Origin of the sequence: Acidiplasma sp. MBA-1, assembly GCF_000949015.1 — an archaeon.
Classification (GTDB): domain Archaea; phylum Thermoplasmatota; class Thermoplasmata; order Thermoplasmatales; family Thermoplasmataceae; genus Acidiplasma; species Acidiplasma aeolicum.
The window spans coordinates 1-461373 of the sequence record NZ_JYHS01000001.1 but is presented as its reverse complement, the minus strand read 5'-3'; the positions used below and the strand labels follow the sequence as shown (position 1 = coordinate 461373).

Here is a 461373-nt window from a genome sequence, read left to right as displayed (position 1 = left end):
TTATCTTGAAAAAGGAAACATAAGAACCGCCATAGCGGATGCTGTTGAGGGTGCATATAAAAAATCTGAGGATTTTTCAAAAAATTATAAATAAAAATAAATTTAATAAAAATTTTTAAATAAAAATTTTTTTGGGTTATAAATCCTCCTCACCAAAGGCAAGTATTAGGAGTATAAAGCCCACAAAGGTAAAGAAGAAGGATACCCAGCTGCCAATCTGATGAGGGCCATCATTGGCATTGATTCTTGGGAACATGTCATAGTCCAGAAATGTCGGAATTGAAATTATAAGAAATACTATCCCAGTGTACATCAGGTATTTTGATCTCTTTTTCATCTTTTTAAACCATTCCATTGGTGATTCCGTCATAATATTGCACCCCCTAAAGCCGCAAAGGTAAATATGTAAAGCAGTATCGGCGTTATAATTGTCCTTCTTGATATCTTTCCATTGGTTGATTTATTATGGGCTATGGATATACCCAGAAGTATAATGGATATGAAGATGAATACCAGGGCTATTACCAGAAGTCCCTCCTCATATACACCGAAATTGCCAAATACGGGCGATATCATGGTGTAAGGCTGTTCATGGTAAAGTTTTCCCACAGGCTTTATCAGTATAGCATAAAGCACAAATGGCACACTTCCAATCCAGTAGGCAATCATCGCATAATAATATAAATATAATGATTTTTTATCCATTTTACACCCTCTCCTTTATGGTTCTCTGCATTATCATAAATATTATGGCAGCGAACAAAAATAAATTTATTACCAGCGTTATGGCCCAGTACCTCTCATATGCGTATGGCTTCACCTGCGTGAAATACCACATTAGAGGATCAACGACCACAAGCTGGATTACACCAATTAAATAAATTATGTTCTTAGTTTGCATTTGCATCACCGTCCTTCTTTGCAAATCTCATGGCGTATACTGGCAGGAATGAAATCAATGTTAGTGACCACCACAGGTATTCTGTTAGAAGCCTTGTCTGGGTAAGACCTGGCTGTGAGTATCCCCATATTGTCATAACTGCAAGTCCTAAAACTAAATAGACACCGAATGCTGTTATCCATGGCCTTTCAAGGACACCTTTTTTATGGTACCTGTCTATGAATGGTATTATCAGTATGAATATTAGTATGCCAATAATTAATGGTACACCACCGGTGCTTAGCCCGTAACCTGCGACATCCATTAGCTTATATACAGGTGTAATGTACCAGTCAGGCACAGGGAAGGTGCCGTATGCCAGTGAACCATATCCAAGCGTTAGTTTCTGCGGGAATGCAGCTGCGAATATTATGATTACACCTATGATTATTATTGCAGAGAATACTGCATATAAAAGATTTGTTGGGTACCATGGTATCATTTTTCCCTTTTCTGTTTTATCGTCATTTGCAAGGCCGGACCTTTCAAAGAGCATGAAATGCACCGCGAATATTGCAAGCATTAGCGTGGAAAAAACTGCAACGTGTAATGCCAATAGATGTGAGAATGTGGCTGTGGTTGTATAATTACCAACAAGTATTCCCTCAAGCCAGTTTATAAATGCACCAGGGAGTATTCTGCCAAGAACACTTCTCTGCATGAACAGCAATCCTATATGCAGGGCTGCCATTGCTATTGCAGTGTTTGCCAGCATATAACCGAGTATGGCAGTAAGTATTGTGAGCAAAAATAAAACGACACCGAGAATCCACTGAAGCCATCTCCATTTTCCACGGTATGACCCGACAAGCCACTGCCTCATCATATGGAAATACACAAGGCCGATCATTGCATATGCCATGTACAGATGTGATGTTAATATAATATGGCCAAACGGAACATCATCTATTATGTATTCTGTTGCCCTGTAGGGGTCAACCTGGCTGTAATAAAAGAATATAATAATTCCTGTTACTATCTGATATATTAAAGCCGTTGCAACCCATGCACCAGTCCACTCATCTATTCTGTAACCTTTGGTTGTAACTGACCTGAATCCTATTTTATATGTACCTTCCGGCAGATCTTTTTCTTCTTCCATTATTTTCGTTAAATCATACTCATTTTTTTCATATTCAGCTTTTTCCATTTTTTACTCACCCTTTATGGAAGCCTGTGGAAATTACCCTTCCATGGTCCGGAATTGCTTACAACCACTGTTTTATATAAAACCACAGAGCCATTTACCTGATTTACATCAAAGCTGCTTGGAGCACCGGTCTCAATATTTGAAGGTGTATCCTTGTATGTATAAATTGTGCTGGGAATTGATTGTGTTGACGTTGGTATTGCGGTTCCGCCTGTTAGGTTTTCCTTTTTAACCTGCGGGCCATAGGTCTGGCCTCCGGGATACTGCAGGTGTGTCCTTATCACAGCATTTTTGGAATTTATACCGTAGGCAAAAATATAACTACCGGTAAATGTAGAAGGGTCGTCAAGAGAAGAATCAGGGCTGTTATTTGTGGCAAGCATTATCTGCGGTAATGAGTGGTTTGCCGGACTTGGTGCTGCTCCATTGTTATATAAATTGCTGCCACCCCATACAGGGTTGTACTGGCTTCCATGGCATTTGCAATATATAAGGCCATTGGTTGGCCACTCAAAAACACCAGTGCCGTTGGTCTTATATCCAACAAGCTGGGCCTCAAATGGTATGCTTTTCCCTGGATGATAATCAAGAAATGGTGGCACACACCCAAGGTGCTGGCATATCCCACTTAATGCTATTATAGATATATCATTAAAAGGATCATAAATAACCCCTGTCATTGGAGCCTTTGAGGATGGGGACACTGGGGCAAAACCGCTTGTGGGCACTATGCTATCCTCAGGTGTTGTTATTTTAACACCCTTAATGGCTATCAGAAATGTCGGCTCATCCTGAAGTGGATAATTAAAAACCAAAATATTTGCACTGGTTGCCGTGGAAGACACGGCGTACTGTTCAACATCCGCAACCGTAATTGGATTTCCCTGCGGGTCCTCGAGTATGGCAAGTGGATAATTATCCATCACAGGAATTCCACGGTCCTTTGGAACAACATATCTCTCAAAGGAAAGCCCACCAACAAGAAGCGCGGCCACTGAGAGACCGGCACCTTTAAGAAAGGCCCTTCTTTCAGGCTCTGGAACTGCATTATTACCTTTGTTCATAATCAGTTTAATTATTGTTTATATAAATATTTTGTCATTAAAAAAATCAAATTATCAATATATAAAATAAAAATTACGTTTTTCATCTTATTATATTTATTTCCTTCTTATTATTACCTGTATTTGCTCTTAACTTTTACTTTTTCTATATAATTTTAATATCATTATATAATTTTTATATGTAGTACATCACAGAATTTTCATCATGTTTTTCACGGTATTTTAAATAAAAATGAATAAAAAATATTTTTGAAAATCAATAAAATCAGGCATTTTTAATGGTTTTGGCGTTTAGAAATATTTAAATATTATCCATTAAATACAGTATTAGTGATCATTAATGTTTGATGCACCAATGGATTGGTTGATAATTATAGTTGTTGCCCTTATCATTTTCGGCGGCACAAAAAAGATACCTGAAATGGCCAGAAATCTTGGAAAGGCCACAGGGGAATATAAAAGAGGACAGATGGAGATAGAAAACGAATTAAAAAATAGCATGAATTCCTCTGCACCAAAGCCCGAGGGCCAGGTTGACTACATGAAAATTGCACAGGACCTTAACATAGACACAAACAATAAGACAATAGACCAGATAATAAAAGAGATAAATGAGAAATTAAACAGAACACCCGAAACAAAGACAAATTAATATGGACAACGAGTTAATTCAGTATTTCTTAAAATATTCCGATGAGATAAGATATAGGTTAATAAGAATCCTTGCTGTTTTTGGCGTATTTTTTGTAATTTTTGTGGTATTTCAGGTAAAATATATAATTTTTTTGGGCCACAGATTCCTTTTCATATATCCTGATCCGTATGACAATATTGGTGCACAGGCCCTATTACTGTTACGTGACCATATACTTCCAAGCGGTACAAAGCTGCTTATAATAAAGCCGGTGGATGGTGTGATGGCTGATTTTTACACATGTATTGCACTTGCAGTTATGATATCAATGCCGGTCATTATTTATCATGTGGCTAAATTTGTAACCCCCGCATTAAAGGAAAGCGAGGTTGCCCTTTTAAAATCCATAATAATTCCTGCATCATTATTATTTTTCGCAGGTGCATTTGTTGGTGTGTATTTCATTGCACCTGAACTCTTCAGAATATTTACCGCATTTGATGTTGGCCTTGGTGCATCGCCAACAGTAAGTGTTTCAAGCTTTACATCATTTTTATTCATGTACATAATTGCCTTTGGATTATCCTTTGAGATACCTGTTTTTATGACAGGTTTAAGCAGGTTTGGAATAGTTACAGCAAAAACCTGGAGGGAAAACTGGAGATATGCTGTCATAGGAGCTTTGGTTTATGGTATGATATTTTCTCCAGGGGTAACAGGATTTACAATGGTAATCATAGCAATACCAATGATTGCACTATATTTTGGTGGAATATACTTCGCAGAAAAGGCTGAAAAGAAATTTGAGAGCTCGGAAAATCCATCAGGCAGTGCCGACCAGTGAAAGACCCCTAATTACAATTTTTCCAGATATTCCATCCTTTATAACAACTCTGTCCCTTTCATGACTTATTGAGTTATAAATATCCTTAGGAATCTCTATTTTTATATCCTTATCTATTTTAAACGAATCCTTGTACTTAAAATCACTATTTATTTCATATGATGGTTTTTTTATAAGCTGGCACATATTGTCAGTGCATGGTCCCTGTTCAAGTGTAATTTTTAATAATAACACATTATTCTGTAAAATTTTTTTAATACCCTCACTTACCATTATTTTGCCGTTTCCTGCATCATACTCAAACATATATTAGCATATTTTTACATTATAAATACATTTTTATTTATATTGAAGTGTTGTACCAAATATTTTAATGCATTGTGCACAATATAGGGCAAAAATATATACATTATAATTAATTATATGTCATGGAATCAAAAAATCTTACAATAAATGAGTCGAGAATTCTCAGGGAGTTGATTAAAAATTCAAGACAGAATATTTCAGAAATATCAAGGAATTTAAATTTAAGCAGAAATACTGTTGCATTAATAATAAAAAAACTGGAAAATAGTGTGATAGAAAACTACACTGTAAATATAAAACAGAATACAGAAAGCAATTATATTATTGCCATTGTGAAAAGCCTTGACGGCATAAAAAAGGAATTATTAACAGAATATTTTGAGCTAACCAATGGAAAATATATGGTCATTTCATCGGATTCAAATTTTTTAAATAACCTGAATTATGATGAAATACATATTGCCAGGCATAGAGAGAGGGGGTCTGAAAATTTTAATATTGATCTTTACTGCGATTTCTGCGGTGGCAAAATAGTATCCATTCCAAAAACGTATGAGATAAACAGAAAAAAATATTACTTTTGCTGTGATACATGCAAGTCAACATTTATTAAAAGACAAAATGCACTGGAAAAATATTAAATTTTAGCATTATGCAATATAAATCGATTTATACTCTATATATATAATTAGATTATGGCAAATATAGATCCTGTATGCGGAATGAAGGTTGATAAAAAGATAGAGGCAGAATATAATGGGAAATCTTATTACTTTTGCTGTGAACACTGCAAGGATGAATTCCTTAAGAATCCAGTAAAGTATACAAGGTAATTTTAATGGCAATAGACCCTGTTTGTGGGATGTACGTTTCAGAGGATACTGATCTCTATCTTGATAAGGATGGAACAAGATATTACTTCTGCTCAACTGGCTGTCTTGAAAAATTTAGGGAGCCAGAAAGGGAGGAAAAATCGTTAAAAATTAGGTTAATTGTAGCCTGGTCATTTTCAATTCCCATATTAATACTAAATTATGCTCTAGTATCACCGTACAGGAATTACATACTGCTTTTGCTGGCACTGCCAGTACAGTTTTATTCCGGACTTGGCTTCTATCATGGTGCGTATGGGGCCATTAAAAATAGATCAGGAAACATGGATTTGCTGATAACTCTCGGAACATTAACGGCATTTATTTTTTCATTATTCATTACATTTGATGGTAATGTTTTTCCAGTTAAATACACATATTATGATGCATCAGTTTTTATTATCACATTGATACTAACAGGTGGTTATATAGAAAGCCTGACAAAGAGGGCAGCAAACTCATCTGCCCACAGGCTTTTGGAATTAATACCAGAAAGTGTCCATATGTATAGCAATGGTAATGTACATGATGTGGCCTATGAAAATATTAAAACAGGGGATGCCATTCTAATAAGACCCGGAGAGAATATTGCAGTGGACGGAACAATAATAAAGGGTACAACAGAGGTGGACGAATCAATGATAACCGGTGAACAGATGCCGGTACTAAAGCACGAAAATGACAATGTTTATTCAGGCACAAAAAATATAAATGGTAGCATAATTGTAAAAGTTAACGCGGTGGGCCCAAATTCAACTGTTAATAAACTGTATTCATTAATACAGATGGCAGCAATGGGAAGGGCAAAAATTCAGCGCATTGCCGATGTATTTTCATCGTATTTTGTTCCGGTTGTTATATCAGCAGCACTTGGCTCTTCAATATTCTGGTTTATTTATTTAAATCATGAGGGGGACCCCATATCCTTAATAATATCTGTCCTTGTTTTTGTTTCAGTTATAGTTATAGCGTGTCCATGTGCCATAGGACTTGCTGCACCAATTACGTTGCTAATATCATCAAATGAATCACTTGAAAATGGAATAATAATTAAAAATTCAAGTTCCATGGATCGTTTATCGCACATAAACATGGTAATCTTTGATAAAACTGGAACCCTAACAAATAACAGCCCAAATGTGTCATACATGAGGTATTATGGCGATAAGATGCTTGTCAACTCCATGTTAATTTCTATAGAACAGGCATCGAATCATCCGGCTGCACGTGCAATTGTTAATTACATTAAGGAACTCCCACATGACACCTATACAATTAATGATATAAAGGAGATACCGGGATTTGGCATTAAGGGTGCTTTTAATGGCCGTGAAATCTCTGTTACCAGGGATGGCAATTTTACCGTGCTAAATTACAATAACGAAAAACTTGCCGAAATAAAAATAGAATATAAATTAAGGGATAGTGCAAAAATCGCTGTTAAAAAGCTTATTAAAAATGGAATTGATGTTGCAATTGTAACCGGCGACAGCAAGGAGAATACAGTAAACATTGCACATGATCTTGATATCAATAAATATTATTATAATATCAAACCAGACCAGAAGGCAGAAATAGTAAAGAAGATGCAGAGGGATGGAAAATATGTAATGTTCGTTGGCGATGGCATAAATGATACAATTGCAATGGAGGCTGCCGACGTTGGTGTATCAATGTCCTCAGGTTCTGACATAACAAAAGAAAATGGTGATATTATACTATTAAAGGATGACCTAAAAAACGTTTATAATATGATTATCATTGGAAGAAAAACAATTAAAAAGGTAAGGCAGAACATAGGATGGGCAATTGGATATAACTCGGCACTTATACCTGTTGCGGCCGGCATACTTGTTCCACTGTTCGGGCTTTCTATATACTTTGTGCTTCCAATACTTGCAGCACTTGCAATGGGTATGAGTTCCACAACGGTTGTTTTAAATTCCCTAAGAATAAAGAAATCAATTAGAAGGTCAATAAGTTTATAAAAACAAAATAATTAACTTATACATGAAGATAGGCATAAATGCATTTGAAAATGGTAAAAGGATACCGGTAAGGTTTACGTGTGATGGCGATGACATATCCCCGGAAATACATGTTTCAGGTATACCGGAGGGGAAGCATTATATGATTATTATGAATGACCCTGATGCTCCTGTGGGACTATTTACCCACTGGATAATATACAATATACCGGCATCTGTGAATATACTGCATGAGGATATTGATAAAAATTCAATAACCGAGGATGGGTTTTATCAGGGTAAAAACGATTTTGGAAAAACTGGTTATGGAGGACCATGCCCACCAAAGGGCAATGGCCCGCACAGATATTTTTTCAACCTTTATGTGCAGGATAAAAGAATAGACAGGGACAAAATCTCTGTGGCTGAGGCATATAATACTGTAAAAAATAAGGAGAAGACAACATATATGGGTGTATATGAAAGATTATAATTTTTCAATATTTTCAAGAATCTCCTTTAATTTATCAAATGCCTCAGGGAAATCTGGTCTTGTAATGCATACCCTTAGATATGTTCCAGTAACTCCAAATAATCTTGCGGGAACAGCACTAACCCCATTTTTCGCAAGGATATCGCTTAATTTATCTGAATCCATTTTTGTATATTCTGAATAATCAACGAAGGATACTGGAACATTTAGTGGCTTTATATTTTTATAGAATTTTAATTTCCCCATGTTATTAATTAATATCCTGTGATTTGAACTTACAATACCCCTGACAAATGATGCAATTTTATCATGATCCCTCAAGATCTTAACGCCTGCAGACACATTTATATATGAAACATTCTCCACCACAAGGCCCTTATAACCATATATGTCAAGTGCTGATTGCCTATCAGGGGCAATAATGTAACCAAGCTTAAGGTCATCCCCGGCATAAAACTTTGTAAATGTATTTATTAAATATCCTGAGTCATGCCTAAATTTATTCAGGTCAGAATAAAATTCATAAAATGTTTCATCTATAACGGCAGTTTTATAACCGCCTTTTAATTCAGGCATGGTACCTGTTGGATTGTTTGGAAGGCTTAATGCATATATCCCATCTTCACCCTTTTTATAACCATAAATTTCAGGTGTTTTATATATTAATTCATATTCTGGAACATTTACATTACAGGTTTTAAAACCCTTTCTCATTAAATCAAGCATTATTAATCCAAAGGCCTCTGTTGCACCATGCGTAATAACTATTCTATCAGGGTCAACATCATGCAAGCTGGCTATTTCATTTATAAAATCCTTTTCCGTATAATGGTCATTGATGTTAAAATATTTCTTTATGTCAAGAACACCGGACATGCCGCTGTTGCTTAAATTATACCCTGCATGATGTGAATCCAGCCATAAACCTGTATCAAACGCCATTATCTGATATTACCAATGGCATATATATTTTTATTGAAGATGATTTTAAATTTTTATGCATAATATGTTTAAGCAATGATGCAATTATATCTAAAAATGGGAGTTAGAAATTACCTGCTATTTGGTTTGGTTTCAGGATTCATAGCCGCAATTTTCGAGGCCTCTGCATTTTATATTTTTGATGCATTATCTGGAATTAGTATCGGAATACAGTTTACCGATATAGGAATTAAACTCTTCCATTTTTATGGTATCACAGCCCAGGTATCTGGATTATTAATGCATTTTCTAGTTGGCACAGTTGTTGGGTTTTTTGCAGCGTTAATATCGTTTTATATTAAACCATTTAATATTTTTAACAGTCGCAAAGGATTTTTAATAGGTTTGCTGGCCGGATTTTTAATACTTATTCTTTTCAGCCTTCCGGTAAATATATTTTTATTGCATCTATATGTTTATGAAAATTATCATAAGGCATCCACACTGTTTTATTATTCCATGCATATATTTTTTGGCATGGTCTGGGGAATATTTCTGGGATTAATAAATAAAAAATATTTTCACAAATAAGCGATATAAATTATAATTATAATCGAATGGATATATTTTTATTTGAGTTTGTCATTAAATAAGCATGGATATAGTTGAAAAAATTGCCGGTGAGATTACAATTTCCGACAATCCTGGAATAACAATAAGAAAATGGCGTGAGGAATTTAACATATCACAGATGGAGCTATCAAGGTTTATGAATGTTTCCCCATCAGTTATCAGCGATTATGAATCAGGCAGAAGAAAATCACCAGGTGCATCATCAATAAAAAAAATTGTAAACGCCATGATAAGCATAGAGGAAAAGCGCGGTGGGCACATACTAAGAAGGTATAACAGCGGAATACCATCAGATGCCCTTCTCGATATAAAGGACTATGACCATGATATTTCATTAGAATATATTCTTCCGAAGATAAGGGGCAAATCATGCTCAAAGGCGGATTTAAAAAGAAATATAAGGGGTTATACAATGATTGACGGCATAAAGGCCATACTTCAGTTCTCATATGCTGAGTATACCAAACTTTATGGGTGGTCAAGCCAGAGAATAATCTTTATAACCGATGTTTCAATAGGAAGAAGCCCAATGATAGCCATAAGGGCTCACCCACTCAAACCGGCGGCAGTGGTTTATATAAAACCGGAAAATGTTGATGAGCTCGCAATTAAATTATCTGAAATAGAAAATATACCATTAATTAAAACTGATATGGATTATAAATCTATATCCGGGGTAATGAATTTGTTAAGATGAGAAAATTTTATTTATATACCAGTCAGGGTCAAATGGCATAATATCATCCATATTCTGGCCTGTGCCAACGAATAATATTGGTTTTTTTATTTCTGTAGATACGCTAATTACAGCGCCACCCTTTGCATCAGTGTCCAGTTTTGTAAGTATAATACCATCAAAGTTAATTTCTCTGGCAAATGTATTTGCCTGTTCTATAACGTCCTGGCCGATCATTGCATCAAGCACAAGAAGGGTTAAATCCGGCTTTGAAACCCTCTTTATCTTCTTCATTTCATCAAGGAGATTTTTATTGGTCTGCATTCTACCTGCAGAGTCTATTAAAACATAATCAAGCGGCCTTGCCCTTGCGTGCTCTATGGCATCAAATGCAACAGATGCGGGGTCACTCTTAAAATCATGTTTTATTACCTCCACACCTATATTCTTACCCAGTATTGAGATCTGCTCTATGGCACCTGCCCTGAATGTATCGGATGCCGAGATAACAACCTTTTTTCCATTATTTTTCAGGTAATATGCAAGCTTTGCTATGGTTGTTGTCTTTCCGGTTCCATTTATACCAAGAAACAAAATTATATATGGTTTTTTACCCGGGTTAAGTATATCGAATCTATTTTGATTTTCAGATATTATTTCCTTAATAACATTCTTTAACTCATCCTCAACCGAATAAAAGTCAACCCTTCTTTTTAATTTCCCCATACGTTCCTTTAATTTTTCAGTAATCAGATCCGCGGAATCCAGGGAAACATCTGATTCAAGCAGGATTTCCATTATTTGATTATCAATTTCAGATCTTTTAATAACCCTCTGGTTACCTTCCTTTCCAGTATTTTCTTCATTTACCTGTTTTTCTGATGAAACATCGTTTTCAACAACTGAATTATTATCATTCTGTTTCGAAAATATTTCAGAAAACTTTTTCTTTAACTTGTCAAACATTAATTGCTTCCCCTTGCATTTTGTATTGCATATACAAGTGCATCATAATTGTTTTGAACCTTCTCCTTCTGTTCTATCAGGCTATTATAGGAATCATTTAGATTTTTTATATTTGCCTTCAAATCCTCAAGTGCATCCGCCCTATCCTTTTCTATATAAACATTTGATCCAACAGGAACAAGAATTTTATCTGTATTTAGTGTTGCCCTTGCAAAGAGGCCTGACCCTATTGATATTTTAACATCCTCTGACTTTTGATACTCATTATTTTCCAGTAAGGAGGCGGTTTCAGAGGTTTCCTGAAGTGTCTTTGCAATTATTTCAATCCTGCCATTTATATTTTCGATGAGATTTTTTAAATACTCAAGCTGGTCCAAAACATTTTCCTGATCTGCCATTTTTAATCACCAAACATTTTTTTATTCTCTATTAATGCATCTATAACTGGGATTGAATCACCGGATAAATAATTTATCAATGCACCACCACCTGTTGATACATAATCCATATATTTTCTAAATCCAAATCTATTTACTGCACTAATGGTATGTCCCCCACCCACTATTTTCATTGCACTGCTGTTTGAAATCTCATCAAGGATTTCCCTTGTTCCTATGGAATATTCATTTATTTCATACATTCCCATTGGCCCATTTATAAATATATTTTTGGCCCTTTTAATATAATCCTTAAACTTTTCAATGCTGTTAAAACCTATATCTGCCAGAAGCTCATTATCAGGTACATTATCTTTCAATGTGATATTTTTTTGAGATGGATTTAGTATAAAATCATCAGGTAATATTATTTTTTCAGGATATTTTTCAATTAAATTTCTAGCCATGTCTATTAATTCCAAATAATTTTTGTTATTATTTTTTATAAAGTCAATATTCCGTTTGCCTATGTTTTTTCCTGATGCAAGCAAAAATAAATTGGCTGCCACACCACCGTAAAGAATGTAATCAACTATGCCCTTTTCAAAAAATGACCTTGAAACCTTAACAGCATCTGATACCTTTGAACCGCCAAGAATTGCAATTTTTGGCCTTTGATTTGAATACTTAAACTTATCAAGCATTGATATTTCTCTTTCCATTAATCTTCCCGCAATCATTGGGCCGGATTTTTTAAAACCTATAAGGCTTGTATGTGGCCTGTGAACTGCACCAAATGCATCTATTATATAATAATCAAAGAGTTTTGAAAGATTTTTTACAATATGCGTATTCTCTATTATGTTAAAATTGTTGAAATTTATTGAAACCTCCTCACTGTAAAATCTTGTATTTTCAAGCATTATTATATCGCCCTTCTTCATTCTTGAAACTGCATAATCAACAGAGCTTCCAAAGAGTGAGTCTATGAAAAGTATTTCCCTGCCCATTAATTTTGATAGATACCTGCTATGATATTTTAATGAGGTAAAATCATCATCCCCGGGTCTTCCCTGGTGTGCGGTTATGACGAGTTTTGAATCTGATAATTCATTTATCGTTTCAGAATATGAGTTGAGCCGTGAATCGTCCATAATTTCCTGCGTAATTGGGTTTATGGGTGAATTAATATCAATCCTTAGGTACACGCATTTATTATCAAAATCAAAGTCGTCCATGGTAAAGAATGGGTAATTATTCATGAATCGTAATTCCCATGTTGTAATAAAATTTTTTTATTTAATAAACCTATTTATGAAGCTATTATCCAGATAGATTTCTTTTTTATAATATATGTTTTTAAGATCTGTATCAAAAACCAAAAATCTCATTTTTACCCCACTCTTTAAAGCATCGATAAATTTATTCGAGAATTTTATATCACGATCAAAATTTGGTGCGAAGGATTTGGCATTGTTATTAAATATCAAAAATAAAACATATGCATCATATCCTTTATTAATAAGATTTATTAGTAAATCCAGATGATGTGATGCCCTCTCACTTACCGCATCAGGAAACATTGCAACACCATAATTCACAAGGGTGCATGATTTAACCTCTATGTATGCATTATTATATTTAAAGTCAATACGGCGATTTCCAACAACAACCTCTGAAATGTATCCCGGCCTTATAAAATTGGATGCGATTTTATTATGGAATCTTGAATCATTAAATGTGTATACATCACCATTTTTTATAAAAGTTACCGAGTAATCTGTTTTTTTCCCGTGGGCCTCACGGATAAAAATTTCATTTCCGGGATATAATAACTCCTCAAGCCTTCCTGGATCATGCAGGTGGGCAAGAATATTAGTATTATTCATATTTAATTCCATTAGAAATCTATTTATTCTTTTTACAAATATTGCTTTATAAATCTTCTCAAAACTCATAATGAAAGTATTTTCATGAATGCCGATAAATGGGCCTGTGCCATCCATAATATGACAATAATTAAAAGCATTTTAATTATTTTATTTTATACATATATAAATAAGCAAATTTATATACAAACTTGTGATATATATAATTGATATGATTAATAGAACCAGGAAATTAATTATTGCAATCATTGCGATAATAATAGCAGCCATATTTGTGGAAATGGCATTTAATCCAGCTGTAAATAATAATTCAAATTATATAAACGAAAAGGCAGTGGGGTCCAATAATGGTTATCTCATTAACGGTACAATTCAAAATGGTACGGTTAGCCATGCATATATAAAAAACTATTCTATAAATTCCTCAAAAATAAACCATGCATATATAACAAATGCATCCTTAAATAATACATATGTTAGCAATGCAATGATAAAGTATTCATATATAAATAACTCAAGGTTAAATAATGTTACAATTATGAATGATGGTATTAACAATACAGTAATTTATAATGCAACGTTAATAGATGTTTCACTTAATAATGTAACCATATACAATGTTAGCATTATAGATGCCAGTGCTGTAAATTCTTATATAAGAAATGCAACTATTAATCATGCAAGTCTGATTGCCTCGGTTCTTTTAAACTCCACCTTTAATAATGGTACAGCATCATATAGCATTCTTGTTAGTGTAAATCTAACAAATGCAACAGTGAATTTAACTAATTTTACCTTTGTAATTAATCTTAATAACTTTTTTAATCAGGCTTACTTACTTGGAAATTCCAGCTTTAATAATTTGTCATACCATTTGGGGCTTTCAAATAGTACCTTACTTGCCAATATAAATAATCAGGTTAATAATCAGCCGTCAACACCTGTTACATCACCCACAGGCCCGGTTAAGATAGGTAATGGTCCTCAACCAGTAGTACCATTACCTCCCATAAATCCCACAAATCCCCCAAATAATCCTCCAGCACATCCATTACTATAATTTGTGTTTTATTTTTTCTTTACATTATTTAACAAAAGCTGTCAATAAGGTTTTTAATTTTATTTTGTATACAAAATTAGTTCTTTGAAGTGTTTATACCTCCTTGTATATTTTAGAAAAATTAAATTATCAAATATTAAAAGACTCTTTATTCTTTAATATTCATCCTTATTTCTTATAGAACATTTACTATAATTATCATTATTAGTTTTTATTCAATGCTTTAATAGTCTTTATGAATCCAATATATTTATTATGGTTAATTACAGGCCTTATGGCTGTGGCAATGGCCTATGCAATCAACCTATCCAGAAGGGCAGATAACATCATGAATAAATTTTTTGTTTATTTAATTCTGGGTATGATGAACAGCATGCTCATTGCTCCAGTATTTTATTTTATATTTATATTATCGCTGTTAAAGACAATTGAGTTTTCAGTAATAATAATGATGCTGGAGGTGCTTCCATTTTTATTTAAATTTTTATCAGATCTTATGCAGAATTCAGGTTCTGTAAAAAAATCGTTTTTATTTTATTATACAATATTTTTTGTTATATTTGATGAATTAATTATGAGTATAGATTTTAATCTGATTACTGCTAACAGTTACCTGCATTTTTTATTTTTACAACCTTTAAATGCAGTATTTCAGGCCGTATCAACGTACTGGTTTGTATTCCCAATGGCATTTGAGATGCTCATAACGTCTTTAATTTTAAAAAATTCTCTGAAAAAATTAGTATTTATTATTTTTGCAATGCAGTCTCTGGTAATGCTATTAATGCCAACTGCGATAAATAATTCTTTATATGCCGGGGTTGCAGTTTATCTTTCCGGTGCCATAATGACCGGCTTTTTTATTTACATTTTTGAATATCTTTATAGAAAGCAATCCCTTCATAAAACAGAGGGAAAATACATTCTACAGCTTTTGGCAGCATATACATTAATGATGGCGGGGGTATTTATATGGCAGTACAGTAAAAACGTTTACCTGATTTCAGCCTCAATGATTATTGATATGATTGTTTATCTTAATGGTCTTTTAAGATACAATTTTGACGATAAACAATTTTTCTGGATTACAGCCAGAAGATGGTCAGTTTTGTATATGACCATGGTTTTTACATCAGAATTTTTCATGGGATTAACATTTGATGCCCAGTACTATGGTGCCGGCACGTATCTAATCTCAATGGGACTTGCCTCAATAGGCGGAAGCATCATAAACATTATCAGTGCCTCACTTTATGATTTTATCGTCTTTTTCGCTGATGTTGCACTTTCTCCATGGTTTTTAATAATGATGGGAATAGAAATGGGGTCACTTGTGGTATTTAAAATAAGGACAACAAAACAGATTGAAAATAAAATCAGGTTAATTCTGATGCTTCTTGCCTATGCACTTTACACTGTAATTGTTCCATCATTTTTAATTCCAAACAATTCAATGATTCCATTTATTGGTTGGACCATGGGAATAGGTTCTGGTGGTCCAGTTGCTCCATTATTAATCATACCAATGGTTTTAACATATGTTATAAGTGGCATATTATCATTATTGTTTGGGTCAAGACAGCTATGTTCGGTATTTTGTTCCGCACCTGTTATGTATCAGGGTACATTTTATGATTCAATGAAAAAATTCAACAGGCAGACAAAAACAAGCAGGGCAATTACACTAAATAATAAATCGGGCCAGAGACTTTATAAAACTGTTTCCTTGATTGTTTATGCCTCAATTGGAATTACAGCGGTTTTATCATTTCTGGATTCAATACACATAACATCATTTTATTTCTATGGTACGGATCCGGAATACATGCTTTACCTGTTTTATTTCGGTGTTGTCTGGTATATAGTTTTTATAACCATGCCCCTTCTTGGATCCTATGCGTGCATAAACACAGGATACTGTCACTGGGGTAACTTTAACAGGTTTGTTTCCAGATTCGGATTTTTTAAGTTAAAGGTCAGGGATTCAGATACCTGCCTTACATGTAAAACAAGGGATTGTGCAACAGCATGCCCTGTTGGAAATTCCTCCATGCCCGGCAGTTTTATAAAAACTGGTGCGTACAAGGATTCAAGGTGTGTAGGAATAGGCGACTGCATAGAGGCATGCCCACATGATAATATATTTGTATACGATGTTAGAAATTATTTAAGGGAAAGGCTTGGCGGTGAAAAAAAGAAAGATACCTCTGGTTCTAAAAAGGATAAACTAATTTAAAATATCTTTAAGATATACGGTGATTTATGTATAATTTAATTTATATTATTTTAACCGAAATAATAATGACACCGCTTATTATATGGATAGTTGATTATATTACCAAAAAATCATCAGAATTTACGGTAACCGCGTATGTAATTTCATTAATATTTTTGGTAATGATGGCCAGCATGCTGGATGCCCTATTTTATTATGATATTAGCAGCAGGTCGTTTCTTAGTGTTATTATTGCGGTAAACATTGTAATGGATCCATCCACTATTGTTCTTCTGTATGCATTTATAAAAATAGCAAGGTCAAAATCTGTTAATTTTTCTAAAAAAACAATTGTAAATACAACAACACTGATTACATGGTCAGAGGTTTCAATGGCGATTTTTTTAAAATCCCTGGCAATTAATGGAGAGTTTATTTTTTCTGGAATTATAGACTATTTCTCATATTTTGGGGCATCTGTTACTTACATACTTTTCCTGATACCAATGGTTTCTGAGATGATTTTCTTTGTTTTTTATAATTTATCCGGCATAAAAAGATTAATAGGGTCCCTCTTACTTTTAATGCAGGTTGCAGACCCTGCAATGTTTAATGGTTATCTTGAAATACCGTTATTAATTGCTTATTCAATTATCATGTTTGCTGTGCTTTACCTTCTTGTAAGTTATGTATATAAGCACAGGCAATCCCTAAATTTAAATGCCCATAAAATGATTAAATATACAATAATTTTAATATCAATATCCGTTGCCGGAATAATAGAACCGTTCATTATTACAGAACCTTTTGGGCTCTCATGGTTATTGCTTGCTGTGAGCATGGTTATTTCCATGTTTTTATACTTTCAAATAGTTCTAGGATACTTCGATTGAATATAATTTTATTAAACAAAATTTTTAATATTATCGAAATATAATTTATTCATGAAAATATCATACAATAATAGTTATGCAGCATTAAACAATTCTGGTGCCTATCTTCATGATTTGTATTTAAATGGCACACCAATATTAATGCCATCCACAGATAATATTGATACCCATGGAGGTTCTGCAGTATTATTTCCATTTGGAAACAGAATAAGGGATGGGAAATATGAATATAAAAATCAATTGTATAAATTGCCTAAAAACGATGGCAATAATAGCATTCATGGATTGATAAGAGATTTCAATTTTGAATATGAGGGAGATAATAAAAATGAAATAACCTTTTCAGGAATATTTCAGCATCCGGGTTACCCCGGGAGGGCTCAAATAAAAATAAATTATGTAATATCACAGAATAAATTCATAACAAATTTTTATGTAAAATCCCTTGACCTTCAGATACCTGTTGAGGTTGGCTTTCATCCCTATTTTTTGGTTTCTGGCAGGTACACTTTAAATTATAATGGAAAATTAAAAATGATGAATTACATGGATACATACTTTCCTGATGGGACATACACGGATTTTGATCTTAATGATCACGATTTATCATCTTACAGTCTGGATAATGCCTTTAAGTTACATGGTGATATAAAGTTAATTTATGATGACCATGAGATTAGAATTCATAGAAAAAATATGGATTACATTGTTTTATACAATGGAAGGTATGCATCAGGAAAATCTATTGCCATAGAACCAATGACGGGCGCTCCAGATGTTTACCATAATAAAATTGGATTAATAAATCTTAAAAAGGATGAAATTTTTGAATGCGGATATGAAATAGAATTATTGAAATAATTTTATTAAATTTATGATATCATATTATTGTATATTCTTTTGACGGCAATTAAATCCCTTAATTCCATTTCAGGTTTAAATGGTACCTCCTCATTATTCTTTACAGCGTCTATAAATTCACTTATTTCCCTTGTATAAACATCATATTTTTTAATATTCATTTTTCTGCCATTGAGGTATAAATCTCCGTAAACTGTCCTTATTTTTGTATCTATATCCCAGTCTGTTCTTGATTTTGGATCCTCATAAAGTGATCCCTCAGATCCAATTACCTCAAATGCAGGTACCTGTGGTGATTCCATGTATGCCCATGAATAATACAGTAATCCCATGGCACCTGAAGAGAATAGAAATAGCGCAGATGTTGTATCCTCACCATTCAGGCTTGATCCCCCATGCATACTTTTTCCTATTATATTGTTATAATTACCACCAAATTCAAGCATTGTATTAATATAATGTATTCCACCATCTATCAATGATCCACCACCTATATATTCTGGCTGCTGCCTCCAGCCGGTTTTAGAATAAAATCTCTGGTCCCTAACTATTATGCTGTGAATCCTGCCGAGTTTTCCGCTTTTTATTATGTTTTTTGCCTCAACAACTGAAGGATCGAAAAAATACTGGTCTAGTACCATAAATTTAGTCCCATTCTTTTTTGCCTCCCTTATGATTTTAAGACCATCAGATGGATTTGTTGATATTGGTTTCTCCATTAGAAGATTTGCACCGGTTTTTAATGCCTTGATACCGAATTCAAGATGAAGGTTATGTGGAATAATTAAATCTATTATATCATATTTATTTTTCAATGCAGAATCATAATTTGAATAAACATTATTTATATTATATTTGGATTTTACAAAATTTATAACATCATTATCCCTTTCAACTATATCAATTTCAAGATTATTCAACCTATTAAGAGCGGATAGATGCATTTTTCCGAATCCCTTTACGCCCACCACAAGTATTTTCATAATTATAAAATTATAATAAAGATTATTAATTTTTTTATACATTGAAATATCTCATGCCAGCACAATGAGACTTACCATTTGAAATACACCAGAAATTCATTCAAATCATAATTCACCGGCCTTCCACAGAATAACCTGTAATTATATTATTACTGATATTAATTGCATTATAATTAATGCCCAATTAAAATATTTATATAAAATTTTAAAATGTGTATTCATGCAGCCACAAATCGAAATAGAAAAGCTAAAAAATTATGTCATGGAAAACCCATCATTCAGGATATATATAAATGGAAACAGCGTTGAACTGCATTTTATTCCGAATACACCTGAAGCCTCAATGCACTTTCCTGACGGAGTTCAGGTTGAACATATTATGTATGGGAATATTGAAGATGGTAATGTTGTTTTCTATAAATTTGTTACTATTAGCAGCAGGGGAAAAACAGAAACCGAAATACTTGATGATGATCCTGTCATGGAATGGATGAAATATATATAAAAAAATAGTATATTTTTTAAAATTACGCATAGCAATCAACTTTTAATGATATATATAATTTCATACTTATAATTCGATGGAAATCTTTTTAAGTGTATAATCCCTTTATTAAGGGATAAGCATGCACGAAATAGATATAAATCTGCTTGTTGGCGGTCCCCAGGGAGGGGGTATAGACAGCTCAGCAAATATGATTAATATGGCATTTTCCCTGGCAGGATATTATATTTTTGGTGTTAGGGAATATCACTCAAATATAAAGGGAAGGCACAGTTATATTCATTTGAGAATTATGAGAAGGCGGCCCGGATCATTAAAATACCCGGTTGATATCATGGTGGCCCTAGACCCTGATACATTGTTTGAGCATATGCATGATGTTTCAAAAAACTCTAAGGTTATATATGATTCAGCATTTGAAAAATTTGATTTATCACAGGCAAGAATGATTTTACCAGATACCCTTGCAAGAATAAAGGAGGAATTATCAAAAAATAATCTTCCGTTAAATGCTGCTGGGGTTCTCGAATATTATCATTCGCATGGAATAAAAACCATTTCAATACCATTTGATAAGGTAATAAATGAAAATGTTCCGGAAGGGCCATCCACAAGGTATTATAATACACTTGGTGCAGGTGTCACCCTTGCACTTCTTGGCCTTGACATGGATCATGCAATCGCCGGAATAAAATACGCATTCAGGAAAAAGCCTGCAGTTATAGAACCCAATGTGAAAATTTTAAATGCTGCATATGACTTTGTGGATAAACTGGGAGAGAATATTGCCAATTTAGAAACGTATGAGGCAAAACCACGGATGCTGTTAAATGGTAATGATTCTGTTGCAATAGGTAAGCTCATGGGAGGTTTAAGATTCCAGACATACTATCCAATCACACCTGCAAGTGATGAAAGCAATCTGCTGGAAAACCATGAGGAAATAGAGTATTTATCAGAGGAGGCTGAAAATCTTAGAAAGGGAGGCCTTGTTGTTGTCCAGACCGAGGATGAGCTTGCCGCTGTAAATATGGCAAATGGCGCGGCACTCACCGGTGCAAGAAGTGCCACTGCAACCTCGGGCCCTGGATTCTCCCTAATGGCAGAGGGTATATCATTTGCTGGCATGACAGAAATTCCAGTGGTTATAACATTTTATCAGCGTGGTGGCCCATCAACAGGCCTCCCAACAAGAAATGGTCAGGCAGATCTGGATTTTGCCCTCAACACCGGCCATGGAGAATTTCCGAAAATAGTGTTATCATCAGGAGATATGGAGGAATGCATATATGATGCAATGAAGGCATTAAATTATGCCCAGAAATACCAGTTACCAGTAATACATTTAATTGATAAAACCCTCGCAAATACCATGGATCTTGTTCCTGAAATAGATGTTAAAAAGGTAAAAATTGAGATTCCAGAGTATAATAATGATGAAAATAACTATAAAAGGTACTCTCTTAATACCAGTAATGGTGTATCACCATACGGTATATTTGGCAGGGATGTTTTCTGGATGACCGGCGATGAACATGATGAACTTGGCCATGTTACAGAGGATCCTGAGATCAGGGATAAAATGATGGAGAAGAGGATGAAAAAGCTTGAGACTGCTGCAATGGAAATACCATTGGAGGATAAGGCAGTGCTCTACGGTAATAAGGAAGCAGATTTAACTTTTGTTACATGGGGGAGCCAGAAAACATTGATTATGGATTTAATAGATGAATTAAAGAAGGAGAATATTAATGCAAACATGCTTTACTTAAAAATGTTTGAGCCGTTCCCATCAGAATTTGTTGAGAGCATACTGGGTAAATCAAAAACTGTTATAGATGTTGAGAGCAACATGACAGCACAGGCGGCAAAGGCAATAAGGTTAAATACCGGTATAAAAATAGATAATTATATTTTAAAGTATAATGGCAGGCACATGACCATAGATGAGGTATTAACTGCCACAAAGAATATAATTGATGGAAAATCAAAAATGGAGATCCTGAAAAACGGATCATAAAGGTGGTAAAAATGCAGAAAACAGTATATAATAAGGGAAGTTATAATTTTAGGAATAATGTAACGATAGACTGGTGCCCGGGATGCGGTGATTTCGCAATAGTTACCGCAGTAACACAGGCACTTAGCAAAATGGATATGGATCCAACAAAGGTTGTTGCCATATCCGGTATAGGATGTTCCGGAAAAACACCGCATTATCTTAATATAGCAGGTGCCCACACACTGCATGGAAGGGCGATACCGTATGCAGTTGGCGTTAAGCTTGCAAATCCAGATCTTAATGTACTGGTAATGGGCGGTGATGGTGATATGCTTGGAATAGGGGCAGGCCATTTCGTTGCCGAGGGGAGAAGAAACTCAGGAATAGTTGTGCTCCTGTACAACAATGCTGTTTACGGTCTAACAAAGGGCCAGGCCGCACCAACCATGCCTCTTGGAGAAAAGGTAAAGAGCATACCAAGGCCAAGCATACTTGGTAAAATAAATCCTTCCGCGCTTGCACTGGCATCTGGATATACCTTTGTGGCACGTGCCTTCTCATCTGAAATAGCCCAGCTTTCAGATATAATAATAAAGGCCCTTAACCATAAGGGTTCATCGATGATAGAGGTACTGCAGCCATGCCCAACATACAATGATGTTAACACACTTGACTGGTACAGGAAGAGGGTTTACAAGCTTGAAAATGATAAGTCGTGGGACCCAGAGGTTAATTCCGCTGAGGAGGATGAGGAAAAATTCAGCAGGGCCTATGAAACTGCAATGACATGGGGAGATAAAATACCAATAGGAATATTATATAAGAATAATATAATACCGCCATTCACGGAGAGGCTAACATCAATAGTTCCGGATTATTTCAAATATCCACCTGCAAATCAGGACATATGCGATAAAAATGGCTATACACTGGTTGATCCATTTAAAACATTTAACGAGAAGGTTATTGACTAACCTTCTTCTCCTTTAATTCATTTAAATATTTTTCTATATACTCAAGATCAATGTTTAATGTATTTTCTGTTTCCTTAAGCCATAAAAGACCGCCGGCAGAGTCAACCACCTGACCTGCAAACTTCATATTGCCAACGAGGTTTTTCCAGTTAAATGGTATTTTGGATATTATAGATAAATACATTTTGCCGTCGGATTTTCTTACATGCAGCTTTCCATTAAATAGGTCTCCTTTTTTATAAAATATTTCGGTGGCAAATGGCTTTTCTCCTGGTTTTCTTGAAACGTCCTTAACATCTGTTACCTCAACACCCTTCATGAGATTTTTTAGATCATCCATTTAAAATCCCCTCGACCTCAGGTAATTTGTGGCTATTTTGCCAAGACCCAGCTGTTCTGGCGTGTACCCAAATGAAAGGCCTATAAGCTGTGTTATATACAGTGTTGGCATTGTCCATTTCTGATTGAATCTGTCCATTATTTTAAGCTGCGTGGCATCAAGCTGCAGATGGCACAGTGAGCAGGGGTGTACCAGCATTTCAGCTCCGTTACCCTTTGCATTTGTGAATATATTATTTGCCATTTTTAATCCAACATCTGGATTGCTTCCCATGAGTGGAAATCCACAGCATGCAGCCTTCATTGGAAATGCCACAGGTGTTGCTCCTGTTGCGGCAACAAGATCCATTACACTGTGCGGGTTGTGTGCCGGCTCAAAACCCATCACACTGCTGGGTCTCAGAAGCTGGCATCCGTAGTATGTTCCAACCTTAATGCCCGTGAGCGGTTTCTTTACATGGCTTTTTATGTTATCTATGCCAACATCCTGAATAAGAACCCATATAAAATGTTCGGAATCCACCCCACCTTCATATTTTATGTTGGCCCGGCCAAGGCGTTCATCAACATTTTCCCTTAATTCTGGATCCTTTTCATACTTATCAGCTGCTATTCTGTGGCTGTTAAGGCATACACTGCATGGTGTTGCCATTTTATCATATCCCATATTTTTTACCTTGTTAAGATTCCTGAGATTAAGTGCGGTATGTATTTCCTCACTTTTATCATCCATAAACCCTCCACCACAGCAGTTCCAGTCCTCCACCTCAACTAGCTCAAGGTTTAAATCCTTTGCAATAAGCTGGGTTGCAATATCAACATCCTTTGCTATTCCATGGGATGCACATCCCGGATAGTATGCCACCTTCATTTTTTATCACCCATTATCTTTTTTATTTCATCTATATTTTTTACATCATTATCCTTTGCAAGTGCGTATTTTAATTTTCCCTCCTTTCTCATATAATTTATATCCTTAATTGCCTCTCCAAAACCAAAAGTTTTTAGGTATAATGTTGATTCCTTTATTTTTCCCGTATTGTTAATAAGATCAAATACTGTGTCATCATGCTTTCTCGCCATCTCTGTAACCTCTGTATTGCCCTTATATTCATTGAGGTATGATTTTGTTTTTTTAATTGCAATTACGGGCTGCACGTCCTGTGGGCACACCTCATAGCACATATAGCATGATGTGCACCTCCATGCACTGTCCATAAGTATATTTATCCTCTCCTCCGTCTTTGTATCCCTGCCATCAGCAATAAACCTGTAACCCTTTGCATGTGCGGCAGGTCCCAGAAATTTTTCATCCATTCTTACGGAGGGACAGGCGGAAACACACAGGCCGCACCATATGCATTCCTGGAACTTCCACACCTCTTTCTGCTCTGAGGGGGTCATCCTCTGCTCATTTTCACCTGCTATTACAGATTCATCTGCATAAAGTCTTGGCATTACCTTATACATTCTATCATAAAATGTGTCAATGTCCGGTATTAAATCCCTAATACCTTTATAATAATCCATTGCCTCAAGATTAATTTCATTATTTTCGTCCATCACATCAAATGCCATGGTTCTGCATGCAAGTCTTGGAAAACCATTAATCTTCATGGCACAGCTCCCACACACTGCCATATGGCACGAGGCCCTGTATGCAAGTGCAGGATCCTGCTCAGTTTTTATACGCCTCAACACCTCAGTCATCTGTGTATATCTATCGGCCCTTACCTTGTATGTCTTCCAGTAAGGATCATTTTTACCGTCGTATTTTTTAATATTTACGGTTATTTCCTTTTCCTCCACCATATCAATACACCCTCGGTTCCGGTTTCCATTTGGTTACTATAACCGGCTTATACTTTATTTCTATATCATTATCTGCAAGATATGCCAATGTGTGCTTCATCCAGTTCGTATCATCCCTTTCTGGGAAATCATCCCTGAAATGTGCACCCCGGGTTTCTGTCCTGTTAAGAGCTGCAGACGCTATGGCCAGAGATACATCTATCATATTTCTTGTTTCAAGTGCATTGAAGACCTCTGTATTGTAATTTGTTGTTTTATCAGTTACGTACATATTCAATGACCTTTCCTTTAATTTTTTAATGCTCCTCACAGCATCCTCAAGCTTATTTTTATCCCTGAATATGCCAACGTTTTCCCACATAATGTCCCTAAGCTCGTTCAGGAGCGTGCCAAAATGCTCTCCATTTTCCCTCTTAATGTATTTATATGCATTATCAAGTATTTTATCTGTACCATCTGATGCCTCGACATTTTTATGATTCTTCAGGAATTCAACCATTGTATTGCCTGTTTCCCTGCCATATACAAGAGTTTCAAGAAGTGAGTTGGAACCAAGCCTGTTTGCACCGTGAACAGATACACATGCAGCCTCGCCTGCAGCAAAAAGTCCATTGAGGTCTGAATTTGCCCCTGTTATATCAACGTCAATACCTCCCATAAAGTAATGCTGTGCAGGTCTGACAGGTATCATTTCCTCGGTTGCGTCAACCCCTGCAAACGTTTTTGCAGCATCATATGCAAGGCTTAACCTGTCCATAATATATTCCTTGCCAAGGTGTGTTAAATCCAGCCCGAGATAGCCACCCTCAAAACCCCTGCCCTCACGCATCTCAATGGTCATAGACCTTGATACAATATCCCTGGGTGCGAGGTCAAATTTATGGGGTGCATATTTGGCCATAAACCTCTCACCCTTATTATTCTTTAATATTCCACCCTCGGCCCTTGCGGCCTCACTTATTAATATATCAGAGGGATACAGCCCAGTGGGATGAAACTGCACGAATTCTGGGTCCTTTAACGGGACACCTGACCTCAGTGCAATGCCGTATCCATCACCGGTATTTATATAACTGTTTGTTGTATGCTTATATATCATGCCAAGACCACCAGAGGCTATTAAAAGTGCCCTTGCCTTAAGGTATATTGGATCCATATTTTTCATCTGCATTGCAACAAGTCCGTTTACATTATTACCATTTTTTACAATATCTAAAACATAATACTCCGGATAAAAATCTATATTATTAAATCCAGATGCATGTTCAAAGAGAGTATGCAATAATGCCATTCCCGTTTTATCAGCAACAAATCTGGTTCTTGGATATGTCTGCCCACCAAAATACCTCAGGGCTATTCTGCCATCAGGCTGCCTGTTGAATGGTGCACCCCATAGATCAAGAAGATTGATTATTTCCCCAGATTTCTGTGAAAGTAATTCTGCAGCATTTTGATCCACAAGATAATCACCACCCTTAACCTCATCATAGGACATAAAATCAGGGTCATCATTTGGGTCTGAATTGCCCTTTATGTACGCAGCTATTCCACCCTCTGCAGCTGCGGAATGAGACCTTGTCGGAAAAACTTTAGAAACCACGGCAACGGTAAACCCATGTTCGGCCACCGTGTTTGCCGCCATAAGGCCAGCCAAACCGCCTCCTAGAATTACAGCATCATATTCTTTTTTTTCCATTAAATAATCACCTATATATAGTTTATACTATGGTATAATTACATAAAATATAAGATTTTGTTTTTAAACCTTAGAAAAAACAATTTTAGGATTTAAAGCATAAAATTATGAAGAAAAACGTTTCAACGTAACCGTATTGAATATAAATGTTTAGGACAATGAAAGAAAAATATAAAAAACCAAAATTTTTATGCAGGGTGTTTTATTATAAAATAATTGTTAATATCATACTTTTATAAATTTATATTATTATATAACAAATTTTAAATCTAAATTCAAGAACAAACTGCTTGAATATTCAATAAATGTTATAATTTATAACAACTTATGAAACTTAATATTAACCTTTGAATAATTATTATTGTTGTGCTCCATAAAATTATATTTATATAATTTACATTATAATGTTCATTATTTTTATAAATAATGAGGTCATTGCTAATACACAGCCTCTGTTAGATTATAATCAACAACAGGCACTCCAAAACTGGATAAACTTTTAAATTTAAACATCTCATCATATTTTTCTTGCGGTGTCATTGGCTTATCTTTAAGCGCACTCAGGAAGCGTTCATTTTCTGAAAGTTCAGATAAATAAATCATATCACCATGTGTAAAATTAATTTTTTTAAGATAATTAACAGTATTATTTATATGACCCTGAGAATGTTTTTTACCTCCGGCGCCTATTAAAATTATAATTCCAATATTTATCCCGGCATCTTTAACAGTGTTTATAAAATTTATGGATTCATTTATGTCTATTTTTTTATTTAAAATGTTCAGTACATCAGGGTCCCCACTTTCAAGACCCACATAAACTCTTTTCATACCAAGTTCCCTCATTCTGACAAAATCCTCAAATTTTTTGGTCTTAAGTGTTGTGAATACATCCATAAAAGAGTAAATCCCAAGATTAAAATTACTATGAATTAAATCTAAATATTCGAAAAGCCTGTCTGACCCTATATTTATGGCATTTGCATCACCAAGGAATATTGATCTTCTGGACGTTATGGAACTGCCAAAATATTCCTTTAATGCATTTATCTCGGATTCTATGTCTTTTAGGTATAAAACATTATATTTATCATTTTGGTAAAGATCACAGAACGTACATTTATTCCATGGGCATCCAGATGTTATCTTTAAATAAATCGATAAATACTGGTCAGGTGGCACTATTGGTATAAAATTGCCATATATTTTAATTAATTTCTCTGCGTCATCCTGTAAAAATTCATAATTTACATGTTCCGGTATATATGTATAATTTCTCGCATAGGAATAAAACTCATTGACTATTTTTTTTGCCTCATTAATTCCAAGCCGCTCCACCATTCTTCTTCCGTTTATAATATAATTCTTAATGAATATATTCTGCAGGCTCCTTCTAACGGTAAATCCATTATATGAATAAAACATTATTCTGTAATTATTATCCATTACCATTATTCTGGAATTTTCTGCTATTTTTATTGAACCATCTGCCTGAATATATGTCATGTTTATGCCTAACTATTGTTAAATATATCATCTATTAATTCCTTATGCTTGCTTTTATACTCATCTTTATCAAAATGCCTGTAAAGGTATATTAAAAATGCTATTAAAAATACACCTGGAATCCACATATAAAATGAGCTGTATGGATTTTTTGTTCTTAATAAAACTATTTCCGATGTTTCAATAAGCCCGGCAATGGCAAGTTCTATAACCACAAATATGTACATGTACAGTATTTTTATATAGCTTTTTAATGGATAACCTTTTATTAGATAATATAAAAGGTAAATCCCGGAGCTTAATGCAACAGAATATGCTGGGAGCTCAAGCCAGAAATGCGGAAGCATCATTAATGAAATGGCAATAACAAGACCTGAGGTGTGATCGTGCACACCCTCAACTGCAACAACCAGCGCAGTTGAATATATTGATGTGGCAAAGAAGAATATTCCTATTATGGGTATAAATTCAATGGTTGCAATTAGGAGATTATGTGGAAATATTGAAAGCCACATCGGTATGAAGGCCTGGGATGTAATGCTTCTATCCTCAGATGCAAATGAATTATATAATGCAGAATTATGGATTGGCAGGGAGGAAATGAAAAGAAATGCCGCAAGATCCAGAATGAACACCAGCAGGAATAATCTTCTTAGTTTTATCATATAATTTTATAAGTAAATTTTATTATAAAACTTTAATTGTTTTCAATTCTTGTAATCTGATTAATATCCTCATTATATTTTTGCAGCAGGTTCTTTAATGTAATAATTCCCAGAAATTTTCCATTATCAGTGACTGCACACCATGTTGTTCTATTCTTCATCATTATCTCCCATGCACTCTCTGCACTGTTTTCAAGTTTTACATATGATGTTCCGGGCCGGTAATATTCATTTACATAACCATAAAGCTTATTTTCAATATCATACATATAAATGCTTCCAAGAAGCTGATCGTTATGAACAACCGGAAGTGCCAGCATGCTGTTTTCCCTCATTATCTCTGCAGCCCTGTGAATGCTGTAATATAAATCTGCGTATATATTTGTGATAAGCGGTACATCAGAAACCTTAATATCAAGTAATAACGGTGTATGGTATTCTCCCATGTTGGCAGGAGAATCCTTTCTTGTCATAACCTGTGATTCGTATATGCTGTATTTTGTTCCGGATACGATATATGCAATTGTTACAGCTATCATTGCACCGGGAAGCAGCTGAAGGCTTCCTGTCATTTCAACAACCATTATAATTACAGACAATGGGGCCTTACCCGCAGAGCCAAAGAATGAAAGCATGCCTATTATTACAAAGGGTGCCACTGAGGTTACTATTGCAGGAACAATCATATGAAATAGAAAACCGATAAGGGCTCCAAGAGATGCCCCTATAAATATGCCGGGAGCAAATACACCCCCACTGCCACCTGAGGATACAGTAAATGATGTGGCAATAATTTTAACAAATGGAAGCAAAATTAAAAAAACAATTAATGGAAGGCCAAAGGTTATAAGGTCATTAAACTGGCCGCTTTCCAAAAGCTGAACCCACCCATAGCCTGTGCCCAGAATTTCAGGAAAGGCAAGTGCTATGAGGCCTGTTACAGCACCGCCAACCATTGGCTTAATATGATTGGGGACCTTCCATTTTTTAAAAATATCTCTTACACCGTAAAATGTCCTGACATATACTATTGACATTAAGCCGGCTATTATACCAAGAAGTGCGTAAAATGGCATCCTCAGTGGGTTAAACGCCTCAAGGTAATAACCAAATATTGGCTCGAATCCAACTATTGATGCAAAAATGGAGTACCCTATTGCAGATGCCACTAGTGATGGGAATATAACCTCTGATTCAAAATCACGGCGGTAAAGTATTTCTGCACCCAGTATGGCACCACCTATTGGTGCCTTAAATATTGTTCCTATACCTGATCCTATTCCAACCGCAACGGCTATTCTGCGATCCTTGGGACTTAAACCAAGAAAATCAGCAATCATGGATCCTATGCCTGCGGCTATTAATGCTGTTGGCCCCTCCCTGCCGGCGCTGCCTCCAGATCCTATGGTAATTGCAGATGCCAGTGTTTTAATAAATGGGATTCTATGCCTTATTTTCCCCTGCTTGTAATGAAATGCCCTTATTGCGGCATCGGTACCATGACCCTCTGCCTCCGGTGCAGTTGTATATATTATTATTCCTGATATTAGTCCACCAAGTGCAACAATAAGTGGTATAAGATAGAAGTGTGTTGCATGGAATGTATATATTAAGGAACCCCCCTCACCAAGTGGCCTGGGTATATTCATGCCTATTATATGAATTAAAAAAATATTCTCAAAAAATCTTATTGCAAAATAAAATATTGTTGCACCAAATCCTGCCACAACGCCTATCAATCCACCTATTAAGAGCCACCTCTCAAAATAGGGTAGAGCGGATATCTTTAAATTCGTTTTTATACCCCGACATTAATTTACAGGTTGATTATATATGTATATATAATATTTGGTATACAGATTTAATTGATTTTACAGGTAATTTAACAGATTAACATTCAATATTAACATTATAAAATATTTTATCAATTCAATACCGTTATATATTGTAATGAATTATCATACAGACTATTAACCATGATTAACGAGAAGCCATTTAAGGTTAAACAACAGTTACCATTCCTTGATGATATCATAGCAGAATGGTTCGATTCAAAATATGATGATTTAAGTGAACCACAGAAAAAGGCAATACCACTAATACATAATGGAAAAAATGTGCTGGTATCATCACCAACCGGAACAGGAAAAACACTTACAGGATTTCTTTCAATTTTAAATGAGCTATTTATAAATGCAAGGAATAATTCCCTTGAGGATAAAATATACTGTGTATATATCTCACCATTAAAGGCACTGGCTAATGATATTGATAAAAATCTTAAGGAGCCTTTAAAGGAAATCTATGATCTGGCCAGATCAAAGGGAGAAAATATACCTGATATAAGAATTGGTGTTAGATCTGGCGATACTGGCCAGAGCGAGAGGGGAAAAATGCTGAGGAAACCTCCCCATATTTTAATAACAACCCCGGAATCATTATCACTGGCACTTACCGCAACAAAATTTAGGGAAAAATTTGCAGACGTCCAGTACGTTATAGTTGATGAAATTCATGAGATTTCAGCAACAAAACGTGGATCACTATTATCATTAAATCTGGAAAGATTGTATAATATAGCAGGTGAATACACAAGAATAGGGCTTTCAGCAACCCAGGCACCACTGGATCTAATTGCCTCATACCTTTGTGGTTATGCAGGCAATAAAAAAAGGGAGTGTGAAATTATTGAGGTAAACACAAACAAGTACCTTGATTTAAAGATTATAACTCCGGTAAAGGACCTAACAATGGTAAGCTTCGAGGTTGCCAATGAAAAAATGTATGACATAATGGTCGATTTAATAAATTCTCACAAAACCACATTAATTTTTACAAACACGAGAAGCTCAACAGAGCATGTTGCCATAAGACTTAAGGCAAGAGGAATTGAAAATATTGAGGCACATCATTCATCGCTTGGAAAGGAAACAAGGATAGATGTTGAAAATAAGCTTAAGAATGGCGAATTAAAATGTGTTATTACATCAACATCACTTGAACTTGGAATTGACATAGGTTTTATTGATCTTGTTATTCAGATAGGCAGCCCAAAATCGGTTTCAAGGGCACTTCAGAGGATAGGGCGGTCTGGACATGGCGTCAGGGATCTCTCAAAGGGAAGATTTATAGTATTTGATCTTGATGACCTGATGGAATGCGCCGTAATGACAAAGGCTGCCTATGATCACGAAATTGACAAGGTAAGCATACCATTAAATCCACTTGATGTTTTATCCCAGGGAATAATAGGCATGGCCCTCGAAAAGGTATGGAATATAGATGACGCATATAATTTAATAAAAAATTCTTTTTCTTTCCACACCTTGGATTATAATGATTATATTGCCACATTAAATTATCTCGCAGGAAAAATAGAGGGAAATACTTTATTTTCAAAAATATGGCTTGATGAGGAACAAAAAACATTTGGAAAGAAGAAAAGCACCAGAATGATATATTTTATGAATGTTGGAACCATACCAGAGGAGGCAAATTATAATGTTGTAAATGAACAGGGTAGAATAATAGGCCAGTTAAGCGATAAATTCGTGGAAAGATTAAAAAAGGGAGATATATTCGTTTTGGGTGCAAAAACATATATTTTTCTAAGAACGTCAAGAAATAATATTACAGTCAGGGAGGCAAAGGGAATGAAGCCAACAGTGCCATCATGGACAGGTGAGCTGCTTCCCCGAAGCTATGATCTCGGTGTGCTAATAGGAAAGTTTAGGGAAACACTTTATAAAAAAATAAAGGCTGGCGAGGATCCCCGGCAGTGGTTAATCGATAACTACCGGGTTGATGAATACGGTGCCATGAGCCTTATATCATATGTAAAATCCCAGGGTTCATTTTACATTCCAACACACGACAGGTTATTTATTGAGGGCTATATTGACAAGGATTTGTATGATATAATATTTCATATTCCGCTTGGAAGGCGTATTAACGATGCCATATCAAGGGCATATGCGCTTGCAATATCAAATAAATATGGAATATCCACAAGGCTAAGCGTTAACGACAACGGTTTTATGATTACAATAGGAAGACGCCTGAGAATCGATGATATTATTCATCTTATTAATGCCGGCAATTTTGAGGATTTATTAGACAGGTCAATAGTAAACACAGAAATGTTTAAGCAGCGTTTCAGGTACTGTGCCACAAGATCTTTAATGGTTTTAAGGAAGTATAAGCAAACGGATATATCTGTGGCAAGGCAGCAGCTTCGCAGTGACAGGCTTTTAAGGGTTCTTGAATCCATGAATAATTTTCCTGTAATAAAGGAAACTTTTAATGAGATAAAAAATGATCTCATGGATGTTAATAATGCAAAAAAATATATTAACGATGTAATAGATTCCGGGCATTACAAAATAAGGGATTACAGTGACGAAAGCAGTCCATTTTCATATAATTTAATACTTTCTGGTGTTTCAGATATAGTTTTAATGGAGGACAGATCCAAGTTATTAAGGGAATTGCAGAACAAGCTTCTCGATAAAATTTACGGTACAAACGGAATAGATTTTCTTATTAAGGATTCAAAGATGGCTGAGGACTACTTTAAAAATAAAATTCCAAGGGTTATCGATGAAAATTCATATATGGATTTTATTAAGCATTTTCTTTACATAGATCCGTTTAAAAAAAGGTATAATTCGCCACTGGATTATACTGACATGGATATAGAAAAAATAACCTATGAACTTATAGACCGGGATATTTTGGTTTATGCCTTTATGAGGTCTGACCAGTGGGTGTACCGCGGGTATTATGATATTATGTACTCATTATTTAAAAAAGAAGTCGAACTTAATAATACAGATAAAGAGGTTTTAAATAATGTAAATCTTAAATCATATTCAGAACTTAAAAAGCTCGGCATAAATGAGGATGCATTAAAGGATTCATTAATGAAGCTGGAGGAGAACTATTTAATCAGGAAAAAGTTGTCAGGCCATAATTCGGTTTACATAAAAAATGATATAAAAGTTAAAACATCTGGTAATGAATTAAAGGATGCTGTTAAACTTATTCTATCATCCTTTGGGCCATTATCAATGGATGAGCTTCAGATAAGGCTTCCCGTGGATTCTGACATGCTGGAACAGTCGATGGAGGAACTAATAAAAACTGGAGAGGTTATATATGATTACATTACACCAATATTTGTTAAGCAGTACATACTAAAAAACGATCTGGATGCAATTCTCAATAAAACCGATGAAAATATACTGACAAAAAGAATAATAAATTTTATACAGGAGGTTGATGACGTCAGTGAATATTTTGAAAAATATGGTTTTGCATTTGATGTCTATGATATTTTGATTAGAACCAAACATTATAATCAGATGGATTTAAACAAAATGCTTAAAAACCAGGATGTATATTATTTAAAGGCCATAAAAAATAAATATGTGTATATATCTAAATGGCTGGTTGATGCACTGTATTATCTAAGATATGAAAAAAATACAGAGAATGAGGAAAATATATTAAGATACATAGCCGAGGGGTATAACACAGAGGAGGAACTGTTAAATATCTCAGGTCTGGATAAATCAATTATTAAGGTGATATTAAAATCCCTTACATTCAAATTCCAGATAATGGATAATAATGGAATTTTTACCATTTATTATCCGGTTGATAATAACAGTAATATAATAATAGAAAAATATGGTCCGGCCACAGCCTATGAACTCTCTAGATTTTTCTGGTTTAATCCTGCAAGAATAGATTATTCTGGATTAAAGCCATATTATTACAAAAATGACGTTTATTATGGCTTTATTAAAAACAGTAATGTGCAAAACAGGGGAATAATAGTAAATATTAATGATCCTGTGAGCATATACCTTGGAAAGTATATACAGAATGACGATTACAATGCAAGATTTATTTACAACGGTGCCGAGGAGGCAATATTCCATATGGAAATGCGCACCCCCGGTATATGGATAGATAATTTATATTTTGAGCATCCAAAAGTTGACGAATTTATTGAGGCCTTATTAAATACGTGCAATAAAACTAATATTAATTCAATTATAATTAAGGTTGGGGATGGTATTTCCTTTGATAACTTTGAAAAATATGGGTTTAAAAAACAGAATGATGTAATATACCGCGGAAACTTCGAAATTATGGATATAACCAATGATGACCTGATTGAACTTGCAGTTAAAAAATCGATGAACCAGAACATACCAATAAATTACAGTGTACTAAATAAAATGCTTTTTGGATTTAGAAATGATATAGAATCATCATATTTTGGGGTAAGGAGCCTTGAATTAAATAACTATTATAACTCTGTACTTCTGTATAATTTTAATGGCCCCTTTGGAATAAATGCCCTTGCAACAAAAAACGTTATAAGCATATACAGGTCTGCAAAGAAGAACGATCTAAATTCTCAGGAGGAAAAAATTCTTAAGATGCTTATATCAGAATCAATGTCGGAGAATGAATTAATTAAAACGGCAAACATAAATTCTATTGTAATAAAAAATTCTATAAAAAATCTTTATAAAATTAATGCCATAGCAAGGGATAAAAACAGAAAATATATAGTAATTAATTCAGAGTATAATGAGCAGGAAGCCATAGAAAATATACTTTCATATATAATTGAAACAATTGGCTTCTTCGATGATGCCATATATGAAAGGTTTATGGAGACAAAAATCAGCAGGGCTTATTTAAGTGCAGTAAAATCTTTAATTTCAGCCAGGGTTATACACGAGGTTTTAATACCATCCGAAAAAAAGATAATATATGTATCAACTGCTATTGATATGGCCAAAATTAAAAAAATGAATGTAATAAGGTTAATAACCCCGAAGGATATAATATCATTATTCTTTACTGACTATATAAAATCGAGATATAAAACGGTAAATTCATATTTATTATTTTATAACAACTCCATAAAGGCTAATTTTACCGTCAAAAAGAGTGGAAAATACCTGTCAATCAAATCATTTAATGGAGATAATTCATTAAAAGGAATTATAAAAAAAGAGTTCAACAATGCAGGATATATATTATCTATATGAAATAATTTTATCTGTTTATCCATTAAAATGATAATTTTGAAAAAATTTAAAAATTTGGCATGTATTTTGAAATTTTCTGAATAACATCATCGGGTGCCGCTGCAAGTGCCTTTTCCATCATTTTTAGATCCCTATCCCTTATCATTTCCGGCAGATCCATGTTTGCCTTCACCCTTAAATTTAGATAATCCCTAATTTTATCCCCATCCATTTCTGAAATAACCTTAAAAACGGTGATGCAGAAATTTACATAATTTTCATCTGTGGCCTTTCTCATCTCAATAATCATGTCCCTCATAATTTTTTCAATCTCATTCTGGTTCATCTGCAAAAGTTCATTTATATATAATGCTGTTTCAGATTTTCGTGTTTTTTCATCCATTTCTGAAATTTCCAGTGTACTTTTCATCTGTATCTATTGATAATTTTGGCTTTTTTAAAATATTTTTTGGTATGAATAAAATAATTGGCGGGCCTGCCGGGATTTGAACCCGGATCCTCGGCTTCGAAGGCCGTAAGGATGTCCTAGTTACCCCACAGGCCCGTTCAGTGTATTATTTTATGGAATAAAAATAATGGGTTTGGCATAAATCATATTATATGTTCATTAAGCCATGAAGATATTAAATTCATGGTTTGGACTCCTTTTTATATAATCCTGTTTCGTTCCAGTATGTTTTATTGTTCCTGTGCCTTATTATATTTATGAAGCCGAAAATGAGACCTGATAGGGCAACAGTGGAAGTAAATATCAAATAATACCTTATTGACCCCTTAATAGCAGAATCTTTTACCATATCGTATATATTTATTATATGCCCGGAATGACCAAAAATAAACATAAATACAGGAAGCATGGATATTGATATAATCATGCCCATGTTTCTTAAAATAAATAATGAGTTATTTGCCTCTGTTCTGTATGAATAACCTCTTGCATCCGTTATCATGGTCGTGGATGGGGACCAAAACAGTGATCCACCAAGGCCGGCAAGAAAAAGGAGCTCGGGTATGTAGCTTAAATACAGTCCAATAAACATTATGCTAACACCCTCAAGCAGTATTCCCGCATTCATTATCACCTCACCATGCCCATAACGATCATAGAGATATCCCCCAAGTGGGCTTGATATTATTGATGCAAGTGGGTATGGAAATATAAGTATGCCTGCATCAAGGGATGATATTCCAAGGTATGATTCATAGTAGATGCTCATGGCGTAAAGCACAGAAAAAAATGCAAATGATTCAAGAAAGGATGCAATGGATATCAATGAAAACTGCCTGCTTTTTAATAGATTCCTTGATATAACGGGACGCCTGTACTGGGCATAAAAAAAGAATGGAAATATAATTGCTGATATTATTAGATAATATATATTTATAAATGAAATGCCAATGATAAGGGGTACCAAAAATACAAGCATGGCAATGGACGATGTAAAATTAATTTTTTCATTCAATTTTTTGCTTTTCTTTATGAATTTAAATGCAAAAAATATGGCCAGAATGCCAACAGGAACATTAATTAAAAAAATATATCTCCAGTTAAAAAGTACCAAAAACCCTCCCAGCAGGGGCCCCATAAGTGTACCAACTGACCAGGATATTGAATTTATACCAACTGCCCGTCCACGTTCCTCTTGCGGAAATGCATTTAAAATTATGGGTATATCTGTTGCCGTCATAATCCCGGCACCGATGCCCTCGAAAAATCTGGAAATGATCATAAAGTTTATTCCAGGGGATAATGCGACAAAAAGTGACGATGCTGTAAATAATGAGAATCCGGTTATATAGAATTCACGATTGCCAAATTTTTTAATTATTTCTATGGCCGGTGCAAGCATAACTGTTGATGAGATGATGTATATTACTATTACGAGTGTGAGATTTGACACATTTGTTTGAAAGTTTTCTCCTATTTCAGGCAGTGCAAGATAAACAATGGTGGAATCCACGGCTGCCATGAGTGTGCTTAGGGTGGTCACAAGGAGAACATAGTACCTATTCATCTCATGCTAATGTTATATTAATATAAATAAATAACAAATAAAAATTAATGTATATTTTTGTTAACTCTCTTAATATTGAAGTATGAGGCTATTATAAGATATATTATGACCGGCACAAGAATTATAAACATGTTCCTAAAGCCTATCAGATTGTTTATAAAACCCCCCACAGATGGGGTGATTATACCTATAAGCATCATTACTGAAAAGAAATAGCTATTTGCCACATTTCTGCTCGACATATCAAATGTTCTGCTTATTGATACTATAGATAATGGATATGTTACACCGTGGGGTATTCCAAGCATTAGATATGCTATTATATATATGATTGCAAATTTACTGAAGAATATTGCTATTATTCCTGTGAGTGTGACCAGCATTGCAATGGCTATATAATGCCAAAGGTTTTCAGGAGTTTTTATTGAATAAAAAAGCCTTGATGAGAAAGAAATAATAAAAAATCCGGTAAATAGTAATGTTACCTGCGAGTAGGAAAATCCTAAAACGGATTTTGCATATATTCCACCAAAGGTAATAAGAAGTGCGAATACAATATTGTATGCTAAAATTGCATAAACCGCAACCTTAAACCCTGGCTCGCCAAACACATTTATTTTTTTATGGTTCTTCTCGATATTTTCATCCGGAAATTTAATAAAAAAGGAAAAAACCGAGGCCACAATGCCGAATGGAACAAAATACAGGAATATATACCTTAGGGGTTCAAAATTTAATATGTATGATTCATAGGCAGGACCTGCTATAAGGCTCACACTTAGTGCGAGTGTGTAAATTCCCAGAATTCTTTCCCTAACCTTCTTATCACCAGATGAACCGGCGGATGTGATTATATTTGGCATTATTGCACCAAAGGCAAATCCTGCAACAAATATAAATATCCATACAGATATATTATTGGAAAATTCCATTACAGCCAGAATTATGGTAAATGTAATATTTGATGCAATGAAAAGTACCCTCCTGGGAAAAGCACTTAAATGTGTGTTAATTATTGCAGTGGTAATAAATGTTGCCAGTGCCATTACCGATTCTGTTAGGCCAACCTCAACCTGATTAAAATACAGGTCATATTTTGCAAATAATGATATGGTGGTCATCATCATATTATTTGAGGCCCTTACGGCAAGTGTAAGCAAAACAATTATAAATATTGAATAAATTAAATAGGCCTGAGATGAATATTTTAATTTATTTTCCATTTTAATATCATCATATACAATAAGTCAATTATCTATAAATAATTTATCTGTTAAATGAATACATAAATATGAGAAATGAGCTAATATTAAAGGGAACCATAAACCTCCTAATTTTAACCCAGATATCAAAAAAACCAATGTATGGATATGCAATAGAAAAGGAGATAAATTCAATGATAAACACACCACTTCCAACTGGAACAATATATACACTTCTGCATAATTTAGAAAATAGAAATTTTATTAAATTTACAGTTAAAAAAAATAATAATGGACGTATATCAAAAATTTATGAGATAACACCCGATGGGAAAAAGTTTTTAAAATTCCATCTTGAACCATTAAATACGGTATCCATGATTATAAAATATCTGATAAGTGAGATACCCAAAATCACATAAATATTAAAAAATTTATAAAAATTAGAATAATATTTTTTCAATATTATTTTTTATTTTTTCCAGTCTGAGCTTTTCATCCGATGTCAGCCTATCCCTGTTATCAGCAAGGTACTGTATATTATTTTCAATTTTGTCCAAAACCACTGAGTTTTCATTGCCCTTTAAGCTAAATTCAACCTGTTTTTTCCATGGAAACCAGGAATTATTTAAAAATTCCCTTCCGGAATCTGTAATATAATAATATTTCTTTCCGTCTCTTTCTTCCATTTCAAGATATTTAAGGTCATAAAGATTTTTAAGCATTGGGTATATTATTCCGGGAGATGGCACCCATCTTCCATCGGTTATTTTTGCTATTTTTTCTGTTATTTCTGATCCTGTAACCTTACTTTCTGATGCTATTGTTAATATCCAGTATTTAAGTCCAAATCCTCTTCTGCTCTCCATGCCGTGCATGTGGCCACATCCATTATTCATCCCGTGCATATTTTCATTATTTCCCATTCCGTGTCTGTATCTATTATACATTTTTACCCTCCAGATATCTTTTAGTGATATCTAATATAGATATCTATAACAGATATATAAAGTTATGCATTAATTACATAAAGGCAAATGGGGTCTTAAAAAATTTATAAAAATCTGAATTAAATACGATTTTAAGCATACATCAAATGAGTGCCAGTGGCTTATAATTATAACTGGAAAAATTATGCGGTTATTATTTTATTATAATATTATTAATTAATTGTTTTATTTTATACATTAACTTGACCCGGATTTTGGCATTTTAACCACCCAGAGTGCCATGGTAAATGCAAACATGAATCCAAGTATTATTGCTATTATATCAAAAAATAGGGCATTTTTTAAATAGTATTTAAAATTTAAAAGTACATATGTAACGTATACAACGGTGATTACACCAATGCCAATATTTAAACCGATTATTTTTTTTACATTATTTACTGACATTATACAGTGATTTCATTATGATTAATATTTTTTATTTAAATTTTAATCATTTTTTTAATAAATCCTCAGCAGATTTCTTTAATATCATTGCTCCATATTTTAAAGACCTTTCATCCACATTAAAAGTGGGACTATGGTTTGGGGAATATATGCCCTTTTCCCTATTTCCTCCACCAAGGAAATAGTATGCACCCGGAACCTTCTGAAGGTAATATGCAAAATCCTCCCCTCCCATATCTGGTTTTGGATGAACAATATTTTCCTGACCAAGAACCTCTGCTGCATTTTTTTCTATTATTCTGGAAACCTCCTCGTTGTTGATAAGCACCGGATAACCTTTTATATAGTCATACTCATAGTCTATCCTGTATGTTAGCTTTAACCCCTCCAGTATTTCTTTTATTCTCCTTTCTATCTTTGCCTGTGTATCGTTATTAAATGTCCTGACAGTGCCTGTAAGCTCTGCATGGGATGCTATAACATTAAACCTGAATCCTGCATTTATGGTTCCAATGGTAATTACTGCAGCCTCCTGCGGGTCTATTTCTCTGGAAACAATATTATGGATCATTTCAATGAGATGCCCTGATATATAAATTACATCTATTGCATCCTGTGGTGCTGAGCCATGGCCACCCTTTCCTGTTAATTTTATAACAAACCGGTCTGCATTGGCCATCATTTCATGGTAGTATATATATGCCTTTCCCATGTCCTTGTTTCCCCATATGTGCTGGCCTATTATGTAATCAACGCCATCAAGGGCACCATTTTTTATCATTTCAACAGCTCCGCCGGGGGGGTTCTCCTCAGCTGGCTGAAATATAAGCCTTATGGTCCCCGGTATATTATTTTGTTCTGTGAACATTTTTGCCACGCCAAGAAGCATGGCCATATGTGTGTCATGCCCGCATGCATGCATTACACCGGGATTTTTTGATTTGTAATCAATGTTATTTTCCTCCTGTACAGGCAGTGCGTCCATGTCTGCCCTTATTGCCACAGTTTTACTTCCATTGCCCCTAATATCACAGATTATCCCGGTTTCTGTAATTCTTTTTGGTGATAATCCCATTTTTTTTAATTCTTCTTCTATTTTGTCTGCAGTTTTGTATTCCTTAAAGCTAAGCTCGGGATATTCATGAAAATACCTTCTCATGGATATTATATAATCCTCAACTTCCATAGGGGATTAATTTTAAAACATATATAAATATAATTAAAGAAAAATTATTTTATTATCTGTTTCTCTTTTTGATTTCAATAAATATGGCAAGAATTAATATCAAAAGGATTATTAAATCGAAGATTGTAATATTTGCAAATATTGATTCTGCCAGAATGTTAATGCCCAGAATTTTAAAAAATGATCCAAGCGCAGAGTTATAAACAGTTATTAATTTTTCATTTGGGCTTTTAATAAGGTATTCCTGTGAATGAAGATTAAATGATTTGTTATCCATATTATATGATATATTGGCATAGGGAATTACAAATTCTCCAGGCCCATTTAATTTAATCTTATATGTAAAATTATAGTATTCACCAGGTTTTAGTGTAATATTATGTATATCAGAATTTCCAGAAATTAATGATAATGATCCGGTTTTTTCATAATTTTCAATAAAGTAATCCTCGGATATATTAAGATAATATAATGTCGAGTTATCCCGGTTTTGAACCTCATTAATTACTGTGGCCACATGATTATTCTCACTGATTTTAACGTTAAAATACAGGTATGCAGGAAAGGTATAATTGAAGGAAATATTACTCTGGTCAGGATTAAAATTTTGCGTATTATAATATGTTGTATTTGTACTTTCATTGAGAATAGAAACAAAATTTTTATTATTTGAATAAAAAATTGAGTTTATTGATGTTTTACTATTACTGGAATCTGGATAAATTACACCAATGGCAGATACAGTCCCATTAAAATTAATTGTGGAATTATAACCAATTATATCTGACATATTTATTTTATGATATTTACCGGAGGAATGGAATACACTGGGATTTTCAAATAGTCCGGCCAAAAACCTTTCATTATCACTGGTTTTATTCCCACCCAAAAGTAGGGAATAATTGCCATAACCATATATCAAGGCTGATGACCTGAAATTTTCTGAATCATATTTTTTTATTATATTATACATTGATAAATTAGAATTGTAGTTATTAATAACATTTTTAATATATTTTGATTCATTGATATCCTGACCATAAACATATAATTTATATTTTGAATAATTGTATGCAAGCAGTAACTGCGGATTGATAATTCCAGAGTTTTTTAGGATCCCTGAGGTTCCATCAGAGCCTAAAGTATAATTATTTTTGGAAACAACAACAAAAAGCCCTGATGGTACCATTGATAATAATTTTTTAAGGTTCCCTGATATTGGCAGATGTACTATAGAATTTGAGATGTATGTAAGATTATTGCTTAATATGGATGCTGCAAGAATAATATTTGAATTAATATTAGTACTGTTCTGGGCAAGAATCACCGTGTTTATTAATGATCCATTCTCTGTAATAATGTTAATAGATGCCTGAATACCCACATTATTTAGATTATTAGCCGAATTTGCCTCTGTATTTGCATGGTTTATACCGGCAGGAATTACAAAAAATGATGAGATAACAATTAATGTTATAATTACAACAATTATGGCCTCAGCCCTGGCCATCCCTTTATGCCTTTTTTTAAACAGTGAGGCGATAACACCTGAAACCAGAATAACAATTGCCAGGTTCTCTATAATATTAATTATAATAGGATATACAAGTGAGTAGTTAAAAATGCCTGAGGAACCATAAATGCTTGTTTCTGGATTTAAAGCCACAGCATTATTTTTTCCTATTGCTGCAATAATTATGCTGTAAATTGTTGAAATTAGTGGTTCATTCTTTATATCTATTAAATTAACATTGTATGGAATCATATTTGGTAATATGGATAATATTCTCTCCACCCTGCCTGTTATATCAGGAATTGCAGAGGTATATGATGTTATGTCAAGAACTGATATAAGCACAAGGATCATAAAGGAAAATGTTAAAGAATACAATAAAATGGATGTGCCCATGGCCCTGAGCCCTTTTCTTGTGCTGATTCCAACAATAATGCCTATTATAATCCAGCTTATCATTATTGCATAATAATGTATGGGATTTCCTGCGAGGAGACCAATGATGCCCAATAATAGTGGGAGACCATATCCAAGATATGGACCAAGAAGGTTTATCAGTGGTGAGTAAAGCGGTGATACCATATAATATGAAAGCATGACCACACCGATACCACCGGCGATTAAGCCCAAAAGTTTTCCCATAAATATAAAACTTATATCTTTATATAAATATTTGTTTTAAAAATTATAATAATTTCTGTAAATATTAAAAAAATAATGAACATGGACATAATAATAGTTTTTATATATTGTTGAAATTGACCGGTATGTCCAGCAAAACTGGGAAATGGTTTCTTTACGCATTGGTTGGATCCTCTTTCTGGGGATTCTCGGGCACGGCCTCATCTGCATTATTCATAAGGTATCATTTCAGCGCCATATTATTGTCATCTCTACGCATGTTAATAGGTGGCATTTTTATTATAATAATATTCAGGGCAGGGATACCAAGGAAGGATGTAAAAAATTTTCTGGTATTTACCTTCGCCGGTCTTATGCCCGTACAGATTTCATATATTGAAACAATAAAATATACAAATGCAGCAACAGCAACGCTTATACAGTACCTTTTTCTGCCAATTATTTTCATTTATGAAATTTTTAAAAAAATTATTCGGGTTGATAGATATATAATTATTTCGACGGCCTTTGCAATATTTGGTTTAATTGAACTTATTTCTGGTTTTCCATTTAGCGATAAAAATATTTTAATTAATATTTACGGTATTATTTTTGGAATGATCTCAGCTGTAACTGCTGCAGCATACATAATAATGTCCGGTAATGTAATCTCAAAAAATGGTAGCAGCTCATCAATAGGCTATGCACTTTTAATTGGTGGAATAGTGACGCTTCCATTTTCATTAAATAAAATGTATTTGTTCGATTCGTATATAAAAGCGGAATTTATTGGTGTTATTTCACTTATTCTCTTTATTGGGATTATTGGCACTGCACTTTCTTTCTGGCTGGTAATTTCATCCAGAGAAAAAATAAGCTCCACAAAAACATCCATCGCTGCGACGATGGAGCCATTTATGGCCGCCATTACATCATCAGCGTTTTTAGATATTTTTTTAAAACCTGTTCAGTACATTGGCTTTGCATTAATCATAATATCAGTAATAATTTCAACAAAGAACTGATTTAAATAAAATTTAAAAATATATTACGAAAATACTTTAAATTTGAAGACAATTAGGTCGCATGGATACAAAATATGTTGAGGCAAGGGCATATCCAACAATAGGCATAATACTTCTGGGTGGCGTTTCAGATGAAATAAACAGACTGCCATTGCATACTACAGCCGGAATAGCCTATACCGGACTAAATAATGAAATATATGTTAAAACTGATTTATATATATCAAAAAATAAAAAGGGAATCGTAAATGGCAAGGATATTGATGTGAATTCTGAAAGATCACCATTTAGGGTAATAGATAAGTACAAACATGAGATTTTAATGCGTGCCGGTGAGGATGATGATATGAATATATCATTTATATCAGAGAATGTTAATGTTCTGAGTGGGAGTTCGGATGCCGGCGCTGCGGCCATAGGTATATGCATAGAATCCATTTTTGAATACAATATAAACATATTTACATTCGAAAATGATCTGCAAAAAATATCAGAAAGTGCAGGCAGAAGCCTATATGGAGGACTAACAATTAATCATGCAAATGGAAAGGAATCACTCACAGACCATATTCTGGATGCAGATGCATTTGATGATTATGTTATTGTGGGATGCCACTTCAGTGATAATAGGCAACCGTCGGATGTTATACATAAAAATATAATTAAACATCCAGAATACCCGGAGAGGGTAAAAAATTCTGAAAAAAAGGCAAAGGAACTTGAGAAATTGGCTCAGGAAAGGGATATAAAAAAGATCTTTGAACTGGCAGAGAATGATACTAATGATTACCACAGACTTTTAAACGATGTTGGTGTCCATATTATAACAGGAGAAATGAAAAATTTCATTGAACGTGTAAAGGAGCTGAAGAATAACTTCTGGAACGCATATATAGTAACCGGTGGTACCAATGTATTTGTGGCTGTTGAAAAGAAAAATATGAATAAGGTGGCTGATGAGGCGAAAAACTTTAATGCAAACCCCGTGTTTCTAAAAGTTGCAGGTCCACCCGAGGTAATTTCAAGGAATTTTTGAAACACTAAAAATTAAATTAGAAAAATTTAAATCCCATCAATTACTTATAAAACTATGGCTAAGGATAACCAGAATGAAAATTTTCAGTCTGGGGCAGGTTTAATACGTTACTTTAATGAGGAGGAGATTAAGGGTCCAGCTCTTGATCCAAAGCTTATAATATACATAGCAATTGCCATGGCAGTTATAGTTGAGCTTGCAAGGGTATTCTGGCCCGTTTAAATTTGAATATTTTAAGCATTTAAATAGATAATATTAATAGCAATGCAAAACTATTTTATATTTATAAATATTAACCCTTAGATGCCATATTCTATATTAAAATGCCCTGTTTGCGGCAGTGAGTATCAAATTGATAGAAATAGCTATATTTGTGATAAATGTGGTAATATTCTAGATGTTATCCAGAGAGATATTACAAATTTTAAAATAACGTCCATGAAAGGTGTCTGGAAATATAAAGAAATTGTTCACCCCGGGCTTAATAACAATCAAATTATTACAAAAATGGAGGGCGATACAAATATCTATCACCATCTGAAATTATCCGAATACTCGGGAATTAAAAATATTTATATGAAACATGAGGGTGAAAATCCAACAGGTTCATTTAAGGACCGTGGTATGACAGTTGCAGTTTCTGAGGCAATAAGGCAGGGCTTTAAAAAAACATTATGCGCCTCAACAGGCAATACATCCGCATCTGCAGCAAGCTACAGCGCATATGCCGGAATAGACAGCTATGTGTTTATACCAAGCAAAAAGATATCAAAAAATAAACTGCTTCAGGCATATTCTTATGGTGCAAACATAGTAAACATAGATGGTGATTTTGATACTGCCATGTCCAACCTCCGGGAAACACTAAAAAAAAGATCTGATTTTTATGTTTTGAACTCCCTTAATCCATGGAGAATTGAGGGCCAGAAGACAATCATATATGAAATAATGGAAAAAATGAGGCCTGATTTTATATCATTTCCTGCAGGAAATCTTGGGAACACATCAGCATTTGGGAAGGCACTCATAGAAATGAGGGAAATGGATATGATAGATTATGTTCCAAGGCTTATAGCGGTGCAGGCCGAGGGGGCAAGCCCGTTCTACAATTACATAAACAACCATGAGGAAACACTTCACCCCGTAAGGGCGGAAACGGTTGCAAGTGCCATAAAAATAGGAAATCCGGTGAATTATATTAAGGCAAAAAGGTCCATAGAATTCTCACATGGCATTGTTGAAAGGGTAAGCGATGCTGAAATACTTGAGGCAAAGAAAATTATAGACCGTGCGGGTATTGGCTGCGAATCAGCATCGGCAACATCACTTGCAGGTGTTAAAAAACTTCGGGAAAAGGGGTTTCTTGACGCATCAGATACTGTTGTGGGCATACTTACAGGGAATCTGCTTAAAGAATTAAATACGGACGTTCAAATTAACATGCTTACAATAGATCAGGTAATGTCCTGATCTTATTACCTTTTATGATATTTATGGCACGATGATACAAATCTTTCAGGAATTTTTTTATTTGACGGGAAGTAAAGGTGTGAATATCCTGCCAGAATATTTTCGGTATAAAAGCCATCCGGACCTGAACTGGTATTATAGGCATAATTATTTTCCACATTGTATTTTATTTTTGAATAGTGGAATTCATGACCCCGTATTTTATAACCCTTTTTAAAGAGTATGTTGTCCGATAATGATTCAACAGTGCGGTATCCAAGAACAAGTTTATCCATATAAATATCAGAGTCTATTATGCCGGCCATGAAATGCCTCTGATTATTATATTCTATTGACTTTGATAAATACATGTAGCCTCCACATTCTGCAAAAATTGGCATGCCATCATTACCAAGCTTTTTAATTTCCTTTAATACAGTTTTATTTTTTTCCAGATCGCTGGCATAAACCTCAGGGAATCCGCCGCCTATGTAAATACCATCCACGTCTGGGATATTTTCTGACTCCATGGGGCTAAAATATTTTATTTCTGCACCATAATGCTCAAGCAGTTTTAGATTTTCATCATAATAAAAATTAAACGCGCGGTCATATGCCACGCCTATGGAGACTTTAATATTTCTGTTCTTTCTTTCTTTTACATTATAATTACCTGAATGAGATTTTTTAGATATTGAAAGAACAGAATTTAAATCCACAGATTTTATAATTTCATTGCCAAGTGATTCCAGATAATCCTTATTCCTGTAACCCTCTATATATGGAATAAGCCCCAGATGCCTTGAACTTAAACTTAAATCATTATTTTTTTTAATACATCCAAGAACCTTTACATTTGATAATGACTCTATTGCCTTTTTAACAATTAAGCAGTGATAATCACTTCCCGCCCTGTTTAAGATTACCCCGGCTATCCTGAAACCCCTGGCCTGGGATTTAAGTCCGTTTATGATTGACGCTGCAGTTCTGGCCATTGATGATATATCTATAACAATAATAACAGGAATTTTTAGTATTGAAGCTATTTCGGCTGTGCTGCCACGTATTGAATTATAATCCTTGCCATCATAGAGCCCCATGACGCCCTCTATTATGGAAATATCATAACCCTGTGATTTCCTGAAAAAAATGTCCCTTACAATGGATCTTGATCCCATCCATGAATCCAGATTATCTGATGGATTTCCTGAAACAAATGACTGGTATCCGGAATCAATATAATCCGGGCCAATTTTAAATGCCTTTACGCTGTATCCCAGTTTTTTAAGTGCGTATATTAATCCCATTGAAACGGTTGTTTTACCAGACCCACTGGATGGTGCAGCCACAATAATGCTATTTATTTTCATATTCAAACACCGATATTACAGCATCCTTAAACTTTTCTGCACGTATAATCTCATTGCCATTATTTGATGCCGCCCTTGCGGCGGCATTGGCAACAGAATAGGCACCGGTATACTTATAAACTGTTTCAGACCTGTAGGAAGAATATTTATTTAATGTATTATTATCAAAGAAGAAAATTCTGGCATTAAGCCATTTTGCAATTTTTTTAATATCATCGTTATCTGACTTTATATCTATTGTTGCAATGGCATAAACCGATGAAATATAAAATCCTTTTTGCTTAAAAACAAATTTAATATGGTCCTTAAGTGAATTAAAATTTGCATACGTTGAGAAGCCTATTCCTATTACAAGAACTTTTGGAACCATAACGACAAAATTTGTGCTTTTCTCCTTAATATATGTGATTATAATCCCGTAATTTTTCCCCCCAGACCCAGAAATGTTTATATGGATGCCTGTTCTGTTTATTAGCCTAAAACCGCCATTATTTATTATTTCAGAGGTTACATATTTAATTCTTGATTTATTCATTATTTTCATTCCGTATTTATATGCAATAACCTCCGGAGACATTACACCGGAAATCTCTGATGCTGTTGTAATTACTGCCTCACCTCCAAGCAGGCCGGAAACATATAATGCAAGGTCATTTGCGCCGCGATGTCCGGATATCATGCTGATTGAAAATTTTCCATTATCATCCACAGATATGATTCTTGGATCGTTAAACTTACTCCTTAAAAATGGCGCAATAATTCTTATGGCAGCACCAAGTGCCATAACCATAATAATGCAATCATAATTATTGAATATGGATTTTATTTCCTTTTTAATATCATCATAACAATGAAAATCCCCAGGATATTTTAACCTGCATGGAACATAAACGTTAGCATGCATGTGATTATTAATTATATCTGCAACCCTAATACCGCTTATTGATGCACATACAATAGCCGTTTTACTGCAATCCACATGCGATTATTAATATCTGGTTAATATGCATTTTTATTGACCTGATAAAAAAATATATAAGTAACTCTTGCTATAAATATTCATGTATAACAACATAGATTTGGTATCAGGCGATGTTTCCATAATTTATTTTAAACGTGAGGAAAAGCTTAATACCCTTACCTTGGACATGGTCAATGATATAAAAAATGCCATGGAGGAGGTAAAGGATACCGCAAGGTGTGTTATAATTGAGGGTAAAAGGAATTTTTCAGCTGGTGCAGATATAAAACAGTTCAGGGATTTAAACCCAATTGATGCATATTCCTTCCATAGAAAATTAAACGAACTTGCATTTTATTTTAGAGATTATAATGTTCCTGTTATATCTGTTTTAAATGGCTATGTGCTTGGTGGCGGCCTTGAACTTTCATTATCCACTGATATAAGGGTGTGCAGTAAAAATGCCCAGCTGGGCCAGCCTGAAATAAACATCGGTGTAAACGCAGGTGCCGGTGGCAATGTAATACTTCCCCATGTCATAGGCAGAAACCGGGCACTTTACATGATACTGACCGGAGAGAAAATAGATGCACAGACAGCTTATAATTTTGGCCTTGTTGACATTATATCAGATGATGCACACAATGAGGCGTTAAGGATTGCCAGCATGATTGCCAAAAAACCTATAGAAACTGTTATATTTGCAAAAAGGGCTGTAAATAAATCATTTATGAATTCAATTAACATTGACATGGATTACGAGGCATCATTATTTGGCCTCCTATTTTCGTCTGGAGAGACAAGAAAAAAAATTAATGAATTTTTCAATAAAAAATAATTACAATTTTAAAATCCCTGAATTAAGGGGTATGGCATAATTAATTAATATTGGAAACATTTATATATTATATATATATTTATTTTTTACCGGGGAGCCATTAAATTGGCTGAGAGGATTGGGATCGACCCGTGGAACCTGATCCGGTCAGAACCGGCGGAGGGAGATGGCTATGGTTGTGTATTTTAAAAAATGGTGGAATTTATGTTAACCCAGAAGCAGAAATACATGCTTCTTTCCAGCTCGTCTGGGTTAACATTTTGGGGGATTGTCGGCACATTAGGACCACTGGCAGCCTCAGGGTCAATCATTGGTGTTCTTCCAAAATCGCTTAAGGTATTCGTGCTTTTGATTGGGCCAATATTTGTTCCATTCGGCAACTTCTTAATGGGGATTCTGTCGGACATACTTGGAAGGAAAAAAATATTCATAATAACAATGGTACTATACAGTGCTGGAATAGTAATAATTTCATTAAGCTATACATTTATTCCACTTGCCATAGGTTTAATGATAGCCGAGTTTGGAGTTGGTGGTGAGGAAATACCTTCATTATCCCTTATATCTGAGGATTCCCCTGTATCACAACGTGCCAAATGGCTTACAATAATAGCTGATTTTGACAATATTGGAAGCGCATTAATTGCGGGTATGTTCCTGATAACCTCAAATACTTTATATGACAGGATTATTTTATTAAGCTCCGCAGCAGTCTTAATAATAATAATGGTTTTCGCAAGAATAAGGCTTCCAGAATCATATAAATGGCTTGAATCCCGTGGCATGGAAAGGGAATCCGAAATGCAGAAATCGGAGCTTTATATAGATACTGAAGGGATAAAACAGAAAAAACCATCCTACAGGTTAAGCTTTTTTGTTCTATTATCCATTGCAATATCCCAATATACCACATTTGGACTTATGGCGTATATTATTGGCCCATATGAATTCCCGGGGGCATACACCGATAACATGATTATTTTTGTTGCACTTGTTGGTGCCTCTGCAGCCGGATTTATAGCAGCACCACTGATTTCATCTGGAAGGAAATTTTTTACACTTTACTCATATTCTATTGGCTTTGCAAGCACAGTTTTAATATACATCCTTGTGCCATATCTTAGGAATTTATATGTATTCTTTCCGTTACTGTTCATAAATATGATGATGAGCGAGTTTGGATGGGCTTCCAGAACCACCCTTGAACCTGAATTATTTCCAACAAAAATGCGCGGAACCTTTATAGGCACGGTAAGGCTTGGCCCAATGATTGTTTATCCAATTCTTGTTTATGCCACAAGTTCCTTCAGCCTTTCACAGTTTATACTCCTGAATGTATTCCTCTGGGGTCTTGGTGCTGTAGGTGCGGCAACGTGGTATGTGCATGGCATAGAAACAAAGAATGTTGATATAAATTATTAACATAAATATTTTTTATTTACCATTTTTATAATAACAGGATTAAAACTGCACAAAAACAATATATAATCATAAATTATAACAGGTAAAATGGAAAACAAAAAAGAGAATTTCAGTGAATGGTACAATGAAATTATTGAGCTCGCCGGGCTTACCGATAAAAGGTATGAAATTAAGGGAATGAATATATGGATGCCCTATGGGCTAAAAATAATGCATTTAATTGATGATATCATTAGAAAATATTCAGATGAAAAAAAATTCCAGGAGGTAAGCTTTCCAGTACTTATATCCAGAAAGCAGCTTGAGGTTGAATTCGAGCATGTTAAGGGATTTGAAAATGAAATTTACTGGGTTACAAAGGGTGGTAAGGACACACTTGATGTGGATCTGGCCCTGAGACCAACCAGTGAATCCGCAATGTATACAATGTTTCCTTTATGGATAAGGTCACATACTGATTTGCCATTTAAAATTTATCAGATAGTTAGTGTTTACAGGTATGAAACAAAGCACACAAGGGCATTTATACGTGTCAGGGAAATACATTTTTATGAGGCACATACCGCGCATAAAGATTATAATGATGCTGAAAAACAGATGAATGAATATCTTGATATATGGAAAAAAATTGCATCAGAACTATGCCTTGAATATTCACTGGATGTAAGGCCTGAATGGGATAAATTTCCCGGTGCAAAATATTCAATAGCCTTTGATACGCCAATGCCGGGATACAGGTCCCTGCAGGTTGGCACAATTCACGAGTATGGCGAAAACTTTGCCAGAAATTACAATATTAAATATCTTGATGAGAATGGCGATCTTAAATATGTTTCACAGACAACATTCGGTCTCAGTGAAAGATTGCTTGCAGCAGTTATTGGAATTCACGGTGACGATAAGGGTTTAATACTTCCATACAGGATTGCACCTGTTCAGATAATTATAGTGCCAATTCCCGGTGAAATATATGATAAAATTCTTGAATACTCCAGAACAATAATGGATGACCTGAAGAATATGGGTTACAGGGTTGATATTGATGAACGCGATTATACACCTGGATACAAGTATAATGATTGGGAAATGAAGGGCGTTCCACTAAGAATTGAGATTGGCAGCAGGGAATATAATGAAAATATGATAACATTATCACTTAGAACACAGAAGAAGAAGATTAAGATATCAAGACAGAACCTTAGGGATGTTGAAAATTATCTTAAAACAGTAAATGATGATATTAAGAGTCATTCATTAAAATTTTTTAATGATAACATCCACATGGCAAAATCCATTGATGACATGAAAAATGAGTATATGGTTAGGGCCTACTGGTGCGGATCAAAAGAATGCTCTGATAAGATAGAGGCGCTTACAGAAAAGGCTGCACTTGGCAATATTTACAATGATAAAACATCAGGAAAATGCATAGTATGCGGAAGGGATGGAAAATTATCAATGTTTTCAAGGACATATTAGTATGAAAACAAAAATGGTATTTTTTGATATGGATGGTGTGATTACAAGGGAGAAGAGCAGCTGGCATTATGTGCATTCCAGGCTTGGTGTTGACAATTCCCAGAATTATAAAATGTACATGGATGGAAAAATTTCATATGATGAGTTCTTCGAGCTGGATATTAAAATGTGGATGGCAAAGTTTGGTAAAATTAAAAAATCGACCATAATAAACATACTTGATGAGATAAAAATAAGGAATTGCTTTGACAATGTAATGTCATCCTTAAGGAAGATGTCTGTAAAAACAGCAATAGTGTCCGGTGGAATTTCATGGCTTGCTGAAAAAATAGGGGCAAAATATGGAATTAATTATGTATATGCAAATGAAATACTAACTGATGATAATGGATATATAATCCCTGCCGGAAGGATTAGTGTAATCCCGGACAGAAAGGATATAGTTATAAATAAAATTATAAGGGCCAGTGGAATAGATAAAAAGGAAACTTTGTCAGTTGGTGATTCTGCCGGTGATTACTCAATGCTTGTCTCCACTGATAGATTTCTTTCAATTAATTCTGATGATAAAATATTAAATGAAAATGCCTTTGCTGTGATAAATAACCTTGGGGAATTATTAAATTATTTATAAAATTTTATTAAATTTTACGCAACACCCATTTCATTCATTGTTTCAAGTGTGAGCACCGTTATACCTGCTGCACCCCTGACAAGATTATCACCGAGTATTACCATGCGCAGGTTTTTATTTTTATATTCCAGCCTGCCAACATGTATTTCCATACCATTGCTTAGATCCATCTTATGCTGCGGCCTGTTTTCCTCATCATGTATAATAACAGGGTTTTTGGGTGCAGTGTAGAGATTTTTAAATTTTTTTAGTGGTGTGAAATTCCTTAATGAATTTTTAAAGTTTTCAATATCAATATCATCGTTAAATTCAATATTCATTATGCCCATATGCCCAACCTTAACAGGCACCCTAACAGATGTTACATACATGTTAAGTTCCCTGTTTATTATTTTATTATTGCTTACAAAGCCAAACATTTTTGATATTTCTGCAGGTATTTTTTCCTCCTCCCCATGTATATACGGTATTATATTATCATCTATGGACATATATGAAAGTCCTGTGAATCCGGCACCGCTGACTGCCTGAAGTGTCGACAGTGTAATTTTTTTGTAATCATGCCTTAAAACCTCAACCATGGGCATGGACATTATAGTGGATGTGCAGTTTGGGTTTTTCACAAATTTTGTATCCATTTTTTCAAGCAGTTCCAGATGCTGATAATTTAATTCAGGATTAATTAATGGTATGTTCTCTGCCATTCTAAATGGAGACGCATTTGATATTACATTAATTCCGTTTTTTATCAATTTTATCTCTATATCCTCTGCAACCTCAGGCGGGAGTGCTGATAAAACATAATCCACATTTTTATGGTCCTCCGGGTCTGTTGAAACCATTTTCATATCCCTGAACCTTTCTGGTATATCCCCGGGTTCAACCCATGCCACTGATTCTGAATATTTTTTTCCGATCTTTGATCTTGATGCCGAGAGGTTAACAACATCTATGTATGGGTGATTTTCAAGTATTCTTAACATTTTCTGACCAACAACACCGGTTGATCCAAGTATTGATACTTTTATTTTGTCCATAATGGAACCTCTGAAAGATATCTTTTATTTTTCTCAAGATCCTCATCCATTATTACTGATAATGATGTGTCGTCAAGGTGATATAAATGGGTTTTACCTATGGCATTTAATATCTGCGAGCTTGTGTCAACCTCAGAAAGGCCATGGCCTATGAATACCAGCATATTTTTATTCCCGTATGTACCTGTTAATGCTATGCATTTTATTGTTTTTATTTCATTATGTGTTATTACTGTTTTACCCTCCTCATAAAGGCTTTCTATTGTTATCTCTATATCTGAATCTATTGCAGGACTGAATGTTTTATAATTAAAATTTTTAACCCCCACATAGGACATTTTTATGGCCTCTTTAATTGACACCTCTGGCAATGTTCTTGCGTCGGGAAAGACCTTGGGGTCATATGTCATTATGCCTGGAACATCAGTTATTAATCTGACACTGCAATGTAGAAATCTGCCAAGCAATACAGCAGTGTAATCACTGCCACCCCGACCAAGGGTTGTAACCTTTCCTGAAAGGGTTTTTCCGGTAAATCCAGGTACTATAGTTATTTTATGTTTAAACTCCATGTTTTTTAAATTTTCCTCCGTATATTTATAAAGACATGAGGCATCACCAAAATTATCATCTGTTACTATAAATGGCTCTATATAATAATCAACATCAAGGCCGTGGTGCTTTAGATATGAATATAATACCATAACGGCCATTTTTTCTCCGTATGACAGGATTAAATCACGGTTTTCAGGCGTATCAGGGCGCAAGAGATTGTTAAGCACATCATTCTTAAACGCTAATAAATTGAAATATGAATCTTTATCATAGAAGTTATTCATAAGCTCCATATGCCTTGTAAAAATTGTGTCAATAATACCTGTGTTCCTTGTATTAATAGCTTCTATTAGATTATTCGTCACGTTCCGCATGGCGGAAGTGACAATAATGCATTTTTCACAGGCCTCTATTTTGTTTCTTATAAGGGCTAGATCATCACTGCCCTTAAGTATTGAGCCACCAACTTTTACAACGTGCATATTATCACTTTCATAACTGTATATGCATGTAATATTTAATATTTAGGAAATACCTTTATATTCAAATGATTGTGAGTAATTATTTATTTAAAATTGTTAATTTTTAATCCAATAAAATGGCCTCCCAGGGGATGGTTTTAAAAAATTATTGCCCCCCATTTAAATCCCTGTTTGAATTTAAAAATTCCCGGTACCTGCTGTACAATGTTAATGATTCGCCTATTATAAGTCCAAGTGTAAATGCCAGTATTAAATCGATAATAAATCCTGCAAGGATATTTAATGGATATAACAGGAAAAGAAATATTCTGGCAATAAATGATGCAAGCCAGAATGCCATTATTGCCTGCGACCTTTTATAATACAATCTGTTATTTCTATAAAAAAATTCAATGTTATCTCCAAGCCTCAGGCCAAATAGTATTCCTGGAAATATTAGGACAAGAACAAGAATTGTGTAATCTAAATTTGAATAAATTCCCTCAAGTGAGAATAGAAGCAAAATTGCATAAATTAATGGTAGGGAAAAAATCCTTGATGCCCTGAATTTTCTGCCATTTAAACCGGAATACATTCTTCTTATGGCTATAAATAAGACGAATATTATAATTATTAAATATGATAGATTCATTTAAACACTTTAGAATATATTTTTATAAAAATATTATGATTTAAATATTGAATTAAAAAAAATATTAAAATTCTATTCTGCCATTATAAAATAATGGAAAGATGCTGGAAGGCTGTATATACATATCTAATTTTCGGCATTATTATGCTTTTAATATACGAGTATTCCCATATTTATGAACTTGCAATTATATATGAAATCGTTTTTATATTTATATATATTTACCATTCATTAAATTATCTTGGTTCAAAAAACACAATTAAATTTATTTTTTTGGGTTACTTTACATCATTATTAATAGAAATAATAGGAGTTAATTCGGGTTATCCCTTTGGAAGATACTATTATACATCATTGCTTGGGCCCAGGATATATGGAGTTCCATATGCAATACCTCTTTTTTGGGTTTCAATTATTTATTTTGCAGGAATTGCAGGTAATTTTAGACTGTATTCGGTACCATTTTTAATGGTTATATTGGACCTATCATTCGATCCACGGTTTTCACTGCATTTATGGCACTGGATAAAACCCGGCATATATTTTGGCGTTCCCTTATCAAATTTTGCCGGATGGTTTGCTGCCTCATTAATAATTATGGCGGTTATTGGAATTTTCATAAAATTTAATAAATACAGGATAAGCATCAATGGCATGTTATTTTATGTATTATTTGGATATTTTCAGGCTCTTGAGGATGCAGTATCTGGGCTTTTAAAGCTGGCAGTAGTATCAACAATTATGTTCACCATAATTTTAATAATATTCTTAATTATACAGTTCTCTATAAATAAAAAAATATTGATGTCTCAAAAGATGTAATTTTTATATCGTATCTTTCAAGTAAATAATTTAAAGTTTTTGTTCGAATAATATAAGGTTTATTTATTATATTAATATATTTATAAATATTTTTATACAAACAACTTGAAAATACACATTGTAAAGTAATATTTAAATATAGATTGTATATAAAGATTTTTATGAAAAATTTGCTACATGATTTAGATAAAGAGAATCCAGAACTAAAAAGTTTCTATTTAAGCCTTGTGCTAATGGCAACCCTTGGTGGTTTTCTGTATGGCTATGATCAATCAGATATAGGATCTGTATTAATTTATATACCCTATTATAATCCACACGCCTCTGCCTTTGTTGTTGGATACATAGCCTCGGGGGCGCTGCTTGGCGCTGCCATAGGTGCAATTACCGCAGCATTTCTTACAGACAGGTATGGCAGGAAGTTTTTCTTAATTGCAGATATAGCTGTTTATGCTCTTGGTATATTTTTATCAATTATCACCATAAACGTTGTTATGCTCATGATTGCCAGAACCGTCGTTGGTTTTGCCATAGGTGCTGATTCTGCCGTTGCAACAGCTTACATAAGTGAATTCACACCAAAATCTAGGAGGGGCAGGTCAGGTGCCATGCAGCAGTATATGATAATACTCGGGATATTTCTGTCCTTTCTGGTTGCAATGATTATATTTCTGGAAATACCAGCATTGGCCCATACTGTTGACTGGAGAATTATACTGGGACTTGCCATTATACCCGCGATAATTGCACTAATAATCAGGGTGAAAATGCCGGAATCACCCAGATGGTTAATTCTGAACAGGAAATTTGACAAGGCTGGAGAAACCTTAAAGAAATTTGGTATTGACGTCAATGATCAGGATCTTAATTATACATTTGAGAGACTTCAGGCACAGGAAAAAAGATCAAGAAAGGTAGACTCTGGGGCGAAGAGAGCACTTTTAATTTCAGGTCTATTTATGATATTTTATATAGCCAACGGTGTTAATATACCATTAATTTACGGGCCTTACATAATATCCGGGCTTCCCATATTCCCATCCGTAACAAATAAGGTTATATCGGATGCATATTCAATTGGCGCAACAGCCATACTTGTGGCAATAATGCTGGTGGCAACATATTATGGCATGGCTGCAATAGACAGGGTTGGCAGGCGCAAACTTGCATTAATAGGATTTATAGGCATGGGTGCAAGTGATTTCATTGGTGGTATATTATACTTAATGCATGTTGATATAGGCTTATTATTCGGCCTTGCAGGTTATTTAATATTCTTTGGAATAGGTGGTGGAGTTGTTGCATGGCTGATTCAGGGGGAATATTTTCCAACTGCATCAAGAGGGTTTTTTGCCGCCATTGTTGCATTAATAGACTGGACCACAAGTTTTGTTGTTGATGAGATATTTCCTTACATGAAATCCGTACTCGGCCTTGGCTATTCTGTTATAATTTTTGCTTTTGTTTCTGTAATTGCAGTTGTAACTTTATTTTACATTATGCCTGAGACCAAAAACCTCTCAGTTGAGGAAATATCATCAATGTTCAGGCACACAAATCTATTTGAATTAAGGCACTATAAACCTGAAATAAAAAAGGAGGATGAAAATGTCCCTGAACCAGCCGCTGGGCAAAAATAAATTTTTATTATTTTATTGTAAGTTTAAAATATTTTAAAAATGATCTTAAAACAAGTAGGGGTCTAACAGAATAAAACCCAAAAAATAAAAGGTAAATCCAGTATATAAACTCCGGTGGGGTCTTATCGAAACCTCTGGAAAATATAGTAAATCGGGTTATTACATATATCCTCTTTAAATGCTTTTTAGGTCTTCTGGAATCAAAAATATTTTGAAAATACACAATATTATTGAGATATAATTTTAACCATGAACAGTAATTATTTCTTGAGGTATTTTTCTGATGCTCCCTGTAATATGTGAGCACGGTACTGGTGTTCAAAATATTGCACGAATTATCTAATGCACATAAATAAATAAAAGTGTCCTGTGCAGCTGAAACTTTTTTTATTTGTTCAAGATATCTCATTAATATGTTCTTATTTACAGAAATTGATGACATATTAAAATCTGGTTTTCTTCCCAGCTGCCTGTAAGATGCATTTTTAATGTTACCGGAAAAAAACAATGAATTATTGTGGATATACCCAATATTTTTGCTGGAAAATTCATTATAAATAAATTCAAGCTTTTCAGGAAGGAATATGTCATCATCGTCCATGAAAACAATAATATCCGAACCTGCATTTTTAATTCCCAGGTAAATGTAATTTCCAATTATTCCATCTGTAATAATTTGTCTGACATTTAAATTAGTATAATTGCTTAAATCAAAACTAAAGTTTGATATTAAAATAACCTCAAAATCTTTAAATTTTTGTGATGCAAGAGAATTAAGTGAATCTTTTAAAAAATCCTTTCTATTATATGCAAAAAGCAGTACTGAAATGGATGGCATAAGATAATAAGTATAATTTAATTATAACTTTTTCTTTTTTCCTTATTAATAAATAAAAATTAATTATTGTTTAATTTTTTAATTGTTTTGTCTGTTTTTTTGTTTACATAATTCTTGATAATTTTTATAATACCATTTTTCTGGAATTTATTGGATTTTATAAGCAATAATTCACCACCTATGTTTATGATATTCCCGGATGCTGTATATTTAAACTCCAGATCATTTCCCATGGCATTTTTCATGGAAATCTCACCAGATTTTCTGGCCATAAACGCTGTCAGTGGTACGTTTAAATTCATTATTTTCATTGAATCCCCGCAGGCATAAACATCATCATATTCAACAGACCTTAGTTTATTATTAACAATAATTCTTGAATTTTCCTGTTTTATATCAAAAGTTTTTATGATTTTATTTCCGGTTATTCCACCAGCATAAATAACAGTGTCTGCCAAAATTTCAGAATTATTAGTAATAACCCTATCTCTGGTAACATGCATCACCCTTTCATTCATAATAATGTTTACACCCATATTTTCAAGTTTGCTTTTTATATAATTGGAGGCATTTATGTTAATACCATTGAGAAGATGTTTTCCGGAATTTATCAGGTTTATTTTTTTACCCTTGATGATGCCAGCAAGTTCAACGCCAAGATAACCACCACCTATTATTACAACGTTATTACTATTTTCAAGTCTATTTTTTAATAAATCTGCATCCTTGGAGGATTCAAGTTTAATCATGTTCTCATATCCATCAATATTTTCATAGGCCTGTGAGTGCCCAAGTGCAATTATTAATTTGTCATACGTGTATGTTTTATTTAATCCCTTAATTTCCCTGTTTTTAAAATCAACATTTTTTATATCATCCAGTATATCAACCCGCCTTTCTTTTCGTGCATAATCATTTTCATATCCATTTAAAATATATATGTACCTTGTTGGTATATCAATAAACCTACTTTTATCAATAGAAATGGCTGATTTATTTGCCATTTTCGCATAAATTCCGGAAAGGCCCATGCCAAGAATGTAAATTCCATTGCCCATGTTATTGCATAAAAAAATTATATATTATATTATTGCAAAGGTCAATGCATATTTTTCTTAAATTTAAAAAGTTTATTATCGGATAAAAATATGTGACCCTATGGAAGCGCTGATAATGGCTGGTGGTATGGGAAAAAGAATTGGTAATCCTAAAAAAATGCTTCTTATGATCAATGGAGAGGCCATTATCATTAGATTATTAAAAATTATTAAATCCCTTGGTCTAAATATAAATGTATGTACCGGGCCGGAAACGGTTTTTTTAAATGAAATTGGGGATATAAATATAATAAATGGAACCGGTGATTATGCCATGGATCTTAAAACCTCAATAAATTCATTAAAACTGCCCGTCATTGTTCTTCCTGCAGATATTTTAATAGATAAGGAACTTTTGAAATCCTTTATTGAAAAATCAAAAAATTATAAGACCGGAATATTGAATATGCTAATAAATAATGAGCTTTCAGGCATTTCCATTTTTTATGAATATTTAAATGATGCAGAGCTGGCATATGAGAATATAAATTTTAATTCCAACTCATTTTTTAATATTAATACAGAATATGATTATAAAATGGCCAAAGAATATTATAAAAATATGCATTGAAATAGCATAAATTTTTTTAACATGATATAATTATCTTATCGCTGGACTTGACCGGGGAGCCAGGCACTCCCTGTGACCCGTGCCTAAATGCGGGGGCGACTGCCCGGTGAGGGCAACCAGGCCTTTGGCAGTCTCCATGGAATCGTTGAATCTCTGTCCTTTTGGATCGGGGGTTTATACATGCATACTCAAAGGAGAATGCATGTATAATTTGCTGAAAAAACCCGCCAGGCCCGGAAGGGAGCAACGGTATTTCAGACCGCCGATGCTGAGAGGGTGCGGGGAGGAGAGGAAGTGGAGGGCACTACCAAAACACCTGGTCTGATCCGGGTGTGTCCAGCATTGATGATAAAATGTATAAAATAATTCAGGATCCTTTAAACGGGCCGGTGAAGGTAAGCGGGATTTTTCTTGACATTATAAATTCAATATATTTTCAAAGATTAAGATATATAAAGCAGCTCGGGCTCTGCAACCTGGTTTTTCCAGGGGCAAACCATACAAGATTTGAACATTCCATAGGGACAATGTTTCTTGCCAGTGAGATCAAAAATTATATAGGGATTAATGATGAAAGACTTGAAATTGCTGCATTGCTGCACGATATTGGGCATACACCATTCAGCCATTCCATAGAGGATAAATTTTTTGAAAATTTTGGATTAATCCATGAGGATTTAACATCTGACATTATTACAGGTAAGGGGATATATGGAGATAGCGTTATCCCTGAAATACTAAATAAATATGGATATAACCCTGAGGAAATAGCTGACCTTGCCACAGGAAGAAATAAAAAAACGGTTTTATCTAAAATAATAAGTGGGTCACTTGATGTTGATGAGCTTGATTATTTAAGGAGGGATTCATTTTACTGTGGTGTTAATCTTGGAAATATCGATTATAAAAGGATATTTAATACCATAAAAATATCTGAAAATGACATAGTTGGTGAGGAAAAGTCAATACCGACAATAGAATCGGCAATAATAGGCAGGGTTTTAATGTATAGCTCTGTTTATTTTCATAAAACATGCAGGATAGCACAGAAAATGCTGGGCATTGCCTATGAACTTTATAATGGAAAGGATAAAAATGATCTAAGAATGAACGATTACGAGTTTATTTATGCCCTGGAAAATGATAAAAAATCCTCTGAAATTATAAAAAAGATTAAATCCAGAAATTTGTATAAAATAATATACAGGAGTAGTTACAGTGAGGATGCCTTAAATAATATAAGGGAAAAAATGTCCGTGTTTGATAGTGATTTATATATAATAGATGTAAACCCACCACTTTATTTTAATGAAAAGTCCAGGTTAAAAACGGATTTTACAGTATATTATAAGGATAAAAAATATGAAATTAATAAGATATCATATATAGTAAACGCGCTCAATGAAAACATAAAACGCAGGGATATTATAGTCTCTGCTGATGAGAGCATTCTTACCAAGGCAGCTTCCATTATAAAGACTTAACCATTCTGAATGCATTTTTGCTTCCCTTATATGGTATGCAGTAATAATTTTTTAAAAACTCTGATTTTACATAACCGTGCTTTAAATAAAAATTAATGGCAACATAATTTTTTTCCCGTACCTCAAGCACTGATTTTTTATATCCTTTTTTCTTTATTATCTCCTCTATGGAATCAAGTAATGAATCCCCAAGATGCCTCCCCTGATACTTCGGGATAACCGCTATACTTTCAATATCAACCTCATATTCATTTAATGGAACTGCGGTAACGTATCCTATATATTCATCAGAATCTGTTGCAACAAGGGTAAATGCATCCTTTGAAAAAACCATTTCAATTATTTCATCTATATTATATGGACCAACATCAAATGCACTGTGCTCAATTTCATAGATGCCTTTAAGATCATCCGAAACAAAAGATCTTATATTCACAGGATATTATTTAATACTAATATTTTATATATTTTATTCTAAAAAAATTTAATTAAATTTACTGTAAATTAACTAACATTCCCCCATCTGCTAGGAGCTCTGCACCATTAACATAAGTATTTTCGTCTGATAAAAGGAATAATGCTGGACCAACCATATCCTCTGGAGTACCCAACCTGCCAAGTGGTATCCTTTTTTCCATGTATCTTCTTTTCTCAGGATCTGAAAGATCATCTGCATTAATATCGGTTAAAATAGTTCCAGGTTCAAGTGAATTTACCAAAATTCCATACTTACCAAGGATTATTGCAAGTGAATGCATCATTCCATTAATACCCGACTTTGTCGTTGTATAGTGAGCTTGGTATTCTCCACCAACTATTGCACTTATTGAACTTATAAATAATATTCTACCCTTGATATGATTTTGTATCATTAACTGAGATATTTTTTGTGTTATGAAAAAATGACTTTCCACATTTAAAGTCCAGACATCATTAAAAAGGCCTACATCTATATCAAAATAATTTTTAAATGGGCATATACCTGCATTGTTAACAAGTATGTCAACATGGTCAAAAGTTTTCTTAACAAAATTTATAAATGCTGGAATTTCATTAATTTTTCTCTGATCTATTTTATAACCATATGCTTTAACGCCAAGATTTTTCATATATCCTTCAGCTTCTACTGCGGCGTTTACATCATGTGCATATGTAAATATAATATTCGCCCCTTCCCTTGCAAGACCTTTGGCTATTGCATTTCCTATTCCTTTATTTCCACCAGTAATAACGGCATTTTTATTATCAAAACGCATTGAAATCACCTATCTTTTGAGTATAATATAGGTATATTACTATTAATCCAGTTATGTATAATTTTTTCTGTTCCCTTCCTTATATATTCCTCTAGTGCTGATTTTGAGATGCCTGTCATTTTTTCAAGATCTTTAAGATAGAGCCTTCTAGGCATACTATAATAACCATTCATAAATGCTGTATATATTATGGTTCTTTCCTGTTCAGTAAGTTCAAAAAAATCACTGTAGTATTCATGGTAATTAATTTCAGAAAGCGTAAATTTTTTAATTTCCCCAATTTTTGAAAGTTCACTTTTTAAATCCTTTGCAGACTGATTTCTAATTAAGGCATTAACAGTCTCAACATTGTTCTCAATGTAATCATTTTGATATATTACACCATTCTCATAAAGTATTGAACTTATCATCCCATCATACTTTTCCTTAAAGAATATCTGGTATATTTTTTTATTAACATTTATAGGTAAAATATTGTATATTTCCTTAATTGCATTTGAATTTTTAAATTTGTGTAAAAATTCATGTATAATATTAGCTGTGGGTGCTTTTACCTCAATAGAGCCAAAAATATATCCTCTATCACGGTACACATTATGTGCTAGAGTATGTACCTTTACAGGCATATTTTCAGTTATATTGGTCCAGCAATTTTCATGATTCATTTTAAAATTTACCCTTATAATGTTTTCTTCCGATAATGAATGGGTATTCATAATTTATTTAATTGTTATTTATATATAAGTTTTTCTTATACTTGTTATATAAATCAATGCTGATATTATTATAAAATACTACTGACTATAAAAATTATTCCGATTTTGGAATATTCCGGATATGTGTTTATCTTGAATTAAATACGATATACAGAGTTTATTAGCAACTTCGGAAATTTCCGGATAATATTTTAATAAAAACCCAGATATTTATAGAATATGAAAATAGAATCATTGAGAGTTATAAATATAATGGAAGTTAAGCAACCTCTGTTCCCATATGTAAAACCTACAGATTATTACATAGATTTCATTGGTGATGAATCCCCGACAGATGCTGCTATGATAAATAAAATATATACACTTGAAATGAAATCTGGAGATATAATTTCATATTACAATACTACAGAGATCGTTGCAGATTTCATTAAGGCGATAGAATCCAAAATTATTGGGCTTGATCTTGAGGATATTTCCATGGCATGGGATTACATGTACAGATACACACTGCCGGTTGGACGCGGAGGTATTGCAATGCATGCAATAAGTGCAATTAACTTGTTAATGTACGATATATATGCAAAATCTCTTGGCATTCCTGTGTACAGACTTATTGGCGGAAAGACAAGAAAAAAAATTGTGGCATACGCCAGCCATCTTCATCCAACAGATGTAAAAAATCTGCAGGATGAGGCCATATCTTATGTAAATGAGGGGTATAAAACCATGAAAATGAGGTTTCTGTATGGCCCATCCAAAATAGATGGTGTTGAAAAAAATATTGAGTTAGTTAAAATTATTAGAGATGCTGTTGGCTATAATGTTTCATTAGCTTGTGATTCCTGGATGTCGTGGAATTATAATTTTGCATTAAAAATGGCACAATCTCTAGAAAAATATGAAATAGCGTGGATGGAGGAACCGTTTCTCCCAGATGATTTTGAATCAATGAAATTATTATCAAAGAAAACTGATATACCAATATCAGAAGGAGAACATCATTATTATATATATGATGTAAAACACCTTCTAGATGCGGGTATAAGGATTATACAATGCGATACTGTTTGGGCAGGTGGAATTACTGCAATGAAAAAAATCGCTGCATTGGCAGAGGCATATGGTGCAGTAGTTATACCCCATACAGGAAATGTTTACAATCTTCACTTTATTGCTTCTGAACCTGAAAGCATCACACCTATGGCGGAATTTCTCACAAAATACAGGGAATGGATGGAACAGAACATTTCCGGGATTCCTTTTCCAAAAAATGGTTACTTTGAGCTAAACGAAAAGGCGGGATTTGGTATTGAATACTTACCAAAAAATCAAGTTAAATATGGAAAAAGTAAAGAAAATAAAAGTTGATAAATATCATATTTTATATTTTAAATTCATTTTTTAATAAATTATTTCGATTAGTTAAAAAATTAATAAAAATCACTTTTATATTAAACACATTGGAAATGTCAGGAATTAATTTTAATTTCTATAATTAAATATAAGTTATAAATATGAATGATGTATTTAATGTAATTATATTGAAAATTGGAGAATCTGAAGTTCCTGGGCCAGAAGTTTACAGGATGACTGAATGGAGGAAATGGGAAAGGCTTACTTTTCACATGGTTATTGCTTATAATGATGAAACAAATGTACTTATAAATACAGGAATGCCACTGGACTTAACCGAAAGGAACCATGAAATGGAAAAATTTGCGGGAGAAAGAGCATTATTTAAATCATACGATTCAATAAAAATTTTGGATTCAAGTAAATTCAAAACTGAAGATATTAAAAATATAGCATTTACACCCATGCAGGATTATACAACTGGAAGACTAGATGAATTTAAGAATGCTAGATATTTCATTTCTAGAAAGGGTTGGATTGAAGATATAATAACTCCTGGATATCACAATATAAAAAGGAATTTATTTATACCAGAAAAACAACTTAAATATCTTATATTTGATGCTTATTCTAGGATTCAATTTTATGAATCTGACATACCAGTAGAATTAATTCCAGGAATAACAGCAGTTTGGGTAGGCTGCCATCATAGATCATCCCAAGCGTTTATAATTAATACTAAAAAAGGTAAAATAGTATTTACAGATGCATCATTTAAGCCAAGAAATGTAAATGAAAATCTGCCAATAGGTATAGCAGAAAACATATTTGAATGCCATAAAGCATATAATTATTTAAGGAGATATAAAAACGTATTATCAGCTTATGACCCAGGAATAAGCGATAAAAAATTTTAATAAATTTATTTGTTTGTATTTAATTCATTTAGATAAATACCGTAAATTCCGTTTAATCATATTTTCTATATAATTACATTATAAGAAAAACCATTAATTTAAATAATATCATATATTATTTTTTATAGTATATGGAAAAGTTGGGAAATGAATATTTATATATATTGGAAATAAAACTTTAGTGAGTGTATGCCAGATATAAAAGATTTTGATAATGCAAGTTTAACTTCAACGCATAAACAGTGGACATTAATTGCATCTCTAGGTGATTTTCTTGATGCAGGAATGTTTGCGGGAACAGGAATTACGCTTGCAGCTATAGCAACATTGTTACATTTTAACACTATAGAAGAAGGACTGCCTGCATTTATAACATTAATAGCATGTGCTTTAGGAGCCTTATTTTTTGGGAGACTCGGTGATAAGTTTGGTAGAAAATATATTTATCAGGTGGACATGATAATATATGGTGTCTCATCAATACTTTTGTCTCTTACTGGTGTATTTCCGTCAAATTCCTTTAATATTATATGGGCCATGATTTTTTATGCTCTTGTAGGTCTAGCTGTAGGTGCTGATGTCCCAACGTCCTGGTCATTAATCTCAGAATTTTCTCCAAAAAATTACAGAGGCAGACTTATGAGTGTAACTACCGTAATGTGGTACGTCGGTGTTCTTGTTGAATTAGGATTTGCAATTGCACTTGTAAATTCTGGTATGATTCTATTTAGAACCATCTGGATAATGCTTGGACTTGTAGCCTTTCTTGCGTGGGCACTAAGAAGGCGTTTAACCGAATCTCCTAGGTTCGATATTTTAAAAGGAAGAACTGCAGATATAAATGAATCTGCAAAAAAATTAAATGTTAAAAGTAGATCTGATACAAAGGAAGAATACTCATCAAGAAAATATGCAGAATTATTCAAAAAATATGGTCCCTTTTTACTATTTTCCTGGTTTTTATATTTAATTTGGGGAATTCCAGCATCCACATACGGGGAATTCTTTCCGTATATATTTGATTCACTTCATCTTGTTAGTGCTAGGGTAACATTTGCATTTGAGGCCATATACTTTGCCAGTGCTATAGTCCCTGGCGTGCTAATATTTTATTATTTATCAGATAAACTCGGACGTGTACCATTATATCTTATAAGTGCTATTATGTCATCTATATCATTCTTTATGCTTGTCTATCCGCCATTTCTGAAAAATGTAGGGGTCCTCCTTTTGTCTTTTTTGTTATTTGGTATTGGTCAAGGGCTTGGAGTTTGGCCAACAACAAGATTACTTTCAATAGAACATTTCCCAACAAGCTTAAGAAATTCAGGACAGGGGTTTGTATGGTTTACAATGAGATTTGAAGCAGGAATTTTCGGCCTCTTTACACCTTTAATAGTTGGTACCTCTGGAATTCATGTAGATTATATTGGATATATAGGGGGTATTTTCTTCCTATTAGCCTTCATAATAGTTCTAATTCTTTATAGATTCCATCCTGAATATGTAAAAACAGAAAGAAAATCCTTGGATGAAACATCATATGATAATCCCATTGAGATTTAAATTTATTATATTTTTTTAAAAACAAAAATTTTTAACCATCTTCATATTCATATTTATTATGAAACCTGCAATATTCCTTGATAGGGACGGTACTATTAACTACGATGCAGGGTATACATATAAATTAGAAGATCTTAAAATATATGATGACATAATTCCAATACTTAAAAAGTATTATGATAGTGGCTATATAATAATTGTTATTTCAAATCAATCCGGTATTAACCGGGGATATTTCACAGTGAATGATATGAAAAAATTTAATGATGGAATAAAAAGAATTTTTATGGAGCATGGAATTGTTATATCGGATTTCTATTTTTGCCCCCACAAACCAGAAGAAAACTGTGAATGCAGAAAACCTAAAACAGGAATGGTGGAACAGGCTGTAAAAAAATACGGTATAGATCTTAAAAATTCTATTGTTATAGGTGATAGGGATGATATTGATGGTGAGCTTGCAAGGAATCTTGGAATAAAGTTTATAAAGGTTCATGGGTACAGTGCACCCTGATTTAATATATAATTTTAATGTAAAAATAATTTTGGTTTATTATATACTATATAGTATTTAATTAATATTATTATAATATTTAAAAATAATCTATGCTTAAATATTTTGGCTTACTATGGATTTTATGCCAAAACATTCTGATAATACAGTGGTTGAGGATGGTTTTGAGGTAATAGGTGTAAATCCCATACCAAAAAATGAGAGAAATATGTCACCGTGGAAATTTTTTATATTTTGGGCAATGGCAAGTGGTGCCGCACTTGTTCCAATTGCCGGTAAGGAATTATATAATATGGGCCTTATTTATGCAATTATTGCAATTGTTATTGCCCTTCTTATAGGACTCATACCTGCGGGTTTGATCTCAGATATGGGCCGGCAGATACCGGTACCATCTCTTGTTGTTGCAAGAAAGACCTATGGGTATATGACCTCTGGAGCATATTCACTAATATTCACATTTTTAAATCTTGGTTATTTTGGCCTTAATGATAGTGTTGGTGCCGTAATATTAAGCAGCCTTACACATTCTCCAATTTTATACTGGTACATTATTATGGGGGCAATACAGATATTACTCGTACTTCTTGGTGCAAAATGGCTTGAATATTTCTTTAGGTACACAGCACCGCTTCTTGTAATTAGCTTTGGTATTTTAACATATTTTCTATTCACAACGTATACAATCAATGTTTCTAATCTTTTAAATCCTATCGGTAAGTATACATGGGGAGGTGCGCTGGATTTTCTACTGGGATTTTCAATACTTGCATGGACATATAAGATATCGACACAATCAAGATTTGGCAGGCCATTTTCTGGTAGAGAAAACAAAAAAACAAGGGCTGGATATTTTGTGGCGAGCCCCCTGGGAATTATGCTACCTGTTTTGCTGATGGGCATTGTTGGATTTTTTGGCAATAGTTTAAATCCTGGAAGTGGATGGAATATTGCAGTACTATCTTTTCCCGGTGTATCCGGAACAGACAGAATTATAATAATCATCGCGGCCATTCTTCTGGCATTATCATTGATACACCCAAATGCAATGAATCTTTATCCCGCAACTGCTGATTTATTAACATCAATACAGCCATTATTTGGTAAGAGTGTGCATGAAAAATGGGCACAGCCTGTTGCAACACTGCTCCTTGGCATTGGTGGTATAATACTGGCCATAGAGGGCATCCTCGCCCGTATATCCGGATTCATAGACATTCTCGAGGCAATTATATTTCCATTTACATTCATACTCATTTTTGACTGGTTCAAAAATTTAAGGCATACAACAAGAATAGGTGACTATTATAAAATACCAAGAAATATAAAAAATAATATTAAATTTGCGTCCCTTATACCAGCATTTATAGGCACTGTGATAGCCATATTTGGAATAGGCCCCTATGATTACATATTTGCCTATTTCCCAAAGGCACTCTTTGGATCGTTTATTGGACTTTTATTGTATATTGTCATATATTACATTAGACCAGAGAGGGTTCAATTGTCTGAAAAACAGAATGACTATGATAGATTTAATATGGAGGCTGAGGATTCACAGTAATTTTTAAAAATAAATAAAAATAATCTTTTGATTTTTTTAATTAATAATTTTTTATTTAACCTCTGCAACCTTTTCAATTTTCTGGGATGAAAATTTTTTAAGTATTATTATTAATATAAGGCCAATTAAAATCCATACACCAACCATATATGCAGGAAGGTTTAATGGAAATGCAGGAACAGGATATACAGTGCTGAATATTGCAAATCCAATAAATATTATTGCTATTGCCGGAATAATTAAATCAGCAAATATATGGAATTCCTTCTCCCTTTTGGTGTATACAGGAAGGCTCAATGTTGCTATTGCATGCTGTAACATGAATGCTATTGATGCCGCACCCTCTATGACCAGTGCACCTATAAATGGTCCAAATATTAATCCGGAAATAAGTGCAATAATAAATGAAAAAACTGCAGTTGTAAGTATTGCCTTATAAGGCGTACCATATTTTTTATGCGTTTCACTTAGATATGATGGTAATATATTGCTATCCCTGGATAAATAATAGAGCATCCTTGTTAAAGAATTATTAATGGCTATGCCAAAATCAAGAAAACTGTTTAATACTATTGCGGCAAAGAGCCATCCACCAAAGGGCCCCAGAAATGTAAAATATTCTATAAGGCCTGGATCAGGCGATGACCCAAAGGATGATATATTATTTAATCCCCACCCAACAGTTAGTGCATATGCATTAAGCGCCAGTGGGATAACAACAATTAGCCATCCATATAGAATTGCCTTTTTAATCAATCTTTTAGGCTCCCTGGATTCCTCACCAAGGGCAATAACAGACCCGCTGCCACCGTATGAATAAAGACCAAATAATAATCCAAGACCTATAATAGAAAAATCATTTCCCACAGGTTTTGCTGTGAACACGGTTAATGTGTTTCCAGTACCAACCTTTATTATTATAATTATTGCACCTATGGTCAAAACAAGTGTCTCAATAATTCCCGTGTACACAGCATAATTTAATGATACCCTCACACCACGATAAACAAATACAGTTGTAAATATTAGGGGTATTAGCATAATTGGTATCCATATATATGTAATTGACGAAATTTTTGGGGATATTAGAAAAATAAATGCAGCAAATGATAAAAGAGCAAATCCGGTATATGTCAAGAACTCATTAAAGAAGAACAACCATCCAGTTAAATCTCCGGCCGTTTTGCCAAGACCTGCCCTGGAAAATGCAGAATATCCGCCGGAGCTGGAGATTTTACCAGAAAACTGATAATTTGTGTTTAACCATAAGAGCACTATTAATGGTGCGAGCAAAAAAACCAGCGGTGTGCTGCCCTCTGCAACCAGTGCGGTTCCTGTTATAAGTATTGCAACCTCTGCGGCCGGGGCAACATGGCTGAAACTCTGGAAAATATCGTGCCACAATCCCACCTGATCCGGTTTTAAACTTCTGTCAGAATTCATGGCAGAATAAATATTTTGGTATAATAAACCTTTCCAGCTGTTTATATTACAAAATTTGACTTTTTATAAACATAATATTTTATTTTGTCGTAAAATAATTAAAATTTTACACAAAAATTCAGGGATATTTGGTTTGATTCCAGATTTATGATAATTATTTATAAAAAATATTTTAGGCAGGCCTTATTTTAGGCATTTTTTATTGCCATATGATCTCTAAAATTTATCGTCAATTGCTTAATTTTCATTTTTTTCCAGGCACTTAATTTTATATATGATTAAAAATTACGTTTAATATATAATTAAGGGCTTTTTTGTACTTTAAATCCTCGTATGGATTTAAAAATTTGGAGGTGTGAGAATGGCTTTTGATGCAATCGACAATTCGAGGATTAATAAGAATGGAATTAAATTATTTGCCCTGGCATCCACAGGTCTGTTTCTTGACGGTTATGACCTGTCCATAATTACCATGGCTGCCCTTGTTTTACCGGCACAGCTTCATCTCAGTGAACTTGAGTACATACTAATAGACATATCATCCTTTGCCGGAATGCTGGCTGGTGCACCGCTGCTAGGCATTTTATCAGACCGTATTGGAAGAAAAAAGATATTTGGCATAGACCTTATATTCTTTGTATTATTTGCAATTACAGCGGGGCTCTCAACAAATTTTATTGAGTTGTTTTTATCAAGGCTTCTTATGGGATTCGGCATTGGGGGTGATTATCCAATAAGCTCCACAATGATGTCTGAATTTTCACCAAAAAAAACCAGGGGAAAGCTTCTAATAACAATGGTTGGAATGTACTGGGTTGGGGCATTTGTTTCAGCAGCCGCCAATTACTTCTTCGTAATTTACTACGATTTCTGGAGATATACATTTATTCTGGGTGGATTAATGGCAGTGCCAATAATACTATTAAGGCTAAGTGTACCTGAATCACCAAGGTGGCTGGCATCTCACGGAAAAATAGAGGATGCGGAATATTCTGAGATTGAAATAGCCGGCAGATCGGATAATCTTAAAAATTCGGAATATAAAATAAAAACAAAATACGGCAAAACCTTTATTTTTGTAATACTTGCATGGTTTATATTTGATGTTGCTGCATATGGCATAGGATTTTATTATCCAGTAATATTCAGCACACTGGGATTTAAGCATCAGTTTAGATCAATAGCAGAGGCAAGCATGCTGATATCAATTGGTGGCATACTGGGATATATAATAGCAATGCCACTTGCAGACCGGCTTGGAAGAAGATTCCTTACAATTTCAGGTTTTTTCATAATGTCATTGCTTTTAATTCTTGGGAGCATCATTAAAATTTCAGGCCTTTATACAGTACCCTTCTTTTTCATATTTGTACTATTTGAGCAGTGGGTTGGGGCTGTAACATTATTTTATCCCACAGAATTATTTGATACTACTGTTAGGTCAACCATACAGGGCATTGCAACAGCAGTGTCAAGAGTTGGTGCCATAATGGGTATTGTCCTATTTCCATTATTTCCTGTATTCCATTCATTGTCAATATTTGCCGGATTTTCAGTTTTTGGGCTGATAATAGCAATCATTATGGCACCAGAAACAAATAAGAATTCCCTTGAAAAAAACGTTGAAACCTATACCGCTGCAAATATAAATAAATAACTATATTTTTTTAGTATTACAGAATTTTAAAATAATAATCATTTATTTATGTTCATGCTCTATATCTATGGAACTGTATTTAATAATGCATCCATTGTTGAAAGTTCCTTAAAATCTCTTGATAAAATTAAATGCAGGAAAAAATTTTTGATAGTTGATAATTTTTCAACAGATAATACTTATGAAATACTTATAAGACTTAAAAATATTTATGATATTGAAATTAGGAGGGTCAAATGCTCCAGGGGGATGGGAAGACAGCTTGCCATGGAAATGGCATATAATGAATCAGATGATATGGATATTTTTATGCAAGTTGACCTGGATACAATTTACAATGATAAATTTATAAGTCTTTTTAACAGTTTCCTTATAAATATTGATGATAATTCTGTTGCATTTAATTTTATTTGCAGAAAACGGGTTAATTTCAGCGTTCCATGGAGAGACCTTAATTACGGTGAGGATTTTGAAAGGATGGCAAGGTTCTTAAAAAATGGATACATTGTTTATAAGGTTCCAGAATATAATAAAATAGCAAATAACCAGCACGCAATTAAACGGGAAAGACGCTATGCTTCAGGATTAAAATATTTAAAAAGAATTCTTCATAATAATATTGATCTAATTAGAGGCTATGGTGTATCAAATTATAAACTCTTTAAGAAATTTTTTAAATCGGCAGGGTTTAAAAAAAGATCTTATATTTTTGTGTTCCTAATTTATTTATTTGTAAAAATCAGTGGACTTAAAATATATAATTATGGAGATTTCCTAAATAATGAGTATGTTAACAGCAACTCCCTGAATATATGCTCATATTTTAATTTTAAATTATAATTATAATGTTTTAAAAAAATTTATAATTTAATATAATATATCATTTTCAATGGAGAACAATGAGGTTTCACGTTACATATTAACCCATGATAATATAAAAAGCCTTTATATGGTCTTTATAGTTTCTGCAAGTGTTTTCCTTGATGTATGGGATCTCACCGCATTTTCATTTGTTTTAACCTTTTTTAAGGATACATTCCTGCCGTCCGGCATACTTCTTGGGCTTTCCGTCGCCGGAGCAAATATTGGGGCAATAATAGGTGCCATATTTGGTGGGTATTTAACTGATTATCTGGGCAGAAAAAAAATGCTTATTTATAATATGCTGGTTTTTATTATTTTTGCCATTCTTATAGCCGTTTCCACCAACTTGGTTGAGTTTATAGCATTCAGGATTATTATGGGATTCTCCATAGGGGCTGATGTGGCCACAGGCTTTTCATACATTTATGAATATATAAGCATGAAACAGAGAAATAAATTTTATTCGCTTTGGGCATATGCATTTTCAGTCGTTGCCCTTGTTGCGGTACTAACAGTATACCTGCTCTATACATATATAAACTCCAATATTATATGGAGATATATTTTCATAATGGGTGGTGTATTCGCCGCAATTATTTTGGTATTAAGAACATATTTAATGGAAACACCCTTATGGCTTTATTACAGCGGTAAAAATACCGATGCTGAAAAGGTTATTAAAAATGTTTATGGTGATGATATAAAGATAAAATCAACAGAAAAATTGCACAGGTCACTTAAGGATATAATCAAATTTTACAGGTCAGGAATCAACAGGGAAATAATATTCACATATTCCCTAAACTGCATAGTTGGTTTTATAGGCTGGGGGTTTTCATTTTATGTAACATACATGCTTGTAATATTGAGGATATACACATTTACATATATACTTGGCATTGATGGATTAATATATGCTGCCGGCTTTGCAGGCGCATTAATCTCACCATTTGTATCATCAAGATTTGGCATATATAAAAGCAGTGTCATACCATCATCGTTTGCAGGATTGTTACTGTTTATGCTTTTCATTGTTTTTTCTGGAAGGCTATACAATATTCTTATAGTACCGTTTACCATGGGCATTATATTCCTTGATTACATGGGGCCAATGGCATATAATGCGGTGTTAAATTCATTTGTACCCTCAAAGATAAGGGGGATTGCCAATGGCCAGAATTACATGGTAAATAAAATAGTTGAGGCTGTAAGTGGATTTACATCAGGAATTCTTCTTGTGTATCTGGGATTAGGATACAATACACTGGTACTGGCATTGATTGTAACAGTTCTTATTGTTATAGCCATAATAACTGGAAAAACAGGTCATTTCATGGATAAAAATGCGGGATATAATTAAGATTTTATATTTTATAATTATCTCAGATAATGGAAGATTACAGCATTGAGAGACTTTTAAAATACAGGTTTATTTCAAATGTCAGAATATCCCCAAATTGGGATGAAATTGCATGTATTGCAACAAAAAGTTACAGGGAATATAAAAAAAAGAACCCTGAATCCACATTATTTATTTTTAAAAAAAATATGGAAATTAAAAGAAAAATAGATGGGCATGGCATTAAATCCTTTGAATATGCCAGTTCAGGCAGATCACTTTATGTTTGCGGGAATAATATTATTGTTCTGGATAACAATGGAATGGATATAAGTCTGAATTTTCCCGGGGAGATAGATACTGCAAAATGGTATGACGATTCCAGAATTATATTTACTGCAAAGGAAAAAAAGGTGAATGGTGAGGATGATGCATATTTCTTTGAAGACTCGGATTCATTTAATTCACTATATATTATTGACATGAATTCGGGAATAAAAAAAATAACAGAAAAACTAAACATCTGGGAATTTTCAGTTGACGGGAAAAATATCTATGCTATTGCCTCTGAATGCCCGCAGGAGAGCTGCTGGTATGCATCCAAGGTATATAAAATAGGTATTGATAGGGATATAAAAATTATTTATGATCCAGAATACAGACAGATAGGTAAAATTAGGGCATTCAATGACAATGTTGCATTTCTTGAATCTGTAATGAGTGACAGGGGTGTTGTATCAGGCGATATTATATTAATATCAGGAAATAAAACAAAAAATCTGACTGAAGATAGCGATTCAAGCTACTCACATATAGAATTTTTCAATAACAATATTTATGCCATGGAAAATCACATGTCAGAATTCAGGATAAAAAATATCGATACTGGAAGTATTTTATGGAGGGGCACCGGCATAGTTTATCCTGTTGTCTCACCGGAATTTTCAATATCATTAAATAAAATTGCACTGGTTTTTTCAGATACTGAAAATCCAGGAGAACTTTTATTTATCAATGGAGATGAAATCATTAAGTCTGAAATAAATAAAGAATTAAGGAATTCACCAAAATACGCAAATGAGCTTATTGAATGGGATTCAAATGGCATGAGGATATATGGATTTTTAAGATCACTCGGACCTGAAAAACCCTTAATAGTTTATATACATGGGGGTCCCACATCATTTTCATATCCTGCAATGATCGACCGCACAACAATGTACCTTGACAATGGATACTCTGTTTTCCTTCCAAATTACCGCGGAAGCATAGGCCTTGGAAGAAAGTATGCTGAGTCAAATCTTGGAGACCTTGGCGGGAATGATTTTGAGGACATAATAAATGGAATAAATTTCCTAAAATCCACCGGAAAAATTAAAACTGACAGAATATATATAACAGGAGGGTCATATGGAGGTTACATGTCTGCACTTGCCGTTGCAAAATCAAATATTTTTAGGGCATCTGTATCCCTGTATGGAATATCTGACTGGGTAAGCTTCCACGGAACATCAAACCTGCATCTATGGGATCAGATACACATGCATGAAGACCCTTATAAGTTCAATAAATACGATAAGTTCTCGGTTATAAGAATGAACAGTGATATAAAAACACCCATACTTTTAATGCATGGCATTGAGGATCCATATGTACCATATGGCCAGTACCTTGAATTTTACAGGTATTTAAAGGATAAAAACAAAAAAGTAAGGCTGCTGCTGTTTCCAAGGGAGGGCCATGGCTTCGGTGAAAAAATGCACATGATTCAGCAGTACAGGGAAACTTTAAAATTCTTTGATGAAAATATATAATTTAATTTTTAATGAATCTTTTATCTATATCCTCTAAAACCATCTTATTTGTTTCTGCCTTCCTGCCAAGCCAGAAAACAATAACAATAATTGCCAGAAAGCATATAACGGCGTATCCTATTAAAATTCCGGCTATTTTATAATATGTTAACAGAAGTGAACCACCAAATGTACCTATGATGCCAGCAAGCCTTATTCCGGCAATACTTATACCCTGGCCCAGGCCCCTAATCTTTGTTGGATATAACTCCGTGGAGAGTGAGTAAATTACTGGAATATAAAACGATTGCAGTATTCCACCAGAGGCCATTGCAGCTAGCATTAAATCGACATTGAAATAATATGATGAAAATACATACATGGCTATTAATGCAATCCCAAGACCTAGGGAACCTATTATAAGCATTTTTATCCTACCAAGCAAATCCATTAATTTAAATGCTATAATATTTCCTATTACAACTGGTGTGACCCAGGCAAATGAGGTAAATAACAGTGAATCACTTTTTGATATTTTTAAAGTACTTAACATAAGTGGCGTTAATTCCAGCATTCCACTTGGGGGTATATTTAAAAGCATGATTAGAAACAGCGGTATCGTTATTCCTAAAATATATGGTTTAAATAATTTTTCATCGCTTAAATTATACTTTTCATAATTATTTACATTATCCTCACTTAAACCTATTTCTTTTAGGGAGTTTTTGGCATCCTCTATTTTTCCCTTAATGGCAAAAAACCTTGGTGTTTCTGGAATTCTCGATCTTATCAATAATCCCAATAAAGGCGGTATTATCCCTATTATAAATAAAATTCTCCACTGAAGATCGCCAAGTGGAACCAGTAGGAATGCAACAAGATAGGATGCAAGAGCACCCAGATTTGCCAGTATCCAGAAAAAATCAAATGAAGACCCTCTTTTCCCGGGTTCCACAAACTCAGAGAGCAGAGTTATGGCCGGAACATAATCAGCACCAATTGCAAAGCCCACAACAAAACGGAATACCAAAAGATATATATAATTAGGTGCCAGACCTGATAAAAATTCAAAAACTATGAAAAGTATTAATGTTATTATAAATGTTTTTTTCCTTCCAAAGGCATCAGATAGGTATCCAAAAGATAGTGCACCAAAGAGACCACCAATAAATGTCATTGAACCGAGGAACCCAAATTCGGGTTTTGTTATATTCAGTGATGTGATTATGCTTGCAGATGTGCCACCGACGACACTAGTATCAAAAATATCTGTAAACGCCCCAATTGCTGTTGCAACATATAAAAGCCTTAAAAATTTTGAGAATTTTTCACTATCAATGATTTTATCCATGATAGTGTATATCAATTATATATAATACTAATTTAAGTATAAATATGATTTAATTTCATGAATATTTAAATATTATTTAAAAAAAATAAATAAGTTTATTAATAAATATTATACCATTTAATAATTACTCATGGTAACAAAACCATATTTAAATTCTATTAAAAAATACAGTATTAAAAACATAAATATTATTATAAGAGTGATAACAAAGACCCTCAGGTAATCCAGGAGCAAAAAATTATAGTTAATAAAATTCTGATTTTAAGTATATATGGATAAAATGTTGTTTTCCAAATTTTTCTTTCATATCATTTCTCTTAAAATTTATTAATGTAAAATAAAATAATATATTCACATTATAATGCTGGGATAGGATTCTCGAAATTACAGCAGAATAATTTATTAATTTTTAATAAATATTATGAAATGATTTTATACTAATAAAATTATTTGCTAATAAATTAAGTAAATATTTACATGTAAATTTTATATTTTATATACTTATGTATATTTAAACATTATGCAAGCACACAATGGTGAGATAAATCCGGTAATTGAGCAATTAAATAGACCTAGCCATCTGAACAAGTTTTATTGGACACTTGTTTTAATGGCCACTATAGGAGGGTTTTTATATGGGTATGATCAATCTGATATAGGTTCTGTTCTAATATTTATTCCATATTATATTCATGCATCTCCTTTCGTTGTTGGTTATATTGCCTCTGGGGCATTATTAGGTGCCGCATTTGGAGCATTAATAGCATCCTTCATTACAGATAAACTTGGTAGAAAATTTCTGCTATTAACTGATATAGTAATTTATATAGTTGGTGCTCTTCTATCAGCACTAACAATAAACGTTATAATGCTTATGGTTGCAAGAACATTCATCGGTATTGCTATCGGTGCCGATTCTGCAGTTGCAACTGCATATATAGCTGAATTTGCTCCAAGAAAACATCGTGGTAAGCTTGGAATCATGCAACAATATATGATAGTCATAGGAATTTTTGCATCGTTTATTGTTGCAATGCTCATGTTTCTATACCTACCAAAATTAGCTTATAATGTGGATTGGAGAATTATACTCAGCCTTGCTATAATTCCGGCATTAATAGCCTTAATTTTCAGATTTAAAATACCGGAATCACCAAGATGGCTAATATTAAAGAAAAAATATGAAAAGGTAAAGAAAGATCTTTTAAAATTTGGGATACAGGCAACAGATTCGGATTTAAACGAGGCATATAATTACCTGTATAGTTTAACGAAAAATAGAAATAAGGAAACAAAAGGCGTCAAGAGAGCCTTTTTTGTTAGTGCATTGATGGGATTATTTATTATAGCCAATGGTGTGAATATACCATTAATTTATGGTCCTTACATAATTTCAAGCCTTCACATATTCCCGTCAGTAAGCAATAAAGCTATAGCAAATGCCTATGCTATAGGGGCAACTGCGATACTGAGTGCAGTTATGGTTGCCTCAACATTTCTTGGTTTTAAATTTATAGATATTGCTGGAAGAAGATTTTTAGCATTATTAGGATTTGCAGGTATGGCTGTATCTGATATAGTTGGTGGAATATTATACATAGAAAATTATCCAATAGGTCTATTAATGGGGCTTGCATTTTATCTCATATTTTTTGGCATAGGCGGTGGTGGAATAGCGTTTTTAATACAGGGAGAATATTTCCCAACACATAAGAGGGTCAAATTTGCAGCGCTGGCTGTTTTTGTGGAATGGATGACCAGTTTTACAGTTGATGAAATTTTTCCATATATGGACTCAGTTTTACATCTGGGGTATTCCGTTATAGTCTTTGGAATAATATCTATTATTGCCTATACAATATTTTATTTCACTATGCCAGAAACTAAAAATATAACAGTTGAAAAAATAGTAGAAATATTTGAAAATAATACATTAATAAATCTGGGAAAAATTAGAAGTTACAATAAACACGGCGAGGAACTTAAAGATAATGAAAGCATGGAGGTGGAAGAATAAAAAAGAGTTATATGTCTTTAAATTTTTATCTTATTGTAAATATAATATTTTATATATAATATTGTAAACAACACTAAAATTGTATTAATGGATATCAACACTTAAATATTTAAAAATATAAAAGTTAGGTGGATATATTTAATACCTAAATATTTAGAAGATTAAAAACAATGTAAGATATTTAATAAAAATAGCTTAATTTCATTCATTATATTTTTAACTGCAAATATTTATCTAACGATTTTTATCAGATATATATTGTTTAAAGAAATTATTAAATAGAAATTAAATGTTTTATTTATATAAAAAGGTTTAAAAATATTTTGATGCCATTAATAATTTTATTTAATATTGGATTCACATAAATCGACTATTTTAATTAAAGTTACCAATTTTGAAATAAATAAGTCTTTTAGATGAAAAATAATATATGTGTTTTGCATTATTTTAGTTATGGCAGATGAAGATAATATGGCACGGCTTGAATCTGAGGCTGCATTGATCTATTCATCACTATTTTTAGTTGTGCTTATCCTGATGCTTTATGGCATATTTGTGGGTACACTATTTAAAACCATATTTATGTCTTCCATGGGACATGTATTTATAATTATAATGCTGATTATGACGTTAATAACTGCACTTGAAATAATACATATTTATAGAATATATAAATGCATAAGATGTTATGATATACAAAGGGCCAAAAAATTGAATTCAACAATTTTCGCCATTACTGGGATGATATTTTCAGGTTTAATTACCGGTATTATATTGATACTGCTTAATGATTCACTAAAGTTAAATAATTAAAATTTATGTGTTATAAGTCTATCTTTATTTTCCCATCCTCTATTTTAACGTTATAAGATTTAAGGTCAGAGGCTTCCTTTCTTGTCATGGTTCTCACAAACCCCCCGACATTTTTTACAACCTTACCGGTTTTTAAATCAAACTGTGCATGATGCTTTGGGCATATGACAATGCCATTTTCTTTTTTACCTTTAGAAAGGTCACCGCCCATGTGCGTGCATATTGAATCTATTGAATAAATATTTCCATCCACATTTGATATTAATATTTTCTTTCCATTTACCTCAAATGCCTTTGATTCCCCAGCCTTCAATTCACTTTCATCTGCAACTTCAGTCCATGCCATTTTAATCATAACTATAAATAAATTTATATTTATAAAATTTTTTATAATATTTATTCATCGGTTGCACCATTAGCAGCCTGGTAGTCCTTTAGTTTTTGGGTATGATATCCTGTATTTGTTGCAACAAAATATATGGCAAGGCTTAATATTGCAAATATTATATAGTCATAAGGATATATTATATAATTTATGCCAAGTGAACCATAGTATGACATTATCCCAAGTATTATATTATATGATACAACCCATATTGATGCTTTTAATGCGCGATGTGCAGTTTTACCTGAAATTATGTAGAGACTAAGTGGTGTTAATATTGTAACAATTGCATAAATTGAAAAGTACATATAGAATGGTAACAGTGAAAGCGCATAAATGACTCCTATGAAGATAAAAATTATCCAGTATATAATAGAGTAAACAATTGCAGTTTTAAGTGATACACTGAATGTCCGTCTACCATATGGGCTTAAAAGGAATAATGGTAATCCCCCGCTAACTATTAAAAGCAGCAAGCTTACTATGCTCCATCCTGAAAAATAAACAAGGAGTGAGGCTATGACAAATCCTATTGGTGCCATAATGCCCAGGAAAGGTGTTTTGAATTCTCTGTGTATCTCTGGTGCAGTCTTTCTTAGGGATGTGTTTGTTATGCCTGCAGCAAGATAGGCATAAACCGTAAATGAAGAATTTATTCCAACAAGTGCATACCAGCTCGGGAACGGCAGCAAAAATAATGCACCGATAATAAATGTTATAAGTAATGATACCCAAGGTGTTCTAAATTTTGGATGCAATCTTCCGAAGATATTTGGAAAATAATCAATTTTATTCATACCGTATAATGACCTTGCGGATGAACCAACATAAACTCCAAGTGTGGACGCAGATGATATTACTGCCACTATAATTAGGAATATTGAGAATCCAACAAGGAAATAAACACCTGTTGAATTAAATGCATAATAGAATGGATTTGCAGACCATGTTGATGTCAGCAGCTGGCTCCAGTCACCAGGTGGTACTCCTGCGGCTGACCAGTTTATGGATGCAATAAAAACAATCTGAAGTAATATATATGTGGCCATTGCGGCAAGCATTGCAGAAATCATGCCAATTGGCACGGATTTCCTAGGATTCTTTGTTTCCCCAGCGTAATCAAGACCCTGCCTGAAACCCTCATATGAAAATATTACGCCTGCAGGAACCATTGCAGCAAATATGGATGAACTGCCATATGGCAAAAATCCATGTGGCATATTAAAGAAGTTTTTTGGGTGGAATATAAATGCCGCAATCATTATTATTGTTAATATAATAGCTGCCATTTTAAACCATGTCATTACAGCATTGGATTTACCAAAAACATTTACACCTATATACTGTATTAATATAAATATGCCAAGTAACGCCAGTGCAAAAATAACACCAAGCGGGGTTAACAGGGAAATAGATGAATTATAAAGATCCGGAACATAACTGCTGATAAAACTTGTTAGTGCGGCGGCCTCAACAGGAGGCGTGGCTATGGCTCCAATTGTATAGGCCCAGCCAAGGTAAAAATTGCTTACAGGGCCATGGGAAAATTCATTGAATCTTACAAGCGAGCCGGTATATGGAAACATTGTACCAAGCTCACTGAATACCAGGGCAAGGACAATAAAAAAGAGTCCTGCAACAACCCATGTTATTATGGATGCAGGACCCGCGTATGCTGGGCCGGCCAGTACTCCAAGCAACCAGCCTGATCCAACCATGCCAGTGAAACTTATTAAAAATATATCAACTGATGATAGCGATTTTCGTAATTTGGGTGCATTTTTCATATTAGAATTCATTATTGGTTAACTCTCCATGATATTTATATTTTTTTTGAAGCGTGCTATGGATAAAAAGTTTTTAGCATATCATCAACCGACTCTCTTTTTTTAATAAGCCTTAAATTTCCATCTAAAATAATGGCCTCGGCAGGTCTGGCCAGAAGATTATAGTTGGATGCCATGGACATTATATATGCACCTGCATTGGAAATTATAACAATATTCCCATCATTTACACTGGGAATTTTTATGTTCCTTGCAATATAATCAGTGTTTTCACATGCCTGCCCAACAATATCTGCACTGATTAATTTGCCGTCGCTGCATTTTCCGGCAATGTATATTTTATGGTATGCACCATATAAGGGTATTCTTATAAGTGTATTCATGCTTGCATCAGTGCCTATTATTGTATGCCCATAATTTTTTATTGATGTTATTCTTGAAATTAATATAGCGGAATCCGCAATTATATAGCGGCCGGGCTCTATAATAAGGTCTGAATTATTAAATATACAATTAAAATTCTCAAAATTTTCCAAAATATATCCAGCAGCTGCTTTTATATCAAAATCTGGATCATTATCACGGTATGGCACACCAAAACCACCGCCAAGGTCAAGATAATCAAATGAAATATCAAGTTTTTTTGAAATATTCGCTGCAATATTAAAAAAAATTCTACTGGATTCCTTAAAAAATTTGGCTGAGAGAACGTTGGAACCGGTCATCATATGTATGCCAAATCTTTTTGCCCCGTGATCCCGGGCATATTTATATGATTTTAATGCCTCATCGTATGATATGCCAAATTTTACATTTTCACCGGCGGTTGTTATCTCCTTAAATTCTCCCATCCCAATCCCCGGATTGATTCTAAATGAGACAAATTCCGGATTTAAATCCTGCACAAGTTTATACTGGCCAAGATGGTCATAATTTATTTTAATGCCATTATTTATTAAAAAGGCCAGACCTTCCCTATCAAGATTATTTGGGGTTGACACAACATCATTATTATTAAATCCCAGTTTTAATGCAAGCATGGCCTCATTTTGATTTGCTGCATCGATGCCACAGCCAAGGCTTTTTAACAAATTTAAAATGTATGGATTATAATTAGCCTTCATGGCAAAATGTATTGAAATATTATATGGCATAAAAGCATTTATTATTCTTTTAACATTTTCTCTTATTCTTTTTTCTGAATAAAGTATTAACGGTGTTCCAAAATCATTAACAGCATTATAAATATTAATACCGGAAAACTCTGTGCAGTTTTTTTCCAAACTAAAATCTGAATAAAGCATTATAACCAGTATTTTATCTCTTTAATTATTTTTTTGCATATAATTATGTTTTTAATATCATTTTTTCTGATACATTTAATAGTAAATATAATTTATGATAAAATTATACATTAAAACTGGTGATTTTTATGACATACATGTTTGATAATATTAAGGCCTTTGACGATGCATATGAAATAATCAAAAATAATATAAGAAAAATAAATGATTTTGAGTACGTATCTATATATGATGCCTTTGGAAGGATATGCCATGATGACATATACAGTGTAAATAATCTACCATTATTTACAAGGTCACAGGTTGATGGTTATGCAGTAATAACATCTGACCTACAGAATGCAGACCGGGAGCACCCAGTAACACTTGAGCTTGCAGGTCAAACATATATCGGCAACCCGCCTGTAAATCATCCCGGAAATGGTAAATGCATGAAGGTCCCAACCGGAGCGGCAATACCAGTGGGCGCTGATGCCATGGTTCCCTTTGAGGATGCAGCAATAAATGGTAATATGGTAACTTTTAATGCACCCGTGGATAAATTTAATGAGATTTCCAATGCGGGACTGGATGTTATGAGGGGTGAGAGGCTTGCAGAAAAATTTAAGATGCTTGATGAACGGGATATTTCTGTAATAGCTGCAACAGGCCAGAATGTTATAAAGGTGTTCCGAAAAATAAACATAGGGATAATACCAACTGGAGATGAACTTATTAGACCTGGAGAAAATTATGTTGAGGGGAAAATTTTTGAATCCAATTCAATTGCAATTTATCAGGCATTAAAAAAATATAATTCATTTAACGTTAAAATTTATGATATTGTCAGGGATTCATATGAAGAACTTAAAAAGGTAATTAATGCATCAGTTACAGAAAATGATGTAACCATTACCATTGGAAGCACATCTGCAGGTGAAATGGACTATGTTTATAAAATTATAGGTGAATACAAGCCCGGAATTTTATTTCATGGCGTTAGGGTAAAGCCAGGAAAACCGGTTTTATTTGCCAAGGCAGGTGAAAGGGATATTTTTGGTCTGCCGGGATTTCCCGTCTCGTCCATAATGCTTCTTTATACAATGGTGCTGCCAAACATATTTTCAATGGTTAATTATAATTTTAAAAATTATAGCGTTAATGCCATTGCAGGAGAACCATTTGATCTTCATAGGGGAAATACAGATATATTACTTTTAAAACTGGTGAGACATAAGGGCTCATATTTTGCATACCAGGTCAGGGGCAATTCAGGGTCAATATCAAGAATAATGAGGGCAAATGGTTTTTCCACACATAATTCGGTTACCGGCACATTGCAGAAGGGAGATGGGATAAATGTAAATTTATTTGACCCGCACATACCTGAAATACTTATTGCAGGGCAGTATCTTCCAGATATGGAATTTATGCCATATGACTTAAAAATAAATTCAATCTTTGCTGAATTTACATACAATGATATAAGGGAATCAATGCTGAATAATGAGGCGGATGTGTATATTTCAAATTATAATGAGGACCTTTATAATGAAAATTATGATAAAATTACATTTTTAAAGAATTACGGTCTTTATTTTAATAAAAAGGATTATAAATATCTGGCTGTGCTTTATAAGGACTCTGGATTGTTTAATATATGCCATGATTACATTGAGGGCTCAAATATTATATTACTGGATAGGCCAGGGATGATACCGGACTATGTTTTTAATAAGAGATGCGATGCCGGAATTTCATACTCAGATTACTCTGAGATGTACAAAATACCATTTGAACCGCTGGGCAGGATAAGGTTTAATGTATATATAAATAAGACAGGCAACTATTATAAAATTCTTTTTGATTTTTTTAATTCAATTAAGGATAAAAATTAAATTTTTTATTTCATTTTAAAATATATTTACCCAGATTTGTGCTGACAAATGGAAATATCAGAAAAAGAAAAATATTTTGCTCATCTCCATCAGGCAGTTCTCCAAGTATTTCTGTTATTTTTTCTGCCAGGATTTTGGCATTTTCATTTGAAAGGGACCCAAAGGTTGTTAGTATACTGTCAAAATTATTTTTAATATTTGTTATATCTTCATCAGTATAGGAATCTATTTCCTCGGCAAGCACATTTAATAAAAGCGCCTGGGCCATAAAAAATGACTTTAGCATATCCTTAATTTCTTTATTTCCTAGCCTTAAAAGTTCTTCCACCATAATTTTTTGTGATACATTAAAAGCTTCTGTGTTTAATCTGTAATATTTTTCAACATAATTTTTTTTTACAATTACCTCCGGTGGCAGAACAAGATTTTCCTTTAGCATTTCTGAAATATTCTGATATAAATTTGACCTTGTTGTATTAATGTATCTGGCCATTTGTGTTACTGTCATTTTTTGATATTTAATAAGCAGCGTGATAATTTTTGTTTTAATTTCGCTCCTGAATGTATTTAATAGTTTATTGTACATAAACATAAATTTATATATAAGATATAAATTTACGTATAAGGATAATTTATATGTTACAAAATGATTTTTATCAAATTAATTATAAAAATTACATAAAATACCTAATTTCAAGAAATATTTCAAGATATTCAAATTTAGCCTATTATATATATTTCATGTGGGAAATAGTTGATGAATATAAATCTATTTTTCTTGTTAGCCTTATACCTGCCTTCTCCTTTCTTGGATATATTATAATATCACTTCCAGAGGGGCACATAATTGATAAATATGACAGAAAAAAAATTTTTATAATATCCAACATTTTAATGGTCTTTGTTTATTTATTGCTTTTAATCAATAAATCATTATTTTTTATATACGCTGTAGATTTCCTTTCATCGCTCTTAATGTGGGTAATATCCGATGATTTTCGCGGTATCACAAAGGAGATAATTCCAGAAAATAGCATGGTAAAGGCGCAATCTCTTGATCAAACATCCTCAGGGCTGTTTACACTTGCCGGAACACTGTCCGGTGGTTTTTTCATATTTTTAGAAAGGCGCTATTTTTATTTATTCCTCATTGTTATTTCAGTTGTGGCTGTAATCATGATTTTGAGAAATCACCCTGCAAAAATATACAGTAATATTTCCATAAGTAATGGTTTTAATTACACCTTTAAGATCATTAAAAGTATTATTCCATTTCTATTATTTACAATGCTTTTAAATGGACTATTTGTTTCACTTGATGTATTTTCCTCAGCACTAATATATATAATATTGAGGGCACCACCCATATATTATACTTTTTTCATAGCCGGCTTTCCCATGGGAATGCTTATTGGCGGAATAATTGCAATGAAAAAATTTACTGAAAAATCCGGTTTGCTTAAATTATTTGTTTTTGGCATAGGAGCAATATTTATTTTTATTGCATTAAACAGAATAGCAATACTTGACTCTGTTTTGGCAGTATTTCTTGGTATTATAATAGCATTTTTAAACGTCTATATTGAAACATTAATAATAAACAGTGTTCCAAATAGCATAACAGGAAAATTTAATTCCATAACAACTGTATTTTCCGGTGGTTCATCACCGGTAATGGCCGTTATTTTTGGTATTTTATCCGAATTTATTTTCTTTCCCTATATTATAATAATAACAGGTTTAATAATGATGGCATCCTCGTTCATGGTTAACAGAATATTCAACGGTTTTAAGGATAGAATGGATGGTATGAAAATCATTTATCCGGAATTGTTCAGGAATTAAAAAATATTTAACAAAATAATAAATGCAAAACCATAATTTATTAACATGTTTTTTATAATATGGTTAATGGCAGAGGACTTAATAGAGATCATATTAACGGCTGAAAAACCATCATGTGGTGTTTTAAAAAAACTTTCAACTGTTAATTTAAATGCAAGAATATTTCAGATAAATCCGGGAATAGAATGTACAAACCACCTAATGGGCATTGACCAGTATTCCAAAAATATGGAAAAACTTAGGGACGATAACATAACTGTTTATAAAAATCAAAAGGATAAAACATGGATGGAAACGCGAAGCTGCGAAATCTGCAGGTCATCTGCAGTTTCTGGTGCAATAATAATATCCGTAAGAATTTTTGAAAATCAGAAGGTGCAGTATAAAATATTATTAAAAAATAAGAATGCATTAAAAAAACTTTTGGAGAACGTAACTGGAATAAAATATGACTATTATATTACTGACAAACATTTGCCCGGTGAATTAACATTACGGCAGAAGGAGATATTATACACCGCGTATTCAAAGGGATATTTTGATTTTAACAGAAAGATAGACCTTAATGGTATAGCCCAGGAATTGGGGGTAAGCAAAAAATCAGTGCAGTCCACATTAAGAAGGGGAATGAGAAAAATTATTGAGGAATATATCTTCAATAATTTGTAATTTAGTATCACATATGATATGCACGCTTTTAATATAATAAAATAATAAATTAATTGATATAAATGGGATACGAATTTAAATGCAAGGATATAGGAATGGATTGCGGATTTGACGTAAAGGCAGATTCCATAGAGGAATTAATACCTGTAATACAGGCACATGCTAAAAATGCACATGGAATAAATGAAATAACCCCGGAACTTTTCAACAAGGTCAAATCTGCAATAAAAGAATATTAAAAATTTTAAAATTTTTTTATTTTTATTATTTTAATAATATTTTAATATATCATGCCATTTAAACATCTTAAAAGGCTGGTACATTATTTTCAATTTATTCTCTTGTTTTTAATTAACACATGCAAATTATAAAATAAAATTAAATATTAATTAATAATATTTATTCATGTGTATATTCTGTGATATAGTTTCCAATCGTGCACGGTCTTATAAGGTATATGAGGATGATAACACACTTGCGTTTTTAGACATATATCCAATATCGAGGGGGCACATACTTGTTATTCCTAAAAGGCATTATGAGAACATATTTGATATGGACAATGAAACATTATTAAATGTTTTTAGAACTGTTAAGATAGTTACAGATCTTATTAAGAGAAAATGGGGAATTAATAATGTTAACATTATGAATTCAAATGGTAAACTTGCAAATCAGACGGTATTCCATTATCATGTTCATATTATACCAAGAATTGAGAATGATAATTTGAATTTCATCGATGAATGGTGGGTTAAAAAAATAATGGATGTAAATGATGAATACCTAGAAAGGATAAAAAGAGAGCTCACTGAATAATTATTTTAATTCTGCCGGGTCGCCATGTGATGGAAATATATAAACTGGCCTCATTTTTTCTATTTTACTTAATGATTCCTCCGCCAGTTTTTCACTTTTCACGAACATTGGGTCAAAATACAATTTCCCTTTTTTCACATATGCAGCATCACCTGTAAACAATGCATTTTTATCATGATAGTATATGGAAACATTTCCGTCTGTATATCCAGGAGTATCTATTTTTTCAAAACCATCAAGATCCAGGCGTGCATATGAATTAAAGGCCTTAACAGTGGCGAATTCAAGGCCCTTTCCCTCCATCTCCTCTATTCCCCTCAGCTGCAGTCCATTCTTCAGCGTATCCATTTCATACTTGCTAACATATATGTTTGGTTTATACTTTTCATAAATTTCCTTTAATGCACCAACATGAAGGTAATCAACTGCGGTAATAAGTATGTAATCAGGCTCATATTTTTTGGAATCATAAAAATTTATTATCTTTTTAGCGTCCTGTTCAATGCCACAATCTATCTGCACAATATTTTTTCCAGTATTTATGACATATACATGGGATTTCATTTTTTCTATGCTAAAGATATTTTCAATAAAAATCATATATTTAAATGGCTTTAATATGTATTAATATTTTCATTCCTTGGTAAGCTCATGGTATGTATGATTCACTATCCTTGAAATAATTTCATACGCCACCGGCTGTGCATTCTCTGATCCGGGAATTGAAAAAATAATCTTTTTCCTGTATGTAAACATTGAGGCATCGGAGATATATGGAAAATATCCACCGGATTTTGCCCTAAAAAGCTCCCCAAATCCAGAAAATTCCTTATCAGCAATTTTCCTTAATGCAATGCTTGTCTGATCAAGTCTTGATGCGCCGGTACCACCAATGTAAATAAAAATATCAAATTTATTATAATTACAGAATAATTCACCAAGAATTTCTACTTCATCATCCTTAACAATGGATCTTTCATAATTTTTTCCTATTAATTCTGCCATTTTATTACCTGATATATCGTTTTCAATGGTTCTTGATGATGATACGGTTATTATTCTATACCTTAAATTATATTCAATATCATCACTGTGCATTTATCTCAGCCTTTTTCTTATAATCAACCTTTATTCCAGAGATTAAAGTTTCGGGATAGTTCCCTGTTTCATCCTTTTCAAGGTATTTTACCATATCCCATACAGTTAATAATGCTGTTAGCACACCATTAATGGCCTCCATTTCAACCCCGGTTCTGTAAATGGCCTTAACGGTGCATGAGCATTTTATCTGATTATCCAGAATTTCAAAGTCAAAATCTATTGACGAAACAGGAACTGGATGGCAGTATGGTATTGTTCCAGAAGTATTTTTAACGGCCATTGTACCTGCTATTCTGGCAGTTTCAATGACATCTCCCTTTTTTACATTTTTGTTTAAAATTTGTCTTACAGTGCCGGATTTAAGCCTTATGCATCCTGAGGCCCTTGCCTCCCTTAAAACTATTTCTTTTGAAGATATGTCTATCATAAATTATTAATAGCATATTATTATTAAAAATTAATTAAAAATAATCTGAATTTTATTATTCAATAATTTTATTAATTATAAGGTATCTTAAAAAAAATTTAAATAGTTTTTATAATTAATTATAGTAATGTATCCGGATAAATTCGAATATTTTGCGCCAGAAGATATTGAAAGTTTGGAAAAGTTGCTGGATAAATTCCAGGATGATGCCAAGATACTTGCAGGGGGTCAGAGCCTAATACCTCTTTTAAAGCTCAGGTTCACATCCATTCCAAATATTATAGATATAGCCAACATAAAGGAACTAAATTTTATAGATGGTTCTGATGGATTAAAGATAGGCCCAATGGTAAGAACTGCAGAGGTTGCAAGAAATAGGCTTATAAAACAGAAGTGCAATCTTTTATCTGATGCGGCCTCAAAAATAGCTGATCCGCAGGTTAGAAACATGGGGACAATAGGTGGTGATATCTGTGAGGCAGACCCAAGGAATGATATGCCAGCTGTTATGCTTGCACTAAATGCTGAGTTTGAAATAACCGGCTCTTCAGGTATTAGAACTGTTAAGGCCACAGATTTCTTTAAAGATGCATACACGACCGATGTCAGGCCAAATGAAATTTTAACAAAAATTATTATAGGTGACTATTCAAAATATTATGGCAAATACTTCAAGTTTACAACACTTTCAAGCGATTTTCCGGTATTCGCCATAGCAGTGAATATGTCAGTTGGGAATGACAAAACAATCAATGATGTGGGCATAGGACTTACAAATTTAAATACAACTGCTGTTAAAGCTGTTGACGTTGAGGAATTTTTAAAGGGAAAAAAGCCAGATGATAACACACTTGAATCTGCATTTAAAAAACTGGAATCATATATTGATATAGAGGATGATGTTAACGGCACTAAGGATCATAAAATGGAGATTTTAAATGAAATGTTTAAAAATGGAATAAAAGAGGTATATGGTGTTTTAAATGATGGTAAACATTAAGGTAAATGGGAAGGAATATAAAAAGGATGTCGAGCCACGCATGCTGCTTGTAAGTTTTTTGAGGGACGAACTTGGTTTAACCGGAACACATATAGGATGCGATACAACCAACTGCGGTGCCTGTACAGTTTTAATGGATGGAAAAACAGTTAAATCATGCACCGTTCTGGCAGTTCAGGCAAACAACCATGAAATAACAACAATAGAAAGCAATGACCCTGATCTAAATGCTGTTAAGGATTCATACGTTGAGGAAGAGGGACTGCAGTGCGGTTTCTGTACCCCCGGCATGATTATGCAATCATATTACTTAATAAAAAATTCGGAAGGGGACATAGACGAGGACTACATAAAAAAGAATCTTAGAGGTAATCTGTGCAGGTGCACAGGATACAGAACCATTATCGATTCTGTTAAAAAGGCAGAGGAAAAATTAAGGCAGAAGGAGGAGATAAATGTATCTAAATAGATTTGTTAACGGCCAGGGAAAATATATAGATGACATTAAAATGGATAATATGCTTTACATGGCCATTGCCAGAAGCCCATATGCACATGCAAGAATAAAAAATATAAAAGGCGGGTTAAATTCATCCGAATTAAAGGCATATTACACCCTTGATGATCATGCCATGAGGGAGCCGGTGCTTGCAATTGATGAGGTAAATTATGTTGGCCAGTGCGTTGCCGCCTTTTTTTCCGAGAACAGATATGAGGCAGAGGATCTGGTAAATACACTTGAGGTCGATTACGAGCCCCTTGACGCAGTTGCATCAATTGATGAGGCATTAAAACACCCGCCTGTGAGGCATGGAATGAAGGACAATATTATGGAAACTGAAGAAATTGGAAAAAAATTCAGTGAAAAGGATATTGACTTTGATTTAAAGGTTAGCGACTCAATATTCATGGATCGTGTTCTTGCGAATCCAATGGAAACAAGGGGGATAGTTGCAGATTACCGCGATGGTGTGCTTAATGTATACATTTCAAGCCAGTCGGTTCACAGGATGAAGGCTGGCATAATGAAGGCACTTAACCTCCCTGAGGATAAGGTTAATGTTTATCATGTTGATACCGGTGGGGCATTTGGGTTGAAGGCATTGCTATTTCCAGAGTATATAATAGCCTGTTACGCATCAATGAAGTATAAAAGGCCCGTTAAGTGGATAGAAACAAGAACAGAGCATCTGCAATCCGCCCATGCTGGAAGGGGCATAAGGGCAGACATTACCCTTTACGCCAAAAAGGATGGCAAGATTACAGGCCTTGATGGTACAGTTTATCTGGATTCTGGTGCATACTATGCTGATGCTGATAAGGTCGATATGGGAAATGTTGTTCACGAGGTTACTGGCCCCTATTTTATTGAAAATGCGCATTTAACTGCAAAGTATGTGCTTACAAACAAATCTTTGAATGGTTACTACCGTGGTGCTGGTAAACCAGAGGCATCAATCATCATGGAAAGAATGATTGATCTGCTTGCAGACAGGCTTAACATGGATATTGCTGATATAAGGTTGAAAAATGCAACAGAAAAACCATTTAAATCCCCACTTGGCCTTGACATGAATTACCCAACAAAACCATTCCTGGAGGCTGCATTAAAACATTTCGATTACTATAACCTATCAAAGAAGGAAAAGCTTGGCATATCACTTTTCATCCTTGATGAGGACACTGCGCCCGGTGAATCATGCAGAATACATGTAAAGGATGGAAGGGTGCATGTTTATTTTGGTGGTGATGTTTCCGGCCAGGGTCATGAACTATTCACACAGGAAATACTTAGTAATGAATTTGGCATAGATAAAAATTTAATTTCACTGGAATATGATGATACGGTGACATTAAAGGACGGCACTGGTACATGGGGATCTAGATCAGGAATTACACATACGTCAGTTTTAATGAAAACTGCTGAAATAATAAAGAATGATGTGATCAAAAAATTCGGTAAATATGATAGCAAACTTTTACTGGAAAACGAATTTAATGAGTATTATTATTACAAAATAGATTACAACGCAAATTCTGTAAACTTTAACATGGTTTCATGTGATATCAATGATATTAACTCCATAAAGGTCTATGCATATTATGATCTTGGCAAGGTAATAAACCGTAAGAATGTCCTTGGTTCAATCCACGGTGGAAGTCTTCAGGCCATCAGCGAGACATTATGTGAAACGATGAGGTATTCAGATGATGGGCAGCTGATAACAAACAATATTGCAGATGCCGGGCTTTTAACAGCAGATAGGATTCCAGAATTTAATATAGAACTTGTTGAAAATCCATCGGAATTTCCATCAAAGGCAAAGGGCATTGGAGAATCACCCATGATAGGAATACCAAGTGCACTTGCAAGGTCAATAGAACTGCAGACAAAAAAGAGGGTTACAAAATTCCCGATTGATGATTTAAAATTATTTAATAAATGCATGGATTAATAAAAATATTAATTCATTGATAATCATTTTTTGGACATTTACATTTTTAGATTATATTTATTTTTAATATACTAATATTATATAAATTTTGCTAAATACTCATTATTAAAAATATAAAATAATAAAATTTTAATAGTTAATAATATTTTTTATTAATTTTGTTCATAGTTACACTTAAAATTCGAATATAATTAACAAAAAATTTTAATATAATATTCAACTATTAAATTAATTATTGGTGTTTATAATGTCTGTGCAAAAAACAGAATTAAAAAGAAATTCAATAGGGCTGCTGCAGGGAACGTTTCAATCCCTCGGCCAGGTTGCCCCTGCAGCAGATATTGCCATACTGCTGGTTGCATCCTTTTCAATATCTGGTGCGCAAACAGTGCTATCAGTAATAATTGGATGGATAATTTACGCACTCTGGATGGTCACACCATTTGAGCTATCAAAGTTCAAATCAAATGCCGGAAGCTACTATGCATATGCAGCAGGGGCCACAGAGGATGGTGCCATGGGACCCATTACAGCGCTTAGCTTTATGTACTATGATGTCACAGGTGCAGCCTTTGGAATACTTGGTCTTTCAAGTTTCATATTTTTAATGTATCCAGCAATAACATCAATTCCTTATATATGGATACTCTTTGCAGGCCTTTTCACAGCCTTTATTGTCACAGTAACATATCTTGGAATAAGGCCGTCCCTTAATTACACTGCAATAGCCGGTTTAATGGAGATATTATTCCTTTTAATTGGATCAATTATAATAATTATAAGGGTTGGGTCCGGGAATTCGCTTATACCATTTGAGGTTACCGGAAAATATTCACTTGGTTTTTCATCCATTATGTTTGCATCCGTGTTCTCAATACTGGATTTTACGGGATCCGGAGTTGTTACAACAGTTTCCGAGGAGATAGAAAAACCAAAAAAGAATATAGGTAAATCCATAGTTTTTGCCATGATACTTACGGCCATTGCACTCATACCATCTGCATATGCCCTTACCGTTGGATGGGGAATTTCAAATATCGGAAGCTTTGCAAGCCATCCTGATGCAGGTCTAACTGTATTTTACAGGTACCTGGGACCTGTTGGACTTATACTTCTAATAGTTTTTACTTTAAACAGTTATTTATCAAATGGGGTTTCAAAGGCAACTGCAGTTAGCAGATGGTGGTATTCTGCTGCAAGGGATAACATTGTTTTTCCCTCCAAGCTCGGAGAAATAAATAAAAAATATCACTCACCGGCAAATGCGGTAATTACCTGGGCAGTATTTTCATTTATACTTGATGTCATAGTTGGCCTTATTTTTGGGCCATTGAATGCTGCGTTTGTTCTGGAGGCTGGAACCGGAATTTCAATTATAATAGTACATATACTCGCCAACACATCATTAACATTTTATACAAGAAGGATAAATAAATTTAGCATATTAAAACATGGAATTGCCCCAACGGCTGCCACCATAATAGGTGCCATTGTCATATATTTCACTGCATACAATATTATACATAAATATGTGCTTAATCCAACAGGAATAAATACAGCATATTTTGCATCGTTTATATTCACCATAATCTGGGTGCTTGGTGGAGAAATTTCAATAACGTTGCATTATATAAAGAAAAAACCAGAGGTATTAAGAGAGGCCGGGGAGTTTAATCTCCGCTAATAATTAATATTATAGTCATTTTTTAATTTTTCAATTAAAGTTTTTAGATTTTTAATATCCTTGTTCTTAATAAGATCTGTAAGTTTTATTATGTCCTGGCTTATATTATAATAGGATATTTTTCCAGAGGCGGACTGAAAATTTGCAATTTTTTTTAGCCTGTAAAGCATTTCATTCGCATTATTCATTAATTCTGCTATGTTTTTAATCTGCATATCTGAATCATAATATTTTTTAACCTCACTTTTTATCCTTTCAATTTTCTCAGGGTCCATGTTTATGGGTTTTTTAATAATTATATGATTCTCTGATCCTGTTGATGAATCCCTGGCACTTACCCTTAAAATACCATTCCGGTCTATTACATATGTTACATCTATTGTTACCTCTCCCCTTGGCGCCGGCTTTAGGTCTGTTAATCTTAACTCGCCAATCAATTCATTGTAGCTTCCTATTGGTCTTTCACCCTGAACAATCTTTATGACTATTTCCTTCTGATAGTCCCTAACGGTCGTAAAGGGTTTTGTTACAGAACATGGTATTCTGGTATTTGCTGGGATCATTGGCACGACTATATCATTAATTATTACATTGCCAAGTGTTAAGGGTGTAACATCCTTAAATATTATTCCAGTTTTTATGGCCTCCCTTATTTCAGCTTTTGATGCGGCTATAATTGATGCACCTATGGCAACAGTGTACATTGGGTCTATTCCTGAAAGTGCCTTTATGCCAAGATATTTTTCAACCGTATTCTGTAAGAACGGTATTTTAGTTGGACCACCTATAAAAATTAAATGATTTACATTGTTTTTTGTTATGCCTGATTTATAAAAGGCCTCATCTATTGCCCTAAATGACCTTTCAATTATTGGTTCTATAATTGAATTAAACTCATCCCTTGTTATTTCAATATTAATGTTTCCACGGCCTGTAAAATCACCGGATAGCACACTGGAGGGTGAAAAGCTGATGGTATAATTATAGGTAAGCCATATCTTTGCATATTCTGCAAACTCTTTAAGATAAAATATTTTCTCAGAGGAATCAATATTTATGTTATTTTTAATAAAAACTGACCTAAGATGGTTATATAATGCATTGGTCATTTCTATTCCACCGAGCATTGTATCCCCGGATGTTGATAGTACACTAAATGTTCTTTTCCTTATATTTAATATTGTCACATCCAGCGTTCCGGCACCCATATCATATACAATTACATTTTCATTTAGCTCCCTTTCATCCAGAAACTGGTTAAAACCGTAGGCAATTGCCGCAGCAGTGGGCTCATTTATCAGCCTTTTAACCTTAATTCCGGCAAGATCTGCTGCAACCTTGGTTGCATTCCTCTGATTGTCATTAAAATAGGCAGGAACTGTTATAACGGCATCCCTTATTTTATCCTTAAGATATATCTCGGCATCCATTTTTATTTTTGTAAGTAAAATTGCTGTTAACTCCTGTGGTGTATGGAATTCATTACCGGTTTTAAAGAGATAATCAGTACCAATTTTCCTCTTAAAATTTTTAATTGTCCCGTCAGGATAAATTTTTTCCATTTTTTTGGCCGGCATGCCCGTATATATGTTTTTCCCTGCAAATGTTATATAACTTGAGGTCGTTTTTCCATCAGGAGTGCCTTCACCTGATGGTATTATAACACTTTTCATTGACCCATTAATAATGGTGGTTATGGCCGCTGCAGAGTTTTCAGTTCCTATATCTATGCCTATGGAATACATTTATGAACAATAATGTGTTTGCAATTATAATAGTTTTTATATCCTGCCCTAAAATTATATAAATCAAATTTACTGAATGACGCTGCATGACAAAATTTAAGTATATCCAATAATTATAATAATTAAGGTCTTTAAATGTCTCAGGAGGGCAAGTGGTTTGAGGTTATAAATGGTATAAAGGACGATGATTATAATCAAAGGTTATTTAGCACGCTTGGAAACCGTTTTGGTGTTTTTTATTATAAGAAGTCTGATGATGTTCATGTTTATATATACACAAACAGCAGGCCATCATTTGTTAAGGAGGCAATAGACATAGACCCCATAGACTCACTGCCCAAGGCAGGAAATTCATATATATCTGTAAGGTTAAATGATCCATATTATTATTCAGACCATGATGAAACCGGAATAGAATTAAAGGGATTAAAAGCATTTCTCTCAAGCCTTGATAAAAATCAGGGAATTTTAATCTGGTTTTATGAATATAATAAAAAATCAGAGGATTTTGAATATTCAATTAAGGAGGACAAATTCAGGGTAAGAATTATTTTGATAGAAAAGGAAAAACATGTAAGAAAAAATCAGAAAATCATACACGAATTTGCTGATAGCAGGACCCAGAACCAGGATATATTGAAAAAATTCAGGGAATATATAGACATTGATTTTACATGGAAGAATATAAAAAAACCTACATATAAAATCTTTGACCCGGAAGTTAAGTTTTCAATAAAAGAAATGATGAATACAAAAAAAAGGACTATATATACTTACAGGGCTGAGATAACCAAAATGATGATTATGGATTACAGCCAGAGGATAGAGCTGAGATTGGATAACAAGGGCCGTGGACCCGAAGCCAGTGAGATCGCCCATAAATATCTGGAATCAAAAAATTTTGGAGGGACGGAAACAGATATAAACTTTGATTCCAGAATGGCCCAGTTAAAGGAAATTGCCTCGAGCGATTATAAAATTTTAATGTACGGTAAAAATGGTGATGGAAAATTAGAGGTTGCCAGAAAATTAATGGGGGAAATTCTAAAATCTAACAGAAAAATTTTCATATTGCAGACAGCCATGTTTGACCCTTTCAAAAATATAGTTTCGGATGACGAGGCATACAAGGTTGTTAAAATTTCATTAAGTGCGGATTATGCTGGCAGGCTTATTGTAAGGGATGGCGATGATGCAACTCTGCTTGCAGAGAAGTTATGGGCCGAAATAACAACAAAAAGCTCAAGCGAAAAGGATCCAGCACTTTTTATATACAATGTGGGGGATGTGATTCCAAGGAATGATTCTGGTGTTCCGGTATATGAAAGTGAGTTCTGGAGTTCATTCTTTAATCTTGCAATGAAAAAACCATCACTTATAGGTTTAATTTATGATGGCGATGGGCAAACGAAACTGCCACTTTATACAGATAAGGTTATCAAAACATACATGGAGGGAAATGAAACATCCTTCTCTATTGAGGAAACAAAGTAAATATTATTTATTATTAAAATTTTTATTTAAAGTATAATTTTATTAACTATTTTATTCACTGCCCTTCTTATTTCCACATTTATGGCCATCTTGCTTATGTTTAATCTCTGTGCAAGCTCTTTATTTGATGCACCCCTTGGTATGTTAAAAAATTTACTGTCAATTGCCTCCTTTAATACAAATTTTTCTTTATCTGTAAGGAATATATCCAGTATGTAACTGCTTATTTCTGGAACAACCTCCTCTGCCTTTAGCTCCCTTATATTTTTTATATAAACATCATTTCCTGCTATTTTTAGAATGTCATTTATCCTGTATTTTTCTGTCATAAATATATAATTCTCAGTATTATTATGAACACTGGATTTTAAAGGATATATAGCTTTTTTTATTAATTTGTCTATAAATGCATTTTCATAGGAAACATCCATGTATAAAATGGAAGAGGATGAATCAATGTTATATATATTTACATTTTTTACCGATTTATCCTTTTTAATGGAAATCTTAATTTCACGTATATCACTTTTATTATAAAATTTAGAAAAACGTATTGCCCTTAATGAATTTTCATTATATGTATACCCTAAGAGAACATCCCTGTAATTTTCTGGAACGTAATTTGTCCAGCAATTCTCATGGCGTATTTTCAGGCTAAAAAAAGATGTATCATTCATATTATTGTGCATATATATTTATATATCTAATTTATATTTAAATGTTTATAAACTCTAAAATGTAATAAAATGATACATCATAAAAAAATAAATTATGGTAAGAATTACATAATATTAATTAAATATATTTTTTATAAAAGATTTTCGATAACTATTAATATTATATGAATAAAAATTCGTTAAAAAATATCATATTATATTAGAATCATAAATGTTTTTATGCAATTTTATTGTTTTATTGTTTATTTATAATCCCGGTTTTCAATATAGCCCTCTGGAAATTTATCAGGTGCTTTAATTCACGGTCAGGCATAACAGCCATATATTCCTTTGAAAATTTAACCTCTGTATCCCATTCAGAATGAAAGCCAACAACAATAAATGTTATTTCCTTAATATTCTCATTTTTTGGTGGATCGGTATAATACCCTATCATTCCATTTGAATTAACCGTTGAATAGCTTGAAAATGTTGCGATGTAAATCTTATCATTGGAACTGTATTCAACAGTCCTCTGAATTGACGAATTTTTAACCAGTATTGTAATTATTGATGGATCCAAAATTTTGATGCTCCCCCTTGGTAAATCTAACTCAAGATTCCCATAGCTATCTTTTACGGCCTTTTCAAAATTTTTTAAATTAGGAGACATGATACAATATGGCTTCTAAAATATAAATCTATTCTTATTTTATTAAAACAAAAATTGTTTTAGGCGTGGATTCACCTTCCATGAATTTTTTAAATAATAAATTTTTATTTATACCATGTATTGACATGTAAATACCTGCATTAATATTAATATAGTGCATAATGATTTAATTATGTATCAACATATAAAAATAATATACCCAATAATAGATTATAAAAGAGGTGTGTAGGTGCAAAAAAGAATTATTGTAACAGGGTCCAACAGGGGCATAGGTTTTGCAATTGCAGAGAGGCTGGCCATGGATAAATTTTCTGTCATAATGGTTGATTATGATGCCAATGTTATTGAGACAGCTGAAAATTTAAATAAAATCTATGGCAATGTAACAGGGATACAGTGTGATGTCTCAGATTATAAATCATGTGAGTCAGCATTAAGCACCATTGAAAAAAACATTTATGGAATAGTTAATAATGCAGGTATTAATAGGGACGTATTATTTAAAAACATGACATATGATCAGTGGGACAGTGTTATAAAAACTGATCTATACAGCGTTTACAATATTACCAAGCTGTTCATTGAAACAATGATTTCAAATAAGGAGGGGAGAATTGTAAATATATCATCGGCAAGCTGGCAGGGAAATATAGGACAGGCAAACTATGCTGCTGCCAAGGCCGGGATCATAGGCTTTACAAAGACCCTTGCCAGGGAGCTGGGCAGGTACAATATCACTGTCAATGCAGTTATACCGGGATTCATAAAGACACCAATGACAGACAAGCTTCCGGATAAAATTAGGGATAAATTTATTGAAAAAATACCGCTGGGAAGAATCGGCCTTCCAGAAGACGTCGCAAATGCGGTTGCCTTTTTGATGGATGATAGGAGCAGTTATATTAGTGGAACAATGATTGAGGTTGGGGGAGGTCTTGTACTATGAAAACAATGCTGGATTTCATAAAATATTATGACAATGACATATTTATTAAATATTTTGACTCATCAATTACATATGGTGATTTTTATAAATATGTAAATGGCATTGCAGCGCAGCTGGCATCTTATGGTGATGAAGGCAGTATAATAGCCATGATATCAGAAAATATACCACAGTTTATTATGGTACAGTATGCATGCTGGAAGAATGGCATGATATTCACTCCACTAAGCCCACTTGATTCCTATGAAGAACTTTCAAGGAAGGTTAAATTTTTAAACCCGGCTGTTGTAATAATTAGTTCAGAATTCAGAGATTCTTTTGGTGCATTAAATGGTATTGTAGACGGAAAAATAATTTATACTGATCCTGAGACATTTGGGAAGATCCCTGAAGGCCTGAAAAATAAATTTATAAAATCTCAGGGAGTTGAGGAGTTAAATTTAAGAAAAAAACCTTATTTTGATATATACAGTCCGGACCCCGAGGATACCGCCATGCTGGTATTTACATCCGGCACATCTGGCAAGCAGAAGGCTGCAGAAATAAGGCATAAAAATATATACTCAGCATCGTTCATATATAAAAACTGGTTTGATGTTGGTAAAAAGGATGTAAATCTTGGAATAGCCCCATTCTTCCACATAACCGGACTTATTTTTGGCATATCATTATCTGTCATAAGCCATTCAAAAATAGTCCTAAATTATAGATTCACGCCTGAACAGACGCTTAACGACATAATAAAAAATAAAACCACCATAACAATGTTTGTTGCCACCGCCTACAGGTCAATGCTTAATTCATGGTCAGGCATTGACGATATAAAAAATAAACTTTCATCAATGAGGGTTTGGTCCGCAGGTGGCATGCCCATGCCTGTAAAAACTGAGATAGAATGGAAGAAGATGACGGGAAAGTATATTTATATGGCATACGGGTTAACAGAGAGCACCTCACCGCTGACATTATGGGATTACCCATATAATGGGGAATTAAAAATATATAAGGATATAGTAAGCTCTGGCAGGCCTGTTTATTACACAACAATAAAAAGGAGCAGGGGTGGTGAATTAATAGCAAGGGGACCACAGGTGGTTTCCGGATATTACCATAATGCTGAGGATACAAAATTAACATTTTCAAGAAATGGAATGAAAACAGGTGATATATGCCACATTGATTCAAATAACTGGGTTTATATAATAGACAGAAAGAAGGATTTAATTGATATATCAGGATATAAGGTATGGCCGGTTGAGATTGAAAATGCCATCAGATCAAGCCAGTTTGTGGAGGATGTCGTTGTTGTTCCGGAAAAGGATGAATATAAGGGTGAGGTACCTGTTGCCTATGTTAAATTAAAGGATAATATAAACCCATCTGATGAAATTAAAAATGAAATAAATAATATATGCAGGGAAAAACTTGCCAAATTTAAAATACCAAAAAATATAGTTTTCATTAACCGCATGCCAGTAAATGCCTCTGGAAAAATTAAAAGGTCAGATATACATAAGATACTGGGTGATGCACAATGATTAAGGGATTTGCAGAGGCAGTATATAAAAAATATGATGGTACAGCTTATGACCTCATGAATGAGGCACTTGAGAAGGCACTCAACATGGCAGGAATTCAGCGCAGTGATATACAGGGATTTATAACAACCTTTCTGCCCGGTATTTTTGATGGTAATATTTTTCTGCATTTCTTTCCGGACCAGTTATGCGGCTACCTTGGAATAAATCCAAAATATATTGACTCACTGGATTATGGTGGACCATCGGTTCTGGCCGGATTGTACCGTGCTGAAAAACTTATAAAATACGAGGGACTTGATAATATTCTTCTTCTATTTGGTGGCAAGGGTTCACTGGTAAGACAGACCAGAGAAACTGTGGATTCATATGAAAATCTGTATGACGGTGTTACAAACACACCATATAAACAGTTATTATCAGGCTACTCGTATAAAAATCCGCTGTCAGATTATGCACTTGTTGCACAGAGGCATAAAAAAATTTATGGAACTGCTGATGAGGACCGTGCCAGACTTATGGTAAAGCAGAGAAAAAATGGTAACGATTCGGGCTATTCCATGTTTACCGGTGATATTTCCGTTGATGACGTTCTTTCATCACCAGTTATCTCATCACCACTGCACCTTTTGGAAATAGTATATCCTGTTGATGGATTTCATGCATTCATTGTTTCCAAATCCCCGGGAAAATTAAGACCTGTTAAAATAAAAAAATATGGTGAGGCTCACTGGACAAAATTACCACCAGAGCTGGAAGAAATTATGATAACGCCTGCATCAGAAAGTTCACGTAATTTCAGGGATGAGATTAAACACTGCGATGCCTATGAGCTCTATGATTCCTTTAGCATTACTGTTATACTCCAGCTTGAGGATACAGGAATAATAAAAAAAGGTGAATTTGGCAAATTTATAGAAAAAACAGATATATCAAGCTCAGGTGATATGCCGCTTAATACAGGTGGAGGCAGTATTAACAGGGGCCAGCCTGCATATATGAGCGGTAGTGTTTTATTATATGAAAGTCTTTTACAGTTAAATGGAATGGCTAAAAATCAGGTTAGGGACATAAACAGTGTTTTTATTAATGGAATTGGTGGATGGTCAAGGAACCATTCCGTTTCAATGATTCTGGGTGATTAAAAATGAATGAAATGGAAATATACAGTATTTATAAGGATTATTTTGCGAACTCCATGCTACCATACATTAAATGCAAAAACTGTGATTATTCTTTTTATTATCCGAGAAATAGGTGTCCGCAGTGCGGATCAGACAAAATAGAGATTAAAAAATCTTCCGGCACTGGTGAGATATATTCCTATACTGTTTTTAACAACAGTATATGGGCAATAGTTTCATTTCCAGAAGGTTTTAGGCTTTATATGAACATTGATTCAGCTGGAGAACCAGACATTGGGAAAAAAATTAAAATTAAATTTATAGATGGAAGACCCTATGGGAGCTGTTAGATTATGATTTCTATGAAATATATTAACACCTTTTGATGCTCTAAAGCTCCCAATACTTATTCTTTTTCCGTGGTAATTATTATGCATCTAAATGCTTTCATTCTTTATTATGCCAGTAAAACATGCATAATAAGATATATATAGCATTTTTTAATAAGGTTTTTAGTTTGAAGTGAACAAGATGAATTCTTACAGCTTAATTAGAGATGAATGGAAATCGCTTAAAAAATCAGATATATACTTAATGCACAAGCAAAGAATGATATCATGGAGAAAGGGAAATTCAGTTGAAAGGCTCGAATACCCAACAAGGATAGACCGTGCAAGATCTGCAGGATACAAGGCAAAGGAAGGATATATAATAGTCAGATCAAGGGTTAGAAGGGGCGGACAGAATAAACCCAAAATTATGGGAGGCAGAAGGCCAAGAAGGCTTGCATATACAAAAATGACACTTAAAAAAAGCATACAGCTTATAGCCGAGGAGAGGGCTGCAGATAAATACCCCAACATGGAGGTATTAAACTCATATTATGTTGGAGAGGACGGCCTTTATAAGTACTATGAGGTAATACTTGTGGACAGGACAAACCCCAATATATATAACGATAGGCATATATCATGGATATCAGAACCACAGAATAAGGGCAGGGTTTACCGCGGATTAACATCAGCAGGATATAAAAACCGTGGCCTCGGACACGGAAGGCTTAACAGCTCAAAAAGCAGACCCTCCATAAGAGCTAATGGAAGGTTAAGGAGATAATAACAAAAATCTCCTTTAATTTGTTATGCCATGGTGGCCCAGTGGTACGGCGCCAGCCTTGAGAGCTGGTTCCCTTGTGGATCGGGAGTTCGAATCTCTCCCATGGCGCTATTATTTTTTTATTTTTATTAATTATACCATTAAATTGACTTGATAAAAAATGTTAGATGCATGGTAATTATAAAATTTAAAGCCTTTTATTATTATAAGTGCTTATTATTGTAATTCTGTTTCATAAAATCAGTTTAATTAAAAATCCTTAAATTAAATTTTTGTGATTATATCAGTGCAAATATTGTTATCTTTTATTGTGGTTATTAATAACATTATCATAGACTTTTTTGTATTTTTCCACCCAGTTATCATATTGAGATATCTGTTCAACCAATCCCTGTTTTTTTGGTCTGTATATCATTTCTAGGAATTCATCTTTATTGTGATAATAATAAGGCTTATCTCCAAGGAAATATCTATGCGCCGGAATATCATTTATTACAGGTTGTGTTCCAAGTCTCATGGCCTCCATCGTGGGTATACCCTGTCCCTCGCAGAGAGTTTTAAAAACGAATTTATTCGCATACTGAAGATAATTAAATTTTTCCTGCTCAGATACAGTACCAAGTTGGTGAATATTATATGAATAATTTTTGTATTTTTCATCTGTTATAATGCCGATATGATACAGTTCAACATCTTTTAAATTTTTAATCCAATCGTATAATTCATATATCTGTTTCCTGTTTTCCCCGTTTCCATATATTTCGCCCATTGTTACTAGATGAAGTTTTCCATTGTCTGGATAAGGATTTTGAGTCGCAGGCTTAACAAATACCTTTGTCGGAATAATATCTATGGGCACATCTGGTATATACTCTCTTACCTGTTCAGCAATATGCTCACCCTGAACAACTACATTTATCCTCCTTCTCTCTATAGTTTTGAGAGTTTTTATATGAAAATCCCTGATCATTTGCGATTTATATTTATTATTTATAATAGAGAAAAGATCATGGATGGTAACAACATTGGTATGTGGTGTTAATTCCATGTAAGATGTTGAATGAACAATATCTGCATTTCCAACCAAAAATGATAGAAGTCTCTGGGATGTCCATCCACCAATTTTTTTGCCCCGTATAGAAAACTCTACCTTCGGAAGCCGTTTTAATTCTGCTGCAATTCCATTTTTTAAGAGGTCTTTAAATAAATTTGTGGAATACGTTTTTATCCCATTGAATGTTTTCGAATTGGGCTGCACAATTTTTATTTTCATATATTACCACCATGAACCGTATTCATTCCAAAGTGTATTATAATATTTCATGATTATAATATATTAATTAATAATTTGCATATGATAACCTTTAACAAATTTATTAAATTATTTATAAGGATAATGTCAAAAATTTCAATTAGAAGACAATAATTAAAGAATAAAAGCATTCATAAATTTGTATTGTATAGTTTTAAATTAGAAAAATATAATATAATTTATCTTAAATGTTTAAGATGAGGATTTTTGACTTTGTATATTAAAATGTTTAATAAATATTAATGTAATGACAACAGCGTAAATCCATGCAATAATAAGTATTACCATTGCTATTATTCCAGTGTAAAAAGTTATGTTATACGGATAAATATAATTATTAGACTTAAAAACGAAACTCAGTTTAAGTGAGGATATAGAAAAAACTGCCAATGGAAATGTGTATGCCCATATTGATATACCAGGCTTTGCATGAAAAACCTTCCTTATGCTAACAAGCATGGCCACAATAAAATTCCAGAGTTCAAATGACCATAATGAAACTGAGGCGAATAATGCTACAGTTAATGGAATTTTGAAAATACCTGGAAGCTGTGAAAGTGTAATTATATTTATTACCAGAATGCTGGAAACTCCCACAGGCAAAACAAGCACTGGTGAAGATTCACTTGACTTTATATCCCTTATGTGTGAGGTAAACGCCATAATTCCTATAAAAAGAAATAGAAAAAGTGCTATTCCAAATCCCATCAGGATCAGAAAATAAACCAGATCTGCATTTATTCCAACAAGTGGAATGATCCTTTTTCCCAAGAAAACTGTGGAAGATAAGGCAACAGGTGGTATTAATTCTGCATATGTTAATTCCCCCTTTTCTATATTCTTTGTATACATTTTATACCCAAGATAAAAACTTAGAAGCAAAATAGCAATGAAATCAAAAATATAATTATAATATGATAAATACCTTAATGATATAATTTTTGACGGATAATATGAAATGTATGATACATTCATTATCATCATGGATAATGGAACAACGGTTGAAAAGCTAATTCTGTTAAGATTGTTCCAGTCCTCCAGAATAACATTTGGAAATACAAATGTCCTTGCAGTCCATAATGCAAATAAAATCAAAAAAAGAACCATGCCCAAAAAGAGAAAAAATATGCCAGTGTTATAAAGGGCATTGGAATGGAAAAAATCAGCCATTCTGTTTAAAAGCACTGATAAGGCCAGGGTACCAAGGGCTATTGCAAACCATTCTGATCCTGTGATATATAATGTTTTTTTAAATGTCATATAATGGATTAGTACAATCTTCTATATATAATTGACTGAATGGTCAATTAAATAATTATAAAAATTTATTATATTATTATTTATTTATATAAAATTCACTGGTTTTATTTCACGGTGATTAAATACCATGGGTTGTTTTTAAAAATATTAATAAATAATTTATTTATTATGATGCAAATGAGCGTTTCATTGAGGGAATTAAATGAATTAAAGAGAGCGGCCATCGATTTCGTTTTTAATATAGACATAATAAGAGACAATACATATATACATAATTCTGAGTATGGTTCTGGAGGCCTTGAGTATGAGGACCTTGAATACAGCGATCCATCAATAACATTTACAACCACTGATTATACTGTTTATTCCCCTGATAATGAAATAATTACAGGTGGTTTTCTTTTTATAAATTTTATTACTCCCATGGAATATTCCATGGATGATAAAAATTACTTTGAAGAACGTTTTAATGATCTAATTTCCTACTGCAAATCAAAAAATTTGAATTTAAATTTTGTAGATTTTTTCCCATTATCTCCAGAAAATAGGGAAACATTTAATGCAATGTTTAAAAGAACGGAACTTAACGGGATTGTGACAATGGACTTTTTAATGAATAATATATTTGAGATGTATATTAAAAAAATAATAGAATTATTGAAACCGGATAAAATTATAGCTGATGACCAGGATATTAAAAATTTTTTACAAAAAAAGAATGTGGATTTTATAGATTATAATGAAATAATGAAATAAAAGTTAATTTTTTAGTTGTGCTGACCTTATTATTTTGGTTTTTATTTTGTATGGTTTAAGCACATAAAGTAGAAAGATAAACATAAGAAGCAGTGAAAGCATGCTTATTAAAACCTCATCTAGAGTATTGCCGTACAATACGTTAAGGTAAAATGAGCTTAAAAATGGACTTGCACCTATAACGAAACCAAAGAGGGTTCCGGCAGCACAGGCAGGACAAACCCCAACTGTTCCCAGTATTGACGCAACAGACTTTTTTCTTGACCTTATTCCTTTAAATGATATCCCCATTATTGCAGCACCGGTAAGGCTAACAGCAACTAGTGACAGCAGCTGAAGAGGATACATGTATAATCCTATTATTCTTGAATAATAAATCATAAAATTTGGAACAAACATCGGAAGACCATATGTAAAAGAAACATAATGCGGATAATGAAATCCGGATGGAGCTATGTGTATCATTCCACCTATTATTGCTATTATTATACCATAAATTAAAGAAATAAGCCAGTAATGGTTAATTTTTGGAATTACATAGTTTTCACGAATAATCTTATAAATTCCTAAGGATATTAGAATGGCGCCAATTATAATTAAAACTGTTGTAAAAACTGTAAACACAATGGCGGTTTTTGCTGATGCTGGGTAATTGATGGAACCTGGATAATACATATATGAATATTTGGAGTACAATAATATTGAATCCATGATTAGAATAAAACCCAATAAAATCATAACCAGCGTTTTAATCTTCACGTGTATGAATTTTATTTTTTTATTTAAACCTTAATGTAGATTATATCAACCAATTTGCATGTAATCTTTAGGAGAACTTACAAACCAGATTTTAAATATATTATAACGCCTATTAGTCATTTAGACATTTTATCACATTCTTAATTTCTACCCATAAATTTGAAACAGTTATAGTGATCACAAAGTACACATTTTGCCTTACCACGTAGAGAGCTGTTCACCATCATCAGACATATGATAATGAGATGTCTTGTGGCATGCCGGGCACCTGACAGCAAATCGATGCTTTCCCTCACGGATTATTATTCCAAGATCTGGATCAGGAAAGCTGACCCATGGATCATAATTTATATTGAATTCATGTCCGCACTTTGGGCATTTTAAATGATATTTTTGAATCATATATTACACCAATAAACATATTTTAAAAATATATATATTTCTGGTGATATGGAAATAAACAATTCCTCAAATAGATTCAAATAGAAATTAACTGTATAAGCATGTATCTATGAGTTTCTGATTTTTTATCCATTAATAATTGCTATTAACTTATACTAAATTCTTAAAATTCCGATATAAATGCATTGTCTTGGCTATTAATAAACACAAAGGGATAAAAATTAATCTGAAAAACTTCTAACATCAAGCATGCAAAGATTATGCAAAATTTTAACGTTTACATATTTTAAGATAAATTAAACATGTCATGAACCCTCAGATTTTTCTCAAATCCTGCTTATTAATATACTAAGATTAATATAATTTTAATATAATTATTTAATAATTTAAAGTTTTTTGGTTTTTTCCATATTTCTTTATTCTGTATTTGCCCGACTGGATTTGATTAAAGTTTTAAGCGAATACTGTAATTTTAATCTTTAGATAGCAAAATTTTTAACTTACCGTGTTATGTTATCAGTGAGGTTATTGAAATGACAAAGAAAATCAAATGCCCAAAGTGCGGAGAAATTTTCAATAAACCTACTTGGGGCTTGAAACCGATTGAGTACAAGGCCGGGATAAAAATGCCGGGCGGTCTTGTCTCTCTAGGTGCGATTATAACATGTCCCAAATGCGGTTTCGAAGGACCACTGAAGGAATTTGAACCTGTTGACGGGGAATGATTGTGAGTGGTGACTGACTTTGAATTGACCGTAATTGGCATAGTGATAGGCGGCATTTGAACGATTCTTGCTATTATTGGAATACTCATCCAACTTCCCCCTGATAAGCTTGAACTCTGCCTTATCGATGGAACCTTCGGAGATGTAGATCTAGTTAACGGCCAGCCCTTGCCATCTAGATTTTTCCATGTAGCAGTTAAAAATAATCATAATAAAATGATCGCAAGGAATTGTTATGCTTATCTGATTAGCCTCAGAAACTCGCAGACCGGGGAAGAATTTGTCAAACAATCATCGGAATTAAAATGGAGAGGGTACCAAATACCTTTTGCGGATATTCTGCCCAAGACATATAGAAAATTTGATGCTTTTTGGGTGGTAAAAAATAAACCTGACACCTTAATGTTGAACGCGTCTTGGATTCCACTCAACTTATCCCTCGTATCCAAGGACAAATCAGTCTAATCGCAGAATATTGGGTCGTGTCTGAGAACTTCAAAACAGTGAAAGGCTCGTTTCAGATAAATTTAGATAAGGATTTGAACAAGGTTTCAATCAGTCAAGTTTGAATCCCGCACTAAGCGAAGCGGTATTGTGTGTTCTTTGATATTTTCTTTAGCTCGTTATCGAGAATGTATTCCCTGCCGATTTTGCCGTTGAGCTCTACTTCCGCGCCTGCGAGGTCTATTGTGCTTGGAACTATGTCTAGGTTGTCTTTTCTTACGATTGTGCCTTCAAGCCCTCCATTTATCATGACATCGTATATTGTTGATTTACGCGAGGATTTGTCTATGCAAAAATAGGTTGTGAGTTGCCCTAAGGATCCATGATAAACTGCCTCCAGGAATGCGATATTAGCCCTTTGATTCCGCTATGTCAAGTGCTGTTGAGAAATAAGCCCTCAAAACGTATGGTCTCATCTTTAATCCTGCGAGTTCTATTGCTTGTCTTATATCCCTTGTAACCAATGTTGTCCTTAAAAAATCATTTTTCCTGATGCCTCTGGAATCAAATTGTAATAGTGGTGAATCATAGGTTAATTCCTCTCCGTTCTTCTTTCTTTCATCCAAATATTCCTTTATGTATGTTGCTCCTTCCCTGCCTATGAATGTAAAATACTGATGTCTTGCCTTGCTTAATTTTTGTTTAACAACAACCATAGCCAGTATCCTATCAAATGTTATATCATCTGATATGTGAAGTTCCTTTATATCTCCCAGCCTCAATCCATCTATGCCCTCGTACCTGCCTAAGCTTTCAGGCCTCAACCCTGAAAATGCCATTAGGGATATTGATACCTTTGCCCTTGATGTTGCCTTTCTCAATATCCTTGATAGTTCTTCTTTATTAGGCACTCTTTCGTTAACGATTGTTGGTGTCTCGTTTTCCCCTGATATGTTAACGGTTAACTGCAAGCCGATACCATTAAACTTCAGCCATGATAGGATTACCTTCTTGAATCTCGCTATGTATGATCCTGCCTTGCCCTCTTTTTCCAGCCTTCTTATAAAATCTATGAAGTTATCCTTGAATTCCTTTTCATTGCTCTTTGCATTTGCTAGAATTTCCTTTAGGTTTGTATTGTTAAGATAGCAATAATATCCTAATCCCCGAAAGTAAACTGTTGCAGTTATAACAGACCTAGCCCTTAAGTTCTCAAACCATCTTCTTACATCATCATCCAGAAGCAGTTCATTATACTTCGGTTGCATAGTCATAGATAAACATTGCTTCCATGCATAAAAGGTATTAGATTAATAAATTAAGTGGGCCCGACCGGATTTGAACCGGTGACCACCGCCTTGTAAGGGCGGTATCATAACCACTAGACTACGAGCCCTGCATACCTTAATCAGTTTTCCATATAAAATTTTAACGTTGTATTGATAAATATATCATATTATTTTATAAAATAATTTATAACATAAAGATATAAATACTGGTGGCAGGTAAAATAAAGTTAAGAGGAATAATTATGCTGGATGGCAATGTTCTCCCAGATGCAAGAATATACATACACATTAAGGGCTATTCAAGGGCCCATGTTACACATGTTGATATTGAATCCCCAGAATTAAAAAAAATAATATTACCGCATCATAGTGACTATCCTGAAATTTCATGGGACTCAGAAAGGGTGGACATACCGGTTAAGGGCCATTTAATAACAATAATAGATAAAACCCTTGGTAATTTAATAAAGCTTAATGGAAATATATATGTTGGCGGAAAGGGCAAGGGAATATTTTTAGGATTTCATAAGGAACAGATAAAAAAACTGGAGGAATATGGTGCATCAATAGGAATTAAATCAAAAAAATTAAAAAAATTAGAATAAACCTTTTTTATACTTCTGGTCAACCTCAAATGCATCTATTTCCCATGTTGGTTTAAAAGATTTTGCTGTTTCCATTAAATGATCCAGTGAATCAACTGTCCATCTGCAAACTGCCTCGTTTTTCTTTTCAGCAAGGTACAATTCATTTAGTTTTAAACCTGCGGGGAGTTTTTTATCTTTTGCCATTTCCATAACCTTTGAGGCAAAACCCATTACATCATCCTTCTGCTCATCCTTCCATTTATGTATAACTACTACTTCTACCATAATTAAATATGTCACAGGCATATATAAAGTTTAATTAAAATTTTTTTAAATATATTTACCATAAGATAAACTAATTATATGATAATTAATTTGCATTTCATGGCCAGGGTGCTTAGCATTAAAGAACTTGAAAATGAATATAAAAATAATGACCTTGATGGAATCTATCTAATAAAAATAAACAATATGACATATACCGGACTTATAAGAAACATATCAAACGGAACAATATTTATGGATCTCCCATTAAAATTTTCAAGAAATGATAATCCCATGTATACCCCCACTGTTATAGAGCCTGAAGAATTTAGGGAGTGCAAGGAGGTGCCGCTGGAGGGGCATATAAGAGCAGTTACAAAAAAGGATGGGATAATTGAGGGTGATATAATGGAGGTTTATAATAATAGAATCATTATAAAGGCCGATGAAATTAAAACTGTTTATTATCAGGATTTATACGATGTTGAGTGATTATTTTTTTCATAATCTCCAGATTTTTTTAATTTTTTTTCATATTCTATTGCCGCCTCATATGTTTTGCTGGCGTTTTTCCAGTCCTTTTTAAAGATTTTTTTTACATCAGAAACCATAAAAAATTTTCTTGCCAGAATTCCAACCTCCCTGTTATGATTTAGGCTGGCCTTCGTAAAATTTTCCGAGCCTATAAAAAATTCATTTCTGCCTATTATTAACTTGGCATGCATGTATAATTTTGATACAGGCATGTACCTGACCCTCACACCAGATTTTGAGAGCTTTTCAAGATTTTTAAGGTCTGTACTTGACACAGATGATGGTACTATAATGCTCAATTTTTTACCCTTCTCCCTGAACTCACTGAGAATGGCATCATCATCGCCCACCTCCTCACTTTCGATTAATATACGCCTCTCCCTTTTTAAGAAATTCAATATGGATTCCTGGGACCCGGGTGATATTATTAAATTCCTGCTTTTTATTCCTGCATCTGTGTTTTTCCAATCAGCCAGAAATAATTTTTTAAGGTCCCTGCTAATTTTTTTATTCTTTATTATGAGACCGTACTCACGGTTTTTTGTGAATGCTGCCTCGGTTAAATTTAACGTCCCTATGTTGCATTTCCCCCTTGTCACCATGTACTTTGCATGATCGAAAACATTGGGCCTTTCAAACCTTGGCGGTGCTATTTTAACCTTTGCCCCGGTATCCTTCAGTATCTTTATTTCATCGTGTGTTCCATCATCACCATTTATTCCATATGGACGGCCATCAACAATTATTCTTACATCAACACTCCGGGAGACTGCATTTTTTATCTCGTTTATTATGATTTGATCATCAACAAGATAATAATTAATGTAAAGATATTTGGAACTTTTTTTAATGAAATCAAGTATTTTAATGTATTTATCCTCAGGCTCCACATATAATTTGTAGGACATAATAGGACAACAAAAAATTGTTATATTAATTTTTCTAATTTTTTATTTTACTTTTTATATTATTATATATATTTATTGTCCATGGAATAACCTCTGTAAAAAATGACGGGCCATGATGTGCATAAAAATCCAGCCTTCCTGGAGTTATAAACACATTTCCATTTTTGACTGCACTGATATTATTCCAATTTCTTTTTAAAATAAGCCTTTCCATATCACTGTAATCAAATTCACGGTACATTTTATGCTCGTATATTATGACATCGGGATCAGCCCTGGCAACAAAATCAAAATCTGGAGTTATCCATTCCCTATCAAAATTGGCATAAATTGTGTCAAATCCCATAACATACAATGCATCCGTTATATAACTCATGGAACCGAAGGTCACCGGTCCACCAAGGTCCATTTCGAAATATGTTTTAAAAAATATATCAGTATTAATGTTTTTATACTGTTTTATAAGTTTTAAGTCCAGATTCCTTGCCTCGACCTTTTTATTTACAACTATGCCAACCTTCGATATTAAATCCAGCAAGCCGGAAAGCGATGATGGAAGCTCAAATATATAAACCGGCAAATCGTCCTTAAGATTATTATAAAGAATCTCCTGATATCCGCCAATGGTAAGTATTATATCTGGATTAAGCTCTTTTAAAATATCCTTTCGGGTTGTTGAGTAACTTGCCAGCTTTCTTTTATATCTTGCACCCTCTGGTCTTGAGCAGAAGGCTGAGTCAGCAACAATTTTATCGCCAAGCCCAAGATCAAAGAGTATCTCTGTTACTGCCGGACTGAATGATACTATTCTTTCGAGCTTGTCTGGAACTGAAACTTCATTGCCGTTGAACATTTTTAAAATTCTCATGCAATGAAATAACATGCTTATCCATTTATAAAATTTTGGAAATTGCATATAATTTTAAAATTTTTTATTAAACAAAATATGTCATTAAATAACATGATAAAAACGTCAACTTTTTTGGTCTTATCTATATCCCAATCTTAAAAATGGGGCTGACCGGATTTGAACCGGTGACCTCCCGGTTATCAGCCGGGTGCTCCAACCAAGCTAAGCTACAACCCCGATACACCCTAATCAGTCGAAATTTAATAAATATTTCTATGGTTTTGCCTCCAATTCTCTTAATGATTCAATATCACGGCATACCTCACATAGCTCTCCTGTGGTTGGTGATCCGCATTTTATGCATTTATTTAACTTCACCTCTGACATTTTAAAATAGTCTCTTAAAGGCTCCCGGGTTTCATCAAAAAATTTAATAATTGCATATTTGCTTCCGGGCGTTTCATTCTCAAGATCGTCTATTAATTTCCTGAAAATGTTTCTCTGCGCCATGGCATAGTATGGGCACCAGCTTGAGTCAAAGTCTATGCCTGCGAGAACCGCATAGAGCACGACCTCCTTCTCAGGTATTTTCCTCAGTGGCAGGATTCTTGGAACAAGGCCATCGCGCACATACTCATGCGGTGCCATTCTAACATATCTCTGAACATCACCCTTGACAACATTCATTATTATTGACTGTGCATAGTCGTCCTGATTTATACCTAGTGCCACATAATCCGAATTATTATACATTGATATTTTATTCATTAAATTTCTTCTCATTGGGCCGCAGTGTGAGCACGATATTGTTTTTGGATCAATTTTCATTATCTCGTCCATTGTGTATCCAAAATTCTCCTTAAAGGATATTATTTCATGCTCTATGCCAAGTTCTTCTGAAAGCTTTTTTGCCTTTTCAAGGCCTGTGCTTCTGTATCCATTTATTCCCTCATCAACAGTAAACGCCTTTATATTCACATCCCTTCTATTTTTGTAAATCTTATTTAAAAGGTATAATGTAACAGATGAATCCTTTCCGCCTGAAATCCCCACCGAGATTGATATGTTCTTGTTTTTCCTTGCAGTCTGGGACCTGAGCTCCCTTTTAACACGTCTTTCAACAAAATCCATAAAATGTTTTTTGCATAAAAATGATCCGTTATATTTTACCTCGTAGACAGCCTTATTCCCGCAAATTGAGCACTGCATTTTATAATAATTATGATTTGTCTTAAAAATATATTTATTAAAAATTAATGTTATATATTTATATCCTTTTTTTATATCTTTTCATGGAATCAGTTATTACAGCCGCAGGAAAGGGCACAAGGGCTAACCTGCCCAGGAATATGAGGAAGGAAATGCTTCCTGTTTATTCTGTAAGGGATAATAAAATAGTTTTAAGGCCTGTTATAGATGTAATAATAAATAAACTCTCAAATGCAGGCATTGATAAATTTTTTGTTATAATAGACAAAAATGATAACGGGACAAGGGATTATTTATTATCACTGGATTATAAAATAGAGTTAATTTATCAGGACAAACCAAAAGGGTACGGATACGCTGTATCACTTGCATCAGATTATGTTAATTCAAATTTTATTCTTAATGCAGGGGATGGCTTCATACTAAAGGATGATTATATTATTAAAATGATTAATTATTTTAAAATAAGAAAAAAAAGTGTAATCTCATTAATGAGGGTAAAGGATCCGTCAAGGTATGGCATAGCAAGTATTGCCGGAAAAAAGGTATTGAGCGTTGTGGAAAAGCCCGAAAAACCTGAAACAAATTATGCACTTCCGGCTTTTTACATTTTTGAAAGGGGTATTTTTAATTACATGAAATACGATGAGTTAACACCAGCAATTAATGATTTTATAATGGCCGGCAACGATGTTTACTATTATTTGATAAGAAATTCTGACTGGGTGAGCATCGGTAGAAGTGAGAATTATTATAAAATACTAAGAAAAACATATAATTACTCTGAAAGGAATTTAAAAAAATAATTTTTATTTATTCCATTTTGTTTTTGGCATTATTGAATCCTTTAATTTGATAAGCCTTTTTTTATTATTTTCGAGATCAGAAAGTATTACAGGAATTTCATCATCCAGTGACCTCTGCCTTCTATAGCCGATCTTCTTAAGATTTTCATTAGCTGGATTGTAATAATGGTCCTGACTCTCAATCCGCGGGTCATCAATGTGTGATACTTCTATATCGGTACCTGTTAATGATTTATAATTTTTGGCAACTGCGCCGGCGATGTAATTAAGGGAATAATACTCATCAAACTGGTTATAAACGCGGTACTCATTATGAGGTGGGTTATTCAATATTAGGTTAAGGCATGTGATACTATCCTCCAGGGATAAAAACGCCCTTTTCTGATTTCCCTGACCATAAACTGTTAATGGAATCCCAAGAATTGCCTGGGATGCAAATCTGTTCAATACAGTGCCATAAATTTCGTCTATATCGAACCTTGTATTTAGATTATACTTATTAATTTCACCGGTTCTGGTACCATAAACAACGCCCTGCATAACATCGCTTATATTTAATCCCCAGATTTTGTTAGCAAGCATTAGATTGTATGAATCGTGCACCTTTGACATGTGATACCACGACTGCCCCATCCTTGGGAATGGTAAATAATCATACCTGCCGTGGTATTCAATATTAAAAAATCCTTCAGGTATATCTATATTTGGTGTTCCATACTCACCCATGGAACCAAGCTTAACTATGTGTATATCCTTTTTTATATCCTTAACAGCATATATTATATTCATTGTACTCTTTATATTTTTTATCAATGTCTCATTTGCTGTATCCAGGGAAATCATTGAATACGGTGCGGATCTCTGCTCTCCAAGATGGACAATGGCATCGGGCATGGTATTTTTAATAAGATCATAAATAAATTTTGGATTGCTCACATCACCATAATAAAATTTTATTTTATTCCCTGTTTTTTTTATTCTTTCATTCATTGAATCGATTTTTATGGCAGAATCGGCATTAACCTTTCTTGACCTTTTCCGGGTATAGAAATTATCAGCACCATAAACCTCATGCCCCTGATCAATGAGCCTTAATGCAAGCGGGAAACCAATGTAGCCATCTATGCCCAGTATTAAAACCTTCATTGTTGATTATGTTTCATATCCTTATAATATTTTTTAAATAAGATATATTTAATATTTGGTATGAAATAACGGTATATGTCCATCGCCATAGATTTTCTTAAAGTCTTCATGCCATTGCTTGTTGTTATTGACCCCTTTGGAAATCTTGTAATTTTTGTTTCATTAACGTCATCATTTAACCGTGAGACAAGAAAATCAATATCAAAGGATGCAATTGTTTATGGTGGGCTGATAATATTAATATTTGCCATATTTGGTGATCTTATAATAGAATTCTTTGGCATCTCCATTGAGGCCCTTGAAATAGCCGGTGGGTTAATCCTTCTTTTGATGGGAATTGAAATGGTGCGTGAGGGTGCAAAACCGGAATCATCAACAGGCGATGAAAAGAATATGGGCATTGTCCCCCTGGCAACACCATTACTTGCAGGGCCTGGAACCATTTCACTGGTAATTATACTTATGAAAGGCCCTTTTATCACAAAAGTATTAACAATTATATCTGTATTTCTGGTTCTTGCGCTTGTATATGTCTTTTTTGTTTATTCATCCAAAATTTTAAGCATACTTGGAGATAAGGTTATGACTGCAATCACAAGGATTTTTGGTCTGCTTTTATCCGGTTTTGCAATACAGTATTTCCTTGATGCCCTTATAGCATTAAATATAATAAAATAGATTAATATCCGGCATTCCCCTGTATAATTTCATGGGGCCTGTATTTGCTTTCTATTATTTTTACATCATCATCTGTTAATTTTATATCCAGTGCATTTATATCTGATTCGAGGTATTCTATTTTATTTGCACCTATAACAGGTATAAATCCCTTTTTTACTGTATATGCCAGGGCTATCTGTGCTGGTGTTGCCCCCCTTTCAGATGCTATTTCCATAACGCTATCAAGAACATTATAATCGCATTCCCTGAAATATCTCTGCTTCATTACCGGATATGTTTTTGTTCTAACTGTCTCAATGTTTTTGTTTTTTTGGTATTTTCCTGATAAAAATCCGGCTGCAATTGGGCTAAATGGAGAGTATGTAATATTTTTCTTCCTGCAGAATGGTATTACATCACGCTCATCCTCCCTGTAAACAGCATTGTAATGGTTCTGCACTATCTGAACACCAAAATTCTCTTTTAGGCCTGCAACGGTATTGAATTCTGCGAGCTGGTACCCAAGGGCATTGCTAAGGCCGCAATAATGGGCCAGGCCATTATGTATGAACTGCGATATTGTTTCAACAGTATCATTAACGTCCATTGTATCAAAGTATGCATGAAGAAAGTATATATCCACATAATCGGTATTGAGCCTTTTCAGGCTTTCCCTAATGGCCCGTGATAAATTTTTCCTGTTAAAGCCGTAATAAAAATCTGACATTTTTCCGGCACCTTTTGTGGATATAACAAGATCATCCCTGTATCCACTTATGGCCTCTCCAATTATTTTTTCTGATTCTCCATATGAATATATGTTCGCTGTATCTATAAAATTTATTCCATAATCTATAGCCTTTTTTATTATTTTTATGGATTCTTCCCTGCCAGCCATCCATTGGGAGGTTCCGAAGGACATGCCCCCAAGGCATAATTTTGATATTTTTAAATCCGTTGACCCGAGAGTTGTGTATTCCATAAATATAAAGTTAATAATCAATTATTAATTTTTGTCATCTCATTATTTACCTATCAGAATTTTTAATTGAATTATGGTATTTACATCCTGTTCTGAGAAAACATTCTGAACATTGTGGTGTGCTTTTGCAGTAAGTTTTTGACAGTTCAACAATCATTGCATGAAGATTTTTTAGCATTGATATATCCTTTTTAAGATCATTTAATGCATAATTTTGTATCATATCAAATGTAAAATTTTGATTATAGTACCTTTTCAGGAATCTTTTTGTGTAGGCATCAACAACAAAAACCGGATAGTTAAGGGCATAAAGCATTATTGAATCCAGTGTCTCCTGGCCAACGCCCTTTATATTCTTTAAAAAATTTGATATATTTTTTATATCCCTATTCTTCATATTATCCAGTGTGCCATATGAGTCAATAACTGCATCAGCAATATTTTTTAGATAAACCGCCTTCTGATTATAAAATCCTGAGGGCATTATGTATTTTTTTAATATTTCAGCATCCATATTTTTTATAGCATTTAAATTTAATAACCCATTATTTTTAAGATTAATAATGGATTTTTCCACATTTTTCCATGATGTATTCTGTGTTAATATGCATCCTATGACTGTTTCATCGTCTGAGGATGAGGGCCACCATTTTAAATCTCCATAATGATCGTAAAGAATTCTATAAAGTTCATTAAACATAAATAATAATTATAAATTTTTATTAAAATATTGGTTTTATACTTTATAGTATCATGTCCTCTATCTTTGTTGTTCTGTAATATCCATCGTATGTGTTTTCTATTTTTTCACCATTATATAATGTTGTATAGGCCTCATTTTTATATCTTGCTGCAACAATTCTGCCTATGGAATCTCCCTTCATTATTCCACCACCGGTTGTTCCGGAAACTATAACCATGTTAAGTGCATTAAATATATACGGCATGAAGTCTATTGTATTGTATGAATAATATCCGGCCCATGAGGCTGTAATTTTAGAATTTTGAAACGCCGGGAAATATGCATCGAAAATTGGCTTAATATTATAGGAATAAAATTCTGGTTCAGGTTCAGGATGCTCTGTAAATGAAAAATCACGGTTTATATCATCTGCGAGGCTTGTCCAGAAGGCACCTGCAGAGGGATATGGCCTGGCATAAACCCCTGTTGGGAAAATGGTAAATGGAAACACGCCAGAATCATTAAAGATGTTTTTGTTTATTATTTCCCTTATTCCTGGGCTTGTAACCTGAAATATCATTCTTTTCTTTGGCCTTAAATGGCTGTCAATGCCCACAGGGTCAAGAAGTGCGGTGGTCCATACATCCGTGCATAAAATAAAGAAGTCACCGTATATTTTTTCTCTGTCTGTTTCTATGTACTTTATGGATGATTTCTGCCAGTTAAACGGCTCCCCTGGATAATCAAGGCTTACATCAGGCTCAAGCCCAAGCCTTTTAACATGTGTGTTAAACCTCACATCAACGCCCATTGATGTAATCTGATCATAAAAATATTTAGACAGCAGATCCGGCTCTATAATTCCTGCATTAGAGTCAAGAATGGCCGTTTTTATTGAGTCTATATTCATAATTTTCCTTGTTTCAGAATCTATATTAACATTAAATATGCTGCTTAAATCCTCGGTAATTATTCTGGAATTTGGGTATTTTGATACAAATTTTTCATCCTTTTCATGATCAAATAAAAATAAATATCCGCAGAATTTCATGCCAATATCTATTCCCTGCTTGTCCTGAAGGTTTTTATAGAATGCTATTGAGGCCTGCGCCATAATCTGGTTTTCCCTGAGGGAGAAAAAATCCCTGAATGCTGCTGCACTCTTTGCCGTGTTTCCCTGTGAATATGTTCCGGCCTTATCAACAACCAGAATCTTCGCATCAGGATTTCTTTTTTTAAGATGGTATGCAGAGCTTAGCCCGGTAATACCGGCACCAATTACAATTATATCATAATTCATAGTGAGTACAAAATAAAACTTTATATAAATTTATCCAGAAGAAGTTTGAATTAAAAAGATAAGCAATGTCTATTTTTATAATAAAAATTAATCTTTAAAAAATAATTCCAGAAAAACTTAATACAAAAAAGGCATATATTAACGTCCGGTTAAAAAGTATGGATGATCATGATTCCATATGACGACGCTGGACATATAGAATGCCCTGCCTTTTAATGGGCCTCAGATCCAGCATAAGGCGTGTCACCCTGCAATTAAAATCTGATCAGGGGCGGGCGTAGAATTCCCTGTGGGTCAGGAAATTATGAAATGTGATTAATTTCCGTTAAAACAGGGAAAAGTTTTGTATTTTTTTAATCATTAATAAAATACCAATTTTTAAATTTAATTTCCAGCCTCAAGGGCCTGCTTATATGCATCAATAAGCTTATTAATATATTTCCCTGCTGCGCTTTTAATCATCCTGCCCCCCATGCTGGCTGCCGACCCAACAACATTGACATCGGCATTCCATTTTATGTGTGCCATTCCATCATTCTGCTTAAAATTAAAATCAACGGTAAAGTCAACAGATGCACCGGTTCCCTTTCCATGGCCCTCAAGCTTAAGATTCTCCTTTTTTTCATCATTTATTATTTTTAAATCCAGATCAAATTTTCCCTTTATAAATGATACACCCGCCTTTGCAGTTAACTTCATGTTATTCCCATCTATTTTTGTGTAGCTTATTAGATCTGGAACCAGCTTTGCTATGCGGTCCGGGTCTGAAACGTAGTTATATGCATCCTCTGACCTCGCATTCACATCGAACTCTCCATCAAAATTTAACATAATAATTTATATAAGCATGGTTTATAAAATTTTCATTTATTTTTCATAAATATATATGTTTAAAAACATCCAAATTTTCATGGGTATTATAAACTTTAAAAATAATTTATAATTTAATCCTGTCCAGAACCTTACCAACCGCATATGAGGATGATTCAACACTTTCCTTAAAGGGATAGAGTTCCCATTCATTCTCGCCATGTGCAAGAAGATTTCTTATGTTTAATGCAAGCCTGAATAACAGATCAGAATTCCTATCAGTAAATTTTTCAGACCAGTGGAGGAGTGAATTCTGTGAGCTTGGAAATGGCTGTCCATTGACAAGAACATCATAATGCCCAATTTTATTCAACCTTAAATATAATTTTATTTTCCTGTAATCCTGATCATATAATATTATTTTATCATATCCCGGCCTTTCAATAATGGCCTTTTTTCCAACCCATATGGAGTATGCACACCTTAAACCCATTTCAAGAAGAAGATACATGTCAAGTGTTGCAAGCTCATTAAATTTTCCCAGTGATATAAGTTCCAGTGTATCATTTTTTAATTTTGTTAATTTTGGTGTGAGGTCATTCCTTTCAGTTCTTCTGCCCTCAATAAGCACCGGAAGGTTTGCCAGAAAAAATCCCAAAATTTTATCCCTTCCTGCATTTCTACCTATTTTGAATCTGAGTTTATTAAAGGTGATATAATCATCATGATAATCCATTGAATTAAGGATTCCGGTTAATACCAGACGATCATATCTCTTTGAATACTGAAAAAAATCAAATATGTTCTTTAAAATATAGTTTTTTGTTTCCAAATCCATGTACAATAATTATAAAAAAATATAAAATATATTTGTATATCAGCCTATTTTTGTTTTGCCAACCTGATTGAATTTTATAATTTCCCCATCGCTGTTGAGTGATATATATACAGTATAATGATATCCCTCAAAATTGAATTCGGTGGAAACATCCCATGTATTTCCATTGTTGACTATGCTGTTTATTGTGAACTCCTGTATGTTTTCACCATAAATATCCTTAATATTCTGCAGGCAGACATTTTTTACATCCTTTAGGTTTTGAATATCCATAATCTTTTATTATATTTCTGTATTAAAAGTTTGCAAGGAAAAAATTAATTTTTTTGATAAAAAATTATTTATCCCCAGACCCTGTGGATTCCCTTGTGCCGGATGCGTTCTTTACATTTAATAGTGTATTGTTTTCAAACATTTCTGTGACCTCCTCAACAGATATGCCCTTTGTTTCAGGCATAATAAAGAAGAATATAATTACGGCTATTACAGAAAGAACCCCGAAGACTGCCATTGTATATCCAAGGCCTATATGCAGGTTCATTGCAGGGAATATTTCTATTATGGCAAAATTTGATATCCAGTCAACAACAGCTATTAGGGATGCATATAAACCCCTGTACTGTGTTGGGAAATATTCTCCCTGAAGCAGCCAGCCGGTACCTCCCACGGCAAAGGCAAAGAAAATTATAAATCCCGCAAATCCTATTAAAAGGCCAACAGCAATATGATCCAGATATAGTACCGTACCAATAAAATCGAACAGTGCCATTCCGGAATAACCTAGCAGTGCAAGGGACCTTCTGCCATATGAATCAATAAGCTTAAATCCTATAAGGGTGGCCAGTACATTTATTACTGCCAGAATTGATGATGCCTCTATTCCAAATACTGCCTTTGAAAGGTATGATCCACCTGCAGATCCAAAGATATTTAATTTTGCTATAACAGTTGGGCCGTAATAGAATGGAACATTTATTCCTGTTATTTGCTGGAACATCATGAACAGGCCAACGACCACGAATGCCCTTTTTATTCCTGGTGTTGCCCTCATTTTAGTTTCCATGCTCTGGAGAACGCCATGGGTCTTTGTTAGCTGATCCTCTGTTGCGTTTATATTAAACCTTTTAAGGGCCGAAATTGCCTTATCGTATTTTTCATGAAGTATTAACCATCTTGGTGATTCTGGCATGTAGAATCTAAAAATAAGGCCTATAATAGATGGTATGGCAGCAACACCTAAAAGAATTCTCCAGTCAACGGCGTATGCAAGGCCTGGTGCAATGAAAAATACACCCATACCAACAAGATAGGCACCAAGTATTCCCCATGTAATCATCCACTGCTGCATTAATGAGAGATGGCCCCTGCGGCGCTTTGGTGCATATTCAACTATATAGGCAGTTGCTATTGCCGAATCAGCACCAACTGCAAGCCCTATGAAGGTTCTTGAAATAAGCAGCATTGCAAGGTTAACAGCAGCCGCAGAAAGAAGTGCACCAATTGTATAAATGGCGGCATCCGTAATAAGCAGGAATTTCCTGCCATATTTGTCGGTAAGTGCTGCTGCTATTAATGCTCCAACGGCGGCACCAAGTGATGCGCCTGCTATTAAGTATCCGTAAACAAATGGTGCAGTTGTGGCAAGGTGTTTGGCAAATGGTATAAATCCCAGATCTGTCCCTATATTGGATGTATCATAACCAAACAGGAACCCACCTATTGTTGCCAGCACAGTAACTGCCCAGTAGAATTTTGTTGTGATCTTACTGTTCATTTCATTTAAGATCGGATCACTATCAGGCAAATTTTGAGTTTCCATATGCTTTTAATTTTTTTCCTTATTTAAACGTTTATTTTATTCCCATTCAAAAATAAAATATAGTATAAATATCAAATCTTAATAAATATCCATTTATATACTTGATACAGTGATAATATATATCACTAGAAAAAAAGTTTAAATAAAAGTTTTATAATTTCCCGGCGTAAATTGTTCATTCAAATAAGCTTTGAAATGCCCAGATAATCCTCAGCTTTAAGTTTTATATCCACAGCATTAATATTTTCCTGAAGGTGTTCAATATTAATGGATTTTGGTATTGCCATAACATTATTATGGTATAAAAGCCATGCAAGGGCAATCTGTGCAGGTGTTGCAGCATATTTAATGGAAATTTCCTCCAAAAATTTTAATGTTTTTCTATCATTAAATAATAATCCTTTATTTAGTGGGCTGTATGCTATTATTGAAATATCATGGCGCATGCAGTAATCATAGGTCCCATCAAATTCAATTTCCTTAGATAAAACATTATATTTAAGCTGGTTTGTTGATATTGCATACCTTTTCATTGCATATGATGCCTCCTGGCATTCAGTGGCGTTAAAATTGGAAACACCAATAAGATCAATTTTTCCATCATCCTTTAATTTTTCCATTGCCGACATTGTTTCTTCTATATCTATGCTATGGTTTGGCCAATGAAGCTGATATAAATCTATATGATCTGTTTTAAGTCTTGCAAGGCTTTCATTGCATGCATTTATTACATCGTTGTAATGGAAATGATCAGGCCATATCTTTGTGGCAATAAAAATATCATCACGGTTGTAATCTTTAATTGCCTCTGCAACAATATCTTCAGTTTCATACATCTCCGCAGTGTCTATAAAATTTATTCCATGGTCTATTGCATATTTTATGGCATTTACCGCATCCTTTCTGTGGCCCTTCATTTTCCATGTACCAATGCCCAGGACAGATACCTGCTTTTTATATCCTGATAATTTTCGATATATCACAAAAAAACATAGAATTATAAAACATTAATTTTTTTAAATGGATAAAAATAATATTTATCCATCATGTCTGAAATCTGGATAAATCAGCATTCCGCCATCAACAGTCAATGTTATGCCTGTAACATATGATGCCATATCGCTTGCCAGATATAAAACAGCATTGGCCACATCATCGGCACTTCCGGCATACCCCATTGCTATCTTACCATTAAGGTCCTTAAGTGTTTCAGGATTCTGCCATACTGATTTGTTTATATTTGTTTTAATGGCGCCGGGTGCAATAGAGACTATTCTAATTCCCTTATCAGCATTTTCCTGTGCGGCTGTTTTTGTTAGCATGTCAAGGCCAGCCTTTGAGCTGCAATAGGCACTGTAACCTGACCATGGTATTACAACATGGTCCGATGTTATGTTAATGATCACACCACCATTATTTTTTTGCATTCTTTTTAATGCCTGCCTCATGCAGTAATATGGTCCAAGCAGATTAATATTTATAACCTTCTGCCAGCTGTTAATATCGTCATCTCCTATATTCTGCCTTACACCGTCAATGCCAGCAGAATTAACAAGGATGTCAAGCCTTCCAAAGGTTGAATCAACATCATTGAATAGTTTCTCGACGCTTTCAGGGCTTGAAACATCGGCATTAAATTCTTTTGCATTGCCACCATTTGATTTTATGGCATTAACAACGTCCAGTGCATTTTGGAGATTGCTTGAATAATGTACAGCCACAGACGCACCGGCATCTGCAAGTGCCATGGCTATGGATCTTCCTATGCCACCACTTGCCCCGGTTATCAGTGCAACCTTATTTGTAAGATTTATATTTTTCATATAAATAAGATATAGATTATAAACATATAATAATTTTTTTAAAATCAAATATATTTAATGATTTTTTAAAATTATAGTTTTGTGAGTTCATTTGTTGCATTATTATTTATTGATTCTTCAGATTTTTTAACTCCTGTGGATGTGCGATGGCCGAGAACCTCATGTGCCATAAGGACTATGAAAGCTGATGCCAGAAATGACAGCGCACCTATTATAAAGGCAATGTGGTATGCAAATTTATCTGGGAATGAAAAAACTGTCAATCCTGTGGATGTTCTTATTGCAAAAGCAACAGTATAAAGTGATAATATTGTGCCAGCCACGGGTGCACCAATACTGCTGCCTATATATCTGAATGTGCTGTTCATTGATGTTGCGAGCCCCATATCCTTGGGATTAACAGACAGCACAAGTAGATTGATTATTGAGGCGTTCATTATTGACATTCCTGAGCCTATAATAAATTCATAAATTATTGTCATTATAAAATCAGGTGATGTTGATAATAAGTAAAATCCTAATGCTGTGATAAGAGAACCGGCAACAGCCAGGGGCTTTATTCCTGACTTTGATATAATCCTTCCAGTGATTACAGAAAATACGATCATGCCTATTGCAAATGATACCAGTGAAAGCCCTGTTCCAAGTATTGATAGCCCAAACCCAAAGGGCTTTGGTGTTTCAAATTTGTATGAAAGAGACTGCATGGATAAATACATGCCCATTCCTGAAACTGAGAGTGCAATATTTGCGGTAAGCACATTTCTTTCAGATAATAACTTCATGTCAAATATGGCCTCCCCACCCCTATTATAGTAATGTTTTTCGTATATAAACATGGGTATGAAAAGGATTACACCTGTTATAATCATGCTCAGAAACAGGGCAGAATTCCATCCCCATGATGAACCCTCTGACATTGAAAGAACTATCAGTGCAAGTGGGACACCGAGAAGTGCTGCACCGATATAATCAACCTTAACCTCTGGTCTTCTGTAATCTGATTCATGAACCTTATATATTGTCAGAATTGCCAGTGCAACGATGAATGGTATTGCAGTATGGTATGTCATCCTCCATCCAAAATAATTTGATATTAATGATCCAAGCGGCAGGCTTATCGCAAAACCGGCACCAAACATACCGCTTATTAATGCCTGGGCCTTGGGTACCAGTTCCCGTGGAAACTGCTCCCTCACCAGTGCCATGCCAAGTGGCATGATTGTTAGTCCAATACCCTGAACTGCCCTGGATATTACCATAAATGTAAAATTCGGGGAAAAACCTGTAACAGATACGGCACCTGCATATAAAATCATGACAACCGACATCATCTTTTTCTTACCCCAGAGATCGGCCAGTTTCCCAATAACAGGGCTTAGGGCCACACCCGTTAGGAGATATGTTGAAAGAACAAGGCTTACCTGATCCACAGATATATGAAATCCCTCTGCAATACTTGGCAGTGAAGGTGTAAGCATGCCCTCAACGTACATCACCGCCATGATAATCATTGCAAGTAAAATTAAAACGAAATTGGCATATTTTTTATTATAATTAACATTATTCATAGTCATCACACCAAATTTTTATTTAATACGCCAGATAGAGATACATGATTATCAAGGAGTATATAAATATTGTGTAATAAAATATTTACTAATAAACTATTTTTGATGCCCAATGGAAAAAATAAATAACCAATTTTATATTTTTAGACCATGACCTATGAACTGAATATAAATAATATTGAGGAAACTAAAAAATTAATTTCCAGTGCAATCGCAAAAATGGTCAATGCAGACGATATAAAGATCAATGAAATTTTTTATTATACAGGATTGAAAAAATGGAGTCTAAAAATTTCATATTCCAGTGCGGGAAAGACTTATTACGGTTCTATGGATATAAACTGTAATGGAACAATTTTAAGATATCAGGAAAGGGAGGTGTAATTTTTGGAATCCGATAAAAGGTTTCAGGAACTGATAAATCAAATAAATGGCAAATGGGACCTAATAATAGTAAATATGCTCAAGACAGGTGAATTTCATTTCAATGAACTATTAAAAAATATTAATGGCATAACCCCCAAGGCACTTTCCGATTCTTTAAAAAAACTACTGGCCCATGGGATAATACAAAAGGACATAAAAAACATTAATCCGGTAAATATTGTTTATAAACTGACGGAAAAGGGAAATGCCCTGATCAATCCTATTAACAGTCTGGTTAACTGGCAGATACAGTGTGATAAAAAAAGATGAGATTATATAATATAATTTACATTTACAGTTAATGTTAAAAAAATACCTTTATAACAGAAATTTTTACGATAATGAAACGATGAACAGGCTTATGTCGATGTCTAAATTCCTTATACTTATTTCAGTATTCTTGGTAATATTATCAGGTTTTATATATGCTATCTATTATATATTTGAACCTTACAATGCAATTTTTAAGGCAGGTATTCTGTTGATAATTCTGGGATATCTTTTTTATATAATAAATAACATTATGTTTTTTAGGCTAAATAAATTCGAAATAAGTGACAAGCTCATATTTTTTTCTGTCATTATGTTCTTTGTGTTTTTTATATCCCAGATATTTATGGATGCCTCATTAAAGATTGGCATTGCAGGCGGAATCACCGGCATAGTTGGAACCATCCTTGCAGTGTTATATTATTATTTTAAAAAGGATGAGATAATTTCAAGGGTTATAATAATAGTTGCAACAGTGCTAATATACATTTCCATAGAAACTTTTCCTCTTGGATTCTACTCCTCTATCATGCCACTTTATTTTAATTCATCTCTCTGGGCCCAGGCGTTTATAATTTTTGAGATATTTTACGTTCTTGCATTTCTTTTTAAGGATAACAGCCTCTTAAATGACTTTCTCAGAAGCACAGGTGTTGAGCTTGGAATTCTAATATTTGGTGTTGGCATGATAACTGGTGGCTCCTATTTAATCTCGGCATATACCATGATTATTCCACATGGTATATCCATACCGGTGGAGATTCTTATGATTCTCGCTGGAATTGCAATTATAATAGCTGGCATATTTGCTATCATTTTGGCTTTTATGGACTTTTATTATGAGGTTATAAGGCCGCGCAGATATTCATTTAGATTTTAATTTATATGGCTGAAAGTCCATTGTATAGTTATTAAAAATAATATATTTATATATTAATATTAGAATATTAATCATAGGAACAAATGAGGCAATTAATCTTTTAATTATATCAAAAAACATTATATGGATATGCAATGGATAAAAAATAGGACATACTGTAAAGCCAAATAAGAAGTATGGCTCGATGGTATTGGCTTATATCCAGGAAGTTTAAGCATCAAAGAGATAATAATTACCAAGGGTTTTTGTTAGAATGGTTAATAAAAATCATCATCTTAATCACTGGCATAAGGTTATATTTAATTTTAACATTATATATTTATGGTATTCAGTGATTTAAGGGATTATTTAAAATTCCAAGAGAAAAACAATGATCTGGTGCATGTAACAGATGAGGTTGACCCTGATCTTGAACTTACATACATATTAAGCGAGGAGGAAAGGATAGGAAAAAAGAGGACGATGCTTTTTGAGAACGTAAAAAATTCAGACATACCTGTGGCAGGTAATTTCTTTTCAACAGATCAAAAAATAGAAAATATACTTGGGGACAAACCATATAATGTTGGCCTTAGATTGAAGAATCTGGTTAGAATTCCGGATGATACCGAATCCATGATTTCAAGGGGCCTTCAGATGATGAAGGAACTGGGTGGAATCAGGCCAAAGGTTGAACAGAGAAAATCCTCTGAATTTAACGTTCTTGAAAAGGTTGACCTTGGAAGGTATCCAATTACAAAGAACTGGCCAATGGACGGGGGAAAATACATTACAATGCCGCTGGTTATTACCAAGGATCCGGTCACGGGACAGAGAAACGTGGGGACCTATAGAATGCAGGTTTTTGATAATGAAACAACAGGAATGCACTGGCATATACATAAGGGTGGAGCAGAACATTTTAGCGAGTATAAGAAGGAATCAAAAACAATGGATGTCGCTGTGGTCATTGGCACTGACCCACTTACATTCTTTTCATCAATTGCACCGCTGCCCAATGGCATTGATGAGTTTTCATTCAGGGGCTTACTGGCAAGAAAATCCCTTGAGCTAATAAAGGGAGAAACAGTTGATTTGGAATATCCTAGAAATTCCGAAATAGTTCTTGAGGGTTATATAGACCCGTCTGAGACCAGGGTCGAGGGCCCATTTGGTGATCACACCGGTTATTATTCTCTTGAGGAACAGTTTCCCGTTTTTCATATTAAGAAGATAATCGAAAAGAAAAATCCAATATATATGACAACCATTGTCGGCAAACTATGGCATGAGGATGTTAGAATAGGAAAGGCAATAGAGAGGATGTTTTTGCCTCTTGTTCAGATTCAGATTCCTGAAATAGTTGATATGAACATACCTGAGGAGACCGTGGTCAGCAACATGATAGTTGTTTCCATTAAAAAACGCTATCCAGGTCAGGCCAAGAAGGTTATGTTCGCAATCTGGGGCACAGGCCAGATGGCATTAACAAAAATAGTGGTTGTTGTTGATGATGATGTGGACGTGCATGATATGAAGCAGGTAATGTGGGCAATGACAACAAGAATAGATCCTTCAAGTGATGTCTTTATCATACCGGGAACGCCCACTGACAGTCTGGATCATCCAGCACGCATATTTAATTATGGTTCAAAGATGGGCATAGATGCCACAAGAAAAACAAAGGAGGAGAATTATAACAGGGTCTGGCCGGAAACATTAAAAATGGATGCAGATATAGAAAAAAAGGTAGATGAATTAATAAATAGGCTTGGATCATCACAGAATTAATAATCAATTTTTTAATTTAAAATGATTTTATTTATGGAATAATTTATCATATTTTTTTAAATTTTAGTGCTATTAAATTACCCCTTACATCAATAGTTTTTTCATACCCATCGTAATTAAGTGATTCCGCGTATTTTTTTGATAAAGAATGGCGTTTATATGCCGATAGATTTGATTTATAATATTCATTATAATACTCTATAATGATAAACACACCACCTTTATTTAAACGGCCAAGTATATATTCAAGGCTTTTCTCCCTGTCCTTCCAGTGGTGGAATGAAAGACTTGAAAATATTAGGTCGAAATTTATATTAAATGGAATATCCCTGCTGCTTCCCTGCTCGCATGTGCACCTTAAATTTTCCTTTTTAAAAAGCTTACGCTCCGCATCAACCATGTATTTTGATGGGTCTATTGCATATACCTGTGCATCAGGAAATTTCTTCGCAACCATGGCTGTTAGCCTTCCCGGCCCGGCCCCTATATCAAGGATGGTTTCCGGTGATAATCCCTCAAACTCATAAATTGCAAAATTATACAGCTTTTTCAGAAGGCGCCATGCAAAAATTGAGTAAAATGACGTTGTTAATAATCCAAATTTCTCCTCTCCATCAACATAATAATCAGGCATAATAGCAGTAAGGCTATTTCTTTTATAAGTTTTCGCATAAAAATAAAATTATTTAATTTAATTGAATTTAAAATAATTTTTTATTATTTTTAAGAAATTTAATTATATAAAATGTATTCATAAATTTTTACATCGCCAATTATATCATCGATACGGCAAAATTCGTTGGGCATATGAGCGTTTTCAATAACCGTTGTTGACCACACTGCGGCAGGAATATTTCTGGCCCTTAAGAATGCTGCAAATGTTGATCCGCCGATGCCAACAGTCATTGCCTTTTTACCCTTGATTTTTTCAATGGCATCCTTAAGTTTTAAGACAATCTCAGAATTTTCCATGTTAAATGATGGTGATGGTTCTGATTCAATGACATCCATGTCTATTTCACCACCATTTTTTTTAGTAAAATCCGTTACCATTTTTTGTATGTTCTCTATTGCCTCCTCAAGATTGTATCCCGGAAGGATACGGCAATCATAGTAGAAAATATCCTCGCCGGGTATTGTGTTAATATTATCTATATTTTTTTCATGCTTCGTTGGTTCAAAGGTGGAAACACTGGGTATAAACATTTTATTTTCTATTGAAAATGTTTTATGGAGCTCGTCATCAAAAAATGTAATAAATTTTGATGAAAGGCGGAATGCATTCAATGCCTCCTGTGGCATGCTGGCATGTCCCTGCCTGCCCCTTACAGTAAATTTCAGCCACAAAACACTCTTCTCTGCAGTTTCTATTATATTTCCATCCTCTGTGCCGGCGTCAGGAACAACTATTAAATCATCCGGTTTAAAAATATTTTTTGAAATCAAATATTTTATTCCGTATGTATTTCCTGTTTCCTCATCGCTTACAAATGCTATTCCAAGATTTAGCCTCATTTTGTTTAAATCGAGTTTTTTAAGGAGCAAAAGTGCAGTAAGCAATCCCTGGCCGTTGTCCTCAGCGCCCCTTGCATATATATTGCCATTTTCTATATGCACATCATATGGATCATGCGCCCATAATTTTACATCACCTGCAGGGACAGTGTCCATATGGACTATTATCCACAGCGTTTTTTCAAAGTTGCCGGTTTTAATAACAAAATTCGGCCTTGTAACTCCAAAATTATCATCCACATAATATTTTTCATAATTTTTGTATCCCATTTCATCCAGTATATTCAAAATCTCCTCGGCCTTTTTTAACTCACCATTGCCACCGTTTTCCGGGGATACTGCCGGAATGCTTAAAATACGCCTTGCAGTATTTTTAACAAATTCTTCATCATCCATTATTATGTATATTTTTTTTTAATATATTATTTGCCATTAATGGAAACGAATTTAATAAAGGTGCAGTTTATGCACGGGCAATATTTATATTGGTGTTTATAATACGTTCTAAAAAATGAAGGAGGATTAGTATGGAAAACACATATGTAAAATTTGAAGCTCCCGAATCGCTGGAAAAAGAGTCTCTTGATTTTGTTGAAAATTCATACAGGTCAGGAAAGATTAAAAAGGGCACAAATGAGGTTGTAAAGGCAATAGAAAGGGGAGAGGCAAAGCTTGTTGTTATAGCCGAGGACGTTTCACCTGCTGATGTTGTATTTTATCTTCCAACATTATGCGAGGAAAGAAAGGTGCCATACACATATGTTAAAAAGAAGGCGGACCTTGGTGTAAAGGTCGGCATAGCCTCAGCCGCATCCGTAGCAGTTGTGGATTACGGGAAAAACGAGGAGGCATATAAAACCTTGATTTCCGATATAAACAATGCCAGGGAGGGCAAGAAGGAGGATAAGAAGGAAGCAGAGGAGAAGCCCGAGGCAAAGGAAGAGAAGAAGGAAAAGAAATCAGAAAAAAAGCCCAAAGAGGCAAAAGAATCTGAAAATAAGGAAGAGTGATCAGCATGGATGATGATGCTACACCAGCAGAGGTTGTTGAAATTATGGGCAGAACCGGAATGACCGGGGAGGCCACAACCGTAAAGGTCAGGGTTCTTTCTGGCAAGGATCAGGGAAGAATCATAGCAAGAAATGTGCTTGGCCCGGTGGCGGTTGGTGATATACTCATGCTGAGGGAAACTGCAAGGGAGGCCAGAAGGCTATCAATTAGGTGATTTTAATGGAAAATCGAAAATGTACTTTTTGCGGTGCTGATATAGAACCTGCAGCAGGCATGATATACGTGAGAAAGGATGGTGCCATACTTAACTTTTGTTCCAAGAAATGCAAGGTAAACATGATAGATTTAAAGAGGGCTGCAAGGAACACAAAATGGACAAATGAGTATCATAGAATTAAAGAGATGAGAAAGGCATGAGCGTGGAACGCACACTGATACTTATAAAGCCAGATGGCGTATCCCGCCACATAATAGGCCGGATAATATCGAGATTTGAGGATAAAGGCCTCAGGCTGCTGGCAATGAAGTTTATGACAGTTACCAAACAGCAGGCAGAGATGCACTACAGTGTGCACAGCCTGAAACCATTCTTTTCAGACCTGGTCTCATACCTTACCTCAGGGCCAATAGTTGCAATGATTTGGGAGGGCGATAATGCAATAGTTTCATGCAGGAATATATGCGGTGCAACTGATGGTTCCAAGGCAGCTCCAGGCACAATACGCGGGGACTTTTCACTCAACATAGAGGAAAATATAGTGCATGCTTCAGATTCAAAGGAATCATATGAACATGAGTACCCAATATTCTTTAATGAAAATGAAATTGTGGTAAAATAGAGATGGAAACTGCAAAAAATAATTTGAGGGAGCCAATTGTATGCGTGCTTGGTCATGTTGACCATGGCAAAACAACGTTGTTAGATGATATTAGGGGCACAACTGTTGCAAAGAAGGAAAGCGGTGGCATAACCCAGAAGATAGGTGCAACAGATATAAATAAAAATCTTCTTGAAAAGATAGTAAAGAATACATTCAGGAACGTTTCAATAAAAATACCCGGACTTTTATTTATAGATACACCGGGGCATGTCGCATTCTCAAATATGAGGGCAAGGGGAGGCGCACTTGCGGATATAGCCATTCTTGTCATAGATATAAACGAGGGGTTAATGCCCCAGACCATAGAATCCATAGATATACTTAAAAAATTTAAAACACCATTTATTATAGCAGCAAATAAAATAGATTTAATACCCTATTTTATTTCTGCAAAAAACAAATCATTTTATGAGGTATTTAAAATACAGAGGCCGGAATACAGGGAAGAACTTGATAAGCGCATTTACAATATTATAAACCAGCTTTATGTCCATGGAATCTCCTCAGATCGCTATGATAGAATATCAGATTTTACAAAAACATTTGCCATTGTGCCGGTCAGCGCAAAATTAAATATAGGAATAGCGGATATATTAATGGTTTTAACCGGTCTGGCACAGAAATTCCTTGAAAATGAAATTAAATTTAGTGATGAATCAACGCGTGGCACTGTTATAGAGGTTAAAAAGGAGGGTTCCCTTGGAACAACACTTGACACAATATTATATCAGGGTACACTTGCTCGTGGTGATACCATTGCACTGAACACTGCAAACGGGCCGCAGACAACAAAGGTGAAGGCCATTCTTGTAAATTCCAGTAATAAGGGTATTATGGAAAAGGACAAGGTTTCCGCGGCTGCAGGAATCAGGATACTTATTACAGATAAGCTGGATGTTACACCGGGCACGTCAATAATAAAAATTCTGGATAACCCGGAACAGGCCTTTGAGGAGCTCACCAGGGAATCAAAGCCAAATATAAATGTATCAGAAAATGGTGTTACAATAAAGGCCGAGGCTCTTGGATCGCTTGAGGCCATCGCATACGAGCTTGATCAGAACAACATAAAGATAAGGGAGGCATCAATAGGGGACATCACAAAAAAGGATATTATAAACGTATCAACGTTGAATGACCCGCTTGAAAGGATAATCATAGGCTTTAATGTCGGTATATCACCGGATGGAAGGGAGGCAATGGAATCATCTGATATTAAGGTAATAACAGGAGATGTCATATACTCATTAATTGAGGAGGCCAGCAAATGGCTTTCAGACAAAAAACATGAGCTGGAGGAGGAGAAAAAGAATGCCAGACCTGTACCATCGAAGTTTATCATTATGCCGGATTACATTTTTAGGGCTGCAAAGCCTGTAATTGTTGGTATTAGGGTTCTATCTGGCCGTGTTAAGGTTGGAGATAAATTAATAACTGAAAATAATAAGTATGCAGGCACAATAAAAAGCCTCAGGGATGGCGATGTTAACAGGCAGTTTGCGGACGCCGGCATGGAGGTTTCATGCGCAATAGACGGCGTTATACTTAACAGGCACATTTTTCCGGATAGGCCAATTTACGTTGACATACCCGAGAGTGTTGCAAAGGAGTTAAAAAATCAGGAACTTTCAGATGATATAAAGGAAACACTTGATGAGATAATAAAAATTAAGCGCAGGGAAAATCAGTTCTGGGGATTTTAGAAAGGGCATTTAAAAAAATTTTATCCATAAATTATCTGGCAAATACAGTAATTATCAGGAAGATTATGCTTATTATAAGCATTAAAATTATTGAAAAATAGCTATTCTTAAGCGTTAATTCAGATGTAAATGCGGCAAGTGCAAAAACAAGTGTGTTTTTATAAACAGTACTGCCGGTAATCAATCCTGTTGATTCACCCACGCGGTGCCTGTGCAAGCTTATGCCAACCATTGTTATTTCAGGTATTGACCCAAAGACACCAAGAAGAATAAATGATGCAAAAAAGCTGGTAATGTTAAAAATGTTTGAAATCACAATTGCGCTGCTTATCATGGCATAGGATCCTAGAACAATTACAAGTAACGATATTAATCCGTATATGTATGGATAATCCTCAAATTCTGGTGCCGTATTTGTTTTTACATTTTTTCTGTTTATAATATAAAAATAGATAATGAATATTATCATGGGAATAATGCCAATGTATGCAGGTATATCCTCATATATGAATGAGAATGCAAGGATAATTATTGATGATGCAAGTATAAATACTGCATCGAGGCGGTAGGTTTTCAAGGTTTTCATATAATAAAATGGTATAATAATGAAAAATGCAAGCATAACAAGTGTATTTGATCCCTGGATTGACCCAAAGCTGATTTCCCCATGACCCTCAAGGGCGGCCATGAGGGACATGACAATCTCATCAAAAACGGATGCAATGCCCAGAATTAAAATTCCCACAGTTTTTCCGGAGAATTCCAATTTTTTGCCAATTTTGGCGGCAACATCGGTAAATATATCGCTTGAAAGGTATATGCCGGTTATGGAAATTAATATGGCAAAAATTATGACAAATTTAAACCTAATATCTATTCTGTAAAATAAAACAAGGATATCATAAATTAACAGGGAAAAAAGGTATATAATTATGGATTTTTTCAATTAATCACAGCATTAGTGATGGATCCGTTATTGTAACATTGTCATCTACTTTATTTCCCCTCTCAAGTTTCTTATATTCTATGCTGGTGGGTTTAAGCACATTTAAAAGATAATTGAATGCCTTATCTGCATTACTCCGATCACCACACGTGTATATATCAAGGGTAACAAGCCCGTATTCAGGCCATGTATGAAATGAGAGATGGGATTCAGCCAGAAGCGCTATTCCACTGGCCCCCATGGGCCTGAACTGATAGTACTGTGATGAGATTTTTGTCAAATTCCCCTCTTTTATGGCATTTTCCATAAGTGGAGAAATGCTGTCAGCGCTAGATATTAACCCTGCATCTACACCGTATAAATCCGCAATTATGTGCACCCCTACTACCACTTTCATCGTCCTCCATAAATTTTTTCACCTCAACAAGAGAGTTAATATTAACCTTATATTTAAATATTTTTTAAAATGGAAAATTTTTATTTTTATTCTTAGGCAATTATAATTATAGAAAGGACTAGGTCAAAATATAAATAATTAATTTAATATATTTTTATTTTTATATTTATTAAACATGTATATAATTTATTTCTATTTCAGGATTTTTTGCCTGCAACTCCCTTATATCATTTATGGTGAAATGGAATAACCTGTCAGATATTAATATTAAAGTGCTGTAACCCCTTTTTGCGGCCTCAAAGCCTGCACCTATGGCATTGTATTCAAGGTTATTCTTAATTCCACCGTCCCTTAATACTGTGTATGCAAGTTCCCCCACGGACCCGGCAAGGTCATATTCCACAGAGGACACTTTTTGTAAAATAATTTTTTCATAATCGCACAGATTTTCTATCTTTTCAATATTTTTTAAAAGCATTATTGTTATCTTTGCCTTTTTAACATCTATTAACCCCTTAACCCCTGTAATCCCGGCACATTTTCCAGCATTGCTCCTCGTGCATGATACACCGTATGATCCTGTTTTAACATCCGGTGATGCATGAAGATAGCCATCCTGCATGTATAAATACACCTTCTGCCCGGGTATTATGTCCCTATCCGGAATTGCCTCCCAGATTAGTGAGGCATCTATATTTATAAGGCTGCTGTGAACAAAATCCTCTATTGTATTCAGGCCATTGTAAAGAAAGTCAAAACCCTCCTTGGTAATTTTATTGTCACTTCCTATATAGCCCTTATCCCTTAGGATCTTCATGTGGTAAACAACACCCTGGAGTGTTATGCCAAGTTCCTTTGATATTTCTGATGGCCGGTACTTCCCATTTTTGACATTTAAAAGAACCATCAGCTGTGTGATCATGGCCTGCTCAATCTTCATTTATATGCACCCAAGAGGCAATATATAAATAATATTATAATTTATTGTATTCTTTTAATTTTTGTATGAACATAGTGGTGGCAGCTGCAGGGTCGTTTGATGAGTATATTGCAGAAACCACTGCCACGCCGGAAATTGAATACCTTAAAAGCGTATCAACGTTATCAAGTGTGATTCCGCCTATGGCAAAAACAGGAATTTTAATGTTTTTGGCATATTTAAGTATATTTATATCACACATTGTTGCATCCTTTTTTGTTGTGGTGTTAAAAAAGGATCCAAAGGCAACATAGCTTGCACCAAGCTTTTCGTATTTTAATGCAAGGTCAATGTCACCGTATGTTGATACCCCTATGATTTTATCCCTATATATTTCCTTTAAAAATTCAAATGGCACATCATCCTTGCCGATATGAACGCCATCAGCGTTAATAATCTCCATTAACACCGGGTCATCATCAACTATGAATGGAATGCCATAATCATCGGCAAGTTTTCTAAATTTATTCCCTGCATACATCCTGATTTTATAATTATTTGTTTTATCCCTGTACTGCAATACATTTGCACCGTTTTTAAGCGCTTTTTCTGTTATATCAAAAATTTTATCATTATAATAATCAGGAGTTACCAGATATAAACCCTTAATTTCCATTATCTTACCCCCATTTCCCTATATTTTTCAAGCGCTGTCCATATCTGATCGTCCTCCGGATTTATATCAATTTTTTTGCCCATGCAATCCATTTTAATGCCGGAGGATTTATCAAGAACCTCACCAATTATTGATGCATCTATGCCACCCTTATTTAACTGTGAAATCAGGTCATCGGCATATTCCGGCCTGACAGTTATAAGAAGTGTCCCCTCGCTTATTGTCCTTAATGGGTTAATATTAAAAATTTTACAGATTCTTTTAACAGAATTATATACTAAAATCTTATCAGCATTTATATAAATGCCGTTGCCTGAGGCCATGCCTATCTCATATGCCGCATTTAATATTCCACCCTCGGTGCAGTCATGCATTGATGTGACCCTATTATATATTCCAAAATTAATTGAAATGATCTCGGCATTGACGCATGTAAGTTTATAAAATAGATTATTTATTTCATTTATGGTGTTATCATCAAGTTTATTTTTTGAATATTCCGGAAATGCATAAAGAAGCATGCATGCTGTCTGCATGGCCGCACTGCCGGCAAGTATTATTTTGTCTCCAGGCCTGGCATTTTTTGTTGTAATGTATTTTTTGCCTATGGAAAAAAGTGTTGCACCGCCTATCATTGGATAATCTGTCCCTGAATATCTTGCTGTATGACCTGCTATAATGGATATTCCATATTTTTCGCATTCCCTGTTTATTACATCCCAGATAATTTTAAATTCTGAATCGGTCATCTTTAAGGGTAAATTAAGGTCTATGCTCATGTATCCTCCCCTCATGCCGGCGGTGTAAAGATCCGATAAAAGTATATGGAATGCAAACCATGCAGCCCTTTCAAGCCCAAAGTTTATATTAATGGATACGGGGTCTGTCGTCACCGCTATATAATTATCACCCGATTTTATAATGCCAACATCCACACCATTTTCAGGCCTAACCACTATGTCATCTGATTCTGAACCGAGTCTTGATATTATATTCTCATCAAAAAATTTTTTGGATATTTTTCCTGTCATTTTATCATCCAGAAATGGTTAAGCGGACCATAACCCTTTCCCATGGGAAATGAGTATTTTATCGCACCCTCTATATATTTTTTGGCCATGGATACAGAGTCATAAAGATTGTGGCCGCCTGCCAGATATGATGCTATGGATGCTGATAATGTATCACCGGTGCCGTGTGTATTCTTTGTTTCTATTCTTTTACCCTTAAAGCTGTAAAAATCATGGCCGTCATAGAGAATATCATCTGAGTAATATCCATTGTAATGGCCGCCCTTAATTAGTACATTGGTGCCTGTCTTCTCATAAATTGCCCTTGCGGCAGATTTTATATCCATTGCATTGTTTATTTTTTGACCTGATATGACCTCGGCCTCAGGTATGTTTGGCGTAATTAAATATGATATTTTCATAAGATTATTAACCATGGCATCTATTGCATCCTCCCTCAGCAGCCTGACATTGGTTTTTGAAACCATAACAGGGTCAACAACAATATTTTTTACGTCATACTGTTTAAATTTTTCAGAAACGGCGTTTATAATTTCTGATGAATAAAGCATGCCGGTTTTTGAGGCGTCTGTGCCAATATCATCAAGAATTTCATCCATCTCATCATTTATAAATGATACTGGCAGTTCATAAATTGATTTAACAGAAACACTGTTCTGTGCGGTTAGTGAAACAACAACGGCCGTGCCAAAAACCTTCATTGCGGTAAAAGTCTTTAAATCCGCCATAATGCCAGCCCCACCGCCTGAATCCGTGCTGGCCACGGTCATTACCCTTGGTATCATATGGATTTACATTAAAAAATAATATTTTAATATTATTAAAATTAAAATATGTTTATTAAATTGATTTCACCGCCCCGCCATCTATCTGTATGTTTGTTCCAGTTATGTACGATGCATCATCGGATAATAAAAACGCAACAAGATGGCCTATTTCCTCGGGATTACCAAAACGCCCTGCAGGTATCTGTTCAAGTATTGATTTCTCTGCATCAGCTTCATCAATATTTAAATCCCTTGCATTTTTCCTTATAATGTTTTTTAGCCTGTCAGTGTAAAAATATCCCTGTGAAATTGAATTAACTGTTATATTTTTTGGAGCCAGCTCTATTGATAATGTTTTTCCCAGTGCAACTATGCCTGACCTTAATGTGTTTGATATGGCAAAATTTTTTAGGGGATTCTTTGTTGTCATGGAGGTAACATAGATAATCCTGCCATTTTTTGATTTTATCATATCCTCAAGGGCCCATTTTGTGAGATTAATCGTTGACATTAACATCATGTTTATATTGTATTCCCAGTCATCATCAGAAAGATTTAAAAATTCATCCACCTTTGGGTCTCCATAGTTCATTACCAGAAAGTCTATGCTTCCATACCTTTCCCTTGAGGATTTTATAACATTTAATAAGTCATTTTTACTGGAAAGATCAGCCTTTATTATGTTAATCTCATTTCCGGTTTTATTAAGTATTTCGTTCTTTACCCTTAATAATTTATCAGTGTTTCTTGAAAATGTGGTTATATTTGCACCATATGATGCAAGAACCGATACAATACCGGCACCTATGCCGCTGCTCCCAGCACATACTATACCATTTTTGTTTTTTAAAGATATCATGATGTTTAATGTTATAAGGTGTATTAATAATTTTATTTAGTCCAAAAATTGGTAAATAAATGAAAAAGTTTTTCTCATAAAGTTTTTATAATGATATGGTTTACAATTAATAATGACTGAATTAACAAAATTTACATGGGATGGTGTTAAAAAGGAAAACCTTACCGACCTATTATCAAGGCAGATGATTTACGGCGATAAAGTAATGATAGCCCGGCTTGAGATAAAAAAGGGTGCTGTTGTGCCTGAACACAGCCATGAAAATGAGCAGATGACATGGATTATGAAGGGTGCATTAAAATTCAGGATAAATGGCTCTGAAATTACCGTCGGAGAGGGTGAAATTTTAAGAATACCTTCAAATGTTAAGCACGAGGCAGTCGCCATTGAGGACACACTTGATATTGATATATTTTCACCGATAAGAACAGACTGGATAACAGGGGATGATGCATACCTGAGAAATAAAAAATAATCCATATTTAAAATAAAAGATTATTAAATATTATTTTTCATACCAAAATTTTAATAGACAATATATTATTTTAGCACATGAAAATAGACAGGGAATGGGGACGTTTAAAAAATGTGGTTATGCACTCCCCGGGCAATGAGGTAACATATGCGCTTTTTGCCCCAAAACACTTTCTTTTTGAGAGGCCTTTTAAATATTCAATGGCTGTAAGAGAGCATGAGAATCTTGTTAATGTGCTCAGGGAAAATGGTGTCCATGTGGACATTTTAAAGGATATTGTAATTAAAAAATCAGAGGATGATAAGAATTTCAGGAAAAAACTGGAGGATATTGCACTGTCTAAAATAAACTTTTCAGGCAACCAGCGGGCCGCACTTGAAGCAAGGAATTATCTGGAAAAAAACATAGATCATATTGATTCAGAATCACTTTTTAACGCAATTTTAATGAAATTTTCAATTAATCTGGATAATTATATTAATTCCCTAAAGTATCCGACTGTCGATTCCAATCTTCCACTGGCCAATCTCTATTTTATGAGAGACCAGCAGGCAGTTTCCAGCGGCATATTGATGGGAAGAATGCGAATGCGCCAGAGGGATGCTGAACCTGAAATTATGGAGTTTATCTTTAAGGATATATACAATGAAAATGTAAATAAAATTAATGATGGTTTTTTCGAGGGTGGTGATTTTATCCCTGCCGGCGATTTTGCCCTCATAGGCACAGGGAATAGAACGGACATTACAGGTGCCATTGAGGCCATTGGGTCTGGCGTTATTGATTTCGATGAGATTATGATTGTCAGGAATCCTGCATATGAGTTCTCTGATGCCAGCAATGTCATGATAAACATGCACCTTGATACGTATTTCAACATTGCCGGTGATGGCCTTGCGATAACATCGGTGCACCTTGCAAAACTTGCACATGGAGATGTTTATGTAAAAACCGGGGATGGTTATAAAAAGGACCATGAAACAAATTTATATGATTACATAAAATCCAAGGAATTTAATGTTATAGACCTTGATGTTGGCGAGCAAATTGCATACTCATCAAATTTTTTAACACTGAATGACAGAAAAATAATTGCCGTGGATTCAAGAAAGGTTCTAAAAAAATTAATTGAAACAAATGCCCTTGACAGTTATACAAAAAATATTGCAATTCACGACATGGAGAATTCAGGGAGAATGTTTCCGGACAGCAAAAAGGTTTTTGATGCCGGCATAGATGTCATTAAAATAGATTTAAGCGAGATTACCGGCGGGTATGGCGGGGCGCACTGCATGACATGTTCACTGAACAGGGATTAACAAAACATTAATTATTGCATGATAATATCTGAATTTTCTATGGATTAAGCTATGTTTTCCTGCTTTAACCATAAAAACCCCAAAATATTTTCCTGCCTCAAAAACTTTTAAAACAATAATAAACTATGCAATAATGAAAATCTCGGTACAGGTTAACACCCCAATATTGGGTAATTCAATAAAAGAAAAAATGAATGAAATATGCAGAAAAATTACAGGATGCGAAACCGTTTCTGGATATTCTGATGATGCCGACATAGTGCTCTTCATAGGGCAGCCCAAACCATCAAAGAAAACAGTATTTATGCAGAGCCTATCTGCTGGTGTGAACCATGTGGATTTCTCATTAATACCAGAAAACATAAAGATGGCAAGCAATGCCGATGCATGGTCTGTGCCGGTATCAGAGCATGTTATGGCACTTTTGCTTGCATTTACCAGAAAAATCTGTCAGTCAAATACAGAGCTGCACAATGGCATTTATAAAAGGCTTGATGATAAATCATACATTGTTTTAAACGGCAAAACCCTGGGCATACTTGGATATGGTGGAATTGGAAGACATGTTGCAGGACTTGCAAATGCATTTGGCATGAAAATAATAGCATATACAAGAACCTATAAACCTGATGATATATCTGAGTTTAAGATGCCAGATGAATTAATGAAATTATCCGATTTTGTATTAATATCACTGCCTTTAAATAAATATACAAGGAATTTTGTTGATAAAAGTTTGCTTTCAAAGTTCAATGGCTATGCAATAATAAATGTCGGCAGGGCTGAAATAGTGAATCATAGTGACATGATTGATTTTTTAAATAATAGCAGCGCATATTATCTCACTGATGTCTGGTGGGATGAACCAAAAATAAATGAAAAAATACCTGATAATGTGATCATAACACCGCATATAGGTGGCATGTCAGATAACATTGAACAGCAGTTTATTTATGCCTGCAAGAATATAAAAAACTTCCTTAATGGAAGTCCAAAAAACATTGTAAGAAGAGATGACTATATTTAATAAATATTTATTTTTAATATTTTATTCATGAATAACCCTATAAAGACATTTATTTTATAATGAAGAAAAATGAATATATAAAAAACTTTTTATTTAACCATATATATTCTTTTTTATGAACATTACTGAATTGTATGAAAAAGTTAAAAAAAATTATGATGAAAGGTATAGGATTCTTGAGGATTTAAGAAATATGAAACCGCCAGAACCATTCAACTGGGTTCAAGAAATTTTTGAAAAATTTTATGGTTCTGATAAAAATGCAGTGATATACTACAATATGGAAAATGAAATAGAAATTAAGGTTTCATATAACCGGTTGATTTCAAATTATAATAAATTAATTAATTTATTAAGGAAACATGGCATAAAAAAATCTGCTGTAATTTACTTAATGTCACCAGCATTAACAGAGCAGTGGTACATAATGCTGGCCGCCCTTAAGGCTGGATACACATTAATTCCACTGGCCCCAAATCTTACAGAATTTGAGCTAAAATTCAGGTTCTCAAGCATAGTACCTGATGTAATAATTGCCGATTCAGAGAATATGAAAAAGATATCAAGGTCATTGAAAAATAGGCCATTGAAGATATCAATAGGAAACTATGATGATGCCATTAACATTAAGGAGATAAATAATGAAAATAACACAGCTGAAGGCGAGAAATTATTCATTAATGATGTCTTTATAAAATACTTCACATCGGGAACGACCGGAATGCCAAAAACTGTGAACCACAGCGCAGTGCTTTATCCAATAGGACAATTATCAACAGCCACCGCAATAGGCATCAGGGAGAATTACATACATGTTAATTTAAGCTCACCGGGATGGGCAAAATTTTCATGGAGTTCTGTTTTTTCCCCACTGACAGCTGGTGCCACAGTGTTATCAATAGATTATTCCGGTAAGCTGAATGTTAGAAAATACCTTGAGGTGCTGGGTTCATACCATGTTAATTCCTTCTGTGCCCCGCCAACGGCCTGGAGGCAGTTTATCTCTGCAAATCTTGACGGAATTGAACTTAAGGATTTAAGGGAAACTGTAAGTGCCGGTGAACCTTTAAATGCCGAGATTATAAATAAATGGCGTGAGAAATTCGGAACAACAGTCAGGGATTATTACGGGCAGACAGAGAGCACTGCAATGGTTGCAAACCTCCCCGGAAAATCTGTAATTCCAGGATCAATGGGAAGGCCGCTGCCCACATACAATATTGTTTTGCTTGATGAAGAAATGAACGAAATTAACAAAAGCTTCGAGCCCGGCCTCATGGCTGTAAAAAATTATAAAGGCACATACGGTTTATTTTTAGGATACTCTGATGATGAGAAAAACAGGGAGGTCTTCATAGGAAATTATTATCTTACCGGCGACAGGGCATACAGGGATGACGATGGGAACTTTTATTTTGTCAGCAGGTCAGATGATGTTATAAAATCATCAGACTACCGTATTGGACCATTTGAGGTGGAGAGTGCAATAATTGCCACCGGTATTGTTTTGGAATCCGCCGTTGTTGGAAGCCCTGATAGGCTTAAATACCAGAAGGTAAAGGCATTTATTGTATTAAAGGATGGGCATGAGAAGAATGAGGAGACTGCCAGAACCATATTTAATGGTGTTAAAAAGTTGCTGCCATCATATAAATTGCCGGAAATAATAGAGTTTGTTGATGACCTCCCAAAAACAATTAGCGGCAAAATCAGGAGGAATAATCTCAGGGAAATTGAAAAGGAAAAAAGGGAGAATAATATGATCGGCGAGTTTGAATATTTTATGAAAAAGTATTAGTATTTTTATATTTTATAAAAAGTAGTAGATTTCTTTTATTAATAATTATATTATATAAGTCTTTATGAATAAATTTAAATATTATATATAGTTTATATATGTTATATAGATGGTGTTTTTATGATAGAAGAAACCAAAAGGGAGAATGTAAACGTACAGAAAAAAAGCAATGTTCGGTGGATAATTCCAATAATGCTATTCATTGCAATAATGTTCAATTACGCTGACAGGGAAATATGGACAATAACAGCACCGGCATATGCCTTCGCCTTCGGCTGGACGAAGTCAATTTCCTCATACGGTGTTGCGGGAGCAGGAATATCAGAGTATTCATTAATTTTATTTGGCTGGTCACTTGCGTATGCACTCTTTAATTTTCCTGGGGGGTCAATTGTTGATAAGCTTGGCCTGAGGAAATCCATGGCCACATTTTATGCCATATGGTCTGTTTTTACGGTGCTGACAGCTGCAACCTTTAATTTTATTTCAATGCTGATTGTCAGGCTTTTTATGGGTGCAGGAGAAGGGCCTGTCTGGCCGGTAAACGCAAAAAGTGCGAAAACATGGACAAACAGGTATGATGAGTCAAAGGCATATACATGGGCTGGTGCAGGCCAGGCAGTTGGACCGGTTGTCGCAGCCACCATCGGCGTTGCTATATACGCATTATTTGGATGGCCCGCACCTTTCATATTCTTTGGTGCACTTGGCATAGTATTTGCACTTATATGGTATTTTTATGTTAGGGATACACCGGCCGAGCATAAGGGCGTAAATCAGGCAGAGCTTGACTACATAAATGAGGGAAAAAATCAGGAGCAGGTCAATGAGAAGAAGGTTGGCCCAAAGGATGCATGGAGAAAAACACTTAGAATGGTTTTTACAACACAGGCAGGCATCGGCACACTTTTAATCTTCCTATCATTTGGATATATTTTATACACATTCCTATACTGGCTGCCAACACTGCTGTTCTCTACATTTGTTCATTCAGTAACCACCAGCGGAATATACACAGCAGCGGTTGATACTGCACTAATTGCGGGCTTCCTTGGATCCGGTCCTTTAAATGATGGGCTCCTAAAGAAATTTTCAAAGGTAAATGCCAGAAGAATAGGATCACTGCTTCCAATGAGCATAATGATTGTAATGATAGGCCTATCATACTTCACAGGAACAGCACACCTTTTAGTTCCAACAGTGCTTTTACTGGCGGCCGGCGCCGGGATGATGAACCTCACAGTTGGTTCATGGGCTGTTAATGCAATAGACCTTTCACCATCAGGTACCGCAGGCACTGTATATGGCTTCTATAATGGCATGTTAAACCTTGTTGGTGCATTCAATTCAATAATAGAGGGTGTTCTATTTATAAAATATGGCGCTGTTGTGGGTTTCACTAGCTCAATAATATTCATGGCGGTATTCATAGGCGGATATGTTGGCCTAATAAGAAAGAAAACGTGGAAGAAAGCCATGGATTTAAGGGATAAGCTTTCTGCTGAATAAAATAATTTTTTTAATAATTTGAATTTTCTAACTTATTATTTATTTTATAATGAATAAATATTTATTCTAAATATATTTTTAAATAGAGATTTTATGGTAAATATAAAAAACCTTGAATATATCAGGAAATTTTATGAGTTGTGTACCATATTTTGTGTAAATATAAACCCTCTATTAATAATGAAATGATCATTAAATAACATGGAGAAATACCTCTTCTGAACCAAGGAGGTAATAAAATATGGAATATGACAATATAAACATATCGTATGTGGAGGATATAATAGAAAAGACAGTCAAAGAGAAACTATAAATAATATAATAAATAAAAATTTAAGAATAGAGGAATTCAAAAAAATAAATTTAAAACAAAGGCAAATAAAATATATCCATAGGCAAAAATTAATTTTAGGAAAGAATTTAAAAAATTCATGGATAATATTTATGATAAAATATAAGGTATACAATTTATAATATTCAATAATAAGGCTTACAATATTGATTATTGATTTAATAGATACAAATAAAAAATTTAATGGCATTTAAAATATACGATCCAGCAGTATAATTATTCAACGCTCATTAAATAACTATCTGAACTATTGTGGTTAAGACTCAACAAAATTTGGATATAAAATAATGAAAGGTGTAATTTGTTTTGAATGAATCTAAATGAATAACCTAATGCATTTTAAAATCTATTATGCTTTTTCTTTTTAATTTCTTTATTTTATCGAAATCGGAGTCTTCTGATATAATGATGTTTGCCTTTTGTGTTATTGCAGTTGCTGCATGAATTGAATCTCTTGGACTGGTTTTATACCGTTTCATGATATTCATTGAAAGTGCCAGCAAATCCTGATTTATATCAACTAAATTCAGTCCAGGCATATTCAAAAAAGCTTCACCGGCAGATATCGCATCTTCAAAATTTCTATTCTTTTTTATTATCCAGATGATCTCATCAAAGGTTAATTTGTTACCAAGATAATGCATTATGGTTATATAGATCAAATAATCATAAAAATAGCCATCATAGACATATTAACTATTAAAATCTGTATAATAATTCAATGAGTTACACTGGTTCTTAATAACTGGATGGCAACATATGCGTATCCAGATATCAATGGAAAATATGATATTTTAGTATTATAAAAAATACATAAATACAATGCTTCTCTGGAATAAAGAGATTATCTTGTAAGGTAATAAGGTCTTTAAACATAAATACAAGAAATGATGTTGAGGGTATATTTTTATAATAATTTTAAATTAAAGGAGGCCTGTAAATGAGGTTAATAATTATGCAGCATGCTATTTTTAAAAATATATTTTTTAATCAACATGTACTGTTGCAATTTCCTCCACATTTCTTGATTTTATTAATGCGTATATTATTCCGAGTATAATCCATACACCTGCAGCTATTGCATATATTGAATAGGGATAAGATGGAAGTGGTACAAATGAATAATATATTGCCAGTATTAGAAATACAGACCCTATTACAGGTATTATTATGTGCTGAATAATCTTCATTTTTATTTTATTGGCCCTAACGTATCTTATGAGTGCGAAATTATTGATCATATGTGTTAGTATTAGCATTAATCCTATCATTATGAAAGGATAGACACCGCCGTTAAACGGCCCGAAGATGAGACCATTTATAAGTGCAAAGAAGAACCCAAATACTGTGATTAAAATTATTATTCTATGAGGTGTTTTATATTTTGGATGCGTTACCGCAAAATACCTTTTTGGAAATATTATATTATCCCTTGCCATGCCATAGGATGTTCTTGACAGTGAGTTATTAATCGCCAGACCAAACATGAAATAGCTATTATATATTATGACTGCAAAGGCTATTTCTGCTATTATGCCAAGATATTTTTTATACACTATTAAACCGGGGTCAGGTGATGTTGCAAATGTGCCCATATTTGACACGCCCCAGCCAACAGTAAGGGCATATGTAACAAGTATAACAGAAAGATCGATTATCATGACGAGCACCAGCGCCATTGGTATGTTTTTCTTTGGCTCCTTTGTTTCCTCTGCTATTGCCACCACCGATCCTGATCCCGCAAGGGTGGTAAATCCTATTATAAATGCAAGGAATACAGGCTGTAGCTTGCCGCCAACAGGTGCCAGTGTAAAAACTGAGGCTGTGTTTGATGGCCCTGAAAGGAAAATTATTATAATGCTGGTTATGACTAGAAATAGCACCTCGATTAATCCGGCTATCCATGCATAGTTCAATGATGGCTTTATTCCAAGGTATTCTATTATAAATACAAAGAACATAAATGGAAGTATAAAAACTATCCAGAGATATGGTATTGATGAAATCTGCGGTGTCAGAAGATATATCAATGATGATGAACCCAGAAACGCAAAGGCAGGATATGCAAGCATTTCATTGCCAAGGAATAGCCAGCCCGTAAAAATGCCCCATCTTTTTCCAAGGCCGTTTGCGGCAAAGCCATAATATCCCGCGGCGCTTGAGATGTATTTTGAAAACTGGTAATTGGTGTTCACCAGAAGAAAGTAACCGGCCCATGCGAGTAAAATGACCAGGGGCGTTGCACCAAGTGCTATTGCGGCCGTCCCTGTAATAAGCAGGGCGATATCAGCTGCAGGGGCAACGTGTGACTGCGACTGAAATACGGCATGGATTAAGCCCACGGCATTTCTCTTCAGTCCATAATTTTTAACAGGTTCAACATCCTTATTATCATCAACCATAAATAGAAATATTAGATAGGTGTTACTTAATCATTTCTATCATAACATAAATATATTATCAATAATTTACGAGAATTAGAATTTTTATTTCATCTTTCTAAAATTATGGATAAAATATTTAAGTAAAAGGTATTTATTTGATCCCTAATTACATTTTATTCAGGTTGTTTTTATACCTCTCCGTGAACGTATTGTAATTTTTCTTATAGTCCGTCCATAACCTCTTGTAATCCTCGGATACCCTGCCTATAACCCTTGCCGGAATACCAACAGCTATGGATTCATCCGGTATTTTATCCTTGTTTTTAACAACAGCACCCTCGCCAACAGCAGCCCATGTGCCCACCTCTGCAAAATCAGAGACAGTAGAATTCATGCCTATTACAGCATAATCTCTTATTGTACCAGTATGTATAACCGATAAATGGCCAATGGTTACATGCTTTCCTATGTATGTTTTCTCACCAGGCCTTGCGTGAATCACACAGTTGTCCTCTACTGCAGAGTAATTATCTATCTCTATTGTGCCATAATCGCCCCTTAAAACAGCTCCCGGGCCAATCCATACATGATTGCCTATTATAACATTGCCTATGATTGTGGCATTTTCAAAAACATATGCGGTATCACTTATCTTTGGTATTCTTCCCTCAAACCCATAAATCATAATGCCTTAACTGTGCTGAATATATAAACATAGCGCATTTTTAAATGTATGCATTATAAAATTTATAACCTTTTTTAATCCAGTATTTACACTGTACATAAATTATTATTATTTATTATTACAGCAATTTTTTTTAATATTAATTTTCATTTACCATAAATATATATATTTCCCATAGTAATGTAATAATCTATAAATTTATATATAGAAAAAACGATATAAACATTTATGGAAAAAAATGGTAATGAAATTGAAACAGATTTACTTCCGAGGCTTGACCGGCTTCCATGGAGTTCGTGGCACTGGAAGGTATGGTTCATACTTGCCGGTGGAATGTTCCTTGAGGGGCTTGTACTCTCAATAGGCGGTTCAACGCTGTCAACAGTCGAAAAATTATTTTCCCTAACATCCAGTGAGGCCGTGGCACTCACACCAATATTCCTTGTGGGTGAGATGCTTGGCGGAATCCTTCTTGGGGCCATGGCCGATATACGTGGAAGAAAGCAGTTATTTATAATCACCATGGCAATAATAGCATTTGGATCACTGCTATCAGCAGCATCAGTGGATTATATAATGCTGGCAGCATCAAGGGCCATTGCCGGCTTTGGTATAGGTGGTGAGCTTGGATCGGCAATTACAGCGCTTGAGGAGTTTTCACCGTCGAAAAACAGGGGTTTTTCAGTTGGAACAGGAAACGGTGTCATGTTTGATTTCGGCACATTTATTGCAGGATTTGTGTCATTTTTTGCCATTGCATACCTGCCATTGAGCTATGGCTGGAGGATAGCATTTTTAACCGCCGTGGTTCTTGCAGTTTTCATATTCATTGCAAGGCTTGATTTACCGGAATCAATAAGATATTTATTAAGGAAGGGCAAGGTTGACGAGGCGGAGCTTCTGGTTATTGGCATAGAGAAAAAAATAGAGGAGAAGAAGGGTAAATTATCCCCTGCAAATGGAACTGTAAAGGTTCCGGTTGACTATGGAAGACCGCAGGCATCAGAGGGCTTCAGTGTTATATTTAAAAAATACAAAAAGAGGATAGCATTATCATGGATACTTAACTTTACAGAAACATGGCCATATTACGCCGCATTTTCAATTATACCATTAATATTCACAAATATTTATTTCATAAAGTCAAAGGATACTGGATTAATATTAAGCGTGGTGTTGGGTGCCGGCGTTCTCGGCGTCTTTGTCTGGGCATACCTCCTTGATATTATAGGCAGAAGGCCGGTGATAATGCTCACATACATCCTTGCAGGCATAGTTGCAATTATACTTGGCGCCCTTGTGCACAGCATAGACTTCATTGCATTCATTGCAATTCTTTCAATCATGTACTTCTTTACATACGCTGCTGCGGCACTGCTTTATCCGCAGATAGGTGAAATGTTTCCAACAAGGGCAAGGGGTTCCGGTGTTGGAACCGCAATAGGATTCGGCAGGCTTGGTGGAATCATAGGGCCATTTGTCCTTCTGGCGCTCCTGTCACACGGGCTTTTTTACGTCTTTGTTTCAACCGGAATTGTGCTAATTATCGGTGGAATAGCGGAGGTTATTCTTGGGCCGGAGCTTAAAAAGGAGAGCCTTGAGAAGGCATCAAATGATTACTGATTTTTTAAAAATTCTATTATTTTATTTTTTTCCTCCAGTGAGTTTAATGATAAATCCGCATTTTTAAGTTCATCTATTTTATATATTCCTGTGGCGACAGCAATGGCCCTGGCCCCTGCATCCCTGGCAGCCTTTATGTCCAGCGGCGTATCACCAATTAAATAAACATTCATTAAATCGATTTTAATGCCAAGCCTTTTTAATGCATACAAAACCAGTTCTGATCTTATCATACTGTCACTTCCATAGCCCCCTGTGGAAAAATATTTGGATATCCCGGCCTTTTCAGCACGAAGTTCCGCAACGCCCTGTATGTTTCCTGTTAAAAGCCCAAGTGTGTATCCAAGGTCATAAAATTCTTTCAATGCAGTGTTTACACCATTTAATAATTTATAATCCTCTGGTTTTATATTATTTTTGACATATTCAAGCATTATTTTAAGTGCATCGTTTATATGAACTGATATTTTGGCATCATCAAGCCCTGCCCTTTCCAGCAGTCCGTATAATATGCCGGTATCTGTCATACCGTGCCTTGGAAATGAATAAATATCAGTTTCAACACCGTAAACCTTCCTGCAGGCATAATTAAAGGATTCCGTATGTGTCGGCGATTCCTCCATTAGCGTTCCATCAACATCAAATAAAAGGAGCTTTTTCATGGAGGCTTATTCATAATTATAATATATTAGTTATGTTTAAAATGGAAGAATGATAACCATTGTAATATATTTCATTCATAAAATATGGAATAAAACTACTACAAGGATTATTATTATTTTTATGTCCATAACCTAATGGGGAAATGCTAAATAACCGATGTTTAATTTTTTTAACCTAATTAAAACTTCAAAAATCGATAATAAACATAATAATTATATGTGTTATATTTAACATTTTTGTTTTATGTATATTAACATAAATACTTGCATAATTTAAATGGAAATCCAATTAAAAAAGGATTTTCCAGATAAAATGAAAATTTTTAAATATTAGGCATATTTATATTTCTTCGTTTATATAATATTTAATTATCGGCAATAATCGAAATATTTTGAATATAAGCAACATACTTTATATATAATGACAAAATAAATCGATGATGACAGATAAAAAAAGTGCCTTGGTTCTGTGGTTTAATGAGATAGATAAAAATGATGTTGGTATTGTGGGTGGAAAATCCGCAAACCTTGGTGAAATGGCAAGTACCGGAAAGATACCTGTGCCAAATGGTTTTTCAACAACGTCAAAAGCATATAATGATTTTATAAATTATAATAATTTAAAGGATAAGATACAGGGTATTATAGAGTCAACCAATGTCGATGATACTAATTCACTGAACGGTGCCAGCAAGGCCATTAAGGACCTTTTTTTAAAGGCAAAATTCCAGAAGGAATTTGAAAACCAGGTCAGGAAATACTATTCAAAGCTGATACAATCAGAGGGAAATGTGTTCGTTGCGGTAAGATCATCTGCAACATCAGAGGACCTTCCGGACGCAAGCTTTGCCGGGGAGCAGGAAACATACCTTAATGTAAAGGGTGATGATGAGGTCCTTGAGAAGATAAAGGAATGCTATGCCAGTTTATTTACGCCGCGTGCAATATACTACAGGCAGAAGAAGAATTTCTCACACTTCCAGATAGCACTCTCGGCAACAGTCCAGAGGCAGGTCTTCTCTGAGGAATCAGGTGTTATGTTCACACTTGATGTATCCAATGGCGATACATCAAAGATTGTTATAGAATCAAGCTATGGCCTTGGCGAGTATGTTGTTGGCGGCACGGTGACACCTGATACATTTTATGTTGACAAGGCAACAATGAAGATAGAAAAAAGAATGATATCGAATAAAAATAAGATGCTCAAGTGCCTTGAAACGGGTGGAACCGAGGAGCTTGTTGTCAGCTCTGATAAGGCCATGGAGCCGTCCCTTAATGATAGGGAAATCCTTGAGCTTGCCTCCTATGGAAAGGAAATAGAGGCACATTACAGCCACGCAATGGATATTGAGTGGGCCAAGGATTCAATTGATCATAAAATTTATATTGTCCAGGCCAGGCCTGAGACCGTATGGAGCAATAAAAAAACAGGTGATAATAAAATGGAGGTTAATGAGGAAAATGTTGAGAATGATGTTATATTGAAGGGTTTGCCAGCATCTCCCGGTAATGTTACCGGAACGGTCAAGGTTCTTTCATCACCGGATGAGATTTCCAAATTTAACAAGGGAGAAATTCTTGTCACTACAATGACAGCACCTGACTGGGTTCCTGTCATGGAAAAGGCCAAGGCAATTATTACAGATGAGGGTGGATTAACATGCCATGCAGCAATAGTTTCAAGGGAGCTTGGGGTTCCATGCATAGTCGGTACATCATCATTTGGAAAGAAGGCCACTGATATTTTGCATGATGGTGACGTTGTCACTGTTGACGCCTCAAACGGCGTCATATACTCTGGTAAATTTGCACAGGAGGAGGAAAAGGAAGAGGAGGAGGTAAAATACCAGGAGCCTGAGATAATAACAGGCACAAAGATCATGGTTAACATGGGAGAGCCATCACTTGCACCAAGAATAGCAAAGCTTCCTGTTGACGGTATAGGCCTCATGAGGGAGGAATTTATATGGACCGAAATAGGAGAGCACCCATTATCATTAATTAAGAACGGCCGTGGCGATTACTTTGTTAACAAACTTTCAGATGCCCTTGTGAAAGTATGCAGGGCGTTTGCACCAAGGCCTGTTGTGCTTAGATTCAGCGATTTCAAATCTGATGAGTACAAGAATTTAAAGGGTGGATCAGAATTTGAGCCGGTAGAGGACAATCCCCTTCTGGGATGGAGGGGCGCATCCAGGTACTACGATGAAAAATACATGGAGGCATTTAAATTAGAATTAAAGGCCGTAAAAAAGGCAAGGGATGAGAACCTGCTTAAAAACCTCTGGGTCATGATACCATTTACAAGAACCGTTGAGGAATTAAAAAAGGTTGTAAAGATAATGGAGGAAAACGGCCTTGAGAGAACCAAGGATTTCAAGCTCTTCCTTATGGCAGAGATTCCAAGCAATATAATACTGGCAGATAAATTCAATGAATATGTGGATGGATACTCCATAGGTTCAAATGATTTAACAATGCTAATGCTCGGTTCTGACAGGAACAACGGCAAGATGAGCTCAATGTTCGATGAGAGAGACCTTGCAATAAAAAGGGCAATTAAATACCTTATTAAAATTGCACACAGGGATGGAAAGATCGTATCAATATGCGGCCAGGCACCATCACAATACGATGAGATCGTCGATTTCCTTGTCAGGGCTGGCATAGATGATATTTCTGTTAATCCAGACACAGTTGTGCATGTGAGAAAACTTGTGGCTGCTGTTGAGAAGAGGGTGCAGGTTGAGGCAGCCCTTGGAGAGGTTTATAAGGATGATGACTGGGATCTTCCCTTATAAAAATATATTTTCCTGTTTTAATTTATAATTTTTCTTTAATATGTATGATGATGTTAATTTTTCAAAATTAATAATAACATAACCTGAATTAAAGAGCCTTTTAAGGATATCCCTGTATTGAAGCTTGATTTCAAGTGCCTTTTTTATGTCATAATTTTTTAATGATATAAAATCTGGAAATATTTTCAGGCCAATGGTTGATCCTAAATTATTTAAATTAAATGAGACAATAAACTGTGATGCATCAATAAAATTTATGTACTGCACATTATCATAGGACCTATCATAATCATCATTAATGTACCATTCGGCAACAAGCCTGTCCGTTGGGAGCCCTGCGTTGATACCGTCATGCATTTCACCGTAAAAATTATCAATGTAGGTCCTTGAAAATGCACCAAGTTTGTTAATATTAAAATAGGCGTTGAGGCTCATCATGGGGTCAAAGGTCCATGCAATGAGGTCATATCCATATTCCCTCGCAAGCTCCATCTGCTTTTTCTTGAGCATATAGCCAACACCAGAATACTTTTTGTCCGATATAACACCGGTCATATGTGAATATAAATATGTTTTTCCATGCCTGTAACCGGGATATGAAAAACTGATGCCAACAATCTCTGAATTATCATATGCGGCCAGTACAAAACCTCCATGATATGCCATTGAATGTATTGTATCCTTAAAGCCGTTTAATGCACTGTCAGTGTTCCATGCCGATTTAATGACATCCATAAATGCGGAGATTTCAGAAGAATCCTGAATTTTTTCTATTTCCATATGTTACTGCTGATGTTAAAACCGGATATAACTATTTCCAATAATATATGAATTTATTATATGGAAAAAAATGGTTTTATAAACATTATAGTTACTATGTGTAAATGATAATTTTATTGTTCGCCTACAGGGGCATCAAACATCCCAAAGCCGGAGTAGCAGAGAGAACTATTTATGGGGTCGGAGAAGACTGATTAAATTAAATATGGATGTTAATCTGGCTACCTTAAAGGTTGTGTACCATATTTTGTGTATTTATAAATAATACCTCCTATTGAACATCTCCTTAATTTCATCATGGCATTTATAGTATCCGTTCATCTTCCTGAATGCATGCCTGGAATTGAATTCTATTGATTTTAAATAGAATATTTTCATTGCAAAGTCCCCATCAGGGAATGATGATACTGTTTTTATCCTTCTTCTTATTTCCTCATTCATTCTTTCTATAATATTTGCTGATTTTAATAAATTCCTTATTCTTAATGGATAATCATAGAATCTTAATAATTCACCTAACTTTATTTCAGTATTATATATTATATTAGGATACTTATTCTCCCATTTATTCTTAAACTCATTGAATTTACCTATGGCCTCTTCCTTATTATTGCACCTAAACATTTTATTTGCATCATCCATTATTTCTATATCCTTTTCCTTTACCTTTGATTTTGGTTATGGATAGAAATCATGAAAAACCTTATTTAGCCTCAGCTATATGACGATATAGCTGTGAGAATCGGAGGCGGTTTTCTTTAAACTTGGCCTTCGAGGCCGCTGGATAGAATAGCCGCCCTTCGACTCGATTTCTTACCTTATTTAATAAGGTGAATAGGAGTTTGTCGAGTCTTCGATTCTAAATCTCACAGAATCACGGAGGTGATTGATATAGTAATAGGTTTGGATGTACATAAACATTCCGTATATGCTACGGTATTAAATGATAATGGAGAGCTCGTTATACAGAGGAACACGGAAAATAATATTTCTGTACTGGATAGTTTTTTAAATGATTATAAGGAACATGATATTGTAATAGAATCATCAACATCAGGGAAATATTTATCAAAGGCGTTAATGAAATTAAATTATAAAATACATTTAATAAATCCTGATAAAATATCAGCAATAGATGGTTTTAAGAAAACTGACAGGGAAGATTCATACAAACTTGCATACCTTTACAGGATCAATGCATTAAAGGAAATATACATACCATCAGAAGAAATAGAAAATATCAGGACTTTAGTGAGGTACAGGCATTCCCTTGGAGAGGAGATAACAGTAAAGAAGAATCAAATACATGCAATATTAGCATCATATGGAATAATAATTAAGGCAGCAGACCCATTCGGCAAAAAGGGATTAAGGGAAATCAGCAATAATTATAATAAATTGAATTCCTCCGATAGAATTGTATTGAGATCACTGCTAAGTGACATATCAGGCATAAAATCCAGGGAAAAGGAAATAGAAACAGAATTATCAAATATAGCTGTAAACAATAATAATATAAAATTATTGATGACAATTCCCGGAATCAATTATTACTCTGCATGTGGAATATACTCTGAAATAGGGGATATCTCAAGATTTAAGAACAAGGAAAGATTTGCATCATATACAGGTTTAATACCTAAAGAGTACTCTTCAGGAGAGAAGGTAGTAAAAGGGCATATAACAAAGCATGGGCCATCAATATTAAGGTTCTTCCTAACAGAAATATCACACATAATTATAAAATATACAAAGAAGTTCAGAACTAAATACCTAAGCATTGTAAGAAGATTAGGAAAGAAGAGGTCCATAATAGCAATAGCAAGGATATTAGCAGAGACAATATTTACCATGCTTAAAAATAATACAGGTTACATTGACTATGAAAGGAATAAAACAGATCTAAAAAATATTGATTATTCTTATTATGATAAATTGGAAAGCCTTGCAATAAGGAAAAGAAGGGCTATGGAATATACATTATTAAAAGGCAATAATGATATAAAGGGGGATTCAGCAAATTTAAAATACAATGGAGGCATAAAAGATTGTTAAGTAAAGGTTTTTCATAGGAGTTTAAAGTTATACAAAGCTAAAGAGCTCTATATAACGAATGATTTATATAAATATATAAGGAGGGTAATGTAAAATGCCTGGAAGAATATATACAAGTGAGGAGAAATTCAATATTATAATGGAATCATTCCAGAATCCAAATATTACAATAGCAGAAATATGCAGGAACCATGGAATAGCAGTATCACTATTTTATAAATGGAAAGAACAGTTTTTAGAGGGAGGCAAAAAGAGATTGGAAGGAAAGCACCCTGATAAATCTTTAATTAAAGAGAATGAAAAATTAAGGTCAATAATAGGTGAAATGACCATAGCAAATGAAATATTAAAAAAAATTATATGAGGGGGAAAAGGTGAGTTCAGTGGATGAAATGAATAATAATGGAATTGAAATAACAAAAGCATGCTATTATTCTGGAATTAACAGGATAACATACTATTACAATAAGAAGCATCAAAATAAAGAGGATAAAAGGCGTATAACAAGGATTGATAATAGTATTATAGATAAAATAATAGAACTATGCAAAGAAAGAATAACATATGGCTATAATAGAATATGGGCATTATTGAGGAATTCAGGCATAAATATAGCTAAAAAAACAGTGTATAAAATAATGAAGAATAATAATTTAACATTGCCATTGCATAACCATAAGAACAGAAAGGAATTAAAATTACTAAGGGCTGATAAGCCTGAAATGCTGATAGAAACAGACATAACATATATACCTACTAATAATGGGATGACCTATTTAATGTGCATAAAGGATGCATTTTCCAAGGAATGGTATGGCTATAATTATAATACATCATGCACTGCTAAGGATGCTATAAATGCAATAGATGATGCTATTATAAGGAAATTCAATGGTGTAATACCTGAGAATATTACATTAAGGACAGATAAAGGTTCTCAATATATTTCTAGGGAATTCAATAATTATTTGAAAACAATGAATATAAAACATGAATACATAGAAAGGGAAACACCTGAAGAAAATGGAGATATTGAATCATTCCACAATTCAATTAAAACTGATTACATATGGATCAATGAAATCAACAATTTTAATGATGGTAAAATAATCATAGCAAATGCATTCTATGATTATAATAATATAAGGCCACATTCCACATTGGATTATTACCCACCAATGCAGTTTCTGGATAAATGGAATAATGACAGCACCTTCAGGTAGTATTACAGAGGATTTATAAAGAATTTGAAGGACAGCTATAGAAGGAAAAAGAGTAATTATTATAAGAGATCTATTATAAATGTCTCATGAAATGGAAAGATTTTTGTTTAACAATCACTATCCAACATCACTTCCTTATTCTATCCTTCGCAACTATTTAATAGTAGGGGGGATATCATGAGCGAGATACCTAAGAAGACTAAAGACCTGGTATCTGATCTGAAAATTGATCTGGATATATTACGTAAAAAGGCTTGAGTTAAGGTTTAATAAAATATTTAAACAACCTGATAATAGCCTTATGTTATGAAGGCAATAATTTTGCATGGTGGCTCAGGGACCAGATTAAGGCCATTAACTTATACAGGCTCAAAACAGCTTATTAAGATAGCTGGCACGCCAATATCGCAGTATGGAATCGAAGATTTAAGCAATAATGGCATTGAAGATATAGGCATAATACTTGGAGATAATTCACCTAAAGATGTTATTAACTATTATGGTGACGGTAGATTCCTAAATGTTAATATAATATATATATACCAGGGAAAAGCCATGGGCCTGGCCGATGCAATCTATAAGGCTAAAGATTTTATCGGTAATGATAAATTTATTGTTTATTTAGGTGATAATATTGTATTTAACGGTATTAAAGGATTATTAAATTTTAATGGCAATGCATCCATATTATTATCTCATGTAAATAATCCCGAAAGATTTGGCGTGGCTAAAATAGATAATAATAAAATAATTAAATTAATAGAGAAACCCAAGGAATTTATATCAGACCTTGCCCTAGTTGGTGTTTACGCCTTTGATAATTCCATATTTTCATATATTGAAGAGCTTAAACCATCAAATAGAGGTGAATTTGAAATAACTGAGGCAATACAAAATATGATAACCGACGGCAGAACCGTACAGTATTCAATAATAGATAGCTGGTGGAAAGATAACGGAACACCTGAAGACCTATTGAATGCAAACACCAGAATCCTCGATAAATTTATTGATGATTATAATGATACAAAGGATATGCAGGGAAGAATCAAAAAATATAATGATTTAAATATAAACGATTCAAAAATACTGGGTCCGGCCTACATAGGTAAAAACGTAACCATAAAAAATTCTTATATAGGCCCTTATACATCAATTAATGATAATGTTATTATAGAGGATTCAGAAATTTATAATAGCATAGTTTTTGAAAACTCTATTATAAGAAAATCAAAAATAAACAATTCAATAATTGGCGAGGAAACTATTATTGATAAGAACTATAAAAAGCCATCAAATTCGATATTTATTTCAGGCAAGGGTTCCATTATCTCCATAGGTGATTAAATGAAGAGATTATTATTGCTGGGCAGCACAGGTCAGTTGGGTTCACAATTATTTAGTATATTAAAAAATGATTATGATTTAATTCCAGTTAATCACAGTGATCTGGATTTCAATAATTTTTATCTCATAGAGGACCTTATTTTAAAGAAAGATCCAGATATAATTATAAACTGCATGGCAATGACCGATGTTGATAAGTGCGAGGAAAATAAAAAAGAGGCATATAATATCAATGGCGAATCCATAAAACATATAATAAGAACATTAAAAATAACGGAATCATATTTTATTAATATATCTACAGACTATGTTTTTTCAGGAATTAAAGGAAATTATAATGAAACAGATATAGCAGAACCTGTAAACTATTACGGGCTTTCAAAGTTAATTGGAGATACCTATACCTTATCATATGATAATTCATTGATAGTTAGAACATCCGGTGTTTTTCTTAATAAAGGATTTCCATTATTTGTTTATAATAAATTAAAAAACAATGAAAAGGTCTATGCAATTCCCGGATTTTACTCTCCAATTTCAGCATCATACTTAGCAATGGCCATAAAAAATATAATTCCATTAAATAAAACAGGAATATTAAACATAGCCGGCGAAAGGACATCAAGATTAAATATGGCTAATAGAATAGCAGAGATATATAATTTAAATAAGAATATAGAAGAAAAATTCATAGAGATGAAGGCTAAAAGACCATATGATTCATCATTAAATATAAACAAGGCTAAAAAATTGATTGATTTTAATTTCTATGATTTAGATGAAAATCTAAAAACCATAAATAAAAATTTATTTAGTTAATGCAATACAGATAATATGGAAACTATTTTGGTTACAGGTGGGGCAGGATTTATAGGAACAAATTTTATTAGGTATTTATCTAAAAATTTCAATTATAATATAATAAACGTTGATAAATTATCATATGGTTCCAATTTAGAAAATTTAAATGATATAAATAAAAATTATGTATTTATTCAAAGAGATATTGGAGATAACATATCCGATATTGTTAATGATGTTGATTATATAGTAAATTTTGCAGCAGAATCCCATGTTGACAGAAGCATAGCCGATCCGGCTAATTTTGTCAAGGAAAATATCAATGGTTTAATAAATCTACTTGAAACTGTAAGGAAATCAGGCAATAGTCCTAAAATTATACAGATAGGCACCGATGAGGAATATGGAGATATAATAAACGGTTCATTTAATGAAAACGATGTATTAAAACCATCATCGCCTTATTCAGCGTCAAAGGCATCATCATCATTAATTGCATTATCATATCATAGAACCTATGGAATGAAAATTATGGTTACAAGGACATCAAATAATTTTGGAAAATACCAGTTTCCAGAGAAATTAATACCAAAAACAATAATAAGGAATTATTTAAACATGGAAATACCATTGTATGGAAATGGAAATAATAAAAGGGACTGGATTTACGTTGATGATAATGTGCGTGCAATACTCACGGTATTAACAAAGGGAAAATCTGGTGAAATATATAACATATCATCAAACAATGAATTATCAAATATAGAAATAGTAAATCGAATATTTAATATAATGAATAAAAAAGGTAAAATTAAATATGTTTCAGATAGACCCGGGCATGATGTAAGATATTCCATAAATTCTGAAAAATTATTAAAATTAGGCTGGAAGCCAGAGTATAATTTCGAGGAGGCTTTAAAATTAACAGTGGAATGGTATATTAAAAATAAGGATTGGTGGGCCAAATTAATTGATAAAAATAATAATATATTATCAGAGGAGCCATGGAAAATAAGCTGGAATTAAAAATCTAAATTTATATCTTTTAAATATTTTAAACTTTTATCCTTTTTGGAAACTATGATATCATCTGGTAATTTTATATTTAATTCGTTATCATTGTATCTAATGCCAGAATCAAGCTTGTTATTGAATTCATTTGTTGTTAGATACAAAACATAGGAATCCTCCATGGCTAAAAATCCATGTGCAAATCCTTCTGGAATAAAAAGCATTTTTCCATTTGTTAATTCATAATGTACATTTTTTTTATAATTTTTAGATTCTTTTCTTAAATCAATTGCATAGTCTATTATTTTTCCTGATATTACAGTTACAAGTTTTCCCTGTGGTTCTGGATTCAACTGAAAATGAAATCCCCTGAAAACATTTTTTTTAGAAAATGATAAATTAATCTGGTTAAATTTATTATTTATTCCAAGTTCATGAAATATTTTATTTCTGTATATTTCCTCAAAAAAACCCCGTTCATCATCAAATCTTTGAATTTCTAAAAATTTAACCTCCGGTATATCGGTATCCATTACTTTAAATGGCATTATTTGTTATTGCTCCTAGGTAAATAATATTTTTGTGATATCTTTTTATTTGCATTGTCTATATTTAAAAAAGGTTACGTTATTATTCTATTTATATGCTCTATAATATTTATAATTCTGAGCTATGCTATAATATTATGATATTGACGTTAGAAGGTGATTATTAAACCGGACTGAAATAATATTATTCACTTTTATATTATAATCATTATATAAATTAAAACTTTATTTTAAAACCTTATAATATATATAATTCAACCTATTTTTATAATTTGGATTAAATATAACAATTATATATTTTTATTAAATAATTCTTATCTATTAATCGTTTATGCCATTTATTTTCATGATCCCTTTATTTGCAGTATTTATTTATACTTATTCAAAGAAAATATAATTTATTAACATTTTAAAAATTATATAATTGGTGGGTTCTGAAAATGTTTCAAAAAATATTATTTATTGAATAGTTATCTTATTTAATTCCAGAAATTCATCATAAACTCAGTGGCTTTCTGGTGTATTGATTTTTAAATGGTATAAATCTCATGCAATACGAAGAAAATTATGGCATGTAATAATTATATTTAAACTGCATTTTCAGACCAAAAAAATTCAAAACTATGCTGTTTAACCACGAACAGCATAATGGATATTGATTTACATATAATTATACACATGTAATTATAAAGATTACTGTTATGATAAATGTAAAAATATTATTTAATTCCTGTAATAAATAGTTATATATTTACAGCATATATTTATTTATGGCAGTATGCCCGGTATGCAATATAAAATTCGATAATAATGATTTTTTATCACTTTCAGAACACTTTATAGATATGGCAGATTCCAGCGAACCGTTGCATGTTATGTGGTTAAACAGGAATATTACAAAAACAAGGGTCGATAAAAATAGGTTAACAATTTTATTCAAAGATTTCTATGATTTAAAGAATGCAGGAATAAAATCATGGATAATTTATAGATTTGTTAAAGAATATCGTGGCGAAAACCCACATCCATTCATATTAAAAATGCAGGAATACAATAAATATATAATGGAGGGATATGCAGTTGAACATTACTTTTTCCTTAAACAGTGGGTAAGGTCATGTTCTGCGGTAATATCAAAAACAGATTATATGGATATACAGAGGTATGAGCTTGAGAATATGACTACAGAATACTTCGGTAATAACAAAAAAGCACATATAGAACTTTTGCTTGAAATGGCAGAATCATATGGAATAAGCAGGAATAAAATAATGAAAACAGTTCCATTAAAGAACACCTATGATGCAATAAAACGCTGGAGGGGAATTGCAGAGAAAGATCAATGGATAGAAACAATGGCTGCAATGCATTCCCTTGAACTTATTGCAAACAGGGCTTTAAGTTCCTACGGTGCATTATATGATTATTTTAACTATGATGCTTTTAATAATAAAAATGTGCCAGAAAGTGTAAGGGAATTTTTAATGGAAGGTTATAAAAGTGATGATGTCCATTCATTTGGTGCGTTGAATCTTATAGAAAAATATAGCAATAAATATAATATTGAGGATATACAGGACGCTTACCTGTTATCAACATATGTTTTTTATAAATATCTTGAAGCAAGAATAGAAAGGGGCGGTATGATTGAAAACGAACAATACTGAGGGATGTGCCCTGTGCAATGCAACATGGGGTGAATATTACAGGGAGATAGAGGGAGAAAAAATGTTTTTCTGCTGCAATATATGTGCAGACATACTTGAAAATATGGTTAAAACCGTTAAAAAGGAAACGGGCTGGGATAGAATAGACTACATAGAATTAAATGGCAATTACAGCAAGGGGAGGACATGCACAGCAAAATCAGGTAATAATGAGTTTAAATATTATTACAGGACTTACAGCGATGGCAGATTAATGGAATTTAAAAAGTTATAGACAAATAATTTCACTGATAAACAATAAGTATATAAATAAGCTTATAATTGCAAACTGTAGGGCAATTCTGAAGTTGCCACCCTTGCAATTAGTATTAATTAATGAGTTGCCATCAATATATAATTTAATGTAAATATGTTTCCTCGCAATGATAGTATAAACGCCAGCAACAGCGTAAGAATTGATACTGTTTACACAAAAATAATGTCATTGGGATTAATTTAAATGCTATACCGGATTTTATATTATTCTACACTTCAGAAAGAATATTAAAAACATCAGATAAAAAACATCAACCCCAGTCCATAGAAACCTAAAAGCACATGTATATAATCAAGCACTAAAATTCTAGGGATTGAGGTAATTAGTATAAAGGTAATAATGCCTGTTCTCCTTTCATGGTAAATATTCCTACTTATATTCAAAAATTCATCTCTCACTGCAAAATGTGCCATCAGCAGTATTATTGCAATTCGAAATATTACCTGTATCAGCGATAATCTAAGGTTAAACATTGTTATCTTAACAATCTTTTCCGTATTTTTGACCCAATTATGATTTCCATATAGACTCTTAATTTATTAGTAAGAAAGATGCCCATTTTATCAATAAATAGGATAAACGCAATAACAAGTGCTGCAATAATATAATACTGATAAAAATGATATTTTCATTGTCAGTACTGTATAAATACCTGCTGTGATTGCAACTAAGAATATTACAGGTATAAAATATAGGAATTGTTGGTGTTATTCAAATTGAAATTTTTGTACTTTCAAAATTGTTTAATTCTTTCATTATATATCAAAAATAATTGAGGAATTATAAAAGAAGGTTAAAAAAATTAATCTTTTTAAAATACAGTAAAATAAGTTTATATTTACATTTAAAATAAAAATACTTTCACATGATTACAGTATATAAATGAAAAGAGAAAAAGAATATTAAAAAGATAGGTTTAAGTAGGATAAAAGGCTATTTCAATGTTAAGTTAGTAAAGTTTAAATATATCCATTTAATAAATTATTTATGGCTAAAAACTCATCTAGTAAAAACTTGACGGCTAATCAGAAAAATCCGAATTACCCGAGTACGACAGGTAATCCCTCAGGGAAAGGTCGTGGAAACACACCTAAAAAATAAACTTTTTAAAGTAGTGGATTGTTCCTCTACTTTTATATTTTTTTATATAATGAAAGGTGGTAAATTTAGTGGCTTGCCTATTTATGCTATTTTATAATAAACATACAATATCATTGTAAGCACTCATGTGAGTACAAAGGGAACTACAAATATGCAACTGCCCTACATGCCATTATAATGTAAGTTATACCATCGAAGAAGGAATAAGAAAATTGAAATAATAGATTAAAAGACCCAAAATTCTATCAATAATATAAATCCAGCAATACCAATAAGAAAACCAAAAGTAATTTTGGTTAAATGTAGCAAAGGCGGTTATGAGTGGTATTTCACCGGATTAAAGAAAATTGAGAGATGCCAAGAATGTAATGCGACAGTTGATGTAAATGAAAACATCATAAAAGAAGAATAACACGCTCAAACACCAGATTTTTTTAATGTTTTGAAAAAAGTTGAATTGTAAAAGGCTTTTGTTGTTAAAATCTTTATGTTAATATACCCCATCTATATACTTTTGTATAAAATATCAAGGTTTTAAATATCTAACAGAAAAACAAAGTTATGAAAAATCAAAAAAATAATATTAAAGTAAATATCGGCAAGATAATGTAATTAATCTACTGTAAATTTAAAATTAATGTACCCTCATCTTTTATTTTCAAATGCTTGCAATATATATTTTACCAAGGGTATAGTCTCAGGTAAAATTGTCATTTCACCATATTTGTTACTTCTGGTATTGTACACAATTCCGCTCCCTATTAAATCATTAAGATTATTATACCATACTCTGATATTTGGGTCTTGGTTTAATTCATTATTTGCATTGGCTATCAATTTTACAGTTGATATGCGATATTCTCCCTCAATTTCATAGTACTTTACAAATGCGCGGAGTAATGCATATGACTTTATTCCTGCAAAATTTGGTTTTTCCTTTTGAAGTGCCATTAGAATTAACCGTCCAATATCATTCCAGTCGTTTCCAATTTTAGCATTCCAATTCCTGTATACTGTGATATAATATCCTTTAAATGGCAGGTATAACTCATATCCGTTTTTCATATTTTCGGGTGGTGCCTCTTTCAAAATTGTTATCATGTCTTCAGTGGAATTTATTACATCTACAGCAGCACTAATTATTTCATTTATAGATTTTGAGTCCAGGTAATCGCCATTATCAATCTTTTGTATGGTATTATCGCTGATACTAAATTCTGGATATGATTTCTTCATATATTTGGCAAGTTCAGTAATACCAGTGAAAGAATACCTCCCCCAAATCCTTTCTATAAACTGTTCTTGCTCTATTTTTATATCTGGTGCATTTGGCAGTTGCATTATTAATGATATGCTAGTTTCTATATAATTCTTGTTGCAAAAATATAACATCAATTTATTTCAAAAGCCACTGTTATTATTTCACAGTGAATTTAAAATCAACCTTTTCAATATTCTATGAGTTAACTAAAATGAGAAATAGTCAATTAGAACAATAATCTTTAGATCGTGCAAAAAAGATTGTTTTGGATTATTTTTATTATAATAAAAATAAAAAAATAATAAATTTTTCACTGCTAATCTTCAAATACTTTCCAAAGATATTATAAGTTATATAACTATTAGCTAGCCTTAGACCTGTCATTCTACAGTCTCTAATAAAAGTAGAATGGTTCTTTCTCTTACCATTTTTGCCTTTATTAAATAGAGATAAGTCTTTCCGATTCTCCTGTTATTTCTATTTTTTTATTTTATATATCATTGTCAAATCCTTGATTATCGGATGCCATTTAAAAGCGATTATAAGCGATTTAAGGCATACCAAAATAATCATGGTAATTATTAACATGCTTATTGAATAATGCCTTATTTGGTAAAATAACATAAATCTATGCTTATTTATCTTTGATTACTAGAATAAAATAGAGAAGTTGGATTAAAAAAAGGTCTTTTTTATACTTTTAACTATAATAAAATAAAAATAACTTAGTTGTAAATTGGCCCGACTTGATTACATTATGGGCATAATCAAATCCTTTATTTTTCCCCTTTTTTTACATTCATTTGGTTAAAGTTACATAGCAATTTGATGAGGTACCATCAACACATAATATTAACAGCACTTTTAATATGGCATAATATTGCCAATATGTTACTGTATGAATACTGTAAGTTATTTCCACATTAAATGTTTTCTACTATTTTCCCGATAATATCAGTCAGTTCTAGCTCAAATTCCCTTGTAACATCCATCGGCTCGGCTAATTGCATGAGATGCCTCATGGAGCAATGTTCCTGAAAATTTTGCCAGAGTAGATAGAGCCTCTCGCTTAATGATAATTCTGGCTTCAAGCGGTTCCCACAATCCTAGAACCTCCTCAAACGAACCTAATTTTCTTCTCATCGTTTCTGAAATTTTTATTTCCTTGATTATCCTTGGCTTACCCCCAACTAAGTTTAATATTCTCTCGGTTTTATCAATTACTTTTCGTTCTGAATAGTTCAGATCATAAATAATTAGAAATATGGAAATATCTATATAATATTAATATCTTAATATTTGTGGCAGATAAAGAGAATGGATTAGCAGAGGGGCTTTCTTTGATAATGCTTATCAGTTTAGCTGTACTTTTCCCATTAGTACTGCTTTATGGCTTCCTCCGTTCAGCTGCAAGGCACTTGGTTTTATCCCTTATTTATCTTGCTTTTGTTGCGTGGCTAGTATTTGTGGTTTTTCCAACAAAAACCAGCCCCAATAATATATTTGGCGGCATATCCAGTATTGTAGTGGTTATTTTAATTTTTGAATATATTATAGCATTATTATATGATGTTTTATGGGGCTGGAAGCATCCACATGAAATTAAAACAAATACGATTTCTGGTGCTATTTACTCAACCTATTTTATGTACTTAATTACGTTTATAATATTTATACCAATGGCATATGGTGTTGGCCTTACTGGCAACATTTCTACAGCATTCTCTATTTTTTGGTACATATGTTTACTGGCATCAATGTTTTTTGGTTTTGCATCTGTTTTGGCTACTATAGAAACTAGGTTTGAAGGGGCAATAGATACTGGCATTGATAAAATTGAGAAGACCTTCAAATAAATCCTACTTGTAGGTTATCTAAGGATAAATAGAAAACAATTATATTGTAAATTCTGTATTAGAATTCCTACAGCGTTAATAAATATCTATGGAATTTGTTATAATCAAATTAGGAAATTATATTATCAAAAAGTCCATTATAGTTTTATTATGGCAATATATAAATTTATAGTATAATTATTATATACTAATTTAAAATATAATTGCATGGAAGACGCTAAAGATCATCATCGAAATGGTCGCAGATTTGAGTCTAATCAAGATTTTGATAGTGCTTTAAATGAATATGATAAGGCAATAAGTCTTGATCCAAATAATTCATGGTATTATATTAAGAAAGGTGAAGTATTGCATGAACTCAAAAGGTATAATGAAGCACTTGAAGAGTATAATATAGCAATACGGCTAGATCCAAATGATGCTTGGTATCGCTATAGAAAAGCCACAATATTATATGGACTTGAACGGTATGAATTAGCCTTAGAAGAAATTAATACTGCAATAAAGCTTGAGCTGAATCACGCAGAGTATCATAATAATAAAGCTAATACATTGTTTAAATTAAAACGTTATGACGAAAGTTTGGTCGAATATGATATTGCCATAAACCAGGATCCAAATAATGCAGAATTATACTACAACAAAGGCGTTAAATTGTATCTGCTTAAGCGGCATAAAGAGTCATTAAATGAAGTAAATAATGCTATAAGAATTAATTATAATGATCCATGGTTCCACTGTATTAAAGGCGAAAATTTAGAATTCCTGGATAATGATGAGGAGGCATTACAGGAATATAAAACAGCGATTAAACTTAATCCGAATGAATCTTATTTCCACTTTAAAAACGCCAAATTATTGGAAAAATTACATAAATATAAGGTAGCATTGCATGAATATAACAAAGCAATTAAATTGAAATCAGAAGATCCAGAGTATCATATTAGTAAGGCCCATATGATTCATTATAATATTTTAATATTTGAAGTCGATAATATTATTTCAAATCCTGAGGAAAAAGCGTTAAAAGAATATAATATAGCAATAGACTTAAACCCCAACAATCCATCATACCATTCAGAAAAAGCTAGTCTATTAGAACAAATGGGGCGTTATGAAGACGCTATTACAGAATATGATAAAGCAATAGAAATTGCACCAAATGATTATGCTTTGCATAGATACAAGGCAGGTATATTAGAAGATATTGGTCTTTTTCAAGATGCCTTAACTGAGTATGATAAGGCAATAAGTATTTATCCCGATGATACTGAATCTCGCCATTATAAGGCCGTTTTATTAGAAGGTTTAGGTCGTTATGAAGACGCTCTAAAAGAGTATGATATCAACATAAACATTTTACCTTGGTATACATTTTACCATGAAAGGAAGATAGAAGTATTAGAAGAAATGAAACGCTTTGACGATATTCTTAGTGAATACATAAAACTAATAAAATTATCTCCAGACAATGTGGAATATCATGTTCAAAAAGTTTATACATTAATAAGTCTACATCGTGACAGCGAGGCATTAGAAGAAACTAATTCTCTTATTAAAAAAAATCCTCAGAATTCAGAGTATTATGATTTAAAGAGTGATGTTTTGTATATTTTTAAAAAGTATGAAGAAGCACTTGAAGCAATTGATATAGCATTGAAAATATCTCCAAATAATAAAGAATATCATTTACATCGGGAATTTATTTTAGAGCATATTGAACGTTATGATGAGGCATTGAAGGAATATGACAACGTTATTAAGATAGAGCCCAATAGGGGGTTCAGTTATTATAAAAAAGCCATGCTTTTATTGGATTTAAACCGCTATCAGGAAGCATTGCAGGAATTAAATCTTGCTATAACTCTAGACCCAGATGATGCTGAATTTCATTATAAGAAAGCATATATACTGTATAGGCTTGGAAATTATGAAGCAGCAACTACAGAATTGCCAGAAATATTAAAAGGCCGTTTTAGCCTTTTCTATTTAGTCAAATTCGCAGAATTAAGTGCCCTCCTCGGCAAGTCAGAGTATGGCATAGCAAAGGTAAACGACATTCTTAGCAAGGAAAAACCAGACACAAAAGAACTTTGTGAACATTTAAATTATGAGATAAATAGAGTAGATACAGAAGAAGAAAAAATAATTCTAAAGGAAATTATTGAAAAATACTGCAAATAATAATATCTGCTTTAATTAACTGATACCAATTCATAAACAATCATATCTTTTAAACATATTAATGGAGTTTTAAACTCCACAAACTAATGTATTATTCTATTTACAATAATTAGATATCCATATTATCTGCATTTTGATTAGATCTAATTCATATTAATATGTATAAATCTTAGAAATCTATTGTGAAAATTGGTTTCCCAAATGGCCCTTTTTTGTATATTATCATCTGTACCGTTACTGGCTTTTTCTGCCTATCTATTTCCATTTTAAGCCTTTTTGCACTTGCAACAGAACTTTTCGAGCCAGAATTAATAGCACCGTATTTGCGTGTCAAGAGCGAAGCGACCTCATAATCTTTTGGATTTTGGTTTTTATATCTGCCAGCTATAAACTTTACATCTTCGACCTCAAATTTACCAAATGCCATCGCATCACAAAAATTGTAATCATAATCCCCATGGATGCAGGAACCTGATGGATGAATAAGACAATAATTAATATTTTTATCCATTTTTCATCAATCTATGATATAATTTAAATTTTTCCATTTGACATTGTGTTGGATATTGTATAATGGTAATTATAATAACAGGCAGAATAGCATAGTAACATTTAAGTAGGATAATGCCCAAGTCCCATTTTTCATGAAACTCGACATAGAATGGATAATACTTTTCTATTTTCTTGAAGTTAAATACTGGGATTATTTTTCTTAGTTTAAAAATTATAACCATGATTTTTAAAATATTTTCCAAAGCAATTGACGCATAGCTTCTTCAAAGGCAGGCTTTTATCATTAGAAAGGATTCCATATGCTTTGTTTACATACCACATAGATAAATTGAATTTTGTAGAGTAATATTTAGATTTATCTATTATATATTTATAATTTGATAAGGCTCCATCATAATCTTCCTGCAATCCAAAGTAATCAAGGACTGGTTCATCAAGAATCATAAAATTATCCTCATCAGAGGCAAATAGTATGCCTGTCATTGGAAATGCCGTAAGACCATCTATTTTGTTAGCACCTGAAGGCATTGTTGTATTTTTAATGATATTTATAACCTCATTAATATTAGCTTTGGATAAAAGCATCTGACTAACAATATTATAGAGCTGCTGTTTAAACGGCTCAATTGCAGGTTTGTGCCTTGCCATACCGGACCAACTGCCATTTTCACACTCATTTAAAAATCTCTCAAAAAATCCCCAGAAAGTATTTTCATCAATCTCCTTACTTGCAATGCGTTTCATGGTGGGCTTCCATGCTAAAAATAATTTATGGGTGCATTCAAGGAATTGCTGTGCGTATCTTTGTTCTGTAGTAAGAGATTTATTTGTTATAATATTAGACATCTGACTTAGTATATTTTCAAGCTCCTTTTCCCTGTCTGGGCTTATAGATGGGGCATTATGCATCTTTATTTATTTTTTTGTTATATATTAACTTATCTGCTCATATATTTATATGATATCCTGTTATTGGTTCTTATATATTTATTTTTTAAATAAATGAGGTTGCATAACTCATTTTGCCAGAAATTCAAGGTCAATTCAAATCTCTAATATAGCTAGTTAGATACAGTGGATTGATTTTTATATCAATAAAAAATTACCGTTTGCCTAAATCTAAGGATCGTAAACCATGGAAGGATCATACAGGAGATGATGTTAAAGTGTATTTCTATAATGAAATATAATAAATCAATGGAGGAATTATAAAACCATCAATATTGTTATGGTCTTACAACATCCTGTTATATTTTCACTAAAAAATCATAGATATATAATAGCCTACTTTAATATATTTTAGGCAATCTCTTATAAACATCTATGGGTCTGTCCGGATTTGAACCGGAGTTTCCAACTCCCGAAGCTGGAAGGATACCAGGCTACCCCACAAACCCTAATAGTTTATTGTAAAAGAATATAAAACATTTATTTATGTAAACATTTATCTTTTGATTAAAATTACTGTTTTAATGATAATTCACAATACACTTGGCCAGAGGGATGAGGTCTTTAAGGAGATTAATAAAAACAGGATTAATATCTTTGTCTGCGGCCCGACCGTTCAGGATGATTTCCATATAGGGCATGCCAGGACAAACATCTTCTTTGATGTAATTGTCAAATTTTTACGTGCCAGGGGATATTCCGTATTTTACCTTCAGAACATTACTGATATCGATGATAAGATTATAAGGAGGGCAAAAGATGAAAATAAAAGCCCGGAAGAAATAGCCGAGTACTATTACAATGAATATTTAAGGCTGATGAATATATTAAGGGTAAACAGCGTTACATACTATGCTAGGGCAACATTATACATAAAGGAGATAATAAGCCAGATACGCAGAATGATAAATAAGGGATATGCATATGAAACATCAGACGGTGTTTATTTTAATGTGCGCAAATTTAAGGATTATGGAAAATTATCAAATCAAAATCTAAATGAGATCATTGAGAATGCACGCGGGGTAATCAACGAGGATAAAAAACATCCCGAGGACTTTGCACTGTGGAAGAAGATGAAGCCCGGGGAACCATACTGGGAATCCCCTTGGGGTAAGGGCAGGCCGGGATGGCACATAGAGGATACAGCAATAACCGAAACATTTTTCGGTTATGAGTATGATATCCATGGCGGCGGGTCAGATTTAATATTCCCACACCATGAGGCCGAGATTGCCCAGATGAGGTCAATAAGCAACAGGAAGTACCTTGCAAGGTACTGGATACACACGGGCATGGTCAATGTAAACAAGGAAAAAATGTCAAAGTCATTGAAGAATTACATAAAAATTAAGGACATACTTAAGGATTATTCACCAGAGGTTTTAAGGTTTGCACTGATTAATTCGAATTACAACACATCAATTGAGTACTCACTTGAATTAATGAACCAGTCAAGGGAGAGCGTTGATAAAATCAATACAATATACAATAAATTAAAATTAATAAATTCAGATAACGGTTCATTTGACATAAACTACGATGCATACATTAATTCATTCAATAACATAATGGAGAATAATTTTGACACGAGAAGGCTTATAGCGGAGCTTCTTGAATTTGTGGGCGTTTTAAATAAAAATTATGAAAATATATCATATAATACGGCGCAGAAGGCACTAAAAATCCTGGATTATTTAAACAGTTTCCTTGACATATTATATGGTTCTAAAAAAATAAACACAGATATTATAGATTCATTGATATTGATCAGAAATGAATTGAGAAAAAATAAATTCTATGATTTATCTGATTTAATAAGAAAGAGCCTTCAGGACGCTGGAATATATATTGAGGACAACGGCGATAAGACAATATGGTATGCAAAAGATTAATAATGAAATAATGTATTTTTCATCATGGAACAGAATAATGTAATATTAATAGTCGATATGATCAATGATTTCGTCACCGGAAAATTCGGCAATAAAAACGCATTGAATGCTGCGAACCGTGCTGCTGATGTATTAAAATATAATAAAATGCCAGTTGTTTTCGCCCGCGACTTCCATATTAAGAATGACCCGGAATTCCGTGTCTGGGGAGAGCATGCATTAATGAACACACCAGCGTCTGAAATATATGAAAAATTAAAAAAATACCCTGATTTTATTATCAATAAAAGGCATTACGATGCATTCCATGACACGGACCTTGATTCATTATTAAGATTTTTAAATGCAAAAAAGCTTTATTTATTTGGTATCAGCACTGATATATGCGTTATGCACACCGCCTCAGGCGCATTCTACAGAAATTATGATGTAACAGTTGTATCAGATCTCTGTGCATCAATAGATGAAAATAACCATGAGGATGCCCTTAAAAAAATTAAAATAAACTATGGGTATAACTCAATAGATTCAGAGGAATTTAAAGGGGTTATTAAAAATGAGTAAATTCGTTATGGCCGGTGAGGATGAAATACTGAATGGCGATGTCACCGATGTGTACTTTGATTACACAAAGGAATATTTAAAAAAACTGGATAAAAACCCTGTGGTCACCATGGAGGTTACAGCCCCATCGGCAGGGTATGATTATATAAACTTCACGGGCCTCAATGATGTTATATCACTGCTGGAAAATAAGAACATAGATTTATATGCAATACCGGAGGGAACCGTGATAAGGAACAGGGACGATGCTGGTGTTCCCGTTCCATTTATAAGGATAACCGGGCATTACCTTGATTTTGCAGAATACGAAACCCCCATACTTGGGTTTATATGCCAGGCATCGGGCATATCATCATACTCATCATTAATTAAAAAGATGCTTGGTGATACGCCATTTATATCATTCGGAATACGCAGGATGCATCCGGCAATAGCGCCAATGATTGACAGATCTGCATACATCGGCGGCGCCTCCGGCGTATCTGGAGTTATAAGCGGAAAAATATTGGGGATCACACCATCCGGAACAATGCCACACGCACTGTCATTAATACTTGGCGATGACCTTGCGTGGAAAACCCAGCATGATAACTCCCGTTTCAGGGTTTTTTTAATAGACACATTCATGGATGAAAAATTCGCCGCCATAAAGGCTGCGGATGAATTTCCCGATATAGATTATATAAGGCTGGACACGCCATCGTCAAGGCGCGGCAATTTTATAAATATCATAAGGGAAATAAGGTGGGAGCTCGATTTAAGGAACCATAAAAATGTAAAAATCATGGTTTCAGGAGGAATATCACTTGATGATGTTATTCCATTAAAAAATGCCGGTGTATCAGCATTCGGCATAGGAACATCAATTGCATCGGCCAAAACCGTTGATTTTGGCATGGACATAGTTAACATCGAAGGAAATAATATAACAAAGCGCGGGAAATTCTCCGGCATAAAAAACGTTTTAAGGTGCGATGCCTGCGGAAGCACAAGGGTTGTAGACAATCAAATCAATGAGATGCCGTGCTCATGCGGGGGTACCATGAGGAATATACTCGTAAGGTACATATCATCGGGAAAAATTAATATAATGGAGGATATAAATAAAATAAGGGAAAGGTCTTTAAACCAGATAAATAAATTTATGAATTTATAATGAAAAATCTCCAAGGTTGTCAAGATTTTTCCTGTATTTTGTGTACATTATTATTACAATTGCAAATATGGCAATAACCCATAATAATGAACCGTAAACACCGTATATGTATGGCGCGCTTAAATCAAAGTAAACCGCGGCGACTATTGCAGCTATTAATGTTATGCTTGATATTCCGGGTATTATTATGTGCCTTACAATGTGTGTTTTCTGATTATTCTTCTTCAGGAAGAAATATAATGATGTGTTTGTTAAAATATGAACTATGTATGTAATTGGAGATTCAAGTATTAACAGGAATACCGATGCATATAGAAGCGCGTCTATTGGCCTTCCAGGATAAATGTATTCAAAGGCAAGGCCCGTGGATAAAACAATTGCAAGCGCCAGCACAGTAATGAATATCACGGCATATACCGGAACGCCCCTGGTGTTTGTCCTTGACAGCCTTTCAGGTATGACGTGCTCCCTTGATAAGGAGAATAAAACCCTTGTTGCATTTGTTCCGAGCGATACTGTTGCTGTGAAAAATGAATTTATTACAATTATTAATAATATAATAAACGGTATTGAGCTGAATGCGCCAAAATCATTTTTATAAATTGATAGAACAGGGTATGCCCCTATGCCCGATCCTGTTCCAAAATTAACCATGTTTGAGAATCCCCATGATATTACCTCTGAGTACGATGCAAGTATGATTGTTACACCCAGAACAAGTATGCTTAATATAATTGATAACGGCACATTCCTCTTAGGGTTTTTGGTCTCCTCTGCAATTGGTATTGAACCGCCAACGCCCACAAAGGTTCCGATGGCATAAACCATCATCGCCGCAAGTATGATAAAATTGCCGCCCACGGGTATTGCCGTGAATGGTGTGAATGTTACCGAGGATGCATGTGATAGTATTAAATATATTGATGTTCCGATGAAGAATAAAACCTCTATAAATATTGCATATGAAACATACCTTAATGATGGCTTAATCCCCTTGTATATTAAAACGCTGACAAACAAAATAAAAATAACACTTACCGGAATCCACAAAACATTGATGTATGGTATTGTTATGCCAAGGCTGGGCAGAATTGCGTAGGCAAAGCCCACAAAGCCAAGGATTCCAAATCCTGTAAAGCTCAGTATCTGGTAGCTTATATATGACAGTGCCGTTGTCAATCCAAATGACCTCCCAAGGCCATTTGCAACAAATGTGTAGTAACCGCCCGAGCTTGATAGATATTTTGAAAATTCATATGATGAATAGCTCATCATTGAGTAAACAATCAGTGCCATGAATAAAATCAATGGAATTGAGAATGAACCATCCGGGTATCCAGAAAATGTAAAGGTCAGCAATGCGGCGGTTCCCGCAACATAAAGGACAATTGTGCCACCGGGCGCGTTCAGGCCAATTGCCTGGGAAACAGCATGCCTCAGGGTCAGCTGATTAAATTTTAAATGCCTATAACCTTCCTTAACGTGAGAAATATTTTTTTCTTCTGTCACGTAATACTTAATATATGATTCGTATTTGAATTTTATCATTTATCAGTGAATATAAATCCTGAATTATTTGCATTATTTTATTTGTATTATAATTTTACATTATTAAGAAAAATGGCATAAAATAAAACCCATGGAAAGTTTAAAACACATTATATTATTACAAATTTATGGCAGTAAATAATATTAACGATATATCATTCAATGATAGAAGGAAATTTGCTGTAAAACTTATTGATGATATGCTTCAGACATTAACACCAGAGAATGCAATAAATAATGTTTTTAATGTTAACATAAACATGTATAAAAATGTATATTTAATAGGATTCGGCAAGGCATCGTTCAGGATGTATTCCGGGATAAGGCCAAAAATTATTAACAAACTAAGATACGCCGGAATAATAGTACCCGAGGATGAGGTCATTGGCCATAATTTCACCGAGCTCAGAATTTACAGGGGCACACACCCATATGTTAGCAATACCTCTGTAAATTCATCAATTGAACTCTTAAGGCCATTAAAAAATTTAAATGAGGATGACCTGGTCATAGTTTTAATCTCTGGCGGCGGTTCATCGTTATTTGAAATACCCGAGGATAATGTCAGCGTTGATGATATAATGGAGATATCAAAAGAGATCATGAACTCCGGTGGTAATATATATGACCTGAACATAATCAGGCTCGGACTTTCATCTGTAAAGGGCGGCAAGCTTGCCTCATATCTGTATCCGGCACATGTTAAATCCTATATTATATCTGATGTTTTTTACGATGACCTGGGCATTATTGCATCAGGCCCGCTTGTCAGGGAGGATTATTCAGATGATGTGCAAAAAATTTCTGAAAAATACGTTAAAAATCCAGGGCTGAGGGATTTTATTAATAAAAATTACAGGAAGAATAGCCTTGATATGAAATATTATGAAGGGATTGAGAACATTATTATATTAAAAAATAAGGATTTTGTTGATTATTTATATAAAAATCTGGACTCAAATTCTGTCTCACTGGGAAGCAACATAAACGGCGATGTCAATGACGTTTCTAATTATTTAATAAATATATTAAGAAACATTTATTCAGTAAAAAGATCAGGCTTCTGGTTTGTATGCGGTGGAGAGACCACGGTGAATGTAAAGGGTAACGGCATCGGGGGAAGAAACGAGGAATTATGCATGAAAATGCTTAAGTTATACAATAACGATGAGCAGTTCCTGTTTTTGAGCATTGGCACGGATGGCATTGATGGCCTGAGCCCTGCTGCGGGTGGAATTGTAGATAATTTTACAAAAATAGAAAACATTGATGATTACCTTAAAAACAATGACAGCTACAACGCACTTAAACCAGGGAATATTATTATGACCGGCAGGACCGGAAATAATGTTTCTGATATTATTCTTGGTTATTATAATAAATTTAACAATTTTTAAATATTACTTATAATTTTAGATTTGATTGTTATGGAGGAACTTTTGTGCAACATCGAATTTGAAAAGAATGAGGATGGATACACCGCCAGGCTCAGGACCGATATGGGTGGTTTAAGGGAATATAACGGATTAACCATGGAGGACGTCATAAATCAGGTAATAATGGAGCTCCAGGAGGAATTTTCTTAAATATTGATTTAATTTTTTGAATTAAATTTATCATTTATGGTGGGCATCAAAAAAATATTTTAGGAATCCCATGATAACCACCTGATATACTTGAATTCAAATCAATGGAATATTGTATATAATATATTCGACCATGATGTTAAATACTATGTCAATAAAATAAAATCAATAAAAAATATTAATAAAAAACCCGAAATGGCAAGAATCCATTTCAGGCATAATTATAATGGTGTAAAAAAAATACCGGTAATACACGATGATCACAACAGCGTTGATTATATATCCAGCGCGCTTGTAACATCACGTGGATTAAACGGAATAAGCATGCATAGAATAGAGATCAGGCATAATATGGCATACATATTCATTGCCGACAAAAAATTATCAAATTTTTTATACTCATCAGGGAATAATTATATAGATGTAAATATATTCAATACATTTTCAATAAAATACATACTTGCGGCGGCACTTCACATTGAGGACAAATTAAATTTTGTTTTAAATTATGATGATGACAATCGTTTTATTGATTTCCTTGTTCCAAAGAATATAAATTTTTTAATAAAAGCAAGGATATATAAGGAAACAAAAATTTTTATGGAGGATATATCATTTGGCGATGAGCCGGTGGCAACCCAGATGAAATATAATAAAATAAAGATTTTTAATATAAAATATAACTCAAGGAGGTGCCTTGGCATTGTGCAGGGCGGTGATATCCATAAATTTTTGTTTGATATATCAGGGCTTTATAATAATTACCGGTATAAATTATGATTATTTTTTAAGGTAAATGTATATTATATCACCATTATCCTTATATTTATACATTTTAAGCCCTGCATTTTCTGCCAGGGTTTTTATTGCCGCCTCGCCCATGGGGAATTTTTCTCTCAATGCCTTTATCTGTATCTCCTCGCCGTCATCAAGGTCAAAATAAAGACCCTTAAAATAGGCTTTTAAATAATTTTCGGGATCACCGCCGCATACAACGCCGGTCTGATCATCGGTTCTCATATATGTATATTTCATCATGGCACTTATTGTTTTTCAAAGTTTAAAAATAAATTATCTGTGAAGATAATAGCCGGTGCATCCTGATTTATTTATGTAACCGTAGCGTTCCATCTGTGCAACGCCGTTCAATGATTCTGCAAGCGGTTCAAGCTTTCCAGAATCAACAGTGCCATCCGGCCTGTAAACCTTAAAATCAATGGAATTTACCGGGCACCAGTGTATTACCCTTAATTTCCTGCGGCCATCGTCCGGGACATATGAAATTTTACCGCCGGCCTTTCTGGCCATGCACAGGTCCTTTAATCTTATGTACTCTCCCTCATCAATGCTGTTTAAATCATTTTCATCGATGTAAATATCAGAATTAACATGAAAATCATACTCCCTGAAGCCAAGATCGGGCCTCTCAGGGTGATATGGAACATGGCTTTTAAGATCAATATTATTTTCAAGATTGATTTTAACAGGATTATTCACAAAGAAGAACCTCATTGATTTATAATCTATGATCTCGCGGTCTATGGAATCAAAGATATCCCATGAGAAAACGGCATTGCTCTCCCTCATGCCGGACATTATCCAGTACCTTCTGAATGTCTCCGGGCTGTATCCCCTCTTTCTTAAAGCCATTAATGTTCCAAGGCGTACATCATCCCAGCCTGTGTACCTTCCTGTCCTTATTCCCTCCTTTATTGTGCTTGTCTTTAATACGGAATCTGGTATTTTGATAAACCCGTAATGGTAGTATTCTGGCTCCTTCCAGTTATTTGCCCTGAATACATACCTCTGCTTTTCAGTATTTACCAGATGGTCTATTCCCCTTATTACATGTGTTAACCCAAGGAGGTGGTCGTCGATTGATACTGAAAAATTCATGGTCGGGTATAAAACGTATCTATCACCGGTTAATGGATGCGGTGTTTTGTTTATTCTGAATGCAATCCAGTCCCTTATGGATTCATTTGGATGGTTCAGATCGGTCTTCATCACAACAGCGGCCTGGCCCTCATCATAATAGTTATTTAAAAGCCTGTCAAATTTCTCCTCATTTTCCTCTGGTGATGCATTTCTTTCTGGAACAGCCAGTGATTTCATCTTCATGTCATGGAAATATTTTTGATCCCTTTCTATGACATACAGATGCCCGGATTTTATCATATCCCTAGCATACCTGTAATATATCTCCATCCTTGATGATTGTATCACACTTTTTGTAACATTCACGCCAAGCCACTTCAAATCCTCCGGTATTAACTGGTATGCATCTGGGTCAATGTTGTCCGGATTCGTATCCTCTATTCTTAATATTAATTCACCACCGTACCGTTTTACATACTCATCATTGAGTATTGCCATCCTTGAATGCCCAATATGCAGGGGACCTGATGGCGATGGGGCCATACGCATTACAACCCTTCCGTGGACATTCCTCAATTCGGGCAGTTCGTGTTTTTCCTCCCTTTTTTCCTTAATCAGGAATTCAGGGTATTCATTTGCAACAATCTCATCGATTTTTTCCCTTCCCAGTGAATTAATCTCATCAACCATTTTTTTAACATCAGGTATTAAATTCTTTATGTTCTTTTTAATCTCAGGATTCTCTGATATTAGCTTGCTCACAACGGATGAAACATCAGCCCTGCCATCATGAAGATACGCATTTTTAATTGCCTGCCTTCTAATTTCCTGATCCATAATAGCCATTCACCTCTGATTCTATAATTTCCATTAATGGTTTGATCCCATCGGGTATTTTAGTGCTTACAGCTATATCCTCAACCCTCTGACTTATATCTATTTTTGTCTGTATCCTGTATATTTTATTGCTAAATGAATTTTTTATTTCGCTGTACAATTCTTCCTGTTCATCCACAGTATATTTTGTTGTTCCTGAATAGTCCATGAGGAATAATATAATTCCATCTATCTTTGAGAGTGCTATAATGGATTTCTTTTCAATATCATTCCTTTTGTCCATGGTGCGGTCAAGTATTCCAGGGGTGTCTATGAACTGCGCCCTCCTGTTATTAAAATGCCTGTAGGCTATCAGGATATCCCTTGTTGTAAATGGATACTCTGCTATTTCTGGATTGCTGCCTGTTATCTCATGCAATAAGGAACTCTTTCCTGTATTTGGCATTCCTGCAAGAATGAATGTTGGTATGTTCATGATAATGCCGGGCAGCCTTTTTAAGTAATTGCGGCATTCACCCAAAAATAAAAGGTCATTTCCTATATTATTAACAAGTGATGAGTACCTCCCGTAATAGCTCTTCATTATGGAATTTATATCATCAATTGTCCTTGCATATTTTAATTTTTTTATATAAAATGTGCTTAAATCCTTGATTTTTTCTGATGTCCACTGCACCTTGCCAAGGCTTAACTTATATTTATTAACATCAAACATGAGGTCTATCAGGCTGTAATAAAACGGATGAACAGCCTCAATCGTTGGAAATTTTTTTATTAATTTATCAAAATGGCCTGTTGATATGCTCTCTATTGTTGATATTCTGTCAATTACCTCCTTTCGAACCTTATCCTCCTTTTTCGGAAAGTAGGGCTCAACTATATTCGATGCCTTTTTGAATGATTTGTCAATAATCTCCTGCGATCTTAACACTGTTGGTATATATTCAAACACATTGCATTATGTCATTGACCTTAATATCCTTTTCATTTTTTATTGCATTGCATTTTATAAAAGATTTCTTAAATTAATTTTAAATATTTTTATACGATTAAACGCCATGAATATTGATGACGCATTCCTGTATGACCTGAAATACGGGGATCTAAGTGCAAAATTTATTGATAATGTTTTTCTGTGTCACCGAGGACACATACATGAATGAGGATATTCACGCGATTATAGAAAGGCTGGTTAATTCAGGATATTTACTCTATTCCGGAAAAAGGTTTGGTGTCAAATGCAAATACTGTGGCTATGATAAATTCTATGCAATTCCGTATAATAAGGAAACAAATACTCCGGTTGAGAATAGTATAGACAAAATTGATATGGGCATTATTGGATATTCATATGTCTGTGGTGCCTGCGGAAAGCTTAACCAGCCAGGTGATTCATGGTCAGATTATGATTCATACTCATTATCTGATAAAAATAATGCTGTTGTCGAGGCTACATATTCATTTAAAAAAATTCTTGATGAGAGCAATCTTGTGCATGAAATGAAAAAAGTATTGAAGTCATCTTATCACCAGCATATTTTCAATATTTCGATTCAGAAAGATTTTGAATATATGGTTGATATCTATGAAAATGCAAATTTAAAGGATACAATTGAAATGACGAATCCAATCAAAAGGGAGTATCCATCAAAGAAAATTGCAATTTTTAATATTACAAATCAATATACCAGAAAGAAAGCCACTGAGTTTATTATGAATTTTTGGAATTTAAATACAAATATTCAATAAATAATATTTTTTGAAACATTTTTAGAACTAAATATTTATATGTTAAATACACATATACATAAATATGGGGTTTGTAAATATAATAATACATGATGAAACAAGAGAAAAATTAAACAAATTAAAAAATAACCCGAGGGAAAGCTATAATGATGTTATAGTAAAATTAATAAATGAACATGATAGAAGCAAGGAAGAATAAAATAAAAGATTCGTTAAATAAAACCAAAATTAAAAGAAAATCTCAATCAGCAGTAATTATAAAAGCAAAGCTCGACAGTGATAAGCTAAATACCAGCACATTAAGGATATTAAGGAGAATATTTTTGGAGGCTAAATGGTTATACAATTATATTATAAATAAGGAATTTAACAATGATATTTTTAATATGGATTACAAGGTAAATAAAGTACCAGTGTATGTAAAGGACCATTATGAAATAAGGGATTTAAAATATTTATCATCACAGATGAGGGAAGAAATTATTGATAGAACCATGGATAATATTAAAGGATTATCAAAATTAAAGGAAAAGGGATATAAAATAGGGAAATTAAAATTTAAAAAATATATAACATCAATACCATTGAAACAGTATAACAATACATATAAAATAATAAATAATAATTATATTAAAATACAGGGAATAAAGCAGAAACTAAAGGTAAATGGATTATATAATTTAAATATATTAGAACCGGCAAATGCATTGTTAATAAATAAAAACAATAATTATTATATTTACATAACAGCATATAAAAATAAGTACATTTTAGACAAACCTATAAATAATCAAAAAATAGTATCAGTTGATTTGGGAATTAAAAATCAATTAACATTGTCCAATGGTTTAATAATAAATTATGGCATACCAAAATCTAAAAGAGAAAAAAGAATTCAGAGAAGGTTATCGAAGAAAATAAAAAACTCTAATAATTATTATAAACTAAAAAATAAATTAAATATAGAACAAACAAAAACAGTGAACAGAAGAAAGGATACAGTGAATAAGATAGCCCATTATCTATCATCAAACTATGATATAATAATAACACAGGATGATAATATTAATTCATGGAAGCATCTCTTTGGCAAGAGAACAGAATCCACCAATATGGGTGGAATTAAGGAGGCACTTAAACATAAGGCCTCAACATTTATATTACTGGATAGGTTCCTGCCAACAACCAAGGAATGCTCCAAATGCCATAATAAATACAATATAAATTTAAATGATAGAATATATAAATGCCCTAATTGTGGTTTTATTATAAACAGGGATTATAATTCAACATTAAATGATCTATATTATGGAATTATAAAAATAAATGAACTATTAAGAAATAAATATAATAAATTAAAAAGATATTTTAATGAACTTAATTTAAATATAAATGTACCTGTGGATCATAGGGAATTTACGCCTGTGGAGACCTTCACCTCTGTCCCTGAAGGGATTAATATAAGCCCGTATGTAAGGATAAGTGTGGTCAATGAATCAGGAAGCCTCATTGCCTTGGCATGAGGTAGCTCACAAATGTTATTAATCCGATAATAATACCCACACTAATGGCTAATATGAAAAACTCGTTTTTGTTATTTTCTTTTACATATATTATATTTTTATGATTTATTATCCTATTTTTTTCATAAAAATATGAATATACAATAAGGATAATTATAGCAAAAGATAAAAAGGTGGCAATTTTATAAATAATATTTACCGTAAAATTTGGTATATATAATAATGCTAATTGTATTATTTCGGCTATTAATAATAATATAATGCTTTTTTTTAAACTAGCTAGCTTTTTATTTATATTTATATCCACTTTACCACCCACATGCGCGTGCAAAGCTTGCTGAAAGTAATTTTATAATGTTACTTTTGATACAGGCATTTTGTTTTTTATTTATATACAATAAATATATTAAAATAAAAGTTATTGTTCCAAGGATATAAAAAATAACAATTATGTTATAATATTCTAATACAAACGAAATTATAGGAACAATTAATATATATGAAATAGCAGGCAAAAACAGTAATTTAAATTGCATGTTCTCAAGATTAATATAAGTGGATTTATCTATTTTATTCATATTTAATTCTATTTTATATTTACCGTTATTATAATATAATAAATATAATACAAATGCTATTATTCCCAATATGCCAAAATACTGATGCAGAAATAAAATTTCAACTAAACCGATTACAAACACCGTTGTCATCGGAATTGAAAATATCTTCCATTTTATTAAGTCATCCATATTACCACCCGTTACTTCCAAAGCTAAAAGCCATATCTGCAGTACTACCAATAGCTAAGCCAAATGCAAGAAGCCATAAACCCGCAGCACCACCAATATTGCCGGAACACAATAATCTCCACCAATTACGGCAATCCAAGAACCAACTAATATTAAAGTACTTAAAATACATCCCAGTTCCAGTCTATAGCTATACCTAAAGTTTTATTTATCTCCATATTACATTCCTTTTATATTTTTAATAATTACTTTTATTTAATTTTTTATTAGAGCTTCTAATAAATATTAATATTAAAACTATAAAAATTACACTATAGACTAACATTAAAGATTCTAATATAATCATAACTGTGTTTCTTGTTCTTATTGATACAATAAAATCTAAAAAACTTGCAATGAGCAGCATTATAAATGATGCCAGAAATAACTTTAACGCCTTTGGTTTTATTGCTGTTCCATCCTTTAATATGCTTTTTAACATAGCTTACCATCCTTCAAAACACGAATTGCCTATAAAATAAGCACCAATACCTAAGCCGAATAAAACACCTCCCATACCACCTAAAAACAATAGGCCTACAATAACAGGAGTGCCAACTCCAATAGTAGATATTTCAAATGCTGCTATTCCCATAAGCAACACCATTAATACAACTATTTCCGATAAGATTGTTAGAATACAATTCAACTCATTATCTATTGCTATACCTAAAGTTTTATTTATATTAATATTTTTAATATTATTATTTGTTGATTTTAACATATTATTCATTGCCAATGCTATATATGAATATTCTATTCCGAATTTATTTAATGTGTTATTATTTATATTCATATAATTCAATGATATTAATTCGATATTATTTATTAAGTTTTTTGTAGAAATGTAGAGTGGCAAATATTACAAAAATCAAAATAAACGTGAATAAAACTAACAGATATTTAAATACCATCTGATTTTTCATTATGCCATAAATTGATATTGTAATACCCAACACTGCTTCAATAAACATAAAAATTATTACTACGAATAGACTATATTTGTATATTTTATTTTTATTCATTATTTATCACCAAAATTAAAGCCATGAAGGAAACCACGGGTCCCCAAGAGGCCAATCGCAAGTATATCCCATACTTATCCAACCACCCATTACACCAATAACAGCAACAACTACAAAGAATACGGGCCAAGCCAATCCACCTGTAGCTACAACTAACGCTGTTGCTGAACCAATTAAATCTATAGCCGCAATGACCTCTAGCAATATACTTAAATCGCACATCCAACCCCAGTCTATTGCTATTCCAACTGTTTTGTTTATTTCCATATTTTTTATATTATTATTTGTTGATTTTAACATATTATTCATTGCCAATGCAATATATGAATATTCTATTCCGAATTTATTTAATGTATTGTTATTGGAATTCATATAAGTAAATGAAATTAATTCTATACTGTTTATTAAGTTTTTCATTTCATTATTATATGTTGATTTATAATCTAATGTAAATTCATTTCCCAATAATATTTTTGATGAATTTATTGGCACAATATTGGCATATAAATATGAAATATTTTCATTGTTGTTATTGTATATTATATTGCCTATTTCTACCTTATAATTTTTAAATGTATCTGTAAATGCTATTGTATATCTTATATTGGAATTATTGTAATACTGTAATAAAATAATTTGTATTGTTTGTCTTTATATAATTGTATTTATATGATGTTATATTATTATCTTTAATATAATTTTTTTCATAATTGTTTATACTGTTAATATTTGTTTTATTTATATTATCAAAAGATATTATTCCATTATTTGATATGTTAAAATTGTTCATGAATGTAATATTTCCTATCCTAACATAATTATTGGATGGGTTTTCATTATTAATGATATTCCTATTATTATCAAAATTTCCTGAAAATGCCATCATAACAAACAGTAATGAAATTATTATTGATATAGCTATTATTAATTTTTGCTTCATAATTTATATATATATAGGGTGTCCAAACTTTCATAATTTGTTCGACAATTGTCATATTTATTAATTTGAAAATCATAAGTGGGATATGGAAGCTTACCATATCCCACTAATTATGCAAAGGTTGGATAAAATAGTTGCGGAGGATAGAATCAGAAAGTACTCAAATAAACTTATTGTAAAGATTATTGTAATCTTGAAAATCTATGGAGCATCCTACAGGTCTTTAAATACTTCTTCAACAACCATAAAGAATTCATGGAGTTATTGAATATAAATGATATACCCAACTTCAGGACATTATCTTATAGGTCTCTGAGGATATACTGGCATTATATAAATTCATCAATAATAGATATGATAAATCCTGATAATGATAATGCTGCAGTGGATTCATCCATTGTAAAGACCTGCAGGGATACAAATGCACATATGAGGAGGAAGAATAAGAAATACAGGGATCCTGAAAGTTCATGGGGTACAGCACAATGGGCCACGAATACTAAAGGTGCATGCTTCAATAGATGCCGATTCATTATCCATAATGGAATGGAAGATAACCACCGCATCTGCATATGACAAGACTATAGCATTTGAAATGATAGATTCTGTAAGAGATTTCAGATATATTTTAATGGGTGCTGCATATGATTCTTCTAATTAATATATGATTATATTTTTGAGAATGCACATAGTATACCTGTTATAGGCACAAATAAGAGAAGTGGACTTGTTGAGGATAGATTAACTTATAACAGGAAACTGGGTATAGCATTAAGGAAAAAGGAATCATCAAGGTACAAATTGAGGTGGGAGATAGAAAGGACATTTTCTATTTTAAAGGAAATACTTGAAATGGAATATATATGGTATGTTAAACACAGGAATTATGATGTATCAATTGGAGAAATTATAGTTGCATACAACTGTATTGTAATGGCAAATAAAATAACCGGAATCTCAGGGAGGAAAATAATGTATATCGTAATATGAAGTATGTTTGGACACTCTTAGAGATATGTATTATATAAAAATATGGTGAATTACATACATCATAAAAGGTTTAAAATAAAGCTTTATGTTGAAATAATAATTATAATATGGTATTAATATGTATTTTTTGGTTCTGCTTAATAATCACCATTTAAAATCGATTTTATGATTTCTAATAAATTCTGATGATTATAAATTTAATATAAGGGTATCAATGGAATTAACTAAAACACTATAATATTTATATTAAAAAATAATACTGTATGTAAGGGAGCATGGGGTAATCAGGTATCCTAGAGGGCTCCAGTCAGTTTGTGATTAGCTAAAGGTCATCTGATTAAATGATGAATGACTGGAACGATGAAACATGGAAGAGACCCTTAGATCTGGGTTCAAATCCCAGTGCTCCCACATATTTTATTATATTTTCCATGCATAAAGCTCAAATTTAAAGCATATTCTTAGTATTATGGAATTTTTATATAATTATTAAAACCAAAATACCTGTTAAGTGAGATACTTATATTTCGGCATCTCCGTTATAAATTATTTATTGCCCCAATAAATCATAAAATATAAGTTTATCATTATATAAATATACCTGTATTTTAAATTATTTAAATTTTAACCCATACAAATTATTTATCTTTATAATATGTTAAATTTATATTGTATCTAATGGAAAATTTTATATGTATTTTTATGTTATTATAATATGGTAAAAATATTAATTCTTACAGGAGATGCAGGAGAATCTCTGGAGGTAATGTATCCACTACAGCGAATGAGGGAGGAGGGCTATGACGTTGATGTTGCCGCACCTGAAAAAAAGAAGATACAGCTTGTGGTTCATGATTTCGAGGATGGATTCGACACATATACAGAAAAATTGGGATATAAGCTTCAGGCAGATCTGGCATTTAGGGATGTAAATCCTTCAGAATACGATGCCTTAATTATCCCGGGGGGCAGGGCACCTGAATATATAAGAAATGACCCTGATTTTAAAAGAATAGTTAAGTACTTTTTTGAAAAAAATGAACCGGTGGCAGAGCTATGCCATGCACCGCTGGGATTGGCTGCTGCGGGTGTTTTGAAGGGAAGAAAAACTGCAGCATATCCGGCACTTGCACCTGATGTTGAAATTGCAGGGGGCACATTTGTGGATGGCGCAGCCGTCATCGATGGAAATCTAATATCGGCAAGGGCCTGGCCAGATCATCCACAGTGGATGCGTGAATTTATAAAATTGTTAAAATCAAGATATGAAAAATAAAATATTTTTTTAAATCCACAATATTAAAGGTAATCCGGACCAATTGGAGTAATCCTTACCCTCCTTCCGGTATTAAGTTCTATGGCCCTTGCAAGGGCTGATGGCGTGCCTATAGTTGGGGATTCTCCCAGACCTTTGGCATGGCTTGGTACATCGGATGGATTCTCGGCTATATGTATATGAAACTTATCCGGTATATCATCTGCCTTTAACAGCCCCGCCAGTGATATGCTGTTTGTAATCAGCTGGCCATCGTCTGAATATTTTATGCCCTCTGATAATACCTGGCCAATGCCCTCAAGGGCGCCACCCTGAATCTGACCAATAACATTTCCCATATCCAGAACATTGCCAAGATCGTAATAACAGTACCAGCCGGTTATATCAACACTGTGGTTTAAAACCCTTGCAGTGATCATGTTTGCATTTAATGAATTAAGTGAAAAATCGGCAGAGAAGAAATCCTCTGCATCAAAGTGATTATTGAGTAATTTGTCCGGTGCGTATTCTCCAAATTTGGATTTTACCTGTTCCCTTATCTTCTTGCATGCATTTACAAGAGCCGAACCACCCACTATGGCGGACCTGCTTCCCCATGCACCAACACCCTCATCAAGCTCCTTTGTATCACCATTTTCAAGTGTAACCAGGGATTCATCAACATTAAGATATTCCTTTATTATATTCCTTGCCCATGCCTCATGACCCTGCCCATGTGTATCACCGCCGAGATAAACCTTTATATGCCCATCTCCTGAAACTATTCTGGCGCTTTCTCCGGGCCTTGTTGATGGAATTAAAACAAAGAATGATAGTCCTGTTTTTTCATTCTTTGATATTTCATAATAATTCATGGTTTTAAGGGCTTTTTCAAGGAATGGCCTGGATGCATCCATGACCTGAAGCCCGGTTGGTGATGTAAACGGTACATCGGATGCATTTATTAACCTTACATCTGCAGGGTCCTTTCCAATTCTATCTGCAAGCAGGTCAATCATCCTCTCCATAATAAATGATGCCTCCGGCCTGCCAGCACCCCTGTATGGGCCCATTGGGGATTTATTTGTTATTACCGATGCGGCCTCAACATAAACATTTTTTATTAAATACGGCCCGGTTATCTGATATCCTATAAAATAGGGTGCAAAAGAACCCGTACCAGCATCATATGCGCCTGCATCAACATAAAGTTTAACCTGAATGCCGGTGATTTTACCATTATTTTTTGCATATATTTTTGCCCATGATTTTACACCTCTGCCCGCATATGCCGCCATGAGGTATTCAGATCTTGTTTCTATCCATTTTACCGGCTTTTTATATTTCATTGAAGCATATGCCGCAATTAAATATTCGGGATAATAACCGCCCTTGGAACCGAAGGCACCGCCGGTATCAGCCTGAATCACCCTAATTTTATCCCTATCAAGGCCAAGTGTGGATGCCAGACCATTCTTTATTGAATGTACAGACTGCGTTGAGGCATAGAATGTTAAAAAACCATCCCGATAATCTGCAATGCATCCCCTTGTTTCTATGGAATTGCCAAGGATTCTTTCATTAAAAAATTCATCCTCCAGGGAGATATCATAATCTATATCCTTTTCGTCAAATTTTGTGCCAAGTGTATAAGATGCCAAAATATTGCTGGATGCACCGTTATGAACAGGATCACTTTTAAGTGATTTATCAATGGATGATACTGCCTGTATTGGTTCGAAATCGATGTTTACTTCAGAGAGTTTATCCTCACTATCATATTTATTTTTCCCAAAAACAGCAGCTATGGGCTGACCAACATAGTTTACATAATCAATTGCAAGCACCGGTTCCCGGTATAATTTTAAATCCTCTCTTCCTCCAGAAAGATCAGCCATCTCTCCCACTGCAGCCTTATAGTATGCCCTGAGTTCATGTGAATTTAATCCACCATCTATATTATTTAATCTTGCCCTTGCATATGGGCTTCGGTAAATACTCATATAAAGCATGTCCGGCAGATTTATATCATCTATATACCTTCCACGTCCGTTAACCAAAAACGCCTTTTTTCCAGAATACATATGGGTCAATAACATGAAGCATTTAAAAAAGATTTCGAATATACAATTAATTAATAAATAATTTATATCAATATTCTTTTTTGCATAAAATTAATTATGTTTATTCTTTATAATGGTTTATCCATGAAAAAATATTTCATATCAATAGATGAGGGAACAACATCAACAAGGTCAGTAATATTCAATGATGATGGAAAAATTGTGGGAATTGAATCTGAGAGAATTAATCTATATTATCCGGGCAATGGCCTTGTTGAGTTTAATCCACTTGAAATTTATAATGCAGTTTTAAGAACATTAAAAAAATCAATGGAAAATGCAGGAATAGATTCCAGCCAAATATGCTCAATTGGAATTACGAACCAGCGTGAGAGCATTATAATATGGAATAAACGTACAGGAATCCCTGTTTATAATGGCATATCATGGCAGGATAAAAGGAAAATGGATATTCCAGATTTTAATAATTATAAAAAATTGATAAGAAGAAGAACAGGGCTTGTTGCAAATCCATATTTCAGTGCAATGAAAATTAAATGGGTGCTAAATAATGTTAAAGATGCATTAGGCACGGTTAAAAATGGGGACTTGCTTGCCGGAACCATGGATTCATGGATACTATGGAAACTTACAAATGGGGCCGTGCATGCAACTGACCACACAAATGCATCCAGAACCATGCTGTTTAATATTTCAAAACTTTCATGGGATGATGATTTACTTGAAATATTTAAAATACCCAGAGATATTTTGCCTGAGGTACATTCATCCACGCATAATTTTGGATATGCAAAAATAAATGGAAATAGCATTCCTGTAATGGCCATGGCAGGCGATCAGAGTGCATCCATGGTGGGCCAGAACGCACTTTCCAACGGAAACGTAAAGAATACTTATGGAACCGGATCATTTATAATGGCAAACACTGGCAAAAGGATTCTAAATGCCCATGGCCTTATATCCACAGTGGCATATTCACTTAATGATGGGTGTGCATATTATGCGCTTGAGGGAAGCATATTCAACTCGGGATCGGCATTTGAATGGGCACTAAAGGCATTAAATGGAAAAAATACATGGTATAATCTGGATAATAAAAATGATGTTTACTTTGTTCCGGCATTTTCTGGCCTTGGGTCACCTTACTGGAATGATGGTGCCCGTGGCATGTTTATAGGCATAACAAGAGATACCGGAAATAAAGAGCTTATTTCAGCGGTTATCAAATCTATTGCATTCCAGGTGGAGGATGTTATTAGAATTATAAGAAAAAAGTTGGATATAATTGATTTGAGATGTGATGGTGGGTCCAGCAGAAATGATGAACTTATGCGGTTTCAGGCTAGGCTATCCGGAATTAATGTATTAAGGTCAGAAAATCCTGAAAACACTGCTGCAGGTATTTTTTACCTGAATGCGGTATCCTCCGGCATTATGAAAATTGATGATATAAAGCATCTCTGGAAATTTGACAGAATATTTAAGCCTGATCTGAATCCCGATTCATATATAAATGATTATTTAATTTGGAGAAGGGCTGTTAGGAGATCATTGAACTGGATAAGATGATAAAAATGTTAAAAATTAAATTTAATCATTTATTCAATAATCTTTATGTAACATGGTATTATAATATCCTGAAATAAATGTCGATTAATCTAATTATAGCAGAAAAGGCTGATGCAGGCAGGAGGATCGCATATATACTTTCAGAAAAAAACATGCACCAGAAAAAGTCAAAGAATATAAGCTATATTGAATTTGATGATAATGGTGAAAAAAACATAATGGTTGCACTTAGCGGCCATATTGTTGAATCTGATTTCCCCGAAAGTTTTAAGGACTGGATAAAATCAGACCTTGATAAGCTTATAGATTCAGAGATTGTTTATAATATTAAGAATAAAAAAGCCTCTGATGCACTTCAATCATTTAATGATATAAAAAGAGTCATTATTGCAACTGATTATGATCGTGAGGGTGAGTTAATAGGTGTTGAATCTTTAAAATTCCTTAAAAATTATACAGAGGTAAAGCGTGCAAAGTTCAGTGCACTCACAAATCAGGAAATAAAGGATGCATTTAAAAATTTAATAGACGTTAATTATGGACTTGCAGATTCGGCAAGGGCCAGGGAGGAAATAGACCTTCTATGGGGTGCAGTTTTAACCAGATTTTTTTCGGTTACAAGCAACAGATTATGGAAGGATTTTATTTCTGTGGGCCGTGTGCAGACCCCAACACTTGCACTTATTGTCAAGAGGGAAGAGGAAATACAGAACTTTATACCTGAAAAATATTATCAGATTTCTGTAAAATTTAACAAAAAAATAGATTTTACGGCTAGATATGAAAAAGATATTAAGGATAAATCCGAGGCTGAATCAATTTTTAATGACATAAATAACAGGGATGGCACGGTAAAAAGCTATGATAGGGAGGAGAAGGAAGTTTATAAGCCTGTACCATTCAGCACAACAGAATTTCTGAGAGAGGCATCAAGGCTTGGCATTACACCTTCAAATGCAATGAAGGTGGCTGAAAAACTTTACATGTCTGGATTAATAAGCTATCCAAGAACTGACAATACAGTGTATCAAAGGTCAATACCATTAAAAAGCATAGCTGAAAAATTCCTTAAATCAGATTATGAAAACGAGGCGAAACTTGTAATCAATCAGGAAAGGATTATTCCATCAAGGGGAAAAATTGAAACAACTGACCACCCTCCAATATACCCTGTTAATTTACCGCAAAAGCCTTTGAATGGAGCATATAAAACAGTATATGATTTAATAGTTCGCAGATTTCTCGCAACGCTTTATAAAAATGCAAGGATAGAGTCATCCAGGGCAGAGATAGAGATAAATGGTCATATGTTTGTTGCAACAGGCCAGAGAATACTGGATCCGGGATGGTATGAAATTTATAAATTTAGAAAATTGAATGAAATTAGGCTTCCAGAATTAAAATCTGGAGAATCTGTAAGTGGCAGGGAATGGAACCTAGAGGAAAAGGAAACAGAACCCCCAAAAAGATATGACATAGCATCACTTTTAAAGATGATGGAGTCATTAAACCTTGGAACCAAAAGCACCAGGCATGATATAATACAGAAACTAAATGATAGAAATTTTGCCACAGGCAATCCTGTAAGGCCAACACCGCTTGGCATAGGATTTATTAAATCAGTAACATCAATCGATTCTGATATTGCAAAACCGGATATGACTGCAAAACTTGAAAAGGAAATGGATGAAATAGCCGAAAATAAAAAGAATGAAATTGATGTTGTTAATGAATCCAGATTAATGCTTCATGAGGTGCTTAAAAACTTCAGGTCAAACAGGGATAGCATTAAGGAAACAATAACAGAATATGCAAATAAGGGTGAGGTAATTGGAAAATGCCCCATTGATAATGGTGACATATCCGTTATAAAATACAGAAATTTTGAAAAAATAAAATGCAGCAACGATGAATGCAAAATAAACTTTAATATATCTGGAACACCATTAATACAGTTAACAGATAAAAAATGCCCTGTATGTGGATTGCCATTAATAAAAATAATAAGGAGGGGGCAATCACCTGAAATAAGGTGCATTGACCCAGAATGTTCCTATAATAAAAATACGTATGGAAAATGCCCCTCGGATGGCGGTGATTTGATTATAAGGCAGTCAAGATATGGAAAACGGTTTCTTGGGTGTTCAAATTATCCAAAATGCACTGTAACATATCCGCTGCCGCAGAAGGGAATAATAAACAGCACCGGTGAGGTGTGCCCTTACTGTGGTGCACCGTTGCTTTTATTAATTAACGGTAAAAGAAGGTGGAAGTTCTGCCCAAATATAAAATGTGAATACAACAGGAAGGATAAGGGTGAAAAAGCTAAGGAGTGAATTACTGGCAGTGTTCTTTTTCGTTTTATCTTCATTGCTGGCTCTTTATCTGGCAATAAATATACATCAAATACCAGGCATAGCAAGTGAGAAATCAGCGGTAAATATCTATTTTGTCCTCTATTATCTTGTATTTTTAATTGTATTTACAGCCATTATCCTGATGCTTGTAAAGAAGCATGCTGATATCATAAGGGCCATTTTTCTGGCAGCGGTAATATACATGGTATTCGTGGTATCAAGCATAATAGCCGATATAATTTCAGTTAATTTTATTGAATATTATCTAATTATAATATTAATAACCGGTATCTTTGGGTATTTAATTATATTTAAAAATGAATGGTATATCACAGATGCGGCCGGTATATTAATGATAAGCGGTTCTGCTGCCATCCTTGGCAATATTTTAAGAGTGTATATTGCAATAGCACTTTTAATAGTTTTTGCAGTCTATGATTATATATCTGTTTACAAAACAAAGCATATGGTATCCCTGGCAAGGGCAGCAGTTGACAATTCATTTCCATTGATGTTTACACTGCCTGAAAATTATAACATGAAACTCCGGGATCTTACATTCGATAATCGCGGTGAGAATAATGTTATGATGCTTGGATTTGGTGATATGGCAATACCTGAAATACTGGTAATATCAGCCAGTATAAGTAATATCTCACATATATATTTGTATTTTATACTAACAACGCTTGGTTCAATAACTGCCATGATAATTCTTTTTTATATAAATAAAAATAAGCCTGCCCCGGGGCTGCCATTAATAAACTCCGGTGCCATAGCAGGTTATCTAATTGCATTAATAATAACAATAATTTAATGTAAAAACACTCTTTTATTGGTAAAGTATAGCGGCATCTTATATTCATTTGCACGGTTTATTACATCTGCATCCCTTATGGACCCACCCGGTTCTATTATTGCTGTAATTCCATGCTTATGGCATTCTATTACAGAGTCATCAAACGGTATGAATGCATCAGATGCCATCACAGACCCGGACGCATTATCTCCCGCACGGTCTATTGCAATCTTTAATGCCTCTATTCTTGATGTTTGGCCGGCTCCAATTCCTGTTGAAACTTTATTTTTGACCAGAACCATTGCATTGCTTTTTGTATGTGCAACTATCTTCCACGCAAATTTTAAATCGTTTATCTGTTCCTCAGATGCCTGATATTCTGTTTTAAGATCCATGGATTCAAAATTGGGATTTAGCCTTGTCTGAACCAGTACGCCACCGGAAACAGATGAAATGGCATATGAATTATCCCTTTCCATATTTGCCCTTAGTATCCTTAAATTCTTTTTCTTTTTTAAAAGTGAAAGGGCATCACCATCATAATCTGGGGCTATTAAAACCTCTATAAACTTATGCTCCATTTCCCTGGCTGTTTCAATATCCAGCTTTCTATTTACAGCAACAACAAAACCATAGGCTGATTCAGGGTCTGCATTATATGATTTATTAAAGGCCGCACTCAATGAGGCATCAGAGGCCACACCGGATGGTGTCCTGTGCTTCACTATAACTGATGTTGGTTCATCAAAATCCTGAACTGTTTCCAGCGCGGCATTGGCATCCAGTATGTTATTGTATGATAATTCCTTGCCATTTAACTGTACGGCATTTGGTATTCCCAATTTTTTTTCTGTGCGGTACATAAATCCCTTCTGATCGGGGTTTTCACCATAACGCAATTTGACACCATCATAGGCGTGTATAAATAATTCATCTGGTTCCTCACCATTGAGACGCTGGTACAGGTTATTATAAATATTTATATCATAAACTGCAGCACGGGAAAACGCCCTTAATGCAAGGTACTCACGTGCCTTCATTGATATCTCCTTGTTCACATTGAATTCATCCTCTACATACTGGTAATCATCAGGATCAGAAATCACAACAACGTTTTTATAGTTCTTTGCGGCAGCCCTGATTAATGATACACCACCTATGTCAATATTTTCAATCATTTTAGCCAAATCCCCAGTTTTTGCCGCCTCACTGAATGGATACAGATTTGAAATTAAAATATCAAAATCTGGATAATTATATTTTTTAAGCTCGTTATTGCTTTTTAAATCCCTTTTTGATAAAAGCCCGGAAAATATTGCAGGGTGAAGTGTTTTCACACGACCGTCTAAAATATCCCCAAATCCTGTTAGTTCAGATGTTGGAAATGCCTTAATGCCATTATCTGACAGATATTTGAATGTGCCATCAGTTGCATATATTAACTCAATATTATTACCCATAAATTTCAAAAAATCAAGCAGGCCGGATTTATTATAAACACTTATAAGGGCTTTCATAATAGGATATAAAAAGTTATAATAAAAATGTATTGATACGTGCGTATTACTGATAGTAATATTAATAAGTAAAGAGTAATTTAATAACCGTTTATGCAAAAGATTTAAGAACATTTACCAATCAATTCACCATGGAATCACAGTTAAAAGTGGAGAGAAACATACAGGTTGAACAGATAAAACAGAGCCCAACTGCAAGCAGGGAGGTTGAAATTGTAGAGAGAAAGGGTATTGGCCATCCTGACAGCGTTGCGGATGGGATTGCCGAATCAGTAAGCCGGGCACTGAGCAAGTATTATATTAAGAACTATGGCAGAATTTTGCATCATAACACCGATCAGGTGGAGGTTGTCGGCGGGCAGGCTGATCCAAAATTTGGTGGTGGCAATGTACTTGAACCAACATATATATTATTAAGTGGGAGGGCCACATCAACCGTTGGTGATGAAAGGGTTCCTGTAAAATCAATTGCAATAAAATCAGCAAAGGATTATTTAAGGGATCATTTTCCGGATCTTGATATAGATGCTGATGTTATGATAGACTCCAGAATAGGAAATGGATCTATAGATTTAAGGGGTTTATATGACACAAGAAAATTCAAGGCAAATGACACATCATTCGGTGTGGGATTCGCACCATTTACAGATACAGAAAAAATTGTAAAATTAACAGAAAATTACATAAACGGTGAATTAAAGAAAACACTTCCACAGATAGGTTATGATATAAAGGTTATGGGGTTCAGGAAAAACAAAACCATAAACCTTACAGTGGCAGCAGCATACGTTGATAAGTATGTGAAGGACCCAACAGAATATTATTCAATAAAGGAAGAATTAACAAACAAAATTATGGACAATGCCATAAAATACACGGACAATGATATTAAGGTATTTGTTAATACCGGGGATATAAAGGAGGATAAGGTTTATTATCTTACAGTTACTGGCCTCTCAATGGAAAACGGCGATGACGGCTCTGTTGGAAGAGGCAACAGGGTAACAGGGCTTATCACACCGTACAGGCCCATGAGTATGGAGGCTGCTGCGGGAAAGAACCCGGTTACACATGTTGGAAAGCTTTATAATGTGCTATCAAACATAATTGCAAACAAGATTGTTGAGGAGGAGGGTGGCGATATCAAGGAGGTTCTTGTGAGGATAGTATCACAGATTGGCAGGCCCGTTGATGAGCCCCATGTTGCCGGAATACAGGTTATATATGAGGACAATGTGGACCATTCCAAACATAAAAACAACATAAGGGCAATAGCCGATGACAAGCTTGCACATATATCTGACCTTACAAACATGTTCGTTGATGGCAAGGTTGATGTATTCTAAATTTATTAATAATTTTTAAAATTAATTTTTATAAAATTTTCCACATTAAATATGCATCTGAAAGATCAGAATAATAATTCTTTAATGTTGATATAATTGAAAAACCATTCTTTTTATAGAACCTGATTGCATTTTCATTGTCTGTTCTAACCTCGAGCCTAATTGTTGACAGACCGAAGCCAATCATGACCTTTGTAAGGTCGTTTAAAAGTTTAAAACCTATACCACTGTTTCTGTAATTTTTATCAACGGCAAATAAAAGTACGCGACCCTCAGTACCGGAATACTTTGACCCAATAATGAACCCGGTTATATCATTTAAATTATCATAGACAAGAAATGCCTCAGGCCATGCATTATAAAGGTCAATTATAAGGGATTTTGTATAATACTCTGAAAGTGATTCACGGATTATCTGCATAACCCTGTCTGTATCCTTTGGTTCAAAGCGGCGCGTATAACCAAAAAATGAGTTATTTATTGCCATTCAATATATAATATAATAATAAAATATTATAATTTTGTTATTTATCCAATAAATCTGGGAACAACAAGCATTGCAAAGAACAGGTTAAATAACACAATTGAGGCCATTAAAACATACCTGTAATTTTTATCCTCAAGGAAGGAAATCCAGCCTATAAAAACCACTGTTATTGGTGTAAATATTAGCACCCAGAGCCCAACTGTTATAAAGTAAAGACCATCCAGGGATCTTAATCCCTCAGGTATCAGGCCAAGGGGAAGTGACTTGGAATCAATTCCATGATTCAATGCATAGTTATATGATGATAGCTGTGACAGTGTAAATCCATCACCACCATTCTTTACAAACATTAATATTACGCCAAGTACAATAAATGATACACTTATAATTACACCGGCACGCAGAAAATAACTAATAATTATTTCATCATCATGATTTTTCATTTTATTTCACCTCCTTCCATTCCTTTCTTCTTGTATGTATGTAAAGCGCAGATATCATAATTATTGATATTGCTATGGATATAAAGAACTGTATTGTCAGTGAGAATGTAATTATAAAATTTATTATATGAAGGCCCTTAAAAACCATATCAAAACCCAAAAATGATAATATTGCAAAAAATACCCATCTTATATTCTGATTTGATATCCTTACAAGAACCTTGGCACCAAAAAACGCACCTATGAGAACCCCTATGGCTGTTGCAGCTGCTATAAAAACGTTAATATAACCCTCATACCAGTATATTGAGCTACCTGTTGCAGCCGTTATACCTATCATAAAATTACTTGATGTGGTTGTAACCTTCATTGGCAGGTTCATGGCCCAGTCCATTCCGAGAACCTTTAATGCACCTGAACCTATGCCGAGAAGTCCTGAAACAAAACCTGCAAAGAACATTACTATCTCACCAAGCCACCATCTCACACCCTTATATTTTACAGTCTGTTTTAAATGCTCATCATAGTACTGACCGGTAAGCTGGAAAACTCTTGTGGTCCAGTCTGGAGGCATTTCGGGTGGAACCTCGGCACCTATCTTTCTTATGGTCGGTATTAACGAGAATAAAAGTACAAGACCAAAGATGACATAAACAACCCATATAAGCGCATGCCTGTCTATAAATACAAGTGTAAGGGAGCCCACAATTGCACCTGTTGTTGTTGCTATTTCCAGACCAATTCCAATCTTAATATTTGCAATTTTCTTTCTTGTGTATGCACTTGCTGAACCTGCAGATGTTGCAATGGTTGATATAAGGCTTGCACCGGCTGCAAAAATAAATGGTATTCCATAAAATAATGTGAGTATTGGAACAAGGACAGTGCCACCGCCAAGGCCTGTTAGTGACCCTATAAAACCCGCAAAAATTGAGCCACCTAATATTGATATGAATTTTATGAGTATAAATATTAATGACATTTTTTATATATTGCTAGACAATATATATTATTTACTTTAGAAGAATAAATATTTCACATTTTTGAAAAATTGATGAGCATGTTTTTAATCCTTTTATATAATACGCTGTTGTCATTGGCATTCAACAAATCCTGTATGAATTTTTCAGGATTATTTTTGTATTCAAGGAATTTAGTAATATAATTTTTTAGTTTTTCCTCGCTATTTTTGTCCGGTTCCTTGTACACTATGCCATGTTCTATTTTATTTGTGTTGATATTTCCACGGAGCCTTATATATCCGAGGGCTGTGAATATTTTTTCCACCGGAACGCTGTTTTTAACAGAATAAAGAATTTTATATGATAGTAGCTGAACGCGGTGGTGATTTGCATTGCCCGTGTTCTTATCTGTTTTGTAATCCAGTATTATAATATTTCCATCACCTGCAAAAACGGCATCAAGTTTCCCATAAAACATTATTGAATCATCTATGCCCTTGAATTCATCAAACATTTCATTAACCTTTATTATTATGCCTGTCTCCGATTCTATCTGCCTTGCATTAAAATTTCTTTCTATTTCATTGTTTATTGATCTTATTCTTTCCAGTGTGCTGGCCTGATCCTCCTCAAGATTTTCCTCCTCTATTTCATTTTTATAGTTTAGTTCCGCAAGCTCATGGGATTGGAGCCCTATTAACAATGCTGTTGTTTTTTCATCCAATCTTAATATATAGCGTTTTAAAAACTGGAATGGATTATCAATTGAGCTTATTAATGAAAATGATAGGACATTTTTTGATTTAAAAAAATTATATATTTCTGATACAAGCCATGATGTATTTTCACTAAGTATATCCCTTGATCTATCATAGTTACCGGCAACAAACTGAAAATAGGCCTCATTGTATTTATTAAATGAATTATTATTTAAACCGTCAGTATTACCGCTTAAAACAGTTGAATATTCAGGTATGGAAAAATTTGGCATCTCCCCGGGCGTGCTTATAATGGTTAAATTATATTTTGCCCGGGTTATTGCAACGAAATTTATTCTAATGCTCTCCTCATCAAGTTCCTTTTCCACATCTATATTTTTTATTGATTTTATTATCGCCGAGCTTATAACATCTATAAACGCCTCGGATTTTCTTGTTTTTTTTGGGATGTAAATTACATTATCAAATTCTCTCCCCTTTGCCTTATGTACGGTTGTTAAAACAATATCTTTTTCTCCGGCCTCCATAAATTCCTCTGAATAAATCAGGTCAAGAAAATTAAAAAAGTCAGACCTTGTATAATCACTGTTCATGGAGAAAAATTCATCTATTGCGGCCTTAACCGTTCTTGCTGTAATAAAATATTCGCGATTTATTGATGCTGCTATTGGTATTATTCGTTCCTCAAATATTTTTTTAATGGTTTCCCTGTTAAATCCCATTTTTTTAAGCCCAAGAACAGGATTATCATCACTAAATATATCCAGTGTATAATTTGCATTTTTTATATTTTCGGAAGTTTCAAATGCCTCCTTTAATGTCATCCCAGAAAATACTGAAAATAGAGACCTTGTTATATTTTCGGGGTCATCGTAAAAAATTCCCCTCAAAAAGTTTATTATATCATTTTTAGCCTCAATTACGGTATGCGTTGTTGTGTCACTTGAGTATTCTATTCCGTTTCTGTCCAAATATTCTGATATTAAGGATATCTGATCATTTGTTCTGGCAAGTACACCTGTTTTTCCCTTTAAACCCTTTAGTGCCATTGCAACAGTGGCCTCTGGGTTTTCTGATTCTATAATAGTAACAATATTTCCCTGTTCCATTATACCATGAAAATTGTTTAGCTCCTCTGAACTGTCACTGGCATTTTTGATGTAATACGCTTTAGCATATTTTAATATGTTTTCAGTGCTTCTGTAATTTGTATCAAGGGATTTTTTTGTAAAATTGGGGTCTTTAATTAGGGATTCAAAAACTGAAAGTGCACCTCCCTGAAAACCAAATATGGATTGTTTTTTATCTCCAACAAAGTATTTATTTTCACCTGCTGAAAGTGCAAGCTGGGCCTCAAGCTCATTTACATCCTGAAGCTCGTCAACAAAAATATATTTATAATTATCCCTGTATTGAAGTTTCAAACACTGCATTAAAAGATCATTAAAATCATAATTATTTTTATTTTCCTCATAGTATTTGAAAGCCTCTATAAAATATTCAAACAGATATAATTCCTCTTCCATTGATATGTTTCTTATCCTTTTTTGTTTGTATAGATTCTTTACATGGATTATTATATCATCATGATTTTTAATAATATCTTCTGGAAGTATACCAAAGCTTTTTATGTATCTTAATGCGTTTTCTATCTTTGGTATTAACGTATCAATAATATATTCACGTGAATAATTAAATGCCCTAATTTCATTTAATTTTTTAAATATGAGGTATCTTACCACATTGTAAGATATTATATCCCTATGGTTTAGACTTTCACTTAGCTGTTCATATGCATATCCATGAAATGTCATGACCTTAATATCGTATGCATTTCCCGGGATGTTAAATTTAGAAATAAACTCATTAATTTTAGAACGGAGCTGTTCAACGGCCTTGTTTGTAAACGTTATGCACAGGATATCCTTAGCCGAAATGCCGTTTTTTAATAATTTTGCAACCTCCATTGATATGTTTGTGGTTTTACCTGTGCCCGGATTGGCGATGACCAGAGTGTTCATGACAAGATAATATTGTTTTAATTAATAATAGTTTCATGTTCTTATTTTTGTACATTTACTTATATTATAATAAAATTTATATAAATATAGCAATATTAAAAATACGTAAATATCAATTAATTATATATTAACCATGGTTGAATTATCCAAATTAAAATTTGGTGATGAGTTGCTTAAGCGTGGATTTGCCAAAATGACCAAGGGTGGCGTTATCATGGATGTTACCACGGCCGAGCAGGCAAAGATAGCCGAAAAGTCCGGGGCAGTGGCAGTAATGGCGCTGGAAAGGGTTCCAGCAGATATAAGAAAGGAGGGTGGCGTGGCAAGAATGGCAGACCCACTAAAAATTAAGGAAATAATAAATGCAGTATCAATACCTGTCATGGCCAAGGTTAGAATAGGGCACATAACTGAGGCATATGTGCTTGAAAATCTTGGTGTTGATATGCTTGATGAAAGTGAGGTATTAACACCTGCTGATCCATTTTATCATATAAACAAAAAGCTTTACAAGGTTCCTGTGGTATGCGGTGCAAGGACATTTCCAGAGGCTGTAAGGAGAATATTTGAGGGCGCAGCAATGATAAGGACAAAGGGTGAGGCAGGTACCGGAAATATAATAGAGGCAATGAGGCACATAAGAACAGTAAATGATGGAATAAAAATACTGAAGGATTTAACAAATGATGAATTATACAATGTTGCAGAATCCATATCAAAAAGCTATACATCACTGAGAGAACAGACATCCATGGAGCTCTTTGGTGATTCAAAAAAACTGCCACTTAATGATGTTTATTATGGAATGGATGCCAAGACAATAATAGATTCAATATTTAAGGTATTAAAGGACATTAAAAAAATGGGCAGGCTTCCGGTTGTTAATTTTGCCGCTGGAGGTGTTGCAACACCCTCCGATGCTGCGCTGATGATGAAAATGGGCATGGATGGTGTTTTTGTTGGCAGCGGAATATTTAAATCGAGGAATCCTGAGAAGATGGCCCAGGCAATTGTTGATGCAACAGAAAACTTTGAGGATTACAAGCTAATTTCTGACGTTTCCTCTGGACTTGAGGGTATGGCCGGCCTTGAAATAGAGAATATAGAAAAACTTCAGGATCGCGGCTGGTAAACAATTGTTAAAAAAATTATTATATTTTATATTAAATTTTTTTTAATTTCCCATAAATTTCATCATTCTCTGTTTAACATCTGCCGGAAGTTCATTTAGGGTTTCCTGAATCATTTTCATATCCCTAGATTTAATATCGTCAGGAAGTTCTGAATTTGCCCTCATTCTTAATGAAACAAAGGCACTTAACTGGTTGTCAGGCAATGATGAGGCAATTGTCATATTTGTTGTGCATAAACCAATATATGTTTTATCGTCAGCCTTGGACATTTCCATTATAAGATTTTTCATTGTGCTGACCTTGGTGTTGTCATCCTGTTTTAAAATCTCACCTAAAAGCTTCAGCATTTCATCCTTTCTTTTTTCAGGATCCATTTTTGCAATTTCCAGTATTTCTGACATAATTATCATAATCATAATAATTTTAATAAATTAAAGGTTTTTCATTATTTTTAATTCATATTTATGAAAAATTATCTATTTTATATTAGGAATCAGGCATATGTTATGTATTAACTAAATTTATTTTCTGGAAATCAATAACCATGAAATCTAAATGAGCCCCCACGGAAATGGTTGTAATTAAAATATTTTATAATACATTTATAAAGGATATCATTCCAACCTTATCCCATGGCTATTCTGAAAATTCCCGGAACGATTTTCATAATTTTTTTCAGGCTCCTTAATTGTAAAAAAGACAATTTGCACCACAGGATCATATTTTTTTATTGTAATTTTGTCTCCATAATTAATAAAGGACATTGTTAAGTTTCCATGGAAACCTGCATCAACGAAACCAAAGGATCCAAATATTCCCTTTCTGGCATACCGTGATTTTATATACAATGATGCAGTAATATTATCTGGCATGTTAATAACCTCCAACGATGAAATAAAGAATAATGTTTTACTTTCTATGTCCTCACCAGGTATGATGTTGCCGACCCTTAAATCGTAGCCGTTGGGTGTAAGCGAGGCCTCCTTAAAGTTCTCAGATATAAGCTTGCCATTTTTCACATATTCCAGTATTTCCCTGTCATTTAGCATTATTGCTTATATAACGTTTATTAATTATTTTTGTTATTACAGGGTACATAAGCAGGGCAACCGTAAATGATACATAATAACTTACATCAACACCTCCAAGATATAATTTTGATATAATTCCCTCATATACAACCCCAGGGTCCATAAATGGTATGGATAGTAAAAGCCCTGTAAGGTATGATATAATACCGGCATAATTAAAACCTGGTATTATATCAGTTCTGAATTTTGTTAATTTATTTACAATAAAGAAATCTGAAATCATTATACCTATCCATGGTGTTATCCAGTAATCGAGTATAAAAAGAAAATCCTCATAAAATGAATAAAACCGTGCATATGTTATTAGGGATAAAATTCCGGCTATTATAATGCCAAGAACTGAGGCCTGTTTTCTTGTGATTTTTATACCTGCCGTCAAAAGAGAAATGGAATTTGAATATAAATTAATGGCATCTGCTGCTATACCACCCAGAAATATTGCAAACAGACCTATGATTCCATATGGATGTAATACTGAGCTCAGGTCCGTTGCAGGATTTCCTGAGGGGTTTAATGAGATTATGGCGACAATCATTCCGGCTATTTCTGACCATATGGATGCTATAAATCCACCAAGGAATGTATAATAAAAGATTCCATGACCATCCTCGTTGAATCTTGAATAATCTGAGGCATACGGTGCCCATGACATTATGTATGAAAACGAGGTGGCCAGCGTAATTCCAAAGGCTATTCCGCTGGGATATGATACTGAGGCGTAATTTAATATTGAAGATGAATGATAAATGCCGGATACTATTATAAAAATAAATATTAAACCAAGAACGGCGGACATTGATCTTTCAAAATATGATATGGTTTTTCTTCCTGAAAATGATATAACAAAAATAATTATTGCTAGAATTATTATTGATACAATATAATTACCAAGATGAAATGCAAGAGAAAATGCAAAAGACGCCAGTACAATATTTACTGTAAGCCATCCAAGTGTATTAATGTATTGAAGTACTGACATGGCCTTTCCAAATTTAAGACCAAAGGCGCGGAAGCCCAGAACCATCTGTGGCAATCCAGTTTTTGGACCGCTTAATGACACTATGCCAACCATTGCGGATCCCAGGAGATTGCCAATTAGGAATGCAAGCAGTGATAAATACAGGTTAAGCCCCAAAATTACCGGAATAAAGCCAACAGCAAAATCCCCTATGGTTAAATTTGATGCAAACCAAAGGAAAAACAATTCTGATTGTTTATGCATTTTTTTGGCTGGTGAATCAATAAAATCAGTATTATTTTGATAATTCTTTTGAACATTGTTACCGAACAGATGTTCTCTCATATTGCATGAATATATTGATAATATATATAGTTTTTTAATAAATAAATTAAAATAATGATAAAATCAATCAGATAATTATATGGATAAAAATAAAATTATATTATGCATATAGTTTTTTATGGATGATACTGTTAAAAAAATTGAGGCAATATTATATTCAAGCAAGGAGCCACTAAAAGTTTCTGATATAGGCGATTATTTGAACATTGACAATAATGAGGTTTTAAAGGCCATTAAGGCAATAGAAACAGGTTATAAAGAGATAAATAGTTCACTCACAGTGGGGAGATTTGGAAATAAATATAAAATAAAGCTTTCTGATGAATTTTCTGATATAGTATCACCATTTATTGAGAAGGAATTCAATGATAAGGAACTGGCAATGCTCTCATATATATTTAAGCATCCAAATGCAATCTCCGGTGATTTAAGGGAACAGTTTGGATATAATTACCTTGAGGCGGTTGAATCTTTAAAAAAATCTGGCATGATATCAGCAAAAAGATATAGAAACACACACAGGTATAATGTAACAAAAAATTTTTACACTAAATTCAATATCAACAAGAGAACTTTGAAAAAAGAGGTTGAAAAATGAACATTCTGCTTGTTGGCAGTGGTGGAAGGGAGGATGCCATTGCAAGGAAAATTAATGAAAAGGATACATTATACAGTGTGATATTAAATGAGAACCCATCAATTATAAAAATGTCCCACAAATATATTAAATACGGTGATAATGCAAATGAATTTGTACTGAATTTCGCCAGGGAGAATAATATAGATATAGCATTCATAAGCCCTGATGATATATTAAATACAGACCTTAATGATTACCTGCTTGAAAATCACATACCTACAGCGTCACCATCAAGAAAGGCCGCCAGAATTGAAACATCAAAGGAATACATGAGATACATAATGGAGAAATATAAAATAGAGGGCAATATAGAGAATTATGTATTTGATGATGAGGATTCACTGAAAAAATTTTTTAATGAAAATAACGGTGAATATGCTGTTAAACCAATAGGGCTCACAGGCGGCAAGGGCGTTAAGGTTATGGGCCTTCAGCTTTCAGGAAAGGATGAGGCTCTGGATTATGCGAGATACATACTTAATAGGGATGGGAAGGTCTTAATAGAAAAAAAGGAAAGCGGGGAGGAGTTCTCACTACAGGCCTTTACAGATGGAAAGCATCTTGTATTTATGCCCATCGCACAGGATTATAAAAGGCTCTATGAGGGTGACACTGGACCAAATACCGGTGGAATGGGTTCAATTACAGATTCAAATTTCTCACTGCCATTCCTGAGGGCTGGAGATAGGGAAATTGCCGAGGGAATATTAAAGAAAATAATATATGCCCTAAGAGAGGAGGGAAATCCATTTAAGGGGGTAATCTACGGCCAGTTCATGTCCACCAATCATGGTATAAAGGTTATTGAAATAAACTCAAGGTTTGCAGACCCTGAGGGTATTAACGTTTTAACATTATTAAGATCAAACATTGTGGACATATTTCTGGATATTTACAGCGAAACTCTTAAAAATAATATTAAATTTGAAAAAAAGGCAACAGTATTAAAGTATATTGTACCACCAGGATATGGAATAAATCCTGTTGAATCAGAATTAAAGATTGGAACGAATCTCGAATCTGAAAATTTTAAACTGTACTATGCCTCTGTTTCAGGAACAATGCAAACTGTCAAAACTGGACATTCAAGGGCACTTGCACTTACAGGGATTTCAGACTCAATATATGAGGCCTCAGACATAGTTGAGGAACATTTAAAGTACATAACTGGAAGTTATTATATAAGGCATGACATAGGAACAAGGGAAATGATTGAAAATAAAATTAAAAATTCAGGGTTGCAAAAACCCTGGGGATAATATTATTATTGCTTAACACAATATTATTTTTTATTACAGGTATTTTTTTATCAAGAATTATCTTATTATTTTCAACACGCCCGCGCTGGTATCTCATCATATCTGAAACGAATGCCTCATAGCTGTTTTCAGGCCTGTTTTTCACGGAACTGTGTATATTTATATTTCCTGATATTTCAGTTTTATACTCAAACGGTTTATCCGATAGCAGCATGCCACGGGACATGGATTCTGGTTCAATGTTTTTAAGTGCCAGCCCAACCCTTGACCCGGTGCTGGCTGATTCAACATCAACATCATTCATCTGTATGGATTTTATCTCTATTTCCTTATCAATATCCGAAATTATTAATTTATCATGTTTTTTAATTTCGCCTGAAAGAACAAATCCAAGGGCAACAGTGCCAACCCCCCTCACCTTAAAAAAATGATCTATTAATGTATAATTTCCGTTTAATTTTCTTTCAGGAATAACATCGGATAATTGATCCACAAGTTCCATTGGTCTGCCAGTAAATATATTATAATTTCTTAAATTTGTATTTGAAATAATTTTTTTTATTATATCCTTTTTATCCTCATCCGATATTATAAATCCATTTTTCTTGCCCATCAAATCAAGGGCAACGATCACCTCACCAAAATGTTTGTCAAGATTTTTTCCTGAAATAACGGCAATATCCGCCGGAAATATTGAATCTGTTAAGGATGAAAGCTTATCAGGATACTTTGAGGGCTCTATAAATGTAAATATCCTGTCTCCGTCCTTTCTATGGTATAATGTAATATCGCTGTTTGTTCCAGCCTTGGCAATCTCCCGTATGTATTCCTGTGCATTGTAAGTAAATATATTTAATGATTCCATTGGCATAACCATCCAGTATAATAAATCAAGTAACTTAAATTTTTTTAATTAATTAATACCGGCGTTATAAAATATAAAATTTACAATTTTATTATTAAAAATTTTTAACAACGTCTTTAAAAAATAACATTTATTTCTCCAAATTTTTTAAAATTACATTTTTTAATAAAATAATTAATTCATCAGAGCATGATGGGGTTTTGGCCCTTACGTATTCTATACCATTTTCTGCAAGGAATTCCTTATATTTTACATCAAGATCATATAAAATTTCTAGGTGTTCATATAAAAATCCAAGTGGCACAACAGCAATATTTTTAATGCCATCCGCCCTGAATTTATCAATTAGAGAGTAAATAGATGGCTCAATCCATTTTCCATAGGGCCCCTGGCTGTAAAATGCTGTATAATAAGATTTTATTCCAAGAATTTTTGAAATTTTATCAGCATATTTGTGTAAGGAATTTATATAATCTGTTTCGTCATCTATTAATGGAAGGCTGTGTGCGGTAAAAAGAAAGGAATCATAATCATAAATGTATTTAGAAATGTTTTTTATCCATGCATATGTGAACATTTCATCATCAAGCCCGTTTATGAACTTATAATCAACATTTTTTGGCAGTATTGCCTTTTTGAACGGTATCTCATATGATTTACTAACATTATTAGATTTAAACGCAAATAATGGCAATGCTATTACAGATTCATATTCATTATTCAATGATTCAACGGTTTCCTCAATTCCTGGTTTCCAGTGCTTGTATGCATCCGTAACCTCAAAATCACCGTATTTGTTTAAAAGCCTTGATAGCTTATCCATAATATTTTTTATTATTTCATTTGATGGAGATTTTCCATTAACCATTCTGTATTTTTCAATATTTTCATTTAAAATATTTTCAGGCACCTTTTTTCCGTTGAAAATCCCGCTCAGGTATTCAGGTACATCCTCAATTCTTTCAGGGCTACCATAGCTTAATAATATAACCTTGTACATATTAGTGTATACATATTTTTAATTTATAATTTTATTAAAAAAAATTTTATTATTTATTTTTATAATCATGCACAAATGAAACAATTCTTTTTAATGTGCTTTCCTGGGTATCTGGTAATACACCATGGCCAAGATTAAATATATAATTGTCATGGCTTTTCATGCTATTTAATATGTAATTTGTCTCCTCGATGGCTGCATTTTCATCATATTGAACAACATATGGATCCAGATTTCCCTGTATTCCTATTGTATTTCTAAGCATGACTCTGGCATCATTGATTTTTATCCGCCAGTCAACGCTTAAGAAATCAGGATTTATATCATTAAATTCACCAATCATACCTGAATTTCCTGTGGCAAAATATATAATAGGTATATTTGATTTTATCTCATTGATAATATCAAAAATATCACTTTTTAAATTTTTTTCAAAAATATATGGAGAAAGTGAGCCAAGCCAGGAATCAAAAATCTGTACTGCATCAACTCCAGCATTTATTTGCATTTTTAAATATTTTATAATCATATCCTTAATTAATTCTTTATAAAGTCTGAATTTTTTATCCCGTAATATTACACTTTTTGTATATGTTAAATTATTGTCAGATGACCCTGAGAGAACATATGAGAGAACGGTTATTATACCGCCTGAAAAACCGATTAATGGCACATCCTTGTGCCTTTCCTTGAATAATTTTATTGCATCAGCCGTTTTGTATTTTAAATTTTTTTCATCAAATTCTATTATATTTTTTAAATCCCTGTTTTTTTGATAGCCATTATATATAACCGGCCCGGTATTTGAAAAGTCAATATCATAATTCATGGCCTCAAGTGGGAGTATTATGTCAGCAAAGATAATTGCAGCATCAACTCCAAGCAGATCAACCGGTGAATATGTAATTCTTTCGGTAATATCAGGATCCATGCATATGTCCCTTATGGAAAGGTTTTTTTTAATTTCATTATATGATTTCATGTATCTTCCAGCCTGCCGCATGAACCAAACCGGTATTTTTTCTGATTCATGGTACCTAACCATGGATAAAAAATCATTCATGGTTTTACCCTTCTTACTGTCCTTGGATATGGTATGGAATCCCTGATATTTTTAAGCCCGCATATCCAGGTAACGAGTCTGTCAAGGCCAAGACCAAAGCCACTGTGCGGTATGCTGCCATATTTTCTTAGATCAACATACCAGTAATAATCCTCAGGATTCAGGTTATTCTTCTTAAGTCTATCAAGAAGCTCATTTAGGTCATAAATTCTCTCCCCACCACCAATGACCTCCCCATAACCCTCTGGAGCCAGCATATCATGGCATAGTATTTCTCCGGGATTTTCTGGATCGGGTTTATGGTAAAATGTTTTTAATTCCTCTGGATAATTTGTCACAAATATTGGTCTGTCAAAATGTATCATAATATTGTATTCCTCATCGGCACCAAGATCATCCCCATATTTAAGATCCATTCCAAATTTCTTGTTTGCCATTTCTATTAAATCACGGTATTTTATTCTCTCAAACGGTGCCCTAATCTTTTTTAGAACATTTATATCCCGGCCAATTATGTTTAAGTCCTCAGAATTGTTTTTTATTACCTCATTTACAATATATTCTATTAATTTTTCCTCATCTTTCATCATGTCCTCATTGCTGTACCATGCGGCCTCGCCCTCTGCATGCCAGTATTCTGCAAGATGCCTCCTTGTCCTTGACTTTTCAGCCCTGAAGCTGGGGGCTATTGTAAACACCTTCTCAAGGCTGTATATCAATGTTTCAAGGTAAAATTGTGAACTCTGTGTTAAATTAACCTTTTCACCAAAATAATCAACTGTAAATAATGTTGATCCACCTTCAGTGGCTGTGGATACAAACATTGGAGCCTGAACCTGATAATAACTGTTGTTATAAAAAAAATCTGCAAATGCCTTAAATACTGTGGATCTTATTTTTAAAACAGATGTAAATTCCCTGCTTCTTATCCACAGATGCCTGTTATCAAGTAAAAATTCCTCTCCAAGATCCTTTGTTATTGGAAAATTTTCATTTCTCTCATAAATTTTGTATGATTTAATTGCAAGCTCATATCCCGTAATGGCCCTATCATCCTTTCTTACTGTTCCTGAAACCTCCATGCTGCTTTCAACGGTCATTGAGGAAAGCTCCCTCATCTGATCCTCATTTAAATTATCTGAGCTGGCAACACACTGGATAATCCCGGAAGAATCACGAAGTATAATAAATGTAATCTTTCCAGAACTTCTGATTCTATATACCCATCCCCTGATTTCTGCCTCTGAATTTATGAATTTATCCGATAATATGTCATGTATTTTTTCCATTGCTACCCTATTATATCTTTAGATAAATATTTTTTATAAAATTAGTGTAAATGGCAACGATAAATTTAACATCTGAATTATTATTAGGATTTTATGGAGTATAACTGCTACTTGTGCAATAAAACCATTAAAACAGGGGAGAAATTTACCTTCACAAAGGAGGGTTCAGTGCATCTGGACTGTTTTATCTCAAATAAGAGGAAATCACTGGATGAAAGCAGGTTAGAATATCTAAGGACATTAAGCCTTATTCTTGATTACGAGCTAACATACCTTATACAGTTATTAAGCCTGCGCACAGATGACAAGGAATCACAGGAGCTTGTAAGAAAGAGAATAACAGCAATAGAAAAGGAAAGCGGGGAAACAACAAACCTTATTTATAATCTTTAAAATTTTTTAAAAATTATTTTTTATTTTTGAATTCGGTATAACCACATTTTCCACATGTGTATCTATCCTTATGCTCTGCCAGAAAAACTCCTGGGCCACATCTTGGACAGAATCTTCTTTTTCTAACAACCTTATTATTTTCAACTGCATATAATTCTCTTTTTTCCATCATTTCACCACTTTCTCCTTTAATTTATTCCTTATAAGCTCATAGTCTGGCTCATAAAGCATTGCATTCTCCTTTTTATCATATATCTTGGCATAACCCTTTAATTCATCCTTACCTGTCTCCTGCTTATTTTTATCAACTATGATGAGCTCCTTATTAACCTTATAATAATTGGCCAGAAGATCCCTTATATAATCCCTGCTGGGGGTTATTCCGGAGCTAAAGGTCATTGTATATCTTATCTCCTTCCTATGCAGTAGCTTATTATCCTTCTCACTTTCAACATTAAAGTTTTTAACCGAACTTTCAGACATTTACATCACCCAATAATTTTTCTACATCATCTCTTATTGCCTTATTTACTTTTATATACGCCATGCCAATATCAGGAATACCGTATACTATTACTGTATTTAAATCTGCATAAAATATTATTGGTATAACGGCAAGGTCCTCCTCACCGGACACCTCTATTCTTGATGGTTTATTTTCAGTCAGTGCAGTTTTTATGGCGTTAATCAGATCAAGGCTTATTGTCCCTGCAGGATTTTTCACCGCTATGGAACCTTCAATGTGCTGAAATTTACCCTCATTACGCTTTGTTATGAGGTCTACAACCTGCAGGAAAATGTTTACACCATGGTTTTTTAAATTTTCTGTTGTAACGTCCCCGACTGCTATTATTTTATATTCTTTTGAGAGTTTTATGATATCATCAGGGCTTGCAATATTGTGTTTAAAATTCTTGATATGATCTATAATTTCCGGTGTAAGGACAATATCATGATCTAACTTTAATCGCATATATACCCGGTTCTTTAATATCGGCCTTTTTGGCTATTATCGAATTGGTATCGTTGATTATAAGAAAACCAAACCAGTCCTCCCTTGTTTTCTCATCACCGTGGACGGGGCAAACATCGTCAAGTGTTAATCTCTTACATATTCTGCATGCCTTATATACCTTTTTCATTTTATCACCTAATTTTTGATGTTATCATTTTTTATCCAGTCCTCCTTACCCAGCCCGGGTTGTTTGGCTGTTAACCCTATTTTGCTGTCTGATAGGGATGATGAACTTAAATTTAAGGAAACAATTTTTACCCTTATTTTGTCACCTGCCTTTAATAAAAACTTTGTATCCTTTCCTGATAATATTTGGTTATCAAGGTCTACATTTATTGAGTCATCCATGATCTGGCTAATGTGAAGTAATCCCTCGAACGGACCAAATTTAATAAAGGCTCCAAATTTTTGAATTGATTTAACAACACCATCAACTATTTCCTGCATTTTTGGATAATATGCAAGGGCTGTATACTGTATTGTTTGATAAACGCCACCATCACCATGGACTATGGAGCCGTCTCCTATTCTTTTGATGCTTTCCAGCGAAATAATATAGGTTTTACCAATACTGACATTATCTTTATTTTCTATATCAATTATTTTTCCCTCAAGAACTGACCTTGCAGCATCCAGTACAGCCTGATCATAATTTTCATTAAGCAACTCTGGTGGAACCCTTACTACATAACTATCTTCAAGTGAAATATACATTTTTATCGGATTATATAAAAAGTTATAAACTTTTCCTATAATAAAATCTTTAACATAATTCACCCCTAATTTTGAAGGATGAAATATTTTCATTATGCACATCTATTAAATAATATTCAGATTATTTGATGATGACCTTTTCTTTTTTGGATCATGGTTTATATTAAAAATTGTAAATATAAATTATTTTTATGCTGGCATATCAACATTTTCATATGCACTTGGAATTACAATATTTAGCTTTGTTGGTGGCTACGTTTTTGATAAATACAATATTAAGAATGCATTTATTATAAGCCTTATTATATTATCATTGTTCTCATAATTAACGGGATTTATCATATCTATTATTGCTGAATTTATATGGTAATGTTCTAAAACCTGGTATATCTGTAATATTCAATAATTCCATGAACTCTTTATGGTTATTGAAGAGGTATTTAGACGACCTGTATGATACACTATATATCTTCAATATTACAATAATCTTTGCAATAAGTTTATTTTAATACCTCCCATTTTCTATCCTTCATAACTATTTTACCCTCCATTTGCATAATCAATGGGATAAATTAAAAAACGTTAATAATTCATAAGTGATTTCATAGTTATGTATCCTATAATAAGAATGAGAAGATACAGAAAAGATAGTAATATAAGATCATTATTTAAAGAATCAGAGATAAGGCCTGAAAAATTAATTATGCCTATTTTTGTTGATGAGACGGAAAAAGATAAAAAGGAAATACCATCAATGCCGGATATATACAGATATTCTTTAAGCGCCTATGAAAATTATATAAAATACCTTGAAGAGATTGGTGTTAAAAGTATAATTCTTTTTGGAATTCCGGCACACAAGGATGAAACAGGTTCATCCTCATATGATTCCAATGGCATAATTCAGAAGGCAATTAGAACCGCAAAGCAAAATACAGATCTTAATGTTATAGCTGATTTATGCCTTTGCGAGTATACATCAACTGGTCACTGTGGAATAATAGAAAATGGCTATGTTAATAATGATAAAACACTTGAAATTTATCAGAAAGAGGCTTTAAGCTATGCCGATGCTGGTGTAGATATCATAGCTCCAAGTGGAATGATGGATGGCCAGGTCAAGGCCATACGTGAGGTTCTGGATAAAAATGGATACACAGATAAATTAATAATGGCTTACAGCTCAAAATTTGCATCTGGATTTTACGGACCGTTCAGGGACGCTGCGGAGTCAGCCCCACAGTTTGGGGACAGAAAATCATATCAGATGGATTATCATAATGGTGATGAGGCTTTACGCGAAATAGAACTTGATATAAAGGAAGGTGCAGACATAGTCATGGTAAAACCAGCACTGGCATACCTTGATATAATCAGCAGGGCAAAGAAACTGTTCAACATGCCAATGGCGACATACAGTGTTAGCGGTGAGTATACAATGATAAAAAATGCTGTTAAATCAGGATACCTGGGTGAAAATATTGTTGATGAGGTTTTAACAGCCTTCTTTAGAGCTGGGTCTGACTTAGTGATATCCTATTTCGCGGAGGATTATATAAAATCCCATGGTAAACACTAATTTCACCATTTTGTATTTTATATACATTTGAACCGAGAACTGTTCCATTGTATGCAATTAATTCAAGTGCAGAATTATTATAAATTATTTCATTTTTTATTAATGTTATTTTATATATTTTATAATCACCATTGGAATATATTTCTTGAGAATTAAACAAAATGCCATTGCTAATTGATTCATTTGCTATGCCTCTAAAATATAGCCTTTTGTCTCCAGAATATTTTACTGTAATATTAAATCCTGTTAATTTCCCATGGTTATATGTTGGCGATATGCTTTCAAACGTTACAGGGTCCTCATGATTTATGTTTATAAATCCCAGAACAATTATAATTACAAGGGAAAAAATAATAATATAATAAACAAATTTTTTGATTTTTTTTGTATTTATCTCTTTTTTTAAGTCATTTTTATTAATATTGGCAATAGTTAGAAGCGATATCATGGTCCAGAATATAAAATATCCTGGAAGAACACGATAATTAAAAAGGAAAAATAGGGCAGGAAATGCAAATAATTCATATTTTAATATATCATAATATTTTATGTAAACTATTATGGTAACCAAAAAAATTATAACCATTATGCCCGTGAATACATTAGAAGGCACATAAGCATAATTTAAGAATGATATCTGTGAGATGCCCTCACCAATGCCATAAATTTTAAGTGTTTCACTTGATAGGATATCTTTAAAATAAATGTATGGTGATTTAATGATAAAATAACCATTTATTAAGAAAAAGATTCCTGCGCCATATATTAGCCAGTAAAATGTTTTTTTAAGTCCGTGGGTTTTATAAATCATATAAATAATGTATGGAAAAACTAGGGCGGGGAACTGTTTTGCTGAAAGGGATAGACCATAGAATATTCCAGACAATCGGTAATTCTTCCTGAAAAAATATGATGTCATTAATAGTACGGCCCATAACAGTCCAATTAAACCCACTATTCCATAATAAAGTACAAAAATATTTATTAATAACCCAAAAAGGGCGTACAGTGCAATTTTTTTATTTTCATATGTTTTATATATTAAAAAAAAGGGTATAATAATTAATATAGATATAATAAAATTGTTATATTTCCCTATTAAAACGTATGGAACATATACCAAAAACGAAAGTGCCGGGTATCCCATTAAGGTAACAAAACTTCCATTCATTGTTGGTGTTGAAAAAAGCTGATAATTTATCATGTTAAAATGACTGAAAACAGAGGCTGTTACATAAGGTATATAAGGGTCCCTGCCAGACATAAACTGTATTGCCGAATAAACATCTATATAATACTCATCCTGCTGTATAAAATGCAAATAAAAATGGAGTGAAAAAATAATTATCAATACAATCAATGATAAAATTATATATATTGCCTTAAAATTTAAATTCCTATTTTCAAGAAAGTCGAGATTTAATTTTCCTTTATAATATTTATATGCAAGAAAAGAAAATATGGAAGCAATGATTATAGACAGGATATATGAATATGGTGCCCTTATAAATGCCAGGGCAAGCATGATAAATATTAGCATTCCCATGAATATATATACATAAATTAACCTATCAATTATATTTGATCTGGCATTAATATTTGAAAAAAATAAGAAAATAAATGATAAAATCATAATAAGGAATTCTGCAATTATGGCATAAATATCAAGATAACCAAAGACCCCAAAAATTATGGATGTGGCAATTATTGAAAGGGCAGACCCGTAATTAAGTGTTATTCTTTTAATTCTGTCATCCATAATTACCACACAAGAAAAGAGGCTGTACTGTATGTTATTATAAATGCCACTATAATTCCAAGCAAATCGGCTATATAAATACTTACATTTTCAAAAATTGCAAAATAATAAATTAATAAATTTACGCCGTAGCCGATAAGATTAAAAATATTGTACTTAAAAAGTCTTTTAAGAAACATTCCGTGCCCATTGAAAGTAAATCTATTATTCATAAAAAAATTGTAGATAATTGATATTTCAATGGCAGGAATTATACTTAATATATTTCCAAGATATGGATGCAAGAGGAATAAAAAACCCTCATTAACAGCAATACCTGATAAACCTATTATGGAATATCTTAATATTGTACCACGCTTTAAAATTAGATAAACATAATCTTTTAAGCCTATTCTGGCCTTATTTCCAATATCAACACTTGAATAACCAACCTTAAAATTATTTTTTAATATATCTATATTTATATTGAGTGCATTAACCCTATCGTTAATTATTGAATTGCCGGAATCTTTTATAAATTTATATGCAGATTTTGAGTAAACATTTATGCATCCAATTAGGTACCTGCTTTTAATTGATAATGATAATCTTAGAATAAAATTTGAAAAATTTTTTAGACCATCCGGTCTGCATTTAATTATTAAAAGATCAAAATTGTCATTTTGTGCCTCCTTAAAAAATTTGATTGCCGTATCCCCGTCTATGTTTATATCTGATGAAAGTATATAATCAAAGTCTTCATCGTCTGTTAGTGCGGAATCTTTAAATTTTAAGATCATTTAAACATGGATATATTACCTGTTATTATTTTTTGTTTTTTTATTTTTTTCATGGGAAACTTTATAATATTCTATAAAATATGTAAATCAATGCCAATATATGAGAATGACGAACATGAATTTCTAAGCGCGAGGGCAAAAAAGATTGAAAATAATGTTTATATAGACGGCAATTTATTTTTAACTGATAAGAGAATAATATTTGAAAAAAAGGGTAAAAGACAATTTTTAAGGGCATCACCTGCAGTTACAGATATTAACCTTTTTTTGTACAATGTGGAAAATGCAACATTCGCCATACCAAAGTTTAGTCTTTTTACAAAGAAGATTTTAAGTATAGAATATTATAATGGTGATAAAAATCTTGTAAGGGTTGATTTTATAATAAAGGACCCTAAAAACTGGGTAAATAATATAACAAGGCTTGCATCTATTTCAAAAAAGGAATATGCAAACAATACAGCGAGAATGCAGGAGGATCAAAAGAGATACGAATTGGAGATGGCCAAGGCCAGGGCACCTAAGGCAAATATAGGCATGGCAGTATTTGGTGGGGATAAAAAAAATCAGGGGAAAATAAACCCGGGTGATTATATAGATGCAGAAAGCAATGAAAATCTTCCAGCAACAAATCTAAAATGCCCTAATTGCGGTGCAGATATAACAGATGATATGAAATACTGCCCAAAATGTGGATACAAATTAAAAAAAGATGATGAAAAAGATTGAAATTAATTTATTATTTCTGTTATTTTTTCTATACTTTGTGTAACCTTATTCCACAGATAGCTTTTGCTTTTAAGGTAATTATAATCCTTACTTGAAATCTGCATTCTTTCTGATGATTCAGGAAGTTTATATTTTTTATAATCCTCTAATATTAATGATTCTATTAGAGTCTCCATAACAATAATATAATTGCTTTTATCCTTTTTAAATACAAATGGTTTGATCCCGGAAAATTTTTCCATAAATTTAGACATTAATATATTCAATTTACTGCCATCAAGAAAAAGGAATGCATCTGATAATTTTAAATTGCATGCAATTATGGTGTCCCTATTCTCTTTTAATCTGGACATAATACCATATTTTTGTTTATTCCTTTTATAGTTTCTTTTTAAAAAAATATCAAATGTTTTTGATGGATAGGCTATAAAACCTGTGTTCGCAACTGTCCTTACGAGCAGGTCGATATCCTCATATTCCATTAAATCACGCCACCCGCCATTGTTAATAATCACATCCCTATTTATTATAGTGAAATTTGAAATCAGGGCCTTTTTTTCATTCTGATTTATGAATTTATATATTATATCTGAAACACCTATGCTGTATTCAAGTTCAGGATTTAGTATTATTATATATTCACCACTGCTCTGGGCAACTGCAATACTTTTTGCCATTCCATAGCTGTTGAATTTAGATTTGATTATCCTTAAATTTGGATTTTCTATATCTATATCCTTTTCTGTAATTATTATTATTTCGTAATTAAACCCAATCTCCTCAGCAATTTCTATAATTTTTTTGAGGTTAAAAATAATGGAGTTATCAATGTCATAAACCACAGAACAAAAGGATATTTTTTTGAATGGTTCTGCCGTTATGCTTAATGTTCTTAAATTTGAAACTTCCATCAAATAAGAAAGTTTTATTTTAACTTAAACTTTGTTATTTTTATCCTTTCCATATACCTATGCCAAGACCTATTATGAACAGAACAAGTACAATGGAAAATGAAACAGAGTGTGTGAGGCCCAAAAGTTTTGGAACCATTGCTATATGGGAACTCACAAACGAGCTAATTGAAGACCCTATCTGTGAGGGCGACAATTTTGGAACAAAGGCAAATCCTGCATACCATGCTATTATGAATGCAATGATTATCAATATGGCCGATGCTATGCCTTTTTTTATTGCCAGCCCAAAAAATAGACCGTCGATAAAGGCAAGGATAAGTAATATATATCCTGAAATAACCATAAAATAGAGAAGAAAAATTTATATTTAAAGTTATTGAATTTTAAATGTATTTTTTTATATATTAATACGTATAAAATGACAATGATGTTTTTCAAATAAATTTATATAACGATTATATATATTTCTTTTGAAATGACGCTTATAGTAATGGGAATACTGCACCACCTTAACCTTAATACATCCATTGAGCATGCCTCAGAAAATTTTGTGTATGTTTCAAAAAAGATACTTCAAATGTATTCAATAAAATCCGGGTGTGTTGTAAATGGTAAGCTTGTTGAAATCAATCCCGCAACAGATAATCCCACAGAGGTTGCAATGCCTGATCTGAGCTCAATTACAGGATTAAAGGTTGGGATGCTTTATTATGTTGGGGAGGGGGAGAAGGATTATCTGTTCTTCCCGTTAAAAACATGGAACAAGCTTGTTGATTTTGCCATTTTCCCAGAGGAATATGAATTAAAATTTGAATTTTATAATGTTGCGTGTAAGTTTAGAAAATATAATCTTTTCAACAAGGGCACTGTAATTGATAAGGAGGATAGAGGAAATGGAGGATCTTTATAAGATAAACAGAACCCTTGAAACGGCAATAAAAATGGAGGCAGAGGGGAAACTTGAAGAGGCCATAAAAAATTATAAGGAAGCCTATATTCATATGGTGGAGCTTGCCAGGGAATCAAAAGGCGCTGAAAGGAAAAAAAGGGCAGAACAGGCTGAGCAGATACTTAAAACATATAAAAGACTAGAAAACTCAGATGCTGGTGAGGACAGGCTCGAAAAGGGTAAAAAAATCCTTGAATCTTTAAATATTGAACCTCCAGAAATACCAAAAATTACCTTCGATGATGTTGCAGGTCTTAATGATGTAAAGAATGAAATATTATCAAAAATAATATATCCGATGAGATATAAGGAGCTATCACAGGAGTATAATATCGAATTTGGAGGCGGCATGCTGCTTTTTGGTCCCCCCGGTACCGGAAAGACCTTTATTGTTAAGGCCATAGCAAATGAGGTTAAGGCAAACTTTATTAATGTAAATCCCTCATCACTTTACAGCCAGTGGTTTGGGCAGTTTGAAAAAAATATTTCACAGCTTTTCAGGGCTGCATATCTGCTATCACCATCAATAATATTTTTTGATGAAATAGATACGCTGGTGCCAAAAAGAAGTGGAACAGAGTCCGATGCTGCAAAAAGGGGGGTTTCACAGCTTTTAACAGAGGTTGGTGGTTTAACATCAGAAAAGGACAAGAATATCTTTATAATAGCAGCAACCAATAACCCATGGGCAATCGATGAGGCAATTTTAAGGCCCGGTAGATTTGACGTTAAAATATATGTTCCACCCCCAGACTTTGATGCCAGGGTAAAGCTGTTCCAGCTAAAGCTATCAAAAATCAAGCCTCTTGGAAATATAGATTATGAAGAGCTGGCAAAGCTTACGGAAAGGTATTCCGGGGCCGATATAGAATTCATATGCAAAAAGGCTGTTCAGAATGTGTTTATGGAGGTTATAAAAACGGGCAATAAAATACCGGTTACAACTGATGATATTATTTCTGTAATATACCAGATAAAACCGTCAATAGATGAAAGGATGCTGGAAAAATATCGGGAATATATGGCACAGTAATACAAAAAGTTTATTAAAAAGTATATATTTATATATTATGGTTTTTAAAATTGGCAAATCAGATGAGGAAAAAATTCTTGAAAAACGTTCAAAAATTAGCATGTTCAAGGCCACTGTAAACAGGCAAATAAGGCAGTATGAGAAGATTTTGGAGAAAAGCAGGGAGGATGCCAAACTTGCATTAAGGCAGAATAATATGATGAAGGCAAAATTATTTGCATCTTTTATGAACGCAATCCAGACCTCAATAAATGGCCTTAAGGATTATTCCCTGCTTCTTGAAAGTGTCGACCTTAATTTAATGTATTCACTCACACTTAAGCAAACAAGCAGTTCAATTATTCAGAGTTCGGAGGCATTAAAGAGCAGCGAGCTGACCCCACAGCAGATAGCTGATATGTCAAAAAGTCTTAATGAGCTTACAAATGCACAGGAAAGGATACAGTCAACACTCGTGGATCAGTTTGACCAGATTAAGGATGCTGTGGAACAAACAGCAAATATTTCGACAGCAAATCCAGAAAAGATTCTGGAATCTCTAAGCAGGGAAATGTCCCAGAAATCAGATTCAATGAGCAATACAGAAATGTCAGGTTCGGAATCATCAAAGGAGGATGAGGAGCTGAATAAACTTTTAAAGGAAATGCAGGATAACCCTGAAAAGTGATACAAGTGCGCAGCAAAAGAAATAATAAATTTGAAATAGAATTAAATTTATCCATTTATAAGAAGGAAAGCGCATTAAAAGATTATAAAAATAAGATTAGGCGGATACTTTATGGTAAACCATAATCCTGTTTTTTGGGTTTTTAAAATACTGGTCATTTTTTGATGTTAATACGAAATTAGTAAATTTTATACATAATTCGTATATTTTAAATACTATGAATTAATTATGTTATGTTGGCATTATAGGTTAAAATGGACTTATAATGTTAAAAATGATATATAGATATACAAATGTTTATTAATAAAACATAATTAATAAACAAATACCAAAAAGGTGAAAAAATGGAGACTAAATGCAAGATATGTGGAGAAAAAATACAGGTGCCAGACGACTCAATGGCAGGAGAACTGCTGGAATGCCCTTCATGCGGCATGAACTATGAAATAACATCGATATCAGGTAATTCAGTTGAGATAAAACCTGCAGAAAATGTGGGAGAGGACTGGGGAGAATAAATTGATAAAAGCTGGTATTGTAGGGGCATCCGGATACGTTGGTGGTGAGCTTTTAAGGCTGCTTGCCAATCATGGTGACGTTGAGGTAACTGTTGCAACATCAAATAAGCATAAGGATGAAAAGGTTGCCAGAATACATCCAGACCTTTACGGTCTCACAGACCTAAAATTTACGGGAAGAAGCATTTTTGACCTTTTAGATGACCTTGATGTTGTTTTTCTTGCAGTGCCACATGGCACATCAATAAATTATGTACCACAGCTCATGGAAAGTGGGGTTAGAATAGTGGATATGAGCGCAGATTTCAGGCTGAGAGACCCGGATAAATACCCTGTATGGTATGGCTTTGAACATCCATATCCTGACCTTATCAAAAAATTTGTTTATGGAATGCCAGAACTGCACAGGGAGGAACTCAAAAATGCCAGGTATATAGCAGTGCCCGGATGCATAGCATCCTCATCAATATACAGCATTGCACCATTTGCCTCCCTTGACCTTGATAATAATGTTATAACTGTAGATGCAAAGGTTGGTTCATCTGGGTCAGGTGCTGAACTTGATGAGTCAAAGGTTTTTTCAGAAAGGTATAACTCTGTGAGGGCATATAAACCGGCAGGCCACAGACACACACCAGAAATTGAGCAGGAAATAAAATATGCAACAGGCAGGGATGTTAAAATCGCATTATCGGCACACTCAGTAAACATGGTCAGGGGTATACTGACAACATCAAGCATCTTTGCAAAAACAGATGAAATCCATGGCTGGGGGCTGTTAAGGGAATTTTATTCTGGCGAGAAATTTGTAAGGTTAATAATGGATAAAAAGAGCAATTTCAAATATCCTGATCCAAAGATTGTTGTTGGTTCAAATTTTGTCGATCTTGGTTTTGCAATTGATAGGTACATTAACAGGATAGTATCCTTCGGTGCAATAGACAATATGATAAAGGGCGCATCAGGAAATGCCATACAGTCCATGAATATAATGTATGGATTTAATGAATCAGAGGGTTTAACCGCGCCATCACTTTTCCCGGTGTAGAATATGATTGTGATAAAAATTGGTGGAAGCATACTTGAGAAGATTATAAATGAAAATGCGCTGCCCAATATTTTAAATAATATAAATGATGATATTATAATAGTCCATGGGGGTGGCAATTACCTAAACAAATACAGTGATGAGTTCGGATATGAACAAAAATTTGTTACGTCCCCAGAGGGTATAAAAAGCAGGTACACAGATAAAAAAACACTTGAAATTTTCACAATGGTCATGTCCCTCATAAATGAAAAAATAGTACATTCATTAAGAAACTCAGGTATCAATGCACTGGGTATTAACGGTGTTTCAATTATTAATGCAAAAAGAAAGGATAAATTAATAATACTTAATGAAAAGAACAGAAAGATGGTAATTGATGGGGGTTACACAGGTAAAATCACATCTGTAAATTCAGATATTATTAAAAATATAGTTTTATCTGGATATATTCCTGTAATATCACCTGTGGCATATTCCCCCGAAAGCTATCTTAATATAGATGCTGACAGGGCAGCAGCATATATTGCAGGATATACAGGTGCCAGCACCCTTATAATGGCCACAAATGTTGACGGACTTTACTGGGATGGTACAGTGGTTGAGGACGCTGACAGCGAGTATATAAAAAGCATAATAACAAGTGTTGGACATGGCATGGATAAAAAATTAATGGCTGCAACAGAGGCCATAGATTTGGGGGTTCAGAATGTTATTATCTCAAATCCATTTAAAGATATTATGCATGGAACTGTAATTTCAAGGAAAACCCATGCAATGAAGATATAAATTAACAGGTGATGGTATGGAAAATTATGAGGATGAGTATATTGCAAATACGTATCAGAGATTGCCGGTTCATATTAAAAATGGCGAGGAGGCAAGGCTGTACGATGAAAACGGCAAGGAATACATAGATATGATGGGAGGCTATGGTGTTGCAATATTTGGTTATTCAAATGATAAAATAAAAAAGGCTGTTTGCGATCAGATGGATATACTTCCAATAGCCCATGCATCAGAGTATACAGAGGCCAGAAATAATTTTGTTAAAAAACTTGCCGATTCTGTTCCGGCAGGCATTGATAAATTTTATCTTGGCAACACCGGTGCTGAGGCAATAGAGGCTGCAATAAAGGTCGTAAAAAAGTCATCAAAAAAGCACAAGCTTGTGGCCATGACAAATTCATATCATGGAAAAACGCTTGGTGCACTTTCAATTACATATTCAAATAAGTACAGAAAATACTTTGATGACATATTAATAAAAGATGTGCAGTTCATTAGATACAATAATACCGATGATTTAAAGCTGCTTGAAAAGGATGATGATATAGCTGCGGTTTTCTTTGAGCCGGTTCAGGGAGAAGGTGGAATAAACATACCTGATTATGATTATGTAAGAGAATTAAGGGAAATTACAGAAAAAAACAACATAATATTTGTTGCGGATGAAATTCAATCAGGTCTTGGCAGAACAGGGAAAATGTGGGCACACCAGCATTTTGACATAACGCCAGACATAATTACAATAGGCAAGGGCATAGGTGGTGGCATACCAATGTCGGTAACAGCAGGCAGGCATGAATTCATGGATAACCTTGAAAAGGGTGAGCAGTCATCAACAACAGGTGGAAACCCAATAGCATGTGCAGCCGGAACCGCTGTACTGGAACAGCTCACGCTAGACCTCATAAACGACGTTGCCAAAAAGGGTGAGTATTTCAGATCAAAATTAAATGAATCATTAAACGATGTTAAAATCGTTAAGGAGGTAAGGGGGCTTGGGCTTATGAATGCCATAGAGCTTCGCGTAAAATTTTTGCCAGTACTCATGGATCTGATTAATAAAGGCGTTCTTGCACTTTATTCCGGTATTAACATTATAAGGATGCTCTCACCATATGTAATATCATATGATGATCTATCAAAGGCATCATCAATAATAGGCGAATCCATAAATGAATACTACAAAGAGGTCATAAAATGAAAGTCTCTCTTGTTTATGACATAATGAGGTGGGAAGAAAAATCAATAATGAAGGCCCTGCAGGATAAAAATGTCGAGGTAATGCTTAAGGATGTTAAAAACCTAAATCTTAACCTTGTTGAAAATAATGAAGAATGGGGTGATATATCACTTCAAAGATCCACTGGCTACTACCGGAATCTGCATTCAACAGCCTATATTGAATTCACAGGGCACAGGATTTTAAATGATTTTAATTCAACTGTGATCACCGGAAATAAAATGTTTACATCGCTTGTTTTATCCCACCATGGTGTGAAAATTCCAAAAAGTTTTGTATCGTTTTCAAAGGATGTTTTTCTAAAATCGTTTAATGAGGATTTTCATGGTACTGCAGTTACGAAGCCTGTAACAGGGAGCTGGGGCAGAATGATATCACTTCTTAATGATTACTATGCTGCAATGGATGTCATGGAATATAAGGATTATATGTATCCATTGTACCAGATAAATTATACACAGGAATATATTAATGAATTTGGCCGTGATCTCAGGGTATTTGTAATAAATAATCAGGTTGTTGCAGGAATTTACAGATACAAATCTGGTACTGACTGGAGAACAAATACAGCCCTTGGGGGCCGTGCAGAGGCACTAAAAATTACACCTGAAATAGAGGATATTGCACTAAAATCTGCTGAGGCCATAGGCCCTGGGATTTATGGCATAGACATACTTGAATCTCGGGATGGTTATTTTGTCAACGAAATTAATGGAAACACTGAATTTAAAAATACTGTACCGGTAACTGGCGTTGACATACCTGCCTATATAGCTGACTATCTTATACTCGAGGCAAGGAAATGAATACAAGGGACATGTTAATAAAAATGCTTGAAATATACTCACCAAGCGGGGAGGAGTATGAAATAGCAAAACTCCTTAGAGATTACATGGAGGATTTGGGATTTCCGAATCCGGTTATAGATGAAAAATACAATGTTGTTTCGGTAACAGGAAGAAATAAACCATCAATACTAATTTGCGGCCACGAAGATACTGTTCCTGGATTTATTGATGTAAAAATTGACGGTGATTTAATTTACGGCCGCGGTGCTGTGGACGCAAAATCATCCCTTCTTGCCCTAATGCTTGGGGCAAAACATGCATTAGATTCAGGATTCGATGGCAGAATCATACTTGCAGCAGCCTCAGGGGAGGAAAGTGATAGCAAGGGTATTAATTACATAGAATCAGGTTACGATAAAACCGACTACGCCATTTTTGGTGAACCGGGAGGCCCTGAAAATATCACTGCAGGATACAAGGGAAGAATACTCATGGAGATTAAAAAACACAGCAGCTCCCATCATGCAAGCTCATCATGGATGGAGGAGAATTCCATAGATTCTCTTATAAACCTCTGGATAAAGATCAGGGATAAATGGGGGAGTAATAAGGATTTTAATGATATAAGCGCGGGAATAACAAAATTTAACGGCGGGGAGTATGACAATATGACGCCTGAAAATGCATCAATGTTCATAGATATAAGATATCCAAAATCGGTTACAGAGAATGATATTGTAAGTGAAATTAAATCACTTGCCGGGGATTCCCGAGAATATATATTTAAAACACAGAACAGAACATATCCATATATATCTGACCTTAAGAGCAATCTGGTATCTGCATTCAAGGCATCAATTAAAAAGAACGGCATGGTTCCAAGATTAATATTCAAAAGTGGTTCTGGTGACATGAACACACTGGGCCATGACTGGGGGATACCTGTGGTAACCTATGGGCCTGGTGATACAAAGCTGTCCCACACACCTGACGAGGTTATTAATTACAGGGAAATAGATAAATGTGCAGAAATAGTAAGGGATTCATTAATTTATTTAAAAAATAATGTATTTAAAAATTAATTACCACCAAATTTTGGCGACCTTTTTTCCATGAATGCCCTGATTCCCTCCTTAAGGTCATTGCCACCGTAGAGCATTCCCATGGAAATTGATTCGAAATCCAGGTTAATTCTGGATGTTCCATATATTAATCTTTTGGCAGTGTAAACCGATGCAGGTGATATCCTCTGTGAAAGTTCCTCCGTCAATTTTAATGCCTGTGCCTCCCCATCATCATTGAATATTCTTGTTATTATGCCATATTCGTAGGCTTTCTGTGCATTTATTCTTTCGGCTGATAGTATTATATCCATGGCCCGGGAAATTCCGATTAATGCCGGAAGCCTCTGGCTGCCACCGTATCCCGGGATTAGGCCAAGGGATGTTTCAGGGAACCCAAGAACAGCATCGCCTGAAGAAACCCTTATATCACATGCAAGCGCGAGCTCAAGGCCACCCCCCAGGACATATCCCTTCAGGTAAGCCACAAATATTTTATTCATTTTTGTTATTCTATCAAAGGTATTTTCCCCCTTTTTTGACATTTCCATAAATGCATAGGGGCTGTTTATAAACTGTGACAGATCCGCACCCGCAGAGAAATAAGTACCATTGCCTGTTATAAGCACGGCATGTATATCATTGTCAGCTGATATCCTATCAAGCACAGCATTTAATTCATCAATAAGCCCGGAACCTATAAGATTATTTTTTGTGTTATTTAATTTTATAATTCCTGTATTTTCATGCTTTTCAAAAATTATGTATTTCTGGGCAGTATTTTCGTCTCTGGCCTTTTCTGCCTTATGTGGTGAAAATGCCTCCTTTAGTTTTCCATTAATTATTGTACTGGATGGTTTAAACACATCAATTTTATATTTTTCATAGAGTGAATTTAGGGTCTTTAAAACATCAGAGGAGGATAAACCCTGGGCCACTGTTACCGGACCAAATGGCCTGTTCAGACCCAGTTTAACTCCTGTTTCAATATCATTTGGTGTGGCAATGCCACTCTCTATTAATTTTGTTGCCTCGTTTATTTCAAGTGAAAATACATCCATAAGGCTTATCTTTTCTGAGGGTGCCGCCTCCGGTATTACTGCCTTACCATTTTCCCACCTGTAAATACCGTACCCTGTTTTCATTCCAAGCTTTCCTGCATTAACGTATGAATCCAGGTTTTTGCATTTTCCATAATCCGGAGATAATTCCTGTGCATAATATTTTAAGGAATCGTATACGGTATCCAGGCCAACATAATCAAAAAGCTGGTATGGCCCCATTGGAAGGCCCTGAGATTTAAAGAATGCATCTATGCCTGCAGGGTCCGAATCAGAAAGCGCCATGCAGAATACTAGGAGTTCGGGTGCTGAAACCCTGTTGACAATAAAACCTGCCTCATCCCTCATAACCTTTATTGGTACTTTCCCTATGGCCTTTGCAACAGCCATTATCTCATCAATATACTTTTCATCTGTTTTATCACCCTTTATAACCTCAACAAGCTTCATTAATACTGGAGGATTAAAAAAATGCATGCCAAGAAGCCGCTCGGGTTTTTTAACAAATTCGGCCAGTTCGGTAATCCTTATATTTGATGTATTCGATGCTATTATTCCATCAGTGTAATTTGAAATTTCCGAAAGCACATTTTTTTTAATTTCAAATTTTTCGGGAACCGCCTCTATTGATATGTATGCTCCATCAACAGCATCCTTTATATTGTTATAATAATTAATGTTTTTCAGTGTTTTGTCATACAACTCCCTTGTAATTTTTCCAGAGGAAAGAAGTTTGGATAGGCTTTCATTTATTTCCCTTTTGGCCCTTTCAATAACCTCGGGATAAAAATCCTCAAGGTTGACACAATAACCGCCAAGCGCAAAAACCTCGGCTATACCGTGTCCCATTGTTCCTGCTCCTATTACTGCTATTTTTGAATCCATGATGTATTATAACGTTAAAAAATATATTACTTCCTATCGGGCATTTTGTTATTTCATTTAAATAGAAAGAAAATAAAAATCTATATTAATTAATTAACATCAAGTGTTAATGTTTAGAAAAGAAATTTTATTAATATTAAGACCATAAATGGAATATGAATAACTACAGGCTGACCATTAATGGTCTTTTAGAAGCTTCAGTTATGTCCAATAAAAATCAGGAAATTATTTACAGGGATAGGGAATTAACCTATGAGGAATTTTATAATAATGTGAAAAGGCTGGCAGGTAATTTGTTGCGGCTGGGTGTAAAAAATGGTGATAGAATTGGCATTATTGATTTTGATACCATAAATTATATGTATGCATATTATGCCGTGCCAATGATTGGTGCCACCCTGCATATGGTTAATATAAGGTACCCGCCAGAGATATTATTCTATACAATACAAAACTCCGAGGATAAATATATTATAGTTAACTCCGCATTCATGCCATTAATAATGCAGTATAAGGATCTATTTAGCTTTGTAAGCCTTTTTATTATTTACTCTGAAAATGGCCATGAAAAATATAACATGGATAATTATGTTTTTATGGATGACCTGTTAAAGGAAAATGATGAAAAAATCGATGAGCCCGATGAAAATTCCATTGCAACTCTATTTTATACATCTGGAACAACCGGACTTCCAAAGGGTGTTTATTATACACATAAACAGTTAATATTACACAGCATATCTTCACTGGCTGCATTATCAGATGATCCCATAAATTTCAGGCGCACTGATACAATACTTCCACTTGTTCCAATGTTCCATGTCCATGCTTGGGGAATACCATATTTTGCAATATTGAAAGGCATGAGATATATAGTCCCAGGGAAATACGACTGGCCAAATATACTTAATGCCATGGAGAAATACAATGTAAATGTATCTGCAATGGTGCCATCCATACTTTATTTGCTGTTATCAGAAAAAAACGGACCGTCAATAATGGGAAAACTTCATTTAAAAACCATAATTGGGGGTGCGGCAATAACCTCAGGTCTGGCGGATCTCGCTGAAAAATCAGGCATGACCATAATATCAGGTTATGGCATGTCCGAAACAGGCCCAATAATCACGCTTGCAACATATAATTCCATTATAGAAAATTCTGATGAAGAAACAAAAAAGGCAGTTAGGAGAAAAACAGGCATACCAATACCAATGGTGAGACTGAGGGTTGTTTCTGGAAACCATGACGTTGAAAAAAACGAAAATGAAATCGGTGAGATAATTTTGAAGGCCCCGTGGTTAACATCAGGCTATTTTAAGGATGATGAAAAAACTAAAAAGCTATGGCAGGATGGCTGGCTTCATACAGGAGACCTCGCGGTTATGGATAAATATGGATACATAAAAATTGTTGACAGGGAATCTGATGCGATAAAATCCGGGGGAGAATTTATACCATCCGTGATATTGGAAGATTTAATAAGCACGGTTCCAGGGGTTGATGAGGTTGCCGTTGTGGCATACAGAGACCAGAAGTGGGGGGAGCGCCCTGCTGCATTTATAAAAGGGTCAGCAGATGAAGAAACAATAAGGAAAAAGCTTAATGAATATGTGGATACAGGCAGAATTGCAAAATTCTGGATGCCTGATAGATATTATTTTGTTGAAAATTTTGAAAAGACAGGAACAGGAAAAATAGATAAGAAGATACTTAGGGAGAGGGTGAAATAATGGAGGATGCATATATAGTTTATTTTAAGCGTGTTCCGTTTTCAAGGGCCAGGCCAAATGACCCTGAAAAGGATGCATACAATGATTTGAGAATGGATAAGCTTCTATCGGAATTAATTAATTTATCCCTTGAGGAGACCAAAATAAATCCAGAGGAGATAGGCGATGTCATAACCGGATGTGCATTTCAGGCAGGTGAGAACTGGACATACGGAGGCAGGCATCCTGTGCTTTTATCAAACCTGCCATACACGGTGCCTGCAATGTCTATGGACAGGGCATGCTCATCATCGCTTAATGCTGCGGGGATAGGTGCCATGGAGGTCATGCTCGGGAAATCAGATATAGTTCTTGCAGGAGGCATGGAGCACATGACGCATGTTCCTCTTGGCATAAATAATCCATACATTAAACCTAATATGGAATTAATGGTAAATCCAAAATACGCAAAATACAATATGAACGTTTCATATAACATGGGATTAACTGCGGAAAAACTTGCCAGCATTAAGCACATTGACAGGGACGAAATGGATGAATACTCATATAATTCACATTTAAGGGCAGAAAAGGCATACAAGGATGGGTTTTTTAAGGATGAAATAATGCCTGTTGAGGTTAACGGCCAGGTTTATGAGAAGGATCTTGGAATAAGGCCTGATGCCTCTCTTGAACAAATAAAATCTCTTAGGCCGGCTTTTAAGGAGGATGGCATAATAACTGCTGGAAATTCATCAACACTTAACGATGGTGCATCTCTTCTGATGATAATGTCAGGAAAGAAGGTTAAGGAATACGGTTTTAAACCGCTTGCAAGAATTGTTGATTTTGCATCAGCAGGCGTTGACCCCACAATAATGGGTGAGGGTCCTGTTCCGGCCACAGAAAAGGTGCTTAAAAGAAATAAATTAAAGCCTGACGATATAGATTACTGGGAGATTAATGAGGCTTTTGCTGTTGTTGTTTTAAATGCTGTAAAGGCATTTAACCTTGATCTTGCCAGGGTAAACATTCACGGTGGTGGAATTTCCATAGGGCATCCACTCGGGGCCACTGGTGCAAGAATTGCCGGAACATTGGCACGTACATTAAATGATAAAAAGAAGGATCTTGGCATAGCCACATTATGCGTTGGTGGAGGGCAGGGATATTCAATGCTTCTGGAGCGTGTTTAAAATGTTTGAGGAACTTGATGATTACAGAAAGAAGGTAAGGGATTTTGGGCTCTCTGAATTTACAGAGGATCTTATAGATAGATATGATAAAACAGAGGAATATCCTGATGATATAAGGCTTAAGGCATTAAAATCAGGCCTTATAGATATGTCAAATCCGGCAAAGATACTCATCTCAATTGAGGAACTTTGCAGAATAGATGCTGGGCTGGGCATAGCGGCAACAATACCATATTTTGGCGGAGAGGTTATCATGCTTTATGGTAATGAAAAACAGAAGCGGATTCTCAATGATGTTTATTCAGGGAAATACATACTTGGCCTTGGTGTAACAGAGCCATCCGGTGGCAGTGATGTTGCTGGACTGAAAACAACAGCAAAAAAAATTGGAGATAAATATGTAATAAATGGATCGAAGATGTTTATTTCCAATGGAGGTATTGCAGATTATATAGTGCTTCTAGCGAGAACATCTGATGAGGAGAATAAGCATCACGGCCTTACAACATTTTTAATTAACACAAAATCACCGGGATTTGAGGCAAATAAATTGCATGGCAAGCTTGGTGTGAGGGCCACAAATACAGCAGAATTGAAATTTAATAATCTGGAGGTTTCAGTGGATGATGTTATTGGTGAGGTTGGTCAGGGATTTTATTATATCATGACATTTTTCAATATAAGCAGGATATATGTTGCCGCCCAGGCCCTTGGAATAGCCCGTGGTGCACTGGATAAAATTCTTGAATTTGTAAAAAATAATAATATTAAGGATGAATATACAATGTTCAAGGTTTCAGATGTATCAACACGCATAGAGGCGTCAAGGCAGTTAACATACAATGCGGCATCATATCTATTTAAGTTTGATCCAAAACCGGCGCTTACAAGCATGGCAAAGGTATATGCCGGAGAAACGGCCGTTTATGCCTCTGAACTGGCCATGGAAATTACCAAAAATGATCATAAAACACAGAGATTCTTTAGAAATGCAAAGATAATGGAGATATGGGAGGGGACAAGCGAGATTGAAAAGCTCATTATTTCAAGGCAGATATTAAAAGGGGGTAATTAAATGGAGGATGAATATAAACTATTAAGGGAAAACGTTGAGGAATTCGGCAGCACACTGGATGAGAAAAAAATAGAGGAAAATGGCATTGATAATAATCTACTTAAAAAACTTGCATCACAGGGCTTCCTTGCCGCATTAATACCTGAAAATCTTGGTGGCTCAGGGCTTGATGAATCCTCATATAATATTATTCTGGAGGTGCTTTCAAAATACTCACCGTCCTCTGCATTTGAAATATTTTTAATTAATTCCATTGCATATCCGGTGCTTTCTGATGATTTAAATTATCTTAACGATGTTATTAAAGGTGATGATTTTATTGGTATATCTCTTGATAAAACCATAAAAAATAACTCTTTAGATTCTGTATTAAATGCAAATGGAAAATATACAATAATGTCCTCTGATGTGCCGGCCATAGCAGAAAACGAAAATTTTACTGAAAAGGATTTTATGGGATTTAAGGGCATAAGGTTTGGCAATGTCGGTATTAAAAATCAAAAAAATATAAAATCAAATAAAAACATAAAAAATTCAATAATGAATTCATACAGATCACTGGCCGCAATAAATCTTGGCATAATATCTGGATCGTTGCAAAAGGCACTTGAATACTCTGCTGTCAGGCAGGCATTTGATGTGCATTTAAAGGATTTTGGACCAATAGCATTTAATCTATCAAAAATGGTAGCCAGGGAAAATATCCTGAGAAACATTATTTACAGTAATGTAAATTCAGAATATGTTTTTGATTTCTCAATAGAAAATGCACTGGAAATATCAAAATATTCATTGAATGTTCATGGAGGCTATGGCTATTTTAAGGATTTCGGGGTTGAAAAATTTTACAGGGATGCCATGGCACTTAAGGCCGTATTTTATGGCAATGATTTTCTTGAAAATCTTTCAAAAAGAGTTTATGGGGAGAGATCTGGATTTATTTAAACACCCTCCCCTCAAAAATGTATATTTCTGATGTAAGATAACAATCCCTTTTCATTCCGGCCTTTCTGCAGGTTTCCTCAAGGAACTGCTGCTTATTAAAACCATATTCTATTGCAACCTGTGGCAAAAGAACCCCTGAATAAAATCCGTTTTTAACATATATACCATGAACACCAAGGTCTATTTTATCAATGTCTGTGTAATTAATTCTTTGAAGTTTTCCAAGTACGGTTATTTCTATTTCTATTTTATTAAATTCGGATAATGTAACCGGCCTGAACCTTGGATCCTCCGTTGCAGCCGCAACTGCCATCTCCTTTACAGCCTCCGCCAGCGGTTTTATGGAAAATATATACCCTATGCATCCCCTTAGATTTTTTTCCTCATTGATTGTAACAAAAACACCTGCGTTGGTTTTAAATTTTTCGGGTATTGCTGGAAATTTATATTCAAGCCCGAAATGTTTTTTTAGTGCGTTTAAAGCAATGTCCATTAGAAGCTTACCATCATCCTCTGTAAGGGATTCCAGAAATGAGTCCTTTTCAATTTCCATAATTAAATAATTACAAATTTTTTATTTAACCTTTTTTGCCCATAATATGGTTATTTTATGGAGATATCTTATAAAAATGGGGCTTATTGTAAAAATCATAAAATTTAATATCATACACTTTTATATATAATAATTAGAATAAAAAATCAATGCATGTACAGTTATTCCTGATTAATGCGGTATTCAAATTATATATATGATGCCTTAAGGTAAATAAAAAATTATGTTTCCATCAATAAATTTTAATAAAAACTATGTTTTTATAATTATGAATAAATTATATTTTTTGACCGGTATAATTGGTCCGGTGGTGACCTTATCACTTATATTTCTTGATATTTCAATATCACCATACTTTTCATGGCATGTAAACTCACTAAGCAGTCTTGGCATCCATAAATATTATTATTTGTTTGATTCTGCAGTTATTTTTGAGGGATTAATGAATACAGCATTTTCAGTATTTCTATACAGGGCAGTTCCTGTTAAGCCATTACCTATAATATTAATGATTATAGGAAGCATTGGGCTTTTCTTTGTAGGGATCTTTGATGAACATACCGGTGATATACATTTAACATTTGCAATATTATATTTTATTTTAATGCCTCTTGGAATTATAATATTTAGCCTGTTCAGAATATCCAGGTTTATAACACTTTATGGCATGATATCTGCACTTATATCGCTAATGGTAATAATCATAGGAATTTTAATGGTCCTCAAGATTATAAAATTAAAGGGTGTTGGACTATCAATACCTGAGACCATAGAGGCTTTATTGCTTGCATCATGGATAATTATGCTTGCCTCATACATTATATTTAATTACAGCAAATTACAAACAAATAAAATTATATTGGCATAAATTATACCTTGTCATGGAATTTATAAAAAGTGGAAAGGTTAAGGATATTTACTCAGATGGAGACACCCTAATTTTTAAATTTTCAAATAGAATATCAGTTTTTGATAAAATTATACCCGTGGATATTCCTGATAAGGGGGAATCACTGTGCAGAACCTCATATTACTGGTATGGTGTTGCCAGTGATATTGGAATAGAAACAGATTTAATAAAACTTGAAGGCAACAATGAAATGCGTGTCAAAAAATTTAATGTATTTAGCAGGGGAAGGGAATATTTTAGCAATTACATGGTTCCGCTTGAATTTATAACAAGGTACTATGTTGCAGGAACATATTATGACAGAATAAAGTCTGGAATCCTTGATTATCATGATGCTGGATTTAAAAATATGCCTGAATATGGAGATGAATTTCCGGACCCCTATTTTGAGGTAACCACAAAATATGAAAAATTTGACAGACCATTAAAAACAGATGAGGCTTTGACCATTTCAGGCTTAAAGCTTTACGAGCTTTATGATATAAAGGAAAAAATATTAAAAATAGACAGAAGAATAAATGAGTCTGTAAAGGGCAGGGGGTTAATACATGCTGATGGAAAAAAGGAGTTTGCACTGGGAATAAGCAGAGTGCCGACGATCATAGATACATTTGGCACACTTGATGAGGATAGGTTCTGGGATTTAAATGAATATTCCAACGGAAATATAAGGGAGCTAAGCAAGGAAATGGTAAGGCAGTATTACAGGTCAACAGGATACCATGATGCACTTTACAGGGCACGTGATCTTGGGCAGAAGGAACCGGATATACCACCACTCCCGGATGATATGATTAAAAAGGTATCAGACCTTTATAAAAATATGTACGAAAAGATTACAGGGTTAAAATGGTGATACCATCCTTGATCCCATGGCGTCAAATCTAACCCTGATTACAAACTCTGATTTTTTCAGCATTTCCTTCTGGAGATTATTAACATTGTCAGGTGGGGTAATTAAAAGTATAAATCCTTCCAGGCCGCCCCCGAGAAGCCTCGCCGCCCTTGCACCTATGGACTTCGCAAAATCAATTATGTCATCAACCTTCTCACTGGAAACTTTCTCTCCAAGTGTTTTCTTTATTTCCCAGCCAGAGTTTACAATATTGCAGAATTCACCATAATCTGATGTTTTAAATGCTTTCTCCATTGATCCGGCCAAACCCTTTATTTTTAATAATTTATTTAATGTGTCACTATCATTTTTCTCTGACTTAATAACCTGATCCCTTAATGCATTTGAGCTTTCCCTCGTTTTTCCTGTATAAACAAGCAACATTGATTTTTGTAATGTTTCTATGAAATCATTTTCCAGATTGAATGCCTCTGTTATAACAGAATTTTTACTGAATTCCATATATTTAAGGCCGCCAACGGATATTGCATATGGGTCCTGTTTTCCAAGGACAATCCCAAAATTTGTTTTCTCTATATTATATGCTTCCTCAGCAATTTCATATGAATTTTTATTCTTATTTGTAATCTTATAAATTATTTTTAGAATGCCTGTGATCAGCGCGCTGCTGGAACCAAGCCCTGATCCCGGTGGTACATCACTATTAATGATCAGCTTTCCGGTTTTAATTCCGTTTGACATAAATAATTCCATAATTTTATCCTCAACAGATGAATTCTGTTTTAATACTATGGCACTTTTTAAAAAGTCTCTTGAGGAAACCTCTAGTGGCATTTTGTCATCAGTATACCTCAATAGTATTCCACGATCAATTGTTGTGTTAAACACTGCTCCACCATATTTTTCGAAAAATGGGCTTATGTCTGTGCCACCACCTGCAAAACTAATTCTTAGAGGGCTGTAAACCGAAATTTTCATCTTTAAGTGTATGCAAATTATTTTATAAAGTTATTCAGGAATATATTATTCAAAGAATAAATATAAAATATCATTATACAATAAACAATAATGGAAAAAAATGGAAGCTACTGGCATCAGGTACCGGCCGGTCCGAACCCGCCGGATGAGGTATATGTGGTTGTTGAAATACCAAAGGGTACGAGAAACAAGTATGAAATGGGCAAGGAATTTCCAGGAATTAAGCTTGACCGCATTTTATATTCATCCTATGTTTATCCAATGGAATATGGGGCGATACCGCAAACATATTATACAGACAAGGACCCCATAGATGCCCTTGTATTTATGTCACAGCCCACATTTCCCGGTGTAATATTAAGGGCCAAACCAATAGGTGTATTGAAAATGGTAGATTCTGGAGATATTGATAATAAAATGGTATGTGTATGCCTTGATGACCCTGTTTATAAGGATCTTAAATCATACACGGAAATACCTGAACATATACTTAAGGAAACAGAGAATTTCTTTGCCACCTATAAGGCACTTCAAAATAAGAAAACTGAGGTAAATGGATGGGAGGGTCCTGAATTTGCCAAAAAGGAAATTAAAGATGCCATTGAGGCATATAAAAAACTTTTTGAGTAAATGTTATCAGTAAAAATCAATTCTGGTACATTGACCATATGCGATGGACTTTTAAGTGAACTCAATGAAAGAATTCTGGTAATAAGAACAGATGAGTACATAGCATCATGTGATTCAGGCATGTGCCAGAAGGAGAAAAACTTTAATATTGATATTGTTGATAAAATAGATGATGAAAATAATTTTTTATTTTTTAAAATTGATAATATAAAAATAGCCGTTGATATTTACACATATAATATTCTAAATTATGAAGATATAACAATAAAAAAGGGAATAAAAATTTATGTTGATGAAAATTACAGGTATAAAAGATTATGAGCCTTCCTTTTCTGCAGATTTTTCCCTGATTTTTGCCTCCTCAAATTCTGGATGCTCTTTTATATTACTCTTAGTAATCTTCTTGGTGAATATAAGGGATATCAGTGCAATGAATGCAGGTATGACAACGGCTATATACGATGCAAATGTATAATTATTCTTTGATCCAAGAAGATATGCGTATAATGGTCCGCCTATTAATGTCCCGATGTTAAAGATAAAAAACAGAAATCCAGACACAGACCCAACAACACGGTCCAGCACAGAATCCTGCCCAAAGGCAACAAGGAGGTCAACGTAGACACCCCATCCTGATCCAAAGATAAATGTAAAAACAGCAAGGCCTATAAATGATTTAAACAGTATAAACATGCCAAGGCTGCCTATGAAAATTAGAAATGAGGTTATTATAACCATGTATTTTCTGCCTATTCTATCAGCTATATAACCATAGAAAAATGCAAGTAAAAAGCCTCCAAGGCCTGCCATGGATGCTATAACTGCCGCTGAACCTGTTGGAAATCCAAGACCCTGTTCAAGATATTTTACATAATAACTGAGGTAACCCGCGAATAGGGTTATTCCAAAGAAAAATACAGATATTGCAAGAAGCACTGTATTTCTGTTAAATATGTTTTCCAGTTTTATTTTTTCCCTTTTCTCCTTTTTATATGTAACAGGTATAATGAATAGAACCAACAATAATACTATGGCTGAAACTATGCCGGATAACTCGAATGGAATCCTGAATGCCGGAAGAAATGGAGATATCATGTATGGTCCTCCAAAAAGACCTGCACCAAAAAATGTTGCCCATACTGACACTGCCTTCCCACGTGTTTCAAAGAATATATCCCCAAGAAGTGCAACACCTGCAGGTTGAAACATACCAACACCGACACCAACAAGCAGTCTGAAGGCAAAAAGTTCTGGAGTATTTGTTACAAATCCTGTTAAAACAGTAAATGCAGAGAATATTAAAACCGAAAGTAAGATTGTGTTTTTAACAGAATACCTGTCAAAGAAGTATCCTCCGACCAGGCTAAAAATTGCTATTCCTATTGCATAACCTGTTAAAATTGTTCCTATGCTAAGATATGCCGGCCCTGTTATGGACGGTACAATATAATCAGCACCAAATGAATATATTTCGGCATCAAAGCCCTCTAGGAATGCCGGCAAACCCGCAACAATGGCTATGATGGCAAATCTTGCTAGACTCTCTCCAGCAAGCTGTCTAACAGTTTCGGATTTTTGAAATCCCATTCTAAAAATACTAACCATAATGTCATAAAATTCAAGCCATATATAACCTTTTATATTTAAACGATGAATTATCCATATAATTTTTTTATAAATTTTAAATTAATTTTAAAAAAGTTTACAACCTGGCAACAAAGGATAAAATCCTTGTCATTGCCACAGAATAAATTCCCATATAAAGAAGGTATCTTATTAAGTTTAACTTAACCTTTTCATATCTGTAATGAACCTTGAAAAATGATATGGAATCAAGGCTAAATACATACCTTCTTCTGTTAAGAGAATAAAGTATTATATTGCTATTTCCAACCTCAACCATGTTAATAGAATAATAGATGTCGTCATTTACAGAAAAATCATAAAAATTTTTCAGTATGTATATTTTTGACCCATTTCTTACAAAGGTTGTTGAAACATTTGGCTTTAAAAGCTCATCCGGAGAAATCATCGGGAAAATATTCTACAAAATGATATAAACTTATCGATTACAAATACATTTTAAACGAAATTATGCATCTGTATTTTAATACCGTTTATAAAATTCTGAAATATATCTGTGGCTGTAACTGCACCAACGCCACCGGGTACAGGTGTTATTGCCTTAACAATGCCGGATACCTCATCAAAATTTACATCTCCATAAATTTTATTGCCCTCATAATTAATTCCCACGTCTATGACTATAGAATTGTTATTTACAAAATCTTTGCCAAAATAATGTTTTTTGCCTATTGCGGCAACCAGGATGTCTGATGATTCGACAATTTCCTTTAAATTTGACGTTTTACTGTGGCATATACTTACAGTAAAATCACGGTTCAAAAGCATCATTGATAATGGCCTCCCGACAACGGGGCTCCTATTAACTATGCACACATTCCCATTTTTAATTCCATAATGTTCAAGGATGTCTACAACTGCCCTTGCTGTGGCTGGTGCTATTTCCTCATTCCTTATATATAAATTTCCAAGATTTACCGGTGAAAGGCCATCAGAGTCCTTGTAGTATGGTATGTATTTTATTATGTCATAATAATTTAAATTCTCAGGCAGGGGTGATTCCATCATTATTCCATGTATATTTTTGTCAATACTGTATTTTTTAATTAAATCTATTAATTCATCCTGGTTGATGTTTTGATATTTATCCAGTGTCACGTTAATTCCAAGTTTTTTTCCACGCCTTATCTTTGCATTTGCATAAATTGACGATGCAGCATCATTGCCGATCTGTATTAATTTTAAATGCGGCATTATTCCGTATTTATTTTTAAGGTCATCAACCTCATTTTTGATTTCTTCCATTTTTTTATTTGCAACAAGGTTCCCGTCAAGTATCATCGCTTCACCATTTTTTAATAATCCACATGGTTATTTTGGTTTTATTAATAAATTCTTTTAAAATTAATTCCTCCATTTTTTATATTTATTATGGATAAAGGTAATTATAAACCTTGGTATTTAAGTCATAAATGGGTAACATTATAAAATTGCTTGAAGGACTTGTAAAATCCAATTCATACTACGGTCTTATAAATAATGAGATAGATAATATAGCAAATGATATAACTTCTGGATATGATTTAAAATTTATTAAGAAAAAATATGATTATAAAAATATTGATTTGCTATATGAATTCGCACATTACAGGATATTGAATGCACATAAATTTTCGAAAAGCAGCAGATTATTCTTTGACAAATACGCATCAATGTATTCAACACCGGAAATAATTGGAGATTACAGGGGTGAAAAACTGAAAGGCAGTGAGATCATTGATATAGGTTCCGGAGCAGGCATGCAGGCCATATTTTTTTCAAAATATTCCCATGTAACGGGAATAGAGATAGACAGGGTTAGATACCTCCTATCATTGCTAAATAAACGCGCATATAATTCTGATGCAAATTTCATAAATAATGATGCCTTTAATGATATAAGGTATTCCGCTGATATAATCTTTTCAGATCCCCTCAGGCCTGCAATGGCCAGTAAAAGGAAGATGGATGATCTCATTCCAAATCCTGAAATTATAATGAAAAGATTTAATCCAAATGCTGGTTTTGTTTTTGATTTACCACCACAGATGAGATGGGAAAACATAAGCATAAATGGTGAAAGGGAATATATATCTGTGAATGGTTATATTAGTAGGCTAACATTGTATACAATGAATCCCGAGAAAGATTTTACCTCAGCGGTTATGCTTCCCGAAAGGAGGAGGATAACAGGTAAGCCTGAGGAGATTAAAATCGTCAACCAGAATAATAAAATATATGATTATTTATATTTACCTGATATAAGCTTAATATATTCTAAACTGCTTTATAAGGCCATAGATGATAATATGCATTTAATATATCATGATAAAAAAAGGCTTTTATTCACATCCAATGAATATATAAAAAATTTCTTTGGGCGTACATATATACTGGAGGCAAGATCATCAATAGAAAAACTTAAAAATGAATTAATAAAACTAAATGCCGGAAAAATATTTTTTATTTTTTCAATTGATACATCAGAATATTATAGGTTAAAAAATGAGATGGAAAAACATCTAAATGGAGACAAAACATACTATATTTTTAAAAATAATAATTGCTATTTAATAGCAAGGAAAATTAATGGATAACAGAAGATATTATTTTATATTCATATAAATATATAAAATATAGTAAAGAAAAATAGGTAATTGTAGTTATGTAAACTAACAAAAAGGATAAAAAAAATTTTGAAATATATTTTTATAGAATTACGTAATTAGAAGTGACAAATATGATAGAGTTCTATGCAAAGGCTAAGTTGCCATCAAGATTTGGTAATTTTGACATATATGTTTTCAAAAACGACGAAAATAAGGATCATGCTGTTATTGTTAACGGTGACATTTATGGCCGGGAAAATGTCCCCGTAAGAATACACAGCGAATGCCTCACAGGCGATATAATGGGTTCATTAAGATGTGATTGCCGTGATCAGCTTCTGACCTCACTTAAAATGATAGGCCAGAGCGAGTATGGCATGTTAATTTATCTCCGCCAGGAGGGCAGGGGTATTGGCCTCCTGAATAAGATAAAGGCATACAGCCTTGAGGATCAGGGGCTGGATACTGTGGAGGCAAATCTTGAACAGGGATTGCCGGCAGATGCACGTAATTATAATTTTGCTGTCGAGGTAATAAAATATTTTAAAATAAAATCGGTTGAACTCATAACCAATAACCCGGAAAAGATTAAATTTTTGGAGGAAAATGGCATAAAAATATCCAAGAGAATACCAATAATTATAGAACCAAATGCTTTCGATAAATTTTATCTTGAAACAAAAAAGGATAAAATGGGGCATCTACTTTAAATACAATTATTCTGGGTTAATCCAAATTAACTTTTTATATAAAGTTACCATCACTTACCATGGATATTAGGAATAAGGAAATATTAATAACTGGTGGTGCAGGTTTTATAGGTTCAAATCTTGTTCACAGGCTTTATAAGGATAATCATGTGTATGTCATGGATGACCTTCAAACAGGTTCCATGAGCAATTTGAATGATATTTTGCCAGATATAGATTTTATAAAGGACAGGGTTGAGAATATAAATAATTACTGCCTTGATGTTGATTATATTTTCCATATAGGTATTTACTCATCATCGCCCATGTACCGCAATAACCCACTTTTAATAGGAAATGCCATAAATGATATGATAAAGATACTTGAACTGGCAAAGAAAAATAAATCAAAAATAGTATATGCATCAACATCCTCAATTTATAATGAAATAAAACCGCCTCATTCTGAAAATGTCATTCCAAAGGTTACCGATTATTATACCGAGGCAAGAATTGCCATGGAAAGGGTTGCCGAGCTTTATGATAAGCTCTATGGAATGGATGTATCAGCCATGAGATTCTTTTCAATATATGGATATCACGAGAAATCCAAAAAAATCTTTGCAAACCTGGTATCACAGTTTCTATGGGATATACATGACGATATACAGCCCGTACTTTACGGCGATGGGGAGCAGAGAAGGGACTTTGTGTTTGTCGATGATGTTGTTGATGCCCTGACCCTTGCGGCATTAAATAACCATGGATTCAATGTCTACAATGTTGGTACTGGTAAAAATTATTCATTAAACCAGCTCGTTGATATACTTAATAAACACCTTAAAAAGAATGTGAAACCAAAATACATAGAGATGCCAATAAAAAATTACGTGCATGAAACGCTTGCAGACACCAAAAAGGCTGAGGAAAGAATAGGCTTTAAGGCGAAGGTTTCACTGGATGAGGGCATAGATAAATTAATTGAATATTACAAGTATTAAAATGATAATAACAAAAACTCCTCTAAGAATCGGGTTTGTTGGCGGGGGTACAGATATACCGGCATATTACAGGAATTATGGCGGTGCACTTATCTCTGCTGCAATAAATAAATATATTTATATAATAGTTAATAAGAAATTTGATTCAAAGATAAGGATTTCATATTCTCAGACTGAAATAGTGGATAGGATTGATGAAATAAAGCACCCATCTGTTAGGGAGGCATTAAGATTTTTAAATATAGATGGTGGCATTGAAATACTTAGCATTTCGGATATACCATCTCATGGTACTGGCCTTGGGTCAAGCTCCACATTCCTCGTTGGCCTGTTAAATGCCCTTCATGCATATAAATCAGAGTACGTTACAAGGGAGGAACTGGCATCCGAGGCTGTTAAAATAGAAAGGGAAATACTTAGGGAGGCAGGAGGAAAACAGGATCAGTATATGGCTGCCTTTGGTGGAATAAACATGCTTAATTTTAATGAAAATGAAAGCGTAAATGTTAATCCAGTTGCCCTTAGTATTGATATGCTGGAGAAATTGAGATCAAATATTGCATTTTTGTATACTGGAATAAACAGGAAATCCCCTGAAATACATACAGACATGGAAAAACAGATAAATGAACATCTTGACGCATACCACGAAATGAAAAGATTAACCCGTGATTTTTATGATGCCCTTTATAGGATGGACATAAATTCCATGGGGGAAATTCTTGATAGAAACTGGTCACTTAAAAAATCACTATCTTCAAGGATATCAAACAAAGAAATAGATGATCTTTATGCCATGGCAAAATCTGCCGGTGCACTTGGTGGTAACCTTATAGGAGCCGGTGGGGGTGGTTTTCTGGTTTTTATAGTCGGGGATGATAAAAAAAGTAACGTTGTGAGAACCCTTGGGCTCCGTGAAATGGATTTTGATTTCGATTTTGAGGGTTCAAGAATAATATATTTTTCAAAATAATTTTTATATTAAACTTAAATCTAATCCATATAGATTGATAAAAAATTATAATGATTAGTTTAATAATGATCATCTATAACTGCGCATATCATATGAATGGCTGTTATATGAATTTCCTGTATTATAGATGTTTTATTCGATTTTGCAATAAAAACCTCCCTGCATATATCTTTTAATTTTCCACCAGATATGCCAGTCATTCCAACTGTATATGCACCAAGTGTATTCGCAGCATTAATTCCCTCCAAAACATTCCTTGAATTACCTGAGGTGCTTATGCCTATTACGGTGTCATTTTTACCAGAAAGTGCCAGAACCTGTCTTGAAAATACCAAATTATAATCATAATCATTGGCTATTGCCGTAAGTGAGGATGTATTTGTTGTTAATGCTATGGCAGGCAGGGGTTTTCTCTCCTTTAGAAAATGCCCGGTTAGTTCGGCAACAAAGTGCTGTGAATCGGCCGCTGACCCACCATTGCCAAAAACTATTAATTTTCCCCCATTATCAAATGACTCAATAATTTTTTGTGCAATTCTCATTATCTGGAATTCATCAATTGCCTGACGTGCTATGACGCCCTCCTCTATATAATCCTTAAAATCCATGCAGAGTAATAGTATATAAATATATATTTAATTGCTTTTTTAATATATATTAATCATAACATTATATTTTTATAGATTAGCTTCTCTAAACCTAACCGGATTTATTATAATTAATTATTTTTTATCAGTTCTGGTTTTAAATTCACAACCTTAAAAAAGATAATTATTGCACCTATAAAATAGAATAATGATGATATTTCAAAAAGCCTTACATACGCAATTAATTTTTGACCACCAAAAATAAAAAGAATAAATCCATAGACCATTGGAGAGAATGCCTCACCAATGCCTGTGGAAAATGAAAATAATGACATAAATCTTCCGGCGCTGCCTCTGGGTACAACATAGCTAATATAAGAATTTGACATTGAAAAATAATTTCCAAATGTTATGCCAAGTACCGAACCAATAATTAAAAAGAGATAAAAGCTTCTTACAAATATTATCATCAGAACGCTTATACCGCCAATTACAGGAAGTATAAAAATGAAAAAGTCCTTGCCAATTTTATCGGATATGAACCCTATTAATACAGCGGATATGGCCGACACCGTTAATATTATAAGGCCGGCAATTGCCACATATATCGCACTATTTTTTATATTAAGTATATATTCGAAATAATAAAACTCAAAGAATGTTAATCCAGAGCTGCCAATAATTATAAAAAAATTTGATATGGACATCCACTTAAATTTTTGTTGATTGGCAATTTTTTTAAATAATTTTGAAAAGTGAAAAAAAATTTTATCTGCATTTGATCTGTAATCCTCATTTCTGATGGTATTTACAGTGAATAATGTTGTAATAAATAATGATAAGATAATTGCCATTAATGCAAGATTCAATTTATTATAACCAAGCAGCAGGCCTGAAATGCCAAAACCAAGTGCGGTTCCAATTAATGTAAAAAATCCACTTATGCCGGATGATGTCCCCCTCTGATAATCCGGTATAATATCCCTAACCAATGGTAAATATGATCCGTATGCCATATTTGACCCTATTTCTATCAATATATAAACAATTAAAATTGATATAATTGAAGAATGAAAAATAATGAAGTATATTAATGATGCCAGCGTGATTGCCGATCCCAGCATTATAAATGGCCTTCTCCTTCCAAATCTTGTTTCAAGGCTGTCTGTTGTTATTCCCGCAAAAACATTAAATGATATTCCTATTATTATGCCTGCAAACGCTATAATGCCCAGATATAATGATTGTGCATTCTGCGCAACCATTCTTGCTATAAGGAAGGGCAAAAACAATGATTCAAAAGAAATCCATAAATAATTATTGCCAAGGTAAATAGAATTCATACCAAATATATATTTAAAGGATTTCCTGGAATACTTTTCCATAAACATGGATACATTAAATATAAAATAATTTTACCAATTTTTATAGAATAATAAATACCGGTACTCTTCATTGTTTGAATTGTGATTTTTATATTTCCTTATAAATGATGGATTTCCAAAAATTTTTCTAATGTATTCACTGTCATAAAAATTTAATAGATACTTACCAGAAATGCTTTTTAATAATTTATGCAATCTTTTATAATCACTGTCTGAAAAATTGTGATTATACCAGCTTTTACTGGGATATGGCGGATCCATATAAAAAAATGCGTCCCTGCCATTGTAATGATCTATTAATGATGAAAAATCCATATTTTCAATAAGCCAGTTTTTAATGTCATTATGAACATCATAAAGATTTTCAAGTTTTTTTATAAATTGTGTATAAATGGATTTCTCCCGGGTGGCATAGGAATTTCCCATACCGCCAAATGATATATTAAGCCTTACAAATAAATTTGCAGCAGATATTAATCTATCATTGCCATCACTAAAATTTTCCCTCTTTATATATTCCTGAAGGTTATCAGGACTTTTTGATATTTCACTCAGATAGTTATAAAGTTCAAAGAAATGAGCTTTTGCCTCAATAAAAAAATTGTACATATTAAAATCTATATCATTGTAAATCTTATGACTGGCATTAACATTTAATATAACGTTCCCTGAACCACCAAAAACGTCTATAAATATATCCGAACCGGAGGATCTAAAAACATTTTGTATATCTTTTATAGAAACATTCTTTCCCCCGGGATATTTAAATAGCCTGAACACGCTAGGATATTATATTAAAATATAATAAAATTGGCGTATGTTAATATAGTCTAATAATATCAAAGCATTAAATGCAGGAAAAAAGAAGCCCGGAATACCTTATTGGCATGAATTCAATTCATATTGGAACGAATTTTCTATGGATTTCATTTGAATCATATATACTGCCAATAGAACTCATAAATTTTGTAAACAACAGCCTTTTTCTGGGTTTCATAGCATTTATAGGCACCGCTGCAGGGGTCTTTATAGGCTTAATTTCAGGAACTGCCAGCGATAAGTACACATTCCTATGGGGAAGACGGGGACCATACATAATTATAGGTGTTATACTAACAGTTTTTTCAATTTTTCTGGATGAGGTAATGAAAATAAATGTTTTTGGAATATTGATAGGGTATATAATGATACAGATATCATCGAATATATCTGTTGGTGCATACCAGCCATTATTTGTGGATTTTTTGCATAAGGATGAGAGGGGTGCGGCAGCAGGCATAAATGGTTTATTCATTTTAATTGGTTCCGCCATGGGCTATGCAGTTACCGGATATTTTATAACAGTTGGAAAAACAATATATGGCCTGATTGTTATATCCGCTGTTCTGATATTTACAGGGATATTAACAACCGGTACCATAAAAAAGGATGATTCTGTTATTGTTCATTCAAGGGAGAGACTATTCAAAATTTTTATGGACATATTTAATCTAAAAAAGGGCATAAAAAGTTATATTTATGTGGTTTTAGGCAGTTTTATGGTTTTTTCAGGTGTTGTTGGGTTATCATTTTTCGAACTTTATTTTTTTAAATACATACTTAATTATTCAAATCCAGCATATTATGTATCAATTGCAGGTATAGTTGTTTTGATGGTTTCCGCACTGGCATCTGTTGTTTTTGGAATATTTTCTGATCGCGTTGGCAGGGTGAAAATGCTTCTATTTACAACATTGATTGGCTCTCTTGCCATGTTTTTGATACCAGAATTTGAAAAATTTACATACTTCTTAATATTTGGATCAATGATAGGGATATCCTACGGAATATTTATGAGTGTCTCAAAAGCCCTGGCCAGCGACATGTCCCCAAGAGAGGAGGCTGGAAAGTTTATGGCATATTATAATATTGCCACCGGAGGGGCATCATCAATTTCACCCCTTATATATGGTTTGATACTTTTTTTCGTCAAATCCTATTCACTTGGATTCAAACTGGTATTTTATACAGCAGGAGTTTTTTTTATCATAGGATTTTTACTATTTTTATATGTTAAAATTAGTGACCAATAATTATCTTTTTAAGGTTTTTTGCCGGTTATAATAATCCACTTTTTTAGAAATGTGTTATTTTCCCATTTTATATAGTCTCTAAATGGACCAGAATTTATTATATAATTATAGCTATCCAGGCCCTCAATTGAGTTTTCCCTAACTGGATATATCCACTGTGCAAACGATATTCTTCTTTCATATATATGGTACTTAATATCATAAAAACCTGCATCCTTTAATAATTTAATCCAGCCCTCTGGAGATTCAGCAGCCATATGGGAATTATCCCGGATATTTTCAAGCCGGTTTAAATAATTAATATAATTTTGGTCACAGGTCATATCATCTATGCCTATCATGCCACCGGATTTAAGTGTTCTATATGACTCATCTATAAATTTTGCCTTGTCCAGAAAATGATGTGGTGCCCTCCTTGATGTTATAATATCAAAATTAGAGTCATCAAATGGCATTGATTCAGCGCTTCCCCTTATTGGTATAATATTCTGCACACCGTACTTATCAGCAAGTTTGGACGTTTCCTTAAGCATGTTTTCTGCAATATCCATGGCATATACTATATCAATTTTACGTGCAAGCCTTAAGCCGGTAAAACCTGTTCCGGTTCCAACATCGAGTCCTTTCATATTTGAATTTAAATTTAAGCTTTCAATTAAAATATCAAGGTCACTATCCTCAGCATGGGACCTGCTCTGAGAGTATTTCTCGGCATTGGCATTGAAAAATTTCTTCGCCCTACCATATCCCTCCATGACTATAGTTATCATAATTAACTATATAAAACCAATCTGGTAGGTATTTTTCCGCTGCATAGATTTATTTATATGTGTATATTATAATATAAATATGTATAACGATTATTTGGAAATACTTAATGAACTAAAGAATAATAACAAAAACTATGCTATTGCAACAGTAATAAGTTCAACAGGTTCATCCATAGCAAAACCCGGATTCAGGCTGATAGTTTCTGAAAACAGGATTATTGCGGGCACGCTTGGGAGCAGAAAAATGGATTCCTATGTTCTTGATGCCTGCAATGAAAGCATAAATAAAAATATGACAAAAAATATTTCAATTGGGCTTGATAAGAATAATAAAATTTATGATTATAACATGGATACAACCTGCGGTGGTGTAATAAATATATTCATAGAACCATTTTATAACAGCCAGAGAATTATAATATTAACAGAATCGGATGATGATGAGATTTATTTAAACATAAAAAAGATTGCAGGTATAATTAAAATAAATTTATTGAAAATAAATACTGAAAATGAAAAGCTGGAGGAAAAACTTAATGATATTGATTTAAAAAATTCTTATTTCATACTGCTCACTAAGAACGAAAAGGAAATAGAATATCTTTCATACATACTTAAAAGGGAACACAAATATATTGGGCTAGTGGCAAGCAAAAACAGGTTTAATAACGACTTAAAAAAATTAAAACAGAATTTTAATGATGATAAATTAAATGAAATAGACTGCCCTGCCGGAATAATGATTAATGCAATAACCCCCGAGGAAATAGCCGTTAGCCTGATATCTAAAATAATATTATTAAAGAATTCTGTATAATTATAAAATTTTTATATATTTATTAAATTGATGAAATTAAATATATATACAACTATTAAATAATGCATTAATGAATATAATCGATGTTGACAAAAGACTTAATATGAAAATGAAAATTGTGATATCATCTGATTCATATATATTTAGATGGTCAAAGCTGCATAATTTAAATATGACCCTTTTTTTCAGGAGCCAGGAAAAGAAGAATTATGCAAATGTATTCATTTATAAGGATAAAAATAAAAAAATTCCGAAAGAGCTTCTTGAATCTTATGGTGCATCGGAATTTGAAAATTATTTTTATGTAACAGTACAAATATCAAATGAGAAAATAATAAATTTAATAAATGAGCTGGTTCAGGTTAAATCATTAAAGCTATCAGAAACAACAATAGAGGATGGCAAATTGATTATTAGATGCAGATTTCACAGTGATTACAAAGCAGAAATCTCGCAAATTGTAAACAGATATCTTCTTATTCCATATTTTATAGATGATATATTAATAAAGGAATCGGAAGGATATAAATATTTACTCTTTAAAAAAAACAAAAGGATGGGGCTGGCAGTTATAAAGTACAGCGTTCCGTTTGACATAAAAAATCTGGGATATGGAGCCACTTTAATAGAACAGAGAAATCTTGTGGCCGAGGCCATAAATGCTCTTTCTGATGATAAGGATTTTAAAATTTTAATTTACGCCGATTCTGAACTTGAGGAAAATGATGAATTAAAATGCATTTCAAAAAATGCATTAATTTATGAAACATACATAAAAGATCCATTGTTTTTACTCATGAAGGAGAGATTAAATAACCATGGTATATTCAGGGATGGGACATATATCCAGATTAAAGATGGAAATGTAATCATAACACAATTTTTAAGTTCATTTAGACTCAATGAATATCTTCAAATTATGTATTCATCCGGCATGGAAATATACAAGGAAAACATTATAAAACTTAAAATGTGCTCTGATATTTACGATGAGGTTTTCGATGATTTAAATATAGTATAATCTTAAAAATTAAAAATTAATGTATTATATGTAAGCGAAAGTATTAAATTTTAAGCATATATTAAGTAGTATTGGCAGGAAATATATCAACTGATATTTTGCAGCGAATTGCGTCAAAATCGTTTTCTCTGGATACACATGCATTAAAAGTTGAGGAAAATTATTCTATAACGGGCATGTCAGGGACAGAATATCATTTTGATTATATTGTATTTTCCGGAGGGGAAAAAATTGCCATAAAAATTTCCTCTGACATATCATCTATAAATGATATAATGCTTTTTAATTCACAATGTATTGACAGCGGAATTAATAAAAAGATAATGATTGCCAACCGTGAATTAAATGAAAATGAAAAAAGGATGTGCCAGGCCTTTGGCATCATAATAGCGGATATAAAAAATTATGAAAATGATGAGTTATATTCAGGAAGGGCAAAGTTTGGAATTCCAGAGCTGGATGCAAAGCTTGCCGGTGGATTGAGGCCGGGATATGTTTATCTAATATCAGGAAAGACAGGAGCAGGTAAAACTACCCTTTCCAGCATGTTTTTAAGCTTTGGTGCAAAAAATAATGAAAAGGGTCTAATGGTTTTAACCGATACATTTCCGGATCAGTTTTTGGATAATATAAGAACAATGGACATAGGCTTTGGAGAGGCATATGAAAATAAAATGATAGAGATAATGGAAATATCAGACCAGATAAGGGTCATGAAGTCTGAGGTTTCTTCAGGTAATACAGATTTCAGAAAATTTATTACTAAAATTATTACAGAATTAAAAAGAATAATAATTACAAAAAACATAAAACGCGTTGTTATAGACCCTGTTACATTACTGCTTATACCTGATGATGATTACATAAACCTATTCCTTAACAGCCTTGCAATGAAGGATGTTACAGTTATTATAACAAGTGGATTGAGAACCACTGAATTAAGCGTTTTTGGTATGGAGGAATATTATGTTACAGGTATTATCAAGCTTGATTATGTAACCACCGGCGAAAATATAGATAGAACATTAAGAATTGTTAAAATGAGGGGCTCAATATTTGATTCCACCCCATCAAAGTTTAAAATTACCTCGGCAGGTATAATAATGGATGGAAAAAATTCAGGAATTTCTTCCCCCCCCCCGCGAATTCTGGGAGTTCAGACATATTTAAAAATATAGGTGATTAACTGAAAAAAAGAATATTTATCGTGGCAAATATTCTTTCAGTACTGTCCATTATTTTTATTATAGCTGGGATTATATCCTCTTTATATGCTGCAATTATTTTAAAGCACGGAAATTTAGAGGAATATATTTTTACCTTCTGGTTCTGGCTTGCCACGGTTTTCTTTGGAATACAAAGTATTTCATACTTTATATCTTTCAGGAGAAGCGTTTATAAGTATCCTGATACCATAAATTCCGCATATCTGCCGTCATTAAGAAACAGGGTGGCCATTATGGTACCAATATTTAACGAGGATATAAATATGTGCATAGACAATTTGCTGGCAATTCATACAAATGCAGGAAATTATGCAGATATTTATGTACTTGATGATTCCAATAAGGTCGATACAGAACCCATTAAGGAGATATGCCAGAAACTTAATTTACACTACATACACAGGAATAACCGTAGCGGTTATAAGGCCGGCGCATTAAACAATGTTTTGAGAACACTTAATGTAGAGTATGTGGCTGTGATAGATATAGACCAGACGCCTGCACCGGATTTTGTCAGGGAGACTGTTGCCCTGCTGGATAGTCATCCAGAGGCTGGATTTGTTCAGGTTCCGCAGGTATATGCCAACACTGACAGTGGTGTTCTTCCAGAGCTGGCCCAGGCGCAACAGTTTTTATTTTATGAAATTTTAACAGAGGGGAAGAGTGTAACAGGATCATTATTCTCATGCGGTACAAATGTTATTTACCGGCTTAATGCTTTAAAATCAGTAAATTATTTTGATGAAACAAATATAGTTGAGGATATAGCCACATCACTAAATTTAATAGCCAGGGGATGGCACGGGCTTTACTATAATAAAAAACTGGTATTTGGAAGGGCCCCAACAACAATGCAGGGATATGTAAACCAGCAATCAAGATGGATGCTTGGATCTTTGTCACTTGTACCCAAGGTTTTTAAAAACATAATTTTTTCAAAAAAATACAGCCTGGTGGAAAGGATTGACTGGTTTGCGGCTCCTACGTGGTATTTCTTCGGATTCTTTTATATTGTTTTTCTAATAGCCCCGTTTCTTGATGTCCTCGGTATAAAGGTTCTAACCGTTAATAGCATCATATATTTTTTTGCATGGCTTCCATATACAATTATAGTAATGTTTTCATTCTTTTATTCAAATGTATCAAAGGGTGCTCCATTTAGGTATTTATTATACAATATGGGTGCAAACATGCTTATGTTTTCATTGAGCATACAGTCTGTGATTTATGCAATTCTAAGAAAGAAAAAACCGTTCACCACTGCAAGAACAGGAGGTACAATGCCATGGAGATGGTTCTGGCCGCAGTTCACCATGATGTTTTTATTGGGATTTTCATCTGTTTACCTGATAATACACTTTTCTTTGTATAATGCAATTACTGCATTCTGGGCAGTATTTCAGTTCATTTTATTTATACCGGTTATATTTATTAACAGACCTGTAAAACAATCAGAAATGGACATGCCAGTATTTAAAAATGCAAATTAAAATATGAAAACATTTTAATATAAATATTAAATAATATACTGTGGAGATAGAGGATATAGATAATAAACTGGACATGCACTTTGAGATACATTTCAATGACTGGTCCAAGATTACTGAGATATCAAGGGAGCTTTCTTATAACGGTGAAATAGCAATAATATCGGAAGAAAAATCAATATATTTCTATGTTTTTTCCCCAAAAATGATGCCGATAAATACAGATACCTTTTTCCGTTGTTTGATGTTGAGGAAAGAAAAAATTATTTTATGGCACTTGGAAGGATAAATAATAGAAATATAAAGGATACAATTGACAGTATATCCAATATAGACGGATTAATTATTAATTCATACTGGCTTAAATCAGGAAGCATAGTAATGGAGGGTTACTTCCATCATAATAAGCTGCAGGAATTTTCCAATATAATTTTATCCCAGATTGTTCAGGCTAAAAATATAAATAAAATATTGTTAAGGCCGGTTAAAAGCATATATGCCAACATTAGAAACAGCTGCCAAAATTTTAAAAATATAGTAATTAGCATAAAGTATGATGAATTTAACAATGCCAGGGTTGCCCAGCTGCTTAAAAATACAGATACAATTGCCCAGCTTATAGATAATTATCCGGTTAATAATAAATTCAGAATAATTTTGTATTCAAATGATGATTTAACAAAATATGATGGTATAAATATAATATCAAGGGAGGATGGAATTTACACAACCAAAATAGAGGATGATTTTCTTGCAATATTAGGAAAAAAAACATTTGAATCAAGAATATCGTGGCAGTACTCTTTTATATATGAAAAAATGGGAAGAATTTATGCCAGTTTTTTAATACCTGATTACCGTGCAAGGGAGTACATTGATATGATTATTGCATCGCAGATGGAAATAAAGAGAATGGATCTTGTTACAATAGAAAATTATTCAAATATCAACGAAAATTAAATATTATTCTGTAAATGTTGCAGTATTGCCATATCCCTCATAAACAGTAATATAAAGTTTAAAATTATTTAAATATTTAATTAGCTCATTTTTTAATTTATTATAGATGAAAATTGCTATATATTCTGCAGATCCGACATTATATTCAAAAACAAATGCCTCATTAGAGTTTATTACAAGCTTCAATTGATCATTGACATAAACATAGTAATTATTTTCCCTTTCATATTTTATATCATTTTTAGGGATTATAAATTTATGGTCCATGGAATCTATTAAAGGTTTCACAAGATTTTTTATCACGGTAAAATCTATAACCATGCCGTTTTCTGAGATTTCATTACACTGAATTTCAACATCAAGGGCATAATCATGCCCGTGAAGGCGCCTGCATTTTATATTATCCGGGACGTAGTGCCCGGAACTCCATGTTAAATTTTTTTCCCTTCCAAGTATTTTTATTGTAAACATAATTAATCACCGATCATCTTCATGGCCTCAGCCTTTAATGACCTTACCGCCTTTTTAACCGATGGATTATATTTAAGTGATGAGGTTACCATGACAGCATTCTCCTGCTTGACACCGCGCATCATCATGCACATGTGCTTCCCCTTGACAATTACCATGACAAACAATGGATCAAGATTATTGTATAGAAAATCCACAATTTCTGATGTCATATTTTCCTGCAGCTGCGGCTTGCTCGCTATTTTATTAACCGATCTTACCAGCTTGCTGACACCAGCAATATAGCCTGCCGGCTTTGGCAGATATGCTATGCTAACAGTACCCTCAATGGGCAGAAGATGATGTGAGCACATTGAATAAAATGTTATATCCTTTAATATAACCATGCTTTCCTTGCCCTCCAGCCTGAACTTTGTAAAATTGAAATCTCCAGACTGGCGCCATTCCCTGAAAAAGCTGTCTATTCTTCTTGGAGTGTTTTCGAGCTCCTCATCATTAAACCATCCGTATTTTTCATGTAAATTGTATATTAACCTCTTAATGCTATCCCTAAGTTCATCCTCACCATACTCAGTTTCTGACATTATACACCTCTAAGATCGCCAAATATATATTTATGTTCCTGTATCATAAATTTAACATCCGCGGGGGCAGATTCAATAAATTTTTCTGCAATCTCCCTAATGCTAGATTTATACACCGGTTGTATTATGAATTGTATCTTTCTATTTATATTATTTTTTATTTTTATTATCTCCTCAATTGCAGTGTTAAAATCTTTTATATCTCCAGCAACAAATTTTATATAATCTCCATCTGACATATAATTAAGGTTATTATAATTAAATTTTCCATACATCCCAGATGATGGCAGCTTGAAGTCTATATCCTTGTAAACATTTTTATATAATGGTAGGAATCTTTTGATATCAATACTGCCTGAGGTCTCTAAAAGTATTTTATATTCAGGGTATATCAATTTAACAAGATCATTTAAATCTCTCTGAAGTAGGGGTTCCCCACCGGTGATACATATCCAGTTAAAATCGTTTTTTTGATGCCATCCATGAATTATATCAATAATCCTATCCAATGAATATTCAGTGCCCTCATTAAATGAGTACTTTGTATCACACCATGAACACCTTAAATTGCAGTATTCTGTTCTTATGAAGAGCATTTTTTCACCCGTGTAAATGCCCTCCCCCTGTAATGATAGAAATATTTCATTTATCCGCATGTTTTTAATAAGTTTAATGTGATAAAAAACATTTATGGTTAAATCGCATAAATTAATAAATATATTAAATATATACCTTAAAAAATGTCAACAACCTCTGAGAAAGTTCAGCAGTTTTTAAGGGACAATCCGGACATAAGAAATAGCATGAATATTGGAATAATTAACCAGTCGGCACTTGCCAGACATATAATGCATGAAATGTCAATAGAAAATTTTGACGCCGTACTTGCAGCGTTGAAACGCTATGATTATAAGGATCCATACCCATTAAAAAAGGAGATTCTCAAAAAATCCAATCTTGAGATGGTTTCAGGGCTTTCGATTATTGTTATAAAAAGGACATATAATAATTTAAAGATAATAACCAACATTATATTAAATAATAAAAGGTTAAATTCTGTAAAAATTGTTGATACATCGGATGGCATAGCATTAATAGCTGAGGATGTTATAGCATCAGAAATAATGAAATATGTGCCTGATGAACAGATATTAAAGGTTGATACAAACCTTGGCGAACTGATAATAAACAGTCCAGAAGCAATAGAGAAGGCAACAGGTTACATTAATTATATTACCTCACTATTATCAGATATAAATATATTGCAGATAATATCTTTTTACAATGATACAATTATAATACTTGACCAAAAAAATCTTACAGATGCCTTTAAAATAATTTCGTCAAAAATAGGTGAGTGAATTATTTTTATAGTTATTTATTATATGGCCCTATGAGCCGTTATGACCGGATAAATGAATTCAGGGAAAAGAACATTCCTTCAGGTGATGTTCTTTCTGCAGCTGATCTTAATAGAAATGACATAATAGTTGATGTTGGTGCCGGATCCGGATATTATTCAAGATTATTTTCTAATTATGTTGACACTGTTTATTCTGTTGAAATAAATCCAGAGGCTGTGGAATTAATAAGAAAAAATTCAATGGATAAAAATAATATAAAAATTATAAACGAGGATATATGCAGCCTTGATATAAAAAATTTTAACAAGGTTTTCTATTCACTGGTATTCCATGATATAGAGTGCAAGGATTATATTTTTAATTTTATGATTGGTAATTCTAAAAAACCATTAAAGGTCATACTGATAGAATTTAAGAATAATGCCCCAATTGGCCCACCTGTGAATATAAGGATAGAACATGACTGGCTTAAAAAAATATTTGAAAACCATGGATTCAGGGAAGAAAATTATATAGACCTTAAATACAATTACATAAATACATATATTATGAAATAAATGATAAAAAATTTATAAAATAATATAATTATTAAACCATGAGTGAGGATAATAACGGAAACCGTAATTCAATTAAACCTGTACCTAACAAAAAATTATTGATTCCTGATGCACCAATTAAAAATGGAAAAACAAAGGTAAGGGGCGGCAAGGAGAATGAGATACTTGAGGTAAATGAACCTGAAATAAATCCTTTTGGAATAAAGAATTCAAAGAGTATAATAAAGGAAAAACCAAAAAATAACCAGAATAAAAATAATGCAATATTTGGAAAAAAATAATATAGATTTAAAACCATTTTTAAATATAAATTTCTATGTGCATCATAAAAATATTATTTTGTAAATAACTCTAAAACATAAAATCAATATAAATTATTGACATAGCCAATTATGGTAATGTGTGTCATGTATAATTTAAAACTTAAAAATGTGCATCCATCAACAATATGTGTGCTGCTTTCCAAATTTGAGGATTCATTTAATGCGCTGCTGGATGTGATTACATCCCCGCTTCCAGAGGATAGCCTTGAGGAATTCATAGAGGGATATGCAAGAACCGACGAAATTATGCCTGAGGACAAAACCATTGGTTTTATAATAATAAATAAGGAAAAGAAGGTTGTGTCGTTAACCTTCACCCAGAATACCGGAATAGTAAGGCAGAATGTTGAAAAAATACTGGAAAAATATAAAAAACTTGGATACAAAACCGAGGTGGAGTACGCAAAAACTCCATATTAATACATTGTAAGGTTAAATTTTTTATCCATTTTCTCGTAATCATCTCTTGTATGGATTTCAAGAAGCTGTGATATTTTTTCCATAAATGGCACCGGATAGTTATCAAATTCCTCACGCCATAGAATTAGCCTCTTCTTTTCATCACTGAAAAGGACAACCTCTCCATGTTTCTGAAGGCAGTGTATGCATTCCGCAGCACTTAATGGGTCATCCTTAAGATCCTCAAAACATTCAGTATAGCTTTTCATAGATCACCGCACCTCTTTGCATCATATGACGGGTATTTTATATTATACCTGTTCATTGCGTATACTATATGATCCATTAATGACTGCTTATACTGTTCATAGGATTCAATATATGGTATAAAGCTCAGGTCCTCATTTTCAAGAAATTTGGAAAAATCATCCATGGATTCATTTCCCTCTATAACATTAATTATATGCTGTAAAAGTTTTTCCTGTTTAATTTTTCTGGCATGTTTATATCTTTCTAAATTCTTTGCCAGAACGGAGTAGGCATTCACAAGATCACCCTGGTCAATTGAATCCTTAAATACCTCAATAACATCATTTACATCCACATTAACACCTCATATTACCGCTATACCCACCAGATACGTATAAAGGAAGAACACCACACCAAAGGCCACAGTAAGTACTGCTGTGGCTATTAGTGAATACTTTACCGATGGTGTTAAATTAAATTCCACCCTGCTATCGTAAACATAGGATTCCCTTATAATTCTAAAATAATAAAATACAGATATTACACTGTTGATAATTGCTATGACTGCAAGCCACCACAGACCGGCTGCAACAAGTGAGAAGAATAAAAAGTATTTTGCAAGGAATCCGCCTGTAATTGGAACGCCTGCCAGGGAAATAAGCAGAATCCAGAACGAGAATGCAGATGCCGGTGATTTTTTGGACAGACCCCTAATATCATCTATCATTATCTTATCCTTCCTAATAAGGCTCATGGCAATGAATGACCCGCCCTTCATGAATATATAAACAAGGGAATAAAACATTGCCGTTGCAATACCAAGCCTTATATATGTGGCTGCCGGAACGGGTGATGAAATATTGTAATATGAATAGCTTATAAGTGCATAAACAAGTATCAGGTAACCTGCCTGCGAAACGCTTGAATATGCCAGAATCCGTTTTAAATTATTCTGTGACAGTGCTGCAACATTGCCGTATGTCATTGTAAGTATTGATAATATTGCGAAGAAATAAAATACATAGTTATAAAATGCAGAAAATCCAAGAACGAGTATTTTTAATAGAATCATGTATGCGACAATCTTGCTGCCCGTGGAAAGAAAGGCAGAAATTGAGTTTGGTGATCCATCATATGTATCAATGGCCCACTGCTGCATGGGGAATATTGCAAGCTTAAATCCAAAACCAATTATTATAAATATAAATGCAATGAGAACAGCCTTATCAAAATATATATGATTTACATCGAAAAGATTAAAGGTTCTAAGCCCAAGGTAAAAGAATGATATTCCAAGAACATTAAATGCTGTGCCCACAGTGCTTATTATGAAATATTTAAGTGAGCCCTCCAGGTTACGCCTTGTTTTGTTATATGCTGCAAGCACATATGTTATTATACTAACACCCTCAAATGATACAAATAATATTAAAAGGTTATATGTGTATGCAGATACCAGCATGGTTAATGTCATAAAAATTATAAGGGAATAAAATACATCATATCTCCCCCTTATATCGTTTAATGATGGTATTACAATCATCATTGATGACGCAATGAATATAAGTGCCCAGAATGAATCAAAATCATTGAAAATAAGACCGTATGAAGAATAATTATTTGAAAATATCAGGGATAGTATAAAGGCCAGTGCCAGTACAATTAATGTAAATAATGCCATGGCCTTTTTATTATCCTTTCTTATGCCAAATGCCAGCGCAACGAAACCTGCAATACCAAGCAATATTATTGAGTAAAAATATTCATAATCCATGTCAAAACACCACACTAAGAGCTTTTGCATAGGAGGCAAGCAGTTTAAACATTAATGTTGGATAAACACCAAAAAATATGGAAGATACCAGCATAAATAAAAGTATTAAGAACTCCGGTTTTGTAAGATCCTTAAGCGGGCCAAGCTTTTCATTATAAAAACCATACAATGAACGCTGTGCTGCCCATATAAAATATGCAGCAGTAACTATAAGCCCGAAAATAATTATAATTGCAAACAATCCTATTGTTTCAAATGATGAAACTGTAACAGAAAATTCACCTATAAAGCCTGCAAGTGCAGGCAGTCCAAGCGATCCGAGGAGTGCGGCAAGGAAAAATGTTGATGCGTATGGCATCTGCCTGTAAAGGCCACCAAGGCCATAAACCTGTATTGTATGGGTTCTTTTATAAATAAACAGCAATGAGGCGAAGGCAAGGGATGTAACAAATGCATGGGCTATGGTCTGGTACATTCCGCCTGCAAGGTCAAATGTTTTAACATATCCTGTTGATATAATGCTTGTGCCAAACGATATTGTCACAAATGCCATTTCGCCTGCGCTCGAGTATGCTATCATCCTTTTCAGGTTTGTCTGGAACATTGATGTAAATGCAAAGTAAACAACGCTTATTAGGCCAAGTATTATTAAAAAGTAGACAAGACTCTTTGGGAATAGTGGTGTAACCGGGTATAATATGCCTAAAAGTCCATAACCACCCATGGATAAAAGTCCGCCGGATAATAAAATACTCCCTGAAAATGGCGCTGTATAATGTGCATTGGGCAGCCATTCATGTAATGGAAATGTTGGGAGCTTGATTAGAAAAGCAAGGAGAAAACCAAAAAATGAGAAATAAAGTGCGAATTTTGGCAGTGATTTCTGAAATGCCAGATTCATAAGATCTGATATCTGAAATGTAAATACCTTGAATTCAATAAAATAATATGTAGAAAGCATGAATATTGATAGAAGCAGAAAAAGTGACCCCACATGTGTATAAATAAAGAATTTAATTGATATTTTTTCCTTGTTTATTGTGCCATACTTTGCTATGATGAAAAACATCGGTATTAAAACAACCTCCCAGAATATATAAAAGAACAGAAAATTTCTGACAGAAAATAAACCAACAAGACCAAATCCAACTGACATTAAAAGCCCAAAGAATGTGTCGTTATTTTCCCTTTCACCTATGGAAAGTGCAAATATTGTCACAATAAGTGCCATAATAACCAATAAATCTGTGAACCCTGTGAGGCCAAGTGAAAAATTTAACTCTATATGTATTCCTGAACTTGTATAATTTGCCAGAACATAATTGTATTTTGCAATTATATTTCCAAGGTAATTATTAAACCTAATGAAAGAGTATATTACAAAGGCCACAGACATTATACCAAGAAATACCATTGAAAAGTATTTGGCATATGACCTGGCAAAGAATGTAATAACCACGCCTATAAATAATACCAGAAGAAAATATGGAAGGAACATTATTTAATCATCCCCAGAAGTTCTATTATTATGAATAATATAGATAGACCTATGAGCAGAAAAACAACATAATAACCTGCAGAACCCGTCTGAATTTTTCTAAGGCCGGTACCGGCATCAGCAAGGTCAGAACCCATTTTATCTATGCTGTTATCATATGTTCTATCCCCATGGCCTATATAAAATGATAATGGTAATATGATCCTTTCAGCAACATAATCAGTATAAATGATATCAAGATAAAATTTGTTTTTAATTATTCTGTACAGAGGATTTCTTGATATATCTATCTTCTTATTTACTGTGTAATAATATATCATATATGCTATTCCTATGCCTATAAATGAAAATATTACGGGTATTACAGCTATGTAAAGTGGTGGTGTATATATATTTACTCCAGAGTATAAAAATTTATAGAATGGCTTCTGAATAATTCCAAGGGTAAGCGATAGAAATGCAAGCACCATAAGGGGCGTTAAATATACAAGTTTTGGGTCCCTGGCATGTTCGGCAAGGTATGATCTTGGCTTCCCAAGAAATACAAGAAAATACATTCTAAATGTATATACCGCAGTAAGAATTTCGCTAAAGAGAAGCAAAAGCCATGGTATAATGCTTCCCCCATTTAAATAATATTCATATGATGCTGATATAATCTGGCCCTTTGAAAAGTATCCAGCTGTTGGCGGTATGGCCGCAAGTGTTATTGCGCCTATTAGCATAAGAATTGCGGTTACAGGCATTCTTCTGAAGAGACCCCCCATTTGCTTTATATCCCTCAATTCAAGCAGTGCTATTAGTATAACTGCTGCAGACATAAACAAAAGTGCCTTAAATATGGCATGAACCACAAGATGATACATGCCAAATGTGACACCAGAATAGCCAATAATACCTCCAAGGCCTATCGATGCCAGCATGTAACCCAGCTGGCTTATTGTTGAATATGCAAGTACCCTCTTTATGTCATTCATGACTATGCCTAGTATGCCTGCGAAAAATGCTGTAAATGCACCTATGGCGGTAACGGTATAAAGTGAGTATGCCGCTGAGTACTCAAATAATGGAAAAACTCTTGCCACAAGATAAACACCGGCGGTAACCATTGTTGCCGCATGTATAAGGGCGGAAACAGTGGTTGGGCCCTCCATGGCATCAGGTATCCACACGTGCAGCGGGAACTGAGCTGATTTTGCTATGGCCCCTGCAAGAATTAAGAGTGTTGCAAGTGCAAGCGTATTTTTTCCAATTAAAATGGATATTTTATGTGCATTTGTAATAAGATATGGTATGCTGAGGGGGCTCACAGGGCTTATTTTAACAAGTGAGGTGTAAAGCACTGCCATGCCTATAATAAATAAAAGGTCCCCCACCCTTGTAACAAGAAATGCTTTTTTTGCAGCAGAGGCTGCATTTGGCTTGAAAAACCAGAAGCCTATTAATAAATATGAGCAAAGCCCGACTATTTCCCAGAAAAGGAATAATAAAACCAGATTGGATGATATAACAAGCCCCAGCATTGCTGTAACAAACAGACTTGTTTCTGAGAAGTATATATTTTTTCTTGGGTCCTCCCTCATATAAAATATGGCAAAGAGATTAATCATTAATGAAACAAAGGAAACCATCATTGCCATTAAAACGGTAAGATGGTCTATGTATATACCAAAATCTATATTATAAAACCACTGGTAATGGACATATATTGCATTATGATTTAAAAGATACAGATATGCATCTATTACAAGTATTAATGATAATAATATCATTATTGAGCTGAAAATTCCAGATAATTTTAGTCTGTATTTTCCAATTATGTATTCAGCAGGAAATGCAATTAATGGAAATATAAAAATTAAAAAGTATATGCCTACCATTTTATCTCCCTCAGCAGTGAAATGTTAATCTTACCATATTTTTTATAAACAACTGTAAATATTGCTATGCCCACAGCAGTTTCTATTACGCCAACAGCAATAATAAATAATGCAAATATTATCAGGCTTGTGGAATAATATAATGATGCTATGCCCACAACGTTTATTAATGCAGCGTTTAAAAGAATTTCGAGTGATATTATAAGCCTTATTCCAACCCTGGATGTTATAATACCGTATATGCCTATTGTAAAAAGAAGTAATGATAATTCAAGTACATATATAATATTCATTTTACCTCACCTGCTATAAACATAACACCTATGATGGATGCAACAAGTATAACTGAAAGCAGTTCAAATGGAACAAGGTAGGCTGAAAAGAGTAATTTTCCTATATTAAATAAATTCTGTGTCCTTGGTATAAAGCTTGCCCTAATGAAAAGTATGTTTGCCGCGAATATTATAAAAAATACCGATACCGCAATTTTTTGCAATTTATTCTTCATTTTCATAGCCTCCGGTCAGCATTAAAACAAACACAATTAGTATTATAACAGCGCCAGCATATACAAGGATTTCAACAGCGCCGATAAAGCTAAGGCCAAGCAGTATAAACATTGCAGCCAGATCAAGAAGAAACATAAGAAGATATATTGTTGAATGGGTTAGATTATTGGTTCTTACGCTTGCCGCAGCAAAAATGACCGCAATGGCTGCCAGTATAAGAAAAATTAACGTATAAATCATTTTATGACCTCATCCTCCTGCATTGTTAGCTCCTTTGGTGAGTATGTAAAACTGTTTCTGGTTCTTGCATCCTCGAACTGATGTGTTAGGTATATTGCATCTGTGGGGCATATTTCCTCACAGTTTCTGCAAACCGTGCACGTTCCAAAATTTACATCCGGGTAAATGTGCCTCTTGTTCTGAAGATTTTCTCTTGCCCCTCTGGCAGTTTCTATAACAACGTCACCCTTGGGTTTTGCCTCCTCATCTATTTTCCAGACCTCCATCTTAATGCTGTGGTTTGGACAAACCTGCTCGCATAATGTGCATCCAATACATGCCTCAGGGCTCAGAAATATTCTAAAACGGAATCTTTCAGGTATTTCTCCCTTATCCTCTGGATACTGAACAGTCACAGGCTTCTTAAACATGAACCTTCCTATATTATACATTGTCTGCAATGAACCTATGACCGGAATCGGCTTTTTTGGTATTTTTACCTCCTTTACTGTTGCAACCATCTTTCATCACCTTATATACAAAACAAACAGGCCTGCATAAACAAGATTTATAATGGATATGGGAAGCAGGTATTTCCAGCCGAGATTTACGAATTTATCAACCCTGATTCTTGGCAGGGACACCCATGCCAGGAATGCTATTAAAACAAGTATTATTGTTTTTATAAACAGGTATATAAACCCTAAATCAGAACTTGCCGGCCCATTATATGCACCCAGGTATAAAATTGAAACAAAGAATGAACCAAGGTAAACCATGCCAAAAAGACCTATATAAAATAGACCGAATCTCATTCCAGAATACTCTGTTGTGTATCCTGTTATTAATTCACTATCACTTTCGGCCAGATCAAATGGTGTAAATGATGCCCTGGCCACCATCGATATGTAAAATATGAGAAGGCCGAGGGGGTCAATAATTCCATATGGTATTACCTGATTTTCAACTATACCTGCAAGACTCAGGCTGTTATATGTCTGTGCCCCTGTTATAAACGACCTGGATGATATCATTATTATGGCCAGTGCACTTATTAGCATTGGAACCTCAAATGAAACATCCTTTGCAACCCCCCTTAAGGCACCAAGCAATGCATAATTACTCTTTGTGCTTATTCCGGCAAGGATTTCTCCAATGGGCAGCAGTGATAAAACTCCAAATAAAAGTACTAGTGTAACATCAGAATGTGTTATTGTAAGCGACCCAAAGTAGGCAAGACTTCCATATGGGATTATAACAAATGATACCATGGTTGTCATCATTATAATTAAGGGCGCGAGCCTGTAGGCCAGATCGTCCCTGTTTGCTGGAAGTATTGATTCCTTGCCAATAAGTTTAAACGCATCGGCAACAACCTGCAGCAGACCATATTTTCCAACCCTGTTTGGTCCTATCCTCAGCTGTATTCTTGCCATGTATTTTCTGAATACATATATTAGGGCCATAAATGAAATTCCAACAAATATTAAGATGAATATTGTTTCAAGCAAATATGCTATACCGTAGGAAACTCCAGGCCCAAGAAACGAAAACCAGTCATGAATTCTAATTAATAGATTCATCTGTCAATCTCACCTATTACAGTATCTATTGATCCTATGATCACAATCAAATCTGCTATCATTAAGCCCCTTGCCATTACAGGTACTACTGATATATTCTTAAATGCCGGGCTCCTGACGTGAACACGGTAAGGTTTTACTGTATTATCCCCCCTTACATAAACACCAAATTCACCATTGTCGGATTCAACCCTTGAAAAGACCTCTCCATCACCCTTAACCCTTAGCATCAATGATTTTTTTGCCTTATTATTAAAATATGGCCCATCCGGTATCTTATCAAGGCACTGATCTATAATTCTGATGGACTGCCTCATCTCCTCAATTTTCAGCACAAACCTTCCAATGTTATCCTTCCTGTGCGATATGGGCACATCAAAGTTTACCTTATCATAGAATAGATAAGGTGCATCCTTTCTAACATCGTATGCAATGCCTGACCCCCTTAAAAGTGGGCCGGTAACACCGTAATCCAGTGCCACATCAGGTTCGAGGATTCCTATTCCATCATTCCTCTGCCAGAATATTTCACTGTGTATAAACATGTTATATATGTCCTCAAGCCTCTTTTTGAAATTTTTCGAAAATTCCCTGATGTCATTTATAATTTTTTCATTAAAGTCCTGGTAAACACCGCCAATGCTTATGTAATTTACCTCCTGCCTTCCACCGGAGGCCTCCACAAATATTTTCTGGATTTTTTCCCTTTCTGCAAAGCAGTGAAAGAATGGGGTTAGCATGCCCATATCAAGGCCAAAAGCACCAAGTCCAACAAGCCTGGCTGCAAGCCTGTTTAATTCGGCCATAATCATTCTAATCCATTGTGCCCTTTCCGGTGCCTCTATGCCTGTTAATTTTTCAACCGCAGTTACATATCCAAGCTCCATATTCATTGCGTCCAGATAATCCATTCTATCGAAATATATGATATTGTTAGCATAAATATTAAGCTCACAGATCTTTTCTGCATTGCGGTGCAGAAATCCTATGGTTATATCAACATCCTCTATGATTTCCTCATTTAATTTAACCCTGAATCTTAATATTCCATGTATTGAGGGGTGCACGGGGCCAAGGTTTAATACAGTATATCTTGACATTACCAGCCCTCCCTTTCATCAAAGCTTACATGCTCATTTCCCTCAGAATCCATGCTTACATACTGAACCTTCTTTAAATCATAATCCTTTCTTAACGGATGGCCTACCCACTCATCTGGAAGTAGTATGCGTCTTAGGTTTTCATGTCCCTCAAATATTATTCCCATAAGATCATACTGTTCGCGTTCATCCCAGTCTGCTGCCTTCCATAAACCAACAAGTGATGGTACCTTTGAATCGTAGGTTAATACCTTGACACCAAGGTACTCATTTTTATCGAAATTATGTAAATGATAAATAACCTCCAGATGATCTTTCATATCAACGCCGGTTATTGATGAGAGATAATATCCCTGTGATTTAAACTCTGTCATTGCCTCTATTAAATCCTTCTTATCCAGGGTGATTACCCTCATTCCTCCCTTATCCTTTTCATCAGCAATTATATTATACATAAAATCACCTGTCCGTTTCGCCCCTTATTTTTTTCTGAAGTGTTATTATTCCGTATGTTAAGGCCTGTGGAGAGGGTGGGCAGCCGGGTACATAAACATCCACCGGAATAACCTTATCAACACCGAGGACAACTGAATAACCATCGACGTATGGCCCGCCCTGAATAACGCATACACCCATTGCTATGACATATTTTGGATAGGGCATTTCCTCATATATCCTTCTGACCCTTGGTGCCATTCTTTTTGTTGTTGTACCTGCAACTATCATTAAATCTGACTGCCTTGGAGAATTCCTGAATATTTCACTGCCGAACCTCGATATGTCCAGATCTGCAGCCTGGGTGGCCATCATTTCTATGGCGCAGCACGCCAGCCCCATGGTCAGGGGCCAGAGCGAGTTGGATCTGCCCCATTCAAGGGCCTTTTCCAGTGTTGTTGTTTTAACTCCCAGGTCTCCGGTCTTCATCTCATCCACCTCATATATCCACGTCTAAAGGCATAGTATACAGCAAATAATGGCATGGCTATAAATATAATTGTCTCTATGAACGAAAATAGGCCAAGTGAGTAAAAATCAAATGCCCAGGGAAGCAATAAAAGCATATCTATATCGAAGAGAACAAATAATAAGACTATTACATAATACTGCACTGTTATATTTCCAGCAGGATATTCCTTTGCAACCTCACCGCTCTCAAATGGATGCAGGTATGAATCGTCCTTTGCCGGTGGATTGTTTTCTATCGCCAGGTTTTCCATAATATCCTTTCTTTTAAGGCTTATCTTCCATGGCCTGTACCTGTTCTGTGAAATTGATGGCAGGATTTTAAATAGCAAATAAAGGGAAAGGCCAACCAAAATTATTGTAATCATTAATGCAATGTAACCCGTTAACATTAAGTGTATATTTTTTATCTATATATAATAATGTCGTTAGTAAGAAAACTAAAGGTTCCACAATAAACAAATGTAAAAATTTTTTATACTTTATTTGATATTTGTTATACAAAAACTGTAATTTTAATCAAAAAAGTACATTTCATAAAATCGTATTACGAATTATTTTTAATATTTTCGAATATTTTTATTGCGTCTCTGGCATCAAATGACGACTTAGTTTTATTCTTTAATAAATATATTAGATTTTTCTCTGTTATTTCCTGTGTTCTCATCAATTCTATAATTATCTCCCTTAATCTGCCGGCATCCAGAGGTTTTAATTCTTCGGCATTTGCCAGAATTTTTAATGGATACTTCCCTGATACGTATAATTCAAGAGCCTTTTCAACAGAATCACGACCCCATTTGTTTTCATTTGCCATGGTAAATATCTCCATCAGTTCATCTCCTGATAATTTCTTATTGTATTTTTTTTCATATTCAGGTAATTTTTGAAGTATAATCCTTGAAATTATTTTTGGTTCGTTTAATACTTTAATATAATCCTTGAAATCCCCATAAAGATTATTATTTATTATTCCCATGGCCTCTGTTTGTGAGAAACCATAATTATTTTTTAAATTGTTTAATGCGTCCTCCATGGATTCGGGAACAAGCCCTTCAAGGCTATTAAGCCGTTTTAGTGGTATTTCTATTAAGCCAATATCCGTCTCAGGGTACATTCTCTCACCACCTGAGAGTGGCCTTAAAAACCTTGTTTCACCATCCTCAGTTGCTGCCCTTGTTTCTGCAAGATTCATTGACATTAAATTTTTCAGCCTTTCATCAAGCTCAGATTTAAAGGCGGTTATAATTTCAGGGTCCGTAATTACCATTATGATGGCATCATTATTTTCAATGCCCATAAAATTGTTAATATTATTTACATCATTATCGGTGAGACCGTATCCGGGAAGTTCATCACTGTGCATCATTCCACCAATACCCATATTTTTTGCGACATCTGCAAGCTCTCTACCAAGCCGGTAATTTCCATTCTTAAGAAGGCCACGGGCATTGTTTATTTTAGCACAGAAAACCTTTTTATTTTTATTTAGCCCTGCTTTAATGATTTTTGAATCTGTATCTTTTAAAATGTGTGTAATATCCATAAAATCTGTGATTTCTGTTCCACCCCTTGCCTTTATTATACCGGATATGTCTGCCAGTGATTTTTGTCTTTGAATTTCATATTTAATTGTGTCCTTTATCAGGGATAGTTTGGAAACTCCCTTTATCTCAACACGGCCGTAGCCCATTGAAAAATTAACATCCTGCCTGATGGAGTCAACCTCTCCCCTGAATTTTCCGGTGGACATGACTATAAATCCTATCTTTCTTGCAGTTTCAATTGCATGGTTTTCATCCTTAATATCTGGCTCTGTGGAGATTTCTATTAATGGAATTCCAAGGCGATCCAGAGAATAAAACGCATTTTTACCGCTTTCAGATATTTTTCTGGATGCATCCTCCTCTAGTGTAACAGTTGAAATTCTTACCCTTCCCTGGGATGTTTCTACATATCCATTTAACCCTACAATCCCTGTGCGCTGGAAACCTGATGTGTTTGACCCATCTATAACTATTTTTCTCATAAAGGAAACATAATCAACAATTTTACAGTGAAGGGCCATTGATACTATAATTGCCGTATTTATATTAGAATCATCCGGCATATGCGGTGGCTCCTCATCAGCATCAACCAAACATGAATTGGTGCTGGTATAGTAATTGAAATCCCGGTTTCGTATATTCTCATATCTTGCCGCACGATCAATATGGCCCATCTCACTCATTGTTGGTGTCATTTTTCTTTTAAAAAGATAATTAGATTTTTCTCCTTCAGTGCTGCAGCTACAGAAAAGTTTAACGCCCTTTAATTGAAAATGTATCTCCAAACCTATTTTCATTATTACCACTCCAGAATTCTTCTGCTGTTCAACTCACCACGCAGATTTGATTTCATTAACTTTACAAGGTTATCGGGGTAATTTGCAAGGAGGAACATTGCCTTAACCATGGCAGTTTCAGGTAGCATGTCCCCAAGTGGAATTACACCGGCATCCAGAAGATATCTACCTGTGGAGTAAACATTCAGATTAACTGAACCATAAAGGCACTGCGATGTCATAAAAAAATATGTATCCTTGGAAAGCCTTTTAATCGCATTGATAATATTGTCTGAAACATGGCCAAGGCCAGTACCCATAATTATAACTGCCTTTTTGTTTGCTGCAATATTAATAAAGTCCTCCTCTGGCATTCCGGGATAAAAATAAATAATTGATACAGAATCATCCATTTTATCATTTAATATATTTTCATCCTGTCTTTTCATGGCATTATTATTCACGCTGACCCTGCCATCAGTGTATGTTGCAAGAGGCCTGATGCCTATGGACTGAAATGCATCCCTTCTGCTTGTATGCATTTTTCTGGCCCTTACACCCCTGTGAAATGACACAGTGCCATCCGACGTGTCAGAATGCATCACAATTCCGACCTCGCCAATGTCTGATTTTGTAAAATTTATTGATGCCTCTATATTTATAAATGCATCACTGCTTGGCCTGTCGGAGCTCCTCTGGCTGCCAGTAAGTATTATTGGCCCTGTTAATTTTTCAAACATAAAGGATAAGGCAGAGGCTGTATGCTGCATTGTGTCAGTTCCATGGAATATTACAACACCAGCATTTTTATTTAAAACGTCCCTGGCCCTTCTTGCATACTCAATCCAGTATTTTGAATTTACATTTTCACTTAATATATTTGCGACATTTATCTGTTTAACATTAAATTCAGATATATTATTAACAAAATTATATATATACGATATATCCCTAACAGGCTTAACCGCACCTGTCCTGTAATCGACGGAGCTGCCGATGGTTCCACCGGTGGTTAATATGTAAACCTCATTTTTACCATTTATTTTGATTTCCCTTATATTATCCTGTGCAACGTAATTATTTTCATATTCCCTTAAAATTTTGATGTTTTCATTTAGGGCGCTGATATTATAACCATTTGATAGCTTTATTGTGGTAATTTTTCCATCATTTTTTATGAATATACCACTGTATGAATCACCCTTATATTCAAAATCAATTTTTTCCCCTGTTTTCATTTGTTGCCTATTGTTAAAATATATAAAAACTTTATAATTATTAATATTAAGAATTTACATAAAACCATGGCCTTTCATAATTTCCCTAGCAATTATTAGTTTTTGTATTTCATTTGTGCCCTCATATATCTGGGTTATCTTTGCATCCCTGAGATGCCTTTCAGCATTAAAATCAGTGGTATAACCGTATCCACCAAAGAGCTGCAATGACCTTTCTGCAACATACATGGCAGTATCAGATGCATACATTTTTGCTATTGATGATGCCTCAATTGAATTCTGCTTTTTATCATATTTATCAGCTGCATCATAAATTAAAAGCTCTGATGCTTTTATTCTTGATTCCATTTCCGCAATGGTAAACTGTATACCCTCAAAGTTAATTATTTTATTTCCAAACTGTCTTCTGGTATTAATATATTCAAGTGCCTCATCAAACGCTGATTTGGCTATTCCCAGTGCCTGGGCCGCCACACCAACCCTTCCAGCGTCCAGGGTCTCCATTATAACCCTAAAACCATCATTATATTTCCCCACAATGTTTGAGGAATCCACAAATACATTATTAAAATTCAGTTCAACGGTGCTTGACCCCCTGATTCCAAGCTTGTGTATATCCCTGCTTATTTCAAGACCTGGTGTATTTGCATCAACCACAAATGTTGTTATGCCCTTATGCTTTAATGCTCTATCCGTGCTTGTATCAACCACAAAAAACTTTGCCGTTCTGCCATTTGAAATAAATGTCTTTGTTCCGTTTATTACATAGCCATCACCTGATTTTTCCGCCCTTGTGGTTATCGATGCGGCGTCACTACCGGCACCGGGTTCTGTGATTGCGAGGCCTCCAATTTCACCTGAAGCCACCCTTGTTAGGTATCTTTGCTTTAAGTCCTCGCTTCCAAACATTATAACCGGCTCGGCAAATAGTGTTAATGTCCCATCAAGTATTAATGCAGTGCTTGGACATGCATATGAGATTTCCTCAATAATTTTCATTAAAACTGAGAATCGAAGGCCGTTACCACCATATTTTTCTGGTATATAAAGTGCAAAGAGGCCCATATCCCTCATGGCCTGAATAATATCCTCGGGGACATAAGCCTTCTCATCTATTTCCCGTGCCCGGGGTTTAATCTTTGATTCTGCAAGCTCATGAACAACATTTATTATCTGATTTTCTGTCTCATTAAACATAATAGTGAATGGTATTAATTAATAATATTTTTCGCAATGAAATAAAATTATAAGGAGATTTTAGATTTGGTGCTGTGTATAACATAGCATTAAATATATCAAATAAGAATGTTTTAATCTTTGGTGCCGGCAGAATTGCTGAAAGAAAAATAAAAACAATAATAGATGAAAATTGCAAAATAACAGTTATAAGCGTTAATGCAACAGAATACATAAAGGCTTTGGCCACCAATGGTAAAATAAGGTTAATGCTCAGAAATGGCAGTATAAATGATGTTAGTAAAAAATATTTTATTATTTTTGCAGCAACATCAAATAAAGAACTAAATAATGAAATATGTAAAACGGCAGATTCCATGAATATACTCTGCGATAATGTGTCCAATCATAATACATCAAACTTTATTTCTTCTGCAAGTATGAAAATAAGCGGCATTAGCATTTCAATAAATACCGGCGGTGTAAATCCATCCCTGGCAAAAATTTTGAAAGGGGAGCTTTACAATGATATCATGGATGGAAAAAATGAATTTGTTAAACACATAAAATATTTATTAGATAATTAATTAATGAATTATGAAATACCTTGGCACAAAAAAAGTATATGAGAATATTAATGAAATAATTAATCCTGAGCATACAGCAATTGTTCTCTGGGACCTGCAAAATGGTCTTGTTGAGAATGTTTTCAACAAAGATGAGCTGATAGGTAATATAAAATCTCTTATTGCAGAGGCACGCAAAAAGAATATTAAGCTAATTTATACTAAAATAACACCACTTCCATTTGAATACATGCCCGCACCAGGAATTTATTCCTATATGAAAAGGTTTCATATAGATGACCCATCCAAACTGCCGGTTTTTATGAAACCAGGATCCAGAGAGGCTGAAATTTACAGTGACTTTGAGCCCTCTGATAGGGACTTCGTGCTAAATAAAAATACTGCAAGCATATTTATTGGCACAAACATCGATAATATGCTTAAGGCCGCAAAAATAGAGACCTTGATTTTTACAGGCATTGCAACAGAAATAGGCGTGGAATCAAGTGTTAGGGACTCTCTAAATCTCGGTTATTATACCGTTGTTGCATCTGATTCTTGTTCATCGGCAAACAGGGAGGGGCATGAGGCAGCCCTGAAATCCATGGGAAGTGTTGCCATAATTGAAACAACAAAAAATATAATCTCAACATTAGAAAAGTTATAATATTATTTTTGTTTTATATTTTTATGGATATTAAAAAATATATAAAAATTAAGAATGACATAGAGACTATTGTAGGTATAATTATTGGTATTATATTTGGCGCAAGATTTATCTCCTTTTTAAGCGCATATGTTTTACATTATACATCAATGAATTTATCATCCGGTGCAGGTATATATGCGCCATTAATTGCCATCATTACTGGTATAATAATATTCTTTGGTATAAGAACCCTTGCCTATTTATTATCATCTATGTTCCTGGGCATGGGCATAGGAATAGCCTTCTATGATTTAACAGGAATAGACATACTGCATAAAATTGCTGTGGTATTAGCCTATTTACCATTTGTACATTAAATATTTATCAAATGATAATTACCATAATCAAAATGATATATACAGTATTTTTATAATAATTTGGTTCCCAATTTTTATAAATTTGATATGAAAACAAAAATCATAAAGATAATATATGGAAATAATGATACACAAAAGAATGTTTTCGATTATGCATAAAAGGCTTGATCATAAATTTATACAGCTCCTGCAGAGGTTTAATGATTCACATGATTATGGCCCCATAATAGATTACTTTAGGGATAATCTGGAAAGCATTAAAAAATATTATAATAAAAATATTGCAGATATATTGTATAATTATTTGAAATTTAATGATATACCGGAAGAATTAAGAAATTTAATATATTCTGTTGACCCGGAAAATAAAATTTTTGACACCATAAAATTAAAAGGTTTTATAAAAAATGATGATTTCAACAGTTTTATAGATTATCTAGGTTCAAAAAGGGAATTGATTAATGATGATTACATAGCATCACTTTTAAATAATTTCCTGGATAAACGGCCAGAGTTTGACCGTGTATATTACCTTATATACTTTGGTAAATACAGCGCTGATCTAATTAATGAATACCTTCAAAAGTTTTATAATTATGATGATTTCAGGAAACTTGTGGATCTTATCATTGAATTATATGGTAAGGATTATGCCATGGATGCAATTAATAATTGCATTTCCATCAATAATGATATAAGGTGTATGTATTTGCTTGGTGATCTGCTTCTTGAAACTGGCCAGAAGGAAAAATTAATACCGCTTGTAAATAAAATTATATCGCTTAACCCAAAAAAACCAAATATGAGGATAGCAAGGTACCTGTTCTACACAGGCAATTACAAGCAAAGTATAGATTACATGATATTATCAGATAACACCAATCAGATGCTGGCAGATGCCTATTATTATTCAGGGAATTATGAAAATGCACTTATAATATATAAAAATATATACTATAATATTAATAAAAATGTTATAAACAGAATTATTGAAATAGAGTATAAAATAGGCGATTATGCATCCACGCTTACATATATAAATTATAATAAAAATAACCTAAGCAGAGAACAGCTTATATATAAAATAAATTCAGAAATAAACCTATTAATGTTTTTCGAGGCCGAGGATGATATTAAAGAGTATCAAAAACAGTACGGAACAGACAATGACATATTGAAACAGATGCTAATTTATTACCGTAAAAACGGCGACATTGACCTTGAGTTTGAAACTGCATTAAACTTGGTTAAAAATAATTCTGCTGATGATTTTGTATACAGGACAATACTTAACTATTATTATAAAAATGGTGAGAATGAAAAAATTATAAATTTTATGGAAAAACAAAATATAATGGAAAGGTATCCTGAATATTATATTCCGGCGTTAATATACACCAATAAGTTTGATGCCGGGCTTGCACAAATAAATAAAAACCCTTCAATACTGGGTAATGGCAAGGTCATTGATACAATCTTTTTATTTAGCAGGAATAACAGGTTTTTGGAATTTTTTGAAAAGTATAAGTATGATTATGAACTGCTTTCTTTAATAATTGATTTTTTAAAGGGCAGGAAAATAAAGGACCCATTTAGTTACATAAAGTCTGTAATAAATTCAGGGTCAATTTCGTGTGCCTATATTATATCATTGATTACAATAAATTTTGAAAAACATTCAATACCAAAAAAAATAAATGATATGCTGGACATGGACAAATTTAGGGATATAAAAATTTTAATTGAGAACATCATGGATATCTATTCTGGAATTATTGATACTGCTGAGCATGATTCCAAATATTTTATATACCCTGTTACGGAAACATTAATAAGATCAGGGAGGATGGATCAGGCCCTTTCTTTGCTTGGAAGCATGGATGGATTCGATAATGATCCGTTCATAAATTATTTCATGGCACTTATTAAATATTATAAAAAGGAGTATTCAGATGCAAAACGTTACATTAATTATGCCATAGAAAAGCTTGACAATGAAAAATTTATGGCTGTGAAATTTTTAATATACTTAATAGATAAAAATTCAGATATGGTAGATATAGCCAATACAATTTCTGATAAAGATATGTCATGTGTTTATCAGTATGTTTATGATATGATACTTCAGGCAAACATTGTTCCTAATGAGGATATTTATGCTAGACTTAAAAACCTGAATATTGATGATATAAATTTGCTTAGAATAAAGAGATATTTTGCAAATAATTTTAAAGACAGAATTCAATATTCTGCATTAATTCTAAAAAATGGATTAAATGTAAGCGATGTGATCAAGCACTATTATATAATTTATGAGGAAAATCCTGATAACGCAGCCAGATTTTTATTAAAAACAGGTCTTGTAAATTATAAAATTTATTCAATTTTGGGTGATTATTATTTCTCAAAAAAAATGTATAATGAGGCCATATTTAATTATCTTATGGCCTATATAAGAAAACCTGAAGCGAACTTAATTAACCTTAAAACGCTGCTTGAATCCGTAGATATTTATGGCAATTCAATTGATTACCTGAAATCAATTGGTAATTATTTCCTTTTATCTGTTTTATATATTGTAAAGGGTGATTTAATACCCCTCGGTGATCTACTAGTGGAAAAGAAATTAAGAAGAATTTATTCATTTGCAATTTTAAAGGATTTTGATTCTCCTGTAATTATGAATGCCCTTAAGGACGTTTTCAATGAAACACATGATAATGTTATTGGTGAGCTGATTGCCGATGGTTTTATACATAATGAAAATTATGATGAGGCTGAAAAAACACTCAAGATTGTTTATTATTACAACAGAAATAGCCAGGCCATTCTTTTAAAGCTTGCACATGCAGAGTATCTAAATAATAATGAGGAGGAATCCATGTACCTTTTAAAATCAGGTTTCAGAAGGTTTAAATCCATTTATTTATTTAATTTATTAATAGATTTTTATTATTCAATCAGGAATTATGAAGGTATATTAAACATAAGCAAAAAATTCCAGAATCTTATAAATTCAAATAATATTAAATATATTTTATATTCATATGCGAGACTTTTTATGTATAATGATTTATATTTAATGGAAACAAAGTACCAAGGCATGATAAACCATGAGGTAAAATCTGAATTAAAAAATAGAAAAATAGCCTCATTGAAATTTAAAAACGTTATAGAATACGCAAAATTAATTCTGAAAAAAGAATATGATAATAATAAAATAATTGACAGAGAGCTTGCAACATCAATTATTCCGGAATATTTCATAAATGAGGTTTATGATTTTCTGGAATCCAGGGAACCGTACACATTCATAGATAAATATAAGTATAACCAGATGTCAATAGAAGTATTAAGGGCGATTCGTAATATGGGCATTAAAAATATACATGAGATTAAGATATATCACATAAATCATATTTTAAATGATGTTATAAAATCAAAAAATTTTTATATATTTCTTAATTGGGCCATGAATAATGAAATAAATATTAATATTTCAAAGGCCGCCCTTGCAATGTATAAAGACCTGGAAAATAAACCAGGATCAATTATGGATATTGTATCCAGATTTAATATAGGCGTTCTTGATGCCATAAATATACTGGATTCGGTTAACAGAGAGATTAAAAATGATGTATAATAGATTTAATGAAAGAAATGATATATTTATTGCGGTACTAGTATTAACGCTGGCATTTACAATGTTTTTAACAGGTGGAATATACCATATTAACGTGGCATTTCTGCCAATTTTTGCCCTTGCCGGATTTAGTGTAACAGTTACTGCATTTCTGCTTCATGAGCTTGCACACAGGACTGTTGCAAGAAGGCTAGGCGCTGTTGCATTTTTTAAATTATGGAATCTCGGAATAATTCTTGCGCTTATAACCTCATTATTTGGCTTCATCATAGCAGCCCCAGGTGCTGTTGAATTTGCCGGACTTTATGATTCTGAAAGCGAGGGAAAAATAGCCGCAGCAGGACCGGGAACAAATATTGCTCTGGGAGCGTTATTTTACCTTATATATATCTTTATAAGCACCGGCATAGCTGGTTTTATATTATATTATGTTGCACTTCTTAATTTCTGGTTCGCGCTCTTCAACCTAATACCTGTTCCCCCACTTGATGGGAGCAAGGTATTTTACTGGAACAGCAAAGTTTTTGCATTCCTGTTCATACTTTCACTGGTCCTAAATGTGGTTGATGGCTTTATACCATCATTATTCGGGCTTTAACCGTTATCAGTCTTTTATATGGTACAAATATTTATTCTTCAGGTGTTGCAAAAAATATCGAATTTTCACCAACATCTATCCTGTATTTTATATTCATATTCCTTTCGTTTAATACCAGAGAATTGGCGTCTGTAAGTGCGTTCCATATATTCGACATTTGCCTTGAGATAATACCGTAATATAATGGCCTTTCAGATGCGACAAAAATCTGATTCTCTTTTATTAAAAAATTTTTTTCCCCTATTTTTATTTCCATATAATGTAATTATTAATATGGTCATTATTTTTTTGATAAAATAAAGGTTATATATTTTTAAATAATGAGGAACTGGAAGTGATTAATATAAATACAAAGGATACTTGTACATCATGTGGTATAGGACTCGTGGAGGTCGGTTATTCAATATTTCCATGTCCAAACTGTGGGGAGGAGATTATAGGAAGGTGCAAACAGTGCAGGGAACATTCCACGCCATATGTTTGCCCAAAATGTGGATTTATGGGGCCGTGATTAAAATGGGAGATGTAATGGTTTTATTGAGAGTGCTTCCAGAGTCTGTGGATATTGACCTGGAAAGCCTAAAGAATGACATTACTGAGAAAATAAAGGATTTGTGCAAGATAAATAGTGTTAATGAGGAGGAGATAGGCTTCGGCCTTAAGGCTCTAATGTTTCAGGTTATTGTTCCAGATGAGGAGGGAAAAATAGACAGGGTTGAGGGTGCAATCTCCTCTGTAAAGAATGTAAGCCAGGTTGATACAAGGGATATCTCATTAATATAAATGTTAATTTATTTTATTTTGCTTGTAATATATATAATCATTTTACTGCTTGTATCTCTTGGATTTATTTTAATAGAAACACATAAAAATGTAAATGATGATATAGAAAACAATTACAGGCCAAGAACGCTTGTTATGATACCATGCCGTGGTGTGGATTATTCACTGGAGGAGAACCTTAAATCTATAATTAATCAGGATTATCCAGATTACCATGCTGTTACAATTGTTGATTCCCCTGATGACCCTGCATGCAGTATTATAAATAAACTAAAAATAGACTGCATTGTATCAGATTTTCAGTGCGGTAAATGCAGTGGTAAGGTGCGGGCCCTATGCACTGCAATTGAAAAATATCCCGATTATGAAGTTTATGTTATTGCTGATTCTGACATTCTGGTCTCATCACAGTGGCTTAAGTATCTTATTATGCCACTTGGAATTGATAATGCCGGAATTTCCACAACCTTTCCATATTTTAAACCTGTTGGAGGATTCTGGAGCAGGGTTAAGGAGGTTTGGGGGTTTGTTGGCATGGGCCTTATGGAGGCAAAACTAACAAGATTTGGGTGGGGAGGTTCTCTTGCATTCAAAAAATCTCTGCTTAACAATTATTTTGATTATTTTTGCAGCAATATATCGGATGATACAGCACTAACAAAAATAGCCAAGGATAAAAATCTGGATCTTTATTATGTAAAAAGGGCAATGCCTGTGGTAAATTCTCCAGAAAATTTTGAGCAGTTTTTTGAGTGGGCAAACAGGCAGACCGCTCTATCAATTGCTGCATCAAAAAAGATATTTTATTATGGAATTTTATTCTATTTTTCTTACATGTTTCTGTTTTTCTCTGCCATATTTGCAGGCATATTTTATAACAAACTCTTTTTATTATTTTTAATACCGGAGATATTATATATTTTGAACATGATTAGGCGTCTCAATAAGGTATCGCCTGAAAATGTAATTGCCGCAATTTTAATGCCATTTATTTATACAGTTAATCTTTTCATGGCAAACAGAATGAAAAATATTACATGGCGTGGCAGGGTTTACAATATAAAAAATAAAAAATTATTATAAATGCATACAATACCATTATATGGAATTACATTTTTTTGGAACCAATGGGATAAGGGGTATACCAAATGATGATCTGTCAGCTGAATTCTCCATGGATGTTGGAAAGGCCATGGCAACATTCTTCAGTGCTAAAAAAATAGCCATGGCAAAGGATACAAGGATAACAGGAGATATGATATTAAATGCAGTCTCATCTGCAGTAATGTCCGCAGGCACTGATGTGGTTTATCTTGGTATACTGCCAACACCTGCACTGCAGTATTACTGCAAAAAAAATCATGTTCCGGGAATTATGATAACTGCATCCCATAATCCACCACAGTATAACGGCATAAAGGCAATAGATATGGATGGAACAGAAATAGATGAGGAAAAGGAATATGAAATAGAAAAATTAATAATGAATAAAAAATTTAAAAATGTTTCATGGGAAAATGCAGGAAGGTTTTATTATGATGATACTGCAGTGGATTTATACATAAATGGCATAATATCACTGATTAATTTTAAAAAGATCTCAGAGAGAAAATTAAATGTGGCCATAGATACCGGAAACGGTGCATCATATTATACAAGCCCGCTTTTACTTTCCAGGCTCAACTGCCATATAGTAACGCTAAATTCAAATCCTGATGGAAAATTTACAGGACGAAATTCTGAGCCAAAACCAGAAAATCTGCAGGATCTTATAAACATTATGAAAACTGGCAAATTCGATATAGGCATAGCACACGATGGTGATGCTGACAGATGCGTATTCATAGATGAAAATGGTAATTTTATAGATGGAAATGAAAGCCTGGCCTTAATAGCAAAATATACATTAAGGGCCGGGGAAACTCTTGTTACCCCAACAAGCAGCTCTGATGCATTAAAGGATGTGTGCCAGCAAAAAAATGCAAAAATAATTGTAACAAGGGTGGGTGCCCCGATTGTGGCCAGAACCATGATAGAAAACAATGCTGTGATTGGAGGAGAGGAGAATGGTGGTGTCATATATGGTAAACATCAGTTCTGCAGAGATGGCGCCATGACAATGTCATTAATGCTCAACCTGCTTGCCTGTGAGAATAAAAAAATAAGTGAACTGCTAAGGGAGATACCAAAATATTACATGGTAAAAAAGTCAGTACCCAGAAAATATGACTGGGATGTTATTAAAAATAAATTACTTGATGCACTGGGAAATAAAAAAACAGATCTACTTGACGGAATAAAGATATATGAGGATTCAGGCTGGGTTTTAATAAGGCCATCGGGCACGGAAAAAATATTAAGAATATTCACAGAATCTAAAAACGAAAAAACTGCAATGGATCTTAATGAAAAATATATTAATATAATAAACAAATTATAAATTTTTATATATGTCAAAAAATCTGGTTATTGCATTTATATTTCCAGCTATGCCAAACCATATTAGAAGGATGCCGGTAACATACAGTTTTATATTATAAACATCAAAATGCCCGGTTACAAATATCTGTATTAATGTAAAAATCATCATTAAAACGAGCCTGTCGGCCCTGCCTGCTATACCCGAGTAATCCCTTTTTAGCCCCAGTGCCTGTGACTGTGTACCCATGTAGCTTGTCAGTAATATGCCTAAAATTGCAAACAGACCAAGGTATATGTTACCGAAAATAGAAAACGACATGCCGAGGACAATAAATATATCTGAATACCTGTCAAAAACATGGTCTATAAGGTCTCCCTTTTTGGATGCAATATTTTTTAGCCTGGCAATCTTGCCATCCAGCGCATCAAAAAGGGCGGAAAAAATTAAGAATATAAATGATAAAAATAGAATATACTTACTAAAAAATGATAAATAATAAAATATCCCGGCAAATGCTGCAAAAATCAATGATGAAACAGAAATTGTATTGGGATTGAGCATTAAAAATTTTTTGGATAATGGCACCAGTATTTTATCTGCCTTTGATCTGTAGGAATCCAGAACCATATACATATATTAATAATTAATTATTAAATTATTCCTTATTTTTTTGCCATGTATCCTTATAAACAAGATAAAATGTTGATATGTAACCCATGGAATAGTATAAAAGCCAGAGTCCTGTTAAAAGATAAAAGTGTATTAAATAAAATAAAGATCCGGCAATGAAAAAGATTCCAAATGCCAGAATGGCATAGATATTTGATGGCATTTTATGACCGGCACCCTTTGGTGTTATCCTGTAAATCCTCCTTGATTTAAATGCCCTGAATATCCATAGCAGAACAAATGGGGAGATGGCAACAGTGTAGGATGATAACCTGCCCATGGCAGAAACTGCTTTTTTGGCATTTATATTAAATTTATCACCGATTTTAACGAAAACATATGCATATAACCCAAGGAGGATTATCCATAGAAAGAACAGTGGATTAAATAATATGTCAAAATGTATAAATGGTGATATTATTACAAGGGCAATGGCCATTAAAAATGTAAGAACAAGCGGTATGTACTGTAATAAAAATGCAATAATGTCCAGCCTTTTAATAATTCCTATTTTTGATGATATTATGTACCTAAACCGCCGGCTTAAAACCTCCATGCTTCCCATGGCCCAGCGTGTCTGCTGGGTATAAAATGCATTGAATGTGTCTGGAACCTCTATTTTTATATTGGCATCAGAACTTTTTATTTTTTTGCCGGCATGTATAAGCCTTGTGCCGATCTCCAGATCATCCTGTATCATTTCAGGGTCCCACGAATCCACAGCATTAAGGGCATCCCTCTTGAAAAGTGTTCCACATCCAACAGGCATTACAGGCATGCCTGCATGGTCCCTGCCAGTTATTATCGAAGTATTTGTGTAATATGTTGATATTATAAGAGAATTTACGGTTGTTGATTCCACATTTCCATAGCCAATCCAGTTCATGGTAACGGCATCGGCATTTTCGGCCATTATCTGGGCATACCCCTTTTTTATTGAATCACTATATATCCTTGCATCAACATCCATTGTAAGTATAAGTTCCCCCGTTGATTTTTTAAAACCGTCATGCAGCGCGCCGCTTTTATAACCCCTTTTATTAATTCCACGCCTGTAAAAGATAACCTTTAGATTTTCAGGTATTTTTACCCTCTGCTGCATCTCCTTAAAATATTCCTCTGTATCATCAGAAATTATAATTACTTCAATTTTGGATTTATCCCATTCAGCATTATCAATATTTTCAAGAAGTCCCTGCACAGTCTCTATTTTTTCACCCTTTGTTGGCACCAGTATGGATAATGATGGCATGGATGCAACCTGAAGGTCCTTATATTTATGATTTACTCCGAGGTAATAATAAACCAGCTGTGCCAGAATAAGCAGTATTGTGGGCAAAAATATTAAAACTGGAATAATATAATAGGCATCATTCATTGGTTCCACTCCTCAATTCATGTAATTCCTGTTCTATAATGTGTGAAATACCATTGATTTTATATTGAATATTTGATTGAATGTACATTTACTGGCGTAATCAAAAGTTATTATTTAATTTTTACATATTAATTTAGAAAAATACAATAAATTTATTAATTTTAATTTGCATACCCAAGAATGTACTCGCAGAGAATACCTGAACTTGAACCTGCAAGAACATATGGAATTCTTGGAATTATATTAGAATTCTTTGGCGGGATCTTAAACATCTTCATAAATTATGCAGGTCTAATTGCAGAGGTACTGGGTCTTATACTGCTTCTGAATTCCATGAATTTGATATCCAATTATTATGATAATAAAAAACCATTCAAATATATGCTTGCAAGTGTAATATCTGGAATTTTAATCGGTTTAATTGTAATTCTGGTTTTTGGCATTTCCAGCTATGCTGTAACAACACATGCTGGCACGGCCCCTCCAGTAAGTCCGGCCTATGGCCTGCTGGTATCATTATTTATATTATTGCTCGGTGTTATAGCATCCATTATTTTTGAATATTTCGCATATAAATCTGTATATGAACTAACGGGTGTGAGGGATTTTAATACTGCAGCAAACATGCTTTTAATCGGTGTAATACTGACAATAATTATAATAGGAATACTTCTAATATTTATTGGTATAATATTTGTTATACTAGGATTTAATAAACTGCCCAGTGATGCAAAACCAAGGAATCCGGTTAATCCTGAAGAAGGCATATATGATGATATGAACTTCTAAATATTGTATAAAAACATAAATTTAAGTTGTTTTATTTTTTTAGCTTAATATGGAATCATTAAAAGGTTTAAAAGTTCTTGATTTTACACAGGCCATGTCGGGACCGGTTGCATCTATGATACTTGGCGACCTCGGTGCAGATGTTATCAAGGTTGAACCACCTGCGGGAGATCAGTCCAGAAGCTGGGCACCCCCATTTATTGATGATGAATCTGCATATTACATAAGTGTAAACAGAAACAAAAAAAGTATATGCATGGACCTAAAGCATCCTGATGCCACTGAAATAATTAAAAAACTTGTTGAAAAATCTGATATTGTTATTGAAAATTTCAGGCCTGGAACGGCTAAAAAACTTGGAATAGATTATGAATCACTTAAAAATTATAATAATAAAATAATTTACTGCAGCATATCCGGATTTGGGCAGACGGGCCCTGATGCTTCAATGCCCTCATATGACCTTATAGCACTTGCAAGATCCGGGCTTATGAGCATTACAGGAGAAAAAAATGGTGATCCTGTAAAATTTGGTGTGCCAATTACAGATATTACCAGCGGTTTATTTGCAACCATTTCCATACTTGCGGCCCTTAATTACAGAAATATCACAGGAAGGGGACAGTACATAGATATATCAATGCTGGATGTAAATTCATATCTCCTTGTAAATCAATTCATGAATTATATAGCAACAGGTATAAATCCAGAGAGACTTGGTTCAGCCCACCCAAGCATAGTGCCATACCAGGTTTTTAAAGCTGGAGATGATTATATAGCCGTAACAGTTGGTACTGAAAAATTATGGGGGCTTTTCTGCTCGGCATTAAATATTGAGAATTTAAAAAATAATGATAGGTTCAGCACAAATGAAAAAAGGCTTGAAAACAGGGATGAACTGATAAATATTATAAATAATGAATTTAAAAAATATACTGTTGATGAACTTATTAAAAAATTTAATGAGTATGGCATACCGTGTTCCAGGGTAAATAAGATAAGCGATGTTATAATGGATAAACAGTTAAATTACAGGGAAATGATAAAAGATGTGCATTTTGGCAATAAAAATATAAAAATGCTAAATTCCCCGTTTAAAATGTCTGAAACCCCGGGAGGAATTAGATTAATGTCACCAAGGCTAGGCGAGCATTCAAGGGAAATACTAAAAAATCTGGGATTTAGTGATGAAAAAATAAAAGATTTAATCAATAATAAAACAGTGAGCTACCTCATGCCAAGGCAATGAGGCTTCCTGATTCATCGACCACACTTATCCTTACATACGGGCTTATATTAATCCCTTCAGGGACAGAGGTGAAGGTCTCCACAGGTACATTTATATTTAAATTAAGTTCATTAAAATATCTTTTTAATTTATTATATTTATTTCTTAATAGTTCATTTATTTTTATAATTCCATAATATAGATCATTTAATGTTGAATTATAATCCCTATTAATTATAAAACCACAATTAGGGCATTTATATATTCTATCATTTAAATTTATATTGTATTTATTATGGCATTTGGAGCATTCCTTGGTTGTTGGCAGGAACCTATCCAGTAATATAAATGTTGAGGCCTTATGTTTAAGTGCCTCCTTAATTCCACCCATATTGGTGGATTCTGTTCTCTTGCCAAAGAGATGCTTCCATGAATTAATATTATCATCCTGTGTTATTACTATATCATAGTTTGATGATAGATAATGGACTATTTTATTTACTGTATCCTTTCTTTTATTAGCGTTTTTTGTCTGCTCTATATTTAATTTATTTTTTAGTTTATAATAGTTATTGGAGTTTTTAACCTTTTTAGATAACCTTCTCTGAATTCTTTTTTCTCTTTTGGATTTTGGTATGCCATAATTTATTATTAAACCATTGGACAATGTTAATTGATTTTTAATTCCCAAATCAACTAATACTATTTTTTGATTATTAATGGGCTTCTCCATGATATACTTATTTTTATATGCTGTTATGTAAATATAATAATTATTGTTTTTATTTATTAACAATGCATTTGCCGGTTCTAATATATTTAAATTATATAATCCATTTACCTTTAATTTCTGCTTTATTCCCTGTATTTTAATAGAATTGTTGTTTATTATTTTATATGCATTGTTATACTGTTTCAATGGTATTGATGTTATATATTTTTTAAATTTTAATTTCCCTGTTTTATATCCATTTTCCTTTAATTTTGATAATCCTTTAATATTATCCATGGTTCTATCAATAATTTCTTCCTTGATCTGTGATGATAAATATTTTAAATCCCTTATTTCATAATGGTCCTTTACATACACTGGTACTTTATTTACCTTGTAATCCATATTAAAAATATCATTGTTAAATTCCTTATTTATAATATAATTGTATAACCATTTAGCCTCCAAAAATATTCTCCTTAATATCCTTGATGTGTTGGTATTTAGCCTATCACTGTCGATCTTTGCTTTTATAATTGCTGCTGATTGAGATTTTCTTCTTTCTTTAGTTTTATTTAACGAATCTTTTATTTTATTCTTCCTTGCTTCTATCATGTTCATTTATTAATTTCATTATAACGTCATTATAGCTTTCCCTCGGGTTATTTTTTAATTTGTTTAATTTTTCTCTTGTTTCATCATGTATTATTATATTTACAAACCCCATATTTATGTATATGTGTATTTAACATATAAATATTTAGTTCTAAAAATGTTTCAAAAAATATTATTTATTGAATATTTGTATTTAAATTCCAGAAATTCATAATAAACTCAGTGGCTTTCTTTCTGGTATATTGATTTGTAAGAATAATATGTGCAAACAATAATAATTATTTATCATTTAGAAATTATAGTCAATGGATATACAAAAAATAGAAGTACCAATAGAAATAAGGGCACTGAAAACAGCAAATTCATATTTAATAAATGGCAGCATTCTGTTTGATACAGGCATGTCTGAGAATTCTTACAGGGAGATAATATCCAAAATAAATCCAGGGGCAATAAAATATATAATTATATCACATCTACACATAGATCATATAGGTGGTGCCGGATATTTTAATAAAAATTATGGAATACCAGTTTTTATAAGCCAGAATGATTACAATTATATAGAGAGGATTAATGAAAATCCTGAAGCGTATTTTAAATTTTACACAGACTTCTTAAGATCAAACGGTACACCTGATTCAATTATAGACATGATTATGGATTATAATCCAATTGTGAAATATATAAATTATTATGAGGGGCTTGATATTAAGCCGGTAAATAACAAACCAGAGGGTTTTGATATTATTGATGTGCCAGGGCATACTCCCGGTTCAATTGTTCTTTATAATAAAAATTCATTATCACTATTATCAGGTGATCATATACTTGGCAGGATAACACCAAATATTAGTGTGTATTTACCTGAAATGGATAGCCTGAAAATGTATCTTGAAAGCCTTGAGAAAATTCAGAATTTAAATGTCAGCAATGTTTATCCCGGCCATGGAAATGTGTTTAATAATTATCATGAAAGGATAATTCAAATAAAAAAGCATCATGGTAACAGAATAACAGTTATTAAAAATTATCTTAATTCATGGAAAACAGTATATGATATAGCATCAACCATGGAATGGAGCAGGGGTCGGCATATGGATACAATGAATTTTATGGAAAAAAATTTTGCAATCATGGAAACTGCAGCACATTTAATTTATATGGAAAATTCAGGAATCATAAGGGGAATTGAAAAGAATGGAATAAAATATTATTCTTTATAATTTATTTTCCCTGATTGCTCTGAGAGGCTTTTAATGTATTGTATGCGTTTTCCATAAATATATTTACAGCATTAATTGTTGAATTTATATCCTCTGGACCTTTTATTTTTGCAAAAATTAGGTAGGTGTTTGTTGACCCTGATTTGGACATTAGTATACCTTTTAAATCAAGATTCCCATGGTTTTCACTGACGTATTTCAATATCTCATCAGATTTAACATCGGAGTTTAATATAACAGTTACCGGGTAATAATTTAATTCGTATATGCTCTCATAAATTGCATTGTTTCCAAGCACATTTGCCTGTGATTTTACAGTCCAGTATGCCCTGTCCAGATTCATATTTGCAATTGATATAATTTTATTTAATTCATTAATATCCTGAAATTTGAACATTATAAGATACGTATTTGTTGTACCGCCTTTTGCGGAGAGAAAAATTGTCATATCGTTATTATTGGACATTGCCTTAAAATTCTCAATAACCTTATCGGCTGGAACATCAGATGGTGTGGTAATATTTAGTGGATAAATATATGAGGAATCCTCAGTTTTAAATTCTGTAATAACCGAGTTGCCAAGCAGTGCGGAATTTGGTATTGAAATCACATTATTGTCCTTTGTTAACATCTTGGAAAAAAGGGTCTTAACATCAATAATTTTTCCAGTTGTATCTATGCTCCATACCCAAGAGTTTATTCCAACAACATCTCCATACTTTAATGTTCTTGATGATGTTACAAAGATGCTTGCAATAAGATTGGATGCGACTGTTTGAACGGCAAGGCCGAGGATAACGCCACCAACCGCGCTGCCTGCAAGTATTCCTGTAACGCTAACATGGAATATTGACAGCACGATGGCTATTACTATAATGTACATTATTATTCTTATTATTAATGAGATTCCATAAAGCTCCTTTCTTGATGTCTTTATTCTGTATTCTATGAATCTCAGGGTTGACCTTGTTATCATCATTCCTATTATCAGGACTATTACTGCCCTTACACCCTCGTTTATATATATTTCATAGCCTTTATACTCAGGCAAAAATCGGGTAATGATAAAATCAACCACAAAGCCTGCAAGAATTGCAAGTATGATGCCTATTATAATTTCTGCAATAATTTTTGCAAGTTCACCCCTGCTTTTCCTTGCATTATTAAGCATGGTTTTAATCCTCCCTTTCTATTCTGTCAAATCCTGTGTATGGAACCAAAGCCCTTGGAACCTGTATGTACCCATCCTTCTGATAATTCTCCATAATGGCCACAAGTATTCTTGTTGTGGCTATTGCAGTGCTATTCAGTGTGTGAACAAATTCATTTCCATTTTTTGTTCTGTATTTAATATTTAATGACCTCGCCTGATAATCTGTATCATTGGAGGCGGAAACTATTTCCCTGAACTTCCCCTGGGATGGGAACCATGCCTCTATATCATACTTTTTTGCTGCCAGATTCCCAAGCTCCCCTGAACAAACATTAACTATTCTATAGGGTATCTCAAGTGATTTGTATATATCCTCTGCATTTTTTACAAGCTCATCAAAGTGATCCCATGATTCTTCTGGCCTGCAGAATATGAATTGCTCAATTTTATTAAACTGATGAACCCTGAAAATACCCTTTGTATCCTTTCCGTGGGCACCTGCCTCGCGCCTAAAACATGAGGATACACCGGCAACACGAATGGGCAGCTCGTCCTCATTAAGAATTTCTCCAGAAAGCATGGATGCTATGGGATGCTCTGCTGTTGCAATTAAATAAAGGTCATCGCCCTCTATTTTATAAAGTGTATCCTTGAATGTCTCTATATCTGTGGCACCGGACATTGAGGCATAGTTTATCATAAATGGTGGTTCGAGAACAGAAAAACCTCTCTGTGATAAAAAATCCACAGCGTAGTTTATAAGTGCCAGTTCAAGCTTAAATAATCTGTTTTTAAGGAAGTAAAACCTGGCCCCAGCTATTTTACCTGCCCTTTCAAGGTCAACAAGGTTTAACTGCTCCATTAAATCAACATGGCTCATTGGTCTGCTGTCTATTATATTAAAATCACTGCTATTTCCACTATTTTGTTTAAAATAATCCAAATCTTCCCTATAAACATTAGCTGTACCATAATATCTAACGAGTTTATTATTTTCATCTCCAAAGCAGTGGGGGACATCATCTGCCAGTAGATTTGGTATTAACCTCAGCGTATTATCCCTATCCTTTTCAATTTCTTTCTGCTGATTTTCAAGCTCCCCTATTTTTTTATTAATTTCATTTACCTTATTTTTTAATGGTTCAGGGTCACCGCCATTTTTTATAATTTTTGATATCTCAACTGTAATTTCGTTTTTTTCATGCTTTAAACCATTGATATCCCTAAGATTCGATCGCCATTTATCATCCAGAACAAAAAAGTTATCAAGTACTTTTGTATCAAAACCCCTGGCCTGGCAGGACTTGTAAAATATCTCACTGTTTGATCTTAATAATTTTATGTCTATCATTGCAACACCATTTTTATCAATAATACGTTAATAATATTTCATTTTTATGATAATTATAAAATTTAGAAGCGAGATATCTATTAGATATTTTAGGCGATGTGAGAAATTAAAGTATTTTCCTTATTTAGGGCATTTATATAAATATATTATGGTAACAAAAATCTATTTATACTATTAAATGAATTATATTAATTTATGAGGGCATTTTTCCTAAACGGTGTTAAAAATGTTTCTGTTTTGGACATAGATGAGCCTGATTTAAAAGAAAATGAGGTAAAAATTAGGGTAATGGCCTGCGGTGTCTGTGGTTCCGACATTCATTCCTATTATGGCAAAAATCCATTAATTAAATATCCTGTGGTACCCGGCCATGAACTAAGCGGAATTGTGGTTGAATCAAAAAGCAGTTTGTTTCATTCTGGAGACAGGGTGGTTGTTGATCCAAATATTCCGTGCAATAAGTGCAGGTATTGCAGGTCTGGTAAAAAAAATTTTTGCGAGCATTTTACTAGCATTGGGAACAATATTTATGGGGGTTTTGCTGAGTATGTGAATGTTCCTGACAGCCAGGTATACAAAATTCCAGATAATTTATCATATGAAAGGGCATCGGTTACCGAACCAGTTGCCTGCATTATACACGGCCTGGACATTGTAAATGCCAAAATAGGTGAATCGGCCCTAATACTTGGTGCAGGGTTCATAGGATTAACATTTTTTCAGATACTTAAAAACATGGGTTATAATCCATTAATCGTTGCTGAATTAAATGAGTACAGAAAAAATATTGCCAGGGAACTTGGTGCCGATGTGGTAATAGGGAATATTAAAAACTATGTAAAGGAAAAAACGGGAAATTATGGTGTTGATCTTATAGTAGACACAACAGGAAGCATGAAACTATTAGAGGAATCAATTGATATAATTTCAAATGATGGCCGGATTCTGGCCTTTGCGGTTTATGACCCTGATGCCTACGCAAGTATTAAACCGTCACTAATATATCAAAAGGAGATTAAGATAGCGGGTGAATTTACAAATCCATACACCATGGAAAGGTCCCTTAATCTCATATCTTCAGGCGCAATTAATCTTGACATACTATTAAACAAAAAGGTGGATATTAATAATATTGAGTCAGCATTAAATGGCAGTATAAAGGATTCAATAAAGGTCATTGTCAATAATTCTGATAACCATTTATGCAAATGAGTATTAAACCTTACAGGTATTTCCTAAAAAGACTTAATGTTATATATTCAATAAGTACAATAAGGTTTACAGTTATGCCCAGTGGCCATTATAATTACATTTATTACAATATATTGGTATGTTTATGGATTTATTAAACAGGAACGTTAAAGGAAAGATAGGATATATTCAGGGGTATCAACAATAAAGAAAAAGAGAGAACTGGAAAATCATATACATACTTTATAACATTCATGCTTTATGAATGGTTATACAATAAATGCAGTATATGATAATATTTACCTGATTAGGCATGCTTTTCCATGGAAGCTTGAGGCTCCTATCTTTAAGATGGTGGAGAATGCCACAAACCTTATAGATAATTGAAATATTAAAATCGACATGGATAATCTATTTGGAGTTGATAACAGGATTAAGTGATGTAAGAATAATAGCATTGGTATCATTAATATAATTAAAAAGGCAGTCCCAGAATCATTTGATGTAATATATTGTATTCAGTAAATTTAAGCATCATGGAGATGATAACTTCCCAGGGTCTATGTTAAAATTTTTAAAAGAAACCATAACCTTATGACAAATAAATAAAATATTAATTTTTGATATTTCATAATATAATTATTTATTTGATAAAAATTATAATATACCATGCAATATGTAATTATGAATATTATAAACTACAACCTGTATTTGGATTTTGACACAGAAAAATTTACTTACACATGCCATGAAAAAATAACATTGGAGGGTAATGAGGAGAAATTAATACTTAACTCAATAGGGCATAAAATTAAAAGGCTTGCAGTAAATGGTGTAATAAGAGGGTTTAAAGAATACAAAAATGAGCAGGAGATTGTGGTTGATGGGATAATAACATCAAAAACACAGGTGGATATAGACTTTACAGGTGAGATACCTGAAAAACTTGAGGGGATATATCTGGCCAGAACACCGGATGGTTTTATGATAACAACTCAGTTTGAGCCAACCGGGGCCAGAAAATTTATACCCTGCATAGATAATCCATCATATAAGGCCACATTTGATATAACTATTAAAATTGATGGTGGACTTGATGCAGTTTCAAATATGCCGGTGGAAACGATAAAAGAAATTGACGGAAAAAAGGAGGTAAAATTTATGCAGACTCCGAGAATGTCAACATACCTACTTTACCTTGGGATTGGACATTTCGATAGAAAAACTAAAAAATTGGAAGATGGAAAGGAAATAGGGCTTGTGGCACCCAGGGGCAGGCTAACCCAATCGGATTATCCACTGGAAATTGCCAAAAAATCAATTGGATTCTATGAGGATTATTTCAATATAAAATATCCACTTCCAAAGGAGGATTTAATATCAGTACCTGAATTTGCGGCAGGTGCAATGGAAAACTGGGGGGCAATAACATTCAGGGAAATATATCTCAATGTCGATTCATCAACAAGCACTTCTGTAAAGAGGTCAATTGCAGATGTAATAGCCCATGAACTGGCACACCAGTGGTTCGGAGACCTTGTGACAATGAAATGGTGGGATGACCTATGGTTAAATGAGAGTTTTGCCACATTTATGTCATATAAGGCAGTGGATAAATTATATCCAGACTATGACATGTTCTCAGATTTCCTTATCAGTGAAACCTCCGGGGCCCTTGCTGGGGATTCACTGGTTAATTCCCATCCAATACAGGTTGATGTTAAATCTCCTGATGATATAGCACAGATCTTCGATGAAATAAGCTATGGGAAGGGAGGAAGCATATTAAGAATGATTAATTCATTCGTAACCGATGATGTTTTTAGAAAAGGGCTTAATTTATACCTTGAAAATTTTAAATACAAAAATGCAGAGGGTTCTGATCTTTGGGAATTTATTGGAAAGGTATCAGATCTTCCTGTAAGGGAGGTCATGGAATCATTTATTAAAAGACCTGGATATCCATATATAGATGCCAGCATTGTGGATGGAAAATTGTTATTAAAACAGTCAAGATTTTTCCTTAATGGCAAGACACAAAAAGTTACATGGAAAATACCGCTGACGTTAAAATATGAAAACAGTATAAAATCTCTTATTTTTGATGCATCTGAAATGTTTATAGAAGACACTGACAAATTTTTAAAGCTTAATGATGATGAGGCTGGATTTTACAGGGTTTTATACTCGGATGAACTCCTTAAATCACTGGTAAATAATTTAAAGAAGCTTTCAGACCGTGATTTATGGGGGATTGCAAATGACTATTATTCATTTCTCATATCCGGTAAAATTAACCTAAACTCATATCTGGATGTAATAAAGGCACTTTCCGGTGAGAATAGATTAATGGTTGATCAGGAAATAGCAGGGGAATTATTTATATTAAATTTAATACTAACAAACAATGAAAAATTGCACAATTTCACTGTTGAACTTCTTAAAAATAAACTTGACATGCTTGGCAGCAAGGAGGAAAATGAGGAAATCAATAAATCCATATTAAGGGGAATGATATCATACAGGCTTGCAATTTTGGATCATGATTATGCTGCAAAAATTGCCGAAAATATAAATAATATTACCAGTATGGATCCTGATTTAAGGTCTTCAGTACTGACAGCATATGCAATTATTAAGAATGATTTTGATGGACTTCATAAAATGCTTAATGATTTTAATAATGACGAGGATAAAATAAAGGTTATACAGGCAATGTCATGGCTTTCTGGAGATAAAAATTATGAAAATGTATCAAGATTAATTGAAAATCATGAAATCAAGCAGCAGGATTCCATAAGGTTTTACACAAATGCATCCATGAACCCGGAGGCAAGGGAATATATTTATGAGAATTTCGAGGATATAATCTATGGTATACAAAAGGTATTTCAGGGATCAGGATACGCCTCCAGGGTTGTTGAGGTTGCCGTACCATTTATTGGCCTGAACCACCTAAATGCCATAGAGGAAAAATTAAAGGGCATGGAATTCAGTGAGATATCAAGGGGAATAAAAAAGGGGCTGGAATATTTAAGCATTTACTCCGAATTAATATCCAGGTCACGGCAGTAAATATTTAATAACAGCATTTTTATTTTTAAAACAATGTAAATAATTTTAAAACTTTTTGATAAATTGAAATAAATGTATAATATGTAAACTTATGCTTTTAAATATTAAATAAGCTTATCATACCATGGGTGGCAATGCTGGAAATTTAAGTTTCGGGCACTGGACACGTGTTGATACATGGGCATTTATATCATTTTCAATGGGAATGTTCCTTGAGGCATATATATTTGGGATGTCAACAATTGCGACAGGCTGGGTCGCAATGCCAGCAAGCCTTAGATCCTTGCTGCTATCATGGTCTCCACTATGGCTGATTATTGGAATAATAGTTTCCGGACCATTATCTGATAAAATAGGAAGGAAGCATGTATTTTATATAACCATGATAATGTATGGTATAGCAGCCATAGGCATAGTTTTTAGTGATACATATTATCTAATACTTTTATTTCTTGCCATACTTTTGTTTGGATCAGGAGGTGAAATGAATACAATAATGGCACTGTCGCAGGAGATAATGCCCACAGAGCATAGAAGCACTACAATGCTGCTTGAGCTAAATTTCATACCGCTTGGTGGTGTGGTTCTTGCTGCTGTATCGTTTTCAACTGCAAGTTCCTCAATATTCTATCAAAGGTTTATGATTGCAATAACAATTTTAATAGTATTAATTGTTTTAATAGCATCCAGGCGTTATCTTCCTGAAAGCTTTCTATGGCTGGCAAGCATTGGCAGGGAAGATCAGGCAATCAATGATGCCATAAAATATTATGGTAGGGAGGAATATTTGAGAAGAACCATGAATAAGAAGGAGCTGGAGGATAGGGAGGATCTGGATAAAACCAAACATTTGGGCCTTAAAATATTTTCCACCCTGACCACTGCCTTTGCAGGTACAACCGGATTTGGACTTATAGCCTACGTTCTTGGCCCTGTATTTTATCCCGGCCTTGTTGCCCTAATTTTACTGGTATCCAGTATAGCCGCATTTGGTACAGGATTTATTGGATTTTTCGGTGAGAGGATAAGCAGAAAGAGCATGCTTTTATGGGGGAATGTTGGTGCTCTTGTTTTTACCATTATAACCTACGTTACAATAAGCTCCTGGACCAGATACCTCATAATTTTTTGGTTTCTTGTAATAGCACTAAATGCATTTGTCCAGCTTGGTTATCTGGCAGAGGATACTTTAAAATCAGAGGTGTGGGCCACAAAATCAAGGGGAACGCTTACGGCAATTATAAGATTTTTAGGAATAGGGCTTTATATACCTACCATTTATTTGACTGCCTCATATAACCTTAACCAGTACATATTGTTTAATATCATAGTCTGGGTAATCGGTTCCGCAGGCGCAATAGCATGGTTCCTGTTCGGAAAGGAAACCGGAAAGGGCATTCCTATTGAAATGGCAGATTAAACTATTTTAAATTTTTTATTTTTAACAGTATTTCCCTTAATTCATCCCATGTGTGTGCTATATTATATGTAAATGAATAATCTATCATTAAATTATTCTGCATGCCCGAAAATTTTCTTATATCCGTCTGAAAACCTATGCATATTTTATTGTATGCATATGCCATGCCAAGTTCAACGCATGCACCCTCATCTGGAACCCTGCCATCTATTAGCATTAAAAGTATTCTGGAGTTTTTTAATGCCTGTACGTCCCTTTCAAACACACGCCTGCTTGCCTCAGGATATAACTCCGGGTTTCTTAATAGTTTTTCATCCTCGCCACCATCCCTCTGGGGGAGATACGTTGTGAATCCTAAATTTCTAACAAATGCATCAACCTTATTGTTAAACTCTACCTCCATCTCATTGAATAGCGGTGCGGAAATATAAATATCGTAGTTAACCATAGTATCAGACCAGTATTTTATTTTTATATTTTTATTTATTTTATATCATGTAAACATCCATATTTAAATATTATTTAAAAAAAAGATTTTTTACATTTTTTTGATAAATATTTTTATCAAGGGAATATGCCACCATGCAGCTCCCTTTTTCATCCCTTGTTAATAAAGTTTTGCCATTCCTATCAACGCTTATTTTCCCTGTAATATATTTAAATGCTTTTTCATTAAGATATGCAAGTGCGGCTATTGGATCATGCATTTCAAAGCTTCCATGCCTGTTAACCATATATTTTACCAGTTCATATATAAATTTGCTCTCATTGCTATTTACATGCATTTTGTTTAGATCGTCATCTTTTATTGAAAAATTTGGGTTCATTGTAACATCCAGCGGAATGGTATATATTTTAATTCCTGAATTAAACACCATATTTGCAGCCTCCGGGTCATAAAATATATTAAATTCTGCATCGCCCACGTTACCGGTTCCATACTCATTTAAGGCGAATGCACCGCCCATGACTATAATCCTCCTTATATTTTTTATTATGTTTTTCTCCAGGGAAAACAGCAGTGCCAGTGTGGTTAAAGGGCATGTTATTATTATATCAACCTCCTCATCTTTTAAAGTATTATAAAGTTCTATTATGCCATTAATTTTATTAAATTCATGCATCTCATAAGTATAATTGGCAAGACCATTTTGCCCATGGTAGTCCTCATAATATGGTTCCCTTATTAATGGCCTGTATGCACCGTAATACACCGGTATATTTTCCTCCAGAATTTTTGTGACCTCAATTGTATTATTTAATGTATTATCCAAATCAGAGTTTCCGGAGGCTGCTATAATAAAATCCGGTTTAATGCCGTTTTTTACCAGGGTCATTATGGCAAGGGCATCATCAACTCCAGTGTCAACAATTAATATGAGTTTTGCCATTTTAAATTATTAAATGGAAGTAGATAATATTTTTTATAATCCTTTTATTCTTATTTTGGATATTATCAATGGAAAAAATTCTTTTTTAACATAGTATATTTGTTTATTTGATAAAAAAATAAATAAAATTAACAGCTACTTTTATATATTCATTGATATTAAATAAGTTATGTTTTCTATCATGAAGGATAACAAAAAAGTATGCAGAATTCAGATTAGAATCTTAAATCCATTTGCGTTTCAAATTAAATAAATGTTTGGGGTGTGTGAATGGAAGAAAGATCAAACATGTATGATATTGGCAGAATTGAGCTGGATAGGATATCAAAAAATAATAGGGCATTTAGCATTATTATGCTCCTTGTTGTCCTGGGCACATTTTTTGATGCAATTGAACAGTATAATGCGGGATATGCAGCCACAGGTGTTTCTGCAGCCTTTCATATAAGCGCCGCAGCCATATCAACTCAGGTTGAGTTTATAACATTTGGATTTATGGCTGTTGGGGGTTTAATGGCCGGCTATATGGGTGATAACTTAGGCCGAAGATTTTTGTATTCATTTAATCTGGGGATATATGCTATTGGCGCCCTTATATCAGCACTGTCTGTTAATTATATAATGTTTCTCCTTGGCAGAATGGTTGTTGGGCTTGGGCTGGGTGGTGAAATAGCCATCGGGCTAACATTAATATCAGAAATTATGCCAACCAGAATAAGAAGCCAGTTCACCGGCATAGTTAACGTTGGGCCGGGCTTTGGAATATTTGCTGTTGCAGTTCTTGCGCTTTTATTTTTAGGCCCATATGAGGGTATTTTTGGTGGGCCATATCTCGCATGGAGGTGGTTTTTGGGTGTTTTAATTTTGCCTGCCCTGTTAATTTTGGTTTACAGGAGGTACATACCTGAAACGCCAAGATTTTTAATATCAAAGGGAAGGCAGGATGAGGCTTTTGCAGTAATTAAAATGTTATCAGAGGATAAATTAATACCGGTTAAGAGATTGAAAAGTTATTATAATATAAATGAGTTAAAAAACAGTATAAATATAATGATTTAAAGACAATAACAGAGAAGCCACACACCAGTGAACTTTTTAAGGGAAGATATGCCAGAAGAAGTCTATTATTATTTGTTCTTTCATTTATAACATTTGGTGTGTCTGCATCGTTTACAATAATATATCCTGAACTGTTTTCCTCTGTAACCTCTTCACTACATTTAAGCAGTTCATTTATACTCACAACCATTGTTAATTTTGGTACATTGCTTGGAACATTTACAGCGGTCCTTCTGGCCGCCAAAAACAGAAAGATTTTAATTCCATCGCTTGGTATTCTGGCAATATTTGGTGCAGGTCTAACAGTTACATTTCATTCATATCCTTACATGGTAATAGTATCGCTGTTTATTTTCGCGTTATTTTCATATGCATCGAATACAACAATATGGTTGTACTCACCAGAAATGTATCCAACAAGGGTCAGGAATATTGGCACTGGTTATATACTTGTTACAAGCCTGGCCGGCGTTGCCATAATGGAGGTTTTTGTTTCCTATATCTATTCGCTTTATAATATAATAGGCATAGGAATTGTCGCCATAGGGGCGTTCATTATTTATGTGATTCTGGCATATATAATGGCCGAGGATACATCCATGAAGGATCTTGAGGTGGTATCTCCATGATTAACAAAATAGACAGCACGATAACTAATGTAAAAATAGTTAGTTCCTGTGGTATATCAGAACCCTGCGATATTTTTATTGCTAATGGTAAAATTATAGGAATACATAAATCAGGTATTGTTAAACCTGATGGAGAAGTTACAGATGGTAATGAGATGCTTGCATTTCCTGGATTTACAGATTTGCATTTTCATGCCGGTATGGGTTCTATTAATAGCATATACAAAGAACTTGAAACTGAAAGCAGGGCTGCACTGGCTGGTGGTTATACATATATTAGATCTCACCTGATAATAGGACCTGATGGGAGTTCAGGATATCTAAACGTAATTGATAAAATAATTGAAAAAGCACAAAGGGTTAGTTATTCCGATTTTTCCTTTAACCCAATGATTGGCACAGATAGCCAGGTAGGGGAACTTGATAAACTGATAAATAAGGGAATTAATGCCTATAAGATATATTATAATGCATATCAGGGAGATGAGGGCAGGAAACTTGGAATATATGTGGATGATGACATAGATGATATTGTAATTAAAGCACTTTCAACAGCTGCAAAATATGATAACACAAGAATAATATTTCATGCAGAGGATAATAGTACTGTAAAATTTTTTACAGCCATGGAAGAAAAAAACAATGGCCTGGATGCATTTAACAGAGGACGGCCACCAATTGCAGAGGCCATTAAAATAGATAAAATATGCAGGCTGGCCATGCGTTTTAAGGCAAAGGTCCACATTGCCCACATATCATCAATAGAGGCCTTTGAAACCGCTAATAAATATCGTGAAATGGGATTGGATGTTTCAATGGAAACTGAGCCACATTATCTATTTTATGATGACTCTATGTGGAATTTACTGGGCGTTTATGGCAAGGTAAATCCTCCATTAAGAACCAAATTGGACAGAGAATTCTTAATAAAAAAGTTATCTGAGAGAAAGTTGGATTCCATATCCTCTGATGTTAATGCTTTAACTGCCAGGCAAAAAATGAAAAATGGTGATAAATACGGAAATATTTGGGATGCTAGTCCCGGATTTGACAACATACAGATGACCCTGCCCAGACTTATAACCAGCTTTGTATCAAATGGGATTTTAACCTACGAGGATTTGGCATATCTTTTAGCAGAAAGGCCTGCAGATGTAATTGGCATTAGAAACAAAGGTTCAATTAGTATTGGCAAGGATGCTGATATTGTTTTATTAAACCCAAAAAAGATAAAAAAGGCAACAGAAGAAACACTGGAAACTGTACCAGGGCTGGACTGGAATCCTGAATTAAATAAAGAATTTAGGGGCTGGCCGGAAAATATATTTTTGCGTGGAAGAAAAATGTTATTTGATTCTAAAATTCAGGAGAAAATGGACGGAAAATATGTTTACATAAAGTGATTAATATAATTTAAGGCAATAAGACTTCATTAATTACAGATGATGACTGTATTTTCATTTGAGACTATGTTATTTTTCCAAATTATTTCATTCCGGTCTATATGTGTGAACGAATTCAAATGAATATAAATAAAAATAATTTTTTAATGCCTCTTGAAGTCATATATTAAAAGTTTTAACAATGCGGAGGGTCGGATTTGAACCGGCGAACCCCTTTGGGAACAGATTTTGAGTCTGTCACCTTTAACCTGACTCGGTAACCTCCGCCTAAACTCTATATTGCATCATATATTATAAATTTTATAAAACTGTTATTGATTATGTAACATGGAAATAGAACTGGAAATAGACGAGGAAAACAGTAGCATACTTTATAATATATTAAAACCCGACAATGACCAAAATATTGATATGACCGTAAATAAAAAGAAATTAAACATAAAAATTAAGAATCTGGAATTAAAATCTATTTACAGCCTTCCAGACGATTTTCTAAGGAATTATGAGGTTTTTTATAAAATATATTATAATTTAAAAATATAAATTTATTCCTCAATTGTTAAATTGAGTTTTTCTGTTAATTCCTTGTACCTGTTCCTTATTGTAACCTCGGTTACACCAGCAACCTCAGCTATTGCTCTTTGTGTTCTTCTTTCACCGGTTATCAATGATGCTATGTATATTGCCGCTGCTGCAACACCTGTTGGGCCCTTACCTGATGTTAAATCGTTGTCCACGGCCATTTTAAGAATTTCCTCTGCCCTCTTTCTTGCCTCCATTGATAATCTGAGCTTGGAGCAGAATCTGTTTACATAGTCATCGGGCTTTGATGGAAGTATATTTAGTTTTAGATACCTTGCCATGATTCTGTATGTTCTTCCAATTTCCTTCTTTTTTACCCTTGTAACAGATGCTATCTCGTCCAAGGTTCTTGGGACGTTTGTAATTCTGCACGCGGCATATATTGACCCTGCAACAACACCCTCAATGGATCTGCCGCGGATCATATTCTGCTTAACGGCCTTTCTGTAAATAACGGCTGCAGTTTCCCGCACATCGTTTGGAATGCTAAGATTGGATGCCATTCTTTCAAGCTCCTGCAATGCCTGTGATAGGTTTCTCTCTGCTGCGTTTGAGACCTTAATTCTCTTCTGCCACTTTCTTAATCTGTAAAGCTGTGCCCTGTTCCTTGTTGGAATTGATTTTCCATATGAATCCTTATTTTTCCATGATATATCGGTTGATAAACCCTTATCATGAATTGTGTATGTCATTGGAGAGCCTGTTCTGGCACGGCTTTCTGACTGCTCTGAATCAAAAGCCCTCCATTCTGGCCCCTCGTCAATATAACTGTCATCAATAATCAAACCACAGTTTGAACATACGAGCTCCCCGCGCTCATAATCCCTGACCAGCTGTGAGGAACCGCATTCCGGGCATTTATCTATCTCATATATATTTTTCTTCTTTTCCTTTTCATCAACCATATTTATCACCTAACATTTTACATATACTTTTTCCGGGGAATAATCCACGGATGCCAGATATGCGAGGGCATACGGATTTGATACGGGTCCCAGTATTCTGGTTATCCTGCCAATAGCCTTTTCATTACTGTCATATATTTTACCATGTAAACTAAGGCAATTATTAATCCGTATCAATATCTCATTGTTTCTTTTATGCACTATTTGGCATTCATATTTCATTGTACCATACTATATACATAGTTTATATTTAAACTTTTCGTAAGATTATTAAAAATTAGGTTTTTTATATTAAAATATTAGTGTATAAATTTGTGTAATATCTCACTTATCTAAGATTCATAAATTATTTATTGGAAAAATAATTTTAATAAATTTTTATTGCATATATAATAAACTTTTAATACTCTTAGTAATAAGCATTATATAAATCTTGGGTGGTATTTAATGGAAGTTGACGACGTGAAAGTTTGTCCTGAATGTGGTTCACATCATCTTGTAAAGGATTATGAAAGAGGGGAATTAACCTGTTATGATTGTGGTATGGTTATTGAGGATTCCATTATTGATCAGGGACCTGAGTGGAGGTCATTTGATTCTGATCAGGATGAAAAACGTTCAAGGACAGGCTCACCAAGCAGCTTTATGAGCCATGATAAGGTGCTGGCCACTGAGATTTCATGGTCAAACAAGGATTATTACGGAAAGAGAATACCACATAAAAATCGTGCCCAGATTTACAGGGTTAGAAAATGGCACCAGAGAATTAGGGTAAGCAATGCGGCCGAAAGAAATTTGTCCATGGCATTGCAGATACTGAATGAGGATGGTACAAAACTTGGAATTCCAAAGGATATTAAGGAAACAGCAGCATTAATATATAGAAAGGCCGTGGAGAGGAATCTTATAAGGGGGAGAAGCATAGAAAGCATAGTATGTGCATCCATATATGCTGCATGCAGAATGGTAAATATACCAAGAACGCTGGATGAGATCTCCAAGGTATCATATGTAAATAAGAAAAAAATTGGAAAGGCATACCGGCATCTGGCAAAGGAACTTGCATTAAATATTAAACCCGCAACTCCATACTCATATGTTTCACAGTTCTGTAATAAACTTGACCTGGACAAGAAGGTTATAATAGACAGTGAAAACATAATAAGGCTTGCATCGGAATCGGGCATTTCAATGGGAAAGGGACCAACAGGTGTTGCAGCAGCGGCAATATACATAGCGGCAATAAAAAACGGAAAATCAAGGACACAGAAGGATGTTGCCAGGGTATCCGGAGTAACAGAGGTAACCATAAGAAATAGATATAAGGAAATAAGCAGGATGCTTGGCTTTGACCAGAATGAATAAATTATAAAACATTTAGCTTTACAGCAATGGTAATAAATGCCGTGTGGCCTATAATGTTATTATCAGGCCTTGTTGCATTTTCCCTTACAAGTATGTTACGCTTTATTAATTCAACGGTTTCCAAAACAGTGAAGTTATTCTTATTTAATGATAAAACATTTTTTTCAGCCTGATTAAAGGTTGGTGAGTATGTTATAAAGTATCCTCCAAATTTAAGATTATTTTTGAGATTATCAACACATTCCCATGGTTCTGGCATATCAAGTATAATTGTGTCAAATAATTCTTCGGTTTTAAATGTTTTAATATCGCCGTTAATAAGCTCCCAGTTATTCGGGTTAATAAGTGAATAAACGTTTTTCCTTGCGTTTTCAATGTTCTGTTTATCTATATCAACACTAACAAGTTTTCCTGATGCATTTATTGAGTTAAGTATTGAATAGCTTAAATTGCCTGTACCAACACCGGATTCCAGAATTTTTTTACTCCCATTTATGGATCCGGTATATATTATATAGGCGGCATCAACAGGAAGTATTGTCTGTGTCCTTCTGCCTGATATACGATAAAAAAATTGTGGATCAGGATTTAATATTACAAAGGTTTTACTCCTTAATTTAATTGTATCTCCGGGCTCAAAAACAGAATTCAAGGGTATGCTTATTCTTTCGTTTTTAATATATGCAGTATGTTGCTCCATATCAAGAAGGCCGTAACAATCATCAGATTTAATAATAAACACAAACGTTTATATTTTTAAAATATTTATTTTTTACACCTTTCTATAAAATTTTTAAAAATTTCTGTGCCATATTCAGTATTATTAACCTCAGGATGAAACTGAACACCAAATATATCCCTGCTTTTATGATAAAAGGCCTGCACCCTGCATGTATCTGATGAGGCGCATATAATGTAATCGTCAGAGATGGACTTAATCTCATCATTATGGTTCTCCCAGACTATAATTTTTTCAGGGATGTCATAAAATATTGAGCCTTTACTGTAAAAATTAACCTCCTTTTTGCCATATTCAGGATGTACTGCCTTTGATACATTCCCGCCTGAATTTAAGGCAATGAACTGGGCACCTGCACATATGCCAAAAATTGGATAATCATGATTAATATACTGCTTAATATTTCCAAGTTTTGAAAGTTCAGATTCTATGCTTGCAGGACCACCTGATAGAACTAGTCCATCAAGGTCTATTAATTTTTCATCATCAACAGTATTTGGGAATATCTCAGCATCTACTTCAAATGATTTTAGGACACGCCACTCACGGTGGGTCCACTGTCCACCATTATCTATTACACCTATTTTCACACCACAAAATTTCAATGTTGTATTTAAAGATAGTACAATAATCTTTAAATTGTTGTTATAAAAACTTATATAACCTGAAATAATAAACCTTTTATGACAATATATCAAGGTAAAGGTACAAAGAAGTTTACAGGTGGAAAATTAAAGAGAAACCATTCAAAAAGAAGATACGAGCTTGGCAGGGAGCCATCATTAACAAAAATTGGTGAGACTGAAAGAAAAACAATAAGAACTTTAGGTGGCAATACCAAGGTTGTTTTATTAAATGAACAGTTTGCAAATGTATACAATCCCGATGATAAAACAACAAAGAAGGTTAAAATTATAACAGTTAAGGAAAATAATGCCGATCCGCATTATGTGCAAAGGAACATTATGAATAAGGGTACAGTAATATCAACGGAGATAGGAAATGCAATGATAACATCCAGGCCAGGCCAGCACGGCGTGATAAATGCAGTACTTGTGAAATGATAACATTATATTCACAGTATTTTAACCCAAATATTAGCAGGCGCCTTGGCAGGAGAATAAGCCGTGAAAAGGCCACAAGGTACAATGATTCCCGGCTTGAATCAATTTTAAAGTCCATGAACCTTAACTATGAAATAAAAAAATGTAAATATCCAAGAATACCCTATGAAGAAACAAGCATGTTTCTTATTGATGGAAACATAAAAAAGGGCACATTAATAAAAATTATAGAAAACAGATTATGATTTTCTGAACTTTTTCTTTTTGTAGTATTCAAGCGGATGATTAATTTTTCTACAAAGTGGATCATCATCCATGTAACATAGATGATTTGATCTTAATGTTACACATTTTGGCGGCGAGTATTCTGTTCCAGAGATTATTCCGGTAATGTGCTCAACCTGATACGTGGTCATTTTTTCATTAAAGTCCGGCACATTTCTAAATATATTTATCATATCAGCATTTGACATACCAATTGAATGCAGAAAGCTTACAAGCGTAAATCTGGCAAGATGTGGCAGGTTCTGGTTATCCCTTATTTCATTTAAATATTCAATAATACATGGCGGGAATTTTGTAAAATCCACATCTCCAAGCTTCATTTCGTTTTTTGCATTTATTTTTATAAATTCATCTCTAATTAAGTTTATTTCAGATTGATAACTTTTAAATATCTGTGCGGCCTGATCAATGTTTATAGAATTGTATATAATATTAATTTTTTCAACAAAGTTTTCCCTTAAAAGATGGGCAATCTGACCCTCATCCACTATTATAAGTCCATTTTCCATTTTCTGGTATATTAACCTGTATTTAAATCCGGATATTTTTTTATTATATGTGATAAAAAAATTAAATGGGATTTTAATAATATTATTTGATACAAATACATTTATTTTGGCCCTATGACAGTAATCTATAAATGACTCGGTATCATTTTTGATAAGCCTCAATATCTCATTTTCAAATACGTCCCTCTGTTCTATTATAAATCTGGATGTTAAATTTCTCTGGTTGATTAATTTAATCATCCATAGTGCTATGCCAAAACTTTTAAGGTCGAGCACCTGATTGTACCTGTTTTTATCAGCATATTTTTTAACTATATTTTTTATATATTCCAGTGCCAGAAGCATGGGCTTCCTGTCTGACAGCGAATTGGCTGCAGTATTTATGTTTTCCGGTGATGACACGTAATCATAATCAACAAAAAATTTATCTGTTATCATTTTATAATTCTATTAAATCCTTTGTGGATGTTGTGAGCTGCTCATAACCGTCCTTTTTAACGAGAACATCATCCTCTATTCTGACCCCACCAACCTCTGGTACGTATATGCCCGGTTCATCGGTAACCACCATATTGCTCTTTAGGACAAAATCATAGGATGGTGATAGTGCTGCATGATCGTGGACGTCCAAACCAACCCCATGGCCCAGTGAATGTATAAATCTACCCTTATACTTTGTGGAGTCTATAATATCACGGGCTATTTTATCTATATCGCGGCCATTTACATTCTCCTTTATTTTTATCATGCTCTCATGCTGTGCCCTTTTAACAATTTCATATATTTCCTTCTGCTCTTCACTGGCCCTCCCAAAAACCATTGTTCTTGTTGTATCGGAGCAGTACCTCTGATAAACAGCACCGTAATCTATTAAAACAAAATCGCCCTTTTTTAATTTTGTTTTTCCTGGAAAATAATGGGGCATGGATGAATTTTTACCAAATGCAACTATTGTGCTAAATGATTCTCCTGATGCGCCGTTTTTCATCATGGCATAAACCACCTCTGCGGCCAGTTCTATTTCTGTCATGCCCTCCCTAATTTTTGGTATTACGTCCTCAAGAGAATCGCTGGCTATTTTTGCGGCCTCCCTTATCTTTGATATCTCATCATCCTCCTTTATTTTTCTTGCCTCAAGTATGGACTGCGATATGTCTATAAATTCCTTATCGGGAATAATTTTAAGAATGTTTTTATACTGTTCCAGTGAAACTGCTGAATAGTTGATGCCTATATTTGTATGGTTTTCAAAAATTTTTTTGATAATCTCGTTAAATTCATCCCTTGTTTTAAATATAATTACGTCATAGCCTGTTTCTCTTGCAGCCTGTTCCTCCAGCTCTGATGTGATAATTTTTACCTCATCAGGCCTGATAAATAATGCTGAACCCTCAAATATACCGCTTTTTGCACCGGTAATATAAAAGAATGTTTTATCTATCTGGTTTTCCCCGCCATTTATTATAAGTGCCGTGTCAACATCCCTGACGTAATCAAATATTCTCTCACTTTTCATTATTATTTATCTTAATTTTAGATATAACAATTTCGATTAACAAATGATTAATAATATTAAATATAAGCCATACATTTACATATATAATGTACGATAAAGTATTTTCAGGAAAATTTTATTATAATGGGCAGTTTCAGGACCTTGATATAGGCGTATGTGATGGAAAAATAACAGAAATAAAAAAGCATATTAATTTTAAAAGGGAAATATTGCGCCATGCGGTCTTTCCTGCAGGCACAGATATACATGTTCACTTCAGGGACCCTGGTGAAACCGAAAAGGAGGATTTTAGAACAGGCACCATCTCAGCCATTGCAGGAGGTACAACAACAATATTTGATATGCCCAATAATAAAATAAAAATTGACAATTATTCTGCATACAGGGATAAACTTGAAATAGTCCGCAGAAAGGCATACTCGGATTTTGGCCTTTATTCGATGTTCACTGGAAATAACCTTGATATCATTGATAAGGATTCCTCTGGAATAAAAATATACATGGGAAGCACAACAAATGCCAGTGGACTAAATAATTATAATGCCAGTGATATTAATGGAATAAATGATCTTAAAATACCGGTTGTATTCCATGCGGAGGATCCTGTATGCCTCCAAAAAAATCATATTGAGGCAAAAAACCTGATGGAGTATAATAAATCTAGGCCGCCAGAATGCGAGGATTCTGCAGTTAGCACTGCCAGCAAAATGGGATTTAAAAATGGAATAATAGCACACCTAACACATAATATAAAAACGCAATATTTAAGGGAGGTAACACCGCATCACCTGATGCTCAATGATGAAATGGATCTTGGTTCTTATGGAAAGGTAAATCCACCATTAAGAAGCCGCGAACTTCAGGGCCTTTTACTCGATGAATATATATCAGGAAGCTATGATATTTTATCATCCGACCACGCACCGCATACACAGAATGAGAAGGCGGATTTTGAATATGCACCAGCCGGCATAATAGGGGTTGAAACCAGGATTCCACTAATGCTTGCATTAATACAGAAAAAGGTCTTATCCATGGATGTATTCATAAAAACTGCGATATATAATCCTGCAAAAATATTTAATATAAAAAAGGGTGAGATAAAAATAGGCAATTATGCAGATTTTATGACTGTTGATTTTACCTCAATGGAGAGGCTCAACGATTACAGGCTCCACTCAAAAAATCCAGAATCACCCTTTAATGGCTTTGATGTAATATTCCCGGATGATGTAATCATGAGGGGTATAAAAATTGTATCTTCAAGAGAAATAATAGAGGATCATACTGGAAAATATATAAAGGAGCTTAAATGATGCCAAAGTATTTAAAGACATCACCCACCTGGGCGCCATAGGCAAATTCTGATACATACTCACTTTTTTCCTTTATGTTTTCTGATGCATTGGCAGGTGCTGCTTTTTTAACAGGGAGATCAAACATGCTTAAATCATTGTCAGAATCTCCCATAACCAGTATCTCCTTGTAATCATAATTATAATATTCCTTAAGGAAATTAACGGCATATGCCTTATCCTGGCCCTTATTCATGACATGCCATGTAAATTTGCTATTCACAATGTATAAATCCCGCTTTTCAGCCTCCTTTGATATGAATTCATAGTCTTTTTCATCCATTGTAAATGCCGATGATGTTTGCCTCCAGATGTTTGTAAACATGGGCCTTGCACTTGTTGTTTTTGATATCTCATCAAGGAATTTATCACATTTTTCCTTGCTAAAGAATGTCTTAATGGTATCATTAATAAGCACTATGCCACCGTTTTCACCAAATACCGGTGCATTTGTGCCTATGAATGTTTTTAATCCAAACATAACCGGTAATGCATTTCCACTAACAAATGATATAAGGACTCCAGAATTCACAGCCCTTCTGATATTTATTATTGCATCTGTTGATATTCTTCTTTCCCTGTCTGTGAGGGTCCCATCAACATCAAGCACAACAAGCCTTATCATTTTTGGTAATATTTATAAAATTTATAAACATTTATAATAAGATGAAAGATCAAAAATTAAATAGAATTGCCATGGATAGAATAAATAAATTATATAATTTATCACTTATTTCCAATGAATATTATTCTAAAAGATATATTATACTCATGGAAAGAATTGCAAAAAGGATGGATATCACACTACCAGTATATATAAAAAAATCATACTGTAAAAAATGCAAACTGCCATATAAGAATGAAAGAATTAGAATTAAAAATGGACTGGTGATTATAACGTGCCCGAACTGTGGAGATGTAAGAAGAATACCTATAAAAAATTAATCCACTGTTTCCAGTTCAAAATAGACCTTAAAACCCTGCAGGGTTGCCTGAATTTTATCGGCAAACCATATGGCATCCTCGGCGGTTGCAGAGTCGGGCCAGTTGTATACCATATCCTGTTCTCCTTTTATTAACGAAAATCCCAGTGACCTTAATCTATCCACTATTTCACTGGGTTTTGTACCCTCGCTGTTGAATATCACTTTAAGGAATGTTTTCATAGTACCTAAATATAGCATTGTATATATTATTTTTCCGTTTGTCTCATTTTTGATGGCCACCAGTTGTACTTATCAAGGAACAGCATAACGCTTGGAACAAAGAACATCCAGCTGACAAAGGTATCAACAAGCACTCCGAGTGATAGACCTACACCTATTTCCTGCATTATGGGTATTCCGCTGAAATATAATGCACCAAATGTTGCGAATAATAATGAACCAAGGGTCATAATAACCCCACCACTTTCAATGATACTGTTTTTTATTCCATCATCATTGGTCATGCCGTTTAAAACATTTTCCCTGACCTTTGTAACCATAAATATATCATAATCAAGGCCCACAGCCAGCAGGGTTATAAATACAAATAATGGCAGGAAGATAATTAATGGTAAATGAAGTATGTAAAAGAATATGATATATGTTATTGCAAGTGACATAATTACGGCCGCCATCACCATTAGTATGAGCCTTAATGGTGTAAATGCGGATCCGAGCTGTATTAATAATATTATGAATATAGCCACACCAAGTATTGGCACCATCTTGCTGAAGGAGGATGATGTAAATGAATATGCATTATTAAGATACTCTGTTAAACCACCTGCATAACCCTTATAGTCAGAACCTGATGAATATTTTGATTCTATACTTTTAAGAAATGATGTGGACTGTGGGCTCCAGGCTATATTTGAAAGATATATAACTATCTCTGCATAGTGAGAATTATTACCTATATATGAGTTTGTTGCGCTTGCATAATCCTTGGAATATGCAGGTGAAACATTTAATGCACCTAATGCACCTTTAGATGTTAAATTCACAGTCTGGCCAAATGGAGAACCTATTCCGTATATGTCAGAAACATAACCTGAGCTTGAAAGATTATGCTCTATTGACAGTATCTGATTATATTCTGTTGTATTATAATAATATGTATTATTTTTATGTATTACTAATGGGGATGTAAAATTTAAAATTATATACGCAGGATCAAACAAATCATAATGGAACGAATTGTTTACAACAACCAGTGATTGTATTCCACTGCTTGGTGGCAGGAGGGTAAATACATCCATGTTTGTTGGCGTCTCGGCATAAAGTGCAAGGGATGCAAAGGTTACAACCACAAATATTACAAATATCTTCTTTTTATTTTTAATTGTAAAATTGGCAACCTTCTCCATGGAATGCTCAAATGGAAGTTTTGAACCCTCCTTAATTTTGGCGGGATAAAATATTCTGTCCTTTAACTGTGCCATAAGGGCTATTAAAAATGTATTTGCCGCTATTATGGTAATTACAGCTGAGATTGCATTGGTAAAACCGGCATCACTGAATAGCGGTATATTTGAAACCCATAGAACAACGTATGATAATGCAACTGTTGCACCGGATGTAAATACTGCCTGACCGGCCCATTTGGCTGATTCTGGTATCGCATTTTTATTTCCCTTTCTTCTTTCAGATCTGTATCTTGACAGTATGTATGCTGAATAATCCGATGCAATTCCAAGAATAAGTATTAATAGCAGTGTTGGCGTTATAAATGATATTTTTTTATCGAAAATGTATTTATATATTAAACCGTTGATTCCACCACTCACCACTGCAGATAACAGGAAGATTAAAAATGGAACAAATGCGGCAACAATTGATCTGAAGTAAAGCCCAACTATAATTATGGATATTACAATACCTATTAATAATGCGATTATCATGCCACTCTGGATCTGGCTGGCAAGCTGGTCATTTGAAACAGTTGTGCCCGCAAGGTAATAACTGCTTCCAGGTATAATTTTTTCATACTTATTTTCTATTGATGTTATATGATTCTGTTCTGCAACTGTTAAATTACCATTATAATGGAATATAAGAATTGCAGTATTATTTGATGGGCTTAATAGTGATGAAGAGGAATATGATGAGGGTAAAACAGGATAATGGTTATATGAATTATTTTCTATTGTTGATGTTACCAGCGGCATTAAACTGGTTGTATTATTAAGTTCATATAAATATGGCCTGTAATAATCATCATTTATTTTTAGGTATGGGTTTCCCTTGGTAATGTTTATGCTTGAATTGTATGAATAATCAACTGCAAGATAAAGGGATGTCTTTGAAATACTTTTGGTATGGTTAAATTCCGATATGGCATTATCTATAAAACTTAAATTGCTTACACCCACCTCAGTAAATATTTTATTAAACCCGGCAGAAAATGTGGAATTCTGGGCTATTTTAGTTGAGTTTTCTCCCTTAAGGTTTAACGATAACACAAGCGTATTTAAATCATAAATGCCATTTTCAAGACCCTTAATCTCCTTTGAAAATGAATAAAGTGTTGAATTCTCTACTGTGAATATACTGGTTGTATTTGTGTAACCTATATTCGTGGATTTTAGATAATTAGATACATTATCCTGGAAATTAATTAAATTTTTAACATTTTGAGAATTATTTAAGTTTGTATTGTTTGCAACAATCAAAATTTCAGGGTCTGTAGAACCCCCAAACTGATCTGTTAACAATTTATTTGCCTCATATGCAGGTGAATTCTTTGTAACAATTGAACTTGAAACATTGTATGATGTATCTGTAAAAAGCAACGTTGCAGCAGGAAGCATCAATATAAAGAGGACTATCCATATTACCAGAATCTTCTTTTTATTTCTTTGAGAGAATTTACCAAGTCTCATGAATGATTTTTCCAACATTATGGTACCGAATTAAATCAAAAAATTTAAAGTTTATTAATAAACATTTTTTTAACCGAATTTTTAATATATTCAAAAAATTAAAATGCATGGAAAATATGTTAAATTAATGAATTATACAAAAATAGATTTATACTCATATCTATATAACCTGCTTTTACAGATTCCTGATGGCATGGTAAGCACATACGGTGATCTTGCCGTTGCACTTGGTGATAAAATTTCTGCAAGGGCTGTTGGATACATGCTTTCCCTAAATAATTACCCTGATAAATATCCCTGCTATAAAATAGTTTATTCAGATGGTACTGCAGGCAATTATGCCCTTGGTGCAGAGGAAAAAATTAGAAGGCTTAAAAATGATGGTATAAATGTAATTAATGGTAAGATAGATAATTTCAATAAGCTCGTATTCAGGGACTTTAAGTCCGATTACCCATTGAAAAAATTAATGATGGAACAAAACAAAATTTCAGGACATATAGATACAAATGATTATGAGATACCAAAGAGTGTTGCGGCAGTGGATGTTTCATATGTTGGCAGATATGGTTATGGTGCCATGGTTATAAAGGAGGGTGATAATATTGTTGTTAGATACTTTAAAGAAGAATCTAAATTTCCCTATATCCCTGGATATCTTGGATATCATGAAACACCGTATATAGAAAATCTTGTTAGAGATTTTGATGGAATTATCCTGATTGATGGTAATGGAATACTGCATCCAAGAATGTGTGGACTTGCAACCTTTTATGGTGTGCTGTTTAATAAGCAAACCATTGGGGTGGCAAAATCATTGCTGCTTGGCGATATTGGAAACAATTATATTTATTATAACAATAAACCATTGGGTTATCAGGTAAATAAAAGAACAATAGTAAGCCCTGGAAACAAAATTGGCCTAGAAAAATCTGTGGAATACATAAAGTCTATTGGAAACGGTAAATATCCGCAAATACTTCAGATGGCGCATAATGAAACAGTAAAATTTAGAAAAAGCGGAGATTGCCGAGACAGGACAAAGGCGATGGATTCAGGGTCCATTTCCGCAGGGATTCGGGGGTTCGAATCCCCCTCTCCGCATTTTTGATATAATATAAATGAGGCTGTTTCATAAAATATTACATGATAGATAAAAATAATTTGTAGTTTAATTCATAATTCAAAGATTAAATATTTTTTTTAAATTTATTTCCATGGTATATCAGATAATTCCACAGGAATTAAATGAAATGTTAAATAATGATGATGCAGTAATAATTGATGTCAGGGAACCGTTTGAATATGAGTATGGCCATATAAAAAATTCTATTTTAATTCCGGTATTTGATATCTTTAATAATCCTGATTTATTAAAGAAATATGAAAATAAAAAAATAATTCTTGTTTGCAGTTCCGGCCACAGAAGCCTTTATGCGGCAAAATTTCTGGAAGAAAACGGTTATAAAAACATTTTTAATCTTTATAATGGAATTTACGGCTGGGAAATGCAGGATTATGAGATTGTTAATGATTAATATTAATTTTTCTTGAGGTACGGTTGGATCTTGAAATAATTATAAGCATTAAAATTATTATTATGGACATAAATAAAAACTGAATTTTATATTTTGCAAGGTATGTTATTAATACAAAAAATATATATCCAAATAAAATGCCAAATAATATGGAATAGGAGCCTATGGAGCTGTCCCTAAATCTAGAATTTACATACAGCCAGATTATTGATGCTGCCAGTGATATTGAAAATAAATACAAGATTATATGGGCGTTTCCCGGAGGTAAAATTGAAAATATTGTATTGCTCTCACCACCGTACTCGATTAAATTTTTAAGATTATCTGAGTATTCAAGCCCAACAGTATAAAAAGCTATTTTGTATGATACCGAATATATTAAGGTGTATGTAATTAAAAGAAATTCAAATAATGATGTTCCCGCTGAGGATACAAAGGATCCAATGACGCCCGCGAATGAACTGGAGGTAATACCATGTATAATCAGAACAATGTCAATTAGCAGTGCAAGGGTTAACAAAAATCCAGTATTTATCTTAAATTCTGGAAATAACATAAAAAAATTATATAATAATTTATATTTCATAAATAGAATGGGATTCATGGATATTATTGTCAGTAATAGATAAACCAAAAATGCCAGTGCAAAATAATACCTGTATTTTTTTATAAAATGGAAAAATAAATAAAATAGAAGTAATATTATGAATATTTCAATATCCAGGATAGCGTATGTATGTAATAATAAAAAATAGGTTATAAAAATCTGTGGGGCAAATATGAATACAGAAATGGGATATAATATAAGGTTGTTGATTCTTATTTAAACCGCCCCCAGATTGATGCTTCTTGCATAATTATACTCCTCCATTATCTTGGGCAGCATGGTTTTATCCTGCACAACATCTGCCCTGTAACCCATTCTTATAATACTACCTCTGACAAGCCTAAGCCTTGAAATTTGTGATGAATAGAGCCCCCTCATTAACAAATCCTGCAGTGGTTCACTTGGATTATAATTATAGAATGATGTGTGGTCTATAATAAACATAATAATATTAAATGCATATTCTGGCTTTTTTATATTTATATCTGATGCGGTCATTACAAAGATTAATGGTTTTTTTCCTGTTCTTTTATTAAGTATTTTTATTGCAGATTCAAAATCAAAATCTCCACCGGGAAGTATTGATGCTATTTTGGTTTCAAAATCCTTAATACTATTTCCGCTTTTATCCGGTTTTATAAAATAATTGTGTTCGCTGGAATATATAAAAAATCCAACATTATCACGGTTTTTTACCATATAATATGCTGCATTTATTATATTTGTTACAGTTTTATCGTATATTTTATCATCCCCACCAAAATTCATGGAATTGCTGTAATCAAGTAAAAATATTACAGTTATTTCTCTTTCCTCCTCCATTTCCTTGACCATTAATATATCATTGGACTCATCATATCTTGTCCAAGCTATGTATCTGAAATCATCATTTTCAGTATATGGCCTGATACCGTAGAGGTCATAGCCCTGGCCTGCCTTTTTTGAGTAATGGATTCCGTATGTATATATAAAACTGCTTAGCATTTCTGTTCTCTGAGACCTTATATCATTGGCTGATGGATATATTTTAATTTCCATGGTATTACAGTATTTTCTTTCAGAATATGCCAGATCGAAAATATCCCTCATGATTATGGTTATATCACCAAGTGAATATTTCCCGATGTATCTGGGCGTGATTTCATATTTTTTTGTTACAGTGGACTTTTTCCTTATTTTAATAATTCCAGAGTGATTCTCTGATATATTTAAAATGTCAAGGGCCTCATCAAAAAAATAGAAGCTTACATCGTTATTGTTATTGTTTTTAAACACAATATTAATTTCAAATGTTTTATTTTTCCTGAATATTCGTGTATTAACCTCCCTCCTTATATCTATATTTGACAGATATCTTGCCGAGGAATAATTAAAGAAAATTATATCTGAAGATACAATAAAAAATAAAATTAAAGTGAATATTATGTATCCTGAATATCCTATAATTATTGATTCCAGCAGACCGGATAGAATTGCAGTTATAATTACATACCCAAGCTTTTTTATCATCTTGGAACCTCAACGGATGATAAAATATTATCTATAACCCTGAATAATATATCCTGATAATTATTTTCTCCATCAATTAGTGATTCAGGTCTAAGTATTAATCTGTGGTTAAATATCTCATGGGCCATATATATAACATCTTCAGGTATAACATAATTTCTTCCGCTAATAAGTGCATTTGCCTTAACAGCACTTAGATATTTTACAGCGGTTCTTGGGCTTGCACCAAGATAAACCATTGAATTTTCCCTTGTCTGCCTTATTATGTTTACAATGTATTCCATTATGTCATGTGATGCATAAACATTTTTAACCTCATTTTTTAGAAACTCAATATTATCAGCACCCAGTTTATAATATTCCAGGTTGTTATTCCTGCTGGTTGATTCCAGTATTTTTAATTCATCGTCCTGTGAGGGATAGGTTAAAAAATATCTAAAAAGAAACCTATCCATTAAAGCTTCTGCAAGTGGGAATGTGCCCTCCTGCTCCACAGGATTTTGTGTGGCTATAACAAAAAATGGCCTCGGCAGGGGGTATGTTACACCATAGACTGACACATGCCTTTCCTCCATTGCCTCCAGAAGGGCTGATTGAACCTTTGGAGGTGTTCTGTTAATTTCATCTGCAAGTATAATATTCGCAAACACAGGACCCTTCCGGAATTCCATTTTTTTCAATTCCAGATTGTATACCATATTGCCGGTAATATCTGATGGCAACATATCCGGTGTGAACTGTATTCTTTTAAATTCAACGCCCAGATGCTTTGAGAATTCATCGGCAAGCATTGTTTTTGCCAGTCCTGGAACCCCCTCAAGTAATATATGATTACCGGTAAGCAATGATATAAACATGAACCTTACTATTCTCCTGGAACCTATTACCTTATCACCTATTAAATCGTTTATATCATTCAATCTATCTATTAATGATATACTCTCTGCCTCCATTCCTCAAACGCCTCCTCATTTATGATATCCATTTTAATGTTTTTTAATCTCTCATAGCTTTCTATTACCTGAACAGAATAATATTCTGCCCTTTTTATAAATCTTTGCCTGCGCCTGCCTGTTGAACTGGATGCCAATCCTGCATATTTTTCATATTTCTGCATTAATTTTCTAAAATTTTTTACCTCGTTTAAAACCATATCAACATCATTTGACATTTTTGATATGTAATCTTCATACTTTTTTGAACTGATCATTGTATATTCATGAATAAATTGATTTTGTGGTATATTAAATTTTTCAGATTTTACAGAGTTTTCTGGATCTTTATACTTATATATTACGGAATTAAAACCAATTACAATTATAACAACAATAATAATTAAAAGAGGATAAAGAAAAATAAGGGATGATCTTTTGATTAAAAGCGAAATTATGTCAAGAAATAGTATAGTATACATCATTGTTGATCGTTATAAAATAATGCCATGATATCCATATAATTATAAACATCCTTAATTTTGGATATTATCTCCTCTGAATTTATATTTTCATCGAAAATACCATATCTGGCCGGTTCATAATAATTAAGGTAAAAAACGGCAAGTTTTTTTAAAGCATAAAGCTGATTAATATTCTGTTTTGTATTATCCTTTTTGTCTGGCACATCTATGCCATTTAACGCCTCAATTAATTTATTATTATTAACCAGACCCTCACCTGGTTCAACCTTTATTCCAAGATTGTTGAGCTGATTTATTATAAACTCCCTGCTTGATCCATTTTTCTTCACGCTTCCATCGAAACTCTTAATATAATCTGAAAGCACTGAATTATATCCGAAAATTATTGCATCCTTAACCTTGCCATTGCCCAACATTTTACGCATTTCTTTAATAACAGGTATGTCATCAACTGTTTTTATTTTAATCACTGTTTGCTCAATAACTTTATTACTTTTTTTATCCTTTTTAAAAATCATTATTTTTCCACCTCACTCTCTGTGGTGTATGAAATCTTGAGGTAATAAAGCATACCGTTTGTTAATTTGCCGTTTGAGGATTCTGGACTAATAATTCCGGGAGTTTTGGTAACCACCTTAATTGGACCATTTTCATATAATCCAGAATTTGGTGAATAATTATTTCCGTTCACATTGAACGCAATTGTTTTCCCATTAACTGATATGCTTGAATTATTAAGGTCATATGGGAAGTTGAATTTTATCAATACACCATTTATTGATGTCGTATTATAGGTAACTGTGGTTATATTATTTGAAACCGTATATACATCCTGGGTTAGCTGTACTGAGGCATTGGCATCGGTTATACTTAAATACTTATATGGATTTGTTGAGTTTAAATCAATGTTAATCACCTTAACCAGTATATTTCCATAATAAACATTTAATGAATTCAGACCCGCACTGGCCAGAAAGGTGTTATTGCTGATAACATTAACACCATTATAAATAACTGAAAGATTTGATGAAACATTGAGGAGGTATGCTGTTATATTTTTAACAAATGTGCCATTTGAATGTATATATTTAATAAAAGATGTGCTGACATAATGTTTATTATTGTATGTAAAAGTATAATTCCCCTCAGGGGCCTTAAAATTAAAGAATGTGCCTGAATTATTCGATTGAACATTATATTTGATATCTTCCCCATCCCTGAATATTGTAAATCCTTTAATATTAACTGATTCATTTCCATTTAATGGAAAACTTCTCAACTCAACAGTATAATTAAAATCTTTAAGCAGTGCAACGTTATCATTAACATACGTGCTTCCAGTTACATTTTTTATTATTGTTGATGTGGAATAATTATAAAATTTCGTTGTAATTTTATACTGACCTGCCTGTGGTAATCTAAATGTGAAGCTACCGTTTGCACTTGTGATGCCCGTGTAGGTTTGAGTTCGGCCATCATATGTAATATTGGCCTTAAACTGCTGACCTGACACTGGGTTGGTTCCGTTTTTATATATTATTGTTAGATTAAATTGTTTTGGTATGTTAATATCATGATGTACAATTACATCATGATTGGGATTTTCATAGGGATATGCAATGGATACCAATGGGAAAATAATTAATACCGCAATTATTACGCTTAAAACTATGAACAAATTTTTCTTATCCATTTATATAATAATATTAATTATTTCCATAAATATTTTTCTAACTATATATACAGATTATAATAAAATTTTTAATAATTTTTATAATAGATTTACAATAAAATAATAATTAATAATTTATAAATATTAAATATAATGAAATGATATTGTTGTAATGAAGTTTCTCTCCTTCTTTGGCCATTTAAATATAGATGTAAAACTTGGTGTTTTAAATTTACCAATGCCGGGTGAGGCAACCAGTGTTAAAAATTTAAATAATGTTTACGCTGGTACAGCAGGTAATTTTGCATTTGTTTCAAAATCACTCGGGGTGGATTATGATCTTTATGCTGCTGTTTCCAGATCAACCCATAGTGGATTTCTTGATTTTCTCCGGCAGCGGAATATAGACTATAAACACATAAAAATTTTTGATGATGACACGGGACCAATTTGTTACATAGCGTCGGATGGAAAAGAACAGATTGCATACATGTACCAGGGTCCGGTATACACAAAATGGAAACCCTCTGAATATTTTGAATACGATAATTACAGGTACATACATTTTGGAACAGGCCCTGCAGAGGAATACATAAAAATAGCCGAAAAAAATAAAAATTCAAAAATTGTTTTTGACCCTGGTCAGGAAACATGGTATATGTATACAAAAAATACTGCCATGGCCATGATTAATTTATCAAATATAATGATAATAAATAATAATGAATTTTCTTATTTATTAAAAATGGTGCAACATACAAAGGATGACTTATTAAATTATTTGGATTACATTATTGTAACGTGTGGCAGCCACGGGTCTGTTATTTACTCAAAGGATGGTGAAAAACATTTTGATGCCTATTTAACAAAGGATATACACGATACTGTTGGCGCAGGCGACTCATTTAGGGCAGGTTTTTATTTTGGGCTTTACAATAATTTTAATATTGAGGATTCGGTTAAACTTGGAAATATAGTTGCATCCTATGCAATAAGAAAGCCAATAATTGATTTTTCCGTAAAAAAGGATGATTTAATGAGAATATTAAGAATATATAACCAGACAGAGGTTTTATAATTAAATTAGCAAATCGATATACGCCATATCCATAAAAACCTTTTTATCGAACCCCGCCTTATCATACGGAAGCTTAAAAGTTGATTTTTCCATTCCACCCAGATTTAAAAAGTTTTCAAAATCGCTGGATTTTTCGTAAATTACAATACCGTTTTCAGAATCCCGATGTATCCCGTTGAGATCTATTGCACTTGATATCTGTGTTGTATAACCAAGGTACATTAAAAATATATTTGATTTAATTTTAATTCTTTTATTATGCCTGAAATAGCGATTTGTTTTTTTTAAGGCATTAATTATTTGCAACTCAGATATAATGCTTTTTGCATCCACAACCTGAAAAAAATTATTTCTTGATTTTATAAAATTTAATATTAAATCAAAATTAAAATTATTAAATTTTATATAATCGATCTTATACCGCATTTGGCCTCTTCGATGTTGTTATCTCCTTTGATACAGGATGTATTATGTTTTTAACCTTTTCAAGGAACTGTTCTTCTTCTGGGCCTTTAACAAGGGCGTTTGAAAGTACATCATCTATTGTTGCGGCAGCGATTATTTCTATTTTGTCCTTATGAGCCTCATCAAGTATAATATCATTGTAATTTGCAAGGGGGACTATTACCTTTGATAATCCACTGTCTATTGCAGCCTCAACCTTTGCGGTGACTCCACCAACTGGAAGAACATCGCCACGGACGCTTAATGAACCGGTCATTGCAACGGTCTGATCAATTGGTATATTTTCAATTGCAGATATAATTGCGGTGGCTATTGAAACACTTGCCGAATCGCCCTCAACACCCTCATATGTACCTATGAATTGTACATGTATATCCATATCTGAAATGTTTTTGCCGCTGATTTTTTTAATTACGGCGGCCACATTCTGAACAGCTTCCTTTGCTATTTCTCCAAGTTTACCTGTTGCATAAACTGTACCGTTATTAGGGTGCTGTGCCGGTGTAACCTCTGCAACTATTGGCATCACCACTCCTGTAAAGTCCGCCATTTCGCTGGAACCCATAACGGCAAGGCCATTAACCTTTCCAACTGCTGATCCCTGACCGGTAAACATTTTGTATAATTTTTTAACTTCTATTGCCCTGTCAGCTATCTGCTGTTCCACAGGCTTGCTTAGATCTCTTGCAGCGTTTACATCCTCTGCTGTTACTATTGCTTCCTTTTTGCTCACAGCAATGTCGCCAGCGATTCTTACAAGACCACCAAGTTCCCTTAATCTTAATGTTAATTTTCCCTTTCTTCCTGCACGCTTCTGTGCCTCCTTTATTATTTCAACAATTGCGGCGGCGTCAAAGGGTGGGATTTTTTTATCCTTTGCAACCTCCTGCGCAACAAACTGAACCAATTTTCTGCGGTTCTCATCATTGTCATCCATTGTATCATTCATGTAAACCTCATAACCATATCCACGTATCCTTGATCTAAGTGCTGGATGCATATTTTTTATTGCATCAAGATTGCCTGCAGCAACAAGAACAAAATCACATGGAACTGGCTCTGTTTGAACCATTGCACCTGCACTTCTTTCACTCTGCCCGGAAATTGCAAATTTCTTTTCCTGCATTGCGGTTAATAATGCCTGCTGATCCTCTGGTCTTAATAGATTTATTTCATCTATGAACAAAACTCCCTTATCTGCCTTCTGGATATTTCCAGCCTCAACCCTCTCATGTGCAGGTGTTTCAAGACCACCAGACTGAAATGGGTCATGCCTCACATCGCCTAAAAGTGCACCGGAATGTGCACCTGTAGAGTCTATAAATGGTGGCTTATCATTGGGATTATGTGAGACCAGAATTTTTGGAACCATAACACGTTCAATTCTGGCGGCAGCAGGATTCATGGCCAATAATATGTATATAAACGCGGCACCAATTATGGCAAAGAATAATATTTCTATGGCTGTGCTTGGGCTGCTTTTGTATAGAACTATTGCCAGGATTATTCCTAACAGTATGATTGAAAATACAATAAAAAGTAAGCTTTTTGAACGATCTTTTTTCTCCCTTTCGGCCTTTATCTGATACTGTTTTACAATTTCTTTACCCTTTCCGGCTGGGAAGGTCTTAATTCGGGGTTTGTTTGGATCCTCTGGATTTGGAAAGCACAGAATATCCTCTAAATCCTCCTTGGGGAGAAAATCAACCATGGACTGTGCCAGCATTGATTTTCCAGTACCTGGTTCCCCAATTAAAAGGACGTGTCTTTTCTGGATGGCCGCTTTTTTAATTACCTCTCCGGCCTTCTCCTGACCAATTACCTGGTTAAAAAGAAGCTTGGGCACTTCAATATCTTTCGTAGACTTTATGCCCTGATTAGATAACCATTCCTCTACATCATTATTATTTGCGTCCACATTATGATAATCTAATTCTGTTTATTAAGTTTTTCTAATAAATATTTTTATAATTTATTATATTTTTTGCCCGATGAGAGAAAAATTTTAACATTATTATTATATCAATAAATTTTTATGAAACAATAAGATGTACATATATGAATGAAGTTTTGCAGATAACCGGTTCCTCGGTAAGAAAAATTTTCGATTCGCGCGGGAATATAGCGATAGAGGCTACAATTAACATTGGAAATTATTCAGGAACTTGCTCTGCACCTGCGGGTGCCAGCACAGGCGAAACCGAGGTAATCGCCTATCCTGATAGGGATGTTGAAAAAAGCATAGATTTTTATAATAGAAATATAAGAAATGCCATAATAGGCTTTAACGCACTTGCACAGAGGTCTTTTGATACATTACTCCACGATCTTGATGGTACCGATAATTTTTCAGCCATGGGAGGTAACCTTGCAACCGCGCTCTCAATAGCAAATGCAAAGGCTGTGGCCAGCTATCTTAATATACCATTATACAGATACGTTGGTGGCCTAAATCCGGCAATACCAAGACCTCTTGGAAATATAATAGGGGGTGGCAAGCATTCAAAAAGGGGAACAACAATACAGGAGTTTCTGGTTTCATCACAGGGTAAATCCTTCTATGATTCTGTTTATTATAATATTCTGGTCCACAAAAAGGTGGGGGAAATTTTATCTGATAAATTAAAAAACCAGAGTGTTGGCCTTGGTGATGAAAAGGCATGGACGGCCGATGTTTCTGATGAGGAGGCAATAGATATAATGAAAAGCGCTGTAAATGAAATTTCATCAGATAATAAGGTTAAAATCCTTCTTGGTGTTGATTTTGCAGCAGATTCCTTTTATAATAATGGTAAATATATTTACAAAAATAAAATATTATCCAGGGATGAGCAGATTGATTTTGCAATTTCGTTAAATAAGGAGCATGGATTTTATTATATAGAAGACCCATTATTTGATACAGATTTTGAGGGTTTTTCTGAAATAACGTCAAAAATAGGAAATAATGCCCTTATAGTTGGCGATGACCTTTATACAACAAATCCTGAAAGAATTAAAAAGGGAATAGAATTGAAATCCACAAACGGTGTATTGATAAAGGTTAACCAGATAGGAACATTATCTGATACAACAGAATCGGTTAAGCTTGCGACTAAAAATAAAATGGAAACTGTTGTTTCACATCGTAGCGGGGAAACAACGGATGATTTTATAGCCCACCTTGCTGTTGGATTTAATTCAAAGCTGATAAAATCTGGAACAATAGGCGGTGAGAGACTTGCTAAACTAAATGAACTAATAAGAATAGAGGAGGGTTTGATAGACTAATGCTTAATATAATAGGCATTGGCCTTAGGGGATATAAAAGCATAACGCTTGAACAGCTGGATGCCATTAAAAATTCAGATATTGTATATTTTGAAACCTATACATCAATTTCACCTGAAAATACTTTTGATTATCTAAGGTCCATAACCGGTAAAAAGTTAATTAAGGCTGATAGAAACACAGTTGAATCATCCAATGAAATAATTAAAAATGCTTTAAACAGCAATGTTTCCTTTATAGTTACGGGGGATGCACTCACTGCAACAACACATAATGAATTGCGGCTTGAGGCAATAAAAAATGGTATTGATGTAAAAATTTTCGAAAATGCATCAATTTTTACAGCTTTTCCATCCAGAACGGGTTTATTTAATTACAGGTTTGGGCCTGTAATATCACTTCCATTCATATATGAAAATTTTTTTCCCCTGAGCGTGTACGATAAAATATATAAAAATTATGTTAATGATTTTCATACGCTTATCCTGCTTGATTTAAAAAATGGCCAGACAATGGAGATAAATGAGGCACTGGATATTCTCATTAAAATGGAGGAAAAAAGAAATGGCAATATAATAAATTATGACACATTTATTATTGCTGGCTTTAATATAGCCCGGGAGGATGAATATATAATTGCCGGCCATATTAAGGATGTTATAAATAAAAAAATATCAATGTCGCCTGCCTCAATTATTCTTCCGGCAAAGTTAAATGATAAGGAAATTGAATTCGTTAAAATTTTTTGTGATAATGTTTAATTTTTTATTGTTAAACATTTTATATCAATATGGTATACAACTATATGTATAACCTAAAGCCAGGGCATAGTTATCCTCAGGGTGCAACCGTTTATGAAGACGGCACAAATTTTTCAATATACTCAGAAAATGCCACAGCGGTAAGCCTTGAATTTTATGATACACCATATGATGAATATCCAAGTGAAACAATACATTTAAAGGAAAAAGATGGATATATATGGCATGTTTTTGTATCAGGTATTAAACCTGGAACGCTTTATAATTACCGGATTGATGGACCGTATAAGCCGGAGCTGGGTCTTCGTTTTAATAAAAACAAACTTTTAATAGACCCGTACGCAAGGGCAATAACATCAGATGTTACATGGAATAAATCTGTTTACGGCTATGATACAGATAGCGATCAGAAGGATCTATCATTCAGCACTGAAAACGATTCTCAGTTTGTGCCAAAATCAGTTGTTTATAAGGATAACTTTGACTGGAAGGGTGTGGAAAATCCAGATATTCCATGGAATAATACATTGATTTATGAAACCCATATTAAGGGTTTTACAAAGCTCAGGGCAGATATTGGTGAAAATATAAGGGGCACCTATAGTGGACTGGGATCGCAGAAAATGATTGATTACCTAAAGGATCTGGGCATAACTGCTGTTGAAATTATGCCTGCCCAGCAGGAGGTAACAGCGGAATATCTTTATGATAAAAAGTTGACAAATTACTGGGGATATGATACAATAGGCTATTTTGCACCAGACATCAGATTTTCGTCAACGAAAAAACCTGGGGACCAGATTAATGAATTTAAAAACATGGTAAAAAATCTTCATGAAAATAATATAGAGGTTATAATGGATGTGGTTTATAACCATACAGCAGAGGGAAATGAACTTGGACCTACCCTGTCATTTAAGGGCATCGATAATCTTGTTTATTATAAGCTTCAGGCTGACAATCCAAGATATTATTATGATGTAACCGGTACCGGTAACAGCCTTGATGCCGGTCATCCACAGGTCCTCAGGTTAATAATGGACAGCCTTCGCTACTGGATAACTGAAATGCATGTTGATGGCTTTAGATTTGATCTTGCATCAGCCCTCGCAAGGCAGCTCTATGATGTTAACAGCCTTTCCGCATTCTTTGATATAATTTATCAGGATCCTGTAATATCAAGGGTAAAATTAATAGCAGAACCTTGGGATGTGGGGCCCGGTGGATATCAGGTTGGAGAGTTTCCACCCATGTGGGCCGAATGGAATGGAAAATACCGTGACGCCATAAGGCACTACTGGAAGGATCGCGGAGGAAATATAAGTGAGTTTGCAACAAGGATATCGGGTTCGCCTGATCTTTACCAGACGAGTGGCAGGAGGCCACATTCAAGCATAAACTATGTAACATCACATGACGGTTTCACAATGTATGACCTTGTTTCTTACACAAACAAGCATAATGAGAATAATCTAAATGATAATAAGGACGGCACTGATGACAATATAAGTGAAAATTTTGGAATAGAGGGTAAAACAGAAGATAATAAAATAAAATATCTTAGAAACAAAAGAATAAGAAGCTTTTTTATTACATTATTAACATCTCAGGGTTCACCAATGATTCTTGGTGGCGATGAAATAATGAGAACTCAAAATGGCAATAATAATGCTTACTGTCAGGATAATGAAATTTCATGGTATGACTGGAATCTCGATGATGAAAGGTTAAAACTCTTAAATTTCGTTAAAAATATGGTAAATATAAGAAAAAAATATGCGGTATTAAGGCGCAGGAACTTCTTTAAGGGCGAAATAATACCGGGAACAGATATTAAGGATGTTATATGGGTAAAGCCTGATGGTACCGAGATGTCCGAGGAGGACTGGACGTCAGGGAATAATAAAGCAATAGGCGTTATACTCACAGCAATAGGAATGGAGAGGGTTTTCAGTGAGCCGGTATCCTATGATAACCTAATGCTGATATTTAATCCAACTGAGGATAAGATAAATTTTTCAATTCCAAAAAGATGGAAGAAGGCACAGATAATTATAGATTCGCTTCCAGAACATGAAAATTTTCCAATTGGTATATCAGACACAGTTTTGAATATTGAACCACAATCAGCGTACATACTTGAAGAACCCTAATTTAATTTTATTAATATATCAAATTTGTTAATAATATTATTTTTAGATGTTGTATAAATTATGCCATGACCATTTATTTTTACATCTTTTTCTGATAGAGAGAAATAAACAGATGCATTCTCGTAACCTATTTTTATAACATTTTTTTCAGGCATATATAATTTATATTTCTCAGAAACGTATTTTTTTCTTAATGAAATTAAAGTTTTATAATAATTAACATACATGTCTGATTCATTCCATGTTAATTTTGAATTTATGAACGTTTTAATATCCGCTGGATTTGGAACATCCTGTGACCATGAAAAATCTGAGAATTCTGATTTTCTTCCATTAAAAACGGATTCGGCAAATTTTTTATCTGGTGGGTCAACAAAGAATAAAAATGGGCTAACCTCACCGTATTCCTCTCCCTGAAACAGCATTGGTGTGAATGGTGATAAAATTATCATGCCTGCAAAAAATTTAAATTTTTTATCCCCAAGAATTTTCAGCGGCCTTTCCCCAAAGGCACGGTTTCCAATTTGATCATGGTTGGAATCACAAACAATTAGCCTGTTTTTTGGCATATTTTTGAACACCGTACCACGTACCTTGTGCAGATAGTTTGAATAAACACCATTATAATCATAACCGTATTTGAGGCATCTAATTATATGTTCAGGGCCTCCATAATCTGAGTAATACCCGGCATTCTCTCCAGATAGATATGTAAATATTGAATGGTGGAAATCGTCATTCCAGTGTGCATCCAGACCATACCCACAGTTTTTTACAGATTTAACCAGTGAGGAATCGTTTTTATCTGTTTCAGCCACAATCTTAATTTTTCTGTTATGTTTTTCACCGAATTGCTTGGCTATCAATGATATTTCCTTAATAATATTAACCGGTGAAGAATCATAAATTGAATGAATTGCATCAAGCCTGAGGCCATCAAATTTGTATTCGTTTATCCAGTAAATAACATTCTGTAGAATAAAGGCCCTTACAGGGTCTGAAAATGGGCCATCAAAATTGAAGGTAGGGCCCCATGGATTTTTATGCTGATCAGAAAAGTATGGACCGAGCAATGGTAAAATATTGCCCAGAGGACCAACATGATTATAAACAACGTCCAGCATAACATTGATGTTATATTCATGTGCCCGGTCTATAAAATGCTTTAATTCATCTGGAGTTCCATAGGAGAATGCAGGGGCATAGGGGAAAACACCATCGTATCCCCAGTTTCTTGTACCGTAAAACTGTGACAGGGGCATAATTTCCAATGTATTTATTCCCATATCCTCAAAATGTTCAAGTTTTTCCTCCGCGTCTTTGTATGTACCGTATTTTGTAAATGTTCCTATATGTATCTCCTCTATTATTGTATCATTCATGTCGTAAACCCTCCATTTATTATGAATGAAATTATAATCGGGATTAATTATCTGGCTTGGACCATTAATCCCTTCCGGTTGAAATCTTGATGCGGGGTCTGGAATTTCCATGCCATCTGCAATTATTTTATATTTTTCACCAAAATGCCCAGAAAAAACAGCACTTTTAAAACCATATGGTGCATCATGCATTATTATTTTTTTATTTTTATCCAATAAATGTAGCTGCATATTTTTGATTTTTGGTGCCCATACGTTTAGAATAAAATTATCATCATATTTCTTAATTCCATGGTATAATTCATCCATTTAATCACCATTAAATAATACTGAGAATGGAAAAATATCAAAAATCTCTGAAAGTTTTAATATCTGAATGGATTTATATTTCCTTCCTGTGAGAATATCCTTAAGATCATACTTTCTGGGTAATTTAATCTGTGTATCACCCCAGAATTCACGAACCGGCTCATTTATACCATTAAGATCTGTTGCAATTTTATTACTGACAATTACAATTATTTTATTTCTTCCATATGACCTTTCAAATGCTATTATATTATCCGATAACATACCTGTACATTTTAATGGAATATAATCGCCTGAAAAAATATTGTTATGTTCTTTCCTGAAATTTAATAAATGATAGTTTACATACATTTTTAATTCCCCTGATATTATCATTTTATTTATATTACATTCATATATATTATCAATTTTTTTAATTTTGTTAAGTATTTTCATAAGATTACCGAAATTTACACTCCTTCTATTATCCGGATCAGTAAAATTATTGTTTAAATATTCTGATCCCTGATATATATCTGGAATTCCGGGAGACATGATTTTTAATATATTCTGCATGATTGAATATAAATTGCCATAATATTCTAATGACCTATAAAAGGGCATATATATACTTTTAAAGGTATCCGATTTTATTGTCCTCTCTATAAATATTTTTAAATGACCTTCATAGTCATGATCCGGAAAATTCCATGATGTATGAATCTCTGCCTCCCTTACGGCCTTGATCATTTGACCGGTGACCCTTTCAATAAATGTGCCGTCCCAGTATTCTGGTGATTCCGCCAGAAGTATTTGATAAAAATAATATTCCTCATTTTTATCTGGAATTTCAATACCATTGTGTTTATATTTAAAATTATCTGAGATTTCATGAAGATTTTTAATGAAATTCCCCCATAAATCTGGATCGTTATAAATTGTTATTATCCTTGACCTTATATCATCCCCCAGCTTTGTATCATGTGTTGATAACGTATTAATTGAGTTTATATAATTTAATGCCTTATATTTATTATAATCATGGAATTCATCTATTGTGATAAAGTCCCTGAATAAATTGCAACCAACCTCATTTTTACCAATGTTAAGATTATACCGGAAGAAAATATTGTCCTCCATGGATTTTGCCATTACCGCCGGGAGAAACTGCTGTAACCTTTTGAGACAGTAATAATCATTGCTATCTGGTTTTTTCAGCATGTTAAGCATTATGCCCAATTCATTATTTTTTATATTTAAACCCCTAATGTAGTCAGAAAACCATGTTAAATTGCAATTCTTTGAAATGTAAATACGGTATAATGGAAAATTTGCCATTATTTCCAGCAGCATTTCCCTTGTGCCTGTAAATGTTGCCTCATGCCCGTAAATATGTTTTATAAAATTATTATAAAATATACCGGATAAATAATCAAGCTCGGATCTATAATAATTTTCAATGTAAAATTTTTTCCTTAGGTATAGCATTTCAGATAATTGATTCTTATCACCGGTAAAATCCCCGTAAATCTGCTTTAATTTGCCTGCATTTGTTTGATCAATAAAAACATATGTGGTGTAATAAAGAAAGTCATAGCCTGTGGTTCCGTCAACACCGAATTTTGGGCTTAATTTTTCGTCCCCGGTAAGAATTTTCTCAACGTATACAGGAATTTTCATGCGTTTTTTTAGATTTTTAATATATATAAATGGATCAAAAAGCCCATCAATATGATCAAGCCTTATGGCCGCAATAATTTTATTTTTATATAATTCAATGATCTTTTTATGCATATCCTTAAAATACATGCGCCTTTCACAATGAACTGCTATGAGTGAGTTTACTGAAAAAAATCTTCTGTAATTTGTGCCGGATATGCAGTTAACCCAGTACATTGGCCTGAAGTACTGTTCGCATAAAATTTTATCCTTGCTAAAAATATTATCAGTGTCGGTATTGGAATAATTTAGATTATTCAAAAGGCTAAATTTTTGATTATTTATCAGTGCTATTTTTTTATCTGCATCTATTTTTATGTCATTTAATGATTCAATATAATTATTACCAAGCACCGGCATAATTATTGATTCAAATGGAAAATTTGTGGTCTTAATTAAATCAAAAAAATTATAATATTTTGATTTTTTTCCAGATTTAAATACATCCTGAAGGTATACATTTTCATGATTCATGCCCATATGATTTGGAACAAAATCTATCATGATGTTCATGTTTATTTTTTCAAGCATTTTATGCAGTCTTAATAATCCATCCTCCCCGCCTATTTCTGGATTTATCTCAGAATAATCTGTAACATCATAACCATGCATGCTTCCAGTTGTACTTTTTAAAATTGGGGATAAATAGAGTGATGAGATTCCAAGGTCATTAAGATAATATATTATTTTCTCAAGGTCCTGAAATTTAAAATTTTTATTAAGCTGAACCCTGTAAAATGAGGAGATATTCATTAAGATAAAAATTTAATTAAATATAAAAAGCTATTTATTCCCTTACTGTTTCATAAATTCAGGAATCATTTTGGATACCATAATAACCAGATTTTTGGCCGTTTCGGAAATATTAAAGTCAGTGGCAAAACCATGTATCATGCCAAGCGCCCTAATGCCAATTGCCCTTATACCGTTATTCCGGAGTTTTTTATAATAGGCCTCTGCTGGATCCCTAAGCGGGTCATTTTCGCCACTTATAATGATTGCCGGTGGAATATTTTGAAAATTTTCTTCCAGAACAGGCGAAAAATAGGGATTAAGAACATCTGTTTTATCATGCATATATGCTGAACCAAAGTACTCTATTGCACTTCCGGTTAAATTGTATCCATTATAAAAATCCATAAATGATTTGGAAAAATTGTCAGGTGCAAGTGATGGATAAAAAAGAACCTGTACATCAGGTGTCTTTAATTTATTATCCCTTGAAAATAGGCACAGAGCGGCTGCGATATTGGCACCTGAGCTGTCCCCGGCAGTACCAAGCCTCCCACTGATGCCAAATTCGTCTCTTTTATTGTATATATATTCAAAGGAATCCAATGCATCTTTTACTGCTGCAGGAAACCTGCTTTCAGGTGCAAGTCTGTAATCCACAGATATCACCTTTAAGCCCGATTCCATGCTAATTAGCCGGCACAGATTATCATGTGTATCAATGCTTCCTGATATAAATCCGCCTCCATGAAAATAAACAATGCCATCGTTAAGTTTTTTGCTGTTATAGAGCCGTGCCCTTAATATTCTGCCATCCAGCTTAATTGAAAAATCTCTAACATCAGGTATGTCTATTTTATTACCTGATACGGCAAGCATGGCATCATTCATCAACTCCCGGGCCTCCTTATAATCGAGCCTCGAAATATCTGGATTTCCTTTGGAATCCTCAATTATTGATTTAAAATCAGGATCAATCATAAAATGTAATATGTTGATTTATTATAAATTATATCTGTAAAATTATTTTAATTTTATATTCTTGGTTTCCGGAAGCATTAGAGTCAAGATAATTGCAGCAACCATAATTAATGAAAGAAAAATATAGGCATTAAAATAATTGTTTCCATGTATTAATAAGGACATTAATATAACACCGGTTACAGCACCGATTTTTCCCATCATTGAGGAAAAACCATATGATGACCCCCTAAATTGCGTTACAGTGACCTCTGCAGGAATTATTCCGACGGTTGCACCACCAAAGGCATTAAATAATTCCAGCAGGGAAAATAAAATTATAATGCCTTCTAAAAAATAAAAATACGGGAGTAAAAGAAATAAAGCAGACATAAGTGCAAATCCGGTTATTTGAATTGATTTCCGGCCATATTTGTCCACTCTTTTCATAACGTATATCCCTGATGCTATGCCTATAATGAGAAAGAATGTTGTTAATAATGCATTATCAACATTATTTACAAAATTGCCAAGTTTTAGTATTGTCGGCAGCGTTAGGGATAATCCGTATGCCACGATATCATATAAAAACCATATAATGGCTGCTATTATGATGTTCCTTGCATATAATTTTGAAAACATATCAAAAAATCTGGTTTTTACAATTTTTTTCTCCCACATTTGTGATTCGGGTAATGAAAATCTCATAAATTCAATTGTAGCTGCAGGAATTATGGAAATCCCAAGCATTAATCTCCACCCGTAATTTCCACATGGAAATAGAAAAATTGCTGCTATGGCACTGCTTATTGAACCAATACTGAAAAAAACAGTGGCGAGGGCCATATAAAATCCCCGGCTTTCCACAGGACTAACCTCTGCTATGTAGGAATTTGCCACAGGATACTCTGCACCAAGAACTATTCCGAGAAATAATCTTGAGAAAAATAGCTCCAGAAAATTGAATGAAAATACAGATATAATATCAAATAATATAAAAAATATTAATGTGGATAGATATATCCGCCTGCGCCCAAGTATGTCGCTAATATAGCCTATTATAACAGTTCCTATTATGGCACCGATAATAACTGATGCAATAATGAGGCCATATTCAAATGAATTTAAGTGTATATATTCATTAATTAAAAGTATTGCAAATGCAATAACTGTTAGCTGATAACCATCAAGATACATGCCAAATGATGATAGCACAACAATTCTATTTGTGCTTATGCTTTTTTCCATGATCTAAAATATGGCTGTTTTATAAAAATCTCTCTATATAAAATATATATATTTTTATTTTACATTTTACTGATATTATCCCGTTTATAATATCCAGTATGAGCTTTACAAACCGGTAGAAAAATTTTTTATTGAACCAGCCCCATGCACATTTATTATTTTTATAAGATTCCCAAAAATGATAAATGTTTATAGCATTTAGCATTACAATGATATATGATAAAATAAATAAAAGAGTGAAAATAAATGCTTAATTTAAGTAAATATGAAAGAAAACGCAAAAAAGGCATTGCCATTGCCACAGCCCAGCTTCTTTTTCATATAGATCATGATGTGGACCCTAATCAGGATATAAAGGGTTTTGTTAGTATTTTAATGAATAAAACCGAGTCTGTTGCAACAGCTTATGGCTGGACGTCAGGTTCAGAGCTGGCACAATTGATTTTGCAGGAAGGCCTTGACACAGGTGAGGTAAAACTCAGGCTTTTGAAATACAAAAATAAGAGTCGTTTGGCAGATAAAAGGAGGCATAATGACATTAAGAATTCTGTTATTAGTTATTTATCTAACTACTGCCAGAGGTCTAAAACCTATGAAGGATTAATAGACCAAGTTCAGTATTTTCCGGATTTTAAATATAAATATTTAGATTCTGGAGTTGACATAGACAGGGAAAACATAATAGATATTATGAAAACATTCGATGAAAAAGACAGGATGTATATACTAAAAAATGTTAATGCCGAAATTGACAGGAGGGATGCAGGCTATTCCCTTGGAGATGAATTAGAAAAATATCTAAACGATATAGGACAGGAATACGGCATTGAATCCTATATTGACGAATTTGAAGTTGATGGGAAGAATTATTTTTCATTCAAAATTTTTATTGGGAATAGAGGAATTCTTAGCTCTTTTAATGGTACATTCAATGAATTAAAAACAGCACTGGCAGAGGTGGTGAGATCAGAATCGGAAAATAAGGTTACATGCCCATTCTGTGGCATGAAAATAGTAAGATATGTTGCCATGAATAAAATTAAAAATTGTGAATGTGGTGCAGAAATTGTTATTACACCATACATGGTAAGGAAAAGGGGCGTAATTTATTCCAGAACAAGGATATCTTTCAGAAAACCTGACTAAAAATTAGTATGGATTCATAAATATTAGTATTAAATGGCAAATTATATTCCCATTAAATATTTCATATTTATAATGCAAAAACATAAAGCATAATATCAATCCAGAATGAGTTTAATAAAAAGTATATCGTTAGGTATAATCCGATTATGCTTATAAAATAAAAATAATACGTATATTAATTTGCAATTTGCTTTACTCCTCAAAATGTTTAAATCGATAAAAAACTCATGTATTGATTATGGAAAAAGTTAGTGAATCTAAGAGACTTAAAAGGAATGCCGCCGGATTCTATCCTCTTCTTGGACAGGCAATAGCAATGATTTCACCTCTTGGTGCCGTTGCTGCAACCATGACTGGAGCTGCAGGATATGCCCTGGGGTCCCTGCCACTGGCATATGTAATCTCCATTATAGGTGTATTAATATGGATAAACACACCGTATCAGTTTTCGAAAAAGATAAATGGTGCTGGTGGTTTTTACACATTTAACTCTCAGGGTGCTGGTCCACGGTATGGTCTCATAATAGGTTATATGATGTGGTTTTCATATTTCATGGTAATTACCAATGCAATATTATTCACATCAGGGGTTTTTATACCTGGAACAATATCATACTTTCTTGGAATTAACATAGGTAATTATACATGGATTCCAATAATGACCGCCTTTTTGATCATAATAACGATAATAGCCTATCTGGGTATAAAACCATCACTGGCCTATAGTTTTACAGCATCAGCAATTGAAATAATCCTGCTTATAATAACATCTATAGTTATTATAGTCGCACTTGGACCAAAAAATACGTATGTTCCATTCACAACAGGACCTGCTCATGGATTTGCAGGTGTTGGTGTTGGCATGGTTCTTGCCATATTCTCAATGTCAGGTTCATCTGCCGTGGTCACACTCGGCGAGGAGGCAAAACAACCAAGGAAAAATATAAAAAAGGCATTATTAATAAGCTTTCTAATAACAGGTGTGGTGTTTGTCCTCACATCTTATGCATTAACTGTCGGCTGGGGAATTAACAGGATGAATAAATTTGCAGCATCAAGCGTGCCCGGATTAATAGTGGCCGATAAATTCCTTGGCCTTCCATTTACCATTTTATTGTTCGTTTTTATAATAAACAGCCTATTTGCAGGCTCACTGGCCCCGTTAAATACAAGCTCGAGAATGATATTTTCAATGAGCAGGGATGGACTTGGACCCTCATTATTTTCCAGGGTTCATCCAAAACATAAAACTCCTTATATTGCTATAATAATAATCGCTGCCGTTGCATATTTTATATCGTTAATAGCAGGCATATTAATTGGGCCATATGATGGTTTCGTTTATCTTGTTTCTGCATCTTCCGCTGCACTGTTTATAGGACATATATTAAGCAACTTTGGATTAACAAAAACATACATGAGATTAAAAGCATTTAAACCAACACTGCATTTAATCATACCGTTGATTGCCACCATAATCCTCTTAATAGCGATGTATTACAGCTTTAACCCTCCAGCATATCCTGTAGATTATTCAATAATAACCGCCATAGTTTTCATAATACTTACATTAATAGCAGTGCTTATATATGCTAAAAAGCATCCGGATAAAATAAAAAATGCCGGGAAGAGCGATATGCTTGTGCAGGATGAATTGATGGAGGGAAAATTATAAATTAAAAATTTTAAAAAATTAGTTAATATTAATTATTTTTGATATAATGTTTTTTGCAAATTCATTGTCAACATGGTCATTAATATATCCAAGGAACCCCTGTACTATAAGTGATATAGCATCATTTTCCGATATGCCCCTGGATCTTAAATAAAATACCTGCTCCGGATCTATGCTTGATATTACCGATGCGTGCTTTGATTTTGTATCATTATTTTTTATCAACAATGCAGGTTTTGAATTTCCCTTGCCATTTTCAGACATTAAAAGTATGGCGGAGTTATAAAATCCTGTTGATTTTACACCATCAGGTTCTATATCTATATTTCCCCTGTGCATTGTTGAACTCTGATCAAAGACTATTCCCTTAATATTTATGTCACAGTTTGAGAATTTCCCATACTGAAGGCTTGAATCCCAGATATCATGCTCCTGGATGCCCCTTGTTATATTTATGCCATAGGAATTAAGGGTGGTATTATCGTGCATCTCGCTTTCATGGTTATATATAACCCTACCAGACCCAGTATTTACATCAATAATTTTTAACTGGGCATCGTTATAGAGTACTGGCCTTACATATGTTATATTTGCTGAATTTAATGATTCATTTTGAATATAATTATAATCCACCTTTGAGTTTTCAAGGCAGAATATGTATATATTTCTTCCATGTATGCCGCTGCCATCATCCTCAGATTCGTATAAATCCACTATGGAGGCTTTTGAATTTTTCCCTATGATTACTACATTTTTAACTGTAAATGATGAATTTGCATCCTGTTCTGATTTTATTTTTATTTCAGCACTTGTATTATCCGGGATGTAAACAAAATAACCGTTTTCATATGAGAAATTTATTAGGTTCTCCTTATTGTATTTGCCATATACAGTATCAACGTATTTTTCAAATAAATCATGCCTTTCCTTAAAGGCATTTTTCATATTTGATGTGTAAATATTCTTATCCTTATTATTAAGGATTATTTCTGAATCGTTTACAATAATATCATAATTTATATCAGGATTTTTTGATTTTTTAATGCCAACATACATTTCTCCATGTGCCATTTTGTCAAGTTCTTCATCGGCTATATGCACATAGGTTTTCCTGTCGGGGCTTTCCTTATATGGGGGATCAGGATATTTAAGATAGTAAATATACGCCTGCTTGCGGTATTCTATATCGAAATCCCTAAATCTCTCATTTAAAGTATCCAAATAGTCTTCTATCATTGAATTATCACCTTAAAAAAATATAAATATTTATCCAACGGCACCCATTTTGGACATCTCCAGCTTTACAAGCCTGTTCATTTCCACTGCAAATTCCATGGGTATCTCCTTCATTATGTCATCCATAAATCCGAGTACTATCATGGATGAGGCCTCATCCTCACTTAATCCCCTGGACCTAAGATATGTAAGCTCATCAGTACCTATTTTGCCTACAGTGGCCTCATGGCTGAACTCTGCTGTTGGCTCATAGATTTCATCATATGGATATGTATAGTTCTTTGAGTCGCTGTTTATTAGAAGTGCATCGCACTGGACATGGCTTTTTGCACGCTTTGCACCCTCATTCATCCTTACAAGGCCACGGTAAACAGTTAAACCGTCATCCAAACTTATTGATTTTGATACAATCCTTGATGTTGTATCCGGTGCCAGATGTATTGCCTTTCCTCCGGCATCCTTGAATGTCCCCTTGGTTGCAAGGGTTATTTGAAGATTGGATGTTGAGGCCCCCCTTCCTCTAAGATATGATGATGGATATATCATTGTTACCTTTGATCCTAATTCTCCTGTTACCCAGTCCATATGGGCACCCTCATCAACCCATGCCCTCTTTATCGGCAGGTTATATACCGAATCTGACCAGTTCTGAACGCTTGTATATTTTACATTTGAGTTTTTATGTGCATATATTTCAACGATGGCTGTATGCAGCGAGCTTGTGTCATATCTCGGTGCGGTGCAGTTATGTACTGCAAATCCCTTTACAAGATAGGAGTTATCAGAATCAACCTCAAGATTATAAACAATATCATTGTATTCCTGGCGTTCTATTTTTTTAATTGGGACAAAATAATAATTGTTTTTATGCCTTATTCTGTGGAATTTGGCATTTTCTGTGTATTCTATTGTATAATGTTTGTTTCTTAGATTTATTATTGCAAATATATTGCTTCTTGATAATATTTCCTGAATCTGAAGTGCAAGTATTTTCGAATGCACTGAGATTCTTACATTTCTTGATCCATAGGATCTGGAGTAAAGATTTCCACGAACCTTTGCATATGAATCTATGATTATTTTCTGTTTCTCCGGAGGCAGCTTCATTACTGTTTCTGAAAATATTTTTTCATTTGAATTCTGCCCTGCATTGTGAATACAAAATTCAATCAATGGCTTTGAATATGTTGAAACGATATATTTTTTGTTTGATTTAATTATACTTGCCTGCTCCCCCATATTTTTTATTATGGAGTATAATTCGCTGGCATTTTCATTTTCCCTGAACGAGAATAACATCTGGTACATGTTTAAATGCCTGTTGAATGATATAACTCCAGATGCTGTGTAAAACCCAAGGATTCTTAGCATTGATTCATTGATTGAATCATTATCCTGAACCTCCAATGGTGAGACATAAACAAGAAAATCTCCTGGATTTAGTTCATCAGCTCTCCTGTACTGGGGTTCAACGGCCATTAATTTTTCTGTGGATATTTCATAATGTCCATTATTTATCCTTACTGAAACCTCCTCCCTTTTTATGCTTAATACGGGATGCTCTGATGTTGCCCTGAATGCATTTACAGGCGATGCTGGAACTATATTATACATGAACCCATTGTATGGATGCACGTATTTGCGTGTGATTTTTCTTTTATTTCCTGTGTTAGATATTACACCATCGTTTGTGAATAATTGATTGATTGCTATAAATTTATCACCCTGGCTTATTAACTCATCCTCTGGGAGGCAGCCCTCTATGTAATGAACCTTTGCACCCTCATCTGCTATTACTATTGTATGCTCAAACTGTCCGCTCTGCTCACCATTTAACCTGAAATAGGTCTGTAATGGAAGGTCAATTGTAACATTTTTTGGTACGTATAAAAATGAACCACCGGACCATACAGCGCCGTTTAATGCCGCAAATTTATTATCGCTTGGTGGTATTGCCTTGCAATAATATTCCCTAACAAGATCTGGGTATTGCTGCACTGCTGTGTCCAGATCTGTAAATATTACACCCTTTTCCTCCCATTCCTTTTTCAGACTGCTGTAAACGCCCTCACTGTCATACTGTGCAACTGAGCCTGCAAGATACTTCTGCTCCATCTGTGGTATGCCGAGCTTATTAAATGTTTCCTTTATTTGATCTGGAACCTCATCCCAGCTCTTTGCCTTAACATCCTCCGGTTTTGTATAATATGTTATCTCATCAAAATTAATTTCTGAAAGATCAGGCCCCCACGTTGGCATTGGTTTTGATAAAAAGATTTCAAGTGCCTTTAATCTGGACCTCCTCATCCAGTCAGGCTCCTTTTTTATATCTGATATCTCCTCAACGACTTTTCTGTTCAGACCCTTGCCAGTTGAGTATACCGGGTTTATTTTATCATAAAATTCATAGTCTGATTTTTTGCTGTGCTTTAAACTTTCGGTTAATTTTTCTATTTCCTCATCCTTATTATAATCTTCCATATTCATCACGCCTCAATCCATTCAAAACCTTCCTGCTCTATTTTATCGGAAATCTCCTTACCACCATTTAATACTATTTTTCCATCCCTTAAAACATGGACAAATTCAGGTATTATGTCCTTAAGTATTCTCTGATAATGTGTTATTATTAGGAATCCCACATTTGAATCGTGCAGTTTTTTAATCTCACTAGAAACCAATTTAAGGGCATCAACGTCCAGACCTGAATCTATCTCATCCAGTATTACAATTTTTGGCTTGAGTATAACCATCTGAAGAACCTCAAACCTTTTTCTCTCACCGCCAGAGAAGCCATCGTTTACAGATCTTGAAATAAAGGATTCATCCATATCAAGGTCCTTCATTGCAGTTTTAACCATATTAAAGAAATCCCTTAATGGTAACTTTTCATCTGGATACAGGTCATTATAGGCTGTCCTTAAAAATGTTGAGATTTTAACGCCGGGAATGCTAATTGGGCTCTGAAATGCCAAAAATAATCCCTGCCTAGCCCTTTCTTCTGGTGTGGAATGGGTTACATCCCTTCCGTTTATTATTATATTACCATCCGTTATTTCATAATTTGGATGGCCTATGAGGGCCTCGCCAAGAGTTGATTTACCGGCACCGTTAGGTCCCATGAGTGCATGTATTTCCCCTGATTTCACTGTTAAATTTATACCCTTTAATATTTCCTTTCCTGATGCGGAAACCTTAAGATTTTTTATTTCCAGTACTGTATCTGTCATTATAATGTATATGATTAATTTGTATATAAACATTTTATTATGTTTAAAGTGACTAAAATATATATACCTATTAGTTATATAAGTAATATGGAAAATATAATTGATGATTATTTGGGTCAAAATAAAAGCAAAATACTAAATTCACTACTTTATGAGGATAAAACTCTTGAGGAATTATCTTTAATAATTAGGATAAATAAAAATGCTGTAAAAGAGCATATAAATTTTCTCGAAAATAAGGGACTGGTTACATCATATTTTGTCAGGGCGAAATCTGGCAGGCCAAAAAAATATTACAAAATTACAGACAAGGGTATGGAATTATTCCCCAAACAGTATATAAATTTTGCAACACTGTTACTTGAGGAAATGCAGGACACTATAGGCATAAACAAAACGAATGAGATATTAATGAAAATTGCATCCAGAATGGTTGATACTAATAATTATCTTGATTTTTCACAGATGAGCAGGGATAAAAAAATAGATAAATTAAGGGAATATGTTAATCTGCTTAACAAGCTTGGATACTATGCTAAAATTGAGGTAAATGAGGACAATGTGAAAATAATAAGGCACAATTGTATCTTTTATGAACTGGCAAAAAATAATAAAAATTTGGTATGCGGTTCACTGGAAAAATCAATAATAACGGATAAAATTAACGATAATTTTTCATTAATAGAGACATTTGCGGACGGGGATAACAAATGTGTGGTTGAAATAAAAATATAAATTCTAATTTAGTTTTTTTAGTTAAAATAATTAATAATACAACATTGAAATAAAGATTACATGGAGGATGAAAATCCATTAATGGAATACTGCGATCTGATTGATGATTATTTACCTCTTGATCATGAGTTTTTTCTCTATGACTCTGAGTTTAAAATGGCTGAATCCTTTCTTGGCCTTGCCATTGCGGAGGCAAAAAATATAGAAGAAACAAGGGAACTGCTTGACATACTTGATACCCTAAATTCACACATATATGACGGTGATACTGTATTAAGCGATGAAATCAGAAAATCCTTAAGGCACTATAATAAGGAATGGATAGATGCCAAGGAAAAGATGAATTCTGGAAATAAATATACTGCAAATTTAATAATGGCAGCTGCCCATACAAGGCTTATGCTTGCCCATCTTTATAAATTAAAAAACATGGATCAATTTAAGGATTTTGTAGATGATTATACCCTGGAATTCCTTGGAAAGCTAATTAATAAAATGCTTAATGTTGCAATGGGAGATGTTCTCTTATAAAATTTAAATAAAAATATTATGAAATTATAGACCCACCATTGATGAAATAGTTGAATTAACAATTTTCTTTGCATCACTGTAGTTTATCCTGCTGTTCCAATTTACAAGGAAAAACAGGTTATTTCTGTAGCCGAATCCCTGTGCAGTTAAATTGCCATTGTTGGATGGAAATACCGAGTACTTAAACCCAGAAAATGATGTGCTATTACTGATTATCCCTATAGAGGTTATATTTGAGCTTGTAAGGTTATGGCCTGTATTTGACCTATAAGAGGCTAATTCTCCATTATAAAGTGATCTATAGGATAATCTTGCATCAGTTGCATTTTTAAAATAGAATTGTTCAATAATAACCCGATCATAATGCGGAATTTTTGACCCACTGGAGCTTGTTGAATAATATCCATAACTGTAGATAACATACTCTGCTTTCGTAACATTAGAAGGGATACCTGGCTGGGAAGAAATATTGAATGAATTTGTATATGTTAACGTGACCCTAGAGTTTATCTGATGACCAATATCTGAAGATATAGAGGAGCTTGATGGGAAACCAAAATGCTCATATTCAAGTTCAGCAGAAACAACGCTAATCACTATTATTGCGACAATTACCGATAAAATTATATAAATTTTCTTTTTATCCATTAGCCATCATTGCTTTATCTTACATATATATTAAAAGATTTATTATAAGTAGAAAATAATAAAAACTAATAAAATTATTTTTATATATCACTTATTATAATTTTGGATGGCTTTTTAACCGTCTCATTAATTTAAAATTAAATCCCATCTTAAATCGTATAAATATAAAAAAAATTTGAAAATTCTTTATTGAAGGCTTCTATTAAACTGTCAAGTTCACCTAGAGAATCATAATAAAAAAGATATTAATAAAATATTTAGTTTCTTTGAATAGAATAAAACGTTTCTTAAGAATTCTTTGAATTATTGAAAAGTAATTTGTGGATGAATAATCAATTTTTACAACTGTCAATACAGAAGGATTAAAACGGGTTATACTTAATAAGCTTATTAGTGGTAAAATTCCATCCTAACAGGTTTTAAATAGCCCATCTATTTTACTTCCTATTGCGCTTTCATGGAAATTTAAGAAAAATGCCATGGTTTTTATGCTTAATCCATAATATCTCAGCTTGTGTGATGTAATTAAAAACAGAATCTATTTTTCAACATAATATTCTTCTATATTCTTATTATTTATATCTATTATAATGGAAATTATCGACACAAATAATTTTTTAACATTCCATATCATTATATGAATGAACTAATGAATCAGGCAGAATCTCTAAAATCATACAATCTGCACTTGAAAAAGTTCATTTTGTTATCTTGTATTTATATATACATATAATAATATCGTTTTAAGTTAAATTATTCCATTCTATGTAAACCTGAGAAGGTGGAATCTCGTATTTTTCAAATATAATATAAGGCCTTGGCCTGCGTAAAAATCTATAACAGGTATCTGTTGGAAAATTTAATGAATGGTCTTTTCATAAAAATATTTAATATATACCTCTATTTATTTTTTACCTTTTATTAAAATTTTATATTATCTAGTAAATAGATATAATTACTTTGTTGTAGATTTAAAATGGCTTTTTGAAATATTATAATAATGTAAACAAAATTTCAAATGCAAACAATTAATTGGCTAATATTTTATAATTAATAAACTTTTCCATGAAAGATGTAAAAGTATATCAATGGCTTATCAAGAATGTGGTAATAGCTATAGACAAGTATATTTTTTAGATCTAATACGCATATTGTATTCCCTATTAAATCATAATATAAATTTATTTACTTTTAATGTTATAATATTTTCTATATTTAATAAGATAACATTTATAATGGTTATTTATTATAATAATTAATTTATTTAGTAGTATATTATGGCAAAATTCTTATATAAACAAACATTATTAAAATATTATGCAGCAGGATATACAAAAGAATGAACTAAAAAGCAGAATACCTTTCAGATTAGATAGATTACCTTTTAGCAGATGGCATGTTCTTGTGGTTATAGCCTTGGGTTTTACATGGATTCTGGATGGCCTTGAGGTCACAATGGTGGGCGTTATAGGTTCGGTACTGATAAGCCCAAAAACTCTTGATTTTACCTCTGCAGAGGTGGGATTCGTTGCCACTGCCTATTTAATTGGTGCTGTTATAGGCTCTGTATTTTTTGCCGAGTTAACAGACATACATGGACGGAAAAAATTATTTATGGTAACATTAAGCGTTTACATACTCGGTACGGTATTTACAGCATTTTCATTTAATTTTCCATCGTTTTTCCTGTTTAGATTTATTACAGGCCTTGGTATTGGTGGGGAATATGCTGCAATAAATTCGGCAATAGATGAACTAATGCCATCAAAATATCGTGGAAGAATAGACCTTGCAATCAATGGGAGCTGGTGGGTTGGCACCATAGTGGGTTCCATAGGCTCTCTTTATTTACTAAATACAAGCATATTTCCTATAAATTTGGGATGGAGATTATCATTCGCAATAGGTGCCATACTGGCAATAGCCGTTCTATTAATAAGGCGCTATGTTCCTGAATCGCCAAGATGGCTGTTAATGCATGGTAAACTTGATGAGGCCAGAGAAATTACCACAAATATTGAGGATACAGTATCAAAAAGCACAGGAAAGGACCTTGAACAAGTTTCAAGATATATAACCATAAAACCACAGAGGAGAATAAGGGCCAAGGAAATTGTGGATACGTTATTTAAAAAATATCCCAAAAGGACTGTACTTGGTTTATCATTAATGGCCGGTCAGGCATTCCTTTACAATGCAATATTTTTTACGTATGCTCTTGTGCTTAAGGTGTTCTATGGTATACCGTCTGATGAGATAGGCTATTTCATAATACCATTTGCAGTTGGAAACTTTGTTGGCCCTCTGGTGCTTGGAAAACTTTTTGATACAAGGGGTAGAAAGCTGATGATATCATTCACATACATTTTCTCAGGGGCCCTATTAATGCTAACAGCGTATTTATTTTACATAGGAGTTTTAAATGCAGTAACACAAACACTGCTCTGGTCAATTATCTTCTTTTTTGCCTCTGCAGGGGCATCATCAGCATATTTAACAGTAAGTGAGGTTTTTCCTGTTGAAATGAGGGCAATGGCCATAGCCGTGTTTTATTCAATAGGTACAGGTATAGGTGGTGTGCTTGCACCCTCGCTGTTTGGTATATTAATTGCCTCAAAATCTCCATTCAGCCTATCTATGGGATATTTGCTTGGGGCATCTCTAATGGTTATATCAGGAATTGTGGAGATTTTCCTTGGTGTAAAGGCAGAGAAAAAATCTCTTGAGGATGTGGCAAGACCACTCACCGCAGAGGATATTGAATCATATAATAAAGAACCGGTTAATTACAATAATGAGGAGGCAAATTAAATATATTTATTGAATTTCTTTTTTCTTTGTTTCTTTTTTGAACTCTGCCGGCAGCCGACCAAGCTTATAATCCGACTCATCGACGAATTTTATTAACCTTGAAAGCTGTGGATGTACCCTTTTAACCTCATTATACATTTTCAGTGCAACTGTTCTAAGATCAGGGTGCACCTGTGCATTTGACCTTAATTCAATGAAATATGTGAGTTCATTAAGATTGATATTAAATGCCACAGGGTATCTATATGCATACGGAACAATGTACTGGGCCAGATCGGGGCCATTTTTTTCTTTTATATCAAGATATAAATTTCTAGCTTTTTCCATTAATGTTACATAATCATTTTTTAGGTCTTCTGTTTTATTTATTGTTTCCGGTATATCATATCCATAATAAACGCTTAGTGGTTTTCTGACAATTGACATAAACCTGTGCCTCTGCAGCTCCCTGAATGCACCATAATTTGTATTAACCTGAAATAGATAATTTATTGCCTCAAATGGACGCCCAATTTTATGCCTCCTGTTTTTTCTTATTGAAATGAGATTATTTAATAGCCTTTCCTTTTCCTCCTTTGTTAGGTCTATGCTATTGTAATCTCCATAATAGCGGTAAACCATAAGTTTTAAGGCCTTATTTATTGCATTTCCCTCATCCTCATAATCAAGGAGTGAAACGGTATTTATTGATCCAAAGTTCTGCTGTTCCCTGTAACCTATAAGATCACGGGACATATTATACTCTATCTGTTCAATGCCATGTTTTGATGTGGCGTCATCTATGATCTCCGGCATTTCATTTTTTAATTCATTATAAATTAAATCCGCATATTTTAGGCTCTCCTTGGTTTTATACTCACCAAGACGCTCTATTAATGCTATAAATGCCCTACCATTACCAGATACACCAATATTCGTAAGTGTTGATGCCGGCAGAACTAGTCTAATCTCATCCAGTACAGATGATCTTAATGATGACTTATACGCCTTTGTTACTGAATCATCATCAATATTTTTTATCTCTGAATAATTATAAACTTTTCCGCCAATTTCAAAATTAAATTTCTCTATTGGATACATTTCCGAGTATATTTTAATCATATCATCGTATGATTTAGAGTAAAAATCAAAAAGTTCATTGCATAATTCATTGTATTCATTTTCATACTTTTTTATGCCTGCACCATCGGCATCCAGAAAAAGGTAATGGCCATTAACCTTTTTATTATATTTAACATATCTTGATGATTTTTCAAGATATGACAGGCCTATTCTTGATTCTTCTATAATTTTTGATAAAATATTTGAAACATTCTGTATGCCCATCTGTGCAGTTATAAGCTCAGATATTGATTCATCCCCATAATCGAGGAAGATTTTCTTATAAAAATCTATTGCCTTTTCTGGATTATTTTTAAATTCTTTTTCATAAACTGATCTTATATCCAAATTAACTGTTCTACTGTACCTTGACATTAAAGCCCCGCGGTCTATCATTTTTTCTGTTTTTATCAAAAAAACATCACGGTCATTATTTGAGAAATCCTGCATAAAAAGATATATAAACAAAAGATATATATAATTAATGCATGCAGTTTGTATAATATTTAAAATTTTTATTTATACACTTTAAAAAATTGATTTCCCAAAATTTTCAAAGGAATATTATAAATATTGGAATAATTTTCCTATTTTATAAAATATTTTTATATTTCTGCAAGATAAAGGTGTATGAAATTACTTGTAATTGGTGGATCTGGTTTTGTCGGAAGCAATATCATCCAGCAGCTTGATGCAGATGAAAAGGCCTATTTTTCTAGAAATCCGTCTGAAAAACTGGATAAGCTGGGCATAACCTATATAAAAGGCGATATTAGAAATTATGACGATGTTGAAAAGGCTATTGAAAATTATGATGTAATAGTTCATGCAGTTGATGTGCTTATAGAAAAGGAAGAAAAACATGAAGAATTGTCATTAAATGGCATGAAGAATATTGTAAAGGCTGTAAATAAATACCGTAAAAACCAGAAAATAGTATACATTTCAGCAATAAACGCTGATAAGGGAAATACAGATTATTTTAGATATAAAAGACTGGCAGAGGATAATGCCGCCACATTAAAAAACTCTCTTATAATAAGACCATCAACAATGTACGGAAATGGAGATAAATTTACAAAGATGCTTATAGAAGCGGCAAAACAGAAGGTACCATTCCTGCCGAGGAGTGGAAATATGGCACCGGTTTATATAAATGATATGATTACCGTGCTTAAGAATTCACTGGATAAATCAGGGATTATTAATGTATGTACAAGGGAAAGGGTAACATTTGCTGATATGTTTAATACTGTAAGGCTTAAATTGGGATTAAAGCCTGTGAGAGAGGTATCCCCCATAATTTTTAAACCTGTGCTTGGAAGCCTTGAAAAAAGGGGATTATTAACAAGAGAGCAGTTTTACATGCTTGGACTCGATTATTATAAAGAAAATACATCTTTATACAGATATGTCAATGAACCAATGACATATGAAAAATTTATCAGGGATACAGACCTAAATAATTTTTAATGTAATTATATAAACAAATTAAATAATTTTTTTGATGTATTTATAAAATACTTCTAACAATGGCACATGCATTAAAATAAGGAATTCATACTTATTATAGTTAAATAATAATAAAATTATATTAGGGTGTCCAAACATACGTCAACTCACTATGTACATTATTTTCCTCCCTGAATTTCCGGTTATTTTATTGGCCATTACAATACAGTTGTATGCAACTATAATTTCTCCTATGGCTATGTCATAATTCCTGTGCCTAACATACCAGATGTACTCCATTCCCAGTATTTCCTTAAGAATGGAAAATGTCCTTTCTATCTCCCACCTCAATTTGTACCTTGATGATTCCTTTTTCCTTAATGCTATACCCAGTTTCCTGTTATAGGTCAATTTATTTTCAACAATTCCTCTTCTCCTGTTAGTATCTATAACAGGTATACTATGTGTATTCTCAAAAATATAATCATATATATCAGAGGAATCATATGCAGCATCCATTAAAATATAATTATAATTCCTTACAGAATCTATCATTTCAAATGCCATATTCTTGTCATATACAGATGCAGTGGTCATCTTCCATTCCATTACAGATAATGAATCGGTATCTATAACTGCATGCACCTTCCTTCCGTATTCATAGCCCATTGTGCCGTAGCCCCATGAACTTTCAGGATCCTTGTATTTTCCATTCTTCCTTCTTCTCTGTGCTGTGGTATCCTTACATGTCTTTACAATGGATGAATCCACTGCAGCATTATCATTATCAGGATTTATCATATCTATTATTGATGAATTTATATAATGCCAGTCTATCCTCAGAGACCTATAAGATAATGTCCTGAAGTTTGGTATATCAGTTATATTCAATAACTCCATGAATTCTCTATGGTTATTGAAGAAGTATTTAGATGACCTGTATGATACTCCATATATCTTTAAAATTACAATAATCTTTACAATAAGTTTATTTGAGTACTTTCTGATTCTATCCTCCGCAACTATTTTATCCAACCTTTGCATAATTAATGGGATGTGGTTCGCTGCCATATCCCACTAATAATTTTCAAATTAATAAATATGACAATTGTCGAACAAATTATGAAGGTTTGGACACGCTAAAAATTATATATTATTTAATAATTATAATATAATGAATATTTCGCCATTAAAAATTGGAGATGAATGCGCTGTAAGGAACGTTGCCGAAATGTCGTGGAAATATGCATATAAAAATATATACACCGATGAATACATTGATTACTGGATTAATAAATATTATGCATTAGATAATATAAAAAATGATATAGAAAAATCAATTAATAATAAAATACTATTTTACGGTCTTTTTGATAATAATTTATTAACAGGATTTATTGAAATAGATAAAATAAATAAAATTATACTAAGGTTTTATTTAATGCCGGATTATATTAAAAAATGCTACGGCACAAAATTGCTTAAAACAGCTGAGGAAATTATTAGGAATGAAAAAATTGAAAAATTAATATTATACGTGAATAAATTAAATTCCATGGCCATATCATTTTATAAAAAACATGGCTTTGAAATAACAGATGAGGATAATGAGGACTATTTAATGGAAAAATACTATAAATAAAATTTATTTACTTTTTAAATTATCGATAATAACCGATGCATTAAAAATAAAATTGCCTATTTCATCAGGATTTGCATTGTTAAATTTTAATTTATATGGGTATGTTATGTTATTTCCTGTTAATATTATTATATTAACATATTTTTTACTAAAAATTATAAATAATGTGGCTGTTATAAAAAGCAGCAAACTTATCATTCCATTGCGAAGAAACAAAAGAAATAATATGCCCAGAAAAATAAAAAATAATGAAATATTTATGTAGCTTTTTCTTACATTCTCCTGTGAAAAGCCTTTTATTTCATTTAAAGGTAAATATTTCATGGATGAATCCAAATAATCATCTATATTATATAAATAAATAAACCTTTTATCTGTAACTGCAGCCTTTTCATGTGATTTAAATTTATTTTTATTAAAATTCCTTTCAGGAAAAGTTAAAAGTATTTTTTCATCCTTATTGAGATATTTATTGAGAATCAAATAATTCTCTTTGTTGTTTATATTATCCATATAATAAAATATAAAATAATATAATAAATGTTTTTGCATATAAAAGCATTTTTAAATATACTTTCCATGTATTTATAAGAATTTCACTTTATTTTAAGCATTGCGTTTATAGAGAACATTTTAAAATTCTGAATATGAGTGCTTAGAATTAAACAGATGTACTTGCTTAATTTACAGCATTTCCTTTCTGAATACATTCTAGCATTTAATTATCATGGATTTACATTTATTTTAACATATGATAATTTTATTAAATGGAATTATAAACGTTTGATTAACAAAAAAGTTTATATTGAAGAACATATTTACGAATGTGATGGTATTATGATATCAGGTCAGACACCAATATTAATATTAAAGGAAGGTACAGAAAGGCAGCAGGGAAAAAATGCACAGAAGAATAATATAGAGGCCGCAAAGGCAATTGCCGATGCAGTAAGAACCACACTTGGTCCAAAAGGTATGGATAAGATGCTGGTGGATTCTATTGGTGATATAGTAATTTCTAATGACGGTGCAACAATATTGAAGGAAATGGATGTGGATCATCCGACAGCAAAAATGATAGTTGAGGCATCAAAATCACAGGATACTGCTGTTGGAGATGGCACAACAACAGTTGTTGTTCTCGCCGGAGAACTTTTAAAGCAGGCCGAAAGCCTTCTGGACCAGGGGGTTCATTCAACAATAATAGCCGATGGTTACCATCTTGCAGCTGTTGAGGCAAAAAAGGAGCTTGAAGACCTCTCACTTAAGGCAAACAATGATGAAACATTAAAGAAAATCGCAATAACAGCCCTTTCAGGTAAAAATACTGGGGTTTCATCTGACTTCCTTGCAGACCTTGTTGTAAAGGCAATAAACAGTGTTGCAGAGGAAAGGGATGGCAAAATAATGGTAGACACAGCAAATATTAAGGTCGATAAAAAAAGCGGTGGCAGTGCTGCAGACACACAGTTTATAAATGGAATAATAATAGACAAGGAGAAGGTTCATTCAAAAATGCCAGGAATTGTAAAGAATGCCAAAATAGCGCTAATAAATTCCGCTCTGGAAATAAAGAAAACAGAAATAGATGCAAAGGTTCAGATAACAGACCCATCAAAGATTCAGGACTTCCTTGACCAGGAGACTGACACAATGAAGGAGATGGCAGAGAAAATAAAGAAATCAGGGGCAAATGTTGTATTCTGCCAGAAGGGTATAGATGATACAGTGCAGTACTACCTTGCAAAGGATGGCATATACGCAGCAAGAAGGGTAAAGCAGAGTGATATGGAGAAACTTGCAAAGGCAACTGGAGCAAAAATGGTAACAAATCTTGATGATATCACAGAGGATGTCCTTGGAAAGGCAGAAACAGTGGAGGAGAGAAAAATAGGCGACGACAGGATGACATTTGTAACCGGCTGTGTCAATCCAAAGGCAGTAAGCATACTTATAAGGGGAGGCACAGAGCACGTTGTGGATGAAATTGAAAGGGCAATGAATGATGCCATAAGGGTTGTTGCCATCACCAAGGAGGATGGAAAATACCTGCCAGGTGGAGGGGCAATAGAGGCTGAGCTTGCAATGAAGCTTAGAAACTACTCCAACAGCGTAGGTGGCAGGGAGCAGCTTGCCATAGAGGCATTTGCAAAGGCCCTTGAGATAATACCAAGGACACTGGCTGAAAATGCAGGAATGGATCCAATAAACACATTAATATCATTAAAAGCTGAGCATGAAAAGGGGAACAAAACATTTGGAATTGATATGGACAACTCAAAAATAGACGACATGATAAAGCTTGGCGTATATGACACATTCAGGGTAAAGACACATGCAATTGAGAGTGCTGTTGAGGTTGCAACCATGATACTCAGAATAGATGATGTCATAGCCAGCAAGAAATCATCCGCACCATCAAACCCACAGGGCGGAATGGGCGGCGGAATGCCACAGTATTAATTTTTATTTTTCTTTTTTTGTCAAAGTTTTTATTGTATTTAGCTATTAATAATAAATTAAGGCGATTTTTATGATGCAGTTTAATGTTAGAAGCAATGAAAGGGATTACGAAACTGATTATGATGTCATCATAATTGGGGCAGGGGCTGCAGGCTACTCCGCAGGAATATACATAAAAAGGTCTGGAATGAGCGTGGCCATACTTGAAAGAGAGGCTGTCCCAGGCGGTAACACCGCACTTTCACCACTTGTGGAAAACTATCTTGGTTTTAAAGCCATAGAGGGGTCAGATCTTGCAGAGGAGTTTAGAAAGCATTATTCAGAATATGGTAAGATAATAACAGAAATAGAGGTAAGGAATATCAAAAAGGAGGGAAACAACTTTGTAATTGAAACAAACAGGGAAACATTCACTGCAAGGGCAGTAATAGTTTCCACAGGAACAACGCACAGAAAAATGAACGTGCCAGGTGAGGAGGAATACTATGGTAAGGGTATTTCATACTGTTCAACCTGTGATGGATATCTTTTTAAGGGCAAGGATGTTGCTGTTATTGGTGGTGGAAATTCTGGAGCAATTTCTGCCCTTTATCTAAATGGCATAGCAAAAAATGTTTCAATAATAGCACATTCAAAGATTAAAAAATGTGAGGATGCATATATTAAAAGCCTGGACGAGAAAAAAATACCCTTTATACTGAATGCCGAAACAGAGGAGTTTTTGGGGGATGGAAAAAAACTGACAGGCCTTAGATATAAGGATCTGGTAACAGGTGATGAAAAAACTGTTAACCTCGATGGTGTTTTTATTTATATAGGTGTGATACCCCAGACATCATTCCTAAAAAATATAGGAGTTAAGCTTGACTCCCATGGATTTATAGTAACAGATGATAAATGCAGGACAAATGTTCCTGGAATATATGCGGCCGGTGATGTTATTGCTGGCAGTGAGGAACAGATTGCAACTGCTGTTGGTGATGGGTCCAGGGCAGCAATAACACTTTATACTGATAAAATGAACAAAAAATTTTAAATCTTTTTTATACTTACATGTTATGAAAAGGGATATATTATCTGTTATGGACATGAAGGATGATCTTGAGGATATTATTTTGTTATCAATAAAATTGAAAAGGGATAGGAGCATCAAATTTTCAGAGAAAAAAATTCTTGGCATGATTTTTGAAAAACCGAGCACAAGGACAAGAATATCCCTTGAATCTGCCATGGTGCAGCTTAATGGAACTGCAATATATCTAAGCCCAAAGGAGATGCATCTTGGTGATGGAGAGACAATAGAGGATACGGCGAGGGTTATGTCCAGATTTTTGGATATAATCTCTTACAGGGCATACAGTCATGATATGGTTGTTGAACTTGCCAGATATTCAAGGGTGCCTGTTTTAAATGCACTTGACAATCTGGAGCACCCCATGCAGATTGTTGCTGATTTTATGACAGTATATGAAAAGAAATCAAAGTTATCAGGATTGAAACTGGCATATATAGGTGATGGGAATAACATGGCAAATTCCCTGCTTCTTGGTGCATCCATACTTGGCATGGATATCTCAATAGCATGCCCAGAAAATCACGAACCTGATAAAGAAATAATAAGATCTGCAAGGGAGATGGCCTTAAAGACAGGTTCCAGAATTGAGATAGTAAGGGAGCCAAGAACGGCCATAGATTCGGCTGATATTGTATACACTGATGTATGGGTATCCATGGGCGAGGAATCGGAAAGGGCCGAGAGGGAAAAATTATTCAGGCCGTATCAGGTAAATTCAGAATTAACAGATTTTGCAGATAAAAATTTTATATTCATGCACTGCCTTCCAGCGCACAGGGGGCTTGAGGTAACAGATGATGTAATCGACGGCATACATAGCGTTGTATTTGATGAGGCAGAAAACAGGCTATACAGTGAAAAGGGAATTATATATAAGGTTCTTTCATAAATAATTTTTTAGGATTTTTTAAAATAAATTGATCCATATTTGATGGTATTTTAATCCATATAATTCTATATTTTAATGTTTAAAGTTTCATATATTCAATTAATTTTATAAATTAATTTAACATAATAGTTATAATGATTGAGATTTCAAAAATTATGGAAAAACTTGGTGTAAATGATTATGAACTTTATGGAAAATACATAGCAAAGCTGCCAGTTGATGTAAAAAAATATGGTGAGAAAAGGGGTAAATTGATTTTAATGACTGCAATGACACCAACACCGGCAGGAGAGGGGAAAACAACAACTGCCATAGGTCTTGGTCAGGCCATGACAAGACTGGGTTTTAATGCCGGCATAGCAATAAGGGAGCCATCACTTGGACCATGCTTTGGTGTTAAGGGTGGTGCAACTGGCGGTGGAAAATCAACTGTTGAACCCTCAGATAGAATAAATTTAATATTTACAGGAGATTTTCCTGCAATTGCTGCAGCTCATAATTTGCTCTCGGCCATGATAAATAATCATATCTCCCATGGAAATGGTCTTGGTATTGATCCTAAAAGGGTTGTTTTTCCAAGGACTGTGGATATGGATGACAGATCATTAAGATCCATAATTGTTGGCATTGGAGATAGGAATAATGGCACAATGATGAATGATTCCTTTGTGATAACTGCCGCATCAGAGATCATGGCAATAGTTGCACTATCAAAGGATTATAATGATTTAAAGGAAAGGCTTGGAAATATTCTTATTGGTTATACATATAAAAATGGGCCGGTATTCGCTAGGGATATTAGGGCTGCGGGTGCAATGGCGGCACTTCTTGTGGATGCATTAAAACCAAATATGGCGCAGACAGCTGAAGGAACGCCGGCAATAATACATACCGGTCCTTTTGGAAACATAGCGCATGGGACATCAAGCCTGCTGGGTGATCTTATTGGATTGAAAATTTTCGATTATACAGTAACTGAGGCGGGATTTGGATCAGATCTCGGTTTTGAGAAGTTTATGAATATATTTACAAGGGAAAGTAAAATCATACCAGATTCTGTTGTTATTGTTGCGACTTTACGGGCAATGAAATTCCATGGCGGGGCACATAATATCGATGATGTAAATATTAATGCCATAAAAATAGGATTTCAAAATTTAATCAGGCATGTGAATATAGTCAAAAGCTTCGGACTTATTCCTGTTGTTGCAATCAACAGGCACAAAAATGATACAGATGAGGAGATAAAAACAGTTAAGGACCTGTTAATGGAAAATAATATAGAATATGCCATTTCAGATGTCTATTTAAGGGGCGGTGATGGTGGAATAGAACTTGCAAGGGCCGTAATTAAAAATATAGAAGAAAATTCTAATAAAAAAATATCATACACATATGAATTAAATGAAACGCCCAGGGAAAAAATAGAAAGAATTGCAAGGAAGGTTTATGGTGCCTCCAGTGTTAATTTTTCAGATGAGGCAGAAAAAGACCTGAAAATAATAGAAAAGTATCAATTTAATGACTTTTACATATGCATGGCCAAAACACAGTCCTCAATTTCAGATAACCCTGCACTTTTAAACAGCCCAGAAAATTTCGATATAAATATTAGAAAAATTTTAATCAATTCCGGGTCAAGATTTTTAATACCGGTGCTTGGAAATATAATGACAATGCCAGGCCTTCCTAAAAAACCTGCAGCGGAAAATATAGACATAGATGGAAATGGAAATATTATTGGTTTAAAATAAATTTCATCAGTATATAAAAAATAATATATAATTTATAAACGTTATTTTTTCAAAGAATATTTATTTAACAAAACGATAATTAGCCATGATTACCTTTGATGATGTTAAAAATGCTGAGAAAATTATTGATGGAAGGCTGCATAGAACACCACTGGTTCATTCAAAAACCTTTAGTGATATGTTTAATGCAGATGTATATTTTAAAATGGAGATTTTTCAGAAGACAGGGTCCTTTAAATCCCGGGGAGCCTTTGTAAAGTTTGCATACTTAACAGAGGAGGAAAAGAAAAATGGCGTGATAACAGCCAGTGCCGGGAACCATGCACAGGGCGTTGCATTCGCTGCAAATGCCTATAATGTAAGGGCCACAATAGTAATGCCGGAGTTTACAACACCGGCCAAAATAAACGCAGTTGAATCATACGGTGGCCATGTAATACTTAAGGGATCAAGCTATGATGAGGCGCATGATTATGCTGTTAACCTTGGAGTTGAAAAGGGGATGACATTCATAGAGGCTTACAATGATGAGAAGGTTATTTCAGGCCAGGCAACAATAGGCAAGGAGATAATGGATGATTTAAATCCTGATGTAATTATAGTACCAATAGGTGGGGGCGGCCTTATTTCAGGAATATCGTTTGCAGCCAAATCTATGAATCCAAATGTAAGGGTAATAGGGGTTGAGTCTGAAAAGGCAGACTCCATGGTAAAATCACTAAAGGAGGGCAGAATAGTTTCCTACACAAGCAATGATACAATTGCTGATGGCATAGCTGTAAAGTACCCCGGGAATATCACATTTGAGATGGTTAAGAAATACGTTGATAATATTGTTACAGTGAATGATGAGGATATAGCATATGCACTTTTTAAATTGCTTGAAAGGGAAAAGGTTCTTACCGAACCCTCAGGTGCAGTGGGGCTTGCCGCATTGCTTGAAAACAAAATTGATGTTAAAAATAAGAAGGTGGCCATTGTTTTATCCGGCGGAAATATAAACTTCCTGTTACTCTCAAATATAATTTACCGCGCACTTGAAAGGGAGGATAAATTGATCAGGCTTGAATTTAAGCTTCCAGACCATCCCGGAATAATGATAAAGATAGTTAATGCAATTTCCAGTGTTGGTGCAAATATATACCATGCTGAGGTTGATAATCTTAAAAAAAATACACCAATAGGATATCAGAACCTTTTATTTACAGTAAATATTGTGGATAAAAAAAGGATTAATGAACTTCTGGAAAAGTTAAATAAACTTGGCTTTGAATATAATATTGTAAATTAATTTATATTGTATAATACCATTTATAAACACCCCTGGCCTGAATATATCCACCAAGAATATTGGTCTGATAAACACCGTATATGAGAACATATGAACCAGTTGCAGGAGCAGTGCCATTATAAAATACATCTATGGTGTTTCCGTAGTCATTAACTGTCATAAATGTCTTATTATTCACCGTTATTAATCCCGTAATATTTCCATATATATAATATGATTTTCCGTTATGCATTGAAGATTCTGAGGTGTTTAATGCCAGCGGTATTATACCATATGAAACAAGAATTATAATTATCAATATTGCAACATATATTATTTTTCTTGATGTTCTTTTTTTCATGCAATCTTTAAATAAATATCCATATATTAAATTAATGTATTATGGAAAACTCATTAATATTATCATATTTTTCAGGCGTTTCAACTATCCTATCTATAACAGCCCCTGGAATTTTATGTGCATATTTCATTAATTCCCTAATTTTATCCTCATCGCCGCATATCAACGATTCAACGCTTCCATCATCAAGATTTTTAACCCAACCATAGAGACCAAGTGATATTGCCCTTGCTCTTATATGGGCCCTGAAACCTATGCCCTGAACATTTCCATAAAAAATGACATGAATGCAATTCATAAATAATAATAGTAAATAAAAATAAATATTTTACACTAAATTTATATAAAAATTTTTTTTAGTTTTCCTTAACTGCCTTGTCCTCGACCTTTGTTTTGGCCGTTGATACTTTTGGCATTATTTTACCACTGCTGTAAAGGTATGCATATAATAACATCAGCAGAAGATAGAATATTCCTCCAAGTATGCTCAAATAGAAATTAAATGCAAGCATTGAATTGGGAGAGGCAAATGCATTAACAGGAAATGCCCCGCCTGCTATCTTTGTTACAGGTAATTCAAGGGATAGCATTGCAAAGGTCATTAATGTAAACCACAGTGGCTTATATGAAGCATACTCTGTCGTTGATTTCATCATATACATTACCGGTATTATTAATGTAAGTATTATTGGCACTGCAAGATATGCAGCCACTGAAACCTTATCTATATGTGCAATTTCCAGGTATGCATATGAATCGAGTATTAAACCGATAATTATTGTTGCTAATGGTACATAGCTTGTGTTTTTAACTGTCCTGTAAAAGACCTGCGACATGCCAAATGAGATGAATAGGGCGCCTATAAGGAATACCCAATAAACACCACTGCCAAGTATTGGTAAATAATTTATGTATGATGCATCGAGTGGTTTTAATACCAGATGTATGCCAAGGCCTGTCATTAATATTGCTATGGCAGTAACGAAACCAACAACCATCAAAAACGTTGTAACTGCATAGAACATGTACAGTGGTTTGCTGTCAACCTTCTTCCATATGAACTCAGCGTATATTATTGAAGCATTTCTAAGCACCAGTAAAAGAACGAACAGACCAACCACAGGTATGAACAGGTATGATGCTATTGGTGTAAGACTTGAATATATTAATTCTAACTCAACAACAAAGAACACTATCATTGTACCTGTAATTTCCCAGATTGGCACTATATGCTTTAACACGTTTTCCTTTGTTTTTTCATAGTTTATAAATATCGGGAATATTGCAATAAATTCTGATCCAAGGAACGCAAACATTGCAGCCAGAACCAGCTTAATGAATACCCCATCAGCATTCAAAAAAAATGAAGACATTTTATCTCATCCCCGCTTTTATTCCACTTATATTTTTCTTTTCCTCCTCTATTCCAAGATCCTGCTCAGCCTTTTTGAGATCATCCTCGATGTTGCTCAGTTTTAATACCTTTGCGTTAAAGTAGAATGTAAATGGTATTATTATGGCGTAAAACAGTATCACACCGACACCTATATACCATACTGCAGGTGAGTAGGATGCAGCCTGTGATAATGACATAACACCGTAGTACATATGGCCATTAACAAGTATTCCGCCTGGGGTTGGTGATTTTATAACGTATGGTACCCTGCCCACTTCAGCTGTCCACCAGCCATCCTCCATTGTAAACATACCAAGGGCGCCAAGGACAATAAATGAGTAAAGCACCCATTTCATGTTATAAACATTCTTTTTTAATGCCCTGAGTATCAGGAATACAAGCCAGAAGAAGCCCATTAGGACGCCAAAGCCGACCATCAGGTCAAGGAGATCATGCACGAATGATGGTGCCCATACGCTTGATGGATATGATGACAGACCCGGTATTGCGCCATGGCCAAGTGTCGTCGGATATGCAAGGAGTGACTGCGCCAGTGGTAATTTTAGATAATCTGCGGCATGACCGTTTATAATTATGCCGAATATATATTCGGGTGCACCGTATGTTACAGGATGCATGTCAAGCTCAAGTGATGCATATTTTAATGGTTCAAGGGCAAGAAGCGTTGATAATTCAAGTGATCCACTTATACCTATGAGTATAATATCTATTATGCCTATCACAGAAAGAATATTCATGGCGTTCTTGTCTATAATCTTTTCATCATCGTTTTTGGCCTTAAGATATTTGTATGCAAAGTAAGCAAGCAATGCCATTGCCCCCGCAAAATACATTGTGGTAAACATATGGAATAGCTGTGCCCCTGTTGATGGCTCATAGAATACCTTTAACGGGTTAACATCCTTAATTACACCATATTGCAGATAATACGGAATATTGAATGAACCTGTTGGTGTGTTCATCCATGCATTAACGTTTGTTATTAGCCATGCTGAGCCGCCTGTTCCTATAAGGACTCCCCAGCTGACAAGCCAGTGGTTCCAGCGGTTTTTAAAGTTGTCCCAAAAATAAACATATATCATTAATGTTATAGACTCTACTAGGAATGCAAAAACCTCTGCATAAAAGCTTGACATTGCAACAGCGCCAACGACCTCCATGAATTTGGGCCAGAACAGGAAGAGTTCAACGGCCATAAATACTCCCGAGGCGGTACCGACTGCAAAATTAATTACAAGTGCTATGGTGAGTTTATGTGCAAGGACCTCATAATGTTTATTTTTATATTTTAGTGCAATAAATTCAGATATTGTAATGAGCAGTGCCATTGCCAGTGTGATTGCCACCAACAATATATGCGCACTAACCGTGTATGCAAATATAGACGCATCCCAATTTATATACGAAATTGCCATATTAATCAAGAAAATAATTTTTGAACATTATATATCCGTTATTACTAACATATAAACTTTTTGTAAATGTAATTACTTTTAATATTGTTGACGCAAAAAAATAAAGGATTTTGATTTATAATAGATATTATGTGTTTATCACCTTTGCTTTGTCGCTAATACATATTAAATTGAATGTATTAGTTATAAAAATATTGTAATTTAATAAATTTTTTCATAAAACTAAAATCATATGACATCTAATATTTGCTTATTATTGTTATCACATCCTCATCATTAACCCTATAATCAAGGCCAACCTTTGCCTCTATTTTCCTTGATGGACCTGTGATAATTGCATATCTAAAATTTTCCAGCATTTCCCTGCTAATTTTACGGCATACGTCCCTTACAGTTGATCCTGAATTTAATATCATGGGACGCTCATAGTCAACGATTCCTGCCTTGTTCCTCATGTAAACCCTGACAAAATCAAGTGATTTGTATATTCTTTCCTTCAATTTTTCAATGTTATACATTGTTGCGGCCGAAACCTCAAGATAGTCTCCAAATTTTTCTATCTTATTCCTTAAGGTATTTTCATCGTGTGGCATATCCACCTTATTTACTACCATGATTGACTTAATATACACAATATTGCCCTTGAAAAAATCTATTAAATCATCAATGTCCACATTCTCCCTTATGTATATATCCCCATTTACGATCTTGAATTCCTTTGCTATGTCCCTTATGTCATCCACAGAAATGTCAACAAACTTTGGTTTATGTATTCTTAATCCCCCATAATTTGATTTTTTTAATGATATATCCTTTTTTCTTTTGTTTAATACTATTCCAGACTTGTACAGCTCATTTATTATCCTGTCAAGGCCCTTTGCCTCAATATCTGTTACAAGGACAATTAAATCCGCATTCCTGGCAGTGCTTATAATCTCACGGCCCCTGCCCGCTCCGAGTGCGGCATTGTCTATTATTCCAGGCAAATCCAGTATCTGTATCTGTGCGCCGTTATAGTTCAATGTTCCTGGAATTACATTTAATGTTGTGAATGCAAAGTTACCAACGGTGCTTTTTTTATTTGTCAGTGCATTTAATATTGAACTTTTTCCAACGTTTGGGTATCCAACAAGCGCAACTGTTGCATCACCACTTTTTGGAACTGAAAAACCGTATCCGGAGGATTTTTTATGTGATTCCTGTTCAAGTTCCAGTTTTGATATTCTCGCCTTTAATATACCTATATGCTTTTCTGTGGCCTTATTTTTTTGTGTTTTTTTAATTTCGTCTTCTATTTCCTTAATTCTTTCCTCTATGGTCATGATATCACTGTAAGCTCATATAAGAATATTGATTCAAAATCAAAATCCATGGACGCAATTTTTTTAAAATTATACCTATTATTATAATTTTTAATTAACAGGTTTATGTCGGTTAAATCTGATAATACAATGTAAATGTTTCCATGCTTTTCAAGATATTTCCATGCATCATTGAGAAATCTTGAAATAACCTTAAAGCCATCAGAACCACCAGACCACTGTGGGCTTTCTCCCTCCACCGGCAAATATGGTGGGTTAAAAATTATTGTATTATATTTCCCATTTACATTTTCAAAAAGATCTGACTCAATAACATTGATTCTTACATTGTTTTTTTCTGCATTGTGCTTAATTAATTTTATGGCGTCTTCAGATATGTCCGTTGCGGTAACAATTTTACCAAGGGATGCAAAATAAATTGATATTATGCCTGACCCAGCGCCTATTTCCAGCATTCTGGCGCCGGGATTTGCATGATCCATTACCATGTATGAATCCTCTGCAGGTCTATAAACTGAATCTGAATAATCCATGTCAAGCATATCCATAATAATATTAAATTAATATTTATATTTATTAATTTTAACCCGAAATAACATGGGAGGTCCCATTTTCCTTGACAACCTCATATGAATTATCGGCAACAGAGGTTAGCTCACTGTGATGTGTGATAATTATCATCTGCGGTATGTTGGTTTCACCCTTAAGTGAGTACTGTATTATATCCTTTAAGTTGTTTCTTCTGTCCTCATCAAGAAAATTTGTGGGCTCGTCCATGATAACAGTGCTGATTCTATCAAGGACATACTCCGCCACAGAAAGCCTTAGTGCTATTGCAAGGGCGGTTTTTTCACCACCAGACAGTGATTCCAGTGTTTGTTCCATTGAATTCTGTGATACCTTTATATTAAAGTTTTCATCTATGCTTATATCGTCAAAATCCAGATTAAATGACATTAAATATTTTCTTGTTAAATTTGTAATTGATGCCGATGCATCCTTTCTTATAAGGGCCTGGATCCCATTAACATCAAATGCCCCTCTTATTTTTTCAAGGTTAACAATTGCAGATCTTATTTTTTTAAGCCTTTCATAATCTCCTGAATATTTTTTTATTTCTAAATTATAATGATCTTTTTGCAAATTATTTGTATCCATTTTTGCAATTGCAAGATTTATTTTCCCTGAAAGTTCATCGTATTCAGCCCTTAACTCCGCATATTTATTTTCATCATTCTCAAGCAACCTTATTCGATCATTCTGATCTTTTAGATCTCTTATTATTTTGTTAAGGTCTTCCTCCATTGATTCCATATTCTGCTTATACATGTCTATTTTGGCCCTAATGGCCGATTCAAGTTTCTCATCGTCCATCAACTTTTTTAGTCTGGACTGAAGATCATATGTATTATTATAAACATTATAATCGGGAACAAAATTTAATTTACCCTCAATGTCTGATAGGTTTTTTATTATTTCATTAACCTCATTGTTATAATTATTAAATTCTTTATTTAGCTCATTTATGTCCATTGATTCCAAAAATCCCTTTAACCGGTTATATTCCTCCTCAGCCCTTTCACCGGCATTTATATCAGCCTCAAGGGCTTTTACCTCAGCCTCCAGCTGTTTATATGCATCGTACTGGGGTTTAAAAGCCTCCATTTCCCCTGTTAATTTATCCCTCTCTGAGGTCATAACAGAGATATCATGGAGCAATGCCGGTATTGCAGATGCATCGGCAGAGTTTAATGTATCATGCACTGTCTTTAGCCTTTTTAATTCATTATCTATCTCCTGGTTTCTTTCAACCAGTTTATTAAGCCTTTGAAAATTTTCACTTCTTTTTAAATTATATTCATTTAAAATATTTTTAATATGGTCATCTGTTAATTTTGACCCGCATAGGGGGCATACGCTTTTTCCCTGCAGGGTATTTATGTTTTGCTGCAATTCAATATTATCCCTATTTAATGATGCAACATCCTTTTTAATGGATATTTTCTCACGTTCAAGGTCTTCCATGTGGTTTCCTATTCTTAATTTTTCCTCCTCAATATTATCTGTATTTATGTTTCCCAGCCTGGCCTTTAGACTGTTAAGCTGAATTACCATGGATTTTTGCTGGTTCTTTATCTGTTCAATACGGTAAAGCATGTGCTCATATTCCCTAAAATTTACCTCATTTTGGGCCATCAGGGATTTTTTCTCATCCAGAAGTTTTTTGTTTCTTTCATATATTTTATGGCGCTGCTCAACAGCCTTTAAATTCTCCATATTTTTATTATATGTTTCAATTTTTGATGATATATCAGATATGCTCTTTTGAAGTTTCTCCAAATCCCTTTTTTTAATAAAATATTCGTCCATAATTTTCCTCATGGAATAATATGGATTTTCCTCTATTTTTTTAATTTCCATGCTTAAATTGGCAGATTCAGATAGTTGATTGTTGAGTTTATTTATATCATTTTTAATTCTTTCAATGCTATTTTCAATGTCTGCCCTTCTTTTTTCATAAAACTTTATATTTTCCCTTAAACCATTTAACTCTTTTATATTTTTATCAAGACCATTGAGTTCTTCCTTTAAAGCCAGTTCGGTATTTTTCATTTCTTCAAGTTCCCTTGCTATATTCTGATTTTCATTTTCAAGATTTTTTATATTTTCTTTATATGTATCAATTTTTAATTCTGATGATAAATATTGTTCAGATTCTGATCTTAGCATACCAATAATTTTTCCTATCTTATCGGCATTTTTTGACAATAATGTTAGGCCAATTATATCACTAAATACCTGCTTTCTCTCCTTTGGGGTTCCGGAGATCAGGGAATCCATCTGGCCCTGTTCAACAAAAACAGAATTTTTAAAAACATCCTTTGACACATTTAATATTTTTGAAATTTCAGATGTTACACCCTCATATGTTTCAGCTATTAACAATCCATTTTTTTTGGCATATGAAAGCCTTTCCAAATTTTTTGAACCCTTTATGCCAAGTGACCTAAAAATTTCATATTCATCATTGTTGATTCTAAATGTTATGGTTACCTCTGCGTTTTTTTTACCCTTTTTAATCATCTCTATGTTTTTTTCATTGTTTCTGGAGTCTGAAAAAAGTGCAAATTTCATGGCATCGAGTATGCTTGTCTTCCCTGCGCCGTTTTTGCCCGTAATAATATTTATCCCGGGGTCAAAGTTAATTTCACTATCCTCGTGAGATAAAAAATTTTTTAAATGAATTGATTCAATTATCATTGCCTATCCCCATTATATCCTTTATAAGTTTATATGCAGAATCCACATCCTCATTTTTGATCGTTTCAAATATTTTATCAGCAAGTTCAGCGGTATTTTTATCATTAAAATATGCATTAAAATAATCAAGAAGTTTGTTCATGTTTGGTTTTTCAACTATTTTTTTAATTTCCTTCTCAAAAAGTGGACCACGAACTATTATATCATTAATAGCCTTTATCTGTTTCCTGACAAGGTCTCTATCGCCTGAACCATGTATTGTGAGTGTTATCAGCGGCTTTTTGTCATTATCCCTTTTTTGATTAACTATGGATTTTAGATCATTTTGAAAATTAATGAAATCTGAATCTATTATATTCTGATATCTTGTTGATTTAAGCTTAATTTGCTGGACGCTTACATTTCCAGATGTAATTTCTACAAGATTTACCGACTTTTTATATTTTAGATAATGTTTTATTTCACTTGTGCTGTTTAAATCTGTGGAACCTGCATATGAGAAAACAGGATATCTATCATCGATTAAATTTGAATCGTGTATATGCCCAAATGCAAGGTATTTATAATTCTGGGGAAGCTGTGATGAATCCACCTCGCAGGCCTCTGATATGAAATATGGATAAACGCCCTGGTGGGACATTAATATTGAATTTTTATATTCTCCTGCAGCAACATTACCTTTTTTATACTCCTCCTCAATAAAATTTTTTCTTAATCCTTTCATATTGGAAAGGCCGGATATTAAGATGTCCTCGCCTGAATAGTTTACCTTTATATTTTCTATTGAATTTATACCAAGCAATTTAACGCCAAGAAAGTCAAAAATCCTTGAGGCAATCTCATCGGTCCTTTTCGGGCGGTCGTGGTCTCCCATTATAAGGTACATAATCTTACCATTGTTATATAATTTCAGTGCTGCCTTTTTAAATTCATTAAGTGCCCTGTTTGATGGCGACCATGTGTCAAAAAGATCACCGGTATGGACAAAAAAATCCACATGCTCATTTAGCCCTATATCTATTGCCTCATTAAATGATTCATAAAAATCATTCTCGCGTTCATCCATCATATATTCCTTATAACCTAGATGCGTATCAGATAAATGCAAAAATGTGGCCATTAAAAATCACCAAGGAGATTTTTATTTTTCTTTTTTATCTCATCAGGATTATTCATTTTTCTGACCTCATCGCGTGCCTCCTTTAGCAATGATATAATGTCTATGTCGGATCCTCCCGGCTTTGTTTCCCTATCCCTGACCTTTATAATTACAGGCATTTTAACTATTTCACCGACAATAATGGCCTCACCTGTATCTAGTGAGGGCAGATCCTCCATTAATGATTCTGTTATATTTTCACTGCTTTGAAGTATTGCGTTCTGGTCTATTGGATTTGTAACCCTCAATATAATCTGCGAATTACACTGGCTTAAAACATCAGCGTCTATTTTTCCAGGCCTCTGGGTTATTACTGTTAAAAATATTCCAAATTTTCTACCCTCTGCGGCTATTTTTTTGATCATCCCTGCTATGTTGCTATTTACCCTTGGCGGCACAAAGTTATGGGCCTCCTCAACAAAGATAAAAACAGGATATTTAAATTCAGATGATATTTTGGAATCATAAATTTCACTTAAAATCCTGAATGAAAAATAATTTGCAAGGTACTGATCCATGCCCGAGAGATCGAGCACGGACATCTTTCCGGGGCCCAGATAATCCTTTATGCCTGTTGTGTAATCCGAAAATATTTCCCTTATTTTCTCGAGAAAAACCAGCCTCCCCTTAATTTTTCTGTAATCATCCTGTGGGAGCTTCTCGGCCGTATTCATAAAATCGTTTAAATCCTTTTTGCCCTTCATTGCCTTTAGAATATCATCGATTAATGGTGACATCTGTGTGTAATTATCCTTAATTCCCATAATACCCTTAATATCATCGGCTGTAAGGTCCTGAAACCTGATTGTAAATTCCTTTATAATTCCGATATCATCCCTTGAATATCTACCGGTGCTCAGCGGCGTTCGAAATACATCAATATTATCAGAGTAAATTTTTCCATCCCTGTCTTTTTTCATGAAAACATAATCGGCATGTGGGTCCAGAACTATTATTGATGCCCCCTTCTTTAAGAGTTCCTCCATAATAACAGATGCGGTATGGCTCTTGCCCGCACCGGTCTGTGCCAGAATTGCGAGATGACGCCTCATTCCCTTTATATTTATTGATACGGGCACACCAGTATCTGGCAGGTTGCCAATGTATAAAGACTCGTCATCTGGAAATGAGAATAACTTTTTTAAAATTCCTGATGATAGTTTATATACCTTTAATCCCGGGGTTATTATTTCCCTGGATTGAACAAGATTGTCATTTTCAAGCCGGCCAAGAACATTGACATAACTCATGTTTGTTGAATCATTTATTTTATTTTCAGTATACCTCTTTATGCTTTCGTAATCAATTGATTCGTCCATTAAATCGCTTTTCGAAACAATATCCTCTATTCTGCCTATAACGATGCTTCCGTTTATGTTAAGACCAACGTACTCCCACTTTTTAATATCTGCATTTTCAGATATGACAAACTGGAAGTGTCCTGATGAATTTTTACCGGCTGTAAAGCCTATTTCATACTCTAAGTCTTGCACGCCTCTCACCCCTGCTTTCATAAAATGTTATGCCTGTAATTTTTTCAAATGTTTTCATATAAAGATTTTCCATTTCATCACTTCTAAATTTTACCCTCTTATCAACATCATAAAGCCATATATTATATACCTTATATGAGGTATAACCATAAAATATTAGTTCAAGAATTTTTTGGTCAAGATTATACGGGCTGGCATTTTTTGTTTCCATCATTAATTCCTGTGATACGATCTGAACCTTCATTGGCAGGTCATCTGCCCTTGGAAGAACATCAAATGAAATATAATTAACATCTGTTCCAGAAAAATTTTGCCTGTATATCAATGGTGTGGTATAGCCGGTTCTATGCGCCAGGGATTTTATAATTAAATGGTCATTTGTATATTCCTTTTTAGCCTTTTTCACAATTTCATCCGGGTACATGCCTGGCTTAAGGTTCTCAAGCAGGAATTCCTTAAATGATTGTGAATAATTGCTTTTGGATATAAATATTAACCTAACATTGTTTTTAAAGGCCATTTGCAGCATTTTTTTAAGATTTTTAAAATAAATATCCATAAAATTATCATAATTTTCTATATCAAGGCCCTCATTTAAATGCGATATGCGACCCTTAAATGAACCGTCAATAAATATATATTCAGGTTTTTCAGTTTCAAGCAACTTTATTATGGATAAATGTTCCGAGTTTTCCATCAAAAGTATTGTAAAATTTCTTAACTTTAATGGATCAACGTAAACAGTGTCCATAAAAAAATCCTTGGTAAATTTTTCACCGTATATTGTGTATGCCCTTATTATAATTATGCTCTTTCCGTTGTATAGTGTCCTTACAAACTCTGAGCTGTCAGTTGCAGCCACATCAGCATTAATATTTCCCTTAAAATTAAAGTCAATAAAATTTTTATCAAAAACCTCCTGGTAAAGTCTGTAAAATTCTGAATTCTTTTCAAGGTCCAGTGATTTTATAATATTGTTTTTATTTTTATTTAAGAATTCCAGGAAATCTGAATATGTATCCATTGGATTACATTAAACGCAAATTTAACATAAACTTTTGCATACTTTTATTATTCCTGTGGATATTATTCAGCCTTTTATCCATAATCATATTTATTAAGAATTAATAATTTTAAAAATCAGGTGAAAAATTATATAAAATCATTTTTTAAAAAAATTCATATAATGATTAAAAATAATCTATTGTATTGAATTTGTAATATTTGATTGCTGGTGAATTATGTTTCCGACTATGAAGGTTCAAAATGAAAGGTTGCAGGGCGTTGTTGCAACTGTTAAAGAGCACATAAACTATTATGAGGCTGTGGTAAATCCTGTCAGTATAAAATTTTATTTCTTTGACAGCGACAATCCTGATTTTGACCGGCAATTTGATGAATTAAGAAAAAAAATAGTTCCTGAGGGTTTTATACCGTTTGTTGTTAAGGATGCGGAGCATTATGTTGAAGTTTCCATAAGACCGGATGAAAAATATAAAAGCAATAATGTAAATGTAATACTGCTCATATTAACACTGGCCTCAACCATTTATGTTGGTTCTATATATGCCAGAAGCTTTGTAAGGCCCGGGACATATGCTGAACTATACAGTCTATGGTATGGATTTATCTTTTTTTCACTTCCATTAATGCTGATACTGGGCATACACGAAACAGCACATTATGTTGTGGCACGCAGATATAAGGTTAACGCATCATTACCGTTTTTTATTCCATTTCCATATGAGATAGGAACTTTTGGTGCATTTGTATCATTAAGGGACCCGATGCCAAACCGAAAGGCCATGGCAGAGATAGGAGCTGCCGGTCCAATAGCAGGGTTTCTTGTTGCGTTACCCCTGCTCTTCCTTGCACAGTATCTTGAGAAAATATACAGGCCAGTTGGCCATTACATACCGTTCATATTAAATTATCCGTTAATATACAGGCTTTTCGGCATTGTTGAACCCATAAATAAACCTTTATTCCCAATGGTTTTTGCAGTTTGGGTTGGCATGTTTGCGACAGCCCTAAATCTTATACCGACAGGCCAGCTTGATGGTGGCCATATAGCAAGAGGGATTCTTGGTAAAAAAGCGTATATTGTTAGCTACCTTTTTCTTGGATTTTTATTTTATCTGACCATAGCCTATGACTATCTTGGCTGGCTTTTCCTTGCATTATTTGTAATCTTTATGGGCCTTGTGCATCCACCTGCATTAAATGATTATGAAAAAATCAGGCCTCTGGATATTGCAATAGGTATATTTTCACTTGTAATGTTTATACTCACATTTACAGCACTGCCAATAAAACCACCATAATAGTATAATTTTTAAATAATGGAAAGGTATAATGGTTTTATGGGCTTGTAGTCCAGTGGCTATGACGTCTCCCTCACACGGAGAAGATCGCCGGTTCGAATCCGGCCAGGCCCATGCTTTTATACTGATACATCTAATAAAGATGTCTCAGATGAATAATTCACATATGTTTTTTCTGAAGAAGTTTCATTTATAGGGAATAGTAATGAAAAATCAGTAATTAGTGAGGAATTTGAATTGTGAATAAAATTATTATCTAAAACTGCCATTCCAGATACTAAAAATAAGGCAACAAGGAAGACTGTTAAAAATTTTTTAATTTTAAATTGTTAAACATTAATTATCCCCTATATTTTTTATTTTTTTATCTTCCTTCCATCCGAGATAGTACATTGCAATGCCAAATACAATCATTACGCCAAAAAATAGAAGCCCGAGCATTCCATTGAAATTGTTGAGGCTCAAGTTATGCTGGTACATTGATATCTGGCTGGCAGAAGTGGCTTGCTTAAGTGCGGAAGAATAAGAAACATAGCCGGAATAATAAGCCATTGCTGTGACCAAAAATCCTGCAAGGCCAAGAAAAGCCATTGCAAAGCCTGCAGATTTAAAGCCACCAGCGTAACCTGCTATGCCGATAAGTATAACGAATATGCCTATCATTGCAAAGATAAATGCATCCATTTTATCTCAACCCTGTATTTATGATATTATCTTGGTTGTATTTAAATCTTTCATCAATTAGATGCTTATAATATTTTTTCAACGCGATAGAACTATCTGATAAATTACTATCATTTTCAAGGGCTATGCCCTCCTACTGGATTGCAAGTGCCTCCAACATGCTTTAATCTATTTTAGGATTTTTTTCAAGAATTAATTCGTATTTTTGACCTTTTTAATAAACGCTGTAAAAATGAATCCAAATATCACAAAAACAACACCTATTAAATATATATAGTTATATGCTGTTGCATCAGGGAATCCATGTTTTATGGCAACCAAAATACCGTTCACATCTACTTCGCCAACAACCACGGGTACTGTATACATTGTTTCAAGAACGCCGCCAACGGCAGGTGCTATTGACATACCTATATCCCTGAATACTGTATTTATTCCTGTGGCCTCACCGGCATGCTCCCTTGGGGTTGATATTAATAATACATTAATTATGCCAACAAGCATCATGGATATGCCTGCACCCACGAACATTGTGTCCAGCAGAATTTCAAGCAGTGATGATCTGTAAAGGTATAAAAGTATAAAACCTATTAAATCAACGGTCAAACCTATGAATATGGCAAGTTTTGGTCCTTTTCTGCGTATTACCCTGGCCGCAACAGGTGCAAAGAGCATATTCATTACAGTTGCAGGAAACATGATCAAACCAGAATCTATAATAGATTTGCCAAATCCTGCTGGTGCTGGGTCCTGAAGAAGTGTTGGAACAGTGAAGAAAAGAAAATACATTGCTGCCATGGCAAACAATCCAATGATATTTGCCATTAGAACGTTCCTGACCTTTAAGAGCTTCATATTTATAAAAGCATATTTATAATTTGATTCAAAGTATACAAAGACGAAGAACATTATAAATGAAAAGACAAATAGGGAAATAATTAGGGTGGATGTCCACCCATATGTTTGCCCCTCTGATAGTGCAAATATGAATGTTATTAATGGTATGGCAAGCAGGGAAACACCTATGTAATCAATCCTCTCCCTGTGTGGCTTTGAATAATCCTTTAAATAAATATATGTTAATATTAAAAGTACTGCAGTAACAGGAATGGCTGTATGGAAATCATACTGCCAGCCCAGGTCTTCAGTTATATATGCACCAAGAACCAAACCTATTCCTGAACCTATTGCAAAGGTTGCACTCATTATCCCCTGTGCAAGTGCGAGTTCTTTTTTTGGAACGACGTCATTGATTATTGCAAAGGCTATTGGTATCATACCAAAACCCAGACCCTGAACAGCCCTTACTGCAATTAATTCATCCAGTGTTCTGGAAAATCCACCAAAAGACACTGCTATGAGATAGACAATGCCGAGTGCAAGAAAAACCCGTTTTTTGCCTATCATATCTGCCACCCTGCCAAAAATTGCGGCAGATACCGTACCTGAAATAATATATGCAATTAGTATCCATGAAACATTATTATATGTTGAGTGAAAGAATTTTATGAATATTGGTATGGCCGGGACTATCATCGTCTCTACGTATATTATTAATAATCCGGAAAATGCCATTAATGCTATTGTTATATTTATATCTCTTTTTGATGGAGTCTTAATGTTATAGGTCATTGTACCCATATTAAAACTTTATTAATAAATATTTCTTATACAGAACATTAACAAAAATACAAATAAATTTTCAAATATATTAAAATAAAATTAAATAATATGAATTTAAAATAACAAAAATTAAAAAAATTTGCAATATTTTATATTATATCAAAATACATTGCTGAAATATTATTCGTTTATTCCCGGTACTTTTCTATACTCATATAATATTAAAATAAAGAGTATAATGACTGGTACAGAAAATAAAAGAAATGTATATCTCAACCCAATTGAATATACCATTAAACCAGATATGGAGGGCACTGCTACTGCAAGAAACATCATTATGGCATAAAAATATGTATTTGCAACAGAAATTTCATTCTCATTAAATGACCTTGATAATGCGGTTAATGATGTTGGAAATGTTAAACCATGCGGTATTCCAAGCATGCAAATAATTATAAAATAGGTGATTAAATTTCTGGATAGGTACACCATTATTAATCCTGTAATTGTCAACAGTATTGAGAATGTTGTGGTTATATACAGCCTTCTTACTGGCCTGTATGATAGATAAAACCTTGATAAGAATGATAGGCCAAAAAATCCGGCCAATAATATCTCAACAAATGAATATGGTGCATTAAACTCTGTTCTGGCAAAGATGCCGCCAAATGTTAAAATTAACGCAAATGGCGTATCATAAGAAATATTATTAAAAACAGATAATTTAAAACCATTATTCTTAAAAATATTTAGTGTCCTTTTTGTTTTTCTGTTATTTTCATCTGGAAATCTTATTTTAAATGATAGGATTACTGCAATTATATCAAAAGGTATAAAAAATAAGAATAGCTGATACAGGTTAAAGTATAATAATATATATGATTCAATTATTGGCCCTATAACCAGGCTTGCACTAAGTGATAATGTATATAATGTTAATGCCCTTTCCCTTGTTTTTTTATCTTTTATTGTACCCGCGGAGCTTATTATATTGGGCATGATGGAGCCAAAAAAGAAGCCTGAAAATATAACGAGTAGCCAGATATTATAAGGGTTGGAGAAATAGAATAATGGCTCAAAAACTGAATAAATAAAAACTGAGGAAATAAATAATTTCCTTCTCTTCTTGGAATCCAGCCTTGAATTTATTAATGCACTCATTATGCCTGTGCTCCCCATGGCTGAAGCGGAAAGGATGCCGATTAAAACGCTATTAAAATTAAGATAATATTTTGATATTAATGGTATTGTTGTAAGTATCAAATTATTGCTTGCGCGCACTGAAAATGTTAGCGACATTAATAATATTAGATATACAATTATAGGGGTATTTTTATTATTAAAAAATCTATGCACCTGTTCAGTATTGATAAAAAATAAATAAAACTTTTTCATCTTTTTATTTTAATGTTTATTATATAAATATAAGATGTGGGATTAATTTACTATATAGAAATGGTTATATAGAAGTTTATTTTTACTTATTTGATAATTATGATCGGTGGTCAGCCAATATTTGTATTAAGAGAAGGTACAAAAAGAGAGAGTGGCAAGGATGCCATGCAGGAAAATATAGATGCTGCAAAGGCTATAGCAACATCAATAAGATCAACATTGGGCCCAAGGGGTATGGATAAGATGCTTGTGGATTCCCTTGGTGATATAGTAATAACCAATGATGGTGTAACAATATTAAAGGAAATGGATGTTGAACATCCTGCAGCCAAGATGATGGTTGAGGTTTCAAAAACACAGGACAGCTATGTTGGTGATGGGACAACAACTGCTGTTGTACTGGCCGGTGCCCTTCTTGATCAGGCACAGTCGCTGATTAACCAGAATGTCCATCCAACAGTTATTACAAACGGATTCAAAATGGCTGCAGAGCAGGCTTCTAAAATTTTAGATCAGATTTCAAAACCTGTAAAAATATCTGACAGGGATCTGCTGGTTCAGATGGCAAAAACATCACTTAACAGCAAGAGCGCATCAGTTGAGGAGGATCTCCTTGGCGGCATATCCTATGATGCAATTAAAAGCATAGCTGAGGAGAGAGATGGCAAGTATTATGTTGACTTTGATAACCTCCAGATAGTTAAAAAGCAGGGTGGGGAAATACAGGAAACACAGTTAATAGATGGTATAATTCTTGATAAGGAGAAGGTCCATCCGAATATGCCAAAACTCGTTAAGGATGCAAAGATTGCCCTCCTTGATGTGGCATTAGAAATTAAAAAGCCAGAGTTTGATACAAACCTTCAGATAAGTGATCCAAGAATGATCCAGAAATTCCTTTCACAGGAGGAGGACCTTCTCAAGGATATGGTAGAAAAAATAAAGGCAACAGGTGCCAATGTTGTAATAACCCAGAAGGGAATAGATGACATGGCACAGCACTACCTTGCAAAGGACGGCATATATGCAGTGAGAAGGGTTAAGAAGAGTGATGTTGATAAGCTTGCCAAGGCAACAGGTGCAACAATAATATCATCACTTGAAGAAATAACAGAAAATGATCTGGGACATGCAGACAGTGTGGAGGAAAGAAAGGTCGGCGATGACTACATGACATTTGTGACAGGCTGCAAGAACCCAAAGGCCATAAGCCTATTAATAAGGGCCGGAACAGAGCATGTTGCAGATGAGATAGAGAGATCACTTACAGACTCACTGCACGTGGTCGCCGCAGCCGTTGAGGATGGTGCATATGTCACCGGAGGCGGATCAGCAGCAGAGGAAATGGCATTCAATCTTAGATCATATGCATCCAAGGTTGGTGGCAGGCAGCAACTGGCAATAGAAAAATTCGCTGATGCACTTGAGGACATACCCCGGGCACTGGCAGAAAATGCAGGATTGGACCCAATAGACATACTAATACAGATAAGAAGTGCACATGCCAATGGAAAGAAAACCTATGGATTAAATGTCTTCAAGGGAACAGTTGAAGACATGGAAAAACTTGGTGTAATAGAGCCCATAAGGGTTGGCAAACAGGCAGTTGCAGCTGCTACGGAGGCTGCAGTAATGATACTTAGAATAGATGATGTTATAGCCACCAAATCCTCAAAGAACAACCCATCACCAGGTGGACCACAGGGTGGCATGGGCGGCGGAATGCCAGGTGGAGAATACTAAAATATATGAATTATTTTTTTTATAAATATTTTAACTTCATACACAATTTAAATGCTTTTTGATTGGTTTTTATAAATAATCAATTGCTGGGAATTAAAAAAAACTTTGTGAATTCTAAAAATTATGAATTTAATATGTAACATCATTAATATCGGCTGAATAACATTTTAAAAGGGTTTATATATAGTTTTTAAATTTATATCTTAATGATAAATACATATAAACCAATATATAAAAAACAGCATTATGGCCTTGTCGGAAATCATTCAGCCGTAAAGGTATGTCACTGGACCAAGAGCCAGTTAACAGGCCATGCTGCATGTTATAAAAATACATTTTATGGAATTAATTCACATCAGTGTATACAGATGACACCCGCATTAAATGCATGCTCAGAGAACTGTGATTTCTGCTGGAGATTTCAGGGATTTGACAGCATGCATATTTCTCAGGAGGATGATCCAGAATTTATTCTTGAGGAAAGCATAAAGGCACATTTGAAATTAATATCGGGATTTAAGGGGAATCCCAAGGTAAAGAAAGAGCTTTTTGAGGAGGCACAGCATCCGAAACATATGGCAATCTCCCTCACTGGAGAACCCACACTTTACACAAGGCTTGGAGAATTAATAGAGGCCGCAACAAAACGTGGTATATCAACATTTCTGGTAACAAATGGAACCCTGCCAATGGTACTCGAAAAACTTGACCCGTTACCAACTCAACTATATGTAACGGTTGCAGGTCCCACAAAAAAGATATTTAATGATGTTCTTCATCCAGCAATAGGAAACGCGTGGGAAAACTTTAACAGAACACTGGAGATCCTGCCATCACTGGATACAAGGAAGGTAATAAGGCATACACTCGTTAAGGATGTAAATATGCCGTACTATGATGAGTATGAAAAACTGGATAGAATAGCCTCACCAGATTTCATAGAATCAAAGGGTTATGTACATGTTGGCCAGTCCATGGACAGACTGGCATATGAAAACATGCCAAGCCATGAAATGGTGCTTGAATTCTCAAATGAACTTGCCAGAAGGCTGGGTTACACACCATATGCAGATAGATACGAAAGCAGGGTTGCCATGATAGCAAAGGACCCATCAAAGGCCAAAATTGACTTTGAGGCAGAATTAAAGAAACATATGAAATAATTTTATTTTATTGATATTTTTTTGAGCTCCTTTTTAGGCTCATTTGCTGTGGATTGATTTTTAAATATAATTCTCTGGCCGAATCTTATAAGTTCAAACACGCCTCTTGTATATTTTTCAGCCTCAGATATTACATCCCCAACTATTTTGGGCACCTCAATATTTATCTGTATTACTGTTTTTTTATCCATAAATAGTAATTACTTTAGTGTTATATATAGATAACCATTTTTCAGTTCAGCGGCTGCAGGTTCCATGTTTGCCATTGTCTGTGGGAGATACATTATCCTCTTCCAGTTGCCCACCTCAACAACAAGCTCGCCACCTTTGTTAAATAAATCAAGATTTTCCTTTGTTGCATATGGCAGTTTAATTTTAACTATAACATCATTTCCATGCTTTGTAAATTCTATTGGTTTTCCTTTATAAAAAATATCATAAGGGTCATTTTCACCGTATATGGTCTCACCAAATTTTATTAATTTATCCCTGCCAAGTGGTTCATCGTTTTGAAGGTATCCCTTTAATATCTTAACATCAGGGAAGGCATCCGGGAGCTCATCAACAATTTTATGCTGCGATTCCCTCCATTCCCTGAAAAAATCGCCTGTATCATCAGTATATATTTTGTTTGCAATAACGGCATCAACTGGATATCCATAAAGCAAAAGATATGTAAATGCCCTTTTTGTTTCATTATATGACATTTGATCGGCATTTGTAACAAGCCTTATGGATGTTATTTCAGGATTCTGCAATATATCATGAATATGGCCAAGCTGATCATAAAGTGCCTCTGCGCTTTCAAAGACCTTGTCGTTTGGCATTGGAAGATTTGAGAATGGTTTCATGAACGGCCTTGCAATCTTTGCGGCGGTTCTGCTTATTGGAAATACCTTTTCCATGTACCATCTCATAACCTCCGGGAATGATAAAAGCCTTAATGCCTCACCTGTCGGTGCGCTATCGACAACAATTACATCAAAGTCATTATTGTTTATATAATCGTTAATGTAAAGCAGGTATGCTGCCTCCTCAAATCCAGGAAGTATTGCTATTTCCTCGGCAGAAATTGGATCAAGACCCTGGTACTGGAATAATGCTGTTAGATATTCACGTAGATCGTTCCAGTGACTTTTTATTGCATCGTTAATATTTATCTCCTGTGCATAGAAATTATCATAAATTTTTGTTGCCTCTGATCCTATTTTTGCCTCAAGAGAATCGCTAAGGCTGTGGGCAGGATCTGTTGACATTACCACAGTTTTATACTTTTTCGAAAGCATTAATCCAGTTGACGCTGCCACACTTGTCTTACCAACTCCACCCTTTCCTGTATATAATAAAACTCTAGACATTATACAACACCTGATTCATTTATTCTATCTATTACTATCAATGCAAGGTCCATAAGAAGATCAACATCTCCTGACCTCTTTATTTTATTTAAATTGCTAACGGATTTTGTTATATAATCCTTGGCAATATTAAAAGAATATTCAAGGGACCCCAATTCATATAAAATGTTTTTAAATACATTTTTAAAGTCCTTATCACGGTATTCTCCTGTAAGTATATCCTTTATTATTTTTCTCTTTTCCTGACTGGCATTTCTTAATGCGTGAATTATCGGAAGGGTGATAACATCATGGTTTAAATCAACCATTGTGGGTTTTCCCATATCCTTTTCGTTTCCCACTATGTCCAGTATATCATCTGTAATCTGGAATGCCATGCCCATATTAAATGAAAATTCCTTTAAATTTTCTGATATATTTTTATCCGCACCGGCAGCCAGTGTGGCACCTTCAGCACAGGCTGCAAAAAAATCTGCAGTTTTATTTTTTATTATTAATTCATATGTATTTATATCCATGTTTAGGTTTCCAATATTCATGGCCTCCAGGATCTGACCCTCGGCAAGCCTTGATGATGCATCGGCCATTATTTTTGATACGTCCTTTCCATATCTTGATCCGAGTTCATATGCCTTTGCAAATAGATAATCGCCAACAACAATGGCATTATTTATGCCTTCCTTATAGCTCAATGTTTTTCTACCCCTTCTGTATGGGGAATTATCTATAATGTCATCGTGTATTAAACTGGCAGTATGGATTAATTCATATCCTGCTGCAAGGTCAAGTATATTTTCATACGGTTTATCTGTTGAAATTTCATAGGACAGAATAGTTAAAAGTGGCCTGAATCGTTTTCCACCGGCGTCAATGGTATATTTTGCCATTGTGTACAGATAATCCTGATCTGTTTCTATGGTTTTCAATAACCTGTTATTTATCTCATTAATTTTTTTGGACAAACCAGACTGCCATTCATAAAAAGTTTTCATTTAAACACCGCAATTTTACAAATGTATTAAAAATAACAATTTAAGTTTTTGTGATTTATAAAAATAATTAATTTATCTGGATAAAACAATTTCAATTGATGAAACGTTTGATGGGCCCCTCTCACCCTCAAGTGTCTCGGTATCTAATGTTATCCTTTCGTATTTTATGTCCTGTACAAATTTATGCCTTGTTATCTCTGCTATATCGACTGCCTTGCTGATTGATTTTCCCCTTGCCTTAATAACAATGCGTTTTACATCATTGTTGTTAAATTGTGTCACTATAGCAAGGACATAGTTCATTGTTGGCTTTTTTCCCACAAAGATTGTATTTTCTTCTGCCATGTAAAATCCCCTTTATCCCTTATTTATTAACGCTATTTAATAATATCGCTGATTTCTATTTTAGCCGGATCATGGTATCTGTGCTTATAACACCGTCAATTGATCTTATGTTATCCACCTCTGAATTTATCTCATCAAGGGTATTTTTGGATAATTTTATTGACACGTCAATGCTTCCTGAAAGCTCATATATTTCATGGTAAATATTTTTCAACTTTTCTAATACATATGGTGCCTTTTTTGGGTCAACCCTCACAAGAATCATGGCCTCAACCGACGATGGGGTTTCTATTGTAAATTTTTTTATAATTCCTGATTTATAAAGATTTGCTATACGCTTCCGTATTGTACCTTCAGAAACCTTTAACTCCCTTGCAATTTCCATATTGCTCATTCTAGAATTTTCCCTTAATAACTTTAAAATTTCATAATCTTTTTCATCCATAAACCATTATTGTTTGGTTTAATTTAAATATATGTAAACGAATAAAAAACTTAACTGTATAATCCAGAACTGTTATGCCTATCATTGGTTGTCTTAATAAGCTCCTTTGGAACCTTAAGCATTCTCATTATATTTGTTGCCTGAATTATGTATACAGGGATGCCTGTATTTGGGTCATTTCCGTTTCTTTCTATTGCCATTATCTCCATTTTTATCTGCATAACTGTTCCGTCCTCCAGAGTAACCTTAACCCATTTTGGCTCCTCATCCAGTGTAAATCCTATAACCTCTCTATCATCCACCATATATATGGAAATCAAAATTAATATAAAATACATGGCATTACCTGATAAAACTTATTAAGGTAAAAATAATTAAGTGGTGCAAGGGTAACTAAGCTTGGCCAAAGGTGCAGGACTTAAGATCCTGTCCCGAAGGGGTTCGCGGGTTCAAATCCCGTCCCTTGCATGATTATAAAAGTTCAATGCAATGACATACATAGTTAGTGTTTTCATATCTTTATTTATATACTCATGATGCTGATTTTATAATATAAAAATAACATTATATAATTTAATGATTATATTATAATCACATATAAATATTTAATAGGGCTTTATAGAAAAGTGTATATATAGTTATTATAATTGCCATATATGGAGAAAGTAAAAATAAATGGTGTAGATCTTGTTAAATATCTGTTAATTAAATATGGTCCTCTCCCACAAAAAAATTACAAAAGCTTTCTTATTTTGCTGAATATGAATACATTAAAAAATATGGAAGAAGATTATCTGATCTAACATTTAAGCGTTATTATTTTGGGCCTTATTCCGAGGATATAAAAAATATTGAAGACTTAGAAGAAGACATTGTTATAAAAGAACAGATTAATAACAATCCTGCAAAAGAATCAGAGCTTGTAAATGAAGATTTTAAAATAGATAATAAAATTGCAAATATGATACATGACCTCATAAAACCATATATAGATAAAAATGGAAGTGAACTGGAAAAACTGGCAGATAAGACAGAGCCTTATATCTATGCAGAAGATTTTAACAACCCTATAGACCTTGATAGCTATGCATGGTTTTACAGTGAAGTTAATTCCGGTGTTTTCTGGAAAAATGCCGAAAAGATAGATAAAGAGAATATAAAAAAAGGCATATATGGAAAACATATAATAAAAGACGATTCCGATATTGATTCTCTATTTTCATGATTTAAATATGCGATAATTATTCTATTGATGTATCTGCGATAGAAGATTACATAAAAAAGGTTAGGGATAAAAATATCAAGGATCAGATTAAAAACAAAATATGTGCAGTAAAGAAAAATCCATATATTGGTGCAACTAAAACAGGGCTAATCGCAAATTACAGGGCGGTAAAAGTTAATAGGCAAAAAATCGTAATACTCTATAAAATAGGGGAAAAATATTGCATTGTTATATTTATAAACATTGGAAATCATGATGAATTCTATGGCAGAACATATGGCAAAAGATAAAGGCTACTAAAATAAATATTATAGTTTATTATATCCAATTTATTATCTAAAAGATCATTGCTCGCTTTCAAAGCAAACAACAGATGCCCATGGAATATATACGAGTTTATTCCCTGATTTGAGAAGCATGCCGTCGGTGTCCTGTTCTTCTAATGTTTCCTCGCTGAAGAAAATCGGATCTCCCCACAGAATAATAAACATTTATTTTCATTCCTATAAATCTTTCTATATTGTAGTATTCTTCCTTATATGCATTTCAATCACGTTTTCCTTTCATCATAACATACAGTCTATACATTGAAAAGAAGGCATTCTTTGGATAATTCTTTATTTTTAATTTTCCTGGGCATTCCCATGTAAATTCATATAAATCATATTTATCGGATTTATCTGTATTATATACCTTTTTATATTGCGATATTGAATAATCTAGGTCCTTATAGATGTTTTTATGTATTATTGTTCTGTAATCAGCTAATCTTTTGGTTGTGTACCATATTTGTGTAAATATAAATCTCCCTGTTAATAATGAAATGATCATTAAATAACAGGGAGAAATACCTCTTCTGAACCAAGGAGGTATAAAGTAGGGATATGACAATATAAAATATATCGGATATAGAGAAATTAATAGAACAGACAATAAAGGAAAAAATAGAAACCCTTATGAAAATAGAACAAGATCAATATTTAGAGGAGAATCCTGGAATAAAGAATGGTTATTATAAGAGGAACCTAAAAACAAGGTATGGTGAGATCAAGGATTTATCAGTGCCAAGGAATAGAGATAATAAATTCCACAGTGCTATAATAGATAATAATAGGTCTGTATGATGTTGGATAGTGATTGTTAAACAAAAATCTTTCCATTTCATGAGACATTTATCATAGACCTCTTATAATAATTACTATTTCTTCTTCTGTAGCCATCCTTAAGATTCTTTAAAAATCCTCTGTAATATTCCCTGAAACTACTATCATTATTCCATTTACCTAAAAACTGCAAAGGTGAATAGTAATCAAGGGTAGAATGTAGCCTTATATTATTATAATCATAGAATGCCTTTTCTATTATTATTTTACCATCATTGAAATTATTTATTTCATTGATCCATATATAATCAGTTTTAATTGAATTATGGAATGATTCAATATCTTCATTCTCCTCAGGTGTTTCCCTTTCTATGTATTCATGCTTTATATTCATTGTTTTCAAATAATTATTGAATTCTTTAGAAATATATTGGGGACCATTGTCTGTCCTTAGAGTAATATTCTCAGGTACTATGCCATTGAACTTCCTTATAATAGCATCATCTATGGCATTTATTGCATCCCTGGCCGTGCATGATGCATTATAATTATAGCCATACCATTCCTTGGAGAATGCATCCTTAATGCACATTAAATAGGTAATTCCATTATTTGTAGGTATATAAGTAATATCTGTTTCTATTAACATCTCTGGCTTATCTGCTATTAATAATTTTAATTCCCTTCTATTCTTATGGTTATGCAATGGTAAAGTTAGATTATTGTTCTTCATTATTTTATACACTGTTTTCCTTGCTATATTTATGCCGGAGTTCCTCAATAATGCCCATATTCTATTATAGCCATATGTTATTCTTTCTTTGCATAGTTCTATTATTTTATTAATAATACTATTATCAATCCTTGTTGAAGATCTTCTATCTTCAATGTTTTCATGCCTCCTCCTATAATAGTATGTTATTCTGTTAATTCCTGAATAATAGCATGCATTTTTTACTTCAATCCCATTATTATACATTTCATACACTGAACTCACCTTTTCCTTCTCATATAATTTTTTTTTAAAATCTCATTTGCTATGGTCATTTCACCTATTATTGACTTTAATTTTTCATTCTCTTTAATTAAGGACTTATCAGGGTCTTTTCCTTCCAGTCCCTTTTTGCTTCCTTCTAAAAACTGTTACTTCCATTTATAAAATAGTGCTCCTGCTATTCCATGGTTCCTGCATATTTCTGCTATGGTAATATTTGGATTCTGGAATGATTCCATTATAATATTATATTTCTTCTCACTTGTATATATTCTTCTAGGCATTTTACATTGCCCCCTTTATATATTTATATAAATCATTCGTTATATATCTCTTTAGATGTGTTTAAGTTTAAACTATTCATAACCAACATAATATTAATATAAAAATATGTCAGACTTTTATTGTGAGATAATTGGCTGTAAGGCCATCCAAAGATGGGGATGGGGAGGTAATCCCTCTTACCTATCATGGAATTTTTTTTAACTCTTAAGCGGGAAGTTACTTTCTATACTTAATGAGATGAACGCTAGGACGATAACTTACAAGGGCAGTTGTTAACATGGGTAACAGAAATCATACCTGTAACATATTTCAATGTTTAAAACCCCCTTATAACCTATCTAAATTTCACAAATAATGCCATATATTCAGATCGTTTCTAGGCGTCATTTCATGTGGGCTGGTACTTAAAATATGCTTTATTGGTTATAAACCATCTGAAATAGAGCATAGGCCAATTTCTTCAATTTTAGGTTACATGAAGTTGCAGTTAACCTTATTAGCAAATACATAATATAATAAACATGGTAGATTACATTCCTCCAAAGTTTAACGAAAATGCTTTCAATTGCCCACATTGTGGAGTTTATGCCCATCAGGAATGGTTTTCTGGTGTCGGCTATGGAAATCTTGCCCGTCAATATATGGGTGATATTGTTGACGTTGTAGGTATCAAGGGGGAACTTGCTGGAATGAGTGTGTCTGTATGCTCACATTGCCATAAGGAAGTTATTTGGCTTAATGAAAACATCTTATTGCCAAGAAATTTGCCAGTCCCCCCGCCACCTGAGGGCACACCATTAGAAGTAAAAAATATCTATATAGAAGCAGGGAAGGTTCTTAACGATTCACCAAGAGCATCTGGGGCGTTAATGAGGTTAGCCCTTGAATTATTACTTCGGAATATTAAGAACAATAACTTACCGTTAGATGACAATATCAAGAAATTAGTAGAATCAGGCATTCCTGAACAACTTACAAAGGCACTTTCAATACTTAGAGTAAATGGCAACGATATAATGCATACTGGTGAAATTAAAATTTTAGAAAATAAGGATGATGTGCTGTATTTATTCAATATCTTCAATATGATTGTCGAAGACCTTATTACATGGCCTAAAAAACTTAATGAATTTTACAAAAAAATACCTGAGTCAAAGCGAAAGGAAATTGAAAAGAATCCAAGTAAGGATAGGAATTGATATCAACTCTTATTCATTTCATTCCTGAATTTGTTTAACAATTCTGGATCCTTTAATATTTCCTCCAAGACATTCTCAATTAATTTAGACTTAAATGATTCGGGTGCATTCTCTATCATCTTCTTTGCCATTCCTGGTATTATATTAGATTTCTCTATTTTATCCTCTATTTCTTTTTCCTTGCTCTCATATTCTAAGGCCAGTTTCTCATCTAATGGAAGCCAGCAGTTATGGCAGTATTTGGCATCCTCTGGATTCAATGCATTGCACCTCGGGCATTTCTTCGGCATTGGCTCTATTATTTTATTCTCATCTATTTTAATGCCATAGGCCTTTAAAATTGCATTGTCCTGGTCCCTCATTGATAAATGTATATATGTCCTGGTCTGCCTTGACCCATGAACCCATCCCATCTGTGATTCCAATGGTGCCTCTGCAACCTTTGATGCCAGAATTGTTGCCCTGGTATGCCTGAATAGATGCGGATATATCCTTCTTTTTATTCCAGACCTTCTCTTTGCCTTCAATATCATGGACCTGACCTCATCATAGCCCATCCTCTCATTGTTTTTCATTATGAAAAGCCATGAATCAGGATCCTTTAATGGATGGTCATTCAGGTACTCTTTTAGATAATATATTGAATTGCCTATAATCCTGACCTCCCTAAATCCTGTTTTTCCTGTAACAGATATAATTGCACCATAATCATCGAATCTTAAATCCTTTATCCTCATTGTAAGCAATTCAGAGATCCTGCATCCAGAATCATATAACAATGATATTAACGCCCTGTCCCTTGAATTCCTGCAACCATTTATTAATTTTATTTCCTCATCTTTGGTAATTAATGATTCGGGCTTTATTTCATGTGATGGATGGGAATTAAATTTAATCCATTCAACGCATTCTGGATATGTCTTATTATTTCCAAGAAGCCATTTATAGAACTTTTTTAATGTTACATAGTATGATTCTATTGAATTATCTGATGGCCTATGCTCATCAGATCCACCCCATTTAACCCTGGAATTCATTATATTCGATATTACCATTTTAATATCCTTTTTATCAGGGTTTAAAAACCTGTCATTAAGCATTAAGGCTATTTTCCTTAACCTTATTATATAGGCATATTTCCTGCCGTCAGATATTCCTGAAAATGTTAAGTCATCTATGAATTCCTTTATTTTCTCCTTTGATTCTTTGTTTATTTTTATGCTATCAATTTTCTTGATCTCTCTTTGAAGGTAAAATGTATAATCCATATATGATAAAATGCATCGGATCAATATAATGATTTGCATGTGCATTGAGTATTTTACTGTATGCACGTCCTCTGCATGATTATGACTATTCTATGTATAATTAAATATGCTCTGTTTTTATTGTATAATATCTAATGGTTGGTTTTCAAAAAATGAGAATGTTCTCATTTTTAATATTATTATTTTTTAAATTTGATAATTTAAAAAAACTTTTATTTTATAATAAAATAACATTACAGTGAGAAGGGGATTTTTAGCGATTGGAATTATAGTCATGTCGTTTAACTCATTATACCAGTATTCATGGAATGTTTTTGAGCCACTTCTTAAAACTGGATTTAATGTCAGTATTGTTTATATTCAGGTGGCGTTTACACTCTTTGCCATATTCTCCACCGGGTTTCAGGGCATTGGCGGATACTTTGCCGATAAAAATGGCCCCAGAAATATTGGAATAATATCTGCAATACTTTCTGCAGTGGGATTTATTGGAACTTCACTTATAAATAATATCTTTTTATTTTATTTATTATGGTCTCTTGGAAGTATAGGTGAGGGTATTTTATATGGCATCTCAACAAACCTTGCAGTTAAATGGTTTAAGGGGAAGCGCGGTTTTGCTGTGGGATTTGTTTCTCTTGGTTTTGGCATGGGAGCAGCAGTAGCAAATATATTTATAGCAAAGGCAGTAACCTTCAGAACCCCAATGCTAATTATAGGAATTGCTGAGATTGTAATACTTCCATTGTTAATGTCAATTGCAAAGTATCCGGAATCTAAAGAATTAAGCGGTGAGAAAACATCCAAAAATTTGAGGAATAAAAAATTCTGGATTTTGTATGTATCATTTATACTTGGTGGTGTACCCCTTTTAGTAATATCCGCATCCTTTGGGTATATTGGAAAAAATCTTCCTTTATATGAGTTTACACTTCTGGTTTCCCTATTTCCACTGCTAAGTGGCATAAGCAGGCCCATACTTGGTTATATTTCAGATTATATCGGCAGAATTAAGTCGGTTTTTATTATAGATATATTTTTAACCGCCGGATCTATATTTTTGATTTTAAAAATATATGCAATATCAATAATACTCATTGGTTTCTTCGGAGGCTCAATGATATCAATGTATTTTTCACTTGTTGGCGATATATTTGGATCAAGATTTTCAACGGCCAATAACGGGGTTTTTTATACAGGTAAGGCAATTTCAGGTTTTATTGGCAGTACATTATTTGCTGCAATCTTTATATTATACCGCGATAAGTCATTCTATTTTGTATTAATTTCGAGTTTATTTGCGATTTTATTCTTAATATTATCAATGAGAAAAGAAAATAAAGGTTATAGATCAGGACAACAACAGGAGGTCAAATAAATAAATCGCTTAATATTAAGCATATGATTTTTTATAAATGTGCCTGTGCACGTTTTATGGAATTTATGCCCATGAAAATTTCTGTGGCTGAATATAAAATAAACCTGTGTGCAATTATAAGCATTGTCAATAATCCTGAATGCTTATTACCCTGGCATGAGGGGACTAAAAATTAGATGGATCATACCAGATATCCAAGAAGGAGACCAAGAAGCGGTGAAACAATCCACGTGATTATAATTATGAAGAATGACTTCATGTAAATACCCTTAAATTTGTATGAGATTCCAACCCCAAAAACGCTTGATGTCAGCGTCTGTGTGTTTGATAATGGAATTGAAAAAATGGTTGCTATTTCAACCAGTGCAGAGGATACAACAAGGGAAACAAGGGCATTTGAATATCGCATAAGATACATTTCCTCACCAACCCTTTTTATAACACCACGGCTTAAAAAAAAGCTGCCCAAAAATATGGCCACCGCCATTATAATTACTGTAATAAGATTGAAACCCTCAACGTTTGCTATGAAGCCTAATGTATTTGCACCAAGTGTAAATGCTGTTAAAAATGAGGAGATTATTATTAAAATCTTGAGTGTGGCCGCCACCCGCCAAACATTCTTATAATCCCTGTCAAAAATAGATTTCTCGGTAATATATGAAACTATTATTGATAATACCGGTGCAAGTATCCAGAACATAATCATTAAAATTACAAAATTGTAATTTACTGAGTAATCAATTCTTAGATCTATGCCTATTGCTGTTCCTGCAAGTGCCATTGTCAATGATAACGGTGCCCTACCGATGGTTGCAAGGAAAAATATTATGAACGATACCAGAAATGCATATGAAATATAAAAGTATGAATGCGGAATCAATGAAATTGCCGCACCTTTAAGAAATCTGCCCTCAAGCGCCAGACCAGCAAAAAATCCCAAAGAACCAATCAGTGTTCCATAAAACCTTGAGACGATTCTTGACCCTATTAATGTGCCAACAGCCGCTGAGAGATTATTACCTGAAACAAGAAGGGTTAGCAAAAACGTGAGTATTAATGAAATTATTAAAAAAATCAAGATGTCACCGATAACATTATGGTAAATACAAGATCTGATATATCCTCACAGTCATCCAAAAGATCATCCAGTTTGTGTGCAAGGGTATTTAAATGTTCAAAGACCAGATATGAAATTTTATTTGAATTTTTATATATGTAATCGATTATTGAATCCTTTATTTCGTCCACATTCTCCTCTATCTTTTCAATGTTTTTCCTATCCTCACGCATCCTTGATAGGTCCGTCTCATTTAATATGTTTTTGACATACCCCAGTGCCTCCTCATTATTGTTTAATATTGATATGAATTTGTTATATGAAAAATCCACAATATTTCTTTCATCCTTGTTAAGTTCATAGTTTTTGTTGAATCTGTTTATTTCCCTGCTTGAGTAGTACATCTTATCAAGGATGTCATCACATTTTTCTATTAAGGCAAGCATGTTATCCATCAGGCTTGAGCTTATTGCCCCGCTTGTAACCTCATGCCTGAAGTTAATATTCATTTCATCCCCTTCCTTTTCCTTGTCCCTTATAAAATTATTGTACTTATCAATATCAACTGGTGCATTTTTCAGCATTAAAATTAAATTCTGTGTGCTTTCAATACCTATTTCAGGGAACCTTGATAACCTTGAAAGAAGGCTTTTTTCTCCAACAACAAGAAGTCTTTTTAAAAAATTATAATTAACCATGACAAATTAATTAAAAAGTATTATATATATTTTATAAAAAATTTATTATGCCCTGCTCATATTGCTTAATGACGTGATCTCTGAGATGTTTTCAATTCCGTACCTTTTTACCTTTTCAATGTCCACGCCATTCTTTCTGGCAATCTTTTCAACAACCTTTAGCATCAGTTCCCCACCGGCTGAAATTATTGTGCCTGTTCCAACCCTGGCTATTGGGTTCCCGTGTGTATTCCTGAATCCATCCCTGATTGCCATTTTTGCAAGATGCCTGTATGATGCGTAGTATACACCAAGCTGTACAGGGTTCAACATTGTGCTTAAGTCTCTGGATTTAATCCTTCCCAGGGGTACATTAACCAGCGGTGTAACTGTAAACTCAAATGGCCTGCCATCGACATATGAATTGCTCAGCCTGTTAATCATTGCTATGGAATCCCAGTTATCCTCATCGGTTTCCTGTTCCTGACCAACCTGTATTGTGAATGCTGACCTCCAGTAATACTTTGTTTCGTTGTAAACACCCTCCCAAACAATTTCTGAGAAGGATCCATCCGGGCCGATTCTCAATGGCATGGTCTTATTGGGCATATGCTTTAATGCAAGTGCATCACTGCCTGTTTCAACACCGGTCTGTATGCCTATCCAGTTGTCAGGGCCTGCCCTTATAACCTCGCTTATTTTTCTTATTAAATCAGGGTATGCTGCAGGTATCGATATTCTTCCATGCGTTGGGTTTGTTGTTTCAATGCCCTTTATATTCATTATCATTTTAAACATATCAAGAAGTGCATCCTCATTTGGTGTGAACATTTTCTCATGCTTGTATTCGAATATCTCATCGGTATGAAGCCAGGCATTGGTAAATCCACCCTTAACGTTAACCTCAATCTCTCTTTTTATTTTATCCAGTGGATAATACCTTAATGGCCTTAATGTAACCTCACAGAAATCGCAACCAACACCACAGCCCCTCATTATTTCTACCATTCCCTTCATTGAAGGCCTGACTATATCAGGTATGTCCTCAAGTGACGGATATGCCCTTTCCGCAAAGCCACGTGCTATAAATAGATCATCATTCTTTAGAACCTTTCTGAATTTATCATCGTAGGTCATATAGCCCTGGAAGAACATTTTTTTATCTATATTGCCCTCGGATATCTGTCTGAAAAGCTCTGATACGGTATCATCCATTTCTCCCTGAACTATGTAGTCAAAATGGTATTTTTCTATCTCATCCCTTAATATTGTGAATTCCCAGACACCGGGACCGCCAACAACAAGCTTTGCCTTCTTCCCCTGTCTGACCTTATTTACCTTTTCAAGAAGGGCGTCCCATTCCCTCCTTACCCATGAATCCAGCCCACCACCAAACAGAGCTGTGTATGACATTGTTGTTGGCCCTATTCCAAGCGGATCCATTGTTGTAATTCCTATTATTTCCGTATCATCGGTAATAAAATTGGCAAGATAATCCTCATGGGCCACTGCTACGTCCTTTCTTGGGTTGTCCCTTAGAAGGGCGGCCTCTATTTTTCTAAGTGCATATGGGGCATATTTAAGCTCCCCATTGGGCAGCGCTTCTGGTGCTGGACCCTTTAAAAATCTGTAAATTTTCCCCGGTATTTTATTTCCGGGTGCACATGGCAAAAAATCTAACAATGGGAAATTTCGGTATTCATATGCAAGTGTACTATCCGAGATCAACACATATTTTGTCATATAGTGAATCTTATATTTATATGGTTAATAAACGTTTTCATGTCAGACATTTTTAAAATTAACAAATATATAATAATAATTATTAAAATATTTCAATATAGTATTTTATTAAAAATATATGCCGAATAATAGATGTTTTTAAAGAAAAATGCATCCTTTTCAATTCCAGAAATTTCAAAGCGATTTTTAAGAAGAACATTAATTGATGGTATATTATTAACCAAAACTTTTGTGTAAAGGGTGTGCATGCCAAAATATGTTTTGGCCACATTTGAAACAAGGCCGACTGCAGCTGTTGCAATTCCCCGGTTTCTATATTTTTTGCCGATCCAGTACCCAATATGAGCCCTGTTATTTAAATAATCAATATCCTTTAGGCCAATAACACCGGCTATCCGCCCATTAAAATATATATAAAGATCCAGCGAAAATATCTCACCACCCATTTCCCTTTCCTGGTCTATAAAAAATAATGCATCCTCCTCTGTATAAGGATATGGAAAGCTGTGGCTCATTAAATTAAACCCAAGATCATTTTCATTGGCCATTTCAACAAAGTCATGCAAAGAATTAATGTCAAAATTATTGGTTATGAATACATTATTATCCAAAAAAAATTCAAATTTTTCCATGCAATCCCATAATAAATGGTTATAAATAATTTTTTTAGGCATGTTGACATTATAATAAATGGATTGTGGTATAGACGAGGCAGGCCGTGGTCCTGTTATAGGCCCAATGGTTATGGCAATTTTATGTTCTGATGAATCGATTAAAAGTCTTGGTGTCAGGGATTCAAAACAGCTTTCACCATTTCAAAGAAATAAATTATTCGAAGATTTAAAAAATATGGAAAATAATTATGTGATTATACAGCCATATGAAATAGATAATTACGTTAAAAAAAATCAGTTGAATATCCTTGAATTAAAATATGCCATTTATTTAATTGACTCTGTTAAATGTGAGAATATTTATGTTGATGCCTTCGATGTAAATGAGATAAGGCTTGAAGATGAGCTTAAAAGAAGAACCGGGAAAAATATTACATGCAGGCATAAGGCGGATTCAATATACCCTGTTGTATCAGGTGCTTCCATAATAGCCAAGGTTATTAGGGACTCAGAAATAGAAAAACTCCATAAAATATACGGTAACTTTGGATCTGGATATCCTTCAGATCCAAGAACCATAAATTTTCTAAAAAATGCAATCGAAAATCACATGGATATTGATGGTATAGTAAGGAAGGAGTGGAAAACATATAAAAATTTATTAAATAAAAAACTTTAGCCATTTGATTGATACTTTTATAAATATAATGTATACATAAAAATAATTATAATACTAATACCTTTAGATTTAATGAAGGTATCTGCAGTTATTCCCACAATCAACGAGGAAAAATCAATTGGCAATGTTATTGATGGCCTGAAATGTATTGATGGCATAGAAATAATAGTTGTGGATACCAATTCAACCGATAAAACAAGGGAAATAGCTGCATCTAAAGGGGCGAGGGTGATAGAGGAACATAGAAAGGGCTATGGGCGGGCATATAAAACAGGCATTAAGGCGGCCTCGGGTGATATTATAGTATGCCTTGACGGTGATAATACATATCCAACAGACATTATAAAGCCATTAATAGACATTTTAATCCTGGATAAGGTTAATTTTATTTCCTGTGATAGGATGACGCTTAGAACGCAGCATAGCTATACGTCACTGCATTTCATAGGTAATTTGGTACTTAACTTTACCCTTGCTGTTCTTTTCAAATTTCATTTAAACGATTCACAGAGTGGCATGTGGATATTTTATAAGTCATTTTATAATAAAATGAATAATTTAAGTGATTACATGGCATTTTCAGAGGATATCAAAATTGAGGCTGTAAAGCATGGAAAATTAATAGAGGTGCCAATATTATATGGCCAAAGAATAACAAAGCCAAAGCTTAAAACATGGCGCGATGGGTTTAAAAATCTGTTTCATTTAATTATAAAAAGAATACAGAATTAAACCTGTAATGTTTTCTTTCTTGATATTATTTCAGTATCAGGGGGTTTTGTTTTTTTAATTATTAATAGTCCTGAGGTAACAATGATGGCGGCAATGAAAAAATCCGCCGGATATCCTATATCAAATGCGATAAAGCCAGAAATTCCAGATCCGATAATCTGTCCAATGCCATTAAATGAATTGTACAGTCCTATAACCCTTCCACGAATAACCGGATCCGACATGTTTGATATACTGGTTACCTCACTTAAACCAATAAAACTCCAGATGCCACCCATAATTCCATAAACCAGAATAAACAGAGCCAGATATAATATACTGTTAATTACAAAGAATGATACAATTCCCATTAAAATAAAAATAAAAATACGTATTAATACTGAATATGAAAGCATTTTATTTGATCCAACATAATTAATATACCTGCTTGCAGGTATATATGTGCTTGCTGACATAAGGCTGTTTAGGAGATACATTATGTAAACATCTGCATTGGTTGCATTGAATTCACGGATCATGAATACAGGGTAGGGTATAAAAAACATCTGGAAACCAATCATAAAAATAAGCGCGGTTATTAGGTAATTTTTCAAAAATCTTGGAACCTTATAACCAGCAGACCTTTCAGGTATGTGCAGTATATGTGTTGGAAAATATCTGATTCTTTCTATAACCCTTACCGTATATAAATACCAGAGCCTTTCCCTCTTTAAATTTGTCTTTCCCTCCTTTAGGAAAAATAATGATACAATACCTGAAATTAGATATGCAAAGGCTGCAATAACATAAAGATACTTTATAATGGATGTGCCAAAACCTGTATCATAAAATAATACAAATACGCCTATGCCAAGGCCTATTACAGTACCCACCGCGCTGTAACTGTTAAACCTTGCCATTATTTTTGACCACAATGATTTCTCTGAGTTTTCCAGAATTAATAGTGTTGAAACCGGCACAGATGCCATTGCTATTAGCTGAAATATAACAAGCATTAAAACATATTCTGGTATGCTTTTAACCATAAAGACAATTAACAATGATAGGAATGAACCAAAAAATCCAATTAAAATAAAAATTTTCCTTTTTTTAAATTTATCAGACAGATCTCCCCACATTATAAGTGCCGGTACAGATGCCATGGATGATATTGATGTTACAAGCCCGACAAAAACCACATTGCTGTGCAGGTAAACAACAATAAAAAGCGGTATTAACGGCATGGTGAGACCTGCGCCTATATTTGAAAATATGTAACCAAGAAACCATTTATTATCCGTGCAATCACTTAAATTCCCTTAAGTGCTTTGATATATATTTATTTTATTGCTAAACCATTTCAGATAATTATAATATAAAAATGCAACTTTAATATTAAATTAAAATTTATTAATGATTATAACGGTAGAGACCCATCAGGTGCTACTTTCTTCCAGTCATCAAGAAATCTGGATAGACCCTCATCAGTCTTTGGATGCATTGCCAGTTTCTTAATTACATCAAACGGTATTGTTATTGCATCAGCGCCTATTAATGCTGCACGGAGTACATGAACTGGATTTCTAACAGATGCAACAAGAATTTCCGTTTTAAACCCATAATTGGAAAATACTGTTTTAATCTGGTTTATAATTGACATACCGTCCTCAGCAATATCATCAAGGCGCCCAACAAATGGAGAGACATAGGCTGCGCCGTTCCTGGCTGCAAGAAGGGCCTGAACTGTATTAAAAATCAGGGTTGTATTTACCGGTATATTTTTTTGCCTGAGAATCTTCATTGCCTTTAAACCCTCAAGTGTCATTGGTATTTTTATGACAGCATTGGACCCTAGGTTATGCAATTTAACTGCCTGTTCAACCATATCCTCAGATTTTGTGCCAACAACCTCAAGGCTGACAGGCCCATTCACTGTTTTAAGTATTTCAGATGCAATGTCAATAAATTTTTTGCCATCCTTCTGGGCCTTTGATATCAGTGTGGGATTTGTTGTTACACCATCTATCAGACCGTAATCATTTGCCTCCCTAATCTCATTTATATCCGCAGTATCTATAAAGATCTTCATTTAAATTCCTCCCTGTAAAAATTTTCTGTTATTTTTTCGATATCGCTTATTCCTATATGAAAGTAATCAAACAGTTCCATACCCTTTCCGCTCTTACCAAAAATATCTGGCATGCCTATTCTTTTAACCGGAACCGGATATTCCTCTGAAACAATTTCAGAGACCCTTGAACCAAGGCCGTTATATATTGAGTGCTCCTCCGCCGTAACTATTTTTCCTGTATCCCTTGCCGCCTTAATTATTGCATCCCTGTCTATTGGTTTTATGGATGACATATTTATAACCCTGGCATCGATATTCTTTGATTTTAAAGCCTCGGCAGCCTTTAATGCAAATGATACCATTATGCCATAGGCCATAATTGTTATATCATTTCCATCCCTAAATGTAACTGATTTTCCCTCCTTGAATTCATAGGATTCTTCGTTTAATACTGGAAATTTTTCCCTTGTTAATCTAACATAGTAGGGGTTCTTCTTTTTGACTGCAAGATAATCAATAACCCTCCTGGTTTCTATGGAATCAACAGGGACAATAACCTTCATATTTGGAAGGCCTGACATTATACCAACATCCTCAAGAATCTGGTGTGTTGGGCCATCCTCACCAAGTGATATGCCGGCATGTGTGACCACAAAATTAACAGGAACCTCGTTGTAACATACAGACTGCCTTATTACATTATAGGTATTGCTCAGAAAAACAGCAAATGTGGATGCAAAAACTGTTTTGCCCGCGAGTGATAAACCTGCAGCAGCTGTTACCATGGACTGTTCTGCTATGCCCATGTTGTAAAATCTTTCCGGAAATTTTTTTCCGAATATATCTGTTTTTGTTGAACTTGAGAGGTCTGCATCAAGAACCACTATATCACGATTTTTCTCGCCCAGTGAGGCGAGCTCCTCGCCGTATGCTTCCCTTAAACTTTCCAATATTTCTGTTTTCTGCATATTACATTGCCTCTATATCATTTAATGCCCTAATATATTCCTCTTCATTTTTGGGTGGTGCCCCATGGTATTTAGGATTATTTTCCATATAGCTAACGCCCTTTCCCTTAACCGTATTTGCCACGATCATGGTTGGCCTGTTTTTTACAGATTTTGCGGTTTCTATGGCGTTTATTATCTCATTGAAATCGTGGCCGTTAATTATTATTGTATTCCATCCAAATGCCCTGGCCTTTTCAGATATATCACCAAGCGGCATAATATTTTCAGTGAAACCATCCAGCTGTATCATATTTCTATCAACTATAGCAGTTAGATTATCAAGATGGTATTTGGATGCTGCGAGCATGGATTCCCATATATTTCCCTCCTCCATCTCGCCGTCGCCTAGGATTGCATAGATCCTCTTTGGGTTGTGATCAAGTTTTGCAGCCAGTGCAAATCCAATTGCAACACCAAGCCCCTGACCCAGTGAGCCTGTTGATGATTCCACACCGGGTATGCCACGATGGACATGCCCCTCTAAATCTGAATTTTTATTTCTGAATCCAGAGAGAAGATCTTCAGAAAAGTATCCACGAAGTGATAATACGGCATAAAGCGCCGGAGATGCATGCCCCTTGCTCATTACAAGTATGTCCCTGTTTGGGTCTGATGGGTTTTTCGGGTCTATGTTCATCTCCTTAAAATATAAAACTGTAAGCACATCTGTAATGCTTAATGATCCTCCAGGATGTCCACTCTTGGCAGTGTAGACCATTTCAATTATTTTCTTTCTTACCTCCTTGGCAAGAGGTTTTAAATCATTTAATGAATATGCTTCCATCTTATGTCAATATAATATATATTAAAGATTTAAATATCTTTCTTTATATCAGTTACTATAAAATTTAAAATAAAAACTTATTTATTAACATTATATTACTTTCTATGATTAAGAAGGGAAGAAATCTTTATATTGCGGATACCGCAGTAATTATTGGTGATGTCACTCTTGGGGATAATGTTACCATTATGGATTCTGCGGTTATTAGAGGCGATGAAAATTCAATAATTATAGGTGATAATTCCAATGTTCAGGACAACGCTACAATTCATGTGAATAACACATACGGCGTCAGAATTGGTAAAAATGTTTCCGTAGGGCATAATGCTGTGGTTCATGGTGCTGTTGTTGATGACAATGTAATTATAGGCATGGGGGCCATAATTTTAAATAATGCACATATTAAAAAAGGCTCGGTGGTGGCTGCAGGAACAGTTGTCCTTGAAAATTTCGAATCCGAGGAGAATTCCCTGATAACTGGAATTCCAGGAAGTGTTAAAAAAATAGACCCAAAATATGGTGAAATGGCATACAAAAATTCTCTTGAATATTTAAAACTGAATCAGCAGTACAGGTCTGGAACATTTGAGAGAATTAAAGGAAACGGAAATGAATAAAATCTTAAATGGATTTATCTCTGCAATATCGTTTTTTACTGTAATCCCCTTTAAGGGCAGTTACGAAATAAATTATTATACAGTATTATTTATAAGTGCAGTCGGAATTATAACAGGAGCTATAGCGGGCATAATTTTTTATCTTATAAGCAACTATAGCAGTTTAATAGCTGCAGCATTTTCCATTTCATTTATTTTGTTAATATATGGATTTAATCACCTTGATGCACTTGCAGATTTTGGTGATTCACTAATGGCACGTGGAAACGCAGAAAAACGGCAGCAGGTAATAAAGGACAGGTACACAGGATCAGGAGGTTTTGGACTTGTATTTGTAATATATTTAATGAGCGTGGCATTATTGTCATATTTTCATGGTTACTATGGTTTTCTTGCAATAATTTACGCTGAGGTATCCTCAAGATTTATAATGGTTTTTTCTCTTTATAAAACCAAAGCTTTTGGAAGCGGTCTCGGGAAAACGTTTACCTCGATAATTTCTGATAATAAGATTATAATAATAATTAATTTTTTACCTGTTTTAATAATTTCAATATTTGATGTTTATTATATTTTGGCTTTTTTTATAGTTTTTTTAATTATGCATCTATTAAAAAGACAGATAATAAATCTATATGATGGCATAAATGGTGATATAGCAGGCAGCCTTGGAGAAATAGGCAGGTTTTTAATGTATTTCATGCTGTTTATATTTTTAATTTTAAAGATAAAACTAATGCTTTAACTTTAATTTGCTTGAGATAAGCTGATCATATTTAATTGTATATTTAATTTTCTTATTCCTAATTTCATGGGCAACCTTTTCTGTTATTTCCTCTATTTCTTCAGAGGGGGTATTCCTGTAAATTGTTAGCTCGGTTCTGTTCTGCGGAAAAATCATCCTAAATTTTGAGTTCTCCCTTCTGTAACCAAATGGCTTTTTATTTTTTCTGATCTCTTCCATGTTAAGCTCCAGAAGAATATCATCGAACTGCTTTTCCTCTGCATTGACCTTAGATTCACTTTCAACTATATCCCAGATGTCTGGAAAATATTTTTCAAGGTCTTTCCATTGAAAACCTTCCTCAAAAATTATATGCCCACTGTAATTTTTCACATTATGTTATTAATATATAATACATTAATTTTTCTTATTATTTGGACCCATATTGGGTATGATTGATGAAAAAATTCCATTTAACTAGAGATTTATTATAAATTTCTTATAATAATTATTCGTTATTATGCTATACCAATTCTTAATGTTATTTAAAACCATTTATAATATTCCTTCAAACTATTATGATTATTATTACAATAATGCTGATAATATTCTATAATTTCTGTATATTCCAAGCATGGAAAATTGTGAAGATATATTTCAAGCTTCTGGAAAATTCAAAAATTTAATATTTTTATTAGGCTAATCAAAATGTGTTTATTATAATTATATTCAAAATACGTGGTCATCCATATATAATACCTGCATGCAAAAAATATTACAATAATTCTGATATTTAACAATAAATAAATTTATGTTTTAGCCATGGTTTCAATTGCTTTTCTTTCCTCTCTTCCACGGGAAAATGATAGAATTGCACCGATCAAGGTTATCACCATTGAAACGTATAATGAATAATGTATTCCTGCCATGAAGGATAATGATACACCACCAACAAGCTTGCCAACCCCTGCAAACACCTCAAACGCAACACTTCTGGGTACACTTAAGCTTGCTATGGATATTGATATCACAAAGCTGCCAAGCATACCTATATTGGCTAAGGTTCGTAAAAATCCAGATGACATGCCGTAAAGCTCCTTAGGCGAATTTGCCATTACTGCACTGTTATTTGCAGGATAAAACATTGATGAACCAGTCCCTGTAATTGCAGATGCAATTAGTATTATATAAAGTGAGGAATTTACAGTTAATGTTGTATAAATTAGAATGGACACAGCCATCATTAGAAGTCCTACAGTTGCCGGTATTCTTGAGCCTATCCGATCTGCAAGCTTTCCGAAATATGGTCCCAAAACGCTGCCTATTAAATATCCGGGGAGCAATAATAATGCGCTGTCAAACGGTGTTAACCCGCGTATCCCCTGCAGGTACATTATAATTATAAAAACAACAGCCAGAAATCCCAAACTCTGGAAAAATGATGCAAACAATGAATATGACAAAATCTTAATTCTAAATACCTTTAATGGCAATAAAGGTTTTTTAACCCTTGTTTCTATATATATCATGAACATTACCATAACTATGCCAATACCGATTAAAACCATATTAAATGTTCTTATTCCATATGTTGATATATCCACTGCGGCATATGATATAAGTATTAAGGCAGAACCAAGGGATGCCATTCCAGGAAGATCGAGCTTATTACTTACAGGTTCACTCCTGTTAATGTATTTAATTCCATAATATATGGCAAATATTCCTATCGGGACATTTATATAAAATATATATCTCCAACCAATAAAAGTTGTGATTATTCCACCAAGAACAATTCCAAGCATTGCACCTGCATTATATCCCACTGATGTATATCCATAAACCCTGCCACGTTTATTCGGCTGAAAGTTATCCGCTATAATTGCCCCACTGTTTGACTGCACCATGGCAGTTCCAATTCCCTGTATTAGCCTAAAGGATATTAGTTCATCAATATTTGCTGATGCTCCGCATAGTGCAGAACCTATTGTAAATATAGAAATTCCTAAAATAAAAATATTTTTTCTTGCAATAATGTCCCCAAGCCTTCCAAGCTGTGTTGTTCCAACTGCGATTACAAGTAAATAAATTAAAATAATCCATATTGAGGCTGATAACTCTGTTTTTAAATTATCGGTTATTGTTGGAAGTGCAAGCAGTACAATTGTGGAATCAACTGCCCCCATAAGAACTGCAAGTAGAAGTGAAATAATCAGCCGGGAATATTTATCCATAATTAAAAAATATATTATAGTATTAAAATATTTAGTAATAAACAGATATGATAAAGTTCTAAGATTATTTTAGAATATATTTTCTAAGTTTTTCCCTGTTTTTAGAATTTGTAAAATTATTTTTAAATAGCAGCAGATACTAAAAGATGATATTATAATTTTTATAAAAAATTTATATAATATTTAATATTATATAATTATGGAAGCCACAGAGGGAAAAATAGAGGTTAAAATGGAAGATGATATAGAAATTATAAATATTGAAAATGAGGGAAAAAGGAATGCCTTATCAAAAAATGTATTAATTTTGCTTTACAATGAATTAAATAATGTTTCAAAGAATAAAAATATAAAAGTTATAATAATAAGATCAAATGGTCCTGTTTTCAGTTCTGGACACGATTTAAATGAAATACTTGCCGATACGGGAGAAGTTATGGATTTATTTAATGTATGTGGAAATATGATGAAGTTAATAAGGAAAATACCGCAAATAGTTATTGCATCTGTCCAGGGCATTGCAACGGCTGCAGGATGTCAGCTTGTTGCGGCATGTGATCTCGCAATATGTTCTGAATCTGCAAAATTTGCAACTCCAGGTATACAGGAGGGTTTATTCTGCAGCACCCCATCTGTTTATACAACGAGAAACATACCTTTAAAAAAAGCCACAGAGCTATTATTCACCGCCAATTATTTAAGTTCTGAAGAGGCTTTAATGTATGGTTTGGTAAATAGAATTGCAAAAGATGAGGATTTATATAAGGAAACAATAAAATTTGCAAAGGAAATAACAAGGTTTGATTTTAATGTAATAGCACTTGGAAAAAATGAACTGTACAAACAGCTAGAAATGAATACAGAAAATGCCTTGGATTTTGCAACAAATGTAATAGTTTATAACAGTACAATGAAAGAAGCGAAAGAGGGAATTAACAATTTTTTACATAGGAGGAAAAAAGAGAATCATATTTAAATAATTAAAATGGTAAATTATGCCGCTGCGAATATTATAATATTAATATGCATAAGCAATAAAATTAAATGTTGAAAAAATAGATACATGTAAGAATTCATTTCAGTACACTACAAAATTATAATGATTGCAGAATATTAGAGCGTTAAAAAATAGGTCAATCAAAATAATAAAGTGAAATTTATTCTGGAAGGAACGCATTAATGGCATCCACAAGGCTGTTCATTTCCATAAGCGCCTGTGAACCATACATTAAGGTTGTTATATATCCCACTTCCATTAGCTCCTTCCTGGTTGCACCGGCCTTAATTGCATTGTTAACATGATAAGATATGCACCATTCACATCTTGCTGCCATGCCGAGTGATAATGCAATAAATTCTTTTGTTTTTTGATCCAGTACACTGTTATCCATTGTTGCTGACATAAAACCAAAGAAGGCATTCTGGAATTTTGAATTATCCTTTCCGGTTTCTGCCATTATTCTGTTAACCTCATTTAATTTTTGTTTTGCATCCATAATAACTCATTACTGCATTTAAATAAAATATAATAATGTTGCTATTTGTGCATTTTTTGCACCTTATTTAATCCTAAGGCAGTAAAACCTCTGCCTTGTGTCGGAAAGGCATGTTGTGATATCTATCAGCCCATATTTATTAAGCGATTTGACGGAATAAAGGATGGTTCTTCTTGAAAGACCTGTTAGTTCCATAAGCTGGCACAATCTGGCAACCTTAATTTCCTCAAGAATTTTATATATCAATTTCGCTGATGGAGATAGTTCCGTAATAATGCCAGATTCCATACAACAAAATTTTAATTTCAATTAATTATATTTTGTAGTTAACTTATTGACAAATTTATATTAATAAAATTTGGTGACTTTAGAAATTATTATATCTGTTTCTGTAATATCAAAAGAATGGTAAATAGGATAAAGGTTGTGAATGACGTTGGGGAACTGGTAACAATATTCCATGCAGCTGATACCGACGTTAAGAGAAAACTTTTACTTGATTTATCCACCGGATGGATTACAATGCCTCAAATAGATGAAAAATATGGCGTTGAGGGAAAAAAGGCACTGCTTTACCTTGATAAGATTAAAATGGTGGAAAGTCAATGGATAACTGGTGATAAGGGACCAGAAAAAGCGTATCATACATATTATACCAATATACAGATAAATTTGATAGGTTCCATGCCAGATCTGGCTGATATAATATATGCAACAACATTAACCGAGAAAGAGCTTGAGGATTATGAAAATAAAATCAAGGCAATGATGGTTGATGGAGGGGTCTTTATCGGAACAGCCTCTGAAAATCTTAACATATCACAAACACTATTAAAGGGAATAATAAACAGATCCAGTGTTTTATATCTAAAGGGATACAGAATAGAAATGGAAAATAATGTTTAAAAATGAATTTAATTTATGCCTGTTTTATGTGAATTCAGATATGAAAATTATATTGGATATTTATAGAGTGTGATATAAATGGAATCAGAACATCACGGTTCTATTACAGTACTTAGGATAGGGCACAGGCCATTCAGGGATAAAAGGATAACAACCCATGTATCACTGGTTGCAAGGGCATTTGGTGCAGATAGAATAGTAATAGATGAAAAGGATGAACTCCTTGAGGAAAACATCAACAACGTTGTTTCAAGATTCGGTGGGGATTTTAAAATAAATTCTGGTGTTAACTGGAAAAAATATTTTAGAGATTTTAATGGGATTAGGTTAAATCTATCAATGTATGGTATTAATGTTGATGACAAAATAGAGGAGATAAGGGAAAAAACAAAAAACAGGGATATGATAGTTCTTGTTGGTGCAGAAAAAGTACCAATTGATGCATATTTAATTGCAGATTATAATATTGCCATAGCAAATCAGCCACATAGCGAGGTATCGGCCCTTGCCATCTTCCTTGACAGGTATTTTAACGGTAAGGAACTGCACAAGAATTTCAATGGAAAGCTTAATATTGTACCAATGGAACATGGTAAAATGGTAAAATATATACCAGATGAAAAGGAGGCTCTTCAGATCCTGTATGATAATAACGCCAGTGATAGGATAATAAGGCACGTAAAGAAGGTTTATGAACTTGCCATGGCCATATCAGGGTATACAAATGCAGACAGACGCCTTGTTGCAGCAGGATCATTACTTCATGACATAGGCAGAACAAAAACTAATGGTATCGACCATGCAGTTATTGGTGCACAGATTTTAAGGGATAAGAATATAGATGATAGAATTATTAACATTGTTGAACACCACACAGGTGCCGGGATTACCGCAGCAGAGGCTAAAAATCTGGGAATTCCAGAAAAGGATTACATTCCTGAAACTATTGAAGAAAAGATTGTGGCACAGGCAGATAATCTTGTTGCCAGTGACAGAATTATAAGCCTTGATAGGGTAATTCAAAATTATCATGAAAAGGGACTTTATGAAGCTGCCGAAAGAATAAAAATGCTTAATGATGAGCTATCAAAAATATGTGGAAGGGACATAGATGAAATTGCACGTGATGTTGATGATGCTGAAAAACAATAGTCTTAATTATTCACTGGCACTGTATTGAATTCCATTTATTTTTATCCTTCCATAAATATAACCTGATAGACCTGCCAGATTCCTTAAAAAATATATAGGGTTAATAATATTTTTTATTTCACTAAAATATTCCGCCCTTATATTTTTATGTTTGAATGAAAGCTGTGCCCTTCCATAACCATTCCAGTACGCCTGATTTATAAATCCTAGAAGGGTATCCCTGGCCTTATTATAAACAATACATTCCCTGCAGAATGCCCATCTTGCACCCGATTCAACCGCCCGTATATTTAAGTCAATATCCTCTGCAGTAATAAAACTCTGGTCGAAACCGCCCATCTTTAAAAAAAAATCCCTTGAATAGGTTAAATTTGCTGATGGGTGTGTAACCTCTATACCGTTATGATAAATTTTTAACCTTTCAGTACGGTACCATTTATTTCCGGAAGTGATTATGGTACCTGCAATTACATCGTATTTATATTTATACTTTCTAATATTTTTAATCCAGTCGGGAGAAGCTGTGGCATCGGCATCTATAAATGATACGTAATCATACCTTGCAGATTCAACACCTATATTTCTTCCACCGCCCCTGGAGGATCTGGCCTCTATTAATTTTATATTCTCAATTTTTTTTTCGTAGCTTCTTATTATATCTGCTGTGGAATCAATGCTATTGGAGTCAACAACAATTATTTCATAGGGTCTTTCCTGAATTATAAGTGAGTCCAGCAGGGCCCCTATGTTTCTTTCCTCGTTCAGGGTTGTAATTACTATAGATATTCCGTCCATGATATAAATTACCAGTCCATTCTCTGTGTTTCCCTTTCCTTCTTAGTATTTTTCTTGTATTCTTTATAATGTGCCTTGCATAAATGGTATTTTGTTTTATCCTCCTTAAATGAAAAAACCTTTCTGGCAAGGTCTGCAGGAACTGTCTGAAAGCTCTTTTCATTACAACCAGCAACATCACATATTTTTTCCATAAGGTATGATTTAAATAATATTTATAATGTTTCCTTTTTTTCAATGTTAATATATGAAAGCGCACCCCTTTTATGCAGAATTTCCGCAAATGTTTTGTTCAGGTATAAAATATCATTTTTATGCAGGTAATAATCACCATCAGGCTGGGCTATTGGGGGCAGATTTTCAAGTATTCTAACCAGTAGCAATTCATCCTTATTGCTTTTATTAACAACCGGGTTTTCAATTTTTTTGGCCTCTTCAATATTGTTTATGCCTTGTACCGGTTCCTCCTTATTAATAATTTCTTCCTCGGGTTTCTCTGTTTCTGACTCCCTGAACCTTTTTACATCTGCAAAATCTCGATAATAATCTCTGAGTTTTAATGATATTTCATTTATAATATTTTTTTCCTCCGGTGTCATGTTTTCTGTTATATCATCAGTAATGTCATAAACGGAATACCTTGCAATTTTCTCAAATCTAACCTGGAAAAATGCCCTGAAATTTTTCTTTAAATCATCTATTAATTTCGTTATCTCCATATATTTTTTAATGTCTGTATCCGCCAGAACTGAGTTTTTTTCATCCTCAAGCTCCAAAAGAATTTCATGTATATCCTTATAAAAATTTGGATTGATTTTATTTAATTTTTTCATTTTTCTCTCAGAGAAGAGGTTTGATTTTAATTCCTCAAGTATTTTATCATATTTGCTTATATTAATCATAACACTTAGTGTAATTATATTCTATTAAAATATTTACTGATTTTTATTTTATATAATTCTCATGGCATTATTCAAGAAAGAAATCTTTTTTATAGAATTTATATGGTATTTCATTGAAAATTCTAAATAATATATCCTCATAATTATCATAAATATTTTTAATCATTTCTGCCCTTTTGGGCACAGAGTATGGAGGTATAACCTTATCTGGCTTTTCAATCTGATCTGTATAATCCGACTCTAAAAGGAAATCTTTTTTTGATTCAACACCAGCCCTTGTATTCTGCCTTGAGGCAACAAGGGATTTTAGAATGCTATTATCAATGGAGAGGTCCTGGGGGTTTGCATGGTGCTTTAACACCCTGTCTGTTCTATAATATTTTCTGGCCAAATTTTCCAGTTTTTTATATTTATTCTGATCCATATCCTCGGTGTGCATTATTAATGGTATATCATAATCCCTGCATTTCTCCATGGCATATATCAGAATTTTTTCAGAATCCTCATAAATATAATTATCCACGTTAAAATGCGGGTACCCAATTTCACCCAGTGCATCTGCCTTACCATCATTTATCAATTTAACAGCAATATCAATACCGTTCTTCATTTCATCCACTGGATTCAGTTCTTTTTGCTGGAAATGGAGATAATCTGCGGGATATGGACCAAGTGTTATTATAATATTAATACCAAGATTCCTTATACTTTTTCCAACCCTTAAAGTTTTTTCATACAAATCAATATAATGATTTTTGCCATACGTACCCTCAGGGAAATTTACAAGGTTAAATGATGCCCCACCTGCATTTTTAAAGCTCTTAACAGCCTCCAGAAAATGGCCCTCAGGTCTGATATGCATAAAATTATCGAAGGGTGACACATGCATGAATTGATTATTAAAAGCCACTATTTTTTATTTTCAATATATTTGATTTTAAATAAGTTTTATTTCTTTCAGTCAAAATTTAAATAAATCATTGAAATATATAATAAGCATCATTATAATGGTGTCGCGGGAAATATAAGAAAAACTTATAATTGATTAAAATAATTAAGGAAGAGGTGAATAAATGCAGCAAGGTCAGATGGCCTATGATAGGGCTATTACAGTATTTTCTCCAGACGGGAGATTATTTCAGGTAGAGTATGCAAGAGAGGCAGTAAAAAAAGGTTCCACAGCATTGGGTATTAAATTCAAGGATGGAGTAGTCCTGCTTTCAGAAAAAAAGATAAGAAGCAGGCTGGTTGAAAAAAATTCACTTGAAAAAATACAGTTGATTGATGATTATGTTGCCACAGTGACATCCGGTCTTGTTGCGGATGCAAGGGTTCTTATAGATTTTGCAAGGATTGGTGCCCAGCAGGAAAAGGTTACCTATGGATCATTAACAAATATAGAGAACCTTGTAAAAAAGGTTGCAGACCAGATGCAGCAGTATACACAGTATGGTGGTGTTAGGCCGTATGGTGTGTCAATTATTTTTGCGGGAACCGATACAATTGGACCAAGATTATTTGACTGCGACCCTGCAGGTACAATAAACGAGTATAAGTCGGTTGCAATAGGTGCCGGAAAGGATGCTGTGACAGAGTATATAGAAAAGGAGTACAAGGATAATATGTCTCTTGATGAGGCAATAAAAATGGGTATAGCAGCCCTGAAGGCAGCAGTTACAGACGATTCTTCCATGAAGGAACCTGAAATAGCCTCAATAAAGGTTGGGGAAAAGTTCCATGTTTACAGCGCGGAAGAGGTATCCAAATATTTAAATTAAAATGTAATTTTAAAATTATTTTTAATAAATTTTCATTAAATAAATTAATTTATACTAGATTAAAATACGTTATAGGTTTAAATGATATCCGTAATTCTCGGTCTTCAGTTTGGTGATGAGGGTAAGGGCAAGATAACCGATTTTTTAAGCGGTTCATATGACGATGTCGTGAGATTTAATGGCGGCGCAAACGCCGGGCATACCGTTGTAATATCTGGAAAAAAATATAAGTTCCATTTAATACCATCCGGTGCACTTCAGGCAAAAACAGTAATACTGGGGAATGGCATGGTTATAGACCCTGATGAATTATTATCAGAGATTAAAATATTAAAGGATTCAAATAGGGATATAAATATTAAAATAAGCATGAACGCCCATGTTGTAACAGAAATGCATAAATGCCTTGACAAAAAGGAGGAATCCGTCAGATCAAAATTAAATATAGGCACCACATCCATGGGAATAGGCCCAACATATGAGGATAAATATGCAAGAACCGGAATAAGGATTATTGATCTTTCTGATATAAATATAATAAAACAAAAAATTGAAACCATTTATAAAATGAAAAGGGAACTTTTAAGGGATTCAAAATTTAATGATGAGAATGAAAGGGATAAACTTGCAATGAACCTTTATAATCTGGGCACGGAAATAATAAAATATGTGGATTATACCGAGGAGCTAATAAATAATGAATATAAAACTGGAAAAAACATACTTTTTGAGGGCGCACAGGGTGGCATGCTTGATATTGATTTTGGCATTTACCCATTTGTCACATCCTCAAATACAATATCCGGTGCACTATCTGCAGGGTCTGGTTTCTCTTTTAGAAAGGTTAACAAGGTCATTGGTGTTTTTAAGGCATATCAATCAAAGGTTGGTTCAGGCCCGTTTCCAACGGAGATATTAAATGATTCAACATTAAGGGATCTTGGAAATGAGTATGGAACAACAACTGGCAGGCCTAGAAGGGTTGGATGGCTGGATATACCATTGTTAAAATACACGTCCATGCTTAATGATGTGGACTGCCTTGCAATAACAAAAACAGATATACTTGGGAAGCTTAAAAAAATAAAAGTTGCCACATCATATATTTTGAATGGCAGGGAAATTAATTATTATCCAAAAAACCTTTCTGACTTTGACAATATTGAGGTTAAATATGTGGAATTTGATGGCTGGGGGGATCTTGATGCTGAAAAAATAATAAACGAGGGTTATAATGCCCTGCCAGAAAATCTTAAAAAATATCTTGAGTTTATAGAGAATGAAACGGGAATAAAAATAGGCATTATATCACTTGGCGAGGATAGAAAAATGACACTTATAAAAGAAAATATTTAATTAATATAATGCAATTGTCTTTCACATTTTAATGATTTTTATTAAATCATTAATAGATAAAAAGCTCCGATGGTGTAGTCCGGCCAAGCATTCCGGCCTTTCGAGCCGATGACTCGGGTTCAAATCCCGATCGGAGCATAAATCCATTAGGTTAATATTACTCCATTTCTTAACATATTCATGGAACCGATCTATCATGTAAAACAGAACCTAGAAAAAGTAAAGCAGAGGCTGAAAAATTCTGATTTGTCGGATAACGTTAAGGACAAGATATTCGAGTTCGTGGAAGTATTGCGAGAGGGATCAGGCATAAAGGAGCACAGGCAGTATTTTTATTACGAGAGATTGCTCATCCTCTCTGAGATATTGGAAGAAAAGATTCTCAATCCATCCAAGCAGGACGTTCTCAACGCAATTTCTGAACTGTGGGATCGGGCAACCATGAGGCATGCCTCGTATTCTCCATCCACGATATCGGATTTCAAAAAGGTGCTTAAAAAGTTCGTCAGATACGTGAACGACGGCGAACTGCCTAAGTTCTGGAAGGATATTCATGCGGAGAAGGTGAAGAGCAGATACAGTGCAGCAGATCAGATGATAACATACGATGAGCTTCAATCTCTCCTCAATGCCTGTAAGAATTCAAGGGACAAGGCCATAATTTCACTCCTGTGGGATAGTGGAATAAGGGTTTCTGAAATCCTCAAACTGAAGGTCAAGGACTTCCAGAGGAGCTCCGATGGCCTGTACGCCACTCTGAACATAGAGGAAGGGTCGAAGAACTTAAAGTACCCAGGGATCGTGATGATGAGTTCCATACCTTGTTCGGAGAGTATTAGAGATTCATAGGGATAGAAGACCTCATACTATCGATGTATTCAAAAGGCATATCGACAAGGAAGATGGCTGAGATACTTGACGAAGTCTTTCACAGCAAATATAGCAGATCCACTATATCGAGAATAACAGACATAACGATGCCGGAGATAGAGAAATGGAAGGGGAGATCGCTCAACAAAATGTACATAGCGATATTCATGGATGCCATGTTCTTTTCTCTTCGAAGAGATACAGTACAAAAGGAATGTACGATATTCGCCATGGGCATAGACGAATACAGACATTACGAAATTTTAGGTTTTTACATCAATCCGGTAGAGAATCATATCGCCTACAGGAACGTTCTTATCGATCTGCACGAACATGGTGTTGAAAAACCTCTATTATTCGTAGCTGATGGTTTACCCGGTATAGAAGAACAGATAAAACAGCTTTATCCAAGATCTAACTTTCAACTCTGCACAATACATACGTCGAGAAACTTCCTATAGCATGTCAGGACATCGGACAGGAATGACATCGATTCCGATCTAAAGGAGATATTCTTATCCGAATCGAAGGAAGAAGCGAGAAAAAGATTTGATGAATTCAAGAATAAATGGTCCTCTAAATATCCGAAAGCAGTATACAGCATGGAGAAGAATTTAGGATCGCTACTAAAATACTACGAATATCCTGAATCCATAAGAAGATCAATACATTCAACGAACATAATCGAGAGGATGAACAGTGAGATACGTAGAAGGATAAAGATAATCGATTCACTTCCATCGGAAGAGAGCGCAATGAAAATAATATACCTCAGTATAGCGTATTAAACGAAAAATGGTCTCTCCAATCTATAAAGGGATTCTATAAATGCCAGGACGCCATAACGGACATGTTCCAGAGGAGGTATCCTTGAGCATACATAAAATCTGAGACACTACGAAAAGTTTACCGTATTTAACTGTTATAAATATACGTGTTACACTATATCCATTTTTCCAAGATGGTGGATATTATCAAATTTAATTGAGAAATAACCTGTATCGCTGGTAAAATTTGCATCAGACCACATCAATGCACTTAATATAACTTCAGATTATTATTTGGCTATAGCACTAAAAATCAACAAAAAATTATTGAAATTATTTTTTACCATTGCACATTAACAAAGATTCATTTTTGTATCTGAGCCTTATCATGGAAATTATTCCCAGTAATGGTCCTATTGATAGAATTGAAAAAGCCCAGTGCCATCCAATAGTTGTTCTTAATATATTTATAACATAAATAGAACCAACTGTTATTAAGAATCCTATTGCCATCTGAAATGTTAATGCGCTACCCCTAATTTTATCGCTGCTCAATTCTGTAACTGCTGTTGAAAATTGTGCCGAATCTGCTATCACAGTTATTCCCCAGACAATTCCTACAATTATTGTTATAAATGGTAAAGCATGATACGTTAATCCGATCAATACTGCAGAGGTCCCACTTACACCCATATATAGGGACGTTGATAAAGTTCTTCCGATTCTATCCGATATGATTCCACCAAGTATGGACCCTATAGCACCGGATACACCAATAATTAAAAATGAAACAATACCTGCCATGAATAATAATTTGCTTCCAGAATAATAAAAAGCAAAACTTGAAAAGATAAATACGGGAATCCAGGTCCACATGGCATAAAGCTCCCACATATGTCCAAAATAACCATAATTTGCAAGCATTACCGGTTTATTTCTGATTATCAGGTTGATTGTATCCCATTTAAATTTAGGTGCATTTATATATTTTTTATTATCATGTAGAACCAAAAAAACCAGGACTCCTCCCAAGATCGATAATAGTGATGAAAACTCCAGCAATGCTTTCCATTCTCTAATAAATGGCAAATTCAGTATTATATGTGGTAGTGCAGAACCAAATGTAAGCCCGGCTATAACAATGCCAAGAGCCAATCCGCGCCTCGTCGGAAACCAGCTTGATACTATTAAAACAGCCACGGGATAAATGCCAGCCATCATAATACCTGTTAAAAACATTAGAATCATTTCAATAAAAAAGTAATGGTATAGAAAAACAAACATGATTGTTAACATAGCACTAACGGTTGCTGAAAAAGAAAACAATTTTCTTGGGTTAATCTTATCTGCAAGTCCAAAAGATGCACTGATAAGAGCACCTGCTACGAAACCAAACTGTACCATTAATGTTACAAGAAGTGTTCCTATTCCAGAAATATCCCAGATAGTTGCAAGTTCAGGTGCAATAGCAGATGCACTGAACCATAAACTCATAACCATTAATTCTGAGACGCTCATTATAAAAAGAGCAATCCATTTATATTCTTTATTATTCATAATCAACCCTCACAAAATTATCTGGACTATCCCTATTATTATAAAAACAACTCCGAGGATTTTATAAGTAGTCAAAGGGTTTAAGTCATTCCCGATCCTGGAAAATACAAATCCGGATATTATGGATACAATTCCTATAATAATAGCAGCCAGGATTATTATATGACCAACAATAAGGTAACCCACTGTGCCGGAGAGAGCAGAGATTATCATTGCAAACGTAGCAGTTCCAACTGCTGTTTTGATATCCAGTTTCAGTATTAATATTGATATAACAAGAAACATTATTCCACCGCTAGCCCCTAGAATGCCTGTAGCCAGTCCCACAGGAATTGTTATTAAAACTATCTCGTATCCATTAATATTTAAATTCCTCTTTTCTTGCTTTTCCTTTTCCGGTAAATTTTTTTTCCTGATTAACGAATAAATACCCATAGCTATTATAAACAGGGCAAATGCTATTTTTATGGCCAGAGGTGGAATTAAGAAGGCCAACCTGACACCGAGCTGGGAACCTATGATTGCACCAATAATCATGGGCAGGCCCTTCTTTACGTTTACTCTACCCCTCCTGAAATATACATATGCAACCATAATTGACGTGATAACATCTATAAGTAGGCTCGTACCAATAGCATCCTGCGGCAATTCAGAATTTATTATTATTAATGCAGGCACTACGGCTACAACGCCACTCGAACCGAGAATGCCAGTTAATGCACCCACCGTTATTCCCAGTAAAATGAATTCAACATAGAATGCAAACATAATTATATATAGAATTTTAGTATTTAAATAATCTCTTTTAGGATTTATTATTTAATATATTCTCATATAAGATTATAATGTAGAACACAATACCGCATATTACATCGAAATTATAAGAAAATTTATATAATAATAAAGTTAAAAATGTTTAGCAGACCTTATGGTTTCAATAAGTTGCAAAACTTTGTTAAGATATCTTGCACTGATAAATAATTCAAAACCATCATTTGATATCATAAGTTGAGACACGTTTATATAATTAAATGATAGGGTCTCCATAAATCTTTGTATTGAATCTTCATTTATTTTATTACCGTTTAATGTAATATTAATTTCAATAAAATCACCATACAGATTTCCAGGATATGACTTTATAACATTTTCCGGAGTTTCCCCAGAAATCATAATCCACATGCTGTTGTTTTCTGGTATTATACGAATTGCACGGGAATACGGAAAATATGCCGCCATTGTATTAATGTCATAATTACATGATAGAAGTGAAAGCCCTGTAATAATATTAATTTTCATCTCAGAAAAAGGATTATCTGGATTTTTTTGTTTATTTATAATATAATTTTTCCTTATAATTGTTGAAATTGTATTGATTTTAGGGCAATAATTATACTTCTTTTTTATCTCATCCCTAATTATACGTGATAATGAATTGTAATTAACCACTCCTGTATTAATCATCCATTTAAAGGTATTATTTTCATTTAAAATATTAATTACATCATTCTTAATATTGCCCTTTCTGGTTATTTTTAGCTTTTTATTGGCTTCCCCCATATTATATATGTATTAAAAATCGATATAATAATATTTGTTGTAGGATGTCTCACGATAGTGTCCAGAATTTTGTGTAAGGAGATCGTTGAAAGATCATAAAAAATTCATGAAAAAAGTAAGGATGACACCTCTGTGTCCAAAGGAGGCAATAAGAAATGGAATGTCCCGACAAAGATATCTGAATAAGCCGGATCGACGGTAAAGAAGTTCATGGAATCTCTCATGGGGAGAGAGATACAGGCATTTCTAGAATAAAATAACAGTAAATGCAATGGATAGTACAAAATATCTCCTAGTGAAGTATGAAAAGATCGGTGATCTGAAGGCAAAATTAGCATAGGCCTATTTACTATCATCATCCTTCTGTCGATATACAAGCGAAGTCTGACATATTAAAAGCTTATAGCTCTTTATTAAACGCTCCTTCACGTACCCATAGTCCTGGCCATCATGGCCATTGCCTTCGTTATCCTCTTCATCGCCCTTGATTATTTCACCGACTTTGGATCCGGAGGCATAGACCACATCTGATATGCCTTTATGACCTCATAATAAGCGAGTTGAGGCTGATGTAAATCTTAGAAGGTAAATTATGCTATACTGGTGATGGAGAATTAAAAACTAGGAGGGTAGATGGCTCTATGGTCATGGAGGGTATGAGGATTCTATCAGGCATGCGATCTGGTTTTCAGAAATATATTATTATGCTTATTTTAATTTTCTTTATATACCCTCTTATGCTAAAAGTGGAGTAATATGACCCTTTTGATACCAATCCCGGCCGGAGCATATATGTGTAATTAGTTATCATGTTTTCTTGCGAAATATAATGCAAGGGCAGATGGTATAAGTACCCATATGAGGCCAACCGCTATTACGCTTATTATATTAATCCCAAGTGAGGGTGCTGAAATGCCATCATAGACCCCTGATTTAAATGCCGTTATAAGTTGTGGGTAATATGCCGGGGATATTGAACCAAGTATTAATTCATCCCTATAAAATGATGATGCTGCAGAAATATGAAGAATAAGCGGTATTAATAATATTAATGTTGACCACATGAATCCAAGTATAAATAAAAAGGCAATGCCCACTCCAAGGACCTGCCCCTGCGTTTTAATGAACTGTGATACAAGATACATTAGGCCGGCAAAGCCCACTGCCTCAACAAGATATCCGGCAAACAAATCCATAAATGTGCCTGAAGAGATAAATGACCCGGTATATTTGTACAGTATTATATCGGCCACGCCAAGTGCGATAAGAAGTCCGGCGATAAAGCTTATTGCATTGCCAGAAAATCTCGAAATGAATAATTTACCGCGTGTTACAGGTCTGACAAGTATTGATTCCATAACGCCTGACATTTTATCCCTGCTGTAATAATAATATGCAGAGAATATACCAAGTATCGGTATAAATAAAATACCAAAAAATGTTGATAATTCGCTGTTCAGTATTGCGCCTGGTTTAATATTTACATATTCATAATTGGTGTTTAAAATTACATTTTTTGTGCTGTTTACTATGTAAACGTTTACAAATTTATCCTGATCTGTTTTACTAACCGGAATGTTTATAAAATCTATATGCTTTGCAATTGTTTTGTAAGATGTTACATTTTTCATATTTAGGGTGCTGCTGTAATATGGCTCAGACGTAATATTATAATAAACATTAACATTGATATTGTAATTAACAGGTGTATAAACCAGATAACCCGTTTGTGAAATATCACTTTTATTTTGAATGGCAAGTAAATATGTAAAGTTTCCTTTATTATTAAAATAATTTAGTGCAAAATCCGGGCTGTTAGGAATATAACCAGTAAAATATTGTTGATTGCTGGTACTGTTATATGTTAAATGATAAACCTGCCCGGGTTCTGCCACCCCGTGATCGTAATATGCGGTAAGGTTTAATACAACGCATGCATCAAAGGAATTTTTAATTGTTTTATTGAAATAACCATTTGCATTTGTTTTTCCTGTAATCTCCATGGGATTGATGCTCTTTGGAGATGATGTATAATTGTATATATAAGCATGCGTGGTTAATCCAGAAACAGGATTTCCATAGCCATTTACAGCATATTCCGTTATGGTTAGATTGCCATTTTTTGAACTGATTGAGGGCATAACAATTGAGGTTCCTGATGGGTCCCTGCTGGAAGTGACGGAAACTGCCGTGTATGCTGAGAGTGCCGTGACAATTATTAATAATATTATGATAATTATCGTGAATTTTCCTGTTAATGTTCTTTTTATATCGTAAATAAACGGTTTCATGTATTAGTTCACCGCCTTTAAGAAATATTCCTCCAGGGCCTCGCTTTCCCTGGATATATAAAAAACCCTGTAACCGGACTTTACAAGTTCGCTGTTAATCTCAGATGTATCAAGATTTTTTGATGCGTTTCTTATAAAATAAAATGAATTCTCGAAAATTACATCACCATAGCCCTTTAGAACACTGTTAATATTATTATCTGGATTCCTTATTCCAATCTTTATTACAGTATTCCCAAGATTGGCCAGATCGTCCCTTTCCAGTATTTTAATAAGCCTGCCCTGTTTAATGATTGCGATTCTGTCTGCGACGTTCTGCAGCTCAGTAAGTATATGGGATGATAGGAACACACATTTGCCCTCCTTTTTGAGGCTTAGCATTAAATCCCTTACATCCTTTACCCCCTGTGGGTCCAGGCCGTTTAACGTCTCATCAAAAAGATAATTATTGGGATCGCCAATAAGCGCCGATGCTATGGAGAATCTTTTTTTCATCCCCTGTGAATACATCTTTAATTTTTTGTCTGCATACTGGTAAATACCAAGCTTCTTTAACAATTCTATTGCCCTTTTCTCAGCATCTGCAGAATTAATTCCATAAAAACCTGCATAATACTTAAGCAGCTGCAACGGTTTGGCGTCCAGTTCAAAATTTGGAAATTCTGGAACCAAACCTATCTGCATCGATGCCATAACCTTATCATTTACAATATTGTGGCCATCAACCTCGATGGAACCGCCGGTTGGGAATATTAATCCGGATATTGCCCTTATGGTGGTGGTTTTGCCCGCACCATTAAGCCCAGCAAATCCCATGATCTCACCGTTTTTAATCTCAAGTGTTAAATTGCTTACAGCCATAAATTGATTGTAGGATTTGCTGAATTCCCTAAGATTAATCATAGCAAAGCAATGGTTAAAAATATTTAAATATTTGCATAAAAATGACATAATATAATGTGTATATTGTAAGAAAATCACAGGTCAATATATAAATAAATTTATGATTTTAATGAATTTCTGGCGTTAAGATATTTAAATGGCATTTGCCAGTAACATTATAGCAGAAATAATAGTGCACCTAAATTAGGGATTCAATTCCGGGAGGTAAATATAAAGATTTAATAGGATTTAATCCGTTGCAATGAATGCCAGCACCCAGAAATATTAATATAACCATGTTAGGGCTGGCAGGTCAATCAATCAGGGAGGATTAATGCCATGCATCATATATTACCAGTACTGCCTGTTTTTGGCAAAATCGGTTTCCGCCTTGAGGAGCCTCTTAATCAAATCCTCCTCATTGAGGTATGAAACCTCAAGTATTCTTGAGGCTGTATCAGGTCCAACCCCCCTTGCAGCCATGACCATAATTGCGGTAAGACCACGTTCCCTTACAAGATGCGCGTTCTTTATTATCCTTTTTTTAATTAACGGATCATCGATATTTTTTATTGAATCCTCATCGAATTTTGATACCGATGCAACAAGATGTGAATGGCATACAGGGCATTTTATATCCCTTATGTCCCTAATTTTTAATGTTCTTTTATTACCGCATGATGTGCATAAAAGTATAACCTCTTCATTTAATAATCTGTTTTTAATTGATTCAAGTATTGTCTTGGTGGGCTTTAGTGGCATGATCCTTTCAGAATAATGGGATAAAAATATATTCGATGATTCGGATATTTTATCCCTTAGTATGAATTTCACGCCTTTTATTCCATTTAAATATTCGGTAACAGCATTTATGTCCATGTAATCAAAAATAAGTTTTCTCATGGAATCCTCATATAATGGCGTATTAAAATATGCATCAACAATTTTTTCAAACCTTACCCTGCCTATATCAGCGTCATTTGTTATTATTCCAAACTTTCTTGCCTCGTATAAAAAAACATTATTAAAGAACCTTGACCTTCTCGCAGATGATTTAATATATCCATCAATGTTGTTAATATCTATATTTTCAATAATTTTTTCAATATCAGATGGTGCAATGTTCCTTGAAACCTTAATATAAATATGATATGGTGAGTAGTCCATTTCGACGCTCTCACCAGTAACCGATGTTAATATTCCGGATAATATCTCGCCAAGTGTAAAATTTCCAAGGCTTCCCAGAAGAATCTGGATTATTATTTCTCCAGCATATGATTCTATTATTATTTTATCCAGTGATGCTATATCGTTTTTATACCAGTTCAAAAGTGCATCAGCACCTCTTTTATTTATGAATCCGGGAATTTCATGATTCTTTCTATTTTCTGATACCCTTGATGTGGTTTCAAACAAAACTGGTATTTCCTCTCCAGTCCAGTGAGGGGCTATGGCAGCAGTTGGAAATGGTTCAACATATATTTTGCCATCCTGAATACGAATTGTCCTCCATGTTGCACCCCGTATGATAAAAAAGGACCCTGGTTCAATTTCATTTACAACATATTTTTCATCCAGTGTTCCTATGAATTTTTTATTAACTGTATCTATTACACTGTATGTTTTATCGCTGGGTATCATTGAGATATTTTCAATATAATATTTTAAAATTGAATATCTTTTTATTATGTACTCCCCGTCTATTATCAATTTTTTTGTACGGTTTAAAAGCTCGATAACAGAATAGTATTCTTCAAAGGACAGTTCCCAGAATGGATATGCCCTTTTTATTATGTTGTAAAAATCCTGATATTTGATCTTTTTGGCATAATTCAGTTCGAGCATAATCTGATTTGCAACCGTCGAAAGGGAATTTTTCCTGATCATTACATTTTCAAGATTGCCGCTGTTAATGTTATCAACAATGGCCACGGCCTCCTCGAGTTCTATTGTGTCATTGCATACTATAATGCCCCGTGAGGTTTTTTCAAGTGAATGCCCTGATCTCCCAATACGCTGGACCATTTTATTTATCTGTCTTGGTGAATTAAACTGTGCAACAACATCAGCGGTTCCAATATCTATGCCAAGTTCCAGCGATGATGTGCATATTATGCCCCTGATCTTATTGGTTTTAAAATCCATTTCTGCAGTTTCCCTGCTTTCCTTTGATAATGAACCATGATGAACCTCCAAATCCGGATGATTGATCCACAATGATAGCCTGAACGCCATGTCCTCTGCAACATATCTCCTGTTAACAAACACAATAGTGCCACGGTTTTTTTCAACTATATGATATATTTCAGATATACAGCCTGCATACTGGGGGTCGCATCCCATTTTTTCCGAAATTTCAGGGTCTGTAGGTTCTGGATAAATCACTGATATATCCATTTTTTTATTTATTGATGGTTTCAAAATCTTGATATTTCCCTCAGGTGCAATAAATTTGGAAAGTTCATCCTCGTTTTTTACAGTTGCCGATAAGCCTATTATCTGGATTTTCCCTGCTATTGACTTCAACCTTTCCATGGCTATTGAGAATTGTGACCCACGTTCATTCTGGGCCATTTCATGAACCTCGTCAATTATAACAAACTTTACATTTTTTAAATGGCCCCGTAGTTTTTTTCCGGACATCATTAACTGTAATGATTCTGGTGTTGTTATTAATATATTTCCAGGACTTTTTGAGATTTCATCACGCTGTGACTGGGTTATATCGCTATGCCGTACCTGAACCTTTATGTTTAGATTATCGCAGTATGTATACAGCCTTGACAGCATATCCCTGTTTAATGCCCTTAAGGGTGTTATATACAAAAGTGATATGGGTTCTGGCCTCTCCCTAAATATCCGGTCAATAACAGGGAGCAGGGCGGCCTCTGTCTTACCAGACCCTGTGGGTGATATTAATAATATATTATTTCCTTTTAGTATTTCAGGTATGGCAATTCTCTGGGCCTCTGTGGGCTCTTCTATACCGTTTTTTATTAAACTTTCTTTTAATTTCGGATTTAATAAGGCAAAAACATTTTTCAGAGAAAGGGACATTTCTTTTATAAATGCTGTAATATTATTTAAAATATTATAATTTTGATGCAAAAAGGAACATAAATATTAAAGAATTTAAAACTATTGCATTATAATACAATCAGGACCAAATTTCAATAAATATTTTAAATAAATAATAATATACCCCTATGCTATTGCCAAAGAAATTATTTTTTACAAGAGGAATAGGTCGCGGTGAAACACAGCTTCAATCATTTGAAAACGCCCTAAGGGATGCTGGTATAGCCCCCTTTAATATAGTTAGTGTAAGTTCAATATTACCACCATATGCTGAAATAGTCGATAAATCTGAGGGGCTGAAACTTCTATCCTACGGTCAGATTTTATTTACAGTGCTTGCGAGAAATTCGTCAAACGAATTAAACAGGATGATATCTGCCGCAATTGGTGTTGCAGTACCGTCAGACAGGGGGAAATGGGGATATTTAAGCGAGCACCACACCTTTGGGCAGACAGAAAATGAGGCTGGCCATTTTGCTGAAAAACTTGCAGCTGAAATGCTGGCCAGCACCATGGGCCTTGATGACCATTTAAAATGGGATGATAAAAAGAATGAGTATGTTCTTGATGATAAGATATTAACTACAAAAAATATCGCGGCAACCACTGTTGTTTTAAAACCTGATGAGTGGGCAACGGTGATAGCTGCTGCAGTTTTAGTGGTGTAGGAATATGGATGCATCTATAGAAAAGAAATGGCGTGAGGAATGGTATAAAAATAGGGTTTTCGAACCTGAGGTAAATGAGAATTTAAAAAAGTTTTTTGTAACCGTACCATGGCCGTATACAAATGGGTCGCTCCATGTTGGGCATGGAAGAACCTATACCCTTGGTGATATAGTTGCAAGATATAAAAGGCTGATGGGGTATAATGTGCTTTTTCCAATGGGGTTTCATGAAAGTGGCACCCCAATTCTTGCATTTGCAGAAAGGCTTGCAAACAATGACCCTGATACATTAAAACTTTATAGGAGCTATCTTTCAGAATATGAAAGTAAGGAAGATATAGATAATATAATAGAATCATTTAAGGACCCAAAAAATATAGCTGATTACTTTTCAAAGGTGATAATAAAAGATTTTTCGGATCTTGGCTATTCAATAGACTGGACAAGAAAATTTACATCTGCTGATAATTTTTATCAGTGCATTGTCAGATGGCAGTTTAACAAGCTTAATGAGCTTGGATTAATAAAAAAGGGAAATTACCCCATACTTTACAGTATTAAGGATGAAAATGCTGTTGGCGAGGATGATATTAAGGATGGTGATACCGATAAGGTTAGCATAGAGGAATTTACAGGTGTGTTATTCAAGGGCAATGATTTTGATCTGCTTGCAGCCTCATTAAGACCAGAAACCCTTTTCGGGGTTACAAATATATGGATAAATCCTGATGCCAGATATGTTGAAATGAATTATGAAAATAAAAATATTGTACTTACATACGAGGGCTATGTCAAATTTTCACTTCAGCACGATAACGTAAAATATATAAGAGATGTTGAAAACAGAGAGATCTTAAATAGAAAATTTAAGGTTCCTTTATATAATGCCATGGTTCCCGTTTTCCCTGCAGTATTTGTGGACCCAGATAATGGCACCGGCGTTGTTTATTCTGTTCCCGGACATTCCATATTTGACTATGTTTATTTTAAAAGGAATAAATTAAATATGGACATAAAAAAGGTTGTGGAAACACCTGGAAGCATAAATGTCGAGAGCCTTGTTGAAAAGTATGGTTTAATGGAAAATGATGAAAAATTAAAGGATGCCACACAGGAATTATATAAGGAGGAATTTTACAATGGAAAACTGATTAATTCTGGAAAATACACGGGTTTAACCGTAAATGAGGGCAGGGAAATAATTAAAAATGATCTTATAAGCACAGGACTTGGACTAATATTCTACGAAACCAGCAGGAAGGCGGTGACAAGATCAGGCTCCAAGGTTATAGTTGCTGTTATAAGAGACCAGTGGTTCATAGACTATTCACAGGACTGGCTTAAGGAGAGGGCCCATGACCTAATTAACTCGATGAAATTTTATCCAGAAATGTACAGGAAGATAATGAACGATGCCATAGACTGGCTAAGGGAAAGACCCTGTGCTAGAAGGCGTGGCATAGGTACAAAACTTCCATTTGATGAGAGATGGGTTATAGAGTCCTTATCCGATTCGACAATATATATGGTTACATATACAAATGCCAGGGAAATGCGTGGTATTTATGATCATCTTGGAGATATCCCTGATGACATAATAGATTATGTTTATCTTAATAAAAATATAAACCTTGAAAAATATGATGATTATGTAAAGGGAAAGGCAGAAGCTGCCAGAAGACAGTTTAATTACTGGTATGGAAATGATCTTAGAATTACAGCACCACCACATATTTCAAACCACCTCTCATTCTTTATAATGAACCACGCGGCAATATTCAGTGGAAAATATCTACCAGGCGGTCTAATGTTTTCAGGCATAGTAATATCAAACGGTGCAAAAATATCTAAAAGCAAGGGCAACGTTATATCTCTTCTGCAAATCACACAGAGGTACTCAGCAGATCTTTACAGGCTGTTTATTGCAGTTGGTGCCGATGTCTCATCAATGCTTGACTGGAACGAGAAGGATTTATCATCTGTATATAAGCGGTACGAAAACTTTCTTAATTTATTTGAAAAATACACAAATCCAGAGGACTCTGATGATTACATATACAGATGGTTTTATTCATCGTTTTATTTACATGTAAAGGAGTTTCTGGAATACATGGAATCAATGAAGATAAGGGATGCATACATATCAGTGTTTTACAGTGTAATGAATGATTTAAAAAACGTTGAAAATAGAAATGCTGATGTTAATATTGCTCTTAAAAAAATTATGCACGACTGGCTTATAATAATGAGTCCTGTAATACCATATTCATGCGAGGAATACTGGCATAGATACGTTAAGAATACATTTGTGAGCGGTGAAAGGCTTGACATTAACATAGAAGATAGGATCGATTATAATATTATTGAGTCAGAAAAATATGTTGAAAATGTAATATCGGACATAAAGGAGATTTACCGTGTCATAAAAAACCAGGGAGAAAATGTTTTAATTACAGTATATGGTGAAAAACAAATAATGTTTCTGAAAATGTTTAATAGTAAGACTGTTGAAGACACATACAAAATAATGATAAAAGATTACATTAAAAATAAGAACAGAATATCTGATAGGTATCTGGATGAATATAAAATACTCATGGACAACATTGATTACATTGGCAGATCCACAGGATTAAAAATTAAAGTTGAAAGGAGCGATTCAATTGGGGTTAAAAATCCATGGCCGGGAAGGCCACTTATTAAAATATTTTAATTATAATCCATATTTTTTAAAGCTGGAAATTTAAATATCAAAAACTATTATTGCATGGTTTTTATCAGGCATGATTTCAAGGTCATGGTATGTTGCTGCCTTAATTATATATTCATAATTTACCTTTTCTGGAATGTGCATTCCCAGTAATTTGCCGGTGACACCATAAAAATCATCAACGTTTAATTTAGAATTAAAAAATAATGTATCCTGAGTTTCAAAATAAAATAGAACATCATTAAGAAGATTTATGAGGAGGCTTTCATAATTGTTAGTATGTAACTCTATATTTTTTTCCACCTCAATTTTAGGATTATGAACTTTAATAATAGACATTGACATGGCATAAACTGCATTATTAAATATTTCTGTATAGGTTCTACCATAAACCTTAATCTTAAGATCTCCAGTATCCTTTAAAAGCCTGTATCTCATAGAAGTTAAAAGTACAATAAAACAAAAATAATAAATTTATTCCTCACCAGGGTTTACTGATGAGATCATGGGTATTTCATCCTTGTCAAGGTCAAGACCTATTTCCTCTGGTCTTAGGTTCCTTCCGATGCTCTTTTCATAGAACCTTATTATGTTCTTCTTTTCCTCAACTGTGTATTTTCTGAAATATTTGTCCTTCTTCAGGTTTATACCTGTCTTTTCCTGGTATACATCTGCAGGTATTGAATACTTCCTCTGTGTTGAATCCCTGTAAAGCTCTGGTATTACATTGAATGCGCAGAATGGTATGACCCTTCCATCAGGCATTGCATAATGTATATCACATCTTTCCACTCTATCAACGTCATATGTGTATGGATCCTGGAAATGCATGAATCCTATGAATAGGGACTTGTAGTGGAATGCCTTTAAACCATGGTAATCGCCCTCTGTAAAGGCATTGTAAACCATATCCTTTAATTTGAAATCCTTTGGAGCCTTTTCATAATCAACGAATTTTTTAAGATGTAATAACAGTTTTGTTACTGATTCTGCCTTCTTTGCTGTTTTCCATTTTGAGTACTTTATATCCTCTCCTAATTCTGAAAGATATTCAAACATACCCTTGACATCCACGAACCTTGTTACGGGTATAATCTTCCCGTTATCAACGAATACGTAGGTACCCATACCGCAGGCAAAGTGTATTGATAATTTGTATGTTGGGTGGCCTTTTAATGCCTCTATGAAGTTTGATACCTCTGTTGTTGCCGGCACAGTAAAGAAGTCTTCCCTGCCTATCTGGCCATCAAGCTGCTGTTCTATTTTCTTGATTGCGCCTGGTATGGTTATTCTCTGCCTTGCCCTTGCACGGTCGGACATCCTGCCCACAAGGCTCACTGGCTGGAAGTTAACACCCCTTACGACATCTATGTTTGATACGGCAAATTTAATCATATCACCAAGATACATATCATTTATTCCACCAATGACTGTGGGTACAAGAACAACACCCATGGGCGCCTTTTTATAATTTTCAAGGGCCATTGGTATTTCCCAGAAGTTTTTGGGGTTTGATCTCGGGGTTGGACCGTCGAAACTTGTATAAACGACATTTGATCCGGCCTCCCTTGCCCTCTTAACAAAGTCTGGATCATAGGCTGCCCTTACACTGTTGGTGTTCATCTGCACATGCTCGTAACCCTCCTCTCTGGCTATTCTTATGACGTCAATTATATCGTCCCTTAATGTTGGTTCCCCACCTGTTATCTGAACAGCATTTGCACCAACAGGTTTCTCGTTTCTCATTCTTCTTAGCATTAATCTTATCTGGTCAAGTGATGGCTCATATATTGGCTCATTCTCCTTTGCATAGAAGAAGCAGTACCAGCATGATAAATCACATCTGTTTGTTATAACAACATTTCCCAATCCTGTATGTGATTTATGCTTAACACATAATCCGCAGTGTGTTGGACATATAATCTTATCTGCATAAACCGCAACGTTTGGATTAAGTATTTTTGTCCCTTCCTTATCCTGATATTTGCTTGCCTCAACATACATATCATAGTCTTCCCAGTATTTTTCCTTGGTAATACCATGTTCGGGGCATTCCTTTATTAAATTAACCTCACCGCCCTCCTCATAAACTATTGCGGGTATTCTCATCTGATCAAATTTCTCCTCATCTGCACATATTGGGCAAAGACTTTCAGTTACTCTTAATACAAGCATATCGTCGGTGATTAAATGCCCCATCTCACTTAAGAATTCATCCACTGTTTTGAATGGAGCGTTCTTGCTTATCTCGAAATTACTTGACAGTCTAACCTCGAGATTTTTTCTCTCTTCTGCCATAACCATTTTTAATTCACCTTTTGAACTAATTTAGTTAAGCAAACATATACATATATATCTTTTGTCTTATTTTTTGCTAATAATGAATATTGCTAAGTAGCTTTTGGAATTACAAAAATTCCCTTTAAATATTAAAATAATTTTATTTTGTAACAATAGTATCCTTAAAAGCTAATTAGGTTACGATTTATGTTAACCATGTTAACAAACCTCTTTAGAAGTTATCATCTCTTTGATGCTTAAACTTCCTGGATATAACCCAATACCCCCCGAGCCAGTCAAATGCTTCGGGAATTTGCTTTTTTATAATGTTGGATGAAGCCTGCAGGTCAGCATGTATTAATGCCTCATTAGCAGACCGAATACTCCTCTCTTTATTCTTTTGCCTAAATATGTTTCATGCTTTTCAATGCTTTCACCGTCTAAAAATTGGCATTTAGATGTGTATAATTCCTCATGTATGATTATATTTATGTTGTGTTCTTTAACTTTATATTGTATCTGATTTATAAGCATGTTAAATGGTATTTGAACAAAGTTCTGGTTGTCCTTTTTGCTAAGATTTACATTTTGTTTCGATTCTTCATTATGGCCTATAGCTATTGTATCAATAATATAGATAATTATTGAAATTATTCATAATATGCATAAAGTTCAAAAAATAAACATGAAAATATTAAATTATATTTATTGCTTTCCATTGTTTAATTTTACAGCCTTAAGCACCTGCCTGTAAAGTGAGGTTATATTTATTTTATATTTTACCTTAACATTTTGTTCTGACAGGTAATCCTTAACATCATCCAGTGTTATGTTTGACTTGTTTTTTTCAAATAATTTTTCAAGAAGGTCGGGTATCATATTATAAAGTTTCTGTCTTTCTTTCTTGCTATCCTCCTTTTCTATAACCTTCTTAACATTTTTATTTACCTTGTCTATCTTATTTTTTATTTCTGGTTCCACCCAGAAATCAAGATTAATTCCTTTATACTGCCAAAATGATTTAATGGCATCGTCCATATTATAATGGGCATATCCATTTAAATCATCATTAATGTACTTTAGCATTTCCTGTGTCAGCGTGTCTACAGATTTTTCATTTACCTCCTTGTTTAATGGCAATACCTTTTTCTCATCAGTGTCCTCAAGCAGGTCATCAAGACTAAATGTATTTAATTCTGTAAATTCTGGAGCCTCCTCATGATATTTATAACCCACATCATTAACTATATACATTATATCCAGTTCAGCAATTTTATTAAAAAGTTTCTTCTCCTGTGTATATTCCAGATCTATATCCTCATCCTGGAATCTCTTAACTGAAAGGACAATTGAATGAACATTATTGGCCCTGCATGTATCAAGGAAATTTTTCCAGTTACCCATACGTTTATCCCATTCAAAGCTTATGACTATGTCCACATCTATTGAATAATAAACATTAAGCTTCATTTTTTTTGAATAATTTAATACATTGGCCAGTAAAGAATCCATTTCATCTTTCATGATAACTCACGGTGACAATAAATAAGACTAAACGCATATAAAAATATTTTGAATGCAGAATGAATTTTTTTATTAAAAAAATATAAAAGAATTAAAATTCAAATTTTCTGTTGATCATTTCATTGTAGTAGCTTTCATATGTGTATTTTCTTAATAAGGGATAGTAATTAAGATTGAATTTTTTAAGAATTTCACGAACCTCCTTGGAGGAATATGAGACGTTAAATTTCTCCTTGATATATTCCTGAACCTCCTTGACGTTGCATATCTTCTGATTTTCAATGCAATGTCTTAAGGTTTCCATGTCTTTTTTGCTTAATTTGGGTGGCCTCCCCATATAAGTCCTTAAAACAACAACTTTTTTTGTTTCAGGGTCTATAACTTTCATGGACTCCTTTTCAATTGTTTCCATATCTTTTTCACCCTACAATTATATATATACTGTTTATTTATAAAAACATTTTTGTTTATACATTTTATTTTATTTTTAGACGAATTTATTTATTAAATAATTTATTTAATTTTAATATTAAAAAAAATTCCATAATATAATATATATTATCATTATAATGAACTTTTTTCTTATTAATACCGTATTATGATTTTTATAAAAACATATATTAATAGGCATATTATTATAATAATATGGATAATGACTATATGACAAAAACCAAGGCAGGAAGAATTGAAGAAAGGGTTTATGAGGATTCTGGAAAATTTCTAAGCTATTATTATAAGGACTCAGAGACTGGAAAAAGGGTAAAAAGCAAGATAATTTTAATCGGTAAAAATGAAACAAAGGCCTATTTTTTAATACCAATGAAGGATAAAGAACTTGCCATTAATGCTGATTTTGATCTTGACTCAAAGGTTAATTTAAATGGGGAGGCTGTGAGTTTAAGAGATCTGATAAATAAAACATAAATTTATAAAAAATCAACAGAATAAAAAATGAATATAAATATTTTATATATTAATGTTTTATAATCCATTATGAATTTTGCGGTTCCGTTTTTTGATGTCATTTCAGATCTAACAGGTTACATTGACGGCACGAAAATATCCATGCCTGGTCAGGGCTGGTTTATAGCAAATCATATTGTAAGCTATTTTTACCGTAAAAATATAAAGACTTACATTGAAACATTACCGGCTGTAATGGTAAGAAAGAGGGCTATGGGAAATTTTCTGAGGATTGGGGGCCTGAGAATTAACCTCACTCCAGATATTGTTTTTTTAAATAAAAATATGATAAAACACATAAAATATATGAAATTGTTTGATTTTTATAAGGATTCCATTGTTATAGCCACAAATATTAATGACCTTCAATTGTGTGATATTAAGAATTATAAATCTGGGATTCCCAATCCAGTTTACAGTGCCCTTGGCATTGCTTTCAAAAAAATTTATGAGAAAAAGTGCGGGTACTTTGGTGATTTGAAGAAAAGTAGTTATTTTTCTAAGGCACACTACAGGGAGATACCGTCCTTGCTTTTAAAAAATGAAATCAACGCAGGTATATTGTGGCGTAGTGAGGCATTATACTGGAAATTTAAATACATTGAAATACCAGAAACAGAAACAGTTTTTTCCGTTGCGCTTTTAAATGAAAATGAAAATTCAAAACAAGTTTACGAGGCCTTACAATCAGGGGAATTAAATATTTATTATGACAAATATGAATGTTGTATTAATAAAAAGTCATAAACAATAAAAAGGAAATTTGTATAGATTAATATCATAAGATTATATTATTTTGGTGGCCTTAAGGCTGTAAAGACACCTATTAAAGTTATTGTTGACCCCCCTATTTGAAGGATTCCGGGTTTTACATCAAGCATGATAAAAGTAAAAATAAATGCGAAGACGGGTACAAGCAGTACACCAGCACTGGCCCTCACAGAACCAAGAGTTTTAACAGTGTTAAACCATAAATAGTATCCAAAAACCTGTGCAAGTATGGCGAGTATTAAAATAAAAAATATTACCTTCAGGGAAAATTTAAAATAAAAATCAAATGGCGTTATGGATATTGAAAATGGAAATGATATTAAGGCCATAAACGCGTTTAATTTCAAAACATTGGCATTCTTTAAATTTCTTGAATAAAAAACTGTTCCACCGGCCCAGAATATGGCAGCAATCAATGCTATTATTATTCCTATGTCAAATTTTACAGATGTAATTGAAAGGGACACACCGGCAAATGCAATGATGATTCCAAGAATTATACGCCTGGCAGGTCTGTAGCCAAGAAGCATTTCAAATATTATGACAAATATGGGCTGGGTGTATATCATAACAGATGCAAGGCCGGGGTTATTTGATTCTGATATTCCAAGATTTAATAAAGTTAAAAATGCAAATATATTTAAAAGCCCGGCAATCATCTCTTTTTTTCCAAATACATAACCCCTTGCCATGAAAAGAAAAAATATGGTAGATATCCCAATTCTGGAACATGAAATAATTAGCGGAGAAACATATACAGATATCTCCTTTGTAAATGGATATGTAAATCCCCAGATAACAACAAGGGGGATAAGAAATTTTATTCCTGAGAAATTTTGCATGGCATTATCTTTATTAAAAATAATATAAAAACTCTTCCAAGTAAACAAATAAAAGTATATTATAAAAGATATCATTAAGAGCCATGGACATAGATAAAATCCATAATGATGGGGAGAGTATTAAAAAAATGCTTGATGATGCAGGCTATTATAAAACTCCAGAGGATTATAATCCGGATTTAGAAGATAACAATATAACCTTTTCCAATGCATATCCAATAAAGGCCTTTGAAAAATTTTTAGGCTATTATGATTCTGATAATAGAATAGCATATAACCCATCAATTTCAATGCATACTGATTTTTCATTCTGCCTTACAGCATGCAGGTACAGAAAAATTGGTTCAAAAGATACTGTTGTCCTTGATGGAGTCAGTAATGAAAAATATGATAAAAAGGCCAGATTCGCACTTAATTATTTTAAAAGGGAATATAATATAAATGGTTTCTTTGATTTTTACATAAAAAGGTATAGGAATTATGGAAATGCGAAGGGTTTAAGTGAATCGTCAGCTGTTGCAGCCTCAGCATCTAGGGCTTTAATAGCAAATGTCTTTGGTTCAGACGCATCAGAGGATAATGTTTTTGTCTCAAGATATGCACGCCTTGTATCTGGGTCTGGTACCAGGGCCGCACAGAATGGCATATCCATATGGCTTTCATATCCAAAAATGGAGTTAAAGGATTGCGCGGCATTTAATCTGGGCAAAAATAATACAAAATTATATTATGGCATATTTCCTAAATATAGTGATATACCAACGGACAATGCACATAAAATAGCAGTAAACTCATTATTTTATGAAAAATGGGTAAATGAAAAATATATAAATATAAAAAAACTTATTTTAAACAATTTCGATGTAAATGACATGCTAAAAATTGCCGAAAATGATATGCTAAGATTAAATTCGGTACTCTTCTCAGGGGGGCTTGTAATTCAAACGCCCGAAAGTATAAGGCTTTTGCATGAAATATTAAAGTTTAAGGCGAAAAATGATGGGCTTTACTTCACAGCAGATACGGGGCCATCAATAATGATCCTATCCTTTGACCATTCTTTAATAAAGGAGTTTACAGAAAACGTTGATGATTCTTATCTTAATGGTTCATACAATTTTAACGGATACAAGCAGAAAATGAATGATTTTACCAAGGAGGCAAATGAATATTTTATTAAAATTAATTAAATACAACATTTATTTAAAAAACAGTTATAAACCAAATTGACATCAGAAATTATGATGAGATTATTCTCAAGGGAACAGATTAAAATCATCTCCCTTGTATCCATGACAATAGGTATGCGTACTCTTGGTTTATTCATGGTGCTTCCCATTTTTTCAATATATGGGTCTATATTTACAAATTCATACATTCTAATAGGACTTGCACTTGGAGCATATGGAATAACCATGGCAATATTTCAGACACCTTTAGGAATACTATCTGATAGATATGGGAGAAAAAAAATAATGGCGGTTGGAATAATTACATTCATAGCCGGAAATTTGATCTCTGCATACCCGGTAAATATATACGGTCTGATAATTGGCAGACTTATAGAGGGTGCCGGTGCAGTTAGCTCTGCCGGTATAGCCCTTGTACATGAAAATGTTAGCCCAACAACCAGAAATATTTCCGATGCAATTATAGGAATATCAATAGGTTTCTCATTCATGATAGGCGTCATTATAGGTCCTTTGCTTTCAATAGTCATAAACTATTCAGGGATTTTTATAATAGCGGCAATTATAGGAGGTATTTCATTTATTCCCTTAATTATGATAAAAGAATCAAAAAAAATAAAAGAGTTCTCAGCAAATTCTGGAATAGATAAAAAATTAATGATTGTATCATTTATCAGCTTTTTTATTTATTTTTATATGATTGTATTTTATTTATACCTACCATATTTTTCATTAAAATATGTTCCAGTTTCGGGATTTTATAAGTTTTTGATACCAGCGGTGATAATAGCAGGAATAATAGGGCTTTTAATAGCAAGACCTGCAGATAAGAATAAAACAGTTTTCTTTTCATTAGTTTCTCTTGTTGTGCTTCTTATAAGCATTCCAGTATATTTTATGAACCCATTTATTAAAAATATATATTATTACTATCTTGCGGTAACGCTATTTTATTCAGGATATATAATAAGCGAGACAGTTTTTCCAACACTTATAACAAGGCTGGCCAGAAGGGACAGTTATGGTGGAAATCTTGGATTTTACACATCAATGCAGCATGCAGGAGTATTTTTTGGGGCTGTTATAGCAGGCCTGCTTATTATAAATATAAATAGGGATATACCTGTAATGGTTCTTTTAATTATTTCAATAGTATTTTCAATATTTATGCTCTATTATGTGACAAAATTCAGGGAGGTATATCTGGATACCCATTAATTATTTTAAATGGTATAAACATACTGATAAGTTAAAGTTAATATATTTTGAAATTATATAGGAATCGCAGAGGTTACCGAGTCTGGACAAAGGTGCCAGATTAAGGGTCTGGTTCCGAAGGGGTTCGCGGGTTCAAATCCCGTCCTCTGCATTTTTATAATATATTCCTATAATTTTATTAAATATGTAGTTAATATTAAACATTTATTAAATGATTTATTATAGGGTCAAAATGGATGTATACACTGCAATTAAAAAAAGGCGGGACGTAAGATCATGGTTCAGCAATGAAAAAATACCTGACGAAATTATATCAAAAATATTAATGGCTGGGAATTATGCACCGTCAGTTGGTTTATCACAGCCGTGGAATTTTATTATAATAAAAGATATTGATATAAGAAAAAAAATAAAATCCATTGTTGATAAAAAAAGAATTGATTTTTATAATTCATTGCCTTATAATAAAAAGAATAAATTTGAAAGGATAAAGATAGAAGGTATTTTGGAATCTTATATTAATATCGCTGTGACATGCGATTTCAGCAGGAAGGGCCCGGATATAATAGGTAGATCAACAATAAGAGAAACATCCGAATACAGTGTTGTTCTTGCAATAGAAAATATGTGGCTTGCTGCAAGATCTGAGAATATAGGCATGGGATGGGTCAGCTTTTTTGACCCAGAGGATGTTAAAGATGTCCTAAAAATACCAGAAAGTATAAAATTAATAGCATATCTTACACTTGGAAAATTAACAGAGGATCATGATATACCTGAACTTGAGGAAAAAAACTGGGAAAAACGGAATAATTTATCAGAATACGTTTTTATGGATAGATGGGGAAATAACCCTGATAAAAGCTTTTGTGATTTAATAAAAAATACAAAATTATAAATTTTTTGTATAATTATATTTCTATACCTCTCATTACCGAGCCCTACTAACACTGGATGTCTGGAATGCCTGTACTTCCTTCCTGGAATGATGGGATTTTCCAGATAAATTGTATATATGCCCATGAGGTGATATATATGAACCTTCTGATCCAAACGGCATGGATCCAAAAATCCCATGGAAACTACCAATCACTTGCCCATGCATGTGGGCAGATGCTACAGGATTCATGGCCACAGAATGTTAATGTATAAAATATAAAAAAGAAAAACCTAGTTGAATTAACAGAACCGCAATGTTATGTTAATTTCCACTGTCAGAACATGCTTACCGGTTACCGCGAGGAGATATTAACTTATGTATAACAATTACATGAGACTTAAACCCACCATGGCAACAAACTTATATGAAAATATAATATTAGTGGTTGTGACCTCCAGAATAATTCCAATTGCTTTAATAATTATATTTATTTTGGTATCAATAAATCCTAGCCATACAGGTTCTGGCGGTAACAGAATCCTAACAGAGCCAGATAAAAATGTAAAAAGTCAGATAAGCACAAATTATGCATATTCAAGAGAGCCTGCACCGATGGGGATAGCAGATTATGGGATTGGTTATAATAACGTTCCCTATGAATATAATACAACCTCATTTATGGGTATTGTAAATATTACTTATATACACACATACAACTCTTCCATAAATTCAACACTGCCTTTTGGTAGATATGGCATGTCTGTACAGTTGAATACAGTTATGAGATTTTCATCTGGTGAAAAAACCTACGTTTACTGGGCACAGAATGTTGCAGTAATAAATACATCAGATAATGAAATAGCATTTATAGATAATGTTTGGAATATGTCGTCACAGGATTCTGTAATGAAAAATTCAACAATTTCTGGAAACGGAAGCATTTATGGGAATGCATATATAGCTTCTGCATCAGAAGCACTACCCGGCAATTATAAAAATCTAAAAACACCATTTTTTATTAAATTTATAACTAATGTAACAGAGGTAAATGGAAGACCTGAGTTGATTTTTATGTATAATGATGGTTATGGCTGGGTAACATACGATTCACCAGAATTTAAATTTGTATCCGGTCTCACGGCAAAACCTGTTTTTACGGTTAATGGGTATAAATTAACCCCGTCAGATAATTATTACGATGCCGAACTTGTTCTCGGTGGACCTGGAAATGGAACAAAAACGGTTGATGAAAAATCAAATATTGAAATGTATCTAAAGTACTGGAATGGACATAATTACCAGATGATAACAAATGCCTTTAATTATGGTTCTGACACGCAGGAGGGGATATGCAATGTAACAGATACATATAAATTTAATAATGGTTTTATTTATGCCTCAGTTATTAATTCATCATCCAATAATGAATTGAAGCAGATCTATAATTTAAAGGATGTTACGCTTGTTAATATAAGTTCAAATCTTAAATCTGGATATATTAGTATAAATGGCACAATGCATCAATTTTTTAACTGTGATGCAAATCTGACACTGGCACCGGGATATTATAATATAACGGTTTATTCATCGAATCGCCAGGTTATTAAATCAGAATTTTATCAGTTAAGATCTGGTGAATACCTACATATATTTGCCGGGGCCTTTTATAAAATAATTTTAAATGAAAGCGGTCTTCCCGTAGGTACAAAATGGTACGTAAATTATACATACAGCACCTCGAATATATCAAATAGCATAATTATTATGCTAAAAAATGGCTATTATTCCCTTAACATTTCATCAGCAAATAAAGATTACAGACCAGAAAATTATACAATTAACATAAAAGTCAGTGGAAATAATCAAACTGTTAATATTACATTTATTCCTGTGCTTTTTAACATAAATATAATCGAACATGGTTTGGGTCCGGGGCAAAAATGGACAATAATAATCAATGGAACAAAGTATGAAACAACTGAAAAAAGTATAAGCTTAGATGAAATGAATGGTACGTATGAATATAAAATACCAGAAACTAATGGTTTTTATTCCTCAAATCCTACAGGTATAATAAGGATAATTGGGAATAATGTTACAATCAATATTTATTATCATAAGGGCATGGTTGATGAATTACAAGAATATTTATATTTATTCGTTGCAGGCATAATTGTTGCAGCATCAATATTTATTATATTTAAAAAAAGAAAGAGAAGATAGTCATGTTTATTTTTATATAGGTATAGGATTTTAAAATTCATTAAAAAATGATAATTTTTAACTTTAATTTGATTACAAATGCAATTTAATTAAAGATTTAATATTTTATTAAATCCATAACAAAAACTTAAATTGTTTTTCACAATTATATATGCATGCACCAGAATAGTGATATTAAAACACTTGCAGAATTGCTTGTCCACTCATTAAAATTATATGGTCACAATTTTATCTTTGGAACCACCGGAGCAGGTGAGGCGGAGATACAGGATGCCATCTCCAAGGAGGGGGATATTAAATGGATACAGGCACTCCATGAGTTCACAGCGGTAAGTTCAGCCGAGGGATACAGCCTTGCAAAGAATAAGACGGGAATAGCACTTGTGGATAGGATAGTTGGAACACAGAATTCAATTGGGGCATTATACTCTGCGTACATAAATATGGCCCCAATGCTTGTTTTCTCATCAAGGGATATCGCCGGAACCCATCTACTTAAAGACCCAACTGCACATTACTCATCAAAGCATTTACAAATTGTTGAGCCGTGGGTAAAATGGTCAAACAATTCACAGACAGAAAAAATGCTTGAAGAGGACCTTTCAAAGGCATTATTTATTACCCAGCTGGAACCAAAGGGAATATCATTTATTACATTGCGGCATGACCTTATGCAGCGGCGTTATAATGGTATAAAAATCAGAATTAAGAATTTTTATTACAATTACAGGGTTCCAGACGAAAAAACCATAGGTATAATATCAAATAAAATCCTTGAGGCACAGCATCCGGAAATATTTATTTCACATGCAGGAAGAAATCCTGAATATGTTGAAACCATGGTAAAATTTGCAGAGATGTTTGGTATAAAGGTGAGGGAGAGAAGGTATTTCATGAGCTTTCCACTAAGGCATCCGCTGCACCTTGGCTTTTCACCCAGAATGAAGCCACCGGAGCTTGGAAATGATGATCTTGCACTTTTATTTGAATTTGGAATACTACCCGGAAATAAGCTAAATGAAAATGTTGATGTTATAGACGTTTCAACAGATTTTGTTAGAAGGCGTGATATATACAGTGGTGGCGATTACGGTTCTTCAAACCTCTTTAATTCCATGGATATAATATGTGACCTTGGCCCGACCCTTGAGGTTATTATGAAGCATGCAAAAATACAGGGCAGTGACATGAATTTAATTAAGGAAAGAAGGGCGCGTATAGAGGATAAGCATAATAAATTAATGGAGGAAATAAAGGAATCGGCAAATAATGATATAAAATCAGGCAGGATCACAGCAAGCTCAATAGGCCATATTATAAACAGCAACTGGGAAAATGGGATGACCTTCATTAATGGAAGTATATCGCTAAACACAAAAATAAATCTGCAGATGGATTTACCGGAACCAGGATCTTACTTCAGCAATCCCAGTGGCCATTTGGGATCGCCTGTTGGTATGGCCTACGGCGCATTTCTGGCAAAAAATGAGGAGAATTATCTAAATGGCATAAGAAATTATAAACCGGTTATATGTATAACAGGTGATGGGGATGCCATATTCGGCAATTTTACATCTGCATTATGGTCTGTAAAGCATTATAATCTGGGTGTTGTGTATATAATATTAAACAATGGTTCATGGGCTGTTGAATGGCCATATTTTGAAAATACTATAGAGCGCATTGTTGCTGAAAAACATGATCATCAGTTTATTGACCTTGATTCACCAAGAATCAGCTATTCAAAAATGGCTGAGGCATTTAGCATTTCATCATATGATGTTAGAACACTCGAAGAGTTTGATTCTGCACTTAAAAATGCCATTAATGGTGCAAGAAGGGGTGAGCCTGCAGTTATAGACATAATTATGGATAAATTTAATCCATAACATGCATTTATTTTAAAATGTTCATTAAAAAAGTCTAAATATATGTAAATAATTTTTATAATATGGAAATCACAACATATAATCCTTATAATAATGAAGTACTTGGCAAATATAAGGTAATGGAACTTGATGAAATAAAGAAAATTATATCAAATCTTAATAATAATCAGAAGAAATGGAGGGAAAATATAGATTATAGAATAGATAAAATTAAAGAATCAAGGGGTAACTTTGAAAAAAACATGAATGACCTTGCAAAACTTATGTCATCTGAGATGGGAAAGCCAATAAGCCAGAGCATTGCAGAGGTTAAAAAAACACTATGGTTATTTGATTATTATATAGAAAATGCAAAAAATTTTCTTGCCAATGAGTATGTTAAAACTGAGGCAAAAAAATCATATATAAGGTTTGACCCGCTCGGAACCATTTTAATAATTATGCCCTGGAATTTTCCACTGTGGCAGGTTGCCAGGGCTGCAATACCGGCATTGCTTGCAGGTAATTCGGTATTACTAAAGCATGCTTCAATAGTTAGCGGTACATCATTGAAGATTGAGGAATTATTTAATCTGGATGTTTTTAGATCAGTTATTACAACAGGGGAAATCATAGACCAGGCAATACAGTACTCAGACGGCGTATCATTTACAGGCTCAACTGCTGCAGGATCAAAAATAGCATCCGAAGCTGCAAAGCACATTAAAAAATTTGTCATGGAGCTTGGTGGGTCAGATCCTTACATAGTCATAGACTCATCAAATCTTGAGAATGCGATTAAAAACAGTGTGTTTGCCAGACTTCAGAATAACGGCCAGAGCTGCATAGCCTCAAAAAGATTCATAATAAAGGACGATATTTATAATGAGTTTTATGAGGGAATGCTTAATGAATTTGAAAAGGTAAGAACCGGTGATCAGCTTGATGAAAATACCTATGTTGGACCATTATCGTCAGAGGCACAGAAAAATATAATATTAAAACAGGTAAACGAGCTTAAATCATATGGCGAGGTCATTGAAACTGGAAAAAATGAGGGGAATCTAATTAAACCAATGATTGTGAAACTTAATAAAGACTATGGCGAGGAGGTTTTTGGCCCCGTTGCCATGATAAAGAGCTTTAAAACAATAGATGAGGCAATAAAGCTTGCCAATGATACACCATACGGTCTTGGTTCATCCATTTGGGGGGATGAAAATGAGGCAGAAAAAATGGTACCTTACATGGATGCAGGCACGGTTTCAATAAATAAGATCGTGGCATCTGACCCAAGGCTTCCATTCGGTGGGACAAAGAAAAGTGGAATTGGAAGGGAATTATCAAGATATGGTATTCTGGAATTTACCAATATTAAAACTGTCTGGATAAATTAAGATACTTTAAATCTATTTTTTAAATATTTTATAAGTTAAATGTAAATGTTTTTTATACATTGATAAGTTTAAATTTGTTATTGTAATTTATAAAGAGGGAAAAGCCCGAGGGCAGCCCACGCCGAAAGGTGAGGAAAGTCCCCCCTCCACGGCAGACTGCTTCCAGCGAAAACTGGATTTCCGAGAGGAAAGGTAAAGGGACAAGAAATAATACGGTTCCTGCCTAAGGATGATTTGTAGAAATGACGTTTGCAGGAGTGCCGATGAGAACCCTCCCAGCAGGGAGCAAGTCTAAATTGAATCCGTGAACACTGCCGTGAGATTCAGGTAAGACGCATAGTCGAATGCTGCCAGCCGAAAGGTGAACAGAAGGGGGCTTACTCCGGGCATTTCCACTCTTTTATCAATAATAAAATAACTAGGCTGTTTGGCTTAGTGCATTATTGTGCCCTCTCAAACCAATATAAAGTAACATTGCAATAATGAATGATATGTAATAACTTATATCAACACCACCAAGGTACATTGAGGATATTATTCCACTGTACAAAAATCCCGGATTCATAAAAGGGGCTGAAACCATTAATGCTATTAAATAACTTGTAATGCCCGTTTTATTATAATCGTTTATTATTGAAAATTTTTTATTTTTGTTTATTATAAAGAAATCTGCTATTATAATACCAATCCATGGCGTTATCCAGTAATCCAGTATAAAAAGAAAATCCTCATAGAATAAATAAAATTTGCTGTAGGTTATTATGGCGGTTAAAAATGTAATAATACTTCCAATTATAACAACTGTTGATCTTTTAAATTTAAAACCAATAACCTTAAGGGATAATGAATTTGAATAAAGGTTTATTGCATCTGCGGCTATTCCACCCAAAAATAGGGCAAAAAGACCAAAAACACTGTATTTACCCAGGACAATTTGCATATCAATGGCGGGATTTCCATTGGGATTTAATGATAGAATGGCAACCAGCATGCCGGCAATTTCAGAAACAAATGCAGCAGAAAAACTTCCAAAAAATACATAGGGCACAACACTCTTTTTATCCTGTGTGTATCTTGAGTAGTCACCGGCGTACGGCGTCCATGATATTATATCTGAAAATGATGCGGCCAGGGTTATTCCAATTGCCACAGAATAATTTATATTTAATGGGTCATATGATGATATCATGCTATATTTTGAAAATGATATAAGGATTATGAATATAAATAAAAATGCAAGCACTATGCCCATAATTTTTTCAAATACAGCTATAACATGATGACCGGCATACGATAGAAGGAATATGGCAGCAGTGAGTATAAGGATGGAAATTACGGAATATACATGAAATAAAAGTGTAAATGCAAAGGCTGCTAGTACCAGATTAACAGTGGTCCATCCAATTGTGTTTAGCCATTGAAGCGATGATAAAAAATTTCCAAATTTTTTGCCAAAGGCCCGCTTCCCTGCAGACATCTGTGGAAGTCCGGTTCTTGGGCCGGTTATGGATATTATGCCAAGGAGTATGGAACCAAAAAAGGTTCCAGCAAATAATGTTATAATTGTATAATAAATATTTAAACCCATAATAACTGGTATAAATCCAACCGCAAAATCCCCTATTGTTAGATTTGAGGCAAACCATATTGGAAATAGTTCTCGTGGTTTTACAACCCTTTTATCCTCAGGTACCTCACCATAATCGTATATTTCGTTGTAATGTGAGGATTTTTCTTTCAATTCCCTTGGTTAATTTCTAAATTATTCATAAACCTTTTTAAAACTTTTTTATATTGTGTTATTCTATGTTTCCAGTAAATAATTCCTATATAGCACCTAAATATAAGGCTTCAACTCTTATAAATGTACCTATGTAGCAGGGGAATTTAAGCCTGTGGAGATTGATGCCCCTGCCTGAAAGATTAAAAATAAGTCCGTATGTAAGGGCAAGCGTGGTCGATGAATCATGAGGCCTCATTGCCATGGCGTTAGGTAAATCACTCTTTCTGAATGTGTTCTAACAAATTTTTCCCAGCCGGCACCTCCTGTGCCTCATCAATTATTATTATGTTGTTATCTGTTTTTTAATCAGTTTTTTGTATGCATTGTATATATCGTCAAAGTTTTTGATATTGTTTTCAAGACTTTTATCATCAAAATTTATAATTAATTTATCCTCTGGATTATAACCTTTATTAATAAATGATAAAGCAACCTGCAGTGATATGAATGATTTTCCGGATCTACGCAGGCCACTTTCCGTTACTATATTAATTTCGTTTAATATTTTAAGTATTTTGTTAATATAAAACTCCCTTAAAATACCTGTATAAGGCTTTTTATCCCGGAAATTGCAATATGATAGAATGCTGATAAATTCTTCATTGGAAATCAGTATGTCACATACGACATAATTTTATATGAATATTGTGTCACATATGACATACTATTTAAAAAATCCAAATGATAAATAAAAAATAAAATTAAGGCAATATAAAAATACACACAAATATCTAATAATAAAATATTATAATATTTGAAGCAATAGAGTGTTCCGACTTCTATGATTTGTTATCATTGTACTATGCTCCTAGCAAGTTTAAGGTTATTTTAGCATATTTTTTATATTTAGGCCTTCAAATGCCATTAAATTATGTTCTTTTATTAATTTATCCGATACTTTATACGCAACATTACCTATCTAACTTGATATTCCTGCCACTTTTTTTCTGAATTTTCTACGGTGTTAGGGTTCTTTATTTTCTTTGAAGGTATTATAGTGATCTTTTTTAATTTTTATACATAAATTTGATAAACCTACGTTCATTTCAATAATTTTTAATATTAATTAGAATTGATTTATAATGGAATGCGATGCCGCCGTGGCGTTAATAATTGATAATGATAATTTTCTGTTAATAAAAAGGGCAGATCTGGGAGACCCCTGGTCAGGGCAGATGGCTTTACCTGGAGGGCATAGGGAAAAAAGTGAGACCTGCTGCGATACAGCAGTAAGGGAAACCTATGAGGAGGTTGGAATAAAAATAAGAATAACAAAATATCTGGGCAATTATTTTACATTAAATAAAACATTGTCCGTTGCCGCTTTTTTAGCCGAATGTGTAACTAAAAATGTTAAAATTGATAACGAGGTGTCAAAATTTTTCTGGGTTGGATTCAGAGAGCTTAAAGAATATGATGGCACATTTAGGTATGGGTCTTATATAATATTTGGACTTACCTATAGAATTCTTAAGGATTTTTCAAATATGCATTAAACTGTTAAATTTTTTAATTTAAGCTCAAATTTTAATGTTCATAAATAATATTTTTATTAATTAAACATTTTAAAAAAATTTTAAATAACTAAAAAAGATTTTATAACCAAAAATAATCTGTATGAGATTAAAACGAAATTAAAAACATTATTTGAGTATGTTAAAATGGAACATACTGTATTCGATTTACCCTTCATTTTTGCAGGTGCCCTTATAGCCTCAAATGGGATTATAGAAATGTACAAATTCTTTATTATTTTATTTGTTGCCATCTCTGCAAGAGGAGCTGCAATGTCAATAAACAGGATACTTGGCCTAAAATATGATATAACCAATCCAAGAAAAAGGAACTGGGCTCTTGTGACGGGGGAAATAAATCTGCGGCAGGCCATTGCATTTACCTTAATGCTGGTATTCATTTTTGAGGGTTTAACATATTTATTAAATAATCTTGTATTTATGCTCTCACCAATTGTTTTAATATTTTTTATAGCAGATCCATTAATGAAGAGAGTTACAAGCCTGAGGCATTTATTTATGGGATTTACCATAGGACTGGGCATAATAGGTGGATACCTGGCTGTGAATCCAAATTTCCCGCCTGCGATTATATATTTAATGGTTGCAGGTTCAACATTCTGGATTGCGGGCTTTGATATTATTTATACAATACCTGATGAGGTATATGATAAAAAAAACGGTTTAAAAACAATCATCGTGAAATACGGTGTAAAAAAAGGCCTAATTATTTCATGGGTTTTCCATATATTTACAATAATTTTCTTTATTTATATAGCATTTATTGTTCATTCAATATATTATATTCTGGCACTGATACCAATAATAATTTTAATATTATATGAACATGTTGCCATACATGGAACAACACCGGAAAATGTAAGAAAGGTTTTCTTTAATCCAAACTCCATAATAGGATTTCTATTTTTAATAGGAATTTATATATCCCTTGTGGCATAAGATTTATTAATATATAAAATAGAGATTAATGGGGCCGTCCGAATTTGAATCGGAGTCACCAACACCCCAAGCTGGTAGGATACCAAGCTACCCCACGGCCCCTAGGTGCTGTATTTCACTTTAGAATATAAAAATTTTTAATTCTGGAAATTAAATAAAAAATTAACACTTAACATATAAATCTAATAATTTATTTTATAGAAAATATAGTTTTCATTTAAAGTGTTAAAATTTAAGTAGAAATGACCCATCATAGACCATGGAGATAATAACAAAAATTTTAGATTCAGAGGCATTACATGATAATCCCGTAAATGATAAACCACAGAGGGAGGTAACAATCATTGAAAACAGTCCTAAAGAAAATACGCCATTGCTTGTAGGACTTGCAGGTTTTTTTGGGTCTTCCAGGAGTTTTTTGAATAAAAGTTATACAAATATTGATTTTATGGATGTTTTAAATAAAATATCTAAAAAATACAGTTTCATAATTATACTGCCAGATACAATGACATACTTCAGGGGCAACCAGTATGTAAATTCTACTGCCGTTGGAAATTACAGCGACTTTATTACAAAGGATCTGATAAAGTTTCTATTTAAAATATATGGAAAACGCGATGTTTACCTCTTTGGAAAATCGTCAGGTGGTTTTGGCTCTATTTATAATGCATTGCATAATCCAGATATATTTTCAGGATTTATAGACATCTCCGGAGATTCATATTTTCATTATTCATATCTAAGGGATTTTCCTGTGGCATATAAAATACTTAAAAATCTGGGCATAAAAAAGTTTATGGAAAAATTTAATTCTGATTATATCCACAGCCAGGATGAGCTTACAGCAGAGAATATAATTGCCATGTCAGCCTTTTATTCACCCAAAAACACTGAAATTAACCTGCCATTTGATTTAAATGATGGTGGATTAAATGAGCACTGGAATGCATGGCTTAAATTTGATCCAGTTAATATTATTGATACATCTGGCATTTCCCTAAAAAATAAAAAGATAATACTTCAAACAGGTATTTATGATGAGTACAGCATAAACATAGGCATGAATATGATACACGAAAAACTCTCAATGCTTAACATTTCACATACATACAAGGAATATCCTGTTGGGCACTTTAATACAAATCATCTTTATTTAGAATCAATGCCTGAAATATTAAAAGACTATTAAAAATATAAATTAAATTTAAAAATTAGTATGATATAATTTCATCTATCAAATCTGCATTTGATAGTATCATCCTTCTGCAGCAGTACCTTTCTATTCCAAGATTATCCAGAATCTCAGATTTTTCTGCACCGGTTGGTTCATGACCGGTTTCATTTCTTATCCTTTTGGATTCCTCCACAAATTTTATGTAATCTGAGGCTATGACCCTGCCACAGCTAAAACATCTTACCGGTATTATCATAGACTCACCTGTATGATTTCTGCCTCTTTGCACGGGCACCATAACCCATTGGCTTTTTCGGCATCTTTCTTCTTATATCATTAACAAGCATGGTTCTATCATATGATCTTAATGTATTTTCAAGCTCATGATCATCGCTGAAATACTGAACTATTCCCTTGGAAATTGCAGTTCTGCATGCATCTGCCTGCCCTGTATTTCCACCACCGTGCACTTTTATTTCTATATCTATTTCACTGGCACGGTCTCCGAGGATTTTTAATGGCTCCATCATTTTGTTTCTTAGCAGTTCTATGGGGTATAATTCTATTGGAACACCATTTATGAGAACCTTACCGGTGCCTTTTTTTGTAACGGCCCTTGCTATTGCCGTTTTTCTCTTACCTACTGTTAAAACCTCACTGCTCATTTACTTCACCCAATATTTTTGATATTTCACCAAGTGTTATAAAACCAGTTGCATTAATATTTATAGCCCTATCTACCTTAATAAAATCATTGTTCTGCAATGATTTTGGTATATTTGAGTATACAGTGCACCTCTTAAATGCTTCAAGGCCATGGGATGTTTTTACAGGAAGCATGCCCCTTATTGCACGCCTTAATATTGCATCTGGTGTTTTGGGATAATAAGGCCCTTTTCTTACGCTTCCTATATCCCTTCTATGATTAAATTTGTCAAGGATGTAACTCCTTTTTCCTGTTATAACAACCTTTGACGCATTTACTATTGTAACCTCCTCGCCCTGAAGTAACTGCTTTGCAACATATGCGGAAAGTCTTCCATAAATATGATTTTCAGCGTTTATATATATCATTTAAATCACCTTATTATTTTTATTCCAGTACCCTTTGGATTTTCATTTGCAAGATCCTGAAGATCTACATACTCGGCACCTGCGGCCTCAAGTTTTGCCCTGGCCTTTGGAGATGCCTTTAATGCAGCAATTTTAATTTTTTTGTTAAAGATACCTGAGGATAATAAAAATCCGGGTATAACTATAACATCACTGTCATTAACCAGGTCATTCAACTTTCCAAGGTTTACCTTTGCATAATTTCTGCGTGAGGAACTCAATCTTAATGCTATGTCCCTCCAGAATGGGGAACCACTCTCGCGCGATCTTTCAAGCAAACCTGTTATTATGTTTACAATTTGAATGCTTGTCTTTCTCTCTACTTTGATCGACATGGCTCTATATTGATAATTAATTAATAAATTTATTGAATTTAAGTAAGGTGTTTTCCCTTTGGCTCCGGTGCAAGTAAATATGTAACGGTAAAACCAGTGATTTCGAAAATTATCAGGAAAATTAAAACATATTTGAATGGAAGGCTAAAGAGTATTATGGGGAATGCAATTGTACCAAGTATTGCACCTATTCTTGAAACAGATGTGGCGAATCCCATTGCAGTTCCCCGTATTCTAGTTGGGAATATCTCAACAGGATAATCGTAGGTAAGGTTTGTTGGACCTATATTATGAAATAAATGCATTATGGCAAAGGCCATAAATGTAAATATTAAGGTGAATGCTATGTAATTCGTTAGAATTGCGAAAACAATCAATGAAATGGCAGCACCGCCAAAACCAAGTATTTCCAGACTTTTTCTGCCTGTTTTTTCAACAAGGTACATGCATATAAGAAAACCTATAAAAACAGGTAATTCTTCTAAAAGTGTGGCAAGTACCACAAGGACTATATTTGAACTGCTATATGCAAATGCCGAGGGTGTATATTCCCATACACCATAACTTGAAACATCATAAGAAAACCATGCAATTGATACAAAAACAGTTGAGGCAAGATATTTTTTACTAAATAGATTTCTTATTTTTGAATCACCCCTTTCCACATCGGGTATTGAATCTATATCAAGGCCTGCAGACGAGGCAACCGCCTTGGATGATTTTAACGCCTCTGTTTTGTTGCCATTTTTACTGAGCCAGAATGGACTCTCCGGAAGATTCCTTCTGGAAAATATTACAATAACCGGAATCACAGTAGCGGTTATATAAAGGAGTCTCCAGTTTAACATGGATGGTGTATAAAGAATAACAGGTATGGAAACAAGCAATAATGCCACGCCACCAAGGGTCCATGAAAAGATATTAAATACAAGAAGTTCGCCTCTTTTATTTTTGGGAGAAAATTCTGCCTGTATGGAGGAACTTATTGGGTAGTCAGCGCCTATTCCAATGCCTGTAAAAATCTGGAATATTATAAATTCTATTATATTTGTTGATAATCCGCTTAATAAAAGGAATATTACTGTAATTACAAGATCATATTCATAGAGCTTTTTTCTGCCAAAGCGATCAGAAAGATTCCCAAGAACAATGCTTCCAAAGAACATTCCAATAAATAGGGATGAACCCATAATGGCGATGTAATATGCATAATATGGGGATGTAATTATGCCAAAATACTGCTTCATATAAAGGATTGCTATTGAATATATTGTTAATACATATCCATCCATAAAAATTCCCATGGAGGAAAGCATTGTTATCTTTAACAGGTATGGCGTAACTGGCAGATCATCTATTTTTCTATTTGATGTTAGCATTTTCCTTACGCTAGTTATAAATGCATAACCGATTGATAAACTTTATTCATGCGTTTTATTTTCCAGACGGTTTATGATCTGTCTTAGTATTCCCATTATTTTGTAAAATTCAGATTCTGTTATCTGGGCACGGCCAATGATTTTATTAAGCATTGTCATAAGTATGTTGATCTGAAAATCCTTGTAATCCACTAAGGTTAACAAATATTCGATTCTGGACATTAAAACATTTAAATTTTCGGAGGTTATAACATCTTTAGCCTCTATAACATTTGTTTTATAGTATCTCACAATCATTTCATATAAAATAATCGCAACTGCATGGGATAAATTATAAACAGGATATTCGGGATTCCCTATAATTTTTATGAAAAAATTGCATTTATCCAGTTCAGAATTATGAAGACCGTTATCCTCACGGCCAAATACCAGTGCAACCTTCTGCCCGTTCAGACCATAATTATCCCAGAAGTATTCTGGTGATACGGGGACACGCCTAAATTTGTTCCCTGATTTTGAAACATCTGATGTTCCGGCAATTATATCAAAACCTTTAATGGCCTCTTCAAATGTATTATATATTTTTGCATTTTTTAAAATGTAATCACCATGCATGGCGCGATGCATGGCCTCCTCATCAGGTATAGTCTTAATTATTCTTAAGTCTGTTAAACCACTATTTGCCATGGATCTGGCAACTGCGCCAATATTTCCCTGATATTTTGGTTCAACAAGGATTACTGAAATAAGATTTTTAATGTCCATTATTGCTTTTCTTTAACTTCCTGATTCTCGGAGGTGCCATTATTTTCTTCCTTATTTTCTTCCTTTTTCTCTGATTCCTGAACTTCCTCAGATTTCTTTTCCTCCCTCTTGTAAAGCTCTTTAATTATTGTATCCTTATCAGGTATGTATTTTCTTATGTCGTTTGCTATTCTATATTTTGAATCAAGCCAGTTAACATCAAATTTTGCCTTTTCAGGTATTTGAATATTTATTATATCATTTTCTAATGATACCTCAAATTCATCGGCGTCACTGTACTCCATATCTATTATGGCCTTTACCTTTTCAGATTCGTCAGTAATAACCTTTTTAATTTCGTATTTATAATACAGATCCTTACCTGCAAGTTCATGATTATAATCAATAAGCACCCTGCCCGGGGTAACTGATATTATCCTGCCAATTTTGTTGCCAATATTAACCTCCTTGCCGACCTCTGGTGTTATATTATTCCTCTGGAACTCCCTCATTGGAACAACCTTAATATTTTTATTATCCCTGAGGCCATATGCATCCTTTGCCGGAACAACAACCTCATATTCCTTTCCTATTTCGGCATTTTTAAATGAGTCATTTATTGCCTTAAACATGCCCTCGCTACCAATAATTAATACAACATCCTTGTATTTCTTCTTATCATCGAAAATATTCTCTGCCTTCGCAACATCTTCCTTGCTTGTTGATATTAATTTTTTGTCTGGGCCAGCCCTCATCTCGTAACTAAGTTCTATGAAATCACCATCATTCATTAACAATCACCGATAAACTTACTGTTTGAGATTAATTATTTATATATATATTTATTGAAAAAATCAGGTTTACCTTCTTAAGTTTGGTTTCATTTAATAATTTAATCAAAATTTTTTATTATCTATGCATTAATATAAACATTAATAAAAGAAAAGTAACCTCAACATTTTTATGTTTATATAAACGTTTTTATATTGAATAGTAATAAAAACTTATGCAGATATATATAAATGGTGAGTGGAGGGATTCATCAAGCAAGGATGTTTTAAATAAATATAATCCTGCAAATGGCCAGGTTATAGATACATTTCCAGCAGCAACAAAGACAGATGTTGATGATGCAGTTGATGCGGCAGAGGATTCGTTTGAGGGGTGGTATAATCTTGGGACCTCTGAGCGTGCAAAGATATTGTTTAAGGCAGCACATCTCATAGCCCAGAACAGGGAAGAGCTTGAGAATTTATTAATGCTTGAGGTCGGGAAGATAAAGAGAGAGGCTTCAGATGAGGTAGACGGCGTACTTGATCAGATAAACTATTATGCAGAATTTGAAAGAAAACTTACAGGCCAAATAGTTGAGGGTACAAATTCAAAAAGAAAGATATTCCAGTATAAGGTTCCCTACGGTGTTGTGGTTGCAATTACACCTTGGAATTTCCCTGCAGCAATGGTTGCAAGAAAACTCGCACCCGCACTTTTAACAGGAAATACAATAGTATTAAAGCCCAGTTCTGACACACCGTTAACAGCTGCATGGATTGTAAAAAAATTTATTGAGGCAGGTGTCCCAAAGGGTGTTTTAAATCTTATTACAGGAAAGGGGTCAGAAATTGGTGATTACATAGTTCAGCATAAAAAGGTTTCACTTGTAACAATGACCGGGTCAACATCCACAGGCCAGAAAATAATGCAGAATGCATCAAATAACATGGCCAAGCTTATACTGGAGCTTGGTGGTAAGGCACCTTTCATAGTCTGGAAGGATGCAGATATAAGGAGGACACTCAAATGCATTACATGGGCAAAATATCTTAATGTGGGACAATCATGCATTGCCGCTGAAAGGCTTTACATTCACGAGGATATATATGATGAGTTCATGAAAAAATTCCTGGAGGTCACAAAAAGAATTAAAATAGGCAATCCAGAAACAGCTGACCTCGGGCCATTAATAAATAAGTCCGCACTTAAAAATATTCAAAGCGTTGTTGAGAATGCCAAGGAAAGCGGGTACAAAATACTTACAGGCGGAAATGTACCAAATCTTGAGGAACCATATAGGAATGGCTACTTCTTTGAACCCACGGTTATTGAGGATGTTAACCAGGACTCTCCAATATTCCAGGAGGAAATTTTTGGACCTGTTATAGGAACCGAAAAAATCTCAACAACAGATGAACTTTATAGAAAGGCAAATGATTCAAAATACGGACTGGCTTCTTATTTATTCACAGAAGACCCAGAATTAATGCTTGAGGCCTCAGAAAAAATAAGATTTGGAGAACTTTATATTAATATGCCAGGCCCTGAGGCGTCACAGGGATACCATACAGGTTTCAGGATGACAGGACAGGCAGGTGAGGGGAGCATTTTTGGTATTAATGAATACCTTAAAGTAAAAAATGTATATATTGACTATTCCAGAGGAGACCTCAAAATAAATACTGTAAGGGATTCCCTCTTTGATAATTTATAAATTTTTTATATATTTATATATATGTAATTATACCGGTATCTGAATCAACATTTATTTCCATGTCAGGCATAATATTGCTGCTGAATTCTGTATTATAAACAAGTGTGATGTTATTATTAATGAAATAATCCTTTATTCTTTCGCTCACACATGACCTGAATATAACAGCATCAAATTTTGTATATTCTGCATTCTTATCATATGAATCTGCTATAAGAATATTCCCTGAACCATTGCCAGTGTTAATTTTCCCCTTTATACTTTTTCCAACAGCATAGCCCCTGCCCAGAAATGCGCCTATATTTAGCACCTTAATATCATTTGTTCCACCAAATATAAGCGATGGTGATCCAGATATAACAATGGTTTTTTGCCCTGCCCTGAGAATATTCTTGGAGGATAGTTCGTTAATAATATCATAAATATTATTTGAGTTCACGTAATTCTTGGGAACCACCACAGGTATAACCCCACGAAGCAGATTTAATGCCTTTGCCAGATTTTCGGAAGTTACCACAGCGTATATATCCTGTTCTGGCCTTATTGATGAAATTATTCTTGCAGTATGACCTGATTTTGTCAGTGCTATAATTGAGTTTATATCCACGCCCTCAACTATACGCCTTAACCCGAGAGATATTGAGAAGGCAAGGCGGTCCGTAAATATCGTTTCTGGTTCTGAAAAACTTAACTTATGGGACTCAACAAATTCTGATATGTCGCTCAGGTATGAAACTGCCTCCACAGGATATTTCCCTATTGCAGTTTCCTCTGAAAGCATTAAGGCATCTGTATCATCCAGAATTGCATTTGTAACATCTGAAACCTCTGCCCTTGTTGGCGAATCGGCATTTACCATTGATTCAAGCATCTGTGTGGCAACTATTGTTGGCACAGCCTTTCTGTGTGATTCCATAATAATTTTCTTCTGGGCCATGGCAACCTCCTTTAAAGGAAGTTCCACGCCAAGGTCTCCCCTGGCAACCATTATAAAATCAGAGGCATTAACAATGGATTCTATATTGTCATATCCCTTTTTTGTTTCTATCTTGCTTACAATGCTGGCTGAACTGCCGGACTCATATATATAATCCTGAAGATCGTATACATTTTCCTTCTGCTGGACAAATGAAAGTGCATAAAATGTTGCCCCGGACTTTATTCCCTCGCCAATAAAAATTTTATCTCTTTCTGTTATTGTCCCAAGATCTATATATCTGCCAGGGATATTAACCCTTGATGTATCGTGAATAATTCCTGAATCTAATGCCGTGGTGGTAATATCATTATCTTTTACAGAGAGTACCTTAAAATGAATTTTTCCATCATTTATTGCAATTACAGTTTCCTCATCTATATATTTTGTAATATCATGGTTTAATGTTATATCCGCATTTGTATTTGCAGATGATATAACATAATTTTTACCTGCCTCTATATTTATATAACCGCTCTTGAATAAACCTGTTCTAAGTTCCGGGCCCTTAAGGTCAACCATAATGCCTATTTTGGTATTTAGGTCGGAATTTATTTTATTTAAAAGCTTGCTGACACTTAATATATAGCCAGGTTCAATGTGCGCTGTGTTTATCCTTATAACTGATAAACCTTTTCTGGCCATATTTTTTAATATATTTTCATTAAAACTCGCAGGACCTATTGTGGCCACAATTTTAGTCTTTGGCATAACAATTTATTGTAACATCCATATTAATATTTATCCAATAGCCAGTATATAAGATAAATAGGTTATATAATAAATTATTAATTTTACAGGCCGGCAAGTTTTAATTTTTCTTTTAGTTTCTTTGCAGCCATTTTTGGATTTGAACTGTTCATTATGTATGAAACAACAACCACGCCACTGACAGGATACCTTAAAATCTCATCTATATTTTTGTCATTTATACCACCAACGGCAAAAACAGGCACATGAATGCCGTCCATATTTTTTAATAAATCAAGACAGCATATTTCGGCGTTCTTATTTGATTCACTTTTAAAGCATAAACCTGTGCTTATATAATCAACATAATCCTGATATTTGAGGGCCATTTCCCTTGAGCAGTGTACAGATATGCCAAAAATTTTATTTTTATATTTAGACCTGTATTCTCTAATTTTTTCTATTTCAGTATTGGATGCAAAATGTATGCCATCGGCATTTATGTTATCCATTAAACTTATATCATTAAATACTGTGAGTTTTTTGCCATAATCATCACAAAGTTTTCTGATTTTTTTACCATAATCAATGTTTTTTCCTGATGTGTCCATGTATTCAACTATATCAACCCCACCATTAAGTGAATCCTCTATAATGTTTAGCAGGTTAGGCTTATTATAATTATATGTCACAAGATAAAGGCCGGAAATAGATTTCATAAGTTTAATTATAAAATTAATATAATTATAGTTTTCGCAGAAGAATTATGAATTAGAGCTTTTTTTCAATAAAATAATTCTATCCCTAATAGCTTCTATAATAAACTCTGACCTGTTTCTATAACCAAGTTCAGGATGATCTTTTATCAGTTTTTCTATTTCTTTCAATAACTCATCTGGCACCTTAATTGTTGTGTAGGATGTGAGCTACCTCATGCCAAGGCAATGAGGCTTCCTGATTCATTGACCACACTTATCCTTACATACGGGCTTATATTAATCCCTTCAGGGACAGAGGTGAAGGTCTCCACAGGCGTAAATTCCCTATGATCCACAGGTACATTTATATTTAAATTAAGTTCATTAAAAT

At 33.8% G+C, this 461373-nt stretch carries 464 protein-coding genes, 13 tRNA genes, 2 other RNA genes, 4 pseudogenes and 1 riboswitch (1 of these 484 only partly in view); of the genes and pseudogenes, 227 read left to right on the top strand and 256 right to left on the bottom strand.

The window, feature by feature from the left end; translation table 11 throughout:
• Positions 1-94 carry the end of a pyrroline-5-carboxylate reductase gene (gene proC, locus TZ01_RS02360; RefSeq protein WP_048101177.1) on the top strand. The gene continues 695 nt to the left of window position 1, outside the view, so only the last 94 of its 789 coding nucleotides appear in the window; its start codon lies beyond the left edge, outside the window; the stop codon is at positions 92-94.
• A 42-nt stretch (positions 95-136) separates the two neighbouring features.
• On the opposite strand, the gene TZ01_RS02355 is transcribed toward proC, so the two are convergent.
• Genes TZ01_RS02355 through TZ01_RS02340 form a run of 5 tightly spaced genes read right to left on the bottom strand, consistent with a single transcriptional unit; the run spans position 137 to position 3154 of the window.
• On the bottom strand, positions 137-370 hold the full coding sequence (locus TZ01_RS02355) for a hypothetical protein (protein WP_048101176.1): 234 nt from the start codon (positions 368-370) through the stop codon (positions 137-139).
• Entirely contained in the window at positions 367-705 is a 339-nt protein-coding gene (locus tag TZ01_RS02350; RefSeq protein ID WP_048101175.1) for a hypothetical protein, read from the bottom strand. The genes TZ01_RS02355 and TZ01_RS02350 overlap by 4 nt, the downstream gene beginning before the upstream one ends.
• 1 nt (position 706) lies before the next feature.
• Positions 707-901, bottom strand: coding sequence for a hypothetical protein (locus TZ01_RS09520; RefSeq protein ID WP_054963799.1), 195 nt, complete (start codon positions 899-901; stop codon positions 707-709).
• Positions 891-2090, bottom strand: a complete 1200-nt coding sequence (locus TZ01_RS02345; protein ID WP_048101174.1) for a cytochrome bc complex cytochrome b subunit — start codon at positions 2088-2090, stop codon at positions 891-893. The genes TZ01_RS09520 and TZ01_RS02345 overlap by 11 nt, the downstream gene beginning before the upstream one ends.
• Positions 2091-2104: 14 nt before the next feature.
• Positions 2105-3154 carry a twin-arginine translocation signal domain-containing protein gene (locus TZ01_RS02340; protein WP_048101173.1) on the bottom strand — a complete coding sequence of 350 codons (1050 nt, stop codon included), beginning with the start codon at positions 3152-3154 and terminating at the stop codon, positions 2105-2107.
• 340 nt (positions 3155-3494) lie between these two features.
• Here TZ01_RS02340 and TZ01_RS02335 point away from each other — a divergent pair, with 340 nt between their 5' ends.
• The gene (locus TZ01_RS02335) at positions 3495-3806 is read left to right on the top strand and encodes a twin-arginine translocase TatA/TatE family subunit (protein ID WP_048101172.1); all 312 of its coding nucleotides are present in this window, start codon (positions 3495-3497) and stop codon (positions 3804-3806) included.
• Between the two features lies 1 nt (position 3807).
• Positions 3808-4632 carry a twin-arginine translocase subunit TatC gene (locus TZ01_RS02330; protein WP_048101171.1) on the top strand — a complete coding sequence of 275 codons (825 nt, stop codon included), beginning with the start codon at positions 3808-3810 and terminating at the stop codon, positions 4630-4632.
• Here TZ01_RS02330 and TZ01_RS02325 read toward each other — a convergent pair.
• A complete protein-coding gene (locus TZ01_RS02325; RefSeq protein ID WP_048101170.1) occupies positions 4612-4938 on the bottom strand; it encodes a hypothetical protein in 327 nt (108 codons plus the stop codon). The genes TZ01_RS02330 and TZ01_RS02325 overlap by 21 nt on opposite strands.
• Before the next feature lie 122 nt (positions 4939-5060).
• Between TZ01_RS02325 and TZ01_RS02320 the strand changes: the two genes are divergently transcribed.
• Genes TZ01_RS02320 through TZ01_RS02310 form a run of 4 tightly spaced genes read left to right on the top strand, consistent with a single transcriptional unit; the run spans position 5061 to position 8270 of the window.
• Positions 5061-5579 carry a TRASH domain-containing protein gene (locus TZ01_RS02320; protein WP_048101169.1) on the top strand — a complete coding sequence of 173 codons (519 nt, stop codon included), beginning with the start codon at positions 5061-5063 and terminating at the stop codon, positions 5577-5579.
• 54 nt (positions 5580-5633) lie between these two features.
• A complete protein-coding gene (locus tag TZ01_RS09375; RefSeq protein WP_082180421.1) occupies positions 5634-5771 on the top strand; it encodes a YHS domain-containing protein in 138 nt (45 codons plus the stop codon).
• Positions 5772-5776: 5 nt separating this feature from the next.
• Positions 5777-7798 carry a heavy metal translocating P-type ATPase gene (locus TZ01_RS02315; protein ID WP_048101168.1) on the top strand — a complete coding sequence of 674 codons (2022 nt, stop codon included), beginning with the start codon at positions 5777-5779 and terminating at the stop codon, positions 7796-7798.
• Between the two features lie 22 nt (positions 7799-7820).
• Positions 7821-8270: a YbhB/YbcL family Raf kinase inhibitor-like protein gene (locus tag TZ01_RS02310; protein WP_048101167.1), complete on the top strand. Its 450-nt coding sequence runs from the start codon at positions 7821-7823 to the stop codon at positions 8268-8270.
• On the opposite strand, the gene TZ01_RS02305 is transcribed toward TZ01_RS02310, so the two are convergent.
• Positions 8265-9212: a hypothetical protein gene (locus TZ01_RS02305; RefSeq protein ID WP_048101166.1), complete on the bottom strand. Its 948-nt coding sequence runs from the start codon at positions 9210-9212 to the stop codon at positions 8265-8267. The genes TZ01_RS02310 and TZ01_RS02305 overlap by 6 nt on opposite strands.
• 96 nt (positions 9213-9308) lie before the next feature.
• Here TZ01_RS02305 and TZ01_RS02300 point away from each other — a divergent pair, with 96 nt between their 5' ends.
• Positions 9309-9782 (top strand): hypothetical protein, encoded by a 474-nt coding sequence (locus TZ01_RS02300; RefSeq protein ID WP_231563400.1) that lies wholly within the window; start codon positions 9309-9311, stop codon positions 9780-9782.
• Positions 9783-9846: 64 nt separating this feature from the next.
• A complete protein-coding gene (locus TZ01_RS02295) occupies positions 9847-10521 on the top strand; it encodes a helix-turn-helix domain-containing protein (RefSeq protein ID WP_048101164.1) in 675 nt (224 codons plus the stop codon).
• Here the strand turns inward: TZ01_RS02295 and ftsY are convergent.
• The 4 genes from ftsY to sfsA are packed head-to-tail and all read right to left on the bottom strand — an operon-like array spanning position 10513 to position 13801.
• Positions 10513-11466, bottom strand: coding sequence for a signal recognition particle-docking protein FtsY (gene ftsY / locus TZ01_RS02290; protein ID WP_048101163.1), 954 nt, complete (start codon positions 11464-11466; stop codon positions 10513-10515). The genes TZ01_RS02295 and ftsY overlap by 9 nt on opposite strands.
• Positions 11466-11864 (bottom strand): prefoldin subunit alpha, encoded by a 399-nt coding sequence (gene pfdA, locus TZ01_RS02285; RefSeq protein WP_048101162.1) that lies wholly within the window; start codon positions 11862-11864, stop codon positions 11466-11468. Before pfdA ends, ftsY begins: the two co-directional genes overlap by 1 nt.
• A gap of 2 nt (positions 11865-11866) precedes the next feature.
• Positions 11867-13105 (bottom strand): phosphoglycerate kinase, encoded by a 1239-nt coding sequence (locus TZ01_RS02280; RefSeq protein WP_048101161.1) that lies wholly within the window; start codon positions 13103-13105, stop codon positions 11867-11869.
• 33 nt (positions 13106-13138) lie between these two features.
• Positions 13139-13801, bottom strand: coding sequence for a DNA/RNA nuclease SfsA (gene sfsA, locus TZ01_RS02275; RefSeq protein WP_156150294.1), 663 nt, complete (start codon positions 13799-13801; stop codon positions 13139-13141).
• A gap of 142 nt (positions 13802-13943) precedes the next feature.
• On the opposite strand from sfsA, the gene TZ01_RS02270 reads away from it, so the two are divergent.
• From TZ01_RS02270 to TZ01_RS02255, 4 genes are all read left to right on the top strand, one after another.
• The gene (locus tag TZ01_RS02270; protein WP_156150281.1) at positions 13944-14792 is read left to right on the top strand and encodes a hypothetical protein; all 849 of its coding nucleotides are present in this window, start codon (positions 13944-13946) and stop codon (positions 14790-14792) included.
• A 235-nt stretch (positions 14793-15027) separates the two neighbouring features.
• Positions 15028-17028 (top strand): 4Fe-4S dicluster domain-containing protein, encoded by a 2001-nt coding sequence (locus TZ01_RS02265; RefSeq protein ID WP_052656688.1) that lies wholly within the window; start codon positions 15028-15030, stop codon positions 17026-17028.
• A gap of 26 nt (positions 17029-17054) precedes the next feature.
• A complete protein-coding gene (locus tag TZ01_RS02260) occupies positions 17055-17900 on the top strand; it encodes a hypothetical protein (RefSeq protein ID WP_048101158.1) in 846 nt (281 codons plus the stop codon).
• A gap of 51 nt (positions 17901-17951) precedes the next feature.
• A complete protein-coding gene (locus TZ01_RS02255; RefSeq protein ID WP_048101157.1) occupies positions 17952-18761 on the top strand; it encodes an aldose 1-epimerase in 810 nt (269 codons plus the stop codon).
• Between the two features lie 11 nt (positions 18762-18772).
• Here the strand turns inward: TZ01_RS02255 and TZ01_RS02250 are convergent, their stop codons facing one another.
• Complete coding sequence (locus TZ01_RS02250) at positions 18773-19744, bottom strand: Gfo/Idh/MocA family protein (protein WP_048101156.1); 972 nt, start codon at positions 19742-19744, stop codon at positions 18773-18775.
• Between the two features lie 220 nt (positions 19745-19964).
• On the opposite strand from TZ01_RS02250, the gene TZ01_RS02245 reads away from it, so the two are divergent.
• The 3 genes from TZ01_RS02245 to TZ01_RS02235 all read left to right on the top strand — a co-directional run bounded on the left by TZ01_RS02245 (position 19965) and on the right by TZ01_RS02235 (position 23225).
• The gene (locus TZ01_RS02245) at positions 19965-20249 is read left to right on the top strand and encodes a hypothetical protein (RefSeq protein WP_048101155.1); all 285 of its coding nucleotides are present in this window, start codon (positions 19965-19967) and stop codon (positions 20247-20249) included.
• A 121-nt stretch (positions 20250-20370) separates the two neighbouring features.
• Positions 20371-22269: a 2-oxoacid:ferredoxin oxidoreductase subunit alpha gene (locus tag TZ01_RS02240; RefSeq protein WP_197065846.1), complete on the top strand. Its 1899-nt coding sequence runs from the start codon at positions 20371-20373 to the stop codon at positions 22267-22269.
• Between the two features lie 11 nt (positions 22270-22280).
• Positions 22281-23225, top strand: coding sequence for a 2-oxoacid:ferredoxin oxidoreductase subunit beta (locus TZ01_RS02235; protein ID WP_048101363.1), 945 nt, complete (start codon positions 22281-22283; stop codon positions 23223-23225).
• On the opposite strand, the gene TZ01_RS02230 is transcribed toward TZ01_RS02235, so the two are convergent.
• From TZ01_RS02230 to TZ01_RS02200, 7 genes are all read right to left on the bottom strand, one after another.
• Positions 23215-23565: a hypothetical protein gene (locus tag TZ01_RS02230; protein WP_048101154.1), complete on the bottom strand. Its 351-nt coding sequence runs from the start codon at positions 23563-23565 to the stop codon at positions 23215-23217. The two genes, TZ01_RS02235 and TZ01_RS02230, sit on opposite strands and share 11 nt — an antisense overlap.
• The gene (locus TZ01_RS02225; protein WP_048101153.1) at positions 23566-24435 is read right to left on the bottom strand and encodes a CoB--CoM heterodisulfide reductase iron-sulfur subunit B family protein; all 870 of its coding nucleotides are present in this window, start codon (positions 24433-24435) and stop codon (positions 23566-23568) included.
• The gene (locus TZ01_RS02220; RefSeq protein ID WP_156150280.1) at positions 24432-25382 is read right to left on the bottom strand and encodes a succinate dehydrogenase/fumarate reductase iron-sulfur subunit; all 951 of its coding nucleotides are present in this window, start codon (positions 25380-25382) and stop codon (positions 24432-24434) included. The genes TZ01_RS02225 and TZ01_RS02220 overlap by 4 nt, the downstream gene beginning before the upstream one ends.
• Entirely contained in the window at positions 25378-27072 is a 1695-nt protein-coding gene (locus TZ01_RS02215; RefSeq protein ID WP_048101151.1) for a succinate dehydrogenase flavoprotein subunit, read from the bottom strand. The genes TZ01_RS02220 and TZ01_RS02215 overlap by 5 nt, the downstream gene beginning before the upstream one ends.
• Before the next feature lie 438 nt (positions 27073-27510).
• Positions 27511-28578: a radical SAM protein gene (locus TZ01_RS02210; RefSeq protein ID WP_052656686.1), complete on the bottom strand. Its 1068-nt coding sequence runs from the start codon at positions 28576-28578 to the stop codon at positions 27511-27513.
• A gap of 8 nt (positions 28579-28586) precedes the next feature.
• Complete coding sequence (locus TZ01_RS02205) at positions 28587-29243, bottom strand: stage II sporulation protein M (protein ID WP_048101150.1); 657 nt, start codon at positions 29241-29243, stop codon at positions 28587-28589.
• Positions 29244-29275: 32 nt separating this feature from the next.
• Positions 29276-31045 carry a chloride channel protein gene (locus TZ01_RS02200; RefSeq protein ID WP_048101149.1) on the bottom strand — a complete coding sequence of 590 codons (1770 nt, stop codon included), beginning with the start codon at positions 31043-31045 and terminating at the stop codon, positions 29276-29278.
• A 174-nt stretch (positions 31046-31219) separates the two neighbouring features.
• Here TZ01_RS02200 and TZ01_RS02195 point away from each other — a divergent pair, with 174 nt between their 5' ends.
• Complete coding sequence (locus tag TZ01_RS02195) at positions 31220-36316, top strand: ATP-dependent helicase (RefSeq protein WP_048101148.1); 5097 nt, start codon at positions 31220-31222, stop codon at positions 36314-36316.
• A 46-nt stretch (positions 36317-36362) separates the two neighbouring features.
• Here the strand turns inward: TZ01_RS02195 and TZ01_RS02190 are convergent, their stop codons facing one another.
• From TZ01_RS02190 to TZ01_RS02175, 4 genes are all read right to left on the bottom strand, one after another.
• Positions 36363-36725, bottom strand: coding sequence for a hypothetical protein (locus tag TZ01_RS02190; protein ID WP_048101147.1), 363 nt, complete (start codon positions 36723-36725; stop codon positions 36363-36365).
• Between the two features lie 58 nt (positions 36726-36783).
• A tRNA-Arg gene (locus TZ01_RS02185) sits at positions 36784-36860 on the bottom strand.
• Positions 36861-36945: 85 nt separating this feature from the next.
• Positions 36946-38331, bottom strand: coding sequence for an MFS transporter (locus TZ01_RS02180; RefSeq protein WP_048101146.1), 1386 nt, complete (start codon positions 38329-38331; stop codon positions 36946-36948).
• A 44-nt stretch (positions 38332-38375) separates the two neighbouring features.
• Positions 38376-39554: an MFS transporter gene (locus TZ01_RS02175; protein ID WP_048101145.1), complete on the bottom strand. Its 1179-nt coding sequence runs from the start codon at positions 39552-39554 to the stop codon at positions 38376-38378.
• 68 nt (positions 39555-39622) lie between these two features.
• On the opposite strand from TZ01_RS02175, the gene TZ01_RS02170 reads away from it, so the two are divergent.
• The gene (locus TZ01_RS02170) at positions 39623-39955 is read left to right on the top strand and encodes a PadR family transcriptional regulator (protein WP_048101144.1); all 333 of its coding nucleotides are present in this window, start codon (positions 39623-39625) and stop codon (positions 39953-39955) included.
• Between the two features lie 21 nt (positions 39956-39976).
• Here TZ01_RS02170 and TZ01_RS09135 read toward each other — a convergent pair whose 3' ends face one another.
• From TZ01_RS09135 to TZ01_RS02150, 4 genes are all read right to left on the bottom strand, one after another.
• Positions 39977-40483, bottom strand: coding sequence for a PadR family transcriptional regulator (locus TZ01_RS09135; RefSeq protein WP_082180420.1), 507 nt, complete (start codon positions 40481-40483; stop codon positions 39977-39979).
• Positions 40484-40720: 237 nt separating this feature from the next.
• On the bottom strand, positions 40721-40930 hold the full coding sequence (locus TZ01_RS02160) for a hypothetical protein (RefSeq protein WP_048101143.1): 210 nt from the start codon (positions 40928-40930) through the stop codon (positions 40721-40723).
• Between the two features lie 46 nt (positions 40931-40976).
• Positions 40977-42116: a M20 family metallopeptidase gene (locus TZ01_RS02155; RefSeq protein WP_048101142.1), complete on the bottom strand. Its 1140-nt coding sequence runs from the start codon at positions 42114-42116 to the stop codon at positions 40977-40979.
• A 52-nt stretch (positions 42117-42168) separates the two neighbouring features.
• Complete coding sequence (locus TZ01_RS02150; protein ID WP_048101141.1) at positions 42169-44271, bottom strand: hypothetical protein; 2103 nt, start codon at positions 44269-44271, stop codon at positions 42169-42171.
• Positions 44272-44396: 125 nt separating this feature from the next.
• Between TZ01_RS02150 and TZ01_RS02145 the strand changes: the two genes are divergently transcribed.
• From TZ01_RS02145 to thrC, 4 genes are all read left to right on the top strand, one after another.
• Positions 44397-45275 (top strand): DMT family transporter, encoded by an 879-nt coding sequence (locus TZ01_RS02145; protein ID WP_048101140.1) that lies wholly within the window; start codon positions 44397-44399, stop codon positions 45273-45275.
• 61 nt (positions 45276-45336) lie between these two features.
• Entirely contained in the window at positions 45337-46311 is a 975-nt protein-coding gene (locus tag TZ01_RS02140) for a mevalonate-3-kinase (RefSeq protein ID WP_048101139.1), read from the top strand.
• A gap of 54 nt (positions 46312-46365) precedes the next feature.
• Positions 46366-46533 (top strand): preprotein translocase subunit Sec61beta, encoded by a 168-nt coding sequence (locus TZ01_RS02135; protein ID WP_048101138.1) that lies wholly within the window; start codon positions 46366-46368, stop codon positions 46531-46533.
• Between the two features lie 81 nt (positions 46534-46614).
• Complete coding sequence (thrC, locus tag TZ01_RS02130; RefSeq protein ID WP_048101137.1) at positions 46615-47781, top strand: threonine synthase; 1167 nt, start codon at positions 46615-46617, stop codon at positions 47779-47781.
• A gap of 5 nt (positions 47782-47786) precedes the next feature.
• Here the strand turns inward: thrC and TZ01_RS02125 are convergent, their stop codons facing one another.
• The gene (locus TZ01_RS02125) at positions 47787-49130 is read right to left on the bottom strand and encodes a cobyrinate a,c-diamide synthase (RefSeq protein WP_048101136.1); all 1344 of its coding nucleotides are present in this window, start codon (positions 49128-49130) and stop codon (positions 47787-47789) included.
• Positions 49117-50109: a cobalt-precorrin 5A hydrolase gene (locus TZ01_RS02120; RefSeq protein WP_048101135.1), complete on the bottom strand. Its 993-nt coding sequence runs from the start codon at positions 50107-50109 to the stop codon at positions 49117-49119. The genes TZ01_RS02125 and TZ01_RS02120 overlap by 14 nt, the downstream gene beginning before the upstream one ends.
• 82 nt (positions 50110-50191) lie before the next feature.
• Between TZ01_RS02120 and TZ01_RS02115 the strand changes: the two genes are divergently transcribed.
• From TZ01_RS02115 to TZ01_RS02100, 4 genes are all read left to right on the top strand, one after another.
• Entirely contained in the window at positions 50192-50929 is a 738-nt protein-coding gene (locus tag TZ01_RS02115) for an enoyl-CoA hydratase/isomerase family protein (protein ID WP_048101134.1), read from the top strand.
• 80 nt (positions 50930-51009) lie between these two features.
• A riboswitch (TPP riboswitch) is annotated at positions 51010-51111 on the top strand.
• A gap of 22 nt (positions 51112-51133) precedes the next feature.
• The gene (locus TZ01_RS02110) at positions 51134-52351 is read left to right on the top strand and encodes an MFS transporter (RefSeq protein ID WP_048101360.1); all 1218 of its coding nucleotides are present in this window, start codon (positions 51134-51136) and stop codon (positions 52349-52351) included.
• Positions 52352-52438: 87 nt separating this feature from the next.
• The gene (proS, locus tag TZ01_RS02105) at positions 52439-53830 is read left to right on the top strand and encodes a proline--tRNA ligase (RefSeq protein ID WP_048101133.1); all 1392 of its coding nucleotides are present in this window, start codon (positions 52439-52441) and stop codon (positions 53828-53830) included.
• A 1-nt stretch (position 53831) separates the two neighbouring features.
• Positions 53832-54464 carry an HAD-IB family phosphatase gene (locus TZ01_RS02100; protein WP_052656684.1) on the top strand — a complete coding sequence of 211 codons (633 nt, stop codon included), beginning with the start codon at positions 53832-53834 and terminating at the stop codon, positions 54462-54464.
• 14 nt (positions 54465-54478) lie between these two features.
• Here TZ01_RS02100 and asd read toward each other — a convergent pair whose 3' ends face one another.
• The 3 genes from asd to TZ01_RS02085 form a co-directional block, all read right to left on the bottom strand.
• The gene (gene asd, locus TZ01_RS02095) at positions 54479-55504 is read right to left on the bottom strand and encodes an aspartate-semialdehyde dehydrogenase (RefSeq protein ID WP_048101132.1); all 1026 of its coding nucleotides are present in this window, start codon (positions 55502-55504) and stop codon (positions 54479-54481) included.
• Positions 55489-56538, bottom strand: a complete 1050-nt coding sequence (locus TZ01_RS02090; protein WP_052656682.1) for an aspartate kinase — start codon at positions 56536-56538, stop codon at positions 55489-55491. Before TZ01_RS02090 ends, asd begins: the two co-directional genes overlap by 16 nt.
• Positions 56539-56683: 145 nt before the next feature.
• Entirely contained in the window at positions 56684-57169 is a 486-nt protein-coding gene (locus TZ01_RS02085) for a hypothetical protein (protein ID WP_048101131.1), read from the bottom strand.
• Between the two features lie 93 nt (positions 57170-57262).
• Here TZ01_RS02085 and TZ01_RS02080 point away from each other — a divergent pair, with 93 nt between their 5' ends.
• Positions 57263-57991 carry a carotenoid biosynthesis protein gene (locus TZ01_RS02080; protein WP_048101130.1) on the top strand — a complete coding sequence of 243 codons (729 nt, stop codon included), beginning with the start codon at positions 57263-57265 and terminating at the stop codon, positions 57989-57991.
• Between the two features lie 161 nt (positions 57992-58152).
• Entirely contained in the window at positions 58153-59631 is a 1479-nt protein-coding gene (locus TZ01_RS02075) for an MFS transporter (protein WP_048101129.1), read from the top strand.
• A gap of 7 nt (positions 59632-59638) precedes the next feature.
• Here TZ01_RS02075 and TZ01_RS02070 read toward each other — a convergent pair whose 3' ends face one another.
• Entirely contained in the window at positions 59639-60469 is an 831-nt protein-coding gene (locus TZ01_RS02070; protein ID WP_048101128.1) for a glycosyltransferase family 2 protein, read from the bottom strand.
• A 59-nt stretch (positions 60470-60528) separates the two neighbouring features.
• Positions 60529-61527 (bottom strand): NAD(P)/FAD-dependent oxidoreductase, encoded by a 999-nt coding sequence (locus TZ01_RS02065; RefSeq protein WP_048101127.1) that lies wholly within the window; start codon positions 61525-61527, stop codon positions 60529-60531.
• Positions 61528-61627: 100 nt separating this feature from the next.
• Here TZ01_RS02065 and TZ01_RS02060 point away from each other — a divergent pair, with 100 nt between their 5' ends.
• The 3 genes from TZ01_RS02060 (at position 61628) to TZ01_RS02055 (ending at position 63621) form a co-directional block, all read left to right on the top strand.
• Positions 61628-62137: an NTP transferase domain-containing protein gene (locus tag TZ01_RS02060; RefSeq protein ID WP_048101126.1), complete on the top strand. Its 510-nt coding sequence runs from the start codon at positions 61628-61630 to the stop codon at positions 62135-62137.
• A 39-nt stretch (positions 62138-62176) separates the two neighbouring features.
• An RNA gene (gene ffs, locus TZ01_RS09370) (signal recognition particle sRNA) lies at positions 62177-62479 on the top strand.
• Positions 62480-62490: 11 nt separating this feature from the next.
• On the top strand, positions 62491-63621 hold the full coding sequence (locus tag TZ01_RS02055) for an HD domain-containing protein (protein WP_048101125.1): 1131 nt from the start codon (positions 62491-62493) through the stop codon (positions 63619-63621).
• Here the strand turns inward: TZ01_RS02055 and rimI (TZ01_RS02050) are convergent.
• Genes rimI (TZ01_RS02050) through TZ01_RS02040 form a run of 3 tightly spaced genes read right to left on the bottom strand, consistent with a single transcriptional unit; the run spans position 63608 to position 65593 of the window.
• Positions 63608-64057, bottom strand: coding sequence for a ribosomal protein S18-alanine N-acetyltransferase (gene rimI, locus TZ01_RS02050; protein ID WP_052656681.1), 450 nt, complete (start codon positions 64055-64057; stop codon positions 63608-63610). The genes TZ01_RS02055 and rimI (TZ01_RS02050) overlap by 14 nt on opposite strands.
• A 58-nt stretch (positions 64058-64115) precedes the next feature.
• Positions 64116-64877: an L-rhamnose 1-dehydrogenase gene (gene rhaD, locus TZ01_RS02045; protein ID WP_048101124.1), complete on the bottom strand. Its 762-nt coding sequence runs from the start codon at positions 64875-64877 to the stop codon at positions 64116-64118.
• A 5-nt stretch (positions 64878-64882) separates the two neighbouring features.
• On the bottom strand, positions 64883-65593 hold the full coding sequence (locus tag TZ01_RS02040; RefSeq protein ID WP_048101123.1) for a helix-turn-helix domain-containing protein: 711 nt from the start codon (positions 65591-65593) through the stop codon (positions 64883-64885).
• 219 nt (positions 65594-65812) lie between these two features.
• Between TZ01_RS02040 and TZ01_RS02035 the strand changes: the two genes are divergently transcribed.
• From TZ01_RS02035 to TZ01_RS02015, 5 genes are all read left to right on the top strand, one after another.
• The gene (locus tag TZ01_RS02035) at positions 65813-66961 is read left to right on the top strand and encodes an enolase C-terminal domain-like protein (protein WP_048101122.1); all 1149 of its coding nucleotides are present in this window, start codon (positions 65813-65815) and stop codon (positions 66959-66961) included.
• 146 nt (positions 66962-67107) lie between these two features.
• Positions 67108-67863, top strand: a complete 756-nt coding sequence (locus TZ01_RS02030; protein WP_048101121.1) for a hypothetical protein — start codon at positions 67108-67110, stop codon at positions 67861-67863.
• A gap of 189 nt (positions 67864-68052) precedes the next feature.
• Positions 68053-69429: an MFS transporter gene (locus TZ01_RS02025; RefSeq protein WP_048101120.1), complete on the top strand. Its 1377-nt coding sequence runs from the start codon at positions 68053-68055 to the stop codon at positions 69427-69429.
• A gap of 58 nt (positions 69430-69487) precedes the next feature.
• On the top strand, positions 69488-69943 hold the full coding sequence (locus TZ01_RS02020; protein ID WP_048101119.1) for an HAD-IIIA family hydrolase: 456 nt from the start codon (positions 69488-69490) through the stop codon (positions 69941-69943).
• 124 nt (positions 69944-70067) lie between these two features.
• Entirely contained in the window at positions 70068-71507 is a 1440-nt protein-coding gene (locus TZ01_RS02015; protein ID WP_197065844.1) for a cytosine permease, read from the top strand.
• A gap of 51 nt (positions 71508-71558) precedes the next feature.
• On the opposite strand, the gene TZ01_RS02010 is transcribed toward TZ01_RS02015, so the two are convergent.
• Complete coding sequence (locus TZ01_RS02010; RefSeq protein WP_048101118.1) at positions 71559-72950, bottom strand: APC family permease; 1392 nt, start codon at positions 72948-72950, stop codon at positions 71559-71561.
• Between the two features lie 361 nt (positions 72951-73311).
• On the opposite strand from TZ01_RS02010, the gene TZ01_RS02005 reads away from it, so the two are divergent.
• Genes TZ01_RS02005 through TZ01_RS01990 form a run of 4 tightly spaced genes read left to right on the top strand, consistent with a single transcriptional unit; the run spans position 73312 to position 78624 of the window.
• Entirely contained in the window at positions 73312-74607 is a 1296-nt protein-coding gene (locus tag TZ01_RS02005; protein ID WP_048101117.1) for an MFS transporter, read from the top strand.
• Positions 74608-74661: 54 nt separating this feature from the next.
• Complete coding sequence (locus TZ01_RS02000) at positions 74662-75447, top strand: glycosyltransferase family A protein (protein WP_162216755.1); 786 nt, start codon at positions 74662-74664, stop codon at positions 75445-75447.
• 49 nt (positions 75448-75496) lie between these two features.
• The gene (locus tag TZ01_RS01995; protein ID WP_048101115.1) at positions 75497-76831 is read left to right on the top strand and encodes an MFS transporter; all 1335 of its coding nucleotides are present in this window, start codon (positions 75497-75499) and stop codon (positions 76829-76831) included.
• Between the two features lie 29 nt (positions 76832-76860).
• The gene (locus TZ01_RS01990) at positions 76861-78624 is read left to right on the top strand and encodes a S9 family peptidase (RefSeq protein WP_048101114.1); all 1764 of its coding nucleotides are present in this window, start codon (positions 76861-76863) and stop codon (positions 78622-78624) included.
• A gap of 1 nt (position 78625) precedes the next feature.
• On the opposite strand, the gene TZ01_RS01985 is transcribed toward TZ01_RS01990, so the two are convergent.
• The gene (locus tag TZ01_RS01985; RefSeq protein WP_048101113.1) at positions 78626-79954 is read right to left on the bottom strand and encodes an MFS transporter; all 1329 of its coding nucleotides are present in this window, start codon (positions 79952-79954) and stop codon (positions 78626-78628) included.
• Between the two features lie 520 nt (positions 79955-80474).
• Here TZ01_RS01985 and TZ01_RS01980 point away from each other — a divergent pair.
• Positions 80475-81971 carry a sugar porter family MFS transporter gene (locus TZ01_RS01980; RefSeq protein WP_048101112.1) on the top strand — a complete coding sequence of 499 codons (1497 nt, stop codon included), beginning with the start codon at positions 80475-80477 and terminating at the stop codon, positions 81969-81971.
• 453 nt (positions 81972-82424) lie between these two features.
• Positions 82425-82784, top strand: a complete 360-nt coding sequence (locus TZ01_RS09130) for a hypothetical protein (RefSeq protein WP_052656678.1) — start codon at positions 82425-82427, stop codon at positions 82782-82784.
• A 10-nt stretch (positions 82785-82794) separates the two neighbouring features.
• On the opposite strand, the gene TZ01_RS01970 is transcribed toward TZ01_RS09130, so the two are convergent.
• Genes TZ01_RS01970 through lysA form a run of 3 tightly spaced genes read right to left on the bottom strand, consistent with a single transcriptional unit; the run spans position 82795 to position 86260 of the window.
• Entirely contained in the window at positions 82795-83139 is a 345-nt protein-coding gene (locus TZ01_RS01970; RefSeq protein WP_052656676.1) for a Rieske (2Fe-2S) protein, read from the bottom strand.
• Between the two features lie 41 nt (positions 83140-83180).
• Positions 83181-84968: an APC family permease gene (locus TZ01_RS01965; protein WP_048101111.1), complete on the bottom strand. Its 1788-nt coding sequence runs from the start codon at positions 84966-84968 to the stop codon at positions 83181-83183.
• Positions 84969-85012: 44 nt separating this feature from the next.
• Positions 85013-86260 carry a diaminopimelate decarboxylase gene (gene lysA / locus TZ01_RS01960; RefSeq protein WP_052656675.1) on the bottom strand — a complete coding sequence of 416 codons (1248 nt, stop codon included), beginning with the start codon at positions 86258-86260 and terminating at the stop codon, positions 85013-85015.
• Between the two features lie 128 nt (positions 86261-86388).
• Between lysA and TZ01_RS01955 the strand changes: the two genes are divergently transcribed.
• Positions 86389-88137, top strand: coding sequence for a molybdopterin molybdotransferase MoeA (locus TZ01_RS01955; protein ID WP_048101110.1), 1749 nt, complete (start codon positions 86389-86391; stop codon positions 88135-88137).
• Between the two features lie 10 nt (positions 88138-88147).
• On the opposite strand, the gene TZ01_RS01950 is transcribed toward TZ01_RS01955, so the two are convergent.
• On the bottom strand, positions 88148-88723 hold the full coding sequence (locus TZ01_RS01950; protein ID WP_048101109.1) for a winged helix-turn-helix domain-containing protein: 576 nt from the start codon (positions 88721-88723) through the stop codon (positions 88148-88150).
• A 50-nt stretch (positions 88724-88773) separates the two neighbouring features.
• Here TZ01_RS01950 and TZ01_RS01945 point away from each other — a divergent pair, with 50 nt between their 5' ends.
• From TZ01_RS01945 to TZ01_RS01930, 4 genes are all read left to right on the top strand, one after another.
• Entirely contained in the window at positions 88774-89982 is a 1209-nt protein-coding gene (locus tag TZ01_RS01945; RefSeq protein ID WP_048101108.1) for an MFS transporter, read from the top strand.
• Between the two features lie 66 nt (positions 89983-90048).
• Positions 90049-90651: a helix-turn-helix domain-containing protein gene (locus TZ01_RS01940; RefSeq protein ID WP_197065842.1), complete on the top strand. Its 603-nt coding sequence runs from the start codon at positions 90049-90051 to the stop codon at positions 90649-90651.
• Between the two features lie 62 nt (positions 90652-90713).
• Entirely contained in the window at positions 90714-90890 is a 177-nt protein-coding gene (locus TZ01_RS01935; protein WP_048101106.1) for a DUF1059 domain-containing protein, read from the top strand.
• A gap of 166 nt (positions 90891-91056) precedes the next feature.
• On the top strand, positions 91057-91470 hold the full coding sequence (locus TZ01_RS01930) for an HIT family protein (RefSeq protein ID WP_048101105.1): 414 nt from the start codon (positions 91057-91059) through the stop codon (positions 91468-91470).
• Here the strand turns inward: TZ01_RS01930 and TZ01_RS01925 are convergent, their stop codons facing one another.
• From TZ01_RS01925 to moaC, 3 genes are read right to left on the bottom strand one after another with little or no spacing between them, the layout of a single operon-like run.
• Positions 91471-92070, bottom strand: a complete 600-nt coding sequence (locus tag TZ01_RS01925; RefSeq protein ID WP_048101104.1) for an MBL fold metallo-hydrolase — start codon at positions 92068-92070, stop codon at positions 91471-91473. It lies immediately after the preceding gene.
• A gap of 33 nt (positions 92071-92103) precedes the next feature.
• Entirely contained in the window at positions 92104-92568 is a 465-nt protein-coding gene (locus TZ01_RS01920) for a molybdopterin-binding protein (RefSeq protein WP_048101103.1), read from the bottom strand.
• Positions 92558-92998 carry a cyclic pyranopterin monophosphate synthase MoaC gene (moaC, locus tag TZ01_RS01915; protein ID WP_048101102.1) on the bottom strand — a complete coding sequence of 147 codons (441 nt, stop codon included), beginning with the start codon at positions 92996-92998 and terminating at the stop codon, positions 92558-92560. The genes TZ01_RS01920 and moaC overlap by 11 nt, the downstream gene beginning before the upstream one ends.
• 127 nt (positions 92999-93125) lie before the next feature.
• On the opposite strand from moaC, the gene TZ01_RS01910 reads away from it, so the two are divergent.
• The 4 genes from TZ01_RS01910 to TZ01_RS01895 all read left to right on the top strand — a co-directional run bounded on the left by TZ01_RS01910 (position 93126) and on the right by TZ01_RS01895 (position 98138).
• The gene (locus TZ01_RS01910) at positions 93126-93998 is read left to right on the top strand and encodes a xanthine dehydrogenase family protein subunit M (protein ID WP_048101101.1); all 873 of its coding nucleotides are present in this window, start codon (positions 93126-93128) and stop codon (positions 93996-93998) included.
• On the top strand, positions 93982-94467 hold the full coding sequence (locus tag TZ01_RS01905) for a (2Fe-2S)-binding protein (RefSeq protein ID WP_048101100.1): 486 nt from the start codon (positions 93982-93984) through the stop codon (positions 94465-94467). Before TZ01_RS01910 ends, TZ01_RS01905 begins: the two co-directional genes overlap by 17 nt.
• Complete coding sequence (locus TZ01_RS01900; RefSeq protein ID WP_048101099.1) at positions 94454-96454, top strand: xanthine dehydrogenase family protein molybdopterin-binding subunit; 2001 nt, start codon at positions 94454-94456, stop codon at positions 96452-96454. Before TZ01_RS01905 ends, TZ01_RS01900 begins: the two co-directional genes overlap by 14 nt.
• Positions 96455-96701: 247 nt before the next feature.
• Positions 96702-98138, top strand: coding sequence for an amino acid permease (locus TZ01_RS01895; RefSeq protein ID WP_048101098.1), 1437 nt, complete (start codon positions 96702-96704; stop codon positions 98136-98138).
• Here TZ01_RS01895 and TZ01_RS01890 read toward each other — a convergent pair.
• Positions 98135-99883 carry an Hsp70 family protein gene (locus TZ01_RS01890; protein WP_052656674.1) on the bottom strand — a complete coding sequence of 583 codons (1749 nt, stop codon included), beginning with the start codon at positions 99881-99883 and terminating at the stop codon, positions 98135-98137. The genes TZ01_RS01895 and TZ01_RS01890 overlap by 4 nt on opposite strands.
• A gap of 135 nt (positions 99884-100018) precedes the next feature.
• On the opposite strand from TZ01_RS01890, the gene TZ01_RS01885 reads away from it, so the two are divergent.
• Positions 100019-101377, top strand: a complete 1359-nt coding sequence (locus TZ01_RS01885) for a hypothetical protein (protein ID WP_048101097.1) — start codon at positions 100019-100021, stop codon at positions 101375-101377.
• Positions 101378-101403: 26 nt separating this feature from the next.
• Here TZ01_RS01885 and TZ01_RS01880 read toward each other — a convergent pair whose 3' ends face one another.
• Both TZ01_RS01880 and TZ01_RS01875 read right to left on the bottom strand, forming a co-directional pair.
• On the bottom strand, positions 101404-102054 hold the full coding sequence (locus TZ01_RS01880) for a helix-turn-helix domain-containing protein (RefSeq protein WP_197065841.1): 651 nt from the start codon (positions 102052-102054) through the stop codon (positions 101404-101406).
• A gap of 235 nt (positions 102055-102289) precedes the next feature.
• A complete protein-coding gene (locus TZ01_RS01875; protein WP_048101095.1) occupies positions 102290-102706 on the bottom strand; it encodes a hypothetical protein in 417 nt (138 codons plus the stop codon).
• 229 nt (positions 102707-102935) lie between these two features.
• On the opposite strand from TZ01_RS01875, the gene fabG reads away from it, so the two are divergent.
• From fabG to TZ01_RS01845, 6 genes are all read left to right on the top strand, one after another.
• Positions 102936-103652, top strand: a complete 717-nt coding sequence (fabG, locus tag TZ01_RS01870) for a 3-oxoacyl-ACP reductase FabG (protein WP_048101094.1) — start codon at positions 102936-102938, stop codon at positions 103650-103652.
• A complete protein-coding gene (locus TZ01_RS01865; protein WP_048101093.1) occupies positions 103649-105190 on the top strand; it encodes a class I adenylate-forming enzyme family protein in 1542 nt (513 codons plus the stop codon). The genes fabG and TZ01_RS01865 overlap by 4 nt, the downstream gene beginning before the upstream one ends.
• On the top strand, positions 105187-106335 hold the full coding sequence (locus TZ01_RS01860) for a thiolase family protein (RefSeq protein ID WP_048101092.1): 1149 nt from the start codon (positions 105187-105189) through the stop codon (positions 106333-106335). Before TZ01_RS01865 ends, TZ01_RS01860 begins: the two co-directional genes overlap by 4 nt.
• 2 nt (positions 106336-106337) lie before the next feature.
• The gene (locus tag TZ01_RS01855; RefSeq protein ID WP_048101091.1) at positions 106338-106664 is read left to right on the top strand and encodes a Zn-ribbon domain-containing OB-fold protein; all 327 of its coding nucleotides are present in this window, start codon (positions 106338-106340) and stop codon (positions 106662-106664) included.
• 181 nt (positions 106665-106845) lie between these two features.
• Complete coding sequence (locus TZ01_RS01850) at positions 106846-107430, top strand: 50S ribosomal protein L15e (RefSeq protein WP_048101090.1); 585 nt, start codon at positions 106846-106848, stop codon at positions 107428-107430.
• A 27-nt stretch (positions 107431-107457) separates the two neighbouring features.
• Positions 107458-107538, top strand: a tRNA-Ser gene (locus TZ01_RS01845).
• 190 nt (positions 107539-107728) lie between these two features.
• Here TZ01_RS01845 and TZ01_RS01840 read toward each other — a convergent pair.
• Both TZ01_RS01840 and TZ01_RS01835 read right to left on the bottom strand, forming a co-directional pair.
• On the bottom strand, positions 107729-108703 hold the full coding sequence (locus TZ01_RS01840) for a glycosyltransferase (protein WP_048101089.1): 975 nt from the start codon (positions 108701-108703) through the stop codon (positions 107729-107731).
• A 231-nt stretch (positions 108704-108934) separates the two neighbouring features.
• On the bottom strand, positions 108935-110002 hold the full coding sequence (locus TZ01_RS01835) for a hypothetical protein (protein WP_048101088.1): 1068 nt from the start codon (positions 110000-110002) through the stop codon (positions 108935-108937).
• A gap of 177 nt (positions 110003-110179) precedes the next feature.
• On the opposite strand from TZ01_RS01835, the gene TZ01_RS01830 reads away from it, so the two are divergent.
• A complete protein-coding gene (locus TZ01_RS01830; RefSeq protein WP_156150279.1) occupies positions 110180-110758 on the top strand; it encodes a hypothetical protein in 579 nt (192 codons plus the stop codon).
• Between the two features lie 3 nt (positions 110759-110761).
• Here the strand turns inward: TZ01_RS01830 and TZ01_RS01825 are convergent, their stop codons facing one another.
• Together TZ01_RS01825 and TZ01_RS10010 are read right to left on the bottom strand one after the other, a co-directional pair.
• Positions 110762-111517 (bottom strand): hypothetical protein, encoded by a 756-nt coding sequence (locus TZ01_RS01825; RefSeq protein ID WP_156150278.1) that lies wholly within the window; start codon positions 111515-111517, stop codon positions 110762-110764.
• 198 nt (positions 111518-111715) lie between these two features.
• A complete protein-coding gene (locus tag TZ01_RS10010) occupies positions 111716-111919 on the bottom strand; it encodes a CpXC domain-containing protein (RefSeq protein WP_048101085.1) in 204 nt (67 codons plus the stop codon).
• 533 nt (positions 111920-112452) lie between these two features.
• Here TZ01_RS10010 and TZ01_RS01815 point away from each other — a divergent pair.
• Entirely contained in the window at positions 112453-112644 is a 192-nt protein-coding gene (locus TZ01_RS01815) for a hypothetical protein (RefSeq protein ID WP_048101084.1), read from the top strand.
• Between the two features lie 577 nt (positions 112645-113221).
• On the opposite strand, the gene TZ01_RS09830 is transcribed toward TZ01_RS01815, so the two are convergent.
• The 3 genes from TZ01_RS09830 to TZ01_RS01800 all read right to left on the bottom strand — a co-directional run bounded on the left by TZ01_RS09830 (position 113222) and on the right by TZ01_RS01800 (position 114484).
• Positions 113222-113488 (bottom strand): AAA family ATPase, encoded by a 267-nt coding sequence (locus tag TZ01_RS09830; protein WP_255350862.1) that lies wholly within the window; start codon positions 113486-113488, stop codon positions 113222-113224.
• Between the two features lie 10 nt (positions 113489-113498).
• A complete protein-coding gene (locus tag TZ01_RS01805; RefSeq protein ID WP_231563396.1) occupies positions 113499-114362 on the bottom strand; it encodes a site-specific integrase in 864 nt (287 codons plus the stop codon).
• Positions 114363-114411: 49 nt separating this feature from the next.
• Positions 114412-114484, bottom strand: a tRNA-Val gene (locus TZ01_RS01800).
• Between the two features lie 102 nt (positions 114485-114586).
• Here TZ01_RS01800 and TZ01_RS01795 point away from each other — a divergent pair.
• The gene (locus TZ01_RS01795; RefSeq protein ID WP_048101082.1) at positions 114587-114982 is read left to right on the top strand and encodes a hypothetical protein; all 396 of its coding nucleotides are present in this window, start codon (positions 114587-114589) and stop codon (positions 114980-114982) included.
• Here the strand turns inward: TZ01_RS01795 and TZ01_RS01790 are convergent.
• Positions 114974-115249 (bottom strand): hypothetical protein, encoded by a 276-nt coding sequence (locus tag TZ01_RS01790; protein WP_048101351.1) that lies wholly within the window; start codon positions 115247-115249, stop codon positions 114974-114976. The two genes, TZ01_RS01795 and TZ01_RS01790, sit on opposite strands and share 9 nt — an antisense overlap.
• Before the next feature lie 99 nt (positions 115250-115348).
• Between TZ01_RS01790 and TZ01_RS01785 the strand changes: the two genes are divergently transcribed.
• Positions 115349-115720, top strand: coding sequence for a hypothetical protein (locus tag TZ01_RS01785; RefSeq protein WP_156150277.1), 372 nt, complete (start codon positions 115349-115351; stop codon positions 115718-115720).
• Here the strand turns inward: TZ01_RS01785 and TZ01_RS01780 are convergent.
• The 4 genes from TZ01_RS01780 to TZ01_RS01765 all read right to left on the bottom strand — a co-directional run bounded on the left by TZ01_RS01780 (position 115696) and on the right by TZ01_RS01765 (position 118729).
• Positions 115696-116670: a phosphatidylserine/phosphatidylglycerophosphate/cardiolipin synthase family protein gene (locus tag TZ01_RS01780; protein ID WP_048101080.1), complete on the bottom strand. Its 975-nt coding sequence runs from the start codon at positions 116668-116670 to the stop codon at positions 115696-115698. The genes TZ01_RS01785 and TZ01_RS01780 overlap by 25 nt on opposite strands.
• 34 nt (positions 116671-116704) lie before the next feature.
• Positions 116705-117538: an ABC transporter substrate-binding protein gene (locus TZ01_RS01775; protein ID WP_052656671.1), complete on the bottom strand. Its 834-nt coding sequence runs from the start codon at positions 117536-117538 to the stop codon at positions 116705-116707.
• A gap of 144 nt (positions 117539-117682) precedes the next feature.
• Positions 117683-117757 (bottom strand) — tRNA-Ile (locus TZ01_RS01770).
• A 36-nt stretch (positions 117758-117793) separates the two neighbouring features.
• A complete protein-coding gene (locus tag TZ01_RS01765; protein WP_048101079.1) occupies positions 117794-118729 on the bottom strand; it encodes a TIGR00269 family protein in 936 nt (311 codons plus the stop codon).
• An 83-nt stretch (positions 118730-118812) separates the two neighbouring features.
• Here TZ01_RS01765 and TZ01_RS01760 point away from each other — a divergent pair, with 83 nt between their 5' ends.
• Positions 118813-119535: a nucleotidyltransferase family protein gene (locus TZ01_RS01760; RefSeq protein WP_048101078.1), complete on the top strand. Its 723-nt coding sequence runs from the start codon at positions 118813-118815 to the stop codon at positions 119533-119535.
• A 3-nt stretch (positions 119536-119538) separates the two neighbouring features.
• On the opposite strand, the gene agl3 is transcribed toward TZ01_RS01760, so the two are convergent.
• Positions 119539-120681: a UDP-sulfoquinovose synthase gene (agl3, locus tag TZ01_RS01755; protein ID WP_048101077.1), complete on the bottom strand. Its 1143-nt coding sequence runs from the start codon at positions 120679-120681 to the stop codon at positions 119539-119541.
• 75 nt (positions 120682-120756) lie between these two features.
• On the opposite strand from agl3, the gene TZ01_RS01750 reads away from it, so the two are divergent.
• Entirely contained in the window at positions 120757-121359 is a 603-nt protein-coding gene (locus TZ01_RS01750; protein WP_048101076.1) for a MarC family protein, read from the top strand.
• A gap of 1 nt (position 121360) precedes the next feature.
• Here TZ01_RS01750 and TZ01_RS01745 read toward each other — a convergent pair whose 3' ends face one another.
• The 10 genes from TZ01_RS01745 to TZ01_RS01700 form a co-directional block, all read right to left on the bottom strand.
• Positions 121361-122323: an aldo/keto reductase gene (locus TZ01_RS01745; protein WP_048101075.1), complete on the bottom strand. Its 963-nt coding sequence runs from the start codon at positions 122321-122323 to the stop codon at positions 121361-121363.
• A 46-nt stretch (positions 122324-122369) separates the two neighbouring features.
• On the bottom strand, positions 122370-123023 hold the full coding sequence (locus tag TZ01_RS01740; RefSeq protein ID WP_048101074.1) for an endonuclease III domain-containing protein: 654 nt from the start codon (positions 123021-123023) through the stop codon (positions 122370-122372).
• 43 nt (positions 123024-123066) lie between these two features.
• Positions 123067-124305, bottom strand: coding sequence for an FAD-binding oxidoreductase (locus TZ01_RS01735; protein ID WP_048101073.1), 1239 nt, complete (start codon positions 124303-124305; stop codon positions 123067-123069).
• A 384-nt stretch (positions 124306-124689) separates the two neighbouring features.
• Entirely contained in the window at positions 124690-125136 is a 447-nt protein-coding gene (locus tag TZ01_RS01730; RefSeq protein WP_048101072.1) for a carbon monoxide dehydrogenase subunit G, read from the bottom strand.
• 106 nt (positions 125137-125242) lie between these two features.
• On the bottom strand, positions 125243-125953 hold the full coding sequence (locus tag TZ01_RS01725) for a hypothetical protein (RefSeq protein WP_048101071.1): 711 nt from the start codon (positions 125951-125953) through the stop codon (positions 125243-125245).
• A gap of 39 nt (positions 125954-125992) precedes the next feature.
• Complete coding sequence (locus TZ01_RS01720) at positions 125993-126226, bottom strand: hypothetical protein (protein WP_048101070.1); 234 nt, start codon at positions 126224-126226, stop codon at positions 125993-125995.
• 64 nt (positions 126227-126290) lie between these two features.
• Positions 126291-127772 (bottom strand): sugar porter family MFS transporter, encoded by a 1482-nt coding sequence (locus TZ01_RS01715; RefSeq protein ID WP_082180417.1) that lies wholly within the window; start codon positions 127770-127772, stop codon positions 126291-126293.
• 179 nt (positions 127773-127951) lie between these two features.
• Complete coding sequence (locus tag TZ01_RS01710; protein WP_048101069.1) at positions 127952-128755, bottom strand: aldo/keto reductase; 804 nt, start codon at positions 128753-128755, stop codon at positions 127952-127954.
• A 54-nt stretch (positions 128756-128809) separates the two neighbouring features.
• The gene (locus tag TZ01_RS01705; RefSeq protein ID WP_048101068.1) at positions 128810-129595 is read right to left on the bottom strand and encodes a glucose 1-dehydrogenase; all 786 of its coding nucleotides are present in this window, start codon (positions 129593-129595) and stop codon (positions 128810-128812) included.
• Positions 129596-129666: 71 nt separating this feature from the next.
• A complete protein-coding gene (locus TZ01_RS01700) occupies positions 129667-131166 on the bottom strand; it encodes an MFS transporter (RefSeq protein ID WP_048101067.1) in 1500 nt (499 codons plus the stop codon).
• 150 nt (positions 131167-131316) lie between these two features.
• Between TZ01_RS01700 and TZ01_RS01695 the strand changes: the two genes are divergently transcribed.
• The 4 genes from TZ01_RS01695 (at position 131317) to TZ01_RS01680 (ending at position 134512) form a co-directional block, all read left to right on the top strand.
• The gene (locus TZ01_RS01695; protein ID WP_048101066.1) at positions 131317-131550 is read left to right on the top strand and encodes a hypothetical protein; all 234 of its coding nucleotides are present in this window, start codon (positions 131317-131319) and stop codon (positions 131548-131550) included.
• A gap of 3 nt (positions 131551-131553) precedes the next feature.
• Complete coding sequence (locus tag TZ01_RS01690; protein WP_048101065.1) at positions 131554-131862, top strand: helix-turn-helix domain-containing protein; 309 nt, start codon at positions 131554-131556, stop codon at positions 131860-131862.
• Positions 131863-131893: 31 nt separating this feature from the next.
• Positions 131894-132742, top strand: a complete 849-nt coding sequence (locus TZ01_RS01685) for a hypothetical protein (protein WP_048101064.1) — start codon at positions 131894-131896, stop codon at positions 132740-132742.
• A 321-nt stretch (positions 132743-133063) separates the two neighbouring features.
• Entirely contained in the window at positions 133064-134512 is a 1449-nt protein-coding gene (locus TZ01_RS01680; protein ID WP_048101063.1) for a menaquinone biosynthesis decarboxylase, read from the top strand.
• 46 nt (positions 134513-134558) lie between these two features.
• Here the strand turns inward: TZ01_RS01680 and TZ01_RS01675 are convergent, their stop codons facing one another.
• Together TZ01_RS01675 and TZ01_RS01670 are read right to left on the bottom strand one after the other, a co-directional pair.
• Positions 134559-135146 carry a trans-aconitate 2-methyltransferase gene (locus TZ01_RS01675; RefSeq protein ID WP_048101062.1) on the bottom strand — a complete coding sequence of 196 codons (588 nt, stop codon included), beginning with the start codon at positions 135144-135146 and terminating at the stop codon, positions 134559-134561.
• A gap of 98 nt (positions 135147-135244) precedes the next feature.
• Positions 135245-136423 carry a M20 family metallo-hydrolase gene (locus tag TZ01_RS01670; RefSeq protein ID WP_048101061.1) on the bottom strand — a complete coding sequence of 393 codons (1179 nt, stop codon included), beginning with the start codon at positions 136421-136423 and terminating at the stop codon, positions 135245-135247.
• 131 nt (positions 136424-136554) lie between these two features.
• Here TZ01_RS01670 and rpl7ae point away from each other — a divergent pair, with 131 nt between their 5' ends.
• Genes rpl7ae through infB form a run of 5 tightly spaced genes read left to right on the top strand, consistent with a single transcriptional unit; the run spans position 136555 to position 139622 of the window.
• On the top strand, positions 136555-137037 hold the full coding sequence (gene rpl7ae, locus TZ01_RS01665; protein ID WP_048101060.1) for a 50S ribosomal protein L7Ae: 483 nt from the start codon (positions 136555-136557) through the stop codon (positions 137035-137037).
• A 5-nt stretch (positions 137038-137042) separates the two neighbouring features.
• Positions 137043-137252 (top strand): 30S ribosomal protein S28e, encoded by a 210-nt coding sequence (locus tag TZ01_RS01660; protein WP_048101059.1) that lies wholly within the window; start codon positions 137043-137045, stop codon positions 137250-137252.
• A 5-nt stretch (positions 137253-137257) separates the two neighbouring features.
• The gene (locus TZ01_RS01655) at positions 137258-137455 is read left to right on the top strand and encodes a 50S ribosomal protein L24e (RefSeq protein ID WP_048101058.1); all 198 of its coding nucleotides are present in this window, start codon (positions 137258-137260) and stop codon (positions 137453-137455) included.
• A complete protein-coding gene (gene ndk / locus TZ01_RS01650; protein WP_048101057.1) occupies positions 137452-137877 on the top strand; it encodes a nucleoside-diphosphate kinase in 426 nt (141 codons plus the stop codon). Before TZ01_RS01655 ends, ndk begins: the two co-directional genes overlap by 4 nt.
• Positions 137878-137879: 2 nt before the next feature.
• Positions 137880-139622: a translation initiation factor IF-2 gene (infB, locus tag TZ01_RS01645; RefSeq protein ID WP_048101056.1), complete on the top strand. Its 1743-nt coding sequence runs from the start codon at positions 137880-137882 to the stop codon at positions 139620-139622.
• A 31-nt stretch (positions 139623-139653) separates the two neighbouring features.
• On the opposite strand, the gene TZ01_RS01640 is transcribed toward infB, so the two are convergent.
• The 7 genes from TZ01_RS01640 to TZ01_RS01610 all read right to left on the bottom strand — a co-directional run bounded on the left by TZ01_RS01640 (position 139654) and on the right by TZ01_RS01610 (position 145217).
• Positions 139654-140568: a hypothetical protein gene (locus TZ01_RS01640; RefSeq protein ID WP_048101055.1), complete on the bottom strand. Its 915-nt coding sequence runs from the start codon at positions 140566-140568 to the stop codon at positions 139654-139656.
• A gap of 4 nt (positions 140569-140572) precedes the next feature.
• Complete coding sequence (speD, locus tag TZ01_RS01635) at positions 140573-140965, bottom strand: adenosylmethionine decarboxylase (RefSeq protein WP_048101054.1); 393 nt, start codon at positions 140963-140965, stop codon at positions 140573-140575.
• 169 nt (positions 140966-141134) lie between these two features.
• Positions 141135-141905: a transcriptional regulator gene (locus TZ01_RS01630; protein ID WP_048101053.1), complete on the bottom strand. Its 771-nt coding sequence runs from the start codon at positions 141903-141905 to the stop codon at positions 141135-141137.
• A 34-nt stretch (positions 141906-141939) separates the two neighbouring features.
• A complete protein-coding gene (thiE, locus tag TZ01_RS01625) occupies positions 141940-142560 on the bottom strand; it encodes a thiamine phosphate synthase (protein ID WP_048101052.1) in 621 nt (206 codons plus the stop codon).
• The gene (locus TZ01_RS01620; protein ID WP_048101051.1) at positions 142560-143591 is read right to left on the bottom strand and encodes an AIR synthase family protein; all 1032 of its coding nucleotides are present in this window, start codon (positions 143589-143591) and stop codon (positions 142560-142562) included. The genes thiE and TZ01_RS01620 overlap by 1 nt, the downstream gene beginning before the upstream one ends.
• On the bottom strand, positions 143588-144376 hold the full coding sequence (gene thiD / locus TZ01_RS01615; protein ID WP_048101050.1) for a bifunctional hydroxymethylpyrimidine kinase/phosphomethylpyrimidine kinase: 789 nt from the start codon (positions 144374-144376) through the stop codon (positions 143588-143590). The genes TZ01_RS01620 and thiD overlap by 4 nt, the downstream gene beginning before the upstream one ends.
• Positions 144377-144431: 55 nt before the next feature.
• Positions 144432-145217: an SDR family oxidoreductase gene (locus TZ01_RS01610; RefSeq protein ID WP_052656670.1), complete on the bottom strand. Its 786-nt coding sequence runs from the start codon at positions 145215-145217 to the stop codon at positions 144432-144434.
• A gap of 112 nt (positions 145218-145329) precedes the next feature.
• On the opposite strand from TZ01_RS01610, the gene TZ01_RS01605 reads away from it, so the two are divergent.
• From TZ01_RS01605 to TZ01_RS01585, 5 genes are all read left to right on the top strand, one after another.
• On the top strand, positions 145330-145692 hold the full coding sequence (locus TZ01_RS01605; RefSeq protein WP_048101048.1) for a cupin domain-containing protein: 363 nt from the start codon (positions 145330-145332) through the stop codon (positions 145690-145692).
• A 77-nt stretch (positions 145693-145769) separates the two neighbouring features.
• Positions 145770-147011, top strand: a complete 1242-nt coding sequence (locus TZ01_RS01600) for an arginine deiminase family protein (RefSeq protein ID WP_048101047.1) — start codon at positions 145770-145772, stop codon at positions 147009-147011.
• A 133-nt stretch (positions 147012-147144) separates the two neighbouring features.
• A complete protein-coding gene (locus tag TZ01_RS01595; protein ID WP_052656669.1) occupies positions 147145-148038 on the top strand; it encodes a 2-hydroxyacid dehydrogenase in 894 nt (297 codons plus the stop codon).
• A gap of 115 nt (positions 148039-148153) precedes the next feature.
• On the top strand, positions 148154-149836 hold the full coding sequence (locus TZ01_RS01590; RefSeq protein WP_048101046.1) for an AMP-binding protein: 1683 nt from the start codon (positions 148154-148156) through the stop codon (positions 149834-149836).
• 120 nt (positions 149837-149956) lie between these two features.
• Positions 149957-151345: an MFS transporter gene (locus TZ01_RS01585; protein ID WP_197065840.1), complete on the top strand. Its 1389-nt coding sequence runs from the start codon at positions 149957-149959 to the stop codon at positions 151343-151345.
• A 681-nt stretch (positions 151346-152026) separates the two neighbouring features.
• On the opposite strand, the gene TZ01_RS01580 is transcribed toward TZ01_RS01585, so the two are convergent.
• From TZ01_RS01580 to TZ01_RS01570, 3 genes are all read right to left on the bottom strand, one after another.
• Positions 152027-152341, bottom strand: coding sequence for a PIN domain-containing protein (locus tag TZ01_RS01580; RefSeq protein WP_048101045.1), 315 nt, complete (start codon positions 152339-152341; stop codon positions 152027-152029).
• A 342-nt stretch (positions 152342-152683) separates the two neighbouring features.
• Complete coding sequence (locus TZ01_RS01575; RefSeq protein WP_048101044.1) at positions 152684-154099, bottom strand: APC family permease; 1416 nt, start codon at positions 154097-154099, stop codon at positions 152684-152686.
• A 148-nt stretch (positions 154100-154247) separates the two neighbouring features.
• The gene (locus TZ01_RS01570; protein ID WP_048101043.1) at positions 154248-154766 is read right to left on the bottom strand and encodes a gamma carbonic anhydrase family protein; all 519 of its coding nucleotides are present in this window, start codon (positions 154764-154766) and stop codon (positions 154248-154250) included.
• A 228-nt stretch (positions 154767-154994) separates the two neighbouring features.
• On the opposite strand from TZ01_RS01570, the gene TZ01_RS01565 reads away from it, so the two are divergent.
• A complete protein-coding gene (locus tag TZ01_RS01565; RefSeq protein WP_048101042.1) occupies positions 154995-156389 on the top strand; it encodes an MFS transporter in 1395 nt (464 codons plus the stop codon).
• Here TZ01_RS01565 and TZ01_RS01560 read toward each other — a convergent pair.
• Complete coding sequence (locus TZ01_RS01560; RefSeq protein WP_048101041.1) at positions 156383-157051, bottom strand: HAD family hydrolase; 669 nt, start codon at positions 157049-157051, stop codon at positions 156383-156385. The two genes, TZ01_RS01565 and TZ01_RS01560, sit on opposite strands and share 7 nt — an antisense overlap.
• 440 nt (positions 157052-157491) lie before the next feature.
• On the opposite strand from TZ01_RS01560, the gene ppsA reads away from it, so the two are divergent.
• Positions 157492-159855, top strand: a complete 2364-nt coding sequence (gene ppsA, locus TZ01_RS01555; protein ID WP_048101040.1) for a phosphoenolpyruvate synthase — start codon at positions 157492-157494, stop codon at positions 159853-159855.
• On the opposite strand, the gene TZ01_RS01550 is transcribed toward ppsA, so the two are convergent.
• Together TZ01_RS01550 and TZ01_RS01545 are read right to left on the bottom strand one after the other, a co-directional pair.
• Positions 159850-160635: a hypothetical protein gene (locus TZ01_RS01550; protein WP_048101039.1), complete on the bottom strand. Its 786-nt coding sequence runs from the start codon at positions 160633-160635 to the stop codon at positions 159850-159852. The genes ppsA and TZ01_RS01550 overlap by 6 nt on opposite strands.
• A gap of 255 nt (positions 160636-160890) precedes the next feature.
• Positions 160891-161310, bottom strand: a pseudogene (locus TZ01_RS01545) (transposase); the annotation flags it as partial.
• A 207-nt stretch (positions 161311-161517) separates the two neighbouring features.
• On the opposite strand from TZ01_RS01545, the gene TZ01_RS01540 reads away from it, so the two are divergent.
• The 6 genes from TZ01_RS01540 to rfbB all read left to right on the top strand — a co-directional run bounded on the left by TZ01_RS01540 (position 161518) and on the right by rfbB (position 167087).
• Positions 161518-162690, top strand: a complete 1173-nt coding sequence (locus tag TZ01_RS01540) for an IS110 family transposase (protein WP_054964108.1) — start codon at positions 161518-161520, stop codon at positions 162688-162690.
• Between the two features lie 94 nt (positions 162691-162784).
• The gene (locus TZ01_RS09825) at positions 162785-163054 is read left to right on the top strand and encodes a transposase (protein ID WP_048101036.1); all 270 of its coding nucleotides are present in this window, start codon (positions 162785-162787) and stop codon (positions 163052-163054) included.
• Positions 163055-163064: 10 nt separating this feature from the next.
• A complete protein-coding gene (locus TZ01_RS01530; RefSeq protein ID WP_156150275.1) occupies positions 163065-163913 on the top strand; it encodes an IS3 family transposase in 849 nt (282 codons plus the stop codon).
• A gap of 306 nt (positions 163914-164219) precedes the next feature.
• On the top strand, positions 164220-165260 hold the full coding sequence (locus TZ01_RS01525) for a glucose-1-phosphate thymidylyltransferase (protein WP_048101034.1): 1041 nt from the start codon (positions 164220-164222) through the stop codon (positions 165258-165260).
• Positions 165261-166079: an SDR family oxidoreductase gene (locus tag TZ01_RS01520; RefSeq protein WP_048101033.1), complete on the top strand. Its 819-nt coding sequence runs from the start codon at positions 165261-165263 to the stop codon at positions 166077-166079. It abuts the gene before it with no gap.
• 15 nt (positions 166080-166094) lie between these two features.
• Positions 166095-167087, top strand: a complete 993-nt coding sequence (gene rfbB / locus TZ01_RS01515; RefSeq protein ID WP_048101032.1) for a dTDP-glucose 4,6-dehydratase — start codon at positions 166095-166097, stop codon at positions 167085-167087.
• Here the strand turns inward: rfbB and rfbC are convergent.
• Positions 167084-167620 (bottom strand): dTDP-4-dehydrorhamnose 3,5-epimerase, encoded by a 537-nt coding sequence (gene rfbC / locus TZ01_RS01510; RefSeq protein ID WP_048101031.1) that lies wholly within the window; start codon positions 167618-167620, stop codon positions 167084-167086. The two genes, rfbB and rfbC, sit on opposite strands and share 4 nt — an antisense overlap.
• Positions 167621-168390: 770 nt before the next feature.
• On the opposite strand from rfbC, the gene TZ01_RS01505 reads away from it, so the two are divergent.
• Both TZ01_RS01505 and TZ01_RS01500 read left to right on the top strand, forming a co-directional pair.
• On the top strand, positions 168391-169287 hold the full coding sequence (locus tag TZ01_RS01505; RefSeq protein ID WP_048101030.1) for a C2H2 type zinc finger domain-containing protein: 897 nt from the start codon (positions 168391-168393) through the stop codon (positions 169285-169287).
• Complete coding sequence (locus TZ01_RS01500; protein WP_048101029.1) at positions 169268-169561, top strand: TA0938 family protein; 294 nt, start codon at positions 169268-169270, stop codon at positions 169559-169561. The genes TZ01_RS01505 and TZ01_RS01500 overlap by 20 nt, the downstream gene beginning before the upstream one ends.
• A 1788-nt stretch (positions 169562-171349) precedes the next feature.
• Here the strand turns inward: TZ01_RS01500 and TZ01_RS01490 are convergent.
• Together TZ01_RS01490 and TZ01_RS09515 are read right to left on the bottom strand one after the other, a co-directional pair.
• Entirely contained in the window at positions 171350-172045 is a 696-nt protein-coding gene (locus TZ01_RS01490; protein WP_048101027.1) for a hypothetical protein, read from the bottom strand.
• A gap of 843 nt (positions 172046-172888) precedes the next feature.
• A complete protein-coding gene (locus tag TZ01_RS09515) occupies positions 172889-173056 on the bottom strand; it encodes a hypothetical protein (protein ID WP_156150274.1) in 168 nt (55 codons plus the stop codon).
• Between the two features lie 210 nt (positions 173057-173266).
• On the opposite strand from TZ01_RS09515, the gene TZ01_RS01485 reads away from it, so the two are divergent.
• Both TZ01_RS01485 and TZ01_RS01480 read left to right on the top strand, forming a co-directional pair.
• A complete protein-coding gene (locus TZ01_RS01485; protein ID WP_048101026.1) occupies positions 173267-173821 on the top strand; it encodes a hypothetical protein in 555 nt (184 codons plus the stop codon).
• A gap of 207 nt (positions 173822-174028) precedes the next feature.
• Entirely contained in the window at positions 174029-176005 is a 1977-nt protein-coding gene (locus TZ01_RS01480; RefSeq protein WP_048101025.1) for a tetratricopeptide repeat protein, read from the top strand.
• Between the two features lie 169 nt (positions 176006-176174).
• Here TZ01_RS01480 and TZ01_RS01475 read toward each other — a convergent pair whose 3' ends face one another.
• From TZ01_RS01475 to TZ01_RS01460, 3 genes are all read right to left on the bottom strand, one after another.
• A complete protein-coding gene (locus TZ01_RS01475) occupies positions 176175-176516 on the bottom strand; it encodes a hypothetical protein (RefSeq protein ID WP_048101024.1) in 342 nt (113 codons plus the stop codon).
• Positions 176517-176722: 206 nt separating this feature from the next.
• Complete coding sequence (locus TZ01_RS01465; protein ID WP_048101022.1) at positions 176723-177427, bottom strand: hypothetical protein; 705 nt, start codon at positions 177425-177427, stop codon at positions 176723-176725.
• A 415-nt stretch (positions 177428-177842) separates the two neighbouring features.
• A tRNA-Pro gene (locus TZ01_RS01460) sits at positions 177843-177915 on the bottom strand.
• A 75-nt stretch (positions 177916-177990) separates the two neighbouring features.
• Here TZ01_RS01460 and cysS point away from each other — a divergent pair.
• Genes cysS through TZ01_RS01445 form a run of 3 tightly spaced genes read left to right on the top strand, consistent with a single transcriptional unit; the run spans position 177991 to position 181081 of the window.
• Positions 177991-179361, top strand: a complete 1371-nt coding sequence (cysS, locus tag TZ01_RS01455; RefSeq protein WP_048101021.1) for a cysteine--tRNA ligase — start codon at positions 177991-177993, stop codon at positions 179359-179361.
• Positions 179362-179385: 24 nt separating this feature from the next.
• Positions 179386-179925: a cysteine hydrolase family protein gene (locus tag TZ01_RS01450; protein WP_048101020.1), complete on the top strand. Its 540-nt coding sequence runs from the start codon at positions 179386-179388 to the stop codon at positions 179923-179925.
• Positions 179918-181081 carry a nicotinate phosphoribosyltransferase gene (locus TZ01_RS01445; protein ID WP_048101019.1) on the top strand — a complete coding sequence of 388 codons (1164 nt, stop codon included), beginning with the start codon at positions 179918-179920 and terminating at the stop codon, positions 181079-181081. Before TZ01_RS01450 ends, TZ01_RS01445 begins: the two co-directional genes overlap by 8 nt.
• Here TZ01_RS01445 and TZ01_RS01440 read toward each other — a convergent pair.
• Positions 181076-182590 carry an APC family permease gene (locus tag TZ01_RS01440; protein ID WP_231563395.1) on the bottom strand — a complete coding sequence of 505 codons (1515 nt, stop codon included), beginning with the start codon at positions 182588-182590 and terminating at the stop codon, positions 181076-181078. The two genes, TZ01_RS01445 and TZ01_RS01440, sit on opposite strands and share 6 nt — an antisense overlap.
• A gap of 167 nt (positions 182591-182757) precedes the next feature.
• Between TZ01_RS01440 and gck the strand changes: the two genes are divergently transcribed.
• The 3 genes from gck (at position 182758) to TZ01_RS01430 (ending at position 184995) form a co-directional block, all read left to right on the top strand.
• Positions 182758-184026: a glycerate 2-kinase gene (gene gck / locus TZ01_RS01435; RefSeq protein ID WP_048101017.1), complete on the top strand. Its 1269-nt coding sequence runs from the start codon at positions 182758-182760 to the stop codon at positions 184024-184026.
• 30 nt (positions 184027-184056) lie between these two features.
• Positions 184057-184215: a hypothetical protein gene (locus tag TZ01_RS09690; RefSeq protein WP_169749782.1), complete on the top strand. Its 159-nt coding sequence runs from the start codon at positions 184057-184059 to the stop codon at positions 184213-184215.
• A gap of 90 nt (positions 184216-184305) precedes the next feature.
• Complete coding sequence (locus TZ01_RS01430; RefSeq protein WP_048101016.1) at positions 184306-184995, top strand: hypothetical protein; 690 nt, start codon at positions 184306-184308, stop codon at positions 184993-184995.
• On the opposite strand, the gene TZ01_RS01425 is transcribed toward TZ01_RS01430, so the two are convergent.
• The 3 genes from TZ01_RS01425 to TZ01_RS01415 are packed head-to-tail and all read right to left on the bottom strand — an operon-like array spanning position 184996 to position 187882.
• Entirely contained in the window at positions 184996-185235 is a 240-nt protein-coding gene (locus tag TZ01_RS01425) for a hypothetical protein (RefSeq protein WP_048101346.1), read from the bottom strand.
• Between the two features lie 51 nt (positions 185236-185286).
• Positions 185287-186930 (bottom strand): glutamate--tRNA ligase, encoded by a 1644-nt coding sequence (locus TZ01_RS01420; RefSeq protein WP_231563394.1) that lies wholly within the window; start codon positions 186928-186930, stop codon positions 185287-185289.
• Positions 186914-187882, bottom strand: a complete 969-nt coding sequence (locus TZ01_RS01415) for a GTPase (protein ID WP_048101014.1) — start codon at positions 187880-187882, stop codon at positions 186914-186916. Before TZ01_RS01415 ends, TZ01_RS01420 begins: the two co-directional genes overlap by 17 nt.
• A 203-nt stretch (positions 187883-188085) precedes the next feature.
• Here TZ01_RS01415 and TZ01_RS01410 point away from each other — a divergent pair, with 203 nt between their 5' ends.
• The 3 genes from TZ01_RS01410 to TZ01_RS01405 all read left to right on the top strand — a co-directional run bounded on the left by TZ01_RS01410 (position 188086) and on the right by TZ01_RS01405 (position 190202).
• Entirely contained in the window at positions 188086-188679 is a 594-nt protein-coding gene (locus TZ01_RS01410) for a hypothetical protein (RefSeq protein ID WP_048101013.1), read from the top strand.
• 64 nt (positions 188680-188743) lie between these two features.
• The gene (locus tag TZ01_RS09510) at positions 188744-188878 is read left to right on the top strand and encodes an antitoxin VapB family protein (protein ID WP_156150273.1); all 135 of its coding nucleotides are present in this window, start codon (positions 188744-188746) and stop codon (positions 188876-188878) included.
• Positions 188850-190202 carry a transposase gene (locus tag TZ01_RS01405; protein WP_231563393.1) on the top strand — a complete coding sequence of 451 codons (1353 nt, stop codon included), beginning with the start codon at positions 188850-188852 and terminating at the stop codon, positions 190200-190202. The genes TZ01_RS09510 and TZ01_RS01405 overlap by 29 nt, the downstream gene beginning before the upstream one ends.
• On the opposite strand, the gene TZ01_RS01400 is transcribed toward TZ01_RS01405, so the two are convergent.
• The 5 genes from TZ01_RS01400 to TZ01_RS01370 all read right to left on the bottom strand — a co-directional run bounded on the left by TZ01_RS01400 (position 190186) and on the right by TZ01_RS01370 (position 192955).
• Entirely contained in the window at positions 190186-190509 is a 324-nt protein-coding gene (locus TZ01_RS01400) for a hypothetical protein (protein ID WP_055032368.1), read from the bottom strand. The two genes, TZ01_RS01405 and TZ01_RS01400, sit on opposite strands and share 17 nt — an antisense overlap.
• A gap of 680 nt (positions 190510-191189) precedes the next feature.
• Complete coding sequence (locus TZ01_RS01390) at positions 191190-191432, bottom strand: hypothetical protein (RefSeq protein ID WP_048101009.1); 243 nt, start codon at positions 191430-191432, stop codon at positions 191190-191192.
• A 3-nt stretch (positions 191433-191435) separates the two neighbouring features.
• Positions 191436-191786 (bottom strand): hypothetical protein, encoded by a 351-nt coding sequence (locus tag TZ01_RS01385; protein WP_048101008.1) that lies wholly within the window; start codon positions 191784-191786, stop codon positions 191436-191438.
• Positions 191787-192030: 244 nt separating this feature from the next.
• Positions 192031-192507, bottom strand: a complete 477-nt coding sequence (locus TZ01_RS01375) for a hypothetical protein (RefSeq protein WP_048101006.1) — start codon at positions 192505-192507, stop codon at positions 192031-192033.
• A 118-nt stretch (positions 192508-192625) separates the two neighbouring features.
• A complete protein-coding gene (locus TZ01_RS01370) occupies positions 192626-192955 on the bottom strand; it encodes a hypothetical protein (protein WP_048101005.1) in 330 nt (109 codons plus the stop codon).
• A gap of 255 nt (positions 192956-193210) precedes the next feature.
• Between TZ01_RS01370 and TZ01_RS09125 the strand changes: the two genes are divergently transcribed.
• From TZ01_RS09125 to TZ01_RS01355, 4 genes are all read left to right on the top strand, one after another.
• Positions 193211-193531, top strand: a complete 321-nt coding sequence (locus TZ01_RS09125; RefSeq protein ID WP_052656668.1) for a hypothetical protein — start codon at positions 193211-193213, stop codon at positions 193529-193531.
• 225 nt (positions 193532-193756) lie between these two features.
• A complete protein-coding gene (locus TZ01_RS09120; RefSeq protein WP_052656666.1) occupies positions 193757-193945 on the top strand; it encodes a hypothetical protein in 189 nt (62 codons plus the stop codon).
• A 269-nt stretch (positions 193946-194214) separates the two neighbouring features.
• Positions 194215-194356: transfer RNA gene (locus TZ01_RS01360), tRNA-Trp, on the top strand.
• Positions 194357-194660: 304 nt separating this feature from the next.
• Positions 194661-195221 carry a DJ-1/PfpI family protein gene (locus TZ01_RS01355; protein ID WP_048101004.1) on the top strand — a complete coding sequence of 187 codons (561 nt, stop codon included), beginning with the start codon at positions 194661-194663 and terminating at the stop codon, positions 195219-195221.
• A gap of 23 nt (positions 195222-195244) precedes the next feature.
• Here TZ01_RS01355 and TZ01_RS01350 read toward each other — a convergent pair whose 3' ends face one another.
• Entirely contained in the window at positions 195245-197284 is a 2040-nt protein-coding gene (locus tag TZ01_RS01350; RefSeq protein ID WP_048101003.1) for a xanthine dehydrogenase family protein molybdopterin-binding subunit, read from the bottom strand.
• Positions 197285-197380: 96 nt separating this feature from the next.
• Between TZ01_RS01350 and TZ01_RS01345 the strand changes: the two genes are divergently transcribed.
• From TZ01_RS01345 to TZ01_RS01335, 3 genes are all read left to right on the top strand, one after another.
• A complete protein-coding gene (locus TZ01_RS01345; protein WP_052656665.1) occupies positions 197381-198853 on the top strand; it encodes a glycerol kinase GlpK in 1473 nt (490 codons plus the stop codon).
• Positions 198854-198930: 77 nt separating this feature from the next.
• Positions 198931-201189 (top strand): DNA topoisomerase I, encoded by a 2259-nt coding sequence (locus TZ01_RS01340; protein ID WP_048101002.1) that lies wholly within the window; start codon positions 198931-198933, stop codon positions 201187-201189.
• Positions 201170-202027 (top strand): presenilin family intramembrane aspartyl protease PSH, encoded by an 858-nt coding sequence (locus TZ01_RS01335; protein ID WP_231563392.1) that lies wholly within the window; start codon positions 201170-201172, stop codon positions 202025-202027. Before TZ01_RS01340 ends, TZ01_RS01335 begins: the two co-directional genes overlap by 20 nt.
• Here the strand turns inward: TZ01_RS01335 and purH are convergent.
• A complete protein-coding gene (purH, locus tag TZ01_RS01330) occupies positions 202024-203526 on the bottom strand; it encodes a bifunctional phosphoribosylaminoimidazolecarboxamide formyltransferase/IMP cyclohydrolase (protein ID WP_048101001.1) in 1503 nt (500 codons plus the stop codon). The genes TZ01_RS01335 and purH overlap by 4 nt on opposite strands.
• 131 nt (positions 203527-203657) lie before the next feature.
• Between purH and TZ01_RS01325 the strand changes: the two genes are divergently transcribed.
• Entirely contained in the window at positions 203658-204872 is a 1215-nt protein-coding gene (locus TZ01_RS01325) for a methionine adenosyltransferase (RefSeq protein WP_156150271.1), read from the top strand.
• Between the two features lie 28 nt (positions 204873-204900).
• Here TZ01_RS01325 and rimI (TZ01_RS01320) read toward each other — a convergent pair whose 3' ends face one another.
• The 4 genes from rimI (TZ01_RS01320) to TZ01_RS01305 are packed head-to-tail and all read right to left on the bottom strand — an operon-like array spanning position 204901 to position 209504.
• Positions 204901-205359 (bottom strand): ribosomal protein S18-alanine N-acetyltransferase, encoded by a 459-nt coding sequence (rimI, locus tag TZ01_RS01320; protein ID WP_048101000.1) that lies wholly within the window; start codon positions 205357-205359, stop codon positions 204901-204903.
• Positions 205360-205400: 41 nt separating this feature from the next.
• Positions 205401-205802 carry a DUF1634 domain-containing protein gene (locus tag TZ01_RS01315; RefSeq protein ID WP_048100999.1) on the bottom strand — a complete coding sequence of 134 codons (402 nt, stop codon included), beginning with the start codon at positions 205800-205802 and terminating at the stop codon, positions 205401-205403.
• 1 nt (position 205803) lies between these two features.
• Entirely contained in the window at positions 205804-206784 is a 981-nt protein-coding gene (locus TZ01_RS01310) for a sulfite exporter TauE/SafE family protein (protein ID WP_048100998.1), read from the bottom strand.
• A gap of 53 nt (positions 206785-206837) precedes the next feature.
• Positions 206838-209504 (bottom strand): ATP-dependent DNA helicase, encoded by a 2667-nt coding sequence (locus TZ01_RS01305; RefSeq protein WP_048100997.1) that lies wholly within the window; start codon positions 209502-209504, stop codon positions 206838-206840.
• Between the two features lie 133 nt (positions 209505-209637).
• On the opposite strand from TZ01_RS01305, the gene pdxS reads away from it, so the two are divergent.
• The gene (pdxS, locus tag TZ01_RS01300) at positions 209638-210636 is read left to right on the top strand and encodes a pyridoxal 5'-phosphate synthase lyase subunit PdxS (protein ID WP_048100996.1); all 999 of its coding nucleotides are present in this window, start codon (positions 209638-209640) and stop codon (positions 210634-210636) included.
• Positions 210637-210678: 42 nt separating this feature from the next.
• Here pdxS and TZ01_RS01295 read toward each other — a convergent pair whose 3' ends face one another.
• From TZ01_RS01295 to TZ01_RS01285, 3 genes are all read right to left on the bottom strand, one after another.
• Positions 210679-211038: a hypothetical protein gene (locus TZ01_RS01295; RefSeq protein ID WP_048101342.1), complete on the bottom strand. Its 360-nt coding sequence runs from the start codon at positions 211036-211038 to the stop codon at positions 210679-210681.
• Positions 211039-211251: 213 nt separating this feature from the next.
• On the bottom strand, positions 211252-211686 hold the full coding sequence (locus TZ01_RS01290; RefSeq protein WP_048100995.1) for a deoxycytidine triphosphate deaminase: 435 nt from the start codon (positions 211684-211686) through the stop codon (positions 211252-211254).
• Positions 211676-213031 (bottom strand): cytosine permease, encoded by a 1356-nt coding sequence (locus tag TZ01_RS01285; RefSeq protein WP_048100994.1) that lies wholly within the window; start codon positions 213029-213031, stop codon positions 211676-211678. The genes TZ01_RS01290 and TZ01_RS01285 overlap by 11 nt, the downstream gene beginning before the upstream one ends.
• A gap of 118 nt (positions 213032-213149) precedes the next feature.
• On the opposite strand from TZ01_RS01285, the gene TZ01_RS01280 reads away from it, so the two are divergent.
• Together TZ01_RS01280 and purD are read left to right on the top strand one after the other, a co-directional pair.
• A complete protein-coding gene (locus tag TZ01_RS01280) occupies positions 213150-213629 on the top strand; it encodes an SMC-Scp complex subunit ScpB (protein ID WP_048100993.1) in 480 nt (159 codons plus the stop codon).
• Positions 213626-214930 (top strand): phosphoribosylamine--glycine ligase, encoded by a 1305-nt coding sequence (gene purD / locus TZ01_RS01275; RefSeq protein ID WP_048100992.1) that lies wholly within the window; start codon positions 213626-213628, stop codon positions 214928-214930. The genes TZ01_RS01280 and purD overlap by 4 nt, the downstream gene beginning before the upstream one ends.
• Here the strand turns inward: purD and TZ01_RS01270 are convergent.
• The 4 genes from TZ01_RS01270 to asnS all read right to left on the bottom strand — a co-directional run bounded on the left by TZ01_RS01270 (position 214896) and on the right by asnS (position 219147).
• Complete coding sequence (locus TZ01_RS01270; protein WP_048101341.1) at positions 214896-215795, bottom strand: EF-Tu/IF-2/RF-3 family GTPase; 900 nt, start codon at positions 215793-215795, stop codon at positions 214896-214898. The two genes, purD and TZ01_RS01270, sit on opposite strands and share 35 nt — an antisense overlap.
• 130 nt (positions 215796-215925) lie before the next feature.
• Positions 215926-216795: a ferrochelatase gene (locus tag TZ01_RS01265; protein WP_048100991.1), complete on the bottom strand. Its 870-nt coding sequence runs from the start codon at positions 216793-216795 to the stop codon at positions 215926-215928.
• Positions 216796-216844: 49 nt separating this feature from the next.
• The gene (gene hemE / locus TZ01_RS01260) at positions 216845-217858 is read right to left on the bottom strand and encodes a uroporphyrinogen decarboxylase (RefSeq protein ID WP_048100990.1); all 1014 of its coding nucleotides are present in this window, start codon (positions 217856-217858) and stop codon (positions 216845-216847) included.
• Positions 217855-219147 (bottom strand): asparagine--tRNA ligase, encoded by a 1293-nt coding sequence (gene asnS / locus TZ01_RS01255; protein WP_048100989.1) that lies wholly within the window; start codon positions 219145-219147, stop codon positions 217855-217857. Before asnS ends, hemE begins: the two co-directional genes overlap by 4 nt.
• 93 nt (positions 219148-219240) lie before the next feature.
• Between asnS and TZ01_RS01250 the strand changes: the two genes are divergently transcribed.
• The gene (locus TZ01_RS01250) at positions 219241-219540 is read left to right on the top strand and encodes a DUF2175 family protein (protein ID WP_048100988.1); all 300 of its coding nucleotides are present in this window, start codon (positions 219241-219243) and stop codon (positions 219538-219540) included.
• Between the two features lie 13 nt (positions 219541-219553).
• On the opposite strand, the gene TZ01_RS01245 is transcribed toward TZ01_RS01250, so the two are convergent.
• Genes TZ01_RS01245 through TZ01_RS01225 form a run of 5 tightly spaced genes read right to left on the bottom strand, consistent with a single transcriptional unit; the run spans position 219554 to position 221269 of the window.
• On the bottom strand, positions 219554-219709 hold the full coding sequence (locus TZ01_RS01245; RefSeq protein WP_048100987.1) for a 30S ribosomal protein S27ae: 156 nt from the start codon (positions 219707-219709) through the stop codon (positions 219554-219556).
• On the bottom strand, positions 219709-220023 hold the full coding sequence (locus TZ01_RS01240; protein ID WP_048100986.1) for a 30S ribosomal protein S24e: 315 nt from the start codon (positions 220021-220023) through the stop codon (positions 219709-219711). Before TZ01_RS01240 ends, TZ01_RS01245 begins: the two co-directional genes overlap by 1 nt.
• Positions 220016-220513, bottom strand: coding sequence for a DUF359 domain-containing protein (locus TZ01_RS01235; RefSeq protein WP_048100985.1), 498 nt, complete (start codon positions 220511-220513; stop codon positions 220016-220018). Before TZ01_RS01235 ends, TZ01_RS01240 begins: the two co-directional genes overlap by 8 nt.
• Positions 220491-220682: a transcription elongation factor subunit Spt4 gene (gene spt4 / locus TZ01_RS01230; RefSeq protein WP_048100984.1), complete on the bottom strand. Its 192-nt coding sequence runs from the start codon at positions 220680-220682 to the stop codon at positions 220491-220493. Before spt4 ends, TZ01_RS01235 begins: the two co-directional genes overlap by 23 nt.
• A gap of 8 nt (positions 220683-220690) precedes the next feature.
• On the bottom strand, positions 220691-221269 hold the full coding sequence (locus tag TZ01_RS01225; protein ID WP_048101340.1) for a DNA-directed RNA polymerase: 579 nt from the start codon (positions 221267-221269) through the stop codon (positions 220691-220693).
• A 610-nt stretch (positions 221270-221879) separates the two neighbouring features.
• Between TZ01_RS01225 and hemB the strand changes: the two genes are divergently transcribed.
• Positions 221880-222848: a porphobilinogen synthase gene (hemB, locus tag TZ01_RS01220; protein WP_048100983.1), complete on the top strand. Its 969-nt coding sequence runs from the start codon at positions 221880-221882 to the stop codon at positions 222846-222848.
• Here hemB and TZ01_RS01215 read toward each other — a convergent pair.
• Together TZ01_RS01215 and TZ01_RS01210 are read right to left on the bottom strand one after the other, a co-directional pair.
• A complete protein-coding gene (locus TZ01_RS01215) occupies positions 222778-224607 on the bottom strand; it encodes a hypothetical protein (RefSeq protein ID WP_156150269.1) in 1830 nt (609 codons plus the stop codon). The two genes, hemB and TZ01_RS01215, sit on opposite strands and share 71 nt — an antisense overlap.
• Positions 224608-224609: 2 nt before the next feature.
• A complete protein-coding gene (locus TZ01_RS01210; RefSeq protein WP_048100981.1) occupies positions 224610-225386 on the bottom strand; it encodes a GtrA family protein in 777 nt (258 codons plus the stop codon).
• A gap of 90 nt (positions 225387-225476) precedes the next feature.
• On the opposite strand from TZ01_RS01210, the gene TZ01_RS01205 reads away from it, so the two are divergent.
• Positions 225477-226115 carry a zinc ribbon domain-containing protein gene (locus TZ01_RS01205; RefSeq protein WP_048101339.1) on the top strand — a complete coding sequence of 213 codons (639 nt, stop codon included), beginning with the start codon at positions 225477-225479 and terminating at the stop codon, positions 226113-226115.
• A 2-nt stretch (positions 226116-226117) separates the two neighbouring features.
• On the opposite strand, the gene TZ01_RS01200 is transcribed toward TZ01_RS01205, so the two are convergent.
• Positions 226118-227026, bottom strand: coding sequence for a hypothetical protein (locus TZ01_RS01200; RefSeq protein WP_048100980.1), 909 nt, complete (start codon positions 227024-227026; stop codon positions 226118-226120).
• 40 nt (positions 227027-227066) lie between these two features.
• Complete coding sequence (locus TZ01_RS01195) at positions 227067-227372, bottom strand: hypothetical protein (protein ID WP_048100979.1); 306 nt, start codon at positions 227370-227372, stop codon at positions 227067-227069.
• A 132-nt stretch (positions 227373-227504) separates the two neighbouring features.
• Here TZ01_RS01195 and TZ01_RS01190 point away from each other — a divergent pair, with 132 nt between their 5' ends.
• From TZ01_RS01190 to TZ01_RS01155, 9 genes are all read left to right on the top strand, one after another.
• Positions 227505-227939, top strand: coding sequence for a hypothetical protein (locus TZ01_RS01190; RefSeq protein ID WP_048100978.1), 435 nt, complete (start codon positions 227505-227507; stop codon positions 227937-227939).
• Positions 227902-229011 (top strand): 26S protease regulatory subunit, encoded by a 1110-nt coding sequence (locus tag TZ01_RS01185; RefSeq protein WP_231563391.1) that lies wholly within the window; start codon positions 227902-227904, stop codon positions 229009-229011. The genes TZ01_RS01190 and TZ01_RS01185 overlap by 38 nt, the downstream gene beginning before the upstream one ends.
• Before the next feature lie 37 nt (positions 229012-229048).
• On the top strand, positions 229049-229678 hold the full coding sequence (locus tag TZ01_RS01180; RefSeq protein ID WP_048100977.1) for a hypothetical protein: 630 nt from the start codon (positions 229049-229051) through the stop codon (positions 229676-229678).
• A gap of 344 nt (positions 229679-230022) precedes the next feature.
• Positions 230023-230196 carry an alpha-aminoadipate/glutamate carrier protein LysW gene (lysW/argW, locus tag TZ01_RS09680; RefSeq protein ID WP_169749827.1) on the top strand — a complete coding sequence of 58 codons (174 nt, stop codon included), beginning with the start codon at positions 230023-230025 and terminating at the stop codon, positions 230194-230196.
• 1 nt (position 230197) lies between these two features.
• Positions 230198-231244: an N-acetyl-gamma-glutamyl-phosphate reductase gene (argC, locus tag TZ01_RS01175; protein ID WP_231563390.1), complete on the top strand. Its 1047-nt coding sequence runs from the start codon at positions 230198-230200 to the stop codon at positions 231242-231244.
• Positions 231245-231247: 3 nt separating this feature from the next.
• Positions 231248-232033 (top strand): [LysW]-aminoadipate/[LysW]-glutamate kinase, encoded by a 786-nt coding sequence (locus TZ01_RS01170; protein WP_048100976.1) that lies wholly within the window; start codon positions 231248-231250, stop codon positions 232031-232033.
• Positions 232034-232049: 16 nt separating this feature from the next.
• Positions 232050-233234 carry an aspartate aminotransferase family protein gene (locus TZ01_RS01165; RefSeq protein ID WP_048100975.1) on the top strand — a complete coding sequence of 395 codons (1185 nt, stop codon included), beginning with the start codon at positions 232050-232052 and terminating at the stop codon, positions 233232-233234.
• Positions 233231-234079 carry a RimK family alpha-L-glutamate ligase gene (locus TZ01_RS01160; RefSeq protein WP_048100974.1) on the top strand — a complete coding sequence of 283 codons (849 nt, stop codon included), beginning with the start codon at positions 233231-233233 and terminating at the stop codon, positions 234077-234079. The genes TZ01_RS01165 and TZ01_RS01160 overlap by 4 nt, the downstream gene beginning before the upstream one ends.
• Positions 234076-235143 (top strand): M20/M25/M40 family metallo-hydrolase, encoded by a 1068-nt coding sequence (locus TZ01_RS01155; RefSeq protein WP_048100973.1) that lies wholly within the window; start codon positions 234076-234078, stop codon positions 235141-235143. The genes TZ01_RS01160 and TZ01_RS01155 overlap by 4 nt, the downstream gene beginning before the upstream one ends.
• On the opposite strand, the gene TZ01_RS01150 is transcribed toward TZ01_RS01155, so the two are convergent.
• Positions 235140-237068, bottom strand: coding sequence for a 3-hydroxyacyl-CoA dehydrogenase/enoyl-CoA hydratase family protein (locus tag TZ01_RS01150; RefSeq protein ID WP_048100972.1), 1929 nt, complete (start codon positions 237066-237068; stop codon positions 235140-235142). The genes TZ01_RS01155 and TZ01_RS01150 overlap by 4 nt on opposite strands.
• A 155-nt stretch (positions 237069-237223) precedes the next feature.
• Between TZ01_RS01150 and TZ01_RS01145 the strand changes: the two genes are divergently transcribed.
• The 4 genes from TZ01_RS01145 to TZ01_RS01130 are packed head-to-tail and all read left to right on the top strand — an operon-like array spanning position 237224 to position 241996.
• Positions 237224-238801, top strand: a complete 1578-nt coding sequence (locus TZ01_RS01145) for a long-chain-fatty-acid--CoA ligase (protein ID WP_048100971.1) — start codon at positions 237224-237226, stop codon at positions 238799-238801.
• Positions 238801-239976 carry an acetyl-CoA C-acetyltransferase gene (locus TZ01_RS01140; protein WP_048100970.1) on the top strand — a complete coding sequence of 392 codons (1176 nt, stop codon included), beginning with the start codon at positions 238801-238803 and terminating at the stop codon, positions 239974-239976. Before TZ01_RS01145 ends, TZ01_RS01140 begins: the two co-directional genes overlap by 1 nt.
• 1 nt (position 239977) lies before the next feature.
• Complete coding sequence (locus TZ01_RS01135; protein ID WP_048100969.1) at positions 239978-241051, top strand: acyl-CoA dehydrogenase family protein; 1074 nt, start codon at positions 239978-239980, stop codon at positions 241049-241051.
• On the top strand, positions 241052-241996 hold the full coding sequence (locus TZ01_RS01130) for an acyl-CoA dehydrogenase family protein (RefSeq protein WP_048100968.1): 945 nt from the start codon (positions 241052-241054) through the stop codon (positions 241994-241996).
• Here TZ01_RS01130 and amrA read toward each other — a convergent pair.
• On the bottom strand, positions 241989-242549 hold the full coding sequence (gene amrA / locus TZ01_RS01125) for an AmmeMemoRadiSam system protein A (RefSeq protein ID WP_048100967.1): 561 nt from the start codon (positions 242547-242549) through the stop codon (positions 241989-241991). The genes TZ01_RS01130 and amrA overlap by 8 nt on opposite strands.
• A gap of 268 nt (positions 242550-242817) precedes the next feature.
• Between amrA and TZ01_RS01120 the strand changes: the two genes are divergently transcribed.
• On the top strand, positions 242818-243417 hold the full coding sequence (locus tag TZ01_RS01120; RefSeq protein WP_048101336.1) for a DUF998 domain-containing protein: 600 nt from the start codon (positions 242818-242820) through the stop codon (positions 243415-243417).
• Between the two features lie 13 nt (positions 243418-243430).
• Positions 243431-244315: a phosphoribosylaminoimidazolesuccinocarboxamide synthase gene (locus tag TZ01_RS01115; RefSeq protein ID WP_048100966.1), complete on the top strand. Its 885-nt coding sequence runs from the start codon at positions 243431-243433 to the stop codon at positions 244313-244315.
• On the opposite strand, the gene TZ01_RS01110 is transcribed toward TZ01_RS01115, so the two are convergent.
• On the bottom strand, positions 244304-245293 hold the full coding sequence (locus tag TZ01_RS01110; RefSeq protein ID WP_048100965.1) for a kinase: 990 nt from the start codon (positions 245291-245293) through the stop codon (positions 244304-244306). The two genes, TZ01_RS01115 and TZ01_RS01110, sit on opposite strands and share 12 nt — an antisense overlap.
• Positions 245294-245383: 90 nt before the next feature.
• On the opposite strand from TZ01_RS01110, the gene TZ01_RS01105 reads away from it, so the two are divergent.
• Together TZ01_RS01105 and TZ01_RS01100 are read left to right on the top strand one after the other, a co-directional pair.
• The gene (locus TZ01_RS01105; protein ID WP_048100964.1) at positions 245384-245923 is read left to right on the top strand and encodes an inorganic diphosphatase; all 540 of its coding nucleotides are present in this window, start codon (positions 245384-245386) and stop codon (positions 245921-245923) included.
• Positions 245924-246244 (top strand): hypothetical protein, encoded by a 321-nt coding sequence (locus TZ01_RS01100; protein WP_048100963.1) that lies wholly within the window; start codon positions 245924-245926, stop codon positions 246242-246244. It begins immediately after the preceding gene.
• On the opposite strand, the gene TZ01_RS01095 is transcribed toward TZ01_RS01100, so the two are convergent.
• From TZ01_RS01095 to folD, 3 genes are all read right to left on the bottom strand, one after another.
• Positions 246239-247528 (bottom strand): MFS transporter, encoded by a 1290-nt coding sequence (locus tag TZ01_RS01095; protein WP_048100962.1) that lies wholly within the window; start codon positions 247526-247528, stop codon positions 246239-246241. The genes TZ01_RS01100 and TZ01_RS01095 overlap by 6 nt on opposite strands.
• Positions 247529-247625: 97 nt before the next feature.
• Positions 247626-247955, bottom strand: coding sequence for a hypothetical protein (locus TZ01_RS01090; protein ID WP_048100961.1), 330 nt, complete (start codon positions 247953-247955; stop codon positions 247626-247628).
• 50 nt (positions 247956-248005) lie between these two features.
• Entirely contained in the window at positions 248006-248848 is an 843-nt protein-coding gene (folD, locus tag TZ01_RS01085; protein ID WP_048100960.1) for a bifunctional methylenetetrahydrofolate dehydrogenase/methenyltetrahydrofolate cyclohydrolase FolD, read from the bottom strand.
• Positions 248849-248979: 131 nt separating this feature from the next.
• Between folD and TZ01_RS01080 the strand changes: the two genes are divergently transcribed.
• The 4 genes from TZ01_RS01080 (at position 248980) to TZ01_RS01065 (ending at position 252818) form a co-directional block, all read left to right on the top strand.
• Complete coding sequence (locus TZ01_RS01080; RefSeq protein WP_048100959.1) at positions 248980-250143, top strand: class I SAM-dependent methyltransferase; 1164 nt, start codon at positions 248980-248982, stop codon at positions 250141-250143.
• A gap of 143 nt (positions 250144-250286) precedes the next feature.
• Complete coding sequence (ribA, locus tag TZ01_RS01075) at positions 250287-250865, top strand: GTP cyclohydrolase II (protein ID WP_048100958.1); 579 nt, start codon at positions 250287-250289, stop codon at positions 250863-250865.
• Between the two features lie 59 nt (positions 250866-250924).
• Positions 250925-251845, top strand: a complete 921-nt coding sequence (locus tag TZ01_RS01070; protein ID WP_048100957.1) for an NAD-dependent epimerase/dehydratase family protein — start codon at positions 250925-250927, stop codon at positions 251843-251845.
• Between the two features lies 1 nt (position 251846).
• Complete coding sequence (locus TZ01_RS01065; RefSeq protein WP_048100956.1) at positions 251847-252818, top strand: kinase; 972 nt, start codon at positions 251847-251849, stop codon at positions 252816-252818.
• A 59-nt stretch (positions 252819-252877) separates the two neighbouring features.
• Here TZ01_RS01065 and TZ01_RS01060 read toward each other — a convergent pair whose 3' ends face one another.
• From TZ01_RS01060 to TZ01_RS01050, 3 genes are all read right to left on the bottom strand, one after another.
• Positions 252878-253426: an SIS domain-containing protein gene (locus tag TZ01_RS01060; protein WP_048100955.1), complete on the bottom strand. Its 549-nt coding sequence runs from the start codon at positions 253424-253426 to the stop codon at positions 252878-252880.
• A gap of 110 nt (positions 253427-253536) precedes the next feature.
• Positions 253537-254790 carry an MFS transporter gene (locus tag TZ01_RS01055; protein WP_048101335.1) on the bottom strand — a complete coding sequence of 418 codons (1254 nt, stop codon included), beginning with the start codon at positions 254788-254790 and terminating at the stop codon, positions 253537-253539.
• A gap of 30 nt (positions 254791-254820) precedes the next feature.
• On the bottom strand, positions 254821-255570 hold the full coding sequence (locus TZ01_RS01050; RefSeq protein ID WP_048100954.1) for a DNA adenine methylase: 750 nt from the start codon (positions 255568-255570) through the stop codon (positions 254821-254823).
• A gap of 71 nt (positions 255571-255641) precedes the next feature.
• Here TZ01_RS01050 and TZ01_RS01045 point away from each other — a divergent pair, with 71 nt between their 5' ends.
• A complete protein-coding gene (locus TZ01_RS01045; RefSeq protein WP_231563389.1) occupies positions 255642-256862 on the top strand; it encodes an MFS transporter in 1221 nt (406 codons plus the stop codon).
• A gap of 8 nt (positions 256863-256870) precedes the next feature.
• Here the strand turns inward: TZ01_RS01045 and TZ01_RS09115 are convergent, their stop codons facing one another.
• Positions 256871-257617, bottom strand: coding sequence for a class I SAM-dependent methyltransferase (locus tag TZ01_RS09115; RefSeq protein WP_052656659.1), 747 nt, complete (start codon positions 257615-257617; stop codon positions 256871-256873).
• A gap of 94 nt (positions 257618-257711) precedes the next feature.
• Here TZ01_RS09115 and TZ01_RS01035 point away from each other — a divergent pair, with 94 nt between their 5' ends.
• The 6 genes from TZ01_RS01035 to TZ01_RS01010 all read left to right on the top strand — a co-directional run bounded on the left by TZ01_RS01035 (position 257712) and on the right by TZ01_RS01010 (position 263143).
• Positions 257712-258449, top strand: coding sequence for an XdhC family protein (locus TZ01_RS01035; RefSeq protein ID WP_048100953.1), 738 nt, complete (start codon positions 257712-257714; stop codon positions 258447-258449).
• Positions 258450-258519: 70 nt separating this feature from the next.
• Positions 258520-259470 (top strand): hypothetical protein, encoded by a 951-nt coding sequence (locus TZ01_RS01030; RefSeq protein ID WP_048100952.1) that lies wholly within the window; start codon positions 258520-258522, stop codon positions 259468-259470.
• Positions 259471-259541: 71 nt separating this feature from the next.
• On the top strand, positions 259542-260648 hold the full coding sequence (locus TZ01_RS01025) for an ATPase domain-containing protein (protein WP_048100951.1): 1107 nt from the start codon (positions 259542-259544) through the stop codon (positions 260646-260648).
• Positions 260649-260677: 29 nt separating this feature from the next.
• The gene (locus TZ01_RS01020; protein ID WP_048100950.1) at positions 260678-262186 is read left to right on the top strand and encodes a glycosyltransferase family 2 protein; all 1509 of its coding nucleotides are present in this window, start codon (positions 260678-260680) and stop codon (positions 262184-262186) included.
• Between the two features lie 40 nt (positions 262187-262226).
• Entirely contained in the window at positions 262227-262472 is a 246-nt protein-coding gene (locus tag TZ01_RS01015) for a hypothetical protein (RefSeq protein WP_048100949.1), read from the top strand.
• Positions 262421-263143: a hypothetical protein gene (locus tag TZ01_RS01010; RefSeq protein ID WP_048100948.1), complete on the top strand. Its 723-nt coding sequence runs from the start codon at positions 262421-262423 to the stop codon at positions 263141-263143. Before TZ01_RS01015 ends, TZ01_RS01010 begins: the two co-directional genes overlap by 52 nt.
• 3 nt (positions 263144-263146) lie before the next feature.
• On the opposite strand, the gene TZ01_RS09110 is transcribed toward TZ01_RS01010, so the two are convergent.
• The 3 genes from TZ01_RS09110 to TZ01_RS00995 are packed head-to-tail and all read right to left on the bottom strand — an operon-like array spanning position 263147 to position 264854.
• Positions 263147-263614, bottom strand: coding sequence for a 6-carboxytetrahydropterin synthase (locus TZ01_RS09110; RefSeq protein ID WP_052656657.1), 468 nt, complete (start codon positions 263612-263614; stop codon positions 263147-263149).
• A gap of 2 nt (positions 263615-263616) precedes the next feature.
• Positions 263617-264198: a GTP cyclohydrolase I gene (gene folE / locus TZ01_RS01000; RefSeq protein ID WP_048100947.1), complete on the bottom strand. Its 582-nt coding sequence runs from the start codon at positions 264196-264198 to the stop codon at positions 263617-263619.
• Positions 264198-264854 carry a radical SAM protein gene (locus tag TZ01_RS00995; RefSeq protein WP_048100946.1) on the bottom strand — a complete coding sequence of 219 codons (657 nt, stop codon included), beginning with the start codon at positions 264852-264854 and terminating at the stop codon, positions 264198-264200. The genes folE and TZ01_RS00995 overlap by 1 nt, the downstream gene beginning before the upstream one ends.
• A gap of 84 nt (positions 264855-264938) precedes the next feature.
• Between TZ01_RS00995 and TZ01_RS00990 the strand changes: the two genes are divergently transcribed.
• The 4 genes from TZ01_RS00990 to TZ01_RS00975 all read left to right on the top strand — a co-directional run bounded on the left by TZ01_RS00990 (position 264939) and on the right by TZ01_RS00975 (position 266862).
• Complete coding sequence (locus TZ01_RS00990; RefSeq protein WP_048100945.1) at positions 264939-265559, top strand: hypothetical protein; 621 nt, start codon at positions 264939-264941, stop codon at positions 265557-265559.
• 32 nt (positions 265560-265591) lie between these two features.
• Positions 265592-266119 (top strand): class I SAM-dependent methyltransferase, encoded by a 528-nt coding sequence (locus tag TZ01_RS00985; RefSeq protein WP_048100944.1) that lies wholly within the window; start codon positions 265592-265594, stop codon positions 266117-266119.
• A 38-nt stretch (positions 266120-266157) separates the two neighbouring features.
• The gene (locus TZ01_RS00980; protein WP_048100943.1) at positions 266158-266400 is read left to right on the top strand and encodes a hypothetical protein; all 243 of its coding nucleotides are present in this window, start codon (positions 266158-266160) and stop codon (positions 266398-266400) included.
• Between the two features lie 111 nt (positions 266401-266511).
• The gene (locus TZ01_RS00975) at positions 266512-266862 is read left to right on the top strand and encodes a TA0956 family protein (RefSeq protein WP_048100942.1); all 351 of its coding nucleotides are present in this window, start codon (positions 266512-266514) and stop codon (positions 266860-266862) included.
• Here TZ01_RS00975 and TZ01_RS00970 read toward each other — a convergent pair.
• The 17 genes from TZ01_RS00970 to TZ01_RS00890 all read right to left on the bottom strand — a co-directional run bounded on the left by TZ01_RS00970 (position 266859) and on the right by TZ01_RS00890 (position 281374).
• A complete protein-coding gene (locus tag TZ01_RS00970) occupies positions 266859-267110 on the bottom strand; it encodes a hypothetical protein (protein ID WP_048100941.1) in 252 nt (83 codons plus the stop codon). The two genes, TZ01_RS00975 and TZ01_RS00970, sit on opposite strands and share 4 nt — an antisense overlap.
• Positions 267107-267445, bottom strand: a complete 339-nt coding sequence (locus TZ01_RS00965; protein ID WP_048100940.1) for a hypothetical protein — start codon at positions 267443-267445, stop codon at positions 267107-267109. Before TZ01_RS00965 ends, TZ01_RS00970 begins: the two co-directional genes overlap by 4 nt.
• A gap of 9 nt (positions 267446-267454) precedes the next feature.
• On the bottom strand, positions 267455-268864 hold the full coding sequence (gene nuoN / locus TZ01_RS00960; protein ID WP_048101331.1) for an NADH-quinone oxidoreductase subunit NuoN: 1410 nt from the start codon (positions 268862-268864) through the stop codon (positions 267455-267457).
• Position 268865: 1 nt separating this feature from the next.
• Positions 268866-270362 (bottom strand): NADH-quinone oxidoreductase subunit M, encoded by a 1497-nt coding sequence (locus TZ01_RS00955; RefSeq protein WP_048100939.1) that lies wholly within the window; start codon positions 270360-270362, stop codon positions 268866-268868.
• Positions 270362-272242 (bottom strand): NADH-quinone oxidoreductase subunit L, encoded by a 1881-nt coding sequence (locus TZ01_RS00950; protein ID WP_048100938.1) that lies wholly within the window; start codon positions 272240-272242, stop codon positions 270362-270364. Before TZ01_RS00950 ends, TZ01_RS00955 begins: the two co-directional genes overlap by 1 nt.
• Complete coding sequence (nuoK, locus tag TZ01_RS00945; RefSeq protein WP_048100937.1) at positions 272236-272535, bottom strand: NADH-quinone oxidoreductase subunit NuoK; 300 nt, start codon at positions 272533-272535, stop codon at positions 272236-272238. The genes TZ01_RS00950 and nuoK overlap by 7 nt, the downstream gene beginning before the upstream one ends.
• Entirely contained in the window at positions 272532-272750 is a 219-nt protein-coding gene (locus TZ01_RS00940; RefSeq protein WP_048101330.1) for an NADH-quinone oxidoreductase subunit J, read from the bottom strand. Before TZ01_RS00940 ends, nuoK begins: the two co-directional genes overlap by 4 nt.
• On the bottom strand, positions 272740-272991 hold the full coding sequence (locus tag TZ01_RS00935) for an NADH-quinone oxidoreductase subunit J (protein ID WP_048100936.1): 252 nt from the start codon (positions 272989-272991) through the stop codon (positions 272740-272742). Before TZ01_RS00935 ends, TZ01_RS00940 begins: the two co-directional genes overlap by 11 nt.
• A complete protein-coding gene (nuoI, locus tag TZ01_RS00930) occupies positions 272988-273491 on the bottom strand; it encodes an NADH-quinone oxidoreductase subunit NuoI (RefSeq protein WP_048100935.1) in 504 nt (167 codons plus the stop codon). Before nuoI ends, TZ01_RS00935 begins: the two co-directional genes overlap by 4 nt.
• 6 nt (positions 273492-273497) lie before the next feature.
• Complete coding sequence (locus TZ01_RS00925; RefSeq protein ID WP_048100934.1) at positions 273498-274553, bottom strand: NADH-quinone oxidoreductase subunit H; 1056 nt, start codon at positions 274551-274553, stop codon at positions 273498-273500.
• Positions 274550-275653: an NADH-quinone oxidoreductase subunit D gene (locus TZ01_RS00920; protein ID WP_048100933.1), complete on the bottom strand. Its 1104-nt coding sequence runs from the start codon at positions 275651-275653 to the stop codon at positions 274550-274552. The genes TZ01_RS00925 and TZ01_RS00920 overlap by 4 nt, the downstream gene beginning before the upstream one ends.
• A complete protein-coding gene (locus TZ01_RS00915) occupies positions 275653-276108 on the bottom strand; it encodes an NADH-quinone oxidoreductase subunit C (RefSeq protein ID WP_048100932.1) in 456 nt (151 codons plus the stop codon). Before TZ01_RS00915 ends, TZ01_RS00920 begins: the two co-directional genes overlap by 1 nt.
• A gap of 4 nt (positions 276109-276112) precedes the next feature.
• Positions 276113-276577 (bottom strand): NADH-quinone oxidoreductase subunit B, encoded by a 465-nt coding sequence (locus tag TZ01_RS00910; RefSeq protein WP_048100931.1) that lies wholly within the window; start codon positions 276575-276577, stop codon positions 276113-276115.
• A complete protein-coding gene (gene ndhC / locus TZ01_RS00905; RefSeq protein ID WP_061950506.1) occupies positions 276574-277008 on the bottom strand; it encodes an NADH-quinone oxidoreductase subunit A in 435 nt (144 codons plus the stop codon). The genes TZ01_RS00910 and ndhC overlap by 4 nt, the downstream gene beginning before the upstream one ends.
• A 155-nt stretch (positions 277009-277163) precedes the next feature.
• On the bottom strand, positions 277164-278960 hold the full coding sequence (gene gatE, locus TZ01_RS00900) for a Glu-tRNA(Gln) amidotransferase subunit GatE (RefSeq protein ID WP_048100929.1): 1797 nt from the start codon (positions 278958-278960) through the stop codon (positions 277164-277166).
• Positions 278961-278962: 2 nt separating this feature from the next.
• Positions 278963-280177: a Glu-tRNA(Gln) amidotransferase subunit GatD gene (gene gatD / locus TZ01_RS00895; protein WP_048100928.1), complete on the bottom strand. Its 1215-nt coding sequence runs from the start codon at positions 280175-280177 to the stop codon at positions 278963-278965.
• Between the two features lie 54 nt (positions 280178-280231).
• A complete protein-coding gene (locus tag TZ01_RS00890) occupies positions 280232-281374 on the bottom strand; it encodes an acyl-CoA dehydrogenase family protein (RefSeq protein WP_048100927.1) in 1143 nt (380 codons plus the stop codon).
• A 74-nt stretch (positions 281375-281448) separates the two neighbouring features.
• On the opposite strand from TZ01_RS00890, the gene TZ01_RS00885 reads away from it, so the two are divergent.
• The 5 genes from TZ01_RS00885 (at position 281449) to TZ01_RS00865 (ending at position 287186) form a co-directional block, all read left to right on the top strand.
• Complete coding sequence (locus tag TZ01_RS00885; RefSeq protein ID WP_048100926.1) at positions 281449-281940, top strand: bifunctional precorrin-2 dehydrogenase/sirohydrochlorin ferrochelatase; 492 nt, start codon at positions 281449-281451, stop codon at positions 281938-281940.
• Between the two features lie 10 nt (positions 281941-281950).
• The gene (locus tag TZ01_RS00880; RefSeq protein WP_048100925.1) at positions 281951-282586 is read left to right on the top strand and encodes an isochorismatase family cysteine hydrolase; all 636 of its coding nucleotides are present in this window, start codon (positions 281951-281953) and stop codon (positions 282584-282586) included.
• A 23-nt stretch (positions 282587-282609) separates the two neighbouring features.
• Complete coding sequence (locus TZ01_RS00875) at positions 282610-282945, top strand: hypothetical protein (RefSeq protein ID WP_048100924.1); 336 nt, start codon at positions 282610-282612, stop codon at positions 282943-282945.
• Positions 282946-283084: 139 nt separating this feature from the next.
• Positions 283085-286588 (top strand): lipopolysaccharide assembly protein LapB, encoded by a 3504-nt coding sequence (locus TZ01_RS00870; RefSeq protein ID WP_156150267.1) that lies wholly within the window; start codon positions 283085-283087, stop codon positions 286586-286588.
• The gene (locus TZ01_RS00865) at positions 286578-287186 is read left to right on the top strand and encodes a peptidase (protein ID WP_052656656.1); all 609 of its coding nucleotides are present in this window, start codon (positions 286578-286580) and stop codon (positions 287184-287186) included. The genes TZ01_RS00870 and TZ01_RS00865 overlap by 11 nt, the downstream gene beginning before the upstream one ends.
• Before the next feature lie 31 nt (positions 287187-287217).
• Here TZ01_RS00865 and TZ01_RS00860 read toward each other — a convergent pair whose 3' ends face one another.
• The gene (locus TZ01_RS00860) at positions 287218-287442 is read right to left on the bottom strand and encodes a hypothetical protein (protein ID WP_048100921.1); all 225 of its coding nucleotides are present in this window, start codon (positions 287440-287442) and stop codon (positions 287218-287220) included.
• 78 nt (positions 287443-287520) lie between these two features.
• On the opposite strand from TZ01_RS00860, the gene TZ01_RS09360 reads away from it, so the two are divergent.
• From TZ01_RS09360 to glmM, 4 genes are read left to right on the top strand one after another with little or no spacing between them, the layout of a single operon-like run.
• Positions 287521-287697, top strand: coding sequence for a zinc finger domain-containing protein (locus TZ01_RS09360; protein WP_231563387.1), 177 nt, complete (start codon positions 287521-287523; stop codon positions 287695-287697).
• A gap of 5 nt (positions 287698-287702) precedes the next feature.
• Entirely contained in the window at positions 287703-287969 is a 267-nt protein-coding gene (locus tag TZ01_RS00855; RefSeq protein ID WP_048101329.1) for an elongation factor 1-beta, read from the top strand.
• Entirely contained in the window at positions 287970-289052 is a 1083-nt protein-coding gene (locus TZ01_RS00850) for a glycosyltransferase family 2 protein (protein WP_048100920.1), read from the top strand. It abuts the gene before it with no gap.
• Positions 289053-289071: 19 nt separating this feature from the next.
• Positions 289072-290409: a phosphoglucosamine mutase gene (gene glmM / locus TZ01_RS00845; RefSeq protein WP_048100919.1), complete on the top strand. Its 1338-nt coding sequence runs from the start codon at positions 289072-289074 to the stop codon at positions 290407-290409.
• On the opposite strand, the gene TZ01_RS00840 is transcribed toward glmM, so the two are convergent.
• A complete protein-coding gene (locus tag TZ01_RS00840) occupies positions 290404-291018 on the bottom strand; it encodes a CDP-alcohol phosphatidyltransferase family protein (protein ID WP_048100918.1) in 615 nt (204 codons plus the stop codon). The two genes, glmM and TZ01_RS00840, sit on opposite strands and share 6 nt — an antisense overlap.
• A 28-nt stretch (positions 291019-291046) precedes the next feature.
• Positions 291047-292438, bottom strand: coding sequence for a glycosyltransferase family 2 protein (locus TZ01_RS00835; protein WP_048100917.1), 1392 nt, complete (start codon positions 292436-292438; stop codon positions 291047-291049).
• A gap of 180 nt (positions 292439-292618) precedes the next feature.
• On the opposite strand from TZ01_RS00835, the gene TZ01_RS00830 reads away from it, so the two are divergent.
• Entirely contained in the window at positions 292619-293227 is a 609-nt protein-coding gene (locus TZ01_RS00830) for a DUF996 domain-containing protein (protein ID WP_048100916.1), read from the top strand.
• Positions 293228-293276: 49 nt separating this feature from the next.
• Positions 293277-294476: a CaiB/BaiF CoA-transferase family protein gene (locus TZ01_RS00825; RefSeq protein ID WP_048100915.1), complete on the top strand. Its 1200-nt coding sequence runs from the start codon at positions 293277-293279 to the stop codon at positions 294474-294476.
• Here the strand turns inward: TZ01_RS00825 and TZ01_RS00820 are convergent.
• The gene (locus TZ01_RS00820; protein ID WP_231563386.1) at positions 294460-295788 is read right to left on the bottom strand and encodes a transposase; all 1329 of its coding nucleotides are present in this window, start codon (positions 295786-295788) and stop codon (positions 294460-294462) included. The two genes, TZ01_RS00825 and TZ01_RS00820, sit on opposite strands and share 17 nt — an antisense overlap.
• A complete protein-coding gene (locus tag TZ01_RS09500; protein ID WP_156150266.1) occupies positions 295760-295894 on the bottom strand; it encodes an antitoxin VapB family protein in 135 nt (44 codons plus the stop codon). Before TZ01_RS09500 ends, TZ01_RS00820 begins: the two co-directional genes overlap by 29 nt.
• Positions 295895-296087: 193 nt before the next feature.
• Here TZ01_RS09500 and TZ01_RS00815 point away from each other — a divergent pair, with 193 nt between their 5' ends.
• A complete protein-coding gene (locus TZ01_RS00815) occupies positions 296088-297008 on the top strand; it encodes an MBL fold metallo-hydrolase (protein WP_048100913.1) in 921 nt (306 codons plus the stop codon).
• A gap of 1 nt (position 297009) precedes the next feature.
• Here TZ01_RS00815 and TZ01_RS00810 read toward each other — a convergent pair whose 3' ends face one another.
• Together TZ01_RS00810 and serS are read right to left on the bottom strand one after the other, a co-directional pair.
• Positions 297010-298179: a mechanosensitive ion channel family protein gene (locus tag TZ01_RS00810; protein WP_048100912.1), complete on the bottom strand. Its 1170-nt coding sequence runs from the start codon at positions 298177-298179 to the stop codon at positions 297010-297012.
• 4 nt (positions 298180-298183) lie between these two features.
• Positions 298184-299512 (bottom strand): serine--tRNA ligase, encoded by a 1329-nt coding sequence (gene serS, locus TZ01_RS00805; RefSeq protein ID WP_048100911.1) that lies wholly within the window; start codon positions 299510-299512, stop codon positions 298184-298186.
• Between the two features lie 195 nt (positions 299513-299707).
• Between serS and TZ01_RS00800 the strand changes: the two genes are divergently transcribed.
• From TZ01_RS00800 to TZ01_RS00790, 4 genes are all read left to right on the top strand, one after another.
• Complete coding sequence (locus tag TZ01_RS00800) at positions 299708-300724, top strand: zinc-dependent alcohol dehydrogenase family protein (protein WP_048100910.1); 1017 nt, start codon at positions 299708-299710, stop codon at positions 300722-300724.
• A gap of 240 nt (positions 300725-300964) precedes the next feature.
• On the top strand, positions 300965-301090 hold the full coding sequence (locus TZ01_RS09925; protein WP_255350850.1) for a hypothetical protein: 126 nt from the start codon (positions 300965-300967) through the stop codon (positions 301088-301090).
• Between the two features lie 297 nt (positions 301091-301387).
• The gene (locus TZ01_RS00795; protein ID WP_052656655.1) at positions 301388-303778 is read left to right on the top strand and encodes a M1 family metallopeptidase; all 2391 of its coding nucleotides are present in this window, start codon (positions 301388-301390) and stop codon (positions 303776-303778) included.
• Between the two features lie 124 nt (positions 303779-303902).
• On the top strand, positions 303903-305198 hold the full coding sequence (locus TZ01_RS00790; RefSeq protein WP_048100909.1) for an MFS transporter: 1296 nt from the start codon (positions 303903-303905) through the stop codon (positions 305196-305198).
• 1 nt (position 305199) lies between these two features.
• On the opposite strand, the gene TZ01_RS00785 is transcribed toward TZ01_RS00790, so the two are convergent.
• Positions 305200-305646 (bottom strand): nucleoside 2-deoxyribosyltransferase, encoded by a 447-nt coding sequence (locus tag TZ01_RS00785; protein ID WP_048100908.1) that lies wholly within the window; start codon positions 305644-305646, stop codon positions 305200-305202.
• A gap of 70 nt (positions 305647-305716) precedes the next feature.
• Positions 305717-306589, bottom strand: a complete 873-nt coding sequence (locus TZ01_RS00780) for a nucleoside hydrolase (protein WP_048100907.1) — start codon at positions 306587-306589, stop codon at positions 305717-305719.
• Positions 306590-306859: 270 nt separating this feature from the next.
• Between TZ01_RS00780 and TZ01_RS09920 the strand changes: the two genes are divergently transcribed.
• From TZ01_RS09920 to TZ01_RS00765, 3 genes are read left to right on the top strand one after another with little or no spacing between them, the layout of a single operon-like run.
• Positions 306860-307648, top strand: a complete 789-nt coding sequence (locus tag TZ01_RS09920) for an MFS transporter (protein WP_048100906.1) — start codon at positions 306860-306862, stop codon at positions 307646-307648.
• Between the two features lie 5 nt (positions 307649-307653).
• Positions 307654-308277 carry an MFS transporter gene (locus tag TZ01_RS09915; protein ID WP_156150265.1) on the top strand — a complete coding sequence of 208 codons (624 nt, stop codon included), beginning with the start codon at positions 307654-307656 and terminating at the stop codon, positions 308275-308277.
• Entirely contained in the window at positions 308274-309680 is a 1407-nt protein-coding gene (locus TZ01_RS00765; RefSeq protein WP_048100904.1) for an amidohydrolase family protein, read from the top strand. The genes TZ01_RS09915 and TZ01_RS00765 overlap by 4 nt, the downstream gene beginning before the upstream one ends.
• Before the next feature lie 182 nt (positions 309681-309862).
• Here the strand turns inward: TZ01_RS00765 and TZ01_RS00760 are convergent.
• A tRNA-Leu gene (locus TZ01_RS00760) sits at positions 309863-309947 on the bottom strand.
• Between the two features lie 60 nt (positions 309948-310007).
• Between TZ01_RS00760 and TZ01_RS00755 the strand changes: the two genes are divergently transcribed.
• A complete protein-coding gene (locus TZ01_RS00755; protein ID WP_048100903.1) occupies positions 310008-310223 on the top strand; it encodes a KEOPS complex subunit Pcc1 in 216 nt (71 codons plus the stop codon).
• Between the two features lie 2 nt (positions 310224-310225).
• Here TZ01_RS00755 and TZ01_RS00750 read toward each other — a convergent pair whose 3' ends face one another.
• Complete coding sequence (locus TZ01_RS00750) at positions 310226-311167, bottom strand: transcription initiation factor IIB (RefSeq protein ID WP_048101327.1); 942 nt, start codon at positions 311165-311167, stop codon at positions 310226-310228.
• Between the two features lie 9 nt (positions 311168-311176).
• A complete protein-coding gene (locus tag TZ01_RS00745) occupies positions 311177-311389 on the bottom strand; it encodes an H/ACA ribonucleoprotein complex subunit GAR1 (protein WP_048100902.1) in 213 nt (70 codons plus the stop codon).
• A gap of 225 nt (positions 311390-311614) precedes the next feature.
• Here TZ01_RS00745 and TZ01_RS00740 point away from each other — a divergent pair, with 225 nt between their 5' ends.
• Positions 311615-312532: a transcription initiation factor IIB gene (locus tag TZ01_RS00740; protein ID WP_048100901.1), complete on the top strand. Its 918-nt coding sequence runs from the start codon at positions 311615-311617 to the stop codon at positions 312530-312532.
• Between the two features lies 1 nt (position 312533).
• Here TZ01_RS00740 and TZ01_RS09105 read toward each other — a convergent pair whose 3' ends face one another.
• Together TZ01_RS09105 and TZ01_RS00730 are read right to left on the bottom strand one after the other, a co-directional pair.
• A complete protein-coding gene (locus TZ01_RS09105) occupies positions 312534-313274 on the bottom strand; it encodes a tRNA (adenine-N1)-methyltransferase (RefSeq protein ID WP_052656654.1) in 741 nt (246 codons plus the stop codon).
• 23 nt (positions 313275-313297) lie between these two features.
• Complete coding sequence (locus TZ01_RS00730) at positions 313298-313861, bottom strand: GMP synthase subunit A (protein WP_048100900.1); 564 nt, start codon at positions 313859-313861, stop codon at positions 313298-313300.
• 93 nt (positions 313862-313954) lie between these two features.
• Between TZ01_RS00730 and TZ01_RS00725 the strand changes: the two genes are divergently transcribed.
• Both TZ01_RS00725 and TZ01_RS00720 read left to right on the top strand, forming a co-directional pair.
• Complete coding sequence (locus TZ01_RS00725) at positions 313955-314335, top strand: 30S ribosomal protein S8e (protein ID WP_048100899.1); 381 nt, start codon at positions 313955-313957, stop codon at positions 314333-314335.
• Positions 314332-314580, top strand: a complete 249-nt coding sequence (locus TZ01_RS00720; protein ID WP_048100898.1) for a signal recognition particle subunit SRP19/SEC65 family protein — start codon at positions 314332-314334, stop codon at positions 314578-314580. The genes TZ01_RS00725 and TZ01_RS00720 overlap by 4 nt, the downstream gene beginning before the upstream one ends.
• Here TZ01_RS00720 and TZ01_RS09100 read toward each other — a convergent pair.
• Together TZ01_RS09100 and TZ01_RS00710 are read right to left on the bottom strand one after the other, a co-directional pair.
• Positions 314575-315567 (bottom strand): hypothetical protein, encoded by a 993-nt coding sequence (locus TZ01_RS09100; RefSeq protein WP_052656653.1) that lies wholly within the window; start codon positions 315565-315567, stop codon positions 314575-314577. The two genes, TZ01_RS00720 and TZ01_RS09100, sit on opposite strands and share 6 nt — an antisense overlap.
• Position 315568: 1 nt before the next feature.
• Positions 315569-316645, bottom strand: a complete 1077-nt coding sequence (locus TZ01_RS00710) for an aminopeptidase P family protein (protein WP_048100897.1) — start codon at positions 316643-316645, stop codon at positions 315569-315571.
• An 86-nt stretch (positions 316646-316731) separates the two neighbouring features.
• On the opposite strand from TZ01_RS00710, the gene TZ01_RS00705 reads away from it, so the two are divergent.
• On the top strand, positions 316732-317961 hold the full coding sequence (locus tag TZ01_RS00705) for a dihydroorotase (RefSeq protein ID WP_048100896.1): 1230 nt from the start codon (positions 316732-316734) through the stop codon (positions 317959-317961).
• Here TZ01_RS00705 and TZ01_RS00700 read toward each other — a convergent pair.
• Positions 317954-318625: a phosphoglycolate phosphatase gene (locus TZ01_RS00700; protein ID WP_048100895.1), complete on the bottom strand. Its 672-nt coding sequence runs from the start codon at positions 318623-318625 to the stop codon at positions 317954-317956. The genes TZ01_RS00705 and TZ01_RS00700 overlap by 8 nt on opposite strands.
• A 41-nt stretch (positions 318626-318666) precedes the next feature.
• On the opposite strand from TZ01_RS00700, the gene TZ01_RS00695 reads away from it, so the two are divergent.
• Complete coding sequence (locus TZ01_RS00695) at positions 318667-318945, top strand: ribonuclease P protein component 4 (protein WP_048100894.1); 279 nt, start codon at positions 318667-318669, stop codon at positions 318943-318945.
• Here TZ01_RS00695 and TZ01_RS00690 read toward each other — a convergent pair.
• Both TZ01_RS00690 and TZ01_RS00685 read right to left on the bottom strand, forming a co-directional pair.
• Complete coding sequence (locus TZ01_RS00690; protein WP_048100893.1) at positions 318942-319166, bottom strand: hypothetical protein; 225 nt, start codon at positions 319164-319166, stop codon at positions 318942-318944. The genes TZ01_RS00695 and TZ01_RS00690 overlap by 4 nt on opposite strands.
• A 26-nt stretch (positions 319167-319192) precedes the next feature.
• On the bottom strand, positions 319193-321886 hold the full coding sequence (locus TZ01_RS00685; protein WP_048100892.1) for an MMPL family transporter: 2694 nt from the start codon (positions 321884-321886) through the stop codon (positions 319193-319195).
• 85 nt (positions 321887-321971) lie between these two features.
• Here TZ01_RS00685 and TZ01_RS00680 point away from each other — a divergent pair.
• The 3 genes and pseudogenes from TZ01_RS00680 to TZ01_RS00670 form a co-directional block, all read left to right on the top strand.
• Positions 321972-322802 (top strand): annotated as a pseudogene (locus TZ01_RS00680) (endonuclease V); the annotation flags it as partial.
• Between the two features lie 85 nt (positions 322803-322887).
• Positions 322888-322972 (top strand) — tRNA-Leu (locus TZ01_RS00675).
• A gap of 113 nt (positions 322973-323085) precedes the next feature.
• Positions 323086-323406 (top strand): rhodanese-like domain-containing protein, encoded by a 321-nt coding sequence (locus TZ01_RS00670; RefSeq protein WP_048100891.1) that lies wholly within the window; start codon positions 323086-323088, stop codon positions 323404-323406.
• Here TZ01_RS00670 and TZ01_RS00665 read toward each other — a convergent pair.
• The 6 genes from TZ01_RS00665 to TZ01_RS00640 form a co-directional block, all read right to left on the bottom strand.
• A complete protein-coding gene (locus TZ01_RS00665; protein ID WP_055041145.1) occupies positions 323396-323962 on the bottom strand; it encodes a hypothetical protein in 567 nt (188 codons plus the stop codon). The genes TZ01_RS00670 and TZ01_RS00665 overlap by 11 nt on opposite strands.
• A 267-nt stretch (positions 323963-324229) precedes the next feature.
• Positions 324230-325522 carry a DUF58 domain-containing protein gene (locus TZ01_RS00660; RefSeq protein WP_048100889.1) on the bottom strand — a complete coding sequence of 431 codons (1293 nt, stop codon included), beginning with the start codon at positions 325520-325522 and terminating at the stop codon, positions 324230-324232.
• Entirely contained in the window at positions 325519-326475 is a 957-nt protein-coding gene (locus TZ01_RS00655; RefSeq protein ID WP_048100888.1) for a MoxR family ATPase, read from the bottom strand. The genes TZ01_RS00660 and TZ01_RS00655 overlap by 4 nt, the downstream gene beginning before the upstream one ends.
• Positions 326451-326936 (bottom strand): hypothetical protein, encoded by a 486-nt coding sequence (locus tag TZ01_RS00650; RefSeq protein ID WP_048100887.1) that lies wholly within the window; start codon positions 326934-326936, stop codon positions 326451-326453. Before TZ01_RS00650 ends, TZ01_RS00655 begins: the two co-directional genes overlap by 25 nt.
• Positions 326936-327457, bottom strand: coding sequence for a hypothetical protein (locus tag TZ01_RS00645; protein ID WP_052656652.1), 522 nt, complete (start codon positions 327455-327457; stop codon positions 326936-326938). The genes TZ01_RS00650 and TZ01_RS00645 overlap by 1 nt, the downstream gene beginning before the upstream one ends.
• Entirely contained in the window at positions 327457-328632 is a 1176-nt protein-coding gene (locus tag TZ01_RS00640; RefSeq protein ID WP_048100886.1) for a hypothetical protein, read from the bottom strand. Before TZ01_RS00640 ends, TZ01_RS00645 begins: the two co-directional genes overlap by 1 nt.
• Before the next feature lie 151 nt (positions 328633-328783).
• On the opposite strand from TZ01_RS00640, the gene TZ01_RS00635 reads away from it, so the two are divergent.
• On the top strand, positions 328784-329689 hold the full coding sequence (locus TZ01_RS00635; RefSeq protein WP_048100885.1) for a nucleoside kinase: 906 nt from the start codon (positions 328784-328786) through the stop codon (positions 329687-329689).
• Here the strand turns inward: TZ01_RS00635 and cgi121 are convergent, their stop codons facing one another.
• Both cgi121 and lonB read right to left on the bottom strand, forming a co-directional pair.
• On the bottom strand, positions 329690-330115 hold the full coding sequence (cgi121, locus tag TZ01_RS00630) for a KEOPS complex subunit Cgi121 (RefSeq protein ID WP_048100884.1): 426 nt from the start codon (positions 330113-330115) through the stop codon (positions 329690-329692).
• On the bottom strand, positions 330105-332072 hold the full coding sequence (gene lonB / locus TZ01_RS00625) for an ATP-dependent protease LonB (protein WP_048100883.1): 1968 nt from the start codon (positions 332070-332072) through the stop codon (positions 330105-330107). Before lonB ends, cgi121 begins: the two co-directional genes overlap by 11 nt.
• Before the next feature lie 140 nt (positions 332073-332212).
• Here lonB and TZ01_RS00620 point away from each other — a divergent pair, with 140 nt between their 5' ends.
• The 3 genes from TZ01_RS00620 to glgX are packed head-to-tail and all read left to right on the top strand — an operon-like array spanning position 332213 to position 336338.
• Positions 332213-333424, top strand: coding sequence for an enolase (locus tag TZ01_RS00620; RefSeq protein ID WP_048100882.1), 1212 nt, complete (start codon positions 332213-332215; stop codon positions 333422-333424).
• Positions 333424-334185, top strand: a complete 762-nt coding sequence (dph5, locus tag TZ01_RS00615; RefSeq protein ID WP_048100881.1) for a diphthine synthase — start codon at positions 333424-333426, stop codon at positions 334183-334185. The genes TZ01_RS00620 and dph5 overlap by 1 nt, the downstream gene beginning before the upstream one ends.
• A gap of 44 nt (positions 334186-334229) precedes the next feature.
• Positions 334230-336338 (top strand): glycogen debranching protein GlgX, encoded by a 2109-nt coding sequence (gene glgX / locus TZ01_RS00610; protein ID WP_048100880.1) that lies wholly within the window; start codon positions 334230-334232, stop codon positions 336336-336338.
• Here the strand turns inward: glgX and treZ are convergent.
• The 4 genes from treZ to TZ01_RS00590 are packed head-to-tail and all read right to left on the bottom strand — an operon-like array spanning position 336335 to position 342667.
• Positions 336335-338029, bottom strand: coding sequence for a malto-oligosyltrehalose trehalohydrolase (gene treZ / locus TZ01_RS00605; RefSeq protein WP_048100879.1), 1695 nt, complete (start codon positions 338027-338029; stop codon positions 336335-336337). The two genes, glgX and treZ, sit on opposite strands and share 4 nt — an antisense overlap.
• Positions 338030-340480 (bottom strand): malto-oligosyltrehalose synthase, encoded by a 2451-nt coding sequence (gene treY, locus TZ01_RS00600; RefSeq protein ID WP_048100878.1) that lies wholly within the window; start codon positions 340478-340480, stop codon positions 338030-338032.
• A gap of 42 nt (positions 340481-340522) precedes the next feature.
• The gene (locus TZ01_RS00595; protein WP_052656651.1) at positions 340523-341440 is read right to left on the bottom strand and encodes an alpha/beta hydrolase; all 918 of its coding nucleotides are present in this window, start codon (positions 341438-341440) and stop codon (positions 340523-340525) included.
• A 42-nt stretch (positions 341441-341482) separates the two neighbouring features.
• Complete coding sequence (locus TZ01_RS00590) at positions 341483-342667, bottom strand: MFS transporter (protein ID WP_048100877.1); 1185 nt, start codon at positions 342665-342667, stop codon at positions 341483-341485.
• A 246-nt stretch (positions 342668-342913) separates the two neighbouring features.
• Here TZ01_RS00590 and TZ01_RS00580 point away from each other — a divergent pair, with 246 nt between their 5' ends.
• Together TZ01_RS00580 and TZ01_RS00575 are read left to right on the top strand one after the other, a co-directional pair.
• Positions 342914-343813 (top strand): hypothetical protein, encoded by a 900-nt coding sequence (locus TZ01_RS00580; RefSeq protein ID WP_048100875.1) that lies wholly within the window; start codon positions 342914-342916, stop codon positions 343811-343813.
• A gap of 238 nt (positions 343814-344051) precedes the next feature.
• Positions 344052-345488 carry an APC family permease gene (locus TZ01_RS00575; protein ID WP_048100874.1) on the top strand — a complete coding sequence of 479 codons (1437 nt, stop codon included), beginning with the start codon at positions 344052-344054 and terminating at the stop codon, positions 345486-345488.
• 18 nt (positions 345489-345506) lie between these two features.
• Here the strand turns inward: TZ01_RS00575 and TZ01_RS00570 are convergent, their stop codons facing one another.
• From TZ01_RS00570 to sufC, 3 genes are read right to left on the bottom strand one after another with little or no spacing between them, the layout of a single operon-like run.
• Entirely contained in the window at positions 345507-346724 is a 1218-nt protein-coding gene (locus tag TZ01_RS00570; protein ID WP_048100873.1) for a SufD family Fe-S cluster assembly protein, read from the bottom strand.
• A gap of 30 nt (positions 346725-346754) precedes the next feature.
• Positions 346755-349205, bottom strand: coding sequence for a Fe-S cluster assembly protein SufB (sufB, locus tag TZ01_RS09815; protein WP_231563385.1), 2451 nt, complete (start codon positions 349203-349205; stop codon positions 346755-346757).
• Between the two features lie 5 nt (positions 349206-349210).
• Entirely contained in the window at positions 349211-349954 is a 744-nt protein-coding gene (gene sufC, locus TZ01_RS00560) for a Fe-S cluster assembly ATPase SufC (protein WP_048101321.1), read from the bottom strand.
• An 87-nt stretch (positions 349955-350041) separates the two neighbouring features.
• On the opposite strand from sufC, the gene TZ01_RS00555 reads away from it, so the two are divergent.
• Both TZ01_RS00555 and TZ01_RS00550 read left to right on the top strand, forming a co-directional pair.
• Positions 350042-350689 carry a metalloregulator ArsR/SmtB family transcription factor gene (locus TZ01_RS00555; RefSeq protein ID WP_048100871.1) on the top strand — a complete coding sequence of 216 codons (648 nt, stop codon included), beginning with the start codon at positions 350042-350044 and terminating at the stop codon, positions 350687-350689.
• Between the two features lie 60 nt (positions 350690-350749).
• Complete coding sequence (locus TZ01_RS00550; RefSeq protein ID WP_048100870.1) at positions 350750-351220, top strand: DUF1940 domain-containing protein; 471 nt, start codon at positions 350750-350752, stop codon at positions 351218-351220.
• A 24-nt stretch (positions 351221-351244) separates the two neighbouring features.
• Here TZ01_RS00550 and TZ01_RS00545 read toward each other — a convergent pair whose 3' ends face one another.
• Positions 351245-351817 (bottom strand): hypothetical protein, encoded by a 573-nt coding sequence (locus TZ01_RS00545; protein ID WP_156150264.1) that lies wholly within the window; start codon positions 351815-351817, stop codon positions 351245-351247.
• 1368 nt (positions 351818-353185) lie between these two features.
• Between TZ01_RS00545 and TZ01_RS00540 the strand changes: the two genes are divergently transcribed.
• Entirely contained in the window at positions 353186-354679 is a 1494-nt protein-coding gene (locus TZ01_RS00540; RefSeq protein WP_048100868.1) for an MFS transporter, read from the top strand.
• Positions 354680-354685: 6 nt separating this feature from the next.
• Here TZ01_RS00540 and TZ01_RS00535 read toward each other — a convergent pair whose 3' ends face one another.
• Positions 354686-356230 carry an FAD-dependent thymidylate synthase gene (locus tag TZ01_RS00535; protein ID WP_048100867.1) on the bottom strand — a complete coding sequence of 515 codons (1545 nt, stop codon included), beginning with the start codon at positions 356228-356230 and terminating at the stop codon, positions 354686-354688.
• A 180-nt stretch (positions 356231-356410) separates the two neighbouring features.
• On the opposite strand from TZ01_RS00535, the gene TZ01_RS00530 reads away from it, so the two are divergent.
• Positions 356411-357253 carry an NAD(P)H-binding protein gene (locus TZ01_RS00530; RefSeq protein ID WP_048100866.1) on the top strand — a complete coding sequence of 281 codons (843 nt, stop codon included), beginning with the start codon at positions 356411-356413 and terminating at the stop codon, positions 357251-357253.
• 141 nt (positions 357254-357394) lie between these two features.
• On the opposite strand, the gene TZ01_RS00525 is transcribed toward TZ01_RS00530, so the two are convergent.
• Complete coding sequence (locus TZ01_RS00525) at positions 357395-358303, bottom strand: transposase (RefSeq protein WP_048100865.1); 909 nt, start codon at positions 358301-358303, stop codon at positions 357395-357397.
• Positions 358304-358406: 103 nt separating this feature from the next.
• Between TZ01_RS00525 and TZ01_RS00520 the strand changes: the two genes are divergently transcribed.
• Positions 358407-358874, top strand: a complete 468-nt coding sequence (locus TZ01_RS00520; RefSeq protein WP_048100864.1) for a GNAT family N-acetyltransferase — start codon at positions 358407-358409, stop codon at positions 358872-358874.
• A 3-nt stretch (positions 358875-358877) separates the two neighbouring features.
• Here the strand turns inward: TZ01_RS00520 and TZ01_RS00515 are convergent, their stop codons facing one another.
• On the bottom strand, positions 358878-359387 hold the full coding sequence (locus TZ01_RS00515) for a hypothetical protein (protein ID WP_048100863.1): 510 nt from the start codon (positions 359385-359387) through the stop codon (positions 358878-358880).
• Positions 359388-359711: 324 nt separating this feature from the next.
• Here TZ01_RS00515 and thsB (TZ01_RS00510) point away from each other — a divergent pair, with 324 nt between their 5' ends.
• From thsB (TZ01_RS00510) to ilvA, 5 genes are all read left to right on the top strand, one after another.
• Complete coding sequence (gene thsB, locus TZ01_RS00510; protein ID WP_048100862.1) at positions 359712-361337, top strand: thermosome subunit beta; 1626 nt, start codon at positions 359712-359714, stop codon at positions 361335-361337.
• A 70-nt stretch (positions 361338-361407) separates the two neighbouring features.
• Entirely contained in the window at positions 361408-362373 is a 966-nt protein-coding gene (locus TZ01_RS00505; protein WP_052656650.1) for an NAD(P)/FAD-dependent oxidoreductase, read from the top strand.
• 22 nt (positions 362374-362395) lie between these two features.
• Positions 362396-363301 carry an ornithine carbamoyltransferase gene (gene argF, locus TZ01_RS00500; protein WP_048100860.1) on the top strand — a complete coding sequence of 302 codons (906 nt, stop codon included), beginning with the start codon at positions 362396-362398 and terminating at the stop codon, positions 363299-363301.
• A 134-nt stretch (positions 363302-363435) separates the two neighbouring features.
• Entirely contained in the window at positions 363436-365055 is a 1620-nt protein-coding gene (locus TZ01_RS00495) for a formate--tetrahydrofolate ligase (RefSeq protein ID WP_048100859.1), read from the top strand.
• Positions 365056-365140: 85 nt separating this feature from the next.
• A complete protein-coding gene (gene ilvA / locus TZ01_RS00490) occupies positions 365141-366346 on the top strand; it encodes a threonine ammonia-lyase (RefSeq protein WP_048100858.1) in 1206 nt (401 codons plus the stop codon).
• 1 nt (position 366347) lies between these two features.
• Here the strand turns inward: ilvA and TZ01_RS00485 are convergent, their stop codons facing one another.
• From TZ01_RS00485 to TZ01_RS00440, 10 genes are all read right to left on the bottom strand, one after another.
• Complete coding sequence (locus TZ01_RS00485) at positions 366348-366686, bottom strand: hypothetical protein (RefSeq protein ID WP_048100857.1); 339 nt, start codon at positions 366684-366686, stop codon at positions 366348-366350.
• A gap of 31 nt (positions 366687-366717) precedes the next feature.
• On the bottom strand, positions 366718-366984 hold the full coding sequence (locus TZ01_RS00480) for an acylphosphatase (RefSeq protein ID WP_048100856.1): 267 nt from the start codon (positions 366982-366984) through the stop codon (positions 366718-366720).
• Between the two features lie 58 nt (positions 366985-367042).
• Positions 367043-368059 carry a hypothetical protein gene (locus TZ01_RS00475; RefSeq protein WP_048100855.1) on the bottom strand — a complete coding sequence of 339 codons (1017 nt, stop codon included), beginning with the start codon at positions 368057-368059 and terminating at the stop codon, positions 367043-367045.
• A 1-nt stretch (position 368060) separates the two neighbouring features.
• The gene (locus tag TZ01_RS00470; protein ID WP_048100854.1) at positions 368061-369518 is read right to left on the bottom strand and encodes a cytochrome ubiquinol oxidase subunit I; all 1458 of its coding nucleotides are present in this window, start codon (positions 369516-369518) and stop codon (positions 368061-368063) included.
• 239 nt (positions 369519-369757) lie between these two features.
• The gene (locus TZ01_RS00465; protein ID WP_048100853.1) at positions 369758-370840 is read right to left on the bottom strand and encodes a GTP-binding protein; all 1083 of its coding nucleotides are present in this window, start codon (positions 370838-370840) and stop codon (positions 369758-369760) included.
• Positions 370837-371388, bottom strand: a complete 552-nt coding sequence (locus tag TZ01_RS00460; protein WP_231563384.1) for a HemK2/MTQ2 family protein methyltransferase — start codon at positions 371386-371388, stop codon at positions 370837-370839. The genes TZ01_RS00465 and TZ01_RS00460 overlap by 4 nt, the downstream gene beginning before the upstream one ends.
• A 34-nt stretch (positions 371389-371422) precedes the next feature.
• Entirely contained in the window at positions 371423-374101 is a 2679-nt protein-coding gene (locus tag TZ01_RS00455; RefSeq protein ID WP_048100852.1) for an AAA family ATPase, read from the bottom strand.
• Positions 374091-375221 (bottom strand): exonuclease SbcCD subunit D, encoded by a 1131-nt coding sequence (locus tag TZ01_RS00450; RefSeq protein ID WP_048100851.1) that lies wholly within the window; start codon positions 375219-375221, stop codon positions 374091-374093. Before TZ01_RS00450 ends, TZ01_RS00455 begins: the two co-directional genes overlap by 11 nt.
• Entirely contained in the window at positions 375221-376753 is a 1533-nt protein-coding gene (locus tag TZ01_RS00445; protein WP_082180414.1) for an ATP-binding protein, read from the bottom strand. Before TZ01_RS00445 ends, TZ01_RS00450 begins: the two co-directional genes overlap by 1 nt.
• Positions 376734-377777 carry a DNA double-strand break repair nuclease NurA gene (locus TZ01_RS00440; RefSeq protein ID WP_048100849.1) on the bottom strand — a complete coding sequence of 348 codons (1044 nt, stop codon included), beginning with the start codon at positions 377775-377777 and terminating at the stop codon, positions 376734-376736. The genes TZ01_RS00445 and TZ01_RS00440 overlap by 20 nt, the downstream gene beginning before the upstream one ends.
• Positions 377778-377994: 217 nt before the next feature.
• Between TZ01_RS00440 and TZ01_RS00435 the strand changes: the two genes are divergently transcribed.
• A complete protein-coding gene (locus TZ01_RS00435; RefSeq protein WP_048100848.1) occupies positions 377995-379077 on the top strand; it encodes a site-2 protease family protein in 1083 nt (360 codons plus the stop codon).
• 41 nt (positions 379078-379118) lie between these two features.
• Positions 379119-379191 (top strand) — tRNA-Val (locus TZ01_RS00430).
• A gap of 222 nt (positions 379192-379413) precedes the next feature.
• Here the strand turns inward: TZ01_RS00430 and TZ01_RS00425 are convergent.
• From TZ01_RS00425 to TZ01_RS00415, 3 genes are all read right to left on the bottom strand, one after another.
• On the bottom strand, positions 379414-379761 hold the full coding sequence (locus tag TZ01_RS00425; protein ID WP_048100847.1) for a hypothetical protein: 348 nt from the start codon (positions 379759-379761) through the stop codon (positions 379414-379416).
• 192 nt (positions 379762-379953) lie between these two features.
• Positions 379954-381393: an MFS transporter gene (locus TZ01_RS00420; RefSeq protein WP_156150263.1), complete on the bottom strand. Its 1440-nt coding sequence runs from the start codon at positions 381391-381393 to the stop codon at positions 379954-379956.
• 171 nt (positions 381394-381564) lie between these two features.
• The gene (locus TZ01_RS00415; RefSeq protein ID WP_082180413.1) at positions 381565-382779 is read right to left on the bottom strand and encodes an MFS transporter; all 1215 of its coding nucleotides are present in this window, start codon (positions 382777-382779) and stop codon (positions 381565-381567) included.
• Positions 382780-382878: 99 nt separating this feature from the next.
• On the opposite strand from TZ01_RS00415, the gene thsB (TZ01_RS00410) reads away from it, so the two are divergent.
• Entirely contained in the window at positions 382879-384522 is a 1644-nt protein-coding gene (gene thsB / locus TZ01_RS00410; RefSeq protein WP_048100845.1) for a thermosome subunit beta, read from the top strand.
• 206 nt (positions 384523-384728) lie between these two features.
• A complete protein-coding gene (gene twy1, locus TZ01_RS00405; protein ID WP_048100844.1) occupies positions 384729-385685 on the top strand; it encodes a 4-demethylwyosine synthase TYW1 in 957 nt (318 codons plus the stop codon).
• Between the two features lie 2 nt (positions 385686-385687).
• Here twy1 and TZ01_RS00400 read toward each other — a convergent pair whose 3' ends face one another.
• The 6 genes from TZ01_RS00400 to TZ01_RS00375 all read right to left on the bottom strand — a co-directional run bounded on the left by TZ01_RS00400 (position 385688) and on the right by TZ01_RS00375 (position 389130).
• Positions 385688-385876, bottom strand: a complete 189-nt coding sequence (locus TZ01_RS00400) for a hypothetical protein (RefSeq protein WP_048100843.1) — start codon at positions 385874-385876, stop codon at positions 385688-385690.
• 9 nt (positions 385877-385885) lie between these two features.
• Entirely contained in the window at positions 385886-387043 is a 1158-nt protein-coding gene (locus TZ01_RS00395) for an ArsA family ATPase (RefSeq protein ID WP_048100842.1), read from the bottom strand.
• Positions 387043-388035, bottom strand: coding sequence for a polyprenyl synthetase family protein (locus TZ01_RS00390; protein WP_048100841.1), 993 nt, complete (start codon positions 388033-388035; stop codon positions 387043-387045). Before TZ01_RS00390 ends, TZ01_RS00395 begins: the two co-directional genes overlap by 1 nt.
• 72 nt (positions 388036-388107) lie before the next feature.
• On the bottom strand, positions 388108-388380 hold the full coding sequence (gene albA / locus TZ01_RS00385) for a DNA-binding protein Alba (protein ID WP_048100840.1): 273 nt from the start codon (positions 388378-388380) through the stop codon (positions 388108-388110).
• Between the two features lie 55 nt (positions 388381-388435).
• Complete coding sequence (locus TZ01_RS00380; protein WP_048100839.1) at positions 388436-388825, bottom strand: Lrp/AsnC family transcriptional regulator; 390 nt, start codon at positions 388823-388825, stop codon at positions 388436-388438.
• Positions 388826-388875: 50 nt separating this feature from the next.
• Positions 388876-389130: a hypothetical protein gene (locus TZ01_RS00375; protein ID WP_048100838.1), complete on the bottom strand. Its 255-nt coding sequence runs from the start codon at positions 389128-389130 to the stop codon at positions 388876-388878.
• 78 nt (positions 389131-389208) lie between these two features.
• Here TZ01_RS00375 and TZ01_RS00370 point away from each other — a divergent pair.
• From TZ01_RS00370 to TZ01_RS09980, 3 genes are all read left to right on the top strand, one after another.
• Positions 389209-389293, top strand: a tRNA-Leu gene (locus TZ01_RS00370).
• A 241-nt stretch (positions 389294-389534) separates the two neighbouring features.
• Positions 389535-390050 carry a type II toxin-antitoxin system antitoxin SocA domain-containing protein gene (locus tag TZ01_RS09355; RefSeq protein ID WP_082180412.1) on the top strand — a complete coding sequence of 172 codons (516 nt, stop codon included), beginning with the start codon at positions 389535-389537 and terminating at the stop codon, positions 390048-390050.
• 5 nt (positions 390051-390055) lie between these two features.
• Positions 390056-390340: a type II toxin-antitoxin system RelE/ParE family toxin gene (locus tag TZ01_RS09980; protein WP_082180434.1), complete on the top strand. Its 285-nt coding sequence runs from the start codon at positions 390056-390058 to the stop codon at positions 390338-390340.
• A gap of 256 nt (positions 390341-390596) precedes the next feature.
• Here the strand turns inward: TZ01_RS09980 and TZ01_RS00360 are convergent, their stop codons facing one another.
• On the bottom strand, positions 390597-390881 hold the full coding sequence (locus TZ01_RS00360) for a hypothetical protein (RefSeq protein WP_048100836.1): 285 nt from the start codon (positions 390879-390881) through the stop codon (positions 390597-390599).
• A 68-nt stretch (positions 390882-390949) separates the two neighbouring features.
• Between TZ01_RS00360 and TZ01_RS09495 the strand changes: the two are divergent.
• Positions 390950-391171: pseudogene (locus TZ01_RS09495) on the top strand (transposase); the annotation flags it as partial.
• A gap of 40 nt (positions 391172-391211) precedes the next feature.
• Here the strand turns inward: TZ01_RS09495 and TZ01_RS00355 are convergent.
• Positions 391212-392150: an IS3 family transposase gene (locus tag TZ01_RS00355; RefSeq protein ID WP_255350841.1), complete on the bottom strand. Its 939-nt coding sequence runs from the start codon at positions 392148-392150 to the stop codon at positions 391212-391214.
• A gap of 146 nt (positions 392151-392296) precedes the next feature.
• Positions 392297-392431 (bottom strand): transposase, encoded by a 135-nt coding sequence (locus TZ01_RS09345; protein ID WP_082180411.1) that lies wholly within the window; start codon positions 392429-392431, stop codon positions 392297-392299.
• A 522-nt stretch (positions 392432-392953) separates the two neighbouring features.
• On the opposite strand from TZ01_RS09345, the gene TZ01_RS00350 reads away from it, so the two are divergent.
• On the top strand, positions 392954-393631 hold the full coding sequence (locus tag TZ01_RS00350; RefSeq protein WP_048100834.1) for a DUF4145 domain-containing protein: 678 nt from the start codon (positions 392954-392956) through the stop codon (positions 393629-393631).
• Positions 393632-393633: 2 nt separating this feature from the next.
• Here TZ01_RS00350 and TZ01_RS00345 read toward each other — a convergent pair whose 3' ends face one another.
• Positions 393634-394899 carry a site-specific integrase gene (locus TZ01_RS00345; protein ID WP_048100833.1) on the bottom strand — a complete coding sequence of 422 codons (1266 nt, stop codon included), beginning with the start codon at positions 394897-394899 and terminating at the stop codon, positions 393634-393636.
• A gap of 274 nt (positions 394900-395173) precedes the next feature.
• Between TZ01_RS00345 and TZ01_RS00340 the strand changes: the two genes are divergently transcribed.
• Positions 395174-396277, top strand: a complete 1104-nt coding sequence (locus TZ01_RS00340; RefSeq protein ID WP_048100832.1) for an OFA family MFS transporter — start codon at positions 395174-395176, stop codon at positions 396275-396277.
• Positions 396278-396458: 181 nt separating this feature from the next.
• Here TZ01_RS00340 and TZ01_RS00335 read toward each other — a convergent pair whose 3' ends face one another.
• The 4 genes from TZ01_RS00335 to TZ01_RS00320 form a co-directional block, all read right to left on the bottom strand.
• A complete protein-coding gene (locus TZ01_RS00335; protein ID WP_048100831.1) occupies positions 396459-397358 on the bottom strand; it encodes an inorganic phosphate transporter in 900 nt (299 codons plus the stop codon).
• A complete protein-coding gene (locus tag TZ01_RS00330; RefSeq protein ID WP_048100830.1) occupies positions 397355-398035 on the bottom strand; it encodes a DUF47 family protein in 681 nt (226 codons plus the stop codon). The genes TZ01_RS00335 and TZ01_RS00330 overlap by 4 nt, the downstream gene beginning before the upstream one ends.
• Before the next feature lie 45 nt (positions 398036-398080).
• Positions 398081-399745 (bottom strand): radical SAM protein, encoded by a 1665-nt coding sequence (locus TZ01_RS00325; RefSeq protein WP_231563383.1) that lies wholly within the window; start codon positions 399743-399745, stop codon positions 398081-398083.
• Positions 399746-399849: 104 nt separating this feature from the next.
• Positions 399850-400389 (bottom strand): GNAT family N-acetyltransferase, encoded by a 540-nt coding sequence (locus TZ01_RS00320; RefSeq protein ID WP_052656648.1) that lies wholly within the window; start codon positions 400387-400389, stop codon positions 399850-399852.
• A gap of 58 nt (positions 400390-400447) precedes the next feature.
• Between TZ01_RS00320 and rnhB the strand changes: the two genes are divergently transcribed.
• Together rnhB and TZ01_RS00310 are read left to right on the top strand one after the other, a co-directional pair.
• Positions 400448-401050, top strand: coding sequence for a ribonuclease HII (gene rnhB, locus TZ01_RS00315; RefSeq protein ID WP_048100828.1), 603 nt, complete (start codon positions 400448-400450; stop codon positions 401048-401050).
• A 72-nt stretch (positions 401051-401122) separates the two neighbouring features.
• Entirely contained in the window at positions 401123-401782 is a 660-nt protein-coding gene (locus tag TZ01_RS00310; protein ID WP_048100827.1) for a glycosyltransferase family 2 protein, read from the top strand.
• Here the strand turns inward: TZ01_RS00310 and TZ01_RS00305 are convergent.
• From TZ01_RS00305 to TZ01_RS00290, 4 genes are all read right to left on the bottom strand, one after another.
• Positions 401779-403035 (bottom strand): MFS transporter, encoded by a 1257-nt coding sequence (locus tag TZ01_RS00305; protein WP_255350861.1) that lies wholly within the window; start codon positions 403033-403035, stop codon positions 401779-401781. The genes TZ01_RS00310 and TZ01_RS00305 overlap by 4 nt on opposite strands.
• Before the next feature lie 143 nt (positions 403036-403178).
• Entirely contained in the window at positions 403179-403850 is a 672-nt protein-coding gene (gene fsa, locus TZ01_RS00300; RefSeq protein WP_048100825.1) for a fructose-6-phosphate aldolase, read from the bottom strand.
• Positions 403847-404800, bottom strand: coding sequence for a transketolase family protein (locus TZ01_RS00295; RefSeq protein ID WP_048100824.1), 954 nt, complete (start codon positions 404798-404800; stop codon positions 403847-403849). The genes fsa and TZ01_RS00295 overlap by 4 nt, the downstream gene beginning before the upstream one ends.
• 1 nt (position 404801) lies before the next feature.
• The gene (locus TZ01_RS00290; protein WP_048100823.1) at positions 404802-405626 is read right to left on the bottom strand and encodes a transketolase; all 825 of its coding nucleotides are present in this window, start codon (positions 405624-405626) and stop codon (positions 404802-404804) included.
• Positions 405627-405730: 104 nt separating this feature from the next.
• On the opposite strand from TZ01_RS00290, the gene TZ01_RS00285 reads away from it, so the two are divergent.
• Positions 405731-406243 carry a gamma carbonic anhydrase family protein gene (locus TZ01_RS00285; RefSeq protein WP_048100822.1) on the top strand — a complete coding sequence of 171 codons (513 nt, stop codon included), beginning with the start codon at positions 405731-405733 and terminating at the stop codon, positions 406241-406243.
• On the top strand, positions 406236-406988 hold the full coding sequence (gene cobS, locus TZ01_RS00280) for an adenosylcobinamide-GDP ribazoletransferase (protein ID WP_048100821.1): 753 nt from the start codon (positions 406236-406238) through the stop codon (positions 406986-406988). Before TZ01_RS00285 ends, cobS begins: the two co-directional genes overlap by 8 nt.
• Here cobS and TZ01_RS00275 read toward each other — a convergent pair.
• On the bottom strand, positions 406977-407360 hold the full coding sequence (locus TZ01_RS00275; protein WP_048100820.1) for a hypothetical protein: 384 nt from the start codon (positions 407358-407360) through the stop codon (positions 406977-406979). The genes cobS and TZ01_RS00275 overlap by 12 nt on opposite strands.
• Before the next feature lie 416 nt (positions 407361-407776).
• Complete coding sequence (locus TZ01_RS00270) at positions 407777-409201, bottom strand: MFS transporter (RefSeq protein ID WP_048100819.1); 1425 nt, start codon at positions 409199-409201, stop codon at positions 407777-407779.
• Between the two features lie 199 nt (positions 409202-409400).
• On the opposite strand from TZ01_RS00270, the gene TZ01_RS00265 reads away from it, so the two are divergent.
• The gene (locus tag TZ01_RS00265; RefSeq protein ID WP_048100818.1) at positions 409401-410177 is read left to right on the top strand and encodes an enoyl-CoA hydratase-related protein; all 777 of its coding nucleotides are present in this window, start codon (positions 409401-409403) and stop codon (positions 410175-410177) included.
• Positions 410178-410358: 181 nt separating this feature from the next.
• On the opposite strand, the gene TZ01_RS00260 is transcribed toward TZ01_RS00265, so the two are convergent.
• Together TZ01_RS00260 and TZ01_RS00255 are read right to left on the bottom strand one after the other, a co-directional pair.
• Positions 410359-410697 carry a carboxymuconolactone decarboxylase family protein gene (locus TZ01_RS00260; RefSeq protein WP_048100817.1) on the bottom strand — a complete coding sequence of 113 codons (339 nt, stop codon included), beginning with the start codon at positions 410695-410697 and terminating at the stop codon, positions 410359-410361.
• 63 nt (positions 410698-410760) lie between these two features.
• Positions 410761-410985 (bottom strand): hypothetical protein, encoded by a 225-nt coding sequence (locus TZ01_RS00255; protein ID WP_048100816.1) that lies wholly within the window; start codon positions 410983-410985, stop codon positions 410761-410763.
• A 117-nt stretch (positions 410986-411102) separates the two neighbouring features.
• Here TZ01_RS00255 and TZ01_RS00250 point away from each other — a divergent pair, with 117 nt between their 5' ends.
• Both TZ01_RS00250 and TZ01_RS00245 read left to right on the top strand, forming a co-directional pair.
• Positions 411103-411603, top strand: a complete 501-nt coding sequence (locus tag TZ01_RS00250; RefSeq protein WP_048100815.1) for an ArsR family transcriptional regulator — start codon at positions 411103-411105, stop codon at positions 411601-411603.
• 78 nt (positions 411604-411681) lie between these two features.
• Positions 411682-412755 carry a tRNA (cytidine(56)-2'-O)-methyltransferase gene (locus TZ01_RS00245; RefSeq protein WP_048100814.1) on the top strand — a complete coding sequence of 358 codons (1074 nt, stop codon included), beginning with the start codon at positions 411682-411684 and terminating at the stop codon, positions 412753-412755.
• Positions 412756-412761: 6 nt separating this feature from the next.
• Here the strand turns inward: TZ01_RS00245 and TZ01_RS00240 are convergent, their stop codons facing one another.
• The 4 genes from TZ01_RS00240 to TZ01_RS00225 all read right to left on the bottom strand — a co-directional run bounded on the left by TZ01_RS00240 (position 412762) and on the right by TZ01_RS00225 (position 415341).
• Complete coding sequence (locus TZ01_RS00240; protein WP_048100813.1) at positions 412762-413550, bottom strand: glycosyltransferase; 789 nt, start codon at positions 413548-413550, stop codon at positions 412762-412764.
• An 8-nt stretch (positions 413551-413558) separates the two neighbouring features.
• Complete coding sequence (locus tag TZ01_RS00235) at positions 413559-413744, bottom strand: hypothetical protein (protein ID WP_048100812.1); 186 nt, start codon at positions 413742-413744, stop codon at positions 413559-413561.
• A gap of 21 nt (positions 413745-413765) precedes the next feature.
• Positions 413766-414452: a hypothetical protein gene (locus tag TZ01_RS00230; RefSeq protein WP_048100811.1), complete on the bottom strand. Its 687-nt coding sequence runs from the start codon at positions 414450-414452 to the stop codon at positions 413766-413768.
• Between the two features lie 67 nt (positions 414453-414519).
• On the bottom strand, positions 414520-415341 hold the full coding sequence (locus TZ01_RS00225; protein ID WP_048100810.1) for a TatD family hydrolase: 822 nt from the start codon (positions 415339-415341) through the stop codon (positions 414520-414522).
• A gap of 184 nt (positions 415342-415525) precedes the next feature.
• Between TZ01_RS00225 and psmA the strand changes: the two genes are divergently transcribed.
• The 5 genes and pseudogenes from psmA (at position 415526) to TZ01_RS09810 (ending at position 419244) form a co-directional block, all read left to right on the top strand.
• Positions 415526-416230 (top strand): archaeal proteasome endopeptidase complex subunit alpha, encoded by a 705-nt coding sequence (gene psmA / locus TZ01_RS00220; protein WP_048100809.1) that lies wholly within the window; start codon positions 415526-415528, stop codon positions 416228-416230.
• An 81-nt stretch (positions 416231-416311) separates the two neighbouring features.
• Complete coding sequence (locus TZ01_RS00215) at positions 416312-417586, top strand: adenylosuccinate synthase (protein WP_048100808.1); 1275 nt, start codon at positions 416312-416314, stop codon at positions 417584-417586.
• Positions 417587-417649: 63 nt separating this feature from the next.
• Positions 417650-417724 (top strand) — tRNA-Glu (locus tag TZ01_RS00210).
• 42 nt (positions 417725-417766) lie between these two features.
• Positions 417767-418435, top strand: coding sequence for a tyrosine-type recombinase/integrase (locus TZ01_RS00205; RefSeq protein ID WP_048100807.1), 669 nt, complete (start codon positions 417767-417769; stop codon positions 418433-418435).
• 23 nt (positions 418436-418458) lie between these two features.
• A pseudogene (locus tag TZ01_RS09810) lies at positions 418459-419244 on the top strand (IS256 family transposase).
• Between the two features lie 312 nt (positions 419245-419556).
• Here the strand turns inward: TZ01_RS09810 and TZ01_RS00195 are convergent.
• From TZ01_RS00195 to TZ01_RS00165, 6 genes are all read right to left on the bottom strand, one after another.
• Positions 419557-420780, bottom strand: coding sequence for an MFS transporter (locus TZ01_RS00195; RefSeq protein ID WP_048100806.1), 1224 nt, complete (start codon positions 420778-420780; stop codon positions 419557-419559).
• Between the two features lie 9 nt (positions 420781-420789).
• A complete protein-coding gene (locus TZ01_RS00190) occupies positions 420790-421548 on the bottom strand; it encodes a sulfite exporter TauE/SafE family protein (RefSeq protein WP_048100805.1) in 759 nt (252 codons plus the stop codon).
• 138 nt (positions 421549-421686) lie between these two features.
• Complete coding sequence (locus tag TZ01_RS00185; protein ID WP_048100804.1) at positions 421687-422340, bottom strand: hypothetical protein; 654 nt, start codon at positions 422338-422340, stop codon at positions 421687-421689.
• Positions 422341-423140: 800 nt separating this feature from the next.
• Entirely contained in the window at positions 423141-424631 is a 1491-nt protein-coding gene (locus TZ01_RS00175; protein ID WP_048100802.1) for an ABC transporter permease subunit, read from the bottom strand.
• Positions 424632-424634: 3 nt separating this feature from the next.
• On the bottom strand, positions 424635-425534 hold the full coding sequence (locus tag TZ01_RS00170; RefSeq protein WP_048100801.1) for an ABC transporter ATP-binding protein: 900 nt from the start codon (positions 425532-425534) through the stop codon (positions 424635-424637).
• 330 nt (positions 425535-425864) lie between these two features.
• Complete coding sequence (locus TZ01_RS00165) at positions 425865-428570, bottom strand: DEAD/DEAH box helicase (RefSeq protein WP_048100800.1); 2706 nt, start codon at positions 428568-428570, stop codon at positions 425865-425867.
• A 149-nt stretch (positions 428571-428719) separates the two neighbouring features.
• On the opposite strand from TZ01_RS00165, the gene TZ01_RS00160 reads away from it, so the two are divergent.
• Complete coding sequence (locus TZ01_RS00160; protein ID WP_048100799.1) at positions 428720-429259, top strand: pyruvoyl-dependent arginine decarboxylase; 540 nt, start codon at positions 428720-428722, stop codon at positions 429257-429259.
• 4 nt (positions 429260-429263) lie between these two features.
• Complete coding sequence (leuS, locus tag TZ01_RS00155) at positions 429264-431972, top strand: leucine--tRNA ligase (protein WP_048100798.1); 2709 nt, start codon at positions 429264-429266, stop codon at positions 431970-431972.
• Positions 431973-432002: 30 nt separating this feature from the next.
• On the opposite strand, the gene TZ01_RS00150 is transcribed toward leuS, so the two are convergent.
• The 5 genes from TZ01_RS00150 to TZ01_RS00135 form a co-directional block, all read right to left on the bottom strand.
• A complete protein-coding gene (locus tag TZ01_RS00150) occupies positions 432003-432407 on the bottom strand; it encodes an archease (RefSeq protein ID WP_048100797.1) in 405 nt (134 codons plus the stop codon).
• A gap of 36 nt (positions 432408-432443) precedes the next feature.
• The gene (gene tes, locus TZ01_RS00145; protein WP_236688994.1) at positions 432444-434273 is read right to left on the bottom strand and encodes a tetraether lipid synthase Tes; all 1830 of its coding nucleotides are present in this window, start codon (positions 434271-434273) and stop codon (positions 432444-432446) included.
• A 333-nt stretch (positions 434274-434606) separates the two neighbouring features.
• Positions 434607-434870: an IS200/IS605 family accessory protein TnpB-related protein gene (locus TZ01_RS09335; RefSeq protein WP_255350860.1), complete on the bottom strand. Its 264-nt coding sequence runs from the start codon at positions 434868-434870 to the stop codon at positions 434607-434609.
• 84 nt (positions 434871-434954) lie between these two features.
• Positions 434955-435773: a hypothetical protein gene (locus tag TZ01_RS00140; RefSeq protein ID WP_048100796.1), complete on the bottom strand. Its 819-nt coding sequence runs from the start codon at positions 435771-435773 to the stop codon at positions 434955-434957.
• A gap of 91 nt (positions 435774-435864) precedes the next feature.
• Positions 435865-436185, bottom strand: a complete 321-nt coding sequence (locus tag TZ01_RS00135; RefSeq protein ID WP_048100795.1) for a winged helix-turn-helix domain-containing protein — start codon at positions 436183-436185, stop codon at positions 435865-435867.
• A 233-nt stretch (positions 436186-436418) separates the two neighbouring features.
• Here TZ01_RS00135 and TZ01_RS00130 point away from each other — a divergent pair, with 233 nt between their 5' ends.
• On the top strand, positions 436419-436697 hold the full coding sequence (locus tag TZ01_RS00130) for a hypothetical protein (RefSeq protein ID WP_048100794.1): 279 nt from the start codon (positions 436419-436421) through the stop codon (positions 436695-436697).
• Between the two features lie 69 nt (positions 436698-436766).
• Positions 436767-437483 carry a substrate-binding domain-containing protein gene (locus TZ01_RS00125; protein WP_048100793.1) on the top strand — a complete coding sequence of 239 codons (717 nt, stop codon included), beginning with the start codon at positions 436767-436769 and terminating at the stop codon, positions 437481-437483.
• 44 nt (positions 437484-437527) lie between these two features.
• On the opposite strand, the gene TZ01_RS00120 is transcribed toward TZ01_RS00125, so the two are convergent.
• Entirely contained in the window at positions 437528-438349 is an 822-nt protein-coding gene (locus TZ01_RS00120) for a DMT family transporter (protein WP_048100792.1), read from the bottom strand.
• Positions 438350-438432: 83 nt separating this feature from the next.
• Here TZ01_RS00120 and TZ01_RS00115 point away from each other — a divergent pair, with 83 nt between their 5' ends.
• The 8 genes from TZ01_RS00115 to rnpB all read left to right on the top strand — a co-directional run bounded on the left by TZ01_RS00115 (position 438433) and on the right by rnpB (position 447517).
• Entirely contained in the window at positions 438433-439539 is a 1107-nt protein-coding gene (locus TZ01_RS00115; protein WP_048100791.1) for a mevalonate 3,5-bisphosphate decarboxylase, read from the top strand.
• 36 nt (positions 439540-439575) lie between these two features.
• The gene (locus tag TZ01_RS00110) at positions 439576-440757 is read left to right on the top strand and encodes an MFS transporter (RefSeq protein ID WP_231563381.1); all 1182 of its coding nucleotides are present in this window, start codon (positions 439576-439578) and stop codon (positions 440755-440757) included.
• 66 nt (positions 440758-440823) lie between these two features.
• Positions 440824-440908, top strand: a tRNA-Leu gene (locus TZ01_RS00105).
• Positions 440909-440989: 81 nt separating this feature from the next.
• Positions 440990-441655, top strand: a complete 666-nt coding sequence (bluB, locus tag TZ01_RS00100) for a 5,6-dimethylbenzimidazole synthase (RefSeq protein ID WP_048101316.1) — start codon at positions 440990-440992, stop codon at positions 441653-441655.
• A gap of 357 nt (positions 441656-442012) precedes the next feature.
• On the top strand, positions 442013-443860 hold the full coding sequence (locus tag TZ01_RS00090; RefSeq protein ID WP_082180407.1) for a thermopsin: 1848 nt from the start codon (positions 442013-442015) through the stop codon (positions 443858-443860).
• Positions 443861-444015: 155 nt separating this feature from the next.
• On the top strand, positions 444016-445749 hold the full coding sequence (locus TZ01_RS00085) for a thiamine pyrophosphate-binding protein (protein ID WP_048100787.1): 1734 nt from the start codon (positions 444016-444018) through the stop codon (positions 445747-445749).
• A 62-nt stretch (positions 445750-445811) separates the two neighbouring features.
• Positions 445812-447125 (top strand): aldehyde dehydrogenase family protein, encoded by a 1314-nt coding sequence (locus tag TZ01_RS00080; RefSeq protein ID WP_048100786.1) that lies wholly within the window; start codon positions 445812-445814, stop codon positions 447123-447125.
• A 99-nt stretch (positions 447126-447224) separates the two neighbouring features.
• Positions 447225-447517, top strand: an RNA gene (gene rnpB / locus TZ01_RS09160) — RNase P RNA component.
• Positions 447518-447543: 26 nt separating this feature from the next.
• Here the strand turns inward: rnpB and TZ01_RS00075 are convergent.
• Both TZ01_RS00075 and TZ01_RS09490 read right to left on the bottom strand, forming a co-directional pair.
• Entirely contained in the window at positions 447544-448866 is a 1323-nt protein-coding gene (locus tag TZ01_RS00075) for a cytosine permease (protein WP_052656646.1), read from the bottom strand.
• A gap of 85 nt (positions 448867-448951) precedes the next feature.
• Positions 448952-449110 carry a hypothetical protein gene (locus TZ01_RS09490; protein WP_156150260.1) on the bottom strand — a complete coding sequence of 53 codons (159 nt, stop codon included), beginning with the start codon at positions 449108-449110 and terminating at the stop codon, positions 448952-448954.
• 880 nt (positions 449111-449990) lie between these two features.
• Here TZ01_RS09490 and TZ01_RS00070 point away from each other — a divergent pair.
• Together TZ01_RS00070 and TZ01_RS00065 are read left to right on the top strand one after the other, a co-directional pair.
• Positions 449991-450404 (top strand): CoA pyrophosphatase, encoded by a 414-nt coding sequence (locus TZ01_RS00070; protein WP_048100785.1) that lies wholly within the window; start codon positions 449991-449993, stop codon positions 450402-450404.
• An 84-nt stretch (positions 450405-450488) separates the two neighbouring features.
• Positions 450489-451382, top strand: a complete 894-nt coding sequence (locus tag TZ01_RS00065) for a UbiA-like polyprenyltransferase (RefSeq protein ID WP_330218491.1) — start codon at positions 450489-450491, stop codon at positions 451380-451382.
• 29 nt (positions 451383-451411) lie between these two features.
• On the opposite strand, the gene TZ01_RS00060 is transcribed toward TZ01_RS00065, so the two are convergent.
• A tRNA-Pro gene (locus TZ01_RS00060) sits at positions 451412-451484 on the bottom strand.
• A 157-nt stretch (positions 451485-451641) separates the two neighbouring features.
• Here TZ01_RS00060 and TZ01_RS00055 point away from each other — a divergent pair.
• Positions 451642-452574 carry an alpha/beta hydrolase-fold protein gene (locus tag TZ01_RS00055; RefSeq protein ID WP_048100783.1) on the top strand — a complete coding sequence of 311 codons (933 nt, stop codon included), beginning with the start codon at positions 451642-451644 and terminating at the stop codon, positions 452572-452574.
• Between the two features lie 22 nt (positions 452575-452596).
• On the opposite strand, the gene TZ01_RS00050 is transcribed toward TZ01_RS00055, so the two are convergent.
• From TZ01_RS00050 to TZ01_RS00020, 7 genes are read right to left on the bottom strand one after another with little or no spacing between them, the layout of a single operon-like run.
• Positions 452597-452815, bottom strand: a complete 219-nt coding sequence (locus TZ01_RS00050) for a DNA-directed RNA polymerase subunit N (protein WP_048100782.1) — start codon at positions 452813-452815, stop codon at positions 452597-452599.
• A 4-nt stretch (positions 452816-452819) separates the two neighbouring features.
• The gene (locus TZ01_RS00045; RefSeq protein ID WP_048100781.1) at positions 452820-453224 is read right to left on the bottom strand and encodes a 30S ribosomal protein S9; all 405 of its coding nucleotides are present in this window, start codon (positions 453222-453224) and stop codon (positions 452820-452822) included.
• Positions 453214-453633: a 50S ribosomal protein L13 gene (locus tag TZ01_RS00040; RefSeq protein ID WP_048100780.1), complete on the bottom strand. Its 420-nt coding sequence runs from the start codon at positions 453631-453633 to the stop codon at positions 453214-453216. Before TZ01_RS00040 ends, TZ01_RS00045 begins: the two co-directional genes overlap by 11 nt.
• Before the next feature lie 5 nt (positions 453634-453638).
• A complete protein-coding gene (locus TZ01_RS00035) occupies positions 453639-454007 on the bottom strand; it encodes a 50S ribosomal protein L18e (protein ID WP_048100779.1) in 369 nt (122 codons plus the stop codon).
• A gap of 38 nt (positions 454008-454045) precedes the next feature.
• Complete coding sequence (locus TZ01_RS00030; protein WP_048100778.1) at positions 454046-455386, bottom strand: MFS transporter; 1341 nt, start codon at positions 455384-455386, stop codon at positions 454046-454048.
• Between the two features lie 42 nt (positions 455387-455428).
• A complete protein-coding gene (locus TZ01_RS00025; RefSeq protein ID WP_048100777.1) occupies positions 455429-456151 on the bottom strand; it encodes an RNA methyltransferase in 723 nt (240 codons plus the stop codon).
• Positions 456151-456921, bottom strand: coding sequence for a peptidylprolyl isomerase (locus TZ01_RS00020; RefSeq protein ID WP_048100776.1), 771 nt, complete (start codon positions 456919-456921; stop codon positions 456151-456153). Before TZ01_RS00020 ends, TZ01_RS00025 begins: the two co-directional genes overlap by 1 nt.
• Before the next feature lie 215 nt (positions 456922-457136).
• Here TZ01_RS00020 and TZ01_RS00015 point away from each other — a divergent pair, with 215 nt between their 5' ends.
• Positions 457137-458618: a D-glyceraldehyde dehydrogenase gene (locus TZ01_RS00015; RefSeq protein WP_048100775.1), complete on the top strand. Its 1482-nt coding sequence runs from the start codon at positions 457137-457139 to the stop codon at positions 458616-458618.
• Positions 458619-458631: 13 nt separating this feature from the next.
• Here the strand turns inward: TZ01_RS00015 and pyk are convergent, their stop codons facing one another.
• The 3 genes from pyk to TZ01_RS09330 all read right to left on the bottom strand — a co-directional run bounded on the left by pyk (position 458632) and on the right by TZ01_RS09330 (position 461186).
• Positions 458632-460305, bottom strand: coding sequence for a pyruvate kinase (gene pyk, locus TZ01_RS00010; protein WP_048100774.1), 1674 nt, complete (start codon positions 460303-460305; stop codon positions 458632-458634).
• A gap of 83 nt (positions 460306-460388) precedes the next feature.
• Positions 460389-461003 carry a thiamine phosphate synthase gene (locus TZ01_RS00005; RefSeq protein WP_048100773.1) on the bottom strand — a complete coding sequence of 205 codons (615 nt, stop codon included), beginning with the start codon at positions 461001-461003 and terminating at the stop codon, positions 460389-460391.
• A gap of 45 nt (positions 461004-461048) precedes the next feature.
• Positions 461049-461186, bottom strand: a complete 138-nt coding sequence (locus TZ01_RS09330; RefSeq protein WP_084802321.1) for a CopG family ribbon-helix-helix protein — start codon at positions 461184-461186, stop codon at positions 461049-461051.
• Between the last annotated feature and the right edge of the window lie 187 nt (positions 461187-461373).

What these genes read in the sequence shown, in the direction of transcription:
- TZ01_RS09920 (WP_048100906.1), top strand. Translation starts at nt 306,860, where the DNA reads ATGGAAGAAAGATCAAACATGTATGATATTGGCAGAATTGAGCTGGAT.
- treY (WP_048100878.1), bottom strand. Translation starts at nt 340,480, where the DNA reads ATGAATATCTCCTCATTTTACAGGGTTCAGCTTAATAAAAATTTTAAA.
- TZ01_RS01995 (WP_048101115.1), top strand. Translation starts at nt 75,497, where the DNA reads ATGGAGAACAATGAGGTTTCACGTTACATATTAACCCATGATAATATA.
- TZ01_RS00570 (WP_048100873.1), bottom strand. Translation starts at nt 346,724, where the DNA reads ATGATAGAAGACTATTTGGATACTTTAAATGAGAGATTTAGGGATTTC.
- TZ01_RS00230 (WP_048100811.1), bottom strand. Translation starts at nt 414,452, where the DNA reads ATGATTAATATAAGCAAATATGATAAAATACTTGAGGAATTAAAATCA.
- TZ01_RS00435 (WP_048100848.1), top strand. Translation starts at nt 377,995, where the DNA reads ATGTTTCCGACTATGAAGGTTCAAAATGAAAGGTTGCAGGGCGTTGTT.
- TZ01_RS00160 (WP_048100799.1), top strand. Translation starts at nt 428,720, where the DNA reads ATGCTATTGCCAAAGAAATTATTTTTTACAAGAGGAATAGGTCGCGGT.
- spt4 (WP_048100984.1), bottom strand. Translation starts at nt 220,682, where the DNA reads ATGAAAAAGGTATATAAGGCATGCAGAATATGTAAGAGATTAACACTT.
- TZ01_RS00815 (WP_048100913.1), top strand. Translation starts at nt 296,088, where the DNA reads ATGGATATACAAAAAATAGAAGTACCAATAGAAATAAGGGCACTGAAA.
- TZ01_RS02125 (WP_048101136.1), bottom strand. Translation starts at nt 49,130, where the DNA reads ATGAAAATAAATAGCATTATTGTGGCTGCACCATCCAGTGGGTCTGGT.
- TZ01_RS00080 (WP_048100786.1), top strand. Translation starts at nt 445,812, where the DNA reads ATGGAAATCACAACATATAATCCTTATAATAATGAAGTACTTGGCAAA.
- TZ01_RS09115 (WP_052656659.1), bottom strand. Translation starts at nt 257,617, where the DNA reads ATGGAGGGATATGGTAGGGCGAAGAAATTTTTCAATGCCAATGCCGAG.
- TZ01_RS01410 (WP_048101013.1), top strand. Translation starts at nt 188,086, where the DNA reads ATGAATGAGGATATTCACGCGATTATAGAAAGGCTGGTTAATTCAGGA.
- TZ01_RS02315 (WP_048101168.1), top strand. Translation starts at nt 5,777, where the DNA reads ATGGCAATAGACCCTGTTTGTGGGATGTACGTTTCAGAGGATACTGAT.
- TZ01_RS02210 (WP_052656686.1), bottom strand. Translation starts at nt 28,578, where the DNA reads ATGACATATATTCAGGCAGATGGTTCAATAAAAATAGCAGAAAATTCC.
- TZ01_RS01315 (WP_048100999.1), bottom strand. Translation starts at nt 205,802, where the DNA reads ATGAAAAATCATGATGATGAAATAATTATTAGTTATTTTCTGCGTGCC.
- TZ01_RS00395 (WP_048100842.1), bottom strand. Translation starts at nt 387,043, where the DNA reads ATGTCTAGAGTTTTATTATATACAGGAAAGGGTGGAGTTGGTAAGACA.
- TZ01_RS00295 (WP_048100824.1), bottom strand. Translation starts at nt 404,800, where the DNA reads ATGCAGAAAACAGAAATATTGGAAAGTTTAAGGGAAGCATACGGCGAG.
- TZ01_RS01210 (WP_048100981.1), bottom strand. Translation starts at nt 225,386, where the DNA reads ATGATCTTAAAATTTAAAGATTCCGCACTAACAGACGATGAAGACTTT.
- TZ01_RS00420 (WP_156150263.1), bottom strand. Translation starts at nt 381,393, where the DNA reads ATGACCTATAACATTAAGACTCCATCAAAAAGAGATATAAATATAACA.
- TZ01_RS01680 (WP_048101063.1), top strand. Translation starts at nt 133,064, where the DNA reads ATGGTATTCAGTGATTTAAGGGATTATTTAAAATTCCAAGAGAAAAAC.
- nuoN (WP_048101331.1), bottom strand. Translation starts at nt 268,864, where the DNA reads ATGGATTATGAATATTTTTACTCAATAATATTGCTTGGTATTGCAGGT.
- TZ01_RS01280 (WP_048100993.1), top strand. Translation starts at nt 213,150, where the DNA reads ATGGATGATACTGTTAAAAAAATTGAGGCAATATTATATTCAAGCAAG.
- TZ01_RS01840 (WP_048101089.1), bottom strand. Translation starts at nt 108,703, where the DNA reads ATGAAAATAAAAATTGTGCAGCCCAATTCGAAAACATTCAATGGGATA.
- TZ01_RS00140 (WP_048100796.1), bottom strand. Translation starts at nt 435,773, where the DNA reads ATGAAAGATGAAATGGATTCTTTACTGGCCAATGTATTAAATTATTCA.
- lysA (WP_052656675.1), bottom strand. Translation starts at nt 86,260, where the DNA reads ATGCTTTATTCAGATTTTAGTTTGGAAAAAAACTGCACAGAGTTTTCC.
- TZ01_RS00190 (WP_048100805.1), bottom strand. Translation starts at nt 421,548, where the DNA reads ATGTTTGCATTCTATGTTGAATTCATTTTACTGGGAATAACGGTGGGT.
- TZ01_RS00550 (WP_048100870.1), top strand. Translation starts at nt 350,750, where the DNA reads ATGGAGGATGAAAATCCATTAATGGAATACTGCGATCTGATTGATGAT.
- TZ01_RS01035 (WP_048100953.1), top strand. Translation starts at nt 257,712, where the DNA reads ATGTATAACGATTATTTGGAAATACTTAATGAACTAAAGAATAATAAC.
- TZ01_RS00175 (WP_048100802.1), bottom strand. Translation starts at nt 424,631, where the DNA reads ATGAAACCGTTTATTTACGATATAAAAAGAACATTAACAGGAAAATTC.
- TZ01_RS00920 (WP_048100933.1), bottom strand. Translation starts at nt 275,653, where the DNA reads ATGTCAAGATATACTGTATTAAACCTTGGCCCCGTGCACCCCTCAATA.
- TZ01_RS01245 (WP_048100987.1), bottom strand. Translation starts at nt 219,709, where the DNA reads ATGGAAAAAAGAGAATTATATGCAGTTGAAAATAATAAGGTTGTTAGA.
- TZ01_RS00460 (WP_231563384.1), bottom strand. Translation starts at nt 371,388, where the DNA reads ATGGATATGCTTGACATGGATTATTCAGATTCAGTTTATAGACCTGCA.
- thsB (WP_048100862.1), top strand. Translation starts at nt 359,712, where the DNA reads ATGATATCAGGTCAGACACCAATATTAATATTAAAGGAAGGTACAGAA.
- TZ01_RS02270 (WP_156150281.1), top strand. Translation starts at nt 13,944, where the DNA reads ATGATTAATAGAACCAGGAAATTAATTATTGCAATCATTGCGATAATA.
- TZ01_RS00535 (WP_048100867.1), bottom strand. Translation starts at nt 356,230, where the DNA reads ATGCAGGATTTCTCAAATAATGACCGTGATGTTTTTTTGATAAAAACA.
- TZ01_RS00215 (WP_048100808.1), top strand. Translation starts at nt 416,312, where the DNA reads ATGATATCCGTAATTCTCGGTCTTCAGTTTGGTGATGAGGGTAAGGGC.
- TZ01_RS00575 (WP_048100874.1), top strand. Translation starts at nt 344,052, where the DNA reads ATGGAAAAAGTTAGTGAATCTAAGAGACTTAAAAGGAATGCCGCCGGA.
- TZ01_RS01585 (WP_197065840.1), top strand. Translation starts at nt 149,957, where the DNA reads ATGATAGAAGAAACCAAAAGGGAGAATGTAAACGTACAGAAAAAAAGC.
- TZ01_RS09100 (WP_052656653.1), bottom strand. Translation starts at nt 315,567, where the DNA reads ATGATAACAGATAAATTTTTTGTTGATTATGATTACGTGTCATCACCG.
- TZ01_RS00040 (WP_048100780.1), bottom strand. Translation starts at nt 453,633, where the DNA reads ATGATATATATAAACGCTGAAAATCATATTTATGGAAGACTTTCCGCA.
- TZ01_RS10010 (WP_048101085.1), bottom strand. Translation starts at nt 111,919, where the DNA reads ATGATTCAAAAATATCATTTAAAATGCCCAAAGTGCGGACATGAATTC.
- TZ01_RS00090 (WP_082180407.1), top strand. Translation starts at nt 442,013, where the DNA reads ATGTATAACAATTACATGAGACTTAAACCCACCATGGCAACAAACTTA.
- TZ01_RS00195 (WP_048100806.1), bottom strand. Translation starts at nt 420,780, where the DNA reads ATGAATAATAAAGAATATAAATGGATTGCTCTTTTTATAATGAGCGTC.
- TZ01_RS00635 (WP_048100885.1), top strand. Translation starts at nt 328,784, where the DNA reads ATGAAGTTTCTCTCCTTCTTTGGCCATTTAAATATAGATGTAAAACTT.
- TZ01_RS01590 (WP_048101046.1), top strand. Translation starts at nt 148,154, where the DNA reads ATGAACATTACTGAATTGTATGAAAAAGTTAAAAAAAATTATGATGAA.
- TZ01_RS00555 (WP_048100871.1), top strand. Translation starts at nt 350,042, where the DNA reads ATGGAAAATATAATTGATGATTATTTGGGTCAAAATAAAAGCAAAATA.
- TZ01_RS01925 (WP_048101104.1), bottom strand. Translation starts at nt 92,070, where the DNA reads ATGATTTTTATTGAAAATATCTTTAGCATAGAAAAAATGAAATCCCAT.
- TZ01_RS02225 (WP_048101153.1), bottom strand. Translation starts at nt 24,435, where the DNA reads ATGAAGGTGGCATACTATCCGGGATGTGCATCCCATGGAATAGCAAAG.
- TZ01_RS00375 (WP_048100838.1), bottom strand. Translation starts at nt 389,130, where the DNA reads ATGGTGGATGATAGAGAGGTTATAGGATTTACACTGGATGAGGAGCCA.
- TZ01_RS01140 (WP_048100970.1), top strand. Translation starts at nt 238,801, where the DNA reads ATGGAGGATGCATATATAGTTTATTTTAAGCGTGTTCCGTTTTCAAGG.
- TZ01_RS01505 (WP_048101030.1), top strand. Translation starts at nt 168,391, where the DNA reads ATGGCAGTATGCCCGGTATGCAATATAAAATTCGATAATAATGATTTT.
- folD (WP_048100960.1), bottom strand. Translation starts at nt 248,848, where the DNA reads ATGATACTTGACGGGAACCTTGTTGCAAATAAAAAAATGGAAGAAATC.
- TZ01_RS01750 (WP_048101076.1), top strand. Translation starts at nt 120,757, where the DNA reads ATGTCCATCGCCATAGATTTTCTTAAAGTCTTCATGCCATTGCTTGTT.
- pdxS (WP_048100996.1), top strand. Translation starts at nt 209,638, where the DNA reads ATGGTTGAATTATCCAAATTAAAATTTGGTGATGAGTTGCTTAAGCGT.
- TZ01_RS01560 (WP_048101041.1), bottom strand. Translation starts at nt 157,051, where the DNA reads ATGAAAAAGCTCCTTTTATTTGATGTTGATGGAACGCTAATGGAGGAA.
- TZ01_RS00650 (WP_048100887.1), bottom strand. Translation starts at nt 326,936, where the DNA reads ATGTATACTATACTATTTCTTGACATAATTTCGCTTTTAATCAAAAGA.
- TZ01_RS00755 (WP_048100903.1), top strand. Translation starts at nt 310,008, where the DNA reads ATGGAAATAGAACTGGAAATAGACGAGGAAAACAGTAGCATACTTTAT.
- TZ01_RS00185 (WP_048100804.1), bottom strand. Translation starts at nt 422,340, where the DNA reads ATGGGGGAAGCCAATAAAAAGCTAAAAATAACCAGAAAGGGCAATATT.
- TZ01_RS00955 (WP_048100939.1), bottom strand. Translation starts at nt 270,362, where the DNA reads ATGTTCCTTCCATATTTTCTTCTGGTATTATTTATAGGCGTGGTTATT.
- TZ01_RS01805 (WP_231563396.1), bottom strand. Translation starts at nt 114,362, where the DNA reads ATGACTATGCAACCGAAGTATAATGAACTGCTTCTGGATGATGATGTA.
- TZ01_RS00485 (WP_048100857.1), bottom strand. Translation starts at nt 366,686, where the DNA reads ATGAAAAAAAGAACATCAAGAAAAATAATATATGTTGCAATATTGATA.
- TZ01_RS01930 (WP_048101105.1), top strand. Translation starts at nt 91,057, where the DNA reads ATGTGTATATTCTGTGATATAGTTTCCAATCGTGCACGGTCTTATAAG.
- TZ01_RS00400 (WP_048100843.1), bottom strand. Translation starts at nt 385,876, where the DNA reads ATGGATAAAAAAACAGTAATACAGATAAATATTGAGGTGCCCAAAATA.
- TZ01_RS00655 (WP_048100888.1), bottom strand. Translation starts at nt 326,475, where the DNA reads ATGGAGGCAGAGAGTATATCATTAATAGATAGATTGAATGATATAAAC.
- TZ01_RS00455 (WP_048100852.1), bottom strand. Translation starts at nt 374,101, where the DNA reads ATGATAATTGAATCAATTCATTTAAAAAATTTTTTATCTCACGAGGAT.
- moaC (WP_048101102.1), bottom strand. Translation starts at nt 92,998, where the DNA reads ATGATAGACATATCTTCAAAAGAAATAGTTTTAAGGGAGGCAAGGGCC.
- ppsA (WP_048101040.1), top strand. Translation starts at nt 157,492, where the DNA reads ATGACAGATAAAAAAAGTGCCTTGGTTCTGTGGTTTAATGAGATAGAT.
- TZ01_RS00115 (WP_048100791.1), top strand. Translation starts at nt 438,433, where the DNA reads ATGGACATAGATAAAATCCATAATGATGGGGAGAGTATTAAAAAAATG.
- TZ01_RS02060 (WP_048101126.1), top strand. Translation starts at nt 61,628, where the DNA reads ATGGAAGCGCTGATAATGGCTGGTGGTATGGGAAAAAGAATTGGTAAT.
- TZ01_RS01065 (WP_048100956.1), top strand. Translation starts at nt 251,847, where the DNA reads ATGATAATAACAAAAACTCCTCTAAGAATCGGGTTTGTTGGCGGGGGT.
- TZ01_RS00540 (WP_048100868.1), top strand. Translation starts at nt 353,186, where the DNA reads ATGCAGCAGGATATACAAAAGAATGAACTAAAAAGCAGAATACCTTTC.
- sufC (WP_048101321.1), bottom strand. Translation starts at nt 349,954, where the DNA reads ATGACAGATACAGTACTGGAAATAAAAAATCTTAAGGTTTCCGCATCA.
- TZ01_RS00260 (WP_048100817.1), bottom strand. Translation starts at nt 410,697, where the DNA reads ATGGATGCAAAACAAAAATTAAATGAGGTTAACAGAATAATGGCAGAA.
- TZ01_RS02205 (WP_048101150.1), bottom strand. Translation starts at nt 29,243, where the DNA reads ATGATAAAACTAAGAAGATTATTCCTGCTGGTGTTCATTCTGGATCTT.
- TZ01_RS01240 (WP_048100986.1), bottom strand. Translation starts at nt 220,023, where the DNA reads ATGTCTGAAAGTTCGGTTAAAAACTTTAATGTTGAAAGTGAGAAGGAT.
- TZ01_RS01215 (WP_156150269.1), bottom strand. Translation starts at nt 224,607, where the DNA reads ATGGATGACAGAATTAAAAGAATAACACTTAATTACGGGTCTGCCCTT.
- TZ01_RS01830 (WP_156150279.1), top strand. Translation starts at nt 110,180, where the DNA reads ATGAGCGTTTCATTGAGGGAATTAAATGAATTAAAGAGAGCGGCCATC.
- TZ01_RS02170 (WP_048101144.1), top strand. Translation starts at nt 39,623, where the DNA reads ATGAGAAATGAGCTAATATTAAAGGGAACCATAAACCTCCTAATTTTA.
- TZ01_RS00870 (WP_156150267.1), top strand. Translation starts at nt 283,085, where the DNA reads ATGTTTTCGATTATGCATAAAAGGCTTGATCATAAATTTATACAGCTC.
- TZ01_RS01160 (WP_048100974.1), top strand. Translation starts at nt 233,231, where the DNA reads ATGAAAGTCTCTCTTGTTTATGACATAATGAGGTGGGAAGAAAAATCA.
- hemB (WP_048100983.1), top strand. Translation starts at nt 221,880, where the DNA reads ATGTATCCTATAATAAGAATGAGAAGATACAGAAAAGATAGTAATATA.
- TZ01_RS01180 (WP_048100977.1), top strand. Translation starts at nt 229,049, where the DNA reads ATGGTTTTTAAAATTGGCAAATCAGATGAGGAAAAAATTCTTGAAAAA.
- TZ01_RS00125 (WP_048100793.1), top strand. Translation starts at nt 436,767, where the DNA reads ATGAATTTTGCGGTTCCGTTTTTTGATGTCATTTCAGATCTAACAGGT.
- TZ01_RS01055 (WP_048101335.1), bottom strand. Translation starts at nt 254,790, where the DNA reads ATGGAAAAGTATTCCAGGAAATCCTTTAAATATATATTTGGTATGAAT.
- speD (WP_048101054.1), bottom strand. Translation starts at nt 140,965, where the DNA reads ATGAAAGTGGTAGTAGGGGTGCACATAATTGCGGATTTATACGGTGTA.
- TZ01_RS01405 (WP_231563393.1), top strand. Translation starts at nt 188,850, where the DNA reads ATGAACATGATAGAAGCAAGGAAGAATAAAATAAAAGATTCGTTAAAT.
- TZ01_RS00170 (WP_048100801.1), bottom strand. Translation starts at nt 425,534, where the DNA reads ATGATTAATCTTAGGGAATTCAGCAAATCCTACAATCAATTTATGGCT.
- TZ01_RS02175 (WP_048101145.1), bottom strand. Translation starts at nt 39,554, where the DNA reads ATGGAAAATAAATTAAAATATTCATCTCAGGCCTATTTAATTTATTCA.
- pyk (WP_048100774.1), bottom strand. Translation starts at nt 460,305, where the DNA reads ATGCCAAAGACTAAAATTGTGGCCACAATAGGTCCTGCGAGTTTTAAT.
- TZ01_RS00910 (WP_048100931.1), bottom strand. Translation starts at nt 276,577, where the DNA reads ATGAAGACCGGAGACCTGGGAGTTAAAACAACAACACTGGAAAAGGCC.
- TZ01_RS00380 (WP_048100839.1), bottom strand. Translation starts at nt 388,825, where the DNA reads ATGGATGAAAAAGATTATGAAATTTTAAAGTTATTAAGGGAAAATTCT.
- TZ01_RS00520 (WP_048100864.1), top strand. Translation starts at nt 358,407, where the DNA reads ATGAATATTTCGCCATTAAAAATTGGAGATGAATGCGCTGTAAGGAAC.
- TZ01_RS09375 (WP_082180421.1), top strand. Translation starts at nt 5,634, where the DNA reads ATGGCAAATATAGATCCTGTATGCGGAATGAAGGTTGATAAAAAGATA.
- TZ01_RS01130 (WP_048100968.1), top strand. Translation starts at nt 241,052, where the DNA reads ATGGAGGATGAATATAAACTATTAAGGGAAAACGTTGAGGAATTCGGC.
- TZ01_RS01060 (WP_048100955.1), bottom strand. Translation starts at nt 253,426, where the DNA reads ATGGATTTTAAGGATTATATAGAGGAGGGCGTCATAGCACGTCAGGCA.
- TZ01_RS01885 (WP_048101097.1), top strand. Translation starts at nt 100,019, where the DNA reads ATGTCTCAGGAGGGCAAGTGGTTTGAGGTTATAAATGGTATAAAGGAC.
- TZ01_RS01350 (WP_048101003.1), bottom strand. Translation starts at nt 197,284, where the DNA reads ATGTATTCTGGAAAAAAGGCGTTTTTGGTTAACGGACGTGGAAGGTAT.
- TZ01_RS01765 (WP_048101079.1), bottom strand. Translation starts at nt 118,729, where the DNA reads ATGCAGTGCTCAATTTGCGGGAATAAGGCTGTCTACGAGGTAAAATAT.
- TZ01_RS01090 (WP_048100961.1), bottom strand. Translation starts at nt 247,955, where the DNA reads ATGATTTCTCCGGATGAGCTTTTAAAGCCAAATGTTTCAACAACCTTT.
- TZ01_RS01325 (WP_156150271.1), top strand. Translation starts at nt 203,658, where the DNA reads ATGGAATCACAGTTAAAAGTGGAGAGAAACATACAGGTTGAACAGATA.
- TZ01_RS00850 (WP_048100920.1), top strand. Translation starts at nt 287,970, where the DNA reads ATGTTAATTTATTTTATTTTGCTTGTAATATATATAATCATTTTACTG.
- TZ01_RS01030 (WP_048100952.1), top strand. Translation starts at nt 258,520, where the DNA reads ATGAATATAATCGATGTTGACAAAAGACTTAATATGAAAATGAAAATT.
- TZ01_RS01250 (WP_048100988.1), top strand. Translation starts at nt 219,241, where the DNA reads ATGGAGTATAACTGCTACTTGTGCAATAAAACCATTAAAACAGGGGAG.
- dph5 (WP_048100881.1), top strand. Translation starts at nt 333,424, where the DNA reads ATGCTTAATATAATAGGCATTGGCCTTAGGGGATATAAAAGCATAACG.
- TZ01_RS00245 (WP_048100814.1), top strand. Translation starts at nt 411,682, where the DNA reads ATGGAATCAGAACATCACGGTTCTATTACAGTACTTAGGATAGGGCAC.
- TZ01_RS01630 (WP_048101053.1), bottom strand. Translation starts at nt 141,905, where the DNA reads ATGAAGATTGAGCAGGCCATGATCACACAGCTGATGGTTCTTTTAAAT.
- TZ01_RS00425 (WP_048100847.1), bottom strand. Translation starts at nt 379,761, where the DNA reads ATGGATGCATTTATCTTTGCAATGATAGGCATATTCGTTATACTTATC.
- TZ01_RS00505 (WP_052656650.1), top strand. Translation starts at nt 361,408, where the DNA reads ATGATGCAGTTTAATGTTAGAAGCAATGAAAGGGATTACGAAACTGAT.
- rimI (WP_048101000.1), bottom strand. Translation starts at nt 205,359, where the DNA reads ATGGCAATAAATAACTCATTTTTTGGTTATACGCGCCGCTTTGAACCA.
- ribA (WP_048100958.1), top strand. Translation starts at nt 250,287, where the DNA reads ATGATAGAGTTCTATGCAAAGGCTAAGTTGCCATCAAGATTTGGTAAT.
- TZ01_RS01575 (WP_048101044.1), bottom strand. Translation starts at nt 154,099, where the DNA reads ATGGTTGATGATAATAAGGATGTTGAACCTGTTAAAAATTATGGACTG.
- ndk (WP_048101057.1), top strand. Translation starts at nt 137,452, where the DNA reads ATGAGCGTGGAACGCACACTGATACTTATAAAGCCAGATGGCGTATCC.
- psmA (WP_048100809.1), top strand. Translation starts at nt 415,526, where the DNA reads ATGCAGCAAGGTCAGATGGCCTATGATAGGGCTATTACAGTATTTTCT.
- TZ01_RS01525 (WP_048101034.1), top strand. Translation starts at nt 164,220, where the DNA reads ATGAAGGCAATAATTTTGCATGGTGGCTCAGGGACCAGATTAAGGCCA.
- TZ01_RS01695 (WP_048101066.1), top strand. Translation starts at nt 131,317, where the DNA reads ATGACCTATGAACTGAATATAAATAATATTGAGGAAACTAAAAAATTA.
- TZ01_RS00450 (WP_048100851.1), bottom strand. Translation starts at nt 375,221, where the DNA reads ATGGCCACATTTTTGCATTTATCTGATACGCATCTAGGTTATAAGGAA.
- TZ01_RS00860 (WP_048100921.1), bottom strand. Translation starts at nt 287,442, where the DNA reads ATGGAAATAAAAATAGGGGAAAAAAATTTTTTAATAAAAGAGAATCAG.
- TZ01_RS01595 (WP_052656669.1), top strand. Translation starts at nt 147,145, where the DNA reads ATGAAAATCTCGGTACAGGTTAACACCCCAATATTGGGTAATTCAATA.
- TZ01_RS00085 (WP_048100787.1), top strand. Translation starts at nt 444,016, where the DNA reads ATGCACCAGAATAGTGATATTAAAACACTTGCAGAATTGCTTGTCCAC.
- TZ01_RS01890 (WP_052656674.1), bottom strand. Translation starts at nt 99,883, where the DNA reads ATGTATTCCATAGGCATAGATATAGGAACTGAAAACTCTGCAGCGGCC.
- TZ01_RS02030 (WP_048101121.1), top strand. Translation starts at nt 67,108, where the DNA reads ATGAATGATGTATTTAATGTAATTATATTGAAAATTGGAGAATCTGAA.
- TZ01_RS01940 (WP_197065842.1), top strand. Translation starts at nt 90,049, where the DNA reads ATGGCAGAGGACTTAATAGAGATCATATTAACGGCTGAAAAACCATCA.
- nuoI (WP_048100935.1), bottom strand. Translation starts at nt 273,491, where the DNA reads ATGGTTGCAACAGTAAAGGAGGTAAAAATACCAAAAAAGCCGATTCCG.
- TZ01_RS09130 (WP_052656678.1), top strand. Translation starts at nt 82,425, where the DNA reads ATGGCAGATGAAGATAATATGGCACGGCTTGAATCTGAGGCTGCATTG.
- TZ01_RS01780 (WP_048101080.1), bottom strand. Translation starts at nt 116,670, where the DNA reads ATGTCCTACAAATTATATGTGGAGCCTGAGGATAAATACATTAAAATA.
- TZ01_RS09925 (WP_255350850.1), top strand. Translation starts at nt 300,965, where the DNA reads ATGAATGGTTATACAATAAATGCAGTATATGATAATATTTACCTGATT.
- hemE (WP_048100990.1), bottom strand. Translation starts at nt 217,858, where the DNA reads ATGAATGATTTTTTATCCATGGTTAGGTACCATGAATCAGAAAAAATA.
- rfbB (WP_048101032.1), top strand. Translation starts at nt 166,095, where the DNA reads ATGGAAACTATTTTGGTTACAGGTGGGGCAGGATTTATAGGAACAAAT.
- TZ01_RS01310 (WP_048100998.1), bottom strand. Translation starts at nt 206,784, where the DNA reads ATGTCATTAATATTTATACTCATAAAATTCATATCAATATTAGGTGGC.
- TZ01_RS02015 (WP_197065844.1), top strand. Translation starts at nt 70,068, where the DNA reads ATGCCAAAACATTCTGATAATACAGTGGTTGAGGATGGTTTTGAGGTA.
- TZ01_RS02085 (WP_048101131.1), bottom strand. Translation starts at nt 57,169, where the DNA reads ATGAATCTATCATATTTAATAATTATAATATTCGTCTTATTTATAGCC.
- TZ01_RS01465 (WP_048101022.1), bottom strand. Translation starts at nt 177,427, where the DNA reads ATGCATAATGCCCCATCTATAAGCCCAGACAGGGAAAAGGAGCTTGAA.
- TZ01_RS00015 (WP_048100775.1), top strand. Translation starts at nt 457,137, where the DNA reads ATGCAGATATATATAAATGGTGAGTGGAGGGATTCATCAAGCAAGGAT.
- TZ01_RS01670 (WP_048101061.1), bottom strand. Translation starts at nt 136,423, where the DNA reads ATGGATGATGAAGAATTTGTTAAAAATACTGCAAGGCGTATTTTAAGC.
- TZ01_RS01860 (WP_048101092.1), top strand. Translation starts at nt 105,187, where the DNA reads ATGATTAAGGGATTTGCAGAGGCAGTATATAAAAAATATGATGGTACA.
- TZ01_RS01610 (WP_052656670.1), bottom strand. Translation starts at nt 145,217, where the DNA reads ATGATATCTTTAAAAAACAAAAATGGTATAGTATGTGCTGGGAGCAGC.
- TZ01_RS02020 (WP_048101119.1), top strand. Translation starts at nt 69,488, where the DNA reads ATGAAACCTGCAATATTCCTTGATAGGGACGGTACTATTAACTACGAT.
- TZ01_RS01880 (WP_197065841.1), bottom strand. Translation starts at nt 102,054, where the DNA reads ATGAATGATACATCTTTTTTTAGCCTGAAAATACGCCATGAGAATTGC.
- TZ01_RS00290 (WP_048100823.1), bottom strand. Translation starts at nt 405,626, where the DNA reads ATGGAAGCATATTCATTAAATGATTTAAAACCTCTTGCCAAGGAGGTA.
- TZ01_RS00875 (WP_048100924.1), top strand. Translation starts at nt 282,610, where the DNA reads ATGGATATTAAAAAATATATAAAAATTAAGAATGACATAGAGACTATT.
- TZ01_RS01135 (WP_048100969.1), top strand. Translation starts at nt 239,978, where the DNA reads ATGTTTGAGGAACTTGATGATTACAGAAAGAAGGTAAGGGATTTTGGG.
- TZ01_RS00935 (WP_048100936.1), bottom strand. Translation starts at nt 272,991, where the DNA reads ATGATTTATACGTTAATTTTTCTTATACTGGCAGCCATTGCGGTCATT.
- TZ01_RS00810 (WP_048100912.1), bottom strand. Translation starts at nt 298,179, where the DNA reads ATGCTTAATAATGCAAGGAAAAGCAGGGGTGAACTTGCAAAAATTATT.
- twy1 (WP_048100844.1), top strand. Translation starts at nt 384,729, where the DNA reads ATGATAAATACATATAAACCAATATATAAAAAACAGCATTATGGCCTT.
- TZ01_RS00695 (WP_048100894.1), top strand. Translation starts at nt 318,667, where the DNA reads ATGAAAGATCAAAAATTAAATAGAATTGCCATGGATAGAATAAATAAA.
- TZ01_RS01370 (WP_048101005.1), bottom strand. Translation starts at nt 192,955, where the DNA reads ATGAAGCAAAAATTAATAATAGCTATATCAATAATAATTTCATTACTG.
- TZ01_RS01730 (WP_048101072.1), bottom strand. Translation starts at nt 125,136, where the DNA reads ATGTTAAATTTTGATGGAGAGTTCGATGTGAATGCGAGGTCAGAGGAT.
- TZ01_RS01565 (WP_048101042.1), top strand. Translation starts at nt 154,995, where the DNA reads ATGGAAAAAAATGGTAATGAAATTGAAACAGATTTACTTCCGAGGCTT.
- TZ01_RS00800 (WP_048100910.1), top strand. Translation starts at nt 299,708, where the DNA reads ATGAGGGCATTTTTCCTAAACGGTGTTAAAAATGTTTCTGTTTTGGAC.
- proS (WP_048101133.1), top strand. Translation starts at nt 52,439, where the DNA reads ATGGAAAACAAAAAAGAGAATTTCAGTGAATGGTACAATGAAATTATT.
- TZ01_RS01835 (WP_048101088.1), bottom strand. Translation starts at nt 110,002, where the DNA reads ATGACATTTAAAAAAACATTATATATCACAGGATCAGAATGGTTTGCA.
- TZ01_RS01145 (WP_048100971.1), top strand. Translation starts at nt 237,224, where the DNA reads ATGAATAACTACAGGCTGACCATTAATGGTCTTTTAGAAGCTTCAGTT.
- TZ01_RS00580 (WP_048100875.1), top strand. Translation starts at nt 342,914, where the DNA reads ATGCTTAATTTAAGTAAATATGAAAGAAAACGCAAAAAAGGCATTGCC.
- TZ01_RS00240 (WP_048100813.1), bottom strand. Translation starts at nt 413,550, where the DNA reads ATGGACGGAATATCTATAGTAATTACAACCCTGAACGAGGAAAGAAAC.
- sufB (WP_231563385.1), bottom strand. Translation starts at nt 349,205, where the DNA reads ATGGAAGATTATAATAAGGATGAGGAAATAGAAAAATTAACCGAAAGT.
- thrC (WP_048101137.1), top strand. Translation starts at nt 46,615, where the DNA reads ATGCCATATTCTATATTAAAATGCCCTGTTTGCGGCAGTGAGTATCAA.
- TZ01_RS01735 (WP_048101073.1), bottom strand. Translation starts at nt 124,305, where the DNA reads ATGAATTATGATATAATTGTAATTGGTGCCGGTATTACCGGGCTAAGC.
- TZ01_RS01970 (WP_052656676.1), bottom strand. Translation starts at nt 83,139, where the DNA reads ATGATTAAAATGGCATGGACTGAAGTTGCAGATGAAAGTGAATTGAAG.
- TZ01_RS02300 (WP_231563400.1), top strand. Translation starts at nt 9,309, where the DNA reads ATGGGAGTTAGAAATTACCTGCTATTTGGTTTGGTTTCAGGATTCATA.
- TZ01_RS09135 (WP_082180420.1), bottom strand. Translation starts at nt 40,483, where the DNA reads ATGTATAATAGATACAGACACGGAATGGGAAATAATGAAAATATGCAC.
- sfsA (WP_156150294.1), bottom strand. Translation starts at nt 13,801, where the DNA reads ATGAGTTTTGAGAAGATTTATAAAGCAATATTTGTAAAAAGAATAAAT.
- TZ01_RS02110 (WP_048101360.1), top strand. Translation starts at nt 51,134, where the DNA reads ATGTTAACCCAGAAGCAGAAATACATGCTTCTTTCCAGCTCGTCTGGG.
- TZ01_RS01475 (WP_048101024.1), bottom strand. Translation starts at nt 176,516, where the DNA reads ATGGATAAAAATATTAATTATTGTCTTATTCATCCATCAGGTTCCTGC.
- TZ01_RS00045 (WP_048100781.1), bottom strand. Translation starts at nt 453,224, where the DNA reads ATGAGCAGTGAGGTTTTAACAGTAGGTAAGAGAAAAACGGCAATAGCA.
- TZ01_RS01715 (WP_082180417.1), bottom strand. Translation starts at nt 127,772, where the DNA reads ATGGAAACTCAAAATTTGCCTGATAGTGATCCGATCTTAAATGAAATG.
- ilvA (WP_048100858.1), top strand. Translation starts at nt 365,141, where the DNA reads ATGATTACCTTTGATGATGTTAAAAATGCTGAGAAAATTATTGATGGA.
- TZ01_RS00070 (WP_048100785.1), top strand. Translation starts at nt 449,991, where the DNA reads ATGGAATGCGATGCCGCCGTGGCGTTAATAATTGATAATGATAATTTT.
- cgi121 (WP_048100884.1), bottom strand. Translation starts at nt 330,115, where the DNA reads ATGCGGTATAAGATCGATTATATAAAATTTAATAATTTTAATTTTGAT.
- TZ01_RS00495 (WP_048100859.1), top strand. Translation starts at nt 363,436, where the DNA reads ATGATTGAGATTTCAAAAATTATGGAAAAACTTGGTGTAAATGATTAT.
- TZ01_RS01205 (WP_048101339.1), top strand. Translation starts at nt 225,477, where the DNA reads ATGCCAATATATGAGAATGACGAACATGAATTTCTAAGCGCGAGGGCA.
- TZ01_RS00720 (WP_048100898.1), top strand. Translation starts at nt 314,332, where the DNA reads ATGATAACATTATATTCACAGTATTTTAACCCAAATATTAGCAGGCGC.
- TZ01_RS02070 (WP_048101128.1), bottom strand. Translation starts at nt 60,469, where the DNA reads ATGCCATCCATTTCAGTACTGCTTTTTGCATATAATAGAAAGGATTTT.
- TZ01_RS00515 (WP_048100863.1), bottom strand. Translation starts at nt 359,387, where the DNA reads ATGGATAATATAAACAACAAAGAGAATTATTTGATTCTCAATAAATAT.
- TZ01_RS01600 (WP_048101047.1), top strand. Translation starts at nt 145,770, where the DNA reads ATGAAAATAGACAGGGAATGGGGACGTTTAAAAAATGTGGTTATGCAC.
- TZ01_RS00620 (WP_048100882.1), top strand. Translation starts at nt 332,213, where the DNA reads ATGAATGAAGTTTTGCAGATAACCGGTTCCTCGGTAAGAAAAATTTTC.
- TZ01_RS01225 (WP_048101340.1), bottom strand. Translation starts at nt 221,269, where the DNA reads ATGTATATTTCACTTGAAGATAGTTATGTAGTAAGGGTTCCACCAGAG.
- TZ01_RS02065 (WP_048101127.1), bottom strand. Translation starts at nt 61,527, where the DNA reads ATGGGCAATGGAATTTACATTCTTGGCATGGGCCTTTCCGGAATTTAT.
- TZ01_RS02115 (WP_048101134.1), top strand. Translation starts at nt 50,192, where the DNA reads ATGTATAACAACATAGATTTGGTATCAGGCGATGTTTCCATAATTTAT.
- TZ01_RS02325 (WP_048101170.1), bottom strand. Translation starts at nt 4,938, where the DNA reads ATGTTTGAGTATGATGCAGGAAACGGCAAAATAATGGTAAGTGAGGGT.
- TZ01_RS02355 (WP_048101176.1), bottom strand. Translation starts at nt 370, where the DNA reads ATGACGGAATCACCAATGGAATGGTTTAAAAAGATGAAAAAGAGATCA.
- TZ01_RS02320 (WP_048101169.1), top strand. Translation starts at nt 5,061, where the DNA reads ATGGAATCAAAAAATCTTACAATAAATGAGTCGAGAATTCTCAGGGAG.
- rfbC (WP_048101031.1), bottom strand. Translation starts at nt 167,620, where the DNA reads ATGCCATTTAAAGTAATGGATACCGATATACCGGAGGTTAAATTTTTA.
- TZ01_RS02055 (WP_048101125.1), top strand. Translation starts at nt 62,491, where the DNA reads ATGTATAAAATAATTCAGGATCCTTTAAACGGGCCGGTGAAGGTAAGC.
- agl3 (WP_048101077.1), bottom strand. Translation starts at nt 120,681, where the DNA reads ATGAAGGTTTTAATACTGGGCATAGATGGCTACATTGGTTTCCCGCTT.
- TZ01_RS02260 (WP_048101158.1), top strand. Translation starts at nt 17,055, where the DNA reads ATGTATAATTTAATTTATATTATTTTAACCGAAATAATAATGACACCG.
- TZ01_RS01385 (WP_048101008.1), bottom strand. Translation starts at nt 191,786, where the DNA reads ATGAATATAAATAATAACACATTAAATAAATTCGGAATAGAATATTCA.
- albA (WP_048100840.1), bottom strand. Translation starts at nt 388,380, where the DNA reads ATGGCAGAAGAAAATACAATCTTTGTGGGAAAAAAGCCAACAATGAAC.
- TZ01_RS02250 (WP_048101156.1), bottom strand. Translation starts at nt 19,744, where the DNA reads ATGAAAATACTTGTGGTGGGCGTAAAGGGATTCGGAAAAATGCATCTA.
- TZ01_RS02075 (WP_048101129.1), top strand. Translation starts at nt 58,153, where the DNA reads ATGAAAAATTTGCTACATGATTTAGATAAAGAGAATCCAGAACTAAAA.
- TZ01_RS01605 (WP_048101048.1), top strand. Translation starts at nt 145,330, where the DNA reads ATGACTGAATTAACAAAATTTACATGGGATGGTGTTAAAAAGGAAAAC.
- TZ01_RS00725 (WP_048100899.1), top strand. Translation starts at nt 313,955, where the DNA reads ATGACAATATATCAAGGTAAAGGTACAAAGAAGTTTACAGGTGGAAAA.
- TZ01_RS00640 (WP_048100886.1), bottom strand. Translation starts at nt 328,632, where the DNA reads ATGGATAAGAAAAATTTGTTCATAGTTTTAAGCGTAATAATTGCGGTA.
- TZ01_RS02010 (WP_048101118.1), bottom strand. Translation starts at nt 72,950, where the DNA reads ATGAATTCTGACAGAAGTTTAAAACCGGATCAGGTGGGATTGTGGCAC.
- TZ01_RS01165 (WP_048100975.1), top strand. Translation starts at nt 232,050, where the DNA reads ATGGAAAATTATGAGGATGAGTATATTGCAAATACGTATCAGAGATTG.
- TZ01_RS00690 (WP_048100893.1), bottom strand. Translation starts at nt 319,166, where the DNA reads ATGAAAACATTCCTTAAAGTGATATTCAACAGCGAGGGTACAAAACCC.
- TZ01_RS01675 (WP_048101062.1), bottom strand. Translation starts at nt 135,146, where the DNA reads ATGCCTGATTATTATGTTGATGGAGAGGAGAAATTTGGATTATTAACA.
- lysW/argW (WP_169749827.1), top strand. Translation starts at nt 230,023, where the DNA reads ATGGAGACTAAATGCAAGATATGTGGAGAAAAAATACAGGTGCCAGAC.
- TZ01_RS01270 (WP_048101341.1), bottom strand. Translation starts at nt 215,795, where the DNA reads ATGGAATCATTAAATATATTTACTTACAATGCACAGGAATACATACGG.
- TZ01_RS00865 (WP_052656656.1), top strand. Translation starts at nt 286,578, where the DNA reads ATGATGTATAATAGATTTAATGAAAGAAATGATATATTTATTGCGGTA.
- TZ01_RS01855 (WP_048101091.1), top strand. Translation starts at nt 106,338, where the DNA reads ATGAATGAAATGGAAATATACAGTATTTATAAGGATTATTTTGCGAAC.
- TZ01_RS00750 (WP_048101327.1), bottom strand. Translation starts at nt 311,167, where the DNA reads ATGGTTGATGAAAAGGAAAAGAAGAAAAATATATATGAGATAGATAAA.
- TZ01_RS01580 (WP_048101045.1), bottom strand. Translation starts at nt 152,341, where the DNA reads ATGCATTATCTTGGTAACAAATTAACCTTTGATGAGATCATCTGGATA.
- TZ01_RS00660 (WP_048100889.1), bottom strand. Translation starts at nt 325,522, where the DNA reads ATGATAAAAAAGCTTGGGTATGTAATTATAACTGCAATTCTATCCGGT.
- TZ01_RS00665 (WP_055041145.1), bottom strand. Translation starts at nt 323,962, where the DNA reads ATGTTATTTCCAGAATTTAAGATAAATACTGGATTTTTGTTAACCCTT.
- TZ01_RS00780 (WP_048100907.1), bottom strand. Translation starts at nt 306,589, where the DNA reads ATGGCAAAACTCATATTAATTGTTGACACTGGAGTTGATGATGCCCTT.
- TZ01_RS00890 (WP_048100927.1), bottom strand. Translation starts at nt 281,374, where the DNA reads ATGTTTAATGAGACAGAAAATCAGATAATAAATGTTGTTCATGAGCTT.
- rpl7ae (WP_048101060.1), top strand. Translation starts at nt 136,555, where the DNA reads ATGGAAAACACATATGTAAAATTTGAAGCTCCCGAATCGCTGGAAAAA.
- bluB (WP_048101316.1), top strand. Translation starts at nt 440,990, where the DNA reads ATGGATGTATACACTGCAATTAAAAAAAGGCGGGACGTAAGATCATGG.
- TZ01_RS01570 (WP_048101043.1), bottom strand. Translation starts at nt 154,766, where the DNA reads ATGATTTATGGGTTTGAGGGAAGAATACCAAAGATAAGTGATACCGCA.
- TZ01_RS00050 (WP_048100782.1), bottom strand. Translation starts at nt 452,815, where the DNA reads ATGATAATACCGGTAAGATGTTTTAGCTGTGGCAGGGTCATAGCCTCA.
- TZ01_RS00825 (WP_048100915.1), top strand. Translation starts at nt 293,277, where the DNA reads ATGGAATCATTAAAAGGTTTAAAAGTTCTTGATTTTACACAGGCCATG.
- TZ01_RS00320 (WP_052656648.1), bottom strand. Translation starts at nt 400,389, where the DNA reads ATGGAAAAATTTGAATTTTTTTTGGATAATAATGTATTCATAACCAAT.
- TZ01_RS00005 (WP_048100773.1), bottom strand. Translation starts at nt 461,003, where the DNA reads ATGAAATCTATTTCCGGCCTTTATCTTGTGACATATAATTATAATAAG.
- TZ01_RS01910 (WP_048101101.1), top strand. Translation starts at nt 93,126, where the DNA reads ATGTATCCGGATAAATTCGAATATTTTGCGCCAGAAGATATTGAAAGT.
- TZ01_RS02100 (WP_052656684.1), top strand. Translation starts at nt 53,832, where the DNA reads ATGAAAACAAAAATGGTATTTTTTGATATGGATGGTGTGATTACAAGG.
- TZ01_RS00030 (WP_048100778.1), bottom strand. Translation starts at nt 455,386, where the DNA reads ATGCTAACATCAAATAGAAAAATAGATGATCTGCCAGTTACGCCATAC.
- TZ01_RS02155 (WP_048101142.1), bottom strand. Translation starts at nt 42,116, where the DNA reads ATGGAAGTTGAGGATTATATAATATCCATGAGAAGGTATTTTCATGAA.
- TZ01_RS02150 (WP_048101141.1), bottom strand. Translation starts at nt 44,271, where the DNA reads ATGGGAAAACTTTTGGGCTTAATCGCCGGTGGTATCGGTGTGGTCATG.
- TZ01_RS01720 (WP_048101070.1), bottom strand. Translation starts at nt 126,226, where the DNA reads ATGGATATTCAAAACCTAAAGGATGTAAAAAATGTCTGCCTGCAGAAT.
- amrA (WP_048100967.1), bottom strand. Translation starts at nt 242,549, where the DNA reads ATGGAAATTGAAAAGGACTCATTTCTGGAATCCCTTACAGAGGATGAT.
- TZ01_RS02265 (WP_052656688.1), top strand. Translation starts at nt 15,028, where the DNA reads ATGAATCCAATATATTTATTATGGTTAATTACAGGCCTTATGGCTGTG.
- TZ01_RS00480 (WP_048100856.1), bottom strand. Translation starts at nt 366,984, where the DNA reads ATGAATTGCATTCATGTCATTTTTTATGGAAATGTTCAGGGCATAGGT.
- TZ01_RS00590 (WP_048100877.1), bottom strand. Translation starts at nt 342,667, where the DNA reads ATGGAAAAAAGCATAAGCACAAATAGAATTGTTGTGCTATCATCATTT.
- TZ01_RS00360 (WP_048100836.1), bottom strand. Translation starts at nt 390,881, where the DNA reads ATGATCATTTCATTATTAACAGGGAGATTTATATTTACACAAATATGG.
- TZ01_RS00135 (WP_048100795.1), bottom strand. Translation starts at nt 436,185, where the DNA reads ATGGAAACAATTGAAAAGGAGTCCATGAAAGTTATAGACCCTGAAACA.
- TZ01_RS00340 (WP_048100832.1), top strand. Translation starts at nt 395,174, where the DNA reads ATGTCGTTTAACTCATTATACCAGTATTCATGGAATGTTTTTGAGCCA.
- TZ01_RS01700 (WP_048101067.1), bottom strand. Translation starts at nt 131,166, where the DNA reads ATGAATAATGTTAATTATAATAAAAAATATGCCAATTTCGTTTTAATT.
- TZ01_RS00705 (WP_048100896.1), top strand. Translation starts at nt 316,732, where the DNA reads ATGTACGATAAAGTATTTTCAGGAAAATTTTATTATAATGGGCAGTTT.
- TZ01_RS00940 (WP_048101330.1), bottom strand. Translation starts at nt 272,750, where the DNA reads ATGAAGAATAAATTGCAAAAAATTGCGGTATCGGTATTTTTTATAATA.
- TZ01_RS09520 (WP_054963799.1), bottom strand. Translation starts at nt 901, where the DNA reads ATGCAAACTAAGAACATAATTTATTTAATTGGTGTAATCCAGCTTGTG.
- TZ01_RS01900 (WP_048101099.1), top strand. Translation starts at nt 94,454, where the DNA reads ATGTATCTAAATAGATTTGTTAACGGCCAGGGAAAATATATAGATGAC.
- TZ01_RS02280 (WP_048101161.1), bottom strand. Translation starts at nt 13,105, where the DNA reads ATGAATAATTACCCATTCTTTACCATGGACGACTTTGATTTTGATAAT.
- TZ01_RS01490 (WP_048101027.1), bottom strand. Translation starts at nt 172,045, where the DNA reads ATGCAACTGCCAAATGCACCAGATATAAAAATAGAGCAAGAACAGTTT.
- glmM (WP_048100919.1), top strand. Translation starts at nt 289,072, where the DNA reads ATGGAATTACATTTTTTTGGAACCAATGGGATAAGGGGTATACCAAAT.
- TZ01_RS02350 (WP_048101175.1), bottom strand. Translation starts at nt 705, where the DNA reads ATGGATAAAAAATCATTATATTTATATTATTATGCGATGATTGCCTAC.
- TZ01_RS02235 (WP_048101363.1), top strand. Translation starts at nt 22,281, where the DNA reads ATGCAGAAAACAGTATATAATAAGGGAAGTTATAATTTTAGGAATAAT.
- TZ01_RS00645 (WP_052656652.1), bottom strand. Translation starts at nt 327,457, where the DNA reads ATGATTTTTAAAAAGGATAAAAAAAGTAATAAAGTTATTGAGCAAACA.
- TZ01_RS01095 (WP_048100962.1), bottom strand. Translation starts at nt 247,528, where the DNA reads ATGGTTAGTATTTTTAGAATGGGATTTCAAAAATCCGAAACTGTTAGA.
- TZ01_RS02090 (WP_052656682.1), bottom strand. Translation starts at nt 56,538, where the DNA reads ATGCACGTTGTAAAAGTTGGTGGCTCAATACTTAAGGGCAGTGATGAT.
- TZ01_RS01345 (WP_052656665.1), top strand. Translation starts at nt 197,381, where the DNA reads ATGTTTATTCTTTATAATGGTTTATCCATGAAAAAATATTTCATATCA.
- TZ01_RS01290 (WP_048100995.1), bottom strand. Translation starts at nt 211,686, where the DNA reads ATGCTAAATGACAGGGAAATACTGGAATATGTGAAAAATGGCAAGCTT.
- TZ01_RS01935 (WP_048101106.1), top strand. Translation starts at nt 90,714, where the DNA reads ATGGGATACGAATTTAAATGCAAGGATATAGGAATGGATTGCGGATTT.
- TZ01_RS02255 (WP_048101157.1), top strand. Translation starts at nt 17,952, where the DNA reads ATGAAAATATCATACAATAATAGTTATGCAGCATTAAACAATTCTGGT.
- TZ01_RS02080 (WP_048101130.1), top strand. Translation starts at nt 57,263, where the DNA reads ATGGAAAGATGCTGGAAGGCTGTATATACATATCTAATTTTCGGCATT.
- gatD (WP_048100928.1), bottom strand. Translation starts at nt 280,177, where the DNA reads ATGAAAACAGGGGAAAAAATTGATTTTGAATATAAGGGTGATTCATAC.
- TZ01_RS02135 (WP_048101138.1), top strand. Translation starts at nt 46,366, where the DNA reads ATGGCTAAGGATAACCAGAATGAAAATTTTCAGTCTGGGGCAGGTTTA.
- TZ01_RS02295 (WP_048101164.1), top strand. Translation starts at nt 9,847, where the DNA reads ATGGATATAGTTGAAAAAATTGCCGGTGAGATTACAATTTCCGACAAT.
- TZ01_RS01865 (WP_048101093.1), top strand. Translation starts at nt 103,649, where the DNA reads ATGAAAACAATGCTGGATTTCATAAAATATTATGACAATGACATATTT.
- TZ01_RS00785 (WP_048100908.1), bottom strand. Translation starts at nt 305,646, where the DNA reads ATGGTTAACTACGATATTTATATTTCCGCACCGCTATTCAATGAGATG.
- folE (WP_048100947.1), bottom strand. Translation starts at nt 264,198, where the DNA reads ATGTCAGAAACTGAGTATGGTGAGGATGAACTTAGGGATAGCATTAAG.
- TZ01_RS00975 (WP_048100942.1), top strand. Translation starts at nt 266,512, where the DNA reads ATGGTAATGTGTGTCATGTATAATTTAAAACTTAAAAATGTGCATCCA.
- TZ01_RS00835 (WP_048100917.1), bottom strand. Translation starts at nt 292,438, where the DNA reads ATGAATGATGCCTATTATATTATTCCAGTTTTAATATTTTTGCCCACA.
- TZ01_RS01340 (WP_048101002.1), top strand. Translation starts at nt 198,931, where the DNA reads ATGTCGATTAATCTAATTATAGCAGAAAAGGCTGATGCAGGCAGGAGG.
- TZ01_RS00475 (WP_048100855.1), bottom strand. Translation starts at nt 368,059, where the DNA reads ATGTCTTCATTTTTTTTGAATGCTGATGGGGTATTCATTAAGCTGGTT.
- purH (WP_048101001.1), bottom strand. Translation starts at nt 203,526, where the DNA reads ATGAAAGCCCTTATAAGTGTTTATAATAAATCCGGCCTGCTTGATTTT.
- TZ01_RS09510 (WP_156150273.1), top strand. Translation starts at nt 188,744, where the DNA reads ATGGGGTTTGTAAATATAATAATACATGATGAAACAAGAGAAAAATTA.
- thsB (WP_048100845.1), top strand. Translation starts at nt 382,879, where the DNA reads ATGATCGGTGGTCAGCCAATATTTGTATTAAGAGAAGGTACAAAAAGA.
- TZ01_RS09125 (WP_052656668.1), top strand. Translation starts at nt 193,211, where the DNA reads ATGGAGTTATTGAATATAAATGATATACCCAACTTCAGGACATTATCT.
- TZ01_RS00840 (WP_048100918.1), bottom strand. Translation starts at nt 291,018, where the DNA reads ATGGTTCTGGATTCCTACAGATCAAAGGCAGATAAAATACTGGTGCCA.
- TZ01_RS00150 (WP_048100797.1), bottom strand. Translation starts at nt 432,407, where the DNA reads ATGAGATACAGGCTTTTAAAGGATACTGGAGATCTTAAGATTAAGGTT.
- TZ01_RS00830 (WP_048100916.1), top strand. Translation starts at nt 292,619, where the DNA reads ATGTACTCGCAGAGAATACCTGAACTTGAACCTGCAAGAACATATGGA.
- TZ01_RS00595 (WP_052656651.1), bottom strand. Translation starts at nt 341,440, where the DNA reads ATGATTGATCCTGATTTTAAATCAATAATTGAGGATTCCAAAGGAAAT.
- TZ01_RS02245 (WP_048101155.1), top strand. Translation starts at nt 19,965, where the DNA reads ATGCAGCCACAAATCGAAATAGAAAAGCTAAAAAATTATGTCATGGAA.
- infB (WP_048101056.1), top strand. Translation starts at nt 137,880, where the DNA reads ATGGAAACTGCAAAAAATAATTTGAGGGAGCCAATTGTATGCGTGCTT.
- glgX (WP_048100880.1), top strand. Translation starts at nt 334,230, where the DNA reads ATGTATAACCTAAAGCCAGGGCATAGTTATCCTCAGGGTGCAACCGTT.
- TZ01_RS01285 (WP_048100994.1), bottom strand. Translation starts at nt 213,031, where the DNA reads ATGAGAGAACATCTGTTCGGTAACAATGTTCAAAAGAATTATCAAAAT.
- TZ01_RS01195 (WP_048100979.1), bottom strand. Translation starts at nt 227,372, where the DNA reads ATGGTTATTTCAGGATATATATTACTTATCCTTGCCTTTATCGACGGT.
- thiE (WP_048101052.1), bottom strand. Translation starts at nt 142,560, where the DNA reads ATGGAAATTAAGGGTTTATATCTGGTAACTCCTGATTATTATAATGAT.
- TZ01_RS01295 (WP_048101342.1), bottom strand. Translation starts at nt 211,038, where the DNA reads ATGTCAGAAATACTGGAAATTGCAAAAATGGATCCTGAAAAAAGAAAG.
- TZ01_RS01950 (WP_048101109.1), bottom strand. Translation starts at nt 88,723, where the DNA reads ATGTACAATAAACTATTAAATACATTCAGGAGCGAAATTAAAACAAAA.
- TZ01_RS02310 (WP_048101167.1), top strand. Translation starts at nt 7,821, where the DNA reads ATGAAGATAGGCATAAATGCATTTGAAAATGGTAAAAGGATACCGGTA.
- TZ01_RS00270 (WP_048100819.1), bottom strand. Translation starts at nt 409,201, where the DNA reads ATGGATAAATATTCCCGGCTGATTATTTCACTTCTACTTGCAGTTCTT.
- TZ01_RS00165 (WP_048100800.1), bottom strand. Translation starts at nt 428,570, where the DNA reads ATGTCCCTTTCTCTGAAAAATGTTTTTGCCTTATTAAATCCGAAATTA.
- TZ01_RS02160 (WP_048101143.1), bottom strand. Translation starts at nt 40,930, where the DNA reads ATGTCAGTAAATAATGTAAAAAAAATAATCGGTTTAAATATTGGCATT.
- TZ01_RS02145 (WP_048101140.1), top strand. Translation starts at nt 44,397, where the DNA reads ATGTCCAGCAAAACTGGGAAATGGTTTCTTTACGCATTGGTTGGATCC.
- TZ01_RS01790 (WP_048101351.1), bottom strand. Translation starts at nt 115,249, where the DNA reads ATGGTAGAAGTAGTAGTTATACATAAATGGAAGGATGAGCAGAAGGAT.
- TZ01_RS02335 (WP_048101172.1), top strand. Translation starts at nt 3,495, where the DNA reads ATGTTTGATGCACCAATGGATTGGTTGATAATTATAGTTGTTGCCCTT.
- TZ01_RS01550 (WP_048101039.1), bottom strand. Translation starts at nt 160,635, where the DNA reads ATGGAAATAGAAAAAATTCAGGATTCTTCTGAAATCTCCGCATTTATG.
- TZ01_RS02240 (WP_197065846.1), top strand. Translation starts at nt 20,371, where the DNA reads ATGCACGAAATAGATATAAATCTGCTTGTTGGCGGTCCCCAGGGAGGG.
- TZ01_RS00970 (WP_048100941.1), bottom strand. Translation starts at nt 267,110, where the DNA reads ATGAAAAGCTATACTGAATGTTTTGAGGATCTTAAGGATGACCCATTA.
- TZ01_RS00525 (WP_048100865.1), bottom strand. Translation starts at nt 358,303, where the DNA reads ATGGCAGCGAACCACATCCCATTAATTATGCAAAGGTTGGATAAAATA.
- TZ01_RS00285 (WP_048100822.1), top strand. Translation starts at nt 405,731, where the DNA reads ATGATTAAGAAGGGAAGAAATCTTTATATTGCGGATACCGCAGTAATT.
- TZ01_RS00765 (WP_048100904.1), top strand. Translation starts at nt 308,274, where the DNA reads ATGATTAACAAAATAGACAGCACGATAACTAATGTAAAAATAGTTAGT.
- TZ01_RS00310 (WP_048100827.1), top strand. Translation starts at nt 401,123, where the DNA reads ATGAAGGTATCTGCAGTTATTCCCACAATCAACGAGGAAAAATCAATT.
- TZ01_RS01905 (WP_048101100.1), top strand. Translation starts at nt 93,982, where the DNA reads ATGATGGTAAACATTAAGGTAAATGGGAAGGAATATAAAAAGGATGTC.
- rnhB (WP_048100828.1), top strand. Translation starts at nt 400,448, where the DNA reads ATGGATTGTGGTATAGACGAGGCAGGCCGTGGTCCTGTTATAGGCCCA.
- TZ01_RS02000 (WP_162216755.1), top strand. Translation starts at nt 74,662, where the DNA reads ATGCTCTATATCTATGGAACTGTATTTAATAATGCATCCATTGTTGAA.
- TZ01_RS02180 (WP_048101146.1), bottom strand. Translation starts at nt 38,331, where the DNA reads ATGAATAGGTACTATGTTCTCCTTGTGACCACCCTAAGCACACTCATG.
- TZ01_RS00025 (WP_048100777.1), bottom strand. Translation starts at nt 456,151, where the DNA reads ATGGACATTAAAAATCTTATTTCAGTAATCCTTGTTGAACCAAAATAT.
- TZ01_RS01450 (WP_048101020.1), top strand. Translation starts at nt 179,386, where the DNA reads ATGGAACAGAATAATGTAATATTAATAGTCGATATGATCAATGATTTC.
- TZ01_RS01110 (WP_048100965.1), bottom strand. Translation starts at nt 245,293, where the DNA reads ATGAAAATTTCGGTTTACAGCCCTCTAAGAATTAGTTTTGCAGGTGGT.
- TZ01_RS09825 (WP_048101036.1), top strand. Translation starts at nt 162,785, where the DNA reads ATGCCTGGAAGAATATATACAAGTGAGGAGAAATTCAATATTATAATG.
- TZ01_RS01875 (WP_048101095.1), bottom strand. Translation starts at nt 102,706, where the DNA reads ATGTCTCCTAATTTAAAAAATTTTGAAAAGGCCGTAAAAGATAGCTAT.
- TZ01_RS01990 (WP_048101114.1), top strand. Translation starts at nt 76,861, where the DNA reads ATGGAAGATTACAGCATTGAGAGACTTTTAAAATACAGGTTTATTTCA.
- TZ01_RS09490 (WP_156150260.1), bottom strand. Translation starts at nt 449,110, where the DNA reads ATGGCAATGAGGCCTCATGATTCATCGACCACGCTTGCCCTTACATAC.
- TZ01_RS00790 (WP_048100909.1), top strand. Translation starts at nt 303,903, where the DNA reads ATGGGTGGCAATGCTGGAAATTTAAGTTTCGGGCACTGGACACGTGTT.
- purD (WP_048100992.1), top strand. Translation starts at nt 213,626, where the DNA reads ATGAACATTCTGCTTGTTGGCAGTGGTGGAAGGGAGGATGCCATTGCA.
- TZ01_RS01520 (WP_048101033.1), top strand. Translation starts at nt 165,261, where the DNA reads ATGAAGAGATTATTATTGCTGGGCAGCACAGGTCAGTTGGGTTCACAA.
- TZ01_RS01980 (WP_048101112.1), top strand. Translation starts at nt 80,475, where the DNA reads ATGCAAGCACACAATGGTGAGATAAATCCGGTAATTGAGCAATTAAAT.
- TZ01_RS01070 (WP_048100957.1), top strand. Translation starts at nt 250,925, where the DNA reads ATGGATATTAGGAATAAGGAAATATTAATAACTGGTGGTGCAGGTTTT.
- TZ01_RS01815 (WP_048101084.1), top strand. Translation starts at nt 112,453, where the DNA reads ATGACAAAGAAAATCAAATGCCCAAAGTGCGGAGAAATTTTCAATAAA.
- TZ01_RS00820 (WP_231563386.1), bottom strand. Translation starts at nt 295,788, where the DNA reads ATGAACATGATAGAAGCAAGGAAGAATAAAATAAAAGATTCGTTAAAT.
- asnS (WP_048100989.1), bottom strand. Translation starts at nt 219,147, where the DNA reads ATGGAAAAAATACATGACATATTATCGGATAAATTCATAAATTCAGAG.
- TZ01_RS01420 (WP_231563394.1), bottom strand. Translation starts at nt 186,930, where the DNA reads ATGGATCAGGAAATTAGAAGGCAGGCAATTAAAAATGCGTATCTTCAT.
- TZ01_RS01305 (WP_048100997.1), bottom strand. Translation starts at nt 209,504, where the DNA reads ATGAACACTCTGGTCATCGCCAATCCGGGCACAGGTAAAACCACAAAC.
- TZ01_RS00995 (WP_048100946.1), bottom strand. Translation starts at nt 264,854, where the DNA reads ATGCGGATAAATGAAATATTTCTATCATTACAGGGGGAGGGCATTTAC.
- TZ01_RS01740 (WP_048101074.1), bottom strand. Translation starts at nt 123,023, where the DNA reads ATGTTTAATGAACTTTATAGAATTCTTTACGATCATTATGGAGATTTA.
- TZ01_RS00925 (WP_048100934.1), bottom strand. Translation starts at nt 274,553, where the DNA reads ATGAATCTATTAATTAGAATTCATGACTGGTTTTCGTTTCTTGGGCCT.
- TZ01_RS01745 (WP_048101075.1), bottom strand. Translation starts at nt 122,323, where the DNA reads ATGGAATACACAACTCTCGGGTCAACGGATTTAAAAATATCAAAATTA.
- TZ01_RS00235 (WP_048100812.1), bottom strand. Translation starts at nt 413,744, where the DNA reads ATGGAAAAAATATGTGATGTTGCTGGTTGTAATGAAAAGAGCTTTCAG.
- TZ01_RS00465 (WP_048100853.1), bottom strand. Translation starts at nt 370,840, where the DNA reads ATGACCATAGAGGAAAGAATTAAGGAAATAGAAGACGAAATTAAAAAA.
- TZ01_RS00470 (WP_048100854.1), bottom strand. Translation starts at nt 369,518, where the DNA reads ATGGCAATTTCGTATATAAATTGGGATGCGTCTATATTTGCATACACG.
- TZ01_RS09110 (WP_052656657.1), bottom strand. Translation starts at nt 263,614, where the DNA reads ATGTTTACAATAAAAATACTTGGAAGGGAAAAAAATTTAACATGGAGT.
- TZ01_RS02230 (WP_048101154.1), bottom strand. Translation starts at nt 23,565, where the DNA reads ATGGATGATCTAAAAAATCTCATGAAGGGTGTTGAGGTAACAGATGTT.
- TZ01_RS01100 (WP_048100963.1), top strand. Translation starts at nt 245,924, where the DNA reads ATGTTATCAGTAAAAATCAATTCTGGTACATTGACCATATGCGATGGA.
- gatE (WP_048100929.1), bottom strand. Translation starts at nt 278,960, where the DNA reads ATGAAAATAGGTTTGGAGATACATTTTCAATTAAAGGGCGTTAAACTT.
- TZ01_RS01445 (WP_048101019.1), top strand. Translation starts at nt 179,918, where the DNA reads ATGAGTAAATTCGTTATGGCCGGTGAGGATGAAATACTGAATGGCGAT.
- TZ01_RS01105 (WP_048100964.1), top strand. Translation starts at nt 245,384, where the DNA reads ATGGAAAAAAATGGAAGCTACTGGCATCAGGTACCGGCCGGTCCGAAC.
- TZ01_RS00130 (WP_048100794.1), top strand. Translation starts at nt 436,419, where the DNA reads ATGGATAATGACTATATGACAAAAACCAAGGCAGGAAGAATTGAAGAA.
- TZ01_RS01705 (WP_048101068.1), bottom strand. Translation starts at nt 129,595, where the DNA reads ATGAAAAATATAAATCTTACAAATAAGGTTGCACTGATAACCGGGGCA.
- TZ01_RS01045 (WP_231563389.1), top strand. Translation starts at nt 255,642, where the DNA reads ATGCAGGAAAAAAGAAGCCCGGAATACCTTATTGGCATGAATTCAATT.
- TZ01_RS02005 (WP_048101117.1), top strand. Translation starts at nt 73,312, where the DNA reads ATGGCTTTTGATGCAATCGACAATTCGAGGATTAATAAGAATGGAATT.
- TZ01_RS00225 (WP_048100810.1), bottom strand. Translation starts at nt 415,341, where the DNA reads ATGCATGTGTCACCCTTCGATAATTTTATGCATATCAGACCTGAGGGC.
- TZ01_RS00415 (WP_082180413.1), bottom strand. Translation starts at nt 382,779, where the DNA reads ATGAAAAAGTTTTATTTATTTTTTATCAATACTGAACAGGTGCATAGA.
- TZ01_RS00035 (WP_048100779.1), bottom strand. Translation starts at nt 454,007, where the DNA reads ATGTCGATCAAAGTAGAGAGAAAGACAAGCATTCAAATTGTAAACATA.
- cysS (WP_048101021.1), top strand. Translation starts at nt 177,991, where the DNA reads ATGATAATTCACAATACACTTGGCCAGAGGGATGAGGTCTTTAAGGAG.
- TZ01_RS00985 (WP_048100944.1), top strand. Translation starts at nt 265,592, where the DNA reads ATGAGCCGTTATGACCGGATAAATGAATTCAGGGAAAAGAACATTCCT.
- ndhC (WP_061950506.1), bottom strand. Translation starts at nt 277,008, where the DNA reads ATGTTAACGGGTTACATTGCATTAATGATTACAATAATTTTGGTTGGC.
- TZ01_RS01080 (WP_048100959.1), top strand. Translation starts at nt 248,980, where the DNA reads ATGGGTAACATTATAAAATTGCTTGAAGGACTTGTAAAATCCAATTCA.
- TZ01_RS00685 (WP_048100892.1), bottom strand. Translation starts at nt 321,886, where the DNA reads ATGTTGGAAAAATCATTCATGAGACTTGGTAAATTCTCTCAAAGAAAT.
- TZ01_RS02305 (WP_048101166.1), bottom strand. Translation starts at nt 9,212, where the DNA reads ATGGCGTTTGATACAGGTTTATGGCTGGATTCACATCATGCAGGGTAT.
- TZ01_RS00915 (WP_048100932.1), bottom strand. Translation starts at nt 276,108, where the DNA reads ATGTATAATATAATTGCTGATGAAAAGGATAAGGGAGGAATGAGGGTA.
- TZ01_RS01620 (WP_048101051.1), bottom strand. Translation starts at nt 143,591, where the DNA reads ATGACAGGAAAAATATCCAAAAAATTTTTTGATGAGAATATAATATCA.
- TZ01_RS00205 (WP_048100807.1), top strand. Translation starts at nt 417,767, where the DNA reads ATGGAACCGATCTATCATGTAAAACAGAACCTAGAAAAAGTAAAGCAG.
- TZ01_RS01850 (WP_048101090.1), top strand. Translation starts at nt 106,846, where the DNA reads ATGAATTCTTACAGCTTAATTAGAGATGAATGGAAATCGCTTAAAAAA.
- TZ01_RS01685 (WP_048101064.1), top strand. Translation starts at nt 131,894, where the DNA reads ATGTTAAAAAAATACCTTTATAACAGAAATTTTTACGATAATGAAACG.
- TZ01_RS00020 (WP_048100776.1), bottom strand. Translation starts at nt 456,921, where the DNA reads ATGAATGATGGTGATTTCATAGAACTTAGTTACGAGATGAGGGCTGGC.
- TZ01_RS01760 (WP_048101078.1), top strand. Translation starts at nt 118,813, where the DNA reads ATGGAATCAGTTATTACAGCCGCAGGAAAGGGCACAAGGGCTAACCTG.
- TZ01_RS01235 (WP_048100985.1), bottom strand. Translation starts at nt 220,513, where the DNA reads ATGCGATTAAAGTTAGATCATGATATTGTCCTTACACCGGAAATTATA.
- TZ01_RS02330 (WP_048101171.1), top strand. Translation starts at nt 3,808, where the DNA reads ATGGACAACGAGTTAATTCAGTATTTCTTAAAATATTCCGATGAGATA.
- TZ01_RS01955 (WP_048101110.1), top strand. Translation starts at nt 86,389, where the DNA reads ATGACATACATGTTTGATAATATTAAGGCCTTTGACGATGCATATGAA.
- TZ01_RS00265 (WP_048100818.1), top strand. Translation starts at nt 409,401, where the DNA reads ATGGAAGCCACAGAGGGAAAAATAGAGGTTAAAATGGAAGATGATATA.
- leuS (WP_048100798.1), top strand. Translation starts at nt 429,264, where the DNA reads ATGGATGCATCTATAGAAAAGAAATGGCGTGAGGAATGGTATAAAAAT.
- TZ01_RS01945 (WP_048101108.1), top strand. Translation starts at nt 88,774, where the DNA reads ATGTTACAAAATGATTTTTATCAAATTAATTATAAAAATTACATAAAA.
- TZ01_RS01115 (WP_048100966.1), top strand. Translation starts at nt 243,431, where the DNA reads ATGGAATTTATAAAAAGTGGAAAGGTTAAGGATATTTACTCAGATGGA.
- TZ01_RS01265 (WP_048100991.1), bottom strand. Translation starts at nt 216,795, where the DNA reads ATGTACAAGGTTATATTATTAAGCTATGGTAGCCCTGAAAGAATTGAG.
- TZ01_RS09500 (WP_156150266.1), bottom strand. Translation starts at nt 295,894, where the DNA reads ATGGGGTTTGTAAATATAATAATACATGATGAAACAAGAGAAAAATTA.
- TZ01_RS09345 (WP_082180411.1), bottom strand. Translation starts at nt 392,431, where the DNA reads ATGCCTAGAAGAATATATACAAGTGAGAAGAAATATAATATTATAATG.
- TZ01_RS00120 (WP_048100792.1), bottom strand. Translation starts at nt 438,349, where the DNA reads ATGCAAAATTTCTCAGGAATAAAATTTCTTATCCCCCTTGTTGTTATC.
- TZ01_RS00055 (WP_048100783.1), top strand. Translation starts at nt 451,642, where the DNA reads ATGGAGATAATAACAAAAATTTTAGATTCAGAGGCATTACATGATAAT.
- serS (WP_048100911.1), bottom strand. Translation starts at nt 299,512, where the DNA reads ATGATAGACATAAAATTATTAAGATCAAACAGTGAGATATTTTACAAG.
- pfdA (WP_048101162.1), bottom strand. Translation starts at nt 11,864, where the DNA reads ATGGCAGATCAGGAAAATGTTTTGGACCAGCTTGAGTATTTAAAAAAT.
- TZ01_RS00440 (WP_048100849.1), bottom strand. Translation starts at nt 377,777, where the DNA reads ATGGATACATATTCAGATTTCCTGGAATTCTTAAATAAAAATAAAAAC.
- TZ01_RS00390 (WP_048100841.1), bottom strand. Translation starts at nt 388,035, where the DNA reads ATGAAAACTTTTTATGAATGGCAGTCTGGTTTGTCCAAAAAAATTAAT.
- TZ01_RS02035 (WP_048101122.1), top strand. Translation starts at nt 65,813, where the DNA reads ATGAAAATAGAATCATTGAGAGTTATAAATATAATGGAAGTTAAGCAA.
- ftsY (WP_048101163.1), bottom strand. Translation starts at nt 11,466, where the DNA reads ATGTTTGACAAGTTAAAGAAAAAGTTTTCTGAAATATTTTCGAAACAG.
- TZ01_RS09690 (WP_169749782.1), top strand. Translation starts at nt 184,057, where the DNA reads ATGGAGGAACTTTTGTGCAACATCGAATTTGAAAAGAATGAGGATGGA.
- TZ01_RS02190 (WP_048101147.1), bottom strand. Translation starts at nt 36,725, where the DNA reads ATGAAAAGTACACTGGAAATTTCAGAAATGGATGAAAAAACACGAAAA.
- TZ01_RS00700 (WP_048100895.1), bottom strand. Translation starts at nt 318,625, where the DNA reads ATGATAAGGCTTGTTGTGCTTGATGTTGATGGGACCCTCACAGACAGG.
- TZ01_RS02345 (WP_048101174.1), bottom strand. Translation starts at nt 2,090, where the DNA reads ATGGAAAAAGCTGAATATGAAAAAAATGAGTATGATTTAACGAAAATA.
- TZ01_RS00250 (WP_048100815.1), top strand. Translation starts at nt 411,103, where the DNA reads ATGGTAAATAGGATAAAGGTTGTGAATGACGTTGGGGAACTGGTAACA.
- rhaD (WP_048101124.1), bottom strand. Translation starts at nt 64,877, where the DNA reads ATGCGTTTTGATAATAAAAATGCCGTTATTACTGGTGGAAATAAAGGA.
- TZ01_RS00740 (WP_048100901.1), top strand. Translation starts at nt 311,615, where the DNA reads ATGGAAGTTGACGACGTGAAAGTTTGTCCTGAATGTGGTTCACATCAT.
- TZ01_RS01200 (WP_048100980.1), bottom strand. Translation starts at nt 227,026, where the DNA reads ATGGAAGTTTCAAATTTAAGAACATTAAGCATAACGGCAGAACCATTC.
- TZ01_RS01725 (WP_048101071.1), bottom strand. Translation starts at nt 125,953, where the DNA reads ATGGATTTGGAAACAAAAAACTATATTTTAAAGAACATATTTGATTTT.
- TZ01_RS01480 (WP_048101025.1), top strand. Translation starts at nt 174,029, where the DNA reads ATGGAAGACGCTAAAGATCATCATCGAAATGGTCGCAGATTTGAGTCT.
- TZ01_RS01655 (WP_048101058.1), top strand. Translation starts at nt 137,258, where the DNA reads ATGGAAAATCGAAAATGTACTTTTTGCGGTGCTGATATAGAACCTGCA.
- TZ01_RS01190 (WP_048100978.1), top strand. Translation starts at nt 227,505, where the DNA reads ATGACGCTTATAGTAATGGGAATACTGCACCACCTTAACCTTAATACA.
- TZ01_RS02195 (WP_048101148.1), top strand. Translation starts at nt 31,220, where the DNA reads ATGATTAACGAGAAGCCATTTAAGGTTAAACAACAGTTACCATTCCTT.
- TZ01_RS00710 (WP_048100897.1), bottom strand. Translation starts at nt 316,645, where the DNA reads ATGAAAAGTGAGAGAATATTTGATTACGTCAGGGATGTTGACACGGCA.
- tes (WP_236688994.1), bottom strand. Translation starts at nt 434,273, where the DNA reads ATGGTTATGGCAGAAGAGAGAAAAAATCTCGAGGTTAGACTGTCAAGT.
- TZ01_RS00855 (WP_048101329.1), top strand. Translation starts at nt 287,703, where the DNA reads ATGGGAGATGTAATGGTTTTATTGAGAGTGCTTCCAGAGTCTGTGGAT.
- TZ01_RS00350 (WP_048100834.1), top strand. Translation starts at nt 392,954, where the DNA reads ATGGTAGATTACATTCCTCCAAAGTTTAACGAAAATGCTTTCAATTGC.
- TZ01_RS00745 (WP_048100902.1), bottom strand. Translation starts at nt 311,389, where the DNA reads ATGAAATATGAATGCCAAATAGTGCATAAAAGAAACAATGAGATATTG.
- TZ01_RS01920 (WP_048101103.1), bottom strand. Translation starts at nt 92,568, where the DNA reads ATGCACAGTGATGATATTGAATATAATTTAAGGTATAGAATAATAACC.
- TZ01_RS01390 (WP_048101009.1), bottom strand. Translation starts at nt 191,432, where the DNA reads ATGTTAAAAAGCATATTAAAGGATGGAACAGCAATAAAACCAAAGGCG.
- treZ (WP_048100879.1), bottom strand. Translation starts at nt 338,029, where the DNA reads ATGGATGAATTATACCATGGAATTAAGAAATATGATGATAATTTTATT.
- TZ01_RS00990 (WP_048100945.1), top strand. Translation starts at nt 264,939, where the DNA reads ATGTCAACAACCTCTGAGAAAGTTCAGCAGTTTTTAAGGGACAATCCG.
- TZ01_RS01965 (WP_048101111.1), bottom strand. Translation starts at nt 84,968, where the DNA reads ATGAATTCTAATATGAAAAATGCACCCAAATTACGAAAATCGCTATCA.
- TZ01_RS00880 (WP_048100925.1), top strand. Translation starts at nt 281,951, where the DNA reads ATGAAATACCTTGGCACAAAAAAAGTATATGAGAATATTAATGAAATA.
- TZ01_RS02025 (WP_048101120.1), top strand. Translation starts at nt 68,053, where the DNA reads ATGCCAGATATAAAAGATTTTGATAATGCAAGTTTAACTTCAACGCAT.
- TZ01_RS01985 (WP_048101113.1), bottom strand. Translation starts at nt 79,954, where the DNA reads ATGGATAAAATCATTGATAGTGAAAAATTCTCAAAATTTTTAAGGCTT.
- TZ01_RS00330 (WP_048100830.1), bottom strand. Translation starts at nt 398,035, where the DNA reads ATGGTTAATTATAATTTTTTAAAAAGACTTCTTGTTGTTGGAGAAAAA.
- TZ01_RS02215 (WP_048101151.1), bottom strand. Translation starts at nt 27,072, where the DNA reads ATGGAAAAAAAAGAATATGATGCTGTAATTCTAGGAGGCGGTTTGGCT.
- TZ01_RS00255 (WP_048100816.1), bottom strand. Translation starts at nt 410,985, where the DNA reads ATGGAATCTGGCATTATTACGGAACTATCTCCATCAGCGAAATTGATA.
- TZ01_RS00980 (WP_048100943.1), top strand. Translation starts at nt 266,158, where the DNA reads ATGAGTGAGGATAATAACGGAAACCGTAATTCAATTAAACCTGTACCT.
- thiD (WP_048101050.1), bottom strand. Translation starts at nt 144,376, where the DNA reads ATGATACCAAGGGTAATGACCGTGGCCAGCACGGATTCAGGCGGTGGG.
- TZ01_RS01425 (WP_048101346.1), bottom strand. Translation starts at nt 185,235, where the DNA reads ATGAGAACCGATGATCAGACCGGCGTTGTATGCGGCGGTGATCCCGAA.
- TZ01_RS01170 (WP_048100976.1), top strand. Translation starts at nt 231,248, where the DNA reads ATGATTGTGATAAAAATTGGTGGAAGCATACTTGAGAAGATTATAAAT.
- TZ01_RS01355 (WP_048101004.1), top strand. Translation starts at nt 194,661, where the DNA reads ATGGTAAAAATATTAATTCTTACAGGAGATGCAGGAGAATCTCTGGAG.
- TZ01_RS00345 (WP_048100833.1), bottom strand. Translation starts at nt 394,899, where the DNA reads ATGGATTATACATTTTACCTTCAAAGAGAGATCAAGAAAATTGATAGC.
- TZ01_RS02340 (WP_048101173.1), bottom strand. Translation starts at nt 3,154, where the DNA reads ATGAACAAAGGTAATAATGCAGTTCCAGAGCCTGAAAGAAGGGCCTTT.
- TZ01_RS00950 (WP_048100938.1), bottom strand. Translation starts at nt 272,242, where the DNA reads ATGGTAGGCATATACTTTTTAATTTTTATATTTCCATTAATTGCATTT.
- TZ01_RS01775 (WP_052656671.1), bottom strand. Translation starts at nt 117,538, where the DNA reads ATGAGAATTTTAAAAATGTTCAACGGCAATGAAGTTTCAGTTCCAGAC.
- TZ01_RS01120 (WP_048101336.1), top strand. Translation starts at nt 242,818, where the DNA reads ATGAATAAATTATATTTTTTGACCGGTATAATTGGTCCGGTGGTGACC.
- argF (WP_048100860.1), top strand. Translation starts at nt 362,396, where the DNA reads ATGAAAAGGGATATATTATCTGTTATGGACATGAAGGATGATCTTGAG.
- TZ01_RS01150 (WP_048100972.1), bottom strand. Translation starts at nt 237,068, where the DNA reads ATGGATTCAAAAATAGCAGTAATAGGAGCAGGAACAATGGGACACGGT.
- cobS (WP_048100821.1), top strand. Translation starts at nt 406,236, where the DNA reads ATGAATAAAATCTTAAATGGATTTATCTCTGCAATATCGTTTTTTACT.
- TZ01_RS00530 (WP_048100866.1), top strand. Translation starts at nt 356,411, where the DNA reads ATGAAATTACTTGTAATTGGTGGATCTGGTTTTGTCGGAAGCAATATC.
- TZ01_RS00795 (WP_052656655.1), top strand. Translation starts at nt 301,388, where the DNA reads ATGAATATTATAAACTACAACCTGTATTTGGATTTTGACACAGAAAAA.
- TZ01_RS01660 (WP_048101059.1), top strand. Translation starts at nt 137,043, where the DNA reads ATGGATGATGATGCTACACCAGCAGAGGTTGTTGAAATTATGGGCAGA.
- gck (WP_048101017.1), top strand. Translation starts at nt 182,758, where the DNA reads ATGGCAGTAAATAATATTAACGATATATCATTCAATGATAGAAGGAAA.
- TZ01_RS02140 (WP_048101139.1), top strand. Translation starts at nt 45,337, where the DNA reads ATGGATACAAAATATGTTGAGGCAAGGGCATATCCAACAATAGGCATA.
- TZ01_RS01895 (WP_048101098.1), top strand. Translation starts at nt 96,702, where the DNA reads ATGTCTGTGCAAAAAACAGAATTAAAAAGAAATTCAATAGGGCTGCTG.
- TZ01_RS01785 (WP_156150277.1), top strand. Translation starts at nt 115,349, where the DNA reads ATGGCCAGGGTGCTTAGCATTAAAGAACTTGAAAATGAATATAAAAAT.
- TZ01_RS02040 (WP_048101123.1), bottom strand. Translation starts at nt 65,593, where the DNA reads ATGAATACCCATTCATTATCGGAAGAAAACATTATAAGGGTAAATTTT.
- TZ01_RS00670 (WP_048100891.1), top strand. Translation starts at nt 323,086, where the DNA reads ATGGTATATCAGATAATTCCACAGGAATTAAATGAAATGTTAAATAAT.
- fsa (WP_048100825.1), bottom strand. Translation starts at nt 403,850, where the DNA reads ATGAAGATCTTTATAGATACTGCGGATATAAATGAGATTAGGGAGGCA.
- TZ01_RS01155 (WP_048100973.1), top strand. Translation starts at nt 234,076, where the DNA reads ATGAATACAAGGGACATGTTAATAAAAATGCTTGAAATATACTCACCA.
- nuoK (WP_048100937.1), bottom strand. Translation starts at nt 272,535, where the DNA reads ATGAATATTATATATGTACTTGAATTATCATTACTTCTTTTTACAATA.